The organism is Anaerobacillus alkaliphilus (assembly GCF_004116265.1).
Lineage (GTDB): Bacteria > Bacillota > Bacilli > Bacillales > Anaerobacillaceae > Anaerobacillus > Anaerobacillus alkaliphilus.
Genome location: NZ_QOUX01000047.1, coordinates 115,344 through 576,716, shown reverse-complemented (window position 1 = coordinate 576,716; position 461,373 = coordinate 115,344). Strand labels below are relative to the sequence as shown.

Sequence of the window (461,373 nt, the reverse complement as noted above, 5' to 3'; positions counted from 1 at the left end):
CATTCATACCAGAAAGCATATTCATAGCAAAGAAAAACAGGGTTAGTCCTGCACCAAGGGCAAGGGATTGGCTTGAACGGTTGAACAAACAAGATGCAAAAAAAGTAATACCGCTAATTGCTATATTTAATAATAAAGAGCCTAATGTTAGCATGAAGAACTTCTCTACAGGCAACTCACCAGGCTGAACTAGTTCAGCGACTGCGTACCCTACAACAAAGATCAACCCAAACATGACTACTAGTGTAGAAATAAAGAAGATGGTGCTGGTAAGAGTGTATTGGGTTCTTGTGATAGGAGTTGACAGATGAAAGGCCATGCTGCCTTTATCTACTTGATCTGCTATTAGCTTATTTCCTATTATAACGGAATAAATCATTGCAAAGATGAGGGCGAAGTTACCAAAGTATTGATTTGCTATAAATGCAATTAAGGTTGTTATATCACCCAAGGGACTTACAGGAGCATCGATGCTTGCCTGTGCAATATCATGCATGGTTTCCGGAGTGAAAACACTCATAACAATCCCTATTAAGAGGGAAAGTGCTCCTGCAATGATAGAGAATACTTTTACATTTGATTTTACAAAATGGATAAATAAGGACTTGTTAAACATAGTCATGCTTCTCTCCTTTATAAAAGTTCATAAAATAATCTTCTAGTGAGTACTTCATTTCACGAATGGAAGTGACATCTCTTTTGGCAAGAGCACGAATGAGTTCGTTAATTTTAAAGTCATCTACTTCTACCACGACCTGCAAGGTATCCTTAGTAATCTTTTTCATGACAAAATTTTCTGTCTGCATAGATTCAAAGTCCGGTAGTTTTTGAAATGTTATCGTAAATGTGTATTTATCGAAATGTTTAAAATCCTGAGACTGCATTACCGAAATTATTTTACCTTGCTTGATCATTGCAATACTATCGCAGGTTCCTTCAATCTCCTCAAAAAGATGAGAAGACATAAGGATACTTTTCCCTTTGTGTTTTTCCTGGTGAATTAGTTCAACAAATTTTGATTGCATAAGAGGATCAAGCCCTGTTGTTGGTTCGTCAAGAATGAGAATTTGTGGGTCATGCATAAAGGCACAAACAATCCCAACCTTTTGTTTCATACCCTTGGACATTCGCTTTATTAGTGCTGATGGATCTAAGTCGAACATCTCTATTAATTGTTTAGCCTTTGCCATATCCTGGAGACCACGCATTTTAGCAGCATGCTTAATGAGTTGTGTACCAGTCATGTTTTCAGGAAAAGCAATCTCTGCAGGTAAATAACCGAGATGTTTTTGAATTTCTTTGGGCTGCTTCCAGCAATCGAAATTTAAAATGGTGGCCTTGCCACTTTGTGGTTTAGTAAATCCTAATAAATTCCGAATTGTCGTTGTTTTACCAGCACCGTTAGGACCTAAAAAGCCGAATACCTCTCCTTCCTCAATTTTTAAAGAAATATCAAAAATACCCTTATTGTTTCCGTAATCTTTTGTAAGATGTTGGATGTTTATTGCTGTCATATAAGATCACCACACCAATTCTACTTTATTTATCCGACAACATGTCGTATGATGTAAGTGTATTATGTAGAAGTGTCTCTATCAACCGACATCTTTATCTTAAATGTTGGATTTTGAGACAATAGTGGAGGAAGAATGATGAAAAAAAATTCAGCAGTTACAGCACAAACAAAACAAAATCTACTAGATGCCTTCTGGGATCTATATTGCACTACGCGAATAGAGAAAATAACAATCAAAGAAATTACTAAGAGAGCTGGTTATAATCGATCGACATTTTATGAGTACTTTACCGATGTTTATGATGTCCTAGAGCAACTGGAAAACAGTTTGATTGCAAAGTTGCAAGAGTTGCCCATTCAGCAACTTTCCGCACCTGGTGATCCATTCCAGTTGCAAGCACTTGTCAACATGTATTCTCAGCATAGTAGATATCTTATGGTGCTACTTGGAGATCACGGAGACCCAGCCTTTCAGGGCAAAATTAAAGCCAGTATGAAACCAATGATAAAAGAAATCTTAGTTGCAAGGGGAGCGAAAGATGGTTTTGAACTAGACTACACATTGGAATATGCTTTATCAGCAATGATAGGCATACTAAGCTATTGGTTTAACCAAGAAAATGGTCCAACTATTGAAAAATTGATGGAGCTGCTTGCGGAACTTTCTAGTGAAGGTGTCATGAGAAAATTAATGTGATGGAATGGAATGGAATTTCGTTTTTGAAATAGTAAATAGAAAAATATTAATGACCAAAACACCGGTACAGGAGTGATACTTAATGCAAATTCAAGACATAACGAGCGAATTTAAATTAATAGAGAATAAGGAAAAAGCAATAGGGATGTCAGCCTATATGAAAAATCATTTTGACTTTTATGGAATCCAGAGTCCAGAAAGAAGAAAGATTACTTCGAAATTATTCAAAGAGGGGCAAGTCGGTAAGACACCTATTGACTGGAAGATGGTTTTTGACCTTTGGGAACAACGCGAGAGGGAATATCAATATGTTGCGGTAGATTTTTTAGTGAAATCGAAGAAATACCTCGTAGCTGATGATTTAACACAAGTAAAAAAACTGATAACTTCAAAGTCTTGGTGGGATACAGTAGATGCCATCGCAAGTAATGTTGTTGGGCAGATTGTAAGGACATATCCTGAACAGGTTAACATGATGGACGAGTGGATTGAAGATGACAACATGTGGGTAAGAAGGACAGCCATCTTGCATCAACTATCCTATAAGGAAAGTACTGATGAAGACCGTCTGTTTAGTTATTGTGAAAAGCATGCAAATGATACGGAGTTTTTTATCGCCAAAGCCATTGGGTGGGCATTAAGAGAATATGGAAAAACCAAGCCACAATCCGTCATTGAGTTCGTAGAAAAAACGCCGCTTCAAAAACTTAGCAAGCGTGAGGCACTTAAGCATTTGGGGAAGTGAGTTTTTCGGCTTCAAGCATCTTTACCATTTCTGGTTCTCATCGCTCTCTATATTTAAATGGCCATCCGCCCACTGGAGTACCAACAGCCGAAGCTGAAATAGGGAGCATGCTCATGTATTACGGAGGAGATCTAGTTGATGCCGTTCTATTTTTTATTCTTTGTATGCAATGGTTTAAGACAGCAAGACCACGAATGATTTCTGTCGCAAAGGTTTTCCAACAATAAAAAGATAGAAATACGAACGTATGATTGGTATAATAGAAGTAACAACTACATAAAGCAGGGTGGCGGCTAATCCCCTTTAGAAAGGGGGTGACGCTTTTGACGACATTTGAGGCATTTAGTCTAATCGCTCAATTTGGCTTATTACTAATAACAGCCTTTACATTCATCATAACGATTGTCGTCTACGTAACAAAAAAGAAATAGCCACCCTGACGACCAAGTAAGGGGGCTATTTCGATAGTTCTACCTATGGGTGAGCCGCTATTACTGCGGCGTGTCGTTGTATGACCGGGTGTTGGAGCACTCGGTCACTTTTATTTTCGTAAGTGATTATGTTCATTATACATGATCATTCGAATTTTTCAAATACAAAAACAGCCCCTGTAAGGGACTGTTTCATCTTAGTATACTTTATCACCGTTGAAAATTGAATTTTTTACGATAACATAGTCAACGTGACGGATTGAATCTAATGTGTTACCACCTGCATACGAAATGGAGGACTGAAGATCTTGTTCCATTTCGGTTAACGTATCTTGTAGAGAACCTTTGTGCTCGACGTACATTCTCTTACCTTCAACATTTTTTCTTTCTCCTTTTTGGAACTCAGAAGCCGAACCAAAGTATTCTTTGCATAGCTTTCCTTCAATTTCAACTGTTTCTCCAGGAGATTCTTCATGGCCAGCAAATAAAGAACCGATCATTACCATTGACGCACCAAAGCGTACTGATTTAGCGATGTCGCCATGCGTACGGATACCGCCGTCTGCGATGATTGGTTTACTTGCAGCTTTTGCGCACCAACGTAGGGCAGCTAATTGCCATCCACCTGTACCAAATCCAGTTTTGATTTTTGTTATACAAACTTTCCCAGGTCCGATACCTACTTTTGTCGCGTCAGCACCGGCACGCTCTAATTCTCTAACTGCTTCAGGCGTACCAACATTTCCTGCGATGACAAAACTTTGAGGGATATGTGTTTTGATATGCTTGATCATTTCAATTACAGCATTAGAATGGCCATGGGCAATATCAATCGTAATATATTCAGGTACAAGTCCTTCTTCGGCTAATTGAAGGATAAAGTTATATTCTTCATCTTTCACGCCAACACTGATGGAAGAATATAAGCCACGTTCATTCATGTTTCGAATAAAGTCAATTCGAGTTTCTGGTTGAAAGCGATGCATGATATAGAAATAGTCATTTTCAGCTAAGTAAATCGCAACTTTTTCATCAATAATCGTTTGCATATTCGCAGGAACGACTGGTAGTTTAAATCTTCTACCACCAAATTCCACCGATGTATCACATTCGGTACGACTCTTTACAATACTTTTTGCCGGAATTAATTGAATATCTTCATAGTCAAACACGTTGTCCATTGTAACACCCCTAATGAAAAATCATAAATTAAACGTACAAGCTATTTTACCAATATTTTTTTAAGTTGTAAAAGCGAATTTATAGTTAGAGTACCCAAAAAAGTTCAAATAACTTGAAATAGGTGAATGAAAGCCTCAAAATGAAGATATATGAATTAAAGATTTTATGTTGATTGTGGAGGAACAACTATGGAAATTGGAATTAGTACGTTTGTAGAAACTACACCTGATGTACATACCGGTGAAGTAATAAGTCATGCAAAACGATTACGGAATGTTGTCGAGGAGATTGTTCTAGCGGATCAAGTTGGTTTGGATGTATTTGGTGTAGGTGAGCATCACCGTGAAGATTTTGCGGCATCATCTCCAGCAGTTGTTTTGGCTGCTGCCGCATCACGAACAAAAAACATCCGGTTAACAAGTGCAGTTACGGTACTATCATCTGCCGATCCTGTCCGAGTGTTTCAAGAATTTTCAACACTTGATGGTATCTCTAATGGACGAGCGGAAATTATGGCCGGAAGAGGCTCCTTTATCGAATCCTTTCCGTTGTTTGGCTATGATTTAAAGGATTATAATGAGCTTTTTGATGAAAAATTAGAGCTTTTATTAAAAATTCGTGACTCAGAAAAGGTAACTTGGAAGGGTGGACATCGTCCGGCAATTAATAACTTAGGAGTGTATCCAAGACCAGAGCAAAACCCTTTACCTGTCTGGATTGGTAGTGGTGGAAATACAGAATCGGTGATCCGTGCAGGCCTACTTGGACTGCCACTCGTACTAGCAATCATCGGTGGGAGCCCAGTACAATTTGCTCCTCTCGTAAAATTATATAAAAGAGCAGCAGCACAAGCTGGTCACGACCCATCAAAACTACCAGTAGCCTCTCACTCACATGGGTTTATTGCAGAGTCAACCCAAACAGCAGCGGATAAATTTTTCCCTTCTACTCAGTATGTGATGAACGTAATTGGTCGTGAGCGAGGTTGGGGCCATTATGATCGTGCAAGCTTTGACGCTGCAAGAAGCTTTGAGGGTGCGTTATACGTGGGAAATTCAACTACAGTTGCTGAAAAAATCATCCATCTTCGTAAAAACGTCGGTATTACAAGGTTTATGCTTCATGTTCCTGTTGGTTCCATGCCTCATGAAGATGTAATGAATGCGATCAAGTTGTTAGGAACAGAGGTTGCTCCGCAAGTTCGTGAGGAAGTTTCAAAATGGGAAGCTGAAAACCCTGAAAATTAATACGTGTAGAGAAGAGTGAAGTTATGGCGTATGAGTTAAAAACAAAAGAAACTGAAAATAGTGTGATTGAATTTATTGAGAGTGTTGAAAGTGACCGTAAACGAGAAGACGCCTATCGGTTATTAGACATTTTTACAGAGACATCCGGTTACCCTGCAAAAATGTGGGGACCAAGTATCATCGGATATGGTTCTTATCACTATAAATATGCTTCAGGACACGAAGGAGATGCGCCACTAGTTGGCTTTTCTCCGCGAAAAGGGAAAATTAGTTTGTATTTTGCTACTGGTGACACAGAAAGAGTATTAAGAGATTTCGGTAAGCATACGACTGGTAAAGCCTGTGTTTATATTAACAAGCTAGCAGATATTGATGTTGATGTATTAAAAGCATTAATTACACAATCGATAAAATTCTTGCAAGAAACGTATCCCAACGACTAAATTATAAAGTAAGGCTCTTTTCGTATACATTGTGGCTTTTCTATCCTGAAATTATCGGAAAAATAGCCTAGATGAAGATATAAGCCAATAAATTATGTAAAGAAAAGAGCATTACTTACTAAATTAGTGGTGAATTCTTAGTAATTTGTGTAAAAATCCGGCTTTTGGGATTTTTACGAAAGCAACAAACTTTGCGAAAACAGCCTAAAGTAAAGCCTAAATCCCCTGGTGATTTAGGCTTTCTTAATGTATTGGAAATTTTTTTAGTTCGGTCATCGTTAATGCAATTTAATTTAGAGGGAAATTCACTAACGATGTGCAATAGATAAATAAGCTGTTGTTACCGTTAGTGGGGAACTATTAATATGGTAACAAAAGAGCTTGGAAAAAACTGCATTGAAACGGAGAATAAAAATGAATGAAAGATTAAGAAAAAATTTGATCCAATACCAAAGTGCACACAAGAATAAGTGGAACCAACTATTGCATTATTTTGCTTTTATGTTTGCTTTTATTGCATGGATTTTTTTGTTTATAAATTTAAAAGTAACTATTTGCTTGGCTTTATTACATTATGCTTTTTCATGGGTAGGTCACTTTTATTTTGAAAAAAATAAACCTGCGGCATTTAAGTATCCTCTGCTTGGGTTTTATGCCGGATTTATTTGGTTCTTTCTGCTTAGCTTTGAGTTCATTACAAGAAAAAAGGTATTACCAAAATAATAGAGATGGAAATAAAAATATAACTTTGTTCATGTAATGAGTGCATTGCTTAAGTAACTCCAGCAATGCTTTTTAATTATGAACTCAAAGGTAATCAACCAGAAGTTTCTTCTAAACAAACGCATTACTGGGACAAGCAGAAGTGAGCCTTATTTGTAGGACATGGGTTGAGTAGAGGACGAGACGTATGAAAAAAACTGTTATGAATAACCTTTCATTTTCTAAATAGTTTGACAATGTGGGTTGTCCTGGTTTAAAGTGGTAATACCAGATGGAAAATTGATATAGCCAGGGGGATTCGAGATGAAAGAGCGCTCGTCTGATCTTATTGAAAAAGCGTTAATATCGTCTATTTTAACAGGAGAGTATAAACCTGGGGAGAGTATGTTATCTGAAAGAGACCTAGCTACATCTTTTTCTGTAGGACGCCCAACGATCAGGGAAGTTCTTCAGAGATTAGAACGGGATGGGTGGATTACCATTCGTAAAAATAGTCCAGCGATTGTCAATGAATATTGGAAACAAGGAAACTTAATGACAATTGTCAATATTCTAAAAGCATCACCAGAAATACCTGATCAATTCATTGAATATGTCCTTGAGCTTCGTATTTCCCTTACACCTACCTACACGAAGGATGCGATTACTCAACATCCTGTGAAAGTGATTGCTCTCTTTACCAATTTAGATGAACTTGAAGATGACGCTAGTTCTTTTGCTTCGTTTGACTGGCATCTCCAACAAGGACTCGCTAAGTTATCATCTAATCCGATTTATTTACTTATTCTTAATAGCTTTAAAGATGTGTATCTGAGGTTAGGTGAAAAGTATTTTCAGGAAGCTAGTCACAGAGAGGCTTCACGAAAGTTTTATGATGATTTTTTACAAGCGCTTTTTGAGAAAGATGTTGAGGGTACTGAAAGGTTATCTCTAGAAATGATGAAGAGAAGTTTAGAACTATGGAAAACTAAAAAGAGCAGGAGTGATCAATATGAAGAATAATTGGCCAATTTACCGTGCATTCTTTTTTCATGTGGATATTTTAGTAATGCTAGCCATTGGATTTTTGATTAGTAGTTTCATAGTATGGCAGGGGATTGAATTATCACTATTAGCTTTTTTTGTGATTGGTATTGTCACGTTTATGTTTAGCGAGTATTTAACTCACCGCTTCTTTTTTCATTTAAAAGCTCCTAAAAATCCATTTTTTCTGAAAATATTAAAGCGCTTACACTACGACCACCACAAATACCCAAATGACTTTCACTTATTATTTCTACCAATTTGGTATAGCTTACCTACTTTCACGTTGCTTTCTTTTATCTTTTATTTGTTTAGTCAACTACTAGTAGGGACTTTATCTTTTAGTCTTGGTCTAATTTTGATGCTGCTAGTTTATGAATGGAAGCATTATGTGGCACATCAGCCACTTAAACCTAGGACTCAATTTGGGAAATGGTTAAAGAAAACCCATACACTCCATCATTTTAAGAATGAAAACTATTGGTATGGGGTTTCAACTCCTTTTGTTGATATACTATTTGGCACATTAAAGGATGAAAAAGAAGTAGAAACAAGTGCAACTGCTAAAGAATTAGAAAAAAGAGGTAGCTGAACATTATTAGGTGCTTCTCATTTAATAATTCGTGGATCTTGTATTAGAATAAGTGTATAACTTATCAGGGCTAAAGGAGATTTTTATGACAATAGAGGCATCAGATCAAATGTTTAAACGAAGTGTAAAGGAACATTGGTACGTTCGCTATTCGGAAGCCAGTTTTCCAGCTGTTCAAAAAGGCTGGGTCTTGCCTACCAACCGGTGGTATGACTTTGACCCGTTCATTCTTATGGCAGAAGATTGGTTTAAAAAAGGTACATTTTCCGATCACCCTCACCGAGGCTTTCAAACCATTACCTATGTCATAGATGGACGACTTGAACATATCGATAACGCGGGGGGACATGATATTCTTGAACCAGGTGATATGCAATATATGAATGCTGGTTGGGGGGCGGTACATGCCGAAGAAGGGGTGGAAGATGATATCGCCCACACTCTTCAACTGTGGTTAAACTTACCTAGTGAACTAAAAAACTCTCCGACGAGCTACCAAACGGTATATTCTGAGGATGCTCCTGTTGTAGAGTTTGAAGGTGGCTCAATTAAAGTATTCTCAGGTGACATAGCAGGTGTGACGGGACCCCTTATGTCAGCCGTTCCAATTACGATGTCTGAAATTCTCTTAGAGAATGGTGGAGCGTATGAACTCATTTTACCAGAAAACCATAATGCATTTTTATACGTATTATCAGGGGATCTTGACTTTGGTGAAAGTTATGTGAATTTGCAAAAGCATGGGGTAGCAACATTAACGTTCCAAGAAACAGGAGATGTAACGAATCCCAGCTCGCTTAAGATAAAGTCAAACAGCAGACGCTCAAAGGTGCTAGTCTATTCCGGTGCTCCGATAAGAGAAGAAGTAGTTGCTTATGGACCGTTTGTGATGAATACAATGGAAGAAATACAACAAGCATTTCGTGACTTTCAAGCAGGAAAGTTTGGGAAAATAGGTTCAAATTCTAAGTAGTAGATGGAAAATATAAGCCTCCTTAGCGAAAGGAGGCAATTTTTTTTGCTGGGGTGAAAATATTGAACATTGTTTATGCCGAAAAAATTACTTCTAAACAGGAACACCAACTTACAATTGATGTTTTAAAAGAGACATTTAAAGAAGCAATTGTATTACATAGTAAGCTCCTCTCAAATCATAAAAAAATAGCCTATTTTTTCATCGATCCATTGCTCAATAGTTTTGAAGCTGCCAATCAATTTTACTTTGAAATATTCGACTGTGAAGAAATTGATAAACTGAATACATACAAAAGTGGAGCAAGTCCCATTCAAGCTCTTTCTGATGCGAAGGAGATTATTAAAACTGGATTATATGATGCAGTGTTTATTTTTGGGTTTGATCCGTTATTAACGAATAAAAAGATGTATGGCAAAGATGAAATAACAAAAGCAATGAGCATTTTTGACACGCATAGTATTATGCAATGCTATAACCAAATTGCTCACCTAGTTTGTCAGGAGTTAGGAGTAACTAAGACAGAGTTTCGTAGTTATTGTGATGAGTTATATAAGAACTACCTTAAAACTTATCAAAAATTATCTGATACTATAGTTCCTTTTGAAAGAGGTCGACAATTAGAGGAGAATCAAGCAGATTTATTCATGCTAACAGATTGTGCCAACCCTAATATTGATTTTTCAGGTGGAGTGATTGTTGCAAGTGAAGATACAACCCAATTTTTAGAGACTGCTAAAACGGAACGGATAAGAGTATCAGGAGTAAAGTACGTAAGTGTAAAAGGATCTCCAGAGCAGATTGATAGTATTGTAGGGGAAAATAAATCGATGTTTCCCCATTTACGAAAGGCATTTGTAGAAGCTCAATCACAGGCAGCTATTCATGTAGCAAAGGAATATCGTAATAAAAACCTTTATCTAGAAGCGTATACTTGTTATCCGCCTATCCCAATCGCATTTTTATTAGCGACAGGAATGATTGACACGATCGATGATTTATCAGACTTTCTATCCCGCTATGAAATTACAATCACTGGTGGTATGAATTTTGCGAGAGCGCCCTGGAACAACCCGGCATTAAATGCCTTAATTGATATGTATCAAAAACTTAGACAATGTGATGGTTCATATGGGTTAGTACATGGAAATGGTGGGATTGGGGAAATACAAGGGATTGCGATTTTGGAAAAAACCAAAAATGAGAATTCTTAGTAAACGTAAGTATAAATGAAGACTCCCAGTTAATTCTAAAATGAAAGCACATAAGGGGGCAGTTTGATGATGGATTATGAAATAAAACATATGATCATTGATGAACAATACGATGAGGAGCATGTCACAGCTAATTTTACTTTTAACAATCAGGAGTATAGCGTAACGTTTCAAAAATCAGATCTCGAAATAATTAATGCATGGAGATTGGAAGAGAATACTTCATTACCTGCCAATTTATCTGGAGAGTTGATTGATACTTTGCGTAAAGATGTCAAAAAGAGTATCTAAAACAACGAAGTCTGTTCCTTTTTAAGGAATGGGCTTTTTTGATATCTAATGGTTCAATTTTCTGATAATGGGGTACTACTTCTAAAAGTATTAGAGTTTAAAGAAACCTTCTAGAAATTATGGCGTATTCAGTAAATATAAACATTTTAAGAAACTACATATTTCCATCATTACCTACACAGGATAATTTCTATATTATTTTAAGGGGATGATTTAAGATGGAAGATATCATGAACTACGGTGAAGGAAAAAGCTTCTCAAAACGAAATAAACAAAGAGAAGAAATTTCATTAAAAGAATTATTTAAAAATCCTATCATCCATAAAGAAATTCATGGTGATAAGGTCTATACACCACTAGATCCATCTAGGTTATGGGGGATCTAATGAGTAGCCGCCTACTGATGTTAGGCGGCTATTTTTTTGAAAGAAATGAATGTAACAAATATTGGAAAGTGCCGTCTATAACGTTGTAACAATGACAACAACTTAGAATGAGGTGCTGAAAGTGTTAAAAGGAAAAAAAACAGTAATTAAAATGTTCGCATTAACGTTAGGTATGACTACACTACTAAGCTTTAACACAGGGGTAGATGCAGCTGTCCATGAAGTAAAAAAGGGTGAAACACTGTATCGCATTGCCAATGAGTACAAAATGACAGTGGCAGAGTTGAAGGAACAAAACAATCTTAAAAGTACAATTATTTTTCCAGGACAAAAATTAACGGTTAAAGATCCAGTAACCATTCACATTGTTAAAAAAGGTGATACTTTGTATAGTATCGCTCGAAATAACCAGATGAAAGTCACTGAATTGAAAGCTATAAATCAATTAACATCCCATATTATTTACCCTGGCCAAAAGCTAGTTGTGTCGAAGGAAAGCATGCGAGATCAGCTTGAGTTGAATACTCAAAAGGGATATATGTTTACAGCGGAGGAACCTAACACCTTTCAGTTATTTTCTACGAAGTACTCAAACTTTTTTGTGAGAATGGAAGTTCTAGATCAATCACTTACGTTAAGTGATCTTAAAAAACATGCAGAGATGTATCTGAAATCAACTGGAAAAGTTACCGAAGTAGATCAAAAACATGTTCAGCCTTTCTATAAAGGTGCAAAACTGTACTTTATTGCTTCTAACTCAAAGATAAGTCAAAGCATTGTAGTAAAAGAGGTAAATGGGGTACCTATTCGTTTTACTCTGCATATTCCTAACATGGAAGAGTCTGAGGACATTGTTCCAGCGTTATTAAAGCAGTTAGAGACTTTAAAAGTTAAGTAACTGTAAAGAGAAGCAGCCTAGTATGAACTGCACCCCAATTGTTAGACACAACTAACGATTGGGGTGCAGTTTTATTTATGACTAAATTTACAAGTGATACGAAATTAATGATCATTGAAGGCTATAACTCGAAAATAACTTCTCAAAAAGAATATGCAAAGCAGCTAGGTGTTACAAGAGCACAATTCCAATATTGGTTGAAGTTATATGAATTACATGGAGAAGAAGGACTTAAAAACACCTATACAAACTGTTCTGTTGGATTTAAACTAGATGTACTAAACTACATGGTTCAAACTGGTGCGTCATTAATGGATACCGCAGCCCTTTTTAAACTCTCTAGTTATACAATGGTGTATGATTGGCAGAAAAAGATGGAGGTTGGTGGTGTAGAAGCCCTTGAACCGAAACAAAAGGGACGTCTATCCATGAAAAATAAATCTACTAACCAACCAAAAGAGGCACCAGCCAAAGGATCAGTCGAGGCATATGAAGCGCGTATAAGACAATTAGAAATGGAAAATGAGTATTTAAAAAAGTTGAATGCCTTAGTTCAAAAAAAATCACCAAACAAGACAAAGCACAAGTAGTCTATGAATTAAGGCATAAATACCCGGTGAAGGCACTCGTGAAGCTCGCTGATATTCCACGTAGTACATACTATGATTTAGTGAAGAGAATGAAACGTCCAGATTCAGACAGTGATTTAAAAGCTGAAATTAAGGCCATTTATGAAGAACATGAAGGTCGTTACGGTTACCGTCGTATTCGTGATGAGCTAACAATTCGTGGGCAAAAAGTGAATCACAAAAAGGTTCAACGTATCATGAAAGAGCTTGGTCTAAAATGTCTGGTACGCATGAAAAAATATAAATCTTACAAAGGTACTGTAGGAAAAATCGCGCCGAATCATTTAGATCGCCAATTTACAGCGGATGCCCCAAATCAGAAGTGGGTAACGGATATTACAGAGTTTAAATTATTTGGTGAGAAACTCTATTTATCACCTGTATTAGATTTATTTAATGGAGAAATTATTACGTATACAATCGGCTCAAGACCAACATATTCACTTGTTTCAAAGATGTTAGAGAAAGCTCTAGAGAGGTTACCAGAAGAGCATGAACTACTAATGCATTCAGACCAAGGTTGGCATTATCAGATGAAACAGTATTGTCATGCCCTCCAAGAAAGAGGAATCATTCAAAGTATGTCTCGTAAAGGAAACTGTTACGATAATTCGGTGATGGAAAATTTCTTTGGGATTATGAAATCAGAATTCCTTTATTATAAGGAATTTGAAAGTATAGAGCATTTTATGCAAGAACTGGAAAAGTATATGAAATACTATAATACGAAACGGATGAAGGCAAAATTAAAAATGAGTCCGGTACAATACCGAACTCATTTTGAGCAAGCTGCCTGACAAAATAACCGTGTCTAACTTTTAGGGGTCACTTCAGTATAGGTTGCTTTTTTAGCACACGAAATAATAATTTGAATATTCTAAAAATAATGATTGATGATGCATGTTTGCTTGAATTATAATTAGGATATGATGGTATGTAAACGCTTACTATATGATATTGGAGGGAAGGACGATGTTTCAGCATATCCTTTTGGCGGCAGATGGATCCCCACATGCTTTACGGGCAACGGAAAGAGCGATTGAATTAGTTAGAGGAAGTTTTGAGGCAATGATTGAAGTCGTCTATGTTGTTAATGGTCAAACGGCTAAATCTGATGTGTTGCACTATGGAAGTTCAGATGACATTAAGGCTATGAGGATGGCAAAGTTAAAGAATGTCATTGAGAAAATCACGTCTGCAAATGTTAAGTATGAAATCAGAGTCATTCATGGAGAGACCGTCCCGACCATCATTGATTATGCAAATAAACATCGTTTTGACTGTGTTGTGGTAGGAAGTAGGAAATTAAACCAACTTCAAAAAATGATCGTAGGAAGTGTAAGTGAGAAAGTAGCTAAACGGGTAAAGTGGCCGGTGATGATTGTTAAATAGAGTTAGGAGAATTATTGTTCTGTTAACTTAATTATGTAAATGACCTCTTTTACAAAGACTAATAGCTGAAAACTTAGTGGGTCTTAATTTCCTATATTTATGTTATTATATGATAAATAGTAGGAAAAGGAGGAGTCTTAGTGGGCTTCGTTATTTTACTTGTCATTGCGTATGCTCCGATGTTTTACAGTATCAATAAACGATTAAGAAAACTTGAAGATGAGAACCAACCATTAATTCATCAAAGATTAAAAAAGCTCGAGGAAGAAAATCAGGCATTAAAAATGGAACTAGAGTTTATGAAGAATAAAGACTAACCGAAGCTTCCCCTTATTATTTTAGGGAAGCTTTTTTCCTTGTAGCAATTCTTTTTTCATTAATGCTAAAAAGGCTTCTACCTGAGGCAATTCTTCGGCAACCTCTGAGTAACAAAGCCAAGTCGGCCTCGTAAGAAATTGTTTGTTTAACTCAAGTGGTTGGAACGTATAGAGTTCATCGTTTAAATCTTTAATTGCGATTTCAGGGAGTATCGCTTGGCCAATACCATGTGCCATCAATTGCTTACAAGTTTCAATTTGATCAACCTTTATTTTACGAGTAGGGTTTTGATCAGGATGTTGAAGAAACCATTCATCAACCATTGAATGTAAGCTATGATCACTTTGAAACTCGATCAGTATTCTCTCTTTACTGTTCGATGTTTTTTTGTTTACCAAAAACAGTCGATCGGAAAAAAGTTCTACACACTTTAATCCTTTCATTTTTTCACCACGAACAATTGAAAGATGGAAATCGCTAGCAGTTTTTCGGATGGATTGGCTTAGGCCGGTGACTAATTCAATTTTTACGTCAGGAAAATTTGTGATATAGGTTTCGAGTATTTTCGGCAGTAAATATTGGCCGACAACTGAAGAAACTCCTAAAGAAAGTCTGCCGTTTACCGTTTTGGAAACTTTCGATATTTCATCAAATAATTGTTTTTCACCGCTAATCATGTCCTCAGCGAAACGAATGATTTTCTCACCTACAGGAGTGACGATCATTGATTTATGCGTTCTAATAAAAATCGCTTCTCCCCAGTGATCCTCTATTTGTTTTAAGCGCTGACTGATTGCAGGTTGTGAAATTAATAATTCCTTCGCTGCACCACGGATAGTCCCGACTTTCTTAATGGTAACTAATAACTTAAAATCATCTATTTTCATAAATATCTCCTGTATATAAGTTTTTCTTATCAATTTATATAAAAAATATGTATTATTCTTATCTTCTTTTATTTTATATACTTTAATAGAAACATCAAGTAAAAAATTTCCAACCTATGACTCGTGGGAGGGTGAGAATGAAAGAATTTAAATACTTATTAGGGGGATTTTTCTTATCTGAATTCGGAAGGGCAATGTACTTTGTTACGGTTTCCTGGCTACTTTACGAGATAACTAGTGATGCGTACTTCACGGGGCTCTTATTAGGTCTAGGCTTTTTACCTGGACTTGTCTTGAATTTGTTCTTGGGAGTATTTGTAGATAGGTTTAATCGAAAGAAGCTGACGATCATTGCCAATATCATCTCTTCGATATCTATTGTGTTATTACTAGTTTATATAGCAATTTTTGATAGGAATCCTTGGGTAATTATTATTGTTCATATGGTACTGCAGGTTTGTGGTTCTTTATTTCGACCAGCAATCCAAGCCTTCATGGCAGAGAGTTTTGAGAAAAAATTCCTTCCGAAGATATTTTCTCAAACATCGTCAACAGGCATTATTGGCGGCTTAGTAGGGGCATTATTTGGAGGAATCCTCATTAGTATCATTTCTGCAGGAACAACGTTAGTGATTGTAGCGGTTAGCTTAGTCATCTCAGCAATTTTACTATTAAAGATAGAAAGTAAAAAAAATCGTTCTATTTGTAAAGAAGGAAGTTCCATTCGAAAAGAGATCGTAGAAGGCTTTCAATATGTAAAAAGGAATAAGTTCCTGCTCGGATTATTTGTAATTATGTTTACTGGTCAACTTGTTTACCATAGTAGCTTAGGTTTCTTGTCTGTATACACAGTTACCTATCTCATGAAATCAGCATCCATTTATGGTTTATTGGATGCGACCATTTCGGTGGGGGGAATATTTGCAGGTTTCCTAGGCGCTTGGTGGTGGTCTATCGCAAAACAGCATTTTGCCATCTGTTCTCTTGTTATTATCGTAGTTGGATTACTCTTAGTTGGCTTAACTCCTATCCTACCCTTTGCATTTTGCGGAGTGTTTCTGATTGGAGTTGGAACAACCTGGATCCGAGTACTACTTCAATCGTTACAGCAGATGGCAACTGAGCCAGAATATCACGGCAGAATGGCAAGCTTTCGAATGATTGGGAATCAAGGCGCAGTAGTTTTAGCTGCACCAATATTAGGGTGGGTAGCATCAAATTACGGTGCTGACTATATTTACCTCTGTTTGCTTATTCCGGTTAGTGTGTGTGTGATCTTTGCTGTTTATCAAGCAAAGGGGAAAGAGTTTATAGAAATGATACGTAATGCTGCTTAAAAAAGAAGGAGGCTAACACATGGGAATTGACTTCCAAGATAAGCGAAATCGGTATACGTACTCAGCAAGAGGTGCTGATAGAAGTTGGATGCAGAAGATTGAACAGCTTGTTCCGATTGGCAACTTCAAAAATGCAGTAGACATTGGTTGTGGTGGAGGAATTTATACCAAGGCTCTAGTGGATATGGGAGTTGCCGCTGTAACGGGGATCGACTCATCAGAAGTCATCCTGGACGGAGCAAGAGAAAACTGTCAGGAGTATAAAAATATATCATTTAGGCTTGGAGATGCGAGTCATACAGGGCTAGAAAGTAGCAGCATTGATCTTATTCTTGAGCGTGCACTAATTCACCATTTGAATGACCTGAAACAGTGTTTTTTAGAGGCTTATCGGTTACTAGAGGATGAAGGAGCTATCCTTATTCAGGACCGTACCCCTGAAGATTGTCTATTCAGCGGAAGCGAACAGCATATCCGTGGGTATTTCTTTGAATGCTTTCCAAGACTTGCTGAGGTTGAAGTCAGAAGAAGATTTAATAGTGAAGAGGTTTTGACTGCCCTTAAAGAAACTGGCTTTAAAAATATAAAAGAAGTAACGTTTTGGGAAACGCGAAAGTGTTATCAAACAAAAGTGGAACTAGTAAAAGATTTAAGGTTACGGACAGGGAGAAGTATCTTGCATGAACTTGATAATGACGAACTACGTTCATTAGTAACATTTATTGAAAGTAAAATCGTAACTGACGGACCAATCATCGAAAAAGACCGATGGACAATTTGGATTGCTGAAAAATAGAGGAGTGAGTAAGGAACATGATTAACTTAAAACCTATTGGGACTGCATATAATGATCGACTGGAAATAGAGGATGACAACTGGGGTCAAGTAATGACTAGGATAGAGTTAGATAACGAAATACCAGCTGACTCATTATGGGGTATCGAGGAATTTTCACATGCGGAGATTGTTTACTACTTTCATAAGGTTAATAAAGACAAAATTGTTACTGGAGCAAGGCATCCAAGGAATAATGTAAGCCTTCCGAAAGTAGGGATTTTTGCTCAAAGAGGAAAAAATCGGCCAAATCAACTTGGAGTAACGATTGTGACCGTAGTAAAAAGAGAAGGAAATCAATTGATCGTAAGAGGGCTGGATTGTATCAATGATACACCGATATTGGATATTAAGCCTGTGATGCATGAGTTCCTACCACGTGAGAGCTTTCGTCAGCCAAACTGGAGTCAGGAGATTATGAGAAAGTATTGGTAAGTTGTTTTTTTATCGAAGGCTGTTTTGGCAAAGTTTGTTGCTTTCGTAAAAATCCTAAATACCGGATTTTTACACAAACTACTAAGAATTCACCTTACGAAAAGATCCTAATCGAAAAACCAAAATAGCTGATTGCTAGCAATCAGCTATTTTGGTTTTGGTATTGCATTCTATACGACTTTAAACTTTCAAGTAGATAGTCTACTTCTTCGGGACTTAATTTTACTTGTTGCTCTTTGAAAGTTGGGTAGTCTGTTCTTGATGGTGGGGAACTAACTAACTTTAGATACCCATATTGTAGTAAATATTCAGACATGAGATAATCTCCTTTTTTACTAAAGATAGTATTAGTATCACCAGATACTTAGGAAAGCAGACGTAACGGTATTCAAAACATATTTCACTATTTCACTTAAATTAATAGATTTATTGAAGAACTAGGAAAAAGGGACAAGACCTCTTTTTACAATTGAGAGAAATTCGCAAAGTTTGGGCACATAGGCAAGTTACCAAAACTAACTTCAGGTAATAAATTACTTGTATCAGTAGTAGGAGGTGAGAAAATGGGTAGGCGAATAAACCATAATGAACGTGATGTGGAGCATTTAGCAAGGCTCATGCTAGCGGAGGCGATCGGTGAGGGACCCGAAGGAATGGACTTAGTAGGTACGGTTGTGGCAAATAGGGTAGAGGCAGATTGTGATCCGGATTTCAGAAATTTGCGTACTATCAATCATGTTATCTATCAGACAATACCGGGAACTGGAATTCCTCACTTCGAGCCTGTTTTAAATGGATCATTGTATACACAGCGTCCCGATGAAGAAGACCTCCAAAGGGCTAGAGATTTGTTACATGGTCATAGAAATCCTCGAGCCAGACAGAGTTTGTGGTTTTTTAATCCAAGTCCGGGGAAAGCATTCCGCGATCCTTGTACGCCAACAATGCCAAGATCGCCCATGACACAGTTCGCATTTGCGTACAAAAATCATTGCTTCTATGTTGCTGTACCGGGCTATTGCCCTGAATTTTATAGATGAAATAATTATAAGGAGATGATCTTCTCATGACTTGTGGAAACTCTAGTTATTATCCAATGAACTATTTCCCTAGTTTATATTCAGATACCATGATGCCAAGTGGTGCTGCGCAACAACCGATGAACTTCCCGGCGGGGATGCCTTCTGGACCCACGTATTCTGTTCCAGTAATGCCGATGGGAACTGGGCAACAGCTACCGATGGGCAGAGTGGAAGAATCGTTTATTGAAAATATCCTACGATTTAACAGAGGCAAGGTTGGTACATTCTACTTTACTTACCGAGGTAACAATGAATGGAATGCTAGGGTTTATCGCGGCCGCGTTGAAACAGCTGGACGTGACCATATTATTATCAGCGACCCTGCTAGCGGTAAACGCTACCTACTGATGATGGCAAATCTCGATTGGGTAGAATTTGATGATCGAATTAACTATCCTCACACTGAAATTAGTCCCGATGTCCAGGCGACGCTGGATACAACTTTGTGATGTTGTAGAACGCTAAAAACTCGCTGTCAGATGAGCGGGTTTTTAGCAATTAATAGGTTTATGGAAGATTATTGGGAAATCATTAATTACGGGGTTTAGTCAGGTTGCAAGTACGAAAGAAATAAGGAAGCTGACCTGCCGACTCCAATGACATGGGATACACTACCAACATCGTCAACCCATTCAACGTTCTCTGATAAGCTAATGATGTTTCATATAACCGCATTGACCGGAGCGTCAGTCAGTCACTATGGGACAAGTATGGGTTCAAGCCCAAGGCGAGAACATCGGCGCAAATTATAATCGAATGATCCAAGAGGTTTTATTATTTGCTGAAGACGGAGCTCAAATCATGATCGATCATGGGTATTTAGAGCAACCTCCTCAAGCACCAAATCGAAGGGATCTTGCCAATAAAAAATAAGTGTTATGGAAGATTTAGAGTTGCTTAGATAGCGGCTCTTTTTTTTGCGAAAGTCTGGTCATATTTTGTGTATAATGATTAAAGGATAATTGAGGAAAATACTAAACTTTAAAAGATAGGAAAAAGGACTATGCTAAAAATATCTGAACTTAAAAAATCACTAAAGCAATTAGATCAAAAAGAGCTTATCCAATTAGTTGTTGACATGTCAAAACTAAATACTGATGTAAAAGAATTTCTTGCAACAAAGTATGGTGGTGAAGAAGTAGTCAACGAACTCTTTAACAAAGCAAAGAAGAAGATTACGAACGAATTTTTTCCCGAGAAAGGTATGCCTAAATTACGCCTAACAGAAGCAAAAAAGGCAATCGCAGACTTCAAAAAAACGACTGGGGATGACATGAAGGTTGCGGACTTGATGTTACTTTACGTAGAGATGGGGACTGAATTTACTAGGTCATACGGTGATATTGACTGGAATTTCTATAATAATATGATTGTAATGTACGGTAAAGTAGCAGGCGCGTGTGAGAAGAAAGAAGAACTATATTCTTTGTTAAAAGATCGACTCTATTCTTGTGTCTTGATGTCCCAAGGAACTGGATGGGGCTACGAAGATGCATTATGTGAAATTTACTACTCTATCAGTTGGGTTACAGAAGAAGATGATGAGTAACTATGGTAAGCATAAGTTTTCTCAGTACCTTTTGCTATTAGATGAAAACTTGAAGGTGAGAAACTAGAGGAAGTGGACAAGGTCGTTAGGGATGGATATTTTATCTACATTATAGGCTAAGACTGTTAAAGCAGTACAAGCCCTAATGAATTGTCGTTTTAAGCTTTCTGGAAAATGAAACCATTTTACTAGTTAGTGCGTAAAAATATAAAACTAGTAAATGGGAGAGAGTTGGATTGAGAAAAATCTTTTATGGTTCAATAGTAGTAGTGTTTATTGGTGCAATATTGTTTTTAAATTTTTATTCATTTTTTTCATCTAGTACGACGGTATCTTACCAGGGGCAGCAGTTTACGATCATACCGGCTTATGAAGGAATGGTAGAGTACGTAGAGCAGGCAAGAAAATCAGATGAGGACGAGCGGGAGAAGATTTTTGAGAAAACTGTCTTAGAGCCTTTTACAAAAGAATTTTGGGGCCAAACCTTTGACATCTATAGTTCTTTGCCCATACAGATGATCAAAGACATCGATAAATTAGAAGAAAGTATCAATCTTTTAAAAAATTCGAATGCCACTGAAATCATTGCGGAAGCATTAAAGACGTCGGCATCCTATTTAAGTGGTCCTAATATAAAGGTTTACGTGCTTGCATTAGATCCAGATCGTCGCTTTGAGATTGAACATATGAAGGGGCTTTATGGGATCGCATATGGAAATGGGAATATACTTATTATGATTGATCCTCATTCTCCTTGGGAAGAACTATTGCCATACCTAGTTGCTCATGAATATCACCATGAAGTAGTACTTGGTAGAATAATAGGAGGGTATCATGATGGTACGTTGTTATCAACTGTTATTATTGAAGGGAAAGCAGACACGTTTGCTTCAATTGTTTATCCAGAAGTCGTTGCCCCTTGGACGATTGCACTTTCTTACGAAGAAGAAAAAGCGGTGTGGGAGAAGATGAGCGTATACCTGAATATAGATACTTATGGGATTGTCTCAAAATTTCAATTTGGACATAGTGGTTTAAACATTCCTCAATGGAGCGGATATAAAGTAGGTTATCAGATCATGCAGGATCTTTTGGCAAATGAACCTGAGCTAACAATCTCCGAGTGGACCAACATGCGTAATGAGGAAATTTTAAGGCGAAGTAGGTTTGAGGAGAGGTTTAATTAGAAGTACTGTTTATTTTGGGCTGTAGTAGAGGAAGGATTGAACACAAATATGTAAGTAACTGTAAAATCCGTGTTCAATCCGAGGTGAATTGAGCACAAATATGTAAGTAACTGTAAAAAACGTGTTCAATCCGAGGTGAATTGAGCACAAATATGTAAGTAACTGTAAAAAACGTGTTCAATCCGAGGTGAATTGAACACAAATATGTAAGTAACTGTAAAAAACGTGTTCAATCCGGGGTGAATTGAACACAAATATGTAAGTAACTGTAAAAAACGTGTTCAATCCGGGGTGAATTGAACACAAATATGTAAGTAACTGTAAAATCTGTGTTCAATCCGAGGTGAATTGAACACAAGTATGTAAGTAACTGTAAAATTTGTGTTCGATCCGAGGTGAATTGAACACAAGTATGTAAGTAACTGTAAAATTTGTGTTCAATCACCCTGAAAACGTTGGTACATAAGAAATTGCGATCAATTCTAATTTTCCACATAGGAGGTTCATCGTTTGAATGATGCACTAAAACAAATTTTTGATGAAGACCAACATGATCTGCAAACAATGCCAGAAAACAGAGTAGAACGCGATAGAGAAAGGCGGATGAGGGTAAAAGCTATAATAGAAGGCGGAGGTGCAACTGAGGCCATAGATTTCATCCATGCAGCGATCGTTTTTCAACATGGGGAAACTCTGGACGATTGGTGGGAAGCCTATCAATTTAGCTTAAAGGCTGTAGATATGGGCTTTCAACCAAAGTGGTTAGCTGCTGTTGCACTGGATAGGTGGCTAGTAAGACAAGGTAAACCTCTAAAATACGGCAATCAAATAGTACCTTTTGGTGGGATTTATCGAATTCCAAAACTTGATCCAGCTACTACGGATGTTGAAAGAGAGAAATGGGACGTACCATCCTTTAATGAACTACATTCTTTTGAAAATCTTCGGGGGTTTGTGAGTTGTACTGTAGTAGATACAACAGAGATAATAGATTTTAAAGTGAAAATTGTGAACCTAGAAAGATTGCCTGCACATAGCCCTACTCTAATTGGCGCTCCTATTGGTACTGATGCCAGAAATCAAATCATTCTTGAAAATTCATATGGGTGGAAGTGGATAGAAGATCATCAAGGTTCTTTTAAATTAGGTTGGTTATTACTTCCTCATGTACCGACAATTGCTCATCCAGTTGTATGTGAAGGGAATTATTCAATTGAAAAAATTACTTTAAGTGGACATCCATGTGTCACGGTTAGTGTAAATGAGAGTCATACCATTTACTTTAAAACAAGTAAGGGTATTTGGGCGGTCACAGGTAGAGATATAAATGATGTCATTCATAAAACTAAAGAACTTATGTTGGAGGATTACTAAAGACTGCTCCTTGCTATAAATGTGATAGTTAATTGCTAGCACTTAACTATATTAATGTAAAAGACTACTGTAGATATAGGTGCGGGACTGCAACTGAGAAAGTTAATCCACCATTTTTACTGGAAAACTTAATTAACGTTTAAAGAAGCTGTTTTGTTGTAACAGCTTTTTTTTGCTTTTGCTATTTACAAAATATTTGAAAAATAGTAAGTTCTAGTCTAAAATCATATATAATTAGACTATCTAAATAATTCATAGAGTAGAGAAAGAAGGTACTTCATGTCTAGTCAAACGGAAAAAAGGGGTAAGGGAAGAGATTTAACAGAAGGTAATGTCTTAAAGCATTTGATATTTTTTAGTATTCCATTATTAATCGGTAATGTCTTGCAATCTCTAAATCAATTAATTGATGCCTTTTGGGTTGGGCGTTTTGTTGGACCAAATGCACTAGCAAGTGTTGCTGTTTCAGGTTCAGTAGTCTTTGTTTTATTAGCTTTTATCTTTGGATTTGTGATCGCGACTTCAACCATGGTTGCTCAATATAAGGGAGCAAAAGATGAAGAGTCATTACAGAAAACGGTTGATAGCTCGGTAAAAGCTCTAACCTTGGCTGCGATTGTATTAACGGTTATTGCCATTATTCTAACTCCTTATATTTTAAGGATCTTACAAACACCCGCAGAAATTTTTGATTTAGCACAAACATACCTAATGATTTTCTTCTCAGGACTACTATTTGTCGGTGGATATAATTACTTAAGTGCCATTTTAAGAGGGTTAGGAAATTCTAAGACACCGTTATATTTTCTTATGATAGCTACTGTAACGAATATAATTTTAGACCCAATTTTAATTATTGGACTAGGTCCAGTTCCAGAACTTGGGGTAGCCGGAGCTGCACTTGCTACAGTTCTTTCACAAGCACTAGCCTTTGGGTTGGGATTAATGTATATAAAGAAACATGATTTCGGCTTTAAAATGAGATTGTTTAAAGGAAAGGCTGAAAACTTTTATTTAATGAAAATGATTAAAATGGGAATTCCCGCTGGATTACAACAAGTAGTCGTTTCACTAGCGGTAGTTGCTGTCATCGGTGCTGTTAACCTTCAAGGTGCAGCAACTGTGGCAGGATTTGGTACCGCTACTAGGTTAGACGGCTTTATTTTGTTACCGGCGATGTCATTAGGTTTGGCGATATCAGCGATGGTCGGTCAAAATATCGGAGCTGGAAAGTGGGAACGTATCCCTAGTATTGTTCGTTCTGGTATGTTAATGACGTTTGTGATCACTGGTAGTTTATCACTTGCTCTATTTTTCTTAAGAGAACAAGCATTAGCTTTATTTACGGATGATCCTCAAGTTATAGAAGCAGGTGCTTCTTACCTTAAGATTGTCGCGTTTGCCTTTATACCTTTTAGCTTTATGTTTGTCATAACAGGAGTATTAAGAGGTGCGGGAGATATGATTTGGGGACTTGTCCTTACAGCGGCATCTCTGTGGGCAGTCCGGGTTCCTGCTGTCTATATCCTAGCTCATTATTTAGGATCGGATGGAATTTGGTACGGTATGGCGCTAAGCTTTGTATTAGCTTTTGTTATCGCAGGGGGGTATTATCTTTCAGGAAACTGGAAGAAGAAAGCACTTGTAAAACAAGAGAAAAAGAAAACGGCAATAGCTAATTAAAACTGTGTTTACCAAAAAACGACATTTCGGGAAAATGTCGTTTTTTTACTTGTCCCTTGATACATCTAGAGAAATTTTAAATATTCGAAAAACTTTTCCCGGGCAAGCGCAGGAAACGGCAAGAATATAGCAAAAACAACAAATATAAGTGGGTTTTTGTAACTTTTTGTTATAACGCCTATTAGTATATGTTGATAATTTTGGCTGAAATGGAAATATTAAAAGAAAATAAATGTTTGATGACAGAAGGATGCTCTCGCTATGCAAATAACTCCTACATTTGAAGAAATTGATAATCTACATAAACAGTTAGTTGAAATGAGGATAGACTATTGGATAAACAATAGTTTATTTTCTTTTCAATGGTGGTTACTATTATTTGTGTTTATTGTACCGTGGTTCATTTGGTGGAAGTTCGTAGACAATAAACGAATTTATGACATATTGCTGTTTGGGTCACTACTAATGATTCTTGTACTTATACTTGATGATCTAGGAGTAGAGTTTCAACTCTGGTCGTATCCACACCAATTATTTATTGTCTTACCAAGGCTTATTTCTGTTGATCAGGGAATTATTATTGTCGCACATATGTTTTTGTATCAATTTTTTCGTAGTTGGAAAAGTTTTATCCTAGCAAATACTATCATGGCCTTTGTATTTTCGTTTATATGCGAACCAGTCACCGTCTGGTTAGGTATTTACCGACTGGAAAATTGGAAATATATTTACTCATTTCCCATTTACATTTTGAAATCAATTTTTATAAAATGGATTGTTGATAGGGTAATTCGTAATAAGAAAAATAAGTTTATTAGTAAGTCTAACTGAATTGGTAGCCTATACTGTGACATTTTGCCGTATGACATATTAGCCAAAGATATAAAAGCCAATGAATGCTGAGAGAAGAAAACCGCTTGCTTGTACTTAGTAAGACTATTTCTGTTATCCATACATACCTTCCTGCCTGAGGAATAAATATTTAGTAGGATTTTGAATTCAGTCAGTAAAGAGGGGATGATATTATGTATAACGGTTACTTACCTAACGAAATGATTGATAAAGAGTTTCGTTGGGAGTATGTGAATTATGGTTTGTACCATCAGCTTAACGAGCTAAATAACGATGAACGTTTACATAGCCGCGTAAACGATTTAGTAAAAATGCAAGAAGCTCAATTAGTCGTCTTGCAACAAACAAGTACTGGAAACGGTTTGCGTCTTCGTAATTATCCTGAGTATTATTCCGCAGCAAAAAATACATCTGAACTCCTCAAAGAGTTATTGAAACGTGAGAATGAATTACTCTTAGAGTACAAAAGTTATCGAAGCTATTTCTTGCCTCCTAACGCTTTTCAGGTTGGACAAATTGATGAATTAATTTCGAATAAAGAAAACCAACTTCAAATTCTTACTGAACTATCACAATGTTATAAGTGTGAGAAAGATCAATATGTCAGGCAGGAATATTTTTTAGAGTCGGGTTATCGACTAGAAAAAATAACTGGAGGACTAACATTTCCTACAGTCATTACGTTTGATGATCAAGGAAATTTGTTTTTAGCTGAGGCAGGATATGCTTACGGTGCAGAACCGGGAGAAGGTCGTATTGTCCAAATTGATGCAAATGGTGAAATACGGCCGTTTGTTGGAGGGTTTGGCGGACCGGTCACTGGTTTAACATGGCACGATGGATACTTCTATGTAGCAGAAGGTGCTATAGGACAAAATGCTAATGGTGGTTGTGGGAGTATTATTAAAGTATCTGCAAATGGAAGTAAAGAAGTAATCGTAACGAATTTGAGAACTTGTGGGGATCATTTCACTGGAGATATAAAAGTAGGACCAGATAACATGATTTATTTTACCGTAGGATCAGCAACGAATTCCGGTGTAGTTGGAAAAGATAATCTATCATGGGTTGAACGAAATCCTCAATTTCACGATGTGCCAGCTAGAGACTATGTGTTAAATGGTAAGAATTTTTTAACAGATAACCCTTTACAGGAAGATGAGGAGGTTGTTGAAACCGGTGCGTTTAAGCCTTTCGGAGTTAAAAGTGAGGATGGAGAAGTCATTAAAGGAAATTTGTATGCAAATGGAGTATTATATCGCTGTCATTTAGATGGTAGTAATTTAGAGGTATATGCCGATGGACTTCGAAATCCCTTTGGTTTATCTTTTTCGCCTTTTAATAACAAGCTATACGTAACTGACAATGGCGCTGACGATAGAGGTAGTCGCCCAATTAATCGAGATTGGGATAATTTTTGGGAGATTAGTCAAAATGGTTGGTATGGGTGGCCAGACTTTTATAGTGGGTTGCCAGTTACAACACCACGTTTTCAAGTGGAAGGAAAACCGCGACTTAGTTTTTTAATGAAACGCCATCCTAAGCTCGCAGGTCAGCCAATTGTGAGATTCGAACCGCATACATCTTCTAATAAATTCTCTTTTTCAACGAATCGAGAATTTGGCTATACCGGTCAGGTCTTTGTTGGTCAACTGGGAAGCATGGCTGGAGATAGTGGGTTAAAGGTTGTTCGGGTTAATCTTGAGACTGGTCAAATTCGTGATTTTTATCGTAATAATCGTGGACTTGATGCTCAAAGCGGTCCTATTAGACCGGTAGGAGCCATTTTTAACCCAGAAGGTAATCAATTAAATGTTGTCGATTTCGGGTTAATGGGGCCAAGGGAGAAAAGTGCTGGAACTGGTTCTCTATGGCGAATCGTAAAAGAATAATACAGGTGTAGATTTATGTATTGGAGGAAGAATTTAAAGGATATAACCGTACCTATTAGTAAACACCTAGATACTCAGAAGAGTACTACTTACAAGCTGGTTTATACTGCACTACTCGGTTTGCTTGCGGCAATCCTTCAATCAGCTGGAGGATTTATCCCGGTCATTGGGATGCTAATCAGTCCTCTGGCAACTTTCCCAATTGTCATCGCAATCTTAATGGCTGGCTTACATGGGTTATTGGGGTATTTTGTAACCTTATTCCTATTATTGATTATCCAACCTTCAGAACTATTAATATTTGGTTTTACAACAGGGTTACTTGCTGTAGGACTTGGGATAGGCTTTCGTTACTTTATGACTCGGTGGAAAATTATCGTTTTTTCTGCATTAGTGTTAACTGTAGGTATCTGTTTTCTACTCTATACTATTCAATTTCCAATACTCGGACCTTTTTTACTAGAATTTCAGTATGTGAATATAGTGTTCATTTATTTGTTTTCATTTCTATATAGTTGGGGCTGGACAGAACTTTTAGTTTTTAAAATCTTACCTACTGCTGTCGCCATTCTAGAAAAAAATGAAACGAGTAAATAATAGGATGAAAAATAGTCAGTGCTTTTCATTTTAAGTAGTTCAGATAACGTGGAGAAAACCCTTAATTCACAATATGATTTCAGCAACAAAAAGCATTGAAAATAGCATTTAAATCAGCATATAAAAAAGCACATTCAAATTGAAGTCTGTGCTTTTTTTATTTTTATTATATTTTCATCTTTAACTGCTCTTTCGTGAAAGAAAATTCTAAAAAACATTTAGGTTTATCAACTGTTTCTGTTGATTTAAAACATTATAAAACTCACTTGTATTTATCCTTAAATCTAGTTTATCTTCGAGTAAAAGACACAACCTCTTTGTTATCTTTTATTACTAAAAGATAACTACTGTTCAAGTGAGTATAATCTGCATTATGTCCGAGAGAGAATTCCTCATTTAAGATTACCTCATAAGTGCGAGTGTCCTCTGTATCTTGATACCTATCTACATTTATACTTACAATTTCATAATTTTTATTAAAAATAGTGTTTAAGTGAGGTTCAATGACATTCGTTTCTAGTGCCTTTAACGCCTCTAGACTTTTATTTGGCAATATGAAAGGTAAAAGGACTAATATTACTAATATAGCAGTAAGAATAAATACAGATTTAGGAACTTTCTTAGTTTTCATTTATTTGTAGCCTCCTTATTATTATCTCTACTACTCATCTACGGATTTTAATGAAGTAGGTTTCAATTTCATGAAAAAATCTGTACCGTTAGAATTTCGGAACTTTAATATTCAATGGTTCTCCCCTTTAGTTCAATAGTCTATATCGTTACAATATGATGAATCTTACAATTTCCAACTTTTTCTTAATTATCCTTACAACAAAATAACGAGTGAAATATGAACCTTTTCATCAAACCTATTTTAATGGTGACAATAACCATTGTAACTTGTTGATTTAGAATGTTATTTCAAATGTTAATAAGCGAATTGACTCAACTAACATGTTGATATATCAACAAAATTAACAGACCAAATTAATATGATGTTTGGTCTGTTATTTGTATTGCTAATACTATTGTTTCTCCACGTTAAGTGAACTACTTAGTTTCATTAGCACTGACTATTTATTTTGTACTTATGGGATTATCGGAACTCGAGACCGACTTCTCCCAACCTCTCACCAGTCACAGCATCATAGTAAACATAATCAATTAACCATACAGGTACGAGAGTGATGGTCTTGGTGTCTTCGAAATTTAATTGATTAAATTTAGTTACTCCACCGTACGGACCATAGAGACTAATTTGTTGTTCTAAGTCTAAATTTTTTGGTACATAAACTAAACGAGCATTTGAACTAGTTGCTTTCACGGGTGGTTTAGAAATAGCTCCTACCGATTGACGTTCCTCCACGCTTAACCAAAAACCGTCAAATTTACATATACCAGATTCCCCGTATTCAACTTCAATTTGGGAACCATGAACTCGTATTCCGTCAATATACTGACCATATCTATACGTGTATCCAATGGTGGTTGCGTTAGGACCGAATGGGAAAAACAACCCGAACATGGTATCTGCCACTCTGCGTTGTTTAAAAAGACTTTCATAAGTGACATCGTTACCAAATGGAAATATCGTCATCAATTGGTCAGCCTGTTCTCTATATTCCTTTTCGCTTTTTACTAACTTCTCTTCACCGCAAGTGTTACGCTTCAGAAAATAAAAGTGATTATCTTCGTTAACAATCAACATTTTGTCGTCATTAATAAAGATGGTGGAACCAGGATATTCAGGATCTTCAAATCCTTCGTCTAAAGACAGCTCTTTCGCTATTTTTGTACGATCTAATTGAAACGGAGAAACGACAAGTTCAAAGGCTTCGTTTCCAACAGCACCTTTAGAACTAGGGATGTTTTCATAAGTACAACCAGAAGACAAAAGCAAGCCTGATAATAGCGAAACAAATAAGACATGTTTTTTCATAGGTCACCTACTTAATAAGAAAGTACTTCATTTGAAGTATCGTACCATCATCCCCTTCTTTCCGCAAAAAACTTTAAAAACTTTTGTGTTTTAGGAGGAATTTTTAATGCAAAAAGGCGAATGATCTTAGTGTTGCTTATGGTAAAGTATATGAAAATATAGTAAGAAGAAAGAGGATTAACATGAAAATTAAGAGTTTAACATACCTATTGTTCGTAGTGATCGTTCTTTCGTTGATCAGTTGTTCGCAGTCCTCAGCTCTACCAATTGCGGGTAATGTAGATAGGATAATTGTTTATACGCTCAATACCGATATGCAGAAGCGGGAATATATAGATGTAGATCGAGATAAAATCCAACGAGTTACAGAAGAAATAAACAAGGCTGCAAAAACCTTTTTTGATGATCCTGAACCGCTGGGGAATTTATACTTAATCGTTTTTCAACATGGGAAAAAAGAGAAGACGTTCTTTTACAATGATATGTTGGAGTATGGAGGGAAAATATACTCTGAGAAATCAGCTAAAAAAGGTGATGTGTGGGATCTTCCATATGAATTTGGAGAACTGCTTCTAGGAGAGGCAAGGATAAAATCAATAGATAATTAACGCTACAGATGAAAGGAAAACCATCATTATTGTCCTGTAAGCCCTAATTTGTAGTGAAAACGCAAATGGGGTTTTATTGTCTAACTTGTAGGGTGAATTGCCTATATTTGGATCACATATCCATCTCGGAATTTTGCTATGATTATAATATTCATCATGAAAGGAAGATTTGTTTGTATCAAAACCGAAAAAAACTACTAACTTATGTCATTGCTGCATCGTTAATACTTAATCTTGTTTTTGGCTGCTACATAGTAAATTTAACACAAGAAAAAAACGAATATATAGGTGAGGCAACTCGTCAATACTTGAGTATGTTATTTAACGCTAATCAAGAATTGGAGATAATTCTACCAATAATTAATGAGCTAGAAAATACAGAAAAATCACTTTTATATACTTTCTACCATCTGAAAGAAGCGAACTCATTAGGAATTAATTCTGACTATATTCGTCAAGAACTAACGATACCCTCTTCAGTACGAGAGTTTGTAAATTTTGCTAGTCATAACGATATGATTCTTGTATTAAGAAATTATTATCAAAATGGATCTTTATCAAATGAAGATATTAATCTACTAACAAATATACATTTGCATTTGGATAGTTTTCTAGTGTCTCTTAAAGAGAATCCTGATTTCTGGTCTAAGGAAATAGATGAATTGAAGTTTGCAAATATTCAAAAGATGATTGACGAGTCATATGAGCAGTCTATCTTTAATAACAGGTAATGGAGGGGGAACTGTGGAACTGACTGAATTAGGTTGGGGAATTTTTTTGTATGTAACACTGGCAATATTCGTGGTATGTCTATTTGATTACCCAAAACGAAGAGGAAGAGATTGGTTTGAAAGATACGAAGGTGTGTACGGTACAATGTTATCTATATATACTATCTTTTTCTTTGTCATTGCCGTAGCAACTGCTGCTATGGTGGCTACATTATCTGGGATGTTTATTTCTATGTTTGGGCCATTTAACGGGTTTATTGTTGGAATGATTGTATTCTTTCTATTCATCTCGATTACTGTTAGTCTTGTTGAACATCGCTCAAAAAATGAAATGTTTTTATTAAAATTAAAGGCGAAGTTTCCACATTTCACTGAAAGAGACCAAAGGTAAGGGAAATTTAAAGAATAAAGGTGTTGACTCTCATGAACCCGCTAACATTAGGGATTGTCTTAATTGTTACTGCTACTATCATTGTCTTTAATTATGAAAAGATCCTTGGTTTCTTTTCTAAGTTATCAAAGAAATTGTTGATCATTCATACGCTAATTGTATCTACCGCTATTCTCATAATTAATTATAGAAAAACTGTGGAATTTAGAAACGCTACCCCCTCATGGGAGTATTATCATGATCCGTTTTGGTTTACATTTCTTATTCACTCTCATACGCTAACGAATTTGTTTTTGGGGTTTATTCTTTCAATTCTATTGACAATAGTGTTAATGAAGGTGGATATTTCACTAAAAAAATTATCATAAAAAGCTACTAAACGTTTACCGTTCCAGTTACCTATCGCAAACAAAAAAAATGTAGTGTAATTTGCCTATCAAATTGTTAATTTGGTAGGCACTTTTTATTGATATAAAGGGATTTGTTCTAAATTATCAGTAGTTTTGTAATCTGTTTTATCGATGAATTTGCGTATGTATATCCAGCAGTATACATATGCCCATTAAAGGTGCAAATTCAGGTACAGTTTAACTCAAATATTTTTCCAATTCTCAATTTGAATAATAAAAAACCTCACAAGGACATTGGTATTTTATGTTAAAATATTATAGAGATTAATATTAATTTTGTGAAGAAATGCAATTAAGGTAAAGAGCAGGAATGTTCAACAAGGTACTGCTAAATGGACAAAAATTGAGTAACCCGTAAGTAGAGAAAGGAAGGGAGAAACACCTTGGACAAGATTGAAAGAAAAAATTAAAAGAAACGGATAAAAAAAGAAGACTATTGACAACATTGATGGTGGTTCTAATTATATTAGGTATTATGTTATCTTTCATTAAATTACCCGTCAATGTTGCTGGTTTATTTGTGCCATTTAAGGTAGAGAACATAACGTACATTCCCATAAATGTAGAAAAACAATATGCTAAAGTAAGCAGTTTTAATAGATTAAAAACCGTTTACGAAAGTCAAAATGAATCTATTACAGTATGGGCAACAAGTAAAATTGGTTGGAATAAAGTAGCAGGTTGGGACGAGAGCATAACACTTAGTGACGGTACAACCGCTTACTACAACAGTGTTGATAACGTACAAATGATTAGTTGGAGAAAAAATAAAGTTGAATATGCAATTGACTATAAAGGGACTAAAGCAATGCCTAAAGAAGAATTGATTAAAATGGTTTTATCGTTAAATTAATTTTAAGATGCCTTGTTCAATTAACGGGTGCTTATCTACAGTGTCTACAATAAAACGTTGATGTGGAGCACCTTTTATCTTTATGTACATGTAGTCATAGATAAGCGGTTAAGGACTTGACTTGGAGCCTCTGTGGGCATGATTGGTCCTGAAAGGCTGAAGCAGGTGTTTCAGCAGGCAAACAAGCCTATCATACCCACCCCTCCAAGTAAAGTCCTATCGTCGCATACGTTAGAAACTATAAATACTTACTGTAGATATTGCTTCCACAAAGATAGAAAATCGGCACTTTTACTATCTTTACTTACGTTGAATACGGTGGATTTTCATACTGTAGATAAGAAGGCTTTAGTGAAACAGGCTGTGACAATCGTTGTGGCGCTAACGAAGCACGTTCTGGAACAATAATCATTTATGTAATGCGAATACAGTAAAAAATTTGTGATATAATTAAGAATATTGAATACTGGAAATGGCGGTGATTGTTATGTTATCGCAACAAGAAATTCTTGAGGAGCTTTCGAAAAATTTGAAAGAATGGAAAGATAAATATGGAGTGAAACGTATCGCATTATTTGGCTCATATACTCGTGAAGAGCAAACGGAAACAAGTGATATCGATCTATTAGTCGAATTTAAAGAAAATGCGATGACGTTTGATAACTATATGGATTTAAAATTTGCACTTGAAGATATTTTTCAAAAACAAGTAGATTTGGTTATTTTCGATGATATAAAGCCCGCACTTAAACCAATTATTATTAGGAGTGCTAAGTATGCAGAGGGAGCCTAAAGTCTTTTAAGAAGATATTTACACTGCTGCAGTAAAAATTGAAACATATACAGCTGGACTTTCGTTTGATGATTTTATAGAAAATGATTTAGTTTCTGATGCGGTAATAAAAAACATATTAGTGATCGGAGAGGCAACAAAAAACTTCCTGATCAATTAAGAAAAGATAACCCCCAGATTGAATGGAGAAAGATTGCTGGTATGAGAGATATGATGATTCATGGATATTTCTCTATAAATTATCGTATTTTTGGGGATGTTGTCCAAAACAAAATACCAATATTAAAACAGTAGATTAAAAAGCTTCTCTAAGTCAAAATTAAGCAGGTGAATTAAATATTTTATACCTCTGAATATTAGAGCCGTCAATTTGGCGGCTTTTTGTATATATAGAGATTTGTAACCTGATTAGAGGAAGATCCATATAAGTACTGTGAAGTATTCAACTAACGGTGAGAATTAGTTTAGGAACTGTTGCAACGGCAGTTCCTTTTGTTATTGAACGTGTAGTTTAAATAAATGCGAATTTTGCGAGGTGTATTAGTGAAACGATTGTTTATTAGTAGTACAATTGTCAAACGAATAATCTTCAAGAAGGAGATTGGCTTTTATTTGTTGAAGTAAAAAGAGGATAGTTGAAGGGTTTGCAATTGAGAAGGAGTGGCAGTTGGTGGATAGTAAAAAGAACCATTACTTTTATATTGTCATTGGATATATAGGTGTTTTATTAATTTTGATTGCTGGTCTTAGGTACATTTTAATCATGTCTGATGTCATAGGACGTGGACTCATAACGTTTGGACTTATTTTTATCCTAAGTACTTTAAGATTTATGGAATACAAATTTCTTACAGTAATAGAAAGACGAATTGTTAATTGGTCATTCTATAGTGTGACAGCAATAATTTTTATAATTGGTTTTACTCTCTTATAAATATTATCTTAATTGAATCATTTTCCACTAAACCGGCTAATGAAATCTCGGTCTTTATTGCATTTAAGGAAGCGATAGCACAACTGCTTCTGTTGTATTGAGCAGTAATGTTGAATAGGTTAGGTATTTAGGCTTGTGCTAGTAAAATTCTTTTTCAGAATGGGAAGGTGTTAAAATGAATATTGCAGAGGAAATCATAATTTCTCCATTAAAGGATGAATTAATTGAGGACATTAATAAAACAAATGATTATTTTAAAGTGTTTGGTAAGGTTGTACCTAGTTTTCAATCAGGAAAATGGTCATTTGAAGAGAAGTTATTTGATGAAACTGAAACTAAAGAAATTCGTTTCCCAGATGATAAACTTGATTGGAGCCTTTATATAAACCGTGAAGATAAAGCTCTATTTTTAGCTTATAAGAATAATCATTGCATTGGGCAAATTAGAATAATTAAGGATTGGAATCGCTTCTGTTATATTGAAAATATCGCTACAAAAAAAGAGTTTAGAGGATATGGAATCGGGAAGTTGCTCTTAACTCAAGCGGAAGAGTGGGCAAAACAAAGAAAACTTATCGGAATGTCTCTAGAGGCTCAAGATGATAATCTTGGAGCGTGCAAGTTTTATGTGAAACAAGGATTTATACTAGGTGGAGTTGACACATTGAAGCAGTCATATAATCCAAATATAGAAACCACTTTGTATTGGTATAAGTTATTCACGTAACGCACGTTAATGCAACAAGTAAAATAAGTATATGTAAAATGGCTCGGTTCAATGTGAACAGAGCCATTTTATTTTTGTTTTTAAAGGATCATTATCGTCTACATTTTAATTAATAATTTTGCGATAGGTTACGGATCCGTTAACTAAACGTAGCTCTTTTTTTATGGACACTATTTTTTCTCCCAGTTCACTGGAAATTGTGATAGGATTTGGATAGGGAGGAATTCGTATATGTATCTAACACTAGATTTACCGGTAAACATAATCGAAGTAATGGTCACTTTGTTTTCATGGTGCCTAATAATTTTTCTAGCTTATCGCTATTATCAAAAACAAGAAGAGAAACCAAAAGTATGGAAGGTATGTGTTGCTACTCTTGTTGGATTGTTCGTGTTTTCATTTGACTTCCCTATGTTGGGTACAGTTGTTAAGATACCAATTTTACCTCTAGGGGTCTGGTTGTTGCTTTGGTATGCTTCAGGTAGAGGGTCATGGGATACATACCGACCATTTGCCTGGCTTGGATTTAAAGCAAATTTTATTTTTATTGCAGGTACGATCGCTGCTGTTTTACTGCATCATGCAGTTTACCCAAAAGAGAATTTATCGACGTATCTTGCTCATTATGAGGATGCTGTGATTATTCAATTACATCCTTCTGCAAAGGAAGTGGAACTTAACTTAGATTTTTCCGGCTTTCGAGAAGAGCCAGTTGTTAGTGTTGAGTGGTATCAACAACATATATTTGATGATGAACCTCATGAAAGAGAAGAACAATTCCCTTATCAATTAGCGGGTACACAGCCTAAATGGGGGAGTGGATTGCCTACGATGATTTATGTGGAGAAAGATGGAAAAGGTATACTAGTAGACTCCTCGGAAAAACAACGATATTTTCGGAGCGATCAGTCAATTTTGAAGGGTGGCAATGAAGAATGAAAAAGAAGAAAATAATTGGAATTGCTATCTTTCTAGTTTTGGCAGGGAGTCTTTATTTCTATTTTTTCTCTAAACCAATAGTGTTTATTTCAGAAGAGGAATTAATAAAAGCCGTTAATAATTATTATCATGATGGTCCTGAAAGAATTGAAATCCAAGATGTTATTTTTTTAGGTGATACGCATGTATTCGTACCATTTACCTCTAATGGTCGGTATGGTACTAGTTATTGGGTTTGGAAAAAGAGAAGTTGGAAGCTTGGTGAAATTAGTACGATTCAAACACCAATGATTTGGAAGGTGGACCCTAAGGATCCATCCACCTATGTTTTCGTTTGGAATATAAATCCTGATAATGATATGACCCAATTGGATTTTTATTTAGAAAACCGCAGAAACTACCGCGTTAGTAACGAGGTCCACCGATATACACCAAGAGTTCAACTAGATTATAGAGTGAAATTTGCAGAAGACGGATATTCATACGGTGTGAAAAATTTACCAAGTGATTGGATTACATTTCTTAATTCATATAACGAGGTAGAAAACTCAAAGCAGCAGGAATCTTCCATGTTTAGCTTTTTTCCACAGAACAGTGTTAATTTTGCCTGGAGGCCGCTTGATGAGAATGGTGAACTGAGTTTTCCGACATTTGTGAGTGGCACAGGGAGTGGCTCTGGACAAATACACTTGTACTATCTGTCTAATATTCACGATTATGATTTAGAGTAATAATATGGTAGATTATAGAACGTATGATTGGTATAATTTTAAACAGCAACTACATATAGCAGGGTGGCGGCTGAACCCCTAAGGAAGGGGGTGAAGCTTGTGACGACATTTGAAGCATTTAGTCTTTTAGCTCAATTTGGCTTATTACTAATAGCAGCTTTTACATTTATCATTACCATTGTCGTCTATCTAAACAAAAAGAAATAGCCACCCTGACCGACCAGTAGGGGGCTATTTCTGCAATCCTATCACGGTTAGCCGCTAATCTGCGGCATGTTGTTGCTAAGACCGGGTGTTAGCGCACTCGGTCATTTTTATTCTAGGAAGTTATTATCTACATTATACATAAAGAACGTTGCTTTTCCAATAGAAATGACATAGAAGTTAGGAATGGTGCTATTAAATGGATATTTGTTTTTGTTCACAGGTAAGTACCGATAGAGTAATGATATATGATGGAAAAGAAGTTTTATTATTAGGAGGAATGTTTCTGTGTGGTTAATACTATTGCTTAGTTTTGTTATATATGTTGTTTACAGTCTGATTGTAATAAGGTCAGAGTTGAAGTCTATCAAAGAGCACTTGAATATACGAGATACACTTAAATTTACAGAAGAGGAGATTGAAAAGCAAAAGGGTAACGAGTTTTTTGAAGAGTTAAACAAGTAGTGGGATATTCTATGATGAGGAAACTTATTAGTTAGAAAGTAGAAAGCCAGAAACGGAAATGATGAAAAAAATGAAGAAGATGTCTATGATCAGTTTTTGACCTAATTAATATTCTTTAATTAGAACTACTTATTTTTAAAGTTATCTAATAATCGGACCTTCTTTCCAAGCTAAAAAGTCTCTTATCGATTTCAGTTACTTTGTTATTAAGGTAGTCAAATTCAAAGTCTGTTATCTTTTTTGTAGCTGTTAACATTTCAATTACATCCTCAGTTTGGGAAGCTTCAATTCTGTTAACAGTTTCCTTAACTTCATGAAGGTCAGTTTGTAAACCTTGCACATCGGTTTTTAGACCTTGCACATCAGTTTGTAAAGTTTGTACATCGGTTTTTAGTCCTTGTACATCAGTTTGTAAAGTTTGGACATCGGTTTTTAGACCTTGCACATCAGTTTGTAAAGTTTGGACATCGGTTTTTAGACCTTGCACATCAGTTTGTAAAGTTTGGACATCGGTTTTTAGACCTTGCACATCAGTTTGTAAAGTTTGCACATCGGTTTTTAGACCTTGCACATCAGTTTGTAAACCTTGCACATCGGTTTTTAGACCTTGTACATCAGTTTGCAAGGCTTGTACATCGGTTTTTAAACCTTGTATATCCGTTTTTACAACTTTCATATCCTGTTGTAAGTCTAATAAGATTTCAAGTATCTTTTGTTCCATTTCTCTCACCTCCTTTGTGTCATATTATAAGATATTTTAGCGGTTATTACTATACGAACAGCTTCCAATTCCCTATGTAAAAAGTAAATATTAATAGATAGTGGCCAGTTTCAATGAGTTAATCATCATTGAAACTGTTTTTTTGTCATTTAATGTTCTTATTTTTGGATATTCAGCCATTTACAAAATATGTTATAAATCATATGATATATAACAAGTGATATACAAAAGGAGAAAGTAAGTTCATGCCACCAAAAAAGAAATTTACCAGAGAACAAATTATTGATGCAGCTTTTGAAATAGCTAAGAAGGAAGGGCTAGGAAGTATAACAATTAGAAAGATAGCGAATGCGTTGGGCAGTTCGATTGCTCCTATTTATGTTAATTTCAACGATGTTGATGAACTACTTGAAGGTGTCATGTTGAAAATTCACGAGCTAACTCAAAATATTCTACTTGAACAAAATACTGGGTATCCATTTTTAGATATTGGGATTGCTAGTTTGAAATTTGCCAAGGAATACGATGTTTTGTTCAAAGACTTAGTGTTTCAAAAGAATGATCAATTTGATGTAGATATGGAGGAACAGCTAGTTGAACTCATGAAGACTGATCCCGATTTAAAAGGTTTTTCGACTGATGAGCTCAAGGATATTTTATTAAAATTGAAAATCTTTCAAACTGGTTTATCTTTAATGGTTGCTAACGGTTTATTATCAAATAAAACCGATGAACAATTGATTGAAATGCTAATGAGTATGGGGAACGATGTTATTGTAGCCAAAAGACAATCAAAGGGAGTGGAATAGTATGCAAGAGCGTGTTGTGATCATAACAGGAGCTAATTCAGGAATTGGGAAAGCTAGTGCATTTAGATTTGCAGAAGAAGGCTATACCGTCATTATGGCCTGCCGAAACGTCAAAGTTAGTCGTCCAGTTCAGCAGGAAATTGTTGAGAGTACGAATAATGCCAGAGTTGAATTGCTAGAGCTTGATGTTTCTTGCCTTTCTTCGATTCAATCATTCTGCGAAGAGTTTCAATCACGCTTTGAAAAACTAGACATTCTCATTCATAATGCTGCTTATTTTAATCACGGGGCAAGTTACCAAGTAAGTGTTGACGGCGTTGAGTTAACGTTTGCAACAAATGTGGTTGGCCCTTACTATTTGACACATCTGTTACTTGATCATCTAAAAAAGTCGGATGACCCGAGAATCCTCCATGCAGGCAGTAACATTATTAAACACTTCTTTGATCCGAAAAAATCGATTGATTTCTCTAATTTGCAAGGCGAAAATAATGATCCAAAGTTCTCAGTCTATAAAATGTATTGTCAATCAAAAATGGCACTAATGATGCTTACCTTCAAACAAGCGGAAGAATTTAAAAACGCTGGAATTAAGGTGAATGCTCTCCAAATTAACGGAGCAAAAATGTCAAAGGAAACGCTAATGAAGGTGACACCAGGTTATCGAGTAGTTGCGAGATTACAAAATCTCTTCTTTCGCCCAACAACGTATATGGCCGACAAATACTATGAGATTTGCACGTCAGAACGGTTTCGTGATGTAACAGGCAAATTATTTAATGACGAGCTTGAATTGATGGAACCTGCATCTGAAACACCCAAGGGTATTTTGCAAGATGTTAAACAACTGGTAGGTAAAAGCTTATATCCTGCATATGCGAAAAATGATACTGTGATTAATCAGGTCTATGAATTATGTCGTGAACTAACTGTGATGAAAGGGGATGTCAGAATAGGCTAGAATGTGATGCTTTACTTTCTAAACGGAAGTAAAGCATTTTTCTCCCTATCAAAAGGGGAATAATGGTAATATTGTTATTGGAGGAGATAAAATGTTGACTAACACTGAAGAATATGATGACCCAATTTTATACGATAAAGAAAACGAAGCGTATTTGCCAGAACTACCTCTCTTAGTAAAATGGGCAGAGAAGTCAAATGGAACGATCATAGACATAGCCTGTGGTACTGGTAGAGTGACGATACCGCTAGCGAAAAGAGGGTACAACCTTATTGGAATAGATGTACATAAGGGAATGCTAGACGAAGCGAAAAAGAAATCAGCAGCTCTCGATCTCTCTATAGAATGGAAAGAACAAGACTGTACAAACTTCCATTTAGAGATGAAAAGTAAGTTTATTTTTTCGGTTGGAAATTCCTTTCAACACTTTTTAACAAATGAAGCCCAAGATGGTTTACTTTCATCAGTGAACAAGCACTTAGAAATGGATGGCGTATTTATATTCGGAACTAGATTTCCAAGTGCTGATGAGTTACTCCAGCCGAGTACTGAAGAGTATTGGAGAACGTATACTGATCAAGATACCGGAGATATAGTAGATGTTTATACGATCAGTAACTATGATTCTCTAAACCAAATTCAACACTATACGACGATCAGAAAGTATAAAAACACAGACAGGCAAATTGTTAATGAAAAGAGGACAAACATTAGTTTGCGCTATGTTTATCCGAAAGAAATAGAACGAATGTTGAAAATGCACGGATTTGAAATCGTTAATAAATATCGTGATTGGGATGAAAATCCTTTGACGAACGATAGTTACCAAATGATTTATGTATGTAGGAAGGTTGGATAGTATTAAGAGGGGTGTAGATGGTTGGACGTTATTTTTGTGATATCATTTAAGCTAGTGTGGTTAGCATTGTTCTATGGCATTTTACATTTGTTTCACAAAGCGTTATTTCAAAAAGGGTTTTATATCGCGCAACTATTGTTTTTATCTTACTTTCTTTATTCACAAAGTAAAATGATAGACAGATTTACTATCCTATCTATAAATGAAATGGTAGTAATTTGGTTTACAGCTTCAGCTATGTTTTTGTATTCCGTGTTTGAAAAGCAGAAATCCTAAATTACCATTAAGCGAAGGTTGATCACGTATGATCTTGTTCATTTGCCTTAAGTTAGGTTATCATGGTTAAATGCAATAAGGAAAATTAATAGAAGTAAAGGTGAAATTCCACTATGCGTATAGATCGTATTTTAAATAATAACGCGGTTGTGATCCTAGATGGTTCGAAAGAAAAAATTGTAATGGGGAGCGGAATCGCGTTTCAAAAACGGAAGAACGACATTATTCCAAAACATAAAGTTGAAAAGGTATTTATTCTATCTGGACAATCTTCTGAAAAATTTCAACAGTTGCTTGCTACGTTACCGGAAAAACATATTGAATTAGCAGAAAAGGTGATTGATTATGCAGAAGGCTATTTACAAGAGCCTTTACATGATCACATCCATATCGCTCTTACGGATCATTTATCATTTGCTCTAGAGAGAGTTGAACAGGGATTTACGATCCAAAATAAACTTACGAATGAAATAAAATTATTATATAAAAAAGAGTTTGAAATCGGCCAATGGGCAAAAAGTGAAATTAAGAACGAACTGGGTCTTGATATTCCTGACGATGAAGTCGCTCATATTGCGCTCCATATTCATACGGCAAAAATTGGTGGCAAATCAATGGGGGAAACGATACAAAAGGCAGAGGTTTTAAGTGATTTCGTTAGTAAGGTCGAAGAAAAGCTAAACACAAAAATAGATGAAGCTAGTATCGCATATCAGCGATTAGTTACACATGTGCGTTTTGCTCTTGCTAGAGTCGAAGAGGCTATTCCGTTTGAACCAATTGATCCAGACATGGCGAAGTTTATTCAGGAAAAGTATGGGACGGCTTATCAATACTCAGAGGAAATTCTAGAATTTATAAAGAATGAGTATGGATTAGAGTTTCCGCCTTCTGAAATTGCTTATATTACCCTTCACTTGCAAAGGTTGTTATAATCTTTTTTATTGACGGAAACGTTTTCTTTATGTAGAATGACAATTGTAAATGAATATTGTGGGATTGTTACTGATTAAGCAGGCAAGACCTAAAATGTGTAAAAGAGCACAGGGAGGATTCTATTCCTTTGTGGACTTTTGTATATTTTAGGTCTTTTTTTGATTGTAAAAAAGGAGGAAAATATGATGAAACACCAAGAAATAGCTGAAAAACTTATTACCCTACTAGGTGGAAAGGAAAATGTGATTAGTGCAGCACACTGTGCAACAAGGCTTCGTCTCGTAATTGACGATGAAAGCAAAATTGACAAAGAAGCAATTGAAGAATTAGATGAGGTAAAAGGTGCGTTTTCAACATCAGGACAGTTTCAGATTATTTTTGGAACAGGTACTGTAAACAAAGTATTTACCCATTTTGCTCCATTAGCTGGAGTCGTTTCTGAAACAGAAGAAGAGGCTGGAAAGAAGATTTCTCACAATGAAGCAGCAAAAAAGAAATTAAATCCATTTGCCCGGTTTGCTAGAACACTTTCTAATATTTTTGTACCAATTATCCCAGCGATTGTAGCAGCAGGTATGTTGATGGGTCTGCTTGGCTTAATGCGTACCTACAACTGGGTTGATCCTGAAAGTGGATTGTTTATTATGTTAGATATGTTCTCTTCAGCGGCTTTTATTATCTTGCCAATTTTAATCGGATTTAGTGCCGCAAAAGAATTTGGTGGTACACCATATTTAGGTGCAGTTATCGGGGGAATTATGACTCACCCGGCATTACTAAATCCGTGGGGTCTTGCCAATGCGGAACCTGCTACCCTAGACTTCCTGGGCTTTGGTGTAGAAATGCTTGGTTACCAAGGGACGGTTATTCCAGTTTTATTAACGGTTTATATGATGTCGCTCATTGAAAAGGCATTACGCAAGGTTGTCCCTAATATGGTAGATTTGCTCGTTACGCCATTTTTAACTGTGATTTTTACAGGTTTCATTGCGATGTTAGTTGTTGGTCCACTAGGAAGGGCCTTAGGTAATGGATTAACTACTACATTAGATTTTCTTTATCATACAGTAGGACCATTTGCTGGTTTAATCTTTGGCGGATTATATTCGACGATTGTATTAACTGGGGTACACCATAGCTTCCATGCAATTGAAGCAGAATTGCTAATTGCTGTCGGAGGTAACTTCTTACTACCGATTTGGGCGATGGCAAACGTAGCGCAAGGTGGAGCTACTTTAGCTGTATTTTTCAAAACGAGAAACAAGAAGATGAAGGGAATTGCCCTTCCTGCTGCTGTATCAGCATTTTTGGGTATTACAGAACCGGCAATCTTCGGAGTAAACTTAAGGTATCGACGTCCATTTATCGCTGCAGCTATCGGTGGTGGGTTAGGTGGCTTTTACGTTGTATTTACTCAAGTGATGGCAAACGGTATTGGTCTAACTGGTATTCCGATGTTTGCGATTGCCCAAGACCCCCTTAACTATGGTATTGGTTTCCTTATTGCCGTGGTAACTGCCTTTGTTGGAGCGTGGGTTTTAGGATGGAAGGAATAATTAAAAAGTAGGAAAGCTGTGCAACGGGAAACGTTCCCTGTTGAACATACTATAGAGGAAAAACTCCTTACTGGTAGTAATCAGTAGGGAGTATTTGTATAAGTATAAGGAGTGTAACGAATGAAAAAAGGTATTCTAGCTCTTGGAGAAGCGTTAATTGACTTTATTCCGTTGGATGACGACAATATAACTTATCAAAAAAGTCCTGGTGGCGCACCTGCAAATGTTGCCGTAGGTGTTGCTCTTCTAGGAGCAAAATCAACGTTTTTAGGTAAAGTTGGAGATGATGTGTTAGGGAAATTTTTAAAAGAGACCCTTCAGGGTTATGGTGTGCGTACAAACCAAATGTTACTGACGAAAGACGTTCGTACTGGTGTTGTCTTTGTTACCAATGGGGAAGATGGTGAACGTAGTTTTGACTTCTATATTAACCCAAGCGCAGACCGATTTCTTCAGTCGGAGGAAATCGATGATCAAGACTTTCAAAGCCATAAAATCTTGCACTTTGGTTCGATATCCATGATTGATAGTCCCTCTAAGGAGGCAACTCATCATGCAGTAAAGCTAGCAAAACAACATGGAATGCTTGTATCCTATGATCCAAACCTTCGTTTAGGACTTTGGGATTCGGAGGAACAAGCGAGAGAAACAATCATCAGTATGCTAGGAGAAGCTGATCTGTTAAAGCTTTCTGAAGTAGAATTGGAGTTTCTTACAGGTGAGAAGGATATAGAAAAAGGAACGAAGATGCTAGAAAAGTACGAAATTCCTTTAATTCTCATTACCCTTGGTGGAGAAGGTAGTTACGTCTTTACATCTGAAGGCTCCGGACATGTTCCAGTAATGAAAGTAAAGGCAATTGATACTACCGGCGCTGGTGATGCCTTTGTTTCAGGAATGCTTTATTCTTTAAATGAGTATAACGGTGATATTAAAAACCTATCTTTGAACGAAGCAATGGAAATGGCAAAATTCGCTTCAGTATCTGGAGCTTTGGCTGCATCTACCAAGGGAGCGATGACGGCTCTGCCAACAATTGAAGAAGTCAGAAAATACCTGAAAAATTTAGGAGTGTCTTAGAATGACCAATACAGATAGTCATTTGCGGATCAAAGCTTATGAAGAAGTGGAAAAGCATAAGGAAATTGTAAATCAGGATCCCTATCGACTTCACTATCACATTATGCCTCCTGTCGGTTTGTTGAATGATCCGAACGGTTTTATTCACTATAAGGGAAAATATCATCTTTTTTATCAGTGGATGCCATTTAAAACCGGGCACGGAGCAAAGTTTTGGGGACATGTGTCAACGGAAGATTTTGTTCATTGGACAGAGGAGGAGATTGCTCTAACGCCTTCTGAATGGTATGAAAAAAACGGTTGTTATTCCGGTAGTGCAATTGAGCATAACGGAAAAATGTATGTCTTTTACACAGGGAACGTGAAGGACGAAAAGGGTAATCGTGAGACATACCAATGCCTAGCTGTGTCCGAAGATGGTGTTTACTTTGAGAAATTGGGTCCTGTTGTTACGCTTCCACAAGAGTACACCCCTCATTTTCGCGATCCAAAGGTTTGGGAGCAGGATGATACATTTTATATGGTAGTAGGAGCTCAAACCCTCGAAAAAAAAGGGGCTGTCGCTCTTTTATCATCGAAAAACCTTACAGATTGGAAATACGAAGGTGATCTAGCTGGCGGAGGGAAAGGTAGCTTAAGTGACTTTGGTTATATGTTCGAATGTCCTGATTTCTTCCCTTTAGGTGAGAAAGATATCCTGATTATCTCACCCCAGGGTCTTTGTGCTGATGGTATGAAATACAGAAATGTCTATCAGTCTGGTTACGTGATTGGCAAATTTGATCGAAAGAATAAAACGTATGAACATGGTCAATTTGAGGAGTTAGACAGAGGGTTTGACTTTTATGCACCTCAAACAACCGAGGATGATCAAGGCAGAAGACTATTATTTGCCTGGATGAGTGTACCAGATCAAAATGAACAGGACCACCCAACAGTAGATTACCGGTGGCTGCATAATATGACAATTCCAAGGGAGTTAATGCTAGTAGGAGAAAAACTCTATCAAGTTCCTGTTAAGGAGTTGGAAGAACTTCGTAATGGAGGTTACTACTCTCAAGAGATGACATTAAATAATGAGATAACGGAAATTGAAGGTATAAACGGAAAAGCGATTGAATTAAAGATGAAAGATATTCTCTTACAACAAGGTTGGTTCGAGATGTCTATCCATGGGGCAGCAAGAATGGTTTTTTCGAACGGGGTATTTACACTCGAACGGAAAAGCTATGTGGATGGGACTGTAGAAAACCGTCAATGTCTCTTGGACCGATTACATTCATTGCACATCTATATTGACACGTCGTCGATTGAAATTTTTATTAATGAAGGTGAAGAAGTCTTTACTACTAGGTTTTATCCTTCAAAGTCTGAGCCATCAATTACATTCGGTGCATCAAAGACATGTTCGTTTACGATTGAGAAATGGGATCTTAAAAAAGTATTTTAGACCTAAATTTGAATGAATTTAATATGCTCTCTTTTAGGTAGGAAGAACAAATTCGACTACCTAAAGGGGAGTATTTTTCTTTGTAGAAGGTTTTTTTCGTATACATTGTGGCTTTTCTGAATATAGAAAGAAACAACCAACCCACAATTTAAGCACCCTTGAGCTTGAGAATAACTAGTAATGATCGCTATGAGATTTATCCTCCCTCTAATAGGGAATTAAAAGCAAAAAGGCGAATATATAGAAGATAATGATTTTTAGAAAGACATATAATCAGCAGTACAACTAGTACAATTGAAATTCTGAACTAGAAAATCTACTTAGAATTTGGAGTGATACAGTATGAAGGCAGTTGTTCATGTAGGCAAATTAGGTTTTGACGGACTAACTTATCGTGATATGGAAATGCCGCAGCCAAAAGCAGGCGAGGTAAGGATAAAACTTAAGACTACAGGACTTAATCACCGTGATTTGTTTGTTCTTAATCGACACACCCCAACGGAACCACCATTAATTATAGGATCAGATGGCGCTGGAATCATTGACTCCATAGGTGAAGGAGTGTCAAATGTTCAAGTCGGGGATGAAGTGATGATTAATCCAGGTCTTGGATGGAAGGAAACAAGTGACGCACCGCCACCAGGATTTGAAATTGTTGGACATCCTTTTCATGGGACATTTGCGGAGTACGTAGTTATACCGGCTGAAAATGTCATAGAGAAACCACAGTATTTAACCTGGGAGGAAGCGGGTGTATTGTCACTTGCAGCTCTTACTGCTTATCGTGTATTGTTTACGAGGGGGCGTATCCAACCTAATATGAAGGTTCTTATACCGGGAATTGGCAGTGGTGTTGCGACGTTTTTACTACAATTTGCCAAAGCAGTCGGGGCAACCGTAATTGTAACTTCTAGGTCTCAAGACAAATGTGCAAAAGCTCTTGAATTAGGTGCTGACAAGGCTATTGACAGTAACGAAGATTGGAATCAGGCACTTTGCGGTGAAAAGATGGATCTCGTGATAGAATGTGTTGGTGCAGCAACGTTCAACAAGTCTCTCGATCAGCTGCGAACTGGAGGGACTATTGTAACTTTTGGTGCGTCTGCCGGGGATGTAATGCAACTAAACCTTCGTCAATTCTTCTATGGACAGTTTAATTTGCTTGGATCAACAATGGGAAGTGCAGAAGAATACAAAGAGATGATCAAGTTTATTGAAACACATAACATTAAGCCGGTGATTGACTCCATGTATACATTAGATCAATTCTCTCAAGCGTTCCATCGTATGGAAACGGCGACTCAGTTGGGGAAAATAGGATTTACTATTAGTTAAGAATAGTATCGGCCCACGTTAATAATATATACTTTTTACTAGATTGATATTGGGGGATAAAATGGGAAATAACTTTCGAACAATCATGATGCTTCTATTCCATTTCGTTATTTTTTTCTTTGGACTGTTTAGAATACTAACAGAAGCCTTAGCTTCTACGCCATTATTTGTGGCATACATTTTTGCGATAACAGGGTTAATTGGTATTGTAGCAAACGGCTTGATCCTTTATAAATCGAAAACGTAAATTCCTTGGGCGATTCAGAAATGAGTCGCCTTTACTTGTTCATAGCATCTTTACTATAATAGTTAGATGAGTATATAGAAAAGAGGGTTTACATGAAGGAGTTTTTAATTCGAGTTGTATCAGGGTTTTTACTATTATTCTTCCTACTTTACATAGGGCCAATGATGAATATTGGTTGGCTCCAAGCTGACAGCCCGTCTCGTATGTTAGTTGTACCAATTGCATTAGTCGGAGGGTGGGGAACTCTGCTTCTTTACAAGAAATTTGTCAAAAAACCTGGAGAAGGTAAACTTTAAGAGGAGTTGCTACTATAGCAACTCTTTTGTTATATACAACCGTTTAAATAGGTGGTTTGAAACCTTTTGGGCTGTTTGCCGTATATAATGTAAAGTTTTTTTGAGTTGGAGGAACAGAGATGGGTGAAATAATTATTTTATTTATAACTTTAATACCTTTATATATTGTGCTGATCTGGACGTATTTTAACCCTGAGGAAAGTATGTTATATGGACAAAGGTGGATGTATAAAGAACAACCTGAATTCAGCAAAAGGGCAATTAAATATACGAAATTTGTATCTGTTAATTTTATAGTACTCCTTACTACCTTTTTAATAGGTTCCTTCTTTTTTGATAACTATCGTTTTAGGCTTATATTCGCTCTAGGTGTTTTTGTTTATATTGGATATTTGATCTTCTTTAAACTGCGTTCAGAAATCTTAAAGTCTGATGAGTAGAACTTTGACTTCATCTAAAAGACAGATTGTGGTCAATTTCGGTTCTATACTTAAGTACCTGTTTTGTAGAGGGATAAATTGGTATAGAGTCCTAATCTAGTATTGCTTTATAATGATTTCTAATATGAGCAGAGAGGAACAGATGATATGAACTGGGGCTATTTAAAGAAAGAAATCTTACCTGGAGATGGTTACTCAAAGGAATATAAAGATGACGTACTTTGTGCAATCGAGAAAGACTTTGATTGGACGAGTTTACCGGAAGCGTTCACTTTCCTATTAACAAAGTCGAACGGTGAAAAAGCTAGAATTGCTGAAGTACTCCATAACTGCGTTGCGAAATTAACAAACAGTGAAATGGTCAAGTTAGATGCAATTTTTCGTGAAAGGACCTCTATCGACTGGCACTATGACTGGAAAAATGCGTGTCCAAGTAACTTACTTTTGGCCAATATGTCTGTTGAGGCTAAGGTATCCATATTAGGATTATGTACACTTCATCCAAACGGATTTTATCGAGAAAAAGCATTACAAACACTAGGATCCTTTGAAACTGGGCGCGAAATTTCATTTTTTCTACTAAGGTGTAATGACTGGGTCCAAGAAGTTGGAAGTACAGCAAAACTACATGTTGAACAGAGCCTTACCATAAAGAATGCTTATGCTATTGTTCAAAATTTACCGATTGTCTTTAAGTTGGAAAAATCGAAGAGAGCTGATCATAGTGAAATCGTTGAAAAAATAATCGAGTTGTTATCACAAAAAGAAGCTATTCCCTTCCTCGACCAAGGTTCACAATCTATATCTAGTCACGTAAGATTTTTCTGTTACAGAATAATGATTTCTTCCAAGATGTTTGATAAAAATTCTCTTCTAAGTTATTTTAAAAAAGAAAAAGAACCACATTCAAGACTTATCTTATTTCGGGAAATACTTAATGACATAAAGATGGAAGAGTTTGATGAATTATACCCGTTGTTAGCGCACGATACATTTCCAAAAATAAGATTAGATGTTTTGGAAAAGTATTATCTTTTTTATCAAGAGAAGAGTTTACCAGTTTTAGAAAATGCCTTATTAGATAAGAGTGGTTCAATTAGGTCTATTGCAAGACATTTATTAAAGAAACTAAATGTATCGAATTTTTCCTCATATTACGAAAAAGTAATTACTGATGGTTCAAATGTAAATAGAAAAGGTGCTTTATTAGGTTTGGGTGAAGTTGGAAATAAAGATCATATCCCTTTAATCTTGCCTTTTTTAGATGATGACAAAGTAGGCACAATTAAAGCTGCGATACGATCAGTGTTACTATTAGATGGGAATAACCATAAGAAAGAATTTATGAACTTATTAAACCATCAGCACAGTGGAGTATCTAAGGAGGCTGCTAGGGCTCTTAGGTTCACTCACTATCAACAGGATGAAGTTTTCTCCACTTATCTAAATGCTAAGTATAGCCATACCAGATATAATGCCGCGGTATTACTTTGTTCTCTACCCAAATGGGAGTCGTTACCATACATTATAATCTTTTATGTTAATACGGAAGATAATGCAATCAGCCAGTTAGGGAAATTACAACTAACTAAATGGTTAGATACGTTCAATAGAACATTTCAGTCTCCTACTAAAGGGCAGATTGAGTGTATTCGTCAATGTATAATGGAACATGGACATGAGTTATTAAAAGAGGAAAGAGTTAAAATTGAGTTTTTGTTAAGAGGATAGTAGTCTCACTATATTACTCTTATTTCCAGTAGTAAAGGGCGAAAAAAACGATTATAGTTTTCTTATCTTAATAGAAGGCTGTTTTCGCAAAGTTTGTTGCTTTCGTAAAAATCCCAAAAGCCGGATTTTTACACAAAATACTAAGAAATTCACAACTAAGTTAGTAAGTATTGCTCTTTTCTTACATAATTTATTGGGTGATATCTTCATCTAGGGTATTTTTCCATTATTTTAGGGTGAAAAAAGCCACAATGTTTACGAAAAGAGCCTAATAGAAAGAAGGAAAAACTATGGATCATCGTCCTTGTCCAAATTGCCAGGAAGATTTCACGATTGAAGATATGATTGAGACAAAAAAGTTGTTTTCATTTCCATGTCCAAATTGTCATGAGAATATCTATGAATATAAAGCCTCTACACCGTTAATTATCTTAACATTAGTTTTCGGTCTTGGATTAGCTATGTTAGCAGATGCAGTACGCCATTCAGTGCCGTTTATCCCGTATTTTGATAAGATACCTCTAATTGTCATTTTGGTTGTGTTCTTATATCCTCTTTATACGTTTGGCGCAGGTACTATCGCTCGCTTAGCGATGAAACATGGTCGTTTTTATGTGAAAAAAGCAAAATAGATCTTACAAGCCTCTATGATATCATGGGGGTTTTTTCGTTTTTAAAATATAAGGTTTTCCTTCTTTATAATTCCATTAATTACAAGCAGATTTTAATCTGGAGATCTATTACTATTAGTTTAGAAAATTGAAAGAAGGTTAAATATGAAGCGAAAGTTTAAAAATCTATTAATGTTTTTCTTGGTAATAATTATTGTACAACCATTGCTTGTTATGGAGACAAAAGCTTCAACAATATTTCCAGATGTGAGTTCGTTCCGAAGTGAAATCCTCTTTCTTAACAAAAGAGGGGTTATTGGTGGTTATCCAAATGGTAATTTTGGACCGAATGAAAATTTAAAAAGAGTAGATGCAATCTTGATGATTATGAGGGAATTAGATATTCCGTTAAGTGGTGCTCCTAATCCAAATTTTAAGGATGTTCCAACAAACCATCGAGGCTATTTACCTATTGCTAAGGCAACACAGTTAGGAATTATCTCTGGTGATGGAAAAGGAAGCTTTCATCCAGATGGGTTATTGACAAGAGGTCAAATGGCCAAAATTTTAGTAAATGCCTTTGAGCTAAAAGGTGAGTATCGCTCGAACTTTAACGATGTGAGTAAATCTCATATTTTTTATGATAACATTCAAGTATTGGCTGCTCATAATATTACAAGAGGCTTTCCTGATGGTTCATTTAAACCTAGTCAACATATTACTAGAGCTCATTTCGCAGCATTTATGTCACGCTTACTAAATGATGACTTTAAAACAATCTCAAGTAAAGATCAATCACTACAAGATATTATAGTCCATGAACAAAGTGTAGTAATGATTGAACTCTATGATGAAGACGGGGAACTCTATTCGCAAGGGAGCGGATTTGTTGTAGCTAATCAACTTATTGCGACGAACTTTCATGTTATTTCAGGTGGAGTAAGGGCTAGGGCTATAACCTCTGACGGTATAGTTTATGAGCTAGAAGGGGTAGTTGCCTATGATGATTATTATGATATGGCGCTGTTAAAGTCTAAAAAGCAAATTGGTTTACCAACATTACCGTTAGTTAAATATTCAGATGTCAGAAGAGGCGAAAATGTTGTTGCCTTTGGTAGCCCACTTGGATTACAGAATACGGTTACGACAGGAATCGTTTCTGGGAAACACTCGTTCGAGGATGATTTTGGACCTGCTGTTTTAGTTATTCAGACAACAGCACCAATTACGTTTGGCAGTTCAGGCGGTCCACTAGTTAATATGAAAGGTGCAGTGGTAGGGGTTAACTCTTTTGGCCTTGACACGGTAAATTTTGCGATCGCAACTGATTATATTCGAGGTTTAATCAAAGATTTTAGTCAAATGAGATATAAACATATTCCAGTACAAACGTTTGCTAGTATGCCAGTGTTTGATTACGAATTTGAAGATGAATACGAAGACTATGTACCAGTTGGGCCAATCGGACCAATCGAAGAACAAAAAGATGTAAAAGATACACGAACATGGGTAAATGATTTGTTTGTTCATGCGATCCATGATCCCAATTCTCCGATTATTTATGGAATTAATGATCAGGGAGATGTTGTCTCTTTCAACTATGAAACAAATGAAAGAAAAGTAGTTTCGTTTGCGTTTCCAGCTGAACGAATTTTTCAACACAAAGATGAAATTTTCGTTACGATTGTGAAAGGTCCTCATAGCTCTTTTAGGGCAGTTCCAGGTGGAGTAGGGATAATTGACGTCCCAACTTTCACTATGAAAAACTACTTTAATATTGATCTTGCACCTTATGATGTTGTTGCTGATGACCATCATTTTTATGTATCTTCTGGGTCAAATCAATGGACACAAATAAAAAGTTATCATAAGGAAACAGGAGAAGAAGTATCTTCAGCAGGAATTAGACAAAGAAGTAGAATAGCTTTACATCCAAGTGGGGATCGTATTTACACTGTTAACTCTGACTCAAGCCCAAGGGATATGAATGTTTATCAGATTTCTAATGGTGCCATTACTAACAGTTGGGACTCACCTTATCATGGTGATTACCGAATGGCAACAGATATCAAAATCTCTCCTGATGGATTGTATATATTTAATTTTGCTGGATCTGTGTTTAGATCTACTAGATTAAACACGACAGATATGAGGATTGTAACTGACATTGGTGTGAAAACGAATTTCCGTGATATTAGCTTTAGTTCTGATCTGTCTAAATTTTACGTTGTTGACGGGCCAAACGTACTAGCCTATAGTTATTCTACCTTTTTACCAATTGAAACTTATAAGATTGCTGGTGATGGGAGATATATTTTTAATCACAAAGGGCAAGTAGTGTTAGTCGGTGAAGGATTCCAAGGGAATTCTAAACTTACAAAAACATTTGTTGCAAGACTTGATATTCAATAATCAAAAGGGAAAAGAGTACAATTTATGAACCTATGACTGAGATAGTCTAGTTCATGATTGTACTCTATTCTAGTTTTATAAGACTGATTTAGTAGATTGGTTAATTGGAAAGTTATAAACCCCATTAACTTGAAAAAAGACCTTACCAATGAAATACAGATAAGGAGGATGAATTTATTACATTCTGTAGCTTGTTGAAATATTAAAGAAGCAGGATACATAAAAGCATGGTAAAATATAGAAAGTTACACATGGAAATAAAATACAAAAAATCTAAATCAATTTAAAAGATGAAAAAGGAGGTTGTCCAATGTCTAACAATGATGAAGTGGTATTGGAAACAGAAAAATCTAAGAAACCAAAGGTTCAAATAGAAAGAAAAGAAGGTGAACCGACTGCAGCTTTTAAAGGGGCAACTTGGGCGGCATTGTTAATAGGTGTTGCAGCATACCTAATAGGGTTATTTAATGCAACAATGGAGTTGAATGAAAAAGGGTATTATTTTGCTGTATTAGTTTTTGGATTATATTCGGCAGTTTCTTTACAGAAGGCTGTAAGAGATCGTGAAGAAGGTATTCCTGTAACCAACATTTATTACGGGATTAGTTGGTTAGCTTTAGTCATCGCTATTTCATTGATGGGCATTGGTCTTTATAACGCAGGAAGTATTATTTTGAGTGAAAAAGGTTTCTACGGCATGGCATTTGTTCTAAGTCTTTTTGCAGCAATCACAGTTCAAAAGAATATTAGAGATACGCAAAGAGCGAGAGAAAGAGATTAAATCTTTGTTGTCCAAAGAACGTACGTTTGGTATAATTTAGTAAGCAATTACATATAGCAGGGTGGCAGCTGATCCCCTTAGGAAAGGGGGTGAGGCTTTTGACGACATATGAAGCATTTAGTCTGATAGCTCAATTTGGCTTATTACTAATAGCAGCTTTTACACTTATCATTACTGTTGTCGTCTATATAAACAAAAAGAAATAGCCACCCTGCCCGACAAGTAAGGGGGCTATTTCTACCCTGAGATCGGCCGCTATCTCTGCGGCATGTAGTTGCAAAGACCGGGTGTGTCCAGCACTCGGTCATTTTTTATTCTAGGAAGTTGTTAGCTTGATTATACATGAATACCGAATTTTTGCCAACAGTCTGAAACTAGGTATACTCTGTTTATTAAATCTATATCCAATTTCAGCTTTAGATAGGATTTTTTAATTAAGATTTTATTTAATATTCTAACAAAAGGAAAAAAGTGTTAAAATTGAAGTTAACTAATTTAAAACATAAAAACCCTATCCTTTTGTTAATTAGTAATTGTCTTTGGCACGCTCATTTCAGTTAAATGTTAGATTACTAAGAAAGAAGTGATAAAATGTAAGTTTCCCTTTTCTGACAACAATTAAATGATCTTTATTTGGAAATTTAATTTGGTTTAAAAGGGGATAGGGAATATGAATAAAATGTCTTTTCGTTTTCTGTGGATTGGCCAAACGTTTGCAAATGCAGGGGATGTCCTATACATTGTTGGGTTAATCACAATGATTTATCATTTAACGGGTTCAGCGATCTATATGGCTTTGGTCCCTTTTTTCATTACAATGTCTCAGTTTCTTAGTGGATTAATTGCGCCACTGCTCATTGATAAGTACCGTTTGAAGCATATCCTAGCCTACTCACAGTCTGGAAAAACTCTGCTGCTGCTAGGCTTGGGCTTAATGTTGCTTAGCAATTACTCTAATCAAATGATTCCGATTTTTTTGCTCGTATTTTTGATTTCTTTTCTCGATGGTTGGTCGACTCCAGCTCAAAATTCAATGGTACCTCTGTTAATTCCGTCAGGTGAGTTAGTAAAGGCAAACAGTTTTTTGTCTATATTAGATCAAACAGTAAGACTTGGTGGATGGTCAGTAGGTGGAATTTTAGTAGCTTTTTGGGGAAGTATTTATGTCATTACGATCACTTTTGCTCTCTATCTACTTTCAAGTTTCATGATGTTTTTGATACGAGAAACTGATTTTATTAATTCCAATGATAGTAAAGAAGAGAAGAATCCAATAGGTAACTGGGAAAAATTGATACAAGGTTGGATTCTTATTTGGAAGAGTCCTGCGTTACGGACGGTAAATATTATGGGAGTTATGGAAGCTTTGGCAAATACAGTATGGGTAGCTGCCATCTTGTATATCTATGTAGACGTCGTATTACATGCTGGCGAGCAATGGTGGGGATATATTAATGCTAGCTTCTTTCTAGGATTAATCCTAGGAGGAATACTAAGCCTACGTTTCAGTGAGTTAATAGGCAAACGTTTAAGTGTAGTGATAGTGTACGGAACACTATTAGGAAGTTTCTTTACTTTCATGTTTGCAATGAATTCACTGACATGGATAGCATTAGGGTTATCTATCTTCATCGGTTTTTCCGAACAGTTGAAAGGTATCGCACAACAAACAACGATCCAAAAGAGTGCTACTCTGAAAGAATTACCAAAGGTTTATTCTGCACAATATGCGCTGTATCTAGTAACCTATGGAACAGCAGTTTTACTAATCGGCATCTTAACTGAATTCTGGGGTGTGAGAAATTCGTTTTTGTTAGCAGCTGGTTTATTATTTTTATCATTTGTTGTTTCATTAGTGAATCAAAAGCATTTAAAGGAAGTAGAACAATAGGATTTGTGGCGACTATTGAACAGGTAGTCGCCATTTCTTACGCAGTCTTTGAGGCTTTTGGAAGGAGTGGACCATGAGAAAAATTTTTTCAATATTAGCTTTCGTTTTTATAGTAACTGCTTGTTCACCTGGAGTTAATCTAGATAAAATGAACGAAAATACAGTGATTAATAAAATGAAAGCAGAAGGAGAAAATCAATATCACCTTTATACGTTTTGGATAGAATTTCCTTCTACATATAGGGAAGATACAGACATGACTGATGAGTTAGGAGAAAAATCTGAAATTCACTCTAACACATTTGACTATTCAATGGTAAATACAGAGGTTATTCGTCTTATTTCATTTCAAAAAAAGGAGCATGCAAAGGAATATATCAAAGCATTAAATATAGATGAATTTCCTACATTCATTGTGTTGGATAACAAAGGAATTATTTTAAGAACGACTAATGTGAATGAAATTAATGAGTTTTTAGGAGAGCATCAGATGGATGGGCTATAGTATGTCGGTGTCATGAAATTACTTTAGCACAAAATTAAAAAGGAAACTTGAGGTGATAAAAGTGTCTATAAAGGGGCTTAATCATTTATTATTTTCAGTATCAGATTTAGAAAGATCTATTAATTTTTACAGAGAAGTATTTGATGCTAAGTTGTTAGTAAAAGGTAGAAGCACTGCTTATTTTGATTTGAAAGGCATGTGGCTTGCTCTCAATGTAGAGAAAGACATACCTCGTAAAGAAATAAACCAATCATATACACATATAGCCTTTTTAATAGAAGAGCGAGAATTTGATGATTTGTACCATAAACTACAAGAGCTGAATGTAAACATCCTTTCAGGTCGCCAAAGAGATGAAAAAGATAAAATGTCTATTTACTTTGCTGACCCAGACGGGCATAAATTTGAATTCCACACAGGTACTTTACAAGATAGATTGGATTATTACAGAAAGGAAAAACCTCATATGGAGTTTTTTGATTAAAGGAATTTTTGTTAACCAATAAACTAACGCTTTGACACCATTTGTAGCTATATGCATCCTATTTATTTGTCTTATACGTGAGGAGAAAATATGAGAAAATTATTAGTACCACTTCTGTTAGTAGTTTTTACTCTGGTTGCTTGTAATTCCGAAGAAGTGTATGAAGGTGTTCCATATAAGGACAAAGAAGTAATAGAAATTATCTTTTATCGAAATTGGCAGGCGCCTGGACTTTTAGGGTTTAATAGAGTTCGGGCTGTATCATCCCTTCGACACACACAGAGGATAAATGATTATGAAACTATGGTTACTTTAATTACCATTATTAATAAAACAAAAGAAACCAACGCATTTGATGTTCTTCTCAGAAACTCTGATTACGATATAATTTTGAAGTTTGATGACGATACAACCAAAATAATGCATTTGGCAGTGAACGACGAAGGGGAAAAAGGGTTACTTGTCGATAATTCAGAGCCAGCTAATGCGTTTCGAATTCAAGTTGAAGATAATATGAAGATAAGAGAAGTTATTGAAGGTAGGAACAATTAGTTATAAAATGGGTTAACTAAAAATGTTGATTGGGTATTACAGCCGTCGCTTTGACGGCTATTTTTATTTAGCCAACAGAGTACGATTAATTGATAACTTAAACTTTTTAAAACCATTTTGGTGGGGAATTCAGAAAAAGCGTTCCGTTTGTAACAAAATTAACAGTAACATCGTCTACACAGTAAAGGAGTGTGCAAGTAAATAGTTTAATTGGAGGAAATTAAATGAAACATGCTTATCTGTTAGCGGTGCTCTTATTTACGCTGAGTTCTTGTGGAGAGGTTACTACTAATCAGTACGAAAAAAATACCTCTGTAATCTCAGAAGGTATTACTACAGTTAGTGCTATAAATACAGAATTTATTCCAATCACTGAAAAGGTGATAATACAAAATTCTCCTAAATATTTAGCTCATAATGAAGGTGAGCTATCCGAACTTGACATTGAAACGGCCTATGAGATGTGTGTGAGGGCATTGACTGACTATTATAAAGCGGTCTGGAATGGTTTAAATATTAATTTGGACACATTTATTGATAGCAATAACCTTAAACAGTATACTCAACAGAAAATTAAATCACAATACGATGTGTATGCAAAGAACGATCTTACTAGCAATTTGGTGCAGGATATTGAAATTGGCGCATGGGAAGTGAAATTTACTGAAGATGGGAATGGAGGTTATCTCTATTTACACATTCCTGTACAAATAAATAAGACTATAGGTAGTTATGGTGAAGTCACTGAATTTCTCGTGCGTAATATAAACGGGAAGTTAGTCGTTGTTGATTGGTATACTGGTGCAAAAGATAGTTATGATTTCATCGAGCGTGGAGAAAATCTAACAATTAACAATCCTAATATCTGGAATGATAGTGAATGAACGTTTGCTTAAAAATATTGTTTAAACTAATGTTGGTACTACTAGAAATTGGTAAGAAGGAGAGATTTTTATTACAAAGGAAGAATTAAAAATAAAGTACAATAATCAATTTAAATTAGTAAAAGAGTTCGTTAATGATTGGGATCCAATTGGGTTACTACCTGCTGCTCCTGATGATGAATATGAGTTTGAGATAGCAAGAATTGTTACTCTACTGAGACAAGCTAAATCACCAGAAGCTCTTGCAACTGGTATCGCATCAATTTTCACGAAAGCGTTTGGTCAGGATTTTGGCAAAGAAGACTGTCTACAAGTTGCGAAAAAGATAATGGGAGAAACTACAATCTCTGACCGGAAGCGTTAATTCAAGAAGGAATTAGCGCTCTTTTTGTGGAATTTATTGGTGGTAGCTATTGAAATGGACGACCTCTGACATAATATTTACTAACTAATGACAAGAAGTGTACCAAATAATGACAGGTTGTTTACCACTGCACTATTACTAATTATAGGTAAACCTTGTTAAGTAGTAGACTCATAATGTACAGAAATATTCTTCTTTCTAATCTTACTTTATGAAAAAGGAATTAATTTAGCTAAGCAGTCAGGTTTGGGATGATCTGCAGATATGATGTAAATGGAAAGAAATAAATTATTTATGTTAAAATTAATTAAAAGCGAGGTGCTAAAATGACAGTTCGAAAAGATATTCTAAACAGGCGGGACGAAATCATTCGTATCGCAAATGAAAATGGCATAAAAAATATAAGATTATTCCGATCGGTAGCTCGTAACCAAGAAAATGAAAATAGTGATATTGACTTTCTAGTGGAGTTTGAAAAAGATCGTTCACTTTTTGATTTAGTTCGTTTTAAGCAGCTGTTACAAGAACGGTTAGGTAAAGATATTGATGTAGTTACTGAAAATTCAATTCACGAAGAAATACGCCAACAGGTTCTAAGTGAGGCTATTGATATATGAAAACAGATCGAATTTATATAACTCATATTCTTGAGTGTATTGATAACATTAATTCATATGTACAGGAAGAGAAAGACTTTCTTTCGTCTAGATTAATTCAAGATGCAGTAATTAGAAATCTTGAAGTAATAGGTGAAGCTATTAATAAGGGTTCAAAGGATTTAAGGGAACGAGAAAAGTTAGTTCCTTGGAGCGAAATGGCTGGCTTACGTGATGTCTTAATTCATAATTACTTTGGAGTTGATTTATCTATTGTCTGGAAAGTAGTTGAAAATGAATTACCAAAAATAAAACCAGAACTTCAAAAGATTAAAGCAAATTTATAGGGGGGATTATGTCTACCTCTATTTAATTCAATGTCCACAGATAACGTTAAAGGTGAAAACAAATGAAAGTATCTAAACTCAAAGAATAGTAATATATGGTGCCATTTCATTTGCTTGCAATTCATTTTCCATAAATATAATGAGGAAATCAAATTACTTTTCTCAATGTCTTTATAAGGTAAAAAATTGAAGCTGTTCACTTTTAATAGTCTTAAATCGACATTTACCAGTTTATTTAAATCAGATATATTTTGAGAGGTTACAGTACAATGAATTTAAAAAACATCTATATAGTAGGTTTCATTGCCTTATTTTTAACAGCTTGCGGTAATCATTCTACCTCTAGTTCACCTGAAGTAAAGGAGACCGCTAGCACTCCCGGAACAGAAGCAGCAGCATTTGTTCCACCTGAAGTTGCAGAGATCTCCTTTAAACTCCTTGAGCTTGATGAGTTGGTAGAAGGTGAACCATTAGAAACCTGGGAATATATTAAGTCCGTTCCTTTAGGGAGACTAATTGAAAAAGACATTACTCTCCATGTTTACAAGGATACGGATCCAAACAGCTTGTGTCACTATGCTACCGTTTCACTTTTAGATTATGATAATAATACGTATAAATTTAATGATTGTACAAGTGAGGGTTTATTACAAGAAGATGCAGATGGGTTATATGTAATAGATATCCTCTTTGAAAGCCAAGAGAAGAAACAAATTGTTCATTCTAGTTTTGAATTGCTTGCGAATGGTCCAGGAAGAATGCAGTATATTGTATTTGATGTCTCTGAAGAAAAGTTTTTCACATTTGAAGACTGGGGAACCCCTTTTACTGCAGATCTGGATGAAACATTACTTGTCATTCAATTTCCTGGGCTACACATGGATTGGCCAGATGTAACAATTGTCAGATGGCAAAATGGACAGTTAGAAAAAAGTCAAAGTATAAAAGAGGTTCTAGGACTTGGCAATCAGCAGGACTATGTACAATATGATGAAGACAAAAGTTTATTTATTGCCTACGTAGTGGTCGATGAATTTAGTGAGGAATACTCTGAAGTAAAGTATACGTTTGAAGAGGGCAATTTAATTAAAGATTAATTGTTTCCAAAACTACTTTTTCTTCTTTAGGTCTAATACTTAACGGAGCAATCGTTTTGGTATGGGAAGAATTGCGTTTCTATTGTAGGAACGCTTTTTTGCGTTTCATAGAGTGGTTATTGCTGTATAATTATACAGACAATAAACCTCAAGGCTAAAAAGAACGGGTTGAAAGTAAAGAGATGTAAGCGGAATTATTACTTTGGTCATTTTAATCTTGATTTATCTTAAAGTAGGGAATAATAAATTATAAGAAAACAATGTAGGAAGTGAATTCATGAGGAGCTACTCAATTATAATTACAATCATTCTTATAACAGGTTTCACTCTGCCGACTAATGTAAACTCTAAGAATATGAATGAAATTGATAAAAATAATTTTTTATTGGAACTAATTTTTCCTAGTATAATCTCATCTGTTTTTGATGAATACGGAGAGTCGGTAACTGGAGGATATCGAAATTGTAGGCTTATTCATTTTGAAAAACAAAGTGCAGCTACATACTTATTAGAAGTAGAAATTGATGTAGTTGATCATCATGGCTCTGTCATTAGTCATGACCATCTAACATATAAGCTACTTTCTATAAAGATATCGCCGTACAAGAATAAAGAGATGAACAAGGTAGTTGAAAGAGAGTTCAAAGGTGACAAGATAGAACTAATCAAATACCAGAAGAGGCCAAAGGCTAGTTAACGTATGTAAAGCAAGTGGAAAAGGTGAATGCTTTATAAGAGTGTTGGGAAGAGATAAAATTCTTTTCAACACTCTTTGTTTTTCATAAAAGTTCTATGAATTAATTAAAATAGTTGCATCTGTGTTACTGACTTAACATCAGATAATTTATATCCCAAATCTTTATATTCTTTCATCCTCTTTTCGAACATACTTTTAAGCATAGGCTCGTTATTATCCACGTAGTCATAGACTTTGACCACTGTTTTCTGTTCATGGACACGATGTAATCTTCCGACATATTGCTGTAGTGTCCCTTTCCAAGAAAATGGCATAGCTAAAAATAATGTGTCTAGTCTAGAATAATCAAAGCCTTCGCCTATATATTTACCAGTGGCTATAATCACCATTCCTTGATTATCCGTTATTTGACTTAGGGCACTGAACTTCTCTTTTTCTTCTTTATTACTCATTCCACCAGTTAGTGTGATAATGTTTTTCGCAAAGCCATTGAGCATTTTTACTAGGTCATTAACGTGTTCGAGCCGTTCGGTTAGTATGAGTGGTACTGATCCTTTATCAAGTTCGGCTAGTACATCATTAAATATCATTAGATTCCGTTCATGATTCTTAATTAGTTCTCTGTATATTTTTTGAATGTCTTTGTTTTCCTCTTCAAGGGCACTTTTAAAGGTTGTATACTTTGGAATTAATATGTGTTCAAACGGAAGGACTTTCGCTTGGTCTTTTGCACTTACCTTGTATCTAATTGGCCCCAACTGCATGTTCATTATTGGATGAAGGCCATCTTTTCTAGTGGGAGTAGCTGTCAATCCATGAACATACTTTGCTTCAACCTCTTTGAGTACTTTTTCAAAACTATAAGCAGAAATGTGGTGACACTCGTCGACGATAACTTGACCATAATCTTTGACTAGATCCTTTATATGTCCCTTATAGTTTAAACTTTGGATTGTGGCGATATCAATGATACCAGTAGCTTTGTCTTTTCCTCCGCCAATTTGACCAATAATATTTACTGTATGACCTAAAAAACTTGTTAAGCGTTCTTTCCATTGTTCTATTAACTGCTTACGATGTACGATTATTAGTGTGTTTACGCCTCTTTTAGCAATTAGTGCAGCCGCGACAACTGTTTTACCAAAGCCGGTTGTTGCTGCTAAAGTCCCTGTAGTATTTTTAAAGAGTAGATTTACTGCTTCTTCTTGATCAACTCGCAACTGCCCTTGAAATTGAATAGACCTTTTATTACCTATGTTAGTTTGGTCGATAATTTCTAGTTCAATATTTTGATCATGCAAACTTTTCTCAAGCACTTCTAAACACCCTCGTGGTAAAACAATATAGTTGTCCAAATCGTCTGAGCAATTAATAATTCTTTGTAATCCATACGTAGAAAGACGCTTTGCTTGAGCCTTATAAAACTCTGGATTTTTAAAAGTAGCTATACTTATTATCTTACTTAACACGGAGGACGGAAGCCCTTCTTTGTTAATGAAGATACCGTTTTTAACTATGACTTGTACCTTTTTAGGCATAATTATAGGGGTAGTAGTGTCTTTTGTTGAAGTAGTACGTAAACCTCCTAAACCTGTGATCCGTCGAACCTCTTCATCACTCATTTTCTTTACTTTGGCTAGGAATCCCCATTGGTCAGAGTGAGTGATAAAGTTTTCATCAACAAATACACTATTCCCAACCTTTCTTGGTTGTCCTTGAAGTGGGAGGGCAATAAGGTTTCCAAATCCACCTATTGGTAAGGTATCCTGGTTTGGAAATAGACGATCAAACGATTCAATTCCCACTTCATATCTATTTTCCAGGGTACGAGAAAGTAACACATTGCCTAGTTTGCGTGCAAGTGAAGATGGAAGAGGGCTATTGAAAAAGATCCATACATGACATCCGTTCCCGGAACGAGAACGTTCAATGCTTGCTGGTACGTTAAGTTTCTTACATGTATTAAGAAATTCTTTAGCGTCTTCTTGCCAATTCTTTTTATCAAAATCGACAGCCAAAAACATACAACTGTCATCCGGTAATATAGGGTAAATACCGACCGTAGTCTTTCCAGAAAGGTGGTCATATAGAACTTTGTCAGTCAAAGGTAAGAGTTCTCGATTTGAACATTGAGCACATTTTATTGTCGGCTTGTTACATAAAGTAGAATGCCATTCGTTTTTACACGCAGGGGAATACCCAGACTTACCATTGGCTGCTTCCCAGCGAAGTGCGGAAACATCTGTTCGTCCTTGAAATAATTGTTTGAATAAATCAAGCCTTTCTTTAATCACTTGCTGGTTTGATTTAAAATTTTTATTTTGTATTAGTTTAGGTTCGTCCACTTGAATGTTATGCAGTTTCAGCAACTCTCTTAATTTACTGTTTTCTTGCTTCAGTCTATTGCATTCCTCAATTTTCAGCTTAAGCTGTTCCTCAAGTTTATTCATTTTTCTCCTTATATGTCATCCGTTTATTTTAAATAATTGATAGGATATACTTACTATATTAACAAAAAAAGCAGGAGTTTAAAAACAATGGTCAAACGAAAGAAATCGAAGTCAGAGAGAAAACGTGATAGGGAAATTGTCGAGTTATACAATAAGAAAGTGACTGAAGATGCATTAGAGCCGTTATATGCAAACTTTCAAGCATGGAAATCTGGAGAGCTCCCATACTATGAGCTAACTTAACATATTCACCAATTCCATAAGAAAAATCAAGAGATTTGGAAAATGTTTAATTACAATGGCTGGGATGATGAATTTTTAATTATCCAGGCAAAAAAGGACTTAAACATGTTAACCGAAGAGGAGAAAGAAACCTATCAAAATCTATTAATTGATTGGGAGTAAAAAAGAGATACAGTGTAGTACAAAAATAATTAATAAGGAAGTCGTATGTATGGGGAAGAAGAGGAGCGGACACTATTGCTTTGTATGTGGTCGCTATCGAGCAAATGAAAAGTTTAGTGGAAAAGGTCACCGCCAACACATCTGTAAAGATTGTAAAAGCAAGGGGAAACATAAGGATATTCCTAATTTAGCAACTCCATCTGGTCGTATCTTAAAACACCTTAAAGTGAAACTAGTAGTAACTACTGAGTTCGCCAGTTATTTATTTTTTGAAATTAACGGGGCAGTATATGCTACGTATGACTTTGATGACGTAACCGATGAAACTTTTAAATATATATATAAATATAATAAGAAAGAGCTTTTGTTTTCTGAATTAAGCGACGATTTGCCATACAAAAAAGTAGATATCGTAGAGACACTTTTTATTAAATCGGAACATAAATACGAAATAAGTATCGACATAGATGAATTTGGCTGTTTCTACAAGGATGATTTGGATTACGAACCAACTGAAAAACAAATGAAATACATAAGACTTGTACCTGCAATAAACACGGCTACGATAAATCGGATATTTGGTTGTTTTGAGCAGGATACGATTAATATTATGATTGTTGATACTGATTAGCATAGTTTATGGGGTACTTCGCAGTATAATAAAAAGTAGTATTTATAAGAGGTGATTAAAATGGATAATGAACAACTACTCAAAATCATCTTAGAAAGATTTGATAAAGTAGATTTTCAATTTAAAGAAGTTTTATCCAGGTTAGAACAAATAGAAAAATCAACAGAATTTTTTAAAGAATTTATAGAGTAACAACCTTTTCTATGCCAGAAAATTAACAACATTGCTAAATTGAATGTATTGCAATATTGGAACAAAAAAGTCCATATTTTCAATTAAAAACTAGTGCTAATTTACCAGTGATCTATTATAATCTTGATAGAGGTGATAACATGGAGAAACAAATTCTTGATCTACTCACTGAAATGAGAAAAGAAATGAAAAGTATGAAATCGGACATTAACGACTTAAAATCAGATATGCATAATCGATTTGATGGTATTGAAGCAAAGCTTGAAGGTGTCGGTGGACAGTTTGAATTAACCAATGAATCAAGAATTACTGACGTTGATTTTATTTTTGATAAGGTAAATAAACTGGAGAAAGAACTTTATATTTTAAAAAGTAAAACCAGTAACTAAGAGTGCGTTATGCACTCTTTTTTTTGATAGTTTTTCTTCAATTGAGTGTAACTGTTAATTCGGAAGTGTAACAATGGCAGTTCCTAACTTTGCTGTATTAACCTAGCTGTTTGATATAGGAGAAGAGTTGTGGTAAATAGCAACTTACTTACTATAAGCACTCCAATAAATTGGATATTACTCTAGTGAAACTAGTGGTGAAATGCGATTGCTAATAATTGTATGTTGTATGAGGTGCGTGTATATGAGACGGTAATAAGAGAAGTATCTTAGGTATAGAAAGGGTAGAACGCAACTAATTAATATGTCAGAGAGAAAAGGTTAATTAAACTTTGTTTTTTAGGAACGATGGAAAGGAAAAAGGAATGGAACATTTAAAAATGAAGAAGTGGCTCAAACGTGCTACATTATTGCTAGTCATGGCAATTATGATCTATCAAGCTATGGAAATAAGAAGTTTATCAAAAGACTACCGTATGTTAAATGAAGGCTATGTCGCTAAGGTAGACACATCTTTTAGGCACGCCCTTCATGACTGGAATACATCGCGTGAGCTTGTTGCTATTATTAATCAGATACAAGCGAGCGAAGACTATTTAGAGACTCGGGAGCTTATTGACTCTGCAAGAGAAATGGCAGCAACGTGGTCGAAGCAATTAGTGAATCTTATTCATTTAAGTGATTCGGTAAGCTTGAATGAGCCAAGCCAAATAGAGTTTTACCGTGTCAATGAATTTTGGTTTACGAGCGAACAACAATACGATATGTTCTTTGAAAACCGCAGTATTGATTGGTATATTTTCCGTAGGATGAGTTACTTATATTGGCAAACAAAACATATCGATAATTTTATGGAGCAGGTGTTGGGAGACTTGGCTCGTAAGCTAGTGTTGTTCGATGAAAAAATAGCAGCAATTCAGGAACAAGATCGCTATTTCTGGTATGAGTCTCAACGTCAACCTGTGATGCAACAAAGGTATTTACATGAAATACGAGAGATCTACCAACAAATTAACGAATTAGGGAATGATCTAAATCAATATACAGGTGAGGTTACCATCATTTCTAAAAACGAGGAAGAAAACACATTGGTAGTCATGTATGGCGTGACAGTAGAGGAACTCGCATCTACTTCACTTGAACTCTTAAAATCTGATCAATACCGACCTCATATTACGATAGATGGAACAAATATGAAGGAGTTTCCAGAGCTTCAGGTTGGCCAGTCAATTGCTGTCTGGAATGACGGGTATAGCCAGAGGGGAATGGAACCATTCAAAGTCAGAATGCCGAGTGAGCTACAATAATGAGGTAATGGGTTGGAATAAGAAAAGTTACAATATATGCACTATTTATTGACAAAGGTGTATACAAGGTATAATTTAAGAATAACAGAACCCACCACGCCTCTTAGTATGCGGACCACGGTGGGTCATTTTTGTATATAGTAAAGGATCTTCAAAAGAAAAATGTTAAGCCGTCTAACGTATATAGAACAAATCGGTATAGGAAGTAGAAACTTACAATAGATAAGCCTAAGTCCAACGGCAATTAGTAAGTTCTTTGTAAAATATTATATTTGTAGGTGAAGATGAACGAAATATAAGGGGCAGCATTTGCTGTTCCAATTTGATTTTTATCTAGTTTACATAATATATATTATGCGCACCAATTTAGAAACCAAGAAGAGGGGTCTCATTTAATAAGTAAACTCTTAGTTTTGAGACAAAACGAAAAATTTCTTGAGAGACTCCAGGTTTTCTATGTTCAGTAGCAAAATTGGTTGCATTTGAATTTAATCTATAACTTAAACTCTTTAGTATCAATTAAATTGATAATTAACTACAGTTATTTGATTAACACTTGTTTATAACCGGTCTATATTTTGTTCCTGTATTGATCCTTAATCTGTGTTATGTAAACTAACTATTCGGTCCATATCAAATTTGCACAAGTTTAATCTTGTTTTCATAGATTTAAAAATTTAATCCTAATTTGCTAATTTATGATTTGTTAATTACTATTATTATCTCCTAGATTAGAATTATTATCATTTTATATAAGAAAAAGCCCAGTTCACTGAACCGGGCTTATCTTAACAAATTGTATATTCAAGCCGTTAGGATCCTCTTCAATTCTTGCTAACGACTAAGCGGAAATTACGGCTTATATGCTCATATTCACAGCCAGTTAAAACATAAGCTTCTTTTTCAGTATCGTCCTGAATTAAACCAGAACAATAAGTTGATTGGATACTATCTGGACTATTATTGCTACCTGAATAGGCATCCTGGGTATAGTCAAAAGTGTATTCAATTCTCTCGTTAAATACGAGATTATGATATATCGGTGCTCCTTCATGAGTATAGTACGTAACCCGAATAAGATCTGATTTCCCTTCTTCCACATTTCTCAAGAAATCATAAAACCTCTCCAGGTTTTCTTGCGTTCCTACCAAAATATCTCCGTTCTTTGCTGCTTCTTCAGCGGTATAAGGATTTTCCAGAGTATGAACGGGATTTCCAACAATATTTGTCTTGAACCCGTCATTATCATTACAAGCTGATAGTATTAATAGTAAAAACGCAAAGAATAAAAAATGTATTCGTATTTTCATCTTGTTTGTACACCTCCGGTAGTCTACTTCTTCAACAAACATGAGTAAGTAGTGATTTAATAAACTAAATACGAGTTGCTGTTGCAACTCGTATTCTACCAATATATTCACTCGGATTATTATTAGGCTAATAAATAATAATAAATTCTATCCTGTTTTAGTCCAAATAATTTCCGGGGTATATTTTAGTTTATTTCTCTTATTGATTTTTTAGTATGCGTTTAAAATCTTTTATCTCGCTTTCATGCTTAATTGAACGAGCTGCTAATATTTCAATGACTCCTTGCTGTTCTTCTAATGCATGTTTAATGTCGTCGGTTTTTGCATCGATGTGTTTCTCAATTTGTTCAAAGTAAGGTCCAAGTCCATTAATAATGTTATCTTTTAACTGGTCTAGTCCTAGTTGAAGCTTTTCTTGTCCAGAATGAAGACTCTCTTGACCACGCCTAAGACTCTCTAGTCCAGAATGAGTCCTTTCCTGTTCGACACGTAGACTCTCTTGACCATGCCTAAGACTCTCTAGTCCGGAATGAGTCCTTTCCTGTTCGACACGTAGACTCTCTTGACCATGCCTAAGACTCTCTAGTCCAGAATGAGTTCGTTCCTGTTCGACACGTAGACTCTGTTGACCAAGCTTAAGGCTCTCTAGCTCAGACCGAGTTCTTTCCTGTTCGAAATGAAGGTTTTCTTGGCCTTTATCTAACCTATCAAGTCGGTTGTTAACATGTTGAAGTTCATCAAGTATTTGCTTTAATATTTGCTCCACTATAATCACTCCACTTTTCTTTCTTTCATACACACATTATAGCATTAGATTAAGGACTACTAGAAACAAAAAATTGTGTCAAAGTAGATAACAATTAAGGCCAACATTAAAGGAACAATCTAATTAGATATGGCCTTGATGTTGAATTAGAATTTTACTAACTAAACATCAGATTCGCGTTATGGACGGAATGATACTACACCCTTAACGAACCACGAAATCCCCTTGCCCCATAGTAGGAATCGGCACCATTATGGTACATAAAGACAGTGTCGTAACGACGATCACAAAATATGGCTCCACCAAGTTTTCTAATCTGATCAGGTGTTTGCACCCAACTTGATGTTTTTAAGTCGAATTGCTCAAGTCTTTGCAACTCTCTGTATTCTTCTTCGGTTAAAAGTTCAATGCCCATGGCAGTTGCCATATCAATAGCGCTATTTTCTGGTTTATGTTTTTTCCTAGCCTCTAATGCCTCACGGTCGTAACAAATACTTCTGCGACCTTTAGGACTTTCGGCAGAACAATCATAAAAGATATATTCGTCTGTCTTATCGTCATATCCTATAACATCTGGTTCTCCGCCGGTTTCTTCCATTTCATTGAGTGACCACAGTTTTTCTTTCCTAGATTCTATTTTAGTTTGTACTTTCGCCCATTCAAGACCTTCATGGCGGTGCTTGTTTTTCTCAAAACGTACTTTCAAAGTTTTGAATAGTTGTTCACGTTGTTCTAGGGACAATTCTTTATGAATATTTGTCATACATAGTACCTCCTCATATAACTGCTTATTAAAATAGCTGCTGCTCTTTTTCTACCAAAACAAATTGATTTTTTTAACCATTTCTTAATTTTTCAAGTTCTTTAAAATTCTAATTTTGTCAACAGGTTCAAACCTTAGTTCTACAGCTAAATCATCATTATTATGTAGGATAAACAAATAATCTAAAAGTCAAAAAAGACCATTACAGGATATGTGCCAAATGGTCTTTTTAATACTAATACACATCACCACGATTATCAATGGTTAAGATATATACCATTTTTTCGTTATGATCTATTTCAAATTTAACTCTATAGCTTCCAACTCACAATCCCTAGATACCATGTACTCTAAAACGATCTCAATAGCAATGTTTTCTACGGCTTTGCATTAATAGTATAAGCCAGAATGAACATTAAAATAGTAAATACCAAAATAAAACTATTTAAACCGATCCCCCACCATGCATATAGTCGTGATCTATTCCTGGTAAATAAGCCAATGACTCCTAAGAAAAATCCTAATATCGGCAGTTGAAAGAGAAAAAACGCTGGAAATTCTTCTGTTTTAAGTAGCAGGGTGACATTAAGAACGGCTAAAGAAATTAATCCGACTAAAAAGGAAATTAACCCTGACAAAGTTTGTAACTTTCCTATTTTTCTTTGTTTTATTTCCAGTTCCATAGTTTTACCTCCCCTACCTTGACTGCTCTAATGCCATCTAGCCCACGAAGTTTCCTTAGTTCAGGTACTGGACCAGTAACAACAGCACCATACACTTGGATACCATGCTCGTTGATAAAGCGAAGACGTTCACTAATCTCTAGTGATTTAGCTCTAGCAGCTTTTACGGCAATTTCTTCATTTTTTTCTAATAGTTCTAAAATCTCTAAAAACACTTGTTCGTTTGTTTGTTCTCTGCCGTTAAAAGGCGACCATGTTGTCTTATCGATTTGAGCTGGATAGCCAATTGGTGTCAGTGGTAATCCATCACGACTCAACTGTCTTGCTTCAAAGCCACTGTGAACGGCAAACCAACGCAAATCTGTTTCAGAAGGTAAACTTGCTGCTAACTCCTGTGGCTCCATTAGGTTCGAAAGTGAGACATAAACTTCTGCCACTGTTCCATCCGGTAGTTTGTCTAGCATCTCCCACTCTTGGCTAATGCCAAATGGTATTCTTGCATTAGGATGAAAAAGTGTTTCGGTCTCAATTCCTGGTATAGTTGGAAGTGGACGCTCTAGATAATAGGTTCTTTTCGGAAAACTCGGAGTGCTCATTGAAAATGGAATTTTATAATCACTTGCTTTATAGTCCTCTTTCCCAATTCGTTTAAAGGTTTCAAAGGAGATCTCCATTGAAAATAAACCAATGTGATCTTCAATCCTCATCATCTCAAGGCTCGTGTTTGGTTCGGTAACATAGATCGTTTTTGCAACGACCTCTAAATAATTATTTGCTTTTCCACTAATGCCGCCGTAATACATATAAGTGAACAAGGTCATCATCGGTAACAGGAGTAGGAGAATTGCTAAACTGATAAGAATATTGGTTAGCCGTGCAGTTTGTTTCCCGGTATTAATAATCTTCGTTTGCGCTTCTTCAGATAATTGAGTATGCGATAGTTCTTGTTTGATGTTTTTCATATATTTTTCGTAGATATTTTTATTAGGATCGTTTGTTTGGTTATCTTCTTTCATCTCGTCTCATCCTTTCTTTAACAATTTCGGTAAGCTTCTTTCGGCCTCTAAGCAAGTGGCTTTTGAATGTATTTAACTTTAGATCAAGAATAGTTGCAGCTTCTTGATACTGAAGTCCATGTAAATCGCATAGAAGAATGGCCTGTTTTTCATTTTCTTGTAGAGAATTTAAGTCTTCTAGCAATTGATCAAGTCCTTCACGCTCCAAAATCTTTTCTTCAGGGGAACGTACATTCGACACTGTTACTTCTTCCATATTTTCGCCTAACACAATTCGTTTGTTCTTCCTCTGTCTATCGATAAATGCGTTATAAGCTACTCGAAACAACCAAGCTTTAATATTGCTAATTTCATAATCTTCTAATGTTAAAAAAGCTCGAAAAAATGTTTCTTGTACCAGATCTTCTGCAACAAAATGGTCTCTCGAAAGGGAAAACAAATACCGGTATAAGTCATTTACATAAAGTTTATATACCTCTTCAAGCTGCATGATTGCTCCCCCTTTCACTTAAACAACGTTCCACCCCTAAAAAAAGTTGCAGATTTACTAAACTTTTCCATAGTACTTACTATAACGAAAAAAAGACATCTATCACAATGATAAATGTCTTCGACTCCCCTATATGTTTATTCATATAAATGACAGGCTGTAAAATGTCCTGGTTTTACCTCTTTCCACTCTGGAATTGCTTGCGCGCAAATATCCATCGCAACTGGGCACCTGGTTCGAAACACACAGCCACTTGGTGGATTGATTGGGCTTGGAACTTCGCCTTCAATAATAATACGTTCTCTCGTAATTGTTGGATCAGGAATTGGGACAGATGTTAACAACGCTTTTGTATAAGGATGCAACGGGTCTGCATATAGTGAGTCACTATCTGTTAGTTCCACCATATTCCCAAGATACATCACAAGGATCCGGTCGGAAATATATTTTACCATAGATAAATCGTGTGCAATAAATAGATAGGTTAGATTTAGTTTTTGCTGCAAGTCTTTTAATAAGTTCACAACTTGGGCTTGGATCGAAACATCTAAAGCAGAAATTGGTTCGTCGCAAACAATAAACTTTGGATTTAAAGCCAGCGCTCGTGCAATTCCGATCCGTTGTCTTTGACCACCGCTAAACTCATGAGCAAACCTGTTCATATGTTCTGCGTTTAGACCTACTAGTTCTAACAACTCCTTAATACGTTGTTTCCTCTGTTTTCCTGTTGCAGCCTTATGAAGATCTAATGGTTCACCAATGATGTCTTCCACGGTCATTCTCGGGTTTAATGAAGCGTAAGGATCCTGGAAAACGATTTGCATTTCTCGTCGTAATTTATTCATTTCCCGATTGGAAAGGTTTACAATATTTTGCCCGTTAAAGATAACTTCCCCATCGGTAGGAGAGTAAAGCCTTATAATCGTTTTACCAGCGGTAGATTTGCCACAGCCACTTTCGCCAACCAAACCAACTGTTTCCCCTTCTTCAATCCGTAAAGATAAATTATTAACAGCCATTAATTGTTTCCCGTCGACGTTAAAGTATTTTTTAAGGTTCCTAATCTCTAATAAAGGTGTATTGTTCATCTAGACTTCCCCCCTTACTGCCTGTGCCATTGGATGATATAGCCAGCAAGCCGCTTGTTGTTTTCCACCAATTTGTTCTAATTGAGGGTTAAACTTTTTGCAGACGGCCATTGCGTGATCGCAACGAGGATAAAAAGCACAGCCTTTTGGCGGAGCTAATAGATCTGGAGGTGAGCCGATAATCGGATCTAAAGCTCTACTACGATCCATATCTAGTCTAGGAACAGACTTCAAGAGACCCTTGGTATATGGGTGCTTGGGATTAGCAAATATCTCTTCCACTGTTCCTGTCTCAACCACTTGACCAGCATACATGACGACAACCTTTTCACAGGTTTCAGCTACAACACCTAAATCATGTGTAATCAGAATAATCGACGTATTTAATTTTTCCTGCAAGCTCTTCATCAGCTGAAGAATTTGCGCTTGAATCGTGACGTCTAGCGCAGTTGTCGGTTCATCGGCAATGAGGAGCTTGGGTTGACAGGCTAGGGCAATTGCAATCATGGCTCTTTGTCTCATCCCTCCTGAGAATTCATGAGGATATTGAGTCGCTCGCTTTTCTGGGTTTGGAATCCCAACTAATCTCAGCATTTCAATCGCTTGTTCAAAAGCTAGAGTTCTAGATAGTTTTTTGTGTCGGAGTAAGCCTTCAGCAATTTGATGTCCAATCTTTGTCGTTGGATTTAATGAAGTCATCGGATCCTGAAAGATCATCCCGATTTCATTGCCTCGTATTTTTTGCATTTCTCGTTCTGACTTTGTGGTAAGATCAATGCCGTTAAATAAAATACTACCATTCTTTATTTTTGCTGGAGGTGTAGGAAGTAGTTTCATAATGGTTTTGGCAGTCACACTTTTTCCACAGCCAGACTCACCTACAATTGCTACTGCTTCTCCTCGTTTCACTTCGAAATTGACCCCTCGAACTGCTTGGACTTCACCAGCATACGTATGGAAGGACACTTCTAGATTTTTTACCTCTAATAATGGCTTCATGTTTTGTAACTCCCTTCTCTAGTTACGTAGACGTGGGTCTAGTGCATCTCGGAGCCCGTCTCCTAGAACATTAAATGCGAACATCGTTAAAGAAATAAGAATGGCTGGAATAAACAATTGATAGAAGTTTCCTACTAAGATACTGCCTAGCGCATCACTGGCCATCGTCCCCCAGCTTGCTTGAGGAGCAGGAATACCTAATCCTAGAAAGCTTAAAGTAGCTTCAGCAAATATGGCTGTTGGTACTGTTAACGTAACATTTACAAGAATTGGTCCCATTGTATTTGGGATCATATGCTTTCTTAGTGTCCACCAAGTACTTGCGCCCATGGCATTTGCAGCTTGAATAAACTCATATTCTTTTAATTGGAGAACTTGACCACGGACAAGTCGTGCCATTGGAATCCAACCGGTGATGGTCATTGCAATGATTAATGGCCATATGCCTCGTTCTAAGATAATCATCATCATGATGACCATTAATAAATATGGTATGGCATATAACACTTCAGCAATCCTCATTAAAATGTTGTCAGTTTTCCCACCACGAATGGCTGAAAATCCACCGTAAAGGATACCAAGAACAAAATCGATAAGTGCTGCCATAAATCCAATAAACAACGAAATTCTCGCTCCATGCCATGCTCTGGTAAACAAATCTCTTCCAGATTGGTCAGTACCGAACCAATGTTCTGAACTTGGTCGTTGATTCTTTTCCATAAAATTCTGTTCGTAATACTTGTAATCATTTAAATGTGGGCCAATGATCGCCATAATTACTAGAAAAATAATAATAAATAAACCTAGCATCGCTAGTTTGTTTTCCTTTAGGCGTCTCCACGCATCAGACCAATATGAAACGGTTGGTCTAGCAATTTTTTCCGCTTCTTTTAAATTCCTTTCAAGAGGTTGAAAAAGATCCTCGGTTAAATGTCTTTCTGTTCCTTTTTCCATTTATTTACTCTCCCCTGTAATTTTTATTCTTGGATCAATCAACGTATAGGCAATGTCCACTATAAAAATTAGAAAAATTAGGATGAAGCTATAAAAAATGGTGGAACCAAGGATCACTGGGTAATCACGGTTAGCAATACCTTTTACAAACATTTCACCCATGCCTGGAATACCAAAAATGCTTTCAATGATGAAACTACCAGTAATGAGGTTCGCCGAAATGATTCCGATAACTGTGACAATTGGTAGAATTGCATTACGTATCGCATGTTTAATAATGATGACAGGTCTTGGCAGCCCTTTTGCTTTGGCAGTAACAATATAATCTTGATTCATCACTTCAAGCATGCTTGAACGCATCAGTCTAGCGATATAAGCCATTGGCATCATCGCTAGAGCAATCGATGGAAGTATCGTATACTCCCAGCCCTTCCATAATGCAACGGGTAATAGTCCCCATTCAACTGCGACAAAGTTAATTAAAAAAGTCGCTAAAATAAAATTCGGAACAGATATCCCGACAATGGCGAGGATCATTGATAGATAATCTGGCCAACGATTTCGATGTAGTGAGGCAATCACGCCTAATATTAATCCAAACGTAACAGCGATAATTAAAGCTTGAAGCCCTAAATGCAACGAAACCGGAAAGCCTTGTTTTATGTAGTCGTTGACAGTCATAGCTGAGGATTTCATTGAAGGACCAAAGTCTAGTTTTGCTAGTGATTGAAAATATAACCCATATTGAACGATTTTCGGTTTATCTAGGTTATAGTGTTTCTGGAGATTTTCATAGACAGAAGGTGGCATTTTACTTTCCTGTAAAAATGGATTGCCGGGGATACTATGCATTAAGAAGAACGTAATTGTAATAATCGCCCAAAGCGTGACCAATGACCAGAGAAACCGTTTTCCGATATATTTCCACATAACCTACACCTCCTTATAAAAATGTGGTATGTTCTCGGGGGTTGAGAACATACCTTCGAATGAATTACTTGTTAATATCAGCGAACATAAATTGGGGGTAACTGTTAATTGGATCAAAAATGCCTGTAACATAAGGTTTCAATGTGTATGGTTTTGTGTAGAAATAAATTGGGATGACCGGCATTTCTTCCATTAATAACGCATGTGCTTCATGCATAGCTGTCATACGAACACTTTGATCCATTGTACTTTGAGCCTTTTCCACTAGTTGGTCATAGGTTGGATTGTTATAGCGAGCATCATTGAATGGCGACTTAGAATGCCATAAATCAATGAATGTCATTGGGTCAACATAATCTCCGATCCAACCAGCACGTGAAATTTGGAAGTCACCTGCTTTTTCGCGGTCAAGTTTCACTTGGAATTCAACGTTCTCAAGGGTGATGTTCACATCAAGGTTTTTACGCCACATTTCTTGAATAGCTTCAGCAATTGCTTTGTGACCTTCACTCGTGTTATACGTTAAGACCATGTTCGGGAAGCTTGAAAGGCCTTCTTCTGCTAGCCCTTCAGCTAATAGTGCCTTTGCTTTTTCTGCATTTTCTTCAAATAATTTTCCGCCGTTCTCGTTAAAGTCCCCACTTACATCAGGGATCCCTTTAGGTACAACACCATAAGCTGGTGTTTGGCCACCTTGAGAGACGTGTTCAACAATCGCTTGGCGATCAATAGCCATACCTAAAGCTTGACGAACCTTTTGGTTATTTAGAGGTTTGACAGTTGTGTTTAAGTTATAGTAGTAAACAGCTAAGTCAGGTCCAATACGGAACTCTGGATCGTTGCTTGCATTTAATTGACCTGTCACATCTTGCGGAAGTGGATAGACAAGGTCTAATTCGCCTGTACGATACATTTGCCAAGCGGTATTCTCATCATCAATGATGACAAAATCTACTTCATCAAGTTTGATAAGATCTTTGTCATAGTAGTTTTGATTTTTTACTAGTTTCATACTTTCTTTCTGTTTCCACTCAGCCAAAACAAATGGCCCGTTAGAAACGTAATTGTCTCCACTTAACGCCCAGTTTGAATGAGCTTCAGCATTCCCTTTGTGCACTGGGTAGTACGTATAGAAAGAAGTTAAATCTAGGAAATATGGTGTTGGTTTTGCTAGTTTAACTTCTAGCGTTTTGTCGTCTACTGCTTTAACCCCTACAGCATCACGAAGGGCATTCATGTCTGCACCATCTTCTGCCGTATTGTACTCTTCCCCACCTTCTAAGTAATAAAGTTGGTATGAATAATAAGAAGCATTGGCAGGATCTAGCGCGAATTTCCATGCATATTCAAAATCGTGAGCTGTTACCGGATCTCCGTTTGACCATTGAATATTGTCTTTTAATGTAAATGTCCAAGTTAAACCGTCATCACTAAATGTCCAATCTGCTGCCATTCCAGGAACAATCTTGCCTTCAGGCGTTTTCTTTGTTAAACCTTCAAACGAGTGCTCAAGCACCCAAGACTCATGTGTTCCTTGAGCTAACTGAGGATGAAGTGAGCCTGGATTTGAAACGTTGTTCAGTTTTAATACTTTCTTTTCAGCTTTCGGTTGTTCTTTCTGATCAGTTGGTTTTGAGTCAGTCGTGTTAGTCGTTTCTTTTGGGTCTTTTTTGTCTGTTGTTTCTTGATCCTGACTAAAACAGCCTGTAAAAACGAGGAGTAACATTAGAAACAATGAAGCTAGTAATATACGTTTTGCTTTCAAAAAAATAACCTCCCTTGTTTGGTAACATTTGTAATATGCATTAAAGTTTATTAACAATTTCGTTAAATCATTCCAAAGTTTATAGAGACAAATAGTTACAAGGCTCCGGTTATTTTCCTAATGTTCGTCATGATTGAGTTACTTTTTTTGTCAGATCATCTTAGTTACCTTAAAAATAGTTTAAAGAAATATTTCGTTATTGTTACATCTGCGTTGTGATTGTAACAAAAAAAGCCATTCCTTTAATGTAAACTGTACCCTATAGAGTAGACATTAAAAAAAGTCTGCCTATAGGGTACTTTTTTGTATAATTAAAGAAAAAATGGGATTGGGGAAAGATCAAATGAGTAAAAAGATATTTACAGAAAGAGAAATAAAGTTACTATCAGGTAATCCATACGTGAAGTCTGTCAGTTCTAAGGGGATTACTTATACTGATGAGTTTAAACGTCTCTTCATAGCTGAAAACGAAAAGGGAAAAACACCGAGACAAATATTTGAAGAGAACGGTTTTGATATTGAAATTATTGGGATGGATCGTGTTGAATCTTCAGGGAAGAGATGGCGTGCTGCTTATAGGGAAAACGGAGTAACTGGACTAAGAGATACTAGAAAAGGAAACTCAGGTAGACCAAACGATAAAGAACTCTCGTTAGAAGAAAAATATGCACGGTTGGAAGCTGCAAATAACTTATTAAAAGCTGAGAATGAACTGTTAAAAAAGATCAACTTTGCCGAAAGGAGGCTGAAGAAGTAAAGTTATCAGCCGAACAAAAATTTTTACTTATTCACTCTGTTATTGAAAAATATCAACTTAAAAGTATGGTTAGCTATTTATGTGAAACAGCTGGAGTATCACGTTCTGGTTATTACAATTACTTCACTTCACAATCAAAGGAACATAGAGAAAAAAGAGATGCAGAAGATGAGATTGTAAAAGAGATCATCCTAAAAGCCTTCAATTTCAAAAGGCGTAAGAAGGGTGCTAGACAAATTAAAATGACATTAGAAGGTCAATTTGATACTATTTACAATTTGAAAAGAATTAGAAGGATAATGAAGAAATATGACATCGTTTGTCCGATTCGTAGAGCCAATCCGTATAAAAGGATGATTAAAGCTACACAGGAACATAGGGTCCTACCTAACTTATTAAATCGAGAATTTAAGCAAGGAGTCCCAGGGAAGATATTACTCACAGATATCACTTATCTGTACTATGGAAATGGTCAGAAAGCCTATTTATCTACCATTAAAGATGGATCAACTAATGAAATTTTGTCCTACCATGTGTTAAAGCGAATTACGCTCGATTTAGCCACTGATACTTTAATAAAATTAAAGAAGAATAAGAAAGTAAAGTTAGCTAAGGATGCCTTTATTCACTCTGACCAAGGCGGACACTATACAAGTCCTACTTTCCAGAAACAAGTAAAAAAGTTAGGGTTAGGTCAATCCATGTCTAGAAGAGGAAACTGTTGGGATAACGCTCCACAGGAATCGTTTTTTGGGCATTTTAAGGACGAGGCATTCATAAAACCATGTTCAACCTTTGATGAACTAAAAAGGGAAATTAAGAGTTATATGAATTACTACAACAATTATAGATACCAATGGGATTTAAAAAAGATGACCCCTGTACAGTACAGAGATCATCTTCTTAACGCTGCCTAGTCTTTTTTTAAAATGTCCTTTACAAGGGGTACAGTTTAATGAGTAGGAATGGCTTTTTTTGTAAGTGTTTTTTGACATTATTTTTTTCGTATGCCGAAAAATATTTTATTCACCTCGAAAAATGGTCATCTGGATGTAAATTGTTTTGCATTAATGCTTGTACACGACCAATTTGCTCAGTTGTTGCTTTTTCTGTTTTGTACCAGCCTCTTTGCTCCATGATCTCGTATAAGGAATATTGATTATTGCAGGCTGTATCAAGACAGTCTCGATAAATATCTCTCAATTCTTTATGACTTGCTTCAACCATTGTGCTACTTAAGCTTAAGACCCTTCCTTTTTCAAGCTCTAGACAAAGCTGTAACATTTCACGATCGGTTAAACCTCGACCTTCCATATTGTTTGGCATGTGAACACCCCCTTTGGTTATTGAACAATCCCACGATTAAAGTATTGAGATAAATCCGCAATCTTCAATTGGTGTTGTTCAGCAAGTTGTTCCAAATTACTTTTTAATTCTGGGTCGCTACATTGTGTTGCACACCAATTCATTGTTTTTGCAATAATTGCTTCTGCTCGGATTTGATCTTCAATGAAAGCTAATTCCTTTGTTGTTAGTTCAGCCATGGTCTTCACCCCCACTTACCGTTGCTAATTTCTGTAATTATTATTTATTTAATTTGAATTTTTATCCTAACTGTAAAAAAATGATTTTCTAGTTCTTATAAGTCTCGTTTCGTTTTAGCGTAATATATCAATTTCTTATTATTCCCATGTTTTTCAATTGGGGGAATGATTCATACTAAAATTGTTTGGGTTTACAATTCAAACAACTCCGTTTTATCCAATCCACCATTTAAGGAGATGTTGTCGATGCTAGGAATGGGACGAAGAAAAAAGAATGGTGACATGAACAGGCCACTTATGATGACGATCGTAGGATTGGGCGTAGGGGCAGCCGCATACAGCATGATGAGAAATCGTAATGACAATGGAAACAACAATATGATGCAGGCTGCACAAAAAGCTATGGATGAATTTAGAAATTAATACGGAGTACTGTGAAGAGGAAAAAAGTTAGCTGCTTTTTTCCTCTTTTATCATTTCACACTTTGCTTTTTCCCCTCATATATTGGCCTATATGCTAGATGGAGGGTAGAGTGATTATGAGAATCGAAAAAAAAATGACCTATTATGGCTATGACCTCTTAATCAATCAGGTCCTGTATAAAAAATGCTTAAACTGTTGGCAATGGTATGAGTTTGATGGAGAAATGGGTTACTGTCAGGATTGTCTCCAGAAAACTACCTCACAATGTAAAGGAAAACATTAATACAACTGAAATCATTCCAATAGGAATGATTTTTTAACTGGTGAAAAAAAACACTTACCTAATAATTCTGAAGTAATTTGACATGATAAGAAAGAATGATTGGACAAGGAGGATTAGAATGGTTTTAGGAAAAGGATTTCAACCAAGTAGTACTCATCCAGACGGCAAAAAAGAAAGTATACTTAACGACAGTATCGGTAAGGAAATCGGAATTAGTGCAGATGCTAACCCACGGAACGTTGATCAGAAATTTAATAACCTAGAAAACCGTGTTCACAACACAAGTGATAAGGATATGGAAGAATTAATTGAGGAAGTCAATATTGAGCGGGACGCGTTGAGGTAATGAAGAAAGCACTGTACCCTCAAAGTACAGTGCTTTTTGTTAGCTGGCTTTTGCCAACTTTTTAACAGGTTTTTTATATTGGTAGACGAGATCAATTACCTTTGTGGATAACCATTGGCAAAAAATTGCTAGTAGAATAATTTTCCAATCCTTAATGACAGAAATGAGCAAGAATATAGATGTATTAATATAAAACATTGATTTTCCTGGTGCTTTGCCCCGATATTTTTCAATAAGTAAAGCAACAATCGCCATTCCCCCAGAAGAGGCACCGTATCTAAATAAAAATCCTACACCAAATCCAAAGATAATAGCTCCAATAACTAGATCTGCAAATAAAGATTTTCCCATAGCAGCTGAGAGATTGCTAGTTTCCAAAATTGAAATTGTTAGTGAGGTAATTGTTATTGCCGAAATTGTTGCTACAGCTTTTCTCCAACCTAACCATTTAAATGCAATAGCCAACACCAAAATATTAAATAACCATAAGGCAACCCCTAATGGTAAATGAAGAAAATAGTTTAATAAGATGGCAATACCTGCTGCTCCACCAGAAGGTATGTCATGAGGAAAAAGAAACATAGCCATTGCGAAGCCTTGAAGAAAAGCTCCAAAGCTAATAAATATTCCGGATTTTAACGTAAATTCAGTCATATTCCACACCTATTTTCAGGAAAAACCTGAATAGCGAATGCTACTCAGGTTTTTTCTCATCTTCTTTCCGATCTTCCCATATATCAACGATTGTACCGTCTTTAGCTGTATCAATGATAAATGAGCCGTTACTGTAACGGTCACTCGGTCTAATTTGATCAGAAACTAGTGCATCTTCAACGCCCTTATCTGTTTTCAAATAGAAAACAGTTTGATTGTCTGCTTTCCGTAACGAAATCAAGCGATGGGGGTTACTCTTTAGCTCTCGGAGCATAATTAATCCTCTCTTTGCTCGAGAGGTTTTTTCAAATTCAGATACGTTCATTTTCTTATATGCCCCACGTTGTGTGAAAGCAAACAAATGAGTTTTTTGATCTTTATTTAACGTAAACCCACTGATGACCTCGTCTTCTGGCTTTAAGTTAATGCCTTTCACTCCGGAAGCTCTTTGTCCAACAACACTGATTTCTTCTTCATCAAACCATAATCCATACCCAAAAGCAGTAGCAATAAAGACATCTTTCTTTCCGTCGGTTAACTCAACATCGACAACGACATCGTCTTGTTTTAGCTTTAAGGCCATTAATGGTTTCGAATATCGCTGTGCTTGATACTCACTTAATGGCGTTCGTTTGGCCATCCCTTGCTTCGTAAAGAATACTAAGAATTGGTCTTCAGTAAATTCTTTAATCGGCATAGCTTTAAGAATTTCATCGCCACGTTCAAGTGGGACGATATTGGCTACATGCTGCCCTAGATCTTTCCAACGAATGTCTGGGAGCTGATGAACTGGGATGAATAAGTAATTTCCTTTCATCGAGAAAATTAACAACGTGTCTGTCGTATTCGTTTCAAATTGACCGATGACACGGTCTCCTTCTTTCATTCCGGTTGGTTCGCCACTTGAGGCAGTAAACGAACGTATGCTTGTACGTTTGACATACCCCTCTTTTGTAACAGTTACAATCACATCTTCAGCAGGTACCAACACTTCTAAATTGATCTTGATTTCCTCAATCTCATCTTCAATTACAGTGCGGCGCTCGTCGTTAAATGTCTTCTTGATTGTAAGTAAGTCTTTTTTAATTACAGCAACAAGCTTTTTCTCGCTATTTAAAATTTCTTTTAGTAGCGCAATTTTCTTATCGAGCTCATCACTTTCCTTTTGCAGGATCGTAACGTCTGTATTTGTTAAGCGATAAAGCTGTAACGTAACAATGGCTTCTGCTTGAGGTTCCGTAAATTCAAACTTACTAATTAAGTTATCTTTTGCGTTACGCTTATCTTTTGACGCACGGATCGTTTCAATCACTTCGTCTAAAATGGATATGGCGCGAATTAACCCTTCAACAACATGCTGACGTTCTTCGGCTTTTCTTAGCTCATACGTCGAGCGTCGAGTGATAACTTCTTTTTGATGGTTTACATAAGCTGTTAATAGCTGCTTAAGTCCCATAAGGACTGGACGCTTATTAAAGATCGCAACCATGTTAAAATTGTATGTTATTTGTAGATCCGTATTTTTATATAAGTAATTTAAGATACCTTCTGCATCAGCATCTTTTCTCAATTCGATAACAATACGCAATCCTGTGCGGTCTGTTTCGTCACGAACTTCCGCAATTCCCTCGACTTTTTTATCAAAGCGAATTTCGTCCATTTTTTTGACGAGATTTGCTTTCACAATTTCATAAGGAATTTCGGTAATGACAATTTGTTGTTTTCCACCACGGACTGATTCAATCTCAGCTTTACAGCGAACAACAACTTTCCCTTTACCAGTTTCATAGGCATTACGAATGCCATCGACCCCTTGGATTATACCCCCGGTTGGGAAGTCTGGACCTTTAATATGCTCCATTAGTTCAGATAACGTACAGTTAGGGTTCTCCATTTGGAGGATCGCTGCATCAATGACTTCACCTAGTTGGTGTGGTGGAATGTCTGTAGCGTACCCAGCAGAAATCCCAGTAGACCCGTTAACAAGTAGATTAGGAAACATCGCTGGTAAAACGACAGGCTCCATTTCTGAGTCGTCAAAGTTAGGAATAAAATCAACGGTTTCTTTTTCAATATCTCGAAGCATTTCTGATGCGATGGATGACAGACGCGCTTCTGTATAACGCATTGCTGCTGGTGGATCACCGTCAATTGAACCGTTGTTACCGTGCATTTGGATTAGACCATAACGAACCTTCCAGTCTTGACTCATCCGGATCATCGCTTCGTAAACGGAAGAATCACCATGAGGGTGATAGTTACCGATAACGTTACCGACGGTTTTCGCTGATTTACGAAACGGCTTATCAGATGTATTTCCTTCTTTATGCATCGCGTATAAAATTCTGCGCTGTACTGGTTTTAACCCATCCCGTGCATCAGGTAATGCGCGTTCTTGAATAATGTATTTACTATAACGGCCAAACCGATCCCCGATTACTTCTTCTAAGGGGAGGTCTAAATATTTATCGGCAGATAACAAACTTATTCCTCCTCATGTAAGGTCAAATTTTCATTTTCTAAGATGTTCGTTTCCTCGTCTAAACCGAAGGCAACGTTGGCTTCAATCCACTTACGACGTGGCTCAACTTTATCCCCCATCAGTGTTGAGACACGACGCTCAGCACGAGCAACATCCTCTATTTTTACACGGATCAGTGTTCTTGTTTCAGGATCCATTGTTGTCTCCCAAAGCTGTGTCGCATCCATCTCTCCTAGACCTTTATAGCGTTGGATTATATAGCCTTTACCGACTTTTTTGATAGCCTCTTTCAGACCACTTTCATCCCATGCATACTCAATGACTTCTTTCTTACCGCTACCTTTACTCACTTTATAGAGTGGTGGAAGTGCAATATACACTTTTCCAGCTTCGATGAGCGGTCGCATATAGCGATAAAAGAAGGTTAATAGTAACACTTGAATATGAGCTCCATCGGTATCGGCATCTGTCATGATGATGATTTTGTCATAGTTGATGTCTTCAACCGTAAAATCAGCCCCAACATCGCCACCAATGGCATAAATAATGGTACGAATTTCTTCGTTCTTCATAATATCCGCAAGCTTGGCTTTTTCTGTGTTAATAACTTTTCCTCGAAGCGGTAGAACAGCCTGGAATTTTCGATCGCGTCCTTGTTTGGCAGAACCACCTGCAGAGTCACCCTCTACTAGGTAAAGTTCGTTCGCTTGAGGATTTTTTGATTGTGCTGGTGTAAGCTTTCCGCTTAATAATGCATCTTTTCGCTTCGCCTTTTTTCCACTTCTAGCATCTTCACGAGCTTTTCTTGCGGCTTCACGAGCTTGAGCAGCTTTAATCGCTTTTTTTATCAATAACGAGCTAATATCAGGGTTTTCTTCTAGGAAAAATGATAGTTGCTCACTCACTACTGCATCTACAGCAGATCTTGCTTCTGTTGTTCCTAGCTTGCCTTTTGTTTGTCCCTCAAACTGAAGCTTTTCTTCAGGGACACGAACAGAGACAATCGCCGTAAATCCTTCACGAATGTCTGAGCCATCAAGGTTTTTATCTTTTTCTTTGAGGAGCGCCATTTTTCTCGCATATTCGTTAATAATTCTTGTCATCGCTGTTTTGGCACCAAGTTCGTGCGTTCCACCGTCTTTGGTACGAACGTTATTTACAAACGAGAGTACATTCTCGGTATAAGCATCGTTAAACTGAAATGAAAACTCTACTTCTATTCCTTGGTTCTTTCCTTGGAAAAATGCGACAGGATGTAGGGTCTCTTTATCTTCGTTTAGGTACTCGACAAAGGCTTCGATCCCGTTTTCATAGTAAAATACTTCTTGTTGATCGTCTTTACCAGAACGAGTGTCCTTTAATGTGATTTTCAAACCTTTTAATAAAAACGCAGCTTCGCGTAAACGTTCCGTTAGTGTTTCAAAATTATAAGTTGTGACTGAAAAAATCGTTTTGTCAGGTTTAAAGTGGATTGTCGTTCCTGTTTTTCGAGTCGTTCCTATTTTTTCAAGTGTTGTAACTGGCTTCCCACCGTTTTCAAAACGTTGTTTAAAAACAAAGCCGTCACGTTTAATCGTTACTTCTAACCATTCTGAGAGTGCATTTACTACTGAAGCACCTACTCCATGTAGTCCACCACTCGTCGAGTAACCACCTTGTCCAAATTTTCCCCCAGCATGTAAGACTGTTAAGATTACCTCAGGTGTTGGTTTGCCCATCTTGTGCATTCCTGTTGGCATCCCACGTCCTTCGTCTTCAACGCTAATACTATTATCTTTATGAATTGTTACTTTTACTTCATTTCCGTAGCCAGCTAATGCTTCATCGACAGCATTATCGACAATTTCATAAACGAGGTGATGTAAACCTCGTGAGTCGGTACTACCAATATACATCCCTGGGCGTTTTCTAACTGCCTCAAGTCCTTCTAATACCTGTATGGCATCATCGTTATATTCGAATTTTTCTTTCGTCGCCAAATAGTTGGACTCCCTTCGTAACTACGTTAACCATGTAAGACGTTATATCTTCACTAAGTGCCTATTCGAGAGGCAAACGGGAATAAGGTTTTATTATAATGTAGGATACCTTATTAGCCTCATACAGATTACATCAATGAGGCTTTGTAACAGTACACAGGTACAAAAACTCAGTGATGTAGTCTTCGTCTTTCAGAATTTTTTCGTAGTTGTCATAATATTCTTTTGTTACGGTTTCATATAATAACAGTTTCTAGTATTTTAACTATAGTACGAACAATCGTTTCTATCAATAAAAACTTATAGAGATACGTAAGAGACACTGTCCTTATTTACAATACTGCTTAAATCCTTATTTTTCAAGCTTGTTTTTCCATATAAATAGAAAAATCCCTCTTAATCACAAAAAAAGTTAAGGGGATTTTCCTATTTTTTATCTTTTTACTCAAAAGCTTTTCCTAGTAATTACCTGATTTACAGATATTATTTTGTAAGCGCATGCTCAACTTTAATGCAACGATCCATAATTACGGTCATCCCGTGTTCTTTTAAATAATCATACGCTTCTTCATTTTCAACACCGAGCTGTGCCCAAAACACTTTTGCGCCAATTTCGACAGCTTCTTTGGCAATCTCCGGAAGAAATTCACTTCTTCTGAAGACGTTTACGATGTCAACCTGGCCTTCTATGTCTTTTAGGGTTGGCACCGCTTTTGCACCAAGGGCCTCATCAATGACTGGATTTACAGGTATTATTTCGTATCCAGCATTTTGCATCGCTTCAGCGACCATGTAAGAAGTACGTTCTGGATTGTTCGATAAACCTACAACAGCTATTCTCTTGTTTGTTGCTAAAATCTCTTTAATTTCGCTACGATCAGGATTTGTGATTGCCACTTCTTTCACCTCTATATATGAATTAGTTACAGATTTATTTTACCTTTTTTTGGAGGGGGATGTAAAATGTAGAATGTAGATTGAAGAATGGTGATTTATAAATTGAAAAAAGAGTGTTCTGTTGCGCTCGAATCGGCGATGAAATTGTAAGGGACTGGAAAACTTATGATCGGTTTAGAGTGAATCGGCGATGAAATTGTAAGGGACTGGAAAAGTTATGATCGGTTCAGAGTGAATCGGCGATGAAATTGTAAGGAACTGGAAAAGTTGTGATCGGTTTAGAGTGAATCGACGATGGAATTGTAAGGGACTGGAAAACTTGTAATCGGTTCAGAGTGAATCGACGATAAAATTGTAAGGGACTGGAAAAGTCGTGATCGGTTCAGAGTGAATCGACGATAAAATTGTAAGGGACTGGAAAAGTTGTGATCGGTTCAGAGTGAATCGACGATAAAATTGTAAGGGACTGGAAAAGTTGTGATCGGTTCAGAGTGAATCGACGATAGGATTGTAAAAGACTGGAAAACTCGTGATCGATTCAGAGTGAATCGACGAAGTAATTGCAATAGACTGGTAGACTCATCATCGGTTCAGGGCGAATCGACGATGTAATTGTTGGCAGACTACCCGAAAAGTTATTAAAAAACCAAACAGAGCCTCTCTCAGCTCTGTTTGGTTGATACATACTATTCTTTTTTCAATACATCAGCTAACGCTTCCCAGCTTTCGGCATTAGTAAAGAACCGGTTCCAAGAGGCTACTCCTGCCAAGTTATAATCATGGACCATCTGCCCGCGTCTTGCGATGGAATCCGCATTTTCAATCCAAATTTTATAAGTGGCTTTTTCTGCTTCGTCATAAAATTCTACGTAATCTTGTCCGCTAGCTTCATCAAATACTGGTGTTAGCTGATGCTCAGCGACCCACTCTTCTACTGCTCTCATACTTAGAGCTTTGGAAGATACTTCGATGTTGCCACCTTCTGTTTCTTGCTCTTTCCAAATACGTGTATAGGTAGGTATTCCTAGTACTAATCTCTCGCTCGGAATAATTTCTAGTAATCTCTCTAAGTTCCGTTCTACCCATGGAAACGAAGCAACGCTCCCAGCTACAGGTGAAGAGCCCCAATGCTCGTCGTATGCCATTACAATCATATAATCAACGATTTCAGTTAGCGCTGCACGATCGTAAAAAATCGACCACATCTCGCTCGTAGAAATAAATGTAATGTCCATTGAGATAATCAATCCTGCTTGATGCGCTAAGGCAGTAAGCTCTCTCACAAATTGAGTGACTAAATCTCGATCTTTTAAATAGACGTTTTCAAAATCGACGTTAATGCCATCTAGGTCATACATTTCACTATATTGTAAAAGCTGACGGATCATTTTTTGCCTGGTTTCATAGGTTTGAAGTGCTACATGAGTTTTTTCAGGGTCAAAATCATTTGAGAAAAGTCCCCAGATATGGTAGCCGCGTTCTTTTGCCCATTGAACATATGAAGTCGATGCAAGACTGTGAATGTCGCCCTCTTCATTTTTTAGCTTAAACCAAGTTGGTGAAACGACATTCACTCCTGGTAATGGAGGTAGTGTGTTTACATCTGGATTTTTCGAGTAGACAGCTTCCCAAGTCAAGTTAATTGGACCCTCAGGATACGCCAATTGACGAAACTGTTTTTCACGTTCAACCGTGATCATTTCGGTAGCTGTAGATTCCATCATGTCTTTTCTTACATACCCCGAGATCCCTTTTTCATTTTGTACGTGAAAATATTTTTCATCTTCTTCTAAAATATATAACTTCTCACCTGGAAGAACGAGATCATAGTAATCTGAAAAGTGGGTCGGTGTAACTTTTAACCGTAGATCTCGCTCTTTTGTTGTTTCCAACACGTTAGCGAACGTTCGTTCCTCGCCGTCTATTGAGATCACAATACTCTCATCAAAAAGGGTGTATTCGATTGGATAGATATTTTCTAATTGCTGTATTTCTACATATAGCTCGTCATTTTCCGAGATAAACGTTTCAACGGCGATTTCAAAAGATTCTTCGTTTACGTATTTTTCTAGTTTTTCAATTGGAAAACGGAGAATGTTTTCGTTTGAAATGATAATGACCGACTGTGTTTGTTCATCGACTGTGACCCCTTGATCTAGGTGCTCGGAGATGAATGAAAGTGGTAAATAGAGCTGATCATTATGAAACACAGCACTCTGCTCGTAAATTTCTCCTTGGAAAATGATCGGGTTTTCTATTTGAAAATATGAAACTTGTTGTTGTTGGTTGTAGTAATAATAGTATACGCCCACCATAGCTGCTAATAGGATAGTTTTAATAAGCAAGACAATGAGAAATAATGATCCTTTCCCTTTTTTCCTGCGTTCTTTCCTAAATGCATTCGACATAATATCGCCTCCCTTCTACATCATACGAGAAAGATTGACAAATTTAAAGACATAAAAAAAGGCAGTCATGGAAGACTGCCTAAGTAACCGCTTACTTTTTATCGTTCAACAATTAATGCTGTTCCTTGTCCGCCACCAATACAAAGAGTTGCAAGACCAGTTTTCGCATTTTGACGTTCCATTTCATATAAAAGTGTTACTAAAATTCGAGCACCTGAAGCTCCAATTGGATGACCTAACGCAATGGCCCCACCATTCACGTTTACTTTGTTCGGATCAAGTTCTAAGTCTTTCGTCACTGCTAATGCTTGTGCAGCAAAGGCTTCATTTGCCTCAATTAGGTCAATATCTGCCATTGTTAAGTTAGCTTTTTGTAATGCTTGCTTTGTCGCAGGAACTGGTCCGTAGCCCATAATGGCAGGATCAAGAGCTGCATTTCCATAAGATTTAATGGTCGCTAACCACGTTAACCCTAGCTCTTCTGCTTTTTCTTTTGCCATAAGTACGAGCATCGCCGCACCATCGTTAATTCCAGATGCATTCCCTGCTGTTACTGTACCTTCTTTTTTAAACGCAGGTCGAAGCTTTGCAAGCTTATCGATCGTCATGCCACTCTTCGGATACTCGTCTTTTGCAACAACGACTGGGTCTCCCTTACGTTGAGGAATGCTTACTGGGACGATTTCCGCATCAAACTTTCCTTCGTTTTGCGCTTTTTCAGCTTTTAATTGGCTATTTAATGCAAATTCATCTTGTGCTTCGCGTGAAAGCTCCCACTTCTCAGCAATATTTTCAGCAGTAATACCCATGTGATAGTTTTGGAAAGCGTCCGTTAAGCCATCTTTAATCATCGTATCAACGACTTGGTTATCGCCCATACGTAAGCCAAAACGTGCATTGTTTAATATGTATGGAGCATTACTCATACTTTCCACTCCACCGGCTAAAACAACGTCAGCATCCCCTAACATAATAAACTGAGCACCCATGCTCACTGTTCGTAAGCCTGATCCACAAAGTTTGTTAATTGTTGTCGCTGTTGTTGTTTCCGGAATACCCGCTTTAATTGCTACTTGTCTTGCAGGATTTTGCCCTAATCCAGCTGATAAGATGTTTCCAATGAGGACATCATCAACTAAGTCTGGACTTACGCCAGCTCTGTTTAATGCTTCTTTTGCTGCGATGACTCCTAAGTCAACCGCTGATACTGAAGATAATGCACCACCAAAACTACCAATCGGCGTTCTAGCTGCGCCAACAATTACAACTTCCCTCATATTTTTTCCCCCTTAGTAATAATAAAACTAGTAGACTCTTTTTTCTTGAAAGTATAAAACACATACCCAATGTAAATAATTTTATCACAACTTCCTTAAATCTGGCTAATTTTTCTAAATTTTCATAAAGGAGCGAATTTGATGTCATTTTATACATTCGGACCCATTACCAAAGTAAAAGGGCGAAGAAGTTTTAGTAAGTATCTTCTTCTCTCAATTCTCATCTTTGGGTTTCTTCTTTTCCTTCTATCTAACCCTGAACAAATAGAGACCAAGCAATTTTTTCAGTCCTATGAAACACCATTAGTCATTGCTCATCGTGGTGGTAGTGTATATCCGGAAAATACGCTTTCTGCCTTTCGACATTCGTTCGATATTGGTTCAGATATTCTTGAATTTGATGTTCATATGACTAAGGACGGCCATCTCGTCGTCATTCATGACTTTACGGTTGATCGCACCACAAACGGTCAAGGTCGTGTCGACTCTTTGACGCTTGCGGAACTAAAACAATTAGATGCCGGTTACTATCATGCTAGCGAGGAGGGGTATCCCTATCGGAACCAAGGGATCTCAATACCAACAGTTCGTGAGGTGTTTGAGCAATTTCCCACTTCCTATATGAACATTGAACTAAAGGCTCAATACCCAGATATAGAACGTAAGCTCCTCGATCTTATTCATGAATTTCAGTTGGAGAACAAGATTTTACTTTCCTCCTTTGAGCAAAAAATTATTGATGCATTCAATAACCTTGCGAACGGAACAGTAGCAATTAGTGGTGGTAGAAGTGAAGTAGCGAAATTCGTCGCTCTCCATAAATTTTTCCTGGCACCATTTTATCATCCAAAGGTCGATGCCATTCAACTTCCGACGAAAGTGAAATTCTTTAATCTGATAGACGAAAAGCTCATAAAAGGAGCTCAAAAACGAGGGATGCAAGTCCACTATTGGACAATCAATGATCGAGAGGAAATGAGAAGACTCCTTTTATTAGGTGCGGATGGCATTATTACTGATGAACCTGAAATTCTACTTGAGATACTTCATGAGTTGGGATTGCGATAATTATACTAGAAAAATGTCGTAATTTATCGAATTTATAGTAAAATTGTCCCTATGTTATATTTTAGTTTTGCAGCATGGGGGAGGATAATATGATATTTAGTAAACAGAAAAAAAAGGTACAAAGTGTATTTTCTCAAGAACTTGATGTAGAGGTTAGAATTGATCGTTCATTATCTCCGGATATTCAACTTCAATTAGCAATGATTGATTTGACTGAACGAGACTTAAAGATTTTAAAAATAATGCAGCCACATATAGTCGAGAATGTGGACCAAATGACTGCTGGATTTTATGAACGTGTAACAAAAGTACCCCATCTTACAGCAATCATTCAAAATAATAGTAGTGTTGAAGGCTTGCAAAAAACTTTACGTACTCACCTACTAGAAATGTTTAACGGGATCGTTGACAATGTGTTTGTAAGTAAACGAGAAAAAATAGCCCATGTTCATGTAAGAATTGGACTTGAACCTAGATGGTATATGGCTGCATTTAATGTGATTTTTGAGATTTTACAAAAAATCATCCTTGAAAACTATAAGAGTACAGAAGACAGAGTCCTTGCAATTAATGCTGTGAACAAAATTTTGAATTTCGAACAACAATTAGTTTTAACTGCATACGAGTTAAAAGGAAAAATGTTACGAGAAGAATCGGACAGACATGCAAAAACGGAGCTAGCTAGTAATGTAGGTACAAGTGCAGAACTTTTAGCATCAACAGCTCAGGAAACTCATGCAAGTACGACAGAAATGGCTAATCAGTCAAAAGTAATTAAAGAAGCATCGTCAACAGGAAAAAGTCTTTCAGAAGAAGTACAACAAAAATCACAAGCTGGAACTGAAAAAATGAACCAATTAACTCAACAGATCTCTGTTATAAAAAATCGAGTTGAAGGCATTGTTGAAAATGCAGAGACATTAGATAATAATGCTAGGGAAATACAAGGAATTGTAAGGATTATCTTAGATATAGCGGAGCAAACCAACCTATTAGCACTGAATGCTGCAATTGAGGCGGCTAGAGCTGGTGAAGCGGGAAAAGGCTTCTCAGTCGTTGCTGAGGAAGTTCGTAAATTAGCTGATCAAACAAAGAGTTCTTCATCAAAGGTATCTGAGATTAGTGGGCGAACAAATGAACAAATTCGAACAATGGAGTCATCAATTCAAAGTATTAACGAAATCGTGATCAGTAGTGTGCAAACAACAGAATCTGTTCACAGCATTTTAAATCAAATATTAACCCAAGCAAAAGAAAGCAATTCGCAAAATACCTTAATTGAAATTGAAATCTCTAGTTTAGTATCCATGCTTTCAGATATTTCTCTAGCTAGTGAGGAAGTGGCTAGCACAGCCACACGCCTATCTCAAACTATTACAGATTATACTGGTATGTAAAATTTGGACTCATTTCACACCGATGAAATGAGTTCTTTTTTTAGGGAAAATTTACCGTTGAATTTTGCATTGATATTTCTGTAATTAGGATATTATAACAATAAAGGAAAATTTGAAGGTTACATGGAAGTAATTCTTGATTTGTTTCTATTTTAGGAGGTAATCAATGAGACGAATATGGCCAGGTTCCATATTATCTTACAGTCAGTATGGACATCTGAAAATTCCCAAAGAACTGAAATGCAAATGTCCACATTGTAGCAAAAATGCTCAATTTAATTTAAAAGCAGATTCCCATGCGAATCGAATTGGGATGTTTTCTAAAGGGAATTGTTCCGAGTGTAAGTCTTTGACTTCCTTTGTTATCATGCTTTCCCATTTAAACGAGGCTACCAATGATGAAGTAAAGGTATATATATACGATCATAAAATGCCATTTGAGCAAGTAGAAAACGAAGCCAAAATACCAGGTGATCTTGTCCGAGTGTACCGATCGGCCTTGAATGCTCATCAATTGCAGGATCCTTTTGCAACCGCAGTGTTAACCAAACGTGTGTTTGAAAGCGTGATGAAAAGCTTTCTTGGTGAAAAAGCCAAAGGTCAAGCCCTCTCTACTCAGGTTGAAAGCTTATCTAAGCATTTGGATTTGACGAAACCACTTGTAACACTTAGTCAACTCATTCGGCCAGATAGTCATTTTCATCAAATTTTAGAACTTGATCGTGATCTTGATGAAGATATGGCAACGTTAATGATTGAGTTATTGGATGGTATTATTGAGTATTTATATATTCTTCCTTCAAAAATTGAGCTGACTCATGATAAAATTCAGCAAAAGCTAAGTTAAATGTACGTGAAAAAGAGCTACCGTGATTTGGTAGCTCTTCTTAGCTTTATTCGAAAAAATCAAAACGTAATTCTGGCATCCATTGAGAAATATGTTTTTTGGTTTGCTCTAAGTGGTTTTCGGCATCTGGTAAGATGTGTCGTTGATCAAGGATCTCATGAAGCGGATAAAGCTTATAGCTCCGCCAATTTTTTTTGTAGGTAAACACCGGTAAAAACCTTGGATCTCGTAATTCAATCGTAATTTCTTCACCTAGTACTGTCTTCACTACCTCTAATTGGGCTATTCCACCAATTTCACGCTCAATCCCCTTTTGCCCAGATAAGAAGTTTCCTAATGAATATGCGACAAATGATCGTCTCCCATCTTCTTGTTTAATCCACTCCATTGGTTGCAAGACATGTGGATGATGACCAAAAATAATATCTGCACCAGTACGAGTGAATTCCTCCGCTAGCATTTTTTGAAGCTCGTTCGGGTAAGGTGCATATTCATCACCAAAGTGAAGACTTAATACGACAACATCAGAAACTTCCCTCGCACGAATGATTTCATCATTAATTTTGTCGACATCAATTAAATTAATTAAATAGTCTTTCCCCTCCGGAAAACGCATACCGTTTGTCCCGTAAGAATAGGCAAGGAACGAAAATTTGATGTTGTTACTTTCAAGAACACGGATCGTCGCACGGTCTTCCTCAGATTTATAAGCGCCAGTGTAAAGTAAACCATTCGTTTCAAAGTAGTCAATTGCGTTTAAGATCGCCTTTTCACCTTTATCTAGCGTATGGTTGTTCGCGATACTCACTACATGAAACCCTGCATCGATTAAGGCGTCTCCTACTTCATACGGACTATTGAACATCGGGTAACCAGACAACCCCAATTCTGAGCCACCTAATATCGTTTCCTGATTGGCAAAGGCTACATCAGCTTGCTGTATATAGGGCTTTACGAGCTCTAGCATCGGTTTGAAATCATATGTACCATCCGGTTGTTTTGCATCTTTATAAACCGATTCGTGGATCAGAATATCACCGACACCGGCAATTGTTGCTGTGAAGACCTCCTTTACAGGTTCTTCCTCCATCACATCTTCGGGCTTGTCTGCTTCTGGAGTTCCCTCAATTAGTTCTCCAAGCTGTAGTGGCTTTTCCTTTTCATAAAATACTTCTTCAGTTGAGTTCTGAAAGAAATAAACAAAACTAACTAAAAAAATAAAAAATATTGCAGCTGTTAAAATATATTTTTTCATCGTTTAACTCCTTAACATTTTCTATTCTATTAATTTACCATAAAATCTGTCAGGATTTGTCAGATTTATAGATTTATCTAAAAAAAATTTTTGAACGATAAAAAGTGGGTTATCTAAAAAAACAAAAAAAAGAACCTAAATGAACTATACCTATGAGAAAAGTAGGTTCAGAATGGTAAAGATGTGAAGGAATATTTATATGTGGTAGATTTCTAAAGTAAGGAATTTCGAGGTTTATTGAAGGAAACAGAGGTTATTTTGTATATTTATTTGCATAGGATGAAGCTGCATATGACTCGGGCTTAATTTTAGGTTGTAGACCAATGGCCAAAATTCGATCGCTCATCTCTTCAATGAAATGCTTTGTCTTCCCTTTTTTACCTATATCCAAATGAACCTCAAAGGTAAGGTCAGCTCCGTTGTCAATATGAGGGATTAGTGGTTCAGCTAGATTAGAAATATGGTCATTGGAAAATAGTGATGCTACTTCCTGACTGTACATTGTTTCTAAAAATATTTTCTCTTTTAATGATGTTACTCGCCTCGGAATAATCTCTTTCTTTAAGCAACCCCAAGCACCTTTGCCAACACGGTGAAGATGGACAGAAGTTATGAACTTCGTACCAGTCGGATGTACTTGCGAATCTGTTCCAATGGCCAACCGATAAAAACTCGTTGGTTCTCTTTTAATAAATTGAAGTAAGTGGTCAAAAACCATATCAAAACTCATCTGATCGATTGAGGTATTATAGAACACTAAGTCGTTATTCATACTCTACTCCTTTTTCGTGAGTCTTTTTAATGCGCCTGTTTCACCAAAAATTGATGTTTTTTAGATAAGAAGCATAGGCATTGCACAAAGTTTGACGGGCATCTTTTCTAACCTCCAAACTGAGTAATCAACAAAATACGAATTAAAAACGAAGCATTTTGTTGTAATAGCCACAAAGTTTACGAAAAGTGTCTTGAACAATTACTTTAAAATAATTTTATTCTTAATATATTGTATCTAGAAGTAGAAAATGTGTGACAAGGTTAGGTAGGGAAAGTGTACAGAACGATAGAGGAAATAGCGTTGTGTTTAAAGAAGAAGGGTGAGCTGAATTGAAAAAAACGGAGTTGAAATGTTTGGAATGCATGAACCGAGCACAGATATGTAAGAAACTGTAAAAATGGTATTCGGTTTAGCCTGAACCGAGTACAGATATGTAAGAAACTGTAAAAACCGTGGTCGATTTAGCCTGAACTGAGCACGGATATGTAAGAAACTGTAAAAAATGTGGTCGGTTTATCGTGAACCGAGCACGGATATGTAAGAAACTGTAAAAAACGTATTCAGTTTAGCGTGAACCGAGCACGGATATGTAAGAAACTGTAAAAAACGTGGTCGGTTTAGAGTGAACCGAGCATGAATATGTAAGAAACTGTAAAAAACGTGATCGGTTTAGCGTGAATATGAAAGAAACTGCAAAAAGATCTTCGATTTCACCATTATTAACTAAGAATCCCCCCTCTCCCCCTTCCCGACGTTCAGCAAACACAAAAACGCACCATCCAATGTTAGAATGGTGCGATCTCCTAAACCTCAATAATAATTGGCAGGATCATTGGCTTTTTCCTTGTGTGCTGGAATAAGTGTTGGCCGACTGATTTTCTTATCGAGGATTTCATGGCATTCCACGAGACTTTATTCGATTTAAGTAAATCTTTTACGTTTCTTGTGATCAAATAATTTACATCTTTCATTAACTCATCGAAATTTTCACCGTAAACGAAGCCACGGGAAATAGTATCTGGTGAAGAAATAAGCTTATGATCGGACTTACTAATCGTTACAACAATCACAAGCATGCCATCTTCAGATAGTTGCTTACGATCACGTAAGACAATGTCTTCAACATTACCGGTACCAACCCCGTCAATATAGGTATTTCCAACTGGGATTTTTCGAGTATGGCGAGCAACCGAATTTTCAATATCTACGACATCGCCATTATTTAAAATAAACGTATTTCCCTCTTCTACCCCAACTGATTCTGCAAGTAAGCGGTGGTGATGAAGCATGCGGTACTCGCCATGAATTGGGACAAAGTATTTTGGTCTCATTAGTGTTAGCATTAATTTCAAGTCTTCTTGATAACCATGACCAGAAACATGCATTCCAGACGAACTTCCTGAGCCATAAATCACGTGGGCGCCCATTGCGAAAAAGTTATCAACGATTTTTGAAACTCCGCGCTCGTTTCCAGGGATTGGACCTGCGGCTAAAATGATAGTATCTTCAGCTAAGACTTCTACTCCACGAAAGCTTCCGTTAGACAACCTGGCCAATGCAGCCATTGGCTCACCTTGGCTACCTGTACAAAGAATCGCTACTTGGTCAGGAGAAAAACTATCGATTTCATCTTGGTCAATTAACATGCCTTCGGGAACATCTAAATAACCACGTTCCATTGCTACTGTAACCACGTTTACCATACTTCTACCAAGTAATGCTAGCTTGCGACCGGTTTTTTCACACGCTTCAACAACTTGCTGTACACGATTAATATTTGATGCAAATGTTGAAATAATTACCTTACGTTTTGCTTTTCTAAAGGCTTCAATGACATGATCACCAACTAGCTGTTCTGAAGGTGTTAAGCCTTTCCGCTCCGCATTGGTACTCTCAGATAATAAAAGTAAAATTCCCTCTTTACCGATCTCAGCCATCTTGTGAATATCTGAATATTCATTGTTGGCCGGTGTTAAATCAAACTTAAAGTCACCAGTATGAACAATTCGGCCTTCAGGTGTGTCAAAGACAATTCCTAAACAATCAGGTATACTGTGGTTAACTTTGAAGAAGCTTACTGCAATTTTTCCAATCGATAAATTAGAGCTTGGAGTAATTTCGACAAGTTCTGTTTCTCTTAAAATTTTATGTTCTTTTAATTTCAACTCAATTAACCCTAATGTAAAACGTGTTGCATAAACGGGAACGTTTAATTTTTTTAGGAAATATGGGATTCCACCGATATGGTCTTCATGTCCATGTGTGACAACTAAGGCTTTAATCTTTTCTTTGTTTTCCACCAAATATGTAATATCAGGTATAATTAAATCGATTCCTAATAAACTTTCGTCTGGAAATTTGTTTCCGCAATCAATTACAATGATGTCATCCGCATATTGAACGGCATACATATTTTTCCCGACCTCATGTAAGCCACCTAAAGCAAAAATAGAGATTAAACTCATGGCGATTCCCCCCTACTACGTTTTGCTTTTAGTATGGCTTCTTTTATTAGAAAAGATTTATGAATTTTAAAAAGTATAAGTGACTACGAACAAACAAATTCTACTGTTAGACCAAAAGAGGAGGTTACTTCTATGTCAGAGGAAATTACTGTTCAACCTGGAGACGCAATTCAAATTACTGCCGGAGATTTTAAAGGAGAAAAAGGGACCATTATCGGCGTATACAATAACTCTTCATCGATTGAATTAGATACTAGAGAAGAAAATGATAAGCCAAGAAAAACGGTTGTCCAACATAAGAATTATAAAAAGTTATAAGTAAGATAAAAGGTCGTTCCCATTAGAAACGACCTTTTTGTCTTAATTTGATTCCTTTGCATAATCTGGCTGCTCTTTTGGTAAAAAGCTAGCGACTAATAAGACACAGACGGTTGCGACAACCGCTAAAATAATAAAGACAGAATGAAGCCCTGCAGCTAGTAAGTCAGGTGCCACATCGGTACCATTATTGGTGTGCCCACCTATGTGTTGATTAAGTACAGCACCTAATACAGCGATTCCGAGCGTTTGCCCTAATGTTCGTAAAAAGGCATTAGATGAAGCAGCTGCCCCACGATTGTTCCAATCAACTGAGGATTGAACGATAACAGTAAATACGGTAAATGATAGACCGAAGCCTAAACCGATCACAATCATGATGATGATCAGAAATAGATTTGAGGTCAGCTCCGTTATAAATGTAAGTGCAAAACTCCCTAGTGCTATCAGAATGACACCAGCTAAAGATATTGGTTTCGTCCCTAATTTTACAATAAAGCGTCCACTGAAAAACGCTCCTAGTGGCCATGCGAGCGACATAGGAATTAACGTTAGTCCTGATGAGGTCGCTGGTAATAAAAGTACTCCTTGTACCCAAAGTGGCAGGTATGCAGTTAAGCCAATCAGAATGGAGCCAAGTAATAATCCACTTAAATTGACGATAAGCAAATGGCGATTTGTAAATAAGTGAAATGGTAGCATTGGCTCTGTCACTCGTAATTGTATCATCACGAAAACAACTAAAAATACGAACGCCGTTCCAAACAGTGTAAACATAATACTATCGTTCCAATTGATCTCATTACCACCGGAAAGAAGCGCATAAAGTAGTGCGGTCGTACCGATAATGAAAGTAATTGCTCCTCCATAATCAATTGAACGTTTCTTTTTCTCAATCGTTTCTTTCAGGTATTTGGAAATTAGGTACATAGAGACAAGTCCAAACGGGATGTTGATGTAAAAGATCCAGTGCCAAGTGAAAAAATCAACGAAAAATCCTCCAACAAGTGGTCCGAAAATACCGGCTACACCCCAGATAGAACCTATAATCGCTTGTGCTCTGGCTCGTTGTTCATATTTGAACACATCACCAACAATGGTAAAGGTCATTGGCATTAAGGCCCCTGCCCCGATTCCTTGTAATGCTCTAAAGAAAATTAATTGTTCCATTGATTGCGAGAGTCCGCACAACGCTGAACCTAGCAAGAAGATCGTGGCTCCGGTTATAAATATTTTTTTCCGACCAAATAAATCTGCTAGCTTTCCAAAAATCGGTGTCATAACGGCGTACGTTAACAAGTAAATCGCAAAAACCCAGCTAATTAAGTCAAGCCCACCAAGGTCTTTTGTAATTACAGGCATAGCCGTACTAATGACCGTTACTTCGATTGCAGCTAGAAATGTTGCAATAATAAGTGCGATGATAATGTTGCGTTGATAACGATCCATATAAGTCCTTTCTCTTTAAAAAAATGTAATGTCCATATTTTACCTTACTTCACGTTATTTTTCTAATGGAAAATACGCTTTCCTAAAAAGATCTATTTTTGCTATAGTTAGGAAAAACCCTTGATATTTTTAAGGAGTGAGAAACGTGTACATAACCAAACAATCCTTTACAGTCCAGGAGTTTCTGTTTGAGGCTGGCGTAACGATGCCGGTAACTGCTGGATACGAAACATACGGAGAATTAAACGAAGACAAGTCTAACGCCATCCTAATTTGCCACTACTTTAGTGGGACAAGTCATGCTGGTGGTGACGGCTACAGAATTGGTTCTGATCAAGTCATTCAAGAGCCTGGGTGGTGGTCCCCACTTATTGGACCTGGAAAAGCTTTTGATACCGAACAGTATTTTATCGTATGTATGGATGTGATTTCGAACGTGAACGTAAAGCATCCGAATGTGATCACGACAGGTCCGGCGACGATTGACCCTTCTACTGGTCAACGCTACGGTCTATCTTTCCCTCAGGTTACGATTCGTGATTTTGTTCGTCTGCAGAAGTTGTTACTAGAAACACTGGGTATCAACCATCTCGTGTGTGTTGCTGGTCCATCCATGGGAGGTATGCAAGCACTGCAATGGGCAGTCGATTATCCAGATGATATCGATCATGTGATTGCTGTTGTTTCAACTGGTCGGACGTCTACATATACATCCGTCAACCCACTACAACTAGGAATAGAAGCAATTCTTGCAAATGAAATTGCCGGCGTTTATTCAGCGATTAAAGGAATGACGATACAAGCGTATAGTTATCCGTATGCAGAACAATTATGGGGGTACGAGGCTGTTAAACCAAGCCTGCGAGGAGAACTTCAGCCAATCCATTTTCATCAAAAATTAGATGAGATCGTCAATAAACGCGTTGAAACAGTGGATCCTTACCATTGGCTGTATATTAGTCGTGTTTGCCAACAGTTTACGCTAGAAAAGGGATATGACTCTTATGAAGCTGCCCTATCTAGGATTAAAGCTAACGTCCTCATAATCCCGACTGTTTCAGACTTGATTTTCCCTGCAAGTGAGAGTAAGGATTTAGTTGATCGACTACATCGTCTTGGGAGAACCGCTTACTACCATGAGCTGGTGTCAGACAATGGTCACATGGAGGCCATTATCAATTCACCCTCCTACTCTGAGATAATTAGTGATTTTCTTGGTGGCAAGTTATAAAAAAAACGAACTCAAGGGAGAGACTGCAGATAGCGTAATTAGAAACGAGCCTTAGAATTGATCGAGAGGCTCGTTTTTTTCCATCTATGTTACTATTGCAGTACTCTCCGATTAAGTTCGTTTTTTTAGTTTCGTCGGGCAAAGTCAACGAAGCGGAATTTATCTGGACGGTGCCTGGATTCCGTATACTGAAAGAGGTTTGCATTATCTAGATAGACGTAATTCTTTACGACGACAATGTTTCATGCCCTACGATATCTAGATACATATGATCTTCTTCTGTAGGCGTTTCTACGGTAATTTCTTTTTTCGCGAAGCTAATCACAAGGCCAAGTTCATTTTCAATGTACTCATAAAGTGAATTTTCGCAGATTTCTTCAGTTAAACCAGGAATTAATTTCTTGTTTAAAAAATCCTTGTCCAAAATCACCTTTTCGTCATCTAACTCACGAACTCGCACAACTTCCCAAACATTATCTGAGCTTTTCACCTTTAATTGATCTCGAATGTAATCATTTGGGGTGTTGCTTTCTAGCTTCTTCAATGTTGTCTTCGCCCGTTGTCCCATTTTTTCAGCCAGCTCTTTGAAACTAACCAAGCCAGAAATAGGAAAATCAAATTTTTTTACATCTAGTACAATCGAGCCTTTGCCTTGCATTTTCTGTATGTACCCATGCTCAGACAAAAGCTTTAGTGCCTTACGGATCGTTTCTCTCGTTGTCTGATAGTGCAGGGCAAGATCATGCTCAGAAGGTATCTTTGTATGAGCCTTTAAAGTCCCATCCTGAATGAAACTAACTAACTCATCATAAATTTTTACGTACTTATTTTTCATCCTAACCACCTAAATGTAGTTTATCATTCCTTTGTAAAATGATAAACAATTGATTCGTATGGACGTAATACAATCTGGTTTAAGTCAGGACTCGGGTCTGGATAATTGGAAAGTAAGATCTGAACTTGATTAAAGTCATTTGGTAGTTCAAATGTGGTCTCTTTCTCATAGAAATTGGAAACCACCACTAACCCTTCGTTTTCAAACGTTCTTGAATAGGCAAAGATTTGTTCATGATCCGCGTTTAGTAACTTATAATCGCCATGAGTAACGACGTCGTACTGCTTTCTTAAACCATTTAACTGTTGATAGTGATAAAAAATCGAATTTTTATCCTCTAACGCAGCCTCAGCATTGATCGTCTGATAATTTTCAGGTATCCCAATCCATGGCGTTCCTGTCGTAAAGCCTGCATTTTCACTAGCATCCCATTGAACAGGTGTACGGGAGTTGTCACGGGACTTTCGTTTAATAATCTCCATGATTTCTTCAGTTGGAATACCTTTCTCCTCCATGATTTGGTAATAGTTAATCGTTTCCACATCACGATACTTTGTAATGTCATCAAACTTCGGATCTGTCATTCCGAACTCTTCGCCTTGGTAAATGTAAGGAGTACCTTGCATCATATGAATGGTGGTTGCCAACATTTTCGCTGATTGCTGATGGTACTTTTCGTCATTACCATAACGAGTGACAACACGAGGTTGGTCATGATTACACCAGAATAATGCGTTCCAACCGCCGCCTTTGTGCATTTCTATTTGCCACTTCGATAAAATTTGTTTTAACGCGTGAAAATCCATCTTGCCGAGGGCCCATTTTTCCCCGTTCGGATAATCCACTTTTAAATGATGAAAATTGAATGTCATACTCAGTTCTTTACTTTCAGGATTGGTATATTGAATGCAATGCTCGATAGTTGTAGATGACATTTCCCCTACCGTCATCGCATCATATTTTGAGAATACCTCTCGGTTCATTTCCTTCATATACTCATGAACTCTTGGTCCATCTGTATAAAACCGGCGTCCATCTCCAGGTGGTGTGTCATTTGGAAACTGTTGATTTTTTGAAATCAGGTTAATTACGTCTAAGCGAAAACCATCGACACCTTTATTAAACCAAAAGTGCATCATGTCATACACTTTTTTTCGAACTTCTTCATTCTCCCAGTTTAAATCGGCTTGTGTAACATCAAATAAGTGAAGGTAGTACTGAGCAGTCGTTTCATCGAACTTCCATGCAGAGCCACCAAATTTAGAAACCCAATTGGTTGGCTCTTTTCCGTCGACAGGGTCTTTCCATATATAGAAATCCCGGTAAGGACTTTCCTTTGATTTTTGTGATTCTTTAAACCATTCGTGTTCAGTTGACGTATGATTGACAACAATGTCCATGATGACTTTAATCTCACGTTCATGAGCCTCTGATAGTAAACGGTCGAAATCCTCCATTGTTCCGTATTCCTCATGAATGGAAAAATAATCACTAATATCATAGCCATTATCAATTTGAGGCGAAGCATAGATTGGTGTTAACCATATCACATCGATCCCAAGTTTTTTTAAGTAATCTAGTTTGTCAATAATTCCTTGGATATCCCCTACTCCATTTCCCGATGTATCGTTGAAGCTCTTTGGGTAAATTTGATAGACGACAGCTTTTCTCCACCATTCATTGTGTTTCATTACAATTCAACTCCATTTTTTGATATGTAAATGGACAATACCATTGGCATGAGCGCCAACGGTATGTCTAGTTCATTAAGCTTTTTTAATTTTTGCTACTGTTAGTGTAAGGACGAAAGGTACTATTACCGCAATTAACATCCCGAAGAAGAACGGTAACCATTTTTCCGGGAAGATTGAAAAGATACCTGGTAAACCACCTACACCAATAGAAAACGCCAGTACCTTATTAACAGTAATGACAACAGCAGCAATTCCAGATCCAATGATTGCACAAATAAACGGATATTTATAACGTAGATTTACCCCAAACATTGCTGGCTCAGTAATACCTAGATAAGCTGAAACAGATGAGGTTAGTGATAAACCTTTTAGTTTTTCATCTTTCGTCGCAAACATCATCGCTAAAGCTGCAGACCCTTGAGCAATATTTGATAAAGCTAAAATCGGCCATAAGAATGTTGCACCAGTAGTACCAATTAGCTGAATATCAACAGCTAAAAACGTGTGATGCATCCCTGTAATTACTAGTGGTGCGTAAATAAGCCCGTATAACAAACCACCAATGACTGCAAAGTTGTCAAAAACACCAACGAATAACGATGTAATTGCATTACCGATTGCAAATGTAACTGGTCCGATAATGATAAACGCTAGGAAACCTGTAACGAGTAGTGCAATTGGAGCTACTAATAATAGTTGGAACGCATCAGGAATTCGTTTACGCAATGCGATTTCTAACTTGGCTAAAACGTAGGAAGCAAACAAAATCGGCAATACTTGTCCTTGATAACCAACCTTTGCAATATCTAGCCCAAATAAATTCCAGTATGGGATTGTCCCCGCTTCTTTCGCAGCACCGTATGCCCATGCATTTAGTAAATCAGGGTGCACCAGCATTAAACCTAAGACGATCCCAAGTAACGGATTTCCACCAAATTTCTTAACTGCCGACCAACCGATTAAACCTGGTAAAAACACAAACGCCGTGTTAGCTATTAAATGAATGATGCTAGCAAAGTCTGCCCACTGTGTGTGAACATCAATAATTGACTGCTCATCATAGAAAATTCCAGCACCTGTTAGGATATTGTTAATCCCCATTAGTAAACCAGCAGTAACAATGGCAGGTAAAATCGGAATAAAGATATCTGCTAAAGTTTTAATTGCTCGTTGAAGTGGATTAAGTTTCTTTTCAGCAGCAGCCTTTATGTCTTCTTTTGAAGATTCGCCAATGCCAGTTATCTTGACCAACTCTCTGTAGACCTTATCTACAAGGCCTTGTCCAATAATGACCTGATATTGTCCGTTTGTACTAAAGGTACCTTTGACAATTTCGAGGCCTTCTAATTGTTCTTTGTTTACTTTTCCTTCGTCGTGTAAAACAAAACGTAATCTAGTCACACAATGAGTGGCAGAAGCTATGTTCTCTCCCCCACCAATGGCTTCGACGATTTGTTCTACTGTTTTTCTTTCAACTGTTGCCATTTGTATTCCCCCTGGTAGCGATTTCATTAATCGCTTTCATAAAATTCGGAACTTGTATATACAAGTTGTGATTAATTCGAATTATAACTTGTATATACAAGTCAGTCAACAAAGAAAATGGGTAACAATAGTACTCCGGGCATTTTGTAAATGTAATGTGATAATTTTGACAAGAACGTATTGAGCTTTCTTACCTAGCGCTACCTACCTCATGGTGTAAAAATTCCTATCTAAGAAAATCCTCTCCTTTTAATATTCTCCTAGTAATAAAGGATATTCCCATTCATTTGTAGAAAAAAAATCAGTGTAAAAACAATCTGAGGAAAGGGGAGAACGTTTTTTGAAGATATTAGTATTAGGTGCGGGTGCCGTCGGTGGTTACTTTGGAGGTAGATTAGTTGAAAAAGGTGAAGATGTTACGTTCCTTGTTAGAGAAGCAAGACAAAAACAGCTAACTGAACATGGGTTAGTTATCAATAGTGTTCATGGCGATGTCAAGTTACAGCCTAAAACTATTCTTGCTGGAGAAGCAGTGATACCATTTGACCTAATCTTGTTTGCAACAAAATCCTATCATTTTCATAATGCGATAGAAGCTATTAAACCTTACATAGGAGATCAAACGTTGATTTTACCACTTCTAAATGGCTATCAACATTTTGATCAATTAAAAGAGATGTTTGGTCAGGAGAAGATTTTGGGAGGACTTTGTTTTGTTGAAGCAACACTTAATGAGAACGGTGAGGTCGTTCAAACAAGCCCGACTCATCAATTATCATTTGGTGAATTAAAGGGTGGCACGAGTGTTCGGGTCGAAGCGATTAGAGAAGTATTTAGTGGTACCAAAACAGTCTTTCATTTAAGTGAAAATATCGTACAAGACATTTGGCATAAATACCTCTTTATTACGACTCTTTCGGGAATTACAACACTGATGCGTTCAGCGATTGGACCGATCCGTGAGGAAGGCGAAACTTTTATTGAACAGCTATTTGAAGAAACAGCAACAATTATGAGAGCTGTTGGTGCTCCTATTGCGGATGGTATTGAACGTAAACACATGGAAACGGTGAGAAAACAATCCTACACAATGAAATCTTCCATGCTACGTGATATGGAAAAATCGTATCCAACAGAGGCAGATCATATCCAGGGCTATTTACTACAATTAGCAGAGCAACATAGAGTTCAAGCTCCCCTTTTAACACTTGTGTATAGGAATCTTAGAGTTTATGAAAAGAACAATTAAGAAGTTGTCCCAATTAATTGCAGTATTTTGAGTTGGTTTTTAGGGTGTAGTTAAGTCTTAAATGGTAGCGGGTCATTTACGAGGACACACTGTGTCCTCTAAAGTTAAAAAAAGGCAAAAACTACGAAAATAGCTGAATATATGTCCTCCAAAAAAATCCTGCTGCAAAAAGAGGGTGTCCTAAACTTCTGGGACAGCCTCTATTCCCTTTTAACAACACACATCAAACGGATGTGGCGGTGATGTTTCCGTCCAAACCCATGTAGGTTGCTTGTTTGGATCTGCCCAATGCCAAGCAGCAAGTGCTGCTGCACAAGCATCGATACGATGAGAATTTTCTGAAACCATGGCGGGAATACCGTCTAACCCAACTGTTGAAAACCATTCAAAAACTACCTGTCTTGAAGACAATTCTTTTTTATAGTGAAGCGCATGACTTATATTCTCTATTCCTATTCTCGTTCCTATCGCTGCACCAGGATGCACTTCGACAATCCGAATATTACTAGCCGCAGGATCGGCAAGTACCCTACGAGTTAATGCAACTCCTCTTAGTGTCAAATAAACCATTTTGGTTAAAGTTGGTGGCATAACGGAACTGCCTGAAAGACCGAATTCCTTCATACATTGACGTAAGCCTTTATCCTGAGGCCGATCACCACCACCATCCTGATAAGATAAAGGAGCATCAATTCCGATAGCAACCTCCCCTTCAGTTGCAAGTTTCATAATGGTGGAAACGATGATTTCATCTGAAGCCTCGAGTAAGATATTTTCAAATACAAGTGAAGTTTCTCCTGGCTCGAACACGGTCATTACCGTATCATGGTGGTTGGCAGGACCAGACAAATCGATCCCTATAAATTTCATCTCATTTTCACGTCCTCATGTTCTTATGTCTATACTATTCCCCAAACTTTGCCACGTAGTGACCAATAACCAGAATTCTAACATTAATTTCTTCCTTTATAGCTCGGGCTTAATTCACTCCAAACATCAAACTTGTTACCATCTGGATCATAGAAGACAAAATTTCTGCCGATATGTCCTCTATTTTCAATTACTCCGATGGTTACACCTTTTTCGTGAAAATCATGATAAATGGTTTCAAGCGCTTTTAGTCCGTTCACCTCAAAGGTTAGCGAAAATCGCTCATCACCATAAATATCATAAAAGTTTGCATTTTGTTCTGGAGCCGATTTCACGAGAAAAAAGCTTATATCAGCCAAATTGATAATTGCTTTATCCTTGTCTTTATAAGTGACTACCGCCCCTAGTTTACTTTCATACCAATCAGCTGAGCGTTCGACATTTGTTACCGGTAAGTAAATGGTCCCTACTCTTAGTAATTTGTTATTCATCGTATACCCTCCTTATGATAGTAATCCTATTCAATAGTAATATGGAAAAATCCTTTTTATACCAAAAAAACACCACAAAAGCTCTACGCTTTTGTGGTGCCATAATTTCATTACAAGATCTCTTCTATTTGGTTGATAATATCCTCAGATAAAACTACTTCTACTGCTTTTACGTTTTCTTCTACCTGACTTGGTTTACTTGCACCTATTAACGCACTAGCTACGTTCGGTTGGCGAAGGATCCATGCTAAAGCTAAAGATGGTAACGTTATATCTAACTCTTTTGCAATTCCCTCTAATTTTTCCACCTTCGTTAATACGTCATCATTTAACATGTTGGTGATCCACATATTAATGGACTCATTTGAGGCACGGCTATCAGTAGGAACTTGCCCACGTTTATACTTCCCTGTTAACACCCCTTGTGCTAATGGAGAAAATACAACCTGACCAATGCCATGCTTCTGACTCGTTGGAATGATTTCAGGTTCGATGTAACGATTTAGCATGTTATAAACTGGTTGGTTTACAACGATGCGGTCAAGCAAGCGGCGATCAGCGATCCTTACTGCTTCTTCAATTTGAGCAGCGCTCCACTCACTCACACCAGCATACAAGATTTTTCCTTGTCGAATTAAATCATCAATCGCACGTAGCGTTTCTTCGACTGGTGTTTCAGGATCATAACGGTGGCAGTAAAAGATATCAACATAATCTAAATTCATTCTTTTTAGACTAGCATGAACCTGCTCTGTCACATGTTTTCTAGACAGTCCACGGTCATTCGGTCCGTCCCCCATTGGCCAAAACGCTTTTGTTGTAATGACGTATGAGTCACGTGGGTATTCTTTAAGAGCTTGAGCCATGACGCGCTCCCCTTCACCACGCTCATAAACATTGGCCGAATCAAAGAAATTAATTCCTAGTTCGTAAGCTTTATGTATTGTTTGTTCTGCTAAATTCTCTTCAACTGATTTTCCGTAAGTTAACCAGCTACCTAAACTAATTTCACTTACCTTTAAACCTGTGTTGCCTAGACGTCTGTACTTCAAGGGATCCCCTCCTACAAAATTATGCTAATACAAGTTTATATTACAAAATAAATCGGTTTAATGCTAATTCTAGCATCGTTTTTGCTATAATTAGTATATTATTTGTGAATGGAGTACTTTGACATGAGTAGACCTTTAACCATCGTGTTGTTGCTTTCTCAGCTCGTTTTCTTCCTACTCATGCCAATATGGTTTGAGTTAACAAGTTATCTTCACCCGATTGTAATTGTTGTTGTTTGGTTTTGCTTCACATCATTCATTTTCTTTGCTGTTTGCTGGCTGACAGACGAAAAAATCCTAATTTCTCCTGTCATTCTACACGCTGTTATCTATCTGTATCTGGGAAGCCTCCTTGTTTTGCTTTTTTTTCGTCCGGCAAACCAAACCTATGGAACGATAAGTCTACTACCTTTTGAAACAATACTCTACTATCTCTTTGGTGAGGTCAGCTTTTTAGTATCGTTTTATAATCTTGCTGCAAACATAGGTTTATTTATCCCCTTTGGCGTTTACTATCGTTATATAACAATGAAAGCATCGTTTCCAATACTTCTAGGTTTCGCGATAGTAGCGATTTGTTTAATTGAAGGACTACAATTTATAACGAAAAGAGGCAGTCTTGATATTGATGATTTGATTTTAAATGTAGGTGGAATTTGCCTAGGATATTGGTTACAGCCTATAGTGAAGAAAATTGTTTTGGTAAGTAAGAAGGAATAACCAATACTTATATAAGTTTTGAATGATACAATAACAAATATAAAGGTAAACTACCAATTTAGGAAGGTAGCGTAGCTATGCTAAAAAAATATAATAAAACGTTTTTAAGAAACGATCTCATTGCCGGTCTAACTCTATTCGTCATGCTTGTTCCACAAAGTATGGCTTATGCGATGCTTGCAGGGGTCCCCCCTGTTATGGGGTTATATGCTTCAACCATTCCACTGATGATTTATGCGGTGTTTGCTTCTTCCAAGCATTTGTCTGTTGGACCTGTAGCCATTACTTCATTATTAGTTTTTACTGGTGTCTCGCTTTATGCAGAACCTGGATCGAGTGAATACATTTCGTTAGTTCTAACACTGACTTTAATGGTAGGGGTCATTCAATTTTTGCTAGGGCTCTTAAATGGCGGGTTTATCGTCAAATTCATTCCTCATTCGGTATTAAGTGGATATACATCTGCTGCTGCGATTGTTATTGCTGTTAGTCAGTTTAAACACTTATTAGGGATTGATGTCGGCAATTATTTGCAGGTTCATCTCTTGTTTTTTGATATTTTACGAAAAATTAATGAGGCAAACGTACTGACTGTTTTCGTTGGACTACTTGCGTTTAGTACGCTCGTTCTCTTAAATAAACGATCACCACGAATACCAGGAGCGTTATTACTAGTTGTGGTGGCGATCGTGTCTGTCATGTTGTTTCGATTAGATCAACAAGGACTTCAGATTATTGGTAACGTGCCTCAAGGAATACCACAAATGACATTGCCAAGTATTTCTTTTCAAACGATACAATTGTTGCTACCAATGGCAATCACGATATCCTTAATTGCCTTTATGGAATCTCTGGCTATTTCGAAGTCCATTGCTAGAATTGAAAACTATAAGATCATTCCTAACAAGGAGTTAACTGCATTAGGAGTTTCTAATATTGTCGGTTCGTTTTTTCAAGCATTTCCGATTAACGGCAGTTTTTCGCGAACAGCGATCAACCACCAATCAGGTGGTAGAACTCAAGTGACATCATTTGTCACAGCCATTTGTGTCATAATTACGTTATTATTTTTCACTTCACTATTTTACTATTTGCCAACAGCCATCCTAGCAGCAATCATTATCGCTGCTGTCTATAAATTAGTAAACATTAGAGAGTTACCTACTCTTTTGAAAATTAAACCAGTAGAAGGCTGGGTTTGGTTGCTCACGTTTTGTGTCACCCTTTTTGTTGGAATACAGTGGGGAATTATTATTGGTGCAATCCTTACTCTTATCTTACTAATAGAAAAAAGTGCGAAGCCGGATATTGCTCAATTAGGATATGTTCCTGAAGAAAAGACGTTTCGTGACGTTAGGAGGTACACGAAAGCAATAACTTCAGAAAAGGTCTTACTCGTTCGCATCGATGCTAGCCTTCATTTTGCTAACATTTCTTACATTGAGGAACATTTAAAAAAGCTGATGAAACAAAATCCTCAAGCAAAGTGGATGGTTTTTGATATGAGTGGAGTAAATGACATTGATACAGTCTCCATTGATAAGTTAGAGGAAATGCTTGTTCACTGGAAGATCGAGGTCTTATTTGCGAATATGAAAGGTAGCATTCGTGAAACTGTAAATCGAGTTGATTGGAATAAAAAATATAAAGAGCAGCAATTACATTTAAATCTCGAGAAACTGCTTGAAATAAAGGGATTATTTCGCTATTTTCAGAGACGGGACACGAAATTAAGCGAACGATCTAGGGAAAGTAGTTGGGTGAACGATTATTCGATCTAAACACAGTACCAGTTTAAAGACTAGTACTGTGTTTTTTCATTTGTGTAATCAGGGTACAGATCTCGGATAAATCGTGAATGGTGAACGTTGAATGTCCCGTCTTCCAAAAATCATCTTTTTTCCAAATTGCTTTCATTCCAACCGCTTGTGCCGCTTTCACATCATTTTCTGGATGATCTCCGATAAAGACTGCTTCATGAGGAAGGATTTCAAACTTTTTTAATGCTCTTTGGAAGATGCGCGGATCAGGTTTTTTTAGACCTTCTAGCTCTGAAACAAAAATACAGTCAAAATAGTGCTCAATAGAAAGAGCTCTGATGTTGTCTAACTGGAATTGCCCCTTTCCGTTGGTGATAATTCCTAACGTAAGCTGATCCATTTTTAATTGGTCTAGCATGGATTGTAAGTTTGGAAAAGGTACACAATGGTATTTGAAATGAGTGAGATAATCTTGAAGTAATTCCTCCCAACCTACACCGGAAATATTACATTCAACAATTAACTGTTTGTATACCTTATCCTTCCATACATAACCTCTTGCGTCTAATTCAATGAATCTACCAATATAAAGATCTTTGGGTATATGATGTAAGTATGTATGGAGTCTATGGTATTGGTCGGATATAAAAGCTTTGATTGACTCTTCTCTGTTTAATAAAGTTCCATCTAGGTCGAAGAATACAGCTTTAACCATGGGTGTGCCATGCCCCCTCTTTTGATCATGTGCGAGCCTAAACCCCTTCATAAAACTACTGTTATTAAATTCCATATTAAGTAAAAGATATCCTTCATAATAATAACCTCTGTACCATCCAACATAAACTATATGGAAATTCATACAAAATCTCTTGTTTTATATAATGCAAAGTGTAATAAAAACTCTTTAGGAAATAATAAACCTAGTCCTTTAAGGAATGGAGAGTTGATATGTTTTTTGGAAAGAATAATCGATATCCTTATTTAATTTTATTGATCATTCATTCGACGTTACTCTTGTATACTTTTGCAAAAGTAAAGAATAAAAAACCTTTAGTTGTATTGTTATTATCCAACATGGGATTAGCGTATCTTTTTGAGTACCTTATACTCTCGTTTTTACATTTATATAGATATAAACCGAATTTTTTTAAGAAAAAATTCTTAGACGATATTTCAGGAGCTATTTTGTCGCAAGCAGTCTATGTCCCGTTTACAGCTCTATTCATTACGGCATTTAAACTAAAGTGGCCTGTAAAAATGGGATTTGCTATTTATTTTGCATTGATTGAAAAACTCTTTATTAAAATGGGAATTTTTAAAAAACGCGGCTGGAAAACAAGATACACGTTAGTATTAATCTATCTTTATTTTCATGTTAGTGACCAATGGCTTCGTCTTTTGAAAAAAGGAAACTCAATCATCCAAAAATTTACCCTTTATAACATGGTACAGTTTACAGGCATCAACAGCTTAGTTACGTTAGAAATGCTTCATTTATTAAGTTTTGGAAGAGGAAAACACCACTCTCTGATGGAACAGCACAAAATGGAAACATCCTATTCAAGTATAATGTCAGCTATTAAAACCTCATTTGCTTATACTGAAAGTGTAGCAGTAAAGATAGGATTACTAAGCGTTAAAAATATAATTGACCGTGCTCTCAGAAATATGAAGCTTATAAATATAAAGTCAATTTTTCCAATAACTCTCATCGACGTTCTACTCCTGTCTTTAGGTCCAGTGTATAAAAAATGGATTGAAGATATTGCGTTATCTGATGGACCTAACACGCAAACGGACCAAGAGGCAAATGGGTCACGCTAGCAACAGATTTCTCCTCCCCTAGTACACTTTCTGTAGAAGATCTAAAGGATATCCCTCTTACTTGTGATGCTAGTGTTCTTAATCGTGGGAAATACCTATATAACAGAAAAAAGCACGAATTGAGTCATTGTCAATTCGTGCTTTTTGTTATGCGGCATTTTTCACATCTGATTTATTTTTGAAAATGAAGCTCTTTAAATAAGGTATCACCCAACGGTCTCCACCAAAGCGTCCTGCGTTGTAACCAGCTACTAGGATAAAGATTGAGATTAAGATCATCCAAGGGTTAGTTGAAATAGTTCCTGCAAACATAAACGCGAAATTCATCACTACCCCAAAGAATGCTGCCCAAGTAGTTAAAACACCTACAATTAGTCCAAGTCCAACAAGTACTTCTCCCCAGGCAACCATAAAGCTAAATAGGTCAGCGTTTGGTACTGCAAATTTTTCTAAGAAAGCTATATAGGTAGGATAAACAATGTCGCCGTGACTAACCACAGGGTTAGCAACTGCATTATTTAAATAACCACCAGCGTTAAAAGGTTCACCAGTTACTTTGCCCCAACCGGCTGAAAGCCAACTCCACCCAAGATATAAACGAAGGAATGCTAAGATACCTGCAGCTATTTTATTATTTCTTAAGAAATTCATGACCATGATTGATCCACTCCTCAAAGTATAATTTTGATAGTGAGTGATTGGTCTTGCTTTCGTCTGGTAGTCCTTTTGTTGGACTAGGTTACTAAGTAATCACTAACTATCTTCACTATTAGTATATAATGATCGACTCAGTAGCGACTGTCCTACCTGTGAACATTGTATTGTGAAATGGTGAACAATATGTGAAGGGCTATTAGATTGAGAAAATATGAGTTTACTTGTAACTTTTTTCCATAAAATGGAGTCTAATATTGTGACACCTTAGAATTGGAGGTTTTTCTCTCGTGAAAAAAATTCCATTACTTATTCTTTTGTTTTGTTTTTTATGGCCACTTGACTCCCACGCTTCCGAGCAATCATTCATTATTATTAACAAAGCTAGCAATGAACTAGCACACTATGAAAATAATGAATTGTACGAAATATTTCCTGTTGCAACGGGCAAAAGTCCGCTACTAACACCGGAAGGTCATTTTCAAATCGTCAACAAGATCGTGAACAGACCTTACTATAAGGAAAATATCGCTGGAGGCGATCCAGTGAACCCACTTGGTGATCGGTGGTTAGGATTAAATGCACGTGGCACAATGGGTAGCACTTATGCGATCCATGGAAACAATAACCCAAACTCTATTGGAAAGTACGTAAGTTTAGGTTGTGTTCGTATGGATAATGATGATATACGATGGCTTTTTGATATGGTCAATGTCAAAACTCCAGTCATCATTGTTCACTCGTTAAATTCGTTCGATGAACTTGCCCGTGCGAACGGATTTACGGTAATTTCCACAGATATCGGTAAAGCACCTGCGATTACGCATACGCTTTTTGGTCTCGGTAGTACTGGGGAAGAAGTGAAAGCTCTCCAACAGCATCTAAGCTTACTAGGGTATGAATTTAAAGAAATGTCAGGTATATATGACGAAGATACCATAGAGGTAGTCAAGCAATTTCAAAGAGACTATCAGCTGATTGTCGATGGTTATGTAGGACAGGAAACGAAAAGAGCACTAAGAAGGCTACCCATGGTAATTACTCCCGATCCAGAGAAGATTCAAGATAATTTCAGACGATTAGGTTTTTATTTAGGCGAAAGTGATTTTATATTTGGGTATTCTCGCATGCTAAAATAAATGAAAAGCACGAATTGATGATTGGTCAATTCGTGCTTTATCTATGTTTAATCAGAGACCTAGGGTATGAAGATGTACCAATGAATAATAATAGTAACAAGGGTAGAAACTTTTCTAGGATATTGCTAGCATTTGTATATCATTATTCTAGCATCGGATATATTTAGAATGTAAGTATCCGTTTCAGAAAAACTCTAACCAGACATGTAGTAGATTAGCTTTCAATTTGGTGCTCCCATAAGCCTAACTGCCCTTTGGCTGGTAAAAAGGTGTCTAACATCTTCATATTTGAAACCACCCATACGTAATTCCCTACATCATAATCTCCTAGAAAAAAGTCGTTTCCTGATACTTCACGACCATCTTCTAAAATCGCCCATGTGTGATGATTTTCAATGACTTTTAGACAATTGTCGAGGGAACATACAGCAATAATTTGTCCGGTTGGTAACGTATCAGTTGTGTACCCGTGCTTTGCTAGTAATGCTTGAATTGCCACATGGTCACAAACAGCTTTGTTTATTTTTTTACTGGTATGGATTGCTAGTGGGCCACGATATTGCGTTCGCCATGTCCGAGTTTCGTATTGTGCTTCTCTAAGCACAAATAGATTTGCCCAAGGTTGAATCATCGACAAAACTTTCACTTTACATACCTTCTCCCTTAATTGAATATTTGTTTTAGATTGTCCTTTGAAAAAAATAGTTATGAGATATTCAGAGGGATTATTTGAAATATGGTGTTTTTTTTACAAAAATTATCATTTCAGGATAATTTGTTTTGAAAATAATGTAAAAAGTGGTATATTAGTAGTATACTAATATTTGGGAGGGTGAAAAAAGTCATGACTGCAAAGTTCATTAAGGAACTAGAAACTACCACCGAGATTGAATACGTCAGATCTAAAATGATCGCAACAGGAATGAAAAAAGGCTTACACCACCCTGCTACTGTTCGTTTAAGTGATAAGCTTGATAAATTATTAAATAATTATAGCCCCAAAAATAGAATGAACTTAAATTAAACTACATATAAAAAGGTTTGTAGCAGTTGCTACAAACCTTTTATGTTTACTCCTCATTTTTTCTAGGAATACAAGCCATTCGTTAACTTTCTATCTTTGAAATTCTACTATGTTTGCCAATCTCTTCTTTGGTAACGTTAGCTAATTGGTTAAGTAATTCGATTTGAAAGCTCCCTGGTCCGCTGTGACCTACCTTTTCTGCAGCGATTTCTGCGGCAACACCGTAAAAGGATAATGCGGCTACAGCTGCATGAATGCGCTGATCAGTTATGCCAGCAAACGCAGCTATAACAGAACTCACTAAACAGCCAGTTCCAGTTACTTTTGTTAAGATTGCATCGCCATTGCTCACTAGAAAAGTCTCGTTCCCATCCGTGACGACATCATCTTTTCCAGTAACGACAACTACGCAGTCTAATTTACGAGCAGCTGTTTGAGCTAGGTTTACGACATCTCCTCCATCCTCTTGACTATCTACACCTTTTATTAGCCAATTTTGACCAATCACATTGGCAACCTCAGCACTATTTCCTCTTAAAATATCTACTTTCACTGTTTTTAATATTCTTTGGACAGTTTCGGTTCGATATGGTGTAGCTCCTGCACCAACTGGATCTAGGATGACTGGTACACCTAAATGATTGGCTGCAGTACCCGCAATTAGCATGGCTTCAACCTGGGTACTTGTTAATGTTCCAATATTGATGACTAATGAGTTTGCGATTTTAACCATATCTGCGACTTCTTCCACTGCATTTGCCATTACAGGTGAAGCCCCCATGGCTAAAAGTCCGTTTGCCACAAAGTTGGCAACTACAATATTTGTAATATTATGCACTAATGGCTTTTCTTCTCTGACTTGTTCTAAAAGTTTTGAAATATCCGTATGCTTCATTGTTTATCCCCTTCGTAGCATTTTTTCCTTATTTTACTTTACTTTCTTCATTTTGGCGATCAGTTCGGTTGGAATTAATGGTTAACGTATTTAAATGTCCAACGTTAACCACCGATATTTTCTTAAAACCTAATAATCCGATTCCCACTCCGACGAGGATGCCAATTCCTATGTATAATCCTTTTTCTTTCATGTTTCATTCCCCCATTATTTGTTTATTTATAAGGCTCTTTTCGTAAACAATGTTTTATCCTAAAAAATTATCGGAAAAATACCCTAGAGAAGATATCATCCAATAAATTATGTAAGAAAAGAGCAATACTTACTAAATTAGTTGTGGATTTTAAGTATTTTGTGTAAAAATCCGGCTTTTGGGATTTTTACGAAAGCAACGAACTTTGCTAAAACAGCCATTTATAAGGCTCTTTTCGTAAACAATGTTTTATCCTAAAAAATTATCGGAAAAATACCCTAGAGAAGATATCAGCCAATAAATTAAGTAAGAAAAGAGCAATACTTACTAAATTAGTTGTGGATTTTAAGTATTTTGTGTAAAAATCCGGCTTTTGGGATTTTTACGAAAGCAACGAACTTTGCTAAAACAGCCATTTATAATATTATATAATTTTCTTTCATTAAGTTAGACCAAAATGGAAAATTTATAGTAGTTTCCATTACATTCGGCAATACTAGTAAGCGTCAACCTGAATTTTACTTCATTAATTCAACATCATACCCGTAAAAAGTATATATTTTCGCATAGAGGTATTGATTGGCAAAATGTAAGCGTTACAATTAACTCGAGTAATCTTAGTAAATTTATCATTAAGGAGAAGATACCATGGAAAAGAAAGTACAACCAAATACACCGTTAGTTACACATATTTATACTGCAGATCCTTCTGCTCATGTGTATGAAGGGAAAATCTACATATATCCGTCTCATGACCTTGATCATGATGGAGAGTCAAATGATAATGGCGACCAATACAAAATGGAAGACTACCATGTCTTATCATTAGACAATTTTGATTCACCTGTTGTTGATCATGGGCAGGTATTACATGTAAAAGATATTCCTTGGGCAAGTAAGCAATTATGGGCTCCTGATGCTGCATTCAAAAATGATACATACTACTTATTCTTCCCTGCTCGTGACCATGACGATATTTTCAGAATTGGCGTAGCGACTAGTTCATCACCAGCTGGTCCATTCACACCACAAGAAAACTATATGCCTGGTAGCTATAGTATCGACCCTGCAGTATTAGTTGATGAAGATGATAAAGCATACATCTATTTTGGCGGACTTTGGGGTGGCCAATTAGAAAAATGGCAAACAGGAACATTTGTTGCTGATGCGCCAGACCCTGCTCTAGATGGACCTGCGTTAGGGCCAAGAGTAGCTGAACTTTCTGATGACATGCTTACGTTTAAAGAAGAACCAAAAGAAATCTCAATTGTTGATGAAAATGGCAACCCAATTTTAGCTGGTGACGAAGACCGCAGATTTTTCGAAGGTCCATGGGTTCATAAGTATAATGGTTTATACTATCTTTCTTATTCTACTGGAACAAAACACACAATCGTTTATGCGACAAGTGAAAACCCTCAAGGACCATTTACGTTTAGAGGGAAAATCCTTGAGCCAGTAATCGGTTGGACAACTCATCATTCAATTGTTCAATTCCAAGATAAGTGGTATTTATTCTATCACGATTGCTCTCTATCAGATGGAGTTAACCACAAACGTTCTGTTAAGTATACAGAAATTAAGTACAACGAAGACGGAACAATCCAAACAATTGATCCTTATAAAGAATAATCATCAAAGGCTAACTCATTGATTTGGGTTAGCCTTTTTCATGTTAAAATTTTGTAAAAGTTGTGAGTTCTTCATTGCTTAAATCAAGAGCATTTTGGTAGGATTAATATACAGTCAGGAAGGAGATATTATGGAACAAAAAATAACGTTTAAATCATTACTCGAGATTTTACTTGTCTCAACAAGGCTTGGTCTTACTTCCTTTGGGGGACCAATCGCACATCTAGGTTATTTTCATGAAGAATACATAAGTAGAAGAAAATGGATGGATGAAAAAAGTTATGCTGATTTAGTAGCTCTGTGTCAGTTTCTTCCTGGACCTGCAAGTAGTCAGGTTGGGATTGGTATAGGTGTGATGAGGGCAGGCGTCATAGGTGGTATCCTTGCTTTTATTGGGTTTACGCTACCTTCTGTTGTTGCCTTAATTATTTTTGCACTTCTCTTACATTCTTTTGGATTTGAAGATCTTGGTTGGATCCACGGCTTGAAAATTGTTGCGGTTGCCGTTGTTGCCCATGCCATTTTAGGAATGGCGAAAAACTTAACTCCTGATTTAAAACGAAGAACGATTGCCTTGGGAGCTGTGGTCTTAACGTTGTTATGGCAAACGGCCTTGACTCAGGTTGCCGTTATATTAGTGGCTGGATTTGTAGGTTTCCTTCTTTACCGACAACAAACGATTGATGATCATTCTGCAGGAGCAAAGTTCCCGATTAGTCGTCGTTTAGGATTTATTTGTTTATCTTTATTCTTTGGGTTGTTAATTGTGCTTCCAATCTTAGCTGAGGCAACCAAATTAAATTGGGTAATCCTTTTCGATAGCTTCTATCGTTCTGGTTCGCTCGTGTTTGGTGGCGGGCATGTAGTATTACCTTTACTAGAGCGTGAATTTGTCCCTACTGGCTGGTTATCGGAAGAACAATTCCTTGCTGGATACGGTGCAACCCAGGCTGTTCCTGGTCCTCTCTTTACGTTTGCGGCTTATATCGGGGCTGTTATTGGTGGTTGGAAAGGCGGTTTATTAGCAACCATTGCGATCTTTCTACCAGCTTTCTTACTTATCATTGGTACATTGCCATTTTGGGACGGACTACGTCGTAACACGAAAGTCAAAGGTGCTCTAATGGGAGTAAACGCCGCTGTCGTCGGAATTTTAATTGCTGCTCTTTATTACCCAATCTGGACGAGTTCGATTTTAACAACGACTGATTTTGCTTTTGGGGCTATTTTGTTTAGCATGTTGGTGTTTTGGAAGCTGCCACCTTGGGTGATTGTGTTAACAGGGGCAATTGGTGGATTTGTCTTGTCGTTATTTTAATAGAATAGCAATAAAAAAGTCACTATCAATACAGTGACTTTTTTTTGACGTTACTAGCTCTTGATCAACTTCATTCCAAACGTTAAAATTTCATTGCTATTTTTTAATAGAAATCCATAACTCTTCGTATAATCAATAACAATGTCCCTGTCTAAATGGCTAACCACCAATGGCTCTATTAAGACTGTTATCTCATCGACCCTAAAAGTCTCAACATCTACTACCTGCTCAACCTGAGCAAGTTCATACACATACGTGGCACCTCAACCAGTTGTACGAATTTCATTTACCTTAATCACTGGTTCAATACCAAGTGTACTGATCAACTGCTCTTTCGCGCTTTTAGTTATCTGAACTTTCATCGTCTCACCTCAAATTCACTATTGTTCCGGATATAACCTTTTTAAATCATTTTTAAACTCAGGATGAATTTCAATCTCTGGACGTACTGCCTTTACAATTTTCTCCGCTTCTTCAATAGAAGCAGCCGCCTTTAACTCCATTAACACACCGATGGCCACACTACCTGTGCGACTCTTTCCACCTTTTCAATGGAGGACTACTTTTTTTCCTTGTTCGTAGGCACGAACAACGTGGCCTATGGCTTCGCGTAGTAAATGCTCTTGATTAGGTTGACCATCTACTAATGGTATGAGGATATCCTTCGTTTCGGATTTGTCAGCTTCTGCACGCAAATCAACTATTACTTGGATATCTTCTTTTTCTAAAACGAAAGGTAACGCAGGCAATCCGCATACAAAAATACCATTTATAAGGGTTTGGTAATCGTTGTTCATAGAAAATTTCTCCTTTTAAAAACATATCAGGGTTTATTCTAAAGAGCGTGTCTTCCTTTATAATAAAGCTTCTCTAAAAAAAGATAAAGGATCTTGAACTTGATTCCTTTCTACTTAGTTTCTAGTGACACTGTTTTTGTTCGAGTAAGTAAATGTGAGAATTACCTATAAAAAAAATCATCTAAGATCAAAGATCCCAAATGATTTTTGGTAAACTATTAGTTTAGGTTAATCTGTTGAGATGCACCTGTAAGAGCATTTTCTGTACCTACACTTGAAACGCTCATAACAAACACACGGTAATTAACATCTCTTTCAATTTTTCTACCACCAGTATCTTTGGCATTATGGGCTAACACTTGTGAAATATTTGTTCCTTTTTTCGCAAACGTTGTGTAATTCCCACTGGCTACTGCATTAGCTTTTGCTAGATCGAAAGAAGTTGCTTCTGAATTTCTAACAACAAAAATGCGATATTCAGCTACAGTCGATTCATCTGCTACTTTTGTAAATGAGACTTGAAGGTCACGACCGTCACCATGATTATTAACATCTGAAACAGCTAGGTTAGTAACTGCAGGTGTAGTGAAATTATAATATAAAGTAATCGGTAGTGAATGATTAGAAAGCTCATGAGTATGATGTTGACCAACAGTTAATACGAAAACATGGTATGACGTATTATTTACAATTCTCGCACCGTAAACATCATTGGCTGTTGAAGCTAATGTTGTTACCAGGTTTGCTCCTGCTTTTTTTACAGTTGTATAATTTGAAGGTGAAACTTGTAGGGCTGTAGTTAAAGAGAAGTTATTAGCATGGACAGTTGGGACGACCATTACTCGGTACTCTCTAACATTTGTTTCATCTCTTGGGATCGTAAACTCAACCTGAAGATCACGCCCGTCACCAAAGTCGGCAACGTCTTTCGCTAAAACATTTGTTACTTTTAAGTCTGCCGTTCCGTTAAGTAACATGAATGTTGTCGAAGGTAAAGATAAGGCACTACCAAATCCAGTTTTTCCAACAGACATAACAAACACTTGATAGTTCACGTTATTACCAATTAATTGACCATCTGTATCTCTTGCCGAAGATCCTAATGTTTGGGCGATATTAGCTCCTGTTTTTGCAATTGTTGTATAATGTTTGTTTTCGATTGCGTTTGCTAATTGAAAGTTTTTCGCTTTGTCAGATTTCACAACAAACACGCGGTAGTGTTCTAAGTTCTTTTCGTCAGCTAACTTTGTAAAACTTATGTGTAAATCACGACCGTCATTAAAGTTACCTACATCAGCAGTTCTTACGTCAGTAACAGAAAGGATACTTTCTTCATAACCACTTAAGGTAATGTCTTTCTTAGCTTTTGATAACACATTTCCTTTTGCTTTTTCTTTCCCTTTGCCTTTCCCATTGCCGTTACCTTTTCCCTTTTCATCTCCTTTGACAGATAAGACGAAAATAGTGTAGGAAACATCGTTAGTAATTAGTGCTCCATCAGTATCTTTTGCTGTTGAACTAAGTGTTGTTTTAATGTTTTTTCCATTAGGTGCCACTGTGTAATTCTTATTTTTGTTCGCTGCTTCTAAATCAAATTCTCCAGCTTTAGAGGCTTTTGCAACAAAAATACGATATTGATCATACTTCCCTTTGTCTTTTGCCACGTTAAAATGTACTTCTAAGTCACTACCGTTACCGTTGTTTCCTACATCCTTACCTTTAATGTTGTTGATTGTGTCTGATTTTCCGTTTGAGTGTGGAGCATGATTTGCAGCTAATGATTGAAAAGGAAAGATAAATAAAAACACCAACCCTAACAAGAATAGCTTCTTAACTAATTTCTTCGACATATAAACCCTCCTAATTGGTAATGAAAGATAAATCTTTCTATTGGACCTTACGTATGGTAAGACGTTTATGGAGGGGGTAAGTTTCTAATTTTTATTAAAATAGGAATATAATACCAAAGGAAAATGTTGAGGTAGATCAAGAGACTCAGAAGTATTGATGTAAAGATGACATATGTATAGGTAAAAAATTCCTAAATGCAAGTGGTAATGGTATTATCTCTAACTAGAATATGATTAAAGGATGTTTTTCTCATCCGATAACAAAAACTAACCCATGTAAAACCATTACTCCAGTATATAAACTAAGTGCAATTAGAGTTAAACTAGTTACAATCAAGGATGGTGGGCGGTCTTTAAAGCCATAGCAATTAAGCAGTAATAGGCCTATTGATAAAAAACTCTTGAGTGTATAAAAATAAATTGGACTCTTGTCCCAAAGAAGTTGCATCAAAGAGTTCCCTCTAAAAATAACCTAAGTGTAAGCCTATACCTGTTAACAGCATGTCTACTAAGTTCCCTATCGCTAAATAGAAGAAAAGTCGTTTCGTTAATCTAAGTTTCATCATCATCTATCACTGCCCATCCTTATTAATAAACAGCATGTCCAAACTTACGAAACTTTAGAAAGCACCAAAACAAACATCAGTTATCTTTTTGATGATTTTTTTAAAAGATCATGCTATAGTATTCTAGTGTTTAACATTGAATGAAATAAGAAGAGGTTCTAGCTCAAACCCTCTATAAAAAACTAAGGTTGTTGAACTATGTCCTTAGGGGTATAGTTTTTTATTTTGCCCTTCTTCTTTATTCATTCCTAGTATTCTTTATGAAGGGATTGAAACAATTATGTTACTTTATTTAAACGCTCTTTTCGTGGGGCTATTGGTCATATCCAATATCATTAGTGTGAAACTATTTGATTTAGGTGGATTAGCGATACTACCTGCGGCAGCAATAGTCTATGTATTTACGTATCCTTTGACAGATGTAATTGGAGAGGTATACGGTAAAAAGGCTGCAAGCCAAACGGTGAATGCGGGGTTTATTACACAAGTGTTTTCTAGTGTATTTATCTTAATTGCAATCTATTTACCTCCAGCTGAATTCTTCGGACTACAAGGGGAATTTGAAACAATCTTAAGTGGTAGTTTTCGCATTATTATCGCTAGTTTAATTGCCTACGTGATTAGTCAAAACCTTGATGTAATCGTTTTTCATCGGTTGAAAGAAAAGCACGGAACCAAAAAATTGTGGCTTAGAAATAATAGTTCTACGATGGCTAGTCAATTAGTGGATACAACTATTTTCATCACCATTGCATTTTATGGCGTCCTCCCTACTTCTGCTTTATTAGGGTTAATTGTTACTCAGTATCTATTTAAAATGGTCGTGGCATTCGTTGATACTCCGTTAGTCTACTTACTCGTAAAACTTGCGAGAAAAAGCGAAGCCAAAGATCAGAAATTGGCTGCGTGATAAAAAAATCCCCTGTGCGAAACTTTGCACAGGGGATTTTAGTGTTTAGTTGCGTGGCTCCTTCTCCGCTAAATTTGGAATAATATCTAAACGTAAGCTATCAATCGTAAAGGCTCCATTTGAGTGGTATCCTTTTGTCCTCGGCGCTTTCCTGAACAGTAACGTAAATCTTGGGTTATTTTCAGATGTATCACCATAGGCAATAGCATATGGACTTCCTACTAGGTGGGTCATGACCTTCGTTGTTTCGTATGCTCCGAAAATATTCGTTGAGTCATAGTAGCTTTCAAACATTGGTCTAGTGATCAGTGGTTTGCTAGAAGTAATCTTATTAGTTTTGAAATGGTAGCTATCTCCTGACGTTAAATAATGAACCTTCAAGCCTTCTACTTGAAATAAACTTTCTGCTCCGTAAGTCGCTTTAGATCCATCAATAATAAACCCTCCACGTTGACCTATTACTGTAACCACATTTTTATGGAACATCATCGCTGTATTTTCATCTGGCCCAAAGCCATACGGCTGGTTTGTGTCTCGCATTCTCACGACTAGACGGCCCAGGCGACCTCTTGCATCAAAATGAGAGTCCATAATTCCTTCTGCTATGAAACCAAACCCTGGCTCAATCCCATTTCCTCCTGGTGTATTGCTACGTAATTCTGAATAGCTCGTGCCACCACCAAACATAGGGTTACTCTGAATATGGGCACCAGCACTTGATCCACTAATGACACCCCCAGAAGCATAAATACCTCTTAATGCAGTTAACACCGGTGTATCCGTGCCATCATCGTTAAGAAATGACCTAGCATGCCTTGATTGGTCTCCACCGTTTAAAAATACTGCAGTTGCGCTATTTATTAATGCGATATTGTCTGGATTAAAAGCTTCAGTATGATAGTTATCAACACCAATTGGAATGAAGACTGGTGTTAATCCATACGTGTAATAGAGTCTCTCATAAGACATAAAGCTTGGTGTATCAGAGTAGTAACTATTTCTTGCTACTGCTGAACTTGGGCTCGCTGACCCTACAAAAGCGATCGTTGGAAACTTTCCACCGGCATGCTTTCGTAGCTGTTCAAAAAATTCCTCATTATTGTCCTGTAACGATCCTCCCACAGCGATTGCAGTACCGTCCGTTTTCACTCGATTTCCAGCTGTATCTCTAACGTTATTTTTATAGTCAATGGTGGCATAATTCCCTGCCACTATCTTCGTTTCTGGGATGGTAATGATCGCCACATCACGACCATTCTCTTTTGTCCATTGTACCGCATGTTTGTTAGGACGAACAGGAATTACAGCTTGGGATGCACCGCCGTGAATCGTAATTCTATGAGCAAATTCTACTAAATTAGTGATCTTCTTTGTTTTCTCGCTCATTGGCTTGTTAAAGGTTACGTGTAGGGTTGTAATGTTCCCTGTTGGTAAGCTTGCAATCGCTCCTACTGGTTGAAACGTGTCAGCAATAGCTTTATCTGAACCTGCTGGGTTAGCTTTGTTTTTTATATGATCTGTAACCTTATCTGTATAGTGAAGTTCTAAGGTCTGACCGACCTTTACTTTCGTTTCAGGTAAAGTAATCTCAACGATACTGTCTAATAACCAGTTTACTGTATTTGGGTTTGAAGAAATCGGTATTTCGGAAACGATTTTGTCTCCGTCTTTTACATAAGCGGCTGTTAATATCTCTTGAATGTCAGTAATCGCTCTAGTGTCCCTATGCATTGGTTTATCAAAGAAAACTCTTATGTTCGTCTCTATTCCTTCTGTTAAGTGACGAACCATGCTATTAGGTGGGGTTAAATCGCCAACTAATACCTCACCAACACCGTAGGCGACAACTGAGTATGTAGCCGACTCAATGACTACATAGGTGATTTGGACTACACCAAACCCTTGTGCTGTTACTCTACCAGAGGAATTAACAGTTGCAATAGAATGATCACTACTCGCCCATAAAATTCTTTCGGAACTAGTCGTTTGATGGTGCCCTACAGGTGAACTTGTTTCACCAACATCAATGACATTGTAGGTCACTGGCTTTACTTCTGCTTCCTTAACGGACGATAGCGATCCTTTCAGTGTGTTCGTCAAAGGACTAATACTTTCGTATAAGTTTCTACTTCCTGACGTACCACTTGAATAAATCGTCATAGCAACGGCAAACTTTTCAGTCTCGCTTAACAGAGTCCAACTAGGTGGATTTAGCTGATGTAACTCATTAATCACAAAATCAACACCATCGCTCCAATAAATAATGTCATTTACTTTTCCTAAGAAAATTCCCTGTTTAATCGCATAAGCTAAGTCTTCCTCATTCTCATAGCCAGGTCCACGAAGATCTAAGACAGCTTGAGCGGCCTCAGTTCTACCAGTACCGGTCAGTGAACTCCAGGTAAATAGGTTTTCTGCAATTAATATTTCGTGGATCTGATTTCTTGTGGAAGCTAGATTAATACGTTCTAGGAGTGATTGTGATACTTCGGTTACGTTCAGCTCTTCAGTTGTAACATCACTAGTGGCAAAAGAGACGGGTGAGGATAATAATAATGGACTAGTTACTAAACTCAAAACTAATAGCACGGCAAAAAATTTTCGAAATATACTAGACATATGTTAACCTCCTTTTTCTTGTTTCACCTTCTTTCTTGCAATAATTATGCCAATTTTCAGTCTTTTTAACATAGGCGGTCTTTCCGCGCTTTCACCATGTTAATACCCATTAAACGCAACCATTTATAGCCAACAACAACAAAACAGAACCAACTATAAAAAGCCAAAAGCAAATGCTTTTGGCTTAGTTTGAAACGTTATATAGCTCGACAAACGAAGGTCGTGGAAAGATTTGTGGTTGTTGTTGGTCAATCCCCTCACTTGTGCCACGCTTCTTATGAGCATGCTGGTATGCATTGGAGGTTTTCCAGTTTTCAAAGTCTGCCTCTGATTCCCAGAACGTCATAATAATGTATGTATCAGAATTCAATGGTCGGCAAACTTTAATTGCCACAAACCCAGGTTCGGCTTCAATTTTTCTTGCGCGGTTTTGAAACCTTTCTTCAAAAGTTCCTCGTCCTTCGTCACTCACAGGAATGTTATTAAACACGCCAAACGCATGACTTTTCAAAGGATTAACCGCATCAAGCACTTCGTATTTCATCACATCATCAGCTAGTTCTAACATCTGCTCACTTTCAAGGAGGTACTTCACTTCGTTTTCTCCTTTTAATGTGAGTAATTCCTGATCTTCAATTGGTTCATGTAACAGGTAAATAAACATCTAACCACTCCTACCATTTATTATTTCAATATGACTTTACTTTGACCAACAACCTCTTCTCCCCAGATAAGTGAAAATTGATCACCACTCGTAACAGGACCAACCCCTTCAGGAGTACCCGTAAAAATGATATCTCTTTCAGCTAAGCCGAAATGTTCCGCAGTAAAATCGATAATTGTTTGCAGATCAAAAATTAAGTCAGTGATAGACCCTCTTTGAACTTGCACACCATTTTTTAATAATGAAAAGGTTGTTTGCTTACAAGCATCCTCTCCAGGAAAAAGGAAAAACGAACTTAATAGGGCTGAGTTTGGAAACCCTTTTGCTAACAACCATGGATGCCCTTTTTTCTTGAGTTCGCTTTGAACATCACGGAGGGTGAAATCAATACCAATGGCCATCTGATCAATGATTTCCTCAATCGTTATTCCTTTATAATAGGGCTTCCCTATTTTTACTACGAGTTCAACCTCGTAATCGATTTGACCACGACCCGCGGGAAGCATAACATCGTCTCCATTTGCATACACTGCAGCGTGTGTTGGCTTGGAAAATAAGAAAGGTGATGTAGGCACTTCATTATTTAATTCTTTCGCGTGTAGTGCATAGTTTCTACCAACACAATAGATGTTCTTTATTTCTGTCATATTAACCTCTCCTACTAAAATGTTTTTTTGGAGATAACTTATTTCATACACCTTAAATTTAGCATAATTTACTAATGTTTCAAAATTATTAGTACAAAAAAGCTAGCTACAGAATAGCCAGCTTTTCACCAATATTTAAATAAACCGTACAGAAACAATTCCTTCAATTTGTGTAAGTATTTCTTCTAATGCAGGAATACTATTATTCTCTACTTTACTATCAATATCAATCATTGTATAAGCGTAGTCTCCACGGCTTCTATTAACCATGTCTGCAATGTTTAAATGATAGTTTGAGATCGCTGATGTAATTTGTCCGACCATATTTGGTACGTTCTTATGAAACGCTGCGACACGAGGCTTTCCACTATATGGTAGAGAAACGTTTGGAAAGTTCACTGAGTTTTTGATATTCCCTGTCTCTAGATAGTCCTTCAACTGGCGAGCAGCCATGATCGCACAGTTTTCCTCTGATTCTTGTGTTGATGCACCAAGGTGTGGAATTGGCACAACATTTTTCATTTTGAGGACATTTTCATTTGGGAAATCTGTAATGTATTTACCAACTTTTCCACTCTCTAATGCTGCCGCCATATCTGTTTCATTCACTAAACCATCACGAGAAAAATTTAAGATGTGAACATCATCCTTCATCAGACTAAATGTTGCTTCATTAAACATCCCTCTTGTATCATCCGTAAGTGGTACATGTACAGTGATGAAATCTGAATGAGCGAACAATTGTTCTATCGTCATAGCACGATGAACAGTACGAGACAAATTCCAAGCCGTATCAACGGAAATAAATGGATCAAAGCCGATGACTTCCATATCTAAATTCAATGCATCATTTGCGACAAGTGCACCGATTGCTCCTAAACCAATGACACCAAGCGTCTTCCCTTTAATTTCTTTCCCAACGAATTGCTTCTTCCCTGCTTCTACAAGCTTAGGAATTTGGTTGCCTTCTGCTTCTAATGTTTTTGCCCAAGCAACTCCGTCAAATAAGTTACGAGATGAAGCGATGAGTGTTGTTAATACAAGCTCTTTTACTGCGTTGGCATTTGCTCCTGGAGTATTGAATACAACAATCCCTTGCTCTGTACATTTGTCGACAGGAATGTTATTCACCCCTGCCCCAGCACGGGCAATTGCTTTTAGTTCACGGTTTAACTCTAATGAATGCATGTTAAAACTACGTACAACAATGGCATCGGGATGTGCAGTCTGGTTGTCAATGGCATAGTGTCCGTTGTTAAATACATCTAAACCACTTTCAGCAATATTATTTAATGTCTTCACCGTTGTTAATTTGTTTAAAGTAATTGTGCTCATCATTTCTACCTCTTTCAATTCGTATTTTATGAATATTCTGATAAAAGTACGTTCTAAGAGCTACTACCAACAAATATGTTCACTATCGCCTCTTAGAAAACATAAAGAGGTAAGGGATTTGATCCCTTACCTCTGCCCAGGCGAACGGCTTCCGACATTATGTGCTCCCTCACGGTTATCCGCGTTTCGCCAGTTACACATCATCGTTTAATTGATTTTTATATTATCAGATAATTTAGCGACTTTCAACCGTTTATTTAAAAGATTTTACCGAAAAAGTAAATAAAGCGGTAGAGTGACAATTGATAACGCTAACACTACGATAACGGAGGCAGCAAACCGTTGATCATCCCTCCACAATACTTTTGCATAGGAGAAGGTATAGTAGCCAACGTAAAGACAGAACAAAACAATTATCCAAGGGATCATTTTAACCTTCCCCCTTAATTTTCTCGACTTTTGAAGGATGTAGTTTTTGACCAAAGTCTTTAAACGTCAGGTCAAAACTAACGTGTATATCTGCTTGCTCATATTTTTCCATCCATTGGTAATCTTTAAATTGATCAACTGTTACAAAATTTCTTCTTGCTCTTAGTGACCACAAAAATGGATCACCCTTTAAATCATTTTGTGTATAGGAAATTAGTTGATTTACCTTTTCTTCTAATTCCGCTTGAAACGCTTCTTTTAGCCTACTTTGTTGATCTAGATTCGTTACGTAATTTGTATTACTATGGATTCCTAATACCTCAACGAGAAGGGGAACACTAACATGAATTTTGGGTACATCATGACTAGTGTCTATCGTTATATTTGTTTTTTCTCTTTTAAAGACTTTCACCGTGACTTTTTTGTTAGGATCTTCTGGATCTTCAAGGGTTATTAACATCATGTCTGCTCGTTCCTCAGGTCGTAACCAGAGAGCTAGTCTCGTTTCTTCACCAGTTAACTCACCGATTATTTTCCCTTTCTTAAATACGACAGAGCCAATCATTTGAATTTGATTGGAGGATCTCTTCTCTACTTCCCCTGCATAGTAATCATCATTATCAGCCGTTATTTTTGTTTCTTCTGTTCCCCTCGTTGCACTAATGGCTAAAAAAAGATCTCCGTCATTTTCAGTAATCGAATAAAAGCGACTTAAGGTCGAGTATGGGGTAAGTCCCGTCTCCTCCCATCGTCTAGCCATTAAATCATAAAACTTATGTGGACGAACCTCCAATGTTAGGTTTTCTTCTCGGATGAATTGTTCAGCACTTTCCTTTGAAACAATGAAATGCAACTCCCTTCGAACGTGGCGGTCACGGATTGCAGCTGTAATAATTGGTAAAAACTCATCGGATCTCGCTAGTTCTTGACTTACAATAATTGACTTGGCGTGGGCGAAACTTAAAGTTCTAGAAATCGAGATATTTGCTAGGTCTCGCGCTGATACGATATCTGCAGAGTGGAGGGTTATAACTTCAGAGGCAGTTACATCACCCGTTGCGAGATTTGAGCCAACGACTGGGTTAGCGATTTGATAGGTAACTTTTACACTGCCGTTCTCACCTTTGTCTAACCCAATGGCGATAACCAAAGCGACCTCTTCAATTTCGGTACGATCCCAACACCCTCCAAGGAGTACGACTAAAAATAAGAAAGTTATTTTTACATATCGCAAGACTTGGCTTCCCCCTTCCCTTTTCCTTTGGATACTACCCAAAGCAGTACAGGAATTCCTACAATGATTGTTGTAAAAACAAACGGTAGCATGAGATCATCTCTAGCAACTGCAATGATTGAGGCTGCATTTTCTGGGATAATCCCTACTAAGATCACAAAGGTTGAAACCGGTAAAAGTAATGGTTTGTATTCTTTAAGGCGTAATGTCTGAGCCAAAAGTACTGTCACTAGATATAAGTAAATGGAAAAGCGAAGTAACGAACCTATCGTCCAAAATAATAGGAAGAATGCTTCCATATTAGTTATAAACCGACCAATATGAATAACCCTCGCTAATTGATGATACGGATAAATCAGATGGCCAGCCGAAGCGTAATCAAACAGCATGATAAAGGCAGCAAAAAAGATACTCAACTCCACCATAACAATTCCTAGCCCTAACCAGCTTGCATTTTTGAAGTTCTGAAAACCTTTGACACAAGGTAATAACAGTGTAAATAACACAAGCTCACCAAAAACAAAGGTATAACTTGCTCCGCTCATTACTAGTGGCTGTATGCCAGGACCACTGAGCGGAAAAATCCGATCAACATTCAAGTCCTTCCAAACCAATACAACCACCAGGAATAACATAACCTTTACGTAAGGAAGGAAAATCCAAGCTGTTCTGCCAATGATCTCTAATCCTTTGCTTGCAATAAAATAGGAGCTACCAAGTAAGACGACATAAATGGCAATAATGGGTGTTTTTTCAAAGTAAAGAGTTGAGAGAATGTCAACATAACTTCGACTATGAAGAACCGTAATGAACAAAACAAAAGACAATAATAAACAGCCAGCAAGAGCACCGCCATAACGACCAAGTAACTGATAACATAGATCCATTAAATTGGTCTGAGGATACTGCTTAAATAAAGAAAACAGCAAACTCAATGGTAAGGTAATGACGAGCGCCCAGATAATGGGTAACAGCCAAAGTGCAGTGTTACTATTAGGAAGTAATATCGCTGGTGTCATATCAGTTGCTCTGAGTGTGATCGTAAATAAAACGATCGCAAGAAATTCTCTGAAGCCTGTCTGCTCGTTCAAAATAAAATTACCTCCCTTCAGGTTTCTCCTTTCTAATTTGATCTTTAGGATGGATATTGAAAGGTCGTAGCCATTGCTTCCAAATAGGCATGCGTAAGATTAAGTCTTTGGAAGATCGGTAATGTGGTGTCATTGGACTTAAAAATGCAACACCAAACGATTTTAACGAGACAATATAGGCTACACCAAGTGTTAAACAAATGCCTAAACCAAAGAAACCAAACGCTGTAGCAGCAGCTAAAAAGAAAAAACGAGAAATTCTGATCATAAAGCTAAGGCTAAGATCTGGGATTGCAAATGAAGCTAACCCGGTAATCGCAATAACAATCACAAGAATGGGACTTACAATGTTGGCTTCTACTGCTGCTTGTCCTAAAATAAGTGCTCCTACAATTCCAATGGTTGGCCCCATCGGAGTTGGAATTCGTAACCCAGCTTCCCGTAATATTTCAAAGGCTAATTCCATAATAATTAGCTCAAAGATAGCTGGAAAAGGAACAGTCTCTCTTGTAGCGGCGATTGCTAGCACCAAATCAGTCGGTACCATTGCTACATGATGGTTTGTGATGGCAATATAAAAAGAAGGTGCTAGTAAAGCAATAAAGATCGCTAGGATCCGAACGATTCGTGTGAACGAACCATAAATCACTCGTTGATAAGAGTCTTCTGCCGTGTGGAAGAAGGACCAAAAGGTAACGGGTACAATTAAACTAGCTGGAGAACTATCCATTAATAAGACAATGTGACCCTCTTTTAAAAATGCAGCTGCCCGGTCCGGTCGCTCAGTATAGAGGACAGATGGAACTAATGAATAGGTTCGTTCTTCAATATGTTGTTCTAATAAACTCAAATTCTGTACATCTGCACTTTCAATTTGTTTCACTCGTTCTTGAACATTTTTTATCAGCTCTGGATTGGCGATATCCTTCATGTACAGCATTGAAACCTTCGTGTTATTATGGTTGCCAATCGAGATGGTTTCTGAAACTAGCTGGTGACTACGAAGCTGCTTTCGGATGAGAGAGCGATTGACACCACTTGATTCGACAAAGGATTCAAGTGGTCCTTTTAAAGAGGTCTCTGTTTGTGGTTTGTCAATTCCACGATGTTCATAACCGACTGTTGGAATGGAGATTGCTTCTTCGTAGCCATTGATCAGTAAGATTGTATTCCCATGAATGAGTTCCTCTGCTACTCCTTCGATGGTCGATAGACGAGAAATCCCCTTGATAGGTATGGTTTTTTCCAAAAGGATTAAGCCATTGTCATGTTGTGGTTCGCTTTGTTGATCCATTAATGGGGCGATAATATGATTTTGTATCTCAGCTCCGTCTACGGTTCCTTCGAGATACACAAGCGTAGCTTTTGCTTGTATGGAACGAATAAACAATTCCTTCATAGAAAAATCGCTATTTAGAGGATAGGAAAACTGATCTTTTAAAATTGTTACATTCGTTTCTAGTTCTTTATGAATTTGTTCGCTTAGCTGATTTTCCTTTTGTTGAGAAGAAAACATGGCGTAACAATCCCTTTTTATCTCAAAATTTGTTAATTCTTCATTTAATCTCCCCAATCAATGTTCAGTTATGTAAGGAAATACAGTGTTTCCCTTTTGAACTGGCTGTTTTCGCAAAGTTTGTTGCTTTCGTAAAAATCCCAAAAGCCGGATTTTTACACAAATTACTAAGAACCCACCACTAATTTAGTAAGTACTGCTCTTTTCTTACATAATTTATTGGCTGATATCTTCATCTACGGTATTTTTCCGATTATTTAGGATAAAGAAGCCACAATGTTTACGAAAAAAGCCTTTGAACTACAAAAAAAGGCTGCAAATTTATGCAGCCCAATACTTGTTTCAGACTTCTTTAGTTAAGTTTGTAAACTTTAAGATTAAGATAAATGGCGAGAACGAAACCTGCGATATAGAAAGTCGCTCCTGTAACAGATGTAGCGGAAAATAACTCTAAAATACCCATATTGTTCCACCGCCTTTTCTTTTATTATATCACCGTTCATGTTACTGGGGATAGAGAGTTCTGAAAATTGACAAAAACTTGGAACATAAAAAACCGAACGCCAATAGCGTCCGGTAACTTTTTATTATAACTCTGTTCTAATATCCCATAATTCAGGGAAAAAACGTTGATCAAGGACTTTCTTTAAATAGTTAACCCCAGAAGATCCTCCTGTCCCCATTTTAAATCCAATAATTCGTTCAACGGTTTTCATATGACGGAAACGCCACTGTTGAAGCCAATCCTCTATATCTACTAACTTTTCAGCCAACTGATACAAATCCCAATATTGGTCGACATTTTGATACACCTTGAGCCAAGCTTCCTTTACGGATTGATCTTGTTCGTAGGGAATTGTGTAATCACGATCAACAACATCGGGATTTATTGTAAGTCCTGCTTTTGCTAACGCTCTAATTGCCACATCATATAAACCTGGCGATTTGAAAGCATCTTGAAGTTGACGATGAAGCTCAACGTCTTTTTCATAGATCTTTAAGACATGCAGCGTTTTGTAGCCTAAAGCAAACTCAATTAAACGATATTGAAATGATTGAAATCCAGAGGCCTGGCCTAAAGAATCACGGAACTCCATGTATTCAGAAGGCGTTAGGGTTGATAATACATCCCAGGCTTGTATGATTTGTGCCTGGGTTTTTGAAACCCTTGCCAGCTGTTTAAAGGAAGTTTGCATCTCTCCCTTTTCGATCGATTCGATCGCTGCCGTCATCTCGTGGAGAATTAATTTCATCCACAGCTCACTGACTTGATGGATGATAATAAAAAGCATTTCATCGTGGTGATCTGACAGGCGGTTTTGACCAGATAAAATTTTATCTAACTGTAAGTACTCACCGTATGTCATGTTGTTTGTAAAATCTGTATGAATGTCTTTTTCATTTTCTGTTGTTGATACTCGTTTTGGTTGGTCTTCGTAGCCCACGTAAGTATCTCCCTTCTCTATAGCTTTCTGACAACAGCCCGAACTGGACTTCCATCAGCTTCTTTTAATGGCAGTGGTAGGGCAATTAACTCATAATCACCTGGTTCGATATGATCAAGCATGACGTTCTCTAAAATATGAATGCCATTTTCATAAAGAGCGTGATGTCCTTCAAGGTCTTTACTATCCAATTTGTCGACGGACGGGACGTCAACGCCGATGAGCTTCACTCCTTTTTCGGCTAAATAAACTGCCCCGCACTTTGTAACATAAGGAATTTCCTTTGGGAACACTACTGGATTATTGGGAATGGATGTCCGAATTAAAACACGGCTCACTCCGTCTAAATCAAATTTTTGTAGTGTAGTAGCATCTAGCGTACTAGCTGTTGAGACATCAATCATCCGGCAAGGCCCAATGTAAAGATTGATATCAAGGTCAAGGATCCGCTTTCCATCATTCATAAAATGGAAAGGCGCATCTACATGTGTTCCGCTATGTACGCTTGTTGTGATTTGGCCAATGTTAACAGAGCCGGTTTGTTCTTTTGTATACGTAACTTCATAAGAAAATGGTGTATCTCCAGGCCAATGGGCAAGCTCATTTGTTAATGGCTGTGAAATATCGATCCATGGATTTTTGTTTTGGTTCTTCATGATCTAGGCGACAACTCCCCGTTTATTTTCGAATTGCTTGTATTGTTCTTCTTTCATGATCGCCTTAAGTGTTTGTACCACTTCCCACACTTCAGCAAAGGTGTTGTATAAGGCTACTGGCGCAAGACGAATCCCGTTTGGTGAGCGGAAATCAGGAATAATGTTGTTGGCTTTTAATGCTTTACAAATTCTTGCTGCTTCTGGATGTTCAAGAAAGATATGCCCGCCACGATTGTCATCGTTTCTTGGGTTGCGGATTTTAAAATCATAATCTTTTAATTCATGATCGATAAGTTGCAACATATAGCCTGAAAGTTTCAGTGATTTTTCTCGTATGTTCTCAATCCCAGCTTCTTGAAACATTTCTAGTGACCCAATTAGCGGAGCAACACTTAGCACATGTGGTGTTCCCATTTGAAACGCACCGACATCATCTGCAGCAGTTAACTGATGATCCATATCAAATTGACGATCTTTCCTTGAGCTAAACCATCCTGCAAGACCTGGAGTCTTACCGAAATGTCGTTGATTGACATACAAACCACCTACGGAACCTGGCCCACCGTTTAAGTGCTTATAGTTACACCAGAAGGCAAAATCCACGTCCCACTCACTAAGTTGGTGTGGAATCGAGCCGATCGAGTGACATAAATCAAAGCCGATGAGTATCTCTCGTTTGTGAGCTTCCTCTGTTAATCGCTTCATATCAAGGATTTGGCCACTACGGTATAAGATACTCGGTAAAATAATGACAGCAATTTCCTCAGACATGGCTTCAATAATGTCGTCTTCATTTAGCATGTGACCATCTGGGCTTGCTACCTTTACAAGATGTGTTTCTGGATCCAAGCCTCTTAGCTTTAACTGACTTTGCAAGGCATAAATATCCGTAGGAAAGGAAAGCTGATCAGCGAGGATTTTATTTTTCTTTCCTTTTGGTTGAAAAAATGAAGCAACTAGTTGATGTAGGTTGGTCGTTGTAGAACCCGTCATGATGACCTCATTTGGTTTACCTCCAACGAGTGGTGCTAGCTGTTCTCCTAATTTTTCGGATAAGTAGAACCAAGGATGCTCTCCTTCTGTCCACCCGTCGATGCCTAAGTCTCTCCAAGAATGTAACATGGAAAGCAACGTTTGCTCTGCTCGTTTTGACAATAACCCAAGTGAGTTTCCATCAAAATAGATTTGATCTTGCTTTATGTAAAATTCGTCTCGATATCTTGCCAACGGATCTTCTTGATCTAATTGACGCGCATGTTCTAGTGTATAAGTATGTTCAGACATACTACCCCTCCGCTTTCTGAATTTTATAAACTATTAATCAATTAATTATATAGCAGTTTAAAAAACTACTCAATGAATTGAGTTAATAGGGTAAAGTGTAGCAATTCTTTTTTTACGTAAAATAGTCACGATCAATGGGAGATCGTGACTATTTTACGGGTATTTAAGCATTTTTAGTAATCTGCTGCAGGTTCATATCATTGACGTACATGTTGTTCCACAGATAATGGTTTTTTGGTCGACCTACTTTTCCATAATCATTGTCGATGGTGACGATCCCTTCTTCTACTAGATGGTTTAAATACCGGTGTACTGTAGGATACGAAATGCCTGTTTCATTACTAATGACTTCTATCGTTTGTGGTACACTTTGAGTAGAGAGGTACGACGCAATCAAATAGAGAGTTTTTTTGGAAATCCCTTTGACGATTGCCTTTTCTAACACAGACGACAGTGTTGCTGAATTGTTGGGAATACTAGCTAAACTAGAGCTCTGCTGTATATCGCTTTTGTGTAAGACCATTTCCAATCCTGCTAATCTCATATGTACTTTTATACGGGAAATGATATCGGGGGCCTTGATTGGTTTTAAGGCAAAATCGTTCGCGCCGGCTTGACTAAACTCTTCGACGATTTCCTGGCGTTCATCAACGGTTAAAACGATGATTGGCGTCGCCTGATCCATTTGTCTAATTGTTCGAACAGTAATCAAACCATCCATAACAGGCATATGAAAGTCTACTAAAATGAGGTCTGGTTGATGCTCTAGAAATTTTTGAACTCCTTCTTTGCCGTTGCTTGCAACAATCGGTTGATAGTCGGCAAACAAGCAAACCTCTTGTAGTGTATAGCGGATGTCTTCGTTATCATCAATGATCAAAATTGTTTTCATGTCCATATACTGTAGCACTCCCCTTCGGTACAAAAAGAGTAAACGTCGTCCCCTCATTTTTGATACTGTCAATTCTAATTCTGCCATCATGGTCATTCACAACTTTTTTTACAAATGGTAATCCTAATCCACTCGATCCTTTTGTACTATAGCGAACATCCCATATTCTCAGACGGTCATTATCACTCATCCCTACTCCATTGTCTATGATGGTGATAATTACTCCTTCGCTTTTAATCCCTTTGGCATAAGCGTTCGTATAAGAAAAATCGATATCTATCTGACCATCAACCTGGTCTTTTGTTGCATCTATCGCATTTTGAATTAAATTAATTAACGCTCTCACTAACCGGATCCGGTTAATGCAGATAATTTCATCAGGTTCATTGATTGTAAAACTAACCTGTTGGTTGTGAAGTCCGATGAAATTCGCTCTCGTATAATCAATTAATTCTTGTAAACGTATTTCACGTTTGACATCCTTGTATAAAATTTCTGATATCATCTCATTTAGTTGTTGTATCGACCCTTCAATTTTATTAATATAGTCATCCATTTTCGAGCCTATTTTTTGTTTTTGAAGCTGTAATTGTAATAAGGAAATCAATCCGCGAATGGTTGTTAACGGTGTTTTTAAATCATGAACTAAACTATGAATTTCATCATTTAGTCTAGATTCTATTGCACTGATTTTCATATGTTGTAGTTCCTCTTCACGCTTTTGACTAAGAGCTAGTTCTTCGTTTCGTATCATGTTAATGCGAATGAGTGTTAGAGTTAAACAGACCGTAATAAAAAATGGAATAAAGATAAGCCAGCTGATTAGTTGAAGGATATGAGCTCCTTCTAATTGAAAAGAGGCATTAATGACATCTTGCATATATTGACTTTTACCAAATCCGAAATGACTGAACGCAGGATTCATCTCTAACCATTGCATCATTAGAATTAATTGTCCTGACAAGATGGCCTGGTACCCAAGCTTTATTTTCCAAATGTTCATTTTGTAAATGAGAAAAAGATAAGTTAGTAGCGTGACAATAGGTGTGGCTAGGGCCAATGTGTAGTCGAACGTGGCAATTAAGATAAAATATGAACCAAAAACAGTGAAAATGACCACTAAAACGCTCAGTCCTTTTCCTAACAAACGTTGAACCTTTTGTCCTAATGTAATGGCAGCTAAAAAAATCATAATTTCTGTCACAGTATAAATTAATACGAGAATAATAGCACCTACGATTAACTTCCCTTTGTCATTCAATAGGACAGCTCTTGTTACATATTCAGAAACTCTGTCATAATATGGAGACATGATCCAGCCTGTTAAAAGCAACCACGAAATTAAAACGAAGGGTATAAATAATAATTGGTAGAAGTTTTCAGTTGGCTTTTGAATGTTATACAAGAAATACCCCCTTTTGAATATTCTTAATTTTCCCAATTTTATCATACTATATTATTTTTTTGTAACTTTCATTACCATTTGTGTAAAAATAGGAAAAGCTGCCTGAAAGATTTCCACTTTTAGGCAGCTCTTCTTTAGTTCGTTTTCTTAAAAACCAACTCATCAGACTGGTAGATACAAGCGCTCCATTGATTTGGCCCTACTTCCATTAGCGTGTGATCGCATTTGAAACATTCCTCAGTAGCAAACGGACATCTCGGTGTAAATCGGCACCCTATTGGTAAGTTGATTTGATCTGGGACTTCATCATCGATTTCAATCCGTTTACGCTCAAAATCTGGATCTGGAACAGGTACAGCAGAGATCAATGTCTTTGTATAAGGATGCTGTGGATTTGAGATTACTTGATCAACAGGGCCGATCTCTACGATTTTTCCTAAATACATCACGGCAATTCGGTCACATAAATACTTAATTGTCGATAAATCATGAGAAACATAGAGCATTGTTAATCCCATATCTTTTCGTAGTCGCCGTAAAAGATTAAGAATACCGGCACGAATAGAAACGTCAAGCATCGAGACGGGCTCATCTGCCACAAGGATTTTCGGTTGGAGTACAATACCTCTAGCAATGGCGACACGTTGGCGCTGTCCACCACTTAGTTCGTGGGGATAACGGTACATGTAATCGACAGCTGGTTTTAACTCTGCTGTTTCTAGTGCTTCGATCACTTTTTCTCTCAATTCATCTTTATTTTTTAAACCATGGATTCGTAATGGTTCAGCGATCGTATCATAGATGGTAAACTTGGGATTTAACGTTTCATAGGGATCCTGGAATATCATTTGAACTTCTTTGCGAAACTTCTTTTCTTCACGCTTAGAAATATTGACCATTGATTTACCGTTAAAAAGAATGTTCCCGTCAGTTTGATCCTGTAAGCGAACAAGGATTTCACCTGTGGTTGTTTTCCCTGAACCACTCTCTCCTGCAATTCCTAGGATCTCACCTTGCTCAATCGTTAGATCAATATCATCTATCGCTTTCACAAATTGTTTGTTTCGATTAAAAACATCCTTAAACCCCTTATTCACAGGGTAGTATTTTTTCAGATTTTTAATTTCAATAAGTGGTGTTGCCTTTTCCGGTGTACTCATTTCTATCCCTCCGTTCCTGTTAACAGTAACCGTTCCTGAACCTTTTCCCATGTCTCACCTTTCTTTGATTCGATACGGAATTTTTCCACGTCTTCTGTAAAGTGACAGGCAACAAAATGTTCTGGTGAAACTTCTACCAACGAAGGTATTTCTTGCTGACATAGTTCTGTCGCAAACGGGCAGCGGTCCTGAAAACGACAGCCTGGTTTTGGGTTCATTAAATCTGGTGGCGAACCTGGAATTGAAATTAACTCTTCCCCAATGTCAGCAATACTAGGAAACGCATTTTGCAAGCCTAGCGAATACGGATGGTAAGGATTTTTAAAAAAGTCCCTAGTACTAGCCTTTTCCATCATTTTTCCACCATACATGACGATAATTGTGTTACAAGTTTCTGAAACCACGGAAATATCATGGGTAATAAAAACCATTGAACTGTTAATCTCTCGTTGGAGCTGAATGATTTGATGTAAAATACGATCTTGAACAACAACATCGAGTGCCGTTGTTGGCTCATCGGCGATGATCAGTGCGGGTTCTAACGTGAGTGCCATGGCGATAATCGCTCGTTGCTTCATCCCACCACTCATTTGATGAGGGTAACTTCTTAATCGTTTTTCCTCTAATCCTACCATTTTGAACACTTCAACTGCTCTTGAATACGCCTGTTTGTTGTTCATATTTGAATGAGCTTGAATAGCTTCAATAATTTGATCACCAACTCGGTAAACAGGATTAAGAGCACTCATTGCACTTTGCGAGATCATCGCAATATCTTTCCACCGTAATTTACGTATTTCTTCAGGGCTTTTTGTAACGAGATTTTCCCCTTTAAAGATAATCTCACCATTAGCGATTTCCCCGTTACTCGGTAGAAGTCTCATAAATGATTTTGCTAGTGTTGTTTTCCCGCAGCCACTCTCTCCTACTAATCCAATTCTCTCTCCTTCTTCTAAAGTAAAGGAGATATCTTGAACGGCTTTTAGCGTTCCATTTGCCGTTTTATATTCAATATCTACATTTTTCACTTCAAGTAATGGCATGCTTATCGACTCCTTAATCTAGGATTTACGACACTCTCTAGCGCACGAGCGATAAAGAAGATCGAAACTAAGAGAAGAACTATCGCTAATCCTGGCGGTATCATCCACCACCATGCGTCTCTAGAATTTCCTGTTAAGAATGCTAAATGAAGAATTTGCCCCCAACTAGGGACTTCAGGATCACCTAACCCTAGAAATGCAACACTTGCTTCTGCTGTAATCGCCCAGTTTACCATAAAGGCCATCTCTAGTAAGGCGAGTGGGACTACGTTTGGCAACACATATTTCCACATAATGCGAAAGTTGCTAGCTCCAGAAATTCTTGCGGCTTTGATAAACGGTCGTTTCGCGACTGATAATACTTGTGAACGAACAATTCTTGCTACTGTACGCCAGGATAGCAAGGAAACTGCTAAAATAACATTCCAAATACTCGGCTCTAGTAAAGTTACTAGGACAATGACAAATGGGATAAAGGGAATTGCATAAAAAATATCAACAATTCGCATTAACAAAGCATCTACCCAACCGCCGTAATATCCGGAAATAACTCCAACCGTCGTACCGACGAAGGTGACGAGGACGGCTGCTAAGATCCCGACCAAAAGCGCTGTTTTCGCCCCTTGGACGACTTGGCTAAAAATATCTCTTCCAACGTTTGTCGTACCAAATAAGTGTTCCGTACTTGGTGGCTGTAATCTCTTAATCTCACCTTGTCCATCGCGATGCATTTCATTAATGTCATAAGGAGCGATAAAGTTAGCGAACAGTGCGACAATGACAAAGACAATTAAGATAAAACACCCTGTTAAGGCAAGTTTGTCAGTTAGAATGTTTTTATAAAATAAACGTAACGTTTCCGAACGTTTTTTCTTTTTCGGTTTCACTATTACTTTAGATTCAGTTTCAGTGACTGGATTTGGATTTCCCATTATTTTCACCTCTCTTTATCTTTTACTTAGTAGGAAATACGCGGATCTAAATAGGCATAAAGGATATCTGCAACTAAGTTCATCACCATCACCATCGCTGCCATGATAATAAATGAACCTTGCGCGAGCGGATAGTCATGTCGTTGTGCTGACAAGACAATTTCTTGGCCTAACCCTGGCCAGCTAAATACATACTCTAGAAGTACCTGGCCCCCAATGGCAGAGCCAACAAATAAGGCACCAGCCGTCACAACAGGTAACAAAGCGTTTCTTGCGGCATGTCTGTATAGAATGACTCTTTCCTTTAGCCCTTTTGCTCTTGCCATTTCGATAAAATCTTCACCAAGTACTTCTAACATCGTGTTTCTCATAATTAATAGAGGTGTTGCTAGGAAAAGTAATGATGCAACGATCGCTGGTAAAATAAGGTGTTTAACGAAATCCCAAGAAAAGAAGAGCTGGAACATATTATTAACTTCCTCACCAGGTGAACGCATCCCTGAACTAGGAAACCAACCTAAACGAACCGAAAAGAAATAAATAAAAATGATACCAACCCAAAATGTCGGAGCAGATCGAAACACAAGTGCCATCGTTATTGCTGTCGATTCTAAGAAACTACCTCGCCGCCAAGCCATCCAGGCGCCACCAAAGATCCCAAAACCATAAGCAAAAATCATCGCAGCAAACATTAAGATTAAGGTAGCTGCTAGTTTATCACCTAAAATATCCGTAACCGACCGTTTATAGTAAAAAGAATTACCAAAATCAAGCTTGACTAAATCACTTAAGAAAACCTTGTATTGTACCCATAAGCTTTGGTCTAACCCATATTGAGCTATGAGCTGCTGCCTTGCCTCCAAGGGAATTGAAGGATCGACCATGGCTGCAGTTGGGTCACCAGGCATAAGTCTAAATAAGAAAAAGATCAAGGTCGCAACAATAAATAAACTTACTAACATTTGAAAGATTCTTCGAGCTATATAAGAAGCCATTATACACACCTTCCTTTTTCCAATAGTTTAGAAAAAGGAAGCCGACTGTGGAGTCGGCTTATCCTTTTTTTGTTAATTAGCAGGTAAACGCAACCTTCCTTGACTATCCCACGTATAGCCAGCTGCCTCTAAAATTTCGCGAGCTTTGCTTGGTTCAAATGCTGGTCGAGTGACATTTGGATTGTGCCAGAATTGGTTTGCGTCATTAATATTTAGACCAGCACCACCTAAGCCACCATAGCCCTCTAAATGGGCGTCTACAATTGTATGGAAATCAATTGTATGAGCTAAAGCATTACGGAATTCTTTGTTATCAAATGGTACTCGACGAAGGTTAAAGCCAAGAAATTGGAAACCGATACTTCCTGTTTCTGTCACATTTAAGTGTTCAATTCCTCTAGACTGGTTAATATGAGCAGGTATCATTGGATCTGACAATGTGTCGATATCTTTTCTTTGTAATCCCGCCATAATCCCTTCCATTTGACCATATAAACGATAAATCATTCCTGATATTTCAATGTTGTGGTAGAAATCATTGTTTGTAGAAAGACTAATTTCTTCTCCACGTCTCCAATGATTAAAAGTCATTGGACCACTACCAATTGGATCTAAGTTCGGGAAGTCTGCTGGAGAACTAATTCCTTGCTCTTCCATCACATTTTCCCAGTAATGCTTAGGAATGATCGGAATTTGCGCTAATGTGTTATTAACGAAAGGTGCATATGGATATTTCAGGTTGAACCGAACCGTGGTATCGTTCACTACTTCCACAGACTCAATTGGATCAATGAAAGCAAGGAAGTACCCAGGGTTATGCTCTATTTGAAAATCAAATGAGAACTTTACATCTTCTGCAGTTACAGGGTTACCATCATGGAACGTCATTCCTTCACGAACGAACACATCAACGGTTGTATCGTCGATTACATCCCAGCCTGAGGCTGCTGCTGGTGTTGGTGCTCCTTCTAGGCTTACACGTACTAACTTGTCATAGATTAAACGAAGAATTCTCCACTCATAGGCTGTAGATGCATCAAGCGGATTTAATGTATTTAAGTCATACGTTGAACCAACACGTAACACTTTATCGTCAGCTAATGGCTTAACGTAGTATGGAAGCCACTCACTAAAGATCCCTTCGCCTACCATTAATGGCACATCTGTAAAGCGTTCATTGTTGTACGCCTGCACGAACATTGGTACATACGTAGTTACAAATGGAACTTCATCAGCGATAATTTCTTGCGTTTGGAAAATCATTTCTCGACGCTTATCGATATCCATCTCTTGGCGCTGAGCAGAAGCTAACTCATCGAACGCTGCGTGAACAAAACCACTTGAGTTATTTCCGCCAGGACCGGCATTTGAAGAGTGAAGAATACTATACGTAAACATATCAGGGTCTAAACGCTCCGCACGACCTGACCAGCCAATTGTATAAACATCGAAGTCGTGATCCTCCCCATTGAATACACGGTCAACCATCGTGTTAAATTCAATTGGTCGAACAGTTACGTCAATACCGAGTTTTCTCCACTCAGCCGCAGCCATATTTGCTGCCTCATATTGTGTTTGGTTCGCTTCGGGTGTTGAGCTTAAAATAGTAATTGATGGAACAATTTCACCGTGTTCTGTTTCCGAATACGAATCTTCTTTTGTGTCAGTCTTGTCACTCGAACAGGCAGTCATAAAAAATACTAATGCAAATGCTAACGTTGCCAGTTTCCAGAACTTCAACATCTATTCCCCCTTAATTTTATTGACCACAGTAAATGTTTGGTCAATAAAACTATACTTTTAAATAGATCGAATTGTAAGAATATTCTTATATTTATTGTTTTTCTTGAGTTTTTCTCGTTTTTATTATGGTGTTACACAAAAAAATAGGTACCTCCCGTCTAACTAGAGAGGTACCTATTTTTTTTATTTCTCAGTTATTAACCCTAACCTTACACTCAGCTCCATTAATTCTCTTGTATATTCAGGAAAGTAATCTCCTGTTTCATATCTTGTTAACGTAAGAATCTCCTCGACTGACCTTTTTCCATCCATCCAGTAGAAGAGAAAATCATCGTAGCCCATAGGAACCTTGTGTTGATACCAATCGAGTCGTTCCTCTAACGGTAAAAGAGTGATTTCATCACCAATACGAAGAGGTGCCGGGTAGGTTCGCGTGTAAACAGCTTTCACCCAGTGTTCAGTATTAGTTTTGCTTTGTTGACGAGTCGCTGAAAATTCTCCTAGCTTGGCTAACATTTCTTCCTGTAAGAGGCTTTGAGCACTCAAAATTTGTTTTGCCCACTCGACTTGCTCTACTAATCTGCTGAAGTTTCGTAGATTTGCATAGGCTTCGAGTTGTTCGATTGCTTTTGTTTCATAAGAGATATACAGTTTAAAAGCTTCAGACATATCTTCTAACGAAAAGTCTTGTTTAGTTACCCATTCCATTTCATTGTTTACGTATCTTGAACTTCTGTTTGTATGCTGAATTAAGTACGACGTCCACTCATCTTCTCCCCCATTGGCAATGGCGTAGCCATATAAAGCTGTAACCACTCCAACTTTTTTCATCATCGTCGCGTCAAGGTTCTGCGGAAGGTCTGATGTTGTATGATAATGTTTATCCGGCCATTGAATGAGCATTGGACACGGGATGCCAATCGTAGGATCAGAAATGATGTAATGATCACTACCCCCAGAGAAGCGGGTTTTTACATAATGGATCGTACTATATCTTGTTGTCCCAGAGAAATTAGCGGCATTACTCATCACTTCTTCAACGAGCTGGTAAGCAAAACGATCGACAAACGTTGGTGTCGCTAGAGGCGGTTGTTCTACACATAATGGTCCGCCACCTTTGGTTTGGTCTGCACCAACCATATCCAAGTTTAGTGCAGCGGCTGTTTGTTTGATTCGGTTTGGATGTTGATGAAAATAAGCGGCTGTCCCGTTCATTTCAGGCATCATTAAAAAGCGGATCCCGAGTTCTGGCTTTGCTAACTTGCCTTCGTCTAGTAAACGAGTCAGCGTTCTCATAACTTCCATTAGGGTTCCTGGGCCAGATGAATTATCCTGTCCGCCTGGATATGGATGACATAAGTGACTAACTAGGAGAATTTCTTCCTGTTTTTTTCCAGGAATAAAGTACTCAATATTTTCAAAGTGGCCATCGTAAAGGTCTGTGTCAACCTTAGCATGTAAGGTAACCTTAGACTGTTTCGCTAATGCGCGTAACTCTTCCCCGATCCGCGGTGAAACAACAAAACCAAATGATTTTGTTTCCTCATCTGTATGCCACCAATATGACGTATATTGACGTGTATCTGGGAGATCCATCCTCGTTCGTAACGGTGGAAATTCTGCTAAGTGGTCAAAAATAAGTCCTGCTGCTTTGTATTTTTCTACTGCAAGAGCATGGACAACTGCTGGGGTGCCGCGTACAAGGGCAATCTTCCCTTTAAGATCTAACCCGTGGTAACTACTATCTAGCTCGGCATCCTCGATGATAATCAATTCAGTTGTTACTCCTTCTTGGGGTGTGGATATACTGCGTTGAATGAGTGAAATTTCTTCTTCTTCAAACCTAGCAACTCGTTTTCGTACAGGTGTTTCAATCCATAGTTCCGCAGAATTACAGTGCCATTCTTTAAAGGATTGATGAGATAAAAAGCGATCGCCAAATTTGGCAGGGTAACTCACAAGTTCTGCTTCGACCCCATCCCGTTTTAGAAGATTCATGATTTGATTGGCAGCTTCACGATACCCAGGTGAAGCTTGGATACGGTGATATTGAGCAATTCGTTCTGCATAACGAAATGCTTGTCTACCAGAAAGTTCTTCTTCAATCAGTTTTTTATATTGTTCAAACATTCAAACCCCTCCTTTTTTTATTGTATATTTCGTCATTCGAATGAACATTCCCTTTTTCACACAAAAAAGCAGCCCATAGTTAATTAAGGCTGCTGAGATAAGACAGAACGATTGCGGCCTGCTTCTTTTGCTTCATAAAGTGCACTGTCGACCCGGTGGAAAAATGCACCTAAATCTTCTTCTGGTTGAAAAGCCCCTACTCCTAGTGAGATTGTGATTGGACGACCAATAGGGCTCGCTGTTTGACTAATGCTTTCCCGCATTCTTTCTGCAATACTTAGTGCATCTGTTCCATTTGTATTTCCTAGTAAAATGACAAATTCTTCTCCCCCATACCTTGCACAGACATCACTAGCTCTTACAAAATCTTTCATTTTATTAGCTAGAAAGATGAGAACATGATCGCCCATTTGGTGACCAAATTCGTCGTTCACCTTTTTGAAACGATCAATATCTAAGACAATGAGTGAAAAATTATTTTGATCAATTTTCCATTTCTCCAAAGTAAGTTCGAACTGGCGTCTATTGGCTAACCCAGTAAGAGGGTCTGTTAGCGATTTTGTTTTGTATTTATTAATACTTCGCTCTTTTTTCATCACAAAAAGTTCGAAGGTCTTGTTTAATTGCTCTGCCTCGAAATACCAAGTGGATATGACTGGTTTTTCTTTCGTAGAGTTATTGGAGTCAAACACATATAAGGCAAGCTTCCTAAGAGGATCCGCTAATTTATTCGTTAGAGATATGGTTAAAAAAATGAATAAAACAACAAAAGGCATTGCGTACCAAAACATCTTTTTTACAAGTGTCAGTACAGGTTTAATCGCGACCTGATACGGTGTTTGCGAAACAACGCCCCATTGACTTGATGGAATATAGGTATAACCACTAAGCATGTCAACCCCTTTAGAATTGAGATGTCTTTGTGAGCCACTTTCACCGTTCAGTAGCTTTTGAACAACTAGGTTTTTATGAAATACCGTATCCCCAATACGATTTGTATCAGGGTGATAAATTAATGTCCCTGTGTCATCGACAACGTAGACATAGGATCCGTCCTGGTAAAAATGTTCACCTAAAACTGTCCGAATAATATTGTCCTCTTGTAAATAGATTGTCCCAGCAAAAAATCCCAGATACTCTTCATTTGCTCCCCATAACGGAACTGAAATCATGATAATGAGTCGATTCGTGATTGATATATAAGGCGTGGTAATAATAGGCTTTTTATGCTTTAAAGATTCCTTTGCCCCTAGTGAATTAAGTTCCATGCCCTCAAGACCAATATAAGGCGTGGCACTAATGATGATACCGTCTTTATCTATGACCGCTACTGAATTAAAGTTTTTACTACTAGCTAGAAAACGTTCTAGTTTTCCATCTAATTGATCGCCGTTCATTTTATCACTAATTATGTCATGTCGCCGTAATTCAAGGCTTTGGATCATTGATTGAAATACCTCATCAGTCATTTGTGCTAGTTTTTCTGAATAGACTCTATTAATCTCTAACGAATGATTGACTAAATTGTCCTTTGTAACAAGGTAAGCAGAAAACAATGTTGAAAATAGAATGCCAATAATAACAGTAAAGGTAAGAACTAAGATTGAGAGCCGTAATGTTATTTTCATTGAGAATTCCTTTATAAAGTAGTATTATACTAGAATATATTATAGCAAATCCTGTAAAGAAATACATTAAGAAGTTTGGAATAATCAGGACTTATTTCACAGAATATAGTAGGTTTCAGGTGAGGCTGTGGACCTATTGGGAAATCTTACTTTTCAAAAAAAAGTAACAATCTTCCCCTTTAAGAGGATATGATTGTTACTTTTTCCAATTTACTAGACCCAACTATACTTATACCCTTTATCCTCTAATGGCTCTGTATGTTTCACAACCTTCAATGGACGGAAGGTATCAATCATGACGGCTAGCTCTAGTGTTTCTTTTTTACCAAGACTCGCCTCAATCGTGCCAGGGTGTGGTCCGTGAGGGATCCCTGAAGGGTGTAATGTAAATGAGCCTTCTTCAATGCCTCGACGACTCATGAAATTCCCTTTTACATAATAGAGAACTTCGTCACTATCTACATTACTATGGAAATATGGTGTCGGTACTGCCTCCGGGTGATAGTCATACATTCTTGGTACAAACGAGCAAATGACAAAATTATTTGCTTCAAACGTTTGATGAATAGGCGGTGGCATATGAATGCGGCCAGTAATTGGCTCGAAATCATCTACATTAAAAATGTAAGGGAATAAATAGCCATCCCAGCCAACGACATCTAACGGATGATGACCAAAAACGTGAGAATGCATAAACCCTCTTGATTTCGTCCGGACCTCATATTCTTTCATCTCAACATATGTCTCTAGTTTTCCAGGACCATGGAAGTCACGCTCACAAAACGGACTGTGCTCGAGTAACTGACCATGAGCATTACGATATCGTTTTGGAGTTGTAATCCAACTGTTGGTCTCAATCACCAAGAACTTTGAGTCACCTGGATCTGGTACGACTCGGTAAATCGTTCCGATTGGAAGGACAATGTAATCACCTGGTTTATACGTGAGTGTGCCAAATGTAGATTCAACCTTACCTGTACCGTAATGAACAAATAATACTTCGTCACCATCACCATTGCGATAAAAATAATCCATAGTCTCTGTAGGATTTACTACACCAATAAGGACATCTTCGTTTCCTAGTAGGTAATGTCTACCCATTACAGCATCGGTTTTGTCTGTATATTGATGTGAACGCAAATGACGCGGTGCTAAATCGCTTTGTTCTTCATATTGAATCCGGCAATCCTTTAGCAAATCTGATTTTATAATCCTTGTCGGTGGATTATGATGATATAGAATCGATTGGATGCCTGAAAATCCTTTTGTCCCCATCACTTGTTCACGAAAAAGTGAACCATCTTCTTTTCGAAAAATTGTATGTCTTTTCCGCGGGATTTGCCCCATTTGTTTGTAAAATGGCATGCTCTGTCCCCCTCCCTCTTATATACATCAAACATTTTATATTTTTTCACCCTGTTGTGGTGATAACTTGTTAACCTTTGGAGTGTTGGTTTTACGAATTATTATAGTTTGTGTTCCAAACAGCACTATTGGAACCTGGATTTTCCTGTTCCTTACTCCTCGTAAGCCGGCAGAACTCGCCCTGTTACCTCACCGAAACCAATTCGATAGCCATCACCTTGGCACCAACCAGTAATCGTTAACGTATCTCCATCCTCTAACCAAACGCGCTCCTCACCATTGTTCATTTCAATTGGCTCCGTCCCGCGCCAGCTAAGCTCTAGCAAACAACCTCGTTGCTCTTTTTCAGGACCACTAATCGTTCCTGATGCTAGTAGATCTCCCGAACGTAAATTACAGCCCGTTACTGTATGATGGCTAATTTGTTGTGCCATGCTCCAGTAGAGATAGCTAAAGTTCGTTCCAATAATTTTTTGTGCTTCATCCATTTTCTCACCTTTTAGGTAAACCTCGAGGTTAATATCAAATGAGCTTGGGCCGTCTTTTTGAAGATACGGCATAGGTGTTGGGTCCTGCGTTGGACCTGCTACACGGAATGGCTCAAGTGCCTCTAGCGGAACAATCCATGGTGAAACTGATGTTGCGAAACTCTTTGATAAAAATGGTCCAAGTGGTTGATACTCCCAGGCTTGGATATCACGAGCACTCCAATCATTGACCAGTACGAGTCCAAAGATTTGGTCTTCTGCGCTGGCTACTGCGATTGGCTTGCCGTGTTCATTCCCAGGTCCTATAAACCAACCCATCTCTAGTTCCAGGTCCAATTGTTTACTTGGGCCAAAAATAGGAGCATCTGCTGTTGGTGGCTTCATTTGTCCACTAGGACGGCGTACATCCGTGCCACTAACGACTACCGAGCTTGCTCTACCATGATAACCAATAGGTAAATGAGTCCAGTTAGGCATTAACGCATTCTCTTTTCCTCGAAACATCGTACCAACATTGGTTGCATGTTCTTTTGACGCGTAAAAATCAGTATAATCACCAATCTTAGCAGGTAGTAGCATTTCAACATCCTTTTGATGAATAATGGCTTCTTCTCGTAAAACTGGATTATCACGAAGCGTGGGCTCGTCTTCACTTAGTAACGTCTGAACTTGGGTTCGAACATTTTTCCAAGCAGTTCGGCCAAGAGCCATAAACTCGTTAAGAGAAGGTTGATTAAAGATGTCTTCCTTAATGCCAACTCCTCTAAGTAGACCTGCTCTCTCAATTACTGCTAGATCCAAAATGTATTCTCCAATCGCAACACCAATTCTCGGGTCCTCCCCAGTTAGAGGGCGGAATACCCCATATGGCAGGTTCTGTATCGGAAAGTGTGACTCGGGATCAACTTGTATAAAAGACTTCATGTACGTAGCCTCCTTTTAAAGAATTTTTTTCGACTGAAGGCCTTCGCGAGGTTCGTCAAACGAACAACTACCGTAAGAATATAATGATTGTTTACGATATTGCTCAATTTCAGTAACAGCGACAATTAAGTCTTTCCAGAAAAGACCTTTCTCTGTGAAGCGAAAATGAGATGGATCCTCATCAGCCAGAACATCAGCTGTTGTAGGGATATCTAATCTGTGAACGCCGACAAGCATCCCAGCCGTAAACAGATTTAAAAACCCGTGCATTTTTGTACTGACTTCATCACGATACATCCGAATTGGGTGATGTAAACCAGCTGTAAATTTAAGTGGAATATTCCGTTCATAACAAGCAACTAACGTAGTTGCCACTTGTTCAGGACTAGGAAACGCATCAGCAGTCACGCCTCCTGTTCGTAGCTTTACACCTAGCTGAATGTCTTCCTTACGGTTATGCTCAGAAATTTCATCTACTGTTTGCAGCATCATGTCAACCCATTCGTCATTTAACGGCATTGTTATCTCACAAAACGTTTGTAACTGATGCTTGTTTGTTTCCCTAGCAATTGTTTTTAGAAAATGACTGTTTGGGAGGATTGGAGGAAGTGGCATCTCATAGACGTTGATGCTCACTTTTCCTCCATGTCTATGGCAAAAAGCTGAAATTTTATCTAGATCACTTTGTAGTAGTCCTAGACAATGGCTGGCATCTGTACTCCGCTGGCCGATCGCTGAGATATCCAAACGTATCTTTTTCGAAAAAAGCGATACGTATGGGTCAAGCTCATCCAGTCTTGAAGCCGGAATAATAAATCTTCCAAGCATCCAAGCATCCGCATCAGACTTATATGATGCGTAGTTGTGGATGGCCTCCTCTAGCGGTAGCTGAGACGGTGGGAAAAGCCCAGCATAGTCAATTAAATTTGATAAGAAAGATTGCGTACTAGATTTCACAAGAGATCCTCCCTTACATCAGGTTAAATATTTCCACGACGCTCTTGCTCACGTTCAATAGATTCGAACAATGCTTTGAAGTTTCCTTCTCCAAAACCACGCGCCCCTTTTCTTTGAATGATCTCAATAAACAAAGTAGGACGGTCAACGATTGGCTTTGTGAAAATTTGTAGCAGATACCCTTCGTCATCTCTATCTACTAAAATACTAAGCTCTTGAAGTTTCTTAATGTCCTCATCAATGTCTCCGACTCTAGCACTTAAATCTTCATAATATGTTTGTGGTGTATTTAGGAATTCAACCCCGTTTTCTCGTAACGCTTTAATTGTTGCAATAATGTCGTTTGTAAGTAACGCCATATGCTGTACACCTGGTCCGTTATAGAAATCTAAGTATTCTTGAATTTGAGATTTACGCTTTCCTTCTGCTGGTTCGTTGATTGGGAATTTAATTCTTCCTGTCCCGTTCATCATCACCTTTGACATTAGCGCAGAATATTCTGTTGAGATATCTTCATCATCAAAATGTCTCAGTACAGTAAAATCAAATACCTTTTCGTAGTAAGTCGTCCACTCTTCCATACTTTCAACGTTTCCAACGACATGGTCAATTCCAACTAGACCTGATGGTTTTGAGTGGTTTGGACCTTCGTATGCTTGGAACCCTGGTAAAAAACTACCTTTGTAATCTTGTAATTCAATTAACGTATGAACTGTATCTCCGTATGTTCCGATAATTGCTTTTTTTACTGAACCGTTCTCGTCTGACTCAGTCCAAGGTTCACGAATTGGAATACCGCCTCTAGCAATAACACCTTTATATGCTTCTTCTACGTCAGAAACAGTTAAGGCAATATCTTTTGCGCCGTCGCCATGTACTTTTACAAACTCAGAAACATCCGTTTTATCTGATAATGAACCAGTGATAACTAGACGAATAGTACCTTGCTCAAGTACATAAGATACACGATCACGGCAGCCAGTTTCTAAGCCACGATACGCTTTAATTTGGAAACCAAATGCGTTACAGAAATAGTAAGCTGATTGTTTTGCATTGCCAGCGTAGATCTCCATATGATGGAAGCTTTCTACCTCAAAACTATTATTTTTTTCAGTTGGATTTGGTACATTCGTTACTTCATTTGACATCTGGAAAATCCCCCTTATTTGTTATATTTACACTATTAAAATAATAATAATATTCAAAATAATTATTCGCAAGCGCTTACAACAACGCGTAAATACTGTAAATAAATAAAGCGACATTACGATAAAGCGTTCAAGCTTTTCCTCGTAATCTTGCAATCTTCTATTTTCTTCAACTATAATCTCTTCAACAAACTTGATTTGCACGGAGGTTTCTAATGAGAACTACAATCAAATTTTGCCCATTAAACTTTAAAAACGAATTGCGAGAAATAAAAAATCACATCAAACAACTCCCTGACATCACCGTACACGACGATAAATGTTTGAATTATTGCGGCCAATGTATGATCCAGCCATTTTCACTGGTGAATGGGAAAAATATTGTTTGTGAGAATGCTGATGAGCTTTATCAGAAGATTACGGAGCAACTAGAGAACCTACATTAATATAATTATTCGTTTCGATTATGTCTTATTCAAACTTGAATCATTCAGATTTTGAATAAGGACCATAACTCAAACATCATTAAATCAGGGCATGGAGATTAATCTCTATGCCCTGATTTTTTAACTGTATAACAAAAATTGCTTTGTTTTATTTTTTCCATAAAATACCTAGTAGAAAGTATGAGTATTGGAACAAACTACCTCTATAGACCAATTAAGTAAATATAGAAAGTTGAGGTTTTTTGAAATGAAAAAAAAGTTATTATCCCTCTTTTTAGTGGTACTTCTTTTAATGAGTGGGTGCGGCTTCAATGCTCAAGGAGCGAGAACTCCTGATGCACAATCACAAACAACTCAAGGTCAAACAAATGATCTAGGTATTCAACAACAGTCACAGGTAGGACAGCAACGTCCAGATGATTATAATCGAATTGACCAACCTGGCCAAGCAGCCGGTATGAGGCATGGTGGCCAGGTTGGTCAAACTGGTCAAACTGATGGTATGAATCAGACTGGTCTAACTGCGCAATCTCAAAATACGAAACAATCTGGTCAAACTGGACAAGTTCATGACATGGAAGGTAGGCATCAAACCCAAACAACCGCTCTTCAAAATGAGCCAATCCAACCAGATGGAGATATTTATGTTCCCTTACGTGACAGCGAAAATGTTGACCATAACAATCCACAGCAAGGTATTTCTGGTCAAGCTGCACAAGGTGGTCAAGTAACTGGACAAACTGGTACGGCGCCTGAACCTGCTGGTCGTAAATTAGTTGCAACCGCAAATAAACCAAAGAATATCATTGTTTTAATCGGTGACGGTTTAGGGATGGGACAAATGGAAGTTGCACGTTTGTTTGAGCATGGAAAAGAAGGCTATTTATTTATGCAAACCATGCCTCATGTGGCTCTTTCACAAACTTATTCTGCTGACAATTTCGTAACTGACTCAGCAGCAGCTGGTACAGCTTTAGCAACAGCCAAGAAAACAAACAATACGATGCTTGGGATTACTCCAGATGGAAACGAGTTAGACAGTATTTTAGATGTGCTTCAAATGGCTGGGAAAAAGGTTGGCTTTGTCTCGACAAATACAGCAACAGATGCGACACCAGCAGCTTATTATGCGAGTGTTCGTACCCGTGCTGGACAAGATGAAATTGCTAGGCAACTATTTGAAAAAGATATTGATGTAATTCTTGGTGGAGGAAGAGAATTTTTTACACCAGAAAGACAAAATGGTGTTAATTTAATCGAGAAGTTTAAAGAAAAAGGCTATTCTTTCGTTACTAATAAAACAGAATTAAATGCAGCAAAGGGCGATAAGCTACTTGGTTTATTCAACGAAACCTTTATGAACTATAAGATTGACCGTGATGAATTAAACAGTCAAGAACCTACATTAACAGAAATGACTGCAAAAACTTTAGAATTCTTAAACAAAGGAAATCAGGGATTTTTTGCAATGATTGAAGGAGCAAGAATTGACCACGCTGCACACGCTGCAGACTTTGCTAGTATTTGGAAAGAAACAATTGAATTTGATGATGCAGTGAAATTCGCGGTAGATTGGGCTAAAAAAGATGGAAACACATTAGTTGTTGCCCTGTCTGACCATGAAACAATGGGAATTACTGCCTCGGAGCCAATGAATATTGCAAAGTTAAAGGCAATACCTGTTACTCCGGAGTATATGGTTCGTGATTTATCATGGGATGAAGGTGCAAACAGGTATACCTCAGAAAGTGTTAAAAACATTTTTAGTAAGTATGCAGATATTACCCTAACTGATACAGAAGTTGATCAATTCAATCAACGCATTCTAGATAATCAAGGGAAAAGAGTTCCTACATTTAGAATTGGTTGGGAAATAGGAACAATTATTGCTGATTATTATAATGCAGGAGCTATGAATACGAAAGTTCGCTCCCTAAGTCCAACTGGTGGACACTCAGGTAATATGGTCCCAATTTTCGCTTCAGGTGTAGGTGCAGAAACGTTTAACGGCGTTTTTGATAACACTGAAGTACCTAAGGTTATTGCCCAACTCGCCGGAGTGAACCTAGAAACAATAAAAGTTTTTGTTAACGAAAAGAGAGTACGCTTTGCGGTTCAACCATTAATACAAAACAACCGAACTCTCGTACCAATAAGAGAAGTATCAGAAGCTCTAGGTGCTGAAGTTAAATGGAACCAAGCAACAAAAACGGTTACATTACTAAAAGGAGACACCACGGTAACGTTAACAATCGGACAAAATAAGGCATTACGTAACGGTCAAACATTAACTCTTGAAACACCTGCTCAAGTTATTGGTGGCCGAACATTATTACCACTTCGTTTCATCAGTGAAGCATTTGGTGCAACGGTAGATTGGAATCAGGCAACAAAAGTTGTATCCATTAAACAGTAAAACATTTAAACCCTCAGTACAGTACTGAGGGTTTAAAAATTCTTATATATTTAATTCCAAACTCCAATCCTTTTTTATAATTAATGATTTTATTGTGAGTTTCTACTTCAAAACCGAACCGGTAGACTTACTTACTTTATAAATCCAATTAAAACTACAATTATGACGTATATCAAAAAAAATAAACCAATGCCACGAAGAATCAAGCGGCCATAGTACTTTTCCCAAAAATCACTTGAGTGACTGTCAACTTCTGGCCCAACAGTTACATTTACATCGAGCGGGGCTTCCATCATTTCATAGAGCTCCTGACAGTCTGTACAGCTCGTGATATGTTCTTTCACTTGTCGGTTTGTTTCTACAGAACAGTCCCCTTCTATATACAGTGGTAACAAATCTCTAACCAAACTACATTTCATTTGTATCAACCTCTGTTCTTTGCAAATGTTTCCTTAATTCCAACTTGGCGCGGTGCAAATTGGTTTTCACCTTTGATAGTTTCCAATCTAAGATGTCCGTCATTTCTTCATAGGACAACTCTTGAAACTCTCTTAGGATGATGACGTGCTGATAATCATCTTTTAATGAGAGTATCGCCTTTAGGAGTTGTTCTTGCTCTGCTTTTTGAGTAACAGCATCTTCTGGTAGACGATAAATGTCTTGTTCAAGTGGCTGTATTTCCTCTATTGGATAACTTGAGTACCTTGTTTCCCTACGGTACCAATTGATAAATGTATTATGAGCAATGGTATACAACCACGTCTTGACACTTGAGTTTCCTTTGAATGAGGCTAAGCCATGAAATGCTTTTAAAAATGTATCTTGAGCAAGATCTAAAGCTAGATCTCTATTTCTAGTTCGTTGAAGAAGATAACGAAAGATTTCTTTGTAATAGAGAGAATACAAATCCTCTAATGTTCGCCAATTACTCATCTACCAAAAATACCAGATAGACATCCAAACGGAAAGGACAATGAAAAAGCCGTACATTGTCATCGTCAGGATGCGAATCCCCCATATTTTTTCTCCATCTTGATTGGCAGTTAATGGCTTTGTGTCTGTGCGATAGTTTAAACAAAACTGGCAATTAGATTTATGTTCTTCCATCCAATATCTCGTTTCTTCCTCTACTTCATTTTCCATATATAGCTCATATAAGTTCTGAAATACCGCACAATCATCTTGATTATTCATAAAGTGACAGCACCTCTTTCGTTTCCAGATCAACTAAATAAAGGCGGTGATTAGCTTTTCCAAATGGTTGGATGACTAGTAGCCATGCTTCTCTAATCATACCATCTTCATCAATGACATGGGCCAATTTCGACCGGGATGCATAAGGAATAAAATCAAATGTCGGATTGACGATTTCATAAGCTTCATTACTTGAAGCAACTTTCACATCTGTTGAAGGTCGACTATAGTAATTAATCAGTTTTGAATACATAAACAATGGCTCACCTTTGGTATAGCCAAACTGATGATAAAATGAGCGTTTTGATGGATCAGCTCCTACCTCTCTCCAATCCCAAAAATTAGAATAGCGGTGGCGCTCCCATTTTTCTGGGTGGAGCTCTAATTTAGATAAAATCCTTTTTTCTAACTCTTCAAAATCAGTGTTCTCATTAAGATCGCCGGCAAAATATAAAATCTCTCCAGTTCTGCCGTCTAAATGAAATGAGTGATTAATGGCTGTTTCAATGTACAAATCAATGGTGCGATTGCTGTACCCATACCAAGCATTGTCTAACACATAAGCTGGCATCTCTTGATCAAGCAAGTCATACCACTCTTGAAGAATGCGATGAATATCGTCTGATGTAAGCAATACATCTTTTAGAGACTCCACTGGATAAAGAATTTTACTTTCATGAAATTCCATCAAAGACTCTTTCTCCCAACGAAATGATGTCTTTTGCCATACTTGTTTAGCGATTGTACCGTCAGAAAACCTAGGGATCATCTCTACGATTGTCTGCCCTTCTTGTTCTCTTACCTCCACATGAATTTGTTCATCGTCAAGTAATGTACGACCCATGTTTGTGAGTACTTGCTTAGATAAGGCGACATACTCATCGGCATCTAGTTTTTCACCTACGGGATCAGTTTGTCGATGAAGGTTCATGACTTTTCCAGAAACTCCATCTATATCAACTGAATAGTTTTGCGATCGTAACCAATATCGATTATGAAAATCCTGTGTTTCTGGTTGTTGAAATAGAAAGTCTTGATCTCCTGTAATAGTTCTGGCTAATGTTTTTGCTTCTTCTAGTTGAACGAGATTTGAACTTTCATAGTACGTTAATTGAACCTCTGCTATCGTATTTTTTAATGCTGCATCCGCAAGATTATAAACCGGGTTCACTAATAATAGAAAAATAGCTGCCATGATCCCAATGAATGAAGACCTATATTGATCTATGGTCTCACTTTTAGAAATGATATGGTAAGTCATCAATAGTCCTAAGAAAATGATGAGATTTGTTACTTCTAGGATAGCTAGGTTACCGGGATTGACCAATAACAATAGTCCCAATGTGGAACCAACGATCAGATAAAATGGAATAACCGTTTTCAAGCGTATCTCCCAATAATTTCGGAAAAATAAATACAAACTGCTAGTAATGATTGAACTAATAACTAGGATTGCGATTAGGTCAGGTAGATAAATACTTTCTTTTATAAAATAAAATAGAATGCTAGTGACTAACTGAATGGCTGGTAATGTTAGTACGGCCAAATCGAACGTATAAAATAACCCCTTATATTTTTTCACTTTCATCGTAATGATGTAATAAAATCCAACGACTATGATATAGCCGAAAAATAAAAAGTGTAAAAATTGTCGCATTGATGGCTGTCTATCATAATACAGGCTGAAAATTTCCGTGATTTGAACTTGATGAAGCATTTCGATAGACAAGCCAATTAATAAAACAAAACGGACAGCAAAGCCTACATACAATGAGGCCCTTGTTTGATCTAGTCTTTTCGTGAATATCGTTACAATCGCATATACGGCTAGTGCTGTTAGCGTCCACTGAATGATAATCTTACTAATATGACTCAATAAAAAAAACGTCTCAATATGCAAAACAACCCTACTAATTAACTCCATACACGTACCCCTTTTTCATGATCTATGAGCTCACAATTCTTTAGACAAATAAGTTAATAAAAAGTTTCGTGTTTTTGAAATTTATTTTTTTATACAAGCCTAGGAAATAACAACTAGAACAAACAGTAGATTTACGGTCCAATACTCTTATTTTCGGCTCTGTTTAAATTAGGTACTATAGCGTGAATTTCAAGAAATAGGTAGAAGTGTTCGACAATCTTGTCCTGAAATTCGATACTACCTTCAAAAAAATGATCTTTTGTGACATTTTCGATTGTTATGTGAAACTTTATTCATTATAGCAAAAAAATAAATTTTCATTGTTTTTACTGTATTTTTGATCGTAAATTACTATTCCTATTTCTAGGACCACAATCGGGATTTTGAATTTTCGTAATTGTTTGACGAATGTGAATTTTTAAAGCTAAATTAAAAGCATACTACTGCCTGTTTTAAATCTAGGCAAGGAAAGGATGATTACATAACTTGTTTTTCGTATTACCAAATTTGAGAGGAGATGTGTATATGTCAAAAAGAAATTCAAAGCTGTTTTTTATGTATCTACTAATTTTTTCACTAGTTTTCTCAAGTTTTGCTGGATTAGGAGGAGCTGTCAGTATTGAGGAGTCCTCTCAACCGAATGTGTATTTAGATGTAGATCCAACATCGGCCGATCTCATTACTGTTATCGTTGAATTAGAAGAAGAGTCAATTCTTGAAGCAAAGCATAACGGAAACTTTCAATCTGCTGAATTATTAGAAGCAGAACGTCAAGTAATCATTGCTGAGATTTCAAAAGTAGCAAACGTAACAGTCGGTCAAGAATATGACTATGTTTTCTCAGGTTTCTCTTTAGAGATTGCTGAGAATGAATTACACCATCTTTTATCGATTGCTGGGGTAAAAGCTGTGTATGAAAATGTTGAGTATCAAGTTTCATCATTTGATGTAGATTTTGAAACAGTTAGCCCAATGATGATGGACAGTGCTCCGTTTATTGGCGCTAATGATGCGTGGGAAGCTGGTTTCACTGGTAAAGGTGTTACAGTGGCGATTATTGATACAGGTGTTGACTACACTCACCCTGATTTAGCTCATGCGTTTGGTGAATATAAAGGTTGGGACTTCGTTAATAACGATGCTGATCCACAAGAAACGATCACAGGTCTTTTAAGCCGTAGAACAAACCACGGAACACACGTAGCTGGTACAGTTGCGGCGAACGGTGAGATTAAAGGTGTTGCTCCAGACGCAACATTACTAGCATATCGTGTATTGGGCCCTGGTGGTAGTGGGACGACTCAAAATGTAATTGCTGGTATTGAGCGTGCAGTTCTAGACGGTGCTGACGTGATGAATCTTTCTTTAGGAAATACTTCTAATAACCCTGATTTTGCTACAAGTATAGCATTAGACCGTGCGATGGCTGATGGTGTAGTTGCAGTTACATCAAACGGAAACAGCGGTCCAAATGATTGGACAGTTGGTTCACCTGGCACTTCTCGTCAGGCGATTTCTGTAGGGGCAACGATGCTACCATATAATTTATATAGTGCTGGTATTTTTACATCTGAAGGTGTTGATTACCCAAGTTCAGCGGTAATGGGTTACCCATCTGAAGACGAACTATTGGCTTTAACTGATGGTGAATTTGAATTTGTTTGGGTTGGTCTTGCGGGGACTGCTGCTGACTTTGCAGGGAAAGATTTAGAAGGAAAAATTGCATTAATGCAACGTGGCGACTATGCATTCCAAGTTAAAGCAGAAAACGCAAAAGCTCATGGTGCTATAGGTGCTGTAATCTTTAATAATCAACCTGGTGTACAACCTGAAATCCCAGGAACACCAATTCCAATGATTATGACTTCTCAAGAAGATGGTCAAAAGTTGCAAGCTGAACTAGAAGCTGGCAACAATATGATCTCGTTTGATATCGAGTTCGTAAAGGAAGTTGGAGAAACAATGGCGAACTTCTCATCTCGTGGACCTGTTATGGGTACTTGGATGATTAAGCCCGATGTTTCTGCACCAGGAGTAGCAATTAATAGTACAGTTCCACTTCATCATGCTTCTGGCCCACATACTCATGGTTATGCTTCACTACAAGGAACAAGTATGGCTGCGCCACACGTGGCAGGTGCTGCGGCACTGATTTTAGAAGCACATCCTGATTGGAGTGTTGATTTCGTTAAGGCTGCTTTAATGAACACGGCTGAAAACCTTTTTGATGCTGATGGTAACCTCTACCCTCACAATAGCCAAGGTGCGGGAAGTATCCGCGTTCTTGATGCAATTAACACAGAAATTTTAGTTACACCTGGAAGCCATTCATTTGGGATTTTTACAAACATGGATGAACGTGAGGTAAGAAGCCAAAGCTTTACTATTCACAATGTATCTAATGAGCGTAAAAGATTAGCGATTGATTTTACTGGTCATGAAGGAATTAAAGTAACGACTAGTAAGAACTTACAGATCCAACCTGGTAGAACACAAGAACTAAACTTTAACGTACAGGTTGACACGAGGAAATTAGATCCTGGCTTCTATGAAGGAACATTTATTTTAACTTATGGTAATCAAAAGGTTGAGGTGCCGACAATTGTTTTTGTTCAAATACCAAATAACGTCAACTTAGCAACATGGCAAAGTATTGGAATTTCTGGCGGAAATGTTGTTGGAAACGTGAGCTTACCTTTTGGTGCAGATGTATTTGATGTTCGTATTCGTAGTGAAGCTACAGGTGAATTATTAAGAGTAATCCCGAGTGGTACGAATTTAACTGCGGGAACCTATGGAATTGTTTGGGATATGACTGTAAATGAAGAAGCTTTAGCACCAGGTCGTTACCAAGTGATTGCTTATGTGAAAAAGGGTAATCGCGAACAAGAGATTATTGGTGGAACGCTAAATGTGAACTAATATATACAAGAGTGTCCTAATTAAGGGCACTCTTGTATTGATTTACGAAAATGTTCTGCTAACCACTGTAAGCTCATCGATCAGCTTCATATTCGGTTCATAACCGATCCCATCACCCTTAGGAAACTCAATATAACCATCTTTCATCTTTACTTCAGGTGTAATAATATCTTTTTTCCAATAGTGTGAAGATGGTGCTGTGTCACCTGGCAAAGTGAAATTAGCTAGCGATGTAATCGCAATATTGTGGGCACGACCAATGCCAGCTTCTAGCATCCCACCGCACCAGACAGGAATTCCACGGCTTTCACATAGATCATGAATTTTCTTCGTCTCCGTTAAGCCGCCAACACGACCAATTTTCAAATTGATAATCTTGCAGCTGCCTAGCTCAATGGCTTTCCTTGCATCTTCTACGGTATGAATGCTTTCATCTAAGCAAATCGGTGTTTGCAATTCCTTTTGTAGCTTGGCGTGATCAATAATGTCATCGCTGTCTAAAGGCTGTTCAATCATCGTTAAACCAAACTCGTCTAGTTGCTGAAGATGTGGAATGTCCTCGATTGTGTAGGCACAATTTGCATCAGCCATAAGCGGGACCTGAGGAAATTCTCTTCGAATCGCTTTTACAATCTCTAGATCCCACTCAGGCTTAATTTTCACCTTAATTCGTTTGTAGCCCTCGTTCACATACCCTTCCACTTGGCGTAGCAACTCGTCTACTGAATTCTTAATCCCAACACTAACGCCAACCTCGATCTGTTGCTTTACTCCTCCAAGCGCTTTTGCTAATGTAAGACTATTTTCTTTTGCATAAAGATCCCAGATGGCACACTCTAGAGCTGCTTTCGCATTAAAGTTTCGGCGTATCGGTCGAAATAAATCAGAAACGTCGTCAGGGTGTTGAATTGAAGCTTTCATTAGCATCGGGATTAAAAAGTCACTCATGATATGCCAATTAGTTTGAACTGTTTCTTCGTTATAAATTGGCTCTACGATCGACACCGACTCTCCCCAGCCTGACAAACCGCTCTTTGATAATACTTCGACTAATATAAAGTCTTTATCATATTCCGTTCCAACACTAGTGGTAAACGGGTGTAACAAATCCATCTTCACCTGTCGTAATACAATACTCTTAATATCCATGATCTACCCCTTTTTTAGAACATAAAGATACTGCCGATCGACGTCATGATCTTTGATTAAGTCAACAACACTATATCCAAGTCTGAAATAATAAGTAAAAATCTCACGTGTACGTGCGCGCCACTTTTGTGCATGTGAAAAATGATCTCTTTTTAATTCTTGGAAATTCCCTGGCACGGGCACGAAAAGAACGTCATCATGTTGGATGTGTTCTAGAGTTGAGATTTTCGGTGCAGGCTGATAACTTCCGGCAACCTCTCGCTGTTCCTTAATTTTCCACTCTACTAAAAAACGATCTGTCGGGATGCCGGCATTTAGGTTATCGTCCATCTCACCGTAGGCATTTTCTAAATAAGTCGAGCATACTGCTCCTAACTTATGTAAATTTAAATACCCATTCACTGTTTCCAACGGATCGTAGGTCCAGGTTATTAAATCATATCCCTTTTCAATCGCCACAGTTTTCTGAGCAAGTTTAAGTTTTTCACCAATTCCCATTTTTTGAAAATCTGGGTGAATACCTAAACTATGTGAACACAAATAAATTTTTTCCCCGTCATATCCTGGAAAACTATATTGAAAGCCTACAAGTTTATCGGTAAGAAAGGCCCCGATGACGAGGCCTCCATTTTTTACAGCAGCTACAGTTTGATTGACGGGTACAGAATCTTCCAAACTCCAAATAAGTGCTTCTAGTTTACGAACAACTTCTAAATCTGCAATTGTTACAAGGTTTCGAATGACTAATGATTTCAAAACGAACCTCCTAAAAAATAATGTGAGCGACACCAACTACGATTGGTAACGTAATAATTGTACGTAATAAAAAGATGAAAACTAAGTCTCTAAATTTTACAGGTAGCTTAGAACCTAATAGTAATCCACCCATTTCTGACATATAGACAAGTTGTGTAACAGATACACAGGCAATGATAAATCTTGTCATTTCGCTTTCAATTCCGCTACCAATAACAGCTGGTAAAAACATATCTGCAAATCCAACTACCATTGTTTGTGCAGCAGCTGAAGCTTCTGGCACTTGAAGGAACATTAAGATTGGTTCAAATGGCTTACCTAAAATTGCAAATACAGGTGTATGCTCCGCAATCACTAAAGCCACTGTTCCGATTGCCATAACGATCGGTAATACACCTACCCACATATCGATAACATTCTGGAAACCCTCTTTTAGAACAGAAGATGGTCCAGAATTTTTCTTTGCTTTTGTAACGGCTTGATTTAAGCCCCACTTTGCCATAGAGATATCTTTTGGAATTACGCTTTCAACCTTTAGTTCTGCTTCTTCATAACCAGTATTGGCTTTTCTAGATAATGGTGGAATTCGTGGCATGATAATTGCTGCCACTAGACCTGCTAAAATAATTGTAAAGTAATATTCCCCAAAATAATGCCCTAAATTTAGATACTCAAGTATAACAATCGTAAATGTAATAGATACGACTGAAAACGTTGTGGCAACTACAGCCGCTTCACGTTTTGTATAATATCCTTCTTCATATTGCTTCGTTGTTAATAAAACACCGATGGTACCGTCCCCTACCCAAGATGCTAAGCAGTCTAACGATGATCTTCCTGGTAGTGTAAATAAGGGTCTCATGATTTTTATTAATAATGCTCCAATAAACTCAAGTAACCCAAAGTTTAATAGTAGCGGCAAGAATAATCCAGCAAATAAAAATGTCGTCAGAAGGATGGGCATTAAATCATACATTAATAATCCACCAGTATACTCAGACCAAATCATTTCCGGCCCCAAGCTGTATACGGTGATCACTGCAAAAATAAACCCAAGCAGACGAGCAACTAACCAAAAGATTGAAACATTTAATAGTTTATTTAAAAAGCCGTTTTTTAAGATGAACTCGGGTTTAACTACAATCGCGATAAACGAACCAATCACTGAAAAAGCAAGAATTAATACAGTGATTGTCGGGATGGCATCAACTAAAACTGAATTTAGTTGCTTCGCTAAAAAAGCTACCGGAATAGTAATACTCTCTCCGTAGGACACGGGAACTAAAAATAAAAGCAAACCAAGTAATGATGGAAGAATAAATTTTAAGTATCCGCCTTAATAGAACCCCGGTTAGTAAGCCCCTATAGAAACCAAGCTCACTCCTTCCTTAAAACTACCTAAAAAGGCTTTGTTCAAGCAAAACGAAGCCTTTCTCACTACTATTTCGGATCTTTTATTTTTAAGTAAAATTTTTAGCGTCTGTTTCTAAAGATCATAATAAATTTAATAAGTTGTAACACCGCCATCATTGTACTTGCTACATAAGTTAGAGCTGCTGCATTTAATACCTTACTAACACCCTTTTCTTCGCTGTTCTTAATCATTCCTAGTTCAAGTAGTTTATCTTTCGCCCGTTTACTTGCATCAAATTCTACTGGGAGTGTAACAACTTGGAATAGAACTGCAGCTGAAAATAAAGCAATTCCAACGCCAATTAGGTTTGTAATTCCTAGTAAAAATCCTCCTAGGAACAACATCGGAGCTAGCTGTGAACCAATGTTCGCTAACGGAAAAAGACGGTGACGTAAGACAAGCATGGAATACCTATGCTCATCTTGGATGGCATGCCCAACTTCATGAGCTGCCACAGCAAGTGAAGATAGCGAGTTTCCACGGTATACAGGTTCCGACAATCGGATTACTTTTGCAGTAGGGTCATAATGATCAGAAAGGTCGCCACCTTTTGAATATTCTACTCTGACATGGGAAAGACCTTCCTGATCTAGAATTTGCCTGGCCACTTGTGCTCCTGACAAACCTGAGGAAGCCCTTACTCTAGACCACTTCTGAAAATTTCCTTTTACCTTTGTTTGTGCCCATAACGCAAGTCCTAATGCTATAAATATAAGAAAATCCATTGGATGAAAAAACATAGGAAAGTACCTCCGTATCTAAGATTTTTTTATTATAAAATACAATTGTGAACTGAATATGAACAAAACATGAGTCCTAATAAGTAGAGTACATTTATTTTTTTGGAATTATTCTGGTATACCAGAAAGAAAAAGGTCATTGGATGCTTTTTGTAGAATATAGCGATAGGATATATTTGTTTAATAACAGACAAAAATGGGCATTTACTAATCAGTAGTAGATGTAAGGTGGTGTTCTTTTGAAAACAAAACATGTATTTGTTAAAGAGTTTTATGAGCAAGTAAAAAAAGATCCAATTCAGGATTGGGCCGCAACATTGGCTTTTTATTTTATGTTGTCGATATTTCCTCTTCTTATTTTTATTTTAGCAATTGTGCCTTATTTACCTTTAGATATTGAGCAAGTTTATCATTTTGTTCATGATTATGCTCCACCAGAATTAGCTGATTTATTTTCTGAGACAGTACTAGAGGTGATTGCAGAACCTAAAGGTGGCTTATTGTCCTTTGGTATCTTAGCTACTTTATGGACCGCATCAAATGGTATTAATGCCTTAATCCGAGCTTTAAATCGCGCTCACAATATTGACGAAACACGTTCTTTTGTCCGGGTTAGACTAATGTCAATGATTTTAATGCTTGGTGTCGTCACTGTCTTTTTTGTGACATTACTTCTTCCGGTATTTGGTAATGTAATTTTAACTGGAATTCACGATGTTTTTAATATTCCAGATCAAATGCTTGTTGCTTTAAACCGTCTTCGCTGGATTATTGGCGTTGTGATTATGACGTTTGTACTCATGCTTCTTTACATGGTGGCTCCAAATCGCAAATTGGGGTTTCGTGATGTAATCTATGGGGCGTTATTAGCTACGCTTAGTTGGCAACTCATCTCGTTCGGGTTTTCGATTTATATTTCTAATTTTAACAATTACACAGCTACATACGGCAGTCTTGGTGGGGTCATCATTCTCATGCTGTGGTTTTATTTAAGTGGGCTCATTCTAGTTGTTGGCGGAGAGATTAATGCTACACTTTATAACATTCGTTTCATGAAGAAATAGAAAAACAACCTAGTTCGTGCTGAACTAGGTTGTTTTTGTTATTGCATGGTTGCTAAGATTTCTTTCATATTTTTCTCAACAAGTGGATAAAAATTGTTTTTGGCACTAGTTGTTACTGCAACCCGTTATCAAACTTGTAGCTAAAAAAATACTGAATAGTCTTTTGATCATTCTTCCTTTCCCTTTAAATATTGATGGATCAATTTATCTAGGCGTTGTAAGTGAAAGGTGTAATCCATAATAGATGACACAATAATCATTAAACGCTGTTTTGATCCCTTGTCCTGGGTATATAATCTTAATGCTTGTTCGAAAAAATTGTTACTTTGTTCAAGTACATCATTTTCTAAACTAGTTGGTTTAATCTTTCCTTGATATTTTAATAATAAGTTTTCATGATATTTCATTAACAGCTCTAAATGACTGTCAAATAATAGATTGTCTTCCTCTTCCGTAGTACTTTGAAAATAATGTTCTTCAATATTCTCAACGATTTGTTCGCCTTCTTGAAGTACTTTAAGCATCTGTTTAAAAACAATGATTTCTCTTGCGTTAAGTTGTTTTGTTTTCCCTAATTTTGTTCTTTCTTCCTCGAACAATTGAAATTGCTCTTCAAGTTTTTGGATATCCTTGCTTAAACTTTTGTGATGCTCATTAAATGATACCTCGGTTAACTCGTTAGATATGGCAGTCCTAAGTAGTAACGACATATTTTGAAACGTCGACTGTACCTGTTTAAAATAGTTTTGTTGGTACTTCGGTGGCAAAACGATAATGTTGACTACCATTGCTGCACCTGTACCAATCATAATGATAATAAATCGCTCTAAGGTAAAAAATAAATCCTCGCTACCCGCTGCGCTCATGATCGCTAAAACGGTCACAAGTGTTAACGGTATCGTTTTTTCCATTTTCAGCTTTAAGCTTAAGGAAATCACTAACATAATCACAAAGCCAATCGTGATGGGATTTTCACCAAAAAAATAGATGAAAAAAAGTGATAAAGTGGCTCCTAATGTATTCGTAATGATCTGGTCAATCATCTGTTTCCAAGTTCGATAAATCGAAGGCTGAATGGCTAAGATAGCTGCCACCCCTGCGAAGATAGGGGGATCTAAATTTAAAATGGAACATATGTATAAAGCTACTGTAACCGCAATTCCTGTTTTTAAAATTCTAGGACCAAAAGTAATAGTTCTCCCTCCAGTTATTTTTTCTTTTATTCTTACACAACTCATTCATTCCTTCAAATAGAAAAAGGCTCTTACACAACTCATTCATTCCTTCAAATAGAAAAAGGCAAACTCGAGAGCTTACCTTTTCTCACATAGTACCATCCACTCGTCAATTTGGTGAGACTGTACACAGTTATTTTCAACTATGATTGAAAAATAGTTTTTGATTTCCTCATTTGCAGCCAGAATATACTGTTCAACTTGATCTCTTTGTTCCTGACTCTCGGTCGTTCTCGCAACCCAGGTTGGAAATTTGAATGTTTTCTTACGAGCTAATTCTTGGATTACTTCTAAGTTGTTTTGGGTGAACAACTCTCGCCATTCTTCTGTTGTTTGGCAGCGCACATGACTTTCATCTCTTAACTTTTCTACTGTATTCATAAATACATCGAACCGAGGATTCTCTGGTGCGACATTGTCAATGAGGACAAACCTTCCACTAGGCTTTAGTACTCTACTTACTTCTTTTATGAAACTAGCTGGGCTCGGGAAATGGTGAGGAGCGATCCGGCAGGTGACTACATCAAATGTCCCTTCTAAAAAAGGCAATGACTCAGCATCCGCGATCACATAAAAGATGTTTTGAAACTGCGTTTTTAAATGTTTGGCAGTATTTGCTAGCATTTCCTCTGTTAGGTCCGTGGAAAAAACGGTGGAAACATGTGGTGCCAAGGTTTTCGCTACATGCCCACCACCAGTTGCTACATCTAAGACTACCCATGTAGACTTTGGTTGTAGCCATTCAATAAGCAATGGTAAATCATCACCTTTGGCATGGCTCTCACTCGAGACATACTCTTCTGCATTCTTTCCAAAGACACTTTTCACTTTATTCTTAATGTTCTTATCTTCCATGAGCACCACTCCTACCTAGTAATTTAGGAAAAAAGACTGTGAATTAGAGTTTCAACTTTTCTCCTTCTTGAAGAAGAAACTCAACAAGTTTGCCAACTTTTTCATAGGCGTACTGATAAGATGCTGCTTTTACTTCTTCGAAAATTAACAAATCAATGACTTCGTCACGATCAACATCGTCCCATTTATTTTCTTTATCCATTTGTGCTAATTGCATTTTAATTCGAGCTAATGCCTCTTCCATCGTACATTCCTCCTATGTGAAGATGACCTTATTTTACCAAATAATGACGAACGTGGCTAATTGTTTTGGTGACAACAAAGAACAGCCCCATCTCAAATGAAACAGGGCTGCGTCTTATTTAGGTATTCATCCACTTTGTGTACGTATGAAAATCTGTTTTCTGCACTTGCTTAGGTGCAATATCTGGGTAGCCCAGGTAGATAAATGCAAGAACTTTTCCGTTTTCCGAAAGTCCAAAGAAGTCTCTTACTTGGTCCTCGTAGCAAATCGCACCAGTTCTCCAAATTGAACCTAACCCAAGGGCATGGGCTGCTAGAAGCATATTTTGAACAGCACTATTCACTGCTGCATACTCTTCCAATTTAATTACCTTTTTCTCTGAACTTGGCTCGATACCGACAGCAATAATGACGGGAGCTCTTAGTGGATTACGTTTGGCTTTAGCGAGTTTCGTTTGAAACTCTTCACTAGTATGATCAGTCTCTTGTGCCGAAACGATATCTGCAAATACTTCACCAAGTCGATCTCTAGCTGCTCCTTCGACGACGAAAAAGCGCCATGGTTCTGTTCGATGATGATTAGGAGCGTACGTTCCCGCCTCCAAGATTTTTTCGATATATTCTTTCGGAAAAGCATCCTGTTTCACTTTCCCGATACTTCTTCTATTTTTTATCGCTTCAAAAATGTCCATGGAATACCACCTTTCTCACTTTTAATGTAAGTTTTCTTTCGAACTTTTGCAACTATTTCCCACCTAATAACTCTCTTGTTGCCTCCAAGATTTCTTGATCCTTCAAGCGGAATTTAAATTCTACTCGACGTGAGTCTCTATGACTATAATTGCCTTGTTCATCTGTGCGTCCATCTGTAAAAGACCTACCGTTCACCGTTAACTTGTCTTGTAAGTGTTCCTGAATATGTTTATACGGAAATGCATCGCTTAAGATATACTGGGCAACGCTAAAGGCTCGCTGTTGCGATAGCTCCAAGTTATATAAGTAACTACCTGTACGGTCGGCATGCCCTTCAATAATAATCTCTGAAATATAGCTTTCATAACCTCTTTCTAAGAGGACATCTAAATAAGCTGGAACAAATTCGTCTAAGAATTCAAATGCGACTGGCTTTAATACAGAGTCATCAAATTCAAACAGTATATCGGTGTTAAAGATTAGCGCACCTGTTTTCTCATCAATTTCAATCCCAAGTGTTGAATCATTAAATTCTTCATTTAATTCATTTATTAGATCTACTCGCACGCCCATAATCTGGTCAATCGTTCGTTTCATTTCCTCAATTTGAAACGATTTTATCACCATCATAATAATGAAGATAAGGATAAAGCAAAGTAAGATCGCTGTTAATAGGTCTGTAAATGATGGCCAGAAGTGACTTTCATCTTGTTCTCCTTTAAACAACTTTTTGTACTTGTTAATCATTGGTACCAACCCTTATTCGATGAGGTTGTCGTATCGCTTCTTGTGAAAACGACTGAAGCTGGCGATTGAGAACTTGAAACTCTTGATTTAAGTCATTAATGGCTTGTTGAACTGCTCTTGCGCTTCTTACTTGATTTTCTTCAGTTATCTGACCAATTTGCTTAAATTCTTTTTTAATTGAGTCATTCATGTCAATGACATACTCACCAAGATTGCGTCCGACTTTGTCTAATTTATCACCGAGTGTACCATCAAGACTTGCCACATATCTAGATAGAGTGTCTTTTAATACACCGACACTTGACTCTAGTTGGTTTTCTCTATGAGTAAAAGAGTCAATAATTTGTTGTACCGTACGATTGATTTCATTTAGTAGCTGACTATTTTTCATGCCGATTTGCTCATAGGATCTCGCAGCGTCATTCAAATGTTTTTCAAATGCTTGCGACTCATTTGAATGAGTTTTTAAATGATTATTAAAATCATGATTAAATTGCTTTAAGTCTTCTAATCGGTCCTTTAGGAGGTTTTTATACTCTGTTTGCGCAATATGAATTGTATTAAGAGCCTCTGGAAGACGAACAATGGATGATCCTAATTTGTCAAAATCTCCTTTTAAATCTCGTAGGGACGTATGAATACCTGCTAGTTTTGAACTGACATCACTACCAAATATCGTTTTAAACTGTTGATTGTTTTCTTTCATCATTTTTACAAGATGATCACTTTGAGCTGTCATTCTCTCAAATATTCCATGTATCGCTTCTTGTCTGTCAGAAATCGTAGAAATATAGTTTTTCCAATCCTCCACTGACTCTTGAAAATGTTGAAGAGTTTCAGTTTGTGACGTAGATAGTTCTTTTACTTTAGTATAGGTTTCCGTAAACGCACTGGCCATGCGTTCGTTCCGTTTATCCATCGAGTGGAAATAGGTAAATAACTGGTCAAAGTTTTTATTTAATTTTTTCACACCGCTGTCAAAGCCAGCTGTGACCTCTTTTATTCCGTCAAAAAGTACAGAAAACTCCTGTAAATTTTTTGAGAGACCTTCATTAAATAATGCCAAGTCTCTAGCAGATTGTTGCAGGCCAACGGTATACTCTTGGAAACCGTGAAAAGCCTGTTCGATATTTTGAAGTGATTCTTGATTGGTTTCCTTTAGTTGTACAATAGATGAATTGATCGATTCGGAGACTTCAATTAAACGTCCCATGTCATCTTGATCATGATCTTCGAGATATGATTCTACTTTTAACATAATATCTGTTAGTAGATACTCGGTATTGGCTACTTTTGTCAGGATGGTCATAATAAGTGAAAAACCCATCCCGACAATACTCGTATAGAACGCTACATCAAGACCTGCAAGGACCAAACCGACATTTTCTACGAGTTGGTCACCAGTTCCCTCAATACTCCCAAGTGACATCGAAAGTCCGATGAATGTACCTAATACACCAACTAAGATAAAAACTGACACCGTCATCTGAATAAGTTTTATTAGACTAATCACCGGTACCTGAAACATTCGCCAGCTCGAAAACTTCTTTTGAACAAATGTTTCTACTGATTCTTGTTTTCTCTTATGCTCAAACTCTGCTTGAAACCTATTTAATGGACTAATATCCAAAGAGCTAGACGACGTTAAGAAACTTTGTATCCGTCTTAATCTACTAAACAAAGCAAAATGAACAAAAACAGCTACCGCAAATGTGACAAACAAAACGAAGAAAATTAACTCAATCAATGAATTAGAAAGTATCGACTGTGCCTGTTGCTCATTTACGAACAACCTAAGTATCGTTTCGACCACAAATCATCCCCCCTTGAAAATCCTTTAGTTATAGCTATTCCCAAAGTGGACAAATCATGCCTGCAAAGAAAGGTCGAGATTTAGAGGGAGAATTTACTTTACTAGATAAATTGACCCTTAGTTAGATTTAACATATAATGTTGAACTAATATATTTCGCAAACTTCTACGTAAATCTTTGGAAATAAGGTCCAAAAGTCTCTACCAAACTACCGCACTGGTTCCGTTATTTTCTCACAAATCCGTAAAAACAGCACTGTTTTTGATAAATAGCGGAACGTATGGCCGCGAAATTCAAAAAATGCTGTTTTTTGCGAATGTAACGGAACAGGTGTCCTCCACTTTTTAAGATGATAGATTTAGACTGCCAAAACGATAGATATTGTAGTCTCCATTGTCCGAAGAATACTTTAGAATGTTGCGATCCTCGGGTATTCCTTCAAAATATGCGCCAATGCAACCTGTTGTACATCTATGCCCAGCTAATAAGATATTTACATCAGTAGTTCCGTTGGCCTCTTGAAGTTCTTGCATAAAGCCAAACACTCGCTTTACAAAACTTCCAATTTCTTCAACACCTTGATAAACTCTACTGTCTGGTATTGGACCAGCAAACTTCACTTCTTCTTTCCGCAGTCTATCTGCTTCCCCTAAATCGAATACATCAAGCCTTCGGTCAACAATTGCCTTTCTGCCAGTGGCGATTTCTGCTGTTTGAATGGCTCTTTCTTGTGGTGACGAGTACACATGATCAAATGTAATGTCTACTAATCTTTCTTTTAATGTTAAAGCTTGTGCAATACCAACTTCATTTAAAGGTAGTCCTAATCTTCCCTGTAATCTACCATCTTTGTTTAGATTGGTTTGACCGTGTCTAATCACATAAATCATTAGTACATCCTCCTTTTTTATTACCTGGTACTATAACTAAATACTAAACGCTTTTACTAAAATTGTAAATAAAAACGACACCACAGGAGTGTCGTTTTTATACTAGTAACTTTTTATTTGATTTTTGTGTATACATGTTACGATCAGCTTCTATGAAAATACGCTCGGTGTTCCCTATAGAACTTTCAGTATAAGAGTGACCTATAGAGATTTGAATTTTACTAATATTTTGCTCATTATGTTGTGCAATCCAGCGATAGAGTTTTTCCAATAGTAACTCAATCTCCTCAATACGATGATTAACTATCACGAATGAAAACTCATCTCCACCAATTCTCGAGATAAACACATTTTCACTAGAATACTCACTTAGTAGCTTTGCAGTATTTACAATTAAACTGTCACCTTGTTTATGACCGAATTGATCATTAATATATTTTAATTCGTCTAAGTCACACACAATAATAGCAATAGATGTATCTTCGTTTTCATCGTAAGTCTCCAATAGTTTTTCAAAGTATCCCCTATTATAAAGATTGGTTAAAGCATCATGATTGCTATTATATTCCAACTCTTGTTGGAGCTTAATTTTTTCGTCGATACAACGCATAACACCTTCAATTGCAACTATTTCATTTTTTTTATTATAAATGGCAGTTGCGTACTCTTCAAACCAATGATAGTTCCCATCATTGTCTCGCCAACGAATAATTAAAGGCTCATCGTAATTAATTTGCCCCTGGACCTTCTTCACCAAGGTGTCATAGTCATCTGGGTGGCTTCTGTTAAAACTATCGTTAAAGTCACGATAATTAGTCTCGACGGTGCCTTTCCCTAAATACTTATCTAAAGAAGGACTTATATAACGGTACTTCGTTACTGGTTTTATCTCGTAAACATAAACAATATCCTTTGCCCCCTCAATAAGTTTAAAAATTCTCTTCTCGGTGGGAGATATCTTCCTCTTATACCAGTAGACAAGATGTGAGACTAATAGAATACAAACAATACTAAGCAATATCCAAGTGGTCAATGTTGTTCCCTCGCTCTGTGCTGTCATGAATTTACAATTCTATTATGTACTGTCTAAGAGAAGTTGTCCAGTGAACTACCCGCCACTTAATTTTCTATCGAAAATTTGAAGTGGGGGTCTTCTGGGCAAAAATGATAAAAAAACCAAGAGCAATGTCACATTACTCTCGGCCACCCTTAAACTTTAATCTTCATCAAAATATACATCAATTAGTTGATCCTGTTTAGGATTAACTAGGACATACGTTCTTACTTCTTTTCTTTCACCATTTAATTCTAAGGTCATCTTAAAGTTATACTGTTGGCGTTCATCTGAGATGACGACTTTCCCTTCGTACTTATAGTCAACCATTTCGTATTTCGGGAATTGCTTTGTTGTTTGTTCTACTGCGATTTTTCCCCATTTCGCATACTCTGGTTGTTGTTGAGCAAAGCCAGTAGTGGTTTGTAAAATTAAAAACAACATAGTTACTAGAAAGATCAGTATTCGACGTTTGTTTATCATTATTTTCACCTCCTTGTATTTTTCGTCAGGTTATTTTGTTCCAAGATTTCCCTAAACATACCAAGCAATAATAAAAAGCAGTATCACATGGATACCGCTTCCTTGTTTAGTAACTTTTTATAAACGCCTCACCTCTTCGACCAGCGCGAACATTGCGTTTAATTGCCTCATAAATATGACTTTTTGTCCCTTTTATTTCATTCGGATCTTCTGTTAGTAAACTATAAAGTAATTTTAAATCTAATGCGGTTGTTTCCTTAATTACGTCTGCTTTTGAATTTTTTTCAATAAAATGAACAATATCATCGCCGTTTGGAAACACTTGGTAATTTAACTTCGTACCAGTAAGTAAATGAAAATTTTTAGCCAATAGAAGCTGATACATTTCTGTAAAATTTCTCTTCTTCGATTTCGGTTCAATTTTCTTAGATGGTACCTCAAAAGTACTGATAATTTGATCAATCTTGGCAATATCTTTATCAAATTCCTTTGTGTCTAATGCGGAATATAAATTTTTTAATTGATGTAAGTAATATACTACTTCTTCACTCATACTCTTTTGCTCCTATACATTCAATTCAATGCAATCAAGAATTTCATCTGTCAACGTCTTATAATCGTTTCGTTTTTCACCAAGAGCTGTAGCTCTGGCGATTCCTTCATAGTGGAAGATAATCGTATCAAAAATATAAGTTTCTTTCGTTTCAGTAAATAATAGGGTTTTAATTTCTGACTTTTTTAAGTCGCTAACTAGATCATTTATTAAAGGTCTGTTTTCTACCGAATGCTTTTTCAATGTTTCAAAGATGCCTAGTAAGCGTGGTTTCTCACCAAATAAAGATCTCGCCAACAACCTGTACTCGCTAGTGCCACACTTTTGTTCAAATATTTTTTCAACCGTTTTAATATAATGAACAACTCCCCGAGTACTGAGTGTTTGGAAAATTGTAGGGATAATATAGTAATCCGACAATAAAAACGCACCTTGTGTAATCATATTATTGCTAGGTGGACAATCAAAAAGAATATAATCGTAACTCTCATCAATTCGGCTAAAATGAAAAAGTTGTTGAAGTGGTAGCAAACTTTCAAAATCATCATTCATTCGGAGAGATAAGTCATCCAGTCCCCCATTTGAATAGAACGTATTTGAGGGGATAAAATGGACATTTTCAGGCGTTTCTTTCACTAACGGGCCAGAGTCAATTGAAAACGGCAAACGTTGGAATTGCTTGTATTGCTCCCACATATCATAGACGTAATTTAAACTCTCATGGTCTTCTAACTGGTCCAACCTCATTTCCCTTCTTGCTAAACAGATTTCACTTAAACTACATTGGGGATCTAAATCGATGAGTAGCACTCGTTTCCCATGTCCTACCATATGTAATGCAATTTGATATATACTTGTTGTCTTCCCAACCCCGCCCTTATAGTTACCAACAAAGATCTTCTTCGCTTTTGTCATGCTGTGCCCCCTTAGATGTGGATTCATTAATATGTATTAGACAGTTGGAAAAATAGTACTTTGATGTTAACCACACTAAGCAGGTTATTATTCTCGGAAAAATATTTATGATTGTGACAAATGTCCTATTGGGATGTTTGAAAGTCAATTATGATGTAACTATACCAAAACAAAGGAGTTGTCCTACATGAACGCAATGTTTACAAATACAACAAAAACTGGTGATGTCGTTACTAAGTTTCCTGGAGCAAGCAAAATTTTTAAGCAATATAAAATTGATTTTTGTTGCGGTGGAGATCGCCCAATCGGTGAGGTGCTTCGCGAAAAAAACTTAAACGAAGTAGAAATCTTAAATACAATTAATGAGTTATATGAGGCGAACAACCAAACAAATGAAGTGAATTGGGAAGAAGCTCCGCTAACAGATTTAGTTAACCATATCGTCAACAAGTATCATGTGTATACATCAGAGGTTTTAGCGGAATTAAATGCTTTTGTTACAAAAGTGTACCGTGTTCACGGTGACTCTCACCCGCATTTACGAGATGTTTATCAAGCATTCAACAGTTTAAAAACTGAAATGGACCAACACATGATTGATGAAGAACGTGATGTGTTCCCGCATATCGTTGCTTTCGAAGAAACAGCTTCAGAAGAGGAACTTGCTAAAGCAAAAGAAGAAATTACGAAATTAGAACAGGAGCACGAGGCTGCTGGTGACCTTCTTAAAACATTACGAGCAGTTACCAATGACTATCAATTACCTCCTGGTGCTTGCAACACGTACCGCTTAACGTATTTAAAACTTGAAGAATTAGAGACAATGACTCATGAGCACATTCATTTAGAAAATAATATTCTGTTCTCTCGTTTATTAAAAGCCTAATAGACAAAAAAGGATCACCAAACGAAAAATGTTTGGTGATCCTTTTTTTGTTCGTATATATCAGCCTGTGTTTACTAACCCCGCAGCTACACCGCTGATGGTTAAAAGCACCTCGGTTAATAATTCTTCTGATTTTTCTTCTGACTCACGCATGCTTTGAATTAAATTGACTTGCAAGAAGTTCAATGGATCAACATAAGGATTACGTCGCTTCACTGATTCTTGAATATTTGGTGAATGATCTAAGAGCTCCTGGTTACCCGTGATCTGTAGGAGAACTTCTCTTGTTAGGTTGTATTCATCTGAGATATCTTGAAAAATACGATGAGCAATCGTTTGATCTTCCACTAAATTGATGTACTCTCTAGCTGTCTGCAAATCAGCTTTTAATAGTGCCATTTGCAGGTTATTGATTGTTGATTGGAAGAATGGCCATCTTTCATACATATCTTTCAGTAACTGAAGATTTTCTGGACTTTTTGAAGCAAATGAATGTAAGCCCGATCCGGCTGCATACCACGCTGGGATCATTTGTCTAGACTGAGTCCATGCAAACACCCAAGGAATGGCCCGTAAGTCCTCAAACCGTTCACTACCTTTACGACTCATCGGTCTTGAACCAATATTTAATGCTCCTAATTCACGTAAAGGTGTTGCTTCTTTAAAATACGTTAGGAAGTCTGGGTCCTTAAATACAAGCGAATGGTATTTTTGCAATGATTGTTTCGAAATATCTTCCATTGCTGCTTCCCAAGATTTTTCACGTAAATAGCCTTGCAACATGTTTTTCGAAGCATTAGCGGAAGCTTCGAGTAGTGCTGAAGCTGCCTGTTCTAAGTTTCGATACGCAATATCTTCAAGTAAATAACGAGAAGATAATACTTCCCCTTGCTCGGTAATTTTCACGCCATCTCCTAAGGTTTCAGCAGGTTGTGATAGAATACTACGGTTTAATGGACCGCCCCCGCGTCCTAATGAGCCCCCGCGTCCATGGAAAAATTTTAAGCGAATATTGAAGTTCTTCGCCATATTGTGAATTTCTTTTTGTGCTTTAAATAACTCCCAGTTCGCAGTTAATGTCCCACCATCTTTACTTCCGTCTGAGTACCCCAACATAATTTCCTGATGATCGCCTCTCTCACGAATGTGATTACGATAAACATCCATCTCAAACAATTTTTTCATAATGCCAGGACCAGCAATTAAATCGTCAACTGTTTCTAATAAAGGTGCAACAGTTAAATGACTTTCTACCTTTCCATCAGCATGTAAGCGATAAATTCCTGCTTCTTTTGCTAGTACTAGGACTTCAAGTAAGTCACTAGATGATTGCGTCATACTAACCAAGTAAACTTCTATCGAACGACGCCCAAATTCTTGATGAGCTTTTTTAATCATTTTAAAAACGTTTAAAACGGTTTGTGTTTCTGTTGAATAATCTTCTATAGATAATAAAAGTGGTCTTGGCTCGTTCAGTATTTGCTCGAGAATCGAGACCTTTTCATCTTCTGAAAGATTTCCATAGTTTTCCGTAATTTTTATTGCTTTTAGAATTTCAGCAATCGCTGTTTCATGTTCCCCACTATGATTTCGAATATCCAGTGTTGAAAGGTGAAAACCAAACAACTCTACTTGCCGGATTAATTTACGAATCGTTTTTAACTTGTTGTTTGCTGGTAAGTGAAACTCAGCACTTGCTTGGATACTACGAAGATCATTCGAAAACTCTTCAGGTGATTTGTACCCTTGTTCAGATTGACCAACGTTACGTAGCCGTTTGAGGATGACCGCAAATTTACGACGATAAATCTCACCTTCAATTGTCCACGCCTCGCCTTGTTCTAGGTATAGCAATTCATCTTCTTCAACAGATCGAATGAGTTCGTCACTAATCGAAACACGTGAGGTTGACTGGCTAAAGCGTTTCATTAAATCGGTGATTGCATCTATATATTTCGTCAACACTAACTTTCGCTGTAGCTGTAATGTTTCCCATGTAACCTCAGGCGTGACATTTGGATTCCCATCTCGATCTCCACCAATCCAAGAACCAAAGTGGAGGAAATTTGGAACCTTCCACGTATGGGCAGGGAAATACCCTTGCAATTGCTTTTCTAATTCTTGATGAACACCAGGTAAAACCTCAAATAGAGTTTGGTCAAAGTAATAAAGACCATTTTTTACCTCGTCTAAGACGGTTGGTTTTCGATCTCTTAACTCATCTGTTTGCCAAAGAGCGGTAACTTCATTAAATAAGCTTTCTTCTACATCTGTTCGTGCTCTATTGCTTAATTGTGGATGATCTAATTGTTGGAGTAAGTTTGAAATTCGTTTTTGTGTTTCAAGTACCGTACGCTTGGTTGCTTCAGTTGGGTGAGCAGTAATGATTAATTCAAGTGATAAGTCGTTTAAAACATCTTGAATATGCTCCTCTGAGAAATTACTAGCTTTTAGCGAAGCGACTGCACTCTCGATTGAAACTGGCTGCAAATTTCCCGTTCCATCTAATTGGTATTGGCGTTGTCTGCGAATTCGATGATTTTGTTCCGCTATATTTACCAAATGAAAATAAATAGAGAAAGCTCGAATTACCTGTTGACGGACAGGTGGTTTTAAACTAATAATTTCTTCCTTTAGGTTTTTATACAATTCTTCATTGTAATTTTCACGTAAATTCTTCGTTTTTTCACGTATCGCTTCGACTTTCTCTAATAGGGGCATGCCACCGTGATGAACGAGTATTTCCCCAAGAATGTTTCCTAACTTTTTCACGTCGTTACGCAAGAGTGAGTTGTTATCGGCTGTTACATGAATCATGAAATCACCCTCCTATGTAATAATTTCAAACTATATCCTCAAGTAATTTAGCGCTTTACAAGATGGAAGTTTGCTAGTTCATATAATAATAGCATTATGTAAGTTGAATAACAATTACTTGATCTTGTATTATCAGAAATTTTAGTAAAATAGAAATTTCAATAAAAAATGAGCGGATACCGATGATCCGCTCGTATAAGAACAACTGTTCAATAATGTTGTTTAATGATCTTGGTAATTACATCGAGTAATCCTTCTTTTCTTTTGTTTAGAATTGAAACTAGCGCATGTCTCTCTTCAGATGACACATTCCACTCTTCAGGAATTACGTCCACTATAGTCTTTATTTGAGAGGCATTTAGTGATTTCAGCTTGTTAGCTGAGGTAATTAGGTGATTAGGATCTGCTACATGTTTGATAAGCATGTTCTGACTTCTCCCCCACTTAATTTTATAAAAGTCCTCATCATATTTTCTAAGGTCCTCTAATGTCCAATTTTTCCCGCCCATAATATAATCATGGTCGATACAAAGTAGGTTTAACTTTCTTTCATCTTTCGCAATCAATAAATTATTTTTTTTGCGATCTCTATTATCAACCCAAATATCAAAGACAAGCATATCAGCTATTTTATTCCGATTTGCACACCTTAGTAGATATTTATCACTTACCTTCTTTGTCCGTTCTTGAAAGTGACTGGCGAAATGAATTCCGGGAGATACGTTTAGAGCTTTTAAGGGTGAAGACTGAATGAGTTCCTCTGATACATAAATGAGAGAACATCTAGGCATTGGGAGAGCAATGTATTGTCCTAAACCATAAGCAATGAGTTCGTTGGGTAATGATTTTTTTCTGATATGAGGATGGAGAAATTTCACGACATACAATTGTCCGTCCTCACATTTTATTATTTGTGGGTTTGTAAATCCTTCTCCAACCTCGTTTATATGTTCAACAGCTTTTAAAACCATCTTTTCCCTCCTTCCGAAAATGTTACGTACGAAAATCGTGTCCCTCTATATTGTATTAATACCTAGTTAAATTGTTATGGCTAAATAACCAAATAACTGTATTTTTGTCTGTTGCCGTTACGGTGTGCTTTCAGTAAGAATAGAATATTAAAGGTCTTCTCATGAGGGGTGAAAGATGATTGATTACCGATCAATTAAAGTTACTAAGGGAAAAGGGAAAGTAAAGATCCTTACTAATCCTTCTTCTTATGAATTAATTGGGAAGGGGTGCCAAGGAGCTGTTTTTAAACTATCAGAAGACAGATGTGTGAAAGTGTTTGCAAGTTCTAAACACCGTAGTCGAGAAGAGAGTGTCCTAAGAATGGCTAAGGGATCTTCATTTTTCCCGAAGTTTTATGAAGCTGGGGAGTATTACATTGTCATGGAGTTAGTAAAAGGGAAAACTCTTGAACAATTTTTTCTGGAAGGAAATAAAATACCAATAGAGATGACAAAACAAATCGTTCATCTAATTAAGGATCTGAAGCGTTTAAATATTCCTAGGCGTGACCCGAAATTAAGGCACATGATCCTTACTGAAAACAACAAGATCAAACTTATTGATCACGTAAATTCTCTTAATTGGACGGAGCAACCTGAGAAACTATTTTCGGGGTTAGAAAAACTCGGACTGTTGGAGACTTTTTTAAAACAAGTGGAAGAAATCGAAAATGAGCTTTATTTGGAGTGGAAACACATAATGAAGAAGAAATTCAAATGAGGAAGAAAAAGACGATCCAAGAATGATAGCTTTTTGTATCATACTTGCGATCATTTTTCTTTGTAAGGCTCTTTTCTTAAACATTATTGCTTTTTTACCCTAAAAGAATCGAAAAGATATCCAAGATGAAGATATCACCCAATAAGAAAAAGAGCAATACTTACTAAATTAGTGGTGAAATCTTAGTATTTTTATGAATGGAACAAACTTTGCGAAAACAACCTCTTATAAAGAAAGAAAAAGCACTCGTTGCCAACGGCTTTGAATGCTTTTTGATCTTTACTAAAAGGCTTAAGATTCCTCGGGTCCTGGGTCGTTTCTAACATGCTTTTTGTAATCCTGAGTTTTTTTTAGAAAGGTACATTTTTTTAAGAAATCCTCATCATTAATATTAAACGTATGCTCGTTTGGAGATCGTCTTATATACGTGTAATTGTATCTACTAGTAATACCGAACTTAAATCCCTTCTTACGTGCTTTATTTTGAAATTTCCAGAAAGACTTCTTATTTAGATGTCTAAAAGGGACGACTTGCCAGGCTTTCTTCTTAAATACCAAGGTTGCATCTCTAACATTTTCCATATGTGGTTTTGCACGTAGCATGAGTGATTGAGTATTTTCCATATAGACAAACACTGTCCGTTTCCCTACAATATCAGCATCCGTTTTCACAAACACTTCCATAGCCTCGGTTAAATAATACGGGGCATAATAATCGTCATCGTCAAACTTTGCAATATAGTCAAACTTTGCTTTTTTTACAGCAAAATTCATACATTCCCCCAAAGTTATCCAATTAGGCAATTGATAGACGCTTACGTTTGGGAATTTATTGGCTTTCCTTTTCCACTCCCAGATATTCATATCATCTTGATTTAACACAATGATAAGCTCTTTCTCCTTATACATTTGGCTTAAATAGTTTTCAAATACATTCTGCATATTGGTATTTCTCATTGTACAAGTTATAACAGAAATCAAGTAATCACCTTCTTTCTTAGTAGAATTCACGTAAGAAATGGTTGGAGTGCTTCCATCAACTCTATCGCGGTACGATATCGTTTTTCTTTGTTAGGGTCCATCGCTCTAGATAGCACTGATTTAAGTTCGTTATTTTTAAGATCGATTTCTTCTAACGTATGATAGGTAACACGATTTTTCCCTATTAATAAAAAGACGCATAATGAAGCAACACGAAGTAAGTCATCTCTTTCATCCGTACTTGAATCGGTAATCTTAAATGTGGTTTTCTTCTTTTTTGAATTGGTTTGCAGATGATCTTTATTGTCAGCCATTAGTTGAGAGCACTCAAAATCTATTAATCTGAGCATTTCTGGGTTGTTTTTAATCAGCATAACGTTCCCACGATTAAGGTCAGAATGGATAAAGCCTATCTTATGAATGTGGTTAAGGGCTTCTAATATCTTCAACGTGATAGTTAGTGCCTCTTGTTCATTGGTTGGTGTTCTTTGTCTTAATGTTGCACCATCTATCCATTCCATGACAATATGTCCATGACTTTCTTCAATAAAGAAGTGATAAAACTTTGGAAGGTATTTATGCGAGCAAATCTCTTTCATAATAAAAGCTTCTCTTTTCGCTCTTTTTATGCTTGGCATCCTTTTAATGGCGACAATCTTCTTCATATCTGGATCGAAAGCTTGATAGACCTCACCTTTTTTTCCGCTCCCAATTAATTTCTTAATCTCGTATTTGTCCCAAGTGTAACCGGACATAATCCCCCCTCCTCTTAAGTAGACTCGAATTTAAAATGCTGAGAAAATAAGTCAGCAATTCTTTCTCCAGTTGCGTCATAATAATCTGCTTTTCTCGAATTCTCTTTTTTCCCTTTGATAATGCTATTATTTTCGCCGTGGCCAAATACATAAGTAACCATTGGTAATTCAATCATTCTAAAACTGATATTTCTTTCGTTCAGCTCACCCGTTATTTTTGTATGTGTTGTCACAGTAAGACCAAACGGTGAACGGCGAACATCTTTTCTAGAGGGTGAAACAGGAAATTCTTGATTTGAAAAGTAAAAGATTGAGCCACTTCCACATCCTTTGTAAAATGTATTCCTAATCCACACCTCATCGTAATTTATGTTCGTCATAAAGCCTTTTTCAAAAATAAAGGCATTAGTAATTGGGAAGGAACGGATTAATTCGACAAAGCGACAATGTACCCAGTCATCTGCATCAAGAGGCATAAAATACCCTGAGTACCCTAGGTGCCTTAGGTAGGCACCTATTACCCCGCGTTTTTGTTTTTTATCAGTACTAAAGCCCTTGGCATTAACAGGTGGCTCAAAATTAACAGGTATCCATGTGACAAGGTCATGTTCTAGTTCAGCTATATCAGGTCTTTCATGTCCGGCAATACAAATTCGGAAGTTATGATCTGTGTTTGCTAAAATTGTTCGCAGGGTCTTGGCTAGGTTTTCGCAAACAAGGTCCCAATCCCGAGACACTTTCTTGCTTTTAAGTGATATGCCAAAGACGACCATTGGTGCTGATTTTTTGTCGTTACTAGAATGTAACTGATGAAAATAGTCGTCAATCTCTTGTAAATAATCTTTATTGTCTTTCTTCATAAAATCAACCCTTCTTAAACAAATGGCTGTAATGCTGTTATAAACTCTCTTGCCGATTGATATCGTTTTTTTCGTTCTGGGTGCATCGCTTTTTGAAGAACCTTATGAAGCTTTTTATTTGCGATCGTAAACACGTGCGTTTTTTCTCTTTCGCTGTACTCGGGTTGAGTGTTCGTTAACAAGTACACGCATGTAGCGGCAACTCCATATAAGTCAGTACTATCATCAATTAGCCAGTGTTTTGTTCTTACTTCTGGTGGACCATACGGATTTTTCTTCTGATATTTTCGTCCTTCAAATACACCAGCTTTTCCTTTCTGTACACCATTGGCAAAATCTATAATTTTCACTGTGTATTCATCTTGTAACTGAACCATTATATTTTGTGGGGCTATGTCACAATGTAAATAACCCTTGGCATGTAGATGCTCAAAACCTTCTAAAACGGAGAGTATAATTCTTATCGCTGCCTTTTCTTCAAAGTTATTTTTATAGTTGATTAACGGTTCTCCATGGATAAACTCCATGACGATGTATCCGCAATTGTTGAACAGAAAATAGTCATAGTATTCAGGAAGATTTGGGTGAGTACCATAATTCTGCATTAATGCTAATTCCCGTTCAACGTGTTTTAACTTAAGCATTTTCTTTATCGCTACTTTTTTATTGGAATACGGGTCATATGCTTGGTATACTTGCCCTTGGAACCCGTCACCAATTGGTATAGCCTTTACTTCATACTTATCCCATTTTAGGTTTGACATGACAGTCACTCCTTAAGGCGAAACCTGTTTATCGTTTCCTTACTTAGGAAATGCATCACTTTTCTTGGGGATTGCCAATGAGACTTAACTCTTTTCCTTTCCGCAAACCCATGCTTTTGATAGTATTTGGGACGATAAATACTTTGCCGGTTTCTAAATTTACTATATAGTTCGTCACGATATTTATTATGATAAATAAACACTTCGGGGTGTAAGGCAATTTTTAGTGTATCTTTATAATTTAGGAAAAAGTCAATATGGTCGTTGACTTTTTGTCCTTCATCCCAGGGGTGATTTTTCATGGTTTCTGTTCTAGCTAGGTAAAATTGGTGGATAATATCATAAAGCTTGTAGCCATACTCTTTGCCATTAGAATTTTTCGTGTGGTACATGACGTTGTCTTCAATGATTAACTTTCCATGATAACTATGAATTCTATATTTTTCTCTGTTTTTATCGTACATGACCCAACGTCCACCAACGAGATCAATGGTTGAATTTTCAAGAACATCCACGAACTTTTCAATTTTCGTCTCATGAATAAATTCATAATCGTCATCAAGAATTAATACATACGGTGTTTTTACTTGATTTACAAGAAAGTTACGACCTTTTGACACTCCACTATCAAATGGTAAAATATGATACTCTACATCATCCCTAGGAACTGGGTTTTTGCTATCGTCTACAACAATGATTGGTAAGTCAGGGTAGTATTTTTTTATACTACGGATCAAATTGTCTAGGCAATCTTTTCTTTCAAACGTTTTAATGATTGCCGTTACTTTCTGACTCAAGTCTGATGCCATTTCACATCTCCTCCTTTAAAATTTATTTGGTTACGAATTGGTAATGAGCTCGAGCCATTGGCGACAAATGATATCAGTATCAAAGTGCTTGTAGCAAAAGTTGACCACTTCTTTTTGTTTAGCAGAGAACTGCTTTTCATTGTTGCGATAAACTAGAATTGCTTTTACGATGTCATCGGTGCTATATTTGACGTACTCCGGCGGGTACATCCGTTCAGGACCTTCCCAGCCAGTAATCATCGGTATGCTTCCTGATGCCATTCCTTCAGAAACAGCTTGATGTGAACCTTCATGATCACTCGTCGATAAGATAAAGCCGATGTTTCTAAACCATTCATCAACATCACTTCCAAAATCGTCAAAAATGATTGAGTCTTTATATGGTGATGCCTCAATTCTTTCAAATAGCTTTTTAAAGTACTCACGCTGTGCTTCTTTTTTCCAGACCCAGCTAACATCAGATGGGTGCTTTCCCTTAAAATGTAGCGTGTAGCGATTATCAATCTGTTTAAGTTTTTCAAAGATTTCAATCACTTTATCAGGTCTTTTCCTTTTTGTATGAAAGCCTAGCATCCCAATATGAAACATAGAGTCTTTTACCTTTTGCTTGTTTAATAGAGTTACATTTGTTGTATTGTAAATTAATGTAGATTTATCCGCTGGCAGACTGATTTTCTGTTCAACTTCCTCCTTAATATGTGGTGCAATGAATACCAACTTATTGATATTTTTTATTTTTAAATCGTATAGATAATTGCGCTTTATTTCTTGACGGTGTAAACGGATAAATAATTTTTGATGCTCTAATTTATTTTTTGAATACCAAACGGCATTACCGAGACACCATTCGGCGATGATAATATCTGCCCATTGTAATAAGTTTCGACTCTCTTCCTCATTATGCCGATCTTTCCCTTTCCAATGATCAAACTTCACTTCAAAGTTTGGGTCACTTTCAAAGAAATCAATGATGTCGGTCATAAACTTAAAGTCTCGACCGGCAAACAAAAGCTTTTGCATCTTTACACCCCATTTATTTCTAGTAATTTCTGTACCTATTACTGTCCGATGAATTGCTATACTAGAAAATATGTGAATTTTACTATTTCGGTCACTGCTCAAACGATCATAACTTTCTACTTGTACCCGACACCTTCGTAGTAAAAGCCTAAATCGGTCATTTGCTTAGAATTCAGCATGTTCCTTCCATCATAAAGATTTGGCGTATTCATGGTTGTTTGAATGCTTTTCCAATCGACCCCCATGTAATGTGGCCAATCTGTGCAGAGAATAACTGCATCAGTCCCAGCTGCAGCAAGTTCTGCGGTGTCAAATTGTTCAATATCATATCCTGAATAAAAACGTTCTAATTGAACGATTGGATCATGGATGTTAATTTTTACACCTTTGCTAAGAAGATAATTTATGATAAAAAATGCTGGAGCTTCTCTTACATCATCCGTATTTGGTTTAAAAGATAATCCAAATACTGCGATCGATTTGTTTGTTAGAGAGCCTAAACGGTTTAACATTTTCTCCATTAAATACATATATTGTTGTTCATTTACGTTCTCTACACTCTGTAAGATTGACAATGGAACCTTTTGTTCAGCGCCTGTTTTTAGCAGAGCTTTGATATCCTTTGGAAAACAAGATCCTCCATAACCAATGCCAGCTTCAAGAAAATGAGAGCCGATGCGATGATCAAGACCAACACCGCGAGCAATGTCGTTTACATTTGTTCCGAGGGAATCACAAAGTTTGGCAATTTCATTCATAAACGATATTTTTGTAGCCAAAAATGAATTTGATACATATTTAATTAATTCCGCTGTTCTTGGCGTAGTCTCAACAATGGGGCAATGTAAATCTTTGAAAATACTCTTTACCAGTTGTAATGCATTTTCGTTTGTACTACCAATAACGATTCGATCTGGATGAAGACTGTCATATAATGCGCTACCCTCACGAAGAAACTCAGGATTCGAAACAACGTCAAAAGGATAAGGTGTGACCTGTGCTTCTTCAACCCACTGTGAAACCATTTCATTTGTGCCAACTGGAACCGTACTTTTAATAATGATGAGCTTATAGCCGTTCATGGATTGTCCGATTTCGTTTGCAGTAGCGGTAATATAGCGTAGATCAGGACTACCATCCTCAGATTGAGGTGTACCAACACAAACAAATATGACCTCATTGTCCCTTATGCCTGTCTGAACGTCGGTAGAAAATGAAATAGAGTGATTATCTAAGTGTTTATCTAGCAGTTGTTCTAAACCAGGTTCATAAAAATATAAATGTTTATTCTTTAAACACTCAATTTTCTGCTTATCTATATCAACTCCAGTTACTTGGTGTCCTTCATTTGCTAAAACTAGGCTCAATGTAGTTCCTACATACCCCATGCCTATTACAAGAACTTTCATTTTTATACTCCTCTCACTTGCACTTGTTCTTCTCTGAACAATTTCTTAGATGTTTACAATTTATTTACAAACTATTCAAGTGAAGGAGAAATGTAACGACAATTACCCCTATTGTTTGGTTCTTTTTTATATTTAAAGTCTTAATTTTTGTTTGATATCTGAGTTTTTTGTATGTTCGTAGTTAGAAGGAAAAAATCAGATTTGCTCTATAAAGCTAGTTCTAGTACCCAATGTTCATAAAACTCCTCGAGTAACTAGAGCGTAGTCACTATCTTTCGCATCTATTGTTAATAAGGGAGGTGAGTTTGCTTGACATTAATCGGGATGCTCCACCGTCGAAAAGATCCTACAACGGTCTTTAAGTCATATGCCTATGCAATTTCTGCAAAAGCAGAAGGAGCAGAGTTCGTCTTTTTTACTCCGAAAAGCGTTGACTTCGAAAAGCAATGTATTTATGGAAAGATTTATGAGAACGGAGAATGGCTAGATACTGTCACTAGATTTCCTGATGTCATTTATAATGCATCGTATGTTTCATCTAGTGCCAATGATATCGTTGATAAGTTACAAGAGGTTATTCCATTTACATCGTATTCAATCGGAGATAAGCTCGGTGTAAATGACCGTTTAAAAGTAGCGAAGGATTTTTCACAGTATTTAATTCCTTCTGAAGAACTTCATGATTGGGAGCAGTTTATTCAGCAACTATCTTCTTTTAAAGAAGTTGTCGTGAAGCCGGTTACTGGAAACAAGGGTAAAGGAATTTACTTTATAAAAAAGTTGGCGGATGCGTTTTTAATTGGTCATGAGTTAGAGGAACAATCACTCTCACTTGAGCAATTAAAAGAGTTTTTTCATAATCAGCTTGAAGGAAACGATTATCTGCTCCAACCTTATATTCGAAGTGTAACGAAATCTGGAAACTCCTTAGACTTTCGTCTTCATGTTCAAAAAAACGGCCAAGGAAAATGGGTATCAACTTCTATCTACCCAAGGATTGCACCGCCTAATACGATTGTGACCAACATTAGTAATGGCGGATATACAAGTCCCTTAGAGTCCCTTTTATACTACGAATATAATCATGTAGAAGCGTTTAATATTAAACGGACACTTGAGTATTTTTCAGTTGCGTTAGCTAAACATTTAGATGAGATACAAAAGGATGAATTTGGTGAAGAGTTAGACGAATTAGGTATTGACGTTGGCATAGATCAAAAAAAGAAACTTTGGATATACGAAGTCAATTGGCGCCCTGGTTGTCCGCCACTTTTTTATTTGGAGTTAGACGTAGTCCGAAACACCATTCATTATGCGATGTTTCTAGTAGAAAAACAAAAACGAGAACATATAAAAAAACAACAGGGTAAAAGACAAACTAAAAATGTAACCGACCGTCAATCTACAGATATATCATTTGTTTCTTCTTTTACCAAACATCAATCTAAAGGATAATTTAAAACGTCCACCTGATTAGTCGGTGGACGTTTCGTCGTCTAGATGAAATTCTATTAGATCCGCTGCTTCTTTGGCTAGGTTTGTTGCCTCATCCTTCGTTTCACCACGAGCGATCACATAAGCATAGCGATTTCCCATCGATAACGGAGGAATTAGCACGGTACCTTTTCTAGGTTTAATATATACAGATACTACCCCAGGAGAATTTTCAGCTTTATTCCTTCCAGTTACCTTTAATAATTTCCCTGGTTTGGAAACAATCACGTATTGGGTAAAAACAAATTTATTTGTTTTTGGAGTGATTTCCGGTCTTTCACCAAGATATAGTCGTAGCGTTTCTTTTACTAGGTTAATGTTAAAGGCAGTTTCGACCATTTTGTTCATGGCTCCCCCAGAAATCCTAGGGTTTATCTCGATAAGCTTCCACTTATCTCCTTTTCTTCTAATCTCAAGGTGCATTGCTCCATTTGTAAACTGAAATGATCTAGAAATAGATGTAACTAACCTTTTAAGACTAGTGTTAAGACTTTTCTCAACTTCAGCTAATACACAATATCCAGTAACAATAAAACGTTGTTTTTTTGTGATTTCTTGTTCAATAACGGCTATGAGATGGGGCGTACCATCAATAATCATTGCTTCTACTAAATATTGGGGTCCATCCACGTATTCCTCAACTAACACTGATTTCCCTGGATATTTTTCTCTTAAAATCGAAATATGATATTCTAATTCTTCTCGTGTTACTGCTAGAAATACATCCTTGGAACCGGTTGAATTTGGAGATTTGACGATTAAGGGTAAATGTTTTTTTGCTTCGTCAGTAAAATCAGTAATTGTAAGTTCTCCATTGTACAATTCAAAAAAAGGAGTATATGGCTTACTTGCTAAGGTCTTTCGCGTTTCATATTTATCCTCCATTTTTGAAATCGCACTTGTATTAAGTTGGTTCTTCTCACAACACTTATCCATTAGTAACGAAGCTGTACAAACATATGGATCTACAAAACTAACAATAAGCTGTATTTCCAAACCTAGTTCTTTTAAATAGTCTATTATCTTTTCAATTTCTTCTACATTGCTTAAGTTACAGTAATACATCTGATGCACATCAGGGAACTCTTCCCGTTGATGCAACGTCCTTTTCCGATTTGTAATAAGGACAGTAAGATATCCCATATTTTCTGCAGCCCGAATGGCTTCTCTACTTGAACCTGATTTGTTTGACTCTAGAAATACAATAGATTTCATACGAAAGAGCTTACCCTCCTTCCTATTTGAGTTACTTTTCACGCCATCTAAGATATAAAGTATGTGACAAATGATATTTGGAAGCCACAGGTACCTATATGCACAGAAGAATATTTATCGTGAAGAACATCAACGAAAAAAGACCGAACGATTGTCGTCCAGTCAACTGTGTAAGTTGGAGTTATATATGCGAGCGGCAGCTATCACAATGCTATTGATTTGCTAGCAGTTAACCTTACTGCCTTTTTCTCAAGATTAACAAATCTCGATTAATCTCTTTAAGATTAAACGGCTTATATTCTTGTTCGATTCCCCACCTAGTCATCGCGAAGTGCTCCGGGTGGTTTTCGTCTGAGATGATCGCCAAAAACTCCTTAAATCCATATTCTCCGCCCACATCCTCTGGTGGTGTAGCTCCTTCACCTGCTATACATTCAACATAATTTTTTGAATTATCCGGAATGACATTTATTAGTTCAATTTTATGTTCCCATCCGTCTCCGAAATCATAGATATAATTGATTGTTTTGTAGGGCGGTAGAAAGTCAGATAATTTCTTTTCACTCTCTAGAATTGAATGAGAGTTAGGATTTCGGCGTATTTCATCTTCACCTACTAAACGAGCAACTGTTTCATTTTTGTCCGTAATAGAAAATTCATGGAGGTGCCAGTCTCTCCACCCAAAGGCAGTTTGAATGATTTTATGGAACTGATCAAATGTCACGCGTGTAGGAACAACTAGTGTTCTCCAAACGTTAAAGTTTTCTAGCTGCAAGGTTATCTTTAGTTCAACTGCTTCTAGACGAAATACATCTTTGCCTGTAAGTTCTGCTAAGGCTTTGTACATCTCTTCGTTTGGGTCATAATAATCCCCCTTGCCATCACCGACTAGCATGCTGTTTTTAAACTTTGATAAGCGGGTTTGGATTAGTTTATTCGCATTTATATCATCAAGAAGATACTGAATGTCTTCGCAATCTCGGTTCAGTCTTGCTACATATGTCCTTCCTTTAGTTTTGGCAAAACTCACTTGCTTTACTTGTTGGAGATAGTCTTCAATCACTTCTTCTTGAATTCCCTCAGCTTGAAATACTTCTCTAATTCCCCTAATAAAACATTCGTCTAATTTTTGTAGTTCTTTTGCTTTCAAGCCGTATAAAACAACTACGAAACGGTTCAAGTCATTTACAAATACTACCGTCTTTTTTCTATTTATGATAAGAATATTTGCGTGCCAAGAAAACAGTGGATTTTCCTCTGTTTCAATCGATGGCTTGATTTTAAGTTCATCTAATAGTTTTTTTGTACAGTGTATAATCATGGGCACTCACCTACTTATCCGAATTTACTTGTCTGTTTAACCAATTCGGTATCAGTATAGGAATAACCTGCTTATTTTATAAGGTTCTTAGGACTAGTGAACTTAATGGATTATTGATATAGTTAAAAAAATGTGAAAACATGAGGTGTAAAGATGACAATGCACAAAATCATGCTTATTGGTCATGGTGGTATAAGCTCAAAATATCTACAAGCTTTTTCCACAGTCCCAAATACAAAAATCGTCGGTGTCGTTGGTCGCTCGCCTGAGAGAGTAAAAGATTTCGGAATTGCAAATGGTATTCAGGTTTATGGAACTGCGATTGAAGAAGTAGCGAAAAACTCTGGAGCTACTGCTGCAGTTATCCTTACTCCAAATGCTTTACATTATCATGGAGTGATGGAGGCATCGAGATTAGGTCTTCACTGTTTGTGTGAGAAACCGCTACATATTTCACGAGAAAAGCAGGTTGAGATGATCAATAGTTGTAAGACGAATAACGTTAAGCTTGCTGTTTCTTATATGAGACGGTTTATTCCTCATTTTGTGCGAATCAAGGAGCTCATTGACTCTGGTAAGCTAGGAAGGCTTTTGGTAGTAGATGCATCGATCAAGAACTATCGAGACAAAGAGTATTATAGTTCGTGGCATGGGACGAATGATTTTGATGGTGGCGGTCCTTTTATTCAGCAAGGCTCACACATGGTTGATCTAGTTCTGTGGCTCACTGGCGGCTATCAGAAGGTACTAGAAGCAAGACGATTTCAGGTCTATCATGAAATTGAAACAGAAGATCATGGCTATGCTGTGGTTCGATATAAAAATGGAGCCGTTGGCATGATTACTGCGTCGACTGCAACACCTGGCCTTAACACTGAATTCATTGAAATATCGGGTACTAAAGGTTCTATTCGTGCCAACTATCAAAAAATCCTGGATTGGAATGTTGAAGGGTTTGAACTACCTACTAATATTGATCGGAAAAACAACTTTGAAAAACTAGTCGAAGATTTTATTTCGTCGATTGAAACCGGATCAGAACCTTTTGTTACGGGAGAGAGTGCAAAAACTGCAACTGAACTGGTGATGGATATCTATGAAAAGGCTGGAGACCCTCTCAAGCTAACAGACTAATGTTTATCAAGGACATAGATTCCGCTATATTAGCCAAAACACTAGTTTTTGAGCTGTTTTTAGGCAAATAACGGAACCAGTGTCCTCGAAACTTCAAATTTGCTCTTTTTGGCGGATATTTCCATCTAGGGTTTTTTTCGATTATTTTAGAGGGAAAAAGCCACAATGTTTACGAAAAGAGCCTTTAATAAAAATAGCGGAACGTATGTCCGTGAAAATTTTCTAAGCCAATCAAACTGAACCGTTTTCCCTCTCTAGCCTCAAATTCACCCGCTTTTCTAATGACTTGAGCGAATGTACGGCTAATGTGATGGCTTCACTAATGGTTTCTACATCAACTAGCATGGTTTGGTATTCTACTACGTACTTCCCTACTTGATTATTTTGATAGTTTTTCAACTGAAACTCCTGATTGCTTCGTAATTCCTCTACTAGACTGTCGATGAAACATGGCAATGATGGAACTAAATGGGACCAATAGTTACTTTGAAATATCCCTTCTACATTTACAACAATCCCTTGATTTACCCGAATTAAATAAAAGTTAGGAGTTGAAGGTATGATATAATCTTCAACGTCATTGTCGATTGGCTGAACTTTCTCATGTAAAGGAAGCTCATTAACCGATAGTTTTTTCAATTCAATAGTCGGAATGTGAAATCCACCATTCCAATCATATTTTTTCCCATTAACCACCCAGGCTTCTAGTTCCCCAAAACGGTCAAAAATTAGATTGTCGTCCATGTCCCACACTCCCTTCATTACGTATATTGTAATCATACTATGGAAAAACAAGTTTATTGCTATATTTTTTCATATGAAAGTTTAACCAATTTTATTTCCATTACTTTATAATATAATCACTACTAATAAAGGAGTCGTTAGTGATGATACATAAAATTGATCTAGATGCTAAAAACCTCCACGGGTCTTTTAGCAAAGATTACGAACCAATACTAACCATCCAATCAGGTGATTCCATTCAACTACAAACACTTGATATTCAATGGGGCTACTCCGATGCGGAAGGTATTGAGCGAACAATTTTTTCATCAAGGGAAAACGAAGTGAAACCTGGGCATCCCATTTTTGGTCCGATTGCCATTGAAGGTGCTAAGCCTGGAATGGTGTTAGAAGTTCGGATCAATGATCTCGTCCCTGGATGGTATGGACGAAATTGGGCAGGTGGAAACCCTAGTTGGCAAAATGAAAAACTCGGCTTAACAGAAAGTGAAAGAATTCAACTAGACTGGAGGCTAGATACTACAACCATGACCGGAAGCTGTACGATTGGCAATCGCGAGTTTTCTGTTGCGCTTTCTCCATTTTTAGGTTTACTAGGAGTAGCCCCGGCTGAGGATGGGGTTCATCCAACTGCACCTCCGCGCTATTGTGGTGGGAATATTGACTGTAAAGAACTAGTCAAAGGGTCTAGTCTTTTTTTACCGATCGCAGTAGATGGGGCTTTATTTTCTCTTGGTGATGGACATGCCTTACAAGGAGACGGCGAAAGTTCTGGAACAGCGATTGAATGTCCAATGGATTTCGTTGACGTAACCCTTATTGTCCATGAGAAGTTAGACTATCAAATGCCTCTGGCAAAAACAAATTCAGGCTGGATGACCTTTGGTTTTCACGAAGATTTAAATGAAGCGACTGCTATGGCACTCGACGAGATGGTGAAACTAATACAAAAACTCTATAACATTTCAAAGACTGAGGCAACGGCTCTTGCAAGTGTCGCTGTTGATCTACGCATTACCCAAGTCGTTAACGGTGTCAAAGGTGTTCATGCAATGCTTCCGTATGGGGCAATTCGAATTTCTAAAGGATAATAAAAAAGGACCGGCATTCGGTCCTTTTATTATTATGACTCCAACTGCTGATCAATCTCTTTAAGCATAAACCCATAACCTTCTTGATTTTGGTAGACATTTCTTACATGCCGAAGTGCCAATTGGTAAGCACAGTCAAATGCTTTATCTTTCTCTGTCTCAATATCTGGTTGTACCCCAGTTCCTTCCCAGTTCGTACGTGTAATTGGGTTAATCGCTCTGCCTGTAGGAATAAACGCTCGGAAATGTTTTGTTAGCTGTTGCATAGCCCCTGGATTTGCGCCTCCACCCGTCACCTCACCAATCACTGTAGCCCGCTTTAAGTTGATGAGATTGTATGTAAATTCTTCTGCTGCTGAAAAGGTGTAGTTACTAGTTAGAATGTGAACTGGCTTATTAACAAAACGTTTTCCTGGAACATGTGGCAACGTCCAAGACTGGATCGTACGATCTCCAGCTCGTGTATAGAAATTATTTAAGTGAACAGGTTGTTCAAACAAATAAGTTGTTAGCAATGCCACCATACCAGGGCTTCCCCCACCATTTTTCCGTAAGTCAAAAATTAGGGCCTCTGTATTCGCAACAAAGTTCATCGCATGTGTTGCTGTCTCACCTGCTGTAGTTGGATCTTCAAAATTACGTAACTCTATATACCCAATGTTACCTGGCAATCTTTCAATCTTAAAAAATCCATAATTATTCGCTTTTGATATTCCATAGTATTCTTCCATCATTTCTTTTTCACTAACTTTATTCTCGACTACTTTCTCTTCAGCGGTGACCGTCACTCGTAGATGGCGATCTTTTGAAACCGTTTGAATATCATCTGTTAGTGCTTTTGAAAATGCTTCGGCATCATTAATCGTATCATAGTCTCCATTTTGGAGCTTACTAACTATTTCTATTCCAATTTCTTTCGCCAGTTCAGGAAATACGTAATCCTTTACCAACCGAGCAACAAATTCCTCTACAACTTCCTTACGGATTGAATCAGTAAGTACTACTTGTTTCGTAATCATCTACACCACCCCTTAAAATCATTATCTAATAAAAAAATAACGTATTCCATATATTTTTTGGAATACGCTATTATAAAATTATTTGGAGTAAAGAACCCTTTCAAATTCGGCACCGTTACTATAGACAACTCTTACCACTAAACGGCTATAATTGAATTTTTCATCAGGGGCATTTTTTTCATACACAATGACACCATCCATATAATGGCCATTGTTTTCATTCGCAGTTAGCTTCTCTTCTTCTAGCAATCTATTTTCTTTATATTTTTGCAAATAGACTTCTGATAACGATATGTTATTTTCTCCGTAATAATGTGGTTTTGTTACCGTAATATAATATCCTTTGTCATATCTGTGTCCTGACGCTTCGATCAATCCATAATATTGCGTTCCTAAGTAGGCAATATGTTCGTGGCGAATTTCACTACTTTTTAGTAGGTCGTCGTTTGAAACAGTGACATAATATTGAATTTCATGTTGGTGTTGTGAACTTTGTTCTTCTTTTATTTTTTCAATTTCTCTATGTTCCATTTCGTTAATGCCTAAACCACTAAACGAAATATACCATTCCGGTCCTAATGAAACTTCTAAAGGAACGGTTGCCTGAAATCGTCCGTCCCCTTTATCAACGGCTCGAACTGAGCGATATTGATCATCTAACCCAAATTTGTAATGAAAAACAACTTCAGAGTCTTTCAATAGCTCTTTTATATGCCAATCAAAGTTTAATAGAGCATTACCATTAGGTAGGTTTTTTCCATCAAGATCCATTTGGATGGAACTAATCCAGCTCTGCTCTCGAATAAACTCATCCAGCGTATATTGTAAGTTTCTCGTTTGATTGTCTACCGTTTGAACAATTCTAGATTGATCATGTGAAAGGTAGTTCACTTGATTTTCAACTTCGTTCATTTTGGTTAGTAAGTAAACATTTAGTATTAAACTAATAACTAATGCTCCAATAACCATTTCTTTAAAGTATTTCACGATGCACCTCCAAAACGTATGTATATATAATAACGACTGAAAGCATGGATATGTTTCGTTATTGGATATAAATGGTTAAAAAGTACTAGCCAGGAATGATTACCTATCAAACCATGTATGGCCTTGGAAAGAAACTTTAAATCAAAAACAAAAAGGTCTATTTAGACCTTTTTTCATAGTGTCATAGATTGACCGTACCTAGCTAAATATAATTCCTTCTCTTTGTAATCAGGCATAATACTACCGACACGTCTCCAAAACGATCGATCATGGTTCATATGATGTAAATGACATAACTCATGGATGATGACATAATCAATGACGTCTATAGGAGCCATCGCTAGTCGGTAGTTAAAGCAGAGTTTTTTATCTGAACTACAACTCCCCCATTTCACCTTCGAATCAATAATCTCAATAACCTTAGGCTTTACTTTTAGTTGTTGTTGATAGATTTTAATTCGTTCACCAATTAATTTCTTGCAACTAGAAATATAGAATTTTTTCAATGCTTTCTGTAGATCTTCTCCTTCTAAGCCGCTCGTATCAATTAGTTCATGAAGGTAATATTCTTTACCTAAATGCAAAAATTTCCCTTCACCCTGGTAACTCTTGGGCTCTGGCCCCTCTTGTACTTTCCTGATGTTTCTTAGTTTTTCTAAGATCCATGTACCTTGTTGTATGACTGCATTTCTTATCGCTTCTTCACTAGTATCCCTAGGTGCTTTCACTGTAATAAATCCATTAGTATCAATATGTAGAGATAACTTTTTTCTTTTTGCAAACTGTATATGACATTCAATCGTTTCATTCTCTAGTTCAATTTTCATTATTCACCATCGCTTGCTCACTAAAAATTCCTCGTTCATTCAAGTATCTTATTGTAACATATATCAACTTGCAAGTCTGCATTCGCTAAATAACCATACAAATAACTGTCAAAATGTTTGTCTGCATTGTAGTGCTGATTAAGATAACTATGTAAATTACGTAATCCTTATGGATCGATCTATTTACTCATATTTTAAATTTATATTTTTGTCCATGCGTTTATCAATATAAATGTTTCCTAACTGGTCGACTTGAGCAAAAAAAACTTCTTTGATTGAAGGGATGTTCTGTTCTTTAAGCACTTGTTCAACCCAAGCCATATCTTTTTCAATGGCTTTAAGGCCATTTGGTAGCAATTGTCCATCAATAATAAATGCTTGTGCAGTGCCACGACTTACGTTAACATTGAAAACATCTTGTTGTGTAGCTGGTGCAAACTGCGGTTTGGGGAGGACAGTGATGACACCATCTGTTTCTAGTACAGCAGTTTCTACTTGATCTACATAAAAATAACCTTTTTTTCGTAAACCTGTTAATAGACTGTTCATAGTTAGCCTTACTTTTTTTAGCCCATCCTCAAGAACTTGTCCATTCTTAATTAAATAGGTAGGTTCATCTTCTAATACCTTTCTTCCCCAAAGGCTTTTAATTGCAGTTATACTGCTTAAAAAGGTATAAAAGCAAAATAAAATTAAGCCGAACATTCCAATAAAGATTGGAACATCTTTCATTAACATAGAGCTAGCTACTACAGACCCAATTGTAATACCAGATACGTAATCAAAAAACGTCATTTGTGAGATTAATTTTTTGTTTAGGATACGACACAATGTATAAAGAATTACAAAACCAGTAGTTGTCCTGATAACCATTTCTAGAACTGACACACTATCTCCTCCGTTATGGAATTCTTACAAGTGTAGTTTAACCAATTTTTTTGTGAATAAATGTGAATGTTTTCTGCTATCATTACTTATATAATTTTTTTCGTTAGCAACTTACTCTTCAAAGCGATTATATCTTTTATTAGTAAATAAGCGTTGGCTAGATGCCAACGCTTATTTCATTGTCCATATTATCTGTTCATGCCAGCTGTTCCCATACCTCTTTGGCCACTATACGAGCCGTGACGTTCTAAGCCAGTTGGAGTTGTTTCATCAGTTTGACCACCGATTACCTGTCCACCGTAGGTGCCGTTTCCGATACCATCTAAACCTCTGCCTAACCCACCTAGTGCTCTTTCGTCAAAACCTCTTATGTCATAAGAAGGTAACCCATAATATCCGTCATTTCCAATTCCCGTTTGAGGGTTAGTTCCAGTACCCTGACCACCGAACAAACCGCCCCCACGGCCTGTAACTCCAGTTTGACCAGTAGCGCCTTGACCACCGAACAAACCGCCCCCACGGCCTGTAATTCCCGTCTGACCAGTATCACCTTGACCACCAAACAAACCGCGCCCTTGGCCTGTAACTCCAGTCTGACCAGTAGTACCTTGAGCACCAAACATACCGCCATGGTTCGCTTGATAGTTATTCGTCCCCAATCCAGTTGTCTGGTTATCTGCCCCACAACCTGCTACGCCAGCAAGAAGTAGTGTGGCAACCGCAATCGACATCGTTAACTTCTTCATTTATTTAACCACCTTTCTACCTTGTATTGTACAGAGTTCACCATTTAGAAATAGTGCTCTCGAGTATTAGCTTCTGCTATTTGCTTAATAACTCTCATTGAAGTTGTTGGTATTAATTAATGTGGTTAAAAATAATAAGAAAATTTAGCTGTAAAAAAAATAATCAAAAAAAAGCAAAGGAATTTGCTGTTTCCAATGCTGGTAACGTTTTAAGCTAATTAAAAGTATGTAAAGCCGTCTAGGTGCATAAGATCATTGCTTGCAATCTTTATTTCAACGTAAGAATTGTTAGCACACCGAGCAACAGCTTAAATAACATCTTTGATGCCTTGCGACGAGTAAAGTGCGAAAGTAATAGTGTTGGGGCAAATCTTTACAAAAAGTTTAAAAAACTGCTCCAAATTTTAGAAAGAAAGTGAAACTCCACACTACACTCCCTGCTATTATCGTCGCAAAGCCTGTAAGGAAATTACCAGGATGTTGCTTCCCAAAACATTTTCTGCACAGATAAGAATGCGCTGGCGTTACTTAGTGATTATGTTCTTCGGCAGCCATGGCAATAGCTTTTGTTTCATGAATCGTTCCAAACGGGTGTTCTGGTGGAGCGTATATAGAGTAAAGTTTGAGTGGTTTTTCCCCTGTGTTAGTAAGATTATGCCATTTGCCTGCTGGAATTAAGATAACATCATCATCGCCGACATTTTGAAGAAAGTTTAGCCGCTCCTTAGTATCGCCCATCTGAACTAGTCCTTTTCCTTCTTCAATGCGTAAAAACTGATCTGTGTTTGGATGCGCTTCTAGACCAATGTCCTCACCAACACCGATACTCATCAACGTCAATTGCAAGTGTTCGCCCGTCCATAGAGCTGTACGAAACGAAGTATTGTTTTTAGTGGCGTTATTGATATTAACAACAAATGGTTCAGATCCAAAATCAGCCTTTTGATTAACTGTTTCATGAAGTTCACTTATTCTGAATGAGATCGCTTGTTCACTTGTTAATGCCCACGCAAAGAACGCTTGAACTTGTGGATCGGTAGCAGCTAAGTATCCTCTTTGATACATGTCTTGGTTCTTTATTTCATTCTCATAAGCTTTTTGTAGACCATCACGGTAATTCAATAAGGATGTATCTTGTTTCTGGTATGGTAGATGTGTTCCGGTTACATTCCAATACAGGTTTGCTAAGTGGTTAAATGTTGTTTTTTTGTTTTCAAGTATTCGTAAAATTTCATTTTTATGCCGTTGATCAGGTGCGATCGTTACTAACTGTTGATAGAGGTCAATTGAAGAAGCCTCTCCTTTCATACTTTCACGGATTGTCTCTACTACTTGAGAATTTCTTATCCCGCTTCCGTGATAATACATAGGGGAGCTCATTGCATACGTATTTGAACTTTGGTTATAGTACATAATTGTCATTCCCTTCGATTTCATCCATTCCACTAGGTGGGTAGTTCACAAGACATCATATGCCTACGAATTGGGAATGACCTTAAATTTAAGCAAAGTTGGGCTCCTCTTGAACCTAAAAATTACAGTCGCAATTCACATGGAAATATATCAATTGAGGTGCTTACTCTTAAAAAAACCTTGAATTATATTCTTTGGTAATTTTGCCACTCACTTGGTAGAAGTTTATGGTATTTCGCGGTTAAGTAACGATCATCCATGAGGATAATGAGTCCCTTATCTTCCTCGGAACGAATGAGTCGACCGCCTGCTTGTTGCACTTTATTCATACCTGGATATACATAAGCAAAATCAAAGCCATTGTAACCTTGCGAAGCATAAAGTTGTTTAATCAAGTCCTGTTCCTCAGAAATCCTCGGTAGACCTACACCAACAATACAGACGCCGTTTAATCGGTCCCCCCGCAAATCTACCCCTTCAGCAAAAATACCGCCAAGTACTGCAAAACCAATTCGTATTCCAGAAGCTTTTGGTTGAAACTTTTCTAGAAATTGCTCTCGCTCTTTTTCTGTCATGAGTTTCGATTGAACGAGGAGTTCAATGTCTTCTTCAATCACGTCCTCCTGATACTGTTCTAGCACTTGAGACAAATATTCATAAGAAGGAAAAAAGACAAGGTAATTCCCAGTGTGCTTGTGAATTGTATCCCGTAGGACAGTTATAATTTTTTCAACGGATGCTTGCCGGTCCTTATACTTTGTAGATATCGGACTAACGAAAACCTCAACATTTTTTTCATCAAATGGTGAAGGGATGTCTTGAAAGTAATCGACTTCTTCGCCACCTAACACTGTTTGGAAGTAACCAAGAGGATGTAGCGTTGCCGAGAAAAAGATTGTCGCTTTTACCTTTTTCGTCGCAGCTCGAAGTAACCTTGAAGGGTCAAGACAAAGTAGCTTTACTTCAACCTCACTCTTATAGGTAGCCACCATCGTTCGAAAATGATCATCATAAAGACCAGCTACACGAGAAAACGCCTGTGCTTCGTAAAATAAGTCTTTAACAATTGGATAATATTCTTCAAGATAACTACCAGGAGCTGCTAACCAGCGATCTCCTAATTCAATGAACTCAGCGACTGCGTCAACTATATGTTTCGGAAATTCAAGGAAATCAAACTGGTCATTCTCAAGCAATTCCTTTTTCCATTTCAAAAGCAAATCATTGACGGCCTTAGTTATTAAAAAGAGTTCTTGATTTTTACCTTTTAGGAGTCTACTTGCTTCTAAAAATGTTGATTTAGAGATGGATGCAGAATACATGCCTCTACCCCGATCAACTAGATTATGGGCTTCATCAATTAATAACACTGTTTCTTTATGGTGCTCACTCCATCGCTGCAATTTCACTCTTGGATCAAAAAAATAATTGTAATCACAGATCACAGCGTCTGCATGTAAAGCCACATCTAAGGAGAACTCAAATGGGCAAAGCTGGTGTTTTTTCGAATAGCTTTCGATAATCGTTCGATCAATCATTTGTTCATTTGCCAGGATATCCTTTAGACCATCCTTTAATCGATCAAAATAGCCTTCAGAAAACGGACAATGTTCTTTTGAACAATTGATTTCTTCTTGAAAGCAGACCTTTTCCTTTGCAGTAATCGTAACCGACCGCCACACAAGTCCATTTGTATTCAACAATTGATAAGCCTCTTCAGCTACTTGCCTTGTAATTGTTTTGGCTGTGACATATAAAATTCGTTCAGCCTTCCCTTCACCAACTGCTTTCACCGTAGGGAAAATGGTCGAGATCGTTTTTCCAATTCCAGTCGAGGCTTTCGCAAATAACCGCTTTTTCTCCGAAATCGTTTTGTAAACAGCTTTCAATAGATCACGCTGACCTTTCCGATACGATGGAAACGGAAACTCTAATGTAGGGATACTCTTTTGGCGATTTATTCTATGAATTAGTAGGATTTTTTGAAATTGTAGGTAATCTTCGAGAAGCTCGTCTATAAAAGTTTTTAATTCTTCAATTGTATACGATTGTCTAAACGTAACAGTTTCCGTTGACTGACGACTCGCATATACAAGATGTATGTCCATTTTATCTTGATAATTTTGCAGAGCATAGATATAAGCGTAAACCTTTGCTTGTGCCCAGTACGTAGGATTATTCTCTTCATTTATAGTACCTAACGGTTTTGAGGTTGATTTAATTTCTTCAATGGTAACTCGCTCTCCATCAGAGATCAGACCGTCACACCTACCATGAACAGTAACTGCAACGTCCTCTCGTTCAAACTGTTGAGAGAGGGTAACTTCTTTCTGGTAATTCTCTTCACGATTTTGCTGTAGTCGCTGATGAGTTTTCGTACCCTCCTCTAGGACATGAGCACCACCAGCACCTACCTCGATACTCCCACTCATCATCACAAACTCGACCAAGTTTCGCACTGAAACTCTCACATTATATTGATCCATTGCCTATTCACCTTTGTCTCTAGTTATACGAGAAGTATATCATTTTTGAGGTGTTAGTGTAGACTAGCGTTAAGTAAACCTGGTAGGTAGGTGTTCGTTTTCAAGTTACTACACCTTCTACACCTGTTAAATTAGAGGGAATTTATTAAATCATCTATCATCTCTTGTGCTGTTTCATATCCAGGATATACAGCCTTTAAAAGTACTTTTTGCAAAGCTTTATTATCAAAATTGATTGTTTCCAAGGCTTCATAAGATGCAGTATATTGGCCAGTAAGTAAAAAAGTAAATAGTTGAACTACCTGAAGTAAATCATGCCTTTCATCAATATTCACCTTAGCGAATTTAAATGCGTTTTTTTTCTTTTCATGGTGTTTGTCCATAAGTTTTGAACGGTCGAAGTCGATAATCTTGACTATCAATCCCTGATTTTGTTTTACAATCATTATGTTCCCGCGATTTAGATCAAAATGAAGAAATCCTTTGTTATGAAGATGTTTAAGACCTTCTAAAATCATGATTATGATATTCACTACGGTTTTTTCATCGTGTTTGTTTTTGAATTTTCTTAATGGTTCACCATCAATCCATTCCATCACGATATGACCATGATTATCCGCAATGAAGAAGTCGTAGAATTTTGGAAGATATTGATGGGAACCCAACTCTTTCATAATCATAGCTTCTCTTTCTGCTCTTTTGATTTTTTGCATTCGTTTTATCGCTACCATTCTATTATTCTTCAAGTCATAGCCTTGATAAACAACGCCTTTTTTTCCTTGTCCAACAGGTTTTTCTTGCACCTCATATCTGTCCCAAAAATATCTGGACATTCTTCCCACCCCTTTGTATAGGTTTCATGGATTTCCACTTTAATTACATTTTATGCAAAGAGAGCGCTTCAGAAATGGACAGGATCCCTCATCTTTTTGACATTAATAGAAAAAAACAGACTATTTTCGTTGATGAAAAATTGGCCTGTTTTAGAAGTTTTTTATTATTGGTATAGAATTAAAAGAATTTCCTCATCGTTTTTTTCCATTCGTCGTACGTATCTATATCAATCTCCTGAGTTTGATTAAGGAAATCTGAAAGGACACCGCATTTTTTGAGTCCCTGAAACAATTTTTTGGGTTGTGAAATAAACGTTGTACCAGAATTGACATGGTCAATGACTTTTATTCGCTGTTCATTTTCTAAAACATATATATGACGTAGTCTAGCATCGTGCCTGGCTAGGTTTAAGTTCTTCAATTCTTTAATCATGAGCAGGATCTGTAGAGTTAGCCATTTCGGAATATATTTTTCTCTGTCTAGGTACTTATTTAGAGGTTCTCCATCTATTAACTCCATCACAATATAAGTTGAACCGGTTTCATAGATTTTTGGGAAAAAAGGTGAATTTTGTGCGGTCCAAAGTACGATTTCCTCTTGCTCTTTTTTTTTCGGATCGCCAAATATTTTCACACAAGTAGTTGAAGATATCTTAAATACTGCGCCTTGACGACCTGTCCCAATACATAAAAGACCTGCAGGGTTTGCTTCAACTCGTACATCCTTTCCACTTTGTTCCTTCACAATGATTGATTGAAAAGCAGACATCCCTTACACCGCCCTTCCTCTTACTTTTACCATGTTTACTATAGTAAATGAGAGAAGGGAAGTTTTGGTAACGGCCATAATTAGGGTAAAAGCTGCTTTTTTATCAGGCCATGTCACTGAAAGTTAATCGTTTTCTAAAAAAAGAAACTCATATTCCACATAGCCTTCTTTTGCTAAACCAGACTTTGGAATAAAACGTAACGCAGCTGAGTTAATACAGTATCTTAACCCGCCTTTTTCTTTTGGACCATCGTAAAAAAGATGGCCGAGATGGGAGTCGCCGAACCGACTCCGTACTTCAGTTCGAAGCATACCGTGCCGCTTGTCGAGCTTTTCAACTAGGTGATAATTGCGAATTGGCCTTGTAAAGCTTGGCCATCCACAGCCAGCGTCATATTGATCCTTTGAACTAAAAAGAGGTTCACCAGAAACTATATCAACATAAATTCCTTCTTCAACTTGATTGTAGTAAGGATTGCTAAATGGTTGTTCTGTTGCATTATTTTGCGTAACCTCATATTGTAAAGGGGATAGTTCACGTTTTAATTGAGTTACACTTTTTTGCAATCTCCATGTGTTTTCTAAGAAACTTTTACGACCGGAGATTTCCAGATACTTTTTATAGTGAAAGGGGAACTTTTTATAATAATATTGATACTTTTCTTCAGCCTTATCGAAGGGATGTACTGGTAGTATTTCAGTAACAATTGATTTTGAAAACTTGTTGGACAACTGTAACTTATGTTTTGACTCTTCTGCTAGTTTTCGTTGCCCTTCATTATGGTAATAGATTGCCGATTTATATTGTTCACCTCGGTCAATAAACTGCCCACCTTCATCTGTAGGGTCAACAGTCTTCCAAAACAAATCAACTATTTTTTCATATGGAATGATAGTTGGATTAAACGTTACCTGGACTACTTCACGATGAACAGGCGTTTTAGATGTGCCTCCTAGTACATCGTAAATCCCAGGCAACTCATCAAATGGTTGAACCATACTCCAAAATCGCCCACCTGCAAATGTTGCTTTTTCTTCACGCATAAAACATGTCACCTCAGTCTGTATTTTACAACAGACATAGCAAAAAAGCACCCAACGCTCCACGTCTGGTGCTTTTCTCCGAGCAACCACATAGATTAACTAGCGTAGTTTATACCCGCAGGTTTAATTTTGTTTATATCACTTGAGCCACAATGTGTTACCCCAAAAGTCATTTGGCATTTAGGACAATTTGTCACAAGTGTTTCCATGACAAATACTTCTCCACATTGACATGTAATCTCATGGGCAACTTTCACCCTCATGTTTTCTTTTCCTTTACGTGTTACGTGGTCAACGATTTCTTTGCCATCTTCTAATTTTGAACATCCACAACAACTCATAGAGCTTACCTCCCAATGATGCAAAAATGATCTTTATCTATAACTCTATAATAAAGCAAGTAAATGCAAATGGAGGACGAGATTGTGTCAATGATATGAAAAAACGTATGGGAAATGATGTAATTCTAAGAAGGGGTTACGTTTAAACGCGTTGTTTCGTTGTAAATGAAGAATTTGAATGATGTTTCTTTTATCATTGATTTTTAATACATCTTCTTAAGTCTTGTATAGCGGCTTCATGCTCAATAGATCTTGCAGATAATGTAGTAATCGTCAGATGCTGCTTCCCTAAATAATCCTCTAGGTATTCGTATTGTTCTGGTATCAAGCCTATTTTTCTTTCAATCCTATCTTGGCCTTCCTTCAGCTCAGCTTGACCAATTTTTAGATCTCGAACTTCCTGATTTAATTCAGCTTGACCAATTTTTAGATCTCGAACTTCTTGATTTAATTCAGCTTGACCAATTTTTAGACCTCGAACTTCTTGATTTAATTCAGCTTGACCAATTTTCAGATCTCGAACTTCTTGATTTAATTCAGCTTGACCAATTTTCAGATCTCGAACTTCTTGATTTAATTCAGCTTGACCAATTTTTAGATCTCGAACTTCTTGATTTAATTCAGCTTGACCAATTTTTAGATCTCGAACTTCTTGACTTAATTCAGCTTGACCAATTTTTAGATCTCGAACTTCTTGATTTAATTCAGCTTGACCAATTTTTAGATCTCGAACTTCTTGATTTAATTCAGCTTGACCGTTCTTCAGATCACTTATATCCGCTTCAATATTTTCAAGCTTTTGAATGATTTTCTCTAATAATTGCTCCATATGTGTTTCACCTCCTTTTTAGTTATTTTATCACATTGGTTATAGGTTCGACATTATTTTCAAACAGAATTATTTTTGAATAATCTCACCTTACATTACAAACGCTATCTCTGTTTAGGAGGTGAAAATATTGGATAACCAACAAAATCAAAATAATAATCAACAAAATCAACAAAATCAAGAGAACAACCAACAAGGTCAAAACAGTGTCTCAGCAGGTATTAAAAATACCGCAGGTGCTGCATTTCATGCGGTTCATAAAGGATTAGAATTAACCGAAAACGTTGCGATGAATGCTGTAGATGCAACGACAAATGCTGTTTCTAACCTAACTGGAAACAACAATGACAACAACAATAACGAAAACAGAAACAACAATAACAATCAAAATAACAATCAGTAACAAAGTAAAACGCCATGATTGGCGTTTTCTTATTTTTTATCTATTCACTTTTTTATAGCAAATCGATATACTAAAAGTGAAACTAATCTAGGGAGTGAAAATTAAATGGCTAAATCCAAAGCAAAAAAGCAGCGGGATCACCAATTACGTAACCAAAAGCGTGATGTAACAAACTCAAGAGGAATTCAAGTCGATTTTAGTACCCATGAGAGAAAAACAAAAACGAAGCAAGAAATATTGAAAAAGCATGAGACAAAACACAAGCGTATCCTTCAGGAGTTTACACATGAGGGCGACGCTTTTTTAATTTGGGTTGCATAATACGTGCTACCTCTTTCTTTTCCAACTATATAGACTAAATACTGAAAAAGAAGAAATGATTAAAACAATGAACACGACAAATACATTTCTGTAAGCAACTTCCTGTATGAGACCTTCTTGCAATGTTAACAATATTCCTGTCATCGTAACCCCAAATGCTCCGCCAAAAAATTGAATTAATTGTGCTAAGCCAATTCCTGAACCAATATCTTCCTTAGGTAAAATACGTGAATACTCATTCGAAAGACTAGAAGTAAGTGCAGAAAAACCGACACTCATAAACATATAAGTGAAAAGTATAAACATAGGTGATTTAGTAGCTGTAATAGCAAACAGTATTGTTGCCACAACAAATAGAATTTGACCAAAGGCAATTACCGGAACATTTCCAAAACGGTCAATGAACCGACCGATAAATTGTGCTCCTAGCGCAGAAAGAATAGCTCCTGGAAAAATAATCATCCCTACTGCTGATGGTTCTTGACGAAACAACACAGTTAACATGATTGGCATCAAAAATAAAGCTGAAAAATGAAGGACAAACGTGATAAATCCGACATAAAGCAGCTTCGTATACTGCTTGTTCTTTAAAAGTATCGGCCGAATAAATGGTTTATCAAGTTTATGTATATGCCTCCACCACAATCCTCCTAAAATTACGGTTACGATTAGCAAGAAGACTGAAAATGAAGTAAGAAACAATAAAAAACCTGTCACACATAAACCAGTCAGGGTCGCACCAACTAAATCAAACTTTCCGACTGACACAACCTCTTTGGGTAGTAATTTGATGAAAATAGGCATGACGACAAAAACAAGTCCTGTGACTGCAAATAGATAATTCCATCCTAGGTATTGTGTGATGATACCACCGATCACAGGCCCAAGCCCAAAACCTAGTGATGCAGCTGAAGATATGTAAGCCATAGCCTTTCCTCGTCTTGCTAGCGGGATATAGCGACTTGCTAGCACCATAGCAAGACCCGGAACTGCACCAGCACCAGCTGCTTGTAATACACGGGAAAGTAATAGTAAGGAAAATTGGTTTGAGAAAAACCCAATAATAGAAGCTATCCCAAGTAATGAAAGGCCAATTAAGAGCAGTCGTGAAATCGGAATAAAGTCAGATAAGCGACTATAGGTTAACGTTGCAATTGCAAATACAATGGAATAACCTGAGACTATCCAAGCCGCTGTTGCTGATGTTAACGTAAGATCAATTAATACATATGGCAAGGCTATATTAAACATTGTTGTATTCATAACCACTAACCAAACAGTCAAACTCCAAATTAGAACAATCTTCTTTTCGTCAAAGGTTTCTGAAACTTCGGCGGCTGATACAGCAGTAGACATACTTTCTCCCTCCTTACTCAAACGTTTTACTATTCCCATATTTTAATCTAAGTGTTTAGGAGATTGCTAAGAAAATGCTTTGTTTCAGCTTAAACCATTAAGAGCAATAGCTCACCATTGCCATTGCTCTTCTAAAACGTTCTAATTAAGCTTTGTCTGCCCGTACTCTCCATAAAAATCAATCACGGAAGTACCGCTATCGTTTTTTGTTGACCCTATTCTTAATTGATCACTTGCTATAAGAATTCGATTAAACATGTCCTCATCAGTTAAAACAACGACATCATCTTTGTATATATATTCACTGGTAATCTGTTCAATTCTTTGTCTAACATCATAATTATCCACACCAGACCTAACACCAATTATGGTTTATTTTGAAAAAAAAGAACCTGTACTTCCTGGACTCCTTCAATAGCTTCTAGATGATCAATAATTTCTTGGACAGTTCCATCATCGTCTGTGATCCCAACTTGCCCACTGCCATTTCGTTGACCCGTTATCATCCCTTGATCTATTTGACCATTTCCCCCTTTGAATTCTGTTTGACCAGTAACTTGGCCTTCCTGAGTGTTTGTTGTGTCTTCTCCAGTAAACGGTTCATTGACTCCACAACCAACAATTCCACCCAAAAGGAGAGTAGCAATTGAAAGTGATATCATAAGTATTTTCATTATAAGGTACCTTCCTTACTTTTTATACTTAGCTGTTTTCTCAAAATTTGTTGCTTTCGTAAAAATCCCAAAAGCCGGATTTTTACACAAATTACTAAGAATTCACCACTAATTTGTTCAGTAATGCTCTTTTCTTACATAATTTTTTGGCTGATATCTCCATCTTGGGTATTTTTCCGATAATTTTAGGATAGAAAAGCCACAATTTATACGAAAAGAGCCTTATACTTAGAGTAAACGACCGCTCTATTAAAAATACCATTCATATAAAAAAATCCCACTTTGACGTGGGATTTATAATATCAGACTAATTGTACCCGTTTCCACCATATTGAGACTGCGACGATTGGGCATTTTGTTGTCTTACATGCTGTACATCAGTTCCTGAGAATCCATGTTGAAATACAGATTGCGGACCACTGTATTGGCCAAAGTTACTTTGGTGTGTTCCGTAACTTGGTGGCTGTGATTGTTGATAGCTTACATTGCCGTATTGCGGTTGGATAGATTGCATATTTTGTTGTCTTACATGTTGCACGTCAGTGCCTGAAAACCCGTGTTGAAACACAGATTGCGGACCACTATATTGATGAATTTGGTGTGTAGCGTAGCTTGGCTGCTGTGATTGTGAATAGTGACCACCACCAACTTGTTGGTATAACTGGCTATTTTGGTGTCTCACATGCTGAGCTTCAGTTCCTGCGAACCCTGGTTGGAATACGCCTTGAGGACCAGCTATATGACCCATGTTACTTTGTTCATACCCTTGTTGACCCATTTGTTGGTAGCTACCATAACTAAATTGCGGTTGATAAGACTGCGTGTTTTGCTGTCTTACATGTTGAACATCAGTTCCTGAATATCCCGGTTGGAAAACAGCTTGAGACCCACTGAATTGACCAGATGTATTTTGCTGTGCTCCAAAACGTTGGTGCCCTGTTTGCTGATAGTTACCTACACCCATTTGAGGTTGTGCTGACATGGCATTTTGTTGCCTTACATGTTGAACATCAGTTCCTGAATATCCTGGTTGATACGCTTGCTGATTACTAAATTGATTTTGATTATAATTTGTCATATTTGACACCCCCTACAAAGATTATCTGTAAAACAGGCAACAAATATTTATCCAAATCACTTCAAAAACACAAAGTTTTTATGTATAAAAAGGAGCCCAAAGGCTCCTTTGATCATATTATTAGTAGACGCCGTATCCAGCCCCGTGTCCAGGCGCCATCCAACTAGCACCGATAATCACTAGTAAAATGAATAACACCACCAATAAAGCAAATCCGCCTCCAGCAAAACCTCTTCCTGCTCCTGCTACTGCTGTCATTATAACAACTCCTTTGTTTTTTTTGTTTTAACTAGACAATTACATCCTATGTATGACAATCAAACTTTGTATGGGCGGATGTCATAGGTATCTGTGTAGTTTTTAAATTCATATCTCACACATAAATATATTGTTAGTTAAACACAACTTATTTAAAGGATGTGATCGTCTTGTGTAAGAACCAACGCAGTCTAGCGTCAAAGCTAAATGAATTAACATATTCGTTGTTATTAGCTGGATATAAGGTTTGTCCACCAAGTTGGAGTAGAGGAGGTGCGAAGCCGCACCACCATTCACTTTGGCTTGTCACGAAAGGAGCCGGTGAAGTAGTTATCAATGGGCAGAAGCATGAACTCTTACCTGGTAAACTGGTCTTTTATGCTCCTGGCATGGTTTGCGATAAAAAGACAGATCACTCTGATTTTCTTGAGTTTTATTTTGTCCGTTTTACGTATTCGTTGGCTTTTGAGGAAAAAGGAAAGTGGCATTTAAAACAGTCCGAAGAAATCGACTTTCCCCTACAGGGTGTTTATACAATCAAAAATATCTCTTCTGCTGTTCTCTTGTTAGAGAAGATAAATGCACTTTCAAAGCGTCGTGGAGCTGAAGTTGCGTTTGAACAAAAGCTATTATTTCAACAATTATTACTAGCTATTATTCAGGACTTCCATTCCCAGTCCTTATCTGGGGATACAAAACAGGTGATCGAAGCAAGCATTGATTATATGGTCAACCATTACCAAACCAACATGAGTCTAAACGATTTAGCTGAGTTAGCTGGATTAAGTAAAAGTCATTACTCTCGCCTTTTTCGAAAATATATTGGGTATAGTCCGATTGATTATTTAACCCATTTACGGATTGATCGTGCCAAAGAGTTACTGGCTCATTCAGATATACGAATTAAGGAAGTTAGTCAGCATGTCGGTTATGAAGACGAACTATATTTCAGTCGAACGTTTAAAAAAATCGTAGGTGTCTCTCCTACTCAATTTAGTGATGAACAGAAACAAGGCTGACCACCTACGTGATCAGCTCTGTTTTAGCTTTACTAGCCTTTCTTTATTTTGATTAACACATAATTGATAATAGGCACCTTGTTTTGTTAACAATTCCTCATGATTCCCCGTCTCCAAAATTTTTCCTTTGTGTAAGACGATTATCCTATCGGCATGTTGGATCGTCGACAAACGGTGGGCAATGATAATTGTTGTTCTATTTGTGCTAAATTGCATTAACGTTTGTTGTACGGCAGTTTCTGATTCTGTATCTATATTTGCGGTGGCTTCATCTAGAATAAGAACATCGTTATTTGCGATGATTGCACGTAAAAATGAAAGTAGTTGTTTTTGACCAGTCGACAAGACCACGCCTTCCTCACCTAACATCGTTTCATATCCTTGAGGTAACATCTGAAAAAAAGGGTCGATATTGACAGACCTTGCAGCCTTAATAATATCTTCATTACTAACATGGTGGTGATTTAGTCGAATATTATCAAAGACAGTTCCAGAAAAAACAAATGCATCCTGCTGAATGATACCTACTCGTTTTCGTAAATCGTTCAAACGGACATCCTTTATATTAATACCATCAAGCATAATTCTGCCTTTCTGGATATCATAAAACCGATTGATCAGCTGAATAATTGAACTTTTACCAGCACCGGTTGCACCGACAATCCCAACTGTCTCACCAGGCTTGATCTGAAAGCTGATATCAGTAAGTACCCATTCCTCGTTTTGATACGCAAACCAGACATGATCAAAATCGATTTTTCCAGCTACTTTCTCTGGGAGTCTTTTAGGATTATCAGGGTTTACGATTGTTGCATTTGTTTCTAACGTTTCGAAAATTCTTTCTGCTGATGCTAGTGCCGCTTGGATCTGATTAAAACGGTCAGCCAACCCGCGAAGCGGTTCGAAAAACTGTCTCACATAATGCGTAAAGGCATATACCACACCAAATGTTATGGCCCCATCAATGACACTTCTGCCTCCATACCAAACTAACAAGGCAAGAGCGATGTTTCCAAAAAGACCAATTGAAGGGTTAAAGATCGAATTTAACACCGTCTGACGCATCCCAGCCTTGTAATGTTTTTCGTTTAACTCATTAAACTTTTCCAGCTGCTTTTCTTCTCTAGCAAATAACTGAATGACCGTCATCCCAGACAAATTTTCCGCAAGAAAAGAATTTAATCTCGATAAGATTAATCGTAAATAGCGCTGATTGTTTCGTAGGACTCGCTTAAAATAAAAGGTAATGACACCAATGACAGGAATGACGATGAAGCAGATTAATGTTAACTTTACACTCATATATAACATAATGATGATAATTCCTACTAAAATGAGAACTTCTTTTACGAGGTTTACGATTACTTGAGAATATAGTTGATTGAGTGCTTCGACGTCATGGGTAATTCTCGTAACTAATCTTCCAATTGGATTTTGGCGATAATAAGAAATAGGCATTTTCGAAAAGTGCTTAAAGATCTGTTGACGAATATCATAGATGACGAATTGACCTGTGTATTGCAGGGCGTTGTTCTGAAAATAAGTAAAAACCGCTGAAGATGCGAGTAAGATAAAATATAGAACACCTAAGTAAATCAGCCCTTGATAATCCTGTTGCCGGAAAAGGTCAATTTCTTCTGAGGTTAACGAGCGCATTGGTAATGACTGGTCTTCGTAATTTTTAAGCTTATCTACTCCATAAATAAGAAAGTAAGACCCGTTTTCATGGGAAATCACAGCTTTTTCTCCGAAACTAGTCTCGACCTGATCTAGCAAACGAAAATAAACCATCTGATCTAATTCTGTTAACCTTTTATGTTTTATTCCTCCTAGTTCCAACTGTTTTTTCACTTCATTAGAATGTGGTGCTTCAACTGCTATCATAGGTTTGTACAGCCCGTTAATATGTAAGTCAATCGCGACTTTAATAATAAATGGCTGAGCTAAGCTAGCTACAACGATACAACCTGTAAATAGCAGTGATACCAGGAGTAACTTCCAATAAGGCTTTGCAAATGCAAGCATTTGTTTTAACAATTGCTTGTCACTAACGTTTTGATTGTTTGTTGGTTGTTGACGAATATTAATCCCTCCTTCTTCTCATGAGGATCGTTCTTTCATTAGAAGGTTGGTTCATTTTCCTGGCCATTTTCAGTTCCGTCATTTGCTGCATATACATGCTTTCATAAATACCACCATGATCTAGCAAAGACTGATGGGTACCTCTTTCGACAATTTCACCTTTGTCTAGGACAATGATTTGGTCTGCGTCTTTAATCGTTGAAATTCGATGACTAATAATAATGGAAGTACGGCCCTTCATTTCGTTTTGTAATGTTTGCAAAATAAATGATTCTGTTTTTGAATCAACCGCAGAAAGACTATCGTCTATGATTACGATGGGTGAAGGCTTAATTAGTGCCCTGGCAATACTAACTCTCTGCCTTTGTCCACCAGATAACGATAGCCCTCTCTCTCCCATCACGGTTTCGAACCCACTCGGAAATTCTTGTATATCTTCATAAACTGACGCATGCTTTGCTGCTTGAACTACTAGGATATCTTCATAAGGTTTTGGATCAAATGCGATGTTTTCTTTGATTGTTGAGGAGAATAAGAAATTGTCTTGTGGTACATAGGATATAGACGTCCGTAGTTGTTTTAAACGAAGAGAATGAATATCGTGCCCATCGATAAAAATTGTATTTTTTGGTGGATTATATAAACGCAAAAGTAAGTTTACTAGTGTCGACTTCCCGCTTCCAACCTTACCAATAATCGCTAGGCTCGTTCCTTTTGGAATGGTAAGATTTATTTTTTTCAAGGAAAAACTGGTACTTGATTGATATTGAAACGATAGATTGCGAATTTGTAGGTTTCCCTTGACATCAGCAATTGGGAGAACCCCTTCCTCGTCTCTAATTTCGGGTTCTGTCGAAAGTACTTCACGTATTCGTTTGTCAGCTGCTTTCCCCTGTTGTAACAGATTTATCACCTTCCCAATATTTTCGATTGGTGCAATTAATAATGATAAGTACGTATTAAAAGCAACAAATTCCCCAAGAGAAATGCTTCCTTGCATGACTAAAATAGAACCATAAACGATTGACACTAAATAACTTAGTCCGACAATTCCTTGACTAAGTGAGGTAAAAAGGGAATTTGAACGAATGAGTTGTTTATTCACTTCCACATTCTGATCGTTCTCCTGCGTAAACTTGTTTAGTTGCTCTTGCTCTTGAACATATGTTTTTATGATTTGAATACCAGAACAGAATTCTTGTACTCTACTAGTTAACGTTCCAATGGCCTCTTGAACTTTACGAGATTGCCATTGTATTTTTGCTCGAAACCGATACGCGATATAGGTTAAGCCAGGTAATGGTAGTAACACTAGTAATGTTAAAGAAAAATGAATCGTTGCCGCCATCATAATAACCGCAATTGTAATGAGTACAACGGCCTCGACCATCTGAAAAACACCTTGCATCCCAATTTGTCTAAGGATATTCACATCATTGACTGCATGGGCCATTAAGTTGCCGATCTTTTGCTTTTGATAATATTCAGCTGGCAGCTTCTCCCAGTGCTGAAACAACTCTTTTCGTAAATCCCGCTCTAGCATTCTCGACATTCGGAAAATATAAATACGTCCAATTGAACGAAAGATAAAAATCCCAATTCCAACTACAGTAAACCAAAGCGCTAATTCCCATAAAAACGAGACTTCGATTGACCCTTCTTGTATGCCATCTGCGAATTTTTCTAATAAGAGAGGGATGAGTAATTGAAATAGTAAAGAGATCGATAGTAGAATGGCGCCAAGAAGATAATTCCACTTATATTGAAAAAAATGCTCTCTAAATACCGGCCCTTTTCCCATAAAATTCCTCCTTTTCATGGGGAATAGTATTAGATTATCGTACCTTCCGTCCATTCACAATGGATTTCACGCTCATGTTCCATGGATTATTGTGCTATTTTTGTCACTGTGACAATCCGAAATTTCTTGTTTCACTTACAGACAAATAAAAGCGTAGTCTTCAAATTTTGAAGACTACGCTTTTTAAACATTAGCCAAACACGCTTTCTAGATCAACCGCAAAGCCACTTAATACACTTGAAGTTACCTTCCCTTTACCTGTTTTTACACCAAACTGCTCGTACATCCCTTCTTTGTTTAACACGTATACTGTGATTGAATCCAACATTGGGTTTACAATCCAATACTCAGAAACACCATATTTCATATATAAATTTAATTTTGTAATTAAATCATGGGATTGATTTGATGGGCTAAGTATTTCTACAATAAGATTTGGCACACCTTGGTATCTGGTTTCTGTAAAACCGTCCTTATTGCAGATAATACTTAAATCGGGAATAACAATTTTACATCCTTCAATACTGTCTTTTTTGAGTTCTATATCATAAGGTGCTACAAAAACCTCACACGGGCCACTTTCAAGAAAATTTCCAAGTTTCAGTTGAAGACTGCTCGACACTCGTTGGTGTTTTGTAGATGAAGAAGGTGACATATAAACGATACCATCGATATACTCTAATAAAAATTCTGTGTCACTTCTCATTTCAAAGAATTTTTCAATTGAAATCAATGAACCTTTATTTAATGACAAATTTCCCGCCACCTTCCAATTTGACTTTCCATAATTATAGCATAAATCTATTTCTAAGCTAAATTTGTTCTTAGTGATTGTCACTGTGACGCCCTGGTATTATCGCATTCCAAGAAACGTTTCTTTTAAGATGTTGACCACTTGTTGATGTTGTTCCTCTCTTGTGATGAAACTTTGCCCATCCCCTTTTTGAAAACCATAATAACCAAAGTTGGAATGATTGCCTCCATCGATAACAACATAAAGTGTATCTCCTGGTAATAATGCTTTTGTGGTCATGAATTTATCTTCATTCATAACCAGATCTTCTGAGCCCGCAATAGAGATCACTGGCATGTCTAATGACGCTAAATCACTACTATCACTTGGGTACGCCCCTAAGAAGAAAAAGCCGTCAATTTGGGTCTGAGTGTTTGCTACAAATATAGCCGCACTTGCACCACCAAGAGAATGCCCACCAATATACCACGGCTTGCCGTTATCATACGTTTGATATACTTTATCAAATACTCCTGTATTTGTAATAGCTAAATTTATCGGCATTTTCGGTAAGAACACGCGAAAACCATTTTCAGCCAACATCTTACCTAGCACTGCATAAGCCTCAGTCTTCACAAGACCGCCTTGGTAAAACACAAGATTTCCCACAACTTCTCCTTCAGGTTCAAAGATAATGACGCGATTTTCCACTCTAACATTCTCAGCTTCCATAGCCATTAAAGCTTCAGGCATCGGTTGATAAGTTTTTACATTTATAGTCACTATCAAACCAAGGATCACTAAGGTCACTATTGCCATCATCCAAGCGACTATCTTATATAAGCGTTTCCTTCTATTCTTCATGTTCAATAACCATCCTTTTTTTTAGTTAATTTCATTCTACATGAACGTTAGCTTGTATGTGAATTTTAGTAATACGAACTTACGAGTGACATAAAAAAAAGACTCCAAATATAGAGTCTTTGATGTAGTATAGTACATTTCATCTTTTAAGTTATATCTTTGATCAAACGTATTAGGATTCTTGGAATAAAAACGATAATTCTCAAAGCTACTTCCACAAATATCGAGTCTCGAATTTCTATGAATATATTTTTTAGCCTGTTTCTTTCCATCTTAGTCTTTTGTTCATTTTCCATATAAATTTCCACCTATATATTAAGATTAATAATCGTCACAACTGTAGCTGTTAGATATCCAATTTTATGTCTCCCTTAACAAACGTAATAATTGTAACCCATCAGACGGATGCCCACCCAATGAACCAAACCAACGAGGATAGGTAAATGGCATGGCTGTTAGTAAAAAGGTTATCAAGTTAAAGATTATTATTCCATTAATAAAAGTACGAAAATCCCCATGAGAAACCAACTGTATTAGCGATATGAATAAAAAAACAAGTAATAGAGACATCAATGGCCCACCTGCTAGTGCGCAAAAATTTTGTCGTTTATCTAAATTACTATTCCAACTACAATAACCCGAATAAGACCAATGTATATGAAAATGTAGCCTTCCAACGCTGAAATTATGTTTGTTTTTTTCATCCGTGTTCCCCAAGTAAATTCGTGCATGAGATTTTGACGTTAAAACAACTCCAATGCCATGTCCAACTTCATGTAATAAGATGCATAAAGGGATTATCAGAATATAAAATAGAAAATAAGTTATAATTGTTTTCTCCTTTCTTTCTTTCTTTCTTTCTTTCTTTCTCTTACTTAACTACTAGTAATCTAATACACAAGTAAATAAAAACTTACCAATATTATACATAAGTTGGTGTCATTTGTAAGTAAGTATTCTTTTAACATTACCTATACTTTTTTAGCATTGTGGAAAATACGGGTTGTCCTCGATACCCAAAACAATAAAAGACCCCATTTCTGAGGTCAATTGTGAACTTTTTCATTTATAAGAAGAAAGTACTATTCTTATAGTACCGATGGTTATATAATAGAAAATATGTTTTTATAACACGGACGTTTGTTTATTCATTTATGAGATCAGGGAGAAGTTTGCATGCCACAGGAATTATTGATTTACGTAGTAATGGGAGTGTTTGGTTGTGTATTAACCGTTTTTTTATGCTTGTATGGACTATTAAAAGTGAAAGATGCCCCAGGGGGAACTTATTATATACTCTGTACGTTCATGTGTACGATCTTTACAGCCTCATATCTTTTTGAGCTTACTAGTACTTCACTAGAACAAATGAAGTTTTGGTTAGGAATTGAGTACCTTGCTTTACCGTTCATTCCTGTATTTGTTTTATTGATGTGCTTCGAATATGTCGGAAAGAAAATACCAAAACCGATGTATTATTTTCTCATTGGCTTACCACTTACGACAATTTTTATGCACTTTACTAACGATTTTCATCATCTCTATTATTCGTCTATCGCTATGAGGACGGATACGCCCTTTCCTATTTTAGTACTTGAAGGTGGGCCATGGTTCTATGTACATTCCTTTTTTCTATACATTTGTATCGTAGCAAGTATTGTCATTCTGTTTCTTAATTTCCGAAAAAAATCATTTACATTTCGAATGCAAATTTTAATGATGGCAGCTGGTTTATTCACGCCAGTACTTGGGAGTATTCTTTACTTAACTGGTTTGGGTCCATACGGACTTGACTATGGACCACTTTCGATGAGTATCTCTTTTCTTTTTCACGGGGCAGCTCTTGTTTCCTATCAAATGTTCAATGTCGCTCCGATCGCTAGGGAAACAGTCTTTGAAAGTATGCAGGATGGTGTTCTTGTTTTAGATCAAAAAGGAATTATTATCGATTACAATAAAACAATGACTAGTATTTTACCTAAGATCAATACATTTTCAATAGGAAAACCAGTGGAAGATATATTAGAAAAAAAACATCGACTTTACGAGCTTATGATTAACGAACAGGAATGTGATGTTGAGTTCGCAGCAACACACTATCATATCCGTTTTTCTCCCGTTTTGCTGCAAGGAACTATTGTGGGCAAAATCATTACCTTTATTGATGTGTCAGAAAGAGTTCTCCTACAAGAAAAACTTGAAAAATTAGCGAGTATTGATGGTCTAACTCAAGTGTTCAATCGAACGTTCTTTTTCAAAAAAGTAGAACAGACTTTTGATGACCTAAAGCAGCAAGGAGCGACTGTTTCGTTTATCATGTTTGATATTGACCACTTTAAAAAAATCAATGATACGTATGGGCATGAGGCTGGAGACCATGTCATTACTCATGTGATCGATGTGACAAAATCATGTTTACGAGATACAGATGTTATTGGAAGATATGGTGGTGAAGAGTTTGTCATTTTTATGCCACACACAACCGGACAAGTTGCTCTTGAAGTGGCTAATTTGATCCGCAACACTGTTTCTAGCAACACAATTTTTCTAGAAGGGAAGCAAGTGATAGCTACTTCAAGTTTTGGTATTTCAACGGTTGGTTTAACGTTGAGTTCGGATTGTCCGACGATCCCAATGCTAGTAAATCAAGCAGATAAAGCGCTATATCAGGCAAAAGAGAAAGGCAGAAACTATGTTCAAGAGTTTCAGAAGCTAGGTGAACATATAGGTGCCTAATCAAATAAGGCATGTCCCTCCATTTTAGGGACATGCCTTTCATTTATTTTACTTCCCTACCCTCTGTCTTGTAAGGAACTCTTGCAGAAGGCACTTCATTATTTGATAAGTGAATTTCTTGATCATCAAAGAAAATATGAGCACCAAATGCTTTTAGGATACTTTTCTTTGGAGCACCCCCGAGAAAAAACGCTTCATCAATTCGTATTCCCCACGCTCGTAACGTACGAATAACTCTTTCATGGGCTGGGCTACTCCTCGCCGTGACGAGTGCCGTTCGAATCGGGTTATCTTCTTTCAGTTCCTTTTGCAAAAAAGACAACGTTCGTAACAATTTAGCAAATGGCCCTTCCGGTAATGGTTTTCTTGCATTAATCCTTTCATGCTCAACAAACGCTTCTAACCCTTTTTCTTTGTAAATCTTCTCGGATTCATCTGAAAAAAGAACAGCGTCCCCATCAAAGGCTATTTTTATTTCTTTTAAAGGCTCCTCATCATAGGAAGCGCTACTTTCATAGATAAGCCCGGCGGCTATTCCTGAATCAATCGCATCTTGAACGTCTTCTTCATCTGCTGATAGAAACAAATCTACATTAAATGCCTTTAAGTAAGGGACTAATGACCTCCCACTCGTTAGTGCTGCTCTTGTAATATCAACATTGTAATGTTCAATCGAGTTAAAAATACGTAAACTCGTGTCTGGATTGTTTTTAGACATAATAATGACTTCTGTTTTTCTCTCATTATTAACAAGAGTGTTCAAACGAAGTAAACCATTAATAAGACTAAAGCCGATTCCTGGTTTTAACGGATTGTCTTCATTTTCAATTTGGTATTTTGTAAATTCCTCTAATCCTTTTGTTTCAAAAATCTTACTTTCTTCTGTCAGGTCAAATAACGCGCGCGAAGAAATTCCTATCACTAAATAATTTGAAAAATCGTATGGCAAAAATGGTCACCTCATATATAAATATATCTTAATTCTAATAGTAATGAAGAAATTGAGCAAGAATGAATGATCAATCCCCAATTCTTACATCAATGAGGTCCGACATCTTCAGTTCTACCCGATCTCCAAATTGATCAAGGATCTTTAGTGATTGTCTCATTTGATTAAACCCATATACTTTCCCCATGAACGTTTTGTAATAACCATTACTCCAATACGTAAACACTAATGTTGCTTGCTCACGCATCCCCTCACCGATCACCCGTTCGAGCTCCTCAATTTCCTGTTCGTCTAGCTGTGGTTTGGCTACCTTGTACTGATTAGCATAAATTTCTCTGACCATTGCAACGTGTTCTGGCAGCATCATTGAAGTCCATTTAATATTTCCTCTATCGCGTATCGTCATCTTGTCACCTCTTTTATTCCTTTTGACAATATCATTATACAGGAACGTTTGTTCTGTTTTCAAGTGGTGTAGAGAAAGAATGTTCGGTATCCAGCTCAAAAAGAATATTTGAACTCTTTCTACAATTGCTTTCTCTTTAACTCATCTAACGTCTTGCCGCTTTTGTCTTTCCAGTCTGTCCAGCCGTTACTAGCACTTTGAAGAACAAAAGTGGATGCTGCAGAAGGAGTTGGAAACGGTTGATCCTTCATGAAGATGTATCTGCCGTTTTCTTTTCCTAATATTCCTTCTTGAAGAAAGTTCTCTATTTTTTCATTATGTTTTTCTAGCTTATTTTCGAATCCAGGCAAAGCACTACTAGACATTTTAGATCCCTTGTAGATAACAAAGCCATCATCTGTCCATTTGCCAAAAGCTTCGGTATCTCTCCGTGTACAATAAAAAAGCTCCTCATCGTCTTCAAGGACTTCTTCAGTGTTCCCACGGAAGCTTTCAAATATCGGGTAGCCTAGTGTACCTAACAATAAGCTTATCGTTTCAAAGATATCAAACAAGTCTTCTTGTCTCCACTCAGGAATGAAGGGATTTGTGGGGAGAGTTTGGTTAATCGCATAGCGACCAGCACTGACAGCTTCCTTGTAGGCAAGGTGCTCCAAAAACTTAACATCGGCCTTTGTAAATTGATTTTGGATATTATTCGTCACGACTAGTACGGCCACTTTCCAAAAGTCTTTACTGCTATGGTGTTGCTTTAGTCGCTCATATCCTACCTCTGCTTCTCCGATATAAGCTTCAGTACGAGTCTCTTCTTCATTGTTACCAAACAAAAAGTATAAGGAGACATTGTCTACTTCACTTCTATCTTTAACCGTTTTTAATAAGTTTCTAGGGATTAAAATTGCTTGAACAGTTCGATTCGTCACACCAGCAATTTTTACCCCTCTAGGATTTCCGTCAGGTAGAAAAATCTGAATCGTTTTAGCTTTACTTCTCTTCAACTATTTCACCTCTTGTTTTATCATGCCAATTTTTGCTACATATCTATACGAAAAACAGTAGAGCCGGTGCAAGATAAAGTACAAAGTACATAATTTCCAATTTTTTTAAGAAGCTAAACAGGTAATGCATGTATAAAGGAGGACCAAATGAAGACAAAGATGAGACACTTTTTACTAGTAATACTACTATTTGTGTTAACCAGTTGCCAAACTAACCGTATCCAATTGCCCGAGATAGAACATCCTATTGTTTTGTCACATCAGGAGGAAGATCTTCTCACGTTTATTGATGCTGATAACGGGAATGTTTTCACTAATGCTATTTCATATGGAATCACTGATATGGTCCAAACGAGTGAAACTGACATAATCGCTGCAAGCATTAACAATAAATTTCTACTTAGAATTAATCTTCGAGACGGTAGCGTAAAGCCGTTTTTAAATGTCAATCAAGGAATTACCTCTCTTTTTTATAAAGATCCCTTTCTTTACATTACCGATGCGTTTAAAAACCAGGTCCATGTGATTGATATGAGCAACCGGAAAATTAAGGCAAGTATTGATGTCGGTATGTATCCAAATGAAATGACTGCTGATGATGACAGATTGTTTGTGATAAATTCAGAAAGTAATTCTATTTCTGTTATTGATCTAGATAAGCTAAACGTAGTTTTAGAATTTCCTACCTCAAGCCGAAAACCAGATGGGCTTGTGGTAGTGAATGATATGTTGTGGGTTGGTGGGCATGGGGGTGATGGAGTGATAAATAATAGCATCCATGCATACGATCCCAAGACAGGTGAGGAACTTTCTGAAATAATTGTAGGTGTCATGCCCGTAGATTTCTTTGTCGATCGAACCTATTCCTTCCTATATACCGTTTGTCATGGAGAGGATCAGATGTATAAGATTGACCTACGAAGCAACGAAGTGGTTGACCAAATTTTTGTTGGGGAAAATCCTAATTATCTTCGTGGAGATGACAACAACTTATATATAACCAGTGTTGATGATCATTTGTTCTCGATTGTTGATCAAGCTACATTTACCTTAGTTAACCAATTTGAAGTAGCTGAAGGGCCATATGCAATAGTAAAAGTAAACTAATGAAAAAATCGACAGTTGCCAGGCACCTGTCGATTTTTTTTATATTAACTTGTATTTTTTAAAGCTATTATAAAGGCCGTTCTTATCAGGCGTATCCGTTATATCATCGGCTGTTTGTTTCAGTACTTCTTTGGCATTACCCATAGCAATTCCTTCGCTCCTAGAATTTCAGTTGTACAAATTTACGTTTTCCTACCTGAACAATGAGGTTGTCAGTGATGGTCACTTGTAATTGAGTATCTTCTACCTTTACACCATTTAATTGAACACCGCGATTATCAATCATTCTTCGCACTTCACTCTTAGAGCTTAACAACTTTAATTGAACAATAAGATCAACAATGGAAATGTCCGCCTCGCCCTTCCATTCTACCACTGGGATTTCATCTGGCATTGAGCCTTGTTGGAAAACGGCAATAAAGTTCTGCTCAGCTTTCTCTGCCTCTACCTCACCGTGGTACATTCTGACGATCGTTTTCCCAAGTAACATTTTTGCGTCACGGGGATGAAGATCCCCTGAGGTCAACCTAGCTTTGATGTCTTGAATTTGTTCAGGAGTAAAATCAGTAATTAACTCAAAGTATTTGCTCATCAACTGGTCTGGAATTGACATTGATTTTCCGTACATTTCTTGTGGGCTTTCATCAATCCCGATGTAGTTTTTCTTTGATTTAGACATTTTCTCGACACCATCAAGACCTTCTAATAAAGGCATGAGTAGCGCCACTTGTTTTTCTTTACCGAACTTTTCTTGGTAATGTCTTCCCATTAAAATGTTAAAATGCTGGTCCGTACCACCGAGTTCAAGATCACATTCTAACATAACTGAATCGAAGCCCTGCATTAACGGGTAAAAGAACTCATGAAGCGAAATTGGTTTACCCATGACAATTCTTTCTTCGAAGTCGTCTCTTTCTAAAAGTCTAGCTACTGTTATTTTCCCTGCGAGTTGGATGACATCCTCAAAGTTTAGTTTTGATAACCATTGAGAATTGTAATGTAATTCGACTTGATCCATATCAATCACTTTCGCAAATTGTTCGAAGTACGTTTTGGCATTATGCTTTACTTCTTCATCTGTTAACTGTTGTCTCGCGACAGACTTTCCTGTTGGATCACCAATCTTTCCAGTAAAGTCACCAATAATCAATTGAATGACGTGACCATTTTCTTGAAACTGTCTCATTTTGTTTAATACCACCGTATGCCCTAAGTGAACGTCAGGAGCGGATGGATCCAAACCTAATTTTATTTTTAAAGGCGTATTCGTTAAAATAGATTTTGCGACTTTGTTTTCTAGGTCTTCAAACGGTATGATTTCTTGGACGCCTTGACTGTAAATTGCCATTTGCCTCTTTACTTCTTTTACTTGTTCATCATTTAATTGTTCGATAAAATTACTCATTTTCGTTTCCTCCTCATGTAAAATAAATAGAAATAAACCACATCCCAAAAAGGGACGTGGTTGAAATTTGCACGCGGTACCACCCTAATTGAAGGAGAGACTCCTTCCACTTTAACGAATAACGGTTCGTCCGTTCTTTGCGGTTACACAAAGAAAGCTCAGGGAATGTAATTCGCGTTATCTTTGTATCGATTTGCACCAACCATCGACTCTCTAAAACAGGGAGATAACTACTACTGGATTTCCCGTCCTTGCATTTTTATATAAGATTAAAAATCATTGTCACGAATAACTTTTCTTAAAGAAGTTGTCATCCTTTTTTGCTCATCAATTGTTAGACTAGAAACAATCTCTACTTCGTTTTGATGAAACTTTGGATATAGTGCTTCCATGACTTGCTTTCCTTTTGGGGTTAAAGCCACGTACGTAACCCTTCTGTCCCTAGGATCGTTTTTTCTGTAGCATAGCTCTTTTTGTTCAAGAGTTTTCGTTATATTACTTATTGTGGCTTTTGAAACTCCAGCTAATTCAGCTAATTTTTTGGTTTCAACAGAATCCCCTATCCACATGTCATAAAGCATGGAGAAGGCTGTCCAAGATAAGCCATATTCAGATAAGACCTTTTGTTCCATTTTATTACGTAATCCTTGAGCAACACGATAAATATTCGTGACAACAGCTATTGCCTCAAGATTTAACGAATCAAGGGGGATGTTCATCAATCGATTGATCGTATCTATTTCTTCCGGAAGCAGTTCTCCATCGTTATTATATGAATAAATACGCATCACCTCTTCAAATTTTCATAATCATTAGCTATGAAACGATATTATCAGATTGCTCGAGTGAATGCAAGTGGGAAATACAAAAAACATTCCCGTTGAGGGGAATGCATTTCTAGTAGTGATTTATTTTTCCAAATGGGTAATTAATGCGTCTAAATCTTTGGCACAAGCTTTTTTAAAGGTTCCTACCATCAATTTACCGATAAATCTTGAGAAACCAGTCAGTCCATTAATCTCTCCGTTCAAGGTAATCTCAGTAGCGTTATTTGTTGTAGCTAATATGTATGTAAACACAAATTCCCCTTTGCCGGTGGTGCCTTTCGACCCATCACAGCGAAGTATAATTTTGTCTGGTTCCGTGAGTTCAACAACTTCAAAATGTTCTGTAGCTTCTTTCCCGAACATCTTTCTCGTTTCCTTCCACTCACTTCCCACCTTCATCGGACCCTCGTCCAACCTCTCGATGCCGACCAATCCCTGCATCCAGGTTTTAGCTGCATCAAGATCAAGTAATCCTGTGTAAGCTCTTTGTTTCGAAACTCTGGTAGTTCTCTTCACTTCAAAACGTATACTCATCCTAACCCCTCCTCTGAATTCTAGATCATTTCATTCCAAAGTAGATAAATACAAAAATAAGTGCTGGAACAAACGTAACAAAATAAATCACCGTTAATCTAGTCAAACGTTTTTTAGTGGTCTTTCCGTAGTTTTCTTCATGAGGTTTTATACCAACAAGGATTGTGGCAACTAGTGCAAAAATACAAATGATCGCACTAACAATAATCAGTATGTTCACTTGATTTCCTCCTTTCGATTTATTAAAAGCGTCGAAACGAAAATTGTGAGATGTCAATATCATTTTTACCGGTCAAAATTAAGTTGCTTAACGCTTGCCCAACTGCACTACTAAACTTGAAGCCATGTCCAGAAAACCCTGCAGCAATGGCAACATTTGTATACCTAGGATGGAGATCAATGATAAATTTCTCATCTGGAGTAAGTGTGTACATACAGGTTTTCCCGTACTTTAATTTCTCTACATTTGGCATAAACTGAGTTAAAAATTGTCGTAAATCCTTGTCGTCACTTTCTCCGTAAGGGAACAATGGCATAACAGGATGTACTGTTTCTCCTCCATCATGGCGACCAAGCTTTAATCCGACACCATCAATGCTTGGGAAACCATAATAAATTCCTTGTGGAGTCTCAAACGCAAAGGCTGGGAAATGATTTTGACTATACATCTGTTCGTTAGCCTCATACCAAGCAAAGGTTTTTCTCACTGGAGTAAGTGGAGCATCTAAATCTAACATTTTTAGAAGGTCCTTAGTCCATGCTCCGGCAGAAATTACAAGTGAGTTTGCGTTAAAAGTTTGATTGCTAGTCTTGATTGTTACCTTATCATTTTGAATGTTGATTTCTTTTACTCTACGATTACTCAAAATGGTTGCACCATGCTGTTCCGCAAGTTCCTGATAAGCATTAATACATTCCTCACATTTTAGTACTCCCGACGTTGGTTCAAAAGAGCCTATGTAATCGTCAGACAAGGTGATCCCCTGCCATCGCTTCTGAATTTCTTTTGCATTTAAGACTTCTAACGGCAAAGAGTATTTCTCAGAACTTTTGATCGTGTTCTGGATAAAATCAGATTGTTTCACTCCAACGTTTAGGACACCCGTTGGCATAAATAATTGCTTGCCTGAAAGTTGTTCTAGTTCGGCCCATAGCTCTTTAGCTCTCAGTACAAACGGAACATACTCTTCTCCCTCGCCGTATGCATAGCGAATAATTCTTGTCTCCCCGTGATGACTTCCTTTATCGTGAGGTGGACTGAATGAATCTAGCAATAACGTTTTCTTACCACTTTTCGCTAAAAAATAGCCCGCTGCCATCCCCATTGAGCCTGCACCAATTACAATTACATCGTAGTTCATACTATAGAGCCTCCAGATTAGCTTTGTTCATAACATTTTAACATAAACATTCTGACTACAGGAACTTTCACGGGGGAAACTAGTGCATTACAACTCTAGCTTATATTTTGAGGACACCTGTTCCGTTATTTTGCCTAAAAAGCTTGTTTTTTTTAATTTCGAGGACATGGATTCCGTTATTTAGTCTCAAAACCTCCTTTTTCCTTTATTTTTAAGGCTCTTTTCGTAAACATTGTGGCTTTTCTATCCTAAAATTATCGGAAAAATACCCTAGATGAAGATATCAGCCAATAAATTATGTAAGAAAAGAGCAATACTTACTAAATTAGTTATGAATTCTTAATATTTTGTGTAAAAATCCGCTTTTTGGGATTTTTACGAAAGCAACAAACTTTGCGAAAACAGCCATTTTTAATCAAATAACGGAACTGTTGGCCGCGAAATCTCAGAAAGCTCGATTTCGCTAAAAAAACGGAACGTAAGTCCTGCAAACCTCCTAAGACATAACTTTACTAGAAAAATTCACCAAATTGTTACAATCTGTTATCACAAGTTAGGGTACAATACTATGTAACAAAACTAACATATCTATAGTAGAAACTCTATATTTGCTATTTAAGGTGGGATTCAAATGAGGTATCGCCGTCAGGACACATTTCGTTATCGGTTTGAGGAGCCGATCGCTTGTACATTTAAGATAATTAGAGTAGGAGAACAAGAATTTAATAGTAAGCTTGGTAGTGCACAGATCGATGACATTAGCGATGGGGGCTTAAAATTATCGACATCCTTTACCCTGCCTGTTACACATCGTAATATTGAAATTGAGATTACGTTTAAACTGAACGAAGAAGAAATAAAGCTAACAGGAAATGTATTATGGGTAAAAAATTCATCCTATGGAGTTCAGTTTACAATCGATGACTCTAGTAGAAAACAATTAATAGAAGAACTGAAACTTTACTCTCGAGGAGTAGTTTTTATAAGAAGACAAAAATAAAATTTGATAGGTTCTACACTTTCATTACGTGCTGAAAACATATAAATTCAACATAAAAGGAAGCCAATAAAGGCTTCCTTTTATTTATACAACTACACCCGATTTAAGTGTGTATCTTTAAACGCTGTTGAATATTTTAATCCGTACCCAAGCATTCGATCCATACCAATATGTGCAGACCAGATGAAACCAATTGATAATAGAGTAAGATTGCTGAACATTACACTCACTAAAATGAGAATAATAGGTACACTGTATGTATGAAATAAATTGTATGCAACTGACCCAACCTTATTACTTATTACATAACCAACCATTGCAATATCTGGTGCAAATAATAAAATGAAAAATAATAGCCAACTAAATTGAAAGTATCCATATAAATAAACGCTTAATGAAAGTATTGCAAACCCTTCGATGTGTAACAAGACCTTAGTCAATTTTATTCCCCCTTAAACTAAAATTCCTCCATAGTAGGTTTATCTTCCATCCCACTCTCTCATCTAACAATAGTGCATAAGTTGAGTTTTTTGAGACCTTCTATCTTACTTCATTGCATAATGGATGCCCATATGTCAAGACTTAGTTCCCTGCTAATGCAATGAACTAAGTCTTCTAGTTAACCAATAATTACTTTTTCTTTTGGGTAATGAAAATGGTCGTGTGCCTCTTTTCCTCTTACAATATATAAGAATGAAAAAATACCAATCCTACCAATAAACATTAAGACAATAATGACTTGTTTACCAACATCACTCAACTCAGGAGTAATTCCCATCGATAACCCTGTGGTTCCAAATGCAGAAGCTACCTCGAAAATAATGTGCATCAATGGGAACGGCTCATAGGCTGACAAGATAACAACCGCAAGCCCACAAATAAAAACGGCAACACAAATGACCACAAACGACTTAATGATATCTTCAGGATCTAATTCTCTTCGAAAGACCTTGACCGATTTCTTTCCGCGTGAATATGAAAAAATGGCTAATAAAGCAATCGCAAATGTTGTCGTTCTTATCCCACCGCCTACACTACTTGGCGATGCTCCTATAAACATCAGTGCGCTTAAAACTAACTGAGTTGCCGTTGAAAATTCACTAACGTCCATTGTCGCAAGTCCGCCATTTCTCGTCGTAACCGATTGAAATAAGGAATAAAAGAATTTTTCGTGCCAAGTCTTATCCCCTAAAAATCCTGACCAATCGAAAAGTAAAATCAACAACATCCCAACAATTGTTAAACTGAAAAAGGTAATCGTTGTTAATTTTGTGAAAAGGGAAAAGTAAAACTTCTTCTTTTCCTTTCTAGTTTTAATAAAATCTTTTACTTCCATTAACACTGGAAAACCAATGGCACCGAGGATTAATAAGATGATGTTAACGGTCTGTACAAAATAATCGTTGGCAAAAGGAATTAAGGACTGCCCAGTTATATCAAATCCTGCATTCGTCGTTGCACTAACTGACGCAAAAAAACCTTGAAGGAAAGCTTCTTGCCAAGTCGGAAAATACGTTAAAAAATACAGTCCTAAAATGACAGCACCAATAAACTCAATCAGTAGTATTAGTTTTAGAATTTCTTTCATTAATTGAACAAGACCAGCAAATGTCCCTCTATTTTGATCAGTCATAATTAACTGGCGTTCTCTTAACCCAATTTTTTTCCCTAGTAAAAGCCAAATGAACGTTCCTAGAGTCATGATCCCAATCCCGCCAAATTGAAGTACGAATGCCAGAATAAACGTACCTGGTACGCTAAATGTATCAGCTGTTGAAACAACAGTTAAACCTGTAACACTAATGGCGCTAACCGCGGTGAAAATAGTATCTAATAAACTAAGATTAACCCCAGGTTTCAAGGCGATTGGAAGGCTAAATAGGATCGTAGAAATTATGACAGCTCCTACGTAAAATAAGACAATCATTTGAATTGACGTAAGTCGGATATTGATGCCTTTTTTTTGAGTATACATGATTATAGGCCTTCTTCCTGATACCTTTTAATATCGTTGTTTGAGCCTATTAATATAATAATGTCTTTTTCAAAGATTAGTTGATCTGGGGTCGGTGAGATAATGACGTCTTCCCCACGTTTTAATCCTAGTATTGTACATCCGTATTTTGCACGGATGTCTAGATCAGCAATGGTTTGATAAGACACTTTTTGCGTGGCCATTAGTTCGACAATACTAAATTCTGGTGATAGCTCGATATAATCGATAATTTTCTCAGAAGCTAAATAATGAGCAATCCTAACTCCCATATCATGTTCCGGGTGAATAATTCGGTCTGCACCAATTTTCTCAACCACCTTATGATGGTATTGATTTTGTGCTTTAACCCAAACTTGCTTTACTTGTAATTCCTTTAAAAGCAACGTACATAAGATACTTGCCTGAATGTTGTCACCGATCGCCACGATCACGTGTTCGAAATTTCGTATCCCTAGCGATAATAGTGTACTTTCATCTGTTGCATTTGCCACAACGGCGTGTGTTGAAAATCTAGTAAAATCGTTAACTTTGTCTTCATTTAAATCAATTGCCAGAACCTCGTGCCCCATCTCATAAAGCTCTTTACAAACACTTCCCCCAAATCTCCCAAGTCCGATTACTGCAAACTGCTTTTTCATTTTTCTCTTGTCTCCTCTTTACCTCACACCATAGAAAAAAGACCATCACAAATAGAATGGTCTTCGGGTTACCCTAAGACCTTTCTCTCGAAAAGATACTAGTTAACGCTTACGAGGTTAGCTGTCGGATTAGGGATTGAGAGTATCCCCTCTTACAAAAGTAAGACTCACCCCAAGATAGAAATTGCTATCTAAAGTGGTTCCCCCGCTCATAAAGATTCAGCGAATAAAAGGTGTAGGTATTAAATTTATCTTTATTATGGAACTTAATTTACTCCTGTTTTATTTCTTTGTCAATATAATTTTTTAGTTGTTTAACCCTCTAAACACCGTCTTCTCATCCACAAAACAAATTGGGTTTCCGTAGGGATCTTTCATATAGAATGATTTCTCTCCCCAAGGTTGAACCTTAATCGTGGCTTTTACTAAAGCGGTATTCCATTGACAAACTTTCTCAAATATCTCTTCAAGGTTAGCGACAGAAATATAGATATAATCAGGATTAGGCTGTGCCTCATAATTATCTCCATCAGCTTTCGGATCGAAACAGGCAAGGATGGTTCCGTCGCAGTCAAAATAGTGCCTACCAGTTGAAACCCTCTTCCCTTCTATATTTAAAAGTTTGCGATAAAACACTGTTGCTTCCTCTATATCTGAAACTGGTAGTATTACTCGGTATAATTTCATTTTCAACCCCCAACTTATTTTCTATTATTTTTCGAGATCAACGACGAAAAAACCTTCTGAACAAGAACATCCTCTTCTTATTACAAATTTTTTGAAACTTATTCCATTTCTAATCGTATTAAACAAAGTAATTACTATATAATAGATTATGATTTAGACAGGAAAGGAGAAATAACATGACTTTACTAATTAACGGTATAAAGAAGAAGTTTGATAACCATCTTGCCGTTGATGGTGTTACATTAAAAGTCGAAAAGGGAGAAATGTTTGGTATGCTTGGTGCCAATGGAGCTGGCAAAACGACCTCTTTTCGCATGATTTTAGGACTGCTAGATCCAACGGAGGGTCAGGTTACTTGGAATGGTGAACGTATCACCTATAAACGAACACATCTAGTTGGCTATCTTCCAGAAGAACGAGGACTCTTTCCTAAGCTAACAGTAAAGGAACAACTTATTTATCTGATGAGACTTAAAGGAATGAAGAAGCCAGAGATCATCAAAGAAATGCGTCATTGGCTTGAGCGCTTCCAAGTTCCTGAATATGAAAATAAAAAACTAGAAGAACTTTCTAAAGGGAATCAACAAAAAATTCAATTTCTAGCGGCAGTCCTACATAAGCCAGAGCTCCTCATATTAGACGAACCTTTTAGTGGACTTGACCCAGTCAACTCTGACATGTTGAAAAAAGCGGTCCTTGACCTTCAAAAAACTGGAACGACGATCGTATTTTCAAGTCACCAAATGCGCAATGTCGAAGAATTATGTGAAGACTTGATTATGTTAAAACGAGGCAAACCAGTGCTTCAAGGAAACTTACGAGATATTAAACGTTCTTATGGAATGAAAAGCATCAGTATTCGTGCCGATTATGAGCTTGATTTCATCCACTCTATTTCTGGTGTGATTGAAATCGAAAAACACAGGGACGGGGCGACTGTAAAAGTAGAAAACGAGCGAGTTGCTGAAGATATTTTTCAAAAAATCACGGAAAAAGGGTTTGTCCGTAAATTTGAAATTGAAGAGCCGTCTTTACATGATATTTTCATAGATAAAGTTGGGGGTGATGCAGATGAATAACTTTTGGATTACCGTCACACATACTGCCAGTAAAAGACTGAAATCGAAAGCATTTATCTGGTCGACTGCCATTATTTCAATTATTGTGTTTGCTTTAATGAATCTTGGTACAATCATCGACCTATTCTCAGGTGACGATGACAAAGAGCAGGAAAAAACAATGGTTGCTGTTGTGATGGAAACGGAACATGAAGAGTTTGCAGAAATGCTATTTTCGCATGAAACTGGGGAATTTTTCTATGTAAACTATACTGATGGTGATATTGAATCTGCTCGGTTGGAAGTAGAAAATAATGACTATGAGTTTGTTCTTGGTTTATCGGGCGATCTATTAAATCTAGAAGCAACATTATATGGACCTGGAACTGACTTTCGATTAGGTCAGCAAATTCGATTAGATATCCAACGAGTAAAAGAAACAGTCGTTACCAATGAACTAGGTTTAAACGAAGCGGAACTAGCGATGATTTACAGTCCTGTTCAATTTAGCGAATTACCTCTAGCGGAAAATGGCGATGTAAGAACTGAAGAAAGCCATATGCAATCATACTGGATGGTTTATGCACTTGTTTTTGTGATCTACATGATTATCATCTTATTTGGATCAATGATTGCGACAGAAGTTGCTACAGAAAAATCGTCAAGAGTGATGGAGCTAATTGTATCGAGTGTCAATCCTGTCACTCAAATGTTTGGAAAAATTATCGGAATTGGACTTTCAGGTTTTGTAAACATAGGAGCGATTTTACTAGCCGCATATCTTGGCTATCTAGTTAGTGGTGAACAATTTCTTGATACAATGCTTGGTGATGTAATTGATATGTCACTGATCGGTTATGCAATCTTGTTAATATTACTTGGGTACTTATTATATGGTGGGGTTGCTGCGATGCTAGGCGCTCTAGTGAGCCGTGCAGAAGAAGTAAACCAAGCGATTCAACCGTTAGTATTTCTAGCAATGATTGCCTTGTTCGTGTCTATGTTCGGTCTTAACGTGCCGGATGCTACATTTATTCAAGTTTTATCCTATATCCCGTTCTTTACCCCGCAGCTGTTATTCCTTCGCATGGGAATGACGGCGGTACCAGCCTGGGAAATTATCCTTATCCTTAGCATCCTTGTCGTTAGTGTAATTTTGATTAATATCTTTGCCGCACGAATTTACAAAGGCGGAGTACTAATGTATGGGAAGTTCTCATTTAAAGAAGGTCTTAAGCAAGCTTTTACTCTAGGTAAAAAAGAAAAATAAGTGATAAGAAAAAAGTAACGGTCTTCCCTTTTAGAAGGGCTTAATCGTTACTTTTTTCTTTCTAATTCTCTTGGACGGCTACCTGTCGAAGATATTTAGTTTAGATACATCTATACTATCTTAGTAATAGTAAGGATATGGCGGATAATAGTACGGGTATGGCGGATAAACATATACCGGTGGTGGTGGAGTTAGTAATGCTCCAGCTGCTAACCCTGTTAAAAACGGTACGCCAAATCCAAACGGTGCACCAAAACCAAAGCCTGGTCTACCATACCCAAAGCCTGGTCTACCATACCCAAAGCCTGGCCTCCCAAAACCGAAGCCTGGGCGACCAAAGCCAAAGCCCGGGCCAAATCCACCTAATCCAAATCTCTGATCTGTTGTATAATGACCGTGATTGATCGTATGTTCCACTTTTTAGCCTCCTCTATTTTTATACTAAAGTATATGTGTGGTGGGTAAATGTTCTTGGGTAAGTGTCTTATGTAAAATAAATTTTCATGATATATGCTGAATTCAGTGATGAGTTCTTAGTTTACAGTTTTGACTGTATTAGAGGACACAGAGGACGTTATTTTTTCAAAAACAACCTTTTTTCAAGTTTCGCGGACACAGGGGACGTTATTTTAGTTAAATTGGCTGTAAATGGAGCTTAAATTGTAAAATAAGTGCATCTGTGTCCGCGAAAGCGAAAAAACTAGTAAAATCGCAAAAATAAGTGCATCTGTGTCCGCTTCCATAGAAAAAACCAGAAAATAGGCTCATTTCTACTAGGATATATTTCAAAACATCCGTTTTTGTTCTGCTTCTTACTCTATTTATTAACGTGACAATAAATTAAAGAGCCACTCATCCCCCACTTACCCCATCAAATTCTAGAAGATTTCCTTTTGGAGGCTAAGTTTTGATATATTTTCTCAATATCAGATAATGTACATTCAAATAGGTGACTATCATTGATTTTATAAATTCCTGAAGCAATTATTTTAATTATTAACTTCTTTTTCCTTGCTTCTACAGCATTTCTCAATTCACCCATAAGACAATATATCTCCCTTCTTTTCTTAATACTCCATAAATTACCATGATAAAATATTAGTAAAAAAGGCCATTTTCATATGAAAATAGGCCCTCCGGTCATCCGGTAGTTGTTAAGTACATTTATTAAATTGTGTACTCACTAGGTATAAATACTTTTAGATCTTTCGGCTTTACAAATACACGTTCTCCTTCTTTTAACTTTAGTTCATCAAACTGCTCTTTGGTCAATTCGACTTCAACTATTTCTTGAGTATCAACACGATTTAGTTCAATAAAAACAATCGGCCCAACAGCATGAATGTATGAAATTTCTGACTCTATTGCGTTACTATGATTATCTAAAATTCTTTTAATTTCCATTTGGTGTGGTCGGACATAACCAAATGCTTCGGTCTCTTCTTTATCAGTAAATTCCGGTGTATTCAATTCAAAATTACCAACGTTCATTATTCCTTTGTGAATACGGCCCTTAAAGATATTTACGTTACCTAAAAAGTCATAAACAAATGGACTATTCGGCTGCTCATACACTTCATCAGGTTTGCCAACTTGTTCAATCTTGCCATTACTCATCACAACCACCCGATCTGCAACATCAAGTGCCTCTTCTTGGTCATGTGTAACAAATACGGTTGTCACTTGGAATTCATCATGTAATCTGCGCAACCAACGGCGTAGTTCTTTTCTAACTTTCGCATCTAACGCACCGAACGGTTCATCAAGTAATAGGACTCTAGGTTCAACAGCTAATGCTCTTGCTAAAGCCACTCTTTGCCTTTGCCCACCTGATAACTGAGCTGGATAGCGATCTTGCAATCCTTCTAGTTTCACTAAAGATAATAACTCATTTACTTTCTCTTGAATTTTCTGTTTTGAGGGTCTTGTTTTTCTTGAACGAACTCTTAAGCCATAAGAGATGTTATCAGCTACAGACATATGTGAAAACAACGCATAATGTTGAAAAACAAAGCCAACATTTCTTTCTTTTGTTTTAACTTTTGTTACATTTTCTTCTTCAAAAAAGATGGAACCTTGATTTGGCTCTTCTAAACCAGCGATAATTCGTAGTAAGGAGGTCTTTCCTGACCCTGATGGTCCGAGAAGAGCGACTAACTCACCCGTTTTAATTGATAGATTAATATCATTGAGTGCAGCAAAAGAACCAAATGATTTTGATATGTTGTGAATGTTAATGGACATGGCTAGAGCCTCCTCTTCCTTTCTCGGTTTTCCATTCAATGAAGTGTTTTAAAATTAATGAAATAATCGCTAAAATAGACATTAGTGACGCAACAGCAAAAGCGGCAGTAAACTGATATTCATTGTATAGAATTTCAATATGAAGTGGCATCGTATTTGTTAATCCACGAATATGACCAGAAACTACAGAAACAGCACCAAACTCCCCTATGGCTCGAGCATTACATAGGATCATTCCATATAATAATCCCCATTTGATATTAGGAAGAGTTACATATAAAAACGTTTTCCAACCATTTGCCCCTAGCGTTAAAGAAGCTTCTTCTTCCGCTGTTCCTTGTGCTTGCATAACAGGTATTAACTCTCTTGCAACAAATGGTACAGTTACAAAAATTGTTGCTAGCACTATTCCTGGTACAGAAAAAATAATCCGAAACCCATGTTCTAGTAACCATGGTCCAAAAACACCATGAGCACTAAACAACAAGATAAATACAAGACCTGCAATAACTGGCGATACGGAAAATGGTAAATCGATGAATGTCATTAATAAATTTTTTCCCTTAAACTGAAACTTTGAGATACACCAAGCTGCTGCAATGCCAAATAATGTGTTTAATGGAACTACAATAACTACAACGAGTAAAGTCAGTTTAATTGCAGATAATGCGTCAGGTTCAGTTATAGAAGCTATATACACCGATAAGCCTTGTTCAAAACCTCTAATAAAAATTGCTGCCAAAGGTAAAACAAGAAATAGTAGTAAAAACAACAATGCAATTGTTATTAATATTCTTCTTATCCAAGGCGATTCTGTTGTTGGTCCTAATGCAATAGTAGATGAACCACGATTTGTAGCAGGTAACGTTCCAGCCATCTTTCTCACTCTCCTTTATGCGTGACGTTTATTACTCCACCACTGGATTAAATTTATGATGAATAACATCAAAAATGAAATAACAAGCATGAATGCTGCAATAGCAGTAGCACCTTCATAATCATACTGTTCTAACTTTGTCATAATCATTAACGGGGTAATCTCTGTTTTCATTGGAAGATTACCTGCGATGAACACAACAGATCCATACTCGCCAAGTGCTCTAGCAAAAGCAAGGGCAAATCCAGTTAAGATGGCTGGAATGAGAAGAGGAAAAATGACCTTTCTAAATGTCATCCAACGATTAGCTCCTAAACTGGCAGAAGCCTCTTCTATTTCTTTATCCATGTTAATAAGTACAGGTTGAACAATCCTAACTACGAATGGTAGACCAATAAAAGTTAACGCCACAATGACACCTAGCGGGGTAAATGCAACTTTAATTCCAAATATGTCTAGGTATTTCCCCACCCAACCGTTTGTAGTGTATAGAGTTGTCAATGCAATTCCGGCGACAGCAGTTGGCAAGGCGAATGGTAAATCAACTAGGCCATCAATGAAAGCTTTACCTGGGAATTGATACCTAACTAAGACCCATGCTATTAAAACACCGAACACTGCATTAATTGTTGCCGCAACAAAAGCTGACCCAAAACTAAGTTTATATGAAGCCACAACTCTCGGTTCAGTAATAGTCGACCAAAAATCACTCCAGCCCATTGAAGCTGTATTGATAAACACCATTGAGAGTGGAAGAATTATTATCAACCCTAAATAGAACATCGTAAAACCAAAAGTAAGCCCAAATCCTGGTAATATACTATGTTCTTTAAACCGCCAACCTTTCAATACTGTCACTCCCATCATCATGTAAAAAATAAACCTAAATTTAGGTTTTACTGTTGTTCTATTAGAACTCAGTGGGGCTTTATACCCCACTGAGTTTTGAAACTATGGCTGATAAATTCGATCAAAATAACCACCATCATTAAAATGCTCTTTTTGTGCTTTTTGCCAGCCACCAAAGAATTCGTCAATTGTAAACAAATTGATCTCCGGGAAAAAGTCTGCGTATTTTGCAAGTACTTGCTCATTTCTCGGTCGATAATAATGCTTAGCTGCCAACTCTTGCCCTTCTTCAGTGTAGAGGAATTCTAAGTATGCTTCAGCAACTTCCCGTGTTCCCTTCTTATCAACGACTGTATCAACCACTGTCACAGGAGGTTCAGCTAATATGCTAATTGAAGGTACTACAATTTCAAATTGATCTTCACCTAGTTCATTAACCGCTAAAAATGCTTCGTTTTCCCAAGACAAGAAAACATCACCTATACCTCGTTCTACGAATGTCGTAGTTGCTCCTCTTGCCCCCGAATCAAGTACTGCAACGTTCTTGTATAATTTTGTTACGAAGTTAATGGCAGCTTCTTCTGTCCCGTATTCTTCAAGCGCATAACCCCATGCTGCGAGATAATTCCATCTCGCACCACCTGATGTTTTCGGATTTGGTGTAATTACAGAAACACCTTCTTTAACAATATCATCCCAATCCTTTATTCCTTTTGGATTGCCTTTCCGAACTAAAAAAACTATGGTCGATGTATAAGGCGATGAATTATTTTCTAGGCGCTCTTGCCAATTTGCAGGGAGTAAATTTCTCGCCTCGTGTATAGCATCTATATCGTAGGCTAAGGCTAGGGTAACCACATCTGCTTCTAAACCGTCTATGACGGATCTTCCTTGACTGCCTGACCCCCCGTGAGATTGTTGTATCGTCACTTTAGTTCCAGTTTTCTCTTCCCAAAATTCTGCAAACTCCTGATTAAACTCCCGGTAAAACTCGCGCGTAGGATCATACGAGACATTTAGTAGTTCTATTGTTTTCGCCTCTTTAGTAGTCGCTTGGCCTGAATTCCCGACTTCTGCGTTATTTGTACTTTGAGAGCACCCTACTAATAAAATACCTGCTAAGCTAATTTGAAAAACACTTGATGTAAGTCGTTTCATTACTTTGTTCATGCTGTTTCACTCCTTAGTTATTTTTTTTATCTTAATTTAGAATTATCAGGGTGCTCCTTCTTCTTTTCGAATGAAAATCTAATTTTCTCGTTCCGATCTATTTGCGTAATTTTCCCATCATGTATGGTAACAACAACCGATCCAAATTCAATTCCTTCAATGTACGATTTAATTTTTTCGAGTTTCTCGATATCCGCATTAGCCATTGAAAGTTCCTCCTATCTACTCTAGCGTTTTTTACAGAAATAAAATTTAGGTTTGCCAATGGTCTCAACCATCCATATAGTTGATTTGCTAGCATACATCACCTCCTCAAAATCTAAATTAAATTTCCAGCTTGCCCCTCACCAATTAAACACATATGTAAACTCAGAATTAAAAGCATAATTAGCTGCAGAATTTAGTTATGGCTGTAAGGGTTAAAAACAAAAAAGACTTATACTCACTTTATCATTTAAGTGAGTACAAGCCTTCGGGTGACCGATCAGCATTACTTTTTTCTAAATTTATATTACTTATATTATTCTGATAATTCTTATCTGTCAAGTAAGAATTTAAACGCAATATAGTTACTTTCCCAACAAAATCCTACTAAATATTGGCTATTAATCTTGTAAAGCTGATTGTAAATCTTCAATTAAATCTTCAACATCCTCTAAGCCTACCGAAATTCTAATTAAGCCATCAGTAATTCCTAGTTCTAGGCGGCGTTCGCGAGGAATAGATGCGTGTGTCATTTTTGCTGGTAAGGAAATTAAGCTCTCAACAGCACCTAAGCTTTCTGCCAATGTAAAATACTTTACTTTCTTTAATACATCTTCTGCTTTGTCATTGCTACCCACGTCAAAAGAAATCATTCCTCCGAAACCTCTGGCTTGCTCTAAGTGAATCGTGTGACCTTTATGACTTTCAAAACCAGGATAATACACTTTTGAAATTTGTCGATGGTTTACAAGGAAATTAGCTACTTTCTTTGCATTCTCTTCAATTTCTTCCATTCGAATCGCTAGTGTTTTTATTCCTCTTATTAATAGCCAGCTATCTTGAGGTCCTAAGATTGCACCGATAGAATTTTGAATGAAATGAAGATCAGTGGCAAGCTTTTCAGAGTTAACAACAACGAGTCCTGCAACAACATCACTATGTCCACCTAAATATTTTGTGGCACTATGCAATACGATATCTGCGCCTAGGTCAAGTGGATTTTGCCAGTATGGTGTACTAAAGGTATTGTCGACAATCATAAGTAGATTTTTTGCTTTTGCTAAGTTTGAAATGCTGGCTATATCTGTAATCTTTAATAGTGGATTTGTAGGTGTTTCGACATAAATAGCTTTGGTATTGTCTCGTACTGCAGCTTCTACCTCTTGAATGTCACTTGTGTCCACAAAAGTTACTTCAATATTGTATTTCGTTAACACCTTTGTCATTAAACGATACGAGCCGCCATACACATCATCTGTAAAAATAACATGATCACCTGAAGAAAATAAATTCATCACAGCAGAAATGGCAGCCATTCCTGAACCAAATGCAAACCCACGATATCCACCTTCGATATCCTTAATTAATTCTTCTAATGCATGTCTTGTTGGATTACCAGTCCTTGCATACTCATACACAAAGTTTCCTACACCATCTTGTTTAAAAGTACTAGCATGATGGATCGGTATGGATACAGCTCCAGTTTGTTCATCTCTAGGAATTCCTCCATGAATCATCTGTGTTTTTTTTCTCATCTAATATCACCTTCATATATATTTTTACTTAAATAACGCTCGCTACTATCTGGAAATACAGTAACAATGTTTGTACCTGGAGGAGATTTTTGAGCTTCTCTTATGACTGCTTCAAATGCCGCCCCTGAAGAGCTACCTACTAACATTCCTTCATGAATAGCCAGTTCACTAACTCGTTTAAATGCTGCTTCATCAGAAATTGTATAAATACTGTCAAAATAAGCTGTGTCCATATAAGGAGGTAAAAACTCCATTCCAATTCCTTCTGTTCGATGTGGTCCTGAAATACCACCGTTTAAAATTGAGCCTTCAGGTTCAACTATAACAGTCTTTATTTGCTTATTTTTTGACTTTAAATATTTTGCGGTTCCCATAAACGTTCCGCCAGTCCCAGCTCCAGCCACAAAGATGTCAATGTTCCCATCAAGGTCTTCGTACAATTCTGGACCTAAAGTTTCAAAATACGTAGTAGGATTATTTTCATTGGTAAATTGTTGAGGGCTATATGAGTTAGGAATTTCCTTCAATAATTCTTTTGTTTTGTTTATTGCTCCCTCCATCCCTTCTGAGGTTGGAGTATTAATAACGGTAGCACCTAACGCCCTCATCAATGTTTGTTTTTCCATACTGAATTTTTGTGGTACGACGCATATGACCTTAATCTTCGTTCCTGCGGCTGCTAATGCTAACCCGATCCCTGTGTTACCGGCTGTAGGCTCGATCACAACCCCATCTTCTTGAAGTTGTCTAGCTTCAAGCGCCCCTTGAAGTAACTTCTTGCCTAAACGATCTTTCACACTTCCACCAGGATTAAAGTACTCTAATTTCACGAATACGTTCACTCCGTTCGGAACATCAAGCTGATTTATTTTTACAATTGGTGTACCACCGATTAATTCTTTTATGTTATTGTAATACTTCACATGCAAGCACCCCTTTTGGAAGCTCTTTTACTAACTTCATAGTTTATGAGAAAACATTTCTCCATTGGTCTTTTTTCGCTAGCATTTTTTTGGCAATCTCTTGCGCACCTTCCAAGCTATGACTAGCAGCCCAACCACATTGTACTTCATTACAAGCAGGTACTTCGGTTGCAACCAACACATCTTCTAACGTTTTTTCAAGAATTTCTAAGACTGTTTCATAACTATCATCATTAATCACCGATAGATAGAATCCAGTTTGACACCCCATTGGACTAACATCAAAAATCGTTTGGTGATGATTACGAACTAACTCTGCCATTAAATGCTCTAATGAGTGTAAAGACGGCATTTCCATGTGTTCCTTGTTTGGTTGTGTAAAGCGTATGTCATATTTAAAAAGTTTATCTCCATGTTGTCCTTCACTCACGCCCGCAAGTCTTACATATGGAGCAACTACTTTTGTATGATCTAAATTAAAACTTTCAACGTTCATTTTTTTAATCTCCACGATAACCTCTCCAATCTATATATTTATTATTCCTACCTGTATAGTATGTTTTAAAATACAATTTGTCAATTAGTTTTAACATTATATTCGCATTATTATTTTCAGGTTAAAATCATACCAGGTCTTTACTTTAGTGGATTTAGCAATAAAATTATAGTTTTTTTGTATATTAATTGTTGCAAATTTAAAAATTATATCATACTATGCTTATAGGATTTATATACTTTATAGCATTGGAGAGTGTTAGGCTCATGGGACGTGAATTCGTTGAACTATTTGATAATTGGGCAGAATCTTACGATCATTCAGTGTCAGGGAAAGACCTTGAATATGAAGAAGTTTTCTCGAATTACGATGAAATCCTTCAAGCAGTTACAGATCGTGTAAAAGGAAATATCGTTGAATTCGGAGTGGGCACAGGAAATCTAACTATAAAACTTTTGGAAAACGGTCATCGTGTTGTTGGCTTTGAACCATCTACTACAATGAGAGAAAAAGCTGAAGAGAAATTGTCTAATGCAACCATAGTAAATGGTGACTTTCTAGAGTTTCAAACTGATATGTCAATTGATGCTTTTGTTAGCACATATGCATTCCATCATCTGACCGATGCTGAAAAAGCAGAAGCAGTTTCTAAGTATAGTAGTTTACTTGCTAAGAATGGCAAAGTTGTTTTTGCAGACACTGTCTTTGAAAGTGAAGCAACAAAAGCTGATGTCATTCAGTCATCTAAGAAAAAAGGATTTCTAAACCTAGCACAAGATTTAGAAACAGAATACTATACGACTATTCCAGTTTTACGAAGTATCTTTGAAGCAAATGGATTTTCAGTACAATTCGAACAGTTAAATCCTTTTGTTTGGATGATTGATGCAACAAAGCTCTAAGTTGTTTTAATTACTACAAAGAAAAGTAGCCGTTAAGCACGGCTACTTTTACTATTTATACTTCTTCTTCCCATTCTTCCCATTCAATTTCTACTCCCCATTTTTTGGCGAGTTTATTTAATTCTTCTTCATATTCAAAAAATAGCATATCAGACTCTCCGTACAGTTCCATTGCTTGATTTTCGTTGCCTTCAACCCAGGCAATTTCTGCTTCGAGATGCTTTTTTAGTGCATCATTATGGATCATATGAACACTTTTCAACTCTTCTTTCTCGATTGTCTCTCCGTAAGCTTCAGACTTAGTTATGATCTCTTCTAATGAAGGAATCAGAACCACACGAGTAAAGTTTTCTAGCTCTTCCTCATTGTCAATTTGAGCTTCATTTTCCAACAGAAAATAATACTCATGCGCTAATTCGTCGCTTTCCTCTAAATACGTTAGCATTAAATCAGTATTTCCAGATAGATTCTGAAATACAAAATAACCAATAAATAATAATGGAATGATACCTAAAAGTTTTTTTGACACTCTGGTTCCTCTTTTCAAGCTGAATTGTCTTTGGACTAGTTCATTATAGGTTCGTTAATAGTAATTGTCATTTTAATTTTATTCCCTGAATTGGGTAGGATTTACATGAAGATTTTTTGTGAATTAACAGCCCGTTTGGTTATTGTATTACTACTTTGTTGGGTCCCTTAAGTAATTTCAAAAAAGCAGCCATTTCCCTTAAGTTTAGGGAAATGGCTGCTTTTTTTGTTACTAGTACCTTTATTGTGATTGGGTAGGAACGATAAATCCGTAGCTCTCCATAATCGGTTTGCCAATTGGACCGAAGATAAAACTCGTAAATTCGCGAGCGATTTCCTCTTGTTTTGTTGCCTTTGTAATGGCTAACATTTGCTCTAAAGGAGCATGCATTTGCTCATCAATGATATGAAAATTAACTTCATCTTTTTTTACTAGCGAAAGTGCAATGATCGCCACCTCAGCATTTCCGGTTTCAATATACGTAAGAGTGTCTGAGATATTTCTACCAAATACAAGCTTTTCTTCTAACTCGTCCCATACACCAGTTGTTTCAAATGCTTGTTTTGCAGCCAGACCATATGGAGCATGTTCAGGATTTGCAATTGCTACCTTAACTACTTCTGATTTTAGTAGATCCTCTATTTGTTCAACTTGTAATTGACTATCTGCTCTTGTTGCAATTCCGATACGTCCAAATGCGTAAGTTTGCATAGTGTCAGTTAGAAGGAGATCCTTTTCATTTAAGTTTTCAATAAATTTCTTATTTGCAGCTGCGAATATGTCAAATGGTGCACCATGTTCAATTTGGTCTGCCAATTGTCCCGTCGAACCAAATGAAAAGACAACTTTTGTGCCTGTTTCTTCTTCAAAAAGCCGGCCAACTTCGCTAAAAGCAAGCGTTAAATCTGATGCTGCAGCCACTGTTAATTCTTCTCTAGCGTCATTGTCTGAAGACTGATCTTCGCAACCTGCGATGAATAACAAAACTACCAAAAATACTGTAAGTATAAATTTCTTTTTTACCATGAGTACATATATCTCCTTCAAATTTATTAAATATATTATACTAATAAATTTAGATAAAAAACCAAGGACTTGTGAACAGATTGTTAAGTGTAATTTCTTATATTTTATTTAATGGTAGAGCTTACAAGAAACTACCTACATGTAATCCAATAAAAAAACAAACAATTGACCCAACGATACTAAGTGAAAGATACGCCGTTAGCTTTTTCCATTGTTTCTTGATAGAAAGTTGGATGGCTTCCACACTAAAAGTAGAAAAGGTTGTAAATGCACCAAAGAAACCTATGCCGATTGCTAAATAAAGTGGATCATCATACGCTCCTAGTGGCGTTCCACCAAAGGAAAGACCGAAAAATAGTCCCAAACCTAAAGAGCCTACTAAGTTAACAAATAACATCGCAATCGGAATTGGAGGGTTAGGGTAACGTTTCATAAAGGCCGATCCTAATAAATAACGTGAAATCGCTCCTATGGAGCCTCCAACCACTAATAGCAGTAGTTTCATGCTGGATTCACCTCTTTCTTTTGTCTGGTTTTCTTAGCTATTACTGATCCTGCACGATACCCAATGAATGCAAGTATAATTCCACCAAACATAGTGCCAAACACGTACAACCCCGCATCAAAAACCGTATAATGGTTCATTAAAAATGACGTGTCTGCTGCTAACGTCGACATCGTCGTAAAGCCACCACATAAACCAACTCCTAGTCCCGTTCTTACCCATTCCTTCGGTACAAAAACAAAGAACCAAGCGGTTAAAAAACCTAAAAGTAAACTGCCAAATAAATTTTCAATGATGGTTCCATAGGGATAACCAGACTCAAGTGTTAAAAGATTTAATGAATATCGAGAAATAGTGCCGATAGCTGCACCTACCCCTACCGCAATAATATTTTTCGCATGCTCACTCAATAAAAATAGCTCCTTAAAATTTATTACATATATTATACAAATAAACTCAGCTATAAGACCAACTTTTTATCTAGCGTAAAAAAGTTGGTTGTTTAAACATAAAAACACCCAAATGAATGAGTGTTTTCTATCTAACCTATAAAATAAGCTTTGAAAGCTGGTCGGCAGTTCGGATGATATCAGCATACGCACGTTTTAGTTCTTCAACAGAATTGGAATTTATTCTATGTAAGACAAGATGGAATTATAGTTGAAGTGTGAAGTTTCTGAACAGAAAAATCAGACTCAAAAATCATGAGTCTGAATTAAAGGTATGTTTGAAAACTATAAGGCTTGCGAATTAGGACTTGGAACATTCTCTAATTCATTCCACACCATATCCGCTAGGTCATTGTCAATTTGAGAGGCAATATTTCCTGCAGAAATGTTAGAAATTCCATTTACCACTCCAATGGCAGGCATCCTTTTTTGATGAGAATCCCAGTTCGATTGACTGTTCTGACCAATAAAAACACCTGCATTTGTATTATTAACGTTTACATTTACTGCACCAAGAACAAAATTAATGGCCAAAGTGATCACTCCTCACAATACTAACGTATTCAACGACATACTAAACGTGAGCAGGAACGTTTTTAAAATTTAGGAATAAATTAATTTGAGGTGAGAGCTTCTATTATGAAGAAAACTACAAATGTAATCTTACAAAGTATAAATGTAAATATCATCGATACGAACTCGGGTGTTTTTGTAGGAGATAACCTCCAATACAATTGGAACTCTTCAATAAAAACAAGCACAGGTTTTACAATAAGTGGGCAAAAAAACCTGGCACAAGGGAATATCACAAGCATTGTTAAAAAAGATTATTAATCCCAGAACAATAGGTTTCCTAGGCACGAAAAAACTAAATATTATTTCCGAAAAAACAACAAAAAACATCGTTGACACGATTATTAAAAATATGTTATTATAATAAATTTGCTTATTTATCTATATCATGGTATCATTAGTTATTCTAACTGGTGGTGATGCTATGGATTTTCAAATAGGAGAAAAGATCATTTATCCGACTCACGGTGCAGGTATTATTGAGTCTATTGAAGAAAAAGAAATACTTGGCACGAAACAGCTTTATTATATGTTGTCGATTAACAAAATTCAGGTGATGTTTCCTATGACAACGAATATAGGAATTCGACGAGTCGTGGATTCAACAACTATGGACGACGTATTAGCAAGCTTTCATGAAGAAGAAAGTGAAGAAACTCATCCAAACCGAACACAGCGCTACCGTATTCACGTTAAAATGATTAAAAGTGGCAATATTTATGAAGGTGCTCAAGTAATCCGCGATCTTCTAAAGATGAAGAAGAAACGAGCTCTTGCTTCCGTAGACAAACGCCTATTAGATAATGCTCAAGAAATACTGATTAGTGAACTAATGCTTGTAAAAGGAATCGATCAGCTGGAAGCTGTTGAAATGTTAAACAGTGCGATATGTATAAACGAATAATGCTTAAGTAAAGAAGCTCTGATTAGAGTTTTTTTTTTGCCTAAAAATAAGAAAAGCGGAAGGCTTGGACCTAGACAATTTTTAATCGAAATAAAAAAAGGACTCTAAAATAGAGTCCCTTCATTATTATGCTTTGTGTACGTTAACAGCTTGAGGACCACGTTGTCCTTGCTCTGTGTCAAATGTAACTTTTTGGCCTTCGTCTAAAGATTTAAATCCTTCGCCTTGGATAGCTGAGAAATGTACGAATACGTCTTCTCCACCTTCAACCTCGATAAAACCAAAACCTTTGTCTGCGTTAAACCATTTTACTGTACCTTGTTTCATGGGTATTGCCTCCTGTGTGGATATTATCCACGATTTATTACTATCGTTGCTCAATTAGATATCAAAGGCGAAAAGTTTACATTCTTCAATTCAATCCTTACAACACACCGAACAAAAATAATTCTTGTTAAGCATAACAGATATATTGTAGAAAAGCAAATTTATTTTTAAAAAAATTTAAACGGAAATATTGTACCTTATTTTGCAATATTACAGCCTTTTTAGATTTTCGCGGCCATCGGTTCTGTTACTTCATCAAAAACAGTAAGTGTTCCGCCAGTTTTGGAGAAATAGCGGATCCTATGGCAGTGAAATTTCAGATTAGTCAATTTTGTTATAAACAGGATCTGTGTCCGATTACTCCCCTAGCCAAAAAACAGGTACTACTTACCCCTCATCAACTACCTCTTTTAGTAACTGATATGATCTTTTCTGCTTTTCATGGTCATACATATACGTAACCGCCATGATTTCATTCACATCATAACGCTCCTGAAAGTGAATTAACTGCTCTCTTATTGAAGCTTTACTACCTAACAAAGTCATACCAGCCATCGATCGAACCACATCTTGTTCATGCGGCGCCCAAATACTGTCCATGTTTTCTATTGGCGGACTTAATGGAGTTTGAGTCCCTCGTACAACATTCAAGAAGAATTGCTGTGTCGTTGTAAATTCAAAATGGGCTTCTTCATCACTGTCAGCTGCAATGACATTTAGACCTACCATCATATAGGGTTTATCGAGGTATTCAGATGGCTTAAACTTGCTACGGTAAATCGAGATGGCTTCAGCCATATATCTAGGGGCAAAATGAGAAGCAAACACATAAGGTAAACCTAATTCTGCAGCCAAGAATGCTGAATCTTTTGAAGAACCAAGGATATAAATTGGAACATTTGTACCAACACCTGGATAAGCTTTTACGTAGTCTTGACGCTCTTCCGGTCCAAAATAAGTAAGCAATGCTTTTACATCATTAGGGAATGTATAAACAGTATCGTTCTGCGACCTTCTAAGTGCGTTTGCCGTTCTACCATCAGTACCAGGTGCGCGACCGAGTCCTAAATCGAGTCTTCCAGGATAGATTGTAGCCATCGTTCCAAACTGCTCAGCAACAACTAACGGTGAATGGTTAGGTAACATTATACCGCCTGAACCAACACGAATACGCTTGGTCCCCTCCAAGACATGCTTAATCAAAATGGAGGTGGCCGAACTTGCTAGCGTTGAAGCATTATGATGCTCAGCGATCCAATAGCGCTCATAGCCCATTTTCTCCGTTGCTTTGGCCAAATCAACCATCGCATCAATCGCTTCTTTCGCTCCCTCCCCTTTTCGTATTGGAACTAAATTTAAAAGTGAAACTGGTAGTTTTATCGTTTTCATACGTATTTGTCCTTTCATCCGTTTATAGCGGACACTATTTATCTGTAATAAAAATAATTACATTTTACAATGAAGTACTGTAATTTTAGTATATACAGTTTATGGAGTCAAACATCTTATCCTAGGTTTCCTCATTTTATAATATGGACGTCTCAACAAATATAGTTGAAACTGCCAAGTATTACATAAAATTTTGTTATACAGGAAAACTATCTTTACTCTACCTCTGATTAAAAAATTCTCGAATGGATGGGAAGGTCTACTCATGTTCAATAAATTTGAAAAAAACGTGCTAAGATTTTTGGTAGTCTTAGTTTTTTTTATAACTCCTTTATCAATGTTGGGAAAGGATACCAAGAAGTGGTTATTATGTTTTTTTCTTAACTCATATGCAAATATATTTGTGGCACCTACTCTTGCTTCTAAAGGTTATTTAAAGTATCCAGTGAGACTATTTCCTTCAATATTTAATAGTAGTATTATTTATGACTATTTTTTATGTTCTACGGTCACGATATGGTTTTGTCGGTCTACATTGAAAGACAATTGGAAAACTGCTTTTTGGAAAGTATGGCTTTTTGCACTTCCTCAGGCAATAGTAGAATTGTTTTTCGAAAGGCAGACGAAACTAATTAAATATGGAAAAGGTTGGACTGGCTTACACTCTCTTATAACGATTGCCAGCGCAAAATACATGATTAGGGCAATCATTCTTATTCTTGATCGCTTCGATGGTGAAAACCCAAAACGAACTACATAAACCGATATGTGTCAGTTCGGGCAGTTCCACCCTAATAGAAAGAGTAAAAAAGTAACGACCCTAAACTGTTGCAGATTAAGGGTCATTACCTTTATACGTTTATTTCATATATTCTTTTAACATTTCAACCGGTTGGGGTTTACTGAAATAATAACCCTGTGCATAATTACAACCATGCTCTTCTAAAAATTGTAATTGTTCTTTGGTTTCGACACCTTCTGCAATTACTTTTAGCCCCAAGTTTTGGGCCATTGCTAAGATGGTTGCCGCAATAATTCCCGTTCTTTTTTCAGATTTTGTATTTATCTCCCTGATAAATGATTGATCAATTTTCAGAAAGTCAATTGGAAATACTTGCAGATGACTAAGTGAACTGTAACCAGTTCCAAAGTCATCCATAGAAATGTTTACACCTAAGCTTTTAAAGTCAAAAAGAATAATTGTTGCTTTATTGACATCCATTGTCATGCTTTCTGTTATTTCTAGTGTTAATTGACTAGGATCTATTCCTGTCTCTTTAATACTTTCCGAAATAACTTGTACTAAATTTGACTGATAGAACTGTCTAATTGACAAATTAACTGAAACCGAGTACTTATTTGAGGTTTCTTTTTCCCATGCTATTATCTGCTGACAAACTGACTTTATGACCCACTCGCCAATTGGAACAATTAAACCGGACTCTTCAGCAATTGGTATAAAGTCATAGGGGGAAATAAATCCTAACGTCGGATGCTCCCACCTCAACAATGCTTCTAACCCTACCATTTTCTTCTCCGTAAGCTCAACAATTGGTTGGTAATGAATTTGAAGTTCATCCCTTTCCAACGCCTTTCGTAAATCATTTTCCAAGCGTACATTTTCCGTTAATTTCCGATCTAATTCAGCATTATAAAATTGATAATTATTTCTTCCCTCGATTTTTGCTTGATACTTAGCAATATCTGCTTTCCTGATTAGTTCATATCTACTCTTTGAATCAAAAGGAAACTGACTAATGCCAATGCTGACTGTAATAAATATCTCATGATTTTCAACCAAAAATGGTTTGGCCAAATGATTGATCACTCTTTGTGCCATTGATCGAATTTCATCTTGTGTGACTTCTGTTAGTAGAATAACAAATTCATCTCCAACTTGGCGTGAAAGTAGGTGTTTTGTAGACAGACAGTCCCTAATTCTATTGGAAACCTCTTTTAACAAAATATCTCCAATACGATGTCCAAGCGTATCATTTGTCGATTTAAAACGATCTAAATCCAAGTGTAATAAAGCAATGGTATGATCCGCGGTTTCAGGATGAAATTCATTTATTGCCTTCTCAAGATTTATATGAAATAACGTACGATTTGGTAAATTAGTTAGTAGATCATGATTTGCCAGAAAATTTATTTTTTCTTCAGATCGATAATGCTGTATAGCTAAGCTAGTTAAGTAGTTTGCTTTTTCAATGATTTCCTGATCTTCTTTCGTAGGTCTACGCATTTCCTCGTAATAAATCACAAACACTCCCAAAACTTGTTGACTATTATCTGCTACTGGTGACGACCAACAAGCTTTTAAATGGTAGCTAGAAGCTAATTCCTTAACGTCTAGCAAAAGAGGATCGTTCTCTATATCTGAGACAATAATTGACTTTTTTGAAAAGTCCGCTGTTCCACAAGAATTTTTATATTGCTCTATAATTAACCCATTTATAATTCTTGAATAATTAGAAGGTAAACTAGGTGCAGCAGCACTTACTAACCTATTTCCAGTTTCGTCAGTTAATAAAATTGAGCATCTCCCGCCATTTGTAACACCTTCAATAACATAAATAATATACTCTAATACATTTGAAAGCGGATGACCATTACTAATCATTTCAAGTACTTTATTTTGCCCTTCGAAAAAATGTTCTAGCTTAAGTTTTTTGGTCGTATCTTTGGCAATTCCTACAATTCCAGTTACTTTCCCATCATGATAGATAGGAAAAGCGGTAATAATTAAATCTAAAATAGAGCCACTTTTCGTAATGACCGTACTAGTAAATTTCTCTCTGTTTCCTTCTAAAATTCTCTTGAAATGATAATTCGTTTGTTCTAAACTACTTTCATGCAATAACTCAAAAAAAGACCTATGTAAAAATTCATCATTTGTATAACCAGTTAGTTCTATAGCTGCACTATTAAACAAGATGAAGTTCCCTTCAAGGTCAATCGCGTAACAAGCATCCTGATTATACATGAACAAGGATTTGTAGACATCAGCCAATGATGTAGAATCTAGTAGTGAATTCATAGTTACCATCTTTCCCTTTTTTAGTATTTCCTCCAAGATTTAATAGGTTTTAGTATAATATTACTATACAGTAATTTAGAAAAAACTATTAATAGGAAACCATTCCTATTAATTAGTCCTATTTTCACACTACCAGAAAATTATCGTATCATTTTATCTATCAATATGACTAGAAGTGGGTGTATAGCTTTGCGATTTTTCACGACATTTATGATTAGTTTAGGAGTTTTTCTCTTACTAACGCTATTTAATATCAACGGCATATTTTCGTTCATTACTATCGGCATCCTGATACTCTTCATTGTTATGTATCCAATTTTACACGGTAGCTTTCTTGAAACGAACATTGATAAAATTGAAAAATTTCTACTGAAAAATAAACATAACCCTAACTTGTATATCATCTATGCTCTAGCTAATGAACGTGATGAGGAGATCAATCAGTTAACAGAGCAACTTATTAGCAAAACAGGACAAAAGTCACGCCAGTCAATTTACAAAATCATCCGTTCTTTATATTTTAAAGATGTATTAGAAGCGAAAAAGGAAATACAAAACATCACAGCACCAGAATACAAACATTATTACCAAGCACTGATTTTACTCGAGGAAAATAGAATTACAGAAGCAGATCCATGGATTGGGAAGGTTTCAAAACCATGGATGAAATATGCCTTATTAGCAGAACGAGCAAAAAAGCAAGGCAACCTCGATGAGGCATGCGCCTTTGCGACAAAAGCAAAACAACAAACGAAAGGCCTACAGCATTATTTATTACATAAAACGTATGAACGTGAGTTTAAGATGTACTAAAAAGGAAAGTCTGCATTCGTTCTAGTTCGCTAATCGCTTCAGTCCAATTTGTTTTTTTGTTTCAACGTAGAATTTATACACAAAGTGGCATTTGAAGCATGAATTCGCTTGGAGGAGTTACTGACAAATAGGGATAATTCATCCAAGCGAATTCATCCCCATGCTTAAATAATCCGTGCAAAGTGTAGCCCCCACTTCTATTAGCAAACTGTATTAGAAAAATGGCTAGCCTTATCTTCTGATGAACCATCAAATTAGCCTCCTTCCAATCCTACAATAAAAATACATCATCATATTCCTCTTCTTTTATTAACATTATTATCATTATCCAATCCCACCGTTTCCATCTCTTATCATCATAACAATACCTTAATAATATTTCGTTTAAAAACAGACAATATTGACAGATCTGTAAACCAATTATATAATTCAATTAATCTAAAACGTTTAATTTATACAATATGAATTAAACAAACTGTACAAAAAGGGGGGTGAAAAAAATGACTGAACTACAAAAGATTGAAGAAGCTCGTGACGTAATGATTAGTGCAATTGCGCAAACGATGATAATCTACGGGGTAACTCCATCTGTAGGTAGAATTTATGGTGTCCTTTATTTTTCGGAAGAACCAATGTCCTTAGACGATATAAAAGATCAAGTGGCAATGAGTAAAGCAAGTGTTAGTAATGGCATGCGGGAGCTTTTAGAAACTGAAATGGTGATTAAAGTTTGGAAAAAAGGCGATCGTAAAGATCATTACATTGCCGAAAAAGACTTTTTAAAAAATTTCATTAATTTTTTCGTGAAAAAACTGCGTCAAGAACGAAGCTTAATTTTAAAAGCAATGGAGCAAGCGAAGCCGGTATTTGAAGATCTTGCTACGAATTCTGATACAGAACAAGTCAAAGAGCTAGCCAGTCGGGATTTAGAAACGATTACTGCTTCCCTTTCATACTTTGACTGGACAATGCGTCTTGCAAATTCCTTAGAGTCAGGCGAGATTTTTGAGCATTACCCGAAACATAAAATAGATAACAAGTAGGTGGATTTTTTGGATTATTCAAAAACAGCGTTAGTTTTAATTGATATACAAAAAGAAAGTGATTTCGGAATTAAAGGTGTAGAAGCGGCGATTAGCAACTCTGAAAAATTGGTTGTTGCTTGTCGTGAAAAAGGCATTCCTATAATTTATACTCGCCAGATTAATAGAGCCGATAAAATTGGTCTCTCTTACGGCGAACCTCTTTCAAATAAAGGTACTCCAATCTATTATTCTACGAATTCTGATAAATATGAAGTTGTAGATGTTATCGCACCAAAGGATGATGATATTATCATTGATAAATATCGTTGGAGTGCTTTTTATGAAACGAGTTTAGATTTAATTTTGAGGAGCTTAGGTGTAAAGCATGTCATTATTGGTGGTTTCGTTACTGACGGTTGTTTAATGACCTCTGTTTTTGATGGCTATTTTCGAGACTATCAAATTAATTTAGTAAAAGATATTTGTGCCACTTCCAATGAAGGTGCTCACATGTCTTCAATCTTGATTATGGCAAACTGGGTTTATGGTATTCATATTTATAATACTGATCAACTCGTCAATAAATTTAATGATCAGCCCTACATCGCATGGGAATCACCTGGGCCAGATTCGTTAAAATTCACCCCAGAAAACATGCGCGAAGTGTTTAAGAAATTAGGTTAAAAAATATATTCAAAAAAGGAGAGAAAGATGAGAAAACTTAGTTTACTATTTTTAGTCACTCTATTAGCAGTCCTAGTCGCTTGTAGCAATTCAAATGAGGTACAAAATGAAACAGATTTAAAAAACAGTCAGGAAGATCAAACAATTACATTTGGCTTAACAACTTGGACTAGTACAGAAGCTCCAACAAATATCGTCAAACTAATTTTAGAAGAAGCTGGCTATAATGTAGAATTTATTACGGTAGACCAACCGGTTATTTTTAAAGGAATTGCTGAAAAAGAAATCGACTTTTTCATGGATGCTTGGCTACCCCACACAGAAGCTGCTCTTTGGGCAACGTATGAAAATGAGCTACAAAAAGTTACAACAAGTTATGAGCAAGTTCCCCTAGGTTGGGTTGTTCCAGATTATGTAGAGGAAAATACGATTGAAGATTTAATTGGAAATGCAGCAAAGTTTGATAATAGAGTTGTTACAATTGCACCTGGTGCTGGAATTGTCTCATTATCACAAGATGTAATCGCTGACTATGACCTTAGTGATTACCAGCTAATGACTTCAAGTGAAATTGCGATGATCGCTGAATTAGAGCGTAGTATTGAACGTGAACAGCCCGTAATTATTACTGGTTGGAGACCCCACTCGATGTTTGCACAGTTTGACTTAAAGTTTTTAGAAGATACGAGAGGCCACTTCGTTCCTGATAATGTGTTTGTCATTTCGTATAAAGGGATTGAAGATGCCCACCCTACTGCTTACAACATACTTTCAAATTGGAGTATTGAAGTTGCTGATTTAGAAGAAATGATGTTAGCTTATGAAGAAAATGGAACGCCATTTGAAGAGCTTGCGAAACAGTGGATCGAAACTAACCGCGACAAAGTCGATGCGATGCTAGGAAACTAAATGATAGCTTAGGTAACGTTAGTATGCTGTAACAATTAAGTGCTTTTATATAAAGGCTCTTTTCGTAAACATTGTGGCTTTTCTATCCTAAAATTATCGGAAAAATAGTCTAGATGAAGATATCAGCCAATAAATTAAGTAAGAAAAAAGCATTACTTACTAAATTAGTGGTAAATTCTTAGTAATTTGTGTAAAAATCCGGCTTTTGGGATTTTTACGAAAGCAACAAACTTTGCGAAAATAGCCTATATAAAACAAACAGGAGTGCTTAGTTGGCACTCCTGTTTGTTGCTTATAACTCATTTTAAGTTTGGTGAAATTTTAGTTTAATCCGTAGCTTTTTTTTATTATTTGCAACTCATAACTCCTCTCCAACGCAAAAATAATAATGGAACATACTATTGGTTATGTAAGCAAACTCGTTAGCTCTTCACTGCTATAATTGTCTTTTACCCCTGGTTTCGTTAAAAAATAGTCGACAACTTCTTGATTGGATAAACCCGCTGTTGTTTTTAATCCTTCTCTAATCATCCGTAAATAATGTTTCGAAGGTTTGCTAAAGGGAACATCTAGATCCCAATCAGCTGTAAACGTGAAAATTGGATGGCCATCTGCTTCTCCTACATAGAGAATCGTTCCATACCAAGCATCGCGAAATGTTTTTGAACCTTCTTTCTTGGCTTCGTCTAAATTAATTTCAAATTCAGCGCCGTTATTTTCTTGCTTCACTACATCAAAAAATTGTTCTTCAGTAATTAAATATTTTTTACTGTACGTTTTTGTTTGTAAGTCTTGTTGCAAACCGATAAAGGCAACACCGCCATTTTGCCAACGGTCCGAATTTTTCGCAAAGTATAACGGATAATCCATAATAAAAGACGCTTCTTTGATAGGTAGCGACTGATCCCGACAGCCAACTTCCTCTATCTCTGAGCCCTCTGGCTTTCCTCCTCTTATGTAACATAAAAAGCGATCTCTACTTAGATTCGAGCCATAACTTGCATACCAGACATAGTTCTTTTCTTCCATTAACTAAACACTTCCTTTTTTTAGACATTCTATTGTAAACTCTTTAAAAAGTCGGAGCATTGTTGTGTCTTCTTCAGCCATTTCTTCAGGATGCCATTGGATTCCCCAGATTAGGTGTGTAGGATCGGTCCCTTCCACTGCTTCAATGACACCATCGGGTGCTATTGCTACCACTTTAAGCATCGGAGATAAAACATCAATGGCCTGGTGGTGCATACTATTTACGCGAAATTTTTCTTGGTTAAAAATTTGAGCTAGTCGACTAGTTCGTTCTAAGTGAACATCATGTGTAGGCTCTGGCCGTTCGGCTTGTTGGTAATGATTAATGGCGTTTTGGATGGTACTTGGAATATCCTGAATGACTGTTCCCCCAATCGCTGCATTTAGCATCGTAATCCCACGACAGATGGCCAATATTGGTTTTTTCTGCTTAAGCGCCTCTTGGATCAATGCCATTTCTAGTTTGTCCCGCTTCAAGTTTGTTTTTTGAATTTGCGGGCTTGGATTTGCGTTAAAGGAACTTGGATCAATATCCTCGCCACTACTCAAAAGCAACCCGTCACACATACTAATCCAAATTTCAACTAGTTCCACGGGGCCAATTGGGATAACGACAGGAATAGCCCCTCCTTTCATAACAGCTTGAATAAACTTATCATGGACATGAACACTAGGGATATTATTGTGCTGTTCGACGGTGCTCGAGATGCCAATGATTGGTTTTGATTTTTGTTTCATATAAAAACTCCTTAGATTAGTAAAAATTACAGCTTATTTTTATCAAATGTTTGCGAGAGCATACACTTCTAATAGAAGCTAAGGTATTCTGTGTCCTCGAAAAGTAAAGTCTGTAAGAACTAACCTCCTAAGAAGAACCTAGCGTTGATGGTATCTTAAACAGTTAAACTCTTTAAATTGAAAATACGTCTCCTACATTTCTAACATTCTATTTCAAACCCTAACTCGTTTACCATTTTGTTGTTTTCGGGTTGTCACTGTGACACCCCGATATTTCCATACGGAAACAAATATTTTTTTTCTAATAAGTTCAAACACGTGTATAATCTAACCAAGGAGTGAGTTTATGAGAGAAAATTTTACGAGAATATTATATTTACTAAGTTTTTCATCGGTTGTAGCAGCGATTATTTATTTCTTTGCCTCTAATTGGGGTGGTTTTGATCGATTTCAAAAAATCGGCTTAAGTGTTGGTTTATTCCTTTTATTTTACCTTCTAGCGTTTGTCGTCTCTAAAAGAATAGAGAATCATCCCTTCTTAGGTAAATGGTTCATGGTTACAGGCAGCATAACGTTTGGGGTGACAGTTGCTTTATTAGGGCAAATCTATAACTCCCATGCTGATAGTTATATGCTATTTTTTATTTGGTTGATCCCAACCACTCTGTTTGCGGTTGTGACTAAGTATCAACCTTTCTATGTAACCAGCTTAATTCTCATAAATTTAACACTTTGGTTTTATACCTATCCCAGTCAAGGAGTATTTTCTAGATCAAGCAATGATCATTTCTTCATCTTTTTGATATTTGCTATTGTTAATTTTCTTATTTTTATAGGTTCATATAGAAAAATCATCCCTTCACCTATTGTTAAAGGGATTTCATTTAGTATTGCTCATTTGATAATGGTCTTTTTGTCTATTTACTTGTTGTTTGACACATACGGTTTTGTCTTAAACTTCATTTATGGGCCATTACTTTTAGCGAGTATTTACTATCTAAGCAAAAAGGATGAAAAGATGCTAACAATCCTCTCTGGAATTGCGCTTTCATTATATGCCATTGTTAAATACTTTGAACTGGCGATTAATTTTAGCGCATTGTTTTATTTTGGAGGAATGGTCTTTGCTGGTTTCCTTGTAATTGGAACTCTTAAGCTTGTAAAAATGATTACGACTATGGACGGAACCCATGCTAAGACTAGACATTTCCTCAAAAATTGTTTACTAGTATTTGCGACGCTCATAGCTTCCTTTATTGGTTCTTTTAGTACATTAGGGTTTATTTCCCTACTTGCAGACAATGCTGCACCTTATATCATTTATTTTGTTGCAATACTTGGTTTTATTGGTTTCCCATTGTATAAAGAAACATTAGAACCTGCTATTAGGTTAACCTTAATCTCGATCGGTTTTTTAATGGCCTGTATTATAAGCACGGAAATGCACCCTATATTTGCTACAGTGTTGTTAGGTGTTGTAGGTTATAGCTGGTTCCGTACAAAAACGAGTGGCTTGAAATTTCTTCTTTATTTTATCGCTAATGGGTTGGTCTTTTATTTATTATATCAACACATCTTTGAACAGTTCTTAACGAGTATAAACGATGTTTCATGGCTTTTCATTATTATGGCCTCGTTAAATTTTTTCGTTTTTTTGTTAAAGGGATTTATAGATACTGTTGCAGTTAAAAACAGCTTAGTATATGCGTTACTCCCTTTGCTAGCATTGACGTTTTACGGAGATATTGGCGAACTTAATTACGTCGTTCATAACATACTATTTTTTACGATTACTTTATTTGTTTTACTCAAGGCAAAAGCGATGTCCAATACGTTTGAATACAGAGTTGCAAGTGTGTTTTGGTATGTTTTCTTACTGTTAAAGTATTACGACTTTGGGTGGAAGCTTCTTCACAAATCAATGGCGCTGTTTATTATTGGTGGAGTATTATTTACAGTCGCAGTCCTGCTCGATAGAAAAAACAAGTACCCTGCCCAACCAACCAATTTTGTTCTGTTCCGCTGGAAATGGATAGCTGCTATAATTGCGTTACAACTTTTAATTACTGGGGTGCAGATAGGGAAAAGTGAGCTTCTCCTCTCCCAAGGTGAAATGGTGAAATTGAGATTAGAGCCGGTTGATCCGCGTTCACTGATCCAAGGCGACTATGTCATAGTAAACTATGATATCTCTACAATTGATATTGAAGGTTATGATCGATTAGGAAAAATAGATGTATTATTAAGAGAAAATCAAGATGGAATATATGAATACGGGGGAATTTATAAATCTAGCAACGGCTTTAATCAACCCTATATCGCTCAGGAAGGCGATGTATTTATCACTGGAAAACACGTAGGTTATAACCGAATACAGTACGGCATAGAAAACTATTTTATCGAGGAAGGTACTGGTGCTGAAGTAGAAAGAACGATGCGGCATGCGTATGTAAAAGTTTCAAAAAGTGGTGATGCAATTCTAATAAGTATCAGTAAATAGTAGTCGAATTACCCCCTAGTACAAGTTGTATTAGGGGTATTTTTGTTGGGGACTGACCCCCAGCACTTTAAAGCTTTAGTGCGCTGGGTTCCCCTTTAATTCGATTGTCACTGTGACACCTGCCTACAGCATTACTTGATACATAAAACGTACAAACTGTATCTTAAACGAAAAAAAGCCTACAAAAACGTAGGCTTTTCCACTTTTAGTCTAGCTCCTCATAAATAAAATAATCAAAATCCGCATGTTTCTTTTGTCCACTCAAATCCTGAACGCACATCCCAATAAATGCACCAGTAAATCCTTGATCAAGTGACACGCCATCTACCCGAATATCTGCATTTTCATCGGAGATCGTACTTGCATCTAACACTGGACCAAACTTCATCCACTCTTCGCCATCACGTGAATAGGAAAATTGAAGCTCTGAAAAATGTAGTTCAGCTTTCAAGTAACACTGGTCCCATCCTTCAATCGAGATGGCACCATCACCTGGTTCATCATAAAATCCTCGTGTACTAGAGTAAATATTGAGACATTTTCCCAACTCATTATCATAACTCACATGTAAATAGTAATGGTTTTTTGTATTATAGTAGTAAACTAGTCCTGCCATCTGCTGAAAGCTTTCTGGTGAGAACTCGACGACCGTCTCAACGTTGACACGAAACGCTTCTTGCCTTCTGGCAATTAGGCTTTGTTTATGTACCGAATTTAGGGATTCTCTACCATATAGACGTAAACATCCTGGTCTTGCCTTTAATGACACCCATTCTTCTTCCAGAGGAACTCGTAAAGAGTTAAAGTTGATATCAAGTGTTTCAGAATTAAAATCATCCTTACTGTTAGAAAGGTCAAACTTGTACTCTGCTAATCCAGGTCCTTCCACCGTTACTTGCGCATCCCCACCAACAATTCTTAGCCATCCATCCTCTGACCATTCACATTTTTGGATCGCTGTTTCTCTTCCTAAATTACAGTTTCCAGAAGGTTGCAAGGGCCGTCCAATTAAATGGGCAAGGTACCATTCACCATGTTGGGTTTGCACTAAGCTACCATGACCAGCCTTTTGCAAAGTAAGCTCTGGTTTATCAAAAGACGTAAGTATTGGATTTTGAGGATCTACCTCGTATGGTCCCCAAATTGACTTGGATCTCGCCATGGTTACCGCATGCTTCAAGCGTGTCCCACCTTCAGCCGTCATTAAGTAATAGTAATCATCTTTTTTGTAGAGATGAGGTGCTTCAGTTAATCCAATTTCTGTCCCTCTAAAAATATTTTTAATTGGACCAACTAATTTTTGTTCCTCCTCGGAGTACTCCTGCAGCAAAATTCCTCCAAAACGATTTTTGCCTTTACGATGATCCCATACCATATTAACTAACCATTTTCTCCCGTCATCATCATGAAACAAGGAAGGATCAAACCCACTGCTATTTAGATAGATTGGTTCTGACCAAGGCCCCATAATGTCATTGGAGGTAACTAGATAGTTATGGGTATCTTTAAACGCTCCGTAATGGCTTTTCACATCGGTATAGATTAGATAAAATGTACCATTATCATAGCTTAAACAAGGTGCCCAAACTCCCCCTGAGTCGGAGTTCCCCCTCATATTCAGCTGACTTTTCCTCGTTAACGGATGACCAATTAATCTCCAATTAACCAAATCTTTGGAGTGGTGAATTTGAACGCCAGGAAACCATTCAAAGGTAGATGTAGCTATGTAGTAATCATCATTCACACGAATTATTGACGGATCTGGGTTAAATCCTGGTAAAATTGGGTTTACAATTGTCGACATTTCATGCTCGCCTCCTATCAAACTTCGTTCCATTCACTAAAACGAAACCATTGCTCCTCTTTCATCGAATACAGCTGTAGGATTCCATGCAACTTCCCAAAGATTATTTTCAGGGTCAGCAAAATAAGCTGTTCTTCCACCCCAAAAGGCGTCACTTGGTTCTCTTAAGATTTTCCCACCAACTTTTCGTATATCTTCAATTGTAGAGTCTACTTGTTCTACACTGTCTACATTAATGGCAAATGATACGCCACGAAACTGATCAGCAGTATGAGATATTTCAATACCCGCATCCTTTGCTAGTTCCTCAATAGGAAAAATTGATAATATGACACCAGCCGTTTTAAATGCCGCATAATTGTCAGAACTAAACTCAGTCTCTTCCCAACCAATGCCTTTATAAAACGAACGAAGTTTAGGTAAATCAAACGCTCCTATGGTTAATAAGCTCACTCTTTGCATGACCATTATCTGTTTCCTCCTAATATAGTGATCGTGTTAATTTCTCTAAACGGACCCGATTTTCTGCAATCCTATCACCCGGTTTTCTTAATTCAATGTAATTCTAAACAACCGATCATCATTCTCTTCGGGAGTGCCGCGTCCATCAGTATTGTTACTGATAAAATAAAGGTAGCTACCTTCTACCCTGACATCTCGGATTCTACCAAGTCCAGTGATCACTTCTCTTTGCTCGCCTGTTTCTAGGTTAAATTCTAAAACGGCTGAACCTCTTAAGGCAGCAACGTACAACTTCCCCTCTTGATAAGCCATTCCAGATGGCGCCCACGTGTTTCCACTACCAGAAGTGAAAAGTGGTGAGACCATGCCTTCTTGTTCCTCATGACCTTCAATAATTGGCCACCCATAATTAAGGCCAGGCTCAATTTTATTAACCTCATCATTAGCCCGGTTCCCGTGCTCACTCGAGTAAAGTGTACCGTCTGAAGACCAAGTCAATCCTTGAGGATTTCGGTGTCCATAGCTATAAATATAGGAATTTGGATACGGATTTTCATCTGGAATAGATCCATCAAGGTTTAGTCGGAGGATTTTTCCCCCTAATGAGTCAAGATTTTGAGCAATAGCCGGTGCAGATGCATCACCTGTAGTTGCATAAAGATAACCATCAGGTCCAATTTTTAGTCTTCCACCATGGTGATAGGTGCCACTTGGAATCTGATCGAGAAGTAAGCTCTCTTCTCTCCAAACATCCTCTGCCAATTGAAGAGTTACAATCCGATTTAACTGGCTGTTCCCTTCTTGATAGGTGTAATAAGCGTATGCTACATTCGTTTCATGAAAATCCGGTGCTAGCACAAATCCTAATAGGCCTGCCTCAGCAGCTGTTGAGAGTTCTTTCTCTAGTACTACGTTTTGGCGAGACATATTCCCATTTTCTATTTTTACTATATGCCCTGGTCTTTCAGTTAGATAAAACGTATCAGCATCCTTCTCGATTGACCAAGGGATTTGAAGGTTAGCTGCTACCACCTCTACCTCTATCATGGTTTCTGGTTTCTCATAACTAGAACAACCTGCTGTTACTAAAAGGAAAATTAAGAATATGAATATACGTTGCATTTCCTTCACCACCTTGGTTTTATATTAGTCAAGTTTCTCCCGATAAAGTTCGCAGATACAGGCTTGAGTTCCAACTCTCTTGCCCAAATAGATAATTGGCCGATATGGTGTATTTCGTGAGCAATGATGTGGTGCAATATTTCGTCAACTGTATATGTATCGTTATCCCATGGAACATTAACGAGCTCCATTTTACGTTCTCGTAAATTTATTTTCATGAATTCTACAATCTCTTTTTGAAATTGTTCTGAGAGAGATCTCACCTTTTCAAGAGAATGATAATCGACGAAGTTAATTACTATATCTTCTTTCCCTTGAATACCTCGTATCCAGCTATATTCTACATCAATAATGTGAAAGAGCGTGTATAGGATACCACCTACTCCACCACTTCGCTCTTTTACTAATTGTTCATATGGAAGTTGATTGCACCAATCAAACCACTCATCTCTTACTTGCCAGTTGTACTCAAAAAATCGCTGCAATATAAACATTCCTTTTTTGTTAGTCTTAAGTACTCGATTCCGATAAATCTCTATTAATTATGGTAACCATTGATACTTTGATAAATCTACTTTTCCGTGAATTCCCACTTCAATACCCTCATATTCTAAAGACATTAATTGCTCATGATAAGACTCATCATCTTTAATCGCAATCTCGCCTTTAGCGTTGACGACACGATGCCAGGGGAGATTGTACTTTTTACTCATAGAATGAAGAACACGAACGACCTGGCGGGCTGCTCTTGGACTTCCCGCTAGCCTCGCTATCTGTCCATAGGTCATAACCTTGCTTTTTGGAATGATTTGAATAATCTCAATTACTTGCTTTGTAAATGGTGTCAAGTTGCGTAGTTCCTCCTACTAAGTAAGAAATAGTAAACTTGTAACTTATTCGGCACTTTGGCCACAACCTTTCTCTGTAATTTGCCAAACGTTGCTCACCAGTCTTCTGTAAACTTCTGATATGTTTTAGTAGATTGCTGTATGATTCGCAGTTTTTTTCATATGCTAGTTATACTAGGATTTTGGAAAAGTTTCAACTATGTCATTTAGCTTTAGCAGAGCAAATAGAAAGAAGTATTAGGATTTAACCTAATACTTCTCCGCCTTTTATCGTTTACTTACCGTTTGCAATAATAGACGCCCCTCTTGGGATTTTATAAAGGAAAAGGTTATAGTGTCCCCTTGTGCAATCGTTGCTAAATCTTCAAGTACTTCTGAAGTAATAGAAAAATACTCAATCATTCCGTTATAACTAATAATTAGCTGGTCCCCATCTGCGTAGTCTCTAAATACTCCTTCAAAGTTCCAAACTAACAAATCACTCTCAATCGTTCTTAGATAGTTATTGTCGTTCATTATTTTATAGTGGTTGGCTACAACACCATCAAAAATCCTCATATAATTTCCTTCCGCAAACTCAATGGTAAATCCCGGATGATTTTCAACAGATAATTCTACTCTGTATGTCTCGCTAAATTGAACTTCATCTTCAATTACTTCTAGTTTAGCGAGGTCACTGATCATCATGTCAATCATACTCTCGTCCTTTACCTCAGTCCAGGTATTCTCGTTAAGATTAGTAATACTTATAGAACTGATTTTAGCCCTGTCTATTTCCAAGACATTCAGAAGTGATTTAACCTCATTGATCGTGCCTTGATTGGATTTATTATCTATAATAACTTCATTAATGAGAATATACCCACCGACTAAGACAAATAGTGCCACAAACGATGTTGCAATAACGTTCTTTATCATGAAGTGAAACCGCTTCTTCTTCCTTGAGCGAGTGATCTTTTCCATCATGGTTACGTACACCTCTTCTTTTTGACTTTTTTTAAAAGCAATTTTATTAAGTTGCTTAAAATTTTGGTCAAGATCGTCTTGATCGTCATAATGTTTCATGCTGATATCCCTCCTTCAACATTTGTTGTTTTAAAGCTGATAATGCTCTCAACAAGGTGTTCTTTACTTTTTGTTCATTCCACCCAAGAATTTCTGTCGTTTCCGAAATTGAAAGTTCCTTTATTTTTCTTAAAATAATTACTTCTTGATAAGAGCGTTTTAATTTTTTTAAACAACGATACAATTCTTCTACTTTTTCTCCCATCTCAATCACTTCTTCAGGGGTATTATCTTTACTAGGATAAGTGCCGAAAGATTCCATCATAAAGCGGATTGGCTTTCTTTTACGTATATAATCAATGGTCACATTGCGTGCCAGACGGTATAACCAATTCTTGTCGCTAGTAATTCCTAGAAATTGATCGTAACTATGATAAGCCTTTAAATACGTGTCTTGAGTCAAGTCCTTGGCTTGATCATGGTCCCCAATCATAAAGAGGATGTATCGATAAATCTCATCACTATATAGTTGATACCATTCATGTACCCTCTGTTGCCTTAACTCTTCATCCAATATTGAACACCTCCTATTCTATTATTTGTCTTAAAGACGGCTCTAAGTTTAAAAAGTTTCAGTTGATTAAAAAAAATTTTTGATTAATCTAGTATAGGAACCTGCCATTCACAAAATAGGTGCTTATGAGTTCAACAGATTAACCGACGGCTCGCTTCTTAACAAGACAACTTTTAGATGGAACACGAAATCATATCGCAACTCATCCATACTTAGAGACTATCTTCTAATCAAGAGCTTACTCCTAATGAAACAGTACGTTAGAATAAAAGTAGCATTTCAAACGAGACTAACGCAACTGCTCTATCGAAAGCAAACATTAGATTTGGAGAATGATGAAAACCACCATGGGATATTGGGCATCTCATGGTGGTTCTTGGATTTAAGAGGACATATGGTACGTTATTTTATATAATAGGCTCTTTTCGTAAACATTGTGGATTTTCTATCCTAAAATTATCGGAAAAATACCCTAGATGAAGATATCAGCCAATAAATTATGTAAGAAAAGACATTACTTACTAAATTAGTGGTGAATTCTTAGTAATTTGTGTAAAAATCCGGCTTTTGGGATTTTTACGAAAGCAACAAACTTTGCGAAAACAGCCATATAATAAGACCTTTTTTGAACTTTCGCGGTCACTGGTACCGTTATTTCCTCGTATTTAAGCAAAAAAGTTGAATTTTGACTAAAATAAGTGCATCTGTGGATGGTATAAAATATTTTGTGTAAGATATAAATGGCCAAAATTTGGAGTCTCCAAAAAACAAAAAAAGTAGGGTATCCTCGGAATTGCGACATCCCAAAAAGAGAGGAAAACCCTACTATGAAACCTATTATACCTAATAATGATTTTACGAATCAACTTGAAGATTTAGTAAAAAACTTTCTTAAAGATAAAATGGAGCTCTACTTAAAAGAAGAAATTAAGAATTTTATTGAAGTAGAAAAACCGGATCAAGGGCTTCAACGTAACGGTTATTATGAAAGGTCATTGGACACAAAATACGGAAAAATTGAGGATATTTCTGTCCCTCGTGATCGCCAAGGAGAATATAAAACCCAATTATTTGAGCCTTACCAACGTAGAGATGGTTGGTTAGAAGAAGCCATTATACGTATGTACCAGAGCGGGATGAGCACCCGTGATGTTGGCAGGTTTGTAGAAAAAATGGTCGGCTCAGCTTACTCAGCTACAACGATTAGTAACATAACGGAAGTAGTTCACCAAGACATTGAAGCTTGGCAAAAACGTCCGTTAAATAAGAGATATTCTGTACTATATTTAGATGGTATGTATATTAAAGTACGCCGAGATACGGTCGATAAAGAAGTTGTCTATGTTGTCATGGGGGTAAATGAAGATGGTCACCGTGAAATTCTAGCCTTTTACGTGGGGGGACGTGAGAGTTCAACTGGATGGCATACTATTTTAGCAGATTTGTATACGCGAGGTTTAAGAGAAGTTCTATTAGGAGTTTTTGATGGATTAAGCGGCCTCGAAGAAGCTTTCCTAGCTGTGTATCCTAAAGCTGATGTACAGCGTTGTGTGGTTCACAAAGTAAGAAATACCTTAAACCAAGTACGAAAAAAAGACCAAGTTGACATATCCGAAGGATTGAAGTTAATTTATAAATCTCCAACAAGAGAAATCGCTCAAATTCAATTTGAGAAGTTTAAAGAAGAATGGTCTAAAAAGTATCCAAAAGAAGTTCAATCCTGGGAACAGGACCTGCCAGTGTTATTGACGTTTATGAAATATCCTATGGATATCCGATCTGGTATTTATACAACTAACTGGATTGAAAGAACAATAAAAGAGTTTCGAAAACGGGTAAAACCAATGAATAGCCTACCTGATATTAAAGCAGCTGAGAAAATCTTGTATCTTACTGTTAAATCGATGAATGACAAATGGTCAACTAGAATATCTGCAGGATTTGCACAATCAAAATCAAAGTTACAAGAAATGTTTACTGAACGATATAACTAAAAAATGGAAGAATTTTCAGTCAGGTACGGGCTCCCCCGCCCATACCTGACTGAAAATTCAGAAACTAAATAAAGTAATTCATAGGGGCCCTACTTTTAATGCTTACACAAAATACTTGACGCTACCCATCTGTGTCCGCTTAATCTTAAAAATAACGAAAATTGAAGAAATAACGGAACCTCTGTCCTCTTAGAAGTTACCTTCACCTAACCAGTTTACATAATATAATTATAGTAATCTACTTTGAACCAATGTTAATTACCTAAGTTTACCACCTTCAAAAATCTCTCAATCATCTTCCTGCTAATCTTCCCCTGACTAAATCGTTCAATCTGCCGAAACGGCATGTTTAGGACAAAGGTGAAATTATGTGCGGTTGAGCGCTTCCCAATGAGACGAAGGAAGCTCTGTATTAATATTACTGAAAAATAGGTGAATTGCCCTATCCCTTTTTTATATTTCAATTGAAAAATTGTATCGTGATACTCTAGCTTTTTAGTGCGATCCCAATACGGATTAGGCGGTTTATAACCTAAGAGAAGATGAAACGTCTTATCGGGAATGTTGCTTATGTCCAGGTCATAATAGTGTTTAAATAGCTCTTGATCATACGGGTTATCCGCATCATCACCTTGAATAACTACCGTCTTAGACAAGCGGATACCATCAATTGAACTTCCAATTTGAAGTTCATACTCTCCACTCTCAACTGACCATTGATTAACCTCGATATTGAAATACGCAAAAGCTTGATGATTAAAGTCTATCGTCACTTGTTTTACTTCGTTAGGCTCTAAATGAACCTTTACAAAGCCCTTTAACTCTTTATTCGCACGGAAAACCTTTGGTGACAAAGGCTTGATATAAAATTGAGCGATTTCTTCTCCTACCATCTCCCCCACATTCTTTATCGTAAACGAAATCGATGTTCCGTTAACCATCATTTCGCTATACTCGAATTGAGTGTAAGACAAGCCGAATCCAAACGGAAATAGTACGGGAACCTTCGCAGTGTCGAAGTAACGGTACCCAATATAAATACTCTCTCGGTGCTCAGATGTAGCTTCAAGACCAGGGTAGTAAGGGGCTGAAGGAACATCTTCGTATTTCATAGGATAGGTTTCAGCAAGCTTACCACTTGGATTAAAACTACCAATAAGAATATCCTTCAGGGCTGTTGCTCCTCCTTGTCCTCCTAGGTAGGTGTGCAAAATGGCTTTGACGTCATCAACAAAAGGCATCTCAATTACAGATCCACCTGATAAGACTACAACGACGTTCTCATGAACCTTTCCTAGCTCATTCACCAAGGTTAGTTGATTTTCCTTTAGCTTCATATCCGTTCTGTCCAAGCCTTCTGTTTCACTACCTTCGTCTAATCCGAGAAACAGTAAGACGATATCTGCCTGTTTTGCCAACGTTAAAGCTTTTTTCATAAGGTTATTACTTCGTCCACCAAACCGTTTATATCCTTGCTCATAGCCTACGATCTTTAAACTTGTTTCCGTTAGTTTGTCCCAAGCATTGTCAAGTTTCGTCGGTTCAATTAGTGAGCTCCCTGCCCCTTGATAACGCGGTATTTTCGCGAAATCACCAATAACGGCAATGTTCTGATTTTCTTTTAACGGAAGAATTTGATTTTCATTTTTAAGCAAAACAATCGAACGCCTTGCTGCATCAATTGCTTTTAGATGGTGATCCTCACAATCTACCTCTACTTCTTTCTTCAAAGTCTCTGTTGTTTCAAAGACTAACCCCAACAAACGATCAACTCTCTCATCTAAAACCGCTTCGCTTAGCTCACCAGATTTTACAGCATCAACGATTTCTTTATCAGTTATTCCACCTGTTGAAGGCATTTCAAGCTGATTTCCGGCTAGTAGCCCTTTGACTCGATCATGATTTCCGCCCCAATCCGTGACGACGACTCCTTCATACTTCCATTCACCATATAAAATATCATTCATGAGATGCGTGTTTTCATTGGCATACTCACCATTCACTTTATTATAAGATGACATCAGCACTTTTGGTTTTCCCTCTTCTACAGCATAGCGAAAACCTTCAAGATACACTTCACGTAAGGCTCGTTCATCAACCACTTCATCGATAGTCATTCTAAGATGTTCCTGACTGTTGACTGCATAATGCTTAGGGCATGCCGAAATTCCATTTGACTGAATCCCTTTAATCATACTCGCTGCCACTTTACCACTTAAAAATGGATCCTCTGAGAAATATTCGAAGTTTCGTCCGCAAAGCGGATTTCTTTTTATGTTTAGTCCAGGTCCAAGCAAGACGCTTACTTTTTCCGTGGCTGCTTCTTTTCCAATAGAACGTCCGACATCTTCTACTAATTCTAAATCCCAACTGTTTGCTAAAGTAGCAGCTGGCGGAAAGCAGGTTGCCGGTATACTTTGATTCATACCTATGTGATCAGCCTTCCCTCCTTGCTTACGTAACCCATGTGGACCGTCGGTTAGCATGATCGAGGGAATACCCAATCTTTCAATCGCTTGCGTGTTCCAAAAGTTCCCACCAGACATTAGTGATGCTTTTTCTTCTATTGTCATTTGACGAATTAAATCTTTGTTTTTCATCGTTTATCCCTATGTTCTAGCTTATTAAATAACTAGAAACTCTTCCATATATAGTCAGTTCAACGTTAAGTGTATTATATCGAAAATCGTAATATAAGTATAATTCAATGAATTTCATAATGACCTTAATGGTGCGATATCAAACTAAATGAAGCTGGGAATTTTTTAGCGCAACTACATGTGATATCGTATTGGGGATACCGATGAATTATGAAATTCATTGAATGACAACCAAAAAAGTGCTTGAGTCGAGACCCAAGCACTTTTTTGGTTTATAAAAATTCAGACATGATTTTTTCTAAATCAAAAGGTGTAATCCCCTGATCCATAGCAAAAATAGTGTCGGCATCATCAATTTCGTTTACAAGCGTTCCACGCGCCTCACCGTGTATACGGAAAAGTTCATATAAATTCGGTTTGACAAGACTTGTCATACTCATCAACATCAACGTTGTTGAAGGAAGATTTCCTTCTACATTGTTGTAAAATTGAGGATGGTTGGTGAGGCTCAGATCGCACCAGATCACCTTACGTTCTACCAGATCAAGAATGACTGGTATTGCAATTCTACTTTTAGCTGCAATATCTACTTTATTTTCAACTGTCCTCGGCTCAAATATTTCCCCTGTACCTGGATGTTTTCTCATCATCCATCCAGCAAAGCATTCAGGCATGTCACAATAAAACTGCTCAGTATATGTGTATAGCTGCATCATAATATACCTTCCACCATTTTGGGTAAACGAGGGAATGTCAATATCAATGAACTCAGCTGCTCCATTTGGTGCATCAACAATATCTCCAGAATGCCATGCTCGAAATTTCGTACTTGTTAGATTTGTGTATGAAATATGGTCCACGAATAAGAAGTTTTCATCGAACAACATCGCGGAAAGATCGACATCAATTCGTTCGTTTGCTCCTTGTTTCCACCAAGTGAAAAAGCGAATTGTATTCCCTTCTGGAATTTCGAATTTACTGCCTCTGACAAGAGTTTTTAACGTTTTTGAGGCTGAACGTTGAGAAAACGGGACATTCATATTCTTTAAGGAAGGTTCAATATAAACCTTTCCAAGTGGCGGTAATTGAGAAAATCTCTCTATGAGCACTTTCTCGCAAATGTCTACAATAGCTAAGCAAATGTTTTCAGGAATAACAGGAAGTTGATTTTCTATACCGACCGCTTTTGCGACATTTCCTTTTGGGAAAATAACGCGAATTGGCTGATCTGAGTTTCTGGTTTGGAAATGTGTTTTTACCTGAAGTAGTACAGCCGTTGATACCTCGGAAGCCACCTCTCGAAAAGGATTGATGACAACTTCAGGCAAATCAGATAGTCGAAGTAAGTGATCCAATCGTCGAGCCAATTCTCCTGGACGCTTCGAGAGCAACCGAACCGCTTCTTCTAGATTACTGTCAGCCAATGCTTTTTCTACTTTACTAGAAAACGTAGGAAAGGTTTCGTTATTTCGGATAATTGTAAAAGCTTGATAGGCATTTTGAAAGTTATTTTTGTATTCTCCGGGATGAAGAATTTCTCCAAGACGTATCCACTGCCCTTTGTATTTGAGCATATCCTCTGTAGGATTTTTCATCCTATCTAGTAGTGTTAAGAGAAAGCGTCGTTCCGATCGTTTGAACTTTTTAAATTTTGTAGTACCAGCTAAACTAACATCCCCTTCTGATAACGCAACAGCAAGACGAAGTACATCTGTTGCTGTCTTAAAATAGTGAGAGATTTCATTAACATTCATTTTCCCCTCTGTTAGTAGTGTAGCTACTACAAACGCAATAGTTTCTTTCATCGGAATTTCTTCCGGTAAAACAGTGGATACATCTGAGCTATTCCTAATACTCCAGAGCACTTCTGCTTGATCGGTGGCAGATAGACTAGTTTTTGCGGAAATTAGGCCTCTGATTATTTGATAGAAATCTTTAATCGATGCAAGCTGCAACATTCGTAAATTTGTTTTCTCAAATAATGGAAACCGCTCTCTCTTCTCTTCGAACGGCAGCAAGTTAGTATAGTAATGGATGATAGCATTTAGGTAAAGTTCTGCTTCTTCCGCTTCCATCACAGAGGTAGGAAAGTTAGGGTACATAGGTTTGTACTCTACATGAGCACCAACGGCATTTTTTAAAATCGGTATAAGTTTAGTATAAAAGCTAATAAATTGCGAGTCTTCCATCGTGCGCAGCTCTGTGAGTAACTCAGGTGAAAACATGAACCCTAGGGCTTCTAAGTTTTTGGTCGCAGTCGCCAGTAATACTTCTGAGAGCGACGATTGACCTTGTTCAACCACCACTTTATTACGTCTAACCATAATGCTTTGCATGTTCAATGTGTTTTCCATGGTGCTGCTCCCACCTACCTTTTATCTAGGCTGTTTTCGCAAAGTTTGTTGCTTTCGTAAAAATCCCAAAAGCCGGATTTTTACACAAATTACTAAGAATTCACCACTAATTTAGTAAGTAATGCTCTTTTCTTACATAATTTATTGGCTGATATCTTCATCTAGGGTATTTTTCCGATAATTTTAGGATAGAAAAGCCACAATGTTTACGAAAAGAGCCTTTATCTATAAAAGAAGTACCAGGAAATGTCCTGATACTTATCTTGTTTACATGTAATTGTATCCTGGAAAGAGGTTCCTCTAAAAAATACATGGTCAGCTAGTGTTACCTTTAGGCTCCACTGCTGCCCTACCATAAATGCTATAGAAGGAAGAAGAACCATAGCCAGGATCCATTTGAACAAACAGAAAGCGAAACCCTAATATCTTAGATTGAGTAGAAGGAAGGATATTCATAGCCGTTTGTACGTTTTTAGTATAGTACACATAGGCGGTTTTTCTCAAGACAATGTTTGTGGGAAAAGTATTCCAGCTTTTACACTAGTGCCCAGCTTTCGCGGTCATAGGTTCCACTTTTCGCATTCATAATCATATTTAATTTTACTTTCTTCCCATAATAATGCTTTCGAATTTGAAAAGCACCATGTAACAAAGGCAACAGCTCATCGTCGTCACAATTCAAAATACTCATCGCTTCATGATCGCTAATCATTTTTCCCTCAATTACTTCTTGTGCTGTCTGTAACCAGTTCATTCTAACCTCTCCTTTTGTCTATCGTTACTTTGTTAACCTAAATTAATTTTAAGTTAACATAAAATGGTTGTTTTTGGAAGTATAAACAATAGCCAAAAGCCAGTTCATCAAGAACTGGCTTTCTTTACATACATCTTCGCTTTTTCACTAGCAAGATTATTAATGGAAGCATTAAGTGTATCTAGCTTGGTTTCTATACGGTGTAACAGGTACAAAGTGATCATGACCGGAAACCCGTATTCGCTAATCAGCGGGATCCACATCTCCATTTCGCTTCCCTCCTTTCTATAACTTAAAAGAGGAAGTCAATTGTCCTCCCCCTCATCAACTACACCATTTGAATTTGATCTACATTACGTTCAACTACTCGAGCACCAACCTTGCTTACTAGAAAGCCACCACTTGAAACGAATGCTCCTTGTGCTAGCACTAAATCCATCACTAACGATACTTTTCCTGGATCTACTGGCTTAATTGGGTCATCTAATGATATCGTTACGTTTCTACCAATCTCGTTTTTAAAAATCAGTTCAATTTTCTTCGCCATCTGTTTTCACCTCCATTCCTACAAATTCGAAATAATTAACTAAGAGACAGCATATTGGTTTGTGCGTGTTACGATTTGAGCTGTGTGAACTTGCAGTGAAAGTAACGCTTCAGCGGTTGTACGAAGCTGTGCCTCTGTAGCTGTGTTATTAATGTTCGAAAAAGACTTCGTTTTAAAAATCTCTTTGCCCTCTTGGTCGTAGCCAGCTAACAAGTGCATCGTCAAACGCGATTGTAAAATGTTTTCGCTCATCTCATCACCCCCTTCACTCTATACATACATGTTGAGAGGAAAAGGGGTGGGAAAACTAACGTTTTTATACAGAAGAAAATTTAACAGCTAATCCTCTCCTTCGTTTATAAGCCACAAAAATGTCAAAATTAACCTCATTTCCACCCTATACGAACAAACGTATTATAGTAAAATTAGTACATATGTTCTTACATATAAGAACGATACTCTTCATGATTTGGCTGCCTTTGTGATAAAATAGTAAGGAAGGTGAACCTATGTATCCTGTTGATTATGACTCACTTTGGAAAGATGTGATTGAAGACTTTTTTGAGGATTTTGTACTATTTTTTGCTCCGGCATTGTATGAAAATATTGACGTTAGTAAAGGCTTTGAGTTTTTAGAACAGGAGCTAACTCAATTAGTTAAAGAAACAGAAACAAATAAGAAATTAATGGATAAGCTTGTAAAAGTCTATTTGAAAGATGGAAAAGACCAATGGATTTTAATCCATATTGAGGTTCAAGGTGATCGCCAAAAGACATTTGCAAAGAGAATGTTTCAATATTTTTATCGCACACTAGATAAATATGACAGATCCATTTATGCCATCGCAATCTTTACAGACGCAAACAAACAATTCAATCCAAATCAATTTCAATATAAGTTTTTTGAAACAGAACTAAGCTATTCTTATAAAACTTATAAAATCATTGATCAAGATGAGGAAACACTCGAAAAATCTGTTAATCCTTTCGCCCTAGCGATATTAGCTGGTGTTTACGTCGTACGTTCTAAAAAGAAGCTTGATCAAACTTATCAATACAAAATCAAACTAGCTAGACTACTTCTATCAAAAGAATGGACAAAAGAACATATTGACAAATTATTTCGTTTCATAGATGGTATTCTTAGATTAGACGAAGATTTAGGTTTGAAGTTCAAACTTGAACTTGACGAATTATTAGAAAAGAAAGGTGGTACTGATATGGGTTTAACCTGGGACAAAACAAATTTAGCTGAGATATACTGGAACAAGGGAAAAGCGGAAGGAAAAGCGGAAGGAAAAGCAGAAGGAAAAATTGATATTGCAAAGCAAATGCTCCTGAAAGGATATCCCATCACTGATATTCACGAGTTAACTGGAGTACCCGTGACAGAAATTGAGAAAATGAAGGATCAGGAAAGTTAATTAACTTAAAATAAATGTACAGTTATATTTGCTGTTAGTTATTTATAATCTAGTCCAGGCAAAAATCACTGACAAAAGTAACATCCAATTCTTCGGCGGTTACTTTTTCTCTTTGACTACGAATGTCCCCTACTAATTTTTTTATTGAAGTAACCTATTTTTTGCTTGGGTTTACAGTATAACTAGAACTTGACGAATTATTAGGAAAGAAAGGTGGTACTGATATGGGGTTAACCTGGGACAAAACAAATTTAGCTGAGATTTACTGGAACAAGGGGAAAGCAGAAGGGAAAATTGATATTGCAAAGCAAATGCTCCTGAAAGGATACCCCATCAACGATATTCACGAGTTAACTGGATTACCTGTGACAGAGATTAAAAAAATGAAAGATCAATAAATACGGCCTAATACAACTATGGATAGCACCTTTCAGGAACATTCTAAAAACAATCAAAAAAAGTAACAATCCTTCCCCTATTCTGAGAGTTGGACTGTTACCTTTTTGTATTTAACAGTAAGTTTCACCTAGTAAATGCCATTATTTTATACGCTAACATTACCAGATATCTTAGTTTTTTTTCGATGTTTAAAGCGGATCCATAATTCAACCGCAACTAGATTTCCAACCCAACTCAACCAAATGGCTGCTACATAACCTGCTGTAAAGTTATCTAATGAATACCCTACAAGCGCTGTCCACACTCGAAACGTAAGCGCTGCAAATGTTACAGCAAAGCTTCGGTACATCCATTCCTCGTGCATTGCTTGTTGCTTGTTTCGAATATACTTATAGGCTTTAAACGTCGTATAAAGCCAAGCTAGACTCAAACCAAAAAAACCTAGCTTTGCTAAAAAACCACCATGGGCATAAAAAGATAAATAAATTCCTACAATTGAACTTATAAGTATCGTAATGACATAAATTTTTCCGAAATTTCGATGAAGCTGTAAATGGCGATTCCGCCACTTCTTGATGAACAAAAACGGGCCGATAACCAATGGTAAGGCAGCTGTGATGATATGAATGTACAGTGCGATGTTCCAGAGTTGGTTTTCCATTTTAAACATTTCCAGTCCTTCACTGATAATAATTGCATTTCCTTCGACTGGATCTAATATGAAATAACGAACAATTGCCGAAACTGCTAAAACAAATGATAATATTAGAATAATAGAAAAACCAACTTTCTTACCCATTCAGCTCGCTTTTCCCCTCTCTTGCTTCCCTTTTATTTGTAATCATACCAGAAAGTACTAGGTAGATGGTAGCATATTTTTTCTAGTGTTCTTATCACTTTTTAAAAATGATCGTTTTGAATGCAAGGCACCCGCCTTTCGCATAATTACCCTACTTATGTGAAAACTATCATTGGAGGTGCTTCAATTGCGTAAAAAATCAATCTTTTCTTCATATTTTCTTATAGTGACAACTATTACCGGATTGGGATTATTACCCTTTGCAATTATCAAACGACCACTAAAGGATTGGATCATTGTTTACATAGTTAGCATCATAGAGAATTATTTTGCAGACTACTTCTTAGTCTCAAAAGGTTATTTAAAATACAAAAGAAAAATTTTTCCGCGTATAAAAGTGCATTTGCCGTTTGACTTTGTGCATTACCCTCTGATGTTGCTTTTTTATAATCAATGGACATTAAATAGTAAGCCAATAGGTTTAATCTTAAAATTAATCCCAATTGTAGTTCCGCAGATTATTATTGAGACGATTGCAGCCAAATACACAAAACTGATTACTTGGAAAAAAGGATGGAATTGGTATCATTCGTTTATAAGTGTCGTGATAAAGATGTTACTTTGTCGAAGTATCATTGCTATCATCCGAATGATGAACAAAGGAAAGTTGACTTTGTAATAGGCTCTTTTCGTAAACATTGCTCCTGCGGTTACTCGTCGCACAAAAAAACTGTTGCTTTTTTACCCTAAGGTAATCGGAAAAAACACAGATATCAGCCATTAAATTAGGTAAGAAAAAAGCAATACTTACTAAAGTTTAGTTGTGAATTCTTAGTATTTCGGGTGGAAATCCGACTTTTGGAATTTTTACGAAACCAACAAACGTTGCGAAAACAGCCTTGTAATAATGCTGCCATTCCTCCTATTTGTCAAAAATCAAATGAAAGGACGACTCTATGTTAAGAGCCGTCCTTTCATTATTATCATTCAAAATCATCAGGATTGACATTTGACGAAGGCAGTCTTTGTAAACCCATTGTGAAAAGTCCTGATCTTATTTAGTTAATCCATTTCTTTGAAGATACTGTTCTATCAACTCAATCGTCTCTTCGGGATGACTCATATGGGGGCTATGTCCTGTTGCCTCCATGTACATAAGGGAACTGTTTGGTAGATGACGATGAACATACTCCCCTACTTCTATCGGTGCAACCGAATCATCCTTACATTGTAATATAAGGGATGGAACCGTTACTCTTGGGAGGTCTTTACGGTTATCAGAGAAAAAAGTCGTTTTTGCAAAATTTCTAGCTATAACAGGATCCGTGGAACAGAAGCTATCTTCTAGTTCTTTTGTTAACTCTGGTCGGTCCACATTCTTCATAACCACAGGTGCTAAATAGTTCGCCCATCCGATATAATTTTTATCCATAAGATCAAATAGGCCTTCTAGTGCCTCTTTATCAAAGCCGCCCACATAGTCTGGTAGCTCATTTATATAACAAGGAGAAGGTCCGACCAACACTAAATGTGAAAAACGTTCTGGCTCCTTGATAGATGCTAGGATACCTATCATACTACTCACCGAATGACCAACAAAGATTGTGTTGTTTAGATTAAGAGCTTCCATTATCTCCAAAACATCTTTTGCATAGCTATCAAGCTTACTATATTTTTTAGCATCATATAGCGTTACATCCGAATTTCCCATACCTACAGAATCAAATAACACGACCTGATAATTTTCTTCAAAATGCGGGGCAACATAGCGCCACATTTTTTGGTCGCAACCGAATCCAGCCCCAAACATGATCGTTTGTGGACCATTTCCACTAACTTGTACATGATTTCTTCTCATAATATCAATCATCCTATGTTAACTCCTTGGTCGTTTTCATTAATCATAACAAAAGAATTTATGACATGTAATAGGAAATTTTGCTATGATAAAAAGACATCATCTCTATTATGAAAATGTAAGGAGCTTGCTTCTAATGGATGTAAAGATACTAGATGGTCTGCCATGTGGCTATGTCGCGCTTAATGACAGTGGAACGATCCAATCAATTAATCAACCATTAGTTGATCGATTAGGTTATACCAAAGACGAACTACATCAAAAACATTTTGATGTCCTGCTTTCACCTTCTGCTCGACTTTTTTACCAGTTATACTTTTTCCCGATGATGAGAGTACAAGAGAAAATTGAAGAAATGTACATCTCACTTCTTACTAACGATGGCGTTGAATTGCCAGTGTTACTTAATGCTAATAGAAAAAATAAAGGCGACACTTTTTTAAACGAATGTATCGTAATCCCAATGTCTAAGCGAAATGAATTTGAAGATGAATTAATTCAAGCGAGAAAAGATGCCGAAATGGCTTTTGAAGAAAAAAACAAGGCAAATGAGGCATTAGAAGTAAAACAACGGGAGTTATTAATTCTGCTAAACAAGAACAAACTATATCAAGAGAAAATCGAAACCGAACTTCAATTAGCAAAGAAAATCCAAGAAGTTTCATTAACCCTTCCCATACATAACGAAGAAATTAGTATCACAACATTTTATAAGCCTTCTAGTGAGTTATCTGGGGATATATTTGGTATATATAACATCAATGATTTTCAATATGGAGTGATTATCATTGATGTGATGGGACACGGAATTTCTTCCGCATTAGTGTCACTTTCTTTAAGATCGTTGTTTCAAACACTTATTTCAAAAGGCGAGTCTGTAGAAACAGTCATCAAGGAATTAGACCACTATCTTAATACCCTTTTTGAAAATAACAGTGATATCAGACATTATGCGACTGGCATTCACTTACATATAAATACAGAAAAAAGAGAAATTGAATTTATTAACGCAGGGCATCCTCCCGTAGTAATTATTGATAATGAAGAAATAAATTACTTACATTCAACTTCTCCTCCGATTGGTTTATTAGATGATTTAGAGTTTAAAGCAAGCAAAGTTTCCTATACAAATACCTCTAGACTATTCTTATATACCGATGGAATTACTGATTTAGTTCCGATTAAGGAGTTATCTTCTGTCTTAAAAGATTGTAACGATGAACAACCAGCGGTATTAAAAAACATCCTTTCTAATTTAATTCAAGAAAAAGAAAAAAACTTCAGCGAGTCTGATGACCAATCTTTTATGATTATAGATTTGTTGTAATGTGTGAGCCCCAAAAATGAAATAAGAAGCCTTTTATTCAAAGGCTTCTGTTTTATAATCATACTTAGAAATTACAGTGAAGCAACGAGCAAAACCTTGTTCCCACTAGCATTAAATGAAACAGATTTAACAGTCTTATACATAATTAAGATACCTCTACCTCTAGTAGAGAAAAGTTTTTCCTCTAATAAACGGTCAACACCTTTAGTATTAATCACTCTTATTTTTTCAGGTACTGGAAATCCCTGTCCACTGTCTATGATCTCTATATGCAACTCTTTATTTGTTTCATTTTGCTCTACTCTAGCAGTTATTGGGAACTTACCATGTTCTATGGAGTTGTTTAGTGCTTCTAACACAGCAACCATTGTAAGATAGATAGGTTTTTCTGGATAAAGTGATTGAATAACACTTTCCAACTTCCCTATGACTATATCATATTCATCCATGTTACATAACCGAAAGGTAGATACATGCCTTAATACATCCATTAATCACGATCTCTCCAATCTATTTAATCATCTACCCTATTCTATATCAGAATAACAATAAATGAGTAGAGGTATTAAATGGGAGATAAAACAGCCAACACATAGTAAGGCCGTGTGGAACACCTCCATGAAACAAGATTTTTCGGGGCGTCACAGGCAGTTGTCGAAGTTACCTTCTGATTGCATCACTCGTAGGCACTGCTTAGCAAAATTATCTGCAGCCTTTTCATGTGGAATGTTGCGATATTTCTTCTTTTCATGGGGTGTGTAGCCATGTTTCATCTCTGAAATAAAGCGCTTATAAAAGTATTCACCCTTATCAAAGTAATCAAATAAGCGATCCTTCTTCTCTTTTCCACTGCCACCAACAAGCCCATGAAAAAGATGCCCGACTTCATGAAAACAAATAAAAGCTGCATATTCAAAGCTAGATACATCATTCCGATTTACTTCTAGTAGATACTCCCGATTTTTGTAATCTTCCGCTATCGCCATTATGTTTAAGTAGATCACAGGTTGAAAATCTTCTTCTTCATAAATTCCTAGTTCACCAGGAAAATTGATTGGTTCATCAGTAATATGAAAAACAATATCTTCAACCACACTTTTATATATCGAACTGCCGAGCCATTGAATTGCTGCATGAATCCCGTTATAGGCCGAGGCCATGTGAAGTTTCGAAACTCCAAAATCCTTTTTAATCTTCTCGCTTTTCTCATCTAGAAAATCGATCATCTCAATTATTTTCATTTTCTAGCACATCCTTTTAGAAAGGCTGTATTGCAGAACTTGAAATAAATTTTAATTTTCTTCTTATGAGATGATATTCTTTTATATTGGAGGGTATACTTGAATTTATCTAAACCTTCCTTTTAACAGCCAAAAAACATACGATACAACAATAAAGGTCCTTCTAATTCGCAAATTGCCTTCATCAAAATTCTGTTTACGAGATGTAATCTCCTTAAATTCTAAAGAAAACCACGTGGTTTTTGAAAAAATAGTGCTTCTTTGTTCGCTTAAGTGCCGATCCTTGCGGTTATCATTAAGAGTTTTGCACACTCACAGTTTACATAATAAAGTTACAGTCACCTTGTTTATTACTTCCACCTCTCCCTCACCATGTCTTCTGCACTCTTTTAAACTTCCTATATTTTGAAACTTTTTGATTGCTAATCCCTGTCACTTCGATTAAAATTTAATAATTCTATGCAGGGAGTTGTACGTATGATTAGACGTTTTTTCAGTTATTATAAGCCACATAAAAAGTTGTTTATCATTGATTTTGTGTGCGCAGTTTTCGTTGGTTTATTAGAGCTTGGGTTTCCTCTAGCGGTTGCTTGGTTCATAGATAGTTTGCTACCAGAAGGAAACTGGAGTACCATAACCGCTGTCAGTGCCGGATTACTTACTCTCTATCTATTAAGCTCAAGTATGCAGTTTGTCGTAAACTACTGGGGCCATAAGCTAGGGATTAATATTGAAACAGATATGAGAAGAGAATTGTTCAATCATGTTCACCGACAGTCGTTCAAGTTCTTCGATAATACGAAAACTGGACACATCATGAGCCGAGTAACAAATGACCTAATGGATATTGGCGAGCTTGCTCACCATGGTCCTGAGGATCTATTCATTGCGATCATGACCTTTATCGGAGCATTTTGGATTATGCTGACGATCAATGTGAAACTTGCACTCGTTGCGATTATCGTCGTACCGTTTCTCGTCTGGTTAATTTCTTACTCCAATATTAAAATGAACAGAGCTTGGACTGCGATGTATGGAAATATAGCGGATGTAAACGCAAGGGTTGAAGATAGCGTATCAGGCGCTCGCGTTGTTCAATCTTTTACAAATGAAGCATTTGAAAAAGAACGCTTTAACACAAACAATCAATTTTTCCGCTCTTCGAAACTTAAAGCCTATAAAGTTATGAGTTGGAATTTATCTGGTATTTATATTACGACTCGAATGATGACACTGGTTATTTTAGTGTACGGAGCATGGTTAAGCTTCACCGGAGAGTTGTCTTATGGAGAATTAGTTGCTTTTATTCTTTATGTAAATGTGTTATTTAAACCAATTGATAAGATTAGTGCTTTACTAGAGTTGTATCCAAAAGGCATGGCTGGATTTAAACGATTTACTGAGCTTATGGATCAAGAGCCTGATATTAAGAACCGTCCGGATGCGATCGAAGTACCTGAACTTAACGGAAATATTGCCTTTCATAATGTGACTTTTGGCTATGAAGAAAATAGACGCATTCTGGATGACCTAAGCTTTTCCATTCAAGCTGGGCAAACTGTCGCCTTTGTTGGTCCATCAGGTGCTGGGAAAACGACGATCTGCTCGCTGATCCCTCGTTTTTATGACGTTGTCGAAGGTTCTGTTACCATAGATGGAATTGACATACGCAATATGACAAAGGAATCACTTCGTTCAAATATCGGAATTGTCCAACAAGACGTGTTCCTTTTTACTGGTACATTACGAGAAAACATTGCTTATGGAAAATTAGATGCAACAGATGAAGAAATTGAAGAGGCAACAAGACGGGCTCACCTTTCTGACCTAATCGCCTCTTTACCAGACGGGTATAATACCCAAATTGGAGAACGAGGACTAAAGCTATCTGGCGGACAAAAGCAACGTCTGTCAATTGCCCGCATGTTCCTGAAAAACCCACGCATCCTGATTTTAGATGAAGCAACATCTGCTTTAGATACAGAAACAGAGTCAATTATTCAAGAAGCATTAACCGAACTTGCCAAAGACCGTACAACACTCATCATCGCACATCGACTAGCAACGATCCGTAATGCTGACAGAATTCTCGTCGTAAACGAAGATGGAATTGCTGAAGATGGTACACACGCAGAACTTCTTGCTAATGAGAATGGAATTTTTACAAAACTGCATGCACATCAACATGCATCGATTTATTAATGCAAGAATGACCGAACGGTACCAACGTCGGTCAGACAGACAACACTCGTCCACCACTACTGAACCTGTGATTCCTCTTCGCATGTTTTTAGAAAGGTAGCAAAGTAACATATAGTTTCTCAAATGAAAAAAGTAACAATCCTTTTCCTTTTCAGGGACTGGACTGTTACTTTTTTTGTTTCTTATACGTTAATCAAGATTAAAGATGGTAAGAAACTTAGAGCTATTCCTAGTCAAGCGAATAATCTACTAAACCGGTCCTCTCAAAAGTCACTTTTTCTCCGCAACCACAAATACATAATCACCTAAACTACTACTATATTTACTGGTTACTTCATCAATCTTTTTCGACTCAATGTCGCGTTTTAATCTAATACACCCTTCTTTTATTTCTTCCTTTGAAGCTATGTTTGCAAAAGTAGAAATACCCTTGCGGACGTCTTCAATCAAATACATCTTTGGTTCATACTTCCCGCTGTATAGAAAAAAATCGACTAAATCTGGTTGTATCAAGAAAGTTTCATAGCCTACAATTCTAAACCCAGCTGTTTTTAATGCATCCTCGACCTCTCGTAAGCAAGGCATTTGCTGCGCCGACTTTTCAATTGCCTCTGGAAAGTATTCCTTCAACCAATAATTGTTCATCTGTTCTGGTGTTGAGGTGAATAGTACAAACCTCCCTTTATCAAGTACTCGATAAGCTTCCTGAAAAGGTGTCAACAGCTCATCAAAGTGATGAGCCGCTAACGTACAAGTCAGCCCATCGAAACTTTTTTGGTCAAATGGAAGCTTTTTTACATTCGCTATTTCCCATGTAACTGAATCTGATTTTTCTTCTGCTTTCTTAATCATTTCTTTAGATAGATCGATACCTGTCATCTGTAGACCTGTCTCTTCTAAAGCAACCGTGTAATTTCCTGTTCCACAAGCAAGATCAAGTATTCTACTTCGATTAGACACTTGTAAATGATTTCGTAAACGTCTAGTAATTTCAGGGTCAGCTTTCCGAGTAGTATCATATGTTACACCAATGTGGTCGTATAAAGGTTCCAACTTACCTCATCCTTTCATAGCTGACTGCTGAACCCAATTGGGTATATGGGTCCTAAAATATTTTCCAATTTTCTCAACTTCTGTCATCACCCGACTTATTCCCACTTCAGATAAGAACCAGTTCTCCTTCGTTAGTTCATACCGATCAATAACAGGAACAACCAAAAACTCTGTTTCCTTTGGAAATACGGCTTGATAACACAATAATGCTCTTCTAGAGTGGATCGCTTTACAGACAATGATTACCTTTTGATGTTGAATACTAGCTTTCTCTAAAACTTCTAAGGAGAAACGCGCATTCTCCAATGTATGCTGAGCTTGGTCCTCTTTAATAATTACCTCGCTAGGCACGCCATGTTCTAGTGCGATGTTTTGCAAGTACTCCCATTCTGTCGTCCCAACGTGTGGGTTATAGCCACCTGAAGGGAGTAAGTATGGTGCGAAACCTTCGTTGTATAAAGAAATAGCTCGTTCCATTAATGGTGGGTGATTCGCACCCGGAATTAAGATAGCATTAGCAGGAGTGATTTCAGTTTCAACAAAAATAAAATCAGTAATACAATCAAAGGGAGTATTCATCTTCTACTTATTCTCCATTCTTGTCGTCTTGAATTAATACTACCATTTTTTCCTCGTAATGGTAATTAAAAGAAGGTCGTCAAATGACCACCTTCTTTGTCCCTCTATTTACCGTGCAGCAAACAACACATATTTATTTGAAGGAAACTTCCTTTTTCAACACACACACTCCATGTAGCTGAAGCTCTATACGCCCAGAAACCGTCACACCATTAAGCATATCAATATAATCCTCGTTCAGAACAAACCACTGTTTCTCAGAACTAAAATTCATTAAGAAAACAAACTCATGTTTTCCGTCAGTTCTTATTTGAGCTCTCACTCCATCCAGCAAATCTGCCTGAATGGCTGGTCTTAGCCATGACTCCTTACTAATAACTGACAAAAACTTACTTGTACTGCAGTTACCAATTCAATCGAAGCCGATGAAGATAGACTGCCCCATTTGGGATGGTAACGTAATAAATAACATCAAATCCAGTTGGGAGTGTTGCTTCTGCTTCAACTAATTTGGTTAACACACCTTTGGGATACTTGGCCCAATCGTGTTCAGGAGTATAGCCAAGTTCAATTGTTGTTGTTTCGACAATACCAAGCTCCGGAAAATTCATAGAGTAAAATCGTAGCGTACGATCGTTTCTTTTTTTTACAACCACATAGGTACCAACACTTAAGGAGCATGGGAAGGCATGACCTCCGTTGTAATCCGTTTGTTCGCCGATTAAATTTACGCGATCTGGGGCAAAGAATGTCTCAGCCCCTCTGTTTCATGGTAAAGCTCTTTAAATTTCGTAAAAATAACTTTTTTGTCTATGATTATTTCTCCTCGCTATAACCATTTGGATTGGTTTGGTGCCAGTTCCATGCGTGCGTAATGATTTCTTCTAAATCTGCATATCGAGGAAACCACCCAAGTTGTTGTTGAGCTTTATTTGATGAAGCGATTAGAACAGCAGGGTCTCCTGGTCTTCTTGGGACTATGACGGCTGGTATATCTTTTTTTGTAATTTTTCTGCAAACTTCGATGACTTCTTTCACTGAAAATCCTTTGCCATTACCTAAATTATAGATCCCACTCTCTTTGGTAGTTTCTAGCTTTTTAAGTGCTAGATAATGGGCTTCGGCTAAATCCATGACATGGATATAATCTCGAACGCAACTTCCATCACCGGTTGGATAGTCATCACCAAATATCTTGATACTATCTCTTTTGCCAAGAGCTACTTGAAGTACAATTGGGATCAAATGTGTCTCAGGTTCGTGATCTTCTCCTAATCTCCCACTTGGATCAGCACCTGCGGCATTAAAGTAACGTAAGCAAACTGACTTTAGTCCGTAAGCCTGATCTGACCATTTCAACATTTTTTCAATCGCTAATTTCGTTTCACCATATGGGTTTGTCGGTACAGTCGGGTCATCTTCTAAGATAGGGATTGACTTAGGTTCACCATAAGTCGCCGCGGTAGATGAGAATACGATTTTTTTCACCCCGTGCTCTACCATCTTCTTCACAAGAGTATACGAACCCAACACATTATTTTCATAGTATTCTAATGGTTTTTCCACGCTTTCTCCTACTAAAGAATTTGCTGCAAAATGTACAACACTATCAATTGTATGTTTGGTAAAAATTTCATCTAGTATGCTTTCATTACTAAGGTCACCTTTATAAAAGGTTGCGTCTAAAACAGCTTTTGCATGACCTTTTTGAAGATTGTCTAAAATGATCACCTCTTCTCCTTTTTCACGGAGAAAAAGTGCCGTATGACTTCCAATATACCCAGCACCACCAGTTACCAAAATAGCCATTTTATCAAGCTCCTCTCAAAAGAACAATATATCCGTTTCAAACTAAATTTCAAATTAATAAAATTAATTAACTAAGGATATCATAGTAAATTTACTACTAATTGTCTTTAGTATTTCCAATCATTTAGTATAGTTTATACAATGAACACTCAAAGGTTAATTACAAATGTTCCGGTATAAACAACTCAGATCAAATTAACGCTACTGCCCCAATGACTGTACCCATGTCTCCTAACTTCGATGTAACGATTGGCGTTTCTTATGCTGCTTCAATTAAGACTCTTTTTTGTACCTCTTCTTTCAGGGGATGGATAATAAAACTTCAGTTTCGTATGAAGTATACATAGGGAATTTCGGCTAAGCTGTGGTTTGAAAATTCGGTAGCCCCTCTGTGGATCTACTTTACTCTTGTTTCAAGAGCTTTTTAAAAAATCTAAATACGTATTCAGGTTACTCCAATCACGTCTTTCTTCAGAGCAAAAAGGGAAGACACTCGGTCTCCCCTTCCGTCACTATGCCATTTGAATTGGATCTACATTGCGTTCAACTACTCGAGCACCAACCTTGCTCACTAAGAAGCCGCCGCTTGATACGAATGCTTGTTGCGCTAACACTAAATCCATTACTAATGCTACTTTCCCTGGATCTACTGGTTCAATTGGGTCATCTAATGAAATCGTTACGTTTCTACCAATCTCATTTTTAAAAATAAGTTCAATCTTCTTCGCCATCTGTTTTCACCTCCATTCCTATCAATTTTGAAAAATTAATTAAGAAACAGCGTATTGATTTGTGCGTGTGACGATCTCTGCTGTATGGACCTGCAGCGAAAGTAATGCTTCTGCTGTCGTGCGAAGCTGGCCATCGGTTGCTGTGTTGTTGATGTTCGAAAATGATTTTGTTTTAAAAATCTCTTTCCCCTCTTCGTTGTACCCAGCTAACAATTGCATCGTTAAACGTGATTGTAAAATGTTTGCGCTCATCTTATCACCCCCTTCACTCTATACATACAGGGTGTGAGGAAAAGGGGTGGGATGGATTGAAGATGTCGTCGAGAATATTTTTCCTATCATCAACGAAGACTAGTGGTAAAAATAACCTTTAACGGAAAGGTGCTAAAACATGTACGAATATGTGTCCGATTCACTATTGGTAATAGGGAGAATTGTTACAATATTACCGTTGCTCTTGTTTATGACACTTTATATGGGAAAAAGGGCCATTGGTGAATTACCGATTTTTGATTATTTAATTATTATCACATTGGGTGCTGTTGTCGGTGCAGACATTGCTGATCCAAATATTAAACACTTCCCTACTGCTATCGCAGTCATTTCTATAGCCTTTTTTCAAAGGCTCATTACTTATTGGAAAATTAAAAATCGAAAAGTAGGTAGACTGCTTACTTTTGAACCGACTGTTGTCATCCAGGACGGGATAATACTTGACCAAAGATTAAAAAAGCTTCGTTATTCCATTGATAGCGTCCTGCAAATGCTTAGAGAAAAAGACGTATTTGACATTACCGAAGTTGAAACAGCAATTATTGAGGCAAATGGAGGTATAAGTGTACTAAAAAAAACAGAAAAAAAACCCGTCACCAAAGAAGATATGCAAATTTATAAGCCAACTTCTACAATTGCACTACCAATTATCATAGAAGGAACCATCTACACAGACATACTCAAAGACTTTAACCTTGATCGAATGTGGCTACAGGAACAATTAACAAAACGAGGAATACACAACCTAGATGATGTTTTTTTCGCCTCTATTAATCGAGATCTTCAATTGCATGTTTCTCTGAAGCATGAACCCGATGTTGCAATTCCAAAGCTTAAGCACTAGATAACGCAATTATTGAATTCTTATTTCAAGATTGCCTCATTGGGTATTCAAAAAGAATTGGCATTGCTAGAAACATTAAGGCACGCTACTATAGCGGATCTCCTGATCAAGTTGCTCCCTAATCCTTTACAAGCTTTGCAAAGAAGTTTTTTAACCTAGAAGGTAGTAGTTGTACAGCACAAAGAAAGCCGTATACCCTTTACGGGAAGACGGCTACTTTTTTTATAGTTTCGTGAAACATAGTTGTGAAACAAGATTTTTCGGGAAGTGACAGGCACTTCTACATTCCCTATTGATATATCATAAACACCTGTCCACTAGTTATTTCAATCGGAAAAATCTTTACTTGCCCACTGTCCGGTGCTTGAACCATTCCATCATTTAATGATATTTTCCAATCATAGAGCGGGCAATATACATATTCACCGCTTACTAAGCCCCCACTTAATGTTCCGCCTTTTGGATGGGGACTCTTATTTTCAATTGCCTTTACCTCACCGTTGGAAAGACGGAACAGGACGATCTCTTCTTGACCGATATGAAATACCTGTCCTGTCCTTTCTGGTAAAGAGTCATAATCTGTAAGATATAGTTTCTCCATTCTACTTCACCCCTTATACTAAGACTGGAATTTCGTGCTTTTGATAATACTTCTGCTGAAGGTCTTGGTTTTCAAGCACTTCCGCCCATGGCTCTTGGTATTTCTTCAACGTTTTATCTAAGCGCTCATTCAACGCTTTTCTAGTTTCTTCATTGGCTAGAACCTCTCTCACATGGTCAAGCCCTACGCGTTCTACCCATGTAGAAGTACGCTCAAGATAATTCGCGTGCTCGCGATAGTATTGTAAAAATGCGCCTATCAATTCAATGACTTCTTCTTTTGTTTTCACAGTTGCAAATAAGTCCCCAGCACGTAAGTCTGTTCCACCGTTCCCTGCAACATAAAGCTCCCAGCCACCATCAATTCCAACAATACCAAAGTCCTTAATTCCAGATTCAGCGCAGTTCCTTGGACAAGCAGATACACCCATTTTCACTTTGTGCGGAGTGTCTAAACGTTCGAATTTTTTCTCTAAATCAATCCCAAGTCCCATCGAGTCTTGAGTACCAAAGCGACAGAATTTTGCTCCTACGCAAGTTTTCACCGTGCGGAGAGTTTTTCCGTAAGCATAACCAGATGGCATTCCTAGTTCTTCCCAAACAGCTGGAAGATCGTCTTTGTTGATACCATAAAGGCCAATTCGCTGACCACCAGTCAATTTCACTAAAGGAACATCATACTTTTCTGCAACTTCGGCAATCTTCATTAAGTCCTTCGCTGTAGTTACTCCGCCATACATTCTAGGAATAACTGAGTAAGTTCCGTTTTTTTGAATATTTGCATGCATTTTTTCATTAACGAGTCTTGAGTCGCGATCATCCGTATATTGATCTTGTAGGATCATTCCAAGGTAGTAGTTTAACGCTGGACGACACTTCGAACATCCTTCTTCTTGTTTCCAGCCAAGAACATTCATGACCTCTTTTACAGTAGATAGACCTTTTTCCTTAATTTCCGCGACTACTTCATCACGGCTAATAGTTGTACAACCACATAATGCTGTTTTCTTCGCAGCCACATCATATTTTTCACCAAGAGTATGCGCTAAAATATCAGAGATTAACGACTTACAACGGCCACATGAACGTCCGGCATTTGTGCAGCTACCCACCTCATCAACAGTTGTTAGCCCTTTTGCTTGAATAGCTTCCACAACTGTTCCTTTAGTCACACCATTACATCCACAGACAATTTCATCTGCTGCCATGGTCGCGACATCATTGGAGTCAGATCCTACACCACAACAACCAGACTCTAATATAGATACACTAGTCATGCCGCTAACATCTTCTTTTTTCAGTAACATTCTAAATAATCTTGAGCTATCTTTTGTATCGCCGTATAAGACAATACCAGAAACTCGATTGTCACGAATGACGATCTTTTTATATACCCCATCGAACTCGTTATGAACTTTAATTGACTTTGTCTTTGGATCATCATCAATTTCACCAGCAGAGAACAGGTCTACACCAGAAACTTTTAAGCCAGTGCCGACAATTGATCCCTCATATGGCTTTGTTTCAACTCCACAAAGATTAGCAGCAAGCACTTTTCCTTGTTCATATAATGGAGCTACAAGACCGTAAATTACTTCTCTGTGTTCCGCGCATTCTCCAACCGCATGGACATGTGCAACGCTTGTCTGCATAAAATCATCAACAACAATTCCACGGTTTACATAGATACCACTGTCTTTAGCAATTTGAACATTTGGTTTTATCCCGACTGCCATAACGACAAGGTCAGCCTCAATCTCCGAACCGTCTACAAAACGTAGTCCAGTCACTCTTTCGTCGCCTTGGATCTCAGCAGTCTGTTTTTCCATCAGGAAATTCATGCCTTGTGCTTCAAGTTCTTCTTTTAGCATGATTGACGCAGTAGGATCGAGTTGTCGCTCCATTAAATGAGGCATTAAGTGAATGACATCTACTTCCATACCTAAGTTTAACAAGCCTCTTGCTGCTTCAAGACCAAGCAACCCGCCGCCAATAACTGCAGCTTTTTTATAGTCCCGCGCTACTTTGATCATCGTTTCACAATCGTGGATATCACGAAAACCAGTAACGCCCACTTTATCGGCACCCGGAATTGGCAAAATAAACGAACTTGATCCAGTCGCAATAATTAAATCATCGTAGCTCACTACTCTACCTTGATTTGAGATTACTTGTTTCGCTTCAGTATCAATGCGAACAATTGCTTCTCCTGTAAAAAGCTCAATGTTATTTTCTTGATACCATTCCCAAGTATTCATAATGATATCGTTTACTGTTGTATCACCTTGTAAAACATTTGAAAGCTTAATTCTATTATAATTCGGATGTGGTTCATCCCCGAAAATGGTTATTTGAAAAGCGTCTGGAGCAAGCTTTAAGATTTCCTCAATTGTTCTCACACCAGCCATCCCGTTCCCAATCATCACTAGTTGTTTTCTGCCCATGTCGTGTTCCCTCCTATGAAGCTATTAATCCTATAAGCAACTGATTAATGTTCTTTATGAGTAGATTGTACTCCTAAACACAGATTACTCTTGTGAGAAAAATCACACTTTTGACTGTTTGGTCCTCTTTTCACAAATGTGTCATATATCTTCGTCCGTCAAAGCAAAACATACAGTAGTTATGGACCTTTGGAACTTGTGCTGTTAGTCCTTTTTCAATTTCGCTCATAAAACCATCATTTTGGATCGTAAATTGGTGAATTTGGACCGTAAATGTTCAGTTTTGGACTGTAAATGAACAAGTTTGGACTGTAAAAGTAAATTGACCGCGGATATATCCCTCAAGAAATTAGATCCATAAACGATACCCGCCTATTTTAAGTCTGTCCTTGTTCCTAAACATGTAAAAAAGCAAAAAATCAAGCTCATTTTAAGTAACATGTTAGAGAACGTTGTAAGAATAGTATCTCATTCGTTGTGAAATGTAGTTCATACAAAGTTTTATATGAATTACCAATTTCTCTTTCGAAATTGGGCAAGTTCCATTTAACAAACATAAAAAAGCTCAGAGCAACTCTGAGCTTTTCGGTGAATTTGTCGTTATTGATTTCCTTTTTTTACCCACTCTGCTACGGTAACTGTTCGTTTTGCTTGATACTTAACAGCTGCTTCAACATCTTCAATCATTTTTCCGTCTTGACCCACTGTTACACTTACCCCGTATGGGTTACCTCCTGATGTAAATTGAACAGGATCTGTGTAACCAGGTGAGGCAATAATTGCGCCCCAGTGGTGCATCGTTGTGTACAATGATAAAATCGTCGCTTCTTGACCACCATGAGAATTTTGAGCTGAAGTCATAGCACTGACTACTTTGTTTGCCAGTTTCCCGTGGTACCATAGACCACCTGTCGTATCCAAGAATTGTTTCATTTGAGCTGGCATATTACCAAAACGTGTTGGTACACTGAAAATAATTGCGTCTGCCCACTCTAGATCATCTAATGTTACGTTTGGAACATCTTTTGTTGCCTCTACGTGAGCTTTCCAACCTTCGTTTTCATCGATGACATGTTGAGGTGCTAATTCAGGTACCTTTAACACTTTTACTTCAGCACCAGCTTCTTTGCCACCTTCTTCAGCCCATTTTGATAATTGATAGTTCGTTCCACCCATGCTGTAGTATATGACTGCTAATTTAATATTTTCCATCGTATTCGTCTCCTTTGTTTTTCCAAATATTTTTTCGAAAAAGCTCATAGGATTACACACTCCTATTTGTTACCTGATATATTTTTTTTAAAACTTAGTACACATAAATTCCTCTTGAATTAACATTTCTTAAATTCAAGAATTCAGAACTACATTTTCCCGCTACCTGACAATAGCACAAGACTCCAATAACAGTTCAATTAACTCTAATCCAAATATTATCATATCAAGTATTATGATTTCAAGATATGTGACTCGTTACAATCTAAAAAGATTCTAACGAGTTAAATACTATAATAAACTTATACTTTTAAAGTCCCCCTTCAGTTCCCCAAACTCTATTTATCCCTCATATTCCTTTTCAAACACTTTCGTACTCCTAACTGTCTCAATTGGTCGAACTAACGTTTCAATTTCTGCACGTTTCGGTTCTAAGAACGGAGGTAAAGATAATTTTTCACCAAGTGTTTCATAAGGTTCATCGCCCATAAAGCCTGGTCCGTCCGTCGCAAATTCAAATAAAATCTGTGGAGCAACTCTTGCGTATAACGACTCAAAGAAATAACGATCGACATAACCAGATGTGCTAAAACCAAAACTACTCAATCGTTCATTCCATTCATCCAAAACCGAACGATCATCTATACGGAACGCCGCATGGTGTACCGTTCCATACCCTTGTCGCGCTGGAGGTAAACTCGTATTCGATTCGACAATCACTGAAGCTCCGTTTCCACCTTCACCTACTTCAAATAAATAGAAAGATCCATCTCTCGCAGTTTCTTTAAATAATAGCACCCTCTCTAGCAATTCTTTAAAATAGTCAATGTTTCCAATCCGGACAAAGACGGGACCTAACCCAGTAATCGCATATTCGAGTGGAATTGGACCTTTTTGCCAAGGAGTACCAGATTCCACGCCCTTATTTTTTTCATCTGAAATTAATTGATATTGTTGATCATCAAAGTCAACGAATGAGAGAGTTTTCTTTCCAAATTGTTCTTTAATTTCAGTATGCTTGACATCTAAACGATCAAACCGTTTGACCCAATAGTCTAATGCAGTATCACTTGGGACACGGAACGATGTCTTTGAGATTTCATTTGTTCCATGGACACCTTTTGGAATACCTGGGAAGTCAAAGAACGTCATATCTGTACCAGCACTACCTTTATCATCTGCAAAGAATAAATGATACGTTTGAATATCATCTTGATTCACTGTTTTTTTAACTAACCGCATTCCTAAAACATAGGTAAAAAATTCATAGTTCTTTTCTGCACTACTCGTAATTGCTGTTACGTGGTGGATTCCTTTTAAATGGTTCATATTCATTTCCTCCTAAAAAAATATATTTTACTCTTCAATAGGGGCTAAGTTTGCTTCAATCTCGGCCCGTCTTCCCTCTAAAAATGGTGGTAAATCCAGCTGTTCCCCTAAATGTTCGACATCTCCATCTATTGTAAAGCCCGGCCCATCTGTCGCTATTTCAAACAGTATCCCGTTAGACTCCCGGAAATACAAACTCTTAAAGTAATAACGGTCGACAATACCTGAGGTTTGGAAACCTCGTTGTTTTACTTGCTGATCCCAGTAGGCAAGTTCCTCATCGTTTTTGACACGTATCGCCAAGTGATGAATACTTCCACGACCTGGTCTTTCCGATGGACCGTCTAAATAGCTGACAACGATTTCTCCAAAAACTTCACCGTCGATCGATTGAAAGATGGCTTCGTTTTCACTACGGCTAACCTCTGTATAGCCGAACATGTCTGTAAGGGTACTCGCAAGTTTTTCGAGTCTTTTCACCGTCACTTCCACAGAACCCATACCTTGAATTTGATGCTCAGCTGGGACATTTGACTTTTCCCATGTTTGCCAGTGCTCAACCTTCTCCCCGTTTGATACGAGCAGCACGAGACGTAACCCTTCTGGGTCCTCAAATTTCAATGCGGCACGATTGGCATATCTTGATATTTCTTCATGATAAACCCCATGCTGTTCAAAACGTTTTTTCCAATACTGCAAACTTTCTTCAGAAGATACTAGTAAACCAATTCTAGTAATCGCATTTGTACCACGATGCGTTTTTCCAACTGATGGAATTTCGAAAAATGATAGTTCAGTGCCCGGGCTACCTGTTTTATCTCCGTAAAATAAGTGATACATGGTTGGAGCATCTTGATTTACAGTCACTTTCACGCGTCGTAACCCAAGCACATGTTTATAAAATTGATTGTTTTGATTTGCATGTTTTGTAATCATAGAAATGTGATGATGCCCAGGAATTTTATACATATCATTTCCTTCCTTTCAATTTACTAATCAAGTGATCAATATTATTTCATCTTATTTTCAGTGTTCTTTTGTAACTTGGTCATAAGTGCATATAAAGTCTTCTGCTCTTCTTCGGATAGACACTCATTAATGATCGACGTTTGAAAAGATAGTTGATGTTCAAAAACTTCTTCCATCTTATCCTCACCTTTTGAAGTAAGGCTAATCCATTTAGTTTTCCAATCCTGTTTACGAATGATATAGCCCTCTTGCTCTAAGCGCGTAAGCATACGTGATATTCCACCTTCTGACACGGTTACTTTCGTAGCAAGTTCATTTTGCATAATCGGTTGATATGTTGAAACCTGATTTAATACATCAAATTGAGCAACTGTTATCCCATACTGTTTTAGAAAATCATTTGATAATAGATTACTTTGATGGGTAAAACGAGTAATACGAAACCAAATGAGTGAACTACGAGTATTTTTTCTCACATGACTCAATTCCTTTCTCACCTATCACTTTACACTTCAAGTGAAGGGAATGCAACAAAAATATCTCGAATTCAAGATATTATTTTTTTAAAACAAAAAAAACGTCAAGCAAGTATCAAAAATCTCGCTTAACGTTTGTATGTTATTTGATGTTTATCTTACTTCCACAGCCACAAATAGTTGTATGCTTTAGAGTTTTAATTTCAACTTGACACTTGGAGCATAAGCTTTTTATAGGTCTCATGGTTATCAACTCTTTCCACCATAGTATATACAAAGTATAGCAAAAAGTATTTTAAAGTCAATATCTTTTTATAATAATTATAAACAAAAAACTATAAATACCCCACAACCAATGTAGGGTATTTTATATTTGAATATCTATAGGTGTACAAAAGTCAGTACCGGAACTGTTATTCCAATCTAAACGAAGCCAAACTAGCCCTACCATTCCCAGTATAAGTGAAATACAAGGCTTGGATTCCGTCTGGAATTGAAATCTCAGAAGAATATTCTGTCCATACATTAGTAAATTCAACAGGTATTGTAGCCAGTGCTTGACCATCCCATGCGGTCTTTACTTCAAATGCACCATTGCAATATCCTCTAACTTTAATTTTCACCGTCTTTACATCCTTACAGTCGAAATACTTAAAGCCAGCCGTAGCAGAATCTAACATATTCGTAATATATCCTATTTCTTCATCGCCATCTTTACCATCCTGAGTGATCTTAGGAAAATGACTATCCATCCATAGATCGCCTGAATACTTTTCCTCTATACGGTAGAACAGATTGCACGCTATATACGCTGGATACTCACCACGACCCAGTAATGCTCCCCCGTTGGGACCACATGAAGTCATTTCTACTTGAGGAATTGTCCCATCGTTTAATATTTCAATTGGCTCTATACAACCTTGACGGCAGAAGTTAGAACCATTCGTATGTCGATGATAGAAGATATACCATTGATTGTTTATTTCAACGATACTACCATGGTTATTCCCACCGTAAAACATCGGTTTATCGGCAGGTTTATATGAGTCAATATGAAGATCATTATTGCTGACAATCACACCTTGATATTCAAAGCCTTTCGTCGGATGTTTGCTCGTAGCATAACAAAGTTCATGGAAAACGATTGAAGAATAAATAAAATAGTAGGTATCGCCGATTTTTCTCACTGAAGGTGCTTCAAAGAACTCATGCCCCATAAAACTACTTCCTTCACTATAAGGCTCACTAGGAGCAAGAAACGCCGGTTCTTCTATAATTGTAAGCATGTCTGCTCCAAGAACTGTTGCCATCGGCCCTTTTCTCGACCTATCTCCAGTCGGACAAAAACCAGTATATAGATACGTCTTGTCCCCTTCCGTTAAAACACCAGGGTCAAACTGCGGTTGATCTCCTTCTCGTTCTCCTAGGCGGGTACCATCAGCATATTTTACATACCCGTAAAATTCATACTTGCCAGCTGGTGTATCAGAAACAGCTACTGAAACAATTGATATTTTATCTAATACATAGTACAAATAATATCTTCCATCTGGTCCAAGTGTAACATCAGGAGCATACAAACACATATGGCCAGTAGGATTTAATGGATCATCTGTTTTCCGATAAATAACACCCTCATACTTCCAATCAGATAAATCTGCTACTGGTGCAGAATAACATACATAATCATTTAAGCAGTATACATGTCCATTAAAACGGTCATGCGAGCCATAAACATAGACTCTTTCGTTAAACACATGTGGTTCTCCGTCTGGGATATACTCCCATGAAGGAAGATAAGGATTTAGTCCTTGTTTCTTCATCAGCATTGTCTCCATTTCTATTACTAGATTTACAAGCCTAATTTAAAATAGCATAAAAATCCATTTCTACGTTATCTAGTATAGCATCAGAAGTAAGAGTCATGTATATCACCCTAAATTTCTCTATACTAATTTAATCAAGAGATAAACTTCTTTGGGAAAGGGGCTCCCGTTATTACTTCAGATATCCATTCTGCGTGAGACAATGTACCTGTCTCCTTGTCTTCTCTTCTCGGAGGTGACATGAACGAACAAAAGGTTTAAGATAGAAATTGGTAATCTATTTATTCCACAAGGAGTTGAAGAAATGTCAGTTCAACAGTTTTTAGAAGAGCAAAATTTGGGAGTGAAAGAACTACATCAAAACATAACCAATGCAAGCTGGATGGCCCAAACTACCGGTGAAAAAGAGTGGGCGCAAAAGGTTGCTGAAGCGCAAACGGAGTTTCGTACATATTTTTCAAATCCCGAATCGTTGCAAGCAGTTCAGGACTACTTAAAGGAAACAGACTTAACAGCACTTGAGCAACGACAATTAGAAGGCCTTCAACGTACGTTCATGGAAAATCAGCTTCCGGCCGAAGTCCTAAAAGAGTTATCACAACTATCTGCTGAATTAAATCATATGTTTAACACGTATGAACCTGAAGTAAATGGGAAAAAGCTTTCAGCGAATGACGTTCGCAATATCTTAATCAATAGTCTGGATTTACAAGAGCGTGAAGACGCTTGGAAGGCTTCAAAAGAAGTTGGAAAGGTAGTTGAAGAAAAGCTTCTAACACTGATCAAAGTTAGGAATGAAGCGGCAAAAGCAGTTGGATTTAACAATTACCATGAGATGTCGTTTAAAAATCAAGAATTAGATCGCGAAGAGATTTTCTCAATCTTTCAGCAACTGATTGATCTTTCGGATAGCACCTTCCGTCAATTGAAACAACAATTAGACGAGGAACTAGCAGCGAAATTTGAGATATCCGTTTCTGATTTACGACCATGGCATTATGTCGATCCTTTCTTCCAAGAAGCACCTGCTTCTAAAGAAACAAATCTTGATCCTTTTTTCAAAGATCAAGACATCGAGAAGTTAACTGCCGATACATTCGCTGCAATGAACATCCCAATTGAAGATTTATATGCTAAGAGTGATATGGATCCACGCCCTGGGAAAAACCCAACAGCTTTTTGTACAGACATGGATCGTAACGGGGATACTCGTGTATTATGTAACAACCAGCCGGATGCATATTGGATGGGAACGATGCTCCACGAATTTGGTCACGCCGCTTACTTTAAATATTTAGATCGTGAGCTTCCTTATGTTCTAAGATCACCAGCTCACACGTTAACAACTGAAGCCATTGCCATGTTATTTGGTAAAATGACCGAAAACAAAGAATGGTTGGAAACGTTCCTAAAGCTTGAAAGTGATCAGTTAGAAACGTTAGCACCAGCCCTTGAAAAATTTGAACAGTTAAAGATGCTTATTGCAGGACGATGGATTATTACATTCGTATTCTTCGAAAAAGAATTATATGAAAACCCAGATCAAGATTTAAATGCACTTTGGTGGAAACTAGTGAATGAAATTCAATTAGTGAATTCTCCAGAAAACCGTGACCTACCAGACTGGGCAGCAAAAATCCACTTTACCCTAGCGCCTGTGTACTACCAAAACTATCTACTTGGTGAATTAACATCAGCTCAGCTTCATCAATATATTAAAACCGAAGTTTCGGAACAATTTTTCAACCCAACAGTTGGAAACTTCCTAAACGAACAGTTCTTTAAACCAGGCTCAAAATACCACTGGAACGAAAAAATCAAACGTGCGACAGGGCAACCACTAAACCCACAATATTTTGTTGATGCATATTGTAAGTAAGCTCTCTCTTATACACTAAAATAGCTAAAGTCCGCTATTAAAAAATAGAGTTGCTTTCGACCTTATTGTTTCCACTTTAACTTTGCTGGTTAGCCAAGTGTAACAAAGGGATAAATTGGAAACAACATTAAGAGGTCTTATTATCCATAACTAGATAATAAGACCTCTATACTATTTCAATATCCATTTATACTAAAATCCTTTCTAATTAATGAATTAGTAACTCCCATGTACTTTAGACTAGTAAATATCGCCTAACTTTGCTTCTGTTGCATCACAACCTTTCTAGTTATTGAGTTAAGGCTTGCTATGCTCTTGAAGTCGATTTAAGATTATCGCCCCACCCCTCTCGTTTATGTAGATTGATTATAGTAAACTTTTAAACTAACACCCATGTACGATAATTTAGTACATATCGCCTAACCTTGCTTCAATAGTATCACACCCTTCCAAAAAGTAATTACGTGTCTTTGAGTTTAAGTACCATGTATCAATCCCTTTCTTATGTGACTTTTGTTACTAGTGATTGTTTGGCTTGTCCTTATAATAGCAAAGTTATTTGAGTTTTGTAAACATTCGAAATATTCTATCTTCAACCATTTTACAACAGTTTTTTCTGCAAATCTCGTTTATTCTACATTTCTCTAAGTTTTTCGTTGTTAAAAGAAATTATGGATTAGCACAAGGTAGCGCTTTGTGGTAGAGAATACTCTTTCAATAATCATTGCTCTTCTAATTTTCAATAATACCAAGGTTTTTATCATCTATTTTTCTATCTAAAGTTTTCGATAACTAACTATCATTAACCAACTTATATTGGTTTTGTTTTAATTTCATTTAGCATAAAAATGCTCTCCTTCAAGTAGGAAGGGAGCATATCAGAGGGGTCTCCTGTTTTCTTCGTTTTTCGAAAGAAGCAAGAGAACCCACCCTTTGCTTCCTATTTCACCAATTGATTTCGTTCTTCCATTTGAAAAGGTTCTTCCATCCAACCATTTTTGATCATTATTTTTGCACCTTTATGAGCATATTCAAATATATCTTTCGCAAAAATAGTCATTTTAGCTGGTAAATCATTTCGCAAACTAAACGCGGTACCTAATGAACTACTCCCCATTGAAAAACTACAAAAAAGACTTATACAATACATCATCAATTTATCAGAAAAAGGTGCTATTGTTGAACGGGTTGCATTACCTCCTGATGTTTGAGGAACTTGTATACCGTTTTGTAGAAAGGTTTCACTTAGTTCCTTTACAATACTTTTAGCAAGTTCAGTTCCATCATGAAAGTATTTTTTAACCTCACCTTCATTTGCACATTGAGCAAACCCTGTAATCAATTGAAGCCCAGTGATATTTGATTCTATTGCATGATGTATTAGAGCAACTTCTACTGTATTTAGTGAACGTTTTTCACTAAATGGATTTATAGCTAGTCCACCAAAGTAGTTGTTATCTTTAACAAATTCAATTGACTGTGGCATTGAAACATGGGGAGATTTAACAAGTAACCCCTTTTCGAGCAAATATTGTGTACATAGGTTGTAATAATTTTGAGTAATGGTAGTCAGCTCTTTTAATATTAGTACAATATCTTCTCGATAAGACATAGTTATATTTAATGAGTGAAGTCCCATGCTAATTTGCTTCAAAAGACGAACAAACATGATATCAAAACCATTATCATATAACTTTGGCACCTCTTTGTTAACATCTTGAGCAGTATACCCAACTGGTATTACAGCCCCTTCATTTTGTAACGTTTTTGTGATGATCCCAACATACTTGTCAATCTCTCCATATAAATCAGTCATAATATTCTTTGCTTTTTCATCATCGGCTTTTTCTATAAAATATTCTAACATACGTAAAATCATGGTCTTTTCCTGATATGTAAGCCATAATACACCTAATTCAGATGAAGTAATAGCTGATTTTTCTGACATATAGATCCCCCTAAAAATTTCTCGTTTTAGGTTTAGCATAAGATGGCATCTTAATTCAGTTTTATATTTTCTCACTCATTTTTCTTGACAGGACACAAGGACAGGTTCCAAACAGAGGACAGAGGGACAGGTTCCCTGTCCCAAAATATCCAAATCGTCCTTAACTTTTAGCTAATTGTAATTTCCGAACCATCAAATTTTGTAAGTGTAAATCCTGTAAAATCTTCATTATAAGTCTCTTTATAATCACTAAGCATTTCTATTGCGACCGCTTCTCCCAATTTAATGCCTTCAATTCCATCTGAACGCCAATGAACCCCAGCGAAATCTCTGCCTAGAGAGATATTAGCTGCTAATTTATTTAACTCGCCTCCAATTGTTAATGGAGTTGTAGAATAAGGGACTAAGGAAAGACCATCTGAGCTAGATCTCACTGCATCGGGAATAATAAATCCTTCATTAAAAAATGCTTTAAGGACGGTAACACCAGCACCAGCAATCGTCGCGTGCCCAGCAGGGTAAGCAGGGTGAATTGGACACCCTTCAGGGTATGACATCGGTAAAAGATAAGTACCGTATTTATCATAGATTTTTGAGAGTACTTTCGAATCTAAAAGTTCTGAATGAATCGGGTAATTTTTCGCTTTTGTTACATGATTATGAACCCTGCCACCAAATTCCTCAGGACGAAGTTTGCGATGAACTAAGAACTTATGAAACCAAGCTGCCTCTAACGCTAACCGCGTTACCTTTGTTACTAAATCTAAAATATGTGGACTACCAAATGTAACAAATCCTCCTTGAGTGGCAGATTTCAAGTATGGATTAGTTTCAGTTAGCGCGTCCCTACCCCAGCTGTTCAAAATAAGACAAGCCGATAGTGGAGCTTGACACGAGAAATCAACATGTACATATTCAGCCAGATCACGCCCGTTTCGAATATAGCGAGATGTATCATCTTTTTGAGAACTAGTTGAACTGCCCCCATTTTGGACATTTAACCATTCATCAAAAGATGTCATGTGATCGGCATTGGCTAAGGTCGTTCGATAACGTTGACTAATTATCGTTGAACCAAACGGAATGTCTTTATACAAGAATTGAGATATATAAGGGCCGTCCAGGTCAGCAGGCGTATCTCCGCGAAACAAAGTACCTGTCGTTACAGCACTATTTAATTTCGGTCCTCTAAAATCTGATAAATTTGAGAGTTCTTCTGCCGCTTCAATTGTTAATGGATGATTATCATAGTCTTCAAAATTGATGTCGCGTGTGAGTGCCTTCCAATAAAGTTCCGCCATTTCACCTGCCTGCCAAGCACTGCTAAACGTTGGTGGAATAGGTAATGCTTGTGCATGGCAGTCTGATCCAATCAAATCATAGCAATATGACGCCTGAGGATTTGCTATTTTTACATCTCCTCCTAGAGGGATTGCTTCAAAATCAGCTGGAGTACCTCTCTTTAACGCTTTAGTAAAGAAGTCATACGCTTCAAGCTCTACTTCACCAAGGGAGTTATGTGGTAATGCTTTAGAAAAACTAGCTATTTTATTCTTATATAGTGATTCGTCCTCATTACATTGATGGTGGATAGTAGGTTGAAGTCTATGATACCACGCCATATCCCTTCTTAGGCGATAGGCTTTCCTTTTACGTTCCCTTCCATTAAGAGGTCCGTATACACAATTTTTTTTATTTCTAGCCACGATATCAACACCTTTTCCATTTAAATAGAAAAACATATTAAAATATTGCCAATCTATTTATATGTTGGATTATGGAAGTGGGTGTCTACACTGAAATTAGAAATTTACAGAGGGATTCACGTCAATACCAATAGTAACTAACCATCAGTGCGGTAATTGCTTACTCCATCAGGGGTCAGACCCTTTTTTCAAAAAACCTTGATTATAAAATATCTAACCATATTTTCACCGCAGTTGCTGCTATTAAAACGGCTAATATGACTTGTAAAAACTTCGTATTCATCTTTTTCCCTGTCATCACACCTAATGGCGAGGCAATTATGCTTGCTACAATCATTATAAAGGCCGGAAAATAATCAATTTGCCCTGTGGTGATTTTCCCAACGGTTGCTCCAATTGATGAGATGAAAGTAATCGCAAGTGAGGATGCAATTGTCATTCGTGTTGGGATCTTTAAAATAACAAGCATGATCGGTACTAATAAAAATGCTCCTGCTGCCCCAACAATGCCTGCACCGATACCGACAATTAAAGCAAGAACTGCCGCAAGCCCTTTGTTAAATCTCACCTGTTCAAGTGGTACATCATCAATCCCTTTTTTCGGTAGAAACATCATGACAGCTGCAATTAGTGCTAATAAACCATAAACAATATTAATTCCATCTTCCGACATGGCGCTTGAGCCAAATCCGCCAATAAAACTACCTATCAGTATACTCGAACCCATATATATGATTAAGTCTTTATTCAAGTACCCACCTTTGCGGTACGCCCATACCCCTCCAATTGTTGCAAAAAATACTTGAATGGCACTAATCCCAGCAACCTCATGAGCTGTGAATACAGCAACACCAAACAACGGCGGGATATAAAGAAGCATTGGATATTTAATAATTGAACCTCCGATACCAAGCATTCCTGAAATGTAGGAACCGGTAAACCCAATAAGGAAAATACTAATAATAAAAGTAATATCCAATTTGTCATCCCCCTCTTGTGATCTTATATATAAATTGAAGGCTTGAGGTTTTTCCTCAAGCCTTCAATTTTGATGATTGGCTGTTTTCGCAAAGTTTGTTGCTTTCGAAAAAATCCCAAAAACCGGATTTTTACACAAATTACTAAGAATTCACCACTAATTTAGTAAGTATTGCTCTTTCTTACATAATTCATTGGCTGATCTTCATCTAGTGTTTTTTTTTCGATAATTTTAGGATAATAAACCAACGATGTTTACGAAAGGAGCCTAATGATTTACCCTTTCTTAATCCAAAACTTGAATACACCATTTTCTTCAAGATCTTGAAATAACTCATGTCCACCTGACTTTGCCCAGGCAGTAAGATCGTTTTTTGCTCCTTTGTCTGTTGCATGGATTTCTAAGACTTGACCAGACTCCAGCTCAGCAATGGCTTTCTTTGTTCGAACTATTGGCATTGGACACGCTAGACCCTTGGCATCTAATACTTTATCTGCATTCATTAATAAAACCTCCATTTGATAGTTTTGAAGTCAGTCAAAGACCCCCATTTTATTGCCGTACTTAACTATTCTCTATCTTACTGCACAGCGGTTTGGTCCAATTTCCATCTCACGCTGTTGTTCTTCGTCCGGACTGATATTTCCCATATTTGTTTGACGAATTTCTTGATAGGAATTCGGCTGCGGAGGTAAATTTTCTGTCACCAAGGCTCGGAATTCTGCTTCATCTTGAATATTTAAGCCATGGTTTTTGGCAAACAATGTTCCAAGTTTTTCAGCCACGCTTCCATCTTCGTTTAATTCTTCAATAATCATAAAATGTGCAGGTAGAACGATTAAATCATCTGATAATTCTCTAAATCTTGTATACAAGGACTCTCGCAAATCACCGACCCAATCCTCTGCCATTCCAGCTAAATCCGGTCTTCCAATTGAATCGATGAAAAGAATATCACCTGATAATAAATACTTTTCATCAACTACAAAGGACGTAGAACCAATTGTATGCCCAGGAGAGTACAAAGCATGAATGTTTATCGTCGAATTACCAATGACGACGTCGGTTCCTCCTTCAAGTGCTGCGTACTCAAATACAACTTCCTCCGCATCCTTTGGCGGTAACCAATATGTTCCACCTGTGATCTGAGCAATCAGTCTTCCTCCAGAAATGTGGTCCGCATGTAAGTGTGTATCAAATATATGCGTAATTTTTGCCCCAACTTCTCTCGCAAAATTAACATACACATCTGTCATTCTTGTCGCATCAATAATTACCGCTTCCCCGTTTGATACGACCATATAAGAGAGACAGCCTTTACCTAAACGGACAAATTGATATAATTCCCCTCCGTCTTTTAAATCCCCTACCTTCACCGGCTCTAAATACTCGCTCCAAGATTTCATGCCTCCCTCAAAATAAAAAACATTCAAACCTTGATCAGCAAGCATTTCCGCCACCATCATCGAGGAACCTTCTTTTGCACAGACGACCAAAATCTCTTTATCGGTCGGGACTTTATCCATAATTTCCTCTACGCCGTCAAGCAGTTCGAAATACGGAATGTTAAGATACTCAAAGTTCTCTCCTTCTATTTTCCAATCTGCATAATCACTTTGATTTCTTACATCCAAAATGAATAATTCCTTTTTTTCTATTACTTTTCTTGCTACCTCACGAGAATTCATTGGTTTTATTGTCACTATAAATACCCCCTATTGTATTTTTCAGTGTAAAAAAATTTAATGTCACGTCAGTAATTTTGGCAAACAATATAATTGATCCACCAACTTCAATTCCTTCAGCTGACCCTTCTTTCTATACTTGTGATAAAATTAATAACTCCTATCGACTTTTAGTTTCACCTGTCCATTTACTCATACCTGGAATAACATTTATTACATTCTTAAATCCTGCTTCTGTTAACTTTTGCGCTGCAAAATCACTGCGATTTCCCGTGTGACAAACGACATAAATTGTTTGTTCAGCATTAAGTTCATTCAATCGATTTTCGATATCCCCAAGAGGAATTGACATCGCACCTGGTATATGATTAAAAACAAATTCAGCAGATTCACGGACATCTAACACCAATAAATCTTCATTACTGGCTAATTTCAGTTGAAGTTCTTCATTACTTGCCACAAGCGGATGCTTTTTTTCCTCTTTCTCTTCTCCACTCGCCTTACGTAGATAATGTTTTAATACACCGCCTTCATCTACCGTCCCCAAGTATTGATGCCCTGTACTTCCTGCCCATGCTTTAATATCTGCAGTTGATCCTTTATCAGTTGCTTGAACTTCTAACACCCTCCCTGGTTCTAGGTCATTCATTACCTTTTTTGTACGTACGATTGGCATTGGACAAGCTAACCCTTTTGCATCTACTTGTTGGTCAAATTTAATAGTCTCCATTTTATTCCTCCTGTTTATATACCCGTGTAGGTATTGTTGTTTCTAAAAAAATTTATACTACTACGTTTCCTTCCCATTCAATCATGCCACCAACCATATTAAAGACCTTGTAGCCATGACTTTCGAGGTATTTCGTTGCAATCCCACTTCTAGCTCCTGAGCGACAAACAATAATATATTCTTTCGTCTTGTCTAATTCTTGTATTCGAAATTCAAGTAGTCCAAGAGGTATGTTCAAACTTCCCGGAATTTTTCCTGCAGCAACTTCTACGGCCTCTCTTACATCAATGATAGTAGGATTTACTATTTTTTTTACCTGTTCTGTTGTCAGTTCTCTCATAATTTTTCCTCCTCATCTAGTAATACCAAGCACCGATACCACCTTTTACGTTTGATACACGGTCAAAACCCAACTTTTTTAACCTTTTTGTTGCTTTATTACTTCTCATCCCGCTTTGACAAATCACAATTAATTCTTTATCTTTAGAAAGCTGATTAGCTTTACTAGTAATTTCGTGGAGAGGAACATTTTTAAACTTTTCAATATGATTACTTGCAAACTCCCTAGGAGTTCTTACATCAATAAACTGTACGTCCTTTCTTATGAGCGCTTCCTTTAGTTGAATAGCTGTAATTTGTTTAACTCCTTTTACAGGCAGGAATTTAGTCATAAGAAAATAAGCAACGAGGCCAAATAGTAAAACATTGATAAATGTGTCCATTATACATACCCCCTACAGTAAGATTACCATTTCACTTATATAAATAGATTGACATTTCCTTCTTCCGCATCTGCTAGATAAGCAGCTACTCCAGCGTATTCTATTCCATCAATTAATTCATCTTGATGCAATCCTAAAAGATCCATTGTCATTGTACATGCTACAAGTTTGACTCCCTGTTCTTTCGCCATATCAATTAAATCTGGTAAAGGCAACGCATTGTGCTTCTTCATGACATGTTTAATCATCTTCGGCCCCATACCGGCAAAATTCATGTTCGAAAGTCCCATTTTATTTGCTCCACGTGGCATCATACCTGCAAACAGCTTTTCTAGGAACCCTTTTTTGACTGGTACTTGCTCTTCTTTTCTAAATGCATTTAATCCCCAAAAAGTAGAGAAGATAGTCACTTCATGATCATAGGCTGCCGCACCGTTCGCGATAATGAATGCCGCCATTGCTTTATCATAGTCCCCGCTAAATAGAATAATCGTTGTTTTCTTTTTGTCTGTCATGTTTCTCTCTCCTTTGTCATCTGTTTTACTATACCCCTATAGGTATATGTTTTATAAAAAAATTAAGTGTAATCTTCTCTTTCTGAATATACCCCAACGGGTATTAAAAAGAGTAAAAATTAAGTTAACCAATGATTTGGCCAACAAATTTTCAAACCAAGTACCCATAGGGGTATATTACACTATTACAGTTATCCGTGTCAACCCTACTTTTATCTATCTACTTTTCACTAATAGATTTACTGCTTCCTGAATAAACTTCTCAGTATCTTGCCCTTTTTCAATCTGTTCTCTAACACATTGCTCCAAATTGGTACTAACAACAACACCAATTGTACGGTCCAGCGCATTTCTTGCTGCAGAAAGTTGAACAACGAGTTCCCTACAATCCTTTTCTTCTTCCATCATTCTTAAAATAGCCTTTACTTGTCCCTCTATTCGTTTCACTCTATTTTTCATTTGATCGGTGTATTCCATGAATTTCCCCTCCAGTCTCTGCAGTAATATTTTTTGCTTACTATATTTTTTGTCTTATGAATTATAAACATCATTAATAATAGCACAATAATGAAGTTGTTGATAATGTTAACCCCAGTAAATAACTAATTTGTTACTTCACCTTTCCAAGCAAGCATACCGCCTTTCACATTAACTAGATCTTGATAGCCAAAATCTTTAAGTTTATTTAAGGCTTGTAGGCTTCTATTCCCGCTTCTACATATAATCACAACTGTTTTATCAGTAGGAATTACATGATAATTGCTTTCTAGTTCACTAAGAGGAACATTTGTCATACCTTCTATATGATACTCTTGAAATTCATGAGGTTCTCGTACATCAACATAGAAAACGTCATCAGCTTCATTCGTCATCATTTTTGCAAGTTGTTCTGTACTAATTTGTTCTACCCCTATTGTTGGAAACAGTTGATAACCAATAAAGCCGATAATTAAAACAAAAGGAAAAATATAGGAACTATATTTCTTCATTATCTTAACCCCCTTTGCTTTTGATATACACATATTATACCTACTAGGGTATAAAGTCAAGCAGCGGGACGGAGGAACAGATCCCTTCTCTCAAACTAAACTATTTTGCAAAAAAGCTGTTCGCTTTTTGGGACAGATGTACTTGTCCAGCTAATTCTCCTAGGTGCCAATCCCAAACAAATAATACCCTTTTTACATAGTAAAACCCGTACGCTCATTATTCTACTGACCGTTAGGATTTTCCTTTCTTTACACCGACGTTCTTTCTTCCTTCTTAAAGAACTGGCTTTTCGTCTCATGCACGACATTCACCTCAACACCTATAGACCATTAAGACACTGTACCTGTCCCCTTGTCTTCTGGGATCAAAATAGTGAATGTAGTTCCTTCGTTCATTTTGCTATTTACCTTGATTTCTCCCTTCATTGCTTTTACAATGCTGAAAGCGACCATTGTTCCTAAGCCAGTACCCTTTTCTTTATTTGTAAAAAAAGGAACACCTAAACGTGCAATTTGCTCAGAGGTCATCCCTACTCCATTATCTGTCAACTGTATGGTTGCTTTTTCATTTTCTTTTTTCACTTTAAACTCTAGCTTTCCACCGTCTTGAATGGCTTCAATTGCATTTTTTGATAAATTAATTAAGCATTGATGGAGTTGTCTTTTGTGTCCTAAAATATAGCTCTCTTTAATGAAAAATTCTTTTTTTATAGAAACATTTCGCATTAATGCATAAGGCTGCATCACATTCACAACATAGTTCACTTCATCGGTCACATTTAATAATTCGAATTCAATGTTCTCATGTGGTTTTGCAAAAGTAAGATAATCTGAAATGATCGATTCAGCACGGTCCAATTCTTGAAGCGACAAGTCTAAATAGGAATTCTTCTTCTCATCGTCAATACCTGGACTCTTAAGTAGCTGGATAAATCCTCTTGTGACTGTTAACGGATTACGAACTTCGTGAGAGATGCTAGCCGCCATTTCACTTAGGCTTTTTAATTTTTCATTATGATATAGTTGCTTTTTCATAGTGTCGATTGTAATCAAGTATTCAAGAAAGTAAACAGAAAGCCCCATTGTTAAAGCTTGTGCAACAACAAAGGTAGCTAATAAAACAATTGGAGCATGAAAGATAAAACCAAATAATGTATGACAAGCAACTAAACTAAATATAGCAACAAATCCAAGCAAAGCTATCGTACCAGTAAGCTTTGTTTTAAGAGAATACCTTTGAAATTTTGGTAGTAGTAAAAATAATAGAATGATCAATAATAAAGTGCTATCAAACAAGGCAATATAAAAACCTACACCACCTAAATACAACCGGTAAACTAAGAGTACAAAATAAAGAAAAATAGCTACTTTCTTTCCACCATAAAGGGCTCCTAATACAAATGGAATATATCTTAAATCAAATAAATGGCCTTCATAGTTTGCAATTGGGAAATTCATACATATGATAATTGAGAAACTAAAAACGGTACCTAGAATAATGTTTTTGTACTTTGAGTTTATATTGATAAAAAATATTTGAAAAATTAAGATAGGTAATAGAACAAAAAGTATATTAATAAGTAGACTTTCCATGGATTAGTTCCTCGTTTCCTTCTATGTCTCTTTAGCATATCACAAAAAAGGAATTTACTAGCATTTTAGTTTTATATTTCCTCAACTCTCGTACCTATTAAATCTTCTTTTTTGAAAAAGGTGACTGATCCCCAACGTAGTTAAGTATTATCGCACTGGCGTCAGGCAGCATTAATAAATTTTAATAGAAAAACGTCAACGTATAAAGCAAAAAAATGGCTGGTATGAATAGGTTCTATACCGCCTTCACACCAGCTAATTAACTGCATAATAAAAACTCTTGAAAAAGGTGCCTCACCTCAGACGTACCAATACTTATTATTCCTAATTTAGGTTATTGATCTACGTAAAGCTTGAATCATAACTCTTATTAGAAAAATAGCACTTAATGTTAAACCTAAATAGGCAAATACATCTAGGAAGTGCAGTATATTGTGGTTTTTTTGATTAGAAACTGATAATAATCCTATTGATATACCCCCAAACGCAGTTCCAGCAAGTAAAGTCAATATTTGTGCTACTATGTAATTTACATATTTCACGTTATCCTTCTCACCAAAAAAATTAATCCTAACAGTCAAGTTTCCATTTTCCATTTTCGTTGTTAAATCATCAATTTTTCGAGGAATTCTTGTTAAAATTGGCATAATTGATAGTGCTTCATTATACGCCACTTCCCGTAGTGTCTGGTTATTATTAATTATGTTCATATGTTCTTGTGCAAATCTCTTAGCTTCAATCATAATATCAAAATTATCATCAATGATTTCCAATGTTCCTTGTAACGTAATTAAAGAGCGGAATGCACCAGCTACCATTGGATAAAACGACAGTTCAAACTCATTCATCAAACCAAATAAATCGTGGATGATTTGTTCCGTGTTTTGTGCATCAGAAGTATTGTTAATTAGAAATTGGCTTAGCGCTTGCTCTAATTGGTATTTATTAATATTACTATGTGGTTCTATTAAATCTAGTAACCCATCCATAAATAAGTACGCATTCTTTTTATTTAACCCTACCATCAATCTTTTAAATCCAGCTTGTTGGATAGTACCTAGTCTCCCCACTGATCCGAAATCAATAAGAGCAGGACGCCCATCATGTAAAATATAAACATTACCAGGATGAGGGTCAGCATGAAAGACTCCACTCGTAAAAATCTGCTGAAGGATAGTATCAAAAATCTCTTTTTGAAACTCTCTTTTATCGATATTTAGTTTTTCCAGTATGTCTACTCCATTTTTTACAGTTACCCCTTCTATATATTCAATAACAAGTAATTTAGAGGTGCTAATTTCTTGATATATGACGGGTACTTTTACATTGGTTTTCATGTCCTTCATTGCTTCTGAGATTTGTATAGAATTTCTTGCTTCAATTCTGAAATCAATCTCTTCTAACATAGCTTCAGCAAAGCCTATTGCTAAGCTTTTCATACCAATATTTCTTGCTAACTCACTCTTTTTGGAAAGTGTGTTTGAAAAGCGGATTAATATATCTAAATCAATCTTTAAGTTATTCGTTACATTTGGTCTTAATATTTTTACTACGACTTGTTGATTTGAATTTTTTAATATAGCTCTATGAACTTGTCCAATTGAAGCAGCTGCAATTGGCTCCATATCAAACGATTTAAATGTATTCTCGATGGCTCCAGGTAATTCTGTGTTTAAAACATTCTCTACTTCCGCCTTTGTTAAATACTTTACGTTTTCTTGTAGTTTAGAGAGTTCTTCAATAAAGTTTAATGGTAATAAATCTGTCCTTGTGGATAAAACTTGACCAAATTTAATAAAGACCCCACCACACTCCTCAAGGGTTTTACGCAATGAAATAGCGACACTTTCTTGATTATTTCGAAATGTTTTTTTGGTAGATATGCTATTTTTCATTGCTATTGTAAGAACTTGAAGATACCTTCTTTGTCTTTTGAACCAATTTCTAATTTTCCTTAATGAGAAAACCATTGTAGAAGCTGATTCTTCTTTTGAATGATTACTAAGCATTTCAAAAATTAAAATTATGAACATTGTCGTAATAATTACAAATAGAATATACAATCCGTTTGAAGGATTAAATTCATATATTAGCTCTGGACTATCTTTTAAAAACAAAAAGAAATAAGCTACTGCTGTAAGAGAAAAGCCTAAGAATATCGCAAGAAATACTTTTGTTTTAGAAACTCTCGTACCTATCAACCGTGTAATAATAAATGTAAAAAATATGATTAAAATTAGTGCTTGCAGCAAATCTCTTACATCCTTCCTTTAGTGCCGAATTCAACATATCTTTATGGTTTCATTAATTTTCTCTAAGTTTCCCCCATAAAAAATTCAAACATACATACTCATTTATACTTGGTAAACTCTGTGTAAAATTAAACTAGAAAATCAAATTATTGTTTTATATCTTGCTATTTGCTTTACGTTTACCTAATGTATTTTTTACTTATAGTAGCTGGCGAATTAGACACTAAAAATGCCTACCCCTATACTGTATAAATATACAAAAACGAGGGACAGGCACCTTTATTTAACATTGGTTATTACTATTAATGAATTTCATAATTCCATATTCTCGCCACGAATATAGCATATGTAGTTGCGCTAAACCTTTCGCAACTACATATGCTTTTGAAATTCACTCATATAGTTAATTTAAAATATTTTATCAGCACTTAAAAAGATAAGTTACGGCGACAAAAGCTAATAACCCCAAACGCTGTAAATAGTAATGCAATTACCATTAGCCCTAAACCAGATCTCCAATCTAGATTTCCTGATTGGTCGATAACCGTATGAGTGAATGGAGAAATGTTTTGAACTACCTCTGGTAAACCAAGCATTGTACCAAACATTGGACCTGATATTAAACTAAACATGGCTGCAGCAATGGATACAGCAATTGCACCTTTTGGAAAAATCCCTATCATAAGAATTGTAAAAGCTCCAATGGTAAGAATGGCAGGAGCTTGAGATAAAGTGACTTCCAATATTGTTTGAAGCATAGCATCACCTGTAGACACTTTAGCAGTGATGGCAGCACCTAATGCTAAAAAGAATAAAATGGCTCCTAACCCTAAACCGACACAAATAAGCTGACTCATCAATAAATGAAATCTACTAACTGCCGTAGCGAGTACTCCTTCCATAAATCCGTCTACTTCATCATGACGTATCCTTAACATAGCCAATACAAAATACACAGCCACAAATGTAGCTAAAAATGCAACAAATGATGCCATGATGGAACTAACTAAATCTGGATTTCCACCAAACATTTCTAGCAGTTGGTTATCGTTTAATCCTGATACCATGTCTCGTATTTCATTACCTATTGCACCAATTACCATTCCGAAGATAAACATTGCAACAACCCAACTAAGAATTAGCCTACGTTGAAGCCTCCACATTAATCCAAATGGACTTAACAACATTCTAGAAGCAAAGGCAGGTCCCTTTTTGGCAGGAAATAATCCCATTCCAACATCCCTTTTTGTAACTAGGTAGAATGCAATACATACAGTCGCAAAAAACAGGATGCAGAATAACAAAAGAATCCACCAATTATTATCATGAAATGCATATACTTGACCAAGCCAGCCCCACGGTGACAACCATACTAACCAATGACTTTCAACAGCAAAGGTATTTCTATTAAACTCCCCTAGTACATTACCGATAGAGCTGATCAAAAAGAGTACTCCAAAGGTGAGAGTAACCATGCCAGCTGCACCACTAGAAGTTTGAGATAGCTGTACTGCGATGGACGTAATACCTGCAAAGGCAATCCCTACCCCAGCAAAAGCTAAGCCAATTAATAGAGATCCCTCTAGTTGAAAATTATTAAATAACATCGATGCTGCAATCGCAACTCCTACTAATATATTAAAAAGAACAGTTACAATTAATCCTGATGCTAAACTAGAATACTTACCTACCGCAGTCGAACTAATCATCTCCGTTCGTCCTGTTTCCTCATTCTGTCTAGTGTGACGTATAACAATCTGCATACTTACTAATAGAATGATAATACCAATTAGGATAGAACTTCTCATCAACATCGCAGCTTCTAGACTAAGCCCCGCTGCAGGTATATCAAATAAGCGAATTGCTGGGCTTTCTGCTCTAGCCACAACCTGTTTTAACACTTCTTCTTGCGTAGGCATTAAATCACTCATAGCAATACCTACCGAAGTAACTAAGGTCGTAATCACCGTTAGCCAAGCAAATAATTTTAGTCGGTCCCGCTTAATAGCAAGAGAAGTTAAAGTAGCTGTTCCTTTAAACTCTTTTCGCATTCTTTCACCCCCTACCAGATTGCTGAGTACTACTTATTTCATTATCGTAATGTCGCATAAAAAGATCTTCTAGTGATGGTGGTGTACTTGTTATTGTCTTTATTTCGAATGGGAGCAGGTGACGTAATACCGAGTCAAGCTTTTGATTATCGACTTGAAATTGGGCTTTATTCCCCTTCACTGATACATCAAAAACACCCTGTAAATCATGTAACCCGGTAATTTCACGCTCTGTCTCAACGGTAACAGCAGTTCGAGTTAAGTGACGTAACTCTCCCAAAGTCCCCGTTTCTACAACCTTTCCTTTCTTTATAATACTGACTCTGTCACATAGTCTTTCTACTTCAGCAAGTATATGACTAGAAAGTAGCACTGTTTTCCCATTAGCTTTCGCTTCTGCAACGCAATCTTGGAAAACCATCTCCATTAAAGGGTCCAAGCCTGATGTCGGCTCATCTAAAATAAATAAGTCGACATCCGATGCAAAGGCAGAAATAAGCGCTACTTTTTGTCTGTTGCCTTTTGAATAGGTTCTACATTTTTTTCTTGGATCAAGATCGAAACGCTCAAGTAGCTCTGACCTGCGTTTCGTATTCATACTCCCTCTTAATTTGCCAAACAGATCAATAACTTCTCCACCAGTTAAATTCGGCCATAAATGGACATCCCCTGGGACATATGCCAAACGTTTATGAAGGTCAACAGCATCTACCCACGGATCCTTGCCGAATAATTTCGCTTCACCCCCCGTTTTTCTTAATAACCCGAGGATAACGCGAATAGTAGTCGATTTCCCAGCTCCATTAGGTCCAATAAATCCTAATACTTCCCCTTGATTTAATTCTAAGTTCACTCCATCCAAAGCAACAAAGTTTCCGAACTTCTTTGATACGTTTTTTAATTCTAGTACAGACATTTCCCCATCTCCTTCTATTTATAAAAGCAGTCTTTTAACACATCTAAACAGTGATCGATCTTTTCTATCGTTTCATCCAGATTATAGTTTTCAATTGGCAGATCCTTTGCCTTATTCCTCTCTTGTTCAATAACGCCTTCCATTGTCCAAGTAATCACTTGTAAGACTTTGTCCACTTCTAGATCTTCTCTAAATTTTGATGCATCAATGTTTATAAAAAGGTCATTTACTTTTGCAGGATTAAAATGCTCTTTTCTACCTTGCAGTTCAACTACTACTTCTTCTGCTTCTTCAAAATAAGCGGACATGATAAAATTAATGATCTCAGGAAATTGACGCATCAAGTTAAACTTTAACAAAGCCATCTTACGCCATATTTTTATTACATCCGTCTCCGTAAATTTAATTCCTGCATAAAACTCTTCATTTGCAATTTCCACTGCTCTATCAAACAAATATAAATACAACTCTTTTTTATTTCTAAAGTAATGAAAGAGAAGCCCCTTTGAAATACCAGAATCTTTTACAATCTCATTTGTAGAAGCCTTTTTATACCCCTTATGCGCAAACTCTCTCATAGCAGCATTTACTATCTTTCGTTGTTTAATTGGATCGATCTCAAAAAATTTAGTATTCATTATTATCACGCCCCTTCTTTTTAAATTAGCACCGGCTATACAAAGATATAATGATTGACCACTTTGGACAAGGTAGCTTAAAAATTTTAAGTCATCATTTAAAAAGAGTGTGTAAAAGATAAAGAAGCAATACACACGCTTCTTTTAATTTTTTTATTTTCATTCAAAAATAAACTAGACTTTGAAATTTACTATGCTGATTTATTCTGTTGTTTCACATCTTTCTTATTAACAAAAGTAAATCATGCTCTTCACCATGTGCGTTCTTTATTTGTAAATTGAACATATAAAGCAAAAAATGGCTGGTATGAATTCGGTTGTATACCGACTTCACACCAGCCTATTAACTGCTTAGCTATTAACCCGACGTAGGATTTCCATCTACATGCATGGCATTTTAATCTTAATAAAATATATTAGAACTATGATGATGAGGGGTCAGCCCCTGTGTAAATACTATTCTACCTCACCAACAAAACTTTTTGATGCAAATTGATCAATCATTTCACGTACTTCATCTGTTGACTTTGTGTTCATTAGGCGATTTCTTAAGTCACTTGCCCCTGGAAACCCTTTAACATAGATCTTAAAAAAGCGATGAAGTGCCCTAAACGGACGTAGCTCTAATCCAGAGTATTTATCATGAAGATCCATATGCAATCGTAAAAGATCAAGTAACTCCTTACTACTGTGTTCTCTCGGCTCTTTTTCAAAAGCAAATGGATTATGGAAAATCCCACGGCCGATCATAACCCCATCAACACCATATTGGTTGGCAAGCATCAAGCCAGTTTGACGATCGAGGATATCGCCATTGATCGTCAAGAGTGTATCCGGTGCTACCTCGTCCCGAAGTTTCTTAATCTCCGGAATTAACTCCCAATGAGCATCTACTTTGCTCATCTCTTCTCTTGTCCGTAGATGAATGGAAAGATTGACGATTTCTTGTTTTAAAATATGTGTCAGCCACTCGCGCCATTCGTCTAGTTCCGTGAACCCAAGCCTAGTCTTGACACTTACAGGCAATCCCCCTACTTTTGCTGCTTGAATTAATTCAGCAGCAACTTCTGGACGAAGGATTAGGCCACTTCCCTTTCCATGCCGTGCCACATTAGGTACAGGACAGCCCATATTGATATCCAAACCCTTAAACCCCTGTTCGGCCATACCAATACTCATTCGACGAAAGTTATCCGGATTATCTCCCCAGATATGGGCGACAATTGGTTGTTCATCCTCTGTAAACGTCAAGCGACCACGTACACTTTTGTTTCCCTCAGGGTGACAATAACTCTCGCTGTTTGCAAACTCTGTAAAAAACACATCAGGTCTCGCTGCCGCACTTACTACATGGCGAAAAACAACATCCGTCACTTCTTCCATTGGTGCAAGTATAAAAAAAGGTCGTGGTAAATCACGCCAAAAATTTTCTTTCATAATTAAATTCCAATCCTCTCACTATGGGATATTAAACCAAATCCTTATCCCAAAATTAAATAGCTACATGTACAAACTTCTTCTACATTTATACCATGTGTGAGCACTTTTTATCAAACTGAACCGAATTATTCTGTTAAAACCCTTGATTGACATATACAAAACGGCAAAAAATAAAGACCTAGGATCAAACTTAAAATTATGTATTGTTTCGAAAATGGTGGTTGAAAAAAGAGGAATTGTATTGCCATTCTAAGTAAACCAAATAATAGACTATATACGGATTACGAGTTTAGTGGGAAATTTTTTGTAGTCCACCAGTATGCGATATGACCGAATACTGTTCAACGAGTGAAATTTAGTAATATGTGAGGTTTAACATATAGTTCTTACGGGGTTTGCTCAAAGAGTCTTTTAAGATTTCCAATTTCTCTTTCATTTTGAACAGTTTTTTCCCAAATGAAATCCTTATCTCTATCAATAACTTGTAAACGTTCAATCATCTGTTCATGTCTTGTTTCACTTTTTTGTTCAATTTCATTTAGCTGTGTCTTAATTTGTTGTTGTTCCTTCTTCATTTCTTGCATATCTTTCTTCGTTTCTTGTTGTTCCTTCTTCATTTCTTGCTGCTCAACACTTAACTTACCTACCATTGTTATTAATTGAGCGAGCATATCTTCAATTTTATCCAATCTTTCTTCTATCAAGTTAATCACCTCTTTAATCAACAAATTATACTATTTTATAAGTGTATTTACCACCTGAAAATTCGTGTGCAAGCATATCACAAATCAATTTACATTCTAAAAAAATAACAAGAGCAATTACTTAGGTAACTGCTCTTGTCGTTAACGCAATGCACTATTAATTTTACTCTCTTTTAAGTCAACAGACCTACAATTGATGTTTAACAAACAGAGGTAAGTTCTCAAGGCCGATCATTCGAGCGTAAATAAATAGCTGACCTTTGTGATGAATTTCATGATCTCTCATCATATTTAATAAAACATGTCCTGGTAAATGAGTTCCAAACAGGTTTGTTACATCAATAAGATTGTCCAATTGTTCATCTGTTAAGCTTTCAAGATTGCTTTGTGAATTTGCTGTTAAGTTACGAACTACTTGTTTTAACTCCTCAGCAGTAGTAATCTCCTGTACTTCCGACGGCTTTTCAACAGCTCCAAGCTGTGTTGCTCGAACAAATATATCCCCAGATTGGACGATATGTAATGTAAGCTCCTTTAGGGACATCGCACCTTCCCAAGGTTTGAAATCAAGGTCTTTATCTGTGACCATTTCAATAATGTCATTTGTAACTAGACGATGACGCAACCAACTATCTAAAAATACTTTAGCTTTACTCATTCTACTTTTCCTCCTCGAAATTATTATCATAAGTATAGATGCTCTCACAATTAGTTTGCAATGTATATGCTTATATAGTCTCGCCATGACTCAAGAGCAACAATCATGCATGCCCCCCACAACCGTAAAGAGTATCGTTACATAACTCACGATAACTTACATAAAAATGATGTAAATTATTTTCTTTTATCGAACAAGTATTGAAATCCATATAAGAAAAATGCTTTATAAAAGAGATAGACAAAGAATTGAAAATGGTTTATTCGAACAAGTTGAGCAACTTTTAATTTTCTCATCGCCCTTGTTACAATAAAAGCAAAGAACCCGTCTATCACCGTATTAAGTAATATAAATTTTTTGAAATCTCCATACGTACACTTTAATATTCACATCGAACCCACTAAAAACGGACCAATATTAAAAGGAAATTCTCCTGCAATATATGAATTCGGCTTATTATGGAAAACCCACCATTTTTGCTTTTTAGCAATCTGAACATTCCATACTTCTAAAAGTCCAACAAGAATCGCGGCTGGAAGAAACCTTTTTATATTACGCCAACCCAAAATAGGTAAAGATAACCAAGAGATTATCACCATTGCAACATTAATTAACCATTGATTTTTCATTGAAATAAACCCCCTCTTTAAAATCTTTTAAATAAAGCTTAAAAAATATGCATGATCTCACACTTACTAGTATTTACATTTGCATGTACAAGCTATATTGTCTTCAAAGGTTTAATACATATTCAAAAAGGACATTTTCTTATGCAGTATATGTCAAATAAGAAAAGACGATCGCTTTAAAAGCAACCGTCTCTTGATGGCTAATCTAAACCAGTTCCTTCCTACCCAGCAACCAATTGTTTTTTCGTATTTCTAATTCAACTTAAGCATTCTTTAGTGAATTTTCACTCTAGACTTAGTTATCGAATGAGCGAACTGATAATTAGTAGTAATTAATAATTATCAGTTTGCTATCATTAATAACGCCCTATACACTAAAGCCAATAATATATATGTACCTTGGTCCGTTAACATCGGTTGTTTTCACTTGATTTCTGTGTTTAACTTTGGATACTTATATTTCGCACTGGTACATTAGGGGTCAGGCACCTTTTTCTCAAATTAAACGGACACTCGTACCCCATACCTTCAAAACTGAAAATGCATTTTTTATTTCCGCCAAAAGGTAGAACAGTTTGCCTTGTCCAGAATATTAAACTCAATCATTTTCTCTAGTAGGTTGTAATCAACTGGACCATTCCAAGGGATACGTATCAGCTCCTTAGTGTAGTCATATCCAGCCTTCACAATATCATCCTCTACATGAGTGATTGTCACGCTTTCAGGGGCGACAGCTAAATGCTTCTTAGATACACTAAAGCCAATAATAAATGTACCATGATCCGTAAACATCGGTTGTTTCCATTTGATTTCTGTGTTTAGATTTGGATACTTATTTTTTATCCAAGTAAGCACTTCTTCCGTTCTTTCTCGGTGGAATGGGTCGTCAATTCCCGCTAAAAATTCAGAAAAACCTTCCATTTTGTTCCCTCCAAACTAAGTTATGATACCTCTAACAAATATGTAAGTTACCTAATTTTTTAATCAAACTTTATTTCATAGTATTCACGTAATTCAAGTGCATTATCTTCCCATTCAATTCTACGACCATGAATTAATTGACCAAGAACATCCAAGCATCTATGCCATCCTGCAGCAGTATAAATCGCCATTGCTCGATCATCAAACGTATGGCTAAACGTCAAAGTACACCCTTGATCAACCTTATCTATGCTGATCTCTACCAAATCATCAACTTCCCGAAAACAAAAGGAATGTGGAGGAATGAATTCGGTAACAACGGCCTCATAGATTGACCCTTCTCCATCATCAAACTTTATCTTTCCACCAATACTAAGATCCATTTCTCCAGTTGCAAATGGATACCACTGAGTGAAATACTGAGGATCCGTTATATAACGAAATACTTGTTCAGCACTAAACGGAAAGTTGCGTTTAAAAACTAAAACAAATCTACCTTCTTTTTCATGGAGTCTTCCATAGTTACTCATGAAAGCTACCTCCTTTTTACTGTTTTATAAATGATTTAATACTACTTTTCTAGTTTAACAACATGAAATGGAAAATGTCCAATAAGGTTTAGAGTTCTCTGCTCGCTACTTGTTAGGTAATAGCCTCTCAATTGCTTGCGTAGGATTCGCTCATTACTTAAGTAGTATCTAAAAAGTAAAAAACACTATTGAAACTAACGGGTTTAGTTTTGAGGTACAAAACCACATTTCACAGTCGAATTAGTATGTAAAAATAACAAGAATATCGACAACAAATAACATTGAAATTAGCAAGGGAATTGGTATTTCCTCTGCTTTTTTAATTTTTCTGAAAATGTTACAGGGTTACTGGATATTTATGTTAATATATAGATGTGAGCTACATTGTCTTTGTAAAAAGGGTAATAAAAGGGGAGAATTTTTGAGTATAGGTTTATCATTGGTATGGCTTTCTGTTGTATATGTACTAATAACAATAGTAGGTATATTACATACGATTTTTAATTGGAAAGTTTTAAAAATGGAAAGCCCAAAGGGAACAAAGGCTTCCAAGGTTTTAGCGTATAAAAAAACCGAACCTTATCACCCTTTGTATAATATATTTTTATTTCCGATATTTTCATACATTTATTTGGTTCAAGTTAATCCAACCAATTTATATCAAGAAGTGCTAGTGATAGCAATTAGTTGGACAATCATTACAATTGTTGTTGATTATATTGGATGGGTGCTAATAAAACATCCTTGGTATATGACTTTTAAAGAAATGTACATTGATTATCAACCTTGGATTACATTAGTCTATATAAGTATTTTCGTTAGCCCATTTATAGCAGCATATTTTATTTCTTAAAGTGTTGTTCACTATTAAATTTTTGTTTGTTTTTTTGAAGGGAAAATTGTAACCAATAGATTGAGCCGAAAAAAAATTCTAGTTTTAATTAGTAGTAAATTTAGTAAAGCCAATTGGCACCATCTTTACCAGGTACTTTAAATACTTTCTCCTACACAATAGACAACTATTAATTAGTATGTGATATAACAAAAAAAATGGGAAGCTAATTAGTGTTAATTAGCTTCCCTTTTATAAATTACTTCTTTTTATTTTGTACTTGAAAACCGAACCCGTTATTTCGAAACACCACTTGTAAATTACGGTTAAAAACCATTATTCACGTCCTATAAAACCATCTTCATTATCATTTTCAACCACATGTTTTAGCATCGACAGCTTGTTATTCCAAAATTGTTCATAATAAGCAAGCCATTGTTTTACTTCTGTTAACGGTTCTGGTTGCAAATGATAAATTTTTTCTCTTCCTACTTTTTTTCCGCTGACTAAATTAGCTTCGGAAAGTATATGAAGGTGTTTTGCTATGGCTGTTCGACTTATCGAAAAATGTGATGTGATTTCAGAGATTGCTAATTCGTTGTTGGCTAGTAAGCGGAGAAACCTCTCTTCTAGTTGGATCAGCAATAGCTTGAAAGACATCATGCTTTGCTACAGTCACTTATCCTTCAACAACCTTTCGAAGTCCTTCATTAACAATCCCAACCCAACCATGATCCATTCTTTCACGAATAACAGAACTTTTCTCATTGGCTTTTGGAAGAACAGTATCAGGGGCTTTCCAGCCACTATGTATAAGTGTAAACTCTGTTTTTTCACCCAAGTCTTTTAGTAGGAAAGAAACGACCCATCCGTCTGTATCCCATGAAAAACGATATTTTGTTCGGTTCATCCACTTCTAAAACTTTACAAGGAGATGGACCAAATGGTGATTGTACATGGAATTCATGGCCAACTTTAGGTTCAAAATCATTTGGCATAAACCAAGATGCAATACCTTCAGAAGTTGACACCGTATCCCAAACTTTTTGTATAGGTGCTTCAAAAACTACTGTTTGCGATGCATGCCATTTAACTCCATTTGTTTCAACCCCATTAAAACACTGTACCTGTCCCCTTGTCTTCCCTTGTCTTTTAAGCAATAGGTTTATTCTTGACCGGTGATGATAGGTTAATTAATGATGAGGGTTGTCCATAGACCATTGATTCGTCTATAAAGTCCTCAAGAGTGTGAACTGTTTCTGTTACTACCTTTACTAAATAACTAAATTGTCCAGCTAGCCTATGGCACTCTATTACACTTGGATGCTCAATGCAGAACTCTCTAAACTCCTTACATTTCTTTGTATCATAAAGTATAAAAGCCGTAACATGCTTGTTTACTTTTTCTGGATTAATACTAGCTCGATACCCTTGAATAACTTCCCTTTCCTCTAATTTTTTTACCCTCTCATTTGTTGCCGGTGTTGATAGCCCAATTTTTTTCCCTAGATCTGTAATTGATATGCGTGCATTCTCTTGCAATTCAATCAAAATTCTCTTGTCAATTTCATCCATACTAAAGCTCCCTTCATTTTTAAAGTGAAAGCCTATAAAAAACTTAATTTATTAAATATTTTAATAAAAATACAATAATAATTCTATGTAAAAAAGGAAAGTAAATCTATTACAATTACCTTATTAAATCAATGGAGGTAATGACTATGACAAAGCCACATGATGATAACGTCCCGTTAATGGTAATCGATGTCCAAAACGCTTTTGACGACTCGAGATGGGGAAAGAGAAATAATCCTTTTGCTGAACAAAATATCAAAAAGCTAATAGAGTATTGGAATGTAAAACAAAGATTAGTCATCTATGTTAAACACTTATCAAAAAATAAAGAATCTCTTTTCTACTATAAAAGCGCAACAAGTGAATTCAAGGAAATGATTAAACCTCTGCCAAAGGATCTTATTATTACCAAAAGTGTTAATAGTGCTTTTATTGGTACTAACCTTGAAGAAACATTAAGGGAAAACAATTGCACTAACATTGTTATAACGGGCTTGACCACTAACCACTGTGTTGATACAACAACTCGTATGGCCGGTAATCTTGGTTTTAATCCTATTTTAGTTTCAGATGCGACTGCAACTTTTGATAGGCAGAGTCTCAATGGGGAAACATTATCTGCCGAGAAAATACATGAGATGACTTTGGCAAATTTGCATGAGGAATTTGCAATTATTAAAAACACAGAAGAAATAGTAACTCTATTTTAAAATTAAATTGGAACTTTGTTGTTGTGTACTAAGTAAAAATGAACAAAAAAAGGAGAACGTAATAGATGGGATTAGAAATGAGAAAGTCTTGTGAAGCTTGTGAAATAAACATATCAATAGAAACCAATGCTTATATTTGTACTCACGAATGTACTTTTTGTGAAACTTGCACAGAAAATATGAATTACATCTGCCCCAATTGCGGAGGGGAGTTGGTTAGACGCCCTAAACCTAGTGGAACTTGCCCCATCACTTCTAAGTAAAGTGTATACGTTACTATGGCACCTTTTCTCTGCCACCTACACTCAATACGGCTCATAGAACTCTCCTATGGTTTCTTTCTTCAAGCAATAGAAAAAAGAGCCAGCCCCTCAGCGTAGTAAAGCATTACCGCACTGGGGGTCTGGCACCTTCTAGATCTAAACTCTTTGTTTCATATGATCTTGATAAACTCCTGGGGCTTGAGTCTCTTGGCCTAACTTAACAGCAGCATGATGAGCCCAATATGGGTCATGCAACATACCTCTTCCTACAGCAACCAGATCTGCTTTTTCCTCCTGAATGACACTGTTGGCAAAATCTGGATTGTCAAGAGCACCTACGGCTATTACAGGGATATTTAATTGCTTTCGAATTTGCTCTGCATATTTGACCTGATATCCTGGACCGGTGTTAAACATGCTCAAAACCGGGCCTTCCCCTCCTGTTGAAACATGAAAGATATCGACACCAGCTTCCTTATACCTTTCGCATAGTTGCAGCGCATAATTGATGTCATACCCTCCTTCGACATACTCTGTCGCAGAAATCCGCATGATTAAAGGCATTTCTGCTGGCATTTCAGCTTTCATTGCCTGAATAACCTCCACTCCGAATCGAGCCAGATCCTTACCATATTCATCTTCCCTGTGATTAATATACGGTGATTGAAATTGATGCAACAAATACCCATGTGCACCGTGCAATTCAATCGTATCCACTCCAGCCGCAATTGCTCTTTTTGTAGCAGCTCGAAACTGGTCAATTAATCTATGGATATCATCTACGGTTAGTTCGCGTGGAACTTTTGATTCTTCAGAGTACGGTATCGCAGAAGGTGCAACAGGTACCGCTGCGTCTTCTGCTTTACGGCCTGCATGTGCAATTTGGATAGCAACCTTTGCTCCATATTGATGGCATTGTTCGATAATTCTCCTGAAGGGCTCAATATGAGAGTCTGACCATATCCCCAAATCTCTATCTGTAATGCGTCCATCAGGTTCAACATCTGTCATTTCGATGATAATTAATCCTGCTCCGCCAATTGCCCTACTGACATAATGAACATAGTGCCATTCATTTGGTATTCCATCCTTGGCTGTTACTTGGAATTGGCACATGGGCGGCATCAGGATTTTATTTTTCAGCTCAAGTCCTTTATATGAAAAAGGTGTCATCAAATTCATGCAAATTTCTCCTTTTTGATCATTATAGGTTTACATAATTTCTCCATTTATGAACTGGCTTCCAATTTAAAAGCTTCTTAGCCTTATCAGTATTTAACAGGGGATCAAAGCCTGTTATATCTTTTCTAAAGTCTTTTACATCCGGGAAACATAGTTCCATTAGTTGTTTACTCTCAATATCCATACTTGTTTCATCCGCTCCTATATTAAGGGCAACAGAACCAAGACCCTCTGCCTCAACAGCTAATCGGTAAGCAGTCGCTGCATCTCGTGAATCAATGTAACTCCACAAAATGGTATTTCTCTGTTGTGGATCATGGATAAATCCTGGAAAATTCTTATACATCTCAGGAGTTATAACATTTCCTAAACGGAATGATACTACCTGCATTCCCGTTCTACGGTGGATCATATCAGCTGTTTTTTCATTGACAATCTTAGATAAACCATAACTTTCATCCGGCAATTGCGGGTGTTCCTCATCCATTGGTACATATTGAGGTGTTAACCTTTGGCTTGAAAAACAAATACCATACGAAGACTCACTTGAAGAGATTACCGCTTTTTTAATTCCTAAATTGCCTGCCGCTTCTAAAATGTTATAAGTGGACATAACATTATTTTGAAACGTTACTTCATTAGGATGTGAATACGCAACCGGAATAGCTGCAAGATGAACCACTGCGTAAGCCCCAGCCAATACCCCATATACTTCACCCAGATTCGTTAAGTCTGTTATAACTGTCCTGCAGAGTGCCTCTTGTGGATGCTTAATATCAGCATTAATGACTTCATACCCATGTTCTAAAAATTCTTTAATTACCGCTGAACCTAGTAAACCACTTCCACCTGTTACTACTATCTTTTTCATTTTATAAACCCTCCATATTAATTATCGTTTTCTAACAATTCAAGCATCACTTTTAAATCTTTAAAGGTTTCCATATAAGCATATCTTCCGCCAGTATATTCTCCTTTTTGAACTAAAGGCATATTTTCAGCTTCCATTTTAGCAACTGTTTCTTTCATATCTTTTACCACAAAGGCTATATGATGAACCCCTTCGCCATGAGTATCTAAATGTTCTCTCCAAGTACTAGGATGCTCATCAGGTTCGATCAATTCAAGCTGTAAAGATCCCATATCAAAGAATGCCAACTTTGCTCGGGCCTCTGTTGGCTGCCCTTTATATCTTGTTTGCGTCTTATCTAGAGGATCTGTTGGATTTGCTGGCGGCTTTTCTACTCCAAAAAAATCCGCAAAAGCTTGAGACGTTTTTTCAATATCCTTTACAATAATCCCTACTTGTGCCACAACATTTGTGCCTAATACACCTTTACTCATTAATAATTCCTCCCTGTTTTTATTAAATTTTTTTACAAGAATCTCTTACTAGTAATTCCAAATTCATTTTAGGTACTTTATCCATTTTTTCACCCAGTATCGTTTTAATCACATGCACAGTGAGCGACTCGATAATTTCCTCAAAATCTACCTTTACTGTAGTGAGAGCCGGAGTACTGTATTCGCTTAACAAATGATTATCCACACCAATGATCGATATGTCGTCAGGTACCGAAACAGAAAATTCCTCTAACGCCTTTAAGGCACCCAACGCCACACTATCGTTTACCGTGAAAATCGCAGTAGGTAACTCAACTCCACGTACTAATAGATTTACCATAGCATTGTAGCCGCTTTGTTTATTGAAATCACCAGGTAAAACCCATTCCTGTCTAATAGTTAAGCCGTATTTCTTCATGACCTCAACAAAACCTTCGTACCGCTTTATACCTGCTAATCGGTTCATATTACCGTTTATAACACCTATGTTTCTGTGATTTAAACGAACTAAATATTCTGTTGCCATGGAAGCACTTTGTTTATTCGGAAATCCATACGTAATTCGATTAGACTCTCCTCGTAAAGAAGCCTCCTGATCTAATATCCCGATAATAAAGCCTTCTTCTACTAACTCTTCAACAAACTCTTCTGTTTTGTTTACTCCCATGACGATTCCACCGTCGACTCTTCTTTGGTGAAAAACTTCCTTAATTTTGTCCTTCGATCTTTGAGACTTACTATCTCTAATTACCATAGTTAAAACGTAGTAACCATAATCTGCTGCAGTCTCAATTACACGAGTAATTAAGTAAGTATGTATGGGGTCACTTGATATAATTCCGTCGTCAATTGTTATTAATACAATAGTACCAGTCTTTGCTCCTGCTAAAACTTGACCGAATAAATTGGGATAATAATTGTTTTCTTTTATTACCTTCAATACTTTTTCTCTTGTATTTTGCGGTACATTGGGGTAATTATTTATCACCCTACTAACAGTACTTCTAGAGACGCCTGCTAATTTTGCGATTTCTGTGCTATTTATTTCTCTCACTCTCATATCACTTCCTTTCCGAAAAAAAGTAATCGTGAACACGTGTTTACAATTTCAAAAAAAATATGCTTTCCTTGCATCAACCAAAGAAGAATAGGCAATTAAGTCATTTCATTATTGTGAACACGTGTTTATTTTAGTCCAAAAAAATAAGAGTCTTATACCGTTTCAATTTTTTATTAAACAAACTATAATCTTAATAGTTATTAAAGTCAACTTATTAGTTCCCAAGGATTATGTTATGTTGTTTCAAATTATTTATTAAGAGGACACAGAGGACGTTATTTCTCTTAAAATAGCTCTTTTTCAATTTTCGCGGCCACAGGGTACGCTATTTCCTCTAAATCTACTAAAAATACAGTGTTTTAGGTGAAATAAGTGCATCTGTGTCCGCGAAAACTCAAAAACTAAGAAAATCGGTAAAATAACGGCTCCTGTGTCCGCTACAATCTTCTCTGCCTCTTAACAACTTTTTTCATTTCTCAAATCTAATTGCATTCCATTTAACTCTATTTGATTTTTAAGACCAATAAGACACAGAACCTATCCCCTTGTCTTCCTAATTGTAAAAAGCCGTCAAAAGTGAAGTGACGGCTTTAAGACTTTCTCTAGAGCGCCCCGTAAATTACATTTCGTATTCTTGGTTGGTGATACGCTTCAAAGTTTGGCATCATTTGCTGCATATAAACAGCGGATAATTTCTCTTTTGTGTCAATTAAAACCCATGTTCCGGCTAACCCACACCACCCGAATTCACCAAGAGTACTATTTATTCCTGCTACGGTAGGGTCCATCATTACTCGAACACCCAAACCATATCCGTAGCCTGATAGAAATGGCCAATTATAGTTGGTTAATTGTTCTGAACTTAAATGATTGGTAGCCATTAATTGAATCGTATTTTTCCCTAAGATGCGAACACCGTTCAATTCTCCGCCGTTTGCTAGCATATGAGCGAATTTACTATAATCCCCTATTGTCGATAATAAACCACTCCCACCACCTTCAAAACTTGCATCTGATTGGTGATCCCTATCAAAAGCTATGTTTTTAGTTAATCCACTGGTAGTGTAATTATACAAACTACATAAACGCTCAACTCTGTCTTGTGGGATCCGATGAAAAGTATCTTTCATATCTAGTGGATCAAAAATTTCATCCTTAAAAAATTGACCTAGCGTCTTTCCAGATACCACTTCAATTAATGCACCTAAAACATCGTGACTAAAGGAATAACGCCACTCTGTGCCAGGATCAAAAGCTAGAGGGATCGATGCAAGTGTTTTTGACATGTTTCGCAAAGTCATACCTTCACCCGAGGCTAGAACTTTTTGAACTTGAATTTCCGTCTCGTCATTTCGACCGCCATAAGTAAGACCTGAAGTCATTGTAAAAAGATCTTTTATAAGGATCGGCCTGGTAGACGGCGTTGTATAAATTCCTCCCTCTTTATCTCTACGATATACTTGGGCATTCTTGAACTCCGGTAAATACTCTTCAAGCGGATCATCTAATAAAAATAAGCCACGTTCATATAACATTAAAGCAGCTGTACAAGTAACAATTTTAGTCATTGAAAAAATTCGATAGATTGTTTCTGGTCCTATAGATCTATTGGATTCTACATCTGCTAAGCCAACATACTCCTCAAACAATTGCTCACCATGATGAGTTACCGTTAAAGCGCAACCAGCAGGGCCTTTCTCCACAAAACTCTTAAGTAATGGGCGTAACCTTTCTAAACCTTCCACTAGAATCGTGCCTCCTATTTGATAGTTTTTTATCAACGATATTTTTGCGAGAAAATATTTTAATAGTACTGCCAATATTGTCTGTCTCTTAGAAATTACAGTAAATTATGAAATTTAACAACTAGAAGACCAAGGTTCACTATCCCTTTCAATCACAACTAAGAAGACGTACCTGTCCCGTTGTCTTTTTTCAAATTCTCTTCATTAATGATGCAATTTTTTGCTCATCTGTATTTTGCGGAAATTGCTCTAATTGCTCAATCACCAGCTCTTTTCGTTCCACTGAATGGTTTTGACTTAACTTCGCTTTCCCTTCTACTCTATTAATTTTCATCTTAAATCCTTGAATCCCTTTGTTTAAACCAGCGAGGTACTCAGGATCTACCTCCTGCAATTGGTATGAGCTGTCAGGAGCTTCATATTTCAACACCATATCTTGTAATGATCTCATTACCTCGTCTTCATCTTCAACTAACTCAATTTCTCCATAAACATGAACGGTGACATAATTCCATGTTGGTACTGCCTGGTTCGTCTCATACCAAGATGGGGAAATGTAACAATGAGGACCGTGGAAAACAGCTAGAACCGTCTGATCTTTGATATCTTTCCACTGTTTATTCGGACGAGCAAAGTGTCCATATAAGTATGTATGGTCCGCGTTCAAGAGTAACGGTAAATGAGTTGCAACTGGCATACCTTCGTGCCCGGAAAATAGAGTCGCAAAGCTATATTCTTTCATCACATCGTAAATCATGGTTTCGTCGGTGATTTTAAAATAAGAAGGGATATACACACAAATCCACCTTTCTAAATTGTTTTGGTCATGATAAAGTCACCTTGCTCTTCATCGCCCATATAAAATGAATGGGCTCCAGTTTGAGCTCTCATATTTTCTGGTGAATACTGATCTTTAAATGTTTCGTTGAACGTTTCAATACTAATCTCCCGAAGTTGTCCTAGATCTTCCAGTGTGCACTTTTTGAACAAAACCGTCATAACAAACTCCCCTCTTCTATCCTTAATAGTCTCCGCATGAAGAGCGGGTGACCAAAAATAACTGTAGAAAAAAGTAACTATCCCAATCCTTTGGTCAGGCATCGAAGGATGGTTACTTTTTTCTGTCTTTGACGATGACTATGAGATCAATTAAACAACCCTGATAAAGGAGCCTGCCCCTCGACGTAACAAAGAACTACCGCACTGTCGGGGTTAGGCATCATTTCCATTGAACTATCGAACTACCGTATCGCTTAGTTAGCATATTTATCACCTTTGTCTAATCCTCCTTCCATAGACGAGTATCCTCATCATTCCTATGAAAAATCCTTTCTATATTGAATGGCCAAGTATATCCCACCAGCTAAAAATGCTAGCGCGTACTTGAACAAGAAAAAAATATTCCACATATAGTCTTTCGGAAAAATTATGTCACATAGAATAATCGCCCACAACACACAGTAAGAGCTTTTCAAGAAGATTTTATTTGTCCGTTCGTCATCTTTCCCAATCTTCTTATAAAATACATAAGCAAAAATCGCACTACCAATAAGCAGTAAAAAACCAACTCCAATTAGAATATTCCAATTTCCCGTAGATAGTTCAGCCCAGGACTTTAGAGGGTAAAAAATTGAGTTAGGGATATCTGCGATAGACTTAATTTCCATTTTGATCATTTCCTTTCTCATAAGTGAAAATATCGTTTACATCAACCTTAAAAAATTCTGCAATTCGAAAAGCTAACAGCAGAGTCGGAACATAATTTCCTTTTTCCATTACGAAAATGGTTTGTTTGGATACCCCGACTTTCTCTGCTAATTCTTGCTGAGACATTCTCGCAAGTACACGATGTTCATAAACCTTATTTGATATCGAATCACCAAAATCTTTCTTCAAAACCATCACCTCTTGTTATATATTATAAACCAACTTTTTACAAAAAGTAAAGTAAACTTTTACAAAATAGTTAAATAACTTTATTTTTGTTTGGTTTATTTTACTTAACAAGAGCAAGTAAGCAGAAAGTTGATAATCGTCAGGTTAACATATCGTTCAGCTGTAATTTGTGGTTATTGGTATTAAAAGCGTACATAGGATTATTTGAAAAATCATTTGTGTATAAGTAATGTAATACAACACAGAATGAAAAATGACCGAACGCGCTAACGTCCGGTCAAGCAATTACATCCGTGTCCAAAGTTCTAGATAATGAAAAAAGTAATCATCCTAACCTTTGTCTGGGGGCTGGACGGTTACTTTTTTCTGTCTTTGACGATTTTACTTTCTATTATAAAACCGATCTCTAATCCGTTTCATTCTTCGGTGATATTCAAGGATTTCCAATCTTGCTTTCTCAGCTTCTGGGGCGATGGGTCTAAGTTTTTCAATTTCCCAATATTCAATAATCGCCTCTAAAACTTGGTCAAAGTATTCGAGTGGACCATAGTTTGCTTCTTTCGCAATGATAGCCATGCGATCCTCAAAATCTGGCATAACCGTACCTGGCATTTGAAAGTTCATAATGACCTTCCCTAAGTAATAACAATAGTTCGGCTCTAATTCTAAATGGTACTTAATGACATCACGGTAAAAGGCGTAATGCAGAGTTTCATCCTTCGCCAGTCTCTTTAATAAGATGTCTAGGTCTTTATCATATAGTTTCGCTTCTTTTGCGACATTATTATAAAACACCATTGTGGCCAATTCCTGCAATGAGGTATAGACCATCGTTTCAAAAGGTGTTTCATAATCTGGACTCCAGCCCATTTCTACCGTTTGCTTATGAAGTTGATGTAAGCGTTTTGGATCTACATTCCGTGTAATTAGTAAGTATGTCTCAAGAAGGTTCGAATGCTGGTCTTCCTCAGCAGTCCAGGTATGAACAAAATCACGAATAACCGACAATGAACCTTTAAAGGTTTGTTCTAAATGTGAAGTAAACCACGGCAAATTCACTTCTGTTAACAACGCCGTTTCAACTGCCGTAATAATACCATTTGGCAAGGTAACCTGACTTTCATCCCATGGGACCCTGCGAAAGTCTTGGGCCTTATCCCAAGGGAGATAGTCATGGTAACCCCAGTCTATTTTTTCAGATCTTTCTTTATGTATTTCATACAGTTCAAGTAATTTTGGTTCCAGTCTGAAATCTAAATGATTAGTTAACATTATTCTCTCCTTTTAGTTAAATGAGTGACTAAAATCATTATGGGCAAAAAGTGTACTTAAATATAATGTAAGAGAACACAATCTGCGACAAAATGATATTGTGAGGCTTCGTTATTATATTTTCAAAATTTAAATTTTTCAGATTACACTACCAGCATATTGTATACTTGTCCAAAGAAAGTACACAAGTGATAAATGTAATATAATGAAAAATGACCGAACGTTGAGAACGTCCGGTCTAGCAATTACATCCGCATCAAGAGCGGGTGACCAAAAAAAGAATTACTTTACTATTGAAAAAAGTAACTATCCTAATCCATGGTCTGGGGCTGGACGGTTACTTTTTTCTGTCTTTGACGATGACTATAATCAATGATACAACTACTATCAAAACTAAATTTGATTGAAGTACTACAATAATTGCTTCATATGTCGTCATGCTCGCTTTATGTAATTGCATATAATAATTATACCGAACTTATGTTCTTTTATCTATATTTTTTAGAGGACACAGAGGACGTTATTTCTCTCAAAACAGCCCATTTTCAATTTTCGCGGCCACAGGGGACGCTATTTCATCAAACTCAACTGAAAAAGACCTCTTCTAACAAAAATAAGTGCATCTGTGTCCGCGAAATCTCAAAAACTAAGAAAATCGCTATAATAACGGCTTCTGTGTCCGCTTATATTAAAGCTCACAGTCAAGTCAGCCCCACTCAAGTAACCTTCTATCTCGATGTTATCCATTTAGCTCCATTACTTTAAGATATTTAAGACACTGTACCTGTCCCCTGTCTTTCCCATAAAAATTGAAACTGGTAAAAACCTCTTTATTTAATGTCTATCCATAAAGAGAATAGTAATTCAAGGAATAATTGCTAAGCCTATTAAATACCATTTAGTTTTCATATCACGTTAGCCTCACTTTTTAAGGTTCCCTGGTAAAAACTAATTATTACTTCCTCGTTAAAGTTGTACTGAATAAATGTCTTAAATAAGTGGATATTATTTAACAAGAACCCATGTGGAGGACCTATATGCGAGAAGAAAAAAATGTAAGGTTAACATCTTCCGAAATCTCAGTAGTTTGGAGCAGTTTCCAAAATAACAGTTTTTCAATTTGTATTTTGAAATATTTTTTAGCTAATGTTGATGACCCTGATATAAAGTCTGTAGTACAATTTGCGCTCGATATATCTGTTCAAAATTTAAATTTCAGTAAAGAAATCCTACAAAACGATAACCAACCTCTACCAATCGGATTTACTGATGAGGATGTAAACCCAACAGTTCAACGTTTGTTTTCAGATTCGTTTTATTTGTATTACCTAAAGAATATGTCTAAAGTTGGGTTATCTGTTTATGGTGTAGCTTTAGCAATCGCCGCACATGCCGATGTACGTCAATACTTAAGTCAAGCGATACAAACTTCAACTCAGTTATATAATAAAACAGCTGAAGTTTTATTAAACAAGGGTTTATTTGTAAGACCCCCTTATATTACAACTCCCAATCATGTTGACTTTGTTGACAACAAGAGTTACTTAGGTGGAGTGCTAAATATCAATAATAGACCATTAAATGTTATAGAAATCACTCATATCGAGGCAAATGTTGAAACGAACGCCCTAGGTAAAACTCTTATGGTAGGTTTGGCGCAAGTTGCAAAGTCTAAAAATGTTCGTAACTATTGTCTAAGAGGGAAGGAAATAGCAGGAAAGCATGTGCAAGTCTTTGCTAAAATGTTAACAGAAGATGACCTTCCCTCACCAATGCCATGGGATTTGGAAGTAACCGATTCAACGGTATCACCATTTTCGGATAAACTGATTATGTTTCATTCATCTTTAATAATTGCATCAAGTATTTCAAATTACGCAACTGCCTCAGCAGCCAGCCTAAGAACTGATATCGCAACTTCTTATGTGCGCCTATCAGCAGAGGTTGCTCAATTTGCAAAAGACGGTGTTGATATAATGATTAAAAATGCATGGTTAGAACAGCCTCCACAAATTCCAGACCATAAGGGATTAGCAAAATAATTATAATTAGCAACATTTGTTCTATATTTGTTAAATATGAAGAGCCGATTACTTTAACTGTGTAATCGTCTCTCACATAGGATTTTTCGATAGTTATTGTAATCTATTCCAAGAACTATCAAAATTAAATTTGTCATTTTCGATCAAAACTTGGATGTACGTAACTGTCCGCAATCTTTATTAATTCGGAAGGGCAATATTTGCTTTTGATAGTTTTGTACCTTACCCCATAAGGTATTTTGTAGTGATTGGACCGTAAAATTGATTTTCGGATTGTAAATAGTCTACTTTGGACTGTAAATTTACGATTTGGATCATAAATACTCAATTTCGGACTGTAAATTTAGGAAAGACTATTCTACTCTTGTGCCCTGAATGTAAAATAGACTCTAAACTATAACAAAAGACACACTAGTTATACTAGCGTGCCTTCGTTTTATTATGCTGCGACGGTTTTATTATGAATTACCTCTTTATTTTTGAAAATTAGTCCTTTTAGGTAAGGCATTACCCAACGGTCTCCACCAAAGCGACCTGCATTGTAGCCTGCTGCTAGGATAAAGAAGGCAATTAAGATCATCCAAGGGTTAGTTGAGATAGTTCCCGCGAACATGAATGAGAAGTTCATCACTACGCCGAAGAATGCTGCATAAGTTGTTAATACTCCAAGGATTAGTCCAAGTCCTACTAGGAATTCGCCCCAAGCAACCATAAAGCTAAAAATATCGGCACTTGGTATCGCGAACTTTTCTAAGAATGCTACATAGTTCGGATAAACCACTTCTCCATGACTCACAACTGGATTTGCCACTGCATTATTTAAATATCCTGCTGCGCTGAACGGTTCACCAGTAATTTTGCCCCAGCCTCCAGTTAACCATTTCCAGCCAAGGTATACACGTAAGAAAGTTAAAATTCCTGCTGCTACTTTATGATTTCTTAAAAAATTCATGACCATGATCGATCATCTCCTCATTGTTGTATTAGTTTGTTTAATAGCGAGTGATCGATTGGGATGTTACTTAGTAAGAGTGTGTTTGTGATCACTAACTATCTTCACTCATAGTATATAATGCATAAGCAGGTTACGACCGTCCCACTTGTGAACATTATATTGTGAAACAGTGAACAAAGTGTGAATTAGCTGCCTGTCCCCTTTACCCAAAACAAAAAAAGCTAGGAGGACGTCCCCTTAGCTTTAATATAGTAGGAAGGCTATCACAACGTAACGCATAACTTTCCTAACTTCTATAACTTATAATATACGCTATGCCCCTTCAATTGCTTGAATCGGGTTGATAGTCTAAAATTCCCCTTAATAATTCAACTCCACTTAAAAAGTAGTCTTTTACCTTTTCGTTCTGGGCAGTCTAGAAAATCCACTTAATAAAGATTTTCCCTATATATTGTTGTTGTACCATTCATGTAAATGTGCTTATCCTTATGGCGAATGAATATCACGAACAATTGCAACTAAGAACCATTCTCCGTTCTCTTTTTCAAAAACAAAGCGTAACCCTTGCCACAAATAAGATTGATCATAGCTTGGAAATGGGGCGTAATACTCCACGAACCTTCCATTTGGATACACGTCTTCAATATTATTAATGATCCCCCCACCTGGCGTTTGGCTTTGATTGTATAACACGAGGCTATAAGGTACCTTTGGATTGCCGGAATATTCGAAATGAATAAGGTTATCCTCAATATATTCCTTTGGAGAGAACCAATAGTATCGTCCGTCTTTCGCATGATCTTTTCCAAAAAGGTATAGCTCATCGTTTTCCCCGAAGAGAGCTACTTCATCCTTTCTAAAAATAGGATCAGTCTCTTTTTCTACGTACGCATAATGAGAAAAGAGCAAGCCTTCAGTTGGATGAACAAGTTCAGCTAATTCTCTCCAAGCTTCGTTTTCAAGAGTTGAAAAAGCTGTTTCTGCTTTTTCCATAATCGTCGTTTTTTCTAGATCAACGCCAATTTCTTCTATCTCTAAATCAAGGAAATTATAACGGATCGCTGCTACTTTCCCATCAAAAACAAGTTCGTTATTAACATATATTTTTGCTACTTCTTTCGGCTCTTCAAACAACTGTGGCTGATGGTATATATTGGCCCCTAAGCCATGAGCAATTAACTCTTTTAACGAATTTTCTTCAATGTTTTGACCCTTTGTCATTCCTTCTACAAAAATCGTAACTTCTCTTGCACCTTCTTCAACTTTCACAACAGAAAATTCACTTAAGGCAAACGGATAGTCATAATCAGGACGATCGTGATTAGCAAAAAATTCAGTAAATAGTTCATCTAGCGTTTCAAATGGTTTATAGTGCTGACGTAAAAAAATTCCTTTCCCAGTATTAACCGGAAGTAATGAAAAATGTCGATTCACTTCAATATGAATCGGGGTCCATTCTTCCCCATAATGATTAAAAGGCACGCCATTCCCGTAAGCGGTATAAAATTGAACATCTTCGCTCCAGTTTCTTGCGAACGTATAAACACTATAACTACCCATACTAACCCCGGTAGATCCACGGACATTATGCAAATCGAGTTCTTTAAAATATAAATGTAAATGACCACTCTCGAGCTTAGCATCCAGTAACGGAATATCAGATCTTGCTGGTGTTAGTTCATAAGAACCTCGTAAAAGTTCCTTCAACGTTTCACTCGTATGAAAATTCACTTCAGCTACTGTTTGTTTCGTAACACCTTTAATAGCAGCAGGAATAAAGTACATTGCATTTGTATCGGTTAAGGCAATGGTTTCATAGTGTCCCCCTTCATCGTAAACACCGTAGTAATAAAGATTTTCTTCTGGAGCTACTTCTACTTCTGTCGGCTCTTCCTTATCAATGATTTCTTCTAGAGGCTTTTCATCAGTCGGTTGCGTCTCTTCCTGTTCGTTTCCCATCAAAATCGGATAACCAATGATGAAAATGAGAAACAAAACAGCAGCACTTGATGCATAGACTAGTGCATACTTCCATTTTGACAGCTGCTTCTCTTTTTGAATGCTTGCTTGAATTTTGCTTTGTAAGTCATTTTTCCGCTCTTCGTTCCAAATAATATTTTGATTAAGCTCCTCTAAATCTCGGTCTCTATCAAATGGTTTTTTCATGACCAATCCCCTCCTTTATAAGCTGCTCCTCTAATGCTTCAAGCCCTCTTTTTAATGTCATTTTCACCTTACTTTCTGACCATTGTAAAATATCTGCTGTTTCCTGAATGGATAAAGCTTTAATTTTCCGTAAAATAATCACTTCCCGGTAAGTAACCTTTAGCTGACTTAACGCTTGGTAAAGCTCCCTCGAACTTTCTTTTATTTGAATGACTTCCTCAGGTAAAGGGGCTGGATCTGTTGTCGGAAATAAATTTTTAAAGAAAAACAGCGGTTTCCGCTTTCGCATTGCATCAATCGATACGTTATGGGCAATTCGATATAACCACGTTTTCGGACTCGAATTCCGTTCAAAAGAATGATAACTTTGATAAGCCTTTACAAACGTATCATGAGTTAAATCTTCCGCCTGCTGATAATCATGCGTCATCATTACTATATATTTGAAAATGGCGTCACTGTAATCTGTATACCAATCAGTAATATCAGTTTCTTTGTTGAAAGACATGAAAGCTGCTCCCCCCTTTGCTTCATTTACTATATAGACGAATGAACCTCTCATTAAGTCACATTTTTTTTAGTTTACCTTCTGTTCAATACTTCGATAACTATGAACAATCAAACAACCAATCAAAACGCCATCACAAAAAAAAGAGTTGCATCGCTACCATTGTAGCAACACAACCATCTTTTGCACCATTAATAACTATTCACCTTCTCCTTTAACATCACTAGTTCCGACAACAAGAAATTAAACCTTTGCTCCATTTTCGCTTGCATGTTCTTCATTTCTGTTTGGTAAAATCCAATCAACTCACTGTGGTCAGTTTTAACCTCCAGCTCAGATTGAACATTCGTATTCACAAGTCTAGCAATGTAAGAGGAGACGACTTTTTCCGATACTTCTTTAAAAATAACGGCTTCTGTGTCCGCTTCTAATAAAGCTCTCCTTTAATCAGCTTGCCCAGATGATGTGCTACTCTTTACATGCTTTTTCTACTCAACTAGCGTTCCATCTCAAGGAATACCATTTAACTCAATTACTTAATATATTTAAGACACTGTGCCTGAAACCTTTTCTTCTAAAAAAAAAACACTCCATATAGTGAATTGAACAGAACCCAATTCAAAGACAACAAAACCTAGTAGCTGTGTCTTACTTTTTAGAGTTCACTTCACTATTAAAGCGCTTTATAGATCGAGCTGTTCTAAAATTTGCGATTCAATAAAATCCATTCTATGTTTTGGAACCATTGTTTGTTTTTTTAGTAACATACTCTTATGTATTGTTGTTATTTGTGTTAGATCGACTTCAATGCCATACCTACCTTTGGATATAAAAGCAAAACCTTCTAATCTATCATTAATTAAATCTTCATACCATAATTCTTCACTGTTTCGTTCTGTAAGACCGAAAACTGGTGCAACTTCAACATATGAAAAGTTATCTGACCTATTAATAACGTCATTAGATAAAATAATTGCTTGTCGAGGTTTAACAGTAATCAGGACATTCTGCTCCACAGCCCTTTTGTTACCATCTACAACAATGGGGTCAAAATTTCCATTTCTCTTCTCAATACTTATGGTGCCGTCTTCCTTACGAACAATAAATTTTAAAGGTTGCTCTGTATCAGAAAGATAATACATTGCAACCTGAAAAAAATAACCTCTTTCAATTTCATGCCAATTAGCCGAATCAATGAATTTTTAAACCGACACTCAGTTATTTCTCCCCAAAAACACGTTCATAAGTTAGATTGCTTAACCCACCATTTTTTTTAGACTTTTCGTTAATTATGGCTAGGCGTTCCGGGGTCGCAGTCGATAGTAATTTCGATCTTTCTCTTTTAGCTTTTCTAAGAGGATTTTGCTTCAATACTTGTTCTGGTAATGCCATGTCTTTTTCCCCCTTATCATTACACATATACCGATCACCTCTGCTTATGTTGTAAAAAAGTAAACAGCATCAAGTTATCACAGTATACGGATAATATAGGATAATTATACCAATTGCTACTTAAGATTGTCCATATTTGTTCAAGTGTCATTACTCTTATTTTGTAAATATTAGACACAAAATGTTTGCATCTTAAAGATAAAAAAGAACGGTTCCATTGCTACTACTCTAGCAACAGAACCACCCCGCCATTAATAACTATTCACCTTCTCCTTTAGCATCACTAGTTCCGACAACAAGAAGTTAAACCTTTGCTCCATTTTCACTTGCATGTTCTTCATTTCTGTCTGGTAAAATTCAATCAACTCACTTTGATCAGTTTTAGCTTCCAGCTCAGATTGAACATTTGTATTCACAAGTCTAGCAATGTAGGAGGAAACGACTTTTTCGGATACTTCTTTAAACTCATACCCTCTCTTTAAAAGCCCTTCTTTTAAACCATCTAAATACGTAAATCCAACCAGCATAAATCTAGCATTCTCGTCATTTACTAACCCATCATATCTAATAAGTTGACCAACTGCGCTGTAGTCTACCTGTTTTTTTACTTCCACAAACAAGTCATTACCGAATTTATCTTCAAATAATAGGTCACATCTTTTTCCATGGATATAAACCTCGCTACCCTTAAAACGTAATCCTTCTTCAATCAAACTTGGATTTAATATTAACGCGTTATGTAAATCTTTCTCTTTCATCATCTTAACTCCCACTCCCTCTTTTTTGTCTCTCATTCTATAAATACAAGTGAGTTTAAAAAGGGGTGGGGCAATTTTAAAAATATTTATTAAATCTCTTTAAAATATTTATTTCCTAAAAAACAAGTCTCTTTTCTCTTTGAAAGATATTTGATAAAATAATTAATTTTCCTGTATAATAAACGTAATACAACCATGAAAAAAGACCGAACGCTGCGAACGTCCTCAAGCAACTACATCCGCATGAAGAGCAGTGGCCACAAATAATAGTAGTGAAAAAAAAGTAACTATCCTTTTCCTTGGTCGGGGCGGTTAACGGTTTCTTTTATGTCTTTGACGATGACTATGATCAACTATTATTTGAAAAATCATTCATGTATTGTATAATAAACATATTACAACACAGAATGAAAAATGACCGAACGCTGCTAACGTCCGGTCAAGCAATTACATCCGCTAGAAGAGCGGGTGACCAAAAAAGAATTAGTTTACTCCGAAAAAAGTAACTATCCTTATCCTTTGATCTGGGGCTGGACGGTTACTTTTTTCTGTCTCTGACGATAACTATGATCAATGAAACAACCCCTATCAAAACTAAATTTGATTGAAGTGCTACATAATTGCTTCATACGTCGTCGTCATGCTCCCACCTCCCTTCTATCGGGAGATGGTCAACCGCCCATCCGCTTTATGTAATTGCATATATCAATTATACCGAACTTATGTTCTTTTATCTATTATTTTTTAGAGGACACAGAGGACGTTATTTCTCTCAAAACAGCCCTTTTTCAATTTTTGCGGACACAGAGGACGCTATTTCCACAAACTCAACTGAAAAAGACCACTTCTAGCCTAAATAAGTGCACCTGTGTCCGCGAAAACTAAAAAACTAAGAAAAACGTTAAAATAACGGCTTCTGTGTCCGCTTCACTCAAACCTATTAACTACCTACCTTAGCTAAAGACCACTTCTTTCAAAAAAAGATGGCTATACCACTACAACCGTAGCAACACAACCACCCTTAAACTATTCATCTTCTCCTTTAGCATGACTATCTCCGACATTTACTACCCAAATCCCAATGACAATACTATTGGATAATGAAATTCATTGGACCTTCAAATTCATCCCGCATTACAATACACACTTTCAGAATTTATTACCATAAAAATATCATTTTTTTACTTCTTCAAGTTCTCCCCAAACGATGTACGCTATCCCTACTACTAATGTACATAGACTAAAAATGTTTAAAGTAGAACCAATATCACTAGCCATATCGGCTATTATTCTCCCATTACCTATTCCTAAAGCCGAACCAAAAATGGCGACACTTAGATATTTTATTGATACTAAAAATGCAGAAATAGCTATAAATCCTACTCCAGCTCCACGCTTTGTCACTCAAAAACCTCCCTATCATGTAAATAAAACACTCCGCTACTTAGAAAAATCAATACCGTTACTCCCACTTTGGAAGAGTAAGTGAAAGAACTGTACGGACGTTTTTCAATAACCATTCCCTCTCACTTTCCTTTTCCACTTGTTCTGCTGACCGTTTGGCAAGTGAGATATATTCATCTCTTTTTTTCAAATCTCCCTCTACCGCAAATGCCCTTGCTAAGGCTTCATATGCAAATCCTAAATCAAAATCACCTAGATTGTTGGTTACACAAAGTTCCATAGATTTATTTGCATGAAATAAGGCAGGTTCAGGTCTACCTACGAGCGAATATACCCTTGAAATTTGCCATTCACCTCTTGCAAAATGTAAAGGAGTTCCTACTATGCCCCAATGGTATCGAGAGGCATGAGCTGCGTTCACCATGCTGTCATCTTCTAATTTACTTCGATCAATTTTTTCAATTAAGTCCCATGTATGATTGAACAAATCGATTGCTAATTTCTTATGTAATTCCTTGTCTACAGTAGTTTTCATTTCCGACATAACTATTGTAATCCTCCTTAGAAATCAATCTAGTAAACATACCTATTCAACAAAAAAATCTAGTTTCCTTCTTCAGCAATACTCATAGCGTTACTACGAGACATCTCCCTTGTTCCATTACATCACAGTAGTCACCTTTACAATCCGTATTTCCTTTTAATTCGTCAAATTTATCAAAAATTAATTTAAATTTAAGCCTGAAGCTACACTCAAAATCCCCCTTCAAAAAATATTTTTCTACTATATTACATTATATGGAAGAATACCGTCTATAGTGTGTTTTTGAAATTGCAACTCCACTAGATAATGGTTTTAAAAGGAGTTAGCAAAGTGACAGTTGAAGAACAAAAAGAACTCTTTTTAAAGCTACTAGGTGAAAGCCTACAAAGAAAAAGAAGTCTCACTGGGAAAATACAAATTGACCTTGTAGAAGATGCAATTAATTACAAGCATTACGGTAAAATAGAAAAGGGCAACGTTGATGCAAGAATTTGGACTCTATTTTGTATATCTGAGGCACTAGATACCTCTTTACCTAGTATTCTTGAAGAAGTCATAAAAGAATACAAAGCCATTCTAGCTAGTAAAGAAGACAAACAATAGTCTCCCTATCTCCGACAACCACTCGTACTCCCCTATTTCTAAAATAAAATCCAATACGTAACACCAACTACATATTGCAGGTTTTAGGGGAGTATCCTACATTCATTCAGCATGCTTTTCTAAGCCACAATTATAAACTTTTACACCTAAAGGAGAAGTTGCTGTTAATGACACCTGATATTCTATCAACTTATCACGTTAGTAATGCTACTCAAGCCCTCCTCTCAGTTGCTCATCCAGACTATAGTACGATTGTTTTTGAAAACGGTTACAAGATTTATGTAAGGCAAACACCCACGCAGCTGATCAAAAAAGCTTGCATCCCCGGTGGCTCGTCTTACGAAGGCAGAAGAACGGCTGTCAATATGTTAATCGGCGCAAAACACAAAGTTCCAATTCCTATTTTTCCACCTGAAAACATTTATGCTTTCCCTACGCACTCCCCTACTCAATTTGAATGCTCCTGGATCTTCTTTCATCACGTCAAATGTGTAGTACCTTACGCGAAGCAAACGAAACTGACGTTTAAAAATGGACAGAGAATTATTCTTCCAGTCTCCTACTACACGATCGAAAAACAGATGAATCGTACCGCTCAATGTATGGTCCGCTTTACTCACACCACTTATGCTCAACAATTCACATATCTAACTTAATCTACTCTAGAAAGGAACTACCCATCCATGAGACCAGGCCACATTAACAAATTCGCTTATTTAAGTCGTTTCAAATCCGTTCAAGAATTTAATAAAACCATTAAGCATTTCATTGATACATATAGTAAAGAATTTACAAAGTCTCAGAAACTTGCGTTTCAAACACTGACTCAATACAGCATTAAAATCATTGGCGTTTGCAACGCTCGTATTTGCCAACTAGTCAAAGCAACACACAAACATAACGAGGGCGGGATCTCCCGCTCTACGTTTGAACGTATGCTGCAAAAAGCAAAAAAGTTGGGTATCCTCTCGATTATTTCGACAACAAGAAAAAATGGAGGAACCTCTCATAACGTCTACATCTTCCAACCTTTTGACGGAGCGCCAACCAAACAATTGACAGAGCGTAACTGTCCTGAAATCCCCCCACAAACCCATACAGCTGTAGCGGTTGAACCACAAGTAACAGGTCAGGAATCTTTAAAAGAGGTTGAAAACTTTACTAAAGAAAAAAACAAAAAAACAATACAAGAACTTAGTCCTAAAACACTAGAAGAACTAGACTATACATATGTACCAAGCTATGTTCCAGAACAATTCATTAAAACCGTAAAACCCTTTTTTACACGAGCGACAGAAATTTGCCAGTTATGGGATCGTGCATTAATGGCTTATCGGTCACGGAAAATAAGAGACCCAATTGGTTGGTTCTTGCCCTTAATCATCAAGGCATTTAAAGAAACCGTCTATAAGTATAAGCAAAATCGTATAAAAACAAGCTTTGTACAGTATTTTTTTGGTGCTGTTTATGGGATATTGGCTGTGGAGAGAAGGACGATTGACCATAACACCCGCGTTCAAAAGTGGCTGAAATAGTAGTTACATAAAGGCGTATTACCTGTAAGCGAAAAGTCCAAATAGGCATCTCAGTATTTGGACTCCTCTATCACATAAGATTACTTCTTCAGATTATCCTTCGTCAATAAGGCAATTTGTCGTTCAACTGTATTTGGTGGAAATTGCTCTAGTTGTTTAATCACTAGCTCTTGTCGCTCAACTGAATGGTTTTGACTCAACTTCGCCTTTCCTTCAATCTTGGTGATTTTTATTTTAAACCCTTGTATACCTTTGTTCAAACCAGCGAGATACTCAGGATCGACGTCCTGTATTCTGTATGAGCTGTTTGGAACTTCGTACTTCAATACCATGTCATTTAAAGTACTCATGATCTCAACCTCATCATCGATCAGCTCGACTTCTCCATAGGCATGTACTGTCACGTAATTCCAAGTCGGTACTGCTTGATTTATCTCATACCAAGACGGAGAGATGTAACAGTGAGGACCATGAAAAACCGCTAGTACCGTTTGACCTTTGATATCCTTCCACTGCGGATTAGGACGAGCAAAGTGGCCATATAAGTATGTATGATCGTTGTTCAAAATCAACGGTAAATGAGTAACAACCGGCATTCCATTGTGCTGAGAAAAATAGCGTCGCAAAACTATGTTCTCTCATAAACTTGTATGTAGTCGTTTCATCTTTGATCTTAAAATAGCTAGGGATATACATACAAAACCACCTTTCAAAGTTTTATAAGTGTTTTGGTCAGGACAATGTCTTATCGCTACTCATCTCCCTTGAAGTTTGGTGGGCAATCAAAAGATGATCACAATCTTATAGATTTTACCACAAGAACAATACGAATAGAATAGAGTATAACCATTGAACAAAACTGACTAACCATAAAAACTTAACAATAACAATAGCATAGCCCCGAAGTCTTTTTTCTAAGAAAGCACTCAAACTGAGTGCTTACTAAATTATATAATTATTGATTAAAAAAATCCTCCACCACTTACCTTTGATATAGCTCTACAAAATTTGCCCCATTTAAGAGGAAAGTGATTACTTCCTCTTTTAATTTCACAGTAATTCTCGTATTCAATTCGAACACTCCAGTGTGTACCGTCCATCGCATAAGCAAAATACTTTTCTGCCCAATTTACAATATCACATTTATGAAGCTCAGATCGGAACCATTCTATTAGTTCTTTTGTTGGAATAATAGCCTCTTGATCTTCAATATGATATTCGATCCATTCATTCTTCTCAATGTCATTCGTTTTTAAGTCAATTTTCACTTCAAAATATGGTCCTGGAAAACCACCTGCATATGCGTATATAACTTTTATTTGTTCATAGATTTTCTTACCACGGTACTTTTTCCAAGTGTAATCACAATTAATACAATAAAACTTACTATTACCAATAGTTATTTCATCTGCATTTTCTATAGAATCTTTAGATAATTGTAATTCTGGTATATTTGGTAAATCTGGTATTATGTCGTACGTATTATTTTGCCTACACTTCGGACACATTGGGTATGTTCTTCTAGGAGTATACACGCTGTTCCTCAATTCATTATAGAATTATCTTAAATTTATATAACGAACGATCTTGGTCTCTCTTATTTTTATAGTAGAAAGAACGAGAAAAAAGACATGAATAATAAAAAAAGTGCAAGTATCATTACAGATTTTGCATTATCAAAACACCAACAAAGGGAATAGATAGCGAAATCACTTAGACTAGAATCATTACTTGCTTTATCACGATTCCCATTTAAATCTTTAATCTTTTCGTTTCCTTTTTGGACGTCCATTGTTCACACTCCTTTTTTTTGTTACATACTTTTATCAATTCTAGTGAATACTAAGAGAAATATTCTACTAAGAAATTTGTCTACCGTCCGACGAAGTAAAGTACTACCGCGCTGGTGGTCAGCTACTATTTTTAAAGTCTCTTCTGCCGGATGTTTAATTTCCATATCTTCAATTGTCTTGAAAAAATAATTTTAGCTAAACACTTGGCCACGTAAAATCATTTTTATAGTATTTCGACTTTAATTTTGCAAGGTCTCTTTCCCATTCGGAGATTGCATAATGAAACTTTTTAACTCCATTCTTTTGCCCTTTCCTTAGTTTTACGTTATGAGCAATCGTGTAAGCTATTGATCTTAAGCCAACTAGAGGAACAGCTTGTTGAAGAATAGCCCAACGCTTTTCAGGAGTAATTCCGGTTATTTGGTAACCCATTTTTTTCAGATCGCTTTCATTTCTCATTTGATTATCTTCTTCATTCTGATAGTTTCCTGTTATCTCTGTAGAAGGCCATTTGAAGTGATCATTGTTCAATTTTTCGGACGTATTCTTTTTCTTCTTATTTTGGTTTTTATTGATATTTTCACTACTATTGTTAATGCTACCCATTACTTCTACATAGCCACTATGTTTTATAGAGAAATTAATCGACTTTAATTGGTAATCATTGACATAGGCAACTCCGCCACCATTATTTGATAATACAGTAGTGCGTAAATAACCCTTTAACTTTTTTTCATACTGATTGTTAAATAAGGCAATATCTACTAATTCCTCAGTGAGGTTCTGAGAATTATTCGTACCTATATCTACAGAGTTCAATTTTGTGACTCTACCTAATTTCCTGATTTGCTTTGGTATAGTAGTTGATTTATTTTGAGTAATTAATTCTTCGTTAAGTCCATCTATTTTCTTTTCAATCTCTAGGCTTTTTTGATGTATTACTTTTCTAAATTTTTCTTTTTCAATAGGATGAAATGTTTTTAAATCGCTAATTATTTTATAGATTTTTGTGGACTTCCCATTCCAAGATTTTAAGATAGTAGCAACATCGTGAAAAATACTTAAATCATGATTAGTACGATCTTTAATCAAAGCTTGCGTATTTAAATTTTTTAGCATTTTTTCCGTCTCGTCAGAAAGGAAAGCATACCATAAAAGCTTGGTTATAAGGTCGCTTGACAAATTTTCTTTCCACCGCCATCGCGCTATCATATCTCTAAAGAAGCCAATAAAATATTTATCAAAATCCAGCATAATACATGTTTTATAGAATTCCAGATGTAGGGGTAGTAAAACCCTTTTACTCACATCGCTATTCAAACTATGAATCCATTGGTTAAAATTAGTTTTTAATCTTTCTCTAAACGTACTTTTTTCTGCGAAATTGTTTATGATCTTGAAGATAAGTAATACATTCTCATTACTAATCTTGTGAATACTATTCGTAGTGTTAAGTTCTATCAGTAAATCCAAGAAAGCATCGACAGAATTTTCATCTACCTCTTTAATGTTTCTAATGGTCTTTAACACCAAGAGTAAGCCCTCAGAGTCCTGTAATTTAATTGCCATCCTAAATAGAAGGATTGCCTGCTTCCAACAGTCGTTTTCCGTAGATTGAGTATCCATTATTTGATGACACAATCTAACTAGATCATTTCTAAGGTTTGCTTTTTCTTTTTCAAACTCTAGCAACTCCCCTGATAATTGACGCACTTGATTTTGCTGTTTTACAGTTTCCAGTTGTTCTTCATAACGTTTTTGGTTCTTCTTAAACTCATCAAATACAACTAGACTAATATTATCTAACTCTTTATGTAAATTGATTGTAATACTTTTCTTCAAATGCTCAAAGGTTTCCTTCATGTTATAGATCACCCTAACTAGATATTATCTATTCTACCTAAATTGTAGCAACACTATCATACAACGTCGATGCCATTCCTTTGGAAATACAAGATAAACATGGCAAAAAATCTACTAAAAATAAACTTGCTAATTCTAAGAAAAAGGTGCCTGACCCCCGATGTAGTAAAGTATTACCGTACTGGGGGTCAGGCACCATTTCATTCTTATTTGGACTCTTCTACCACATAATATTACTTCTTTATATTTTCCTTCATCAATAAGGCAATCTGTCGTTCAGCTGTATTTGGTGGAAATTGCTCTAGTTGTTTGATTACCAGCTCTTGCCGTTCAACAGAATGATTATTAACTTAACTTCGCTTTTCCTTCGACCTTAGTGATTTTCATTTTAAATCCTTGAATACCTTTGTTTAATCCAGCAATATACTCAGGATCAACGTCCTGCAAACTGTATGAGCTATCTGGAGCTTCGTACTTCAATACCAAGTCATGTAAGGAACTCAAGACCTCATCCTCTTCATTAATCAGCTCAACTTCTCCATAGACATATGTACCGACACATAATTCCAAGTCGGTACTGCTTGATTTGTCACAAACCAAGACAGAGAGATCTAACAATGAGGACCATGGAAAACAGCTAGTACCGTTTGACCTTTGATATTCTTCCAATGCGGATTGGGAAGTGCAAAGTGGCCATTTAAGTATGTATTCTCGTTATTCAAAATTAACGGTAAACAAGTCGCAACGGCATTCCATTGTTCCTGGAAAAAAGAGTAGCAAAACTATGGTCTTTCAAAAAAAAACATTTGCTTATTGGTCCCCAATGGCATGTGAGGCTACTTTTAAACCAAACCGATGTGTTTCATCACAAATAACCTTTAGTTCTTCGTAGTTTAATTCGGCATTGTCTACCGATTCGCCCTCTTCCCTATCATACACCCCACCCGTTGCACTCACCTTTATAACCATTGCATTTTTATAGATTTGTTCGCGAGTAGCTTTCAGTATTTCTATTGGTCCGTCACAAAGGAGTTACTTTCATAATCTTTCCATCCTTGACCCAAATGACATGACCTGATCGTTCCTCTAGCTCTACACCGTAAAACACGGTGATCCTTTTAGTACTATATCCATCAATTTCCCCTCTCTAAGGCCATTTGCATAAACCCTTTACTACATACATATAAACCCAAGGGCAGTAAAAAGCAAACATAAGATTTAAAAAACAATGGTTGCTCCTCCCCCTTTCTTTCCTTCCTTAACATCAAATCATTGCAATCTGATCTTGAACGTGGTTAGTTTTTGTGACCCCTTTGCTAACAACTTTGCCATTTTTAATGACAATTTTATTAGCTTTAAGGCTACCTAGGTTCATTAGTGGGTTTTCATCTTGAATGAGTAAGTCAGCTATTTTACCTTCTGAGAATACACCTCTATCATCAAGTCCGAGACATTCCGCAGCTACTCTAGTTGAAGCCTGGATGACTTCCATTGGACTCATCCCCGCATCATTCATGATACTTTATTCGTCAAAATAATATTCTGGTGGGGTAATTGTAACGTAGAAAGTAATAGCAAGGGCTACGATTACCCCTATGATTGTAGCAACAACGATTTGTGAAGTACTTAAGATGTGGTGAACGTTGTTTTCTACTGTGAATATCGGTGGAGCATTGAAGAGTGCATTGGCAGGGCCAATTGCCATTGGTGATAATTGCACACCAATAGCAATCAATGGTATTAATACACCTGCGACAAAAACCTGCATTTGTTAGCGCATCCATACTAGAAACTGCTCTAGAAGCCCTCTTAATTGGTTCTTTAATTTTATTAGTTAACGTTCCCCTAATAAATATTGTCACCCTACTGGACTCATAAAAAATGTTAAGGAACCAAAAAATGAGGCAACACTTGCAGTTCCGACTTCTTTTTTATCCAACATTTTAAATGGGTTTGGATAAATCGGTGACGATCTTTATCTGTAGTCAGTGCCCTCATTGCAGTACATTTTTAATATCGTTGTCATCATATAAGTTGTTTTCCTCTCATGACAAGTGCGCATGGAACTGCTAAATAGATCTAAGACAATAAAAAAGAAAACCCCGGTAGTCGGGGTCGAAATTATGTTAAATTATTGAATTTATAGGGTTTTACATTAGTGATGTGTAAAATTTATGCATAATAAATATAAGTTTATTAAATATACCCTGCATCAGTATCAAATCAATTTCGAATAATATTTTTGACATCACTTAAGTAGTCATCCGTAACCTCAGGAATTAGTAATTCACCATCGATAGCATCAAGCATTATTTGTTCTTTTTCTTTTAACCTTTCATAGACTGCTTGGTCAATAAAGCCACCATGTGCTCTATCCCCCTTAGTCATTAAATAATAATAACGTGTATATTGATCTTCTTTTAATCCTAGACGATGGATACGATCTCTTGATTGTAACATAAATGTTAAATTGAAATTATATTCAAAATAAACAGCATCATGAACAGTTTGATGTAGCGAAATAGACTCACCTAATGTATTAGGATTGGAAATCATTACTGATACATTACCATCACGAAAATCATTAATTAGTTGAACCCGTTCATCCTTTGGTGTCCCCCCGTAAACGAAATTTACAGATATACCTTTTTGTTGTAAAGCATTTTTAATTTTTTGCATCGTTTTTACAAACATTCCCCAAACAATAACTTTTTTTCCATCCTTAACTAACTCGGTTATTATTTGAATACCTTTGTCAAATTTTTGAGATGGAATTGTATCTACTTGTAAGTGTTTATAGGCATTCCTTCTTGCTTTTTCTCTCTCTTCATTATTTAATGCATTAAATTGTGTTAAATCAAATTCATCATCCAAAAATCCTAATTCTTGATATTCTATTTTATCTAACAATAAAGCAGGATTTGTAGACGCTTGTAATAAGCGCAAATAAAGCGACAAAATATTCCCTTCATTTTCATATATTGCTTGTACTAATTGTTTTTGCCTTTCATTTGCTTCTACAACAATCAATTTGTCTGGTTCTGCTTCTGGCACATTTAATTTAGATTTATTGGTTCGCCAAAAAAATGGTTGAATTCTATCATTAATCTTTTCAACTTCTGGGTTTTCTAAATCTCTTACTTCCCATCCAAAGAAGGAATCATACTCTTTATCATAGAGTAAATGGAGAAAGTTGTAGATATCTTTATAACTATTAGGAATTGGTGTTCCTGTTAATACATAATGGTATCTAGCTTTTTGCCCTAGGTTTAGAGCAGCAATCGCTCTTCTCCCCCCAATCCCTTTTATCCTGTGAACTTCGTCAAATACAATCATCGTGTTTTCATCAATTAATTCATTTAAAATAGATAATTTTCCTTCTAAAGCTTCATAATTGATAACGATGACTTCACTTTTCCCCCAATCAGTTCGGATTTTTCCGATATTTCGGTATTTAGAATCTCTTAAATTCATATAATACAAAGAACGTTTCCTACCAAATACCTCAATATACTCTGTACGCCAAGCTTCAAAGGCATTGATTGGTGAGACAACTAATAATTGCCTCACCTGTCCAATTTTTTTACTGCTTAAATAAGCATATGCTCCGTACATCATAGCTGTTTTACCTGCACCTGGAACTGAAAAGTTGGCTGCTTTTTTCATTGTAGATAAATAAAAGCTAGCTTGTAACTGTTCTGGTTTCAATGGTCGAGTTATTTCTTCATCTAAAGTGTTTTTAAATGAATTTAGATCATCTTTCCATCGTTCATCAGATGATTTAATTGTGCTTCCCGCGATACGTTGTTCATAAATTGCATATTTATTTTGTTGAATATACGCTTGAATTTCAGAACTGGTCTCTAAAGTCGCTGAACCAATACGTGATAATGCTGCGTTAATCTCTTCAATCAGTTCTTGTAATGCTACATAATTTAATTGACTATCAATCAACAGGTGCTCATAATAAATAAAATAACTTTGATAACGATTTAATATGCGTCTCACTCTTCCCTGTTTAAAATATTCTCTAGGTGTATCTTGAAGTTGAAAAAATTCTTTTCCATCAAATTCTACAGAAACAAGTCTAGGATTAGATTTCATCATCATAAATTTCTATCAACTCTCTGCTTATTAAGTTTATTTGAATTAAACTTTCTCGAACTTCGTTAATTTGATCTTTACTAAAATTATTAAAATTCAAATTCCCAGTCAGCCCGTCACCTTTTTGCATATCTTTTAGACTATTCAGTGTCTCTTTAACATCACTTATAAAACTATCAATATTTTTCCCGCGATTTTGTCGATTCATTGTTCGAACATATTCTGAATTTATCTCTCTTAATTCTTGTGTTGTATTCTCTAATGCGCGTCGAAGCTCGGTGGCAGAATTTATCGTTTTTTCTTCTAATTTATCCTGTAAATCGTTAATTGAACCTTCTACCGATTCATTAAAGCTGTTATTTGCATCAGTTGCTAAAATATTTTTATAATACTCTCGAATATCCCTCCCAGTATCATCCCCAACTGATAACATTTTACTTAACAAAGCAAAAGCAGTTATTTTTGTTTGTTCATATATTGGACCTTTTTTTGGAAATTGCCTAGATAACTTTTTTGAAAGCTCAAAAAGCGGAGTAAAAAGTTTAGTATCTTTAATAATATGAAATGCAGTAGATCTTGCGTTAATAAAAGTTAAAAAGTCTTGCATTAGTAATACTGTCTCTATACGGTCTGAAACTTCCTTTTTACTAATTTTTGCTTCTTTAGAATAATCCGCTTCACTTATCAATTGATCCACTACTACAGTCTGATAAATATCTACAGATAAGTCTACTGGATCATATGCTTGTCTTTCTTCTGTTCCCATTTGAATAGCGAGTTCAAGCCGCTTAATTTCTGCTCGTTCTGTCTTTGATTCATAAGTAAAAGGCAAGACAACTGCTTCAAACATGAAAGTTTCTCCAGTCTCTTTAGCAAGTTGTCTCAAAGCAGTATAGCGTCTATTCCCATCAATTACTCGACCATCTGCTAACACGTACCCAAATACCTTTTGACCATCCACTTTGATAGATTTTTTTGTCTTATTTAATTTTCCTGGATTATCTTCAATAATCATTTTTTCAATCATTTGATTGTATTCAGCATTTACGCTATCTAATGCTGGGTCAATTTTAACATCCTGCCGAGAAATAGCCGAAGCAATCCGACCATTCTCGTCATTATAATAAAGATATTCTAATGGAATCCGGTAAACATCTAACATCCCATCAGTTACATTTGGAACTTGTATTGGTAATTTGGGTTTTGATCCAGTTTTAATTAACTGACCGCTTCCAACCAATTCTAATAAAGAAATTTTATTATCCATTGTTTTCCCCTCAATCCTCAGTCAACTTTCTAATTGTAGAATATACTTGTTGCGCACTCGTAACCTCTTCAAATTCAACGTGGTCTTCTTTTAAAGAATCAAAGAATTTCTTTTGAATATCGATAATTCGTTTATCCTCTAATCTCATATTTTCAGCCTTTGTTTCAACAAGTAAATATACACTAGTTTCATCTTCTTTTTCTATCATATAAATAAAGTCGGGAGTTGTGGAGCCTCCAGTATATTTCGGTACTTGAATTGCTCGTCTGGGTAGCTTACCAAAAACAGTTACCTTATCATTATAGCGATGTCTTAATAGTTCTCTTTCGGGTGTTACACTATCGTATCGCATGGGTGGGAGTTCATATAAGTAACGATTGTCTTCATGTGCATGTTGATCTATATTGACACCAATCACTTCTGCATTGATATCATCTATAAAATTGTCTGTTTCTGGATTAAATATAGATGTACGGGCTCGAAATTCCAATTTTTTATATTCGTAACTCTGTGCAAATACTTCATCAAACCGTTTTTTAAATTCTCTTATAATGTTTTGTAATGATACATCACTTAAATATCTAGCATCACCTTTCAATTCCGATTTTAAAACTTTGAATAAATTTGAGTGTATATCTTTAACAGAAATTCCTGTAGCTAAATTAATTGATTTAACAAACTTTCCATAAGCCATCCCTGGTAAATATACCCGTTCATATTCAGCCTCTTGCTCTTTTAAAATAACGCTCTTTTTGTCTTGACTGGCGTATAACGATTTTTTCATTTGTATAGGTATTTCTCGTTCAAACAAATCGGGATTTCCAATTATTTGCTCGGTCATAAAATGAACTGTTTCAGGGATGCGATCAAATTCTAACATATATCGGTTAGAAAATTGTCTCCATAATTCTTTCACTTTTTCCCAATTTTCTTTTCTTAATTTTATTCGAATTTTATCTGTAGGTTTTCTTTGTTCTACAACTTTCCCTTCGCGTAAACGATTCGTATTCAATTCAGGATAAAATTCGACCAACCATTCAAATCCATTTTTCTGAACACCCTTAATTTCAATTGCTTTTTTAAATTCGTTTTTGCGAGTGATGATTCCTAATTCATCTAAATCTTCTAGTAATTTCTCGTCTGTAAATTCCGGATCTAATTTTAGTCGTTCTTTAACTATTAATTGAATCATTTCCTCGGTTAGTTTTTCTTCATTTAACTGGACTTTAACGTCACTATTGATTTCACCAACCAGTTTTTGGGCAAAATCTTTTTCATCATATCCAATTAAGAATGAAAGTCTAGATGGCCATTCATCTTGTTGAATACGCTGTCCTGTTTCATCAACTGGCAATCTCAAACCCCGACCAACTTCTTGAATCTTGCTATTTTCACTCCCAGAAGTACGTAATTTTGCAATAACAAAAACGTTTGGATTATCCCAACCTTCACGTAATGTCCATTTTGAAAATAAGAAACGCCTTGTTTGCCAATTTCCATTTTCATCTTTGAAACTTAATAGTTTTTCTTTGTTTTTCAAAATATCATCTACCTGTGATTGAATGGCTTCATCACCAGAACCTCTGTCTTCACCAAAATACCCTGCATGAACGTTTTGTTTATCATTACCTAAACTTAAACTCTCCTGAGTAGCTCTTAAAAATTGTAAATATTCTTGTTCCCTAGGAAGACGTTTGAATTCATATTCAGCTACTAAGCGAGCAATTTTTTCTTTCAATAAACGTTCAAATGTATCTTTTAACCAACCATCTTTTTGACGATAGCTATTAATGTTATCAATGAAAAAAAGACTTAACGTTTTGATTCTTGGTGAATTGTTTTCTCTTTGATTATTTCTTAAAAAATTTGCTTGTTCAATTTCAAAATGCTTATCAATTGTATCTTTAACGATTAGTTCTTGATAAGAAGAACGATACGTTCCAGGAATCAAACTCATCCCTTTTTCAAGTTCCAATTCATTACTTAACATTTTCGAACCAGCATATTCAATGTCACCTTCGAAACCTGAGTCTACTTCTGCTAAATTATCACCGACACCTAATATCCAACTCTTACCATTTTGCTTAAGTACTATTTCTTTTGCACTTACGCTGTCTACTACGTAGCGATTTTGTGCTTGTTCTTCAGTTAAATTAGGATAGTAAATATCTATTCCTTTTACTAATCCATTATTAAAACTTTCGATTGAATTCAAATCATACTGTGGTTTTTGACGAAAATAATCTTTCTTTGTTATTTTATTTTTCCCTTTACCTATAGTTACCTCAGGAAAAGTTGCACCAAAACGTACAATCATCTGAGGTTTGATGGCTTCAATTGCTTTATAATTTGCCTTATCTCTTGGGAAACGGTGTGGCTCATCAATAATGACTATTGGACGAGTATTCTGTATTCCTTCAATTGGGTTTGTTACGCCACCAAATAATGTCTGATCATAATCTGAGTTCTTCATACTTGAAGAATTTAACATTCCGGCATTAATCAATAGAACTTGAATCGTATTAGAGTTTTGTCTACTGCCTTCAACAAAATCAAGTAATTGTGCTGGAAAGTTTTTACGACCAGATTTCGATTTAAAATCACCCGCATTAATCACGTTCAATTCAATCTTAGTATTTTCATAAAATTGAGCAAAGTGTTGTTTTGCATATGCACTTTGTATAAAACTTTTTGTTCCTTCTTTAATCGCAGGACTAGGAACTACAATTACAAATTTAAAAATTCCATACTGCAGATGCATTTCGTACATTAACCTTGTGTAGACATAGGTTTTACCCGTACCTGTCTCCATTTTTACATCGATATTTGATACTTCTTTATAGCTTTCACGAATAAATGGATTTGCATATTCATCATTTGCAACGGAATTATCAGATTTATTATCTATCCCTGTAAAACTGTCCATAATAGCTTTTAGACTATCTTCTTGATGAGGTAGCTCTTCTAATAATATCTTCATTTTGTATTCTCTACCCCCTAGTACCTTTTTACCAAATTGACTTTACTATTTAGTTGCTTCAAGCCAATCTCAAGTTCCCTTATACTTTCCAAATCAAAAGAATAACCATAGATAACAATAGTTTGAACAGTTAACTTATTAGTACCAATAATGTTTAAAAGTTCTCTAGTTTGTTCGGATCTCCAGTGTTCATTAATTAAATATAATCGACTACTACCAACGTAAAATGCTTGATAACCTTTTAAATCAACTTTTTCAACATCAATATCCAATTTATAACCATCTGATACAAGCCAAGTTGTTTTAATTGTATCTTGACCACTTGAATTCCCATCAACTTTCAATCCTTCTGATGAAAAAGGCTGAATCATATCATCAAATCCACTTTCTAGAAGTAACTTTAACCGACCACTACTATCTATGAATTGCCCTGTATCCATATCGAACGATTCTAAATCATCCAAAGTTGGTTGCTCAGGTGAGACCACCCGATAATGCTTAAACCCTCCATCAAAATTTTCTGGAAGTGTTGATCCCGATTCTTCTTGAATTTTTTCACTAGCTCTTTTTATACGTTCACGACTAATTTCATCGATAGACATATAACCAGCCTTAAAGGCTGATTCGCTCCCTTTTTTGGGGGTTTTTATTCCATCTGAATTTATATAATATGTTCTTTCAGGAAGCTGAACCATAATAAATTGACGCATCCCATTATCATCAGCGTTCAATTGCATAACAGCATCAGCTGTAGTTGCCGACCCAGCAAAGAAATCTAATATGATTGAGTCCTTTTTATTTGAAAGTACAAATTCTAATAATCTTTTTAAAACTCGATCCGATTTTGGATTATTAAAAACATCCTTACCGACTAATTGATTAACTCTATTTGTCGATGTTCTACCATCTTCATAAATTATGGTTCTTAGTAGATCTTTTACATTTTCTAGTCTCTTTTTGGGTTTTATTAACACAGTCTCATCTTTACCGAATACAATATCATCATTTTTAATCATTTCTCTTAATGTACTTTCAGGATATCTATATCCCTTTGGTGGTATTTTAACCGGCTTTTTTGTCACTGGATGAATTATTTCAAATTCATATCCACCAAATTTTGTGTTTGCAATATCCCCGTCATGAAATACCCCCTTAAGATCTACATTGTCATAATGCGTTACTCTAGGAAGTTCGTCTTTATTGACTTTTATCCATGTTCTTAATTCCTTTTGAATTGTATCTATATCGCTTCCATATTTAGATACTAAACTTTTATATTTATCTTGTATTTGTTCAGCACCTTGACTTTTTGCATACCAAGGTTCTAAAAGCCCTTTATTTTTTGCATAACAGAGCATATACTCATGTTCTGTAGCAATTTGTGTTGGATTGTTATCAGTTGCTGTTTGTAAAATAATTTGCCCTAAAAAATTTCCTTCCCCAAATAATTCATCACATAATATTTTTGTATTGGTCTGTTCATTATCATCAACACTTATAAAAACAACACCTTCTTCTGTTAATAATCTTTTAGATAACCAAAGTCTTGGATACATAAAAGTTAACCATGCGGAATGAGTAGCTTTACCTTGGATACTTTTCAAACGTTTAAGTTCTGTATCGTTCAATCCAAACATATTTTTTAATACTTGATCACTGTACTCAAATTTATCAGGGTAAACAAATCCATCAGAACCAGTATTGTACGGAGGATCTATGTAAATCATATCAATTAAATTGTTATAATTATTTTGCAAATGACGTAATACTTCTAAGTTATCACCCGTAAAAAATAAATTCTTACTTCTTTTATTTTTTTCTGCATTATTATGATCATTATCTGGAACTATTACTGTTGTTGAAGATTCTCCAACTTGTTTTTTTGCGTAATCCTTCCCAATAAATTCTAGTCGATTTCCACTCGACAGCGTATTTATGTTATTATCTTTTAAGGCGTGTTGGAATTTTTCCAGATCAAACTTACATTCTTCAATCAAATTTCCATCCTCATCATATTTATTAGCAGTAAAAAATTCCGGAAGCTTCTCTTTTAATTCCATTAATATTGCAGTATTGGGTTTCACTTCTTCATTGTATCTTAATTTGTCTTTTAACAAGTTTTACACTCCTTTTAGAAAAATAGTAGATATAGATAATAATCCACTTTAATTTTTACATATTCCTTCCCAATCCAACAGCGGAAATACAAAACCCGGTCCAGGATTGTCTTCGAAGCTCACCTCTAGAACTTCACTTGGGCCAACTTAGTATACGCCATCAAATGTTTTGGATTGAACCGTTTAAAAAGATCCAAATTCAGCTACTATACTTGTCATAGTTACCAAAGCAACCTCTCTTAAGCATTGGAATTCTTGAATTATTGGGGCATGCACACCTTCTTTTACTTGATCGTGTATCTGTTCTTCTAAACGATCTAATCCCACAAATTTTGTGTTATCCTTCGTAGCAATGTAGCTCTGATTTAATTTTTGTTTTTGCTTTAATTTAACCAAATTAACAAACTCTGTTACGACCGGGGCAGTTTTATTCATTATAACTTATTTGTTGACTTCTTTCTTTTCCCTCACAGCATTATTCAATTTCTACAACATTATAACCTATCCCTTTCCAACCTATTTAATGGATAGACTAATTTTTCTTAACTTAGACAAAGTTATTACTTCACTTGATTTCGTATTGTAAGAAACGTCATAATTTTTTGGGGTCAATTCATCAGGAAACAAAAATCAATATTTCGCTGAGAGAATTACCCAATCACTAAAGAAAGTTGTTGCATATTTTTGGCAAGCCTTTCCGAAGCTGCCAACATATACATCCCTAGCAATAGTTGGACCATTATTTGGGTGTTTACTCCATATCTTTTTTGATCCGCATGGGATTACACATAATCTCTTCAAAATGTCTCCCCCTATTTATTATGATTGCAATTCACTTGTTATCGTCTTAAATACAAAAGTCGGCTGTTTTTGCAAAGTATCAAACACTATAGTATTAGTTAATTGCCCCTTTATAATTTCAATCTCCATCGTATCATATCTAAACCTTACTTCTAAATCCTTGATCTTATATGAATGGACCCTATCGGCTTTATCAATTTTAGGATTATCTAAATCCACCTTAATTTGATCGGAAACTCTTCTTAACATTCTCCACACTACCAGCTCGTCGGCAGACTTCATAAATAGCTCTGGAAGTTCTTTAGCTTCTCTTAACTGATTCAATGTTGTTATCGCACTAGCTGCTACACCATAATTGACTGGTTTAATAAGTACACTGAGCTCTTCCCACACATCTGTACTAAATGCTATTGAATTATTTCTGGCTTCAACTGAATTTATTTTCGCATAGTATTTTATTCCGTTTTGTAGCCCAGTTTCTTTGCTAATATACAGCGCTAAGTAACTAGCTTCTTGCCACCCCTTCTTTAAGTGTTCGTTAGGTATTGTTAGAGTACGATTATGCATGGATTTTTGATATTGATCTTTTGAGGAGACGACAGCTACTAAGACTTTATCATCTAGTGATGAAATCCATTCTTCTTTTACACCTCTTGGTAATATTCCTTCTTCAAGTATTTCTTCAGGACTCTTGTCAATAAGGTGTTCCACAAGCCTTTCAACTAGATCAGTTGCATTTGGTAGGAACGGTAACCCGCCAATATTTACTTCGCCAATACTCTTATAGAAATCATGGCTTTGATAGGATGTCTCATCACCCCACGGAAACAAGACATAGGCACCAAAGGCGTTCCGTTCATATGGACCGTTTTGTTTTACAACGATGGAGTCTCTATACCTATGCATGGTATTAATGTCTTCCTCTAACGGACCAGCTGTTTGGTAGCGGCTACCATAATACGTATTCTCAGCAGCAAAATCAATTCGGTATTTGGCATCAAATATATAGTTAAAGGCATAGTCCTTCCCTTTTTTCGCAATTGTTAACATGACATCTGGCTTTTGTTGGACAGTTGGAAGATTTCCTTCTCTCTTTTGGTATGTTAGCTCTATTTTTTCGTTAGTAATTGGATGTTTAAATACTCGTCTAGCGGTTGTATTTGACTCTAAGTTCACGTATAAACCGTCCCTACTCACTTTAATGATGTCTTGGCTGACTTGTTCATATTTACGTGCTAGGATTTGACCGAGTTTCAGGTATGTCCAGTACTCATATAACGTAGCAACATCTTTTACTGACATTTGATAGAGCTTACCTTGCAATGAGAGGCCTTTTGAAACGGTCAAATAGATTTTAAACGCATCACGATAACCTGGAGCCATCTGTAATACTAAACTCATGACCGATCGATCTAGACTACCAATGTCTCTCCAAAATACATTCTTTCTTTTCATTTTTATCTCTTTGATCATTGTGTCAATTTTTGAAAACAGTTCTTGATCTAGTTCAACCTCTTGCCTACGATGATTTGTTGATAGCTTTTGGTGCAGTAGTTCTAACTTCTGTAACAACCTACCCATCATCCACTTAACATAGCGATTTTCGGTTGTGTCGTAAGTTAGCGTTTTTTTCATCTTTAAGCCTTCGGTAGGCATTAATGTTCGTTCCTGAATTCGGATACCATTTTCTACGTCGACAAAAACATGTGCTCTCTTCCTTAGGTAAGCTCGTCCTTTTGTATCTAGTCTTTGTAGTTGATCCCCACGCTTTTTTTCATGAACTTTCACTAGCTTATGATGAGGTTGTCGTTCAATTCGATGTATGGCATCTAAAAACGTTGCAAAATGAACACTAATAAGTCGGTAAAACTCCGCTAAAGACGGAGTTCCATCTAATTTCGTTTTTGCACCAAGATAGGTCTTCTTAATGAAATGGTAAGCCAGATTATAGATTTCGTCATTTACCTCTTCTAATAACTTCTGATAGTCTCGTTTGTAATCTAACTTTGAAGGAAATACCTCTAACGTTACTTCTAAAATAGTCTTATTTTCTTCACGGATCTCGAACGTCGAAAGGCCAATATCATTTTGAAAATGCAAGTTCCCAGCCAAGATCTTTTGATTATAGAGAGGGGTAACTGCTCTTCTAAGTGACGGATTTTCATGATGAAAAATAAGATCTTCGTCATGTTTGGGGAACACCATCACTTGATAAACACTATTTTCAAAGAAGATTGGACGATGATGAGTGTGGGGTACTAACTCTCTAGTACCCACATCAAAGACACGAACTTCTTTAAGTCCCTCACCATGTACATCTAATTGCATCAGATCATGAAAATCCATACTAAGGTAATGTTGTAAGCTTTCATATTTCGGGTGAAAAGGGCGCCCCTTAATTACAACTGAACAAATCTCAGTGTCAATTACGACTAGCTCGACTTCCTCATGAGCTGAGCCAGAAGGAAGTAAAGCCATCGTCATCTAACCTCCTAAGCATTTCAACTACTTTTTCAGCACTCTTCGGATACTTAGCACTCGCAAGATTATCTTGAGTGATCGTACTTATATTATCAATTCGTTTATTGGTAAAAATCTTATATAACTCTTTTAACACACGCTCTACTCTCGTATCACTACCCGCAATTCTCGGAAGAATTTTTTGCAGGATACAATGATCTAGTGCCTGCTCGTCCGTCATTAATTTCCCTTCCCGGCTATGAGCTAGATAAAAACAAATTTCATCACGGACACGGTAGCCTACATGAGCAAAAAGCAGCTGCAGTACATCATTTATTTCTACTAGAACTTCCGTTGATTTCTCAACCACCTCTTGGTTATGATTAAATACATCTTGTATATGTAAGAAAGTAGCCGTAAATACATCGTTGTGTAGAGTTACTGGATCTACGGGTTCGTTATTTATTAAGAACTGAAAATGTTCTAGCTTCACTCGATTAAATTCGATTGTATTCGCACGATCTAATACTTTTTTACTGAAGGGATGCGTTGTTTCATCCATGTTAACTGTACCAATAATGTATAGGTTTGAAGGCAGGTAAATGTCTCTGCCAGTTAGCTCCCTCGATAGCAAGGGCGACGAAACTAGCTGACCGTTCTCACGTTTCCTACTTTCCATTACGCTTAAAATATCGCTGAAGTAATGTTCAACACGAGCCAAGTTCATCTCATCTAGAAGAGCAAAGTAAGGGCGATTAGGATTACTAATAGCACTCTCAACAATCCTCGTTAAAGGGCCCTCTTTAAACACGCCACTAATATCGACGTACCCTAGTAGATCAGAGCCGTCACTCCAATCAGGTCTCACTGGTATAAGCGTGAACTGTCCATTCCGTTCGGTTGCTCCTACACTCTCGGCAAGCCACTGTACAATCTTTGTCTTACCAGTACCAGAGATACCAGAGATAATTACGAACGGCTTTGTTTTTAACGCAAGGAACAAATTCGTTACTTCCTCTTTTTCATAATAGAAACCTTTGCTGGTGATATAGGAATAAATATGATTTACAACATCCTGCATAGGCATTATTTCTTCTTGCTCCTCATGTACTTCAATCTGAGGAGCGTTGTCAGGGTAGTGACTCTTCAATTCTATATATTTCTCATAGTATCCAATCATGTCTTGTAAATCCTGAACAAGTTCTTTTTCATCTGGCATTGCCGGTATGTCGTATCTAATATATGCAGCAGTTGAAAAAGCATAATCTTTAGCTTTTTTAGATGGACCTAAGTATATCTGATCATCTTTATGTACTGATTCCTTCATTTCTATTTGGGTTCGAATTTCTTCTTTTATTTGAATAATTTCCTCTTTAGGGGTTTCAGTAATCCCTTGAGCAAATGTTAAATACAAACTATTCATATCTTCACTAAATAAATACACTAAATAGTAACCACGCTGCGTCGAGGTGGTTATTGATCTATGCATAATTGCAAGCCACGGAACAGCAGCCCAATTTCCCATACCAACTGACCCAGAAACAACATAGTCTTCATTTATAAAAGGTAAATTTCTTATCTCTGAAGTTAAGTCTTGCCGCATAACAGAGCCAAGAGGATGTTCACCAAAAGGTTCTGTCTTTGCTTTCAAATAGGTGTTCATGATATGTAAAAAGTATTGTTGTAATTTACTATTCACCGCTGTTATCTCCCTCGAATTCTCTATCGGTACCCAGTTTTCATCAACCAGATGAACGCTCTCTAGCCACTTGAGCAGATTGGTTGTCCGTTCTTTGGCGACGGATTCGACCATTAAATTATCCGCTTTTGAGTTCCGAACTATAAGCATCCCTAATTCAAGAAGTGCTTCTTTTTTATCTCTAGGTGCGAAGTCTTTTAATAGTTCAAGAACGAATAAGGCAATACGGAAGTAAGGAGTATGCTCAATGATATTTCTTAGTACTAGGACCTTTTCATGCTCTTCTGACATTGCATACATATGAAATGCCACATCATTTTTTTCGTGACGATCATCAAGAAAACCAAGTAACCTTAGATCTTGACGTCCCCTACTTTTATTACGATACAAGTTGTCATTATCTTTAAGTTGGCTACTAAGCTTTAAAGGATCATATTTTCCTTCTATTACTTCGTCTAGGAACTCAACTACCTTATGAAACTGTTCGTTGGGTAGGTCATCGGTTTTAAACTCTTTGAGCTGAATCGCAGCAGCTTGATCCTTGGTAACAACCTCTACAAACGGCAACTCAGCAAACAAAGCCATCAAGAAAGAAGTCCTACCCCTTGTCTTAACAAAGTCATTTGCATTTGCTGTTCTTTGACTAATAAACTCCTGCCAGGCAGTTGTTATAAAATCAAAGGATATTACATCCCATGGATTCGTTTTTTCTCCGTTTTGATGCTTTTGGCGAGATGACTCAGTTTCAACATATATTCCATTTTCATCTACTTTTGTAATCCAGTTTGGTTTATTTGAAGACAAAGTTTTAACAACACTTGTCCTTTTAGCAAGTTCAAATAAGATCTTCTCCAGCATTGGTTCCTCCTAGTTTTACACTACACTCTATTTATCTTTGTATACGAAAATTCTACATTATATAAGTTAATTCGAGTAATTTGTGAAAAACCCTTCAATTATTAGTGTGTTGAGGGAAATAATTCCAAAAGAAAAAAGAGCTCTAGGCTCTAGTCAGTTATACAATTCTATTTTCCATAGAATCTATAGTATTAATTTTGTCTTTAACCAACTCAATCATGTATTCATTAATATATAATTGATCCCTTCTCTTCCTATCTATAGAAAATGGCTCCCATAATGTAATGTAAAAGATCAAAACAAAAATAATGGTCGATAGTATAGCTGTTATAAACCCTGCTAATTTAGTTTCTTCGCTAACTTTTAAAATTTCAGATAGAATAACGGTGTTAAATCCGTAAGTTAATATAGCCGCTATTACTCCAACAAAGACGCCTCTAAGGCCAAAATACGAGATTTCCTTTTGGTAGGCAGTTAAATGAAATAATATTGATTGATATTTCAATCTTTCAGAAGTGAAATTTTTACCAAAGTATTCCTCTAAAATTTTCAACTCATCTCCTGCCCTACTCCTCAAATTTTTATATCTAACTTGATTGTACAAGATATTGTTACTAAGTTTTTCTCTTTTCATAAATAAGCTCCAATTTTAAAGATTATGTAAAGAAGAAGAGAACAAAACGGAGTTTGTTCCCTGGTCCTTAATATTATGTTAGGATACAAGTTATTACAATTTACTTTGAATTTTTGTCCAGTGTCTTCGAGTTTGATTTTTAATTATAACTTTAATAGGTAAATCGGCCATTTTTTCATGGGCGGTTTGCGCATATGATATGAAATTTCCATAGCCTTTATAATTGTAACCTAGATGAGTATACAATTTATACAACTTACTGCGGAATGTTTTTATACCTCTCACTTTAGTTGCTTCTTTAGATATTTTTGCTTTTCTATATGCACGACTGTAGTATTTAAATACGCTCTTCTCCCGAAGCTTAATAGTACTACCATCCATCAAAAATCCTAAATAATCTATCTTATCAGGCTGGTTATAGATATTTTTTATAATGCCGTTCTCGAATATACGTAACTCTGTTTTTTCCTCTTGTATGACTAAATCATTAAAATCTTTAATAATATCGTAAACTTCTGAAACCAATGTATTACCACATGTGGTTTTGTTTTTTTCTAAAGGAATTACAAGAATTAAGTCATCACAATATCTTCTGTACAAAGCATTATAGTCCTGTGCCCAATCTCTTAATCTAATATCGAACTCAATAAGATGAACATTAGAACAAACAGCACTCATTCCCGATCCTTGCGGAATACCGTAGCCTAATTTATGAATTCTAATATTATTTTTTTTGAATTGCCTAAATTCAGAGGCATCCATCACTTTTTTTAATGAACCTTTCTGTTTCAGCTTTATTAATTGATCCTTTCCATATTTATCAATAAGATAAGTATCTATCAACAATTTATCGATATAACTGAAATTAGTGATACTCTTAAACACCTTATAAAAATCAGTTGGTAGAGTACTTAGACCTAATACTTTTTTTATGTTTTCTTTAAGAACTTTGTGGTCTAGCGTATCAAAAAATTTAGTGAAGTCTAAGGATATAATCAAAGCCCGTTCGTTTTCTAGGACAAACTTAAATACTTCCTTCGCAGCATCAATGTTGTTTTTTCCTTGCTTATTATTTCTATAAGCAATAGCAATTTCATCTATACCATTTTCCGTGGCAAATCTATTATAAGACTCATTTAACATATCACCATAATACTTGTAAATATAACTATCTAAATGAGATGAATAATATATGAGTCTTTCTTTTGTCTTTTTATATTTTAATAAATTTTTGTTTTGGGAGGTTCTTAATACTTTTGATGTAACTCCTGGTTGAACAGTGTATTTACTTTGCTTTATTTTATAATGAATAAATGGTAAAAAGGCATGTTTTGCAACCCATTCTTGATCTTGGATTTTATTGCTAACATGCTCAATTTTTATTTTACTATCAAAATGAAGATACCCCTTTGCTCTATACCTTTTTGGGTCTAGTTGTGAAGAGCTGGGGAGACTATGTAATTTTAGCCTATTACTCTGTTTCAACAGAAAACCTCCCTAGCATACACGATCTCGACTAAATAATAATACTACTATTTGCATCACTATTACTTAGTAGGGCTAATACTTTCTCACTTAAATGTTACAATCAAATTAAACAAATAATTGCATATATGATTGTGGAAGGAGTTGAGATTATGCTTGCAGACATGACTATCGACCTGGTGGCGATGTTAGTTATTAAGCTAATCATATATATTGTCAAGCTTGACAATACGAAACCTTCTCCTCTTATCACTAATTAGATAAGACATTCAAATTTTACCAAATAGTTACAAAACATGCAAGTTTTATAGTATATTTAGTAGATTTTCATTATTTTTACTTTAAGTTTCTACAATCCATGTACCAGAATAAATAAGTGCAATATTAACAACGATAATTAAATTTCCAAATCTATTTAATTAAAAATAATTTTTTCGTTACTTAATTCAGTACAGTAACCATTAAAATAGGTGTTAATCTTATGTCTTTTATCAGACTTTGTATCTACAGTCGTGTTATTTAAATAAATGTTAATGAATTTCAACTCATTCATGGTCATTTGTAAAACTAATGTATTTAACAGACTCTCTTTATCTACCTCTTTTAGCTTGGATGAATCTAAAGTCTTAAGAATAGAATATATACAATTAACGTATATAATTATATTTCCCTTAAGAGACTCAAAATAAGTTGGGTTATATTCAATACTATAGACAACATTCTGCATAGCTTTGAGTCCCGTTTCACTACCATAATTTATATTGTCAATGATTGTTAACCTTAGCGAATTTAAATTAAAAAAAGTGTTCTCTATTCTTTGTAAATCCATAGTGTATTCTTGTTCTTTGAAGACTTCTCTTGTCTGTTTTAATTCTTCTCTTTGTAATTCAAGCTCTTTCCTCTGTAAACCTAGCTCTTCTTTTTGCATCTTATTGGCAGAGTATAACAACAAAAAAGCTGCTGTAGAGAGGAAAGGTGCTGCTGTTTGTGCATAGTCTGTACCTAATTTAGGATCCGTAACAAGTGGGATTAAAAACCCTAGTGCTATAAAAATAAAACCCAATACTTCAATTATACTTAAATTTCTCTTCATAAAAATCACCCTTTCTTTCCTTAGAGGGAGCATCCAACTCAACCCTTTAACAACAGTTCTCTCAACCTATCCTCTTCTCCACTACCCGTAGTTTTCATCCTAATAATTGGAATACCATACTTAGTTAGGATCGCATCTTTCATTTCGTCCCGTTTAAGTTGGACGGGATTATTTGCATGGTAGGCATGTCCATCTACTTCAACTACTAAGACTGGCATCTTATCTAGTTTATTAAAGATCACAAAGTCAGTGTGCGTTAAGATGTTCATGGCATATTTCCGTTCATCTACTGTAAGTTTTGTTGGATCTTTAATTAGCATCCGTAAAGGTTGGTGAAGTACATGACCTAAGGTGTGGAATTCTGGTAAACTCAATACATTTTCAATCACTGTATTCATTAGATTTTCTGATGCAAATGTAGATACCTTTTTATTATTCTTCAATACTTCCAAAAGCTTATTGGAGTAACTTCTGTAAAGCAGGTCAAATACAGAGTAAATCTTGCTTTCGATAACTTCGAAGTTATTGTATTGAATATACCTGACTAAGTCTCCAATATTAGTTCCTTTCCAGTTCTCGCTGCCAGCTGCAACAACGATAATTAACTTATCTACTGCTCTAGATACGGCAACATTAATTAAATTCGGATCATCAACGAAGTCGCTAACCTCTACCTCATTTGCTACAGTAGTAAGAATGATAATATCCCTTTCTCGCCCCTGGTACTTATGAACAGTGTCAGCATCAATATTTCTCGTTCCAATAACTTTTTGGATTTCTTCTGCTTGCATACGATATGGCGAGATAATTCCTAATGACTGTTTAGTAGGATCTGCTTTCGCCGGAATAATTTCCTCAAAGATCACATCAATTTGCCTCTGATTAAACGTTCCTCGTGCATGATTACCTTTAACGGTCTTATATAACAATAGTGGTTTATCGGTTTCTTGCCCGTCGGTTAAAACAATCAGCTCGTTATTATAAAACTTTTGATTGCAAAACCCAATGATTTTTGGATGACAACGGTAATGCTCTTTTAATAAAGTTTTTGGAAGAACTTTGTACAGAGTTTGTATTGACGATAATAAGCTATGATTAGCAAAGTGATATGCCTCGTTAAGGTTGAAAGATTCGAAAATTCTCGTTGTAAGTTTAGATAATTCAGTAGGCACTACGTTTGGAAGTTGTTTTAAATCACCAACAATAACAGCGTTTCTAGCACAAGATAACGCTAGAGCACCTGTAACAATATCAACCTGTGAAGCCTCATCTATCAATACATAATCAAAGAGATAATTTTTTGCTGCACAATTCCGTAAAGAGTGCGTGGTGCTTAAAATAACTGGGTATTCGTAAATGAAGGCGTCGAAGTTCTTCCACAGGTCATTCGAAGAAAATGCTCTTCTATTCGTTCCACTGTATTTATCAGCAAGTCTAGCCTTAAACAACTTCATAGAGTCACTGCTATATTTTTTCATCGCATCATCAAAGCTATAGCTCTCGAGTTTATCATCTAGTTCTTTTATATGTTTTTTAGTTCATAAATTTTCGTATCATAATAAACCTTTTGAATATAGGAAATGACAGCTTCTGGAGGTAGCTTATAAATCTTAAAGTCATATATTCGGTAAGCAATTAGGTTATATAGTTTTTGCTTAAGAGAAATCGAACCTTCCTCAAGTTGTTGTTTATATTCAACCAAAAGTTTTAGTAACTTTCTTGTCGGTAGCTTAGATAGAGACTGTATATCAAGTGGAGGGAAGTTAGACTCCTGATAATAAGATTTAAAGTACTGATACTCAGTCTGCAAAGTAGAAAGTTCCTCTTTTAATACCGCTTGCTTATTCTTGTATCGAAGCATTTCGTTCAACTTCCGCTGTTCCTCTTTTAAATTCGCCTTCATAGATTGATATTCTTCTTTAGGCAAGGTCCAGCCAGTCATTTCTGGATATGTAGTTTTTTGCGAAGCGAAAAATAGCTCTCTATTTTGCTTACTCCCTAAATAGGCAGCTATAAAATCCACTCCGTGTTTCTCAAGCTTTTCTAGGACATTTGCAGTTGCAGAGTTATTATTTGAAACAACTGCAACCGTCTTTCCATTGATAATTGCATTGGCAATAATGTTTAAGATTGTTTGTGTCTTCCCGGTTCCAGGCGGTCCCTCAATAACGCTCACCTGCTCTGTCATTGCTCTTTCAGTTGCTGACTTTTGGCTTAAATTAAAACCAAATGGAAATAAAACTTGAGGGATGTTTTTTTCGGACCGAAAGGGTTTGCCTTCTATGTAACTAGCTAATACACTATTAGGGCTTATGGTCAATAAATCCTGATACAACTTACTTAATAAACTTGTCTGGCCATCCACCTTCACACTTACATGCTCTGCAAGCTTTTTCAGATACTCAAATGTATTTTTTGCATTAGGATTGGTAAGGGCAGTTTGTTCAATGATGATTGAAGAACTAGGGTACACCTTCTGATAACCTGTTTTAAACAATAACCTTATGTAAGGACCAAAATTTAATATACTCGTAATTCCTGAGATTGGTTGATTGTTCTCATAAACAATCGTAGTTTTCTCATCTAGGATTTTAGGATCCTTGTACCATTCAACACTTGTGTAGTTATAGCTATAGGTTCTGTTAGTGTTGCAATACTTAACGGACCATTTGCCATTCTCATATTTACAGTACTCGATATTTTCCGTTTTATCCTCTTTTTTTACTAGTATGAGATGATATAATTTATTCACTGTAGGGGCACCTCTAACTTAAATATCCAACTCTAGAAACTTATTACATTACTAATATAGTACTATAATTCGACTGTTTTTTCCATTTTATTCCGTAGGATATAAGAAAAAGAACAAACCTGATTTAGTTTGTTCTTTTCTCTTATTCGATATCTCTGTTTATAAAATGGTAAATTGATAGAAATACTTTGCTAGATCATTTGGATTTCCTATGATAGACCTAGCTATGTTTCCGCACACCACGTGTGTTGTGTGCCGATTGTAGAAGTATTCATTAAATAGAGTGTAGCTTTGTTCACCTTAATTAGAGCTATAATTTGATTTATTAAAATTTTTGTAGAGATTTATGTACATCTAGCCTCTGCCTGTCAAGGCAAGAAATTTAAATTTGGTTAAAACAGATCAAGTTTTGATTTGGTTAATAAAATGGGTTTTTTGTTGCCCTTACAAAATTTAGTCAGATGTATTTGGTAGCAATATGGATTTATACCACGGTAGACAGTAAATAACTTTAATAGATATTTTCAAATGGTTTCCGAATTACCCTGTTCTCAAAAGAGTTACAAAAATAATCATTAATGTGTGTCAGATTTCTTTTGATCAATGTAACTAAAAAAACTTTGAGTATTAGGTCTATCTTCTTTTATCTGCCTATACTTTTCCCCCATTTTTTTAATTAATTTATTGTTTCTTTCAATGTCTTCTCGTTGTTTTCTTTCTTTCTCTCTCTTTTTCTCTTCAAATTCAGCAAGAATTCTATTACAAGTTTCTTCATCCTCTAAATCTAATAAAGGTTGATCAAAATCTAAGTGAACCTTTTCTTTTTGCTCATTGTTATTGTATCCATACTTTTCAATACCATTTTCAAACCCTCCCCCACTTACTGTAGTGGGTCTCTTAATAAAACGTTTTGGTACCTTCATTTTCCTCTCCTCCATATATTATGTTTAATCCAATTATAACCAAATAGATTTTTACTTAACATTAAATTTTCATAACACTTTGAAATTCAACATTAGCATTAGATTGCATTTTTTATATTAAGGAATGTTGCCAATATAATCAAAAGAGTATAAAATTTGATCATGAAAGTTGAGGTGTATTTTATGCCTAGTTATAAGTATGGTACTACTACTATTGATTATGATCTCGAATACTGTTCACCTAAAAGTGATGTTTCAATTTCAGTCGAATGGATCAATGGTGTAAAAGTAATTGCACCTAAAAATCTAGATGCTGACCAATTGGATGATATCCTTTATAAAAAAGCTTCATGGATACTAAAAAAATGGAATGAATTTAATAAAATTGAGGGTCCACCAGCGCCGAAAGAGTTTGTTAGTGGAGAAAAATTTCCTTACTTAGGAAGGCATTATCGGTTAAAGGTACATAAAAATGAAGCAGTAAAAAATCCGCACTTACAATTTAAAAACGGTCGCTTTATGACTCATATACCGACTGATCTTGAAGCAACAGAATAAAGAGAGAAGCTATCCCTTTTATTTTAAAAATGGTACATCACTCATGGCAGCAAGAAAATTGACGATCGTTTAAACATATATATTCCAAAAATGGGTGTTCAACCTATCAAAGTAATGCTTAAGGAACAAAAACTGAGATGGGGTACATGTACAGCAGATGGATCAGTATATTAATTGGAGAATTATGATGTCGCCAATGCCTATTATTGATTATCTACTAGTTCACGAATTAGCGCACCTTAAGCTCTCAAACCATTCAAAGGATTATTGGCAATTCGTCCGAGCAGTTTTACCTGATTATGAACAGCGAAAAGAATTGCTGAGAAATAAGGGGCCATTATTATCTTTATAGTGTACTTATAAATTATTTTTATGGGTTGTATTTAAAAAAGAAAAGCTAACAAAAACAAGATTTATTTCAGACTTTGTTTATGTTAGCTTTTTGACTATACTTTCTTCAACAATTACTCTAATTAATAACAATCAAGCTGAATTTTTTTCATTTTTGTAATTCATTAAAATTTTATAAAGGAAATTTGATATATTTTCCATGTTATCAATCAATTGGTTATACCCATTAACTTCAGAAGGTAACTTTCCTTCATGAATAACAAAGCTGCTTAATCTATAAGACATTTTTATTTCATTAGACAAACCAATAGCTATAATTTCTTTTTCTACTAGGCTAGTTGTAATACGATGAACAGGGATACTAGTGTTTTCATTCGTCACCACGTAATAAATTTGTCTTAACAAACTTTCCATTAATACTCTTTGTTCTAAAATCTTTCTAATTTCTTTATTATCGGTAAAAAAATCATCAAATTTAATTTTTTCATCTGCTGATGTTGGAGCCACACCTGTTAAAGAAACTTTAAACTCTGGTTTGGTTTTTCCTAGAGGTACTTTTGCTTTTTTAAGGCTAAGAGTATGAAGAGACAAATCAACTATAAAGTCAATAAATCTGTCCAGTAACGGTTTTAAAAAAACTAGGGTAAAGATTGTTAAGGAGATAATTACTCCAATATAAAAATTACCTAGATCAGAAATATCAGTTACGGGATTTAGAAATTGTATTGTTATTATAAAAATAAAGATCATTAGCGAAGTAGAAATTCTTGTAATGTTAAGCGATAATGGCTCAATTTCACCCTCACGCTCTGTTGTAATCCGATATTTAAGCTCCACTATTAATTCTTCTACATGCTTAAGTAGTTCCAATCTAGTATCACTAGGTATATGCTCGTTTTCATAAACCTTGGCATATATCATTTTTGCAATGTCTTCGATTTGCAACCTTAGTTTACAATTTTTTAATTTCTCGAAGCCTTCTACAAATGATTCCAAATCAATTTTAGTTATAGTAACTCCACTATTAACATGATTTCTTATAACTAAGTTTATTATTTGATCTTTTAGTTGAAGTATTTCTTTCTGTTGTTCTCTTCTGCGCTTGTATTCCTGATAAGTAAAAAAGACAACTGCCAATATTACCGACAGAATTGTTGCCATATTTACTATATTTATTGAGTTAAAAAAATTTATAAAGTTTTCCACCCTTTCCCTCCTTGCTAAACACTAACATTATCCTTCTTTTTAACAAATAGCCTAAATAAATACAAATCTTAAAATAGCACTCTATTTCTTATAGTGCACCGCCGCCAAATCCATCAACCGTTGTGCCAATGCTTCAATCTTATCTTTATTTATTTTACTGGATCGGAGCTGGTGTTTGATCCGCTTCCTCATTTCTCGTTTTACATCTTCTTTTTCAGTCCATTCGATAACTGCTTGATCCTGGATCATTTCAGTCTGTATATGAGTTAAGTCTTTTAAAGCATTTTGATCTTCTTCACCAAGCTCTTTTTCTACCATTTGATAAAATGGATACTGCTCTCTCGTCATTCCATGTTCTTCACTCTTTTGGCTAGTATTACGCATGTCATTGACCTTTTCACGCAAAGCTTCAACTAGATCAATAATATCCATTTGTTTCGACTTTCTTGCTTGTATGAGTTCCTCAAGCTTTTCTTTTAAAGAAGAATAATACACTGGGTTCTCTTCGATCTTCACTTTGATTTCATGACGGATTGCATGTTCCATTTCCGCTGCTTTACCTTCATTTGTTTTTGTTTCTTCCATTCGCTTCTCGAATTTATTGGATAAGATGTCAATAGAATCGTGAAGTACTTCGACGGAAGTTGCATGTAAATAGGGTGCATGACCCCCAGTGAGTTAAAGCGTTACTGGGGGTCATGCACTATTTGCAAATGTAGCTAGCTCCAATAAAGTTCTTATTGAAACCTAAGAAAATAACATGGGAAACAGACAAATCATCTTTATTTAAATAGTTTATTATCAACCTCAGTTGTATCTACATTCTCACCAAATAAATCTCTAAGCTTCTGTTTGGCTTGTTTTTTAATCTCATCATCCACAAATAAAGCTACTTGAACTAAAGCGAATATGACAACAGTTAGATCATCAGCATATCCTACTCCAGCTGCTATGTCGGGTATAATATCTAGAGGTAAAATAAAGTAACCTAAAGCCCCAGTGATAATAGCTTTAACTTTTAATGGGACGTCTGGCTTTTGAAGCGTGTAATACAGTAAAAGAACGGCGTAGACCACAGAAGTGCCAGCTTTTTTAGAAAATTTTTGAACCTTAGTCCAAAAACTTTCCTCTGAGAAATGCTTTTCGTGTTGGTTTATATCTTCAGCCTTGAGTTTTTCAACTTCATCTTGTAAATCAGCAACTAGTTCTTCCTCAATTTCAATTTTCTCAATTTCATTCAAAGTCGATGAGGATAATTCGTCAAGGTCCTTTTTCTTTTTTAATAGATTTTTCAACATGAAACCACTCCAATGGTTAGTAGATTACATACTAGTTAAACGTGACATTTACCTTATAACCAATATTCTTAAAAAATCCCTTCAACGCATTTTCTGCATTTTGCTCTGCAGTATCAAATAAACCAACCGAGATGGCATCTTCACGAATTTGCTCTTGTGCCTTAGCGACTAAGTCAAACCCGTCATCCAATTTAAAATCACCAGTGAAAAGTCCACCATTAACATAGATTAATTTTTTATCCATCTGTAATGATGCATCCTGAATGAGCTCTGCACGAGGAAGGGTTATATCAATTTCTTTTGTTTTTTCATTTATAACCATGTCCCTTGAAGTAACACCTTTCAAATTAACACCAGCAATAATCGTTCCAGGTACAATAAATAGAATTTCTCGCTTTGTTCCGGGTAGATTAATAGAAATGTCTTTTGAGAAGATCTTATTATCTTTTTCTTGTATAACTGCTTTCGTATGAGCTTTAGCTGTTGCCAATGTTGCAAGCTCTTGAACCTGTTCAACAATCGTAATGGAATTTTGTTTTAAGGCATTTCCGGCAATTAGCCTAATTCCTACTGCAGTAATGACAACTAAAAAAACAAGGATGACAATGGCCAAAATTATCTTCAATCGACCTGCTTTTAAGAAATATTTGAGTATCCCTTTAGGTAGAGAAAAAGAACTTGAGTTATGATCTACCGCAATAGTTGCAGCAATTTGTTGTCGTGCTTCCTTTAATTCAAATTCTATTAATTGTCTTTCAAGCTGTGCAATTTTTTTGTCTTTTTCTTCGAGGATTTCTCCATTTGTATCCATTTTTTCTCACCTTCCATATTTACCTACAATGCTTGTCCTTTTAATCCACTAATCTATTTTGTGAGGATTTATTTGAATAAATATAAAAGTTTTTTACTATATTCATATACTTAAATTATTACTATATTATTTCGACTATTAGGAAGAGATTTCTCGTTGAATTGTGGTTTGGGCAATAAAATCGATAAACGAACTAGATGGTATATCAGAAAACAATACATCCAATATAATATCTACAGTAACTCTTTGCTTGTAAGAACAAAATTCTCTAAAACCCCTATTTTAAACTCAAGTTAGTTCCCCCCTAATAACATCTCCTCACTGTTTAAATTTACCATTCGCTCTTACATTCTTCAACATAATATTACAAAAATAACATCTAAAACATTCTAATTTTTGAATTAAACATATTCCATTGATCTATATACTTATGCCATTTTATTGTGCTTTCCTAAAAAGGAACAAACGGTGATCACCATTTGCTCCTCTACGTACTTTTACATATGAGATCAGTAAAAAACAGCTTAAAATATACTTTTTTACAATTTCACACTGTGAGTTGTCACTCTTCTAAGGATTTAATTAACGTTCTTTATATCAAGCAATTTACAAGCTTTAGCGTATTTTGCCTTTATCGCTCCTTTAAAATGACTCTTATCTAAACTTTTAAACTCTCTTTTCAACAATTCGAAGACGTTATGATTTTCTGTTTCGCCAATACTGTTTGTTAGTTTAACGATATGAAACCCGTGTTCATCATTACATCTACTCATGGGACGGTTTGATCTCAACGATATAACTCTGCCACTTTCAGTAATATCACATAATCCCTCATAGCCAGTAATCTCTTTATGTATTTCAGATATCCAAATTCACCCTCACTAAGCTCTAGTTATGTATTTTGTGTTTGCAAGTGTAACATTATTATAATGACCATTCTTCAATAGACCTTCTGGATAGGAGTGCAATTAATATATTGCTCAGTCGAAAGATAAAAATAAAATTATCATCTACTCAACTGCTTTCTCCACCTATAAATATGAGAACCTGGATAGTCATAATAGCTTGAACTTAAAACCACGTTTTGTTCATCCGCTACTTCCTTCATGACCACTGCCTGTGATTTGTCAGTACCGTTCAATCTTTTTAAGACTTCCAATTTGAAAATTTCATTTGGTACATAATTTGTTTTTATACTACGAGATTTTACTTTGTACTTTTTTACAGTCTTACTTTTCAACGATTTACCAAAACTCCATAAGGCGTTGTCTAACTTTTTCACATCATGTAGTGTCGGATCAGAAAAGTCTTCTAATAATCTACTGAAAAACACCTGATAACCAATGTATGAATTGATGTCTAGTTCCACGGATTTAAAGGAAATGTCTTCGGCGAGTAAGGCACGTTTCGCTCGTTCAACATGTTGATCATAAAGAGGGAAGATCACTGGATTTATTACATGTAAGATGAAAGTCGGGATGACTAGAGTGTCTTTTCCGTATAGTTGAAACTTTTCTGCTATATCCGTTACCTTATCGCTATCAAAAGATGAAAGAGCTCTTACCTCTTTAACCCAGTCATAAAATGCAGCTGAAGTTAAGATTTCTTTATGCTTTTTTTCGTTGTAGGTGTTAGGTTTTGTCGGAAGCAAAGTGTAAGTCTTATCACCTACTTGTGTACTACCATTAACATCCACCCTTACTTTCCCATCTTTCCAGTGAAGAAGATTAATGATTAGCTCTCCAACTCTATCTTGGGTATCTGCTGTTTGAATCTCCTCAATATTCGTTCTATAAAAATCTAATGGGTATTTATCCGATTGGAACTTGGTGCTCCAGGCTTCCACAAAAAATTTCATGCGCCTTCTCCTCTCAATCTATTACTTAAATATCATCGTTTAATAGCCTATATTTCCCTCTCTCGACTCTTTCCAACACTCGGAAGTAATCAGGTACAGTTGATGATTTGTTTCCACCTTTAGCAACTGGAACCATATCAGCTAAAGGTGTACTAAAGTCCTTCCACTTTGGACCATACTTTTTGTTAACCCAATTAGCAATTTCTTGATGGGTTTGGACGCCTCCTAATTCTTTAAAAGCTTCAATAATAGCTTCACATTGAGTAATCATGTTATATTCCCCTAAAAAATTAGCTAAGACGACATCTGTCTCGTATATCTACACTTCGGATAGTTGCTACAGCCTTGAAACTGACCAAACTTACCTTGTCTCATCACTAAGTTGCTCCCGCATTTAGGACAACTTGAAGAGGTAGCTAGCCTTTTTTGTGCTGCTTTTTTCACTTTAATTGAGGTAACATGCTCTTTTTTTACTTGCTGCTTTTGTTTTTTATCAACGATCTTTAGCTTTTCAATGGCTGCGTTGATTAATTGTAAATCTCGTTTAGAATTTACAGGTGTTGAGTATTCATGTATCACTTGTAACAAATGGCTAAACTGGAGGACTCGTGCTTTTGTAAATGGTTCGGTAAATTTCAATGTGGAGTTGTTTGAAAAGGCAATGATTGAATAAAACGTATTGTCTTCAGTGTTTAAATAAGATTTAAGAGCTTTAATATGGCCTGCGTTCTGCCAAACTGGATTGAATAGTTTTTCTTTACGCTTGTATATGACTTGAGTCCAGTTTCGTTGATCTTCTTTCCCGAAAATCCAGCCTTCATAATGCTTTGTCTCAATGACAAATATTCCATAAGGTGAGGTAACGATATGATCGAGCTGTGTCGTACCTCCTTCCTCCGTAGGTACATAAATATCGTGAAAGACTGTGTACTGTTCTGGGTCTAACTTTGACAGGATCCGATTAGCGAATGCCTCTCCAAACCACCCCTTAATGGAGGCGTAGTTCCTTCGTAAATAAAGCATTCCTAACAATAAAACAATGGGAAAAATCCAACTCATTCAACCGACCTCTTTTCCGATCTTAGTAATAAAAACTAGTAATCTATTGACATCTATTGACATATTTTACTATAATTCGACTCAGTTTACCATTTTATTCCGGTTGAAGTTTCGAAATTAAAAGGAACAATCGGTAATTATCCACTGCCCTTAGGACGAGCGACCTGCCCCTCTGTCTTAACAGACAAAAAGGCACACCACAATGTGGATTGTGGTGTGCCTTAATGGATTTTTACTATAGTTACCTGGTTTATAAAAACATCGCAAGTGTTGTATTAACCGTAAAGTGATACCTTTAAACAGGGACTTTTTCTTATTATAAATCGTAAGTGCACCTCCAACAATCTCCTTTTCCTTAACGCCTAATTTTATATAAGCAATACCTGGATACAGGTGGTAACGGTTGGCCATCTTATGTTCACTGTGGCTCCCCGAAGTTTCATGTTTCATGAGTGCTTCTGTGAAACAAATTTTTCGGGTTGTCACAGTGATATTATTCTAAAACGAAATGGGCCGTACATTTGCGAAAAATTACGAGAATTTACGTAAAGTGAACTAGAATTAATATATGAAAATTAAAAAAAGTGATATTGAGTGAGCTCAATTTCACTTTTTTCATTATTAAATCCTAGTGTTGTCCCAGCCTCTATACGTTAATACTATTTATAAATATCCCCACGGTTTCCAATTGCTTCAATATAGACAACTTGCTCTTGATGGTCAATATTAAAAATCACACGGTAACTTCCAATCCTCAACCGATACAAACCACTATACCCTTTAAGACTCTTAATATCTCCTTCAGGAGGAATGGACAAAAGTCCTTTTAATCCAGTTATAATTCTCTCTTGAGAGTTTTTATCTAATTTAGCTATGAATTTAACTGCGGACTTATGGTAAATCAACTTGTAGTCCGAATTCACGCTTAGCATCCTCCCCTGAAATATATCCTTCTTTACTTTCTAATTGCTCACGTTCTTCTTTTGTTAATGGATCATTGTCACTTTCTAGTTCATCAATCTTTTGCCATGATTTAGGCTTTTTGCTCTTAGAACGTTCAATCAAGAATTCCATAAAGTCAAAGGCTGCTTTTTTATCTTCATCGTTTAAAGATTCCACCATCTTATATAAATCTTCCTTACGAATAGCCATATACACACCACCTTTTACTCAATATTTCTTACACTATTATAAACCATTTTGTTTTTTAAACAAATTACACAGAATGGATTTCGATAAATTTTTATCACTTTTGGCCAGAAGACTCCCGCTTCATGGAGTTTACGAGTTAGCTTATGTTCACTATGACTCCCCGAAGTTTCTTGTTTCATGAGTGCTTCTGTGAAACAATATTTTTCGGGTTGTCACAGTGAAAAGTTCTATCACGTTGTTTATTCCTAAGAAACTCTAAATTTTCAAAGTGTTCCTCTAAAATTTGAATAGCGTAATTAAGATTATCGTTTTCCATCGATATCCTCCTCAAACATAACAAAATAATATCTTAATCCATCAACAATTTAATTCGAGAGTAGTTTCGATATACTCTCATTAAATTGGCGAAAGTCGTCCACATGAATTTCAATAATTTTTTGCAGGATAGACAAGTTAATTGATTGATAATCATGTACTGCTATATTACCAAATCCAACCATGACTTTCATGCTCAATGCAATTTCAGTGGAAATGATGTTCGTCTCATTCAATATTGTAAATGCATCACGACTATGTTGGGGAATTCCAAGCTTTCGTTCTGCAATGATATGCATAGCTAAATAAATAGAAGCTTTACAGGTTCTTTGGATATTAAGAATAATAGAATCTTGTTTTGTAAAATCATTTAAATTCTCAGGGTCCCCCTCATAAACTTCACTCACTCTATGTAAGCAGCGTTCAATAATACTTATTTTGTTAAGGATTATGTCAGGTTTCATAAACTTCCCCGCTTTCCTTAATTCTATCAATGATCTCCTTACGTTCTTCATTGAGCTTAGCGTACATTTTTAGTGCTACCATTTCAAAATTCATTCTTTTGAGTGGGTTGATACAGTAAATTGTTTTTCCTATTCCAACTATTTGCGCTTGAAAGACTGTGGAAGCTTTATTTAAATCAATCAAATCAACATTTCTACCTAACTTATCTGCTATCTCCTGAGCTAACATGAAACGCTCATAGTCATCAATACCCTTTTTGGAAAGAAAAGCAATATCTATATCGCTATCACTTCTCATGTTCCCTTTAACGTAGGATCCAAAAATATAAATGGTTGATGGTGATATAGTTTTCTTTAAGATAGTAACTATGGTTTCCTCAATTTCTTTCCCCACTTCCATCACCTCGAACAACTTTTGGTTAATTTTAACATTTTGTAGTCGTGAATAAAAGGACAACAAAAAAGAGCAAACTGCAGTGTCTACTCCTCAAAAAATCTCTAAATGTCTTTTCCACACGGATTTTTTTAACAACTTGTCCACGAACGGTGCCTGACACCACCAACATTCATATGTTAGAATAATAAAATGCTATAGTTGTGAAAGTTAAGTGCCCAGCCCTTAACTTTTTTAATTGAGTGAATTTCAGAATTACCTAAAACGAGCCATATCAAGACTAAATGTAGTTGTGAGCTGATTTCACGCAACTACATTTAGTCACTTAATGGAGATAATATGGAATTATGAAATTCATTAATTGGCAGACTAAATCAGTGCTGGAGTTGAAAATTTAGATGAATAAAAAAGACATTGCACATATTCGGAAACAATTTAAAGCAAATAACGACTTGCTTAAGATCCAAGATATTTTTACTGTTTATATTATGAAGGAATCCTCTGAAATCTATCATCATCAAAGTCAGCCTTTTGAAATGCTAGAGGAGGAGCAAAAAGAATTATTTTTTAACAACTTCAAAAAAATTCTAGGTGGCCAATTAGATGAGAAGCTATTTGAATTAAGGTTTCAAAAAAACGTAGATAATAACAGCCAACTTATTTTACACCAAGGATTATTGAGCGGTGATGTGGAAGATTGGAAGGATCAAATGCTTCGGATCGTCGGAAAGATCCTATCAAGCAAGCAATACGAGATGGATATCGTCATCACCTTTATCCGTGGAAACTATTACAAACCAACCAAACGTAACAATGAACAGGCTGAGGAAAGTGATCGAGATGCTGTTTATACTCACCCGTTTATCTTATGTAGCATCAATAGCACACAAGAACCGAAGAAAGAATTGCTTTTTGATTATGTAATTAAGGAATTTAAGTACAATATTGTTGTTGACCCTATCATCAACCTTAACGCTCCAATTGGAGGATTTCTCTTTCCTTGTTTTACCGATAATTCAGCAGATGTGAACCATATTCTGTATTCGGCCGGTAAAGCAAATGAACTCGACCACCAGTTCATTGAAGAAGTCTTAAATGGCGAAGAAACGATGACAGCAAAGGATGACAAATTTATTTTTGAAGAAATCGTAAAAGAAGTAACAGGTAATCAACTTAATACCGCAACCCTATCCAATGTATATGAAGAAATTAATCGTGTGATTGAAGAAAATGAGGAGGATGAAGCTCCAAAATTAGACGTAAAAGACGTTGAACGTGTGTTAAAACAGAGCGGAATAGAAAATATTCATACAGAACAAATTGAATCCGCTTTTCAGAAAGTGATTGATGACGAGAAATATGAAATTAAAGCAAGTAATATTGTCCCAAAGTATACTTCTAAATCGATAAAAATCGAAACGAAGGTCGCCAATGTTTCAATTAGTCCCCAAGATTTAAGATACATTCGACAGATTCACTTTGAGGGTAAACGGTACCTGATGATTGAAGTAGTAGAAGATACGATCATAGATGGATTTAAGATGATCCCTGAAGTATTTGGTGAAAAAGGAAATTAATAAAAGCGTGGAGACGGTACTAAAAAAGGGTCAGACAAACTGTTCATTACAGGTTTGTCTGACCCCTTTTTTCACATAATTCATCTCGTAAAAACCAACGGTAGAACAGCCGTGATGAGTAATAACTAAACACCATTGTGAGATAACTCCAATACCACTTCCATTTAACATATTTAATTATGGGACAGAGGGACAGGTTCACTGTCCTATTTTTAATTAAAGATTAAGGTACCGGTCTCTTTGGACCGCCTTCGGACCGAAACAAAAAGTCTTACCTACAGTATTTCTACTGAAGATAAGGCTTTTTGTTTTTTTTTACCAATTTCTCTATCTTAATGTATGCAACCATTTTTTGAAGATATTTTTAATGCATACCTTTCCATTCTCCTTGGTTTTTGGACGCTTTTTCTTTTTTTGCTATTTCTTTCTGAGCTCGATTAGCCGCAGCACTGCCAAGTTCTTTAGAGAACTCTGAATCAGTTTTCCCTGATCGTTTATTCTTTTGCTCTGCATCTGTTTTACCATTACGCTTTGCCATCGTATCCCCCCTTTTTTTTATTATCAGAAGTAAATAGAAAATTATACTGCAATGTTTTAGTTCTAGCGATAATACGGGTCTTATTAACAACTAAGATTACGTACTAAATAATTTATACGATATATCACTATCGTTTTTGTAATGAAACAAGAAAAGCTAGGAATAATAAGGTACGGAAAAAGGAGGTGTAAACCATGACAAAGAGGAATAATCAAGGAAGTAAAAACCAAAGTTCACCAGGTCGAGGTGGAAAATTGGACACTGAATTCGGTCAGGAGACAGCTATTGGGGATAATAATAAAGGAACGAAATACAACTCTAAACGAGGTAGCAAATCTCAATTAAAAAACCCAAATAATCATTAATGAAAATTAACCGACTTCAATTTGAGACAAAGGGACAGGTTCCTTGTCTTACTCACTCCATGAAGGAATTCCTAGACTCGAACAGGTTCCTGTCCCTCAGTCTCTTCCTCTGTCTCTTTTAATAAACAATTTAGTATGTCCTAAAAGATAAAAGTACGAAAACCTCTTTAGGCTTTTCGTACTTCGTATTAATTAAGATTAATCCTGCATCTTCCCGCCACTTTTTTCGATGGAGGTTTTCAATATTTTATATATGTCTAGAACTGTAGAACTGTTAGAGTGAAATTCATAAGGTTCCGGAATAGTACGTTTATATATTAATTGCATTTCTCTAGCTCTTAATTTCGTAGATCCTGTTCCACTATGGTGAAATGCATCTTTCCATTGTAACATCTGTTTACTCCACATCGTTGTAGTTATATACTGCTGGAGTGCTTTATTAAAATTCACTGCGATATGGTCAATACTTGCTTGTTTCATTTCATCAGAAGCATTAGATGCTGTCCACCCAATAGGTTGATCTAGAATAGAAGTAAAGAGATTTTCACGTAGCATCATGCTTAAGTCAGCAATTGGCCTTAGATAATCGTACTCATCTTCACCTAATTCAGCAAATCTCCTACTTAAGGCTTGAATTCTTCTTCAGTGTTCCTTAAGTGATATATCCTGAGAAAGATTTAATATACTATTCCAACGCTTGTAATACTCATCGGCTGCACGCTGAATTGCTAAAGCGGCGGTGGTTCCATTATAAATTGGAAATGTTTCACTGGGTTCGACCTCGATTATGGTCTCTAACAAAGCTTCAACTAATTTGCATAATTGTTCCTTTGCATAATCATCGTTATCTCTAATTTCGTTATGGATAGCACCTAAGAAGAAAAAAGTATCTTTCTGCATTTGTTTGGTTAGATATCGTTGAGCGTTTGCACCGAGTTTCTTTCCGATTTCTTCAATCGCGTTCTCTAAAGAACCAACTACATGACCTTCTTTATCTGAAACCGTAGGAAGGTTATCTCCTTTCACCTCATCAAAGTGAGTAAAGCAAATGTGTAGCTTCGATGTATTTCCTGTTGTAACGATGTGTTTTAGAGCATTAATTGGTTCAGATATCATCGGAGATTGGGCATTATCAACAAGTATTATCGCTTCGACTTCATCCATTTTTTTACTAAGTGTAGTAGAAATACTCCCACCCGCTTAAATAAGGTGCCTGACCCCCAGTGAGGTAAAGCGTTACCGTGCTGGGGGCCAGGCACTATTTACTTGAACCCTGATTTTATTTGTATTTCTGCTTGCTTGAAGAATTATTTTTCGTTTTATGCTTTTCTTTTTCTTCGCGTTTCTCTAATTTTAAATCTTCCATCGGAATTGCATCGACAGTTTGTTGACTTTCAAATCTATCAAATAAGCTTTTTTGTTCTGTAGGATACTGCTCTGGGTGGTCTCGATTATTTTTGTAATTGTTGTTTTTTGCTACGTTTTTTTCAGAAGACATCTAATCACCTCATAGATATATACCATCTTGAATAGGATGTAAAACATGTAATTTCCATTTTTCCTTTTGAGGTAGTAACTGTTTCGTTTCCAAAGCTCGATTGAATATAGTATCTTTTCTCAGTACCACGACAAGTTTTATGTAACGCTCCTTCAGAGTTGGGGGAAAATAGGTAATCACGTTTTAATTGTATAAAATAGGGGAAACACAAGTAATGATGTTTATTTGGGATAACCAAAAAAGAGAAGCATATCACCCATACTTCACTTCTCTATTATTTAAATTTGTTATTAATTTTAATATGATAAACGTGGAATAAAGTTATCTTTGGAGGGATTATGATGGAATTAACCGTATATTTAGCTGGACAAATTCACGATGATTGGAGAGATGAAGTTGCCAAAAAAGCAAGAAAAAAAAATCTTCCTTTAGTATTTGTAGGACCACAGGCAAACCATGATCGATCTGATCATATTGGTGAAGAAATTCTAGGAAAACAACCTGGAAACTTATATAAAGACGACGCAGCATCAGATATAAATAATCTTAGAACTCAGGTACTCATGCAAAAGTCGGATATTGTCATTGCATTATTTGGTGAAAAATATAAACAATGGAATACTGCAATGGATGCAAGTACCGCAATTGCAATGAATAAACCGACCATAATTATTAGACCCGAATCATTAGTCCATCCATTAAAAGAACTGTCAAATAAAGCAAATGTCACCGTAGAAACGTTAGATCAGGCCTTAAATGTAATTGGTTATATTTTTGAATGAGGACAAGGGTAGGACAAGGACATGTCCCTCGTCCTACCTTGCAATCGGTAAATAAACCCTAAATGTTGTGCCTTGATTTTAAATAAGGTGCCTGACCCCCAGTGAGGTAAAGCGTTACCTTACTTGGGTCACACTATTTACTCTACGTGTACGTCGGGGAGGCAGTGACCGATCACAATGGGAATTCACTTGTTGGTATGGTGTTATCCATTGAAGGAGTCAAATCTGCATAATGATCATTCAATGTTTCAAACCCCTAATTAAACTATCTGTATAATATTAACCGAATGGGGCTTTAATTCAATTTCCATATTCCTGTAGAAGTCACCAAGTTTTTCTTTAAAAATAGTTACCTCATTTTTATCAACATCATTATAGGAATCAGGTGTTTCACCATTAATTCCATATAAATTTACCTTTTTCCCCTCACAAAAAAATGAAAGATTTATTTTTTGACTTTCCTCCGGATGTTTATTTATTACCCTATAAGCCTATACCTGGTTTATCTGACCATTTTGTAGCAAGTATATCTAAGTTTTCTATTTCCACTTCCGCTCCATGCTTATGAGTTACTTTCATAGTAGGCAACTCTTCCGACCATACATCAATTATCGTGTCTCCAAGATAATTTACATAAAGATCAAATACATGATAAGTGCTTCTTAAAACAATTCCTTCAGAATGACTATAAATACAACCTCTCGTATTTAAGATAGGCGCAAAATTATCCATACCTACAATATCACTATTCCTATTCATAGCACTTAAGAAGTTTGCCGTAAAGATATCATCTGCCATGGTATATTGGCTATTGTCATCATTTTTATCTCGCGGATCCACATAATCCTTTTTATCGATCCCTTGTTTAATCGTATGCACATTGGTATGATGCCAGCTTCTAAGGTTCCATTCATCAAATGCTATTTTTATTTTCTTATCCAATTTCATCGCTTTTAAAAGGCCTCTAACTCACGACCTGGTTTACCATTTTATTCCGTTTGAAATTCGAATATAAAAGGAGAAACGGTAATTATGACGAGGGAGTTGTCCCTCTGTCCTAAGGAGACAACAAAAAAGAAGCAAACTGAATAGTTTGCTCCTCACATTGAAGTATATAGCCTCTTATAAGACTTCTTTTTAATGGATTTGGCACGACTTGTACTTACTTCCTGTAATTTTATTCTTTTACTGAATTGAAATATTGTATAATTTTTCTATTTTCTTTTGATAGCTTATTGTTCTTATCTATACTTGAAGTGGTTATTCGTTTTGGATTTTTTGGAATGATATTTTTATTGTTATTAGCTTTTGACACTCGGGATCTCCTCCGATAAATTGATTACTACTATCAATCTATCCATATGCGGAGTTAAATAAACATATACAAAAAAGCAAAGAAGAAAATTCATCTTTGGTTTTTATTATTTATTAGTTACAAGGCTTACAATTTTTTTATTTTGCTCCATCAGCCTTCTGGTTGAATCAAACTGAGGAACTGTTGTAATACGTTTTTTCTTTTTAGTTTCACTATGTGTTTTCTTTAATAGATTAGTACTCATAAAAGTTCCTCCTTCAATATATTCTTTCCCTTATTATACCACTTTTAGTTATAATTACACTACCCAATTAAAAATAGTAGTTAAATTAATAAGGTTTGTCGTATCAATTTCAATAATATCTTCTTGATTCGCTGTTACCTTCATTAATAAATTGTACCTACCATCATAGATTGGTATAATTACATGTTTTCCATCATACGCAAAAACTTGTGCATTGTTTAAAATGAGTTGTGCCTCTTCTAATTTACTATGATTAAACGAAAGATTAAAGATATTCTCCCATTGCTTTAACCCTATTAAAATTTCATTCTTAACTGCATCTTCATCTTCCAAGTCATCTGGTAAGAAAAATATTTTAATGCTGAAGTCAAATTGGCTGGTATATTGCCAAATAAAGGATTTTAGTTCTTTTTCATATGAATTTTTTGATGTGATATTAGAAATTCCGGTTAGGTAATCCTCTGCCTGTTGTAAGATTGTTGTAAATACATTTGATTTCTTATTCATGTATTGTAGCCGTTTTTCATTTTCTTTGGCATTTGCTGCAATAGTATCAGCATGTTTAAACTCTGCAGACCATATTTTCAATATATTAGGAGTCTGAAAAACACTTAGATCGACGAAAATAATGAATGCAGTTAGTTGAAGTAAGAGTTGCCAATTTGTATATTCAATTTCTCTCAATCCAAAAGCTAGTATTATACCAAACAAAAAATTGTATAAAGTCCCTTACGCAATGCAGTAGTATGTACTGAATAATGAAATCTACTAATTAAGTAAAATATTAATGAACCACAAACATAAATTAAAATTACTAAAAAGAAAATGTTTATAAACAATTAGTAAACCTCCCTTCCTATTGGTAAAGCTAAATTATCATCAAAAATATATAGCCTCACTCCTTGTCCTTTAAAATTCTTGTCTAAGTATGTATAACAATATTATACCACCTTTAAAGAACGTCAGTTCCTATATTTTTATTATTAAAAGAAAAGTTTTACATTGATTAGAGATCCATAACCATAAATACAAGGAAATGAGAAGGTATTATTTTATCTAAATTTTATACAAACAAAAACACTTCATTCCGACCTTCTGCTGCTTCGTATGAAATAGTCACCTCAGATATATTAGAGAACTGAAAAGAAACCAGTATGGAACTTTAGTCCTGTACCGGTTTCTTTTTATATTTGACATTAGTTCTTTGGTTTTAACACTTTAATCGACTGGGGGTCTGACCCCGACTGCCATTTCATTCAGGCCAACAGTTATAACATTTCTCAGCTTGTAAACCTTCATTTCCTACATCAATGTCTACAGTAAAAAAATATTTTTCTTTATTATTAGGGTTTCTCCCTCTAAACTTTGAGATATTGACATCATTACAATGCGACTTATGGAGAAGTGTACGAATTGGATCTTTAATAATAATATAACTAGTTCTCCACTTATGGTATTGAAATTCATCTTCTGTAGTTAGTTCGATCATTTAAATTCCCCCTAATTAGATTTACATCTGCTATCTAATAACTTGTCTCATCCCCTACTACTAGCCTATTTTCTCTTTTCGTTATAGCTGCCTCTTAAACTGTTAATGAAAAGGCAAAACTCGAAAGCGAAGATCTACCGATACTTTCATACAAAGGTATTTACATAACTTTAAAAGATGCATAAAGGTTTGAGTTTAGCAGATTACTTTCTAATTCTACAAATATGAGATGTTTTCCTGTTAATAATCTGATTTATCTGAATTTTTTCCGTGATTTCCAGTGAATACTTATAAGATAAGTGCCAATCACTTATCTTTTTTTGTGCGACAAGGGGACAGGTACCAAATGAGAGAAGGTACCTGTCCCACTGTCACCCACCACAAAAAAGAGCAAACTGCACAGTCTGCTCTTCAAAATAAATGTCCATATCAGGTGGATTATTTAACTAGTTTGTCCACGAATGGTGCCAGGCACCTTAAATGCGGTTCGGGTGAGTTTAGGTATATAGAGTGAGAGAAAGACAGATCTTGAAAGGCTAAATATAACAAAGGCTAGCCAAAGACCTTGATTTTGGTAGATAGGAACGAACCACCAAAGAGCTATTAGAAAGACAAGGAGTGCCCACATAATGGAGTTCCTGATCGATTTAGCCTCAGTAGCCCCAGAGAAAATTCCCTCTAATTGTAGACCCCAAACCCCAACAATCGAATACACAACCATCCAAATCATAAACTCAGTTGTCATCCACCTTACCTCTTCGATTGTTGTAAATAGACTACCGAGTTGACTTCCGAATAAAAGGATTGTTACTACCGATAGAATTGCCGCAATGCTCCCCCATTGTGCCGATAACCGATATGCTTGATGATAAAGTTCCTGTTTCTTACCACCAATGGCTCTTCCAACTAATATACTAGACGCGTTAGCGAATCCACCAAATAAATAAGCGATAATGTAGTGTATTTGTAGTAAGATCGCATTTGCAGCTAAGGTTACCTCCCCAAAACTAGCCCCTTTTGCAGTGAAGAGAATCGTCATTGTCAGTAAACAAACAGTTCTGAGAAACAAGTCTCTATTCACCTTTAACATTTTCAAGAGCGACTCTGGTTCTAGTAGCATCGGAAGCTTTATTTGTAGAAGTTTCATGATATGTTTCCGTAAGATAAAAACCATACCTACAAAAACAACTCCAACCTCGGAGATGAGTGTGGCATAGGCAACTCCCACAACACCCATGCCTAAACCTAAAACAAAAAACACGTCTAAGACGATATTTAATAGGTTCATGGAAATTTGCATCACAAGGGCTAATTTAACTTTCCCCATTCCAATAAGCCAACCAATAAGAACATAGCTTAGTAGAATAAAAGGTGCACCCCAGATACGAATGGAAAAATAAGTGGCTGCAAATGAAGAAACGGCTTCACTTCCACCTATTAAACTTAAGGCGATATGTAAAATCGGTTGCTGAAAAAGGATAAAAAGGAAGCCAAACAAAATTGCTAAAATCATTGGTCGATAAAGGGATAAAAGTATTTCTTTGTCACTATTTGCCCCTTGCGCTTGGGCCGTAAAACCACTGGTACTGACACGGAGAAATCCAAGGAGCCAGTACATCGTATTGAAGATAACCGCCCCTACTGCCACACCCCCGATGGCCGCGGGGTCTGGAATTCTCCCAACAACGGCCGTATCTACTGCACCTAAAAGTGGTGTGGATATCCCAGAAATGATCAACGGTAGAGCTAGCACCAAATATTGACGATGGGTGATTGTATCCCCCTTATTTAATTCCTGAATTGACATGGAAGCCTTCATATTTAAATTCCTCTTTCTTTTCTATTCAATCGATGCCGCCCTAATTAACGCTTTCGTATAAGGATGGCGGTCGTTATCATAAATGTCCTCAATCCTAAATTCATCCACGATCGAGCCATCTTTTAAGACAATGATTTTTTCACAAAGAAAGGCAACTGCCCGGATATCATGGGAGATAAAAATAATACTCATGTTAAACGTCTCTTTAAAGTCCTTCAACAAATTTAAAATTAGCATTTGTACGGTAACATCTAAGCTCGCGGTTGGTTCATCACAAACAAGAAGAGATGGTTCAATACTAAGCGCCCTTGCAATACTTACCCGTTGCTTTTGGCCCCCACTTAACTCCCATGGGTAACGGTCTGCCATTTCACTAGTCAGTCCCACCATTTCTAGTAATTGTACTGCCACTTCTTTTCGTGATTTTCCTTCCACCTCTATAAAAGAAGGAGTGACCTCCTTATAATTATCAAGGGGCTCAAGGACACTTCTCCAGATTGGTAATTTTGGGTTTAACGTACTAGTGGAATCTTGAAATATCATTTGGACATTCTTACGATATTGCCGTAACAAAGCTCGCTTTTTCGGTGCAATAGGTTCTCCGTTAAAAGTAATCGAACCTTCTTTATACGTCTCTAATCCCAATAGTATTTTTGCTAATGTGCTTTTTCCACTTCCACTTTCCCCAACGATCCCAATCGATTCTCTTTCGGACACAGAAAAGGAAACATGCTTTAACGCTTGCACGTGTTTGGAATAAGACTTAGTTAAGCCATCTACAATGAGACTCATAGCATACTCACCTTCGCTTGTGGTAATGATTGATTTTCAGGAAGGGAAAGTAAGCAGGAGCACAGTTTCTTCGTATAAGGGTGCTGATGATGACAGCGAATTTGCTCTGGCAAGCCCTCTTCCACTATGTCCCCTTGATGCATGACATAAATTCGGTCTGTTCGTTTGTACGCTAATGTTAGGTCATGGGTAATCATAAGTACAGCACATCCTGTTTCGTTACGCACCTTCTCAATATAATCGAGGACTCTCTCTCCGTTCATTACATCTAGTGCCGTGGTTATTTCATCACAAATAAGTACAGATGGTTTTAGAGCAAGTATCATGGCAATGGAAGCTCGTTGTACTTGACCACCACTAAGCTCGAACGGGTAACTGCGGTATACCCTTTCAGCATCAAGCCCCATTTTCTCCAAAACAGTTAGTGCGATCGTCTTTCCTTCTTTTTTACCAACAGGTTGATGGGTACAAATGGTTTCCAGGATTTGCTTTCCAACTTTAATGAATGGGGTAAAGCTTCCACGGTAATCCTGAAAAATCATCGCTATTTCTTTCCCAAGAAGCTTTCGATGTTCCTTTGAAGGTAACGTAAGTAGGTCATTACCCTTATACGTAATCCTTCCTGTCACCTTCATAGTAGAAGGAAGGAGTCCCATAATAGCCTTTGCTGTTAAACTCTTACCGCTTCCACTTTCTCCTATTAATCCAACGATCTCTCCTTTTTTTACATTGATAGATACGTTTTTTAACAAAGGATTTGCCGTTCCTCCGTTCACAATATTCAAGTGTTGAATGGAGATAATTGGTTGCGTCATCATGAGTCCCTCCCTTTTCTAATATCAAATTGATTTTTAAAGCCGTCTCCTAATAAATTACAGCATAGTACCGTGATCATAATTGCCAGTCCGGGATAGATCATTAGCGATGGAACTACTTGAAAGTAACCAGTAGCATCATTAAGCATGGCGCCCCATTCTGGGATTGGAGGTTGAGCTCCTAAGCCGATATAGGATAAAGCCGAGATTAATAGAATCACTTTCCCCACATCAATGGCTGCCATGACAATAATCTCGGGCATTACTTGAGGAAGTAGGTGCATGCGAATAGTTCTAAACGAGCTCGAATTGGAAACCTTGGAAACGAGAATATATTCCTTCTCTTTTTCCACAAGCACAAGACCACGTACCACCCGAGCATACACAATCCATCTCACTAAAACGATGGCAATGACAATATTCGTTAAGCTTGGACCTAGAATTCCAGCAATCGCAATGGCCAAGATAAAATCTGGAAACGTTAAAATACCATCTATAATTCTCATAAGAAAGGCATCAATTCGACCGCCAACATATCCAGAAATAAGTCCAATGGGAACACCGATACAAACAGCCATGAAAATCGATAGCATACCTAAACCGATCGTTAACTTGGCACCAAATACAATTCTTGAGAAGACATCACGACCTAATTGATCTGTTCCAAGCCAGTGAACAGAACTCGCTTCCTGAAGTCTATTACCCATATTTATTTGAAAGGGATCATGAGTAACGATTACTCCTCCAAGAAAAGTAAGCAAGGCAAGGAATAATGCTAGAATGATACCAAAAAACAAACTAGGATTGTTGCTAAATATGGTTGTGTTTCTCTTAACTACTGTCTCCATTTACCCTGCCTCCTTCCCTTGTTTTATTTGAGGATTAATCACTAAGTATAATAAATCTACCAATAGATTGGCGAAGACGACTAAGACACCTACGATGATAATATATCCTTGAATGACAGGATAGTCCCGTTGCATAACAGAGTTAACAATCAGTTCCCCCATACCTGGCCAAGAAAATAGAATTTCGATCACCGTTACTCCGCCTAAAAGACTTCCAATACTAAGTCCAAACATGGTCACTAATGGAATGAGACTCCCCCTCAATGCATGGAAAGTGATGATCCTCGAGCTAGACAATCCTCTTGCCTTTGCAGCTTCAATATAAGAGCTTTGCAATGTAGCAATGAGACGTTCCCGTAACAACCGAATGTACATGGGTGCCATTGCTATTCCTAGAGTAATAGAAGGCATAACATAATGAGCAAGTGTACCTTTTCCCATGACAGGTAGCCAATTGAGTTTTACAGAGAATACATAGATGAGCAATAAGCCAAGCCAAAAGCTTGGAATAGATGCACCTAATGTGGCTATCCATCTGCTTAAGAAATCTGGCCAGCGTCCCTCATACACTGCTCCTAGGATTCCTAGTGGGACGGCAATAAGAAAGAGGGCAATCATCCCGCCAACGGTTAAAGCGATCGTAGCAGGCAATTTGCCTAATATCATATCTAAAACAGGTCTTTTAGAAATAATCGATTCTCCAAGATCCAAATGAGCTACCTTCCAAAGCCATTGACCATATTGCACTAGGATGGGTTGATCAAATCCATATTCTTTCTTTAACCTTTCTTCATCTGCTGTTGTTGCAATCATATCGTCCACCTTTAATAAGGCCCGTATGGGATCTCCCGGAGTTAGCTTCATTAATAAAAAGGTGATAAACGAGAGAACCAATATCATAATGAGCAATTGAAGGAGTCGAGAACCGATAATGGATAGGGCTCTTTGCATAATTCCACCTGCTTTCTGTATAAAACACAGGAAAAGTGAAAGCATCGTTAGACGATACTTTCACTTTTTTCCTTATTCTACATCCATTTTATTCGTAATAAAGTAATACTCTTCTGAACCAGGACTCCAGTTCTTCACTCTTTCATTTACTCCAACAATGATATGAGGGTGTAATATAAACGACTGTGGAACTTCTTGTTGAATCATGCTAACAGCCTTCTTCTTAAGGGCTACACGTTGATCCGGATCAGATGTAACATTAAGCGTTTTTGTTAATTCATTTAGCTCAGGTATGTTTATTTGCCCTGGGTTCAATGACCCTTCTGGTAGATAGGCAACATTGAAGAAATAACCCCCATCACCACGTGGAGCAGTCAAATTGGAATAGGTAACAATATCCCACTTATCCTGTTGCTCCCATAAATAACTATCGATACTTTCGATGGTAACGATGTTCACGTCAATTCCTAAATTAGCAGCTTCTCCTTGGAAATACTGGGCCATAAGTGGAATTTCTGGTCTTCCCTGATAAGTTGCTAAGGTAAGCGTTAGTGTTTCTCCATCCTTTGCTAGTTTACCAGCTTCATTTCTCTCATAACCTGCCTCTTTAAGTAATGCTTCTGCTTTTTCCGGATTATACCCTTCGAGTTGATTTTCCCCTGCAAAAGCAAAGTCAGGATGGAATGGTCCGTGGGCCGCAGTGCCATGACCATTCATAATTTCCGATACAGACACAGGACGGTTCACAAGTAAATCCAATGCTTTTCGTACCTTTAAATCTTGTAACAAAGGACTTTGAGCATTATAAAGTAGAAAATGAACACGTAAGCTAGAAACTGACTCTACCCTAAGGTTTTTATGATTTTCAATAGGACTTAATGCTTCTGGTGGTAGATGGTAGGCAATATCCACCTCTCCAGATTGAAGCGCCATAGCACGAACATTTCCGTCGGTGTTAAATTTAACTGTCACCTTATCTAAGTTAGCCGCTCCGTCCCAATATCCTTCGTATCTTTCAAGGTTGATTTCTGCTTCTGTCGTGAAATTAATGACCTTAAAAGGTCCTGTTCCAATTGGCTTCTCACTAATATTTTCAGCGTCTACCTTTATTACGGAAGTATGCGTATGTACAAGTTCCGAGATAAAAGCAGGATGCTCTTGTGACGTAACAAACGTAATTTCTTGTCCATTTGCTTCAATTGACTCAATTTTTAAATTAGATGCAATAGCCGTATTAACGTCTAATAATCTTTCAAAGGATGCTTTTACTGTTTCCCCAGTAACGGATGATCCATCGTGGAAAGTTATCCCGTCTCTTAGTGTAAATGTCCACGTTCTCTCGTCCGTTTGCTCCCAAGATTTTGCTAACCATGGTTGGATATTCAAATCTCCATCAATTCTCACTAACGTTTCGGAAATACCTGACCGAACCCCCATAGCATCTTGGTGCGGATCAATGGTTTTAGAAGCGAAACTATACAACAACGTTAAGGACTTTTCCTCATTCCCCCCTGAAGTTTTTGCTCCACTGTCACTACTGCAGCCGACAGCCACAGCAAAAAATATGGTGAAAATCATAAACAGTACAACTTTTTTAAGCATGTGTGTATTCTCCTTAATTAATATTCTTTAGTAAAATAAAAATAGTAATCTTCATAATAATTCTACATAACTAGAATTATTACGATTTATAGTTTAGTATTCCATTCAAAAAATAATTTTCCTTAAGAGATAACTACTAAACGTAATGATTATTGTTTGCAAGATTTACTATATACGATAGCTTTCTATAATGTCAATATAAATAGTAATGATTATGATTATCTATTAAAATATGATAAATTAGTAGTAGAACAGTGGACATGTTCCTTGGCACTATCACTGTGCCAACCCCAAATTATATTTTATTTATTTCTCCAAGCTCTGAGAAGATGTTCTTCTAAAGTCTATTGGTTCCCTATAATGACAAGCGTTTTAGGAAGATTCAAGTTGATAGGTAGATATGTTCCCCCACCGAATGAATATTGCAAGTTAATCGTTTGTCCAGGAGATTTAATAAACTCAATAAAGCCTTTCATTCGATAGAATACTTTTTAGCCATTGTTCAAGACCATCCTTATGTATAGGAACGTTAAAGTGTAGTCTGCCCCCGACTGCTCCAGCGGTATTAAAGCAAAAAAGCCTAACCCCTCTTTTCTATCTGAGGAATTAGACTTTAGTTCTCCGAAATTTACCTAGTTGTGGAATAACATTTTCGCCGAGTAGTATCGTTGTGCTTTGCAGCAACCTACTTCACCATCCAGGTACAAATAAGATATTAGCTTCTACTTTTTGTACTGATCAAGTGCTTGGTAAGCGGCCTGATACTTTCCACCATCCGCAACTTCTGAATGGTACAAGGCCTTGAGTGCATTGTTTTTTTCGAGATCATGCTCAACCTTCAGTTCTTTAAAGCGTGTATGCAGCTCTTTGTTTTCCTTAATTAGTTGTTGCATTTGCGATTTTATATACTTCAAAATATTTATCCCCTTTCTGAATTTCTTAATTAGCCTAATTTGCAAGAGAAATTGCCTGTTTAAAAAGCTTCCTAAATTGGTCCCGGTCTTCTGCAGTAAAAGGCTTTGGTCCCTTCGTTCGCTGTCCGCCTTTTCTAGCCATTGCACTTAAATAACGAGTTTGTAATAATTGGTCAATATTATCATTTGTATATCTAAATCCTTTATGGTGGAGGACGATAACCCCTTTTGCTAAACCAAGCGAAGCAAGTCCATAATCTTGCGTCACGATAATATCCCCTTTTTCCACTAACTTCACAATCCGATAATCGGCAGCATCTGCTCCAGAATCAACATAAATGGTTTCCACTCCTGATGGCTGTTCTGCATTAGAAAAATGAGAAAAGCTTGTCACAAGGATAACCGGAATTTCAAGATTCCTTGCTTCAGAAATAATAATATCTTTCACCGGACAAGCATCTGCATCCACATAAATCTTCATAGTTCTCCTCCTGTTAAGAAGTTCGACTTACTATTTAACTTAATCTTTTTCAACTATAGACGGGCTGGTGACTTTTGTGAAAATGACAAGAGTTCTCCCTTTTTCTATATTTCTCTTTATTATACTTTATAGAATTGTGTTAGCAAATAAATCAATAAACTAAAAGACAAGGGGAAAAGACAAGGGGACAGGTCCCTTGTCTCACTCACACCATGGAGGAAAGCTGAGGCTAAGACAAGGTTCCTACCTATCCTCTGTTTCACACAACAACAAATAGAGGAGCAAACTGACAGTTTGCTCCTCATCCTAGTTCACTTTTTCATAACTCTCTTTTACCCTGTTGACTCACTATTAGTGCTTATATGTCCTATGACTACAAAATCAAGAAAATGATTGCTAGGTACAGGCGGGCTAAATAAATATCCTTGAATTTCGTGACAATCTTCATTTTTAAGAAAATTTAGCTGGGCTGATTTTTCAATACCCTCAGCGACAACGCGTAAATGTAATTCCTGTGCTAAACGAATGATCATTTTTACAATTTGCTTATTTTTCTCATTGAACTGAAAGAAAAATGATCGATCAATCTTAATCGCAGAAATTAAATGGCTGAACTGTGTTAGATATCCTAACGATGAATAACCTGTTCCAAAGTCATCCAAAGATACGCGGATACCGAGTTGTTGGATATCAGAAAGAGTGTCGCGTGCTCGATTTTCATCAAGAATTAGCAATGTTTCTGTAATTTCAAACTCTAAATACCTAGTGTCAACTTCAGTTTGATGTAGAATACTCTCAATCTCCCTGATAAATTCTACTTGCATAAATTGTTTTGCTGATATGTTAACGGATATCGGTACTACCGGATACCCCTGCCTTTTTAGCTCCACGATATATTGACAGACTTTATTAAGGACTAGGTTACCTATCGGAATGATCAATCCTGTTTCTTCCGCTATCGGAATAAAATCACTTGGTGGAACAAATCCTCTTTCCTTATGCTTCCAGCGAAGTAAAGCCTCTGCACTAATAAGTTTTCCTTCTGTATCTACTCTAGGTTGATAGAAGACCTCAAATTCCTGATAGCGTAAAGCTTGTCGAAGTTCATTTTCTAACCGAAAATTCTTCTCTGTCTTTTCATTCATGGATTGTGTGAAAATTTGATAATTATTTTTGCCATTTTCCTTTGCATAATACAAGGCGGCATCCGCATTTTTAATAAGAGAGTTAGCATTCGTCCCATGATATGGATAGAACGTAATCCCAACACTTGTCGTTACTGTAAACTCATAATGATTGTATTGAAAAGGTTCATGTAGCGTTGTAAGTAAGGATATTGCTACTTCTTGAATGGTATCATTTGCCCCAGGAACAATTAAAAAGAATTCGTCTCCCCCTACTCGAGCCAGGAAACTGTTTTTTGGTATTATTTGCTTCCATCGATCTGTCACCATTCGTAATACCGCACTACCAGCTTCATGTCCTAAAGAGTCATTAATATATTTAAAACGATCCAAATCTAACGCAATAAGCGCAAATGAATTTCGACTGTTGGTTGCTAGCAGCAATTGATTTTGAAGTTCTTTTTCAAACATTCTGCGATTAGGTAGGTCCGTTAATGGATCATGATAGGCAAAATATTCGTTAAGCTCATATAGTTTTTTCTTTTCGGTTATGTCCATGACAGTTCCGAGTATGGCAGATTGCCCTTCATAGATAATCTTTGACACATGCAATTCTACATCTAAAAGAGAACCATCTAGATGGACAGCTTTTGCATAAATGTTTTTTTCCGACTGTCCTATTTCTAATTGTTTCACTTGGTTTAGAATGGCGGTACGATCCTCTAACACTACGTAACTCCATAGAGAGGTATGAATCAGTTGCTCATAACCCAACAAGTCATTTAACTGATAATTCGTAAATACCAAGGATCCTTCTACGGAAATAAATACGCCTAAATTAGAGTTTTCTACAATACTTCGATATTTCATTTCAGAACTTTGTAACAGTTTTTGTGTTGCTACTTTATCCGAAACATTCTTCACTATGGCTATAATTCCTACAACTTTGGAATTAATACTAATTGGAAGACAAGTGATAAATCCGTAGATGAGTTCTTTGTTTTTATGAACTAGAACAATGTCATAATCTTTAGCTATTCCCTTTACACCAATCTCAAACTGCTGCCATACCTTTTCAATATCATCAGGGTGTACTAGTCTACTAAAATCATTTCCCAGTAATTCTTCTTTGGAATATCCCAGGCCGTATTCAAACGATTTATTGACATGAACAAACTTACCTTGTAAGTTAACATGAGCTATTAAATCAGGATTTTGTTCAAATAAAATTTGATTGATGAGGTCTTGCTCAACGTTAGGTTGAACTTTTTGCTCATTAGAATTTGCTTGGTAATCAAGTTCTTTCAAACTTTTATCCTCCTAACTAAGTTGAACATTTCTAAAAACGACAATCATTTATCTTAGTAAAAAAAATACTCCTTGTATGAAGGAGTATTTGATCATCGTCTCCAGCAGCCAGGCTATCATAACTCTTATCATCATAGACCCGTGGCTTTGTGTCTTCACATTTTGTACATAAATTTAATTTTAATGTTAATCTAATCGACCGTCAAACTCAGCATTTCCTAATTCAGGAGATTACTGGCAGTTATAGACAAGGGGACAGGTCCCTTGTCTCACTCACACCATGGAGGAAAGCTGAAGTCTAGACAATGTTCCTGTCCCTCTATCCTACAGACAACAAAGAAGGAACAAACCGAACAGTCTGTTCCTCCTATCTTTAAATTTTTTTCAAGACTGACAAATGATTTATTTAATAACTAAGGGTGTCTACACCAACTATTGAACGAATTTTTGAACTAACTGCTGTGTTTTTTGTTGGGTTTGTTGATAAGTTGTTATTTGTTTCATAATCTCTTGGCTTTGCACTGAAGATGAAGTGTTGTACCAACCTTGTTGAGACATAAGTTGATAAACTTGGCCTTGCATTTGAAGGCAACTTTGTAAAAGCTGTTCAAATTGCTGACGGACTTCAGGACAATTAGACTCTGTCACAGCAGTCGTATATTCTCTAGCTGTTCGCTTTAAATCAGCTAAATAAGAATACACGATGTCCGGATCTTGTAATATTGGCATATGTTGCATTTGTTGATTCGATGGTTGATTCATTTGCTGTTGTTGCATGATAATCTCTCCTTTCTACTGAGTCTGACTAGTTCCCATGGATTGATGTTGCTGCATTACGTTCATTAGCTGTTGATAATGCTGTTGATGTTGATTTACCATTGTTTGGCATACTTGCTTAACATTTTGATTTTGAGTACTTCCAATGATTGCTACACATTGCTTAATTAACAAATCTTCGTTTGACATACTATCGACAATGTATTCTAACTCTTTTGTTGTTAATGGTTGCATAGATTTATCCCTCCTTTATCGAGCTTAATATTCCCTCTGGTTGTAGATTACTTACACCCAATAAAATTAATTTTCTTGTTAGATGCTTAGCGAATGTTTCCACAGTTAAAATCGGCAAGGATGTCCCTCTGTCTCAATGGAAAAAGAAAACAACAAAAAAATCAGCGAAATGGATATTACTTCTAAATGAATATATCAAATACTATTTACTATATGTGAGTATAATCCACAAAACTATACCAATAAAATAAAATAAAATATAAATTCTTTATAACCAATTTTAAAACGAGTATTTATATCTAAATGCTCATATTATTTATAAAACACCACACGAACCTCCAATTCTACGTAAACCAAAATTACTTAAAAAACACATAGTAAATTCCTGAAACAGCTAAATAGGCACCTAAATTGGAGGGAAATGATGGGCCCTATTAAAATGTAATTGGTGGATGGCCCCAGAAACGGTGAAGATGTCCCGGACCAGGGCTCTGGCATTTACCTATGTTGTCTAATAAAAAAAACTGTTTACCGATAGGTACCTTTTTTCAATGGGTGAATATCATGACCTTGAAAGGAGTGAGTCTTTAATGGATAGACATAATTACAGTTACTCACAGCAGTTACCGCAACTCTGTCATAAATATTTAAATTATCACTGTTCTTTTACAATTGCAGATGGGAGTACATTTGATGGGATTATTGAAAATGTAGGTCAGGATGGAGTTACCGTGCTTGTTGGCGAGGATGTTATGGATGAACCAGAGCAACGTGAGAATGAACGTCAATATTATGGGTATGGTTATGATTATGGCTATGGACGTCCTAGAAGAAGATTTAGACGTTTCCGACGCCAAGTATATCCTTTTCCAGCGTTAGCCACTTTAGCATTATTGCCATACATTTTCCCACAACCATATCCTTACTACCCTTATTACTAAGCTTTACACCCCCCTTTATTAAAATTAAGGTGCCTGACCCCCGATACGTTCGGACTGGGTAGGCACCCACCTTTGCTCCTAGAAGGTTTTTTGAAATGTCCTTACCAAGTGGACTAATCGACTGATTTGTCCACGAACGGTGCCAGGGAAAAGGCACCAGGATAATATAATACAATGAACCTGTCCTTCCGTCCCCTCTCTACAAAACAATCCTCTCTGGATGACTATAAACATTTAAACTTTGTCCACGGACAAACCCAATAGCGGTAATGCCTAAGTCATTCGCTAGATTAATTGCTAATGTTGTTGGGGCCGACTTTGACAGAATAATGCCCACTCCGATTTTTGAAACCTTTAACAAAACTTCAGATGAAATTCTTCCGCTAAAGGCAATCATTTTGTCAGTGATCGAAACTTTATTTTTTAAACAGTATCCGTGTATTTTATCTAACACATTATGTCTTCCTATATCAGATCTTGATAGCAAGATTTGATTGTTCGTACAAAGAGATCCATTATGAAGTCCGCCAGTTAGTTGAAAGTCTGTGGATTCCTCTTGCATTTTTTTCATTAAGGCAAAGCAATGCGAGACGGAAACTTCAATATTCTTCATAAACGTTTTCGCTGTTTTCACATCGTTATGAAGGTAAAATTGTCTACTTTTCCCGCAGCATGCGCCAATAAATCGTTTTGAATAAAAGTCTTTGCTAAAGGTCTGCTTTTGTACTAACTCCACATAAGCAAAACCGCGATCTTCATCAATCGATAAAGCCTCTATATCTTCAATTAAACGAATGACTCCTTCTGAAGCTAAAAAACCAATCACTAATTCATCTAAATGGTCAGGGGTACATACCATTGTCGCAAACTCTTCCCCGTCGACAACGATCGTTAATGGATACTCGATGGCGATCACGTCGTCGACTTCTTCAAACGTATGACCATTGAATTTCCTAATTTTTCGACTTTCCATCATGGAGAAAAGCCTCCTTTAGCTAACCTCTGTTTCAAGATCTTCAATCCGTTTTTCTAAGTAATTCACATCTTTTCTGGCATGAAAACGTTCTGCTTTTTCAACTTTCACGGCAACACTATATTGAGGGATACCGGACGGACCATCATAAATCCCTTTAGGAATTAAGAAGTTCCCTTCTGGAAAATGAAGTCCAATATTCCCCCTAATAATCTCAGCAAAATGCGCTTTCCCTTGGAATGTACCATGCTCATTGTAGACGACTATTGGTTCACCATTGATAATGTTCAATTCATTTGCATCTTTTTCATTCAGCAATACATCATAGCGTTCTGTCCCGTTAAAAGGATCAATCTTGTTATAGATCATCGAATTAAATTGCTTGCCCCGTCGCGTCATCACATAAAATTGACCTTCGGATTTTTTCAACTTAGGAATTTCGATTGAAAGTAAGTTTGCTTTTTCATCCGGAGTAGGAAAAATCCCATCCTCACATAACCATGCCCCACCCCACTGAAACACATCTCCTTGCTTTTTCAGGTATTGAACACCATCATAATTTGGATTTGCATTAGCAATTTCATCACGAATCGCTTGACCGTCCTTAAAATCTATCAGACTAGCAAAATCTGGCTTTACACGTTTTGCTAAATCAATATATATTTTCCACTCTGCTCGTGCCTCTTTCACTGCCTGTTTATTCCCCTCAATTTCTGGTGAGTAATAAACCATCCGTTCCGTTGACGTAGAGGTTCCGCCACCTTCTTGTTCATAGCGTGTTTTTGCTGGAAGGACGATCACAGCTTCTTTTGCATCTACTAACGTCGATGTATTAAAAATAATGTCTTGGTGAACACGAATATCTAGCTGTGATAAAGCTTTCTCTACAAAAACTGGATTAGGCATCGTTTCTAAGAAGTTACCACCACTCATGTAGTAGAGCTTTAACTTTCTAGCATGATCATTAGGTAAAAGTGCATTTTCAAGAGAAACTCCTAAAATATCACCTTGCCATTTCGGAAGATTAAACTTCCATAGCGCTTCAATCCGTTTCACATTTTTTTCATCCCAGCCACCACCTGGTAAAACAAATGGGTCACAACCCATTTCACTCGTACCCTGCACGCTCGAATGACCTCTAAAAGGCATGAGACCATTATTTTTCCGACCAATAAATCCTCTTAAAAGAGCTAGGTTTGCGACTTGTGAAATGTTATCCGTCGCAAATGAATGCATCGTTAATCCTAGAGCCCAGGCAAACACGGCATTTTTACTACGGGCTAAAAGCTCTGATAACTCTCCAATTCTTTCTTTTGAAATACCGGATGATTTTACTATTTCATCCCATGATTGTTTGTTGACGTGAGCTTTTAACTCATCATAATGTTTTACATGTTTCTGAACAAAATGATGGTTAATCGCTGAACCATGAGCTTTTTCTTCCAGCTCAAACCAATGCTTCATAATCCCATGCATAAAGGCAATATCGCCACCGATGTTTACTTGGTAAAAATCATCGGCAACCTTCGTACCGAATAACGCAGATTCTAGGTTAGATGGAACCCAATATTTTTCCATCGCTGGCTCTTTATAAGGGTTTACGACAATGATTTTCGTCCCCTTCTTCTTGGCAGCCAACATATATTTCGTAGAAACTGGTGAACTATTCGAGGCAACACTTCCCCAGAACAATAGGACATCTGTTCCAATCCAGTCTTGGTAATTGGCCGTACTTGCCCCAACTCCAATTGAACGGACTAACCCTGTTTTTGAAGGCGAGTGACAAATGCGCGAGGCATTATCAATATTATTTGTTCCTAGAAATCGTGCGACTTTCCCAGCGACATAGTATGATTCATTGGTAATTCCTCTTGAAGTTAAATAGAATGCATACTGTTCTGGATCTAATGATTTTATTTTTGCTGCAATCATATCCATCGCATCGTCCCAGCTAATGCGAGAAAATTTCCTTTCTCCCTTTCGACGAATTAAAGGGTATGGGATCCGTCCTAATTGCCTGAGCTCTGCACTGCTATATTTTTTCAATTCATCAATATCAGCGTGAACAATCTCCTGTTTCATCGCTGGCATTGTATTTAAACGTAAAACATTTAATCGCGTCGTACACATGTGTGCACCCTTAAGCGTTTGATCCTGCAGACCCGAAACACCTAACGCGCAGCCGTCGCACACACCTTTTGTCAGGATATTAGAGGCATAATGTAAATTATCTTTATTCTCCCAGACCACTTTCACAGCATCCCGAATATGTTTAGGCTTTACTTTGCCTAAACCGAATGGAATAGGACTTACCCAATGCCGTGGCGTAGGCATTTTTGAAATCGATATCGGACCTTGGTGTTTGCTTTTTCCCATAAGTATTTCCTCCCCTCATCGGACAAGGGGACAGGTACCTTGTCCTACCTGTTCCTTCGTCTCTTGGCATACTTACTTAGCTATGAATATTGTATTCAAACATCAGCGTATTTAAGTCTGAATTTTCACAGAATGTTCAAAATTATGAGGAAAGACAAAGATAACAACAAAAAAGAAGCAAACTGAACAGCTGCTCCTCAATGCTATTTATAACTCGTCCTCACTAGATGGACTATTTGATTAATTTGTCCACGGAGGGTGCCAGGCACCTTAATTTATGTATCTTTGTTAGCTTATTTCATTAAATTGCTTCCCATACACTAAATTATGAGCAATTAGAAATATTACTATATAAAAAGGAAACGAAGCGATATAATGCCAATTTGGGTAATCAAAAAATCCAAGCCAGTCGAAAAGTGGTTCAGCGCCAAAAGCTGTAGTGGTAGCGAAAAATAATGATTTTGGGATGGGACCTATATTTGGTTTTATCTGGATAATTGTCATAATATATACTGGCATTAATGAAAAATCCCAAGCTAAAAAGTCAGGTATGACTGGAATTGTCTTAACATTATATCTCCACAAGCCCATTGTTACCCCTATATAATTCAGCCATGTGGCAATAAACATTGCCCAAATTCCACCTAATAAAAGTCGTTGGGTACTATCCTTTTTTCGAAAGATAAGCCACCATATCCAAGGGTCTAGTACCAAGAATATTGATACCCACCACCCGCTACTAAAGACTATATTCTCAGACCAAATCTCGACCACTCTACTATTGGCCTTACAATAAAATCATATTGTTTATTTAGTTCTTTATTAATTTCAGCTGATGGCTTAAACACATTACTCCCCCTCACAGTAGTCTAGTTTCTTCATTTTACAATTTGATCAACATAAATATCTTTTGTCCCCAACTAAAAAGATTGTCGCAAAATAGGAACAAACTGAAAAGTCTGCTCCCTAATAAGTACTGGACATACGTTTTATTTTTCTCACGAAAGGACACCCAGAAATTATTGTTAATAATAAGTATTTTCTAAAAAATCTTTTATTTCACTCGGCCGAAACATCTCTTGCTGTATAGGAATGCTAAACAGGCGCACATATTGATCAATAGACAGTATCGTCATCAGCCAGATAATCATTGGATACTTCTTATATAAATGTGCAAACAAAAATAACTGTATATAAATAAGAAGTGACCATTGTATATTCCAACCATTATAAAAAGAGATCATTTTAAGTTTCTTGTTTGCCAACCATTCGAAAAACGTGGAAACACCAGTATACAGTAGAAAATGCATAACCTTCGATTTTCCTAAGCTATACGGAACTCCGGAAAGATATAATAAAGTTATTAATGGCGTAGCAAGGAAACTTTGAATAAACCTAACTTTCTTTAATGACAAATCATTTGACCGAAATTCCCACACTTTCTTTTTCTGGGAAACAAAATAATAAATCAAATTAATAAAGGCTACGTATATAAGAGTTGGTAGGTTTTCTGGAAGTCTTCTCCACGTCTTATACCTACCATTTATCATGATAAGTACCAACAGCATAATGATATGTTTCATAAAAAAAGCCTCTTTTCAAAATACTATTTTTCATAGAGTAGCCCAAAAATGGATATGTATGTATGAAATTGTTAACAACTTAGTGCTTTGTATTTTCTTAATTAAATACGGTCGCGAGGTTCTGTTTCAACTTAAATAACTCATCACTATAATGCGCAAAATGAAAATTTTACAAGTGGCCCATTGTTTAAATATAGAAAGAGTTGATCATACTTTTCATAGTACAATATACCTTACAAAAGGCAGGACTATAGTCTATGAAAACAGAACGGTTAGAAGCCTTAAGAGAAGTAACCTTATTAACTGAGAAACTAAGCACTTTACAAATTGAGTATTGGCAAGAATACTCGAACATCAATACTTGGGGTTTCAAGGCCGTTCTCTTAATGTTCATTATTCCTTTGGTTGTTTTATACTTTACTATTGATCGAGAAAACATCTTATTGTTAGGGTTTTATGGGCTGAATATACACGTATGGTTTAGTTATATAAATATCGCAAGTGTAAAGCAAGGTTTTATCGAGTATCCCTATGAATTAATTCCATTTATTCCAGGTAACTTGTCATTAGATGCCGCCCTAATACCTGTTTTGTATATGCTAGTATACCAATGGACAATTAAGCATAGGAAGAATTTTTATATTTACTCATTCGCATTAACAGTCATTTTGGCATTTGCATTCAAGCCTTTTCTAGCAATTGTAAATCTAATTGTGCTAAATGAAGGTACAAATTATGTACACATCTTTATTGCATATTGCATCATATTTTTATTATCTAGAATCATTACTGTCATTTTCTTGAAAATGCAGCGAAATCCAAGTATTCCGAACAACTAAAGGACAAGGAAAGACAAGGGGATAAGACAAGGGGACAGGTCCCTTGTCTTATTTTTGATGGGACAGGGGATTGATCATGCCTGGTTGAAAAGACCCCCCATGCAGTTGACAGAAATCAGTTAATGAAATAGGAAAACATGGGGAGCAGTCCTCCGTAAGAAAAAAAGTAAAGCGAGCAAACTCTTTGAGTCTGCTCCTTTACTTTTGTCCGTGACAGACGGACTTTCCTATTCATTTGTCCACGAACGGTGCCTGGCACCTAAAAATTAGGCATCGTTTCTAAGAAGTTACCACCACTCATGTAGTAGAGCTTCAACATTCTAGCATGATCATTAGGTAAAAGTATATTTTCAAGCGAAACCTATTCCTCTGTTCCTTGGCGTACTTACTTAACTATGAATATTGTATTCAAACATCAGCGTATTTAAATTTGAATTTTCATAAAAAGTTCATAATTAGTCGGAAAGACAAGTGCTCCTGCCCTCTGGCCATGATGTCAAAGAAAACATCAAAAAGGAGCAAACTGAACAGTCTGCTCAAAAATGTTTTATGCTTTAAAAATATTTTTTAAATCAATTTGCATATCTTTAAAAGTGTCAACAGTTAGTAAATCATCTTTTCCAAAGACTCCTAGCTGTTTGTAAGTTTTCCCATCAAGACTATAAATCTCAACAGACATATTATATGGGTCGACGATCCAATATTCCTTTACTCCTGCTTTTTCATAACTATTATACTTTACCAAACGGTCATTCCTTGCAGTTGAGGGTGAAAGAACCTCTATTACCAAGTCTGGTGCTCCAATAATGTATTTTTCACCGACTTTATTTTTATCGCAAACAACCATTAAATCAGGCTGTACCCAATCTTTTATATCTTCAGTGTTAGTTTCTTTATCAGCAAATAAACAAACATCAATCGGGGATGAATAAGCCATACAATCTTTTCCGCGTAAATAAATCTTAAATTCTGCTGTTAGTTCATCTACTACATCTTGATGTTTTGGGGTTGGAGATGGTGACATGCTAATCACGGTCCCATCAATTACCTCACATAAGAACTCCTCTTCTATTTCAAGAAAGTCAGAATAAGTGTAATATTTCTTCCCTTCCGGCATTCCCATAAGATCACCTCATGAACATATTTTTAAAGTAATTGCTCATCCGAAGCAGATAAGGATTACAAAATTGAGTGATATAATAATTACCTTAATCGAGCTAATTATTCTGTTATGTAGTAACAAACGCTATAACTCAACTTCCTATATTATCTGGATAAAAAAGAATTAATGAATTTGTTGAATAAATTTTACTCTTTTATCTATTATAAAGGATTTTGTTATAGGTTGTATAGGTGACGGGAAAAAGACAAGGAGACTATTAAACTGTGTCTCACTGGTCGTCACAGTGACAAAGAAAAAAAGAGCCAACAATAAAAAGGTTGGCTCTTTGCTTTGATTAGTAACCTACGTACGCTGTACCGATGATTACTAATAAGATAAACAATACTAGGATTAACGCAAATCCTGCACCAGCTCCATGACCTACACCCATCAATGTCACCCCCTTTTTTCAAAGTTGTGGGGTAACCACAGTATACAATCTATGTAGATTTACTTGATTTGTGTAGTGATCTCTCCTAGTTTTCAATATTTGGGCCCGCAGGACAAGGGACTGGTACCGTGCCCTACCTAGAAGTCAGGGTACCGTGTCCCACCCTCACCATCTCACAAATAAGACAAGGGACCTGTCCCTCCGTCCTCTCCCTCTTCAAAAATTGGACCAGCAGGACAAAGGTAATACATCAAGACAAGTGGACATGAACCGGGTCCTCGCCTCACCTTCATAATAAATAAGACAAGGTACCAGTCTCTCTCTCCCCTACCTTACGATCAGACCACTGCACGTTTGTGGGAGTTATGGAGTTTCCAGTAGTGTCCTCTTTGACTAATGAGTTCATCGTGCGTTCCACGTTCGATGATCTTTCCTTTGTCAATAAAGAAGATGTTTGTCGCCTTTTGGATTGTTGATAGTCTATGAGCAATGATAAAGGATGTTCTGCCGGCTAATAACGTTTCTAACCCTTTTTGTAGAGCTAGCTCCGTCTCAGTATCAATTGAAGACGTGGCCTCATCTAGAATGAGAATTCTTGGGTCGGCGAGTAGCACTCTCGCAAATGAAATTAACTGCCTTTGTCCCGTCGAAAGCCTCGTACCTCGTTCGTTGACTTCCGTTAGATATCCGTCTTCCATCCGACTAATAAATTGATGGGCCTGAACTGCCTTTGCTGCTGCAATGACTTCTTCATCAGAGGCATCAAGTCTGCCGTAGCGAATATTATCCATAATCGTACCAGAGAAAATAAATGGATCTTGAAGCATGATCCCCATTTGCTTACGTAGCGACGGGATCGTGACTGTCTTAATATCAATATCATCAATCTTCACTTGGCCACTATTTACATCGTAAAACCGACTGATCAAATTAACGATCGTTGTTTTTCCTGATCCAGTCGCTCCTACAAGAGCGATCGTGTCTCCAGGATTGGCAACAAATTGAATTTGATCGAGAGTTTTCTCTTCTCTTTCATAACCAAACGTAACATTGTCAAACTCCACTCGTCCATTAATGACCGGAAGTGTCTTGGCATTTGGAGCATCTGTCAGTGTTGGCTTTTCATCAATTGTTTCGAAAATTCGTTCCAAATAGGCCATCGCATTGATAATCGCATTATAAAAGTTTCCGATATTGGCAAGCGGCATCCAAAACATCCACATATAGCCGACAAAGGCAACTAATGACCCTACAGTCACTCCATCTCCAATCGCTGAAATCCCAACAACATAAATGAACGAGACTGATAAAACGGAGATATTTTCGATGGATGGCCAAAGTAAGAATTGAATTCTCACAGCCTTCATCCATGAAGTTCGATAGTTGCCCGAAACCTCATTGAAAATTCTCGCATTCTCATGTTCACGAGCAAATGCTTGTGTCACTTTAATCCCATTAATACTCTCATGAATGTAGGCATTCATGTTTGATTGTTTGTTGCTAAGATTTTGCCAAGCTCGACGCTGCGCATTCTTAATTAAAAATACAATCAAGGCCAAAATTGGAAATCCGACCATTGCCATCAAAGTTAATTTAACGTCAATCATCAGCATAAAACAGATGATGACAAAAATGCTAAACAAATCGGTGATTAGGTTAATCACGCCATTTGATAACAGGTCACTTAAGGAATTCACATAATTGACAACCCTAACAAGAATTTTCCCATGCGGACGGCTGTCATAATATGAAAAATCTAGCTTTTGTAACTTCGTAAATAGATCTTTTCGAATATGTTGAATCACACTTTGACCTATTCGAGACATGATCCGGATGCGGTATTTTAAGCAGATGCCAGTAATAATAATGGCAACTAGGTAAATACCAGCAAGCATCGCAAGGCCAGCGGTGTCTCCATTAGGAATTTTCTCATCAATGGCAACTTTAATTAAATAAGGACCGATTAAGTTCGCTACACTTGCGAGCAGCATCAAACAGACCGTCATAATCATTAGTTTCTTATAAGGCTTCAGGTAACCTACTAATCTTTTAAAATGAGATAACTGAAAGGGAGCTTCTAATTCTTCATCAATATCAAATTTGTTACGTGCCACTGATTACCACTTCCTCACTATGCTGCATTCCATCAAAATCACCATATTGATTTTTATAAACGTTATAATAGAAGTTCTTTTTCATAAGCAACTCCTCATGCTTGCCTCGTTCAATAATTCTTCCATTTTCCATCACTAGGATTAAATCCGCATCTTTAATTGAAGAAATCCGATGTGCGATGATAAAACATGTTTTGTTTTGATTAAATTCTTTTAACGTTTGCTGAATTGTATGTTCTGTTTCCATATCAACACTAGAGGTAGTATCATCTAAAATAAGAATTGCTGGGTCTTTTAATAAAGCGCGTGCTAAGGCTATCCTTTGTTTCTGCCCGCCTGAAAGCCCTACACCTCTTTCACCGATAATCGTGTCATACCCTTCTGGTAACTCCATGATAAAGCTGTGAGCCTCCGCCATTTTTGCCGCTTCTTGAATTTCCTCTATCGTAGCATCAGGTACTCCGTACGCGATATTTCCCTCAATTGTATCGGAAAATAAGAAAATATCTTGCATAACAATCGCCGTATTTTCACGGAGCTTCTGGACATCCCATTCCTTAACATTGGTGTTTGAAACAATCACTTCGCCTTCATCTACATCATAAAAACGACATAGGAGATTAATTAAAGTCGACTTCCCAGAGCCTGTAGGTCCAATCAGAGCAATTGTTTGCCCTGGTTTAGCTGTGAAATGAATATCCGTTAACACTTGTTCCTCTCCATAGCTAAAACTAACATCCTTAAATTCTACCAAACCAGTACAATTGTTGATTGCCTTTGGCTTTGTAGGAGTCAGGATGTTCGATTTTACATTTAGTAGCTCCTGAATTTTCTCAGCAGATGCAACAAATCTTTGGACATCGTTAATCAGCCATCCGGCCATTCTCATTGGGTTATTCAGAGCCCAGATCAGTGAGTTGAATACAACTAATTCACCAATCGTTAACGAACCGCGAATCACCATAATTCCACCGATTAATATCATCAAAACTGTGAGAAAACCAGCTAACGTATCGAGAACCGGTAAATATTTTTCCCAGATTTTCGCTGACTTAAGGTTCTTATCCTTAAATGATTGATTTTCTACGGAGAATTTATCGACTTCGTAGTCTTCCCTAGCAAAAGCCTTGACTACCCGGTTCCCACTAATATTTTCCTGTACAACCGAGTTCAACTTTGCAAACTGTCCGCGAATTTCTGAAAATGTCGGTTTAACATCATGGGACAAACGAAACGCCAAAAAACCAATGATTGGCGTAATAGCCACCAAAGTTAGTGCTAACGGAGCGTGAATATAAAACATAAACCCGACTGCAAATAACAACGTTGTAAAATTTTCGAAAATCATATAAATCGTCCAAGCCGTAAAATGCCTCACTGCCTCCATGTCACCTGTCATTCGAGCCATTATATCTCCCGTTTTCGTTTTATCAAAAAAACGAAAGTCCAACTGCTGAATTTTGTGATAGAGTTTATCTCGAATTCTATGAATTACATTTTGCGAGACACTCTCAAACATTAACTGATAGCTATAACGAATCGCAGATTTGAAGACTGTCACACCAATCATTAGACCTAGTAAAGGCCATAACAAATCTTCCTTACTACCGTAGATTACTTCATCCACAATTTGACCAGCAAAATAAGGATTGAGCATATTTAAACCGGAAACAAATAGGGCCAAAAACAGCCCTATAAAATATCGAAGCTTGAACTTCTTAATGTAACCCCAAATCCAACGTAAACTTTCCACCCTCGCATACCTCCACCTTTTCTAGGACAAGGGGACAGGTACCGTGTCCCACTCTTCCATCATCGTATATTAGATCTAAGAAATCGTATGTATAACTTCTAGGCCGGACAAGTTTCCTGTCCCCCCGCCCTATCAACCTTCTTTCTTAACAAGTTCAACAAACTGTTTTACAGCTGTTTCTCCTGGATACTAACCTATAAATAACAACTCAATTATACACTTGTACGTACAATTTTACACTATTTTATTATTATCATACGTCGATGTATTTTCATTATATTCCTGTTTCTAAATTTATTTATTTTCAAGACATGGGACCTGTCCCTCTGTCCAACCAAAAATTAAAGCAAAAAGGAGCAACCAAAACGTTTGATTGCTCCTTCACAAGAAAAGTCCACCCCATATGGATTTTTCTATTAATTTGTCCACGTACGGTGCCAGGCACCTCTACACCTTCTTTAATAACCAGGCAACTACTTTAAGTTCGTTCGAATAATGGAGATACGCTGGTGGCTCTTCTATCGGTATTCCTAAGCTCTGTGCAACAGAATTCACTTCAATGTCTGCATATGCTGGTTGTAGTGGCCAAGGATTGTGGTGGATATTTCCCTCATAAACATTCTTTCCATTCGTTACATAGAGAACATATCTTTCAGTTAACCAATGTTCAATCGTATCAGGCTTGGCGGTGAAAACCTCTCCATTAGGTCGATATTTACCAGTAAACAGTCCAGATTTAACACGCGGATCTATTCGTTCACTTTTAAAGTCAACCCACTCTTCTATTTGATTAATCGACATATCAGCATCGTAATACGGAAGGTGATAAAATTGATTCCCAGCCTTTACTGCAATCTTACTATTCGCATCTAAACTAAAAAAATAAACACCCGGTTTATTCCCAAACTTAACATAAGTTCTTACATTTAGTTCAGCGAAGTCAGGGGTCAAAGGTAATTTAGACAGATACCGCATTCGGATCTTACTCATTTTAAAAGGAACAACGCTAACCCAAGCAGTTCCTTCAAATGTATCTAATGTAAAACAGGACGGTATCATCGGACGAAGAATTGTTGGAGAAATAGGGTAATGGGCAAATAACAAGTCTTTCCACGTTTGTTGCATGATCCATGTTTTTTGGGATATTTCTTGACTGGACATCCTACACCACCGTTCAAATATTAGTTATGGATATTATAGCCAACGAACAAGTTTACTATCAAGTAAGCAGACAAGGGGAAAGCAGACAAGGGGACAGGTCCCTCGTCCCACGAGGGCTGAGACAAGGGACCTGTCCCTCTGTCTCTCCCTCTGTCTGCCTAAGAAAAAAATCGCACGGACAAGCCGTACGATTTTCTCACTAATTATTTTGCATTAAGCTTGAAACTTGATTTGGAGTGAGTACTCCCTCATAGATACGTAATTCATCCATCATTCCTTTAAATGGAATATCCCAGAAGTTAACTCCTAAACCAAAGGTACCATTGTTTGTTGTAAAGACATTCGGGAAGTTACTTCCTGTGAACTTAGCTTCACCGTTAACATAAACAACTACGTTTCCGTTATCAACCGTGAACGTAAGATGAGTCCATTCGTTAGGGGTAATCTTCAATCTAGTTGTCGCATCATACCACTGTGTACCTGACCAGAGCATTGTATGTTGTTCTGTTCCAGGGCCAACTGGGACAAGACTAATCCAATTATTAGTATCTCGTGCGCCAAAAAAGGTTGTTGTATATTGAGTGTATTGTTCAGGCTTTAACCAAACAGAAACCGAATATAGATTGCTAGATATTAATCCGTTTGGCAAGCGAACACCTGATGAACCATTAAATACGGCAGCCTTACCAAACTGACCATCAGCATACGTAATTGTCCCACCTGTATTATCGATACGATTCCCTGTCACAGTCCCTGAACCAAAGTTAGTAGTTATGTCAGATAAGTCATCTTCAAAAGCATAGTGGGCAACTAATCTAACTTCTTGTTTCGCTAACTCAGCCACTTCATCAGCTTTTAAAGCTCCTTCATAAATGCGTAAGTCATCGATTAAACCTTTGTTAGGAATATCCCAATAGTTTACACCTAAACTAAAGCTACCGTTTTGGTCAGTAAAAATATTCGGGAAATTTGAACCTGTAAATCTTGCAACTCCGTTGATATAAACAACGATCGTGCCGTTATCAACTGTGAACGCCAGGTGTGTCCAGTGATTTGCTGGAATTGTTGTACCTGTCGGCGCATCATACCACCCCTCACTGAGAGACCAAACCATGGTATTATTTGCAACAGGACCTTGAGGAACAAGACTTAACCAGTTATCCTCGTTTCTAGCGCCAAAAAACGTCGTAGTAAATGCAGTTACTTGTTCAGGTTTTAACCAAAGAGACACAGAGTAAATGTTACTAGAGATTAATCCGTTCGGCAACCGAACACCTGATGAACCATTGAATACGGCAGCCTTACCTAACTGACCATCAGCATAAGTAATTGTTCCACCTGTATTGTATATTCGATCACCTGTAATTGTCGCAGGATCAAAATTCCCTGTATGATCGTTTAAGTCACCGTCGAATGAAAAATGAGCAGATAAATTCGCTTTCTGAAATGCTAAAACCGTTAATTGGAAGGTTTTTGTATCGACGACATGCCCTTTTGTGATCGTCGCCGTTAAGGTAACCGCAGCATTTTCTTCATCTATTCCAGGGCGTTTTACGACTCCGTTGTTGGTAATTACAGCTGGATTTGACGATGCCCAAGAAATGATCGAATTACGTGTTCCTTCTGTTGGTAATGTGATACTAGATACAACATTACTTACGTCACCAAGGTTTAAGTCTGCTTTAACGTCTTCGACAACCTGACGATCAGTTCGTTCCGGCTGCTTACTTCCCCATATTGTTACACCTTGATGAGACATAGCCGTAAACGTCATGACATAGAGCTGTGATACAGGATCCCATTGTCGCACGAAAACACCATTATATAGAATATCGTTAATTGTGATTTCAGCTCTGTTATGACCGGTCTTTTCCCATGTACCACTGACTCCACCAGAAATAGTTCCATCCTGATTTAGTCTAATGAATACCGACTTTTTTAGATCAACTAAGTTATCCTTGCCATGATTAATAAATTTATATTCACCAACAGCATCAAGTCTGTTCATCTTTTTCAGTGTCTCACCCGTATAAGGATATGGTGAAACAACTGGCCAACCGTCACTGTTCATAAACATTTGGTGAACTCGAACTTCATGTGCTTCACCTCTTTGTGGGAAACGGGTATGAAACACTAAAAATCTTTTCCCTGTTTCTGGATCAGTATAAAAAGAGTTATGACCTGGAGAAACGTAGCCAAAGCCAATACCCGTGCCTGGATCTCCTACTTTTCGTTCAAACAAAAAGTTGCTCATTAGCTTAATTCCATACGGAGCGTGGTCCACATTTCCTGGTAATACAGCATTTTGGCCTAACGCATCAAGATATGGACCCTCAGGATTTGTTGATCTAAACAACCTCATATGGTAGCCACCGTCTGAAGCCAACCATCCATAAGTAACGTACAAATAATAATAGTTCGTTTCCTTATCATAGACTACATAAGGACCCTCACCAGATTTTCGATGTCCACCAGAAATCTTTGTTCCAAAATAGCGGTCAATTAAGCGACCATCTGATGTTGTACCATCTCTTCCAGGATATATGGCTTTTCCAGTTACTTTATCTATTTCAAGGATAAAGATTCCGCCTGACCAAGAGCCATAGGTCATCCATAACTTCCCTTCTTCATCAAAAAATAAATTTGCATCGATAGCATTTGGGAAATTACCATTATTATAGGAGGCATTGTTATTAAACCAACCAGATCTTTCTCCTTGGATCACTCCATCATTAATTAGCTGTTGAAGATGGGTGTTTTTTCGCCAATTCTTATTAATCACACTGTCCTGATCATAAGCATCATTGTTGGTAAATCCAGAATATACGATGGTATCTACATATTGATAAGGTCCTTCAATCGTTTTTGAAACTGCATAGCCGATAGCGGATCGAATGTAAGTAGAGGATGCGCTATAATACATCATAAACGCTCCGGTCGATCCATCGTCATTGATGTAGTGATCATTCCAAATAATTTCAGGAGCCCAAACGGAAAATCCACCTTTACTATCAGAGTCATTCTCACCTGCCCATTTGAAAGATCCGGCAAGGTTTTCTGATAAATTATCATATAGCACATTTCCTGGTGTTGTATAACCGTTGGTAAAACGTGTCCAGCTTTGTAAGTCTGTCGACCACGCAGCTTCAATATGGGAACCAAAAACATAGTATTTATCTTTCACTTTTATTATTGAAGGGTCATGAACAGAGACATGTTGAGGTGTAGCAGGAGGGGCTTCTTGGTGATCTTGATACGGCTTGTTACTATTTTCATTGTTTTGCCTTGGTTGTTTGTCTACCCCCTTGGCAAGAATTACATTTGGTATAATTAATATAAATACTAACAACACTAGTAGAAGTCTTCTTCCTAAAGTTTTACTCATCTAAAAACCTTCCCCTCTAATTTTTATACCAAACTTAAGATTCAACAGAAAATTCAATGTCATTTTATGAATTTTTTGACCGTACACCACTCCTCAATAAATTTTAATCAATAAAACGCTTACATTTTGTTGTTTATATATTTATTAATCGCTTTACTGATAACTTAATGATATTACAAACGTACTCAGCCATCAATATGATTAAACAGAATATTTGAAATTGATACTTTTATCTCATTATCAAAATTATTATTAATGATTTTAGAACTACTAACTCCCTGTTTACTGGAAATAGGACACGCTTGGTTAGATACTTCATTAGTGGTGAATTCTTAGTAAATTGTGTAAAAGTCCTAATTTGCAAATTTTTACCAAAGCAACAAACTTTACGAAAAGAGCCTTTCAAAAAAAAAAAAAAAAACACCAAACGCATTTGTTGGTGTTTTTGTGTAGGTTCATTTGAATGAACGATTTGTCCTCTTAAAATCTCGCTAATACCTATTAGCAAGATACCTCCCTTTGCAGTCAAATCTTTTTCATCTTGATTGACACCTAAACTAACTCTCTACTTATTTAACCTTACACTCTTCCAGTCGATTGTCTGATCACCAATTCAGGCTCATAGATAATTGTTTCAATTTTAGAGTCAGATTTTTTAGAGCTACCTTCTTTTGCTTTCACAAGCTCAACGATCATTTGGGCTGCAGCTTCTCCCATTTCATTCTTAGGGTGCTTGATTGTTGTCAACTTTACCTCAGAGGCTTGTGCTAAGAAGGAGTCATCATACCCGACAATGGATAGATCATTTGGAACATGTAACTTTTTCTCTCTGATGACATCTAGTAAAAATAAGGTCAGTTCATCGTTGTAACAAACAAGCCCCGTCGGACGGTCCTCAGAACTTAGTAGCTTTTTAAGTTCCTCGACTGGCTTTGTATTTTTTTCCTGCGAGTTGTATGTGATAATGTTATTGGGGTTAATTGGGATATGGTGCTTACGATGAGCTTTAATATAACCTTTCATCCGTTTTACACCTTGAACATCATCTGTTTTAAAAAAACCGACAATATTGTTATGCCCTAGTTCAATTAAATGTTCTGCTTGAATAAACCCTCCTTTTTCATCGTCCATGACTAAACATAATGGTTCTAGTTCATCATAGAACGCATTAATCATGATATAAGGAATGTTTAACCGTTCAAGGTTTAAATAATAGTTAATATTAGGGTTTGAAAATGCGCTTTTTGTTGGTTCAATAATAATTCCATCCACATTTTGGGTGAGAATATTTTCCAAAATCCGCATTTCATCTTCATGATTATTATTTGTACTATACAAACTTACCTGAAACCCTTGATTACTTAAGTATGATTCTGCTCCACGGATAATCGAAGGAAAAATGTAGTCTGAAATGTAAGTGGCTACAATTGCGATATTTTTTGTTTTCTTCTCTAGTCTTGTTTCATCTTTGGTCCGGTCAGCGACAAACGTACCTGCCCCCTGCTCTCGGTAAAGCCAACCTTCACTAACTAATTCTCCAATCGCAATTCTGACTGTATGACGACTAACGCCAAATTCTTTCATTAAATCATTTTCAGAACTAATTTTTTGATGCGCTCCAAAGGTTCCATCCAATATTTTTGATTTTATATTTTGTTTTACGATGCTATATTTTGTCTCCATACGTTCCCTCGTTTCTAAACCCAATCATCCATTCTCCGTTTCTACCTATATCATAGTGCATGTAAGACTATGAATACAATTATACACTTGTACGTACAATCATTCACTACCTAATATCATATTTCTAGATTCCACGAATATAATCCGTTCAATTTTCATAACAAAAAGGCTGTTTTCGCAAAGTTTGTTGCTTTCGTAAAAATCCCCAAAGCCGGATTTTTACACAAATTACTAAGAATTCATCACTAATTTAGTAAGTAATGCTCTTTTCTTACATAATTTATTGGCTGATATCCTCATCTAGGGTATTTTTCCGATAATTTTAGGATAGAAAAGCCACAATACATACGAAAAGAGCCAACAAATATTAATTTTAGACTTGCACTTTCGATAAACATAGTTGTATGATGATTAATAGATATATTAACTTATAAGTTTTGCTAGGGGGTAAAGCAATGGATATAGATATTTCTACAAAATCTCTCCCAGTTTACGAAGCATTAGCAAGTGACGTCCGGTTATCCATCATTCATTTGTTAGCTGAAAAAGAGATGAATATAAAAGAAATCGCAGAAGCGCTTAACTTGAGTAGTGCAATTATGACCATGCATATTAAAAAATTAGAAAAGGCAGGAATTATTGCTACTAAAATGGTACCTGGTAAAGGCGGAACGAAAAAAGTTTGTTCCTTAATTACCGAAAGAATTGAAATTTCGTTTCCTGGTAAAACAGAAAAGGAAGAAAAAAACTATCATAAGACGGTTGTATCTGTCGGTCATTATACCGATTTTGATATAAAGCCAACTTGCGGTATTGCCACTGCTGAAAAGGTTATCGGAATTTTTGATGAACCTCGCTATTTCCTAGATCCCGAAAGAGTAAATGCTAGTATCTTTTGGTTTGGTCAAGGCTTTGTTGAATATAAAGTACCTAATTACTTAATGAAAAATGAAGAACCAGCTGAGCTAGAAATATCGATGGAGCTTTGTTCCGAGGCACCCTATGCCAACGATAACTGGCCTTCAGATATCTCCTTTTTCCTAAATGGCGTCCGCCTTGGATTTTGGACAAGCCCTGGTGATTTTGGTGGAGGTAAAAAAGGAAAGTATACACCTGATTGGTGGTGGGACGAAATCAACCAATATGGTCTGCTCAAAGTATTGAAAATAAATTCGCATGGGACGTTCATTGATGGTAACCAAATATCGGACGTTACCTTAGACCAATTAAATATTAGTCAAAACTTGTGGACGTTTCGCCTAGCAGTTCAAGATGACGCACAACATGTGGGTGGTTTAACGTTGTTCGGCTCTTCCTTTGGTAACTATAATCAAGATATTATTTTTAAACTTTATTACAATAAAACACAGCAATAGGTACAATGGGCAAATGATCATCATTTGCCCATTTACTCTTTTTAACGGCTGGTTTCGTTGTTCAAAATAAAACCGTATAGGGATGGCACTACGTTTAGGCGGTATCTATTCTAACCTACTTGTAATCAACAAAACACTTTTACTTTAATAACCTTTACGAAAAAAGCTCTACATTGACCTATGAAAAAAAGGGTTACCTTTTCAGATAACCCTATAACCATTTTGGCTGCCCTGGAAACGGGCAGCTTTTATCCTTCAATAATGTCCGGTAACTGACGATGCAACCAGAATGCCTACAAGTTGTACCGTATTGTAAGGATGGACAATCCATACATATCTCTAGACGTCTTTCATAAATTTCCTCTGTTACCGTTCGCGAGTCATCGATCGCATCGATATCAACGATTCCTTCTACAACACTAGGACGGCACCATTTACATTCATTTTTCTGCGTCATACGCTTTTGCCTACTCTACCGTTAATACAACAACAGACATTGGAGGCAATGTAACTGTCAGCTCGTTATTAGTAACAGTGAAGTTTTCAAAGCTTACTGGTTTTACATTGTCTGGTTGTTCAAATGTATTATGCTCGTTCGTTTTTTCTGCTGTTAAAATTCTACCTGTTACTTTCGTAGAGTCGCCAGCAAATCCACGAAGGTCGATGTTCACTGAAGACGCGGCTTCATGGTTGATATTACATAAACTAATATGAATAGTTCCAGAAGCATTTTTTGAAGCAGAAGCACTAACAGCTGGCAGCTTTTCGCCGTTTAGTTCATAAGTATCAGAATTTACAGTAACATCTAACTTCGTCGCATCCTGGTGAACTTTAAACATTTCAAATACATGATACGTAGGAGTTAGCAACATCTTTTCACCCTCAGTTAACACCATTGCTTGTAACACGTTTACTGTTTGGGCAATATTTGTCATCTGAACACGGTCATTATGTTTATGGAAAATATGGAAATGAACACCGGCAACTAATGCATCACGAATTGTATTTTGTTGATAAAGGAATCCTGGGTTTGTGCCAGGTTCTACATCAAACCATGTCCCCCACTCATCAATGATTAATCCAATTCTCTTAGCTGGATCGTATTTGTCCATAATCGTTGAATGCTTTGAAATTAATACATCCATATGAAGAGCCTTTTTCATTGTTACGAACCACTCTTCCGCTCGTGGATCTAACGCCGAACCTTTACCTAACCAGAAATCTCCTGGGATCGTATAGTAGTGTAGGCTCAATCCATCCATTAACCAGTGTGCTTCTCGCATCAGCACCTCTGTCCAATTATAATCATCGACGTTTGCGCCACCGGCAATTTTATAAATCTTATTTTTTCCGTAATTTCTTACGTACGTTTGATAGCGTCGATAAAGATCGGCGTAATATTCAGGACGCATATTTCCACCGCAGCCCCAGTTTTCGTTTCCAACACCAAAGTACTTTAGATCCCATGCTTCTTCGCGACCATTTGCTTTTCGCCAATCAGCCATTGGGGACTCTCCATTTAAGGTCATGTACTCTACCCATTCGGACATTTCCTGAACAGTTCCGCTACCTACATTTCCACAAATGTATGGTTCACATTCTAACAATTCGCAAAGTAGCATAAACTCGTGCGTACCGAAATGGTTGTTTTCAATTACTCCACCCCAGTGCGTATTGACCATACGTTTCCTTTGTTCTCTTGGTCCGACTCCATCTTTCCAATGATACTCATCTGCAAAACAACCACCTGGCCAACGTAAAACTGGAATGTTAAGATTTTTTAACGCTTGAAGGACATCATTTCTAATTCCATTCGTATTTGGGATTGTTGAATCTTCCCCAACCCAAATCCCTTCATAAATACATCTACCAAGATGTTCTGCAAAGTGTCCATAGATATCTTTGTTGATCGTCCCTTTTTCGACGTCTACATTAATAATGATCTGATTAGTCATAAGTCTACCTCCTAAAAAACTTTAGAATTTACGTGCAATATCGTTCCATCTTAGTTCATTTTGAAATTGCATCACATTTGTTGAGTTATTAATAAATACACACTCAATATCTGTCATTGTTGCCCAATCATATAATTGCTCTGGAGTTACTTTGAAAGAAAATACCGTGTGGTGTGCGCCACCAGCATGGATCCAAGCTTCAGCCGCTTCGCTTAATGAAGGTTGAGGCTTCCATAATACTTTTGCTACAGGAAGTTTTGGCATTTCCTTTACTGGTTTCACTGCATCCACTTCATTAACAACCAAACGGAAACGATTTCCTAAATCGATAATTGATGCATTTAAGGCACGTCCTGCATCGCCATCGAACACCATCCGTGCTGGATCTGCTTTCCCGCCAATTCCTAGTGGGTGAACTTGTATTTTAGGTCGATTTGCTGCAATTGTTGGACAAACTTCTAACATATGAGAACCTAATACCAACTCGTTTCCACCTTCAAAATGGTACGTGTAATCCTCCATGAATGACGTACCTTTACCACCAGCAACGATTTTCATCATTCGTAATAATGCGGCTGTTTTCCAATCTCCTTCACCACCAAAACCATAGCCTTGCTCCATTAAACGTTGCACTGCTAAGCCCGGAAGTTGCTTCATGCCGTGAAGATCCTCAAAATTTGTCGTAAATGCCGTAAAGCCACCTTCTTCTAAAAACGCTTTTAAACCAAGCTCAATTTTTGCTTGCTCTAAAATTGAATTACGATACTCAGTAGATGTGTGGGCTTGTGGGTCGATCTCATACAATTCATTGTAAAGATCATACAGGTCAGATATCTCTTGTTCTGAGACGTCGTTCATACGCTGAACTAAGTCGCCAATTCCAAATCCAGACGTAGCCCAACCGAATTTAATTTGCGCTTCTACTTTGTCGCCCTCAGTTACCGCTACTTCACGCATGTTATCTCCAAAACGAGCAACTTTCAGGTTTTTCCCGTCGGTAAAGGCAATGGCCGTTCTCATCCACTCAGCCGTACGTTCCTTCACTTTTGGATCTTGCCAGTGACCTACAATCACTTTACGAGCAATTTTTAAACGGGCGCCGATAAACCCATATTCACGGTCACCGTGAGCTGATTGATTTAAATTCATAAAGTCCATATCAATTTGATCCCACGGAATGTCTCGGTTAAATTGAGTATGAAGATGTAATAATGGCTTTTTTAATTCTAGTAACCCAGCAATCCACATTTTTGCTGGAGAAAATGTATGCATCCACGTAATCACGCCTGCACAACTTTCATCTGAATTCGCTTCAATGCAAAGTCTACGAATCGCATCTGGAGTCGTTAACACCGGTTTCAACACAAGTTCATAAGAAATCGCTTCATCTTGATTTAAACCTTCGACGATTTGACGAGAATGATTTTCTACTTGTTGAATTGTCTCAGGGCCATATAAGTGCTGACTACCTGTGACAAACCAAAATTGATATTGCTTTGTTTTTAACATAAGAGATCCTCCTAAAATATAAATTTAGTTTTGTTCTTTAATTGCCTTTAAACGCTTCATAACATCATTCTCACCGCGACCGAAATAGTCATGTAATCTTGAATATTCCTGATATAATTTTTCATAAACTGCAACGTTTTCTGGAATTGGTTTAAATGATCCTTCTCTAACGCGTCCCATTTTCTCGGCAGCTTCTGTGATCGTGTCATACCCACCTTTTTCACTTCCGGCTGCAACAGCTCCAAACATTGCCGCACCAAGGGCAGGTGTTTGCTTAGAGGCAGCTACTTTAATTTCACGATTTGTTACGTCAGCATAAATTTGCATTAGCAAGTTATTTTTTTGTGGTAAGCCTCCACACGCGTATAATTCGTCAACAGCAACACCATTGTCTTGGAAGGCATCAACAATTTTTCGTGTTCCAAAAGCCGTTGCTTCTAGTAAAGCACGATAAATTTCCTCCGGTTTTGTCAGCAACGTGCAGCCAATTAATAATCCAGTTAAATCTGTATCTACTAAAACAGAACGATTTCCGTTCCACCAATCTAGTGCTAATAACCCCGTTTGACCTGGTTTGTATTGCGCAGCTTTTTGTTCAAGTAAAACGTGAACGTTAACACCCTTTTGCTCAGCTTCTTCCTTAATATAAGCAGGTACCGCTTGATCCACATACCATGCAAAGATGTCTCCAACCGCTGATTGCCCTGCTTCATAGCCTAAAAATCCAGGAATAATCCCGTCTTCAACTACCCCACACATACCTTCTACTTGCTTTTCTTCTGTTCCAAGCAACATATGACAAATCGACGTACCCATAGCCATTACTAGTTTTCCTGGTGTAACTACTCCGACACCTGGGACTGCGGCATGTGCATCAACATTCCCGACAGCAACCGCTGTACCAGGATTTAACCCCATCAACGCGGCCATTTCCTCCGTCAGTTCACCAGCTTTTGTTCCAAGTGGTAATATATCCCCACGTAATTTGGTTTCTGTTAAATCTTCTAATCTAGGATCAAGAGCTTTAAAAAAGTCTTTAGAAGGATATCCCTCTTGTTTATGCCAGATTGATTTATACCCAGCCGTACAACTATTTCTTGTCATATTTCCAGTAAGTTTAAACACAACCCAATCAGTAGCCTCTAAGAAACGGTCTGTGATTTCATAGATTTCTTCATCTTCATTTAAAATTTGCCAAATTTTCGCAATCATCCATTCAGATGAGATCTTTCCGCCATATCTAGGTAGAAACTCTTCGCCTCTTTTTTCAGCAATCTCATTTAATAGGTTTGCTTCATCTTGTGCTGCGTGGTGTTTCCAAAGCTTTAGCCAGCTATGTGGGCGATCTTTTAATTCTGCTTTTAGACAAAGTGGTTCGCCTGTTTGATCAATCGGTAGCATCGTACAAGCAGTAAAATCTATGCCAAGCCCAATGACATCTTTCGGGTCAACTCCCGACTCTTTCATAACAGCTGGTACCGAAGTTGCTAACACCTCGATATAATCTAAAGGATGCTGCAGTGCCCATTCATGATCTAACTTCACTCCTGATTCAGGCAACTTTTCATCAATCACACCGTGGCGATATTCGGTTACATGGTCAGCAATTTCAGCTCCATTTGAAAGATCTACAAGCACTGCACGACCTGAACCAGTACCATAGTCTACACCAATCGTATACTTTTTCGTCATGTTCATTTCCCCTTCTTTTATTTATTTTTGTCCGTAATAGGCATTTGCACCGTGTTTACGTAAGAAATGACGGTCTAACAAATGTTGATCCATAGGAGGCGTTTGCGGATTAAGTGCCAATGTATGTAACCCCATCTTGGCAATCTCCTCTAAAACTACTGCATTATGAACTGCATTATGGGGATCTTTCCCCCAGATGAAAGGAGCATGTGAGTGAACGAGTACCCCAGGCACTTGCATCGGATCTAACTTTAAACTTTCAAATGTTTCAACAATGACATTCCCTGTTTCATGCTCGTACGCACCATTTATTTCAGCTTCCGTCATTTCTCTCGTACATGGAATTTCACCGTAAAAATAATCTGCATGAGTTGTGCCAAATGCCGGGAGTGACTTCCCTGATTGTGCCCAACTTGTTGCAACTGTAGAATGTGTATGTACAATACCACCAATGGTAGGAAAAGCTTTATAAAGAACTAGATGTGTAGCTGTATCCGAGGAAGGTTTTAAATCTCCTTCAATAACATTTCCATCCAAGTCTACTACGACCATGTCTCTACTTCTCATCTCAAAGTACTCGACACCACTGGGTTTAATCACGACAAGACCTTTTTCACGATCAATCCCACTGACGTTTCCCCATGTAAAAGTAACAAGTCCATGTTTCGGTAGTGCAAGATTAGCCTTAAAAACGATTTCTTTTAATTGTTCTAACATGTACGTCCTCGCCCCTTCCTAATATTCGATACATTCTCTACACTCATTATATACTTGTACGTACAATTTTTCACTAGTTATTTTATGAATTTTTGTAAATAATATTTTATCCCTTCATAAAAACGCCATTAATGTACGTACATCTTTTTTTATCACAGACAAGGGAAGTAATATGTCTCCTTACGGTGAGAACTACTACTCTTGAATAACGTTGATTTCATCGTTCGTTCGAATATATTCATTATAAAAATATAACAACGTAACTCTTTCTCTTAGAAGATGGGCGTTACGAAAGCTTTCTTTTACAAGATCCTGTTCAATCCCTAAGTCCTCAGGAACTGTTGCTCCTCCTACTTTCTGTATCAGTTCTTTTAGTTGGCTAGCATCAGGAATACTTTCTATCCACTCTAAAATTTCCTTTTGGTTTTCAGAAACCTTTTTGATCACATCATCTTCCCCCGGAAGGTTTTCGATGGTTAAGAGTATATTTTTGACGACAGTATGGTAAAAGTCCGCAACCAATTGGCAAGAAACTGCCACTTTAGCACCGTGTAGAACTTGTCGTCTTTTCGTTTGAAGAAAGTTCATTTCCCAATAATGAGAGAGATGATGTTCTGCACCTGACGCTGGATACGATTGGCCAATGAGTAACATTGCTTTCCCCGAGTCGATAAGTCCATGCATCAGAATTTTGATTGCTGATTTATTCGCCACTGCGATACCATCAACATTTGTAACACAAGCATCTAAGGCGTCTTTCGTAATCTGAAAGACTACTGGACAAAACGAGTCTCCTCCTATTAAGTGACTAAACTGCCAATCTACTAACGAAGTATATTTCCCTAACATATCACCAAATCCAGCAGCAATTAATTCTTTGGGAGCCTTTGCTATTATGTCTAAATCCGCAAAGACCGCGATTGGAGCCTGAGCTTTATATGTGGTTTTCACACCTTTGACAACCAACGGTGCCCCTATCGAATTAAAACCATCGACAGAAGGAGCTGTCGGAATGGAAATAAACGGTTTTCCCATTTTATAACTAACAATTCTTACGATGTCATGGATGGTTCCCGAGCCTACAGCTAACACAACTTCAATATCACGATCAACTGACAACAAAAGTTGAACAATAGCTGCCTCATCAGCAACTACATCATTTAATTCATTCGGATCCAGAAAGCAAAGTTTAGTAGTAACATTCGTATCCTCTAACAACTTCACAACAAACTGACCTGCCACCTCGTATGTATTGGCATCTACAGCGATAAGAATTTTGCTCATCGACTTTTGCTCAAGGAATGGCAAAATTTCCTCGAGCGCACCCTCATTTATGACTAGCTTTTCTACAAGTACATCATTATGATTTTGCCCACATTCACATGGTATTGGCCACGCGTTTACTTCCTCTAACATTTGCCTCAGTCCTCCACTCATTTTCCCTAGACTTTTCACAGTAAACTAGCCGAAAATTCTAGGGTTCATTGCACGTAAAGTCTCCATTATATTAATACATATATTTAATATTAACAAACTAATAAACTATTTTCGTTTCTATACCTAAACATATGTGAAATATTTAAGAAAACGCTTTAAAAATGTCTTTCTATTAAATAACAAAAATGTTAATATGTTATTAAATATATTATAAATAAGTATGAGTTTTCAACAATTTTTTTTATCTAAATTCTCAATCAAAAAGGGGGATTTACAATGAAGCATAAAAGCGTTGCTCCAACTCCTCCCATGGGCTGGAATAGTTGGGATTGTTATGGTGCAAGTGTTACTGAAGATGAAATAAAAGGAAATGCGGATTATATCGCAAAGAACTTAAAGCAATACGGCTGGGAATATGTTGTCGTTGATATTCAATGGTATGAACCAACGGCTAACTCTTCTCACTATCACCCTTTTACTTCTTTAACAATGGACCAGTATTCTCGTTTGATGCCATCTGAAAATCGTTTTCCATCTGCCAGGAACGGACAAGGGTTCAAGCCTTTAGGTGATTATATTCATGATCTTGGCTTAAAATTTGGGCTACATATGATGAGAGGAATTCCACGACAAGCAGTACATAACCAAACATCGATTTTGGGAACTGAGGCAACAGCAAAAGACATTGCTCATCCAAATTCAATTTGTCCTTGGAATACGGATATGTATGGGGTTGATGTTACTAAAGAGGGTGCCCAACAATATTACAATTCCCTGTTTCAACTCTATGCGAGCTGGGGTGTGGATTTCGTAAAAGTAGACGATATCGCAGCTTCAAGACTTTATGATACCCATTTAGACGAAATTGAGCTTATTAGAAATGCTATTGACCAATGTGGTAGACAAATGGTCTTAAGCCTATCTCCAGGCCCAGCACCTCTTGAATATGCCGAACATTTTAAAGCAAACGCAAACATGTGGAGAATGACTGATGACTTCTGGGATCAATGGAGTCTTCTTTACCAAATGTTTGAACGTTGTGAGAAATGGGAAAAGCACGTCGAACCAGGACTTTGGCCAGATTGTGATATGCTTCCCCTCGGGCATTTAGGTATACGTTCTGTCGATGGACCAGGTGGTGATCGCTGGACACGGTTTACGAAAGACGAACAACTTACCATGATGACATTGTGGAGCATCTTTCGCTCCCCGCTGATGTTTGGTGGTGAACTACGCGATAACAACGAATGGACATTATCGTTACTGACAAACGAGGAAGTCCTGGCTGTTAATCAAACAAGTCATAGTAACCGATTATTGTACCGAAGAGGAAACAAAATAGTTTGGACTGCGCGTGGATTACACGACGAAACATATTTAGCGTTTTTTAATTTAAGTGATGAGCCAGAGATCATAGACGCCGCGTTATCCCATTTAGGTTTATTTTGCCAAAAACAAGCTAGGGACCTCTGGGAGAAAGAAGATTTAGGTCTCGTCGTACAGGATAATGTGGGCTTTTTACTTCCTCCACATGGCTCTAAATTAATCAAAATCAATTAAAATTTATCAATAGTCATGGAGGCTATTATGATATTAGATATCTCTACGAAATCTCTCCCTGTTTATGAAGCACTTGCTAGTGAAGTAAGGCTTTCAATGATTAAACATTTAACTCTTCAACCAATGAATGTGCGTGAGCTAGCAAACGCAGTTGGCTTAAGTAGTGCAATTATGACCATGCACATAAAGAAACTCGAAAAAAGCGGAATTATTCGAACTGAAATGACCCCAGGTAAAGCAGGAATTCAAAAATTATGTATCTTAAATGTAGATCGATTAGAAGTAAATTTTCCACTCTACGAAGGAAGTACGAATGAGTATCATCAAACGGAGTTGTCTGTAGGTCATTATACAGATTTTCTAGTAGAGCCTACTTGTGGCTTAGCTACTATCGAAAATATTGTTGGAGAATTTGATGAACCGCGATATCTTTTGGCACCAGAACGTGTCAATGCAAAAATTCTATGGTTTAGTAAAGGATATATCGAGTATAAGGTTCCAAATTTCTTACTCTCTAGTCAAATCCCGAAAGAACTAGAAATATCAATGGAAATATCGTCAGAAGCACCTTTTACTAATGAAAACTGGCCATCTGATATTGCGTTTTTCCTTAACAACGTAAAGTTAGGAACGTGGACTAGTCCAGGAGATTATGGCGACCGACTTGGCAAGTATACTCCCGATTGGTGGCCAAAAGTAATAAATCAATATGGTCTTTTAAAATACATTCGGATTACCAAAAACGGGACATATATTGACAGCAACAAAATCTCTGAGACTACTATTGATGAGGTTTTTATTCGAGAGAAACAATGGACATTTCGTATTGCAGTCCTTGATGATGCCGAGCACATTGGTGGAGTAACTATTTTTGGCACTGGTTTTGGTAACTACAATCAGGATATACTTTTCAGGTTGCTCTATACGAAAGAGGTCTAAACAAAACGTGTAAAGAGGCTGACTCATAATTTGAGGTCAGCCTATTATTATGAGTTGATTGCTATTTGTGCTGTGGATTTATTTTTGGTGGACATACGTTCCGTTATTTTCGCGTTTTTTGTCAATTTTGAATTTTAGAGGACATGTCCTCGAACGCCCTCGCCTCCCCTTCCCCCTCTACAAAAAAAGAAGGATGCCCCAAAACCGGCACCCCATGAAAATAAGTTTATAAGCTTACTAATTTTGAGTCACGAACAGGCACTCCGAAAATCGGCATTCCATCTTGATCCCAAAAGATTTGTTGCGCTCTCGTGTGACGATTTGGGTCATAGAGGGGATCACCTTCAATTTCCTTGTAGTTTCTTGCGTGATAAATAAGAATATCTTCCGTTCCGTCCTCTGACACAGTGAAGCTGTTATGGCCTGGTCCAAATTGCCCTGTTTCTTCATTTGTTTTAAAAACCGGTTCAGGGAGTTTTGTCCAAGAGCGCACATCTAGTAGGTCACTTTCTTCATCCGCAACGAGTAGCCCCATACAATAATGATGATTTGTTGCACTTGCTGAAAACGTAATAAATATTTTCCCGTTCTTAATTAAAACTGCAGGTCCTTCGTTGACTAGAAAACCAATTCTTTCCCACTCGTAATCAGGTGTTGTCAGCATGATTGTTTCTCCTTGGAGGGTCCATGGATTTTCCATTTTTGCAATATAAAGATTAGAATTCCCAACGATATTTGGGTCTTTTTGTGGCCAAACCAAATATCTTATTCCTCTATGTTCAAAGGTCGTAGCATCTAGAGAGAAACTCTCCCATTGCGTTTTTATTTGCCCTTTTTCAATCCAATTCCCTTCCAACGGATTTTCAGAATCGGTTTCTAGAACGAACATCCGGTGATCAAATAGTCCTTCATTTGTTTCTGCTGTTCTTGCAGCAGCGAAATATACATACCATTTCCCATCAATATAATGAATTTCAGGAGCCCAGATATTTGCACTCATTGGACCGTTATCATATTTACGCCAAATGGTCACTGGGTTTGCTTCTCCTAACCCTTGAATTGTTCTAGATCTTCGAAGTTCGATTCGATCGTATTCAGGTACAGAACCCGTAAAATAGTAGTAGCCATCTACGTGCTTGTAAACCCAAGGATCTGCTCGTTGCTCTACAATTGGATTATTAAAATGTTGTTGAGTACTCATATATATATGCTCCTTCTTATTATAAATTTATATGTTATTATGTTAGTGTTTTTATTAACCATAGGTGCAAAAAAAATCGTCAAACCGTTATTCTAGTTTTTTCCCGATAATACATGTTCCTGTTGTGTCCATTCCCGTAAACACAATCGTTTCGCGATCAAGCTCCCAATCCCACGCCTTTAACACTTTTAACTCGATCATTTTATCGGATGTATTCTTTTCATTAACATAAATGGTATAATTATCGACTTTCCTCCATGTATAGTCTTGATTGTTGATCAAGCATATGTTTCCAGGAAGAAACTTTACCGGAAACGCTTGATTGACTCCCTGTACAAGTCGATCAAATTTGATCGCATCCCACGATCCAATCATCTGGATTTCGTCAATTGATTCTATTTTTTCCCCTGCGTAGCGCTCTGGTGAGATTATTGGCCAACCGTCCTCTGTCCACAAGATGCGTCGCACATGTAAACAAAACGTATCTTTTTTGTCTAATAGTCTAGCATGGTGAACAATAAAATAGGCACCATCCTGTTCAAGAATCGAGTTATGACCAGGCGCCATCCAGCCACTTCCATCACTGAATTGATAACCAGCTAATAGTTTCGTTCCAATCTCATCTGAAGGGCGATAGTCGATATCTTTTAAATCATTCCCATGAAAATCTACAAAAGGACCAGTAACTTCTCTTGATCGTCCTACTCTTATATTGTAATTTGAGAAAAGCGAGTCATAGGAAACAAATAAGTAATACATGTCATGATCCGGATGGTAAACCATATATGGACCTTCAATGGCTCCTTCTTTCGTTTCATGCTCCCTTCTCGCGATACAAACACCTTCACCGTATTCCAACAATTTACCCGTATCATGATTCAATCTTGCTGCGTAAATTCCACTGAAAAAAGATCCATAGATTAAATATCGATTCCCGTTTCGATCAGTGATAAGATTTGGGTCGATCGCGTTCGGTTCGTCCGTCTTCGTTGTTTTAAATACTTCACCTTGGTCCTGCCATGGTCCTTCCATTGAATTACTAGTGGCGACACCAATAAAAGATTGATTAGTACCAAACTGTGAAGCGCAGTAATATAAGTAATACGTATTCTCCCATTTCACAACTTCAGGTGCCCACAACCCTCTTGCACCAGTCCACTCAAATGCTTCCTTAGGTACTCCGTCTAGCGCATGACCAACCCACTTCCAATCAATTAAATTCTTTGATTTACGAATTTGCGCTCCAGACTTCATCTCGGTTGTTAATAAACTAGTTTTCGTATCAGTCGATAAAATGTAATAAGTATCCCCATCATGAAAAATTGAGGGGTCATGAGAGTTGTAAATTGACCATTCAGACATGTTCGGATTTAACGATCGCTCATGTTCCTTTAAATAACTAGGTGGCTTTGTAGGGCCGTGCATAGTATCATCACTCCTTAGGATCAATCAAACGGGTATTAAAGTAGACTAGTGATTAATAAAAGGTTTAACCTTTAAATGTTTTTATTAACTATACTAAGTATATTCAGTGGTGTGGTTACTGTCAATTGATAGATTTATGAATTTTGTCTTAAAAATACTATAACGGGTAACTGATCATTTACCTTTGTAAAGGTACTACTGTTACAGCAAAACTTTTTATGGCCGTTACCTCTGCCTTTATAATTGTTGCTGTCAGAGTTACGTTGACAGGCTCAGAACCAACAGGCGGTCTAGTGATAACTCCATTCTTTGAGACAACATTCTCATCTGAACTTTCCCATAAAATCGCGGTATTTCTAGTCCCTTCAGTAGGTAATGACAAATCTGCGACCACTCTTTCTGTATTTCCAATGGTTACGTCTGTGTAAACGGCTTGAACGATTTCCTCATCCGTCGGATCGGGAAGCTTACTTCCCCATAAAGTAACACCCTCACTTGACATCACTGTAAAAGTCGAGACAAACTGCTTTACCATCGGATCCCACTGACGTACAAAAACGCCATGATAACTTCTATCATTAATTGTTAGCTCTGCATCGTAATTACCGGTTAACTCCCAAGTACCATTCACATCACCAGAGACGGTAAAATCCTCATTCAAGCGGATCGATCTAGATTTCTTAATGACAGCTGAATTATCCTTTCCATGAATAAGAAATTTATAGTCACCGACAAGTTCTTGTTTCGTTAATTTCTCTAATCTTTCTCCAGCATATCGGTATGGTCCCACAACCGGCCAGTCATCCTTATTCATAAACATCTGATGAATTCGAACCTCGTGCATCTCACCTGTTTGCGGAAATCTCGTGTGAAATACTAAAAACCGCTTTCCCGTCTCTGGGTCTGTATAAAATGAGTTGTGACCTGGAGATACATAGCCAAACCCTATTCCTATACCATGATCACCTAGTTTTCTTTCAAATAAGAAATTACCCATCAGTTTAATTCCAAGTGGAGCATGATCTCTGTTGCCTGACAGGACAGCATTTTGTCCAGCTGCATCTACGTATGGACCTTCAGGACTTGTGGACCTAAAAAGTCTCATATTATACCCACCATCAGCCCCTAGCCAACCGTACGTGACAAAAAGGTAGTAATAGTTCGTTTCTTTATCATAGACTACATAAGGTCCTTCACCTGACTTCCCATACCCACCTGAAATTTTTGTCCCAAAATAACGGTCGATCAGTCTACCATCCTCAGTTGTACCATCCTGCCCCGGATAGAGTGCCTTACCTGTTGCTTTATCCATTTCTAATAGAAAAATTCCACCGGACCAAGAACCGTATGTCATCCACAACTTTCCATCCTGATCAAAAAATAAATTGGCATCAATGGCATTAGGGAACTGTTGATTGTTATAACTTCCATCGTGGTTAAACCAACTGGGTCTCGGCGATTCCAATGTTTCTTCCTCGATTAATTTTTTTAGATTGGTATAGGTCCACTTTTTATTAATCTCACTGTCTTGGTCATAGGCATCATTTTCCGTAAAACCAGAATAGACAACTGTGTCTACATAGTGAAAAGGACCTTCTATATTTTGGGCAACTGCAAAACCAATGGCAGAACGAATATAAGTAGACGAGGCACTATAATACATCATAAATGCACCATTCGTTCCATCTTCATTGATATAATCTTCGTTCCAGATAATTTCTGGTGCCCAAACGGAAAAACCACCTTTACTATCCGAGTCATTATGACCTGCCCAAGCAAAAGACTCAGCAAGATTTGATACTAAATCACCATATAATTTATTGTTCGGTGTCGTGTATCCGTTAGTAAATCGAGTCCATTTTTGTAGATCGTTAGATTTTGCTGCCTCCACATGAGATCCAAACACATAATAAGTATCATCTACCTTAATAATAGAAGGGTCATGGACAGCTACATTTTGAAATGTAAGCTGGTTTTCCTGAAGGATCTGCTCTTGTTCTAAGTGAAGTTCCGTTGGAGCACTAAAATCTTTAGCGACGTAAATAGCAGAAATACCTATAACAAGGATTATGATCACGATATAAATTCTTTTTGGTAAACTATTAGACATTGTTTTCATCAATCTCCCCTAACTGATATCTTTGTTTGAATTCACGATTCTAACTCCATAAACACCACCAGCAAGCTTTCCTTCCGAAGAAGCAAACTTTACTTCGACGTTTCGTTTACCTTCTGTCAATGAACTTGGAATTTCATAGCAGATATTAAACGTAGCATCATACGGAGCACGACTTTCAAGCTTCTGCTTCGCAATTACTGTACCGTCAATGAAAATGTCAAACTCACGCTCATATGTTTTCCCATCAATTACAATTGCCCGGTCTCCGCCAAAGTAAGTGACTAGTAAATACATTTGCTCTGCGGGTTCTACCTTCATTTGATAACTGAAATAGCCACCGTCTCGACAATCTCGCCAACCTTGTTGAACAATCGTTAAATACCCCGAGTTGGAATGTTGCTTTTTAATTTGATGTTCTACTTCCGGTTGTTGCTCATTTGGCTGCACTTCATCTATCGTAATCGCTCGTATATGCTCTAACTCTTCTAGTTCTCGATCCACAAAGGTCTGATAGGCTGCTTCATCAAGCAGGTTCCAATATAATGTGTAGCGTTGGTGATGTAACTGATAAAATGGGATTAGTGTAACTTTCACATTTCCCGGCTGCCCTATTGGATCTGTTTCGAAAGTCAGTGGCGAACCAACCACAGGCTTAACCCACTCATTTATTTGTTCTTTATCTGCGATAAGACTTGGTACCTCTATTAACGGATGATTATTTAGTTTTAAATGATCATCAAGGATATCCGTTTCTGGGAAATTGGCTGTACCTAATGCACCCGCCAATACAATCGGTCCGTACATGATCCCAACTTTTTTGTTGTCATCCTTTGCAGTGTACGTATGAAGGCCCATTGGAAGCTCGATTTCAATTCTATCTCCCGCGTGCCAATGTCTACTTATAGTGAGATAGGAATTACCTGTACCTATATAGCTTTCTTCTCCGTTTACAATTGCTCTGACATCTCCGGTCACCCAATAAGGGACTCGGATATGTAAGTGTAGACATTCACCTTCTGTCTCTTCAAAGACCAGGCTTGTTCTGTTTGTCTTTGGGAAGTCCGTATGCTGCTGGATCTTCATTTTCTTATCTAAAATTGTGAGTTCTGAAGCAATAAATAGATTTACAAACAAATCTTGATCTTTTAGATTGTAAATTGCTCTAGAATAACGGGCTGGGTTTTCCATTCCGGTACCGGTACAGCACCAAAAAGAATCATCGGGAGAACAATACACTTTAAAATGGCCTGGTTGAGATGAAACAAAGTACGTTTTCATACCCGAATCCGGATCTTGTGACGCCAGTATGTGGTTGTATAATGCTCTCTCATAGTAATCCATGTATTCCACGTCCTGAGACCATTGGAATAAATGCTCAGTAAGCTTTAACATATTGTACGTATTACAAGTTTCTGTCGTTTGAACACCTAGTTTTTCACTATTCACCGGTCCAAAGTGTTCATTGATACTGTTTCCACCAATAATGTATGATCGATTTCTTGTTACTTCATTCCAGAAGAAGACAGCCATATCCCGAAATCTTTGCTCACCTGTGATTTCGTAAAGTTTCGCCGCACCTATCACTTTAGGAATTTGCGTGTTGGCATGCTTCCCCTCAAGCTCATCTCTCTCCTCCGCTAACGGGTCAAGGATCGCTTTATGACAAAAACGAATTGCTAAATCTACATAGTCTTGATTACCTGTAATCGTATATAAATCAGCCATCGCCTCGTTCATACCACCATGTTCACATATCAACATTTTTTGAAATTGGTCATCTGTAAGTTGGTCCGTACCTTTTTTTGCCCAATTCGCTAGTTTCATAACAACTTCTAACGCCTTTTTGTCACCTAGGAGTTGATAGACATCAATGAGCCCAGCGAAAATTTTATGGATACTGTACCAGGGAACCCACTGACCAGCAAGACTAAAATGTTCCACCTCAAAATCGCCTGAAAATACCTGATCAAAACATCTTCTAGCAAACCCACTTACATATCCGTCTTGATCAAGACTTTGAAGATACTCTAGTTCATTGATAGCATAATCTAGCTTTTTCTTTAACTCCACATCGTTGGTTTCTACGTACATCTGGGCCGCGGCAGATAACCAATGTCCAATCGAATGGCCACTGATACCGGTTGATTCCCACCCTCCATAACGGGTTTTTTTAGGAGATTTCGAAACCGCTTCGTAACACGGTGCTACAAGTCGATCTACATCTAGGTACACCAAATACTCTTTTCCTTTTTCCTGTGAATCTTTGAAAATTCCATCTAGAAGTCTAACATTCACCTACATGCACTCCCTTATATATCATAAGTAATTATTGTTGGGATCCCCAAATCGAAATTCCCTCGTTAGATAATGCACTAAAAGTCATGACATAGCTTTTCAAAGATTCATCCCATTGTTTATGAAATACTCCGTCATAGATCTTCCCATCCACAGTCAATTCAACCATGAAATCTCCTTTTAATGACCATGTTCCTGTCACTTCTCCTGAGATTGTTTGATTCTTGTTTAAGGTTACTAGGACTGAGTTTTTAATTTCAGCAGAAATATCTTTTCCATGATTAATTAATTGATAGTCACCGACAACCATCGATGTTGTTACTTTAGAAATCGTTTCACCGGCGTAACGATGTGGCGTAACCACAGGCCACCCCTGACTATTCATAAACATCTGATGAACTCTAATTTGATGTTGTTCCCCTCTTCTTGGAAATCGAGTATGGAAGATTATAAAAGACTGTCCAGTTTCTTTGTCATAATAAGCTGAATTATGCCCTGGAGAAACGTAGCCATTTCTTCTCGCTGGTCCATCTTCATATCTTTTAATAAACTCAAAATTCCCCATCAATTTCACACCAAACGGTTTGATCGTTACATCATCAAATAAAGGTTTACTAGGATTTGATTTGACATTTACCATCTCATTTTCCTCAGCATCCAAGTATGGACCATCAGGATTTTTCGATCGAACGACTCGAATGTTATAACCACCTACTGCATCAAGTCCTCCAAATGACAAATACATATAGTAATAGTTTGTTTGAGGATTAAAGAGAATATAGGCGCCTTCTATCCGACTATGATTGCCTCCAATTAACCTTTTACCATATCCTTGATCAGGGAATGGAAACCCTGTTTTCGGATCTATCCGTAAAATAAAAATACCACCTGAATAAGAGCCATATACCATCCATAACTGACCATCCTCATCAAAAAACGTATGGGGATCGACAACATTCGGATGAACTCTCGGATCATAGATTTGGCCATTTTCACTTGGTTCTCCCCACATCCCAGATTTCAAAAAGATGCCTAAATCTTGATATGGGCCTTCAATGTGATCTGCCACCGCTACTCCTAGCGCTGATCTAGGTGAGCTTCCTTCACAAGCGTTATAGTACATGTAAAACCTGCCATCCTCTAACTGAACCACATCTGGAGCCCAAAGCGTTTTTGTTTGTGCCCATTCAAACGTTTCTGCTAATTGCTCGAATACATTAGGGATAAGAGGATTAGTCTCGTTTACACTTGTAGAAATCTGTTGCCAATTAAGTAAATCCGTTGACTTGGCAGCAGCTAAATGAGAACCAAATACATAAAATGTGTCATCTACTTTGATCACAGAAGGATCGTGGACAGATGCTTCTCGGAACCTTGGCATTTCTTCCTCCTTTAACGGTGTCTGACCATTAGCAGTCGGCTCTGTTAAAGAGCCTTTTGAAAAATAAAAAATGGAAAAAGTGGTTACAAACAAAACAACCAAAATACTCATTGATATCATTACTTTTTTAGTTTTCATTCGATATCCTCTCTCCTACATAACGTCTTCTCATAAAGATAACGGTACTTAAGACCAAAATAACTAAGCTCGTGAACATAAAGATGGTACCGAAACTTCTTTTTACAGCGGTTGCTTCTAGCTTAGGTATGAATTCTTCGGCTAGACTTCCGTCTAAAGCTACGATTTGAAAGGTAGCAAGCCTTTTTTCATCGTCAGACCCTACTTCGCCAATTCGAACCGTATTCGTCTCATGATGAAAGAGGTACAGTTCTTCTTGTTTGTACGATTGAAATGAAACACCTTCACCGTTTTCAAGACCTCTTACCACTTTAAAAGTGGCGGCTTCAGAGAAACTCTTGCTCCCGTCATGTTTTGCTAACGTAATAAATTCTCCACCAAATCTTAAATAGTATCCAGGCTTGTTTTCTGCTTGAAATGAAACGTATTCTTCACTTGCATTGGCCAAACCAGGAACGATATGCCATTGAAAATCATAGGACTCGTCATTATACGAACTAACCCGTATTGCTCCTCGTAAATGACGGATACCTAGTTCAGGACGAGAACTAGATTTTATGACATAACTATCAAAGGCCAATCCAGAGGCAGTAGGTGTTACTTTTTGTATCGTTCCATCTTCGTTGTACGATAATTTGTCTATTGAAGTAGATCTCCGAAAATTTCCTCCGCCAGGCAAGGCACCAGTGTGATAAATAAGATACCAGTCCCCTTTAAATTCAATAATTGCCTGATGGCTTGTTTCGCTATCATCCATACGATCTAGTAATATTCCTTGATATTGCCAAGGTCCTTCAGGGCTATGACTAGTTGCATAGGCTGTCACTTCAGGAAAATTCATCGCAAACGATAAGTAGTATGTATCTTTGTATTTGTGTAGATACGGTGCCTCGGTAAATGTCCCAGGCATATTTTCAATCGTAAGTTGATGAATTTCCCCGTCGAGCTCAATCATATTATCTTTTAATTTTGCATAATAAAGATGAGTATTGCCCCAGTAAAGATACGCTTGCCCATTATCATCAATAAACACAGTTGGATCAATATTGTCCCATGTTTGCTTTGGATCCATAAACCCCGGTGCTTCCGTCATATCACTACGAACTAACGGTGCTCCTATTGCATCCTTGAAACCACTAGCTGGATGATCTGAAACTGCAACACCTATGGCAAAGCCGTTTTTATCAGGATCAGAATCCCGATTTAGTACAGTTACATACCAGTAGAATTTTCCATCGCGTTCAATTGCTTGAGCCGCCCACGCCGTATCTTCCCTTGCCCAGGAAAATTCAGTTCTTGGCAGGCTCCCCTCTAACTCCCACGTCTTCATGTCACGAGATGAATAGACATTCCATTCTTTCAATACATAGAAATGATGGATTTGTCCCGGGTAACCTGCTTGGTCACGGCCAACATACAAGTAGACTTTATCATCATGTACTAAAGCAGCAGGGTCTGCACTAAACCTATCTTTTATGACAGGGTTCCCAGCAGAAATACTAGTTGGAAATAAAGAAAGAAAAAACAGTAAAAAAACAACAAATATTTTCACCATACGATCAATCCTCCAAACAAAAAAATAATTGAGATACTCTCAATTATTTTTTTGTAGTTTTCTGTAATTACGTAACTGTTATTTTTTCCTTAAACGGATGACATTCCAAGATGCTTTTGACAAGTTCGCTTCTATAAATCCGTTGTTTAGAGAGGATACCCCGTTTGAATGAGGTTGAACTGTCTGAGCCTCTATCGTATTCACAGCTTTAAGGTCATCATGTTCCAAAACAATATGTTCAATGATTTCATAATCCCCAAAGCTTCTTACATCACAAGATAATGGAAGTGCTTCTTCTAAATGGCGGTTGACTGCAAAGATTGTAACCTCTGATTTTTCTTCATTGTAAACAGCAGCAGAATCCAAGTATGGTACGTCGGTAAATTCTTTACTATCATATTTTGGCGAAGAAACGACTGGTTGTAAGGCTACACCACGGCCGAAAGCAGACACATGTGCGTATGGATAAAAGATTGTTTGTTTCCAGGCCTTGCCACCTTTTTGGGTCATAATTGGGGCAATAACATTAACCAGCTGCGCCATACACGCAATTTTCACACGATCAGAGTTACGTAAAAAGGTCATTAACATCGAACCAACGAGTAACGCATCCTCAAAATTATAAACATCTTCTAATTGAGGTGGCGCAATCGACCAAGGTTCAATTTGTCTATCCTGACCATTTGAGTGATACCAGACGTTCCACTCGTCAAAACTGAGGTTAATTGTTTTTTTACTACGCTTTTTTGCCTTAACGTAATCACAAGTAGAAATAATCGTTTTAATAAAGTGTTCCATATCCATCGATTTAGCTAGATAACTAGCCGTATCATTACTTCTATTGCCGTAGTATTGATGTAGAGAAATATAATCAATCGCATCATACGTATGCTCTAGTGTGGTTGCTTCATATTGAGGAAACGTTGGCATCCCTGTATTAGAACTTCCACAAGCAACTAATTCAATGGTTGGATCTACTAATCTCATCGCTTTGGCCGTTTCTAGCGCAAGCCTACCATACTCTTCTGCGGTTTTGTGACCAATTTGCCAAGGTCCATCCATTTCATTACCTAAACACCAAGTATTAATCTTATGAGGCTTCTCATACCCGTGTTTTCTTCTAAGATCACTGTAATAAGTACCACCAGGGTGGTTACAATACTCAATGAAATTTCGCGCTTCGTCTATTCCACGAGTTCCTAGGTTAACAGCCATCATTACTTGAGAGTTCACTAGATTTGCCCAATCAACAAATTCATTCGTTCCAATCTCATTTGTTTCGATCGTTCTCCAAGCCAATTCAAGTCTTCTAGGTCTAAGTTCTTTTGGACCTACACCATCTTCCCAATTATAAGCTGATACCATGTTACCTCCAGGATAACGAACAATTGGTACATTTAATTGTTTCACTAGTTCAATAACATCTTTACGAAACCCATGTTCATCAGCTTCTGGATGGTCTGGTTCATAGACACCTCCATAAACGGCACGCCCTAAATGTTCTATAAACGAACCGTAAATCCGCTCATCTATTTCTGAGACTCGAAAGTCCTTGTCTACGATCATTTTGGCTTTCTGTAACGAACTCATCAAATTCACCCTTCCAACCTTTATGTAATTTGCTAGGTTTTAATAATACTAGGCTGACTCAATGCGCCAGCCTAGTATAAAGTTTAAACATGTATGAATGGAAAACTACGTTTAGCCTATAAATTTACTAGTTTTACCAGAATAATTCTTGTAGCGCTTCTTCACGATAACGGTTAATCATATCCGTTAAGTTTTGGGCAATGTCATGGGCATTCACTTCACCGTTAATAATTGCTTGCTGAACATCGCCATATTCTCCGCCGAAGTATACTTCATCCAAGAACGTTTGGAAGCCTGGTTGCGCTGCACCGCCTAGTGGTACAGGTTCTTTTGCTCTATCTAAGAAATCACTTACATATTTTGATTGTGGTAGAAACTTCTTAAGTCCATTCCAAATTTCTTCATCATTAATTAATGGAAGTCCACCATCTGGGAATGTGAATACTAACGAACCATCATCATGTTTTAGTGTTTCAAATGCTTCTAACTTTGCTAACCAACCATCTTTGCCCCAGCCGAAGAATTTCAATAATTCATAAGCTTCACGTGGGTGTTTTGTTGCTGACGAAAGTGCTCCAAAATCAGTAAATGCTGGTTTATGTTGTGATTTTGCGTTATCGCCTCTTGGAACAACATATGGAACCCATTTAATCCCTTTGTCTACGAATTCTGGCTGAGAGAATAATCCATTTGTCCACCAAGCATCTAATTGCATCGCAACACGACCAGAACTTGCTGGCCATAATAAACGATCTCCAAATGCCGCTTCAGCTTCATCTGTATCAAAGAAAGGCGAATGAACACCACTTCTAACAAGTTGAGCGTGTTGAGTGATCGCATCTGCCCAATCCTTTGTTAGATCATACTTTTCTCCATCCCAACCAAATTCACCTAATGCATCTTGGTTAACGATTGGAGCCATCGTTAGTAATTGTGTAAATGTGTTGTAACCAAAAATTCCTTGCTCAGGTACTGTCATTTCTTGCATCAGCTCAACCATTTCACTATACGTCCAATCAGGTGAAGGCATTGGTACGTTTAATTTGTTAAATAAATTTTCATCTAAAAACACGGTAAACGGTAAGTACTGTGCTGGTGCTGCGAGTTTTCTTTCTCCATCAAAGTAACCTTGAATTTTCATCGTAGATAAGATTTGATCACTTTCAGGGTCATTGTCAAAGTACTCTGTCATATCTCCTAACCAGCCGTTACGGATAGGTACATCAACATTTCCTAAATACCAATAAACATCCGGAAGATCACCAATACTTGCTAGGTTTGTTAAATGGTCATTCCAACCGTCAAACTCTAGGTTTACAAGCTCAACTGTAATATTTGGATATTTCTCCATGAATTTATCAGCAAGAAACTGATTTAACACAGGATTTGACCAAGAAGCATAGGTAAGTGTAATATTCTCTGTTGTCATTGGATCCAGCCCTACTGCTTCTTGCTTTTGTTCGGTTTGATTATTTTTAGTACCCTCAGAAGCCTTCCCTCCTGGATCAACGCTCGTTGACTCCTTAGATGAACAACCCACAGCTACTAAAAGAATGAATAATGCAGTAAAAATAATTCTCACTAAATTCTTCCTTACCATTTCATTTCCCCCGCTTCATTTTTTTTAGATATATTACGGTGATTATTCACCAGCAATACCGGTACGATCGACACTTTCAACGAAGTATCTTTGAAGAAAAAAGTAAACAATCAATAATGGTAAAATACTTATAAAAGTTCCTGCCATTTTAATCCCTTCATTTATACGGTTAGGGCTGTTTTCTGTAACAGGATACATCGCTTCATAAGTTCGCTCAAATTGTTGTAGTTGCAACAATATCGTTGTTAATTCATTTGATCTACTTGTTAGATATAACGTTGTCAGATATGTTTCATTCCAATACCATACGAATGAAAATAAGAAGGCGATAATAAAGGCAGGTACCGCCATTGGAATAGCTATTCGAAAGAAACATGTAAACTGGTTTGCTCCATCTACTTCCGCAGCCTCGTATAAAGATTGAGGTGTTTGTTTGAAGAATTGATAGAATATAAGGATGAAAATGGTACTGTTCAATCCTTGCCCTAATGCTGCCGGAACAATAAATGCATTGAGTGAACCGGTTAATTCTAAGTTACTAAACAAGCGGTAAGTAGGCATCATTAAGATTTGTGGTGGAACTATAAAACTAAAAATCATTAAAGCGAAAAAAAGTTTTTTAAATCGGAAATTATATCTCGCAAAACCGAACCCTACGATAGAAGCGACTATTACTTGGAATATCGTAGGGACTGTTGCAATCAATAGACTTCCCATTAAGGAATCCTTAATGTTCATAACCGAATAGGCTTTTGAGTAGTTGTCAGTATAAAGCGTCGAAGGGATCCAGTTTACTGACGAATTTAGTAAGTCTTCTAGTGATTGCATACTGGTGATAAACATATAAAGTATCGGATATAAATACACAAAGCCAATACATAATAAGAGGGTGTATATAGTCACTTTCAAAACGAACCCTCTTCGATCATTAAAGCCGAATAAAAAGCGAGACAATTTAGCTTTCGTAATTCTTGTCTTTTCTTTCCTGGTCATCGTATCGCTTCGAAGTAGTTTATAAAACTCTCGAGTTTTTGGTACTGCCATGTTCCTCTTCCTTTCTACTAAGCTCTTTTAGTTTCTTTTTCCCGGAAGACCAAGAAAATGATCAGAAGCAATATCGAGATAATTACCGCGTACATCCATGCCATGGCAGATGCGAAACCATACCCCCTCGTGGCTGAGAACATATTCGTATAAATTAAATTAATGATCGTGTTTTGACTACTGTTTGCTAAAAATACAAGAGTATAAACAAAATTAATTAAGATAATAGGTTTGATCGAAGGCAGCGTGATCTTCCAAAAACATTCCCAACCTGAAGCTCCATCAATTTTCGCCGCCTCGTATAACGCAGCATCAATTTTCTGAAGCACAGCAAGAAAGATTAATATTTGCACCCCTGAGTACCAAAGAATAATAATGATTTGATTAAACAATTGTCCGATAACCTGAGCCAACCACATAGGGAAAAATGCAGTTAAAACACTAATAATGACACCTTGATCTACCATTGGCACTGTTGTCGCACCCTGGCTGACTAATTGGTCAATCACAGGGCCACTGGCAACAATGACCGGTAAAAAGAATATGGTTCGAAATACCCCTTGAAATCTTACTTTTTCATTTAAGAGCATCGCAATAATCAAGGCAAACACGACTATGACTGGGACTCTTAAGAGAATATGAAGAACAAATTGTAAGAGCTCCTGGATAAAAAACATATCTTTTAACCAAACATCTAAATAGTTGTTAAAACCAACATATCGAAACTGTAAGCCAGTAGGTGTAATTCTCATATTATTTAAGCTGAAATAAAAGGATTGCCCTAATGGCCATACGACAAAAATGAGAAATCCAACCAACCAAGGGGATATAAATAAATATCCATACATACTTTTCCGATTTATTTTCATCGGCCTCGCACCACCTTATATGACAAAGCTTGAATTGTTTGTCCGGCCACTTTAACATCACGGTCCTGATAGTTCACATAAATCGTTGTTCCATTATCGTAGGTTACTGTGGTGATCCCGTTTGACCGCTGAAAATTGACAATCACTGAATTTTTCGTTGTCTCATGAATTTCTTTTAGATCAAAGTAGTATTGTTCAATAACGTCTTCATAACGCTCATATTTCGAACTATATATTGATGAAGAGTTCGTATTTAACAACGCTGCTGGATCTTCGTGCGTGAGTAAGAATGAGGGATTTATCCCCTGTTCAACAAGTTTCAAGAAAAATTCAACTTGGTTTGCTTGAAAGTTAACATACTCCGAATACATTGGCACGATCCCTTTTAATGTGAGAGCAATAAAAGGAATATCTTCATCCGTAAAAACATAACCTGATGAACTTGCCGGAAGATCGATCATTGCATTTGTATATTTCCACAAATAAGAGAATGGTTGCTCTAACAATAAATCAAACTGTTGATCATAATTTGAGATGATCTCCTCGTAATATCCCTTTGTTGTAATCCGATCATATTCCTTATTACTATCACTGAAGGAAAATAATTGATTTGAAATTCCGGCAATGAGAAGTTGATCAACACCATGATTTGAGTATTGTTTCTGCATTCTTTCCAAAGTGTCTACACTAGATTTTGGTTGTAAATAATGAAAAGATTTGTAAACTTTACCGTAAACATCTTCACTATACTGCCTTTTATTAAATTTTCTCATGACTTTATACGTCGGATTTCGATTTTCAGCTAAGTTAATTCTTAGAGCATCGTGATACAAAAACAAATCAATGTTTTGTTCCTTACTCTCGTCTATTAAATCTAGGAGACTTTTATCATCGTTTAAAGCTGATTCGGGTTTAAATGAACGGAATGGCAACCCAGCAAAATATCCTTTATTCTGCCAACCTTTGTAAATAGAGAGAATTTGGTCAATTCCTTTACTTTGTAAATCATTAAAAATTTGACTAGCCTGACCAAATGTTGTCATTGTTACATTCTTCTTAGATATCAGTCCATTCTCTACATCAGCACCGAACATATCTACTCGTACTTTAAAATCATCTTCTCGTTTCATGATCAACTGATTATCTAGTAAGTAGTTTCGATATCTTTCAGCTAAACCAAAGTAAGTTGCTTTCTCTTGGGATAAGAATTCATAACGAACTCTTATATTAAAATCATTCATATTTCTTTGACGAACAACCATCGTTCCAGATTGCTGACTTGTCGGTTGATTGTATACTTGACGATAAATGAATTTAGATGTTACCCAGTTGTATGGAAGAATAGCACCACTTGGATAGGCCTCAATTTTTGCACTATATTGTCCTTCCTCAATAATTCCTAGAAACCCTATGTTTGTATCTGTCTGAACCATTCCAAAAACAGGAGCTAGAATTTTTTCAGGATTATTAAAGGGGTTCATACCGTTAAACAACGATAATACTAAAGGATCATCAATCCCGACATTATTCCCATAAACCATTTCGGAATATGGTTGTCTGAACTTTCCATCGTTATCCTTTAAATGAATTAATGCACCTGATCCATCTGGGATAAACATATACCCTTCACGCTCTCCCAATTTGGAATAGCCTAAAAATGGATAGACATAAAAACCTGAGACTTTATAGCGCTCGTTATTTTCTTGAATTTTATCTTTTGGAATTTCAGTGACCAAGCCTGAATCTGTTAAACTGACATTTAACTCAAAGGTAATTTCAAGTTCAGGATATGTTACTTTTGCATGAAAACCATCTTCTTTGTAAGTGATTTCTTTTTTCGGATTATTTGAATACATATCTGCCCGATACGTAACAATATTTGTTCCTACTAAATATTCCATAACAATCGATGATTTCATAAAATTTGTCCACGCTTCATTACTTTGAACCGGTTTCTCAATCGTTGAGTACATCACCGCACCAGTGTTTTTGTCTCTAATGACAATCGAGAGATTTTCTTCTTTTACATACATTTCAATTTTTTCATTTTCAGTTAAGTACTTATGTCCATCAATGGCAGCTTGCCTTGATGCGATTGTACTGACACGATTTTCTAAACCATCGTCCTCTAAGCCTACTTGTTCCGGTTCAGGGGCTGGTGCCGGTTGATCCTCCGGTTTTTCTTCTTTGGAGGTATCGGTCGGCTCAGGTATAGATGGAGTGTTCGGAATATTCACTGAGATCTCCGAGTCTTCACTCATAAAAACAAAAGTGAATAGACTAGCAACAATGGCGATAAAGAGCACAAGTTTTACCGCTGTTTTTGTTTTAACGATTCTCAAGTCGATACACCCCCTCGTTAAAGATAGAAATGAAGAATGAAAGCATTTGGGTAATTAGTACATACACAATAAAGAGTAATAGGACACCAATAAGCATTGTAAACAATGTCAAAAGAATAATTTTTATCGTTTCTTTTACTGTGTAATCATTAATCTCCTTAATCATAATGAAGATCAATATAGCTACCCACGAATAAATGAAAAAATTAGCAAAATTTAATAGGTAAACCTCATTAAAAGTTAAGATATTACTGAACACAATCACAAACGGCTTCAGTATAAAATAAGGGGCAAACGAATAGATAAATCCACTAAAGATGTGTTGAAATTTACCTTCTCCATCATTGATCGTACAAACTAAGTAGTTCGATACGATGACTAATAAGAAAATTCCAAAAACAAAGGCAAAATCTGAACCTATCGCAAATTCCCCATCTTCTACTGAACTGAAAATAAACCCAGAGTAATACTTTTCTAAAACAAAGAGAGTAAAGAAGAAAAATAGCAATAAAATTGAAGACAGATAACTCGTTTTGTTTTCATATTTCATACTATAAAAGCTATCAATGGGACTTCGTATGAAGTTTTTTAGAAATACAAGATCCTTGATTAACTTTAAATTGTATTTTTCATTCATCTTAGTTTTAAATGTGAACCAATATCGACGTTTGCTTTCGACCCGACTTAACACTTTCTTGACGATTAGTAATCCAAGTATCAAGAAGAGGAAAGTAATAATATTTTCTCGAACCCAGATGTTGCGATTTTCCCAAAAAGCGTCAGAGTAACCTACCTTATACTTGGCTGAGCGATAGGAATTTAACGCCTCCTGATATTGTTCTTCTTTAAAGTAGGCTTCACCTAATCCAAGATTGGCGAAATCGAACAAACTATTTAATCGAATAACCTCTTTCCATGGTTCTTTACTTTGTGTATAATCACCATTTTGATAAAGAGCTAAGGCATTATGAACCAAGTCAGCAAATTCAGTTGGCTGAAATAGTTGAATTTGTCTTTTTTCAGGATCAAGTGCGTAAATATGATCATGTTCATCCAAAGCGATCGCTGAAATTTTGTTGAAAAGTCCGACCCGTTGACGACCGTCATCTCGCCCACCAAAAACAAAAAGTAAGTTTCCTTCGCTGGTATACTCATAGATAAATCCGTTTTCTCCTGAGACAAAGATATTGTCTAACGATCCTACGTCAATGGACGAAGGAAATGGGTCATAGACGTTCATATCGATAATATTAAGCCCTGCCATATTTAATTTTTTGATAGACTTTATTCTTTCGCCATGAGTAACGGTGTACACAAGACCTCGTTTATCAATATTTAGGTTATGAGCATTGGGCGGTACCATACTAATCATTTTGCTTAACTGTTCATCTGTAAAAATCGCTTTTCGAAAAACAGTTAACGGCGTGACAACCGTTCGGTTAGGTGAAAAGTAGCCAATAAACTGTCCGCTATTCGCGTTAATTTGAATAATTCCATTCGGATTTCCTCTCGAAATGATATAAATATTATCGCGGCGATCTACGGCCACCTTTTCTGGAACAAACGTAGACGTTTTACCGAATAAGATACTGTCCGGTTTTCCAAATTCAGCAACTAATTCTCCCTCTAAGGTAAAAACAAAGACTTTTGCTGCCACTTCATCAGCCACATATAACCTATCATCTTCTGCTATGAAAATACCGTTTGGTCTTTGTAATACCCCTTCCCCAATTATCCTTACTAGTTCACCATGTTTATTCCCAACTAGAATTCGTTTATTTCCAGTATCCGAGACATACAACAGTCCAAATTTATCAATTTTTAGATCAGAAGCCTGACGAAATTGTTCATCTCCAAATTTAATAATTGTATTCACTACTGTATAAGCAGTCTGGGTTTCAACATAGTTTCCATACCCATCTTCTGTAAAGGTTTTATAAGCGGTATTGGCAAAACTATGATTGGGATAGATAAACAAAAAGATTAATATATAAATGAAGAGTTTAATATATTTATACTTTTTAAGCATTTTCTCACCTACTTTAACCCAGAATGCGACATCGTGTTCATAACCATACTTTGTAAAATAATAAATAGAATTAAATTTGGAACAAACATAATTAATGATGCAACTGCTGCCATCCCTTGACCAACTACAACGTTTGTATTAGCAACTAGTGTGTTCATAAAGAATGCTAGTGTTCTCATATTCTCACTCGTTGTAAATAAAATTGACGTTTCAATATTATTCCAAACTAATTGGAACGCTAAGATCGCAGCTGTTGCGATCGCCGGCTTAATTAATGGCAAAATAATTTTTAAATAGATTTTAAACTCACTGGCGCCATCAATAATCGCAGCTTCAATTAGCGAATCTGGGATTTGATCAATAAACTGTTTTAATAAGAACAATCCTACAGGCATCGCTAGCAACGGCAGTATGTGTGCAAAAAATGTATCTTCAATTCCTAAAATTGTAACGGTTAAGAACCTTGGAATGATGACTGCTATTGGTACGAACATTAGTGCAGCGTTATTGATTTCAAAAATTGCCTTTTTTCCTTTAAAGTTCTTTTTAGAAAGCACATAGCCTGCCATGGTAGAAATTACCACGGAAAGGAATACAACTGAGAATGTAACTATTAAACTGTTAAATACATATCTACTCATGGGAATACCAGAAGCATTGGCTAGTTCAAATAGATTTGTAAAGTTATCAAATGTCGGTTTGTAAACGAAAAATCTTGGTGGAAAAGCATATAGTTCATCAAGTGGTTTAAAGGCATGATTAAAGATAAAAAGGATTGGTAAAAGCATAAACACCGCAAATGGTAGTAAGAAAAGATAGAACTTTACTTGACTTTTATGGAATTTCTTTGGATTAGCACCGCTTGCTTTCAGAGCCATATCATCTTTCCTTTCCTATGTTTCGCTAAACAGTTTTTTCGAGATGTGTGCGAATACATAAATAATCAATAACAGCACAACTGAGAGCGCTGCAGCATATCCCATTTCAAATCGAATAAATCCGTAGTCTTCAATATGATTTACAATTAATTGCCCCGCATAGTTAGGAGTCGGGTTAGACCCAGTAAGTTGGACCCCTATGATGCCGGTGGCAAAGGTATTTACAATTGCCATAACTGCACCAAATAGCATTTGTGGCTTCATGGATGGAATGGTAATGTAAATAAGTTCTTGGAGCCTATTTTTTATCCCATCGATTGCGCCAGCTTCATAAAGAGTTTCGTCCACATTTAGGACACCCGCGAGCATTGCTAAGAAACCAACTCCCATACTACTCCACAAGGCTACGACGATCATAATTAACAGAATATACCTAGTATCTTGCAGAAAGATAAGTGGCTCCGTGATAATTCCCCACCTCATTAGGAGGCTGTTCGCATATCCTGCTTGGTTCCCACTAAAGATGATCGTCCAAACCACTGCCATGGCCACACCCGAAGTCATCGAAGGCGAATAAAAGATCAGAGCCAAAATCATTCGAGGTAGCCTCGTAAGTTGCGCCAAACTCCAGGCCAGGAGGAAGGCTAAGATATAGCCTCCTGGACCGACAATTAAAGCAAATAGTACAGTATTAGGCAAAACGTATTGCATGAAGATCTCATCTTGAGTTAATAGATTCAGATAGTTTAAGAAACCAATAAATTCAGGGCGTTCAATCGTATTAAAATTTGTAAACGATAGATAGATAGCCATAACAATTGGTATGATGATAAAAAGTAAAAACAATAGTAGATACGGAAGCAAAAAGAGATACGGAGTCTTATTGATCCTTTTGGCTTTTTGCAAATGTTTTTGAAGCATTGGCGGTTCGGTTTTTATTTCAACTACCGCTTCGCCCAAATGATCTGCCTTTTGCATAAGTTTGCCCCCTGCTTAATCATTAGTAAATTCCGGATTAGGATATTGTTCAATAAATTCTCCATTTCGTATATATCCAAATTCTTCGAGTTTTCGTAAGGTTTCACGGTTGATTCGCTTACTTGCTAAGTCAATCGCATTCCTTAAATTTTGACCATCCAAGATAATAGAGTTATAAGCATTACTAATCTCTCTTTCTAACATGTAACTTCCTGGAACCCTAGGAACCTCTGTCAGCCATTCGGTTTGTTCGATCACTACGTTTTTGTGGGCTGTGATCCAAGGCAATCCAGCATAAGCTTCCATATTAGCAGTGTTCCAAATATACTCTTCCCCGTAGGTCGTTTGTAGAGTATTTCCAAAAGCGATTTGCACTTCTGTACTCGACCACCACTTTAAGAATTCCCACGCTTCATCTCTTTTGGTAGAGTCTTTAAATATAAGATTACTTTCGGCGCCACCTGCAGACCATCTCTCAACTTCCCCATTTGCATTTTTTATCCCCGGCATTAAGGCAATATCCCAAGAGTTTGCGATTTCAGGAGCAGCATTAAGAATTAAGTTATACATGAAGTAATCTGATATACCGATCGGGAGAGATCCGTCTCTAAATTGCTGATAAAAGCTTGGAACATCATACGGAATGTTGTATATCGTAAACAATTCTGTTAACTGTCGCATTCCTTCAATCGAAGCACTCTCGTTTAAAGCAGTCCTACCGATTGTCTCATTATAGAAACGGCCGCCATTTTGATAGATGATAGGCATTGTACCTGCAAATATTTTCAAACCTGCCATCCCAGCTGTTGGATAAAAGAAATTCATTCCTCTTCGTTGCAATTCAGGTAAGTATGTCCTTACTTGATCAATCGTATCTGGTACAGGAAGAGAAAGAGAGTCCAGAATATCTTTGCGATAAAAAAGCACCCAGAAATTCATCGTATCTGGTAACGCATAAATTCCATCCTTCACTGTCGCTGGTACATGTAAGCCTTCTGGAAATCTAGTTTTCACTTCATTGAAATCCTCAAACTCCGTTAGATCTTGCAATGCACCCCTAATGGCAATTTCAAACGGGAGTGCATAGTTAACCCCCACTGCTACATCAGGGGCTTTATTAGCTGCATTGGCTAAAATTAGTTTGTTTTGATCCGGCATAATTGATAAATCGACTTTAATTCCTGTTTGAGGTGTAAATTGCTCATCAATTAATTGTTGAATAATTTCAATATACTGCCTTGGACGATTCACCCATACTTGGAGGTGATCAGGATTAATGTTATCTACAGCGTAGTCTTGACTACCAAAAGACTTTACTAGACGTTCAAGCTTTGCAAATTGCTTGTAGAAAAACCCTTTACGCTTTGGAATATCTTCTTGATTTTGATAAAAATAGAATTGGTTGATTGCCAAACCATTGTTATTGATGTCTTGAATTAAATTTCCTAAATAAGCAGTAACAGAGTTAGTTCCTGTAGCCAATTCATTTTTTCTAACTAATAATTTATCAATTTCATTAGCTAGACTTCTTACTTGTTTTTCGGCAATTTTTAATGAAGTAAACGCTCCTAGTTCATTGACCGTGGGATTAAAAACTCTTAGATCTTCATACAGTTCGTTCATTTCCTCTGCCCATGAAAACAATTGCTCTGTAACACCTGGAATAAATTCCTCAACATTAATATCTCTATGTCGATCCACATTTGGACCAGCCAAGTTTGTCATTTCCAATGACATTGATTGAATTTCATTAATTAGACGTTCTACTGATTCTATTGTTGGTTTCAGATGATCTAAGCTGATCGCAAAACCAATCGTATGTTGACCAGCTTCTAGAAAAATAGGGATATTTTCCTTTGTAACAGGATCTTGAACAGTTACATCCCTAAACTTCGAAGTGTAATGAAATGGGTAGTTCTGAAATTCCTGAAAAGGAGTCCCTTGATTAATGAAAATATTAACGAAGACTGGGAAGTCAGCTTTAGCATTTTGACGATAATCGAAACCAAAGTAATAGAACCCTGGCTCATTTACCTCAAATTCATATTCAACAAGGTGTCCAGGTCGTTTAAATGATTGGTTATCTAAGTAATTTAACACTCGTTTATCAGTTTGATAAGGGGTTAGATCTACACTAAATAAGGCGCCAGCACGGATGGAAGAGTCATTTCTGTAAGCAATATCTTGACCTTGAATAACAATAAAGTTATCCCCACTCACTTCTGCCTTTTCATAGTTTGGTAATTCAGTAGGTTTAGACAACCTGATCGATCGGAACGATAGATTACCTTCTGTTGATTTTAACGAGATCTCGTTTTCACCTTTATCTAAAAAAATCTTAAATGGTTCACTTGAGCGGTAACTTGCATCACTAATATATTTTTCCTGCCAATCGATGACTTTGATTGGTTGTGGTACGATTTCATTTCCATACTTATCTTGCGGATTTACATCAGGAGATTTCCATTTGCTTTCAAAAACTAAATTTCGTAATTCATAAAAAGGAAATTGACCATTTAACTGCATTTCGATTTGGGTAGGTAACACGTTTTGATCATCAATGATATAAGATAACCCTATATTGTAAAACGCACTTTCTGGCGCATTGATCCGAATGGTAACCTCTTTATTTTGGTCAATTCGAACCACTTGTTTTCCATCATATACATCAAGGAACTTGTGATCCGTAACAATTCCTTCTATATTATCTATCAATATATCTGCACCACTATATAACTTTCTGCTATCATCTACATATGTACTATATTTTTCTTGTAAAGCGGAGGTAGTATTTGTAAGATTTACACGTTTTTTGGTTATCTCTTGATTGCCTGAACTCTCAACCTTCGTGTACGTTGGAATTTGTGTGAATGTTAAAATAATGATAATAGCAATTAATGTTATTTTTTTAACCTTTATGTAAATCAAAAAAATCCCCCCAACCATTCATTAATAAAAATGTTAATGTTAATTTGTCGAAACACTATGACATTTAAACTATATGTTAACTATATAATGCAAGGAAAGCGCTGTCAACAGCTTTTTCGTATACAATTTGAACATTTTTATTAATTAGTTAATGATTTTGCTAAATGTAATTATATTAACCTTTACGCTTGTTTATTAGCATATAAATTTATTAAGATTTTGGATTGTTAATATAAAACAAATCAAAGAGACTGCCCTAACGAGAGGCAGTCTCTTTGATTATGGATTATAGGATAGACGAGAGGATAGCCCCCCTGGTCTTACTCACACTATAGGTTAGGACAAGATACCTTTCGAACGCAGGAATTACCTGAATACAGGCAATGTCACAATAACCAATAGTAGAAACAAAATCGTTATATAATTTACTGAGTACAGAAAACTAATATAAGCATACTTTTGATCATCTTTTGTAAATAATCCGTAAATACTTAACCCTAGCCAAGCAAGAGTTAGTATGGTTGCGATAATAACAAATGTTAGACTAAACTCAATGAAATAAAACGGTAATGGTAGTAGGCAGGCAACGTAAACGATGATTTGCCTTTTTGTCATGGTAAAACCACGAACAACCGGGAGCATCGCAACACCTGCTGCTTTATATTCTTCATATTTTCTCATTGCGATCGCAAATGTATGTGGCATTTGCCAGATAAACAGGATTGAAAATAGTAGAATTGGAACCATATGATTTCCAGATGCTACTGCCGTCCACCCAATGAATGGAGTAACTGCTCCTGAAACACTTCCAATCACAGTATTTAACGTATACTTGCGTTTTGACCACATTGTGTATAAAACCACATACGTAAACCAACCAATAAATGCATAAATCGTTGCTTCTATAGTAGTAAATAGTAAGAGGATAAATCCGACCGAAGTAAGAATAATTCCCAACATTAATACCATTTTTAAAGAAATAGTTCCTGTTACCGTCGGTCGTTTCATCGTTCTTGCCATGACCGAGTCAATATCAACATCGTACCAATTGTTTATAACAAGTGCTCCAGCTATAACCAATGTACTTCCCGTAATAGTTAACAAAAACAGAGAAAAGTAGTCTTGAAAGGAGGCATTAGAAAAATACAACGCTAACCAAAATCCCGTAAAAACAGGGAGAACATTCGCAATTAAGACAGGAAACTTTACTAATGACTTTAGATCCGCAATCAAAGTCAGAACATTTTGCTTCTCTGCTACTTGTTGAGTAAGAATTACTTGTTTATTCATGCTACTGCCCTCCTTCAAACGTACTCTATTTCTCCTCTAAGTCACTCGTACTCTGAGGGATCCACAAAAGCTACATACAATAGATAAATTACCATACCAAGTGCCGTTAATACAAACGCCCAACCAAGTGCAATTTGCTCAATTAGTAAGTAATTATTACATAACTGAACAGGTGCAAGGATATAAAGTAAGCCCATTCCTATAAATACGAGCGTAAAAAATGCAATCAGTGTATTCTTTTGAACTACACTTAGCTTCTTCCAGCTGTCACGTAACGGTACTCCTGCTAAAAATGGTAGACTAATAAACTTAAATACTTCTACACTTTGTAGTGTTAATGCTTCATCCATCGTTCTTGGTAGTATCCAGTATACCATAATGATGATAAATAGTAGTACTCCTGGTAAGCCATTTTCATTCCATTTTTCAAAAAAGCGAGGAAATCGTTGTTGAAAAAAAGGTGCCATCAATAAACCCGCAATAATTAGCATCGGCATTTGCATATGCATATGCATGACCATGACCGATTCCATAAATGTAGCAACAGGAGGAATTACTAAGAAAATAAATAAGGCCAAACCGATCTTACATTGATCCATCCCCTACTCCCCCTTATCGCTTTCAAGAATACTACTAACCGTACTCACAGCATCTTCTATGTTTGTAAAGTCCATAATGCTTGTTAGCGTCCCTTGTCGATTGACCAAATAGAATGCCGAATTATGCATAAAATCTCCATTCCCATTAGGGATGACGATGACCCCGAATTCTTTTAAAAGATTATCTAATTCAGCTTGGTCTGGAATTGTTGCCATCCTCCATGTCTCACCATCACTACCAAAGTAGTCTTTATATTGATCTAACGTAGCAGGATCGTCTCTCTCTGGATCAAAACTTATACTTAAAAAGACGATGTCTTCACTAAGATATTGTTTAGGAATACGGTCGTAGACGTGTCCCATGTTCGATTCTAGTTGCCAGCAGACTGTTGTACAAGCTGTATACATAAATGTAATAAATACATGTTTATTTTCGAATTCAGAAAAAGAGTAAACTCTTTCATTACTATCCACAAATGTTACATCTGGGAATTGTGGTTGTGTTTTCATTAATTGATTAAATCTTGCGGTTTCTGCCGTAAATGCCCGAAATCCATCCGTTCCTACATAGTATAAGATACACCCAAATAATAAAACGACAACGAGAGCAATTCTGTTATGCTTACTTCCTATCATGTAGGTCACTTCCTTTTTTTCTCAAATGAAAGGGAAAGAGATAGCCGAAGTTTTCGAACTATCTCTTTATCTTGCTTTCTACCAAGTTCTAAACGGCGGTGACCCTGGAGGTGCGTTAACAATCATGTCAACGATCGGCACAACGTAGGCCATAGCGACGACAATAATCATCAGGGTAACCCATACGCCCCATCTTTCTGTCCAATATCCAGACACATCACCAGGCTCTTTTTCCGCAATCGGGAACTCTGTCTGACCTTTTGGTGCAAAGAACATAAGGTTGATCACTGCGTAAAATTGGATTAGAACCCCGATTAATAAGAGAACTGCACCAAAACCAATTAACATCATGTATGGATCCCATCCAAGTGCTGCAGCGTGATCTCCATATGTTGTATAAGAAGTTCTTCGTGGTGAACCGAATAATCCTGCGGTGTGCATCGCAAATGCCATTAGGATCATCGCGCCTGACCAGATAATCGTTTGGATGACACCTAATTTATTCATCGCTGGTGTTAATACACGACCTGATAGATATGGAATTAACCAGTAACTAATCCCAAAGAAAGTCATAGCGACAGACATTCCTAGGGTTAGGTGGAAATGTCCTACAACCCACATTGTGTTATGAACAACTGCATTTAATTGGAATGTTGTTTGGGCAATACCACCCGCACCAGCTGGAGCAAACGCTAGCATCGCGATAAACGGTGCTAAGAAACGGACATCGCCCCATGGTAAAACCTTAAGCCAACCAAGAATACCTTTTCCACCTTTTTTTCTAGCCGTACGTTCCATAACAACAAATAGTGCATATGCCGTCATTAATGAAGGAAAACCAATCGCTAAGCTCATAAATACATGCATATATTTGATAGTATCATTGATACCAGGGTCAACGATTTGGTGATGGAAGCCCCCAGTAATATTCATAATAACTAAAGCTACAACAACAACACGTGTTAATGTATCATTCCAAAGTTTTCCACCAATCACTCTCGGTACAATCACATACCAAGCAGAGACCGCTGTTAAATACCAAATATTCACCGCTGTATGTCCAAACGCCCAGAACAGTGTTCTTGCTAACATCACGTTGATAGTATCAACCCAACCAAGTGACCAAGGAATGATTAAGAATAAAACTTCTACTGCAACAAACAACGTACAACCTACTAGTAAAACAAATGCCCCAGTTGCAAAGAAGGAAAGGATTGGTAGGTGTTGACCTTTATTTTTCTTTCTCCAGTTTGCTACTTGAATAAATGCCCCAATGCTGCACGCCCAAATTCCTAGGACAACAAATACTAATCCAAAGTAGAAGATTGGGTTTGCCTTCATTGGCGGATAGAAGGTAAATAAAACCGATGCTTCATTCATTAATACCATAACGACGACGACTAACGTACCGAACATCGCCAATCCAAAACCAATCCAGCCAAGTCTTCGAACTTTAGGTAGAAGACCGCCTAATGTATGTGAAAGACCAGAATAGAAGTATCCAATCATAAAGAACCCAGAAAATACTACGATTAACAATAAGCCGTGAGCAGTTAGAACCTGGTAATAGTTAAGCCATGTTGGTAGTTCGAGTAGTCCTGCACGATTGATCCCTTGTAATAATCCGAAAAGTCCTCCTAGAAGTAATGCAACAAATGATACTAATAAAAATGATTTCGTTAATTTCGCATCTTCCGGGTTTACCCCTAACACTTCATTTGTTTTATCTTTTAAGGTTTGTGCGCTTAGTAATTCCAACTTAAATCCCCCCTTTATTT

General features: G+C 36.8%; 457 protein-coding genes, 10 pseudogenes, 4 riboswitches and 1 other annotated feature (2 of these 472 running past the window's edge). Of the genes and pseudogenes, 144 read left to right on the top strand and 323 right to left on the bottom strand.

The window, feature by feature from the left end:
• Positions 1–622 carry the 5' portion of an ABC transporter permease gene (locus DS745_RS23210; protein WP_129080608.1) on the bottom strand. Its footprint begins 167 nt before the window's first position, so the window shows 622 of its 789 coding nt (coding positions 1–622); the start codon lies at positions 620–622; its stop codon lies beyond the left edge, outside the window.
• On the bottom strand, positions 609–1,514 hold the full coding sequence (locus tag DS745_RS23205; RefSeq protein ID WP_129080607.1) for an ABC transporter ATP-binding protein: 906 nt from the start codon (positions 1,512–1,514) through the stop codon (positions 609–611). Before DS745_RS23205 ends, DS745_RS23210 begins: the two co-directional genes overlap by 14 nt.
• 138 nt (positions 1,515–1,652) lie before the next feature.
• Here DS745_RS23205 and DS745_RS23200 point away from each other — a divergent pair, with 138 nt between their 5' ends.
• From DS745_RS23200 to DS745_RS25310, 4 genes are all read left to right on the top strand, one after another.
• Entirely contained in the window at positions 1,653–2,213 is a 561-nt protein-coding gene (locus DS745_RS23200) for a TetR/AcrR family transcriptional regulator (protein ID WP_129080606.1), read from the top strand.
• Between the two features lie 82 nt (positions 2,214–2,295).
• A complete protein-coding gene (locus DS745_RS23195; protein WP_129080605.1) occupies positions 2,296–2,958 on the top strand; it encodes a DNA alkylation repair protein in 663 nt (220 codons plus the stop codon).
• A complete protein-coding gene (locus DS745_RS23190) occupies positions 2,955–3,185 on the top strand; it encodes a hypothetical protein (RefSeq protein ID WP_129080604.1) in 231 nt (76 codons plus the stop codon). The genes DS745_RS23195 and DS745_RS23190 overlap by 4 nt, the downstream gene beginning before the upstream one ends.
• Before the next feature lie 96 nt (positions 3,186–3,281).
• Positions 3,282–3,389 (top strand): putative holin-like toxin, encoded by a 108-nt coding sequence (locus DS745_RS25310; protein WP_241657918.1) that lies wholly within the window; start codon positions 3,282–3,284, stop codon positions 3,387–3,389.
• A 197-nt stretch (positions 3,390–3,586) separates the two neighbouring features.
• Here the strand turns inward: DS745_RS25310 and guaC are convergent, their stop codons facing one another.
• Entirely contained in the window at positions 3,587–4,570 is a 984-nt protein-coding gene (guaC, locus tag DS745_RS23185) for a GMP reductase (protein ID WP_129080603.1), read from the bottom strand.
• Positions 4,571–4,759: 189 nt separating this feature from the next.
• Between guaC and DS745_RS23180 the strand changes: the two genes are divergently transcribed.
• The 13 genes from DS745_RS23180 to DS745_RS24770 all read left to right on the top strand — a co-directional run bounded on the left by DS745_RS23180 (position 4,760) and on the right by DS745_RS24770 (position 14,699).
• Positions 4,760–5,818, top strand: a complete 1,059-nt coding sequence (locus tag DS745_RS23180; protein ID WP_129080602.1) for an LLM class flavin-dependent oxidoreductase — start codon at positions 4,760–4,762, stop codon at positions 5,816–5,818.
• A gap of 23 nt (positions 5,819–5,841) precedes the next feature.
• On the top strand, positions 5,842–6,261 hold the full coding sequence (locus tag DS745_RS23175) for a DUF1801 domain-containing protein (RefSeq protein WP_129080601.1): 420 nt from the start codon (positions 5,842–5,844) through the stop codon (positions 6,259–6,261).
• 414 nt (positions 6,262–6,675) lie between these two features.
• A complete protein-coding gene (locus tag DS745_RS23170) occupies positions 6,676–6,984 on the top strand; it encodes a DUF962 domain-containing protein (RefSeq protein ID WP_129080600.1) in 309 nt (102 codons plus the stop codon).
• A gap of 303 nt (positions 6,985–7,287) precedes the next feature.
• Positions 7,288–7,986, top strand: a complete 699-nt coding sequence (locus DS745_RS23165; protein ID WP_129080599.1) for a GntR family transcriptional regulator — start codon at positions 7,288–7,290, stop codon at positions 7,984–7,986.
• Entirely contained in the window at positions 7,976–8,599 is a 624-nt protein-coding gene (locus tag DS745_RS23160) for a sterol desaturase family protein (protein ID WP_129080598.1), read from the top strand. Before DS745_RS23165 ends, DS745_RS23160 begins: the two co-directional genes overlap by 11 nt.
• Positions 8,600–8,684: 85 nt before the next feature.
• Positions 8,685–9,572, top strand: a complete 888-nt coding sequence (locus DS745_RS23155; RefSeq protein ID WP_129080597.1) for a pirin family protein — start codon at positions 8,685–8,687, stop codon at positions 9,570–9,572.
• A gap of 62 nt (positions 9,573–9,634) precedes the next feature.
• A complete protein-coding gene (locus DS745_RS23150; RefSeq protein WP_206662955.1) occupies positions 9,635–10,786 on the top strand; it encodes a hypothetical protein in 1,152 nt (383 codons plus the stop codon).
• A gap of 66 nt (positions 10,787–10,852) precedes the next feature.
• On the top strand, positions 10,853–11,077 hold the full coding sequence (locus DS745_RS23145; RefSeq protein ID WP_129080596.1) for a hypothetical protein: 225 nt from the start codon (positions 10,853–10,855) through the stop codon (positions 11,075–11,077).
• A 218-nt stretch (positions 11,078–11,295) separates the two neighbouring features.
• On the top strand, positions 11,296–11,463 hold the full coding sequence (locus DS745_RS24775; RefSeq protein WP_161568367.1) for a hypothetical protein: 168 nt from the start codon (positions 11,296–11,298) through the stop codon (positions 11,461–11,463).
• Between the two features lie 121 nt (positions 11,464–11,584).
• Positions 11,585–12,361, top strand: a complete 777-nt coding sequence (locus tag DS745_RS23140) for a LysM peptidoglycan-binding domain-containing protein (RefSeq protein ID WP_129080595.1) — start codon at positions 11,585–11,587, stop codon at positions 12,359–12,361.
• A 77-nt stretch (positions 12,362–12,438) separates the two neighbouring features.
• Positions 12,439–13,787, top strand: a protein-coding gene (locus tag DS745_RS23135) for an IS3 family transposase (RefSeq protein ID WP_129078797.1) whose coding sequence is annotated in 2 segments (ribosomal slippage) — positions 12,439–12,892 and positions 12,892–13,787 — 1,350 coding nt in all. Because the reading frame shifts where the segments join, the coding sequence is not laid out codon by codon here.
• Positions 13,788–13,962: 175 nt separating this feature from the next.
• On the top strand, positions 13,963–14,382 hold the full coding sequence (locus DS745_RS23130) for a universal stress protein (protein ID WP_129080594.1): 420 nt from the start codon (positions 13,963–13,965) through the stop codon (positions 14,380–14,382).
• Positions 14,383–14,522: 140 nt separating this feature from the next.
• The gene (locus DS745_RS24770; RefSeq protein WP_161568366.1) at positions 14,523–14,699 is read left to right on the top strand and encodes a hypothetical protein; all 177 of its coding nucleotides are present in this window, start codon (positions 14,523–14,525) and stop codon (positions 14,697–14,699) included.
• A gap of 21 nt (positions 14,700–14,720) precedes the next feature.
• Here the strand turns inward: DS745_RS24770 and DS745_RS23125 are convergent, their stop codons facing one another.
• Positions 14,721–15,587 carry a LysR family transcriptional regulator gene (locus DS745_RS23125; RefSeq protein WP_129080593.1) on the bottom strand — a complete coding sequence of 289 codons (867 nt, stop codon included), beginning with the start codon at positions 15,585–15,587 and terminating at the stop codon, positions 14,721–14,723.
• 137 nt (positions 15,588–15,724) lie between these two features.
• Between DS745_RS23125 and DS745_RS23120 the strand changes: the two genes are divergently transcribed.
• The 3 genes from DS745_RS23120 to DS745_RS23110 are packed head-to-tail and all read left to right on the top strand — an operon-like array spanning position 15,725 to position 18,193.
• Complete coding sequence (locus DS745_RS23120; protein WP_161568365.1) at positions 15,725–16,924, top strand: MFS transporter; 1,200 nt, start codon at positions 15,725–15,727, stop codon at positions 16,922–16,924.
• Positions 16,925–16,943: 19 nt separating this feature from the next.
• On the top strand, positions 16,944–17,720 hold the full coding sequence (locus tag DS745_RS23115) for a class I SAM-dependent methyltransferase (protein WP_129080591.1): 777 nt from the start codon (positions 16,944–16,946) through the stop codon (positions 17,718–17,720).
• A 17-nt stretch (positions 17,721–17,737) separates the two neighbouring features.
• Positions 17,738–18,193: an SAM-dependent methyltransferase gene (locus DS745_RS23110; protein ID WP_129080590.1), complete on the top strand. Its 456-nt coding sequence runs from the start codon at positions 17,738–17,740 to the stop codon at positions 18,191–18,193.
• A gap of 142 nt (positions 18,194–18,335) precedes the next feature.
• Here the strand turns inward: DS745_RS23110 and DS745_RS24765 are convergent, their stop codons facing one another.
• Entirely contained in the window at positions 18,336–18,509 is a 174-nt protein-coding gene (locus tag DS745_RS24765; protein ID WP_161568364.1) for a hypothetical protein, read from the bottom strand.
• A gap of 247 nt (positions 18,510–18,756) precedes the next feature.
• On the opposite strand from DS745_RS24765, the gene DS745_RS23105 reads away from it, so the two are divergent.
• The 11 genes from DS745_RS23105 (at position 18,757) to DS745_RS23055 (ending at position 28,409) form a co-directional block, all read left to right on the top strand.
• Positions 18,757–19,233, top strand: coding sequence for a cell wall hydrolase (locus tag DS745_RS23105; RefSeq protein WP_129080589.1), 477 nt, complete (start codon positions 18,757–18,759; stop codon positions 19,231–19,233).
• Positions 19,234–19,259: 26 nt separating this feature from the next.
• Positions 19,260–19,724: a spore coat protein GerQ gene (gene gerQ / locus DS745_RS23100; protein ID WP_129080588.1), complete on the top strand. Its 465-nt coding sequence runs from the start codon at positions 19,260–19,262 to the stop codon at positions 19,722–19,724.
• A 147-nt stretch (positions 19,725–19,871) separates the two neighbouring features.
• Positions 19,872–20,027, top strand: a complete 156-nt coding sequence (locus DS745_RS25550; RefSeq protein ID WP_129080587.1) for a DUF3231 family protein — start codon at positions 19,872–19,874, stop codon at positions 20,025–20,027.
• A complete protein-coding gene (locus DS745_RS23090; protein WP_129080586.1) occupies positions 19,975–20,148 on the top strand; it encodes a DUF3231 family protein in 174 nt (57 codons plus the stop codon). The genes DS745_RS25550 and DS745_RS23090 overlap by 53 nt, the downstream gene beginning before the upstream one ends.
• A 130-nt stretch (positions 20,149–20,278) precedes the next feature.
• Positions 20,279–20,824, top strand: a complete 546-nt coding sequence (locus DS745_RS23085; protein WP_206662954.1) for a DUF6155 family protein — start codon at positions 20,279–20,281, stop codon at positions 20,822–20,824.
• 236 nt (positions 20,825–21,060) lie between these two features.
• The gene (locus DS745_RS23080; protein ID WP_129080584.1) at positions 21,061–22,011 is read left to right on the top strand and encodes a DUF2268 domain-containing putative Zn-dependent protease; all 951 of its coding nucleotides are present in this window, start codon (positions 21,061–21,063) and stop codon (positions 22,009–22,011) included.
• Between the two features lie 510 nt (positions 22,012–22,521).
• Positions 22,522–23,385: a hypothetical protein gene (locus tag DS745_RS23075; protein WP_129080583.1), complete on the top strand. Its 864-nt coding sequence runs from the start codon at positions 22,522–22,524 to the stop codon at positions 23,383–23,385.
• Positions 23,386–23,664: 279 nt separating this feature from the next.
• Positions 23,665–25,068, top strand: coding sequence for an MATE family efflux transporter (locus DS745_RS23070; RefSeq protein ID WP_129080582.1), 1,404 nt, complete (start codon positions 23,665–23,667; stop codon positions 25,066–25,068).
• 261 nt (positions 25,069–25,329) lie between these two features.
• The gene (locus tag DS745_RS23065; RefSeq protein WP_129080581.1) at positions 25,330–25,899 is read left to right on the top strand and encodes a CBO0543 family protein; all 570 of its coding nucleotides are present in this window, start codon (positions 25,330–25,332) and stop codon (positions 25,897–25,899) included.
• Positions 25,900–26,093: 194 nt separating this feature from the next.
• Positions 26,094–27,812: a PQQ-dependent sugar dehydrogenase gene (locus DS745_RS23060; RefSeq protein WP_129080580.1), complete on the top strand. Its 1,719-nt coding sequence runs from the start codon at positions 26,094–26,096 to the stop codon at positions 27,810–27,812.
• A gap of 15 nt (positions 27,813–27,827) precedes the next feature.
• Positions 27,828–28,409: a YybS family protein gene (locus tag DS745_RS23055; RefSeq protein WP_129080579.1), complete on the top strand. Its 582-nt coding sequence runs from the start codon at positions 27,828–27,830 to the stop codon at positions 28,407–28,409.
• A gap of 289 nt (positions 28,410–28,698) precedes the next feature.
• Here the strand turns inward: DS745_RS23055 and DS745_RS23050 are convergent, their stop codons facing one another.
• On the bottom strand, positions 28,699–29,040 hold the full coding sequence (locus tag DS745_RS23050; RefSeq protein ID WP_129080578.1) for a hypothetical protein: 342 nt from the start codon (positions 29,038–29,040) through the stop codon (positions 28,699–28,701).
• Positions 29,041–29,505: 465 nt separating this feature from the next.
• Positions 29,506–30,348: a hypothetical protein gene (locus DS745_RS23045; protein WP_129080577.1), complete on the bottom strand. Its 843-nt coding sequence runs from the start codon at positions 30,346–30,348 to the stop codon at positions 29,506–29,508.
• Between the two features lie 182 nt (positions 30,349–30,530).
• Here DS745_RS23045 and DS745_RS23040 point away from each other — a divergent pair, with 182 nt between their 5' ends.
• From DS745_RS23040 to DS745_RS25305, 13 genes are all read left to right on the top strand, one after another.
• Positions 30,531–30,956 carry a hypothetical protein gene (locus tag DS745_RS23040; RefSeq protein ID WP_129080576.1) on the top strand — a complete coding sequence of 142 codons (426 nt, stop codon included), beginning with the start codon at positions 30,531–30,533 and terminating at the stop codon, positions 30,954–30,956.
• 173 nt (positions 30,957–31,129) lie between these two features.
• Positions 31,130–31,687, top strand: a complete 558-nt coding sequence (locus DS745_RS23035; RefSeq protein ID WP_129080575.1) for a hypothetical protein — start codon at positions 31,130–31,132, stop codon at positions 31,685–31,687.
• Positions 31,688–31,700: 13 nt separating this feature from the next.
• Positions 31,701–32,078 carry a hypothetical protein gene (locus tag DS745_RS23030; protein WP_129080574.1) on the top strand — a complete coding sequence of 126 codons (378 nt, stop codon included), beginning with the start codon at positions 31,701–31,703 and terminating at the stop codon, positions 32,076–32,078.
• A gap of 32 nt (positions 32,079–32,110) precedes the next feature.
• Positions 32,111–32,446 (top strand): hypothetical protein, encoded by a 336-nt coding sequence (locus DS745_RS23025; RefSeq protein WP_129080573.1) that lies wholly within the window; start codon positions 32,111–32,113, stop codon positions 32,444–32,446.
• A 562-nt stretch (positions 32,447–33,008) separates the two neighbouring features.
• The gene (locus DS745_RS23020; RefSeq protein ID WP_153188183.1) at positions 33,009–33,341 is read left to right on the top strand and encodes a hypothetical protein; all 333 of its coding nucleotides are present in this window, start codon (positions 33,009–33,011) and stop codon (positions 33,339–33,341) included.
• 487 nt (positions 33,342–33,828) lie between these two features.
• Positions 33,829–34,134 carry a nucleotidyltransferase family protein gene (locus tag DS745_RS23015; RefSeq protein WP_196121306.1) on the top strand — a complete coding sequence of 102 codons (306 nt, stop codon included), beginning with the start codon at positions 33,829–33,831 and terminating at the stop codon, positions 34,132–34,134.
• 16 nt (positions 34,135–34,150) lie between these two features.
• Positions 34,151–34,294, top strand: a complete 144-nt coding sequence (locus DS745_RS25480) for a HepT-like ribonuclease domain-containing protein (protein WP_338324568.1) — start codon at positions 34,151–34,153, stop codon at positions 34,292–34,294.
• 41 nt (positions 34,295–34,335) lie between these two features.
• Entirely contained in the window at positions 34,336–34,428 is a 93-nt protein-coding gene (locus tag DS745_RS25430) for a HepT-like ribonuclease domain-containing protein (protein ID WP_338324565.1), read from the top strand.
• A 376-nt stretch (positions 34,429–34,804) separates the two neighbouring features.
• A complete protein-coding gene (locus tag DS745_RS23005; RefSeq protein ID WP_129080570.1) occupies positions 34,805–35,068 on the top strand; it encodes a hypothetical protein in 264 nt (87 codons plus the stop codon).
• Between the two features lie 175 nt (positions 35,069–35,243).
• Positions 35,244–35,795 carry a GNAT family N-acetyltransferase gene (locus tag DS745_RS23000; protein ID WP_129080569.1) on the top strand — a complete coding sequence of 184 codons (552 nt, stop codon included), beginning with the start codon at positions 35,244–35,246 and terminating at the stop codon, positions 35,793–35,795.
• Between the two features lie 231 nt (positions 35,796–36,026).
• Entirely contained in the window at positions 36,027–36,734 is a 708-nt protein-coding gene (locus DS745_RS22995; protein ID WP_196121305.1) for a hypothetical protein, read from the top strand.
• Positions 36,731–37,465, top strand: coding sequence for a hypothetical protein (locus DS745_RS22990; RefSeq protein WP_129080568.1), 735 nt, complete (start codon positions 36,731–36,733; stop codon positions 37,463–37,465). The genes DS745_RS22995 and DS745_RS22990 overlap by 4 nt, the downstream gene beginning before the upstream one ends.
• A 99-nt stretch (positions 37,466–37,564) precedes the next feature.
• Complete coding sequence (locus DS745_RS25305; RefSeq protein WP_241657917.1) at positions 37,565–37,672, top strand: putative holin-like toxin; 108 nt, start codon at positions 37,565–37,567, stop codon at positions 37,670–37,672.
• A 607-nt stretch (positions 37,673–38,279) separates the two neighbouring features.
• Here the strand turns inward: DS745_RS25305 and DS745_RS22985 are convergent.
• Positions 38,280–38,855, bottom strand: a complete 576-nt coding sequence (locus DS745_RS22985) for a hypothetical protein (RefSeq protein ID WP_129080567.1) — start codon at positions 38,853–38,855, stop codon at positions 38,280–38,282.
• 245 nt (positions 38,856–39,100) lie between these two features.
• Between DS745_RS22985 and DS745_RS22980 the strand changes: the two genes are divergently transcribed.
• The 26 genes from DS745_RS22980 to DS745_RS22860 all read left to right on the top strand — a co-directional run bounded on the left by DS745_RS22980 (position 39,101) and on the right by DS745_RS22860 (position 62,052).
• On the top strand, positions 39,101–39,664 hold the full coding sequence (locus DS745_RS22980; RefSeq protein WP_129080566.1) for a TetR/AcrR family transcriptional regulator: 564 nt from the start codon (positions 39,101–39,103) through the stop codon (positions 39,662–39,664).
• Position 39,665: 1 nt separating this feature from the next.
• Positions 39,666–40,625 (top strand): SDR family oxidoreductase, encoded by a 960-nt coding sequence (locus DS745_RS22975; RefSeq protein ID WP_129080565.1) that lies wholly within the window; start codon positions 39,666–39,668, stop codon positions 40,623–40,625.
• Positions 40,626–40,716: 91 nt separating this feature from the next.
• Positions 40,717–41,484 (top strand): class I SAM-dependent methyltransferase, encoded by a 768-nt coding sequence (locus DS745_RS22970; RefSeq protein ID WP_196121304.1) that lies wholly within the window; start codon positions 40,717–40,719, stop codon positions 41,482–41,484.
• Between the two features lie 389 nt (positions 41,485–41,873).
• Entirely contained in the window at positions 41,874–42,695 is an 822-nt protein-coding gene (locus DS745_RS22965; protein WP_129080564.1) for a PRD domain-containing protein, read from the top strand.
• 186 nt (positions 42,696–42,881) lie between these two features.
• The gene (locus DS745_RS22960; RefSeq protein ID WP_129080731.1) at positions 42,882–44,252 is read left to right on the top strand and encodes a sucrose-specific PTS transporter subunit IIBC; all 1,371 of its coding nucleotides are present in this window, start codon (positions 42,882–42,884) and stop codon (positions 44,250–44,252) included.
• 120 nt (positions 44,253–44,372) lie between these two features.
• Positions 44,373–45,332, top strand: a complete 960-nt coding sequence (locus DS745_RS22955; RefSeq protein WP_129080563.1) for an aminoimidazole riboside kinase — start codon at positions 44,373–44,375, stop codon at positions 45,330–45,332.
• 1 nt (position 45,333) lies between these two features.
• A complete protein-coding gene (locus DS745_RS22950; RefSeq protein ID WP_129080562.1) occupies positions 45,334–46,782 on the top strand; it encodes a glycoside hydrolase family 32 protein in 1,449 nt (482 codons plus the stop codon).
• 342 nt (positions 46,783–47,124) lie between these two features.
• On the top strand, positions 47,125–48,117 hold the full coding sequence (locus DS745_RS22945; RefSeq protein WP_129080561.1) for a zinc-binding dehydrogenase: 993 nt from the start codon (positions 47,125–47,127) through the stop codon (positions 48,115–48,117).
• A 61-nt stretch (positions 48,118–48,178) separates the two neighbouring features.
• Positions 48,179–48,364: a hypothetical protein gene (locus DS745_RS22940; protein ID WP_129080560.1), complete on the top strand. Its 186-nt coding sequence runs from the start codon at positions 48,179–48,181 to the stop codon at positions 48,362–48,364.
• A 92-nt stretch (positions 48,365–48,456) separates the two neighbouring features.
• The gene (locus DS745_RS22935; RefSeq protein WP_129080559.1) at positions 48,457–48,660 is read left to right on the top strand and encodes a hypothetical protein; all 204 of its coding nucleotides are present in this window, start codon (positions 48,457–48,459) and stop codon (positions 48,658–48,660) included.
• A 119-nt stretch (positions 48,661–48,779) separates the two neighbouring features.
• Positions 48,780–49,100, top strand: a complete 321-nt coding sequence (locus tag DS745_RS24990; protein ID WP_196121303.1) for a hypothetical protein — start codon at positions 48,780–48,782, stop codon at positions 49,098–49,100.
• Positions 49,101–49,247: 147 nt separating this feature from the next.
• On the top strand, positions 49,248–50,831 hold the full coding sequence (locus DS745_RS22925) for a HEAT repeat domain-containing protein (RefSeq protein ID WP_129080558.1): 1,584 nt from the start codon (positions 49,248–49,250) through the stop codon (positions 50,829–50,831).
• 290 nt (positions 50,832–51,121) lie between these two features.
• Positions 51,122–51,463 carry a hypothetical protein gene (locus tag DS745_RS22920; RefSeq protein WP_129080557.1) on the top strand — a complete coding sequence of 114 codons (342 nt, stop codon included), beginning with the start codon at positions 51,122–51,124 and terminating at the stop codon, positions 51,461–51,463.
• Between the two features lie 144 nt (positions 51,464–51,607).
• Positions 51,608–53,854, top strand: a complete 2,247-nt coding sequence (locus DS745_RS22915; protein ID WP_129080556.1) for an S-layer homology domain-containing protein — start codon at positions 51,608–51,610, stop codon at positions 53,852–53,854.
• Between the two features lie 310 nt (positions 53,855–54,164).
• The gene (yiaA, locus tag DS745_RS22910) at positions 54,165–54,635 is read left to right on the top strand and encodes an inner membrane protein YiaA (RefSeq protein ID WP_129080555.1); all 471 of its coding nucleotides are present in this window, start codon (positions 54,165–54,167) and stop codon (positions 54,633–54,635) included.
• Positions 54,636–54,733: 98 nt separating this feature from the next.
• Positions 54,734–54,841, top strand: coding sequence for a putative holin-like toxin (locus DS745_RS25300; RefSeq protein WP_241657916.1), 108 nt, complete (start codon positions 54,734–54,736; stop codon positions 54,839–54,841).
• 464 nt (positions 54,842–55,305) lie between these two features.
• Positions 55,306–56,526, top strand: coding sequence for an MFS transporter (locus DS745_RS22905; protein WP_129080554.1), 1,221 nt, complete (start codon positions 55,306–55,308; stop codon positions 56,524–56,526).
• A 73-nt stretch (positions 56,527–56,599) separates the two neighbouring features.
• Positions 56,600–57,031 (top strand): hypothetical protein, encoded by a 432-nt coding sequence (locus DS745_RS22900; protein WP_129080553.1) that lies wholly within the window; start codon positions 56,600–56,602, stop codon positions 57,029–57,031.
• A 61-nt stretch (positions 57,032–57,092) separates the two neighbouring features.
• Positions 57,093–57,515: a FosM family fosfomycin resistance protein gene (fosM, locus tag DS745_RS22895; protein WP_129080552.1), complete on the top strand. Its 423-nt coding sequence runs from the start codon at positions 57,093–57,095 to the stop codon at positions 57,513–57,515.
• Between the two features lie 90 nt (positions 57,516–57,605).
• Positions 57,606–58,067, top strand: coding sequence for a YhfM domain-containing protein (locus DS745_RS22890; protein ID WP_129080551.1), 462 nt, complete (start codon positions 57,606–57,608; stop codon positions 58,065–58,067).
• A gap of 224 nt (positions 58,068–58,291) precedes the next feature.
• Positions 58,292–58,951: a hypothetical protein gene (locus DS745_RS22885; RefSeq protein WP_129080550.1), complete on the top strand. Its 660-nt coding sequence runs from the start codon at positions 58,292–58,294 to the stop codon at positions 58,949–58,951.
• Positions 58,952–59,015: 64 nt separating this feature from the next.
• Positions 59,016–59,315, top strand: coding sequence for a DUF1871 family protein (locus DS745_RS25545; RefSeq protein WP_129080730.1), 300 nt, complete (start codon positions 59,016–59,018; stop codon positions 59,313–59,315).
• Positions 59,316–59,641: 326 nt separating this feature from the next.
• Positions 59,642–59,932 carry a nucleotidyltransferase family protein gene (locus DS745_RS22875; protein WP_129080549.1) on the top strand — a complete coding sequence of 97 codons (291 nt, stop codon included), beginning with the start codon at positions 59,642–59,644 and terminating at the stop codon, positions 59,930–59,932.
• Positions 59,929–60,258, top strand: a complete 330-nt coding sequence (locus DS745_RS22870) for a HepT-like ribonuclease domain-containing protein (RefSeq protein ID WP_129080548.1) — start codon at positions 59,929–59,931, stop codon at positions 60,256–60,258. The genes DS745_RS22875 and DS745_RS22870 overlap by 4 nt, the downstream gene beginning before the upstream one ends.
• A gap of 269 nt (positions 60,259–60,527) precedes the next feature.
• On the top strand, positions 60,528–61,355 hold the full coding sequence (locus DS745_RS22865; protein ID WP_129080547.1) for a hypothetical protein: 828 nt from the start codon (positions 60,528–60,530) through the stop codon (positions 61,353–61,355).
• Positions 61,356–61,632: 277 nt separating this feature from the next.
• Entirely contained in the window at positions 61,633–62,052 is a 420-nt protein-coding gene (locus DS745_RS22860) for a hypothetical protein (protein WP_129080546.1), read from the top strand.
• Between the two features lie 104 nt (positions 62,053–62,156).
• On the opposite strand, the gene DS745_RS22855 is transcribed toward DS745_RS22860, so the two are convergent.
• Entirely contained in the window at positions 62,157–64,502 is a 2,346-nt protein-coding gene (locus DS745_RS22855; protein WP_129080545.1) for a TOTE conflict system archaeo-eukaryotic primase domain-containing protein, read from the bottom strand.
• A gap of 87 nt (positions 64,503–64,589) precedes the next feature.
• Between DS745_RS22855 and DS745_RS24755 the strand changes: the two genes are divergently transcribed.
• The 5 genes from DS745_RS24755 to DS745_RS22840 all read left to right on the top strand — a co-directional run bounded on the left by DS745_RS24755 (position 64,590) and on the right by DS745_RS22840 (position 67,426).
• Complete coding sequence (locus DS745_RS24755) at positions 64,590–64,745, top strand: hypothetical protein (protein WP_161568362.1); 156 nt, start codon at positions 64,590–64,592, stop codon at positions 64,743–64,745.
• Between the two features lie 211 nt (positions 64,746–64,956).
• Positions 64,957–65,538, top strand: coding sequence for a hypothetical protein (locus DS745_RS22850; protein WP_129080544.1), 582 nt, complete (start codon positions 64,957–64,959; stop codon positions 65,536–65,538).
• A gap of 60 nt (positions 65,539–65,598) precedes the next feature.
• Complete coding sequence (locus tag DS745_RS25425) at positions 65,599–65,730, top strand: hypothetical protein (protein WP_277750949.1); 132 nt, start codon at positions 65,599–65,601, stop codon at positions 65,728–65,730.
• A gap of 56 nt (positions 65,731–65,786) precedes the next feature.
• A complete protein-coding gene (locus tag DS745_RS22845; protein ID WP_241657915.1) occupies positions 65,787–66,119 on the top strand; it encodes a hypothetical protein in 333 nt (110 codons plus the stop codon).
• Positions 66,120–66,484: 365 nt separating this feature from the next.
• Complete coding sequence (locus DS745_RS22840) at positions 66,485–67,426, top strand: hypothetical protein (RefSeq protein WP_129080543.1); 942 nt, start codon at positions 66,485–66,487, stop codon at positions 67,424–67,426.
• Between the two features lie 824 nt (positions 67,427–68,250).
• Here the strand turns inward: DS745_RS22840 and DS745_RS22835 are convergent.
• The 11 genes from DS745_RS22835 to DS745_RS22780 all read right to left on the bottom strand — a co-directional run bounded on the left by DS745_RS22835 (position 68,251) and on the right by DS745_RS22780 (position 78,190).
• The gene (locus tag DS745_RS22835; RefSeq protein WP_161568361.1) at positions 68,251–68,736 is read right to left on the bottom strand and encodes a DUF4362 domain-containing protein; all 486 of its coding nucleotides are present in this window, start codon (positions 68,734–68,736) and stop codon (positions 68,251–68,253) included.
• Positions 68,737–68,935: 199 nt separating this feature from the next.
• The gene (locus DS745_RS22830; RefSeq protein WP_129080541.1) at positions 68,936–69,502 is read right to left on the bottom strand and encodes a hypothetical protein; all 567 of its coding nucleotides are present in this window, start codon (positions 69,500–69,502) and stop codon (positions 68,936–68,938) included.
• Between the two features lie 196 nt (positions 69,503–69,698).
• Complete coding sequence (locus DS745_RS22825) at positions 69,699–70,265, bottom strand: DUF4256 domain-containing protein (protein WP_129080540.1); 567 nt, start codon at positions 70,263–70,265, stop codon at positions 69,699–69,701.
• Between the two features lie 377 nt (positions 70,266–70,642).
• The gene (locus tag DS745_RS22815) at positions 70,643–70,948 is read right to left on the bottom strand and encodes a hypothetical protein (protein WP_129080539.1); all 306 of its coding nucleotides are present in this window, start codon (positions 70,946–70,948) and stop codon (positions 70,643–70,645) included.
• Positions 70,933–71,964: an anti-sigma factor gene (locus DS745_RS22810; RefSeq protein WP_129080538.1), complete on the bottom strand. Its 1,032-nt coding sequence runs from the start codon at positions 71,962–71,964 to the stop codon at positions 70,933–70,935. The genes DS745_RS22815 and DS745_RS22810 overlap by 16 nt, the downstream gene beginning before the upstream one ends.
• On the bottom strand, positions 71,951–72,454 hold the full coding sequence (locus DS745_RS22805; protein WP_129080537.1) for a sigma-70 family RNA polymerase sigma factor: 504 nt from the start codon (positions 72,452–72,454) through the stop codon (positions 71,951–71,953). Before DS745_RS22805 ends, DS745_RS22810 begins: the two co-directional genes overlap by 14 nt.
• 137 nt (positions 72,455–72,591) lie before the next feature.
• Positions 72,592–73,542, bottom strand: coding sequence for an ABC transporter ATP-binding protein (locus DS745_RS22800; protein ID WP_129080536.1), 951 nt, complete (start codon positions 73,540–73,542; stop codon positions 72,592–72,594).
• On the bottom strand, positions 73,543–74,541 hold the full coding sequence (locus DS745_RS22795; protein ID WP_129080535.1) for an ABC transporter ATP-binding protein: 999 nt from the start codon (positions 74,539–74,541) through the stop codon (positions 73,543–73,545).
• 18 nt (positions 74,542–74,559) lie between these two features.
• Positions 74,560–75,495: an ABC transporter permease gene (locus tag DS745_RS22790; protein WP_129080534.1), complete on the bottom strand. Its 936-nt coding sequence runs from the start codon at positions 75,493–75,495 to the stop codon at positions 74,560–74,562.
• Entirely contained in the window at positions 75,496–76,425 is a 930-nt protein-coding gene (locus tag DS745_RS22785) for an ABC transporter permease (RefSeq protein WP_129080533.1), read from the bottom strand.
• Between the two features lie 64 nt (positions 76,426–76,489).
• The gene (locus tag DS745_RS22780; protein WP_241657914.1) at positions 76,490–78,190 is read right to left on the bottom strand and encodes a peptide ABC transporter substrate-binding protein; all 1,701 of its coding nucleotides are present in this window, start codon (positions 78,188–78,190) and stop codon (positions 76,490–76,492) included.
• Between the two features lie 343 nt (positions 78,191–78,533).
• On the opposite strand from DS745_RS22780, the gene DS745_RS22775 reads away from it, so the two are divergent.
• Positions 78,534–79,864 (top strand): IS3 family transposase gene (locus DS745_RS22775; protein WP_241657913.1). Its coding sequence is split into 2 segments (ribosomal slippage): positions 78,534–78,906 and positions 78,906–79,864, totalling 1,332 coding nucleotides; the frame shifts between segments, so codons are not numbered across the junction.
• A gap of 109 nt (positions 79,865–79,973) precedes the next feature.
• Here DS745_RS22775 and DS745_RS22770 read toward each other — a convergent pair.
• Together DS745_RS22770 and DS745_RS22765 are read right to left on the bottom strand one after the other, a co-directional pair.
• Positions 79,974–80,273, bottom strand: coding sequence for a spore coat protein (locus DS745_RS22770; protein ID WP_129080532.1), 300 nt, complete (start codon positions 80,271–80,273; stop codon positions 79,974–79,976).
• 17 nt (positions 80,274–80,290) lie between these two features.
• Positions 80,291–80,491 (bottom strand): hypothetical protein, encoded by a 201-nt coding sequence (locus DS745_RS22765; protein WP_129080531.1) that lies wholly within the window; start codon positions 80,489–80,491, stop codon positions 80,291–80,293.
• 165 nt (positions 80,492–80,656) lie between these two features.
• On the opposite strand from DS745_RS22765, the gene DS745_RS22760 reads away from it, so the two are divergent.
• Complete coding sequence (locus DS745_RS22760) at positions 80,657–80,914, top strand: DUF3918 family protein (RefSeq protein ID WP_129080530.1); 258 nt, start codon at positions 80,657–80,659, stop codon at positions 80,912–80,914.
• A 402-nt stretch (positions 80,915–81,316) separates the two neighbouring features.
• Positions 81,317–81,544 carry a hypothetical protein gene (locus DS745_RS22755; protein WP_129080529.1) on the top strand — a complete coding sequence of 76 codons (228 nt, stop codon included), beginning with the start codon at positions 81,317–81,319 and terminating at the stop codon, positions 81,542–81,544.
• Between the two features lie 39 nt (positions 81,545–81,583).
• Here the strand turns inward: DS745_RS22755 and DS745_RS22750 are convergent, their stop codons facing one another.
• From DS745_RS22750 to DS745_RS22725, 6 genes are all read right to left on the bottom strand, one after another.
• A complete protein-coding gene (locus DS745_RS22750; protein ID WP_129080528.1) occupies positions 81,584–82,198 on the bottom strand; it encodes a YitT family protein in 615 nt (204 codons plus the stop codon).
• A gap of 40 nt (positions 82,199–82,238) precedes the next feature.
• Complete coding sequence (parC, locus tag DS745_RS22745) at positions 82,239–84,680, bottom strand: DNA topoisomerase IV subunit A (RefSeq protein WP_129080527.1); 2,442 nt, start codon at positions 84,678–84,680, stop codon at positions 82,239–82,241.
• Between the two features lie 2 nt (positions 84,681–84,682).
• Positions 84,683–86,659 (bottom strand): DNA topoisomerase IV subunit B, encoded by a 1,977-nt coding sequence (gene parE / locus DS745_RS22740; protein ID WP_129080526.1) that lies wholly within the window; start codon positions 86,657–86,659, stop codon positions 84,683–84,685.
• A 483-nt stretch (positions 86,660–87,142) separates the two neighbouring features.
• Positions 87,143–87,556, bottom strand: a complete 414-nt coding sequence (locus tag DS745_RS22735; RefSeq protein WP_129080525.1) for a CoA-binding protein — start codon at positions 87,554–87,556, stop codon at positions 87,143–87,145.
• A gap of 686 nt (positions 87,557–88,242) precedes the next feature.
• A complete protein-coding gene (locus tag DS745_RS22730; RefSeq protein ID WP_129080524.1) occupies positions 88,243–89,964 on the bottom strand; it encodes a glycosyl hydrolase family 18 protein in 1,722 nt (573 codons plus the stop codon).
• 98 nt (positions 89,965–90,062) lie between these two features.
• A complete protein-coding gene (locus tag DS745_RS22725) occupies positions 90,063–91,241 on the bottom strand; it encodes an acetyl-CoA C-acetyltransferase (RefSeq protein WP_129080523.1) in 1,179 nt (392 codons plus the stop codon).
• 141 nt (positions 91,242–91,382) lie between these two features.
• Between DS745_RS22725 and DS745_RS22720 the strand changes: the two genes are divergently transcribed.
• From DS745_RS22720 to DS745_RS22710, 3 genes are all read left to right on the top strand, one after another.
• Positions 91,383–92,309 (top strand): glycerophosphodiester phosphodiesterase family protein, encoded by a 927-nt coding sequence (locus DS745_RS22720; protein ID WP_129080522.1) that lies wholly within the window; start codon positions 91,383–91,385, stop codon positions 92,307–92,309.
• Positions 92,310–92,398: 89 nt separating this feature from the next.
• Complete coding sequence (locus DS745_RS22715; protein WP_161568360.1) at positions 92,399–93,706, top strand: globin-coupled sensor protein; 1,308 nt, start codon at positions 92,399–92,401, stop codon at positions 93,704–93,706.
• Between the two features lie 166 nt (positions 93,707–93,872).
• Complete coding sequence (locus tag DS745_RS22710; RefSeq protein ID WP_129080520.1) at positions 93,873–94,553, top strand: hypothetical protein; 681 nt, start codon at positions 93,873–93,875, stop codon at positions 94,551–94,553.
• Between the two features lie 46 nt (positions 94,554–94,599).
• On the opposite strand, the gene DS745_RS22705 is transcribed toward DS745_RS22710, so the two are convergent.
• The 3 genes from DS745_RS22705 to DS745_RS22695 all read right to left on the bottom strand — a co-directional run bounded on the left by DS745_RS22705 (position 94,600) and on the right by DS745_RS22695 (position 99,048).
• The gene (locus DS745_RS22705; protein WP_241657912.1) at positions 94,600–95,808 is read right to left on the bottom strand and encodes a CapA family protein; all 1,209 of its coding nucleotides are present in this window, start codon (positions 95,806–95,808) and stop codon (positions 94,600–94,602) included.
• Positions 95,809–96,061: 253 nt separating this feature from the next.
• Positions 96,062–96,580 carry a ribonuclease H-like YkuK family protein gene (locus DS745_RS22700; protein ID WP_129080519.1) on the bottom strand — a complete coding sequence of 173 codons (519 nt, stop codon included), beginning with the start codon at positions 96,578–96,580 and terminating at the stop codon, positions 96,062–96,064.
• Between the two features lie 806 nt (positions 96,581–97,386).
• A complete protein-coding gene (locus DS745_RS22695; RefSeq protein WP_129080518.1) occupies positions 97,387–99,048 on the bottom strand; it encodes a ribonuclease J in 1,662 nt (553 codons plus the stop codon).
• 132 nt (positions 99,049–99,180) lie between these two features.
• Here DS745_RS22695 and DS745_RS22690 point away from each other — a divergent pair, with 132 nt between their 5' ends.
• The gene (locus DS745_RS22690; RefSeq protein WP_129080517.1) at positions 99,181–99,366 is read left to right on the top strand and encodes a DUF2187 family protein; all 186 of its coding nucleotides are present in this window, start codon (positions 99,181–99,183) and stop codon (positions 99,364–99,366) included.
• A gap of 42 nt (positions 99,367–99,408) precedes the next feature.
• On the opposite strand, the gene DS745_RS22685 is transcribed toward DS745_RS22690, so the two are convergent.
• A complete protein-coding gene (locus tag DS745_RS22685; protein ID WP_129080516.1) occupies positions 99,409–100,815 on the bottom strand; it encodes an MDR family MFS transporter in 1,407 nt (468 codons plus the stop codon).
• 145 nt (positions 100,816–100,960) lie between these two features.
• On the opposite strand from DS745_RS22685, the gene DS745_RS22680 reads away from it, so the two are divergent.
• Complete coding sequence (locus DS745_RS22680) at positions 100,961–102,046, top strand: alpha/beta fold hydrolase (RefSeq protein WP_161568359.1); 1,086 nt, start codon at positions 100,961–100,963, stop codon at positions 102,044–102,046.
• 125 nt (positions 102,047–102,171) lie between these two features.
• On the opposite strand, the pseudogene treR reads toward DS745_RS22680, so the two are convergent.
• From treR to treP, 3 genes and pseudogenes are all read right to left on the bottom strand, one after another.
• A pseudogene (gene treR, locus DS745_RS22675) lies at positions 102,172–102,881 on the bottom strand (trehalose operon repressor).
• Between the two features lie 23 nt (positions 102,882–102,904).
• On the bottom strand, positions 102,905–104,572 hold the full coding sequence (treC, locus tag DS745_RS22670; RefSeq protein WP_129080514.1) for an alpha,alpha-phosphotrehalase: 1,668 nt from the start codon (positions 104,570–104,572) through the stop codon (positions 102,905–102,907).
• 75 nt (positions 104,573–104,647) lie between these two features.
• Positions 104,648–106,060 (bottom strand): PTS system trehalose-specific EIIBC component, encoded by a 1,413-nt coding sequence (gene treP / locus DS745_RS22665; protein WP_129080513.1) that lies wholly within the window; start codon positions 106,058–106,060, stop codon positions 104,648–104,650.
• Positions 106,061–106,400: 340 nt separating this feature from the next.
• Here treP and DS745_RS22660 point away from each other — a divergent pair, with 340 nt between their 5' ends.
• The gene (locus DS745_RS22660) at positions 106,401–107,309 is read left to right on the top strand and encodes a ketopantoate reductase family protein (protein WP_129080512.1); all 909 of its coding nucleotides are present in this window, start codon (positions 106,401–106,403) and stop codon (positions 107,307–107,309) included.
• 210 nt (positions 107,310–107,519) lie between these two features.
• On the opposite strand, the gene DS745_RS22655 is transcribed toward DS745_RS22660, so the two are convergent.
• The 3 genes from DS745_RS22655 to DS745_RS22645 form a co-directional block, all read right to left on the bottom strand.
• Positions 107,520–108,179, bottom strand: coding sequence for a DUF429 domain-containing protein (locus DS745_RS22655; RefSeq protein WP_129080511.1), 660 nt, complete (start codon positions 108,177–108,179; stop codon positions 107,520–107,522).
• A gap of 83 nt (positions 108,180–108,262) precedes the next feature.
• Positions 108,263–108,670: a VOC family protein gene (locus DS745_RS22650; RefSeq protein WP_129080510.1), complete on the bottom strand. Its 408-nt coding sequence runs from the start codon at positions 108,668–108,670 to the stop codon at positions 108,263–108,265.
• A 110-nt stretch (positions 108,671–108,780) separates the two neighbouring features.
• Entirely contained in the window at positions 108,781–109,722 is a 942-nt protein-coding gene (locus tag DS745_RS22645) for an aldo/keto reductase family protein (protein ID WP_129080509.1), read from the bottom strand.
• Positions 109,723–109,845: 123 nt separating this feature from the next.
• Here DS745_RS22645 and DS745_RS22640 point away from each other — a divergent pair, with 123 nt between their 5' ends.
• Together DS745_RS22640 and DS745_RS22635 are read left to right on the top strand one after the other, a co-directional pair.
• Complete coding sequence (locus DS745_RS22640) at positions 109,846–110,442, top strand: VanZ family protein (RefSeq protein WP_129080508.1); 597 nt, start codon at positions 109,846–109,848, stop codon at positions 110,440–110,442.
• A gap of 77 nt (positions 110,443–110,519) precedes the next feature.
• Positions 110,520–112,223, top strand: coding sequence for a SulP family inorganic anion transporter (locus DS745_RS22635; protein ID WP_129080507.1), 1,704 nt, complete (start codon positions 110,520–110,522; stop codon positions 112,221–112,223).
• A 13-nt stretch (positions 112,224–112,236) separates the two neighbouring features.
• Here the strand turns inward: DS745_RS22635 and DS745_RS22630 are convergent, their stop codons facing one another.
• A complete protein-coding gene (locus DS745_RS22630) occupies positions 112,237–112,917 on the bottom strand; it encodes an HAD family hydrolase (protein WP_129080506.1) in 681 nt (226 codons plus the stop codon).
• 233 nt (positions 112,918–113,150) lie between these two features.
• On the opposite strand from DS745_RS22630, the gene DS745_RS22625 reads away from it, so the two are divergent.
• A complete protein-coding gene (locus DS745_RS22625; protein ID WP_129080505.1) occupies positions 113,151–114,026 on the top strand; it encodes a hypothetical protein in 876 nt (291 codons plus the stop codon).
• A gap of 147 nt (positions 114,027–114,173) precedes the next feature.
• Here DS745_RS22625 and DS745_RS22620 read toward each other — a convergent pair whose 3' ends face one another.
• Positions 114,174–114,683 carry a DoxX family protein gene (locus DS745_RS22620; RefSeq protein WP_129080504.1) on the bottom strand — a complete coding sequence of 170 codons (510 nt, stop codon included), beginning with the start codon at positions 114,681–114,683 and terminating at the stop codon, positions 114,174–114,176.
• A 287-nt stretch (positions 114,684–114,970) separates the two neighbouring features.
• Here DS745_RS22620 and DS745_RS22615 point away from each other — a divergent pair, with 287 nt between their 5' ends.
• The gene (locus DS745_RS22615; protein WP_129080503.1) at positions 114,971–115,819 is read left to right on the top strand and encodes a L,D-transpeptidase family protein; all 849 of its coding nucleotides are present in this window, start codon (positions 114,971–114,973) and stop codon (positions 115,817–115,819) included.
• 214 nt (positions 115,820–116,033) lie between these two features.
• Here the strand turns inward: DS745_RS22615 and DS745_RS22610 are convergent, their stop codons facing one another.
• Positions 116,034–116,465 carry an ASCH domain-containing protein gene (locus tag DS745_RS22610; protein ID WP_129080502.1) on the bottom strand — a complete coding sequence of 144 codons (432 nt, stop codon included), beginning with the start codon at positions 116,463–116,465 and terminating at the stop codon, positions 116,034–116,036.
• A gap of 198 nt (positions 116,466–116,663) precedes the next feature.
• On the opposite strand from DS745_RS22610, the gene DS745_RS22605 reads away from it, so the two are divergent.
• Positions 116,664–116,843 carry an aspartyl-phosphate phosphatase Spo0E family protein gene (locus DS745_RS22605; protein ID WP_129080501.1) on the top strand — a complete coding sequence of 60 codons (180 nt, stop codon included), beginning with the start codon at positions 116,664–116,666 and terminating at the stop codon, positions 116,841–116,843.
• Positions 116,844–116,925: 82 nt separating this feature from the next.
• Here DS745_RS22605 and thiM read toward each other — a convergent pair whose 3' ends face one another.
• Positions 116,926–117,738, bottom strand: coding sequence for a hydroxyethylthiazole kinase (thiM, locus tag DS745_RS22600; protein ID WP_129080500.1), 813 nt, complete (start codon positions 117,736–117,738; stop codon positions 116,926–116,928).
• A gap of 28 nt (positions 117,739–117,766) precedes the next feature.
• Positions 117,767–117,931, bottom strand: coding sequence for a hypothetical protein (locus tag DS745_RS24750; protein ID WP_161568358.1), 165 nt, complete (start codon positions 117,929–117,931; stop codon positions 117,767–117,769).
• A 648-nt stretch (positions 117,932–118,579) separates the two neighbouring features.
• Between DS745_RS24750 and DS745_RS22595 the strand changes: the two genes are divergently transcribed.
• Together DS745_RS22595 and DS745_RS22590 are read left to right on the top strand one after the other, a co-directional pair.
• Positions 118,580–119,563 carry a glycoside hydrolase family 43 protein gene (locus DS745_RS22595; RefSeq protein ID WP_129080499.1) on the top strand — a complete coding sequence of 328 codons (984 nt, stop codon included), beginning with the start codon at positions 118,580–118,582 and terminating at the stop codon, positions 119,561–119,563.
• A gap of 130 nt (positions 119,564–119,693) precedes the next feature.
• A complete protein-coding gene (locus DS745_RS22590; protein ID WP_129080498.1) occupies positions 119,694–120,881 on the top strand; it encodes a chromate transporter in 1,188 nt (395 codons plus the stop codon).
• Positions 120,882–120,934: 53 nt separating this feature from the next.
• Here DS745_RS22590 and DS745_RS22585 read toward each other — a convergent pair whose 3' ends face one another.
• The 5 genes from DS745_RS22585 to DS745_RS25540 all read right to left on the bottom strand — a co-directional run bounded on the left by DS745_RS22585 (position 120,935) and on the right by DS745_RS25540 (position 123,976).
• On the bottom strand, positions 120,935–121,132 hold the full coding sequence (locus tag DS745_RS22585) for a hypothetical protein (protein WP_129080497.1): 198 nt from the start codon (positions 121,130–121,132) through the stop codon (positions 120,935–120,937).
• A gap of 129 nt (positions 121,133–121,261) precedes the next feature.
• Positions 121,262–121,384, bottom strand: coding sequence for a hypothetical protein (locus tag DS745_RS25420; RefSeq protein ID WP_277750948.1), 123 nt, complete (start codon positions 121,382–121,384; stop codon positions 121,262–121,264).
• 45 nt (positions 121,385–121,429) lie between these two features.
• Positions 121,430–121,678 carry a hypothetical protein gene (locus DS745_RS22580; protein ID WP_129080496.1) on the bottom strand — a complete coding sequence of 83 codons (249 nt, stop codon included), beginning with the start codon at positions 121,676–121,678 and terminating at the stop codon, positions 121,430–121,432.
• A gap of 218 nt (positions 121,679–121,896) precedes the next feature.
• Positions 121,897–123,528: a hypothetical protein gene (locus DS745_RS22575; protein WP_129080495.1), complete on the bottom strand. Its 1,632-nt coding sequence runs from the start codon at positions 123,526–123,528 to the stop codon at positions 121,897–121,899.
• Between the two features lie 250 nt (positions 123,529–123,778).
• On the bottom strand, positions 123,779–123,976 hold the full coding sequence (locus tag DS745_RS25540) for a DUF5658 family protein (protein ID WP_421721849.1): 198 nt from the start codon (positions 123,974–123,976) through the stop codon (positions 123,779–123,781).
• A 264-nt stretch (positions 123,977–124,240) separates the two neighbouring features.
• A riboswitch (PreQ1 riboswitch) is annotated at positions 124,241–124,286 on the top strand.
• Between the two features lie 88 nt (positions 124,287–124,374).
• On the opposite strand from DS745_RS25540, the gene DS745_RS22570 reads away from it, so the two are divergent.
• The gene (locus DS745_RS22570) at positions 124,375–125,004 is read left to right on the top strand and encodes a queuosine precursor transporter (RefSeq protein WP_129080494.1); all 630 of its coding nucleotides are present in this window, start codon (positions 124,375–124,377) and stop codon (positions 125,002–125,004) included.
• Between the two features lie 45 nt (positions 125,005–125,049).
• Here the strand turns inward: DS745_RS22570 and DS745_RS22565 are convergent, their stop codons facing one another.
• The 24 genes from DS745_RS22565 to hppD form a co-directional block, all read right to left on the bottom strand.
• A complete protein-coding gene (locus tag DS745_RS22565) occupies positions 125,050–127,623 on the bottom strand; it encodes a cyanophycinase (protein WP_129080493.1) in 2,574 nt (857 codons plus the stop codon).
• Between the two features lie 184 nt (positions 127,624–127,807).
• Positions 127,808–128,287, bottom strand: coding sequence for an antibiotic biosynthesis monooxygenase family protein (locus DS745_RS22560; protein ID WP_129080492.1), 480 nt, complete (start codon positions 128,285–128,287; stop codon positions 127,808–127,810).
• Positions 128,288–128,307: 20 nt separating this feature from the next.
• Entirely contained in the window at positions 128,308–128,934 is a 627-nt protein-coding gene (locus DS745_RS22555) for a fumarylacetoacetate hydrolase family protein (protein WP_129080491.1), read from the bottom strand.
• Positions 128,935–129,069: 135 nt separating this feature from the next.
• Positions 129,070–130,269 carry a phosphoglycerate dehydrogenase gene (locus tag DS745_RS22550; protein WP_129080726.1) on the bottom strand — a complete coding sequence of 400 codons (1,200 nt, stop codon included), beginning with the start codon at positions 130,267–130,269 and terminating at the stop codon, positions 129,070–129,072.
• 127 nt (positions 130,270–130,396) lie between these two features.
• Positions 130,397–130,476: riboswitch (ZMP/ZTP riboswitch) on the bottom strand.
• A gap of 60 nt (positions 130,477–130,536) precedes the next feature.
• Positions 130,537–130,698 carry a hypothetical protein gene (locus DS745_RS24745; protein WP_161568357.1) on the bottom strand — a complete coding sequence of 54 codons (162 nt, stop codon included), beginning with the start codon at positions 130,696–130,698 and terminating at the stop codon, positions 130,537–130,539.
• Between the two features lies 1 nt (position 130,699).
• Complete coding sequence (locus tag DS745_RS22545) at positions 130,700–131,932, bottom strand: Ger(x)C family spore germination protein (protein WP_161568356.1); 1,233 nt, start codon at positions 131,930–131,932, stop codon at positions 130,700–130,702.
• Positions 131,920–133,023 carry a GerAB/ArcD/ProY family transporter gene (locus DS745_RS22540; protein WP_129080489.1) on the bottom strand — a complete coding sequence of 368 codons (1,104 nt, stop codon included), beginning with the start codon at positions 133,021–133,023 and terminating at the stop codon, positions 131,920–131,922. The genes DS745_RS22545 and DS745_RS22540 overlap by 13 nt, the downstream gene beginning before the upstream one ends.
• A 7-nt stretch (positions 133,024–133,030) precedes the next feature.
• Positions 133,031–134,539 (bottom strand): spore germination protein, encoded by a 1,509-nt coding sequence (locus DS745_RS22535; protein WP_129080488.1) that lies wholly within the window; start codon positions 134,537–134,539, stop codon positions 133,031–133,033.
• A 587-nt stretch (positions 134,540–135,126) separates the two neighbouring features.
• Positions 135,127–135,984, bottom strand: a complete 858-nt coding sequence (gene kynA / locus DS745_RS22530; protein ID WP_129080487.1) for a tryptophan 2,3-dioxygenase — start codon at positions 135,982–135,984, stop codon at positions 135,127–135,129.
• 17 nt (positions 135,985–136,001) lie between these two features.
• Positions 136,002–136,640 carry an arylformamidase gene (kynB, locus tag DS745_RS22525; protein ID WP_129080486.1) on the bottom strand — a complete coding sequence of 213 codons (639 nt, stop codon included), beginning with the start codon at positions 136,638–136,640 and terminating at the stop codon, positions 136,002–136,004.
• 3 nt (positions 136,641–136,643) lie between these two features.
• On the bottom strand, positions 136,644–137,924 hold the full coding sequence (gene kynU / locus DS745_RS22520) for a kynureninase (protein WP_129080485.1): 1,281 nt from the start codon (positions 137,922–137,924) through the stop codon (positions 136,644–136,646).
• A gap of 163 nt (positions 137,925–138,087) precedes the next feature.
• Positions 138,088–138,822, bottom strand: coding sequence for a response regulator (locus DS745_RS22515; RefSeq protein ID WP_241657911.1), 735 nt, complete (start codon positions 138,820–138,822; stop codon positions 138,088–138,090).
• The gene (locus DS745_RS22510; RefSeq protein WP_161568355.1) at positions 138,794–140,221 is read right to left on the bottom strand and encodes a sensor histidine kinase; all 1,428 of its coding nucleotides are present in this window, start codon (positions 140,219–140,221) and stop codon (positions 138,794–138,796) included. The genes DS745_RS22515 and DS745_RS22510 overlap by 29 nt, the downstream gene beginning before the upstream one ends.
• Before the next feature lie 134 nt (positions 140,222–140,355).
• Positions 140,356–141,381 (bottom strand): ABC transporter ATP-binding protein, encoded by a 1,026-nt coding sequence (locus DS745_RS22505; RefSeq protein WP_129080483.1) that lies wholly within the window; start codon positions 141,379–141,381, stop codon positions 140,356–140,358.
• 2 nt (positions 141,382–141,383) lie between these two features.
• Positions 141,384–142,424 (bottom strand): ABC transporter ATP-binding protein, encoded by a 1,041-nt coding sequence (locus tag DS745_RS22500; protein ID WP_129080482.1) that lies wholly within the window; start codon positions 142,422–142,424, stop codon positions 141,384–141,386.
• 2 nt (positions 142,425–142,426) lie between these two features.
• The gene (locus DS745_RS22495; protein ID WP_129080481.1) at positions 142,427–143,356 is read right to left on the bottom strand and encodes an ABC transporter permease; all 930 of its coding nucleotides are present in this window, start codon (positions 143,354–143,356) and stop codon (positions 142,427–142,429) included.
• A gap of 26 nt (positions 143,357–143,382) precedes the next feature.
• Complete coding sequence (locus tag DS745_RS22490; RefSeq protein ID WP_129080480.1) at positions 143,383–144,351, bottom strand: ABC transporter permease; 969 nt, start codon at positions 144,349–144,351, stop codon at positions 143,383–143,385.
• A gap of 72 nt (positions 144,352–144,423) precedes the next feature.
• Positions 144,424–146,094, bottom strand: a complete 1,671-nt coding sequence (locus DS745_RS22485; protein WP_206662953.1) for an ABC transporter substrate-binding protein — start codon at positions 146,092–146,094, stop codon at positions 144,424–144,426.
• A 183-nt stretch (positions 146,095–146,277) separates the two neighbouring features.
• Positions 146,278–148,224 carry a DUF4910 domain-containing protein gene (locus tag DS745_RS22480; protein WP_129080479.1) on the bottom strand — a complete coding sequence of 649 codons (1,947 nt, stop codon included), beginning with the start codon at positions 148,222–148,224 and terminating at the stop codon, positions 146,278–146,280.
• Between the two features lie 83 nt (positions 148,225–148,307).
• Entirely contained in the window at positions 148,308–149,852 is a 1,545-nt protein-coding gene (locus DS745_RS22475; RefSeq protein WP_129080478.1) for a sensor domain-containing diguanylate cyclase, read from the bottom strand.
• A gap of 213 nt (positions 149,853–150,065) precedes the next feature.
• The gene (locus tag DS745_RS22470) at positions 150,066–151,217 is read right to left on the bottom strand and encodes a homogentisate 1,2-dioxygenase (RefSeq protein ID WP_129080477.1); all 1,152 of its coding nucleotides are present in this window, start codon (positions 151,215–151,217) and stop codon (positions 150,066–150,068) included.
• A gap of 152 nt (positions 151,218–151,369) precedes the next feature.
• Positions 151,370–152,629, bottom strand: coding sequence for a fumarylacetoacetase (fahA, locus tag DS745_RS22465; RefSeq protein WP_129080476.1), 1,260 nt, complete (start codon positions 152,627–152,629; stop codon positions 151,370–151,372).
• Between the two features lie 15 nt (positions 152,630–152,644).
• A complete protein-coding gene (locus DS745_RS22460) occupies positions 152,645–153,586 on the bottom strand; it encodes a hypothetical protein (protein ID WP_129080475.1) in 942 nt (313 codons plus the stop codon).
• 23 nt (positions 153,587–153,609) lie between these two features.
• On the bottom strand, positions 153,610–154,734 hold the full coding sequence (gene hppD / locus DS745_RS22455; protein ID WP_129080474.1) for a 4-hydroxyphenylpyruvate dioxygenase: 1,125 nt from the start codon (positions 154,732–154,734) through the stop codon (positions 153,610–153,612).
• Positions 154,735–154,949: 215 nt separating this feature from the next.
• Between hppD and DS745_RS22450 the strand changes: the two genes are divergently transcribed.
• Positions 154,950–155,180, top strand: a complete 231-nt coding sequence (locus tag DS745_RS22450; RefSeq protein ID WP_129080473.1) for a YuzB family protein — start codon at positions 154,950–154,952, stop codon at positions 155,178–155,180.
• A 247-nt stretch (positions 155,181–155,427) separates the two neighbouring features.
• Positions 155,428–157,596, top strand: a complete 2,169-nt coding sequence (locus DS745_RS22445; protein ID WP_129080472.1) for an alkaline phosphatase — start codon at positions 155,428–155,430, stop codon at positions 157,594–157,596.
• 131 nt (positions 157,597–157,727) lie between these two features.
• Here DS745_RS22445 and DS745_RS22440 read toward each other — a convergent pair whose 3' ends face one another.
• The 4 genes from DS745_RS22440 to DS745_RS22425 are packed head-to-tail and all read right to left on the bottom strand — an operon-like array spanning position 157,728 to position 160,714.
• Entirely contained in the window at positions 157,728–158,015 is a 288-nt protein-coding gene (locus DS745_RS22440) for an anti-sigma factor family protein (RefSeq protein ID WP_129080471.1), read from the bottom strand.
• A complete protein-coding gene (locus DS745_RS22435) occupies positions 158,005–158,529 on the bottom strand; it encodes a sigma-70 family RNA polymerase sigma factor (RefSeq protein WP_129080470.1) in 525 nt (174 codons plus the stop codon). Before DS745_RS22435 ends, DS745_RS22440 begins: the two co-directional genes overlap by 11 nt.
• Positions 158,530–158,790 carry a hypothetical protein gene (locus DS745_RS22430; RefSeq protein ID WP_129080469.1) on the bottom strand — a complete coding sequence of 87 codons (261 nt, stop codon included), beginning with the start codon at positions 158,788–158,790 and terminating at the stop codon, positions 158,530–158,532.
• Positions 158,783–160,714 (bottom strand): hypothetical protein, encoded by a 1,932-nt coding sequence (locus DS745_RS22425; protein WP_129080468.1) that lies wholly within the window; start codon positions 160,712–160,714, stop codon positions 158,783–158,785. Before DS745_RS22425 ends, DS745_RS22430 begins: the two co-directional genes overlap by 8 nt.
• Positions 160,715–161,239: 525 nt before the next feature.
• Here DS745_RS22425 and DS745_RS22420 point away from each other — a divergent pair.
• On the top strand, positions 161,240–163,636 hold the full coding sequence (locus DS745_RS22420) for a S8 family serine peptidase (RefSeq protein ID WP_129080467.1): 2,397 nt from the start codon (positions 161,240–161,242) through the stop codon (positions 163,634–163,636).
• A gap of 42 nt (positions 163,637–163,678) precedes the next feature.
• On the opposite strand, the gene menC is transcribed toward DS745_RS22420, so the two are convergent.
• The 4 genes from menC to DS745_RS22400 all read right to left on the bottom strand — a co-directional run bounded on the left by menC (position 163,679) and on the right by DS745_RS22400 (position 167,695).
• Positions 163,679–164,785 (bottom strand): o-succinylbenzoate synthase, encoded by a 1,107-nt coding sequence (menC, locus tag DS745_RS22415; protein ID WP_129080466.1) that lies wholly within the window; start codon positions 164,783–164,785, stop codon positions 163,679–163,681.
• Between the two features lie 3 nt (positions 164,786–164,788).
• On the bottom strand, positions 164,789–165,541 hold the full coding sequence (locus DS745_RS22410) for a GNAT family N-acetyltransferase (protein WP_129080465.1): 753 nt from the start codon (positions 165,539–165,541) through the stop codon (positions 164,789–164,791).
• A gap of 10 nt (positions 165,542–165,551) precedes the next feature.
• On the bottom strand, positions 165,552–166,817 hold the full coding sequence (locus tag DS745_RS22405; protein ID WP_338324562.1) for a YjiH family protein: 1,266 nt from the start codon (positions 166,815–166,817) through the stop codon (positions 165,552–165,554).
• Positions 166,818–167,014: 197 nt separating this feature from the next.
• Complete coding sequence (locus tag DS745_RS22400) at positions 167,015–167,695, bottom strand: zinc metallopeptidase (protein ID WP_129080463.1); 681 nt, start codon at positions 167,693–167,695, stop codon at positions 167,015–167,017.
• Between the two features lie 239 nt (positions 167,696–167,934).
• Between DS745_RS22400 and DS745_RS22395 the strand changes: the two genes are divergently transcribed.
• Complete coding sequence (locus DS745_RS22395; RefSeq protein WP_129080462.1) at positions 167,935–168,759, top strand: YihY/virulence factor BrkB family protein; 825 nt, start codon at positions 167,935–167,937, stop codon at positions 168,757–168,759.
• A 167-nt stretch (positions 168,760–168,926) separates the two neighbouring features.
• Here the strand turns inward: DS745_RS22395 and DS745_RS22390 are convergent, their stop codons facing one another.
• The 11 genes from DS745_RS22390 to DS745_RS22340 form a co-directional block, all read right to left on the bottom strand.
• A complete protein-coding gene (locus DS745_RS22390; RefSeq protein ID WP_241657910.1) occupies positions 168,927–169,997 on the bottom strand; it encodes an FUSC family protein in 1,071 nt (356 codons plus the stop codon).
• A 75-nt stretch (positions 169,998–170,072) separates the two neighbouring features.
• Positions 170,073–170,849 (bottom strand): class I SAM-dependent methyltransferase, encoded by a 777-nt coding sequence (locus tag DS745_RS22385; protein ID WP_129080461.1) that lies wholly within the window; start codon positions 170,847–170,849, stop codon positions 170,073–170,075.
• A gap of 43 nt (positions 170,850–170,892) precedes the next feature.
• Positions 170,893–171,093 carry a hypothetical protein gene (locus tag DS745_RS22380; protein ID WP_129080460.1) on the bottom strand — a complete coding sequence of 67 codons (201 nt, stop codon included), beginning with the start codon at positions 171,091–171,093 and terminating at the stop codon, positions 170,893–170,895.
• Between the two features lie 118 nt (positions 171,094–171,211).
• On the bottom strand, positions 171,212–171,784 hold the full coding sequence (locus DS745_RS22375; RefSeq protein ID WP_129080459.1) for a nitroreductase family protein: 573 nt from the start codon (positions 171,782–171,784) through the stop codon (positions 171,212–171,214).
• Between the two features lie 52 nt (positions 171,785–171,836).
• Complete coding sequence (locus DS745_RS22370; RefSeq protein WP_129080458.1) at positions 171,837–172,532, bottom strand: OmpA family protein; 696 nt, start codon at positions 172,530–172,532, stop codon at positions 171,837–171,839.
• Entirely contained in the window at positions 172,525–174,345 is a 1,821-nt protein-coding gene (locus DS745_RS22365; protein WP_129080457.1) for a MotA/TolQ/ExbB proton channel family protein, read from the bottom strand. Before DS745_RS22365 ends, DS745_RS22370 begins: the two co-directional genes overlap by 8 nt.
• 344 nt (positions 174,346–174,689) lie before the next feature.
• On the bottom strand, positions 174,690–175,235 hold the full coding sequence (locus tag DS745_RS22360; RefSeq protein WP_129080456.1) for a histidine phosphatase family protein: 546 nt from the start codon (positions 175,233–175,235) through the stop codon (positions 174,690–174,692).
• A gap of 97 nt (positions 175,236–175,332) precedes the next feature.
• Positions 175,333–176,268, bottom strand: a complete 936-nt coding sequence (locus DS745_RS22355; protein WP_161568354.1) for a sensor domain-containing diguanylate cyclase — start codon at positions 176,266–176,268, stop codon at positions 175,333–175,335.
• Between the two features lie 183 nt (positions 176,269–176,451).
• A complete protein-coding gene (locus DS745_RS22350; RefSeq protein WP_129080454.1) occupies positions 176,452–176,772 on the bottom strand; it encodes a DUF3889 domain-containing protein in 321 nt (106 codons plus the stop codon).
• A 106-nt stretch (positions 176,773–176,878) separates the two neighbouring features.
• The gene (locus tag DS745_RS22345) at positions 176,879–177,325 is read right to left on the bottom strand and encodes a hypothetical protein (RefSeq protein WP_129080453.1); all 447 of its coding nucleotides are present in this window, start codon (positions 177,323–177,325) and stop codon (positions 176,879–176,881) included.
• Positions 177,326–177,337: 12 nt separating this feature from the next.
• Positions 177,338–178,240: a ParA family protein gene (locus DS745_RS22340; RefSeq protein WP_161568353.1), complete on the bottom strand. Its 903-nt coding sequence runs from the start codon at positions 178,238–178,240 to the stop codon at positions 177,338–177,340.
• Between the two features lie 187 nt (positions 178,241–178,427).
• Between DS745_RS22340 and ric the strand changes: the two genes are divergently transcribed.
• Positions 178,428–179,126, top strand: coding sequence for an iron-sulfur cluster repair di-iron protein (gene ric / locus DS745_RS22335; RefSeq protein ID WP_129080451.1), 699 nt, complete (start codon positions 178,428–178,430; stop codon positions 179,124–179,126).
• A gap of 60 nt (positions 179,127–179,186) precedes the next feature.
• On the opposite strand, the gene ppc is transcribed toward ric, so the two are convergent.
• Positions 179,187–181,943, bottom strand: coding sequence for a phosphoenolpyruvate carboxylase (gene ppc, locus DS745_RS22330; RefSeq protein ID WP_129080450.1), 2,757 nt, complete (start codon positions 181,941–181,943; stop codon positions 179,187–179,189).
• Between the two features lie 209 nt (positions 181,944–182,152).
• Positions 182,153–182,914 (bottom strand): HipA family kinase, encoded by a 762-nt coding sequence (locus tag DS745_RS22325; protein WP_129080449.1) that lies wholly within the window; start codon positions 182,912–182,914, stop codon positions 182,153–182,155.
• A gap of 175 nt (positions 182,915–183,089) precedes the next feature.
• Between DS745_RS22325 and DS745_RS22320 the strand changes: the two genes are divergently transcribed.
• Positions 183,090–183,674, top strand: a complete 585-nt coding sequence (locus DS745_RS22320) for a hypothetical protein (protein ID WP_129080448.1) — start codon at positions 183,090–183,092, stop codon at positions 183,672–183,674.
• A gap of 291 nt (positions 183,675–183,965) precedes the next feature.
• Here the strand turns inward: DS745_RS22320 and DS745_RS22315 are convergent, their stop codons facing one another.
• The 7 genes from DS745_RS22315 to DS745_RS22285 form a co-directional block, all read right to left on the bottom strand.
• Positions 183,966–184,685, bottom strand: coding sequence for a glycosyltransferase (locus DS745_RS22315; RefSeq protein ID WP_277750947.1), 720 nt, complete (start codon positions 184,683–184,685; stop codon positions 183,966–183,968).
• Positions 184,682–185,410: a protein kinase domain-containing protein gene (locus DS745_RS22310; RefSeq protein WP_129080446.1), complete on the bottom strand. Its 729-nt coding sequence runs from the start codon at positions 185,408–185,410 to the stop codon at positions 184,682–184,684. Before DS745_RS22310 ends, DS745_RS22315 begins: the two co-directional genes overlap by 4 nt.
• 14 nt (positions 185,411–185,424) lie before the next feature.
• Positions 185,425–186,270: a hypothetical protein gene (locus tag DS745_RS22305; RefSeq protein WP_129080445.1), complete on the bottom strand. Its 846-nt coding sequence runs from the start codon at positions 186,268–186,270 to the stop codon at positions 185,425–185,427.
• Positions 186,271–186,284: 14 nt separating this feature from the next.
• Entirely contained in the window at positions 186,285–187,034 is a 750-nt protein-coding gene (locus DS745_RS22300) for a serine/threonine protein kinase (RefSeq protein ID WP_129080444.1), read from the bottom strand.
• Between the two features lie 5 nt (positions 187,035–187,039).
• Entirely contained in the window at positions 187,040–187,843 is an 804-nt protein-coding gene (locus tag DS745_RS22295) for a glycosyltransferase family 2 protein (protein ID WP_129080443.1), read from the bottom strand.
• 30 nt (positions 187,844–187,873) lie between these two features.
• A complete protein-coding gene (locus DS745_RS22290; protein ID WP_129080442.1) occupies positions 187,874–188,863 on the bottom strand; it encodes a glycosyltransferase in 990 nt (329 codons plus the stop codon).
• A 116-nt stretch (positions 188,864–188,979) separates the two neighbouring features.
• Positions 188,980–190,272 carry a UDP-glucose dehydrogenase family protein gene (locus DS745_RS22285; RefSeq protein WP_129080441.1) on the bottom strand — a complete coding sequence of 431 codons (1,293 nt, stop codon included), beginning with the start codon at positions 190,270–190,272 and terminating at the stop codon, positions 188,980–188,982.
• A gap of 309 nt (positions 190,273–190,581) precedes the next feature.
• On the opposite strand from DS745_RS22285, the gene DS745_RS22280 reads away from it, so the two are divergent.
• Positions 190,582–191,727 (top strand): YheC/YheD family endospore coat-associated protein, encoded by a 1,146-nt coding sequence (locus DS745_RS22280; protein WP_129080440.1) that lies wholly within the window; start codon positions 190,582–190,584, stop codon positions 191,725–191,727.
• 18 nt (positions 191,728–191,745) lie between these two features.
• Here the strand turns inward: DS745_RS22280 and DS745_RS22275 are convergent, their stop codons facing one another.
• Together DS745_RS22275 and DS745_RS22270 are read right to left on the bottom strand one after the other, a co-directional pair.
• Positions 191,746–192,981 carry an ATP-grasp domain-containing protein gene (locus DS745_RS22275; RefSeq protein WP_129080439.1) on the bottom strand — a complete coding sequence of 412 codons (1,236 nt, stop codon included), beginning with the start codon at positions 192,979–192,981 and terminating at the stop codon, positions 191,746–191,748.
• A gap of 235 nt (positions 192,982–193,216) precedes the next feature.
• Entirely contained in the window at positions 193,217–194,302 is a 1,086-nt protein-coding gene (locus DS745_RS22270) for a plasmid pRiA4b ORF-3 family protein (RefSeq protein ID WP_129080438.1), read from the bottom strand.
• A 153-nt stretch (positions 194,303–194,455) separates the two neighbouring features.
• On the opposite strand from DS745_RS22270, the gene DS745_RS22265 reads away from it, so the two are divergent.
• Positions 194,456–195,436: a Gfo/Idh/MocA family protein gene (locus tag DS745_RS22265; RefSeq protein ID WP_129080437.1), complete on the top strand. Its 981-nt coding sequence runs from the start codon at positions 194,456–194,458 to the stop codon at positions 195,434–195,436.
• Positions 195,437–195,667: 231 nt separating this feature from the next.
• Here the strand turns inward: DS745_RS22265 and DS745_RS22260 are convergent, their stop codons facing one another.
• On the bottom strand, positions 195,668–196,180 hold the full coding sequence (locus tag DS745_RS22260) for a hypothetical protein (protein ID WP_129080436.1): 513 nt from the start codon (positions 196,178–196,180) through the stop codon (positions 195,668–195,670).
• A gap of 143 nt (positions 196,181–196,323) precedes the next feature.
• On the opposite strand from DS745_RS22260, the gene DS745_RS22255 reads away from it, so the two are divergent.
• Positions 196,324–197,271: an acetamidase/formamidase family protein gene (locus DS745_RS22255; protein ID WP_129080435.1), complete on the top strand. Its 948-nt coding sequence runs from the start codon at positions 196,324–196,326 to the stop codon at positions 197,269–197,271.
• A gap of 32 nt (positions 197,272–197,303) precedes the next feature.
• On the opposite strand, the gene DS745_RS22250 is transcribed toward DS745_RS22255, so the two are convergent.
• The 12 genes from DS745_RS22250 to DS745_RS22195 form a co-directional block, all read right to left on the bottom strand.
• Positions 197,304–198,290, bottom strand: a complete 987-nt coding sequence (locus tag DS745_RS22250; RefSeq protein WP_129080434.1) for a S41 family peptidase — start codon at positions 198,288–198,290, stop codon at positions 197,304–197,306.
• 78 nt (positions 198,291–198,368) lie between these two features.
• Entirely contained in the window at positions 198,369–199,277 is a 909-nt protein-coding gene (locus DS745_RS22245; protein ID WP_129080433.1) for a hypothetical protein, read from the bottom strand.
• 173 nt (positions 199,278–199,450) lie between these two features.
• On the bottom strand, positions 199,451–200,104 hold the full coding sequence (locus DS745_RS22240) for a M48 family metallopeptidase (protein ID WP_129080432.1): 654 nt from the start codon (positions 200,102–200,104) through the stop codon (positions 199,451–199,453).
• Positions 200,105–200,287: 183 nt separating this feature from the next.
• A complete protein-coding gene (locus DS745_RS22235; protein ID WP_129080431.1) occupies positions 200,288–200,992 on the bottom strand; it encodes a DUF421 domain-containing protein in 705 nt (234 codons plus the stop codon).
• 188 nt (positions 200,993–201,180) lie between these two features.
• Positions 201,181–201,738: a hypothetical protein gene (locus DS745_RS22230; RefSeq protein WP_129080430.1), complete on the bottom strand. Its 558-nt coding sequence runs from the start codon at positions 201,736–201,738 to the stop codon at positions 201,181–201,183.
• 528 nt (positions 201,739–202,266) lie between these two features.
• Positions 202,267–203,175, bottom strand: coding sequence for a cupin domain-containing protein (locus DS745_RS22225; protein WP_241657909.1), 909 nt, complete (start codon positions 203,173–203,175; stop codon positions 202,267–202,269).
• 161 nt (positions 203,176–203,336) lie between these two features.
• The gene (locus DS745_RS22220) at positions 203,337–205,637 is read right to left on the bottom strand and encodes an ATP-dependent DNA helicase (RefSeq protein ID WP_129080429.1); all 2,301 of its coding nucleotides are present in this window, start codon (positions 205,635–205,637) and stop codon (positions 203,337–203,339) included.
• A gap of 131 nt (positions 205,638–205,768) precedes the next feature.
• Positions 205,769–206,470 carry a protein kinase domain-containing protein gene (locus DS745_RS22215; protein ID WP_129080428.1) on the bottom strand — a complete coding sequence of 234 codons (702 nt, stop codon included), beginning with the start codon at positions 206,468–206,470 and terminating at the stop codon, positions 205,769–205,771.
• 178 nt (positions 206,471–206,648) lie between these two features.
• On the bottom strand, positions 206,649–207,239 hold the full coding sequence (locus DS745_RS22210) for a hypothetical protein (protein WP_129080427.1): 591 nt from the start codon (positions 207,237–207,239) through the stop codon (positions 206,649–206,651).
• A gap of 123 nt (positions 207,240–207,362) precedes the next feature.
• Positions 207,363–208,283, bottom strand: coding sequence for a peptide-methionine (R)-S-oxide reductase MsrB (gene msrB, locus DS745_RS22205; RefSeq protein WP_129080426.1), 921 nt, complete (start codon positions 208,281–208,283; stop codon positions 207,363–207,365).
• Between the two features lie 95 nt (positions 208,284–208,378).
• The gene (locus DS745_RS22200) at positions 208,379–208,624 is read right to left on the bottom strand and encodes a hypothetical protein (protein ID WP_129080425.1); all 246 of its coding nucleotides are present in this window, start codon (positions 208,622–208,624) and stop codon (positions 208,379–208,381) included.
• Positions 208,625–208,817: 193 nt separating this feature from the next.
• Entirely contained in the window at positions 208,818–209,453 is a 636-nt protein-coding gene (locus DS745_RS22195; protein WP_129080424.1) for a hypothetical protein, read from the bottom strand.
• 130 nt (positions 209,454–209,583) lie between these two features.
• Between DS745_RS22195 and DS745_RS22190 the strand changes: the two genes are divergently transcribed.
• Positions 209,584–209,856: a hypothetical protein gene (locus DS745_RS22190; protein WP_421721845.1), complete on the top strand. Its 273-nt coding sequence runs from the start codon at positions 209,584–209,586 to the stop codon at positions 209,854–209,856.
• Between the two features lie 105 nt (positions 209,857–209,961).
• Positions 209,962–210,177 carry a hypothetical protein gene (locus DS745_RS22185; protein WP_129080423.1) on the top strand — a complete coding sequence of 72 codons (216 nt, stop codon included), beginning with the start codon at positions 209,962–209,964 and terminating at the stop codon, positions 210,175–210,177.
• Between the two features lie 6 nt (positions 210,178–210,183).
• Here DS745_RS22185 and DS745_RS22180 read toward each other — a convergent pair whose 3' ends face one another.
• The 5 genes from DS745_RS22180 to DS745_RS22160 form a co-directional block, all read right to left on the bottom strand.
• Positions 210,184–211,533, bottom strand: coding sequence for an MFS transporter (locus DS745_RS22180; protein ID WP_129080422.1), 1,350 nt, complete (start codon positions 211,531–211,533; stop codon positions 210,184–210,186).
• Between the two features lie 141 nt (positions 211,534–211,674).
• A complete protein-coding gene (locus DS745_RS22175; RefSeq protein ID WP_129080421.1) occupies positions 211,675–211,881 on the bottom strand; it encodes a hypothetical protein in 207 nt (68 codons plus the stop codon).
• A gap of 17 nt (positions 211,882–211,898) precedes the next feature.
• Entirely contained in the window at positions 211,899–212,207 is a 309-nt protein-coding gene (locus DS745_RS22170) for a hypothetical protein (protein WP_129080420.1), read from the bottom strand.
• Positions 212,208–212,514: 307 nt separating this feature from the next.
• The gene (locus tag DS745_RS25295; protein ID WP_129080419.1) at positions 212,515–213,285 is read right to left on the bottom strand and encodes a hypothetical protein; all 771 of its coding nucleotides are present in this window, start codon (positions 213,283–213,285) and stop codon (positions 212,515–212,517) included.
• A 120-nt stretch (positions 213,286–213,405) separates the two neighbouring features.
• The gene (locus tag DS745_RS22160; protein ID WP_129080418.1) at positions 213,406–213,543 is read right to left on the bottom strand and encodes a YjcZ family sporulation protein; all 138 of its coding nucleotides are present in this window, start codon (positions 213,541–213,543) and stop codon (positions 213,406–213,408) included.
• A 170-nt stretch (positions 213,544–213,713) separates the two neighbouring features.
• Between DS745_RS22160 and DS745_RS22155 the strand changes: the two genes are divergently transcribed.
• Positions 213,714–214,562: an AraC family transcriptional regulator gene (locus DS745_RS22155; RefSeq protein WP_161568351.1), complete on the top strand. Its 849-nt coding sequence runs from the start codon at positions 213,714–213,716 to the stop codon at positions 214,560–214,562.
• 12 nt (positions 214,563–214,574) lie between these two features.
• Here DS745_RS22155 and DS745_RS22150 read toward each other — a convergent pair whose 3' ends face one another.
• The 5 genes from DS745_RS22150 to DS745_RS25290 all read right to left on the bottom strand — a co-directional run bounded on the left by DS745_RS22150 (position 214,575) and on the right by DS745_RS25290 (position 220,612).
• Entirely contained in the window at positions 214,575–216,599 is a 2,025-nt protein-coding gene (locus tag DS745_RS22150) for an ABC transporter ATP-binding protein (RefSeq protein WP_241657907.1), read from the bottom strand.
• Between the two features lie 46 nt (positions 216,600–216,645).
• Positions 216,646–218,445: an ABC transporter ATP-binding protein gene (locus tag DS745_RS22145; RefSeq protein ID WP_129080416.1), complete on the bottom strand. Its 1,800-nt coding sequence runs from the start codon at positions 218,443–218,445 to the stop codon at positions 216,646–216,648.
• Positions 218,446–218,635: 190 nt separating this feature from the next.
• Positions 218,636–219,199 carry a Uma2 family endonuclease gene (locus DS745_RS22140; RefSeq protein ID WP_129080415.1) on the bottom strand — a complete coding sequence of 188 codons (564 nt, stop codon included), beginning with the start codon at positions 219,197–219,199 and terminating at the stop codon, positions 218,636–218,638.
• A 99-nt stretch (positions 219,200–219,298) separates the two neighbouring features.
• Entirely contained in the window at positions 219,299–220,042 is a 744-nt protein-coding gene (locus DS745_RS22135; RefSeq protein WP_129080414.1) for an alpha/beta hydrolase, read from the bottom strand.
• 360 nt (positions 220,043–220,402) lie between these two features.
• Entirely contained in the window at positions 220,403–220,612 is a 210-nt protein-coding gene (locus DS745_RS25290; RefSeq protein ID WP_241657906.1) for a hypothetical protein, read from the bottom strand.
• Positions 220,613–221,218: 606 nt separating this feature from the next.
• On the opposite strand from DS745_RS25290, the gene DS745_RS22125 reads away from it, so the two are divergent.
• Positions 221,219–222,778 (top strand): histidine kinase N-terminal 7TM domain-containing diguanylate cyclase, encoded by a 1,560-nt coding sequence (locus tag DS745_RS22125; protein WP_129080412.1) that lies wholly within the window; start codon positions 221,219–221,221, stop codon positions 222,776–222,778.
• A 43-nt stretch (positions 222,779–222,821) separates the two neighbouring features.
• On the opposite strand, the gene DS745_RS22120 is transcribed toward DS745_RS22125, so the two are convergent.
• From DS745_RS22120 to DS745_RS22110, 3 genes are all read right to left on the bottom strand, one after another.
• Complete coding sequence (locus DS745_RS22120; protein WP_129080411.1) at positions 222,822–223,727, bottom strand: 5'-nucleotidase; 906 nt, start codon at positions 223,725–223,727, stop codon at positions 222,822–222,824.
• Between the two features lie 70 nt (positions 223,728–223,797).
• A complete protein-coding gene (locus DS745_RS22115; protein WP_129080410.1) occupies positions 223,798–224,133 on the bottom strand; it encodes a YolD-like family protein in 336 nt (111 codons plus the stop codon).
• Between the two features lie 119 nt (positions 224,134–224,252).
• Positions 224,253–225,131 (bottom strand): GIY-YIG nuclease family protein, encoded by an 879-nt coding sequence (locus DS745_RS22110; protein ID WP_129080409.1) that lies wholly within the window; start codon positions 225,129–225,131, stop codon positions 224,253–224,255.
• A gap of 147 nt (positions 225,132–225,278) precedes the next feature.
• Between DS745_RS22110 and DS745_RS22105 the strand changes: the two genes are divergently transcribed.
• Entirely contained in the window at positions 225,279–226,238 is a 960-nt protein-coding gene (locus tag DS745_RS22105; protein WP_129080408.1) for a YncE family protein, read from the top strand.
• Positions 226,239–226,277: 39 nt separating this feature from the next.
• Here DS745_RS22105 and DS745_RS22100 read toward each other — a convergent pair whose 3' ends face one another.
• The 6 genes from DS745_RS22100 to solA all read right to left on the bottom strand — a co-directional run bounded on the left by DS745_RS22100 (position 226,278) and on the right by solA (position 230,365).
• Positions 226,278–226,382, bottom strand: a complete 105-nt coding sequence (locus tag DS745_RS22100; RefSeq protein WP_129080407.1) for a hypothetical protein — start codon at positions 226,380–226,382, stop codon at positions 226,278–226,280.
• 16 nt (positions 226,383–226,398) lie between these two features.
• Positions 226,399–227,643 carry a tyrosine--tRNA ligase gene (tyrS, locus tag DS745_RS22095; protein WP_129080406.1) on the bottom strand — a complete coding sequence of 415 codons (1,245 nt, stop codon included), beginning with the start codon at positions 227,641–227,643 and terminating at the stop codon, positions 226,399–226,401.
• A 47-nt stretch (positions 227,644–227,690) separates the two neighbouring features.
• Positions 227,691–227,904 (bottom strand) — a binding site (T-box leader).
• A gap of 8 nt (positions 227,905–227,912) precedes the next feature.
• A complete protein-coding gene (locus tag DS745_RS22090) occupies positions 227,913–228,431 on the bottom strand; it encodes a MarR family winged helix-turn-helix transcriptional regulator (RefSeq protein ID WP_129080405.1) in 519 nt (172 codons plus the stop codon).
• Positions 228,432–228,551: 120 nt separating this feature from the next.
• Positions 228,552–229,004, bottom strand: a complete 453-nt coding sequence (locus DS745_RS22085) for an SRPBCC family protein (protein ID WP_129080404.1) — start codon at positions 229,002–229,004, stop codon at positions 228,552–228,554.
• 25 nt (positions 229,005–229,029) lie between these two features.
• On the bottom strand, positions 229,030–229,224 hold the full coding sequence (locus tag DS745_RS22080; RefSeq protein WP_129080403.1) for a hypothetical protein: 195 nt from the start codon (positions 229,222–229,224) through the stop codon (positions 229,030–229,032).
• 22 nt (positions 229,225–229,246) lie between these two features.
• On the bottom strand, positions 229,247–230,365 hold the full coding sequence (gene solA, locus DS745_RS22075) for an N-methyl-L-tryptophan oxidase (protein WP_129080402.1): 1,119 nt from the start codon (positions 230,363–230,365) through the stop codon (positions 229,247–229,249).
• Positions 230,366–230,996: 631 nt separating this feature from the next.
• On the opposite strand from solA, the gene DS745_RS22070 reads away from it, so the two are divergent.
• Positions 230,997–231,365: a PilZ domain-containing protein gene (locus DS745_RS22070; RefSeq protein ID WP_129080401.1), complete on the top strand. Its 369-nt coding sequence runs from the start codon at positions 230,997–230,999 to the stop codon at positions 231,363–231,365.
• Positions 231,366–231,457: 92 nt separating this feature from the next.
• Here the strand turns inward: DS745_RS22070 and DS745_RS22065 are convergent, their stop codons facing one another.
• From DS745_RS22065 to DS745_RS22050, 4 genes are all read right to left on the bottom strand, one after another.
• Positions 231,458–231,805 carry a DUF4260 domain-containing protein gene (locus DS745_RS22065; RefSeq protein ID WP_129080400.1) on the bottom strand — a complete coding sequence of 116 codons (348 nt, stop codon included), beginning with the start codon at positions 231,803–231,805 and terminating at the stop codon, positions 231,458–231,460.
• Positions 231,806–231,984: 179 nt separating this feature from the next.
• Positions 231,985–233,340 carry a TrkH family potassium uptake protein gene (locus tag DS745_RS22060; protein WP_129080399.1) on the bottom strand — a complete coding sequence of 452 codons (1,356 nt, stop codon included), beginning with the start codon at positions 233,338–233,340 and terminating at the stop codon, positions 231,985–231,987.
• Between the two features lie 2 nt (positions 233,341–233,342).
• The gene (locus tag DS745_RS22055; protein WP_129080398.1) at positions 233,343–233,999 is read right to left on the bottom strand and encodes a potassium channel family protein; all 657 of its coding nucleotides are present in this window, start codon (positions 233,997–233,999) and stop codon (positions 233,343–233,345) included.
• 91 nt (positions 234,000–234,090) lie between these two features.
• Positions 234,091–234,234, bottom strand: a riboswitch (cyclic di-AMP (ydaO/yuaA leader).
• Between the two features lie 71 nt (positions 234,235–234,305).
• Positions 234,306–234,686: a VOC family protein gene (locus DS745_RS22050; protein WP_129080397.1), complete on the bottom strand. Its 381-nt coding sequence runs from the start codon at positions 234,684–234,686 to the stop codon at positions 234,306–234,308.
• 176 nt (positions 234,687–234,862) lie between these two features.
• On the opposite strand from DS745_RS22050, the gene DS745_RS22045 reads away from it, so the two are divergent.
• A complete protein-coding gene (locus DS745_RS22045) occupies positions 234,863–235,765 on the top strand; it encodes an ABC transporter ATP-binding protein (RefSeq protein ID WP_129080396.1) in 903 nt (300 codons plus the stop codon).
• Positions 235,758–237,014, top strand: a complete 1,257-nt coding sequence (locus tag DS745_RS22040) for an ABC transporter permease (protein WP_129080395.1) — start codon at positions 235,758–235,760, stop codon at positions 237,012–237,014. Before DS745_RS22045 ends, DS745_RS22040 begins: the two co-directional genes overlap by 8 nt.
• 120 nt (positions 237,015–237,134) lie before the next feature.
• On the opposite strand, the gene DS745_RS22035 is transcribed toward DS745_RS22040, so the two are convergent.
• The 10 genes from DS745_RS22035 to DS745_RS21990 all read right to left on the bottom strand — a co-directional run bounded on the left by DS745_RS22035 (position 237,135) and on the right by DS745_RS21990 (position 245,312).
• Positions 237,135–237,419 (bottom strand): hypothetical protein, encoded by a 285-nt coding sequence (locus DS745_RS22035; RefSeq protein WP_129080719.1) that lies wholly within the window; start codon positions 237,417–237,419, stop codon positions 237,135–237,137.
• Between the two features lie 466 nt (positions 237,420–237,885).
• A complete protein-coding gene (locus tag DS745_RS22030; protein ID WP_129080394.1) occupies positions 237,886–238,056 on the bottom strand; it encodes a Fur-regulated basic protein FbpA in 171 nt (56 codons plus the stop codon).
• Between the two features lie 125 nt (positions 238,057–238,181).
• Complete coding sequence (locus DS745_RS22025; RefSeq protein ID WP_129080393.1) at positions 238,182–239,258, bottom strand: sulfate/molybdate ABC transporter ATP-binding protein; 1,077 nt, start codon at positions 239,256–239,258, stop codon at positions 238,182–238,184.
• Entirely contained in the window at positions 239,248–240,135 is an 888-nt protein-coding gene (gene cysW, locus DS745_RS22020) for a sulfate ABC transporter permease subunit CysW (RefSeq protein ID WP_129080392.1), read from the bottom strand. Before cysW ends, DS745_RS22025 begins: the two co-directional genes overlap by 11 nt.
• 15 nt (positions 240,136–240,150) lie before the next feature.
• Entirely contained in the window at positions 240,151–240,984 is an 834-nt protein-coding gene (gene cysT, locus DS745_RS22015; protein ID WP_421721844.1) for a sulfate ABC transporter permease subunit CysT, read from the bottom strand.
• 102 nt (positions 240,985–241,086) lie between these two features.
• Positions 241,087–242,154, bottom strand: coding sequence for a sulfate ABC transporter substrate-binding protein (locus DS745_RS22010; protein WP_241657905.1), 1,068 nt, complete (start codon positions 242,152–242,154; stop codon positions 241,087–241,089).
• 26 nt (positions 242,155–242,180) lie between these two features.
• Positions 242,181–242,360, bottom strand: a complete 180-nt coding sequence (locus tag DS745_RS22005; RefSeq protein WP_129080391.1) for a YezD family protein — start codon at positions 242,358–242,360, stop codon at positions 242,181–242,183.
• A 399-nt stretch (positions 242,361–242,759) separates the two neighbouring features.
• Positions 242,760–243,893, bottom strand: coding sequence for a bifunctional cystathionine gamma-lyase/homocysteine desulfhydrase (locus DS745_RS22000; RefSeq protein WP_129080390.1), 1,134 nt, complete (start codon positions 243,891–243,893; stop codon positions 242,760–242,762).
• A complete protein-coding gene (locus DS745_RS21995; RefSeq protein ID WP_129080389.1) occupies positions 243,890–244,816 on the bottom strand; it encodes a PLP-dependent cysteine synthase family protein in 927 nt (308 codons plus the stop codon). The genes DS745_RS22000 and DS745_RS21995 overlap by 4 nt, the downstream gene beginning before the upstream one ends.
• Positions 244,817–244,859: 43 nt before the next feature.
• The gene (locus DS745_RS21990; RefSeq protein WP_196121308.1) at positions 244,860–245,312 is read right to left on the bottom strand and encodes an S-ribosylhomocysteine lyase; all 453 of its coding nucleotides are present in this window, start codon (positions 245,310–245,312) and stop codon (positions 244,860–244,862) included.
• Between the two features lie 266 nt (positions 245,313–245,578).
• Between DS745_RS21990 and DS745_RS21985 the strand changes: the two genes are divergently transcribed.
• Positions 245,579–246,214 (top strand): class I SAM-dependent DNA methyltransferase, encoded by a 636-nt coding sequence (locus DS745_RS21985; RefSeq protein ID WP_129080387.1) that lies wholly within the window; start codon positions 245,579–245,581, stop codon positions 246,212–246,214.
• A gap of 55 nt (positions 246,215–246,269) precedes the next feature.
• Here DS745_RS21985 and DS745_RS21980 read toward each other — a convergent pair whose 3' ends face one another.
• From DS745_RS21980 to DS745_RS21960, 5 genes are all read right to left on the bottom strand, one after another.
• Positions 246,270–246,743 carry a hypothetical protein gene (locus DS745_RS21980; RefSeq protein ID WP_129080386.1) on the bottom strand — a complete coding sequence of 158 codons (474 nt, stop codon included), beginning with the start codon at positions 246,741–246,743 and terminating at the stop codon, positions 246,270–246,272.
• Positions 246,744–246,983: 240 nt separating this feature from the next.
• Positions 246,984–247,769: a molybdate ABC transporter substrate-binding protein gene (modA, locus tag DS745_RS21975; RefSeq protein ID WP_129080385.1), complete on the bottom strand. Its 786-nt coding sequence runs from the start codon at positions 247,767–247,769 to the stop codon at positions 246,984–246,986.
• Positions 247,770–247,890: 121 nt separating this feature from the next.
• Complete coding sequence (gene crcB / locus DS745_RS21970) at positions 247,891–248,274, bottom strand: fluoride efflux transporter CrcB (RefSeq protein ID WP_129080384.1); 384 nt, start codon at positions 248,272–248,274, stop codon at positions 247,891–247,893.
• Positions 248,271–248,684, bottom strand: coding sequence for a fluoride efflux transporter FluC (locus DS745_RS21965; protein ID WP_129080383.1), 414 nt, complete (start codon positions 248,682–248,684; stop codon positions 248,271–248,273). The genes crcB and DS745_RS21965 overlap by 4 nt, the downstream gene beginning before the upstream one ends.
• A gap of 324 nt (positions 248,685–249,008) precedes the next feature.
• Entirely contained in the window at positions 249,009–249,257 is a 249-nt protein-coding gene (locus tag DS745_RS21960; RefSeq protein ID WP_129080382.1) for a hypothetical protein, read from the bottom strand.
• Positions 249,258–249,362: 105 nt separating this feature from the next.
• Between DS745_RS21960 and DS745_RS21955 the strand changes: the two genes are divergently transcribed.
• Positions 249,363–249,557: a hypothetical protein gene (locus DS745_RS21955; RefSeq protein WP_129080381.1), complete on the top strand. Its 195-nt coding sequence runs from the start codon at positions 249,363–249,365 to the stop codon at positions 249,555–249,557.
• 163 nt (positions 249,558–249,720) lie between these two features.
• Positions 249,721–250,200 (top strand): CarD family transcriptional regulator, encoded by a 480-nt coding sequence (locus DS745_RS21950; protein ID WP_129080380.1) that lies wholly within the window; start codon positions 249,721–249,723, stop codon positions 250,198–250,200.
• Positions 250,201–250,326: 126 nt separating this feature from the next.
• Here DS745_RS21950 and DS745_RS21945 read toward each other — a convergent pair whose 3' ends face one another.
• Both DS745_RS21945 and DS745_RS21940 read right to left on the bottom strand, forming a co-directional pair.
• Positions 250,327–250,527: a cold-shock protein gene (locus DS745_RS21945; protein ID WP_129080379.1), complete on the bottom strand. Its 201-nt coding sequence runs from the start codon at positions 250,525–250,527 to the stop codon at positions 250,327–250,329.
• Between the two features lie 387 nt (positions 250,528–250,914).
• A complete protein-coding gene (locus DS745_RS21940) occupies positions 250,915–251,916 on the bottom strand; it encodes an LLM class flavin-dependent oxidoreductase (protein ID WP_129080378.1) in 1,002 nt (333 codons plus the stop codon).
• Positions 251,917–252,181: 265 nt separating this feature from the next.
• Here DS745_RS21940 and DS745_RS25475 point away from each other — a divergent pair, with 265 nt between their 5' ends.
• Entirely contained in the window at positions 252,182–252,676 is a 495-nt protein-coding gene (locus DS745_RS25475) for a CBO0543 family protein (RefSeq protein ID WP_338324561.1), read from the top strand.
• Between the two features lie 99 nt (positions 252,677–252,775).
• On the opposite strand, the gene DS745_RS21930 is transcribed toward DS745_RS25475, so the two are convergent.
• Entirely contained in the window at positions 252,776–254,956 is a 2,181-nt protein-coding gene (locus DS745_RS21930) for a bifunctional diguanylate cyclase/phosphodiesterase (RefSeq protein ID WP_161568350.1), read from the bottom strand.
• A gap of 189 nt (positions 254,957–255,145) precedes the next feature.
• On the opposite strand from DS745_RS21930, the gene DS745_RS21925 reads away from it, so the two are divergent.
• Complete coding sequence (locus DS745_RS21925; RefSeq protein WP_129080375.1) at positions 255,146–255,769, top strand: hypothetical protein; 624 nt, start codon at positions 255,146–255,148, stop codon at positions 255,767–255,769.
• Between the two features lie 73 nt (positions 255,770–255,842).
• On the opposite strand, the gene DS745_RS24740 is transcribed toward DS745_RS21925, so the two are convergent.
• Positions 255,843–256,019, bottom strand: coding sequence for a hypothetical protein (locus tag DS745_RS24740; RefSeq protein WP_161568349.1), 177 nt, complete (start codon positions 256,017–256,019; stop codon positions 255,843–255,845).
• Between the two features lie 250 nt (positions 256,020–256,269).
• Between DS745_RS24740 and DS745_RS21920 the strand changes: the two genes are divergently transcribed.
• The 3 genes from DS745_RS21920 to DS745_RS21910 are packed head-to-tail and all read left to right on the top strand — an operon-like array spanning position 256,270 to position 258,387.
• Entirely contained in the window at positions 256,270–256,812 is a 543-nt protein-coding gene (locus DS745_RS21920) for a GbsR/MarR family transcriptional regulator (protein WP_129080374.1), read from the top strand.
• The gene (locus DS745_RS21915) at positions 256,813–257,478 is read left to right on the top strand and encodes a cysteine hydrolase family protein (protein ID WP_338324560.1); all 666 of its coding nucleotides are present in this window, start codon (positions 256,813–256,815) and stop codon (positions 257,476–257,478) included.
• A 27-nt stretch (positions 257,479–257,505) separates the two neighbouring features.
• Positions 257,506–258,387 carry a glycine betaine ABC transporter substrate-binding protein gene (locus tag DS745_RS21910; RefSeq protein ID WP_129080372.1) on the top strand — a complete coding sequence of 294 codons (882 nt, stop codon included), beginning with the start codon at positions 257,506–257,508 and terminating at the stop codon, positions 258,385–258,387.
• 405 nt (positions 258,388–258,792) lie between these two features.
• Here the strand turns inward: DS745_RS21910 and DS745_RS21905 are convergent, their stop codons facing one another.
• Positions 258,793–259,416 (bottom strand): hypothetical protein, encoded by a 624-nt coding sequence (locus DS745_RS21905; protein WP_129080371.1) that lies wholly within the window; start codon positions 259,414–259,416, stop codon positions 258,793–258,795.
• Positions 259,417–259,419: 3 nt separating this feature from the next.
• Complete coding sequence (locus tag DS745_RS21900; protein WP_129080370.1) at positions 259,420–260,154, bottom strand: gamma-glutamyl-gamma-aminobutyrate hydrolase family protein; 735 nt, start codon at positions 260,152–260,154, stop codon at positions 259,420–259,422.
• Positions 260,155–260,500: 346 nt separating this feature from the next.
• On the opposite strand from DS745_RS21900, the gene DS745_RS21895 reads away from it, so the two are divergent.
• Positions 260,501–262,654 carry a GDYXXLXY domain-containing protein gene (locus DS745_RS21895; protein ID WP_129080369.1) on the top strand — a complete coding sequence of 718 codons (2,154 nt, stop codon included), beginning with the start codon at positions 260,501–260,503 and terminating at the stop codon, positions 262,652–262,654.
• A gap of 205 nt (positions 262,655–262,859) precedes the next feature.
• Here the strand turns inward: DS745_RS21895 and DS745_RS21890 are convergent, their stop codons facing one another.
• The 7 genes from DS745_RS21890 to DS745_RS21860 all read right to left on the bottom strand — a co-directional run bounded on the left by DS745_RS21890 (position 262,860) and on the right by DS745_RS21860 (position 268,469).
• Positions 262,860–264,458: a glycoside hydrolase family 43 protein gene (locus DS745_RS21890; protein ID WP_129080368.1), complete on the bottom strand. Its 1,599-nt coding sequence runs from the start codon at positions 264,456–264,458 to the stop codon at positions 262,860–262,862.
• A gap of 36 nt (positions 264,459–264,494) precedes the next feature.
• The gene (locus tag DS745_RS21885) at positions 264,495–264,926 is read right to left on the bottom strand and encodes a VOC family protein (protein WP_129080367.1); all 432 of its coding nucleotides are present in this window, start codon (positions 264,924–264,926) and stop codon (positions 264,495–264,497) included.
• Positions 264,927–265,007: 81 nt separating this feature from the next.
• On the bottom strand, positions 265,008–266,042 hold the full coding sequence (locus DS745_RS21880; RefSeq protein ID WP_129080366.1) for a PQQ-dependent sugar dehydrogenase: 1,035 nt from the start codon (positions 266,040–266,042) through the stop codon (positions 265,008–265,010).
• Between the two features lie 5 nt (positions 266,043–266,047).
• Entirely contained in the window at positions 266,048–266,536 is a 489-nt protein-coding gene (locus DS745_RS21875; protein WP_421721843.1) for a DinB family protein, read from the bottom strand.
• 48 nt (positions 266,537–266,584) lie between these two features.
• Complete coding sequence (locus DS745_RS21870; protein WP_129080364.1) at positions 266,585–266,890, bottom strand: MGMT family protein; 306 nt, start codon at positions 266,888–266,890, stop codon at positions 266,585–266,587.
• A 267-nt stretch (positions 266,891–267,157) separates the two neighbouring features.
• Positions 267,158–267,955: a hypothetical protein gene (locus DS745_RS21865; protein WP_129080363.1), complete on the bottom strand. Its 798-nt coding sequence runs from the start codon at positions 267,953–267,955 to the stop codon at positions 267,158–267,160.
• Complete coding sequence (locus DS745_RS21860; protein WP_129080362.1) at positions 267,942–268,469, bottom strand: RNA polymerase sigma factor; 528 nt, start codon at positions 268,467–268,469, stop codon at positions 267,942–267,944. The genes DS745_RS21865 and DS745_RS21860 overlap by 14 nt, the downstream gene beginning before the upstream one ends.
• 247 nt (positions 268,470–268,716) lie before the next feature.
• Between DS745_RS21860 and DS745_RS24735 the strand changes: the two genes are divergently transcribed.
• Together DS745_RS24735 and DS745_RS21855 are read left to right on the top strand one after the other, a co-directional pair.
• Positions 268,717–268,884, top strand: coding sequence for a hypothetical protein (locus tag DS745_RS24735; RefSeq protein WP_161568348.1), 168 nt, complete (start codon positions 268,717–268,719; stop codon positions 268,882–268,884).
• Between the two features lie 412 nt (positions 268,885–269,296).
• Entirely contained in the window at positions 269,297–270,463 is a 1,167-nt protein-coding gene (locus DS745_RS21855) for an IS256 family transposase (RefSeq protein WP_129080361.1), read from the top strand.
• A gap of 254 nt (positions 270,464–270,717) precedes the next feature.
• Here DS745_RS21855 and DS745_RS21850 read toward each other — a convergent pair whose 3' ends face one another.
• The 6 genes and pseudogenes from DS745_RS21850 to DS745_RS21825 form a co-directional block, all read right to left on the bottom strand.
• Positions 270,718–273,063 carry a beta-glucosidase gene (locus DS745_RS21850; RefSeq protein WP_129080360.1) on the bottom strand — a complete coding sequence of 782 codons (2,346 nt, stop codon included), beginning with the start codon at positions 273,061–273,063 and terminating at the stop codon, positions 270,718–270,720.
• Positions 273,064–273,335: 272 nt separating this feature from the next.
• Positions 273,336–275,417 (bottom strand): TerD family protein, encoded by a 2,082-nt coding sequence (locus DS745_RS21845; RefSeq protein WP_196121301.1) that lies wholly within the window; start codon positions 275,415–275,417, stop codon positions 273,336–273,338.
• A gap of 568 nt (positions 275,418–275,985) precedes the next feature.
• Positions 275,986–276,171, bottom strand: a pseudogene (locus tag DS745_RS21840) (biotin synthase BioB); the annotation flags it as partial.
• 107 nt (positions 276,172–276,278) lie between these two features.
• Positions 276,279–276,440 (bottom strand): YvrJ family protein, encoded by a 162-nt coding sequence (locus tag DS745_RS21835; RefSeq protein WP_129080359.1) that lies wholly within the window; start codon positions 276,438–276,440, stop codon positions 276,279–276,281.
• Positions 276,441–276,499: 59 nt separating this feature from the next.
• Positions 276,500–276,718, bottom strand: coding sequence for a DUF2922 domain-containing protein (locus tag DS745_RS21830; protein WP_129080358.1), 219 nt, complete (start codon positions 276,716–276,718; stop codon positions 276,500–276,502).
• A 39-nt stretch (positions 276,719–276,757) separates the two neighbouring features.
• On the bottom strand, positions 276,758–276,970 hold the full coding sequence (locus tag DS745_RS21825; RefSeq protein WP_129080357.1) for a DUF1659 domain-containing protein: 213 nt from the start codon (positions 276,968–276,970) through the stop codon (positions 276,758–276,760).
• A gap of 257 nt (positions 276,971–277,227) precedes the next feature.
• On the opposite strand from DS745_RS21825, the gene DS745_RS21820 reads away from it, so the two are divergent.
• Both DS745_RS21820 and DS745_RS24730 read left to right on the top strand, forming a co-directional pair.
• Entirely contained in the window at positions 277,228–278,142 is a 915-nt protein-coding gene (locus DS745_RS21820; RefSeq protein ID WP_129080356.1) for an RpnC/YadD family protein, read from the top strand.
• A 224-nt stretch (positions 278,143–278,366) separates the two neighbouring features.
• Positions 278,367–278,540: a hypothetical protein gene (locus DS745_RS24730; RefSeq protein WP_161568347.1), complete on the top strand. Its 174-nt coding sequence runs from the start codon at positions 278,367–278,369 to the stop codon at positions 278,538–278,540.
• A 146-nt stretch (positions 278,541–278,686) separates the two neighbouring features.
• On the opposite strand, the gene DS745_RS21815 is transcribed toward DS745_RS24730, so the two are convergent.
• A complete protein-coding gene (locus DS745_RS21815) occupies positions 278,687–279,340 on the bottom strand; it encodes a DUF2306 domain-containing protein (protein WP_129080355.1) in 654 nt (217 codons plus the stop codon).
• A gap of 178 nt (positions 279,341–279,518) precedes the next feature.
• Between DS745_RS21815 and DS745_RS21810 the strand changes: the two genes are divergently transcribed.
• A complete protein-coding gene (locus DS745_RS21810) occupies positions 279,519–280,019 on the top strand; it encodes a CBO0543 family protein (protein WP_241657925.1) in 501 nt (166 codons plus the stop codon).
• Positions 280,020–280,394: 375 nt separating this feature from the next.
• Here DS745_RS21810 and DS745_RS21805 read toward each other — a convergent pair whose 3' ends face one another.
• On the bottom strand, positions 280,395–281,210 hold the full coding sequence (locus DS745_RS21805; protein ID WP_129080353.1) for an alpha/beta fold hydrolase: 816 nt from the start codon (positions 281,208–281,210) through the stop codon (positions 280,395–280,397).
• A 124-nt stretch (positions 281,211–281,334) separates the two neighbouring features.
• Between DS745_RS21805 and DS745_RS21800 the strand changes: the two genes are divergently transcribed.
• Complete coding sequence (locus DS745_RS21800) at positions 281,335–282,525, top strand: SpoIIE family protein phosphatase (RefSeq protein WP_161568346.1); 1,191 nt, start codon at positions 281,335–281,337, stop codon at positions 282,523–282,525.
• 71 nt (positions 282,526–282,596) lie between these two features.
• On the opposite strand, the gene DS745_RS21795 is transcribed toward DS745_RS21800, so the two are convergent.
• Both DS745_RS21795 and DS745_RS21790 read right to left on the bottom strand, forming a co-directional pair.
• Positions 282,597–283,016, bottom strand: a complete 420-nt coding sequence (locus DS745_RS21795) for an ATP-binding protein (protein WP_129080351.1) — start codon at positions 283,014–283,016, stop codon at positions 282,597–282,599.
• Between the two features lie 150 nt (positions 283,017–283,166).
• Positions 283,167–283,766: a hypothetical protein gene (locus DS745_RS21790; RefSeq protein ID WP_129080350.1), complete on the bottom strand. Its 600-nt coding sequence runs from the start codon at positions 283,764–283,766 to the stop codon at positions 283,167–283,169.
• A gap of 477 nt (positions 283,767–284,243) precedes the next feature.
• Between DS745_RS21790 and DS745_RS21785 the strand changes: the two genes are divergently transcribed.
• Entirely contained in the window at positions 284,244–285,968 is a 1,725-nt protein-coding gene (locus DS745_RS21785; RefSeq protein ID WP_129080349.1) for an ABC transporter ATP-binding protein, read from the top strand.
• A gap of 270 nt (positions 285,969–286,238) precedes the next feature.
• Here DS745_RS21785 and DS745_RS21780 read toward each other — a convergent pair whose 3' ends face one another.
• The 7 genes from DS745_RS21780 to DS745_RS21750 form a co-directional block, all read right to left on the bottom strand.
• Complete coding sequence (locus DS745_RS21780) at positions 286,239–287,021, bottom strand: class I SAM-dependent methyltransferase (RefSeq protein ID WP_129080348.1); 783 nt, start codon at positions 287,019–287,021, stop codon at positions 286,239–286,241.
• 6 nt (positions 287,022–287,027) lie between these two features.
• Positions 287,028–287,600 carry a YdcF family protein gene (locus DS745_RS21775; RefSeq protein WP_129080347.1) on the bottom strand — a complete coding sequence of 191 codons (573 nt, stop codon included), beginning with the start codon at positions 287,598–287,600 and terminating at the stop codon, positions 287,028–287,030.
• Positions 287,601–287,733: 133 nt separating this feature from the next.
• A complete protein-coding gene (locus DS745_RS21770; RefSeq protein ID WP_241657904.1) occupies positions 287,734–287,985 on the bottom strand; it encodes a Beta-galactosidase C-terminal domain in 252 nt (83 codons plus the stop codon).
• Between the two features lie 19 nt (positions 287,986–288,004).
• Positions 288,005–288,256, bottom strand: coding sequence for a hypothetical protein (locus DS745_RS21765; protein WP_241657903.1), 252 nt, complete (start codon positions 288,254–288,256; stop codon positions 288,005–288,007).
• A gap of 160 nt (positions 288,257–288,416) precedes the next feature.
• Positions 288,417–289,409 carry a UDP-glucose 4-epimerase GalE gene (galE, locus tag DS745_RS21760; protein WP_129080346.1) on the bottom strand — a complete coding sequence of 331 codons (993 nt, stop codon included), beginning with the start codon at positions 289,407–289,409 and terminating at the stop codon, positions 288,417–288,419.
• A 512-nt stretch (positions 289,410–289,921) separates the two neighbouring features.
• On the bottom strand, positions 289,922–290,140 hold the full coding sequence (locus DS745_RS21755) for a DUF2922 domain-containing protein (RefSeq protein WP_129080345.1): 219 nt from the start codon (positions 290,138–290,140) through the stop codon (positions 289,922–289,924).
• 39 nt (positions 290,141–290,179) lie between these two features.
• The gene (locus DS745_RS21750) at positions 290,180–290,392 is read right to left on the bottom strand and encodes a DUF1659 domain-containing protein (RefSeq protein ID WP_129080344.1); all 213 of its coding nucleotides are present in this window, start codon (positions 290,390–290,392) and stop codon (positions 290,180–290,182) included.
• 139 nt (positions 290,393–290,531) lie between these two features.
• On the opposite strand from DS745_RS21750, the gene DS745_RS21745 reads away from it, so the two are divergent.
• Complete coding sequence (locus DS745_RS21745; RefSeq protein ID WP_129080343.1) at positions 290,532–291,257, top strand: DUF421 domain-containing protein; 726 nt, start codon at positions 290,532–290,534, stop codon at positions 291,255–291,257.
• Between the two features lie 289 nt (positions 291,258–291,546).
• Here the strand turns inward: DS745_RS21745 and nirD are convergent, their stop codons facing one another.
• The 7 genes from nirD to DS745_RS21710 all read right to left on the bottom strand — a co-directional run bounded on the left by nirD (position 291,547) and on the right by DS745_RS21710 (position 300,110).
• Complete coding sequence (nirD, locus tag DS745_RS21740; protein WP_129080342.1) at positions 291,547–291,858, bottom strand: nitrite reductase small subunit NirD; 312 nt, start codon at positions 291,856–291,858, stop codon at positions 291,547–291,549.
• A gap of 13 nt (positions 291,859–291,871) precedes the next feature.
• Positions 291,872–294,301 carry a nitrite reductase large subunit NirB gene (gene nirB / locus DS745_RS21735; protein ID WP_129080341.1) on the bottom strand — a complete coding sequence of 810 codons (2,430 nt, stop codon included), beginning with the start codon at positions 294,299–294,301 and terminating at the stop codon, positions 291,872–291,874.
• Positions 294,302–294,901: 600 nt separating this feature from the next.
• Positions 294,902–295,513 carry an NAD(P)H:quinone oxidoreductase gene (wrbA, locus tag DS745_RS21730; protein ID WP_129080340.1) on the bottom strand — a complete coding sequence of 204 codons (612 nt, stop codon included), beginning with the start codon at positions 295,511–295,513 and terminating at the stop codon, positions 294,902–294,904.
• A gap of 342 nt (positions 295,514–295,855) precedes the next feature.
• Positions 295,856–296,842, bottom strand: coding sequence for a ring-cleaving dioxygenase (locus tag DS745_RS21725; protein ID WP_129080339.1), 987 nt, complete (start codon positions 296,840–296,842; stop codon positions 295,856–295,858).
• Between the two features lie 27 nt (positions 296,843–296,869).
• Positions 296,870–297,811 carry a ring-cleaving dioxygenase gene (locus tag DS745_RS21720; RefSeq protein WP_129080338.1) on the bottom strand — a complete coding sequence of 314 codons (942 nt, stop codon included), beginning with the start codon at positions 297,809–297,811 and terminating at the stop codon, positions 296,870–296,872.
• Positions 297,812–297,852: 41 nt separating this feature from the next.
• On the bottom strand, positions 297,853–298,287 hold the full coding sequence (locus tag DS745_RS21715; protein ID WP_129080714.1) for a MarR family winged helix-turn-helix transcriptional regulator: 435 nt from the start codon (positions 298,285–298,287) through the stop codon (positions 297,853–297,855).
• 413 nt (positions 298,288–298,700) lie between these two features.
• Entirely contained in the window at positions 298,701–300,110 is a 1,410-nt protein-coding gene (locus DS745_RS21710; RefSeq protein ID WP_129080337.1) for a family 43 glycosylhydrolase, read from the bottom strand.
• Between the two features lie 307 nt (positions 300,111–300,417).
• Between DS745_RS21710 and DS745_RS21705 the strand changes: the two genes are divergently transcribed.
• The gene (locus tag DS745_RS21705; protein ID WP_129080336.1) at positions 300,418–301,992 is read left to right on the top strand and encodes a M2 family metallopeptidase; all 1,575 of its coding nucleotides are present in this window, start codon (positions 300,418–300,420) and stop codon (positions 301,990–301,992) included.
• A 940-nt stretch (positions 301,993–302,932) separates the two neighbouring features.
• Here DS745_RS21705 and DS745_RS21700 read toward each other — a convergent pair.
• The 22 genes from DS745_RS21700 to DS745_RS21595 form a co-directional block, all read right to left on the bottom strand.
• Positions 302,933–303,940, bottom strand: a complete 1,008-nt coding sequence (locus tag DS745_RS21700; protein WP_129080335.1) for a DUF3231 family protein — start codon at positions 303,938–303,940, stop codon at positions 302,933–302,935.
• 167 nt (positions 303,941–304,107) lie between these two features.
• Positions 304,108–305,682: a vanadium-dependent haloperoxidase gene (locus tag DS745_RS21695; RefSeq protein WP_129080334.1), complete on the bottom strand. Its 1,575-nt coding sequence runs from the start codon at positions 305,680–305,682 to the stop codon at positions 304,108–304,110.
• 166 nt (positions 305,683–305,848) lie between these two features.
• Positions 305,849–306,625, bottom strand: a complete 777-nt coding sequence (locus DS745_RS21690; RefSeq protein WP_129080333.1) for a sulfite exporter TauE/SafE family protein — start codon at positions 306,623–306,625, stop codon at positions 305,849–305,851.
• Positions 306,626–306,900: 275 nt separating this feature from the next.
• Positions 306,901–307,128 carry a sulfurtransferase TusA family protein gene (locus tag DS745_RS21685; protein ID WP_129080332.1) on the bottom strand — a complete coding sequence of 76 codons (228 nt, stop codon included), beginning with the start codon at positions 307,126–307,128 and terminating at the stop codon, positions 306,901–306,903.
• Between the two features lie 72 nt (positions 307,129–307,200).
• The gene (locus DS745_RS21680) at positions 307,201–308,313 is read right to left on the bottom strand and encodes an MBL fold metallo-hydrolase (protein ID WP_421721848.1); all 1,113 of its coding nucleotides are present in this window, start codon (positions 308,311–308,313) and stop codon (positions 307,201–307,203) included.
• Positions 308,314–308,470: 157 nt separating this feature from the next.
• Positions 308,471–309,040, bottom strand: a complete 570-nt coding sequence (locus tag DS745_RS21675; RefSeq protein ID WP_129080330.1) for a sulfurtransferase TusA family protein — start codon at positions 309,038–309,040, stop codon at positions 308,471–308,473.
• 52 nt (positions 309,041–309,092) lie between these two features.
• Positions 309,093–309,380: a rhodanese-like domain-containing protein gene (locus DS745_RS21670; protein WP_129080329.1), complete on the bottom strand. Its 288-nt coding sequence runs from the start codon at positions 309,378–309,380 to the stop codon at positions 309,093–309,095.
• A gap of 16 nt (positions 309,381–309,396) precedes the next feature.
• Positions 309,397–309,762 (bottom strand): rhodanese-like domain-containing protein, encoded by a 366-nt coding sequence (locus DS745_RS21665; protein WP_421721842.1) that lies wholly within the window; start codon positions 309,760–309,762, stop codon positions 309,397–309,399.
• 35 nt (positions 309,763–309,797) lie between these two features.
• The gene (locus DS745_RS21660) at positions 309,798–310,277 is read right to left on the bottom strand and encodes a DsrE/DsrF/DrsH-like family protein (RefSeq protein ID WP_129080327.1); all 480 of its coding nucleotides are present in this window, start codon (positions 310,275–310,277) and stop codon (positions 309,798–309,800) included.
• A gap of 216 nt (positions 310,278–310,493) precedes the next feature.
• Positions 310,494–310,754, bottom strand: coding sequence for a metal-sensitive transcriptional regulator (locus DS745_RS21655; protein WP_129080326.1), 261 nt, complete (start codon positions 310,752–310,754; stop codon positions 310,494–310,496).
• Positions 310,755–310,879: 125 nt separating this feature from the next.
• Positions 310,880–311,266, bottom strand: a complete 387-nt coding sequence (locus DS745_RS21650; protein ID WP_129080325.1) for a rhodanese-like domain-containing protein — start codon at positions 311,264–311,266, stop codon at positions 310,880–310,882.
• Positions 311,267–311,596: 330 nt separating this feature from the next.
• Complete coding sequence (locus tag DS745_RS21645) at positions 311,597–312,859, bottom strand: sensor histidine kinase (protein ID WP_129080324.1); 1,263 nt, start codon at positions 312,857–312,859, stop codon at positions 311,597–311,599.
• A gap of 329 nt (positions 312,860–313,188) precedes the next feature.
• Positions 313,189–315,111, bottom strand: coding sequence for an ABC1 kinase family protein (locus DS745_RS21640; protein WP_241657902.1), 1,923 nt, complete (start codon positions 315,109–315,111; stop codon positions 313,189–313,191).
• A 428-nt stretch (positions 315,112–315,539) separates the two neighbouring features.
• A complete protein-coding gene (locus DS745_RS21635) occupies positions 315,540–317,162 on the bottom strand; it encodes an ABC transporter permease (protein ID WP_129080323.1) in 1,623 nt (540 codons plus the stop codon).
• 4 nt (positions 317,163–317,166) lie between these two features.
• On the bottom strand, positions 317,167–318,078 hold the full coding sequence (locus DS745_RS21630; RefSeq protein ID WP_129080322.1) for an ABC transporter ATP-binding protein: 912 nt from the start codon (positions 318,076–318,078) through the stop codon (positions 317,167–317,169).
• Positions 318,079–318,092: 14 nt separating this feature from the next.
• The gene (locus DS745_RS21625; RefSeq protein WP_129080321.1) at positions 318,093–318,716 is read right to left on the bottom strand and encodes a TetR/AcrR family transcriptional regulator; all 624 of its coding nucleotides are present in this window, start codon (positions 318,714–318,716) and stop codon (positions 318,093–318,095) included.
• 456 nt (positions 318,717–319,172) lie between these two features.
• Positions 319,173–320,153 carry a tRNA dihydrouridine synthase gene (locus DS745_RS21620; protein WP_129080320.1) on the bottom strand — a complete coding sequence of 327 codons (981 nt, stop codon included), beginning with the start codon at positions 320,151–320,153 and terminating at the stop codon, positions 319,173–319,175.
• A 389-nt stretch (positions 320,154–320,542) separates the two neighbouring features.
• Positions 320,543–320,860 carry a hypothetical protein gene (locus DS745_RS21615; RefSeq protein ID WP_129080319.1) on the bottom strand — a complete coding sequence of 106 codons (318 nt, stop codon included), beginning with the start codon at positions 320,858–320,860 and terminating at the stop codon, positions 320,543–320,545.
• A 187-nt stretch (positions 320,861–321,047) separates the two neighbouring features.
• The gene (locus tag DS745_RS21610) at positions 321,048–321,518 is read right to left on the bottom strand and encodes a DinB family protein (protein ID WP_161568344.1); all 471 of its coding nucleotides are present in this window, start codon (positions 321,516–321,518) and stop codon (positions 321,048–321,050) included.
• Positions 321,519–321,904: 386 nt separating this feature from the next.
• On the bottom strand, positions 321,905–322,147 hold the full coding sequence (locus tag DS745_RS25280; protein ID WP_241657901.1) for a hypothetical protein: 243 nt from the start codon (positions 322,145–322,147) through the stop codon (positions 321,905–321,907).
• Between the two features lie 549 nt (positions 322,148–322,696).
• Positions 322,697–323,068 (bottom strand): iron chaperone, encoded by a 372-nt coding sequence (locus DS745_RS21600; RefSeq protein WP_129080317.1) that lies wholly within the window; start codon positions 323,066–323,068, stop codon positions 322,697–322,699.
• 59 nt (positions 323,069–323,127) lie between these two features.
• Positions 323,128–323,598 carry an SRPBCC family protein gene (locus tag DS745_RS21595; RefSeq protein ID WP_129080316.1) on the bottom strand — a complete coding sequence of 157 codons (471 nt, stop codon included), beginning with the start codon at positions 323,596–323,598 and terminating at the stop codon, positions 323,128–323,130.
• A 421-nt stretch (positions 323,599–324,019) separates the two neighbouring features.
• On the opposite strand from DS745_RS21595, the gene DS745_RS21590 reads away from it, so the two are divergent.
• Positions 324,020–324,451: a hypothetical protein gene (locus tag DS745_RS21590; protein WP_196121299.1), complete on the top strand. Its 432-nt coding sequence runs from the start codon at positions 324,020–324,022 to the stop codon at positions 324,449–324,451.
• 315 nt (positions 324,452–324,766) lie between these two features.
• On the opposite strand, the pseudogene DS745_RS21585 reads toward DS745_RS21590, so the two are convergent.
• The 3 genes and pseudogenes from DS745_RS21585 to DS745_RS21575 form a co-directional block, all read right to left on the bottom strand.
• Positions 324,767–325,109: pseudogene (locus DS745_RS21585) on the bottom strand (ArsR/SmtB family transcription factor).
• A pseudogene (locus DS745_RS21580) lies at positions 325,110–325,482 on the bottom strand (SRPBCC family protein). It abuts the pseudogene before it with no gap.
• Between the two features lie 100 nt (positions 325,483–325,582).
• On the bottom strand, positions 325,583–326,005 hold the full coding sequence (locus DS745_RS21575; RefSeq protein ID WP_129080315.1) for an Lrp/AsnC family transcriptional regulator: 423 nt from the start codon (positions 326,003–326,005) through the stop codon (positions 325,583–325,585).
• A gap of 146 nt (positions 326,006–326,151) precedes the next feature.
• Between DS745_RS21575 and DS745_RS21570 the strand changes: the two genes are divergently transcribed.
• Complete coding sequence (locus DS745_RS21570) at positions 326,152–326,715, top strand: cysteine hydrolase family protein (protein ID WP_129080314.1); 564 nt, start codon at positions 326,152–326,154, stop codon at positions 326,713–326,715.
• 65 nt (positions 326,716–326,780) lie between these two features.
• Positions 326,781–326,978: a DUF1272 domain-containing protein gene (locus DS745_RS21565; RefSeq protein ID WP_129080313.1), complete on the top strand. Its 198-nt coding sequence runs from the start codon at positions 326,781–326,783 to the stop codon at positions 326,976–326,978.
• 156 nt (positions 326,979–327,134) lie between these two features.
• On the opposite strand, the gene DS745_RS21560 is transcribed toward DS745_RS21565, so the two are convergent.
• The 10 genes from DS745_RS21560 to DS745_RS21515 form a co-directional block, all read right to left on the bottom strand.
• Positions 327,135–328,166, bottom strand: a complete 1,032-nt coding sequence (locus tag DS745_RS21560; protein WP_129080312.1) for an NADH:flavin oxidoreductase/NADH oxidase — start codon at positions 328,164–328,166, stop codon at positions 327,135–327,137.
• 16 nt (positions 328,167–328,182) lie between these two features.
• Positions 328,183–329,031, bottom strand: coding sequence for an NAD-dependent epimerase/dehydratase family protein (locus tag DS745_RS21555; RefSeq protein ID WP_129080311.1), 849 nt, complete (start codon positions 329,029–329,031; stop codon positions 328,183–328,185).
• A gap of 17 nt (positions 329,032–329,048) precedes the next feature.
• A complete protein-coding gene (locus tag DS745_RS21550) occupies positions 329,049–329,504 on the bottom strand; it encodes a VOC family protein (RefSeq protein ID WP_129080310.1) in 456 nt (151 codons plus the stop codon).
• A 22-nt stretch (positions 329,505–329,526) separates the two neighbouring features.
• Positions 329,527–330,564, bottom strand: a complete 1,038-nt coding sequence (locus tag DS745_RS21545; protein ID WP_129080309.1) for a LacI family DNA-binding transcriptional regulator — start codon at positions 330,562–330,564, stop codon at positions 329,527–329,529.
• A 602-nt stretch (positions 330,565–331,166) separates the two neighbouring features.
• On the bottom strand, positions 331,167–332,309 hold the full coding sequence (locus tag DS745_RS21540) for a serine hydrolase domain-containing protein (protein WP_129080308.1): 1,143 nt from the start codon (positions 332,307–332,309) through the stop codon (positions 331,167–331,169).
• Positions 332,310–332,499: 190 nt separating this feature from the next.
• A complete protein-coding gene (locus DS745_RS21535; RefSeq protein WP_129080307.1) occupies positions 332,500–333,105 on the bottom strand; it encodes an FMN-binding negative transcriptional regulator in 606 nt (201 codons plus the stop codon).
• Between the two features lie 14 nt (positions 333,106–333,119).
• Positions 333,120–333,308 carry a hypothetical protein gene (locus tag DS745_RS21530; protein WP_129080306.1) on the bottom strand — a complete coding sequence of 63 codons (189 nt, stop codon included), beginning with the start codon at positions 333,306–333,308 and terminating at the stop codon, positions 333,120–333,122.
• A 317-nt stretch (positions 333,309–333,625) separates the two neighbouring features.
• Positions 333,626–333,976 (bottom strand): DUF2178 domain-containing protein, encoded by a 351-nt coding sequence (locus tag DS745_RS21525; protein ID WP_129080305.1) that lies wholly within the window; start codon positions 333,974–333,976, stop codon positions 333,626–333,628.
• Positions 333,966–334,211, bottom strand: coding sequence for a helix-turn-helix transcriptional regulator (locus tag DS745_RS21520; protein WP_129080304.1), 246 nt, complete (start codon positions 334,209–334,211; stop codon positions 333,966–333,968). The genes DS745_RS21525 and DS745_RS21520 overlap by 11 nt, the downstream gene beginning before the upstream one ends.
• Before the next feature lie 375 nt (positions 334,212–334,586).
• Positions 334,587–335,477, bottom strand: coding sequence for an acyl-ACP desaturase (locus DS745_RS21515; RefSeq protein WP_129080303.1), 891 nt, complete (start codon positions 335,475–335,477; stop codon positions 334,587–334,589).
• 205 nt (positions 335,478–335,682) lie between these two features.
• Between DS745_RS21515 and DS745_RS24725 the strand changes: the two genes are divergently transcribed.
• Both DS745_RS24725 and DS745_RS21510 read left to right on the top strand, forming a co-directional pair.
• Positions 335,683–335,853: a hypothetical protein gene (locus DS745_RS24725; RefSeq protein ID WP_161568343.1), complete on the top strand. Its 171-nt coding sequence runs from the start codon at positions 335,683–335,685 to the stop codon at positions 335,851–335,853.
• Between the two features lie 661 nt (positions 335,854–336,514).
• The gene (locus tag DS745_RS21510; RefSeq protein ID WP_161568342.1) at positions 336,515–337,519 is read left to right on the top strand and encodes a DUF3231 family protein; all 1,005 of its coding nucleotides are present in this window, start codon (positions 336,515–336,517) and stop codon (positions 337,517–337,519) included.
• A 439-nt stretch (positions 337,520–337,958) separates the two neighbouring features.
• On the opposite strand, the gene DS745_RS21505 is transcribed toward DS745_RS21510, so the two are convergent.
• The 8 genes from DS745_RS21505 to DS745_RS21475 all read right to left on the bottom strand — a co-directional run bounded on the left by DS745_RS21505 (position 337,959) and on the right by DS745_RS21475 (position 345,246).
• Entirely contained in the window at positions 337,959–338,477 is a 519-nt protein-coding gene (locus DS745_RS21505; RefSeq protein WP_129080301.1) for a DoxX family protein, read from the bottom strand.
• Positions 338,478–338,960: 483 nt separating this feature from the next.
• Positions 338,961–340,640: a hypothetical protein gene (locus DS745_RS21500; protein ID WP_129080300.1), complete on the bottom strand. Its 1,680-nt coding sequence runs from the start codon at positions 340,638–340,640 to the stop codon at positions 338,961–338,963.
• Positions 340,624–341,148, bottom strand: a complete 525-nt coding sequence (locus DS745_RS21495; protein WP_129080299.1) for an RNA polymerase sigma factor — start codon at positions 341,146–341,148, stop codon at positions 340,624–340,626. The genes DS745_RS21500 and DS745_RS21495 overlap by 17 nt, the downstream gene beginning before the upstream one ends.
• Before the next feature lie 683 nt (positions 341,149–341,831).
• Positions 341,832–342,290: a type II toxin-antitoxin system PemK/MazF family toxin gene (locus DS745_RS21490; RefSeq protein ID WP_129080298.1), complete on the bottom strand. Its 459-nt coding sequence runs from the start codon at positions 342,288–342,290 to the stop codon at positions 341,832–341,834.
• Positions 342,291–342,366: 76 nt separating this feature from the next.
• Complete coding sequence (locus tag DS745_RS24720) at positions 342,367–342,540, bottom strand: hypothetical protein (RefSeq protein ID WP_161568341.1); 174 nt, start codon at positions 342,538–342,540, stop codon at positions 342,367–342,369.
• A 251-nt stretch (positions 342,541–342,791) separates the two neighbouring features.
• Complete coding sequence (locus DS745_RS21485) at positions 342,792–343,301, bottom strand: endonuclease NucS domain-containing protein (protein ID WP_241657899.1); 510 nt, start codon at positions 343,299–343,301, stop codon at positions 342,792–342,794.
• A gap of 1,170 nt (positions 343,302–344,471) precedes the next feature.
• On the bottom strand, positions 344,472–344,702 hold the full coding sequence (locus DS745_RS21480; protein WP_129080296.1) for a hypothetical protein: 231 nt from the start codon (positions 344,700–344,702) through the stop codon (positions 344,472–344,474).
• Positions 344,703–344,760: 58 nt separating this feature from the next.
• Entirely contained in the window at positions 344,761–345,246 is a 486-nt protein-coding gene (locus DS745_RS21475) for a hypothetical protein (RefSeq protein WP_129080295.1), read from the bottom strand.
• Positions 345,247–345,576: 330 nt separating this feature from the next.
• Between DS745_RS21475 and DS745_RS21470 the strand changes: the two genes are divergently transcribed.
• From DS745_RS21470 to DS745_RS21460, 3 genes are all read left to right on the top strand, one after another.
• On the top strand, positions 345,577–345,849 hold the full coding sequence (locus DS745_RS21470) for a hypothetical protein (protein WP_129080294.1): 273 nt from the start codon (positions 345,577–345,579) through the stop codon (positions 345,847–345,849).
• 167 nt (positions 345,850–346,016) lie between these two features.
• Positions 346,017–346,505 (top strand): competence protein ComK, encoded by a 489-nt coding sequence (locus tag DS745_RS21465; protein WP_129080293.1) that lies wholly within the window; start codon positions 346,017–346,019, stop codon positions 346,503–346,505.
• 27 nt (positions 346,506–346,532) lie between these two features.
• Positions 346,533–347,384 carry a hypothetical protein gene (locus DS745_RS21460; protein ID WP_129080292.1) on the top strand — a complete coding sequence of 284 codons (852 nt, stop codon included), beginning with the start codon at positions 346,533–346,535 and terminating at the stop codon, positions 347,382–347,384.
• 80 nt (positions 347,385–347,464) lie between these two features.
• On the opposite strand, the pseudogene DS745_RS21455 reads toward DS745_RS21460, so the two are convergent.
• The 22 genes and pseudogenes from DS745_RS21455 to DS745_RS21360 all read right to left on the bottom strand — a co-directional run bounded on the left by DS745_RS21455 (position 347,465) and on the right by DS745_RS21360 (position 374,213).
• Positions 347,465–348,080 (bottom strand): annotated as a pseudogene (locus DS745_RS21455) (FMN-binding negative transcriptional regulator).
• Between the two features lie 266 nt (positions 348,081–348,346).
• Complete coding sequence (locus tag DS745_RS21450; protein ID WP_129080291.1) at positions 348,347–348,919, bottom strand: hypothetical protein; 573 nt, start codon at positions 348,917–348,919, stop codon at positions 348,347–348,349.
• A 68-nt stretch (positions 348,920–348,987) separates the two neighbouring features.
• A complete protein-coding gene (locus DS745_RS21445; protein WP_129080290.1) occupies positions 348,988–349,176 on the bottom strand; it encodes a hypothetical protein in 189 nt (62 codons plus the stop codon).
• A 196-nt stretch (positions 349,177–349,372) separates the two neighbouring features.
• Positions 349,373–351,040, bottom strand: a complete 1,668-nt coding sequence (locus DS745_RS21440) for a hypothetical protein (protein WP_129080289.1) — start codon at positions 351,038–351,040, stop codon at positions 349,373–349,375.
• A 233-nt stretch (positions 351,041–351,273) separates the two neighbouring features.
• Positions 351,274–351,854 (bottom strand): annotated as a pseudogene (locus DS745_RS21435) (FMN-binding negative transcriptional regulator).
• Complete coding sequence (locus DS745_RS21430) at positions 351,851–351,997, bottom strand: hypothetical protein (RefSeq protein WP_196121297.1); 147 nt, start codon at positions 351,995–351,997, stop codon at positions 351,851–351,853. Before DS745_RS21430 ends, DS745_RS21435 begins: the two are co-directional and overlap by 4 nt.
• A 307-nt stretch (positions 351,998–352,304) precedes the next feature.
• On the bottom strand, positions 352,305–352,541 hold the full coding sequence (locus DS745_RS25275; protein WP_277750952.1) for an amidohydrolase family protein: 237 nt from the start codon (positions 352,539–352,541) through the stop codon (positions 352,305–352,307).
• A gap of 21 nt (positions 352,542–352,562) precedes the next feature.
• Positions 352,563–352,808 carry a hypothetical protein gene (locus DS745_RS25270; RefSeq protein WP_241657897.1) on the bottom strand — a complete coding sequence of 82 codons (246 nt, stop codon included), beginning with the start codon at positions 352,806–352,808 and terminating at the stop codon, positions 352,563–352,565.
• A gap of 455 nt (positions 352,809–353,263) precedes the next feature.
• Positions 353,264–355,150 (bottom strand): DEAD/DEAH box helicase, encoded by a 1,887-nt coding sequence (locus DS745_RS21420; RefSeq protein ID WP_196121296.1) that lies wholly within the window; start codon positions 355,148–355,150, stop codon positions 353,264–353,266.
• A complete protein-coding gene (locus DS745_RS21415; RefSeq protein WP_129080288.1) occupies positions 355,134–356,411 on the bottom strand; it encodes a hypothetical protein in 1,278 nt (425 codons plus the stop codon). Before DS745_RS21415 ends, DS745_RS21420 begins: the two co-directional genes overlap by 17 nt.
• A gap of 10 nt (positions 356,412–356,421) precedes the next feature.
• A complete protein-coding gene (locus DS745_RS21410; RefSeq protein WP_129080287.1) occupies positions 356,422–359,391 on the bottom strand; it encodes a type III restriction-modification system endonuclease in 2,970 nt (989 codons plus the stop codon).
• Between the two features lie 17 nt (positions 359,392–359,408).
• The gene (locus DS745_RS21405; RefSeq protein WP_129080286.1) at positions 359,409–361,508 is read right to left on the bottom strand and encodes a site-specific DNA-methyltransferase; all 2,100 of its coding nucleotides are present in this window, start codon (positions 361,506–361,508) and stop codon (positions 359,409–359,411) included.
• 183 nt (positions 361,509–361,691) lie between these two features.
• Entirely contained in the window at positions 361,692–361,943 is a 252-nt protein-coding gene (locus DS745_RS21400; protein WP_129080285.1) for a hypothetical protein, read from the bottom strand.
• Positions 361,944–362,138: 195 nt separating this feature from the next.
• Complete coding sequence (locus DS745_RS25265; RefSeq protein ID WP_241657896.1) at positions 362,139–362,309, bottom strand: hypothetical protein; 171 nt, start codon at positions 362,307–362,309, stop codon at positions 362,139–362,141.
• A gap of 18 nt (positions 362,310–362,327) precedes the next feature.
• The gene (locus tag DS745_RS21390; RefSeq protein ID WP_338324559.1) at positions 362,328–364,793 is read right to left on the bottom strand and encodes a DUF2357 domain-containing protein; all 2,466 of its coding nucleotides are present in this window, start codon (positions 364,791–364,793) and stop codon (positions 362,328–362,330) included.
• On the bottom strand, positions 364,756–367,326 hold the full coding sequence (locus tag DS745_RS21385; protein WP_129080284.1) for an MrcB family domain-containing protein: 2,571 nt from the start codon (positions 367,324–367,326) through the stop codon (positions 364,756–364,758). The genes DS745_RS21390 and DS745_RS21385 overlap by 38 nt, the downstream gene beginning before the upstream one ends.
• A gap of 157 nt (positions 367,327–367,483) precedes the next feature.
• Complete coding sequence (locus DS745_RS21380) at positions 367,484–367,960, bottom strand: hypothetical protein (protein ID WP_129080283.1); 477 nt, start codon at positions 367,958–367,960, stop codon at positions 367,484–367,486.
• 93 nt (positions 367,961–368,053) lie between these two features.
• A complete protein-coding gene (locus DS745_RS21375; RefSeq protein WP_129080282.1) occupies positions 368,054–369,445 on the bottom strand; it encodes a reverse transcriptase domain-containing protein in 1,392 nt (463 codons plus the stop codon).
• A gap of 415 nt (positions 369,446–369,860) precedes the next feature.
• Positions 369,861–370,538, bottom strand: a complete 678-nt coding sequence (locus DS745_RS21370) for a phage holin family protein (protein WP_129080281.1) — start codon at positions 370,536–370,538, stop codon at positions 369,861–369,863.
• Between the two features lie 38 nt (positions 370,539–370,576).
• A complete protein-coding gene (locus DS745_RS25045; protein WP_206662952.1) occupies positions 370,577–371,992 on the bottom strand; it encodes an AAA domain-containing protein in 1,416 nt (471 codons plus the stop codon).
• A gap of 68 nt (positions 371,993–372,060) precedes the next feature.
• Positions 372,061–373,290 carry an AAA domain-containing protein gene (locus DS745_RS25040; protein ID WP_206662951.1) on the bottom strand — a complete coding sequence of 410 codons (1,230 nt, stop codon included), beginning with the start codon at positions 373,288–373,290 and terminating at the stop codon, positions 372,061–372,063.
• A gap of 575 nt (positions 373,291–373,865) precedes the next feature.
• Positions 373,866–374,213, bottom strand: coding sequence for a hypothetical protein (locus DS745_RS21360; protein ID WP_129080280.1), 348 nt, complete (start codon positions 374,211–374,213; stop codon positions 373,866–373,868).
• 162 nt (positions 374,214–374,375) lie between these two features.
• On the opposite strand from DS745_RS21360, the pseudogene DS745_RS21355 reads away from it, so the two are divergent.
• A pseudogene (locus DS745_RS21355) lies at positions 374,376–375,123 on the top strand (M48 family metallopeptidase).
• A gap of 131 nt (positions 375,124–375,254) precedes the next feature.
• Here DS745_RS21355 and DS745_RS21350 read toward each other — a convergent pair.
• The 11 genes from DS745_RS21350 to mntA all read right to left on the bottom strand — a co-directional run bounded on the left by DS745_RS21350 (position 375,255) and on the right by mntA (position 383,679).
• The gene (locus DS745_RS21350; RefSeq protein WP_129080279.1) at positions 375,255–376,328 is read right to left on the bottom strand and encodes a hypothetical protein; all 1,074 of its coding nucleotides are present in this window, start codon (positions 376,326–376,328) and stop codon (positions 375,255–375,257) included.
• Positions 376,329–376,409: 81 nt separating this feature from the next.
• On the bottom strand, positions 376,410–376,946 hold the full coding sequence (locus DS745_RS21345; protein WP_277750951.1) for a type I restriction enzyme endonuclease domain-containing protein: 537 nt from the start codon (positions 376,944–376,946) through the stop codon (positions 376,410–376,412).
• Between the two features lie 164 nt (positions 376,947–377,110).
• Positions 377,111–377,485 (bottom strand): YkvA family protein, encoded by a 375-nt coding sequence (locus DS745_RS21340; protein ID WP_241657924.1) that lies wholly within the window; start codon positions 377,483–377,485, stop codon positions 377,111–377,113.
• Between the two features lie 172 nt (positions 377,486–377,657).
• The gene (locus DS745_RS21335) at positions 377,658–378,437 is read right to left on the bottom strand and encodes a DUF4230 domain-containing protein (RefSeq protein ID WP_129080276.1); all 780 of its coding nucleotides are present in this window, start codon (positions 378,435–378,437) and stop codon (positions 377,658–377,660) included.
• Positions 378,438–379,443: 1,006 nt separating this feature from the next.
• Positions 379,444–380,295: a hypothetical protein gene (locus tag DS745_RS21325; RefSeq protein WP_129080275.1), complete on the bottom strand. Its 852-nt coding sequence runs from the start codon at positions 380,293–380,295 to the stop codon at positions 379,444–379,446.
• 25 nt (positions 380,296–380,320) lie between these two features.
• Positions 380,321–380,566 carry a hypothetical protein gene (locus DS745_RS21320; RefSeq protein ID WP_129080274.1) on the bottom strand — a complete coding sequence of 82 codons (246 nt, stop codon included), beginning with the start codon at positions 380,564–380,566 and terminating at the stop codon, positions 380,321–380,323.
• A gap of 23 nt (positions 380,567–380,589) precedes the next feature.
• A complete protein-coding gene (locus tag DS745_RS25260; RefSeq protein WP_129080273.1) occupies positions 380,590–381,354 on the bottom strand; it encodes an NERD domain-containing protein in 765 nt (254 codons plus the stop codon).
• A gap of 659 nt (positions 381,355–382,013) precedes the next feature.
• Positions 382,014–382,277 (bottom strand): type II toxin-antitoxin system RelE family toxin, encoded by a 264-nt coding sequence (locus tag DS745_RS21310; protein WP_129080272.1) that lies wholly within the window; start codon positions 382,275–382,277, stop codon positions 382,014–382,016.
• Positions 382,246–382,506 (bottom strand): hypothetical protein, encoded by a 261-nt coding sequence (locus DS745_RS21305; protein ID WP_129080271.1) that lies wholly within the window; start codon positions 382,504–382,506, stop codon positions 382,246–382,248. Before DS745_RS21305 ends, DS745_RS21310 begins: the two co-directional genes overlap by 32 nt.
• A gap of 365 nt (positions 382,507–382,871) precedes the next feature.
• Positions 382,872–383,285 carry a type VII toxin-antitoxin system HepT family RNase toxin gene (gene hepT, locus DS745_RS21300; RefSeq protein ID WP_129080270.1) on the bottom strand — a complete coding sequence of 138 codons (414 nt, stop codon included), beginning with the start codon at positions 383,283–383,285 and terminating at the stop codon, positions 382,872–382,874.
• On the bottom strand, positions 383,275–383,679 hold the full coding sequence (gene mntA / locus DS745_RS21295; protein ID WP_206662950.1) for a type VII toxin-antitoxin system MntA family adenylyltransferase antitoxin: 405 nt from the start codon (positions 383,677–383,679) through the stop codon (positions 383,275–383,277). Before mntA ends, hepT begins: the two co-directional genes overlap by 11 nt.
• A gap of 398 nt (positions 383,680–384,077) precedes the next feature.
• Here mntA and DS745_RS21290 point away from each other — a divergent pair, with 398 nt between their 5' ends.
• A complete protein-coding gene (locus DS745_RS21290) occupies positions 384,078–385,256 on the top strand; it encodes a DUF4317 domain-containing protein (RefSeq protein ID WP_129080268.1) in 1,179 nt (392 codons plus the stop codon).
• Between the two features lie 364 nt (positions 385,257–385,620).
• Here the strand turns inward: DS745_RS21290 and DS745_RS24985 are convergent, their stop codons facing one another.
• On the bottom strand, positions 385,621–385,794 hold the full coding sequence (locus DS745_RS24985; RefSeq protein WP_196121295.1) for a hypothetical protein: 174 nt from the start codon (positions 385,792–385,794) through the stop codon (positions 385,621–385,623).
• Positions 385,795–385,988: 194 nt separating this feature from the next.
• Here DS745_RS24985 and DS745_RS21285 point away from each other — a divergent pair, with 194 nt between their 5' ends.
• The gene (locus DS745_RS21285; RefSeq protein WP_129080267.1) at positions 385,989–386,159 is read left to right on the top strand and encodes an imidazoleglycerol-phosphate dehydratase; all 171 of its coding nucleotides are present in this window, start codon (positions 385,989–385,991) and stop codon (positions 386,157–386,159) included.
• Between the two features lie 198 nt (positions 386,160–386,357).
• Here the strand turns inward: DS745_RS21285 and DS745_RS21280 are convergent, their stop codons facing one another.
• The 3 genes from DS745_RS21280 to DS745_RS21270 form a co-directional block, all read right to left on the bottom strand.
• Positions 386,358–386,717, bottom strand: coding sequence for a hypothetical protein (locus tag DS745_RS21280; protein ID WP_129080266.1), 360 nt, complete (start codon positions 386,715–386,717; stop codon positions 386,358–386,360).
• A gap of 84 nt (positions 386,718–386,801) precedes the next feature.
• Complete coding sequence (locus DS745_RS21275; protein WP_129080265.1) at positions 386,802–387,323, bottom strand: hypothetical protein; 522 nt, start codon at positions 387,321–387,323, stop codon at positions 386,802–386,804.
• Positions 387,324–387,438: 115 nt separating this feature from the next.
• The gene (locus DS745_RS21270; protein WP_129080264.1) at positions 387,439–387,657 is read right to left on the bottom strand and encodes a hypothetical protein; all 219 of its coding nucleotides are present in this window, start codon (positions 387,655–387,657) and stop codon (positions 387,439–387,441) included.
• A gap of 341 nt (positions 387,658–387,998) precedes the next feature.
• Here DS745_RS21270 and DS745_RS21265 point away from each other — a divergent pair, with 341 nt between their 5' ends.
• On the top strand, positions 387,999–388,439 hold the full coding sequence (locus tag DS745_RS21265) for a YtoQ family protein (RefSeq protein WP_129080263.1): 441 nt from the start codon (positions 387,999–388,001) through the stop codon (positions 388,437–388,439).
• A gap of 483 nt (positions 388,440–388,922) precedes the next feature.
• Here DS745_RS21265 and DS745_RS21260 read toward each other — a convergent pair whose 3' ends face one another.
• The 15 genes from DS745_RS21260 to DS745_RS21195 all read right to left on the bottom strand — a co-directional run bounded on the left by DS745_RS21260 (position 388,923) and on the right by DS745_RS21195 (position 403,152).
• On the bottom strand, positions 388,923–389,381 hold the full coding sequence (locus tag DS745_RS21260; RefSeq protein WP_206662949.1) for an alpha-L-arabinofuranosidase C-terminal domain-containing protein: 459 nt from the start codon (positions 389,379–389,381) through the stop codon (positions 388,923–388,925).
• Between the two features lie 479 nt (positions 389,382–389,860).
• Positions 389,861–389,998: a hypothetical protein gene (locus DS745_RS24715; RefSeq protein WP_161568339.1), complete on the bottom strand. Its 138-nt coding sequence runs from the start codon at positions 389,996–389,998 to the stop codon at positions 389,861–389,863.
• A 54-nt stretch (positions 389,999–390,052) separates the two neighbouring features.
• Positions 390,053–390,709, bottom strand: coding sequence for a type II toxin-antitoxin system SpoIISA family toxin (locus DS745_RS21255; RefSeq protein WP_129080262.1), 657 nt, complete (start codon positions 390,707–390,709; stop codon positions 390,053–390,055).
• A gap of 541 nt (positions 390,710–391,250) precedes the next feature.
• Positions 391,251–391,487 (bottom strand): hypothetical protein, encoded by a 237-nt coding sequence (locus tag DS745_RS21250; protein ID WP_129080261.1) that lies wholly within the window; start codon positions 391,485–391,487, stop codon positions 391,251–391,253.
• A 442-nt stretch (positions 391,488–391,929) separates the two neighbouring features.
• Entirely contained in the window at positions 391,930–393,306 is a 1,377-nt protein-coding gene (locus DS745_RS21245) for an MATE family efflux transporter (RefSeq protein ID WP_241657895.1), read from the bottom strand.
• A gap of 21 nt (positions 393,307–393,327) precedes the next feature.
• Complete coding sequence (locus DS745_RS21240) at positions 393,328–394,098, bottom strand: ABC transporter ATP-binding protein (RefSeq protein WP_129080260.1); 771 nt, start codon at positions 394,096–394,098, stop codon at positions 393,328–393,330.
• Positions 394,095–394,916, bottom strand: a complete 822-nt coding sequence (locus DS745_RS21235; RefSeq protein WP_241657894.1) for an ABC transporter ATP-binding protein — start codon at positions 394,914–394,916, stop codon at positions 394,095–394,097. The genes DS745_RS21240 and DS745_RS21235 overlap by 4 nt, the downstream gene beginning before the upstream one ends.
• Positions 394,913–395,761, bottom strand: coding sequence for a nickel transporter permease (nikC, locus tag DS745_RS21230; protein WP_129080259.1), 849 nt, complete (start codon positions 395,759–395,761; stop codon positions 394,913–394,915). Before nikC ends, DS745_RS21235 begins: the two co-directional genes overlap by 4 nt.
• Positions 395,762–396,712, bottom strand: a complete 951-nt coding sequence (nikB, locus tag DS745_RS21225) for a nickel ABC transporter permease (RefSeq protein ID WP_129080258.1) — start codon at positions 396,710–396,712, stop codon at positions 395,762–395,764.
• A 72-nt stretch (positions 396,713–396,784) separates the two neighbouring features.
• A complete protein-coding gene (nikA, locus tag DS745_RS21220; protein WP_129080257.1) occupies positions 396,785–398,314 on the bottom strand; it encodes a nickel ABC transporter substrate-binding protein in 1,530 nt (509 codons plus the stop codon).
• 722 nt (positions 398,315–399,036) lie between these two features.
• Complete coding sequence (locus tag DS745_RS21215; RefSeq protein WP_129080256.1) at positions 399,037–399,228, bottom strand: hypothetical protein; 192 nt, start codon at positions 399,226–399,228, stop codon at positions 399,037–399,039.
• 34 nt (positions 399,229–399,262) lie between these two features.
• Positions 399,263–399,709, bottom strand: a complete 447-nt coding sequence (locus DS745_RS21210) for a YaiI/YqxD family protein (RefSeq protein WP_129080255.1) — start codon at positions 399,707–399,709, stop codon at positions 399,263–399,265.
• Positions 399,710–400,041: 332 nt separating this feature from the next.
• Positions 400,042–402,141, bottom strand: coding sequence for a sensor domain-containing protein (locus tag DS745_RS21205; RefSeq protein ID WP_129080254.1), 2,100 nt, complete (start codon positions 402,139–402,141; stop codon positions 400,042–400,044).
• 100 nt (positions 402,142–402,241) lie between these two features.
• A riboswitch (cyclic di-GMP riboswitch) is annotated at positions 402,242–402,330 on the bottom strand.
• Positions 402,331–402,573: 243 nt separating this feature from the next.
• Complete coding sequence (locus tag DS745_RS21200; protein WP_241657893.1) at positions 402,574–402,918, bottom strand: spore coat protein; 345 nt, start codon at positions 402,916–402,918, stop codon at positions 402,574–402,576.
• Between the two features lie 15 nt (positions 402,919–402,933).
• Positions 402,934–403,152, bottom strand: coding sequence for a hypothetical protein (locus DS745_RS21195; protein WP_129080253.1), 219 nt, complete (start codon positions 403,150–403,152; stop codon positions 402,934–402,936).
• A 590-nt stretch (positions 403,153–403,742) separates the two neighbouring features.
• Here DS745_RS21195 and DS745_RS21190 point away from each other — a divergent pair.
• A complete protein-coding gene (locus DS745_RS21190) occupies positions 403,743–404,093 on the top strand; it encodes a hypothetical protein (protein ID WP_129080252.1) in 351 nt (116 codons plus the stop codon).
• Positions 404,094–404,292: 199 nt separating this feature from the next.
• Here DS745_RS21190 and fdhD read toward each other — a convergent pair whose 3' ends face one another.
• The 4 genes from fdhD to DS745_RS21170 form a co-directional block, all read right to left on the bottom strand.
• A complete protein-coding gene (gene fdhD / locus DS745_RS21185) occupies positions 404,293–405,066 on the bottom strand; it encodes a formate dehydrogenase accessory sulfurtransferase FdhD (protein ID WP_129080705.1) in 774 nt (257 codons plus the stop codon).
• Between the two features lie 18 nt (positions 405,067–405,084).
• Complete coding sequence (locus DS745_RS21180) at positions 405,085–407,442, bottom strand: FdhF/YdeP family oxidoreductase (RefSeq protein ID WP_129080251.1); 2,358 nt, start codon at positions 407,440–407,442, stop codon at positions 405,085–405,087.
• 288 nt (positions 407,443–407,730) lie between these two features.
• Entirely contained in the window at positions 407,731–408,156 is a 426-nt protein-coding gene (locus tag DS745_RS21175) for a CBO0543 family protein (protein WP_129080250.1), read from the bottom strand.
• 311 nt (positions 408,157–408,467) lie between these two features.
• Positions 408,468–409,025 carry a CBO0543 family protein gene (locus tag DS745_RS21170; protein WP_129080249.1) on the bottom strand — a complete coding sequence of 186 codons (558 nt, stop codon included), beginning with the start codon at positions 409,023–409,025 and terminating at the stop codon, positions 408,468–408,470.
• A 257-nt stretch (positions 409,026–409,282) separates the two neighbouring features.
• On the opposite strand from DS745_RS21170, the gene DS745_RS21165 reads away from it, so the two are divergent.
• Positions 409,283–409,864, top strand: a complete 582-nt coding sequence (locus tag DS745_RS21165; RefSeq protein WP_129080248.1) for a CBO0543 family protein — start codon at positions 409,283–409,285, stop codon at positions 409,862–409,864.
• Between the two features lie 547 nt (positions 409,865–410,411).
• Here the strand turns inward: DS745_RS21165 and DS745_RS21160 are convergent.
• From DS745_RS21160 to DS745_RS21130, 8 genes and pseudogenes are all read right to left on the bottom strand, one after another.
• A complete protein-coding gene (locus tag DS745_RS21160; protein WP_129080247.1) occupies positions 410,412–410,987 on the bottom strand; it encodes a Uma2 family endonuclease in 576 nt (191 codons plus the stop codon).
• Between the two features lie 334 nt (positions 410,988–411,321).
• Positions 411,322–411,417, bottom strand: a complete 96-nt coding sequence (locus DS745_RS21155) for a YjcZ family sporulation protein (protein WP_129080246.1) — start codon at positions 411,415–411,417, stop codon at positions 411,322–411,324.
• Positions 411,418–411,755: 338 nt separating this feature from the next.
• Positions 411,756–413,531: an ABC transporter ATP-binding protein gene (locus DS745_RS21150; RefSeq protein ID WP_129080245.1), complete on the bottom strand. Its 1,776-nt coding sequence runs from the start codon at positions 413,529–413,531 to the stop codon at positions 411,756–411,758.
• Positions 413,521–415,284 (bottom strand): ABC transporter ATP-binding protein, encoded by a 1,764-nt coding sequence (locus DS745_RS21145; RefSeq protein ID WP_129080244.1) that lies wholly within the window; start codon positions 415,282–415,284, stop codon positions 413,521–413,523. Before DS745_RS21145 ends, DS745_RS21150 begins: the two co-directional genes overlap by 11 nt.
• A 447-nt stretch (positions 415,285–415,731) precedes the next feature.
• Complete coding sequence (locus DS745_RS21140) at positions 415,732–416,445, bottom strand: YqjF family protein (protein ID WP_129080243.1); 714 nt, start codon at positions 416,443–416,445, stop codon at positions 415,732–415,734.
• 199 nt (positions 416,446–416,644) lie between these two features.
• Positions 416,645–417,103 (bottom strand): annotated as a pseudogene (locus DS745_RS25535) (LamG domain-containing protein); the annotation flags it as partial.
• Positions 417,104–417,271: 168 nt separating this feature from the next.
• Positions 417,272–419,830: pseudogene (locus tag DS745_RS21135) on the bottom strand (LamG-like jellyroll fold domain-containing protein); the annotation flags it as partial.
• A 579-nt stretch (positions 419,831–420,409) separates the two neighbouring features.
• Positions 420,410–421,513 (bottom strand): GntR family transcriptional regulator, encoded by a 1,104-nt coding sequence (locus DS745_RS21130; protein WP_129080704.1) that lies wholly within the window; start codon positions 421,511–421,513, stop codon positions 420,410–420,412.
• A 455-nt stretch (positions 421,514–421,968) separates the two neighbouring features.
• Between DS745_RS21130 and DS745_RS21125 the strand changes: the two genes are divergently transcribed.
• Positions 421,969–422,889, top strand: coding sequence for an ArsR/SmtB family transcription factor (locus tag DS745_RS21125; protein WP_129080242.1), 921 nt, complete (start codon positions 421,969–421,971; stop codon positions 422,887–422,889).
• Between the two features lie 211 nt (positions 422,890–423,100).
• On the opposite strand, the gene DS745_RS21120 is transcribed toward DS745_RS21125, so the two are convergent.
• From DS745_RS21120 to DS745_RS21095, 6 genes are all read right to left on the bottom strand, one after another.
• Entirely contained in the window at positions 423,101–423,346 is a 246-nt protein-coding gene (locus DS745_RS21120) for a DUF6171 family protein (protein WP_129080241.1), read from the bottom strand.
• 10 nt (positions 423,347–423,356) lie between these two features.
• Entirely contained in the window at positions 423,357–424,844 is a 1,488-nt protein-coding gene (locus tag DS745_RS21115) for an alpha-N-arabinofuranosidase (protein WP_129080240.1), read from the bottom strand.
• 21 nt (positions 424,845–424,865) lie between these two features.
• Positions 424,866–426,353 (bottom strand): L-arabinose isomerase, encoded by a 1,488-nt coding sequence (araA, locus tag DS745_RS21110; RefSeq protein ID WP_129080239.1) that lies wholly within the window; start codon positions 426,351–426,353, stop codon positions 424,866–424,868.
• Between the two features lie 24 nt (positions 426,354–426,377).
• A complete protein-coding gene (locus DS745_RS21105) occupies positions 426,378–428,045 on the bottom strand; it encodes a ribulokinase (RefSeq protein WP_129080238.1) in 1,668 nt (555 codons plus the stop codon).
• Positions 428,046–428,066: 21 nt separating this feature from the next.
• The gene (araD, locus tag DS745_RS21100; protein ID WP_129080237.1) at positions 428,067–428,762 is read right to left on the bottom strand and encodes an L-ribulose-5-phosphate 4-epimerase; all 696 of its coding nucleotides are present in this window, start codon (positions 428,760–428,762) and stop codon (positions 428,067–428,069) included.
• Between the two features lie 195 nt (positions 428,763–428,957).
• Positions 428,958–430,178, bottom strand: a complete 1,221-nt coding sequence (locus DS745_RS21095; protein ID WP_129080236.1) for a sn-glycerol-1-phosphate dehydrogenase — start codon at positions 430,176–430,178, stop codon at positions 428,958–428,960.
• A gap of 297 nt (positions 430,179–430,475) precedes the next feature.
• Here DS745_RS21095 and DS745_RS21090 point away from each other — a divergent pair, with 297 nt between their 5' ends.
• Both DS745_RS21090 and DS745_RS21085 read left to right on the top strand, forming a co-directional pair.
• On the top strand, positions 430,476–431,759 hold the full coding sequence (locus tag DS745_RS21090; RefSeq protein ID WP_129080235.1) for a glycoside hydrolase family 27 protein: 1,284 nt from the start codon (positions 430,476–430,478) through the stop codon (positions 431,757–431,759).
• Between the two features lie 27 nt (positions 431,760–431,786).
• Complete coding sequence (locus DS745_RS21085; RefSeq protein WP_129080234.1) at positions 431,787–432,698, top strand: ArsR/SmtB family transcription factor; 912 nt, start codon at positions 431,787–431,789, stop codon at positions 432,696–432,698.
• 226 nt (positions 432,699–432,924) lie between these two features.
• On the opposite strand, the gene DS745_RS21080 is transcribed toward DS745_RS21085, so the two are convergent.
• The 20 genes and pseudogenes from DS745_RS21080 to DS745_RS20985 form a co-directional block, all read right to left on the bottom strand.
• Complete coding sequence (locus tag DS745_RS21080; RefSeq protein ID WP_129080233.1) at positions 432,925–433,899, bottom strand: glycoside hydrolase family 43 protein; 975 nt, start codon at positions 433,897–433,899, stop codon at positions 432,925–432,927.
• 87 nt (positions 433,900–433,986) lie between these two features.
• Positions 433,987–435,324 carry an arabinan endo-1,5-alpha-L-arabinosidase gene (locus DS745_RS21075; protein WP_129080232.1) on the bottom strand — a complete coding sequence of 446 codons (1,338 nt, stop codon included), beginning with the start codon at positions 435,322–435,324 and terminating at the stop codon, positions 433,987–433,989.
• 184 nt (positions 435,325–435,508) lie between these two features.
• Positions 435,509–437,434 (bottom strand): annotated as a pseudogene (locus tag DS745_RS21070) (lipocalin-like domain-containing protein); the annotation flags it as partial.
• Positions 437,435–437,452: 18 nt separating this feature from the next.
• Positions 437,453–439,738, bottom strand: coding sequence for a beta-L-arabinofuranosidase domain-containing protein (locus tag DS745_RS21065; RefSeq protein WP_129080231.1), 2,286 nt, complete (start codon positions 439,736–439,738; stop codon positions 437,453–437,455).
• A 31-nt stretch (positions 439,739–439,769) separates the two neighbouring features.
• Complete coding sequence (locus tag DS745_RS21060) at positions 439,770–441,257, bottom strand: arabinan endo-1,5-alpha-L-arabinosidase AbnB (protein WP_129080230.1); 1,488 nt, start codon at positions 441,255–441,257, stop codon at positions 439,770–439,772.
• Positions 441,247–442,812, bottom strand: coding sequence for a family 43 glycosylhydrolase (locus tag DS745_RS24710; RefSeq protein ID WP_161568336.1), 1,566 nt, complete (start codon positions 442,810–442,812; stop codon positions 441,247–441,249). The genes DS745_RS21060 and DS745_RS24710 overlap by 11 nt, the downstream gene beginning before the upstream one ends.
• Positions 442,813–442,890: 78 nt before the next feature.
• Entirely contained in the window at positions 442,891–444,402 is a 1,512-nt protein-coding gene (gene arfA, locus DS745_RS21050) for an arabinosylfuranosidase ArfA (RefSeq protein ID WP_129080229.1), read from the bottom strand.
• Positions 444,403–444,535: 133 nt separating this feature from the next.
• Positions 444,536–446,002, bottom strand: coding sequence for an ABC transporter substrate-binding protein (locus DS745_RS21045; protein WP_129080228.1), 1,467 nt, complete (start codon positions 446,000–446,002; stop codon positions 444,536–444,538).
• A 42-nt stretch (positions 446,003–446,044) separates the two neighbouring features.
• Positions 446,045–447,046 carry a carbohydrate ABC transporter permease gene (locus DS745_RS21040; RefSeq protein ID WP_241657892.1) on the bottom strand — a complete coding sequence of 334 codons (1,002 nt, stop codon included), beginning with the start codon at positions 447,044–447,046 and terminating at the stop codon, positions 446,045–446,047.
• 17 nt (positions 447,047–447,063) lie between these two features.
• Entirely contained in the window at positions 447,064–447,915 is an 852-nt protein-coding gene (locus tag DS745_RS21035; protein WP_129080227.1) for a carbohydrate ABC transporter permease, read from the bottom strand.
• Positions 447,912–450,257: a DUF5696 domain-containing protein gene (locus DS745_RS21030; protein WP_129080226.1), complete on the bottom strand. Its 2,346-nt coding sequence runs from the start codon at positions 450,255–450,257 to the stop codon at positions 447,912–447,914. The genes DS745_RS21035 and DS745_RS21030 overlap by 4 nt, the downstream gene beginning before the upstream one ends.
• The gene (locus DS745_RS21025; RefSeq protein ID WP_129080225.1) at positions 450,244–452,286 is read right to left on the bottom strand and encodes a YIP1 family protein; all 2,043 of its coding nucleotides are present in this window, start codon (positions 452,284–452,286) and stop codon (positions 450,244–450,246) included. Before DS745_RS21025 ends, DS745_RS21030 begins: the two co-directional genes overlap by 14 nt.
• An 8-nt stretch (positions 452,287–452,294) precedes the next feature.
• Positions 452,295–453,164 (bottom strand): carbohydrate ABC transporter permease, encoded by an 870-nt coding sequence (locus tag DS745_RS21020; protein WP_129080224.1) that lies wholly within the window; start codon positions 453,162–453,164, stop codon positions 452,295–452,297.
• Between the two features lie 15 nt (positions 453,165–453,179).
• Positions 453,180–454,142: a carbohydrate ABC transporter permease gene (locus tag DS745_RS21015; RefSeq protein ID WP_421721838.1), complete on the bottom strand. Its 963-nt coding sequence runs from the start codon at positions 454,140–454,142 to the stop codon at positions 453,180–453,182.
• A gap of 15 nt (positions 454,143–454,157) precedes the next feature.
• Positions 454,158–457,070 (bottom strand): extracellular solute-binding protein, encoded by a 2,913-nt coding sequence (locus DS745_RS21010; protein ID WP_161568335.1) that lies wholly within the window; start codon positions 457,068–457,070, stop codon positions 454,158–454,160.
• A gap of 366 nt (positions 457,071–457,436) precedes the next feature.
• Positions 457,437–458,360, bottom strand: a complete 924-nt coding sequence (gene cyoE, locus DS745_RS21005; RefSeq protein WP_129080222.1) for a heme o synthase — start codon at positions 458,358–458,360, stop codon at positions 457,437–457,439.
• 41 nt (positions 458,361–458,401) lie between these two features.
• Positions 458,402–458,959, bottom strand: a complete 558-nt coding sequence (locus DS745_RS21000) for a hypothetical protein (RefSeq protein ID WP_129080221.1) — start codon at positions 458,957–458,959, stop codon at positions 458,402–458,404.
• Positions 458,960–458,962: 3 nt separating this feature from the next.
• Positions 458,963–459,595 (bottom strand): SCO family protein, encoded by a 633-nt coding sequence (locus DS745_RS20995; protein WP_129080220.1) that lies wholly within the window; start codon positions 459,593–459,595, stop codon positions 458,963–458,965.
• A gap of 78 nt (positions 459,596–459,673) precedes the next feature.
• Positions 459,674–461,353 carry a cbb3-type cytochrome c oxidase subunit I gene (locus DS745_RS20990; RefSeq protein WP_129080219.1) on the bottom strand — a complete coding sequence of 560 codons (1,680 nt, stop codon included), beginning with the start codon at positions 461,351–461,353 and terminating at the stop codon, positions 459,674–459,676.
• A 14-nt stretch (positions 461,354–461,367) separates the two neighbouring features.
• Positions 461,368–461,373: the 3' portion of a cytochrome c oxidase subunit II gene (locus DS745_RS20985; protein ID WP_129080218.1), read on the bottom strand. The gene runs 456 nt beyond the window's last position; 6 of the gene's 462 nt are visible here — the last part of the coding sequence; its start codon lies beyond the right edge, outside the window; its stop codon occupies positions 461,368–461,370.

Coding starts and splice junctions, on each gene's coding strand:
- DS745_RS21745 (WP_129080343.1), top strand. CDS start 290,532: ATGTACGAATATGTGTCCGATTCACTATTGGTAATAGGGAGAATTGTT.
- DS745_RS21495 (WP_129080299.1), bottom strand. CDS start 341,148: ATGTCTTTCAACAAAGAAACTGATATTACTGATTGGTATACAGATTAC.
- DS745_RS22855 (WP_129080545.1), bottom strand. CDS start 64,502: ATGAATAAACTTGAGGAACAGCTTAAGCTGAAAATTGAGGAATGCAAT.
- DS745_RS22450 (WP_129080473.1), top strand. CDS start 154,950: ATGAGAACTACAATCAAATTTTGCCCATTAAACTTTAAAAACGAATTG.
- DS745_RS21830 (WP_129080358.1), bottom strand. CDS start 276,718: ATGGCGAAGAAAATTGAACTGATTTTTAAAAACGAGATTGGTAGAAAC.
- DS745_RS24755 (WP_161568362.1), top strand. CDS start 64,590: ATGGTCAAACGAAAGAAATCGAAGTCAGAGAGAAAACGTGATAGGGAA.
- DS745_RS21400 (WP_129080285.1), bottom strand. CDS start 361,943: ATGAATAAAACTGCCCCGGTCGTAACAGAGTTTGTTAATTTGGTTAAA.
- DS745_RS21500 (WP_129080300.1), bottom strand. CDS start 340,640: ATGAAAAAACCATTTGATAGAGACCGAGATTTAGAGGAGCTTAATCAA.
- DS745_RS21160 (WP_129080247.1), bottom strand. CDS start 410,987: ATGGGAATGCCGGAAGGGAAGAAATATTACACTTATTCTGACTTTCTT.
- DS745_RS22295 (WP_129080443.1), bottom strand. CDS start 187,843: ATGGCATCAGACTTGAGTCAGAAAGTAACGGCAATCATTAAAACGTTT.
- DS745_RS21120 (WP_129080241.1), bottom strand. CDS start 423,346: ATGACGCAGAAAAATGAATGTAAATGGTGCCGTCCTAGTGTTGTAGAA.
- DS745_RS21370 (WP_129080281.1), bottom strand. CDS start 370,538: ATGAAGAGAAATTTAAGTATAATTGAAGTATTGGGTTTTATTTTTATA.
- DS745_RS21720 (WP_129080338.1), bottom strand. CDS start 297,811: ATGTATAAAATTCCTGGGCATCATCACATTTCTATGATTACAAAACAT.
- DS745_RS21115 (WP_129080240.1), bottom strand. CDS start 424,844: ATGACTAATCAGATCATTATTAATGTAGACGTCGAAAAAGGGACGATC.
- DS745_RS22720 (WP_129080522.1), top strand. CDS start 91,383: ATGTCATTTTATACATTCGGACCCATTACCAAAGTAAAAGGGCGAAGA.
- DS745_RS24765 (WP_161568364.1), bottom strand. CDS start 18,509: ATGTCTGAATATTTACTACAATATGGGTATCTAAAGTTAGTTAGTTCC.
- DS745_RS21140 (WP_129080243.1), bottom strand. CDS start 416,445: ATGTCCAGTCAAGAAATATCCCAAAAAACATGGATCATGCAACAAACG.
- hppD (WP_129080474.1), bottom strand. CDS start 154,734: ATGTCAAATGAAGTAACGAATGTACCAAATCCAACTGAAAAAAATAAT.
- DS745_RS21705 (WP_129080336.1), top strand. CDS start 300,418: ATGTCAGTTCAACAGTTTTTAGAAGAGCAAAATTTGGGAGTGAAAGAA.
- DS745_RS22135 (WP_129080414.1), bottom strand. CDS start 220,042: ATGAAGAATAGAAGGAAACGCTTATATAAGATAGTCGCTTGGATGATG.
- DS745_RS22475 (WP_129080478.1), bottom strand. CDS start 149,852: ATGAAAATAACATTACGGCTCTCAATCTTAGTTCTTACCTTTACTGTT.
- DS745_RS23040 (WP_129080576.1), top strand. CDS start 30,531: ATGAAAATTAAGAGTTTAACATACCTATTGTTCGTAGTGATCGTTCTT.
- DS745_RS21910 (WP_129080372.1), top strand. CDS start 257,506: ATGAGAAAACTTAGTTTACTATTTTTAGTCACTCTATTAGCAGTCCTA.
- DS745_RS21855 (WP_129080361.1), top strand. CDS start 269,297: ATGAAACCTATTATACCTAATAATGATTTTACGAATCAACTTGAAGAT.
- DS745_RS21950 (WP_129080380.1), top strand. CDS start 249,721: ATGGATTTTCAAATAGGAGAAAAGATCATTTATCCGACTCACGGTGCA.
- DS745_RS21900 (WP_129080370.1), bottom strand. CDS start 260,154: ATGAAACAAAAATCAAAACCAATCATTGGCATCTCGAGCACCGTCGAA.
- DS745_RS21465 (WP_129080293.1), top strand. CDS start 346,017: ATGACACCTGATATTCTATCAACTTATCACGTTAGTAATGCTACTCAA.
- arfA (WP_129080229.1), bottom strand. CDS start 444,402: ATGAGTTCGTTACAGAAAGCCAAAATGATCGTAGACAAGGACTTTCGA.
- DS745_RS22840 (WP_129080543.1), top strand. CDS start 66,485: ATGGAACATTTAAAAATGAAGAAGTGGCTCAAACGTGCTACATTATTG.
- DS745_RS22790 (WP_129080534.1), bottom strand. CDS start 75,495: ATGGAAAAAGGAACAGAAAGACATTTAACCGAGGATCTTTTTCAACCT.
- DS745_RS21270 (WP_129080264.1), bottom strand. CDS start 387,657: ATGTCTTCTGAAAAAAACGTAGCAAAAAACAACAATTACAAAAATAAT.
- DS745_RS21985 (WP_129080387.1), top strand. CDS start 245,579: ATGGGACGTGAATTCGTTGAACTATTTGATAATTGGGCAGAATCTTAC.
- DS745_RS21280 (WP_129080266.1), bottom strand. CDS start 386,717: ATGATGCTACGTGAAAATCTCTTTACTTCTATTCTAGATCAACCTATT.
- DS745_RS22590 (WP_129080498.1), top strand. CDS start 119,694: ATGGAACAAAAAATAACGTTTAAATCATTACTCGAGATTTTACTTGTC.
- DS745_RS22710 (WP_129080520.1), top strand. CDS start 93,873: ATGAGACGAATATGGCCAGGTTCCATATTATCTTACAGTCAGTATGGA.
- DS745_RS22055 (WP_129080398.1), bottom strand. CDS start 233,999: ATGAAAAAGCAGTTTGCAGTAATCGGACTTGGGAGATTTGGGGGAAGT.
- treP (WP_129080513.1), bottom strand. CDS start 106,060: ATGGCAACAGTTGAAAGAAAAACAGTAGAACAAATCGTCGAAGCCATT.
- DS745_RS21600 (WP_129080317.1), bottom strand. CDS start 323,068: ATGGAAGGTTTTTCTGAATTTTTAGCGGGAATTGACGACCCATTCCAC.
- DS745_RS23105 (WP_129080589.1), top strand. CDS start 18,757: ATGGGTAGGCGAATAAACCATAATGAACGTGATGTGGAGCATTTAGCA.
- DS745_RS22285 (WP_129080441.1), bottom strand. CDS start 190,272: ATGAAAGTTCTTGTAATAGGCATGGGGTATGTAGGAACTACATTGAGC.
- DS745_RS22420 (WP_129080467.1), top strand. CDS start 161,240: ATGTCAAAAAGAAATTCAAAGCTGTTTTTTATGTATCTACTAATTTTT.
- DS745_RS22185 (WP_129080423.1), top strand. CDS start 209,962: ATGGCTAAATCCAAAGCAAAAAAGCAGCGGGATCACCAATTACGTAAC.
- DS745_RS21800 (WP_161568346.1), top strand. CDS start 281,335: ATGGATGTAAAGATACTAGATGGTCTGCCATGTGGCTATGTCGCGCTT.
- DS745_RS21015 (WP_421721838.1), bottom strand. CDS start 454,142: ATGCAAAAGGCAGATCATTTGGGCGAAGCGGTAGTTGAAATAAAAACC.
- DS745_RS22905 (WP_129080554.1), top strand. CDS start 55,306: ATGAATAAAATGTCTTTTCGTTTTCTGTGGATTGGCCAAACGTTTGCA.
- treC (WP_129080514.1), bottom strand. CDS start 104,572: ATGAAACACAATGAATGGTGGAGAAAAGCTGTCGTCTATCAAATTTAC.
- DS745_RS21035 (WP_129080227.1), bottom strand. CDS start 447,915: ATGAAAATAAATCGGAAAAGTATGTATGGATATTTATTTATATCCCCT.
- DS745_RS22260 (WP_129080436.1), bottom strand. CDS start 196,180: ATGGACGACAATCTAATTTTTGACCGTTTTGGGGAACTAGAAGCCTGG.
- DS745_RS21020 (WP_129080224.1), bottom strand. CDS start 453,164: ATGGCTCTGAAAGCAAGCGGTGCTAATCCAAAGAAATTCCATAAAAGT.
- kynU (WP_129080485.1), bottom strand. CDS start 137,924: ATGTCTGAACATACTTATACACTAGAACATGCGCGTCAATTAGATCAA.
- DS745_RS22300 (WP_129080444.1), bottom strand. CDS start 187,034: ATGTCAAACCTAAAATGGGATAAGTATGAAGTAAAGGCTATACCAATT.
- DS745_RS24775 (WP_161568367.1), top strand. CDS start 11,296: ATGGAAGATATCATGAACTACGGTGAAGGAAAAAGCTTCTCAAAACGA.
- DS745_RS21845 (WP_196121301.1), bottom strand. CDS start 275,417: ATGGAAAACACATTGAACATGCAAAGCATTATGGTTAGACGTAATAAA.
- DS745_RS22825 (WP_129080540.1), bottom strand. CDS start 70,265: ATGACAAATATTCATAAAGAATTGTCCCTAGAACAACGTGAACAACTA.
- DS745_RS21805 (WP_129080353.1), bottom strand. CDS start 281,210: ATGATTGATATTATGAGAAGAAATCATGTACAAGTTAGTGGAAATGGT.
- DS745_RS22275 (WP_129080439.1), bottom strand. CDS start 192,981: ATGAAATCTATTGTATTTCTAGAGTCAAACAAATCAGGTTCAAGTAGA.
- nikC (WP_129080259.1), bottom strand. CDS start 395,761: ATGGAGACAGTAGTTAAGAGAAACACAACCATATTTAGCAACAATCCT.
- DS745_RS21155 (WP_129080246.1), bottom strand. CDS start 411,417: ATGGGTGTAGGTCATGGAGCTGGTGCAGGATTTGCGTTAATCCTAGTA.
- DS745_RS24710 (WP_161568336.1), bottom strand. CDS start 442,812: ATGGTGAAAATATTTGTTGTTTTTTTACTGTTTTTTCTTTCTTTATTT.
- DS745_RS22470 (WP_129080477.1), bottom strand. CDS start 151,217: ATGCCATTTTACAAACAAATGGGGCAAATCCCGCGGAAAAGACATACA.
- DS745_RS22560 (WP_129080492.1), bottom strand. CDS start 128,287: ATGTTTATTTACCTGTTACATGAACCAATTGAAGATCAGGAATTACTC.
- DS745_RS22250 (WP_129080434.1), bottom strand. CDS start 198,290: ATGATTACGAAACAAGTAGTACTTACTGATTCAATCCGTAAGGAAGTT.
- DS745_RS21530 (WP_129080306.1), bottom strand. CDS start 333,308: ATGACGGTTTTGTTCAAAAAGTGCACACTGGAAGATCTAGGACAACTT.
- DS745_RS22860 (WP_129080546.1), top strand. CDS start 61,633: ATGAGGAGCTACTCAATTATAATTACAATCATTCTTATAACAGGTTTC.
- DS745_RS23090 (WP_129080586.1), top strand. CDS start 19,975: ATGGGACAAGTATGGGTTCAAGCCCAAGGCGAGAACATCGGCGCAAAT.
- DS745_RS21815 (WP_129080355.1), bottom strand. CDS start 279,340: ATGGGTAAGAAAGTTGGTTTTTCTATTATTCTAATATTATCATTTGTT.
- DS745_RS22170 (WP_129080420.1), bottom strand. CDS start 212,207: ATGAAAATACTTATGATATCACTTTCAATTGCTACTCTCCTTTTGGGT.
- DS745_RS22225 (WP_241657909.1), bottom strand. CDS start 203,175: ATGAAATCGAAGGGAATGACAATTATGTACTATAACCAAAGTTCAAAT.
- kynB (WP_129080486.1), bottom strand. CDS start 136,640: ATGAAGAACCAAAACAAAAATCCATGGATCGATATTTCACAGCCATTA.
- ric (WP_129080451.1), top strand. CDS start 178,428: ATGAACGCAATGTTTACAAATACAACAAAAACTGGTGATGTCGTTACT.
- DS745_RS23205 (WP_129080607.1), bottom strand. CDS start 1,514: ATGACAGCAATAAACATCCAACATCTTACAAAAGATTACGGAAACAAT.
- DS745_RS21835 (WP_129080359.1), bottom strand. CDS start 276,440: ATGGAGATGTGGATCCCGCTGATTAGCGAATACGGGTTTCCGGTCATG.
- DS745_RS21265 (WP_129080263.1), top strand. CDS start 387,999: ATGGAATTAACCGTATATTTAGCTGGACAAATTCACGATGATTGGAGA.
- DS745_RS21625 (WP_129080321.1), bottom strand. CDS start 318,716: ATGAATACTAAATTTTTTGAGATCGATCCAATTAAACAACGAAAGATA.
- cyoE (WP_129080222.1), bottom strand. CDS start 458,360: ATGAATAAACAAGTAATTCTTACTCAACAAGTAGCAGAGAAGCAAAAT.
- DS745_RS21000 (WP_129080221.1), bottom strand. CDS start 458,959: ATGGATCAATGTAAGATCGGTTTGGCCTTATTTATTTTCTTAGTAATT.
- DS745_RS22305 (WP_129080445.1), bottom strand. CDS start 186,270: ATGAAGAAAGACAATAAAGATTATTTACAAGAGATTGACGACTATTTT.
- DS745_RS22495 (WP_129080481.1), bottom strand. CDS start 143,356: ATGGGAAATCCAAATCCAGTCACTGAAACTGAATCTAAAGTAATAGTG.
- DS745_RS21675 (WP_129080330.1), bottom strand. CDS start 309,040: ATGGAGACTATTAAATTTGACCAACAAGTAGATGCAAAAGGGTTAGCT.
- DS745_RS21650 (WP_129080325.1), bottom strand. CDS start 311,266: ATGAAGAAATATAGTTCCTATATTTTTCCTTTTGTTTTAATTATCGGC.
- DS745_RS23045 (WP_129080577.1), bottom strand. CDS start 30,348: ATGAAAAAACATGTCTTATTTGTTTCGCTATTATCAGGCTTGCTTTTG.
- DS745_RS22630 (WP_129080506.1), bottom strand. CDS start 112,917: ATGGTTAAAGCTGTATTCTTCGACCTAGATGGAACTTTATTAAACAGA.
- DS745_RS21990 (WP_196121308.1), bottom strand. CDS start 245,312: ATGAACGTTGAAAGTTTTAATTTAGATCATACAAAAGTAGTTGCTCCA.
- DS745_RS22965 (WP_129080564.1), top strand. CDS start 41,874: ATGCGTATAGATCGTATTTTAAATAATAACGCGGTTGTGATCCTAGAT.
- DS745_RS22480 (WP_129080479.1), bottom strand. CDS start 148,224: ATGTTTGAACAATATAAAAAACTGATTGAAGAAGAACTTTCTGGTAGA.
- DS745_RS25260 (WP_129080273.1), bottom strand. CDS start 381,354: ATGAGTTGGATTTTTCCCATTGTTTTATTGTTAGGAATGCTTTATTTA.
- DS745_RS21485 (WP_241657899.1), bottom strand. CDS start 343,301: ATGATGAAAGAGAAAGATTTACATAACGCGTTAATATTAAATCCAAGT.
- DS745_RS23125 (WP_129080593.1), bottom strand. CDS start 15,587: ATGAAAATAGATGATTTTAAGTTATTAGTTACCATTAAGAAAGTCGGG.
- DS745_RS23065 (WP_129080581.1), top strand. CDS start 25,330: ATGCAAATAACTCCTACATTTGAAGAAATTGATAATCTACATAAACAG.
- DS745_RS22635 (WP_129080507.1), top strand. CDS start 110,520: ATGCTAAAAAAATATAATAAAACGTTTTTAAGAAACGATCTCATTGCC.
- DS745_RS22310 (WP_129080446.1), bottom strand. CDS start 185,410: ATGTCCGGTTACACTTGGGACAAATACGAGATTAAGAAATTAATTGGG.
- DS745_RS22045 (WP_129080396.1), top strand. CDS start 234,863: ATGACTTTACTAATTAACGGTATAAAGAAGAAGTTTGATAACCATCTT.
- DS745_RS21525 (WP_129080305.1), bottom strand. CDS start 333,976: ATGGAAATTAAGTCTATCGCAGATATCCCTAACTCAATTTTTTACCCT.
- DS745_RS21880 (WP_129080366.1), bottom strand. CDS start 266,042: ATGCAACGTATATTCATATTCTTAATTTTCCTTTTAGTAACAGCAGGT.
- DS745_RS25425 (WP_277750949.1), top strand. CDS start 65,599: ATGGATAATGAACAACTACTCAAAATCATCTTAGAAAGATTTGATAAA.
- DS745_RS22565 (WP_129080493.1), bottom strand. CDS start 127,623: ATGTCTAGTATATTTCGAAAATTTTTTGCCGTGCTATTAGTTTTGAGT.
- DS745_RS22500 (WP_129080482.1), bottom strand. CDS start 142,424: ATGCCATTACTTGAAGTGAAAAATGTAGATATTGAATATAAAACGGCA.
- DS745_RS21885 (WP_129080367.1), bottom strand. CDS start 264,926: ATGGTCATGCAAAGAGTGAGCTTATTAACCATAGGAGCGTTTGATTTA.
- DS745_RS23110 (WP_129080590.1), top strand. CDS start 17,738: ATGATTAACTTAAAACCTATTGGGACTGCATATAATGATCGACTGGAA.
- DS745_RS22900 (WP_129080553.1), top strand. CDS start 56,600: ATGAGAAAAATTTTTTCAATATTAGCTTTCGTTTTTATAGTAACTGCT.
- DS745_RS23175 (WP_129080601.1), top strand. CDS start 5,842: ATGGCGTATGAGTTAAAAACAAAAGAAACTGAAAATAGTGTGATTGAA.
- DS745_RS22975 (WP_129080565.1), top strand. CDS start 39,666: ATGCAAGAGCGTGTTGTGATCATAACAGGAGCTAATTCAGGAATTGGG.
- DS745_RS23145 (WP_129080596.1), top strand. CDS start 10,853: ATGATGGATTATGAAATAAAACATATGATCATTGATGAACAATACGAT.
- DS745_RS22950 (WP_129080562.1), top strand. CDS start 45,334: ATGACCAATACAGATAGTCATTTGCGGATCAAAGCTTATGAAGAAGTG.
- DS745_RS22265 (WP_129080437.1), top strand. CDS start 194,456: ATGACAATGCACAAAATCATGCTTATTGGTCATGGTGGTATAAGCTCA.
- DS745_RS21235 (WP_241657894.1), bottom strand. CDS start 394,916: ATGATGACGCAACCAATTATCTCCATTCAACACTTGAATATTGTGAAC.
- nirD (WP_129080342.1), bottom strand. CDS start 291,858: ATGGAGAAACTATATCTTACAGATTATGACTCTTTACCAGAAAGGACA.
- DS745_RS22885 (WP_129080550.1), top strand. CDS start 58,292: ATGAAACATGCTTATCTGTTAGCGGTGCTCTTATTTACGCTGAGTTCT.
- DS745_RS21510 (WP_161568342.1), top strand. CDS start 336,515: ATGCGAGAAGAAAAAAATGTAAGGTTAACATCTTCCGAAATCTCAGTA.
- DS745_RS22850 (WP_129080544.1), top strand. CDS start 64,957: ATGGGGAAGAAGAGGAGCGGACACTATTGCTTTGTATGTGGTCGCTAT.
- fahA (WP_129080476.1), bottom strand. CDS start 152,629: ATGAAGTCTTTTATACAAGTTGATCCCGAGTCACACTTTCCGATACAG.
- DS745_RS22445 (WP_129080472.1), top strand. CDS start 155,428: ATGAAAAAAAAGTTATTATCCCTCTTTTTAGTGGTACTTCTTTTAATG.
- DS745_RS22650 (WP_129080510.1), bottom strand. CDS start 108,670: ATGAATAACAAATTACTAAGAGTAGGGACCATTTACTTACCGGTAACA.
- DS745_RS22400 (WP_129080463.1), bottom strand. CDS start 167,695: ATGTTTTTTCATCCAATGGATTTTCTTATATTTATAGCATTAGGACTT.
- DS745_RS22750 (WP_129080528.1), bottom strand. CDS start 82,198: ATGACTGAATTTACGTTAAAATCCGGAATATTTATTAGCTTTGGAGCT.
- DS745_RS21865 (WP_129080363.1), bottom strand. CDS start 267,955: ATGAAACATTATGACGATCAAGACGATCTTGACCAAAATTTTAAGCAA.
- DS745_RS22970 (WP_196121304.1), top strand. CDS start 40,717: ATGTTGACTAACACTGAAGAATATGATGACCCAATTTTATACGATAAA.
- DS745_RS23120 (WP_161568365.1), top strand. CDS start 15,725: ATGAAAGAATTTAAATACTTATTAGGGGGATTTTTCTTATCTGAATTC.
- DS745_RS21245 (WP_241657895.1), bottom strand. CDS start 393,306: ATGAAGGCTTCCATGTCAATTCAGGAATTAAATAAGGGGGATACAATC.
- DS745_RS21045 (WP_129080228.1), bottom strand. CDS start 446,002: ATGGTAAGGAAGAATTTAGTGAGAATTATTTTTACTGCATTATTCATT.
- DS745_RS21170 (WP_129080249.1), bottom strand. CDS start 409,025: ATGAAACATATCATTATGCTGTTGGTACTTATCATGATAAATGGTAGG.
- DS745_RS21335 (WP_129080276.1), bottom strand. CDS start 378,437: ATGGATACAAATGGAGAAATCCTCGAAGAAAAAGACAAAAAAATTGCA.
- DS745_RS22360 (WP_129080456.1), bottom strand. CDS start 175,235: ATGATTTATGTGATTAGACACGGTCAAACCAATCTAAACAAAGATGGT.
- DS745_RS21645 (WP_129080324.1), bottom strand. CDS start 312,859: ATGGAAAGTCTACTTATTAATATACTTTTTGTTCTATTACCTATCTTA.
- DS745_RS23115 (WP_129080591.1), top strand. CDS start 16,944: ATGGGAATTGACTTCCAAGATAAGCGAAATCGGTATACGTACTCAGCA.
- DS745_RS21210 (WP_129080255.1), bottom strand. CDS start 399,709: ATGAAGATTTATGTGGATGCAGATGCTTGTCCGGTGAAAGATATTATT.
- DS745_RS22430 (WP_129080469.1), bottom strand. CDS start 158,790: ATGAATAATCAAGATGATTGTGCGGTATTTCAGAACTTATATGAGCTA.
- DS745_RS21460 (WP_129080292.1), top strand. CDS start 346,533: ATGAGACCAGGCCACATTAACAAATTCGCTTATTTAAGTCGTTTCAAA.
- DS745_RS21390 (WP_338324559.1), bottom strand. CDS start 364,793: ATGACGATGGCTTTACTTCCTTCTGGCTCAGCTCATGAGGAAGTCGAG.
- guaC (WP_129080603.1), bottom strand. CDS start 4,570: ATGGACAACGTGTTTGACTATGAAGATATTCAATTAATTCCGGCAAAA.
- DS745_RS21380 (WP_129080283.1), bottom strand. CDS start 367,960: ATGAAAAGAGAAAAACTTAGTAACAATATCTTGTACAATCAAGTTAGA.
- DS745_RS21360 (WP_129080280.1), bottom strand. CDS start 374,213: ATGAAGGTACCAAAACGTTTTATTAAGAGACCCACTACAGTAAGTGGG.
- DS745_RS21565 (WP_129080313.1), top strand. CDS start 326,781: ATGGGATTAGAAATGAGAAAGTCTTGTGAAGCTTGTGAAATAAACATA.
- thiM (WP_129080500.1), bottom strand. CDS start 117,738: ATGAAGCATACGGATATTTCAAAACTTTTAGAACAAGTCAGAGAAGAA.
- DS745_RS22755 (WP_129080529.1), top strand. CDS start 81,317: ATGGTTTTAGGAAAAGGATTTCAACCAAGTAGTACTCATCCAGACGGC.
- nikB (WP_129080258.1), bottom strand. CDS start 396,712: ATGCAAAGAGCCCTATCCATTATCGGTTCTCGACTCCTTCAATTGCTC.
- DS745_RS23130 (WP_129080594.1), top strand. CDS start 13,963: ATGTTTCAGCATATCCTTTTGGCGGCAGATGGATCCCCACATGCTTTA.
- DS745_RS22925 (WP_129080558.1), top strand. CDS start 49,248: ATGAACTGGGGCTATTTAAAGAAAGAAATCTTACCTGGAGATGGTTAC.
- DS745_RS21695 (WP_129080334.1), bottom strand. CDS start 305,682: ATGTTTTTCTATTTAAATGGAAAAGGTGTTGATATCGTGGCTAGAAAT.
- DS745_RS21130 (WP_129080704.1), bottom strand. CDS start 421,513: ATGGAGACAAAATATAGCATCGTAAAACAAAATATAAAATCAAAAATA.
- yiaA (WP_129080555.1), top strand. CDS start 54,165: ATGTCTAACAATGATGAAGTGGTATTGGAAACAGAAAAATCTAAGAAA.
- DS745_RS21165 (WP_129080248.1), top strand. CDS start 409,283: ATGAAAACAGAACGGTTAGAAGCCTTAAGAGAAGTAACCTTATTAACT.
- DS745_RS22980 (WP_129080566.1), top strand. CDS start 39,101: ATGCCACCAAAAAAGAAATTTACCAGAGAACAAATTATTGATGCAGCT.
- DS745_RS23160 (WP_129080598.1), top strand. CDS start 7,976: ATGAAGAATAATTGGCCAATTTACCGTGCATTCTTTTTTCATGTGGAT.
- DS745_RS23050 (WP_129080578.1), bottom strand. CDS start 29,040: ATGAAAACTAAGAAAGTTCCTAAATCTGTATTTATTCTTACTGCTATA.
- DS745_RS21075 (WP_129080232.1), bottom strand. CDS start 435,324: ATGCACGGCCCTACAAAGCCACCTAGTTATTTAAAGGAACATGAGCGA.
- DS745_RS25430 (WP_338324565.1), top strand. CDS start 34,336: ATGAGAGATATGATGATTCATGGATATTTCTCTATAAATTATCGTATT.
- DS745_RS23070 (WP_129080582.1), top strand. CDS start 23,665: ATGTCTAGTCAAACGGAAAAAAGGGGTAAGGGAAGAGATTTAACAGAA.
- DS745_RS21785 (WP_129080349.1), top strand. CDS start 284,244: ATGATTAGACGTTTTTTCAGTTATTATAAGCCACATAAAAAGTTGTTT.
- DS745_RS21385 (WP_129080284.1), bottom strand. CDS start 367,326: ATGCTGGAGAAGATCTTATTTGAACTTGCTAAAAGGACAAGTGTTGTT.
- DS745_RS22595 (WP_129080499.1), top strand. CDS start 118,580: ATGGAAAAGAAAGTACAACCAAATACACCGTTAGTTACACATATTTAT.
- DS745_RS22760 (WP_129080530.1), top strand. CDS start 80,657: ATGATTCATACTAAAATTGTTTGGGTTTACAATTCAAACAACTCCGTT.
- DS745_RS21090 (WP_129080235.1), top strand. CDS start 430,476: ATGAAGCATAAAAGCGTTGCTCCAACTCCTCCCATGGGCTGGAATAGT.
- DS745_RS25550 (WP_129080587.1), top strand. CDS start 19,872: ATGACATGGGATACACTACCAACATCGTCAACCCATTCAACGTTCTCT.
- DS745_RS22505 (WP_129080483.1), bottom strand. CDS start 141,381: ATGAGTACACCGGAAAAGGCAACACCACTTATTGAAATTAAAAATCTG.
- DS745_RS21820 (WP_129080356.1), top strand. CDS start 277,228: ATGTATCCTGTTGATTATGACTCACTTTGGAAAGATGTGATTGAAGAC.
- DS745_RS25290 (WP_241657906.1), bottom strand. CDS start 220,612: ATGTCTCTATTACTTGTTTTTTTATTCATATCGCTAATACAGTTGGTT.
- DS745_RS21320 (WP_129080274.1), bottom strand. CDS start 380,566: ATGATTACTCAATGTGAAGCTATTATTGAAGCTTTTAAAGAATTAGGA.
- DS745_RS22040 (WP_129080395.1), top strand. CDS start 235,758: ATGAATAACTTTTGGATTACCGTCACACATACTGCCAGTAAAAGACTG.
- ppc (WP_129080450.1), bottom strand. CDS start 181,943: ATGATTCATGTAACAGCCGATAACAACTCACTCTTGCGTAACGACGTG.
- DS745_RS21850 (WP_129080360.1), bottom strand. CDS start 273,063: ATGAAAAACAAAGATTTAATTCGTCAAATGACAATAGAAGAAAAAGCA.
- DS745_RS22605 (WP_129080501.1), top strand. CDS start 116,664: ATGACTGCAAAGTTCATTAAGGAACTAGAAACTACCACCGAGATTGAA.
- DS745_RS21080 (WP_129080233.1), bottom strand. CDS start 433,899: ATGAGTACTCAACAACATTTTAATAATCCAATTGTAGAGCAACGAGCA.
- DS745_RS21670 (WP_129080329.1), bottom strand. CDS start 309,380: ATGAGAGAACTGACAACAGAACAGGTAAAAAAAATAGTAAATCCTACT.
- DS745_RS22490 (WP_129080480.1), bottom strand. CDS start 144,351: ATGGCTTCTTATATAGCTCGAAGAATCTTTCAAATGTTAGTAAGTTTA.
- DS745_RS22765 (WP_129080531.1), bottom strand. CDS start 80,491: ATGGCTGAACTAACAACAAAGGAATTAGCTTTCATTGAAGATCAAATC.
- DS745_RS21940 (WP_129080378.1), bottom strand. CDS start 251,916: ATGAAAACGATAAAACTACCAGTTTCACTTTTAAATTTAGTTCCAATA.
- DS745_RS21040 (WP_241657892.1), bottom strand. CDS start 447,046: ATGGCAGTACCAAAAACTCGAGAGTTTTATAAACTACTTCGAAGCGAT.
- DS745_RS21930 (WP_161568350.1), bottom strand. CDS start 254,956: ATGAATTCACTACTAGATTCTACATCATTGGCTGATGTCTACAAATCC.
- DS745_RS22380 (WP_129080460.1), bottom strand. CDS start 171,093: ATGGAAGAGGCATTAGCTCGAATTAAAATGCAATTAGCACAAATGGAT.
- DS745_RS22100 (WP_129080407.1), bottom strand. CDS start 226,382: ATGGGTAATGCCAAAGAAGTACTGAAACAAACAGCCGATGATATAACG.
- DS745_RS22060 (WP_129080399.1), bottom strand. CDS start 233,340: ATGTATACTCAAAAAAAAGGCATCAATATCCGACTTACGTCAATTCAA.
- DS745_RS21440 (WP_129080289.1), bottom strand. CDS start 351,040: ATGAAGGAAACCTTTGAGCATTTGAAGAAAAGTATTACAATCAATTTA.
- DS745_RS25270 (WP_241657897.1), bottom strand. CDS start 352,808: ATGCAGGTTTTTGTCGCAGGTGTATTAATACCATTGATTGCTATTGGT.
- DS745_RS25420 (WP_277750948.1), bottom strand. CDS start 121,384: ATGGAGTTAAAGGCGGCTGCTTCTATTGAAGAAGCGGAGAAAATTGTA.
- DS745_RS24740 (WP_161568349.1), bottom strand. CDS start 256,019: ATGGTTCATCAGAAGATAAGGCTAGCCATTTTTCTAATACAGTTTGCT.
- DS745_RS21610 (WP_161568344.1), bottom strand. CDS start 321,518: ATGAGTAAAGCTAAAGTATTTTTAGATAGTTGGTTGCGTCATCGTCTA.
- DS745_RS21655 (WP_129080326.1), bottom strand. CDS start 310,754: ATGGAATACACCGATCAAATGAAAAATAGAGTGAAACGAATAGAGGGA.
- DS745_RS21200 (WP_241657893.1), bottom strand. CDS start 402,918: ATGCAACAACAGCAAATGAATCAACCATCGAATCAACAAATGCAACAT.
- DS745_RS22270 (WP_129080438.1), bottom strand. CDS start 194,302: ATGATTATACACTGTACAAAAAAACTATTAGATGAACTTAAAATCAAG.
- DS745_RS22160 (WP_129080418.1), bottom strand. CDS start 213,543: ATGACAGCAGTAGCAGGAGCAGGAAGAGGTTTTGCTGGAGGCGGATTT.
- DS745_RS20995 (WP_129080220.1), bottom strand. CDS start 459,595: ATGATAGGAAGTAAGCATAACAGAATTGCTCTCGTTGTCGTTTTATTA.
- DS745_RS22255 (WP_129080435.1), top strand. CDS start 196,324: ATGATACATAAAATTGATCTAGATGCTAAAAACCTCCACGGGTCTTTT.
- DS745_RS21555 (WP_129080311.1), bottom strand. CDS start 329,031: ATGAAAAAGATAGTAGTAACAGGTGGAAGTGGTTTACTAGGTTCAGCG.
- DS745_RS22620 (WP_129080504.1), bottom strand. CDS start 114,683: ATGGTCATGAATTTCTTAAGAAATAATAAAATAGCTGCAGGTATCTTA.
- DS745_RS22870 (WP_129080548.1), top strand. CDS start 59,929: ATGAAAACAGATCGAATTTATATAACTCATATTCTTGAGTGTATTGAT.
- DS745_RS21905 (WP_129080371.1), bottom strand. CDS start 259,416: ATGGAAGAAAAGAACTATGTCTGGTATGCAAGTTATGGCTCGAATCTA.
- DS745_RS25295 (WP_129080419.1), bottom strand. CDS start 213,285: ATGACAAATTATAATCAAAATCAATTTAGTAATCAGCAAGCGTATCAA.
- DS745_RS25045 (WP_206662952.1), bottom strand. CDS start 371,992: ATGAAGTTGTTTAAGGCTAGACTTGCTGATAAATACAGTGGAACGAAT.
- DS745_RS21685 (WP_129080332.1), bottom strand. CDS start 307,128: ATGAATGCAGATAAAGTATTAGATGCCAAGGGTCTAGCGTGTCCAATG.
- DS745_RS22990 (WP_129080568.1), top strand. CDS start 36,731: ATGAAAAAGAAGAAAATAATTGGAATTGCTATCTTTCTAGTTTTGGCA.
- DS745_RS21190 (WP_129080252.1), top strand. CDS start 403,743: ATGGATAGACATAATTACAGTTACTCACAGCAGTTACCGCAACTCTGT.
- DS745_RS22325 (WP_129080449.1), bottom strand. CDS start 182,914: ATGGTTTTAAAAGCTGTTGAACATATAAACGAGGTTGGAGAAGGATTT.
- DS745_RS22655 (WP_129080511.1), bottom strand. CDS start 108,179: ATGAAATTTATAGGGATCGATTTGTCTGGTCCTGCCAACCACCATGAT.
- gerQ (WP_129080588.1), top strand. CDS start 19,260: ATGACTTGTGGAAACTCTAGTTATTATCCAATGAACTATTTCCCTAGT.
- DS745_RS22115 (WP_129080410.1), bottom strand. CDS start 224,133: ATGACGATACGCGATAGAGGAAATATTAAATGGACTTCAATGATGCTG.
- DS745_RS22700 (WP_129080519.1), bottom strand. CDS start 96,580: ATGAATAACGACTTAGTGTTCTATAATACCTCAATCGATCAGATGAGT.
- hepT (WP_129080270.1), bottom strand. CDS start 383,285: ATGAAACCTGACATAATCCTTAACAAAATAAGTATTATTGAACGCTGC.
- DS745_RS21060 (WP_129080230.1), bottom strand. CDS start 441,257: ATGAAAACTAAAAAAGTAATGATATCAATGAGTATTTTGGTTGTTTTG.
- DS745_RS25540 (WP_421721849.1), bottom strand. CDS start 123,976: ATGCAACTTCTTTGGGACAAGAGTCCAATTTATTTTTATACACTCAAG.
- DS745_RS23180 (WP_129080602.1), top strand. CDS start 4,760: ATGGAAATTGGAATTAGTACGTTTGTAGAAACTACACCTGATGTACAT.
- DS745_RS22985 (WP_129080567.1), bottom strand. CDS start 38,855: ATGGAACAAAAGATACTTGAAATCTTATTAGACTTACAACAGGATATG.
- DS745_RS21595 (WP_129080316.1), bottom strand. CDS start 323,598: ATGAGTAACTATGGAAGACTCCATGAAAAAGAAGGTAGATTTGTTTTA.
- DS745_RS22955 (WP_129080563.1), top strand. CDS start 44,373: ATGAAAAAAGGTATTCTAGCTCTTGGAGAAGCGTTAATTGACTTTATT.
- DS745_RS22350 (WP_129080454.1), bottom strand. CDS start 176,772: ATGATAAACAAACGTCGAATACTGATCTTTCTAGTAACTATGTTGTTT.
- DS745_RS22125 (WP_129080412.1), top strand. CDS start 221,219: ATGCCACAGGAATTATTGATTTACGTAGTAATGGGAGTGTTTGGTTGT.
- DS745_RS21240 (WP_129080260.1), bottom strand. CDS start 394,098: ATGAGTCTCATTGTAGATGGCTTAACTAAGTCTTATTCCAAACACGTG.
- DS745_RS21195 (WP_129080253.1), bottom strand. CDS start 403,152: ATGCAACCATTAACAACAAAAGAGTTAGAATACATTGTCGATAGTATG.
- DS745_RS22915 (WP_129080556.1), top strand. CDS start 51,608: ATGAAGCGAAAGTTTAAAAATCTATTAATGTTTTTCTTGGTAATAATT.
- DS745_RS22105 (WP_129080408.1), top strand. CDS start 225,279: ATGAAGACAAAGATGAGACACTTTTTACTAGTAATACTACTATTTGTG.
- DS745_RS22705 (WP_241657912.1), bottom strand. CDS start 95,808: ATGAAAAAATATATTTTAACAGCTGCAATATTTTTTATTTTTTTAGTT.
- DS745_RS22810 (WP_129080538.1), bottom strand. CDS start 71,964: ATGAAAGAAGATAACCAAACAAACGATCCTAATAAAAATATCTACGAA.
- DS745_RS22865 (WP_129080547.1), top strand. CDS start 60,528: ATGAATTTAAAAAACATCTATATAGTAGGTTTCATTGCCTTATTTTTA.
- DS745_RS22320 (WP_129080448.1), top strand. CDS start 183,090: ATGATTGATTACCGATCAATTAAAGTTACTAAGGGAAAAGGGAAAGTA.
- DS745_RS21325 (WP_129080275.1), bottom strand. CDS start 380,295: ATGAAATTTTTTGTGGAAGCCTGGAGCACCAAGTTCCAATCGGATAAA.
- DS745_RS25275 (WP_277750952.1), bottom strand. CDS start 352,541: ATGAGTCCAATGGAAGTCATCCAGGCTTCAACTAGAGTAGCTGCGGAA.
- DS745_RS22890 (WP_129080551.1), top strand. CDS start 57,606: ATGAGAAAATTATTAGTACCACTTCTGTTAGTAGTTTTTACTCTGGTT.
- DS745_RS23195 (WP_129080605.1), top strand. CDS start 2,296: ATGCAAATTCAAGACATAACGAGCGAATTTAAATTAATAGAGAATAAG.
- DS745_RS21445 (WP_129080290.1), bottom strand. CDS start 349,176: ATGGACGTCCAAAAAGGAAACGAAAAGATTAAAGATTTAAATGGGAAT.
- DS745_RS21635 (WP_129080323.1), bottom strand. CDS start 317,162: ATGCGAAAAGAGTTTAAAGGAACAGCTACTTTAACTTCTCTTGCTATT.
- DS745_RS22570 (WP_129080494.1), top strand. CDS start 124,375: ATGTTACTTTATTTAAACGCTCTTTTCGTGGGGCTATTGGTCATATCC.
- DS745_RS22390 (WP_241657910.1), bottom strand. CDS start 169,997: ATGAGTTGTGTAAGAATAAAAGAAAAAATAACTGGAGGGAGAACTATT.
- DS745_RS22005 (WP_129080391.1), bottom strand. CDS start 242,360: ATGGCTAATGCGGATATCGAGAAACTCGAAAAAATTAAATCGTACATT.
- DS745_RS22070 (WP_129080401.1), top strand. CDS start 230,997: ATGAGGTATCGCCGTCAGGACACATTTCGTTATCGGTTTGAGGAGCCG.
- DS745_RS22800 (WP_129080536.1), bottom strand. CDS start 73,542: ATGAACAATACACCTTTATTAGAGATTAGGAACCTTAAAAAATACTTT.
- DS745_RS21920 (WP_129080374.1), top strand. CDS start 256,270: ATGACTGAACTACAAAAGATTGAAGAAGCTCGTGACGTAATGATTAGT.
- DS745_RS22375 (WP_129080459.1), bottom strand. CDS start 171,784: ATGGACATTTTTGAAGCGATAAAAAATAGAAGAAGTATCGGGAAAGTG.
- cysW (WP_129080392.1), bottom strand. CDS start 240,135: ATGGCTGGAACGTTACCTGCTACAAATCGTGGTTCATCTACTATTGCA.
- DS745_RS21825 (WP_129080357.1), bottom strand. CDS start 276,970: ATGAGCGAAAACATTTTACAATCGCGTTTGACGATGCACTTGTTAGCT.
- DS745_RS22180 (WP_129080422.1), bottom strand. CDS start 211,533: ATGTCTACTGCTGTATCAGCCGCCGAAGTTTCAGAAACCTTTGACGAA.
- msrB (WP_129080426.1), bottom strand. CDS start 208,283: ATGCGTGAAGAAAAAGCAACATTTGCAGGTGGGCGATTTTGGAGTATG.
- DS745_RS22145 (WP_129080416.1), bottom strand. CDS start 218,445: ATGGGAAAAGGGCCGGTATTTAGAGAGCATTTTTTTCAATATAAGTGG.
- DS745_RS24745 (WP_161568357.1), bottom strand. CDS start 130,698: ATGATCCCTTGGATAATTGTTTTGTTCTGTCTTTACGTTGGCTACTAT.
- crcB (WP_129080384.1), bottom strand. CDS start 248,274: ATGAAACTACTGCTATTAGTGGTTGGAGGCTCCATAGGAGCGATTTCA.
- DS745_RS21515 (WP_129080303.1), bottom strand. CDS start 335,477: ATGTTAACTAATCATTTAGATTTCAGACTGGAACCAAAATTACTTGAA.
- DS745_RS22385 (WP_129080461.1), bottom strand. CDS start 170,849: ATGGAAGATAAGAACATTAAGAATAAAGTGAAAAGTGTCTTTGGAAAG.
- DS745_RS22640 (WP_129080508.1), top strand. CDS start 109,846: ATGAGTAGACCTTTAACCATCGTGTTGTTGCTTTCTCAGCTCGTTTTC.
- DS745_RS22000 (WP_129080390.1), bottom strand. CDS start 243,893: ATGAGAAAAAAAACACAGATGATTCATGGAGGAATTCCTAGAGATGAA.
- DS745_RS21875 (WP_421721843.1), bottom strand. CDS start 266,536: ATGTTTATATTGCAGCGATTTTTTGAGTACAACTGGCAAGTAAGAGAT.
- DS745_RS22555 (WP_129080491.1), bottom strand. CDS start 128,934: ATGACAGAAATAAAGAACATCTATTGTGTTGGTAGAAACTATGCACTA.
- DS745_RS22210 (WP_129080427.1), bottom strand. CDS start 207,239: ATGTCTGCTTTTCAATCAATCATTGTGAAGGAACAAAGTGGAAAGGAT.
- DS745_RS22920 (WP_129080557.1), top strand. CDS start 51,122: ATGGATCATCGTCCTTGTCCAAATTGCCAGGAAGATTTCACGATTGAA.
- DS745_RS22195 (WP_129080424.1), bottom strand. CDS start 209,453: ATGGAGCAATTATTAGAGAAAATCATTCAAAAGCTTGAAAATATTGAA.
- DS745_RS21710 (WP_129080337.1), bottom strand. CDS start 300,110: ATGAAGAAACAAGGACTAAATCCTTATCTTCCTTCATGGGAGTATATC.
- DS745_RS21775 (WP_129080347.1), bottom strand. CDS start 287,600: ATGAATACTCCCTTTGATTGTATTACTGATTTTATTTTTGTTGAAACT.
- DS745_RS25280 (WP_241657901.1), bottom strand. CDS start 322,147: ATGAAAAATCAATGGTTAATTAATGTTGCAATGGTGATAATCTCTTGG.
- DS745_RS22685 (WP_129080516.1), bottom strand. CDS start 100,815: ATGGATCGTTATCAACGCAACATTATCATCGCACTTATTATTGCAACA.
- DS745_RS22230 (WP_129080430.1), bottom strand. CDS start 201,738: ATGAAGAAGTTAACGATGTCGATTGCGGTTGCCACACTACTTCTTGCT.
- DS745_RS22715 (WP_161568360.1), top strand. CDS start 92,399: ATGATATTTAGTAAACAGAAAAAAAAGGTACAAAGTGTATTTTCTCAA.
- DS745_RS21410 (WP_129080287.1), bottom strand. CDS start 359,391: ATGAAGATATTATTAGAAGAGCTACCTCATCAAGAAGATAGTCTAAAA.
- DS745_RS22695 (WP_129080518.1), bottom strand. CDS start 99,048: ATGAGTTTAATCTCTATTTTTGCTTTAGGTGGCTTACATGAGGTCGGG.
- DS745_RS21305 (WP_129080271.1), bottom strand. CDS start 382,506: ATGGCTATTCGTAAGGAAGATTTATATAAGATGGTGGAATCTTTAAAC.
- DS745_RS22370 (WP_129080458.1), bottom strand. CDS start 172,532: ATGATTAACAAGTACAAAAAGTTGTTTAAAGGAGAACAAGATGAAAGT.
- nirB (WP_129080341.1), bottom strand. CDS start 294,301: ATGGGCAGAAAACAACTAGTGATGATTGGGAACGGGATGGCTGGTGTG.
- DS745_RS22085 (WP_129080404.1), bottom strand. CDS start 229,004: ATGAGTATACGTTTTGAAGTGAAGAGAACTACCAGAGTTTCGAAACAA.
- DS745_RS22345 (WP_129080453.1), bottom strand. CDS start 177,325: ATGAGTGAAGAAGTAGTATATTACTTACATCAATTAAAAAATTTATAT.
- DS745_RS22785 (WP_129080533.1), bottom strand. CDS start 76,425: ATGTGGAAATATATCGGAAAACGGTTTCTCTGGTCATTGGTCACGCTT.
- DS745_RS22875 (WP_129080549.1), top strand. CDS start 59,642: ATGACAGTTCGAAAAGATATTCTAAACAGGCGGGACGAAATCATTCGT.
- DS745_RS22835 (WP_161568361.1), bottom strand. CDS start 68,736: ATGAAAATACGAATACATTTTTTATTCTTTGCGTTTTTACTATTAATA.
- DS745_RS21790 (WP_129080350.1), bottom strand. CDS start 283,766: ATGAAAATAATTGAGATGATCGATTTTCTAGATGAGAAAAGCGAGAAG.
- DS745_RS22050 (WP_129080397.1), bottom strand. CDS start 234,686: ATGAAATTATACCGAGTAATACTACCAGTTTCAGATATAGAGGAAGCA.
- DS745_RS21665 (WP_421721842.1), bottom strand. CDS start 309,762: ATGGACACATTTATCAATGTTTTACTATTTGGCCTCGTTGCTTATTTT.
- DS745_RS22995 (WP_196121305.1), top strand. CDS start 36,027: ATGTATCTAACACTAGATTTACCGGTAAACATAATCGAAGTAATGGTC.
- DS745_RS21490 (WP_129080298.1), bottom strand. CDS start 342,290: ATGTATTATCTTTCTGATACAGAGCAACCTTTAAAATTTATTGTTCGT.
- DS745_RS22515 (WP_241657911.1), bottom strand. CDS start 138,822: ATGGACATGAAAACAATTTTGATCATTGATGATAACGAAGACATCCGC.
- DS745_RS22030 (WP_129080394.1), bottom strand. CDS start 238,056: ATGGGTGAATTGAGAAATGCTGTAGAAGCAAGGAAAAAGAAGTTAATA.
- tyrS (WP_129080406.1), bottom strand. CDS start 227,643: ATGAGTAATTTTATCGAACAATTAAATGATGAACAAGTAAAAGAAGTA.
- DS745_RS21680 (WP_421721848.1), bottom strand. CDS start 308,313: ATGAATTCTCGTGAGGTAGCAAGAAAAGTAATAGAAAAAAAGGAATTA.
- DS745_RS21795 (WP_129080351.1), bottom strand. CDS start 283,016: ATGGATGTATTAAGGCATGTATCTACCTTTCGGTTATGTAACATGGAT.
- DS745_RS22940 (WP_129080560.1), top strand. CDS start 48,179: ATGGGAAATAACTTTCGAACAATCATGATGCTTCTATTCCATTTCGTT.
- araA (WP_129080239.1), bottom strand. CDS start 426,353: ATGTTAAAAACAAAGCAATATCAATTTTGGTTTGTCACAGGTAGTCAG.
- DS745_RS21955 (WP_129080381.1), top strand. CDS start 249,363: ATGAAGAAAACTACAAATGTAATCTTACAAAGTATAAATGTAAATATC.
- DS745_RS23200 (WP_129080606.1), top strand. CDS start 1,653: ATGAAAAAAAATTCAGCAGTTACAGCACAAACAAAACAAAATCTACTA.
- DS745_RS22935 (WP_129080559.1), top strand. CDS start 48,457: ATGAAGGAGTTTTTAATTCGAGTTGTATCAGGGTTTTTACTATTATTC.
- modA (WP_129080385.1), bottom strand. CDS start 247,769: ATGGTAAAAAAGAAATTTATACTTACAGTATTTTTGGTAGTTTTGTTA.
- DS745_RS21755 (WP_129080345.1), bottom strand. CDS start 290,140: ATGGCGAAGAAGATTGAACTTATTTTTAAAAATGAGATTGGTAGAAAC.
- DS745_RS21620 (WP_129080320.1), bottom strand. CDS start 320,153: ATGAAAGAAAATTTTTGGCGTGATTTACCACGACCTTTTTTTATACTT.
- DS745_RS23085 (WP_206662954.1), top strand. CDS start 20,279: ATGCTAAAAATATCTGAACTTAAAAAATCACTAAAGCAATTAGATCAA.
- DS745_RS21095 (WP_129080236.1), bottom strand. CDS start 430,178: ATGTTAGAGGAAGTAAACGCGTGGCCAATACCATGTGAATGTGGGCAA.
- DS745_RS24730 (WP_161568347.1), top strand. CDS start 278,367: ATGGGGTTAACCTGGGACAAAACAAATTTAGCTGAGATTTACTGGAAC.
- DS745_RS21750 (WP_129080344.1), bottom strand. CDS start 290,392: ATGAGCGCAAACATTTTACAATCACGTTTAACGATGCAATTGTTAGCT.
- DS745_RS21520 (WP_129080304.1), bottom strand. CDS start 334,211: ATGGTTTTGAAGAAAGATTTTGGTGATTCGATATCAAATAAGGTTTAT.
- DS745_RS22550 (WP_129080726.1), bottom strand. CDS start 130,269: ATGAGCACAATTACTTTAAACAAATTAACAACGGTGAAGACATTAAAT.
- DS745_RS24720 (WP_161568341.1), bottom strand. CDS start 342,540: ATGGCATTACCAGAACAAGTATTGAAGCAAAATCCTCTTAGAAAAGCT.
- galE (WP_129080346.1), bottom strand. CDS start 289,409: ATGGCTATTTTGGTAACTGGTGGTGCTGGGTATATTGGAAGTCATACG.
- fdhD (WP_129080705.1), bottom strand. CDS start 405,066: ATGGAAAGTCGAAAAATTAGGAAATTCAATGGTCATACGTTTGAAGAA.
- DS745_RS21420 (WP_196121296.1), bottom strand. CDS start 355,150: ATGATGATGAAATCTAATCCTAGACTTGTTTCTGTAGAATTTGATGGA.
- DS745_RS21125 (WP_129080242.1), top strand. CDS start 421,969: ATGGATATAGATATTTCTACAAAATCTCTCCCAGTTTACGAAGCATTA.
- DS745_RS22340 (WP_161568353.1), bottom strand. CDS start 178,240: ATGACAAAAGCGAAGAAGATCTTTGTTGGTAACTATAAGGGCGGGGTT.
- DS745_RS23055 (WP_129080579.1), top strand. CDS start 27,828: ATGTATTGGAGGAAGAATTTAAAGGATATAACCGTACCTATTAGTAAA.
- DS745_RS23165 (WP_129080599.1), top strand. CDS start 7,288: ATGAAAGAGCGCTCGTCTGATCTTATTGAAAAAGCGTTAATATCGTCT.
- DS745_RS22200 (WP_129080425.1), bottom strand. CDS start 208,624: ATGAGTTGTTGTGGATGTTCAAAATTAGAAGATGGCAAAGAAATCGTT.
- DS745_RS22220 (WP_129080429.1), bottom strand. CDS start 205,637: ATGGATCAATATAATGTGAGAGTTTCAGTGCGAAACTTGGTCGAGTTT.
- DS745_RS22960 (WP_129080731.1), top strand. CDS start 42,882: ATGAAACACCAAGAAATAGCTGAAAAACTTATTACCCTACTAGGTGGA.
- DS745_RS21725 (WP_129080339.1), bottom strand. CDS start 296,842: ATGAACCATTTAAAAGGAATCCACCACGTAACAGCAATTACGAGTAGT.
- DS745_RS21415 (WP_129080288.1), bottom strand. CDS start 356,411: ATGGATAATAAAATTTCTTTATTAGAATTGGTTGGAAGCGGTCAGTTA.
- DS745_RS22580 (WP_129080496.1), bottom strand. CDS start 121,678: ATGAACAACGATTACCAAACCCTTATAAATGGTATTTTTGTATGCGGA.
- DS745_RS24725 (WP_161568343.1), top strand. CDS start 335,683: ATGAAAAATGACCGAACGTTGAGAACGTCCGGTCTAGCAATTACATCC.
- DS745_RS21945 (WP_129080379.1), bottom strand. CDS start 250,527: ATGAAACAAGGTACAGTAAAATGGTTTAACGCAGACAAAGGTTTTGGT.
- DS745_RS21570 (WP_129080314.1), top strand. CDS start 326,152: ATGACAAAGCCACATGATGATAACGTCCCGTTAATGGTAATCGATGTC.
- DS745_RS22025 (WP_129080393.1), bottom strand. CDS start 239,258: ATGTCCATTAACATTCACAACATATCAAAATCATTTGGTTCTTTTGCT.
- DS745_RS22215 (WP_129080428.1), bottom strand. CDS start 206,470: ATGTCCAGATATTTTTGGGACAGATATGAGGTGCAAGAAAAACCTGTT.
- DS745_RS21890 (WP_129080368.1), bottom strand. CDS start 264,458: ATGTCGACAATTGTAAACCCAATTTTACCAGGATTTAACCCAGATCCG.
- DS745_RS21025 (WP_129080225.1), bottom strand. CDS start 452,286: ATGCTTAAAAAGTATAAATATATTAAACTCTTCATTTATATATTAATC.
- DS745_RS21285 (WP_129080267.1), top strand. CDS start 385,989: ATGACAAAGAGGAATAATCAAGGAAGTAAAAACCAAAGTTCACCAGGT.
- DS745_RS21475 (WP_129080295.1), bottom strand. CDS start 345,246: ATGTCGGAAATGAAAACTACTGTAGACAAGGAATTACATAAGAAATTA.
- DS745_RS22725 (WP_129080523.1), bottom strand. CDS start 91,241: ATGAGGGAAGTTGTAATTGTTGGCGCAGCTAGAACGCCGATTGGTAGT.
- DS745_RS22425 (WP_129080468.1), bottom strand. CDS start 160,714: ATGGAGTTAATTAGTAGGGTTGTTTTGCATATTGAGACGTTTTTTTTA.
- araD (WP_129080237.1), bottom strand. CDS start 428,762: ATGTTAGAACAATTAAAAGAAATCGTTTTTAAGGCTAATCTTGCACTA.
- DS745_RS22575 (WP_129080495.1), bottom strand. CDS start 123,528: ATGTCGAAGAAATTAGTTAAGAAGCTATTCTTGTTAGGGTTGGTGTTT.
- nikA (WP_129080257.1), bottom strand. CDS start 398,314: ATGCTTAAAAAAGTTGTACTGTTTATGATTTTCACCATATTTTTTGCT.
- DS745_RS22730 (WP_129080524.1), bottom strand. CDS start 89,964: ATGTCGAATGCATTTAGGAAAGAACGCAGGAAAAAAGGGAAAGGATCA.
- DS745_RS21085 (WP_129080234.1), top strand. CDS start 431,787: ATGATATTAGATATCTCTACGAAATCTCTCCCTGTTTATGAAGCACTT.
- DS745_RS22805 (WP_129080537.1), bottom strand. CDS start 72,454: ATGCAGCTTGAAGAGGTATATAAACTTTATGTAAATGACTTATACCGG.
- DS745_RS22795 (WP_129080535.1), bottom strand. CDS start 74,541: ATGAAGCCATTATTAGAGGTAAAAAATCTAGAAGTGTCCTTCCATACG.
- DS745_RS22240 (WP_129080432.1), bottom strand. CDS start 200,104: ATGAAAATTGAACTAGAGAATGAAACGATTGAATGTCATATACAGTTT.
- DS745_RS21660 (WP_129080327.1), bottom strand. CDS start 310,277: ATGACAGACAAAAAGAAAACAACGATTATTCTATTTAGCGGGGACTAT.
- DS745_RS21505 (WP_129080301.1), bottom strand. CDS start 338,477: ATGGTCATGAATTTTTTAAGAAATCATAAAGTAGCAGCAGGAATTTTA.
- DS745_RS24985 (WP_196121295.1), bottom strand. CDS start 385,794: ATGGCAAAGCGTAATGGTAAAACAGATGCAGAGCAAAAGAATAAACGA.
- DS745_RS21895 (WP_129080369.1), top strand. CDS start 260,501: ATGAGAGAAAATTTTACGAGAATATTATATTTACTAAGTTTTTCATCG.
- DS745_RS22625 (WP_129080505.1), top strand. CDS start 113,151: ATGTTTTTTGGAAAGAATAATCGATATCCTTATTTAATTTTATTGATC.
- DS745_RS22945 (WP_129080561.1), top strand. CDS start 47,125: ATGAAGGCAGTTGTTCATGTAGGCAAATTAGGTTTTGACGGACTAACT.
- DS745_RS22435 (WP_129080470.1), bottom strand. CDS start 158,529: ATGAGTAATTGGCGAACATTAGAGGATTTGTATTCTCTCTATTACAAA.
- DS745_RS21545 (WP_129080309.1), bottom strand. CDS start 330,564: ATGAGAGTGAGAGAAATAAATAGCACAGAAATCGCAAAATTAGCAGGC.
- DS745_RS21275 (WP_129080265.1), bottom strand. CDS start 387,323: ATGGATGAAGTCGAAGCGATAATACTTGTTGATAATGCCCAATCTCCG.
- DS745_RS22010 (WP_241657905.1), bottom strand. CDS start 242,154: ATGAACAAAGTAATGAAACGACTTACATCAAGTGTTTTTCAAATTAGC.
- DS745_RS22485 (WP_206662953.1), bottom strand. CDS start 146,094: ATGTTGAAGTTCTGGAAACTGGCAACGTTAGCATTTGCATTAGTATTT.
- DS745_RS22690 (WP_129080517.1), top strand. CDS start 99,181: ATGTCAGAGGAAATTACTGTTCAACCTGGAGACGCAATTCAAATTACT.
- DS745_RS24750 (WP_161568358.1), bottom strand. CDS start 117,931: ATGAAAGAAAAAGGATTATACATAGGAATTGGCATCCTCGTCGGAGTG.
- DS745_RS21550 (WP_129080310.1), bottom strand. CDS start 329,504: ATGAGTAAAGGTGTATTAGGCACAAATGTTGTGGCACAAGTAGGGATT.
- DS745_RS23015 (WP_196121306.1), top strand. CDS start 33,829: ATGTTATCGCAACAAGAAATTCTTGAGGAGCTTTCGAAAAATTTGAAA.
- DS745_RS24735 (WP_161568348.1), top strand. CDS start 268,717: ATGAAACAGTACGTTAGAATAAAAGTAGCATTTCAAACGAGACTAACG.
- DS745_RS23000 (WP_129080569.1), top strand. CDS start 35,244: ATGAATATTGCAGAGGAAATCATAATTTCTCCATTAAAGGATGAATTA.
- DS745_RS22815 (WP_129080539.1), bottom strand. CDS start 70,948: ATGGAACTGGAAATAAAACAAAGAAAAATAGGAAAGTTACAAACTTTG.
- DS745_RS21105 (WP_129080238.1), bottom strand. CDS start 428,045: ATGACGAAAAAGTATACGATTGGTGTAGACTATGGTACTGGTTCAGGT.
- DS745_RS24990 (WP_196121303.1), top strand. CDS start 48,780: ATGGGTGAAATAATTATTTTATTTATAACTTTAATACCTTTATATATT.
- DS745_RS21700 (WP_129080335.1), bottom strand. CDS start 303,940: ATGTCAGAAAAATCAGCTATTACTTCATCTGAATTAGGTGTATTATGG.
- DS745_RS21575 (WP_129080315.1), bottom strand. CDS start 326,005: ATGGATGAAATTGACAAGAGAATTTTGATTGAATTGCAAGAGAATGCA.
- DS745_RS23060 (WP_129080580.1), top strand. CDS start 26,094: ATGTATAACGGTTACTTACCTAACGAAATGATTGATAAAGAGTTTCGT.
- DS745_RS22535 (WP_129080488.1), bottom strand. CDS start 134,539: ATGTTTTCTTCTCAACAAAAGGAAAATCAGCTAAGCGAACAAATTCAT.
- DS745_RS22770 (WP_129080532.1), bottom strand. CDS start 80,273: ATGCCAAACAATATGGAAGGTCGAGGTTTAACCGATCGTGAAATGTTA.
- wrbA (WP_129080340.1), bottom strand. CDS start 295,513: ATGGAAAATATTAAATTAGCAGTCATATACTACAGCATGGGTGGAACG.
- DS745_RS22440 (WP_129080471.1), bottom strand. CDS start 158,015: ATGAAATGTAGTTTGGTTAGAGATTTGTTACCACTGTATATAGAAGGG.
- DS745_RS21630 (WP_129080322.1), bottom strand. CDS start 318,078: ATGTCTGTACTAGAATTAAAAAACGTATCAAAGAAGTTCGGAAACTTT.
- DS745_RS25475 (WP_338324561.1), top strand. CDS start 252,182: ATGTTCAATAAATTTGAAAAAAACGTGCTAAGATTTTTGGTAGTCTTA.
- DS745_RS24715 (WP_161568339.1), bottom strand. CDS start 389,998: ATGAGTACTAATCTATTAAAGAAAACACATAGTGAAACTAAAAAGAAA.
- DS745_RS21180 (WP_129080251.1), bottom strand. CDS start 407,442: ATGGGAAAAAGCAAACACCAAGGTCCGATATCGATTTCAAAAATGCCT.
- DS745_RS22290 (WP_129080442.1), bottom strand. CDS start 188,863: ATGCAAAAGCTTTTGTTTGCCGGTCGAGACTTTAAGTTTATGACCGAC.
- DS745_RS21290 (WP_129080268.1), top strand. CDS start 384,078: ATGAATAAAAAAGACATTGCACATATTCGGAAACAATTTAAAGCAAAT.
- menC (WP_129080466.1), bottom strand. CDS start 164,785: ATGGATATTAAGAGTATTGTATTACGACAGGTGAAGATGGATTTGTTA.
- DS745_RS23025 (WP_129080573.1), top strand. CDS start 32,111: ATGAACCCGCTAACATTAGGGATTGTCTTAATTGTTACTGCTACTATC.
- DS745_RS23155 (WP_129080597.1), top strand. CDS start 8,685: ATGACAATAGAGGCATCAGATCAAATGTTTAAACGAAGTGTAAAGGAA.
- DS745_RS21250 (WP_129080261.1), bottom strand. CDS start 391,487: ATGATCGAACTAACTACAGAAGATGAATTTCAATACCATAAGTGGAGA.
- DS745_RS23170 (WP_129080600.1), top strand. CDS start 6,676: ATGAATGAAAGATTAAGAAAAAATTTGATCCAATACCAAAGTGCACAC.
- solA (WP_129080402.1), bottom strand. CDS start 230,365: ATGAACTACGATGTAATTGTAATTGGTGCAGGCTCAATGGGGATGGCA.
- DS745_RS22090 (WP_129080405.1), bottom strand. CDS start 228,431: ATGCGTATTTATTCATATAATAACGATGGAGAACTGCTTCCGGAAGAA.